Source organism: Lutibacter oricola, from assembly GCF_900106565.1.
GTDB classification, from domain to species: Bacteria; Bacteroidota; Bacteroidia; order Flavobacteriales; family Flavobacteriaceae; genus Lutibacter; species Lutibacter oricola.
In genome coordinates this window covers 1-461,373 of record NZ_FNNJ01000002.1, presented here as the reverse complement: position 1 = coordinate 461,373, position 461,373 = coordinate 1, and the positions used below count along the sequence as shown (strand labels likewise).

Below are 461,373 nucleotides of genomic sequence, written 5' to 3'. Positions count from 1 at the left end.
CATAAGATACTATTCCAAATATTGCAAGTAACGCTATAGATAAACTTTTATATCCAGTTAACGGAAAGCTAATTAACATTAATAAAATTGAAAGCGTTAAAATTAATATGGAATAAAAATATAACTTTTTAACTTCTTCTTTTTTATAAATAAAAACTTTTAAAATAAGTACTAAAGCAACTAAATAACCCCAACCTAAAAATGCGATATGCGAATGTCCTTGTAAAAAATTCGCATACGAAAATTTTGAAATTGGATATGTAAAATTATATCTAATTAGCAAACCGAAAAGTGCAGAAATAAAAAATAATAGAAGACTAAAGTTAACTGCTTTTTGATATTTTTTTAGAAGATTCATAATTCAAAAGTATGCATTTATAATTACAAATAACCACAAAAAAAAGCGACTAAAAAGCCGCTTTTAATTAATATTATAACTTAATTATTTTGTAAACGTATAAGATATACCCAACATTACCATATCAGTTGTCATTTCATAACCTACATTGGTTCCTGGAATAGCTCCGTAAGGGTTTGTTGCAGAAGCCATCATAGGGCTTAACAAATTTCCTTCAGTTTTTCCATCGCTAGAACCGTGATGAAACGTTCCATTTATAGTTATTGTATCACTAAATTCGTAACCAACACCAAATTGATAAGCGTTTTTAATAATTGCTGTTGCTGGTATTGAAAAGAACGCTAATTCTTCGCTAATAGGATTACTACTATGTGTATAACCAACTCTTAACGGTAATTTTTTTATTCCTTTATATTGTAAACCTACTGAAAGAATAGTAATATCATTCCAACCAAAACCGTTTACCGATCCTGTTTGAGTCCAACCTTTTGCTTCGAAACCTTCTGTATTTTCATAATCTACTCTTCTTAAATCAACAGCTAAGTCAAATTTATCTGTTGAATAACCAACTCCAAAAGAAAGAATTGCAGGATAATCCATATTAAAATCTACATCTGGTGCAGCTGAATTATCTAAATAAGTATTCGAAAATTCAAAATCGCTAAACTTTTGAGCTGTTTTATATGAAGCTCCTAATTTTATACCTCCATCAGATTCATAAAACACACCTATTTGACCACCAAAACCAATAGCTGTTGCTTTATCGCTAACTGGGTAACCTAACGTCATACTTGGAGAAGATAACGGATTTGGAGCTAACTCTAAACTTGCATAATTTACTGTAGGTTGCAAACCAATTGAAAAATTATCTGTAATTTGATAAGACCAAGCTAAACCAATTTGCAATAACATATAATCAGACTCTATGTGCCCAAAACCTCCTGCATTTTGAGGAAAACTTATAGGGTTAACAGCTGCAGCTGGATTAAAGTTTGTATTTGAATTCCCCATCATATCTTGAGGGTAATTCATATTTTCTGGAAATGTTACACCAAAACCACTAATTCCAAAAGCAGAAGCCCCAAAAGTGTGTTTGCTGTTTTCTTTACCCCAAACCATTGCTAATGCAGGCATTGGAGAAACACCTCTATCATCTTTAGTAACACCACTCATCGGTCCAAATGATGAGGAAAGTTCTGGTGCTGAGAAAAATGCTCCAATACTAAAATCTATAATTTTAGAATCGAATGTTGATATGGTAGCTGGATTCCATTGTAAAGCACCACTAATATCTAAAGGTTGCGCTGTTGAGGCTCCACCCATAGACATATTTACGGCACCTACACCTTGCATAATATGACCAGCTTGTGCAAAAACACCTGCTGAAAACAGTACTAATGTAATTTTTAAAAGTTGTTTCATAATTTGTTTGTTTGAAAGTTATTCTCTTGTTTGTTTCCTTTAAAATTATACATATTGATTTGCTTTAATACTGACAATTATCAGAAAACAATTTTACAAGAAGTAACAATTGTTACAAAAGTAGTGTTTGAAATATTAAAATTCTCGAAATCTTAATATAAAAATTATGTAATTAACATTACAAAGTATAAATTTGACCAATAACTTATTTTAATATGTATTTAGATAAAATTATAGCTATTGTTAGTTTTACAATACCATCAATAATAACTGGTTTAATTGCTTATTTCTTCTTTTTAAAACATACTAGTGTAGAAGAAAAAAGAATAAAAATTTCTTTATTAAAAGAAAATAAAAAACATTCTCTACCACAAAAGCTACAAGCTTATGAGCGTATGACGTTGTTTTTAGAACGAATGAATCCTTCAAAATTATTAATTAGAGTTACTTCTGTTAATAATGATAAAAATGCCTATATAGTTAGCGTTGTAAATACAATAGAACAAGAACTAGAGCATAATTTAACACAACAAATTTATGTAAGTGATGAATGTTGGAATGTAATTATTGCAGCTAAAAACGCTACAATTCATTTAATAAATATGGTAGCCAATGATGCAACTATAAATACTGCCGAAGAATTACGAGAAGCAATAATTAAAAAAGTTATTGAAAAAGGAGCTCCTTCCAGTGCTGCTCTTATTTTTGTTAAAAATGAAGTAAAAGATTTACTATAAAAAAAGCCATTATTTATTATTCTAAATAATGGCTTTTAAATAACGATTTCACACTAAATTGTACAAGTACAATATTAGTTAAAATATATTTTTGAAGCTCCAATTGGCGCTGCAACTGAAGTAGTTTTAGTTCCAGAACTTAAACTATAAATATCCATAGTACTTTGAGCTGTAAAACTAGCATCTAACGTAAATAAGTTTTCGTTATTAACAGCTATTCCATATAAGTAACCAGCAGATGTATCAACAAATTCTGTAGTAGGTAAAGCAGAAGCTGAGCTACTCATTTTATAAACTTTAGAACCTATAGCGTAATATAAATCTGAACCATCACTAACTAATAAAGTTGGATGAACACCTTCAGAAAAAGTAATTTCAGTCTCTACTGTGTTTGTAGTTGTATTAATTTTTGAAATTGCACCAATTGTATTTCCAACAACATTCCAAGAAGCGTCATATTGCACAGCTCCTTCAGATAAAACTACTAAATCTCCTGAATTATCAATAAACATTTCATCTGGTTTATCTTGAACAGTGATTTCTGAAACTGCTTTTGAAGAAATATCAATTACTGAAATTATATTATTACTTCCCCAACCTCCTTTATGAGAAACATATAATTTACCACTTTCAGCAATAATTCTTTCTGGACCGGTACTAATGCTTATTGTACTTGAAACGGTGTATGTGTTTAAATCAATTTCTGATACAAAAGCTCCAGTTGTACCCCAGTTTGTTGCATACGCTTTATCTCCAACTACAGTAACAAATCTAGGTGTAGCTAAACCTGTAACTATTGTTCCTAATTCTTCAAAAGTATATCTGTTAACAACTGTTATAGTATTTTGATTATCTGTTACAATAAATGCTCTATCATCATCAAAAGCTACAGATTGTAAATATGTTCCAAATTCTTTAGTATTAACTTTATTGTAAATTTGGTGTTCAACTGTTGAAAAATCATCAGAAACAAAAGTAACCGAACCAGAACCTGCTCCAGAACCTTCACCACTAATAATTAATCCATTTTCGTAATCACCTTTAGGTAATTGAGGTTCATCGTCATCATCACACGATACTAATAATACACTTAGTAAAAATATACTTAGTAAAAATTTACTGATTTTCATAATTTAAAATTTATAGTTTATGTTTATATTAAAATTTCTATTTGGCATAGGTCTACCTGGTAAAACTTGGTATTCTTTATCAAATACATTGTTTACTTTTAAGCCTATACCTAATTGTTTGTTTTCAGTTTTTAAAACAGTATAATCTAACCCTACATTACCAATATTAAAATATGGCACTTTGTAACTATCTAAATTATCAGTTGTAGTATAAACTTCACCATTAAATAAATGTTGGTAAAATATATGTGTTCTTTTATAGGAATACCCAAAACTTGAATTAACCAAATGCTTTGGCACATAAGTCAAAAACTTATTAGTACTTTTATCTTTTGCTATTGTGTAGCTATAATTCAAATTAAAATCTAACGAGTGATTTTCTATTTGTTTTTTAAAAGCGGCTGTAAATTCAACACCTTTATTAACTGTTTTTGCAATGTTTATAGGTGTCCAAACTCCTGGTCTTTCTGGGTCACCTCCAGGTGTCCAAACAATTTTATCTTTAGATTCTATATAAAAAGCGCCTACATCTATTTTTAAATCTTTGCTTTTATAACCTAAACCAAACTCACCTTGTAGAGACGATTCAGGAATTAAATCTAAATTACCCAACGCTGGCCAATACAAATCGTTATAAGTTGGTACTCTATAATTTTTAGATCCATTTAATCTTATAAAGGTATTTTTAATAGGTTTTAATTCTGCTCCAAATGCAAAAACAAAAGGAATTTTATAATCTGAATTATAATCTTTTCGAATTTTAGCATTTATTGAAGCTATATTATCTATTTGCTGCGTAAATATTATAGACTGGGAGAATTGTTTTCTATTCTTTTCTTCAATCTGATCTGTTTTTCCTAAAACAGATTCTAGTTCAGAAAAAGCTTCAATGGTAGAATTAGTAGAAATTTTATAATTAAAGTCGTATTTCAACAAATATCTTTTAGATTTTCCATAACTAAAAGCATCAAAATTCTTATCTGCAAAATATCTATATTCTTGTGTTAGATAGGCAAATTTTAACGCATGTGAAAACTCATTTTTATGAAAAGAATATTCAATTAAATTTCTAAAATTAAAATCCTTATATTTTTCTTTAGCTGCTGAAGGATTAGGTAACACACCTGAAAACTTTCTATGTCCGTTATATTTTGAAGAAAAAATGCTTAGTTTACTAAAATCATTCAATTTGTAAGCAAAACCTAAATTAAAACTTAAATTTTCGTAAGCTCCATTTTCATTTCTTAAACCATCAGTTCCTAACCATTTATAATCGTTATCAGATTTATTATATGAAACTCCAAATTTTGCAGAAAAATTCTCTCTTCCAATAGAAAATTTATATAAATTATTAGTGGTATTAAAACTACCAACCGATAAAACTACCTGCTTTTTTGAATAGTTACCAAAACGCAATTGATCATTTAAATGCACTGTACCACCAATGGCACCAGAACCAAATTCAATACTTCCACCACCACTTCTTACATTAATATTGTCTATTAAATTAACAGATAAAGCGTTAAAACCAGTTTGACCGTTATTTATTGAGTTTATATTAATTCCATTCCAAACTACCGCTGTATTAGATGCACTAGTACCTCTAAAACTTGCAGAACTTGTTCCTCCAGAACCATACTCTTTTATATAGATTGGCGTATTAAACCTTAATAATGAAGTAAAAGATTCTTTATTTTTTAAAATAATTGAATCATTTAAAGTTAAAACTTTATAACCTTTAGAATGTTTTTGAAGTTTAACAGAATTAAGATTTACAACCTTCAACTGTTGAATACTATCTTGCTGAGCAAAATTTTTGCTAGTAATTATAAAAATAAAAAAGAATAAAATATATCTCATCATAATAACCTTTCTCCCGAAAGTTTTAATTAATTAGATTTTGGCAGGTCTCCTGGCTTGCGTTTTGTTATTTACCTTCCCGTTTATAAAACAGTGGTTTAAGTTTAATAACAAACATCGATTACTCGACTAAGCTTACAGTTGCGGGAACAGCGTTGGAATTTAACCAACTTCCCTTTTAACTCGTTTTATGTACTAAATAATTCGAGAACCATAATCGGCTGCAAAAATAATTAAATAAGATTAATTTGTATCATATTTTCATTAAAATATTACATTTGCTGAAATTTTTATTTTAATGATACATTATATTACAGGTGGAGAACGATCGGGAAAGAGTTCTTATGCCCAGAGTTTAGCTGAAAATTTAAGCAACTCTCCTTATTATTTAGCAACTTCTAGAATTTGGGATAAAGATTTTGAAAAGCGTGTAGAGCGTCATAAAAATGATAGAGATGAGCGTTGGACAACAATTGAAGAAGAAACAAAAATTTCTACAGTAATTCCAGAAAATTCCGTTATTGTAATTGATTGTGTTACGCTGTGGCTTACAAATTTATATATAGATTTTGATAATAATGTTGAAAAAGCTTTAGAATTTGCTAACAATGAAATTGAAAACCTTTCTAAATTAAATAGTGAAATTATTATAATTTCTAATGAAATTGGAATGGGCGTTCACGCGCAAACACATATAGCACGAAAATTTACAGAATTACAAGGTTGGACAAACCAACGTATTGCAAAAAAAGCAGATAAAGCCATTTTTATGGTTTCAGGAATGCCACTTATTTTAAAATAAAATTTACTTATGAAAAAATTTAACATTACCCCTACTAACAAAGAATTTAGTAAAGAAATTAAACATAAAATAAACAACAAAACTAAACCATTAGGCTCATTAGGTACTCTCGAAACTATCGCCGAAAAGTTATGTTTAATTCAAAATACGTTGACTCCAAAATTAAACAAACCAACAATGCTTGTTTTTGCTGGCGATCACGGTATTGTAAATAATCATCCTGTTAGTTCTTGCCCGCAAGAAGTTACACCACAAATGGTTATTAATTTTTTAGAAGGTGGTGCAGGAATTAATGTTTTTTGCAAACAACATGGTTTCGATTTAAGTGTTGTAGATGCTGGTGTTAATTACGATTTTGAAGTTCATAAAGAACTAATAAACGCTAAAATTGATTATGGTACAAAAGATTATTCTTTAGAACCTGCAATGACAAAAGAACAGTGTGAAAAAGCATTTGAAGTAGCTGGAGAAATTGTTACGCAAAAACATAAAAATGGCAGTAATATTATTTCTTTTGGTGAAATGGGAATTGGAAACACTTCTTCTGCTTCGCTTTTAATGAGCGCCATTACAAAGCTTTCTATTGAAACTTGTATTGGTGTTGGTGCTGGTTTAACAGATAAAGGTTTGGCTAATAAAATTGAAATTTTAACAAACGTTTATAAATTTCATGGTGTTAGCGAAAACCCACTAGTAAACCTTCAAAATTTTGGTGGATTTGAAGTTGCTATGATGACTGGTGCTATGCTAAAAGCTGCTGAATTAAAAATGACTTTAATTATAGATGGTTTTATTGCAACATCCTCTTTATTGGTGGCTCAAGCAATTAATAAAAATGTATTGGATTATTGTTTATTTGGACATGTATCTAACGAACAAGGACATATAAAAATGCTAAACTTTTTAAATGCAACTCCAATTTTACATTTAGGTTTGCGTTTAGGTGAAGGAACTGGAGCAGCTATTGCTTACCCAATCATTCAGTCTGCAGCAATTTTTATAAACCAAATGGCTAGTTTCGAAAGCGCTGGTGTTGTTAACCCTGCTGATTAATTGTAATGAAAAAAGAGTTAGACATATTCTTTACAGCTATAATGTTTTTTACGAGAATTCCTTGTCCAAAATGGATAGATCATTCTCCTGAAATACTAAATAAAAGCACACGCTACTTCTCATTAGTAGGAATAATTGTAGGAGGATTAGCTGCCTTTATATTTTGGGTATCTTTATTTATATTTCCTCAAACAATAGCACTCCTTTTTAGTATGATATTTACTATTTGGTTAACTGGAGCTTTTCATGAAGATGGCTTTGCCGATGTTTGCGATGGTTTTGGCGGTGGTTGGACTAAAGATAAAATTCTAACTATAATGAAAGACTCTAGGCTTGGAACTTATGGTACCGTTGGCTTAGTTGGAATGTTAGTTTTTAAGTTTACTGGATTACATTACCAACCTCACCAACTGCTAATTACGTTAATTGCTGGACATAGCGTAAGTAGATTTATTACTTCTATTTTACTCTATTTATATCCATATGTACGAGACGATATTACTAGTAAAGCAAAACCAATGGGGCACGCTCAAAAATTTTCAATAGTAGTTTATAATGGTGTTTTTGGTGTAATTCCTTTATTTTTTTACAATTCGTATTGGGTATTTTTAGCATTAATTCCTACGTTTATTGCAATGCTTTTATTAGGTAGATTTTTTAAAAAATGGATTGGTGGTCAAACTGGAGATTGCGCTGGTGCAACCCAACAAGTAACTGAAGTTGTATTTTATCTAAGTCTTTTAGTTTTATGGAAATTTATTTAGTTAGACATACAACACCTAAAGTTGACAAAGGAATTTGTTACGGTCAAGCAGATTTGGATGTAGCAGCTACTTTTGAAGAAGAAGTTTCTAGAATTAGAAAATCAATAAACTTTAACAAGGAAACAGTTGTTTATTCAAGTCCTTTAAAGCGTTGTGTAAAATTAGCAAATCAATTTTCTGAAAACATTATAACAGATAATAGGCTAATGGAGTTAAACTTTGGAGATTGGGAATTGTTAAAATGGGATGAGTTACCAGAGCCAGTAGGTTCTATTTGGATGAACAATTTTGTTACTGAAGTTACTCCAAATGGTGAAGCATATATTGATTTAGCAAAAAGAGCTTTTGAAGTTTTTACTGAAATTACTTCAACTTCTGTAAAACAACTAATAATTACTACACACGCTGGTGTAATTAGAAGTATTCTGGCAAAACTTAACAATATTCATTTAAAAGATTCTTTTGATATAACGGTTGAATATGGCCAAGTATTTAAATTAAAAAAACAAAATAATAACTTTACCCTACTTTAAAATTAAGAACATGAATATTTTTAAAAGTGCTTTATTAATCATTTCAATAATTCTTTTTACAATTTCTTGCAATACAAAAGATTCAAAAAAAGTTGAAGAAAAATCTACTTCAAGCATTAAATATGCTAAAGGATTTGATATTGTTAAAACGGATTCCGAAACAAAATTAATTATAAAATCACCTTACCCTGGTGCAACTGGAGAAACTGTGTACAGTATTATTTCAGAAAAACCTTCAAAACTTAATGAAATTCAAACTCCTTTAAAATCTATTGTGGTTACTAGTACAACACACATTCCTAATTTAGAAATGTTAAATGTCGAAAATAAATTGGTAGGGTTTCCTAACACCACATTTATTTCATCAAAAAAAACTAGAAAATTAATAGCTCAAAAAGCTGTTCAAGAATTAGGACATCCTGATCATATTAGCACCGAAAATTTGTTAGACTTAAATCCAGATATTGTTATGGGATTCTCTGTAAACGCAAATAACAAAATGTTTGCTACTATAGAAAAAATTGGGATTCCTGTTGTATTTAACGGTGCTTGGCTTGAAGAAACTCCGTTAGGAAGAGCTGAATGGATTAAAGTATTTGGAATTTTATTTGATAAAGAGATAAAGGCAGACAGTGTGTTTTCGAATATTGAAAAAAACTATTTAGAAGCTAAAGCAATTGCAAAAAATTCTAAAAACAAACCTACTGTTGTTTGTGGTGGTTTATATAGAGATGTTTGGTATATGCCAGCAGGTAATAGTTTTGAAGCTACTTTTTTAAAAGATGCAAACACCGATTATTTATGGAAAGATAGCCAAGGTTCTGGTAGTTTATCATTAAACGTAGAAAATGTTTTTGACAAAGGGCAAAATGCAGAATATTGGTTTTCACCAGGAATGCACGCTACAACAAACGATTTAAAACAAAGCAATTTTATTTCTTCAAAAATGGATGCTTTTAAAAACAATAAAATTTATTCTTACAATAATACAAAAGGAGAAACTGGTGGTATTTGGTATTTTGAATTATCTCCAGTTAGACCAGATTTAGTACTAAAAGATATTATTAAAATTACGCATCCAGAATTATTACCTAATTATAAATTAACATTTTATAAAAAATTGAATTAATAATGAAAAAACTAAGACCAAAATCTAATATAGACGAGCTTTGTTATCCATATATTTATGAAGATTCTTTGTTATGCGATTATGAAATATTAACAGATGACTTAACAAGAATGGTTGGTTGGGCTATTAACGATTTAGGTGTTTTAAGGCAACAATATCCTGATAGTTCTGAGCTGCAAAAACTAGAAACTGAATTAAATTGGATTTTACCACTTTGTTTTCACTTAAACGGATCAATTAGAGGTAAATTAGCCATTACCGAAGAAGACCATAATAAACTACTTACAAACTATAGACGTTTTAAAACAATTACAGAAAAATCTATTTCAGGATTTGTATTACCAGGCGGAGTAAATCCAGTTGGTGTTTTAAATAAATGTTCGTCTATGTGTAAAAAAGCGATTCGTTTAATGGTTAGAATACATAATGAAGAGCAAAAAGAAGTTAATGAACTATTACCAAAATTTGCTAACTTACTTTGCAATTATTTCTTTACTTCTACCGTGTTAATTAATCAAATAACAGGTTTTAAAGAAACTCCATTTATTAGTAAAAGCTATAAATAATGAACAACACCATAAAATGTACTTATAATTCAAAAAATAAAATCTTCATCAAATCTTACCATGGAGATATTTATTTAGAAGATGTTGTTAATTCTTGGAAAGAAATAATTTCAAAAAAAATAATCCCTGAAAATTTTCAGGGAATAATTGTAGATTTAAGAAAAGGTGTTATTAAAATGACAATTGAGGAATCTGTTGGTGTATCTCAATTTTACAAAAATAACTTATCTCTATTTGGAAATAAAAAAATAGCATACATTACAAACTCTCCTATAAAAACAGTTTACTCTATGTTAGTTGAACAAAAAGATAAAGGTTATAAAACCAAAACATTTTCTTACAAAGAAGCCGCTATTTATTGGATTTTAAATTAAAACCTAAAACATAGTTGTTTGTCCTGGATCCTTATCATTAATTACTTCCTCGTCTTTAACTTCTACTTCCTCAATTACAGGAGCATCGTAAGGTAAAGGCTCTAAAAGATTTATAGTTCTAATTTTATCTCCAGTTAACTGATTACCAAGCGCTTTAATTCCTTTAACAGCAATAAACTCTTCTAAATTCACTTCCATATTCTCTAAACTTCTTTTCGAGAATACAATTTCCGCCATTGGTCTATAATCTGTTGAAACTATTTCTAGTTGAGATTTAGGATGTTCAGATATAAATGTTTCGTCTTTGTTAGGGTTATCAATCATAAAACGTTTAATATAATAACGCTCTTTTTCACCATCAAAATATATTACTGAAATTGGCTTAGCAGGAACCCATTTTTCCAACACAATCATATCACTATCAAAATGTGTAGTTAATTCTGGTTTAATAGTTTTAACTTCTCCCTTTTGATTGATAATTAATAATCTATCTTCACCTTTAAATTCACCTAGAAGCTCTCCTCTATTATCTACATTTAAGCGTTGTACAGTTTCATCGAACCAAATTTTACGAGGTTTTAATGTTGAAACACCTTCCGATTTTAAATCTATTTTACGAATTGGATATTTTGTTACAGTATTACCTTTAACTCCACGTCCTTTTATTAATAATTCAGAAAAATCAATATCCCACTTTAGCTTTTTAACGCTACCAGCAGAACGTAAATTAATGGTAACAACTTCCGCTTCACCATTAGGATTTGCGGTAAAATATTGAACTAAAGAAGCTTTAGAACCGTTTGTTAAATCATATTCTTTATCTCTAGTTACGCTTGTAACATTAAAACGTTTCATATAACTTGGTCCGTGCCTACCATCTCTATAAATCATATTATAAACGGTACGCTTATCACGCTTTTTAAATATAGCTATATGAATAATATTTTTACCTACAAAAGTTTTAGAATCAACCTTGGTAACAATCATTACCCCATTTTTTCTAAAAACAATAACATCATCAATATCGGCACAATCTGCAACATACTCGTCTCGTTTTAAAGATGTACCAACAAAACCTTCTTCTCTATTTACATAAAGCTTAGTATTACGCATAACAACTTTGGTTGCTACAATATCATCAAACAATCGTAATTCTGTTTTACGTTCTTTTCCTTTTCCGTATTTAAGCTTTAGATTTTTGAAATAATCAATTGCAAAATCAATTAAGTTATCTAAATGATTTTTTACAACAGCTATTTTCTCTTCTAAACTATCTATAAATTGCTTTGCTTTATCAATATCAAACTTAGAAATCTTTTTAATTCTAATTTCTGTAAGTCTTACTATATCTTCTTCTGTTACAGCTCTTTTTAAATGTTTTATGTGAGGTTTTAAACCTTTGTCTATAGCTTTAATAACACCATCCCAAGTTTCTTCTTCTTCTATATCTCGGTAAATTCTATTTTCAATAAAAATACGTTCTAAAGAAGCAAAATGCCATTGCTCTTCTAACTCATTTAACTGAATTTCAAGCTCTTGCTTTAATAAAGCTACTGTATGGTCTGTTGATGTTCTTAAAATTTCAGATACTCCAATAAAAACTGGTTTATTATCATCAATTACACAACCTAATGGCGAAATAGAATTTTCGCAACTGGTAAACGCATATAAAGCGTCAATTGTTTTATCTGGTGAAATACCATTTGGCAAGTGCACCAATATTTCTACGTTTGCAGCAGTATTATCTTCAATTTTTCTAATTTTTATTTTGCCTTTATCGTTGGCTTTTAAAATTGAATCTATTAAAGATGATGTTGTTGTTCCGTAGGGAACTTCAGAAATAACAAGTGTTTTTTTGTCTTGTTGAGAAATTTTTGCTCTAACTCTAATTTTTCCTCCACGTTTACCATCATTATAATTAGAAGTATCTGCAATACCACCAGTTAAAAAATCTGGAACCAATTTAAAACTTCTTCCTTTTAAATGTTTTATAGAAGCATCTATAAGCTCATTAAAATTGTGTGGTAATATTTTTGTTGAAAGTCCTACGGCAATACCCTCTGCTCCTTGAGCTAAAAGCATTGGAAACTTAACAGGTAAATCTATAGGTTCTTTTTTTCTACCATCGTAAGAAGCTTGCCATTCTGTAGTTTTAGGATTAAAAACAACATCTAAAGCAAATTTAGATAAACGAGCCTCAATATAACGAGAAGCTGCAGCTCGGTCTCCAGTAAGTATATTACCCCAGTTACCTTGCATATCAATCAATAAATCTTTTTGACCAATTTGCACCATTGCATCTGCAATAGAGGCATCTCCGTGCGGATGATACTGCATAGTGTGCCCAACAATGTTTGCTACTTTATTGTAGCGTCCATCATCCAAATCTTTCATAGAATGTAAAATTCTACGTTGTACAGGCTTAAAACCATCTTTAATTCCTGGAACTGCACGTTCTAAAATTACATACGATGCGTAATCTAGAAACCAATCTTTATACATTCCTGTAACTTTGGTTAAGGTTTCTTGGCTACCAAAATCGTCTTTAAGTTCTTCGTTAAATTCTTCGTTATTATCTTCCTGCATATTAGGCTTCTTCTACAATATCAAGTTCGACTTTTAAATTTTCAATAATAAACTTCTGTCTATCTGGTGTATTTTTTCCCATATAGAATTCCAGCATTTTATCAATAGACATTTCTTTATCTAGCATTACCGGATCCAAACGAATATCATCACCAATAAAATGTACAAATTCATTTGGAGAAATTTCACCTAAACCTTTAAATCGAGTAATTTCTGGTTTTCCTCTCAATTTTTCAATTGCAGAAATTCTTTCTTCTTCAGAATAGCAATAAAAAGTTTGTTTTTTATCTCGAACTCTAAATAATGGTGTTTCTAAAATAAATAAGTGTCCTTCTTTAATTAATTCAGGAAAAAACTGTAAAAAGAAGGTTATTAATAACAAACGAATGTGCATACCATCTACATCGGCATCGGTAGCAATTACAATATTGTTATAACGTAAGTTTTCCAATCCATCTTCAATATTTAACGCTGCTTGCAGTAGGTTAAACTCTTCGTTTTCGTACACAATTTTTTTACTCATATTGTACGAGTTCAAAGGTTTACCTTTTAAACTAAATACGGCTTGGGTATTTACATTTCTAGATTTTGTAATAGATCCACTCGCCGAGTCTCCCTCTGTTATAAACAAAGAGCTTTCTAATCTATTATCTTTCTTTAAATCGTTTAAATGAATTCTACAATCTCTTAATTTTTTATTGTGAAGGTTGGATTTTTTAGCACGTTCACGAGCTAATTTTCGTATTCCAGATAAATCTTTACGTTCCTTTTCTGCTTGTATTATTTTTTTCTGAATTTTCTCAGCAACATCAGGATTTTTATGTAAGTAGTTATCAAGTTTTGTTTTTACAAAATCTGTAATAAAAGTACGTACGGTTGGCAAATCGCCTCCCATTTCTGTAGAACCTAATTTTGTTTTTGTTTGACTTTCAAAAACAGGTTCCATTACCTTTACGCTAATAGCAGAAACTATAGATTTTCTAATATCTGAAGCTTCATAATTTTTGCCAAAATATTCTCTTATTGTTTTTACTATTGCTTCTCTAAATGCGCTTTGGTGTGTACCACCTTGTGTAGTATGCTGTCCGTTTACAAACGAATGATATTCTTCACTATATTGTGCTTTGCTATACGTTAACGCTACTTCAATATCTTCACCCTTTAAGTGAATAATTGGAAAAAGCATAAACTCTTCAGCAATATTTTCTTCTAATAAATCTTTTAAACCATTTTCTGAATAATACTTTTCTCCATTAAAAATTATTGTTAAACCTGGATTTAGGTACACATAATTTTTAATCATTTTTACAATATATTCACTTCTATACTTGAATTTTGTAAAAATAGTATTATCCGGTACAAAAATTACTTTTGTTCCTTTTCTTAACGAAGATGGTTGTGCTTTTTCTTCAAGGGTAATATTACCTGCTGAAAATTCAGCAAAAGCAGTTTCACCATCTCTAACTGATTGTACTTTAAAATAAGACGATAGTGCATTAACGGCTTTTGTACCAACTCCATTTAATCCAACAGATTTTTTAAAGGCACGAGAATCGTATTTACCACCAGTATTCATTTTAGAAACTACATCTACAACTTTTCCTAATGGAATACCACGACCGTAATCTCTAACGGTAACAGTTTCGTTTTTAACAGAAACTTCTATTGTTTTACCTGCTCCCATTACAAATTCATCTATAGAGTTATCTAAAACCTCTTTAATCAATATGTAAATTCCATCATCAGATGACGACCCATCACCTAGTTTTCCAATGTACATTCCGGGACGCATTCTAATATGCTCTTTCCAGTCTAATGAGCGAATATTATCCTCGGTATATTTAGTTTGTTCAGCCATTAATAGTTCTAAGATTCTTGAAGAAATGCTAATGTAACATTTTGCTATTAAAAAGGCAAAAATCTAAGCTATAATAGTTATTAACAGAAATTAAACAAATTGAAATATAAATAGTTATAATTTCACTCGTTTTTTATATGATACAACTGCAACTCCAAAAATTACAATTAAAGTACCCAACAATTGCAACATTGTTAGTTTTTCATTTAAGAAAAAATAAGCTAAAATTATAGTTGAAATTGGACCAATACTTCCTATAATAGAAAAATTAGAAGCTCCCATTTTTTTAATTGCTGAAGAAACTAAAAACGAAGGAATTAGCGTAGATACAATAGCCATTAAAAATCCTAGAATATAAACTTGATAAGGATAAATAAAAATAGCTTCACCATCTACAATTAAATAATGAATTACAACGCAAATTGTTGAAACAATCATAGCGTATGAAGTAAACGGAACTACTCCAAATTTAGGAATTAACCAACCGCTACCAACTAAATAAGATGCATAGGTTAATGCGCTTAAAAAGATAAAAAAACCTCCTAAATACACGTTCGAGTTATTAAACTGAACTTCTCCCCAAAAAGTAATAATAACACCTAAATAAGTAATTAAAATGGCTATAAGCTGCTTTTTAGAAATAGGAACTTTAAAAAATACTTTAGAAATTAGTAATACCAATGTTGGGTATATAAAAAGTATAATGCGCTCTAAACCCGCTTTTATATATTTTAAACCTACAAAATCGAAGTAACTAGCTAAATAATAACCTATAAACCCAAATAAAACAATCCATAAATAATCTCTCTTTTGAATTTTTTCTGGGTTTTGTGGTTTTATATAAAAAGCAATTAACATATAAAAAGGTACAGAAAATAACATTCTAAATAACAATAAGTGAACAGTATCTACTTGATATTTATATGCTAATTTTACCATTATTGCTTTTGCTGAAAACATAACAATGCCAACAATTGCAATTGGTACACCCGAATTAACTGTTTTAAAAAAACTCATCTGGCAAACTTAACCAGATGAGTTTTTATTATATTATAATATTTTATAAAAATACGATGTTCAAAAGGTGAATTATACGTTAAAACGGAAATTCATCATATCACCATCTTGTACAATATAATCTTTCCCTTCTACTCTCATTTTACCTGCTTCTTTTACTTTTGCTTCACTTCCTAAAGTTACATAATCATTATAATCAATAACTTCGGCTCTAATAAACCCTTTTTCAAAATCTGTATGAATAACTCCTGCAGCTTGCGGAGCACTATCTCCAATATTAATTGTCCAAGCTCTCACCTCTTTTACACCAGCAGTAAAATACGTTTGTAGTTTTAATAGTTTATAAGCTGCTCTAATTAAAACAGAAGAACCAGCTTCTTTTAAACCTATGTCTTCTAAAAACATTTCACGCTCTTCAAAAGATTCTAATTCTGTAATATCTGCTTCAGTACCTACAGCTAAAACAATAACTTCAGCATCTTCATCTTTTACAGCTTCTTTTACAGCATCTACATAGCTATTACCATCTACAGCAGAGTTTTCATCTACATTACAAACATATAAAACAGGTTTATCTGTAATAAACTGTAAAGGTGCTACATACTCTTCACGCTCTTTAGAGGTAAATTCAATAGCTCTTACTGAAATTGCAGCTTCTAAACCTTCTTTAATTTTTTCTAAAACTTCTAATTCCTTTTGAGCTTCTTTGTTTCCAGTTCTAGCAGTTTTTTTAACACGCTCTAACCTTTTTTCAACAGTTTCAAAATCTTTTAATTGAAGTTCTATATCAATAGTTTCTTTATCTCTAACAGGATCTACTGTAGTATCAACGTGTACAATATTATCATTATCAAAACAACGTAATACATGTATAATAGCGTCTGTTTCTCTAATATTTGCTAAAAACTGATTTCCTAATCCTTCTCCCTTACTTGCTCCACGAACTAAACCAGCAATATCTACAATGTCTACCGTTGCAGGCATAACACGCTCTGGATTTACCAATTCCTCTAATTTTAACAATCTTGGATCTGGTACGTTTACAACTCCTATGTTAGGTTCTATTGTGCAAAAAGGAAAGTTTGCACTTTGTGCCTTTGCATTTGATAAACAATTAAATAAAGTTGATTTTCCTACGTTTGGTAATCCTACAATTCCTGCCTTCATAATTTAAAATTTTTGCGGTGCAAATATAGTCTTTAATGAAGAATTAAAAATGATTAATGAATAATTTCTTCATTTCAATTATTAATCCTTAATTATTCAATAATAATTAGCCTTATTCTTTATGTAAAAAACGTTGTTTAGATAGTAATTGTTCTTCTGTTTCTTCGTTCTCTTCATCTGGCACACAACAATCTACTGGACAAACAGCAGCACATTGTGGCTCGTTATGAAAACCTTTACACTCCGTACATTTATCTGTTACAATAAAATAAAAATCGTCTTCTACAGGTTCTTGATTTTCATTTGCATTTACTTTTTTTCCGTTTGGTAAAACCAACATACCTTCTAATTCTGTTCCGTCTGCGTATTTCCATTCTTCTGAAGGTTCGTATATAGCATTATTAGGACATTCCGCCTCACAAGCTCCACAATTTATACATTCGTCTGTAATTTTTATTGCCATAATTATATTTACATTAATTTTGCAGCAAAAATAATATTTTAATTTAAAAATTCAATTAAATGAATTTAGAGCAACGTATTGATGCATTTGTAAAACTTGGAACATTTTTTAAGCAATTTACTTCAGAAGGAATTGTAAAAAAAGAAGAAACTGAGTTTAATAATTTATTTTTTGACGCATTTAAAATGCAAATTAATCGTGCTCAAGAGTTTAATGGTTGGTTTACAAAAAACAATGTTTTAAAAGCTTTTGAAAGCTGGAGCATTGCATTAACTGAAGAAAATTTAAATAAATGGACTTCAAAATATAATTTTAATATTTCAAAAGAAATTAAAACTGTTGCTGTAATAATGGCAGGAAATATACCTATGGTAGGTTTTCATGATTTTTTAAGTGTTTTAATTAGTGGTCATAATATAATTGTTAAACAATCGTCTAACGACAAGTATTTTTTACCACTTGTAGCTAAATTTCTAGAACATTTTAATAAAGGCTTCAAAAATAAAATAATTTTTACTGAAGGTAAATTAGATAATTACGATGCCGTTATTGCAACTGGAAGCGATAATACTGCGCGCTATTTTGAGCACTACTTTGGGCAAAAACCTAATATTATTCGTAAAAATAGAAACTCTGTAGCTATACTTACTGGTAAAGAAACTAAAGAAGATTTAGAGGCTTTAGGAGAAGACGTTTTTCAATACTTTGGACTAGGTTGTAGAAGCGTTTCTAAAATATTTGTACCTAAGAATTATAATTTCGATTTGCTTTTTGGTGCATTGTTTAAATATAAAGATATTATCAACTACAAAAAGTACGAAAACAATTACGATTATAACAAAGCTGTTTACATAATGAGTCTTTTTAACGTAATTGAGAATGGTTTTGTAATGTTAAAAGAGGATAAAAACTATGCTTCGCCAATTGCAACTTTGTTTTATGAGCATTACGAGAATTTTGACACTTTACTTGAAAAATTAAAACAAGAAAGTGAGCAAATACAGTGCGTAGCGTGTAACGAAAACGTTGTAGATTTCGTAAAATTGGGCAAAACTCAACATCCCAAATTATGGAATTATGCGGATAATGTGGATACCATTGAATTTTTATTAGAAATCTAGGATATTTTTTTTAATTATATAACCCTTGTTTCTGTTTTTTTATCGAAATTTGTAATGAATATAACTAGATATTTTTTAACAAATGAAAAAACACAATTTTAGTGCAGGTCCTTGCATTTTACCGCAAGAAGTTCTTAAGAAAGCTTCAGAAGCTGTTGTAAATTTTAATGGTATAAACTTATCGCTAATTGAAATTTCACACAGAAGCAAAGAATTTGTTGAAGTAATGGAAAATGCTCGTAGTTTAGTAAAGGAATTATTAGACTTACCTGAAGGTTATTCGGTGTTATTTTTACAAGGTGGTGCTAGCCTTGAATTTTTAATGACTGCTTACAATTTAATGAAAATTGATGGTAAAGCGGCTTATTTTGATACAGGTGCTTGGAGTTCCAAAGCATTAAAAGAAGCTAAATTATTAGGAGAAGTAGACGTTGTTGCTTCCTCCAAAGACAAAACATATAATTATATACCAAAAGATTATACAATAACAAATGATGTTGATTATGTTCACCTAACATCTAACAATACTATTTACGGAACACAATTTAAAGAATTTCCAAAATCAGATGCTTTATTAGTGTGTGATATGAGTTCTGATATTTTTTCTCGTGAATTAGATTTTTCTCAATTTGATCTAGTATATGCTGGAGCTCAAAAAAATATGGGTCCTGCTGGTACAACGTTAGTAATTGTTAAAGATGAAATTTTAGGTAAAACTGGACGTACAATTCCATCTATGCTAGATTATCAAATACATATTAGTAAAGACAGTATGTTTAATACGCCGCCTGTTTTTCCTGTTTATGTTTCTATGCTAACATTACAATGGTTAAAAGATCTTGGTGGTGTAAAAGCAATTGAAAAAATAAACAAAGAAAAGGCCGCTTTACTTTATGCAGAAATTGATAGAAATTCCCAATTCAAAGGTTTTGCTGAAGTAGAAGATAGATCTGCAATGAATGTTACTTTTAACTTAACAAATGAAGCAAACCAAGAAGTGTTTGATAAACTTTGGAATGAAGCTGGAATTAGCGGAATAAAAGGACATAGATCTGTTGGAGGTTATAGAGCAAGTATTTATAATGCTATGCCAATTGAAAGTGTGCAAGTACTAATTAATACTATGCAACAATTCGAAAAACAAGTACATAACTAAAAAAAATAAATAATGAAAGTATTAGCAAATGACGGTTTAGCCCATAGTGGGGTTACTGCTTTAAAAGCTGCCGGATTTGAAGTTGAACTAACTACTGTTGCTCAAGAACAATTGTTAGATTACATAAATGAAAACGAAATAACTGTATTACTAGTAAGAAGTGCAACTACCGTTAGAAAAGATATTATTGATGGATGTGATTCATTAAAAATTATTGGTCGTGGTGGTGTTGGTATGGATAATATTGATGTAGAATATGCGCGCGAAAAAGGCCTAAGTGTTATTAATACACCTGCAGCCTCTTCGCATTCTGTTGGTGAATTAGTTTTTGCTCATTTATTTGGAATGGCTCGTTTTTTACACCTTTCAAACAGAGAAATGCCTTTAGATGGTGATTCTAAATTTAAAGCACTTAAAAAAGCATTTGCAAAAGGTGTTGAATTAAGAGGAAAAACATTAGGTGTATTAGGTTTTGGACGTATTGGACAAGCTACCGCTAAAATTGCACTTGGTTTAGGTATGAAAGTTGTTGCTTTTGATCCTTTTATGGATGAAGTAAACTTAGAATTGGAATTTTTCGATCACCAATCTTTATTTTTTAATATAAATACTATTTCTAAAGAAGAAGTTTTAGAACAAGCAGATTTTGTAACATTACACGTTCCTGCGCAAAAGGAATATGTAATTTCTACTAAAGAGTTTGAACTAATGAAAAATACAGCTTGTTTAGTAAACGCTGCACGTGGTGGTGTTGTAGACGAAGTTGCATTGGTTAAAGCTTTAGAAGAAGGTCAAATTGCAAAGGCTGCGTTAGACGTTTATGAAAATGAACCTACACCAGAAATTCAATTATTAATGAACCCTAATCTATCGCTAACACCACATATTGGTGCTGCAACTGGTGAGGCTCAAGATAGAATTGGAACTGAGTTAGCTGAACAAATTATAGAAATATTAGGGTAATTAAAGCTCTTATTTACAATTAAAAAAACCTGCATATTTTGCAGGTTTTTTGTTTTTCTGAATAAATAACAAACACTATAAAATTTACCTTTAAATTGAATTTATCTTATAAAAAACTGTAAATACATTCTAAATTCTTAAGAATATTTAATCTACAATTACATTTAAAAAATTATTTTCAATTAAAAATGAATACTTATTAAATAAGTATTACCATGTAAATAGAATTGTTTTATTTGGTAAATTTGAGTTACCTAACTATTAATAACTCCAATTTATGGCAACTATAAAACCTTTTAAAGCAATAAGACCTTCAAGAGACAAGGCGGCATTAGCAACAGCTAGATCGTATGATGAGTATTCTCCAAAAGAGTTAAAATCTGTTTTAAATTACAATCCATATTCATTTTTGCATATTATAAAACCTGGTTATTCTACAAACGAAGAATTATCTGGTGAAGATCGATTTAAATTAGTACACAAATCTTACTTAAATTTTAAAAAAGAGGATATTTATAAAAAAGATGAAAAATCTCAATTTTATCTTCACGAAAAATCTTTTGAAAATGATACTTTTTGGGGAATAATTGCTGTAGCACATGTAGATGATTACAAAAATAATATTATTAAAAAACACGAAGACACTTTAAAATCTAGAGAAGAGCTTTTTGGAAATTATTTAGGTATTACAGGCTTTAATGCAGAACCAGTGCTACTCACCTATCCAGATAATAATTATATAAATAGAATTCATAGAAAATATTCTCAAAAACGTTCGGAATATGAATTTACAACACACACTAAACGTTTGCATAAACTTTGGGTTATTGATGATGAATTGGACATTAGAAACATAGAGAAAGAGTTTTCTAAAATAAATGCAATATACATAGCCGATGGACACCATAGAACAGCTTCCTCTGCATTTTTAGCTAATAAACGAAAAGAAAACAATCCAAACCATACAAATAATGAGTGCTATAATTATTTTATGAGTTACTTAATATCTGACGCTAACTTAAAAATTTCAGCTTTTGATAGGTTAATTACTGATTTAAATGGTTATTCTAAAAAAGAGTTTTTAGAAAAATTAAATGAATTTTATATAATTGAAAATAGAAAACCAAAAAAGTATCAACCTTCTAAAAAACATCATTTTTCTATGTATATAGATGGTGATTATTACTCGTTATATTTAAGAAAAACAGATTATCCAATAAACAATGCTTTGTCTGATTTGGATACGCATATAATTCATAAAACAATATTAAAACCTATTTTAGGCATTACAGATTTAAAAACCGATCCGCGTATAAAATGCCTACCCGCAACATTTAGTAAAAAGCAACTAAAAAAAGCAGTTGATTCTGGTAAATATGCAGTTGGTTTTGGTTTGTATCCTGTTTCAGTTAACCAATTAAAAGCTGTAGTAAACGAAGATTTACGTATGCCACCTAAAAGTACATACATAGAACCTAAATTACGAAGCGGTTTAACTATTTTTGAGATTGATGAATGAATAATTTGAAGTATATTTGATAGTTGTTAGAAAATTATAACAAATATGAGTATCACTTCAAATTTAAATGAGGTAAAAAATACAATTCCGGAAAACGTTACATTGGTTGCTGTTTCAAAAACAAAACCAATTGAAGCTATTTTAGAAGCCTACAATGCTGGGCAACGTATTTTTGGTGAAAACAAAATTCAAGAAATGGTTGAAAAACATGACCAAATGCCTAAAGATATTGAATGGCATATGATTGGTCATTTACAACGTAACAAAGTTAAATACATGGCTCATTTTGTGAGTCTTATACACGGTGTAGACAGTTTTAAAACCTTGAAAGAAATAAATAAACAAGCTAAAAAGCATAATCGTATTATAAACTGTTTGCTTCAAATTAAAATTGCTCAAGAAGAAACTAAATTTGGAATGAGTTTAAATGAAGCTTCATCTATTTTATCTTCAGAAGAGTTTAAAAACTTAGAAAACGTGTGTATTACTGGTTTTATGGGTATGGCAAGTTTTACAAGCAATAAAGCTGTAGTAGAAACTGAATTTAAAACGCTTAAAAATAATTCAGAAATATTAAATAAAAACAATTCAAAAAACTTTAAACCTACTACGCTCTCTATGGGTATGAGTGGCGACTATCAATTAGCAATTGAGCAAGGTAGTACAATGGTAAGAGTAGGAAGTTCAATTTTTGGAGAAAGAAACTATATATAATTTGTACGCAATACTAGACATAGAAACAACTGGAGGTAAATTTAACGAAGAAGGTATAACAGAAATTGCTATTTATAGGTTCGATGGCCACGATGTTGTTGATACTTTTGTAAGCCTAATTAACCCAGAAAGAGATATACAACCTTTTGTTGTAAAACTTACTGGAATTAATAGCGGAATGCTTAAAAATGCACCTAAGTTTTTTGAAGTTGCTAAACGTATTGTTGAAATTACAAAAGATTGTGTTTTAGTTGCACATAACGCCAATTTTGATAATAGAATTTTAACTACAGAATTTAGAAGATTAGGTTTCGACTTTGAAAGAGAAACTTTATGTACGGTAGAATTAAGTCAAGCTTTAATACCAGACCAACCTACTTATAAGCTAGGAAAACTATGTCGTTCTTTAGCAATTCCAGTTTCTAGCAGGCATAGAGCTGAAGGTGATGCTATGGCTACAGTTCAATTATTTAAACTACTTTTAAATAAAGATGTAGATAAAAATATTATTAAAAAAGCTATTAAAAAAGAAAACCCTAGAAAATTAGCACCAAAACTACAAGGTATTTTAGATGAAACACCATCTAAAACTGGTTTGTTTTACGTACATAATAACAAAGGGGCTATAATATTTATTGGTAAAGGTAAAAACATAAAAAAAGCGTTAAACCAATTATTTTTAAGAACTTCTAAAAGAGCTAAAACATTACAATCCAGAGTTGTTTCTGTGTCTTATGAAGAAACCGGAAATGAGTTAATTTCTAGATTAAAATTTGCTGAAGAATTAGAAATTCAAAAACCTTACTTTAATAAAAGGCAAAAAAAATCTGTCGAAAAAATTGAATTCAATAACGATAATTTTTTGATTATAAATAAAGGTCGAAATGTTGGAGAAAAATCTGTAATACTTATAGAAAACAACAAAATTATTGGCCACTGTTTTACCGATTTAAGTTACCAAATAAATAATTTAAATGTTCTTCAAAAGTTAATATCTCCTTTAGAAGACAATTCAACAAATAGAGGTATTATAAAACATTATTTACTCAAATATAAGGTTGATAAACTCATACGTTTTTAAACCTTTAAACCCTCAAAAAATGAAAAAGATTTTATTAATTGCTACTGTTTTATTAAACACATTCACTTATTCACAAAACAAAGATTACATTTTTGGTTATATCTCTCCCGAGGAAGTTAAAATGCAAAAATATCCGTTAGACACTACTGCAAACGCAGTAGTATTATATGAACAAGGCGATACTAAATTTAAAGTTGGAGATACTCGAATACTTGTTGAAACCGTATATTATTGTAAATTAAAAATTTTTAATAAAGAAGGTTTTAAACATGCAACTTTCAAAATTCCAACGTATTATAACGATGATACAAGTGAAAAAGTAAAAGACATTAAAGCTGTTACCACAAATGGGTATGCAAAAACTACTTTATCTAAATCTCAAATTTTTACTGAAAAAACTAATGAACGTTGGAAAGAAGTAAAATTTACACTTCCAAACATTAAAGAAGGTAGTATAGTTGAAGTACAATACACTGTAGAAAGTCCATTTTTATTTAATTTAAATGGTTGGGAATTTCAATCCGAAATTCCAAAGGTTAGAAGTGTTTACAATGCTTCAATTCCTGGAGTATATATCTATAATAGAAAACTAACTGGTTATGTAAGTTTAACTGAAAATTACACAAGCGAAAAAAGAAATTGCTTTAGAGTACCTCGCTATACTGATGCTTATGCAAATTGTGAAGAAGTTACATATGCCGCTGAAGATATTCCTGCATTTATTGAAGAAGATTATATGACTGATCCAGATAATTTTAGGTCTAAAATTAAATTTGAACTTAGAGAAACTAGATGGTTTGATGGATCTAAAAAAAGGTATTCAAAAACTTGGGAAGATGTTGATAAAGAATTTAAAAAAGATAAAGATATAGGAACTCAGCTAAAAAAAACAAGCTTTTTTGAAGATAAAATTCCAACAGAAATAACTTCACTGCCCAATAATTTAGAAAAAGCTAAACAAATATATTATTTCATTCAAAAACATTTTAGCTGGAATAAAAAATATAGACTTTTTAATGATATTAGAGTAAAAAGTGCCTTTGAAGAAAAAACGGGAAATATTTCAGAAATTAATATTTCATTAATTAACTCGCTAAAAGCTGCAGGTTTTGATACTGAATTAGTAATGCTATCCACACGAGCAAATGGTTTTACTACAAAAAAATATCCTGTAATAACAGATTTTAATTATGTAATTGCAAAATTAAATATCGGTGATAATATTTATTTATTAGATGCTACAGATAAACAATTGCCTTTTAACATGTTACCGTACAGATGTTTAAACGGAGATGGTAGAGTTATGGATTTTGAAAATAGTAGTTATTGGATTGATATTAAACCATCGAAAAACAATAGAAATAGTTTAACTGTAGCCTTAGAATTAAAAGAAGATGGAATTATTGTTGGAAAAATAAGAAAATATTACTCTGGTTATAGAGCATTAGAAAGAAGAGGTGAAATTAGTTCAAAAACAGAAGACGATTTAATTGCTGAATTCGAAAATGGCTTTGATAATTTAGAAGTTATTAATTATGAAATTTCAAATAAAGAAAATAAAGAAAAAGGTTTAATTGAAATGTTTGAAATTGAAATTGATTTTACAGAAGACACAAACATAATGCTAAGCCCGTTTTTTGATGAGAAATTTTCTCAAAATCCATTTCAACAAAAAAATAGATTATACCCTGTAGATTTTGGTTATAATCGAAATTATTCCGTTAACTTTTCAATAGAGTTACCAGAAAATTACACACTCGATTCTAATCCAAAAAACTGTTCGTTTAGTTTAGTTGAAAATGGTGGTAAATTTCAAGTAGTTAGTCGTAAATTAAATGATTATCGCTATACCTTAAAAAGCAATTTTACGTTAAACAAACCTCTTTATTATAACTTTGAATATAGTGGGTTAAAAGAGATTTTTAATCAAGTTATTAAAAATCAAAAATCGATGTTAATTATTAAAAAGAAGCTATAAATAATTGCCTATTTGATAAAAAATACGACATATTGAGTATTTTATTGAGTATTTTTAGTTTTAATGTTTGTAAAAATTATGTTAAAGTTTATATTTATCATATATTACTTATAACTACAAACTAAAACTTCCCTCAAATGAAAAAATTAACACTCTTAATTTTATTTTTTTCACTGCAATTTACGGCACAAGAAAATGAGTATACCTTAGGTATGCTTATGGATCAAAATAAATATGAATCCATAGAGCTTACAGCTCCATTAACTACGCGTAGTTTAGATAATTTACCATCAAATTACAGTTTAAAAGCCTATGCTCCTACACCTAAAAGCCAAGGGCGTCAACCTTCGTGTGTTGGCTGGGCAAGTGGCTATGGAGCAAGAACAATTTCATTCGCTATAAAAAATAAATGGAAAAACAATATTTATAAAATAAACCAGAATACATTTTCACCTGCATTTGTTTACAATATGATTAAGGGAAAAACAGATTATGCTTGCAAACAAGGATCGTATGTTGGAGATGCGATGCAGCTTATAAAAAATTCTGGAATTTTAAAATTAAGCGATTTTCAATATACTCAAACAAGTTGTGGAGCAAAACCATCTGAATCTCTTTTAAAAATTGCGAGTAAAAACAAAATCGAATCTTACATAAGACTTGCAAGGTGGGATAATCCTTCTAACCTAGCCTTAAAAGTTAAAAAAGCAATTTCTAACAATAACCCTGTAGTTATTGGTATGAGAATTTCGAGTACATTTTATAAGGCAAAAGGAACTTGGAGTGGATTGCAATCTGGATCAATTGGTGGCCACGCAATGGTGGTTGTTGGTTATGATGATTATAAAGATGGTGGTGCTTTTGAAATTTTAAATTCTTGGGGAACCAAATGGGGAAATAACGGATATATTTGGGTAAAATACAATGATTTTGAAAAATATACCAAAACTGCATATGTTATGGTAGATAAAATTGAAAAACCAGAACCTAAAACTATTGCTCTTAAAGGTTCAATGCGTTTTCAGTTAAGTAATGGAACTACAATGCCTGCCACTTTATCTCCAGATGCAACAAGAAATTTTAGTATTGTAGCTGCAACAAAAAGTACATATAAATTAACTAACTCATATTCATCTGGAACACAATTTCGCTTATTTTTTAACAGTGCAAAGGCAGCTTATGTATATTTAATTGGTTATGGAAGTAGTGATAAATCTATATCTCCTATATATCCTTTCGACAATTATAGTGCCTATTTTGGATATACTAAAAGTGAAGTTGCAATACCTAGTGAAGATTATTTTATTGAAATGGATCAAAATCCAGGTAGAGATATTTTGTGTATTTTATATAGCACAAAAAAAATTGACATTAATGCTGTAGTTTCTAAGTTAAAACAAACAAATGGCGACTTTACCACAAAAGTAAAAACAATACTTAAACCTTATATTTATGAAGGAAAAGACATTACTTTTGAAAACAATTTAATTGCCTTTACAGCAAAATCTACCAATAGTAATGCTGCTATTGTACCTTTATTTATTGAAGTAAATCACAAATAACTAGCCCTTATGAAATCAAAACTACTACTAATTGTTGTATTAATTTACAGCTCACTTTTTGCACAAACAAATTCCAATACAATTTTTGAAGATAACTTTTATTCAAATATTAAAGATTGGTCTGAAGGAAGTGATGAAAAACGATCATTTTTTGTACAAGATGGCTACTACTATTTTAGCCATAAGAGAGATAAAAATAGTTGGTTAGCACACCAAGCAATGGATATTGACTCCAGTAAAGATTTTAAAATTGAAACTAAAATTAAAAAAGTAAGTGGGGTTCAAGATTATGGTTTTGGACTAACTTTTGGAAGATTAGATAATGATAATGAATATTGGTTTCAAATTTCTGGAAATGGTTACTACAGAATTTTAAAATATGAAAATGGAGATAAAACCGATATTAAAAAATGGACTACGTCTTCATTTATAAAAGAAGGAAATGGGGCAATTAATAATTTAACTGTTGAAAAATCTAATAATAAATATAAGTTTTACATAAACGGAAGCTTTGTACATTCAATGCCTTTTTCAAAATTATTTGGAAAAAGAGTTGGTTTTGTAGTAAACAACAAGCAAAAAATTGGTGTAGATTATATAAAGGCCTATTATTTAAATAAAGACCATAATTTATTTGCCAATAATTCAACTGTTTTTTACGAAGAAAATTTTTCGAATAATGATAACGATTGGTTAATTGGTTCTAGTAAAGATCGAGAATATCAATTAAAAAATGGTAAATATTATTTTGAACACAAACGTAAAGATGGTAGTTGGAACACACATAAAGGTATTTCAATTGATACTTCTAGAGATTTTAAAATAGAATCTAACATTCAAAAAATATCAGGTGTACAAGATAATGGCTATGGAATTATTTTTGGAAGAAAAGATAATGATAATGAATTTGTATTTTTAGTTACAGGTAATGGATCGTATAAAATATATTACGAAAAAGAAGGTAAAGAAACTAAACTTGTAGATTGGAAAAATTCGTCATATGTTAACAAAAGTAACTATGCTAACAACAAATTTACAGTTACAAAAATAGGCAGTAAATTAAAATTTTATTTGAATGATTATCTAGTACATTCAACCTATTTTAGACGCTTTATGGGTAATAGATTAGGCTGGTCTGTTAGTAGCAAGCAAAAAATTTCGATAGACAATTTAAAAATTACATACTTAAACAAAAACACAACAACCACATCAAATACAGAGAGTTATGTATTAAACGACCAATTTAATAATAGTTTGAACTCTTGGAAAAGTACTTCTACAAGTGAGGTAAGTACTTATAATTACGACAATAAATATTATATAAATAAAAAAGAAGAAGAGAAAGGTAGTTATTTTTATAAAATACCTTCTATTGATACTACTAGAGATTTCCAAATAGAAACTGAAATTAAAAAATTAACAGGTGTACAAAACACAGGTTATGGTTTAATTTTTGGTCGTAGTGATGTGAATAATCAATATTTATTTAATATAACAGCCAATGGACATTATAGAATATCGAAATATGATGATGGTAAATATGAGAATTTAGTTACCTGGACTAAAACGGACCATGTTATTAAGGGTGATGGAAATAGCAATATTTTAAAAATTAAAAAAGAAGAAGGTAAATATAAATTTTATGTTAATGATAATTACCTAAATTATATTCCCTATAAAAAGTTTGGTAATAGTACTGGTTTTGTTGTTTTTGGAATTCAAAAAGTTGGAGTTAACTATATAAATATTAAATATTTAGATCAAAAAAAGAAAGACATAATACTAGTTGATCCCGTTGTAACTGATAATATTGACCGAAGTAAATATCATTTTTATGAAGATTTTAACGATAATACTAATAATTGGACAGTAGAATCTAAAGAAGAGTATACTACAACAATTTCTGGTGGAAGATATGGTATTGAGCATAAAAGAAACTCTGGAGGATGGTATTTTGGAAAATATAAAGAATTAGATAAAAACAGAGACTTTGAAGTTGAAACTACTATTGAGAGAAAGTATAGCACAGATAATGGAAGTGTTGCTTTTGTTTTTTTTAGAAAAGATGAGAATAATAAACACGAACTATTTATTTCTAAAAACGGTAGTTATTTACTTCGAAAATTTGTTGATAGCAAAAAAACGATACTAATTAATTGGACTGAAAGTTCTGCTATTGCAACGGGCTACGCTCCTAATATTGTAAAAATTGCAAAAATTGGTTCTTCACTTAAGTTATATATAAATAATCAATATTTAAATAAAATAGAAATGTACAACGTACCTGGTTATAATTTTGGTTATACCTTGTATGAAAGAACTAAAATTAACATAGATAATTTTAAAATTAAATATTTAAATAGTGATATTAACTATCCACCAGAAATAGATATTACTGAACCTGTTGTTGTTTCAAGAGGATTTAAAATTGTAAAATCTAAAAAAATAAAGGTAATTGGTAAAGCAACAGACAAAGATGGTATTTATGAAGTAACCATTAATGGTACTGATGCCTATGTTGAAGCAAATGGTAATTTTAGAGCAGAAGTTCCTCTAAGAATTGGAGATAATGAATTGATTGTAAAAGCTTCAGATATTAAAGGAAAATCTACTACCAAAAAGTTTTTTATTAAACGAGAATCACCAGAACCTACTGTTATTGTAGATGTAAACCCAAATGTAGATGTTGTAAATACAACTACTGGAAATTATTACGCTCTTTTAATTGGAGTTAGCGATTATGGAGATTCAAAAATAGTAGATCTAGAAGGTTTACCTTCTAAAGATGCAACTGGCTTAGGAAATATTTTAACATCTAAATATAATTTTAAACCAGAAAATGTAAAAGTATTAATAAATGCTACTCGTTCAGATATATTAAATGCTTTTGATACTTTCAGAAAAAAAATTACAGAAAAGGATAATTTATTAATATTTTATGCTGGTCACGGTGTTTATGAAGATGATGCGGAAGTTGGTTATTGGTTACCGGCTGATGCTGACAAAGAATTTACAGCAAATTGGATTCAAAACTCTGTAATTGTTTCAACTATTAAAAGAATTAAAGCAAAACATACTTTATTAATTTCTGATGCTTGTTTTAGTGGTAGTATATTTAAAACAAGATCGCTTACAAAAGAGGCTCCAAAAGCTTATCAAAAACTGTACGAACTACCTAGTAAAAAAGCAATTACTAGTGGAACTCTAAAAACAGTACCTAACAAAAGTGTATTTTATAAATATTTAATAAATCGGTTAACAAATAATACCTCAAAATATATGTCTGCGTTAGAATTATTTAGTAATATTAAAACTCCTGTTGCAAACAACAGTCCTAACGTACCACAATACGGTGTAATCCACGGTATTGGTGACGAAGGAGGTGATTTTATATTTATTAAAAAGTAAAAATTGAAACAAAAAAAAGATCCGAACTGGAAGAATAAGCTTCACGAAACAATATATGAAGCAGATACTCACCACGGAAAATGGTTTGATATAATATTAATACTCGCTATTTTGGCTAGTATTATTTTAGTTATGTTAGAAAGTGTTGAAAGTTTTGATAAAAAATATCATAACTTTTTAAATATTTCTGAATGGATTATTACAATACTTTTTACCATTGAATACATTGCTAGAATTATTTCAATAAAAAAACCTTCAAAATATATTTTTAGCTTTTATGGTATAATAGACTTAATGGCAACTATACCAAAATACTTATCATTATTCTTTGTTGGTACACACGCATTAGTAGCTTTAAGAGCATTGCGTTTATTAAGAGTTTTTCGAATTTTAAAACTTGCGCGTTATTTAGGTGCTTCAACAAAACTAATGCAAGCTTTAAAAGCCAGTAGAATTAAAATAGCCGTTTTTTTGTTTAGCGTAATAGTATTAACCATTATTTTAGGTACTATTATGTATTTAGTTGAAGGTCCAGAAAACGGATTTACAAGCATACCACAAAGTATGTATTGGGCAATTGTAACACTTACCACTGTTGGTTATGGAGATATTTCTCCTCATACACCACTTGGTCAATTTATTGCCAGTGTTGTTATGATTTTAGGTTATGGAATAATTGCTGTACCAACGGGTATTGTAACTTCCGAAATTACTAAATCAGAATTAGAGCACCACCATAATAATACACAACACTGCTCACATTGCAATGAAGATAAACACTCGGATAAAGCTAAATATTGTCATAACTGCGGAAATAAATTAAACAATGAGTAACTATTTAATATCAATTGTAGGTGCTACTGCAATTGGTAAAACTGCACTAAGCATAGAGCTTGCAAAACATTTTAATACTGAAATTATTTCGTGTGATTCTCGTCAATTTTATAAAGAAATGAGTATTGGAACTGCAGTACCTTATCCTGAAGAATTAGCTGCTGTAAAACACCATTTTATTCAAAATAGAAGTATTTTTGAAGATTATAATGTAGGTCAATTCGAAAAAGATGCTTTAGAAAAACTTAACCAATTATTTAAACAACATAATATTGTTATAATGGTAGGTGGTAGTGGTTTATATGCAAATGCAGTAATTGATGGGCTAGATTATTTTCCTGAAATTCCTGCTGCTGTTCGTGAAAATTTAAATAAACAACTGAAAGAAAAAGGAATAGAAAACCTACAAAATCAATTAAAAAATTTAGATATAGAATCATATAACTCTATAGAAATTGATAATCCACATAGACTTATTAGAGCTTTAGAAATTTGTATTGGTAGTGGAGAAACTTATTCTTCATTTAAAAACAAACCTAAAGCACCCAGAAATTTTAAAACTATAAAAATTGGCTTACAAGCTGAACGAGAGTTAATGTATGAAAGAATTAACAAACGTGTGGATATTATGATTAATAATGGCCTATTAAATGAAGCTAAAGAACTAGTGGAACATAAAAACTTAAATGCGCTGCAAACTGTTGGTTATAGAGAGTTGTTTAAATTTTTTAATAATGAAATAACTCTAGAATTTGCTATTGAAGAAATTAAGAAAAACACACGCCGATTTGCTAAAAGACAAGTAACTTGGAACAAAAGAGATAAAGATATTTGTTGGTTTAATTTCAATCCTACCATTAAAGATGTAACACGTTTAATAGAAAGCAAAATTACTTGTGAATAAAACCGAACTTAAAGAATTTTTAGACGAAAAAGTAATCGAATTCAATAATCCAAAATTTATTGAATCTGATCCTATTCAAATTCCTCATCAATTCAAATTAAAAGAAGACATAGAAATTACTGCTTTTTTAACTGCAACTATTGCTTGGGGAAATAGAAAAATGATTATTAAAAATTCTCAAAAAATGATAGAATTAATGGGTAATTCACCTTTCGATTTTGTTATGAATCACCAAGATCATCATTTAAACAGTTTTGATGGGTTTGTACATAGAACTTTTAATAGTTTAGATTTACAATATTTTATAAAAGCGATACAACATATCTATAAGAATTATAATGGCTTAGAGACTGTATTTGCTAATAATGCTTCAATAGACTCTACACAACAAGCAATTTCTGTATTTAAAAACATTTTTTTTGAAATCCCTCATTTACAACGCACACAAAAACATATATCCAATCCTTTAAAAGGTTCAGCAGCAAAACGCATAAATATGTTTTTACGTTGGATGGTTAGAAATGACAATGCAGGTGTGGATTTTGGAATATGGCAAAACCTCTCTCCTAGTCAATTATCTTGTCCGTTAGATGTGCACTCAGGTAATGTTGCTCGTAAATTAGGTTTGCTTAAAAGAAAACAAAATGATGCCAAAGCGCTTGCTGAATTAGATACAAGTCTTAGAAAAATGGATAAAAAAGATCCGGTAAAATACGATTTCGCCTTATTTGGCTTAGGAGTTTTTGAGAAATTTTAATTGATACGTTTTAAACTAAAAAATACTTCGACTCCGCTCAGTAATCAAGTATACTCATACAAAAAAGCCGAAACAAGTGTTTCGGCTTTTTCTATATATAACTATTTATAAATTATCTTGAATAATTTGGAGCTTCTTTGGTAATTGTTACATCATGCGGATGACTCTCTCTCATACCTGCAGAAGTAATTTTTACAAACTGAGCTTGTTTTTGTGTTTCTATGTCTTTAGCACCACAATATCCCATACCAGCTCTTAAACCACCTATAAATTGGTGCATTGTTTCAAATATTTCACCTTTGTAAGGTACTCTACCAACAATTCCTTCAGGAACTAATTTTTTAATATCATCTTCAACATCTTGAAAATATCTATCCTTAGAACCTTGTTTCATTGCTTCAACAGATCCCATACCTCTATAAGACTTAAATTTTCTACCTTCAAAAATAATAGTTTCTCCAGGCGACTCTTTTGTACCTGCTAATAATGAACCTAGCATTACACAATCTGCACCTGCAGCAATAGCTTTAGGAATATCTCCAGTGTATCTTACACCACCATCAGCAATTACTGGAACACCTGTTCCTTTTATAGCTTTTGAAACTTCAATAATTGCAGATAACTGAGGGTAACCAACACCAGCAACAACACGCGTTGTACAAATTGAACCTGGTCCAATTCCTACTTTTACAGCATCTGCTCCTGCTTCAACTAAATATTTAGCGGCTGCACCTGTTGCAATATTTCCAACAACAATATCTGTATTAGGATATACTTTTTTAATTTCTTTTAAAATACCAACTACACCTTTTGTATGTCCGTGAGCTGTATCTATAATTAAAGCATCTACTCCAGCTTTAATTAATGCTTCTGCTCTCTCAAATGAATCTCCTGTTACACCAATGGCAGCGGCAACTCTTAAACGTCCGTAAGTATCTTTATTTGCACTTGGGTTTTCACGTACTTTAATAATATCTCTAAAGGTAATTAAACCAACTAGTGTATTATCATCTCCAACAACTGGTAATTTTTCAATTTTATTATCTTGTAAAATAATCTCCGCTTGTTTTAAAGAAGTACCTGCAGCAACTGTTACTAAATTTTTAGAAGTCATAACTTCTTCAATTTTACGAGTGTTGTCTTTTTCAAAACGTAAATCTCTGTTTGTAACAATACCAATTAATTTCATGTTAGAATCTACTACTGGAATACCTCCAATACCATATTCTCTCATTAAATTTTTAGCTTTTAAAACTGATTGATTTTTTGTAATAGTAACAGGCTCTAGAATCATTCCAGATTCTGAACGTTTCACTTTTTTTACTTCAATAGCTTGTTGTTCTATGGTCATATTTTTGTGTAACACACCTATTCCACCCTCACGAGCCATGGCAATTGCCATTTCGCTTTCGGTAACAGTATCCATAGCTGCGGATACAATTGGAACGTTTAACGTTGTGTTACGAGTAAATTTACTTTGCGTACTTACATCGCGCGGTAATACTTCTGAAAATGCTGGAATTAATAATACATCGTCGTAGGTTAATCCTTCTCCTACGAATTTTGAAGAGTCTGAAATCATAATGCAATCAACTTAGAAATTAATTGCGTGCAAATTTAAACTATTTAAATGAAATACCTATTTATTTTTTATAAGTTTTGTAAATGTACTATTATTGCCTTTCTAATATCGTGAGCCTTAGCAGTTTCTTTATTTTTGTGCACTTTAATTACACCCTTATTATTTGGGGTTAAAAACGGAATATCATAACCTTTTAATAAATAATCGCTAAAAGCAACTGTATAAACTTTAGTGTCTATTATTTTTGAATTATTTACAGTCCAAATTTTAGTTTCTTTATTATATGCGGCATTATAGCGCTGCAAATAGGCTCCTTTACCCGCTTTTAATCTTCCGTAGTTTAAAACTTTACGCAATAAATCTCCTTTAATTTCAACTTTTAAAATTTCACCGCCAAAAGGTAAAACTCTAAAAATATCTATACCTGTAATATCACCTTGCAATTGGTCATCAATACGAATTGAACCTCCATTTACCAACGCACAATCTATTTTAGTGTCAAAACTATGTGCCATTGCCGTAGTAACCAATAAACCTAAATTTGTTTGTGTACTTCTAATTGGTGTATCTCTACCGTCTAATGGCTCTGTTGCAGTAAATATAACTTCATCAGGATTTGGTAAAATTTCTTTAATTTTTTCATCTAAAAGTACATTCCATTTACTTACAATACTAGCCACATTTTTATCGCTACCAGTTTCTGGAGTAATTGAAACTAATTCAGAATTTATTGTAGTTTCTTTAGTTTTTTTGTTGAATGAAATTCTATGAACATATACCGTTTTTGCATTGGCATCAGCTTTTGTTATTTTACTTTTACCAACTGGAACCGACATATTTACATGTTCATGGCCTCCCATTATTAAAGGAACATTTGGAAACATATTAGCAATCATTTTATCTTGATCTATAGTTAAATGTGTTAAACCAAAAACTACATCACATTCTTTTTCCAACTTGTTATTTGCAAATTTTGCAGACTCATAAAAATCTTCATAATGCACATAACTTTTAGGGTTAGAATTTAAACAAGCGCTAAAAAAACCTATTTTTATTGAAGTTCCTTCTGCGTTCTTAACATCAAAATTTACTGTTTTAGGTAATTCTGTTTTAACACCATTTTTTTCTGAAGTAAAACGTTGAATACCTTCCGCAGTTTTATGCATTGGGTTTGTTGCAATAATTTGAAATTTAGATTCGTTTAATCGTTGCTGCAATTCATTTTCTTTTAAATCGAATTCGTGATTACCTAATGCTACTAAATCAAAATTCATAGCATTCATAACTTCAACCATTTGTTTCCCTTTAATTCGCTCTCCTTTATACTTTAAAGTACCTAAAAGTGAAGGGTTTAAATAGTCTCCTGCCAAAAATAGATATGTATTTGGATTCTCTTTTAATAAATCTTTGTGTAGTTGTTCTACCCTAGCCATTCCTCCTACTTTTCCTCCTTCTAATGGAGCAATTTCATAGACATCATTTAACTGAATAAACGTAAAATTAATAGTATTATCTTTTGTTGAGCAAGCACCTAACAAGCCAATACTTAGTAGTAAAATTAATAAATTTCTCATTTTAGCGAATTTAAACACTAAAATTACAAGTTTTAAAGCAATTATAAAGTTAAATTATTGTGCTTTTTTTAAATATAATTGATGAAGTATTAAAATAGTACTTATAACAAAACTCAAAGTCATTAGTGTACCCGAAATTATGACTATATATTTAAACCAAATAACACCATTCCATAACAAATAAAGTCCTCCAAAAGTTAAAAATAAAGACACAAATGGCTCAACCATAAGTATATATTTTAATTTTTTATTTAATGATGTTGTAGATAATAGTATAGATAACAGAAAAAATATGACTGATAAAGAAAGTATATGATTATGAACCACGGTTAACATTTCTCGTTTACTTTTTTTAAATTTCATTATTTCAGCATCCTCATCACTTTCATTTCCTAAATAATGAGTTTCTATACCTTTAGAGCTCATTGAAGTTGTATTATTTACAAAACTTAAACCTCCATAAAAACCAACACTTAAAGTAAGAATAAAGAAAACTATAGAAACTTTTAATTCTTTTGGAAAAGAATGTATACTACCGCTAATTTGCATTTAAAGCTGTTTTTGTTGGTGCAATATATGCACTGTTTTTAATATTTTATTTACTTGGTTTGTAATAGATTTTGCCGATAATGTAGCTCCTGATATAGCCGTTATATCATCTTGGTAATTAATTTTTTTATCGGTCTTCAAACCTATAAATTGTTTTAACCACCTTCTACTTCCTATTTCACCACCGTGATCCTCTCTATAAACCAACACTTTAATTTTTGTAACAATTAAATCTTTATTAAAAATTACAATAAAATCGAAATAATCAGTTTTACCAAAACCTTTACTTATAAAGTAGTAACCTTTTAATTCTTTGTTACTAACAATTTTAAAAAAGTTTTCTTCAGAAATTTTAATTGGCAATGTCTCGTTTATTTCTTTTGAAACAGAAATAGTTTCTTTTGTATAAGTTTCAATACTAAAAACTGATTTAATTTCTTTTTGAATCAATTTCTCTACTCTATTAGTAACCGTAAAGCTTGAAATTAATAAAAATCCCGCTACAAAAACAACTATTTTCTTCATATTAAAAATTTAAGAATGAGGTTACTACCCTAAAAGTAATAACCTCATATTATATTGAGAACTTATTTATTAAAACCAAACAGCTACACCTGCATTAAATGTTTTAGTAGCATCGCTACCTGATACAGCATTATTTGCAATTTGGTAATCTGCTTTAAATGCTGCTCCATTAGCAACTTTCCAATTTAAACCAAAAATAATTTCATCTCTATCATAAGAACTATTTTGAACTAATGTACCATCAGTTTCTGAATGTGTATTATAGTTTTCATACCTAATAAAAGGAGTTAAAACTTCTACACCTTTTAAAGGAAAATCATAAGCTACTTCAGCATACAAACCGTCCATTTTAGAACCTAAATCTTTACCCGTTAAGGTATTATATTCTTCAGTATCATTTAAAGTTGTTGAAATATATTGACCTCTAAATTGAAAGTTTTTTAATCTATACCTCGCATCAAAACCTAACATAGCTACTCCTACTTGAGAACCTACTAATTCAGTTTCATCTGTTTGAGTTTTTCCAAAATAACCAGAAACACCTAAACGCAAACCTGGAATACCGTAATAATCTAATTTTGCAGATAAATTTGCATTGCTTATTACAGACTCAGCTCCTTTTTGTCTTCCTTTACGTAAACCATCGCTACCTCTTAAAACTCCTTCTCCATCTGCATACGATTTAAAACCATTAAAAATATATGCTTGGTATTTTAGCGATGCTGAGTTCACAGTTCCTGAAACACCAATACCTAACTCTCTCCAAGTTGTAGGTACTATATATTTATCTACGTTTGGTCTTTCTACACCATAATAAGTTGTTGGCTCATGGTATTCATTAATAATACCCATTGGTACTAGCATTAAACCTGCTAAAACATTAAAATTTTCTCTTGCTTGATACTTTAAAAATGCCTGTTCTACATATACCTCTTTTACATGTTCTAATTCAACTTCTGTTAAAAAGCTTACTTTATCATTAAACTTATACCCAAATAGCAATACCATTCTATGAACATCTAATTTACCTGCTTTGGAACCATCATATTCATTATAATCTATTTGTGCATATCCACCCAAAGTAATCCCCTTTTTATCGACAGATAATATTCTTTGACTTGAATTTTGTTGTAAAGTATTTTGTGCTATTGTTGTTAAACTTGTTAATACAATTAATGCGAAAACTAATTTAAAATGTTTCATTTTTATTTTACTTATGTTTATTTAGACTTGTTTTAAATAAGAAGCAAAAATATGTAACTCATGTAACATAACAAAGCTTTATTTAGAATATTTCTAAATAAGATGATAATTGTCATTAAATATATAGCTCTAGTATATAGAGTGTTTATATAACAATAAAATATATGATAAATTAAGGATTGAATAGTTTTAAAGCCTCATTATAAGCACTTTCAAAACACATTGCTTGGATACTAGTATTGGCTTTTTCTTTGGTAAAATATGAAACAAGTTTTTCAGTCGGCATATTACCAGTTAAATCATCCTTAGCCATAGGGCAACCCCCATATCCTTTAATTGCACCATCGAACCTATAACAGCCTGATTTATAAGCAGCATCAACTTTTTCGAACCAAGTATTAGGAGTTGTGTGCAAATGAGCTCCAAATTCAACTTTTGGGTATTGTTTAATTAAATGCTCAAATAAATAAGAAATATTTTGTGAAGTTGAACTTCCAATAGTATCAGACAAAGAAAGAATATTAACTCCCATAGAAACTAATTTTTCTGTCCATTCACCAACTAAATCAGCACTCCAAGGATCTCCATAAGGATTACCAAAGCCCATAGATAAATAAGTTACTACTTCTTTATTCGTTTTTATTGAAATATTTAAAATTTCATCTAAAATACCTAATGACTGCTCAATAGTTTTACCTGTGTTACGCATTTGAAAAATTTCTGAAATAGAAAAAGGATATCCTAAATAATTAATTTCTTCAAATTGTGAAGCATCATTTGCACCACGAATATTTGCTACAATTGCAAGTAGTTTACTTTCTGTTCTGCTTAAATCTAATAAACTTAATACTTCAGCAGTATCGCGCATTTGCGGTATTGCTTTAGGAGAAACAAAGCTTCCAAAATCTATAGTATCAAAGCCTACACGCAATAGCGAATTTATATACTGCGCTTTAGCTTTGGTAGGAATAAAATGAGATTTTATTCCCTGCATAGCATCTCGTGGACATTCTATTAATTTAACTTTTGTCATTCAAAATCAAATATACAATTATGAAAATAATATAAACAATGCAATACCGAGAAAAACAACAATTTTAAACCATTTTATAGTTGAATTAAATTTAGGGTGTGTTTTAATATAGTTAGAAAAGTAACCGGATAATATTGCTACCATAGAAAAAATTATAAATGCTTGTACCATAAATATACCTCCTAACACAAAAAACTGAGTTATAGTATTTTGGGTAGTACTGTATAAAAAACCTGGAAAAAATGCTAAAAAGAAAATGGAAACCTTGGGGTTAATAACATTCATTATAAAACCCTGCTTAAATAATTTAAAAACACCCTTTTTCGGAGAGGCTTCACCTATTTTAATTTCTTCTGAATTAAGAAAAGTTGTATATGCTAAATACACTAAATAAATTGCGCCAATAATTTTTAAGCCTAAAAATAGATATTGAGATTGGTTTATAATAGCTGAAACTCCAAAAGCGACCAGTGTAGTGTGCAATAATATTCCAGATACTAAACCTAAAGCTGTTACAATACCATATTTTTTTCCATTTGAAATACTTTGTACCAGCACATAAATAATATCTGGCCCCGGCATTAATGTAAGTAAAATAGATGCGCTAATAAATGATATGAGAACTTCTATATTCAATTATGTACCCCTAAAAAACAATACTGTACTAATTGTTTTAATTACAATTTTTAAATCTAAAATTAAATCTCTTTCTTTAATATAATACAAGTCGTACATTAACTTTTCTCGTTGATCTTTTACTGAACTAGCATAAGGATGCATTACTTGTGCCCAACCTGTTAAACCGGGTTTTATTACGTGTCTTAATGCGTAATACGGTAATTGTTGTTCCAATTGTTTTACAAATTCTGGACGCTCTGGTCGAGGACCTATTAAACTCATTTCACCTTTTAAAACATTAATAAATTGTGGAACTTCGTCTATTCTTGTTTTTCTTAAAATCCTTCCAAAAGACGTTATTCTACTATCTCCTTTTTGCGCCCATTGTACTCCATTTTGTTCAGCATTAGAAACCATAGTTCTAAACTTTACAATGCGAAAACATTTCCCTTTTTCACCTACTCTCTCTTGTATGTAAAACAATTTGCCTTTATTCCCAAAAAAATTGATAATATAAATTATTGGAATTAAAATTAGCATATATAAAATTCCAACAGCTGAAAACAAAATATCAAATAACCTCCTAAAAGCAAGGTATAAATTGTTTTCGTGACTTTTACTAAATGAAAAATAGTTGTAAAAATTAGATGTTAATTGGCTTTCTGATATTTTAAATGTTTCCGACTCTAAAAAACTATCTATACTTCTAATACTCAACCCTTTTTCGAATAAATTAATCAATTGATTGTTTACCTTATCGCCTATCAATTCTTCTGAATTAGAGCATACCAATATTTCTTTTATATACTGCTTATTAATTAATGAAGCAATATCAACATTTTCTATATCGCTAAAAACCAAACTGTTTTCAAATCTCAATTGTTTATTTGAAATATAAGTTGTTATTCTATTACTTTTACTTCTTTCATTTTTTTGTAAAAGTGATTCAATGGTTGCTATACTACCAATTACCAGTATGTTTTTTAGAAATCTTGGTGAAAATATAAGTGCAATGTATAAGAACCTATTTAATAAAACTGATATCAAAATTGTAAATGCAAAATAGCCAATTTCAAGTCGTTGTTCTGGTAATATTGGGGATACTTTTGGAGTAAAAACATAAAATATAGCAGTAAATAATACGGTTAAAGCAACACTTTTAAATGTTGAATAGTAGTCACTAGCTATTTTTAAATTAAATAATTCGAAAATTTGACCAAAAAAGTAATAATATATAATTAGCACTAGTAGCCAAGTATAAATATTTAAATGATTAAAATTAAAATATTCAAAATCGAATACATAACTCAAACCAAATAAGCCTAAGACTATGAAAACTACATCAAAAAAGCGTAGATATATTTTACGTTCAGAAATAGAAAAATGTAGATTTTTATGGGGCATTATAGTATTCTATATTTTAAATTCGAAGATACATGATTTGAGTTTATAAACTAAATCTACATATGCATTTATCCCTATCAATTAACAGATTGCATATTTTTAGGTATAAAATGCGTATAACTTTGATTTATTGTTTTAGAATTTTTATAAAAATTAATTGCACCATGTAAAATAGAGCTGTTATACTATTAAATTTTTCAATTTCTTTATAAACTTTCCAATTGTATTTTAACAAATCTAATTTATTACTTGAAATAGAATTTGAACGATTATTATAAATAGCCAACGGTTTTTTTATGCTATAAGCTTTGTATCCTTTTTTTGTTATTTTAAGCCATAAAGCCCAATCTTGTCTTTTTTTTATCAAAGGAAAAAATACTTTTCCCAATTTATTTACAGAATACATTGCTGTTAAGCAACCTATATAATTATTTCTCAACAAATCTTTATATCCAACACGTTTTTTAGCTTCTACTATAACTTCTTTTTCTTGTCCTTCTTCCTTAGAGATGTATGATGAAAAAGTAAGTACATACTTATTCACCATCATAAAATCTAATTGCATTTCCAACTTATGTGGCAACCAAATATCATCACTATCTAAAAATGATATATAATCCCCATTAGCTATTTCAATTCCTTTATTTCTTGCAACTGCTGCACCGCTATTTAATTCTAACTTTATGAGTTTAATTTTAGCTTCACTCCCTAAAAATTGATGAATTATTTTTACAGAGTTATCAGTAGAACAATCATCAACTATAATTAACTCCCAGTTAGTATAGGTTTGATTTAAAACACTTTCAATTGTTTGTGAAATATATTTTTCAGCATTAAAATTTGGTGTAATTATAGAAACTAAAGGATTCATTAGATAGTAGAAATAAAACTTTTATGTTTTTTAGAGTTTGTTTGTATATTTTTAGAATGCAAAATAACACATTCCATATCGTTCTTAAAGTATTTCTCTAATTCATTTTGCAATAAATTTAACTCTACATTTGTTAAACACTGTTCAACGGCAATGTTTAACTCACCTTTTTTATCTTGACTTATTTGATAATTTAAATACAATTTATTGATTTTAGCCAAATTCTTAAACACATAATAAAAATATAAACTTGGATATTCATGTGCTTTACCATACACTATATTCCCTACTCTACCTGTAATTTCTTCAATAATAGTGTGCTTCATTCCACATTTACAATCCGTTGTTTTAGATAATTTTATATAATCACCCAATTTATAACGTATGATAGGAAATGAATGCATTTGTAAATTTGTGACTATTATTTCATTTTCAATTTCTTCAACAATAACACCTTCCATATTTATGTGCATATTGCCAAACGGGCATTCAAAAGCAATAATGCCTGTTTCTGCAGCTCCATACTCATTAATCATTTTTAATCCAAATGCTTTTTGAACTTCAGCTTGATAACTATCCATTATTTTTTCTGAAGTTCCTTTCACCATTTTTAAATGTATTGGTTTTGGTAACTGATGTTCATTTATATATTTGGCTACACGATATATCATAGATGAATACCCATGTAAATAACTTGCTTTTTGTAATTTAGTTACAAATAAATCTAGTTCATTATTTTTATAACTAAACATTCTAAATCTATGTTGAAACAGATCTAGCACCTTCGTTTTTATTTTTTCTGAGGACGTAAAGTTGAAACCCCAAAAATAACCATTCTTGTACCAAGGTTTTACGTTATACCAACTATAACCTCTAAAAATGGAAGCTCTATTAAAAGAATCTGCACGTTCTTCTCTTTTAAATTTTAATGCCTCTCCAGAAGTTCCTGAAGTATTTGCTGTAAAAAATTTATTCAACTCTAAATTGGTATGTATATCCTTATTAAATGCTAACAATTCTTTTTTTGAAGTTATTGGAATTTTCTTTAAATCATCTAAAGATTCTATTTTAACAATCCCTTTCTGATTTAATAAACGCTTAAAATACGGACTATTCTCTTTAGCAACACAAACTAGTTCCTTCAACTTCTCTAGTTGATAGGCTTCCAACTCCTTCAAAGACCATTTTTCTGAAACCTTTAAAAACTCCAAGTGTTTAATTAAACTTGGATTTCGTAATTGTTGCCCTATATTAAATAGTAGTTTAAACATTATTTTAAAATTTCTTGCCACTTTTTAAGCACCTTTCCTTCATCACAATTTTCAGCTGTTACTCTAGCATTATCGATAAGAATATTGATATCTGAAGAATTCATTTTTGTTAAATCTAGCACACTTGCTACCATTTCATCCACATTGTTATTCTCAACTAAAAATCCATTAAACTTATCTTTAATAAGATACGGAATGCCACCTACATTGGTTGAAATTACAGGCAATCCCAAAGTCATAGCTTCTAATACACTTACTGGAATATTATCTACTGTAGTAGTATTTATAAAAATATCGTAATTTGCTGCTTTTTGAACCCATTTTTCTTTGGATAAATACCCTGTAAATTCAATTTTATTCTCAACACCTAATTTAATTGCTAATTCTTTACAATCTGCAAAACTTCCATCTTTATCTGGACCAACCATAGATAAATAAGCTGTTATTCCTCTTTTCTTTAATTCAGAAACTACTTCAATAGCCATATTAGGATTGTAAATTTCATCAAAAGCTCTTACCCATAACAATTTAAGGGAAATATGAGAACGTTTTTTAAACTTATAACTCTCTAATTGCATTGGATTAGGTATATAAACTGTCTCATAACCTTGATTATTAAACTCTGTTTCTAAATACAATGATGGTGTACTATTATTATAAGAATTTTTAAAAATTAATTTAGATAGCAACGGGTTCTTTTTTAATCTAACAGGTAAATTTCCACCATGTAAAATTGGTATGTAAGACACTCCCAAACACCTACACAATTGAGAAATTATCAGCGCGTAATAAAAATTTGTAGTGCTATAGGTATCTATTAAAACATAAGTAGCTTTATAATTTTTGCATACTCCAAAAACCATCTCTAATATACGCAAAAACTTGTTTTTTGAAGTCCCATACACCTTTATTCTATAACCAACTGTACTCAACAGAGCACTTAAATTTTGTAAAGTTGTTGGGTTGCCCCTTTTTAAATTATTACCTATGTAAACTATCTTCATTTTCATCAAAATAAATGGTACAAACACTCAACCCATAAATAAAGGCTGGAAAAGCAATACGCATAGCTGAATGATTAATTGTTAAAAACCAAAACAAGAAAAAAGCACTTAAAAAAGCTCTTGCCAAATAGGGTGAGTAATACAGGTGTTTTAAAGGTATATATATTAACAATAGTAAAATTAATAACCCTATTACTCCATGCTCTCCCAATAATCTACTTATTTCATTATGTGAAGCAGCTTCTATATTATGCAACTCTCTTCTTGCATACTTTCCACTACCAACTCCAATTCCAAAAAAAGGATTATTAATAAAAAACTCTAATTCAGATTTAAATAAACTTGCTCTTCCGGTAGTTATGTCTTTTTTAGCTATTCCTGCAGCATTTTTATTCATATACCTATTTTCTAGCATCCCACCGGTTACATTTGATGTGTAAACCCCTAAAGAAATTCCAAAAAACAGAATTAAACCGCCATATTTCATTATGCTTTTTAATTTTTCACGAGTAGCCAGCACATAAAAAAATAAAAATAAAGCTATACATATAAACGCTGTTAGCATACCTCCCCTAGAAAAAGTAATCAATCCTCTAAAAATTAAATACATAAAAACAACTACATCTAACAGAAAAATAATGAAAATTCGCTGTTTGAAGTATAAATGGACTGTAATTATAAAAATTCCAAGCCCTAAAATAGTTGAAACTTGATTAGGTCCATAACCTCCAGAAGCTGCAAAATTTGCAGAACTACCAAATCCTATTTTCGCCAATTCAGGAGTTTTAAAAAACAACAAACTTAGCATAGAAAATATTGGTAATGCCATAAAAAACAATAAGTTTAGTATCTCATCTAATTTAAAAACTCTCTTATAAAAATAAATCGCAGACACTCCCAATAAAATGGGACCACTTAAATTAAAAGCAATAGCTTTCCGTATAGATTCATTAAAAGGAATGTTTGTAAATGAGATTCCAACCAACAATAATAAAATATAGACTAAATAACTTACTGAAATATGATGTCTTTTATCTTCTATATATAATCCAATAATTAAAAAAAATAAAATTGAATATTTGGGTAACTCATATAAAAAAAGTCCTCCAGACATTCTAAACAACACTTCACCCCCTACTATATAAGCACTAAAAAAAGCAGCCTCATTATTCTCATTCCTATTTTTAATTATAAAATATATTCCGAAAAAGAGTATTAATAAAGAAAATATTTTACTTACTACTCCTGAGAGTAATACAACTCCTAAACCTAAATGGAGTACTGATAATATGAATCTTCTTTTATTCGTCATTAGTTTTCAAATATACAGCTATCAACTTATCTAAATAACTGTCTTCTGAATATTTTTTAACTATTAATGAATTTAGATTTTCGGCAAATAGTTTTCTTCTAGTAGAATTTATAATTAGCTCTTTCAATGCTTCCCCTAATGCTAGTTTATTATTTGGAGGCACTAACAACCCTGTATCATTATTAGAAATTAGTTTGTTACAATCTCCTACATTGGTAACTACAACAGGTAATTTAGCTAAACCATACTCCAATAAACTAACTGGTAAACCTTCTGATTTTGAAGCTAAAACGCCAATAGTTGCTTGTTCTAGAACTTCAAAGGTATTTTCAACACTTCCATAACTAAAAATGGCCGCTGTCAATTTATTCGTTTTTATAAAACCTTTTATACTATCTGAATATTCATCATTTAAATCTAGACCTACTAAATGTAATGTCCAATCGTTAAAATCTTGATGAATAATTTTAAATGCCTTTAATAAATTTATATGATCTTTTTGTGGTCTAAAATTTGCCAAGCAAACTATACGCTTTCCTTCCTCTCCTTTAAGCTTAATTACTTCTTTTGTTTGTTTATTTATGCTTGCAAAATTGGAGAGGTTTACAACATTTTTAACTCTTAATGCTTTTTTGTTCCATTGATACAATAAATCATTTACAACAATAACAAAATTTATTTTTTTAGCTAAAACTTTTAATATATCTGATTTTCTATTTTCTAAGGTTTCACTTTTTCCATAATGGTCGTGCCAAATTAACGTCAATTTAGGATTCCATAACTTCATTAAAAAACCTATAAAAATAGAAGAAGAATGTGCGTGAATAATATTAATTTTTTCTTTTTTAATAAATCTATATAATCTTCTAAATGAATATATGCCTAGCGTCTGCTTCTTTTTTAAAAACAAATATTTAACATTTCCTGAAATTTTACTTTTTAAAAGTCCTTCTTTTCTAGTAGAACATAAATAGGAATCAACTCCTTTTCTTGAAAGCCCATTGGCAATGTTTACCGCCATCATTTCTGCTCCTCCTGGAGTTAAAGAATCTATTATTTGTATTACTTTTAACTGCTCTTTCATTCGATTCAAATTTAATGAAAAAGATATAATGGCTACTCATAAAAAACCAAACTATTTTATATTTCTCAATATCTTTTAATCATCATTTTCAACATGTTTAAAAATCATAACTTCATCTCAAAAAGATTCCCTTTTTCAAGGGGATGACGTTAATCTGTATATTCCGTCATTTCCAATTTGATTGGAAATCTGTAACTCTTTTTCTAAAGATGCCCGGCCAAACAGAGGATAACTCTCCGATTCGTCATGCTGAACTTGTTTCAGTATCTCATCTTCATTTTCATAGTATCACTTCGACTCCACTCAGTGACCAAATTTTACTGAATCTTCTTTTCTTCATTTCCAACTTGATTGGAAACCTGTAACTCTTTATATAAAGATGCCCTATTTCAAGGCAATGACGTTAGTGTATTAAATCTTGATACAAATCTTTTAATTGTGGATTAATACTTTGGATCAATTCCCATTTCCATTTCTTATTCCATTTCTTCAGTTGTTTTTCTCTTTTAATCGCTTCGTTAATATTTGTAAAAGTTTCAAAATACATTAACATAACTATATTATACTTTTTAGTGAAAATTGAACCCGTTCCATTTTTATGCTGTTGGATTCTATCTTTTAAATTTGATGTGACTCCAATATATAAAACAGTATGATTTTTATTACTTAATATGTAAATATAACTTTCTTTCATTTAAATTTAATTTAAACTTCGAAGGGAAAGATTCCCAGTCGAGCTGGGAATGACGGTCTAATTCGTCATTTCCAACTTGATTGGAAATCTGTAACTCTTTATCTAAAAATTCTCTTTTTCAAGGGAATGACTTAAGTAACTTCCCAATCTCACGTTCAAATTTTTCTAAGGTATAAGTTCTAGACCAATCCATTGCTTTTTTAGCTTTTTGTTGATATACTGTTGGGCTTTTAAAATAAGATGTTATCTCCTCTACTATTTCTTCAATAGCTGGATTTACGATACTCCCTCTTTCTCCATCTCCCAACATACTTGAAACACAAGAAACATTACTCGAAATAGGAACACATCCCCAAAACATAGCTTCTGCAACTACTTTAGGCCAGCCTTCAGACTTTGATATAAAAACTAAAAAATGAGCTTGTTGATATGCTTCTTTTACAATACCTTTTGGTTGATTCCCATGAAGTTTTATAATCTTTTCTAAATTATGTTCTTTTATATAGTTTTCTACGTAATTCTTTTCTAGACCATCTCCATACATTTCTAATGTTACTTTATAGCTTTTTTTGAAAAGTTCATGTACCACTTTTACGGAGAGTAATGGTTGTTTTCCTTTTGTAAATCCGCCCACAAATAAAAATTTGATTGGGTTTAGTGTTCCATATATTTCACTTCGACTTCGCTCAGTGACCGATTTATCCAGATTCTTCTTTTCGTCATTTCCAACTCGATTGGAAATCTGTTTCTTTTGTTCTAACTCATGAGATCCCAAGTCTAGCCGAGGATGCCGTGCTGTTTTGTCGAGCTGAGTATAACGTTCCGATTCGTCATGCTGAACTTGTTTCAGCATCTCATCATCACTTCCTAAAGATACCGTGTTAAGTACGGAATGACGTCCAAACTCGTCATTTCCAACTCGATTGGAAATCTGTTGTTCACTTTCTAAAGATTCCGTGTCAAGCACGGAATGACAGTTCGATCCGCAATGACGTAAAGTTTTGATTTCAACCTCCTCTATTTCCTTTTCAGAATAACTTGCTGTAAAAAAAGGGATAATGTTTTTAGACTGATTTGGCCAATTTCCATACACCAACACTTTACAATTTTTACTTAAAAAAGTATTAGATACTATCCATTTTTGAAATTTGTAACTTAATGGCTGTTTACTTTTTGGGTCCCAGTTACCGGCATACTTTACTGTTTTTGGTTTTGAGGGGAATAAAACTTGCACCAAACAGCCTAACAAACCTATATTACCAGGACAACGCAAATGAATATGATCTGCTCCTTGCATTGCTTTATAGATTTCCCATAGAATAGAAGGGATTTTAAATAGTGCATTTAGACTATTTTTTGTTGAAGTTATATTGAATGATGGGATTTTATTTAAATTAATTGATTTACATCTAATATTTCTATTTACAGATTCTTCATTGCATTCAGAATGACATTTGATTTCGTCATTACAAGGTAATGCAACTACCATTCCGTCATGCTTAACTTGATTCAGCATCTCAGCTTTCTTAGTTACAGATCCTTCACTGCGTTCAGAATGGCATTTATATCGCGTATCTATTTTTGAAATTTCTTTAGTTGAAACTGGAGCTACAATCTCAACCTCATCCACAAACTTTAACCATAAGTTCATTTCTTTTACATACGGCTCGTACGCATAGATATAATCTTGCTTTAATTTATGTTCGGCATGTGTAATAATTGTAAACTTCATAGAGAGTTACCTTTCTACTTTAGGTTTATTCAAAAATAATGAAAACCAACCAACAATTCTTCCTAATGCTTCAGTAAATGCTCCTTTCTTTTTTTTTGTAGTAATTACATTACCCAATCTTATAAAAATTAACAACCAAATTATTACATTCCATTTTAAACGTGCTTCCAATTTAGGCTTTGGATATTTTATACGCCAAACATACCATCCATTACGCACTACCATTTTCCCATAGTTATACTTATTTGGACGTCCTGTAGCTTCATGAAAATGCCTTAAACAAACATTTGTAGCTATCACATTTTTTCCAAATTCTATAGCTCTTAAAGAATAATCTGCATCTTCATACAAACCATAGCCTTCAAAATAAGTTGAAAATTTTATAGAATCTGTAACTTGTTTTCGAAAAGACATAGACATACCTATTAACAAATCTACTTCATAAAACTTACCATTTAGTGGATAACTGTATGATGTTCCATGTGAAAATTCAGGCATATTACCTGGTAGTTTATTTGATCCTAACCCTAAATGATTTCTTAAAATATGCCTGCTTCCTCTTTCCACTACATAATTTTCAAATTCAAAATATTTTTTATTAGAATAAGATTTTTCATAATCTTTTTTTATCCATCTATTTTCATTGATGGCTACTCCTCCAACTCCAAAAATTTCTTGATTCCTTTTAAATACTTCTATTAAATTTTTAAAATAATCTTTTTTTAAATATGTATCATCATCTAAAAAACAAACAACTTCAGAATCTTGAGTAACCTTTGAAATACCATAATTTCTTTGTCTGGTAAGACCTCTATCTTTATCTTCTACTTTAAAATAATATAGGTTTTCAAATTTATATTCTTGAACTAAATCTTTTGTTTTATTATCTCTAGAACCATCAACAATAATAATTTCATTTGGATACATTTTTTGATCTTGAATAGAATTCAATAAATTCAATAAAGCCTTTGGGCGCTGGTATGTACAAATGATTAAACTAAATTGCATTGTTTATTATTCACTTTTAATTCTTCATTAATTCATTTGTCCAATATACACTCTTATTCCAAGCCTTTTTAAAATAACTATAATATTTAAAAGGATTCTTAATTGCTTGACTCCTATAAAACTTTAGAAACAAATTGGTTTTATATCCTTGAATTTGTTCTATTAAACTATGTTTTAATTTTACCACCATAACCGTTGGTGATGGCTTAGGTAACAATTGCTCTTGTTCCCACTCTTTTTCAATCTTTTTTCTGAAACCACCAATAGGAGCTTTTAAGTGCAACATTTTAACAAACGGTATGTATAAAATATCAACTCCCCTCTTGCGTAATTGCATTCCAAAATCAAAATCCTCACCATAACCAAACTCTAATGCCATATCAAATTGAAGCTCTTTTAAATATTCACTTTTCACTATGCTGCAACCTGAACCAAAACTATTCCATTGTATAATTTTATCTAATTTTTCAACTTCCCCTTCTCTTAAACAACTCAGAGTAACTCCTCTTGCTTTGTAGTACTGTATGTATTTAAATGATTGTTCCAGAAAACCAGTTTCCATTCTAATATCATCATCTGCAAAAAATGTCCATTCACTTTGCACTTTTGTTAACCCTATATTTCGAGCATTACAAGCTCCTAATTGATAAATTAAGGTATGATCTATTTCAAATGGCCATTTCTCATTTAAAAAATCGAGTGTTGAGGATGAATTTTCAATTGGTTGTTGTTCAACTATGATAATTCTTGTAGGAAGTATAGTCTGTTTAGATAGATCTAATAACACATCTTTTAAATAGTTTTCTCTTCCCAAGGTTGGAATTAAAACATCAATAGTAGGATACTTATCAATACTTCCAACCGACTTTAACTGCTCAATAGAAATATTAATATCAATCTTACTTTTAAATATTGAATTTAAAAAGGATAACAACAATAACTTTTTATTGTAAACTAGCTTATTTAACAAATACAACCATACCCAACGATATTTATAATTCGATTTTACAAAACGAAACAATTGAGAATTGCTAATTCTTTTCTTTGAAATTATAGGAAACCCATCTTTTAACAATAATGGTATTGAATAACATAACAGCCCGTTATTTATTCCCTTTTTAGCTATATAATTTAAGAGTTCCTCAAATGACAATTTATATTTTAATAAGCCTTTGAAATTCACTAAAACATCAGCAGTAATAACCCCAACATCTGAAGACATCAACCAAGTTGGATAAGTTACTTCTTTAGAAACATTTATAAAAAGTGTTTGTTCTACAAAACCAATAGAAGTATTCATAAAATATTCATTAGATGTCTCAAAAGAACACATTTTAAAAGGTATATCCATTACTTCACCTAATGCATCTATACTTAGATGAGGAACTAATTTTTTATGACACCAAACTATCTTCTCGTTTGGGAACTTTTCAGCCAGTTTAAAAAATACTTCTACAATAGTACCTTGTACACCAATTACTTCTTCAGTAGTTGCATCAAATACATTTACAACTTGTTTGTTATTATGGACTAGTGCTATCATTAAGCGTCAATCACTGATTTATAAAATTCTATATTTTTTTTAACAATCTTTTCTTTTGAAAAATTTGAAATGATGCTGTTTCTGGCGTTCTCTCCAAATTCAGTTCTTAATACTGCCGAATCTAATAATTGAATAATTCTATCGGCATACACCTGATAATCTTTTGGGTTGACTATAAATCCTGTTTCATTATCAATCATAAGTTCATTTGCCCAACCGATATTTGATGTAACCAAGGCTTTTTTCATTGCCATAGCTTCCAACCAAGTCATAGGAAAAGCTTCTGCAAAACTTGGTAGTACTACTACAGATGCATTTGCCAAATACTGCTGAATAAGAAGGTATGGAACTTGTTCTACAAACTGAATATTTTTCTTCGCTTGATCTGAAAGTAATTCTAAAAATAATTCTTTTGTCGATTTTTGCTCTAAGATATCAACAACATCTTTACCAACCAATTGCAATATTGTATTTGGTCTTTGTTCAATTACTTTATTATAAATTTCTGCCAATTCTAGAACTCCCTTTTTTCTAATAATACTTCCAAAATAAAGAAGTATATCTTCTTTTCCATTATTAACTGGTTTAAATTGCTCCACATCAATTCCATTATAAATAGTTTGAATTTCAACTGGCAATCTAAATAATTTCTTTGTTAACGTTCCAGAAAACTCACTTACCGCAATAATTCTAGTAGCTCGTTTTAAAGCCATGAACTCAAACCATTTATTTTTCCACTTTTGTTTTCGCTGTTCTAAATGACAAAAATAAGTATCAGAGCCATGAATTCTAATAACAATTGGACACTTTAATCTCATAAAAGCTGTAATACCTGTCCAATCAGGAGATTCTATAAATTGAATACCTTTTTCAATAACAATTTTATTAATCGTATTTTGCAGATGCTTTCTATACAAATACCAACCTAAGAACTTGTATTTTTTATGTGCTATTTTTTGAATAGTTACACCATTAGCATGAAACACCTCATCTACATTTTGACTATATACAAAAACAGTTACCTGATGCTCTTGTTTCACTAACTCCGTAGCTAAATTATAGATAGAAGTTCCTATCCCTGCGGAATGCAAGATTTTGGGGTTTGGATATTCTGGTGTTAAGAAAGCAATATGCATACTAATTCACAACTTTAGCTATTGATTCCCAAATACGATTAGATGCTTTTGTTGGTTCTTCTCCTGCAATAGTTTTAAACCATTCTTTTGTACTTGAAAGATTCTTCATTTCTAATCCTTTTAATATAACTTCCTCAATTTTATTCTTAGAGTTTATCCAAAGTACTGCATCTTTAGAGGGCATAGATTTAAAATGGATATACTTATAAATCTTTTCAATATTCCAATTTTTATCAACTGATTTATCGGTATTGTAATTTAAAAAAGCACACGGTTTATTATGACATACATAATCAAAAACCATTGAAGAACCGACATTAATAACCATTTCGGTATTTTTAATAGTATTCACTAGCAATGAAGTATCATTTTCAGTTGGCATAACTCGGTTCCAACCATTCCCTAAGTTCTCCCACAATGGATCTACTAAAACCATAATATCTTTATACTCATTATAAATACTCATATGTCTATTGGAAAAATCTACAGGACACTTTCTGTAAATCAGTCCTAAATTAAAACCTTTAGAGTTTAAACTTTTAATTGCTTTTACAACATCTTCTAAATATAATTGATCATTTGGAGATGTTGTAATATCATCACCAGAAAAACAAATATATTTTTTATTTAAATCTAAATTGTTCTTTTTAAAAAAAACATTTTTATCAATTATTAATTTTTTGTTAAAATGTGGTTCAAATTGAGGAGTTCCTGTTATTTTAATTTGTTCTTCTAGTATAAAAGGATAATATTTTAGTAATTCTTTTTTCATATAGGTACTCCACACATAATAGTAATCAGTTTCCAACACCAACATCCCTTTTGGTAAGTTATCCCATGAAAAAATAAAGGTTGCTGTCGGAATACCTAAGTCTTTGGCTGCTAAAATTGGAGCAATAGCTTTTAATGGTCGTTGATTGGTAGAAAAAACAAAATTTGGTGCTTCGTTTTGTAATTGTTTTTTTACATTAAAATAATATTCTGAATTTCTTTCAAATTTTTCAATATAACTTCTAACTTTTTTTAAACCTAATTCAGAATTAAATAACATTGAAAACATTGATACTAAACTACTTTTAATTGCAGTTTTTATTGTTTTAAAACTCTGAGTAAAACTATACGACAAATATGCTTCGTCCTTAAATTTCTTATACGACTGTTTTAATTCAATTTTAGAGCGTGACCTTTTAAATAAATCTGCTAACCAATTTGATTTACCCTGTTTAACTCGAATATAATTCTCATGTATAGGAAAATCTGTATTATTCCAATAAATAATATCTATATTCTTTTGTTTTCCAATCTCATAAAAATCTCCAAATACAAAATTTCGTAAACCAACTCCATCAGGTAAAAAAACAAACACTTTTTTCATCTTGAATAATTTTAATTTATAAGCAAGCTAACATTTAACCATTGCCAAATATGGAAACTTGAATCTAATTCTTCCTTTCTATACAATTCCCATTCGTTTAATAATGTCTTCTTGTCAAACCAAGCTCCAATAGTTGAATTCATAAGATAGTGTATTCTTTCATTTACAAATTCTTTCATCTCAGTTCTTAACCATTCTCGCTGTGGTGTTTGCAAAGGTCTTTTAGGTGCATAGCTAATAGAATCAGATAATTTATTTTTTACTAAATCTCTTAATACATATTTCTGCAAATCACCTTTAATTTTAAAATGTTTGGATTGTGCAAATGCCAGTTCAACCAATCTATAATCTAAAAAAGGTTCTCTTAACTCAGTACTGTATTTCATAGATAAGCGATCATTAAATCGTAATGCTCTTGGTATTTTTGTGTAAAACAAATCTCTATATTGTAAATTTAACAGATGATCTTTAAATGGTTTAGGATAGTTTACTTTGGTTGCATATTGTTTAAATTCTTCAGTAAGTACATTAGGTCTTAATGGTGACTTTTTTACTCCTTGAATTTCAACGGCGTTACTTTTCAAATAGTAATCATAACCTGCCCATTGTTCATCCATTCCTTGTCCATCTAACAATACTTTAATTCCTTTACTTCTTGCATTTTTAAAAAGCTCTCCGTAAGCAATGGTTGGTATTCCTCCATAAGGTTCATCTTGACAATAACTCATTTCTGAAACCAAATTCTCAATTTTATTAACATCTAACAGCACTTTGGTTAAAGGATTATTTACTTTACAAACCATTTCTTCTACCCAAGGCAATTCATCATAATTTTTATCATTACAATAGAACGTAAAAGCTTCAATATTCTCCTTCCCAAACAAATTATTTACATAGGCTAATAACGTAGAACTATCTACCCCTCCACTCAAATTAAATCCAACAGGTACATCAGCTCTAAACCTGAGTTTTACACTATCTATTAACAATGCTTCATATTCTTCCTTAAGTTTTTCTATTGATGTATGTATTACTTGCTTTTGTACCTCCTTTTCAAAACAATACCATTTATTTAATATTATTTCTTCATTATTGAATTCTAAATAATGACCCGCTGGTAATTGTTCTATTCCTTTCCAAAAAGTTTCATTAGGTTGACCATAACTTCCATAAACTAAATAATTAGACCAGACTCTTTCTTCATAATTCTTTTCTATACCTGCATTAAACAATGTTTTAATTTCTGAAGCAAAGTAAAATGTATTATCTTGATTTGAATAATAAAAAGGTTTAACACCAAAACGATCTCTTGCTGCAAATAATTTTTCTTCAAAAACGTCCCAAATAGCAAAAGAAAACATTCCATTTAATTTATGCAAACAATCTTTTCCCCACTTTATATATGCAGCTAATAAAACTTCAGTATCTGAAGTTGTTTTAAATTGATACTCTTTTTCTAAATCTTTTTTTAATTCCAAGTAATTATAAATTTCACCATTAAAAACCAATACATATCTTTTATTATTTGAGATAAAGGGTTGATTGGCATTTGAAGTTAAATCAATAATAGATAATCTATTATGGCCTAATGACATATTGTTTTCACAATAAGACCCAGTATAATCAGGTCCTCTATGATTTTGAACCGCTAACATTTTACTGATTATTTCCTCCGATGCTTTGCTCCCAATTACTCCTGCTATTCCACACATAAACTAATCTTTTAGCACTCTTTCAGCTTTCTTCCAATCTGCAATAGTATCTAAATTTACATACTTCTCAATATATGACTCCAAAAAACTAATTGAATTTCCGTACAACGACTTTTGCTTTAATATAACGTCTGCCTTCGTAATGTAGATTGCACCATCTCTAAAAAATGAATTTGGTAAATCTTGCCTCCTACTTATTATTGTATCCTCGCCAGTAGCAATTTTCAATCCACCTTCTTTGTCTTCTTCAAAAACCCAATGGGGGTTGTATTCATGAGGAACTTTTAATACTGATATTAATGAATCTGATTTTTCTTTAATAAACTTTTCAATTGCCGCATCAATAAAACCTTCCGTTCTAAAAGGATACGTGGTTTGTAACAAACAAACAGCATCAAAAAACACCTTTTTATTTTGGAAAAATTCCAATGCATGAATAATTGTATCAATGGTTGGACTTTCATCAGTAGCCAATTCTTGAGGTCTTTTAAAAGGGACTTCAATTCCTACAATTTTACCAACTTTAAGTATTTCATCACAGTCACTACTTAAAATCACCTTATCTAACAATCTTGATTTTAATGCTTTTTCTGAAGTGTATTGTAATAAAGGTTTTCCATTTAATAATTTTATATTTTTATTTGGAATTCCTTTAGAACCTCCTCTTGCTGGTATAATACCTAGTATTTTCATTAATACGAAATAGTTTTGTGATAGTTTAATGGAATAGTTGCTAATATCTTAGCAATTTCACTTCCTGCAGTTCCATTTCCATAGATATATTCATCTTCTAATTGCTTAAAACTTATCCTGTCTTTAATTGCTTCTTTAATCAATTCTTTATGATACGAAACATCCTTTACATTCAGTCCTCGTTGTCTATTATGTTGTCGTGTACCTATATTCACTACAGGAACTTTTAAATAACTACACTCTCGAATACCCACACTTGAATTTCCTATTAAACACTTCGCATTAATCAACAAGCGTAAAAAATCCTCAGGTTCCATATTCTTAAAAAAACGAATGTTTTGAGGCTTATATATTTCCCTGAATGAACGAATCCCTCCCGATGTTCCATCTGAGCCTGCATCTACATTAGGCCAAAACCAAAACGTAGGTATATCCAATTCGTTAATTGCATGCAATGTTGTTTCAACATCTTTTCTGGCAGATTCATATTCAGTAGTAACTGGGTGTTGCATCACTACCAAATATCCTTTTCCCCAATCAATATCAGCTCCAACTCCACCATATTTTTCAATTGGATCAAAATCTAATGTTGGTTGATCTAAAACTTCTTTTGCAATATCAATTGAAGGACAACCTGTATTAAATACCGTATCTGGCTGCTCCCCCAATTTTAAAACACGTTCTTTTGCATCTTCTGATGCTACCAAATGAATATCTGCTAGTTTTGTATTGGCATGACGAACTTTTTCATCAATATTTCCTGTTACTTCTCCTCCTTGAATATGGACCAAAGGTATATTTTGATAAGAAGCTGCAATAGATGTTGCAATGGTTTCAAATCTATCTGCAATAGTAATTACTGCATCAGGTTGTAATTTATGAAAAACCCCTGCTAACTCCATAACTCCTAAGCCTGTAGTTTTTGCCATAGAAGTTGGATTTTCTCCTTCCAAAACCATAAACACTTTTTCTGCAATCCTAAATCCATCCTTTTCTATATAATCTACAGCATTACCATAACGTGTTAATAATGCAGGACCTGCGATTACCAACTGTAAATCTAAAGCTGGATGTTCATCAATAGCTTTTAATGCCGTTTTTATTCTACTATAAGAAGGTCTAGCTGTAACAACTACACAAATCTTTCTTTGGGTCATTCAGTTTTATTTTAATTTTTTAAAAATAAGTATTTTTTAATCCTTATAAAAGATGTCACCTAAATTAAATTAACAATTCTATCTAAGGTTATAAATTAATTACATCATCCTTTAAAAAATCCCATTTCTTTAAATCTTCAGTAAGCTTTTTTCCTATAACTGTTTCAAACAAACTTGCATCCACACCATAACCTTTTGGTTTTTTAGCCTCTAGATCTTCAAATTTTAATATATGTCCTTTTGATAAGTTTTTATTTACAGCTAATGATTTTTCAAAAATCTGTTTTACTTCTTGAAACTGTTCAATTTTATCTTTGTTTATTGGATGATATAATGCTTTTTGAATGTTCTTCACTGCATTAACCAATTGTTCAACTTCTGAAAAAGTTAAGGATGAAGAAACATCTGGACCAAACATGGCTTTATCAAAAACAACGTGAAATTCTAGTAATTCAGCACCTAAAGTAGTTGCCGCAATACAAGTTTCAATTCTTCCTGAATGATCTGAAAAACCAACTGGCACATGATATCTATCTTTTAACTTTTGAATTACATTTAATCCATACTGTTCTGGTTGTGTTGGATAGGCTGTGGTACATTGAACTAGAGAAACTTCAATATTTTTCTCTTTTAAAAATTGAATTCCTGCATCTAATTCACTAAATGAACTCATGCCGCTAGAAAGTATGACTGGCTTTCCTGTTTCTGAAATTTTTTGCAACAATAACTTATTGGTAACCTCCCCAGAACCTATCTTATAGCGTTGAATACCTACTTCTTCTAAAATAGCTACAGCAGCATTGCTAAAAGGAGAACTCATAAACTCTAATCCAACCTCATCGCAATGTTGTTTTATTTCTTTCCATTGATCTAATGAAAACTCCATACGTTTCCAATAGTCAAAACGAGTTTTATCTTGAGTTGAAAATTGAACTCTAAATGGCTCATAAACACTACTTTCAGCTTCCGCTATATGTGTTTGAAACTTAATAGCATTACAACCTGTTTTGGATACAGCATCAATATATGCATGTACTTGACCTAAACTTCCATTATGTGCTTGACCTATTTCTGCTATGATAAACATTTTGTTTTTCTATTTTAATCGTTATTTTTGAATCAACTTTATGATTAGAAAAACAAATATAATTAATCTTTTTTGGTGGTCTTCAAAACATTTTGAAAACAAATCTCAAGAAAACTTTGGTGATGCTGTTGGTCCTTACCTTATAAAAAAGATAACAGGAAAAAATGTTCGATTTATTCATCCTAAAAAAAGAAAATGGAATCAAAAAATTTCTAAAGTTTTGGTTACTGCCGGAAGTATTTTAGGACAAATTGATAAAAACTGTATTGTTTGGGGTAGTGGATTGATTATTAAGGATACTAAAGTGCCTAAAGCAACTTTTTTAGCGGTAAGAGGACCTTTAACTAGAAAACACTTATTAAAACAGGGTTGTACTGTTCCTGAAGTATATGGAGACCCAGCTATTTTATTACCTCAATTTTACCAACCAAAAACTAGAAAAAAATATAAAATTGGGATTATACCTCACTATGTAGATTATGATGTCGTCCATAACTGGTATAAAAATGAAAAAGATATTTTAGTTATTAACCTTTTAAACGATGATATTGAAGCTATAATTGAACAAATTGTATCTTGTGAGAAAACCGTATCTTCATCGTTACATGGAATTATTGTTTCACATGCTTATCATATTCCCTCTTGTTGGGTAAAATTCTCTGAAAATATTTTTGGAGATGATATTAAATATTATGATTATTTTGAATCTGTAAATATTTTTAATGTTAAATGTTATTCGTTAAAAAAAATGAATACAACTTTAGGGTTACTTTCCTATGAGTTTAATACATGTGATACTTCTAAAATAGATGAAATCTGTAACGGTTTACAAATAGCTCTTCTGACTTTAAAGTTCATTTAATCTCCTTAGTTTTAATATAACTTGATTATTCCAATCTAATTCTTTAACTACTTCGTATCTTAAATTGGAAATTACACTTAATAAGTCTCTTTTAGAATAATTATTTAACCATCCATTTTCTAATCGCTTGGGATTGTTAATTGAATCAGCAAATGATAAAATTATATACTTAATATTTTCAGGAAACTGTACAAACAATTTTTCAATATCATAAACATATTCTAATACTCCACTGAATACAATAACATCATATTTACCTAAATCCAGTTCAAGTTTTTTATTTAAATCGCAAACAACAGTTTCAGAAAATCTTTTCACTAAGTCAGATGGTGTATATGCCTGCTTTGATTTTAAAACTTTTTTTAAATACATATTTCCAGCACCAAATTCTATAATATTGCATTGATCAGGTAATAATTTACTTATCAATTCTGTTCTTTCATTCCAGTTTTTGTGCAACGATAAATTATTTGACCATCTGTCGTAATCTGATTCTTTTCTTTTAATAATTTCTTTTGTTTTTTTTGACAACGAATATCCCTTGCCTAAATTACTATTAATTTTTTTTAAAAACTTGTATATAAATTTCATTGATTTTTTCTTTCAAAATAATACGAGAATACTTTTTTCTTATTTCACTTACATTATAACCAAAAGCCTTTTCAAGTAATTCAAAATTATTAATACTTTTTAAAATATGATTTTTTATTTCATTTATATTCTTAGAGTCTGAAATTAAAAAACCATTAAACCCATTTATTATTAATTCTTCAGTTACGTTTCCTGGATTTGATTGAATAGGAAAACATCCCATTCCCATAGATTCTATTAAAGTATTCGGTATACCATCTGATAAACTATTTCCAATATAAAGTATTGAATCCCCCATTAGTTCTAACAATTTATCATTTGTAATGGACTCATTTATTACCTTAATATTATAATTTTTAAAATATTTTTTTGAGTTTATGTACCTTAAAATTTCTTCATTACCACTAAAAATTATTATTTCATAATTATTTAAAAACTCCATTGTACTATTGGTTAATGATTTTACTATTTCTAACCCCTTACCAATATCATTTGTGTTGCCTTTTATTAAAATTTTATCTCTTTGATTTAGTGCTTTTACATTCTCTACAAAATCAACTCCTCCATTCCCCGGAAAAACACCCAAAAATTTATTATTGAATTTATGTTTGTTACATATATAATAATCTCTTTTACAATCTGTTATTAAAAAATTAACTCGTCTTAAAGTATTTAACACATCAACCTCAATTACACCCAAATTTTTATAATAAAAAATATCACTTCCCCAAGATGAATAAATCCATTTTAATGATTTATATCTATTCATGACATCCAAAATTGGTAAACATGATATTTGTAGTGCAAAACTATGAACTACTTCTGGTTTTATTAGTTGTAATACTTTTTCAAATTCTTTATTGGTATCTTTTTCATTTAATTTTTGAATCCATTGATATATTTTAGGATACTTCGATTTGATAAAAATACGGCCAGGATAATTCCACTTATTTTTCCATCCTGTAAATTGAGTCACCCAATCTAAATTTTTATTGAATGTTGCTCCTCCTGTAATATCAAACCAATAGACTTCAAAATCGGAGTTTTTTAATTGTTCTGTCCATCTAAAAAAATGAATGGAAGGCATAGAAACCATTAAAATCTTTTTTTTCATAATTGAATTTTTAGATTTATAGTTTCTTTCTCCTTATCCCATTCATATTCGTAATATGAATTTCTATAGTTGGAGATAATTTCTAATAATAATAAATTATTGATTTCTTGCAATGAATAAAATTCCTTAAATTTCTTTTTAAGGACTCTTTTTAATACATTTTTTTTATTCTTATACGCTGGATGCTTGGTAATGTATATATTTAGTCTATTCTTCTTTTCCTGAAGGATGCCTTTTAAAAATGCTTCAACTTCATTTTTTTCATTCTTTATACAAATCTTCTCTGAAGTATCAAAATCACAAGCCTCTTGAATCATTCCCCATTCGAAACCAATATTTGCTTGTACTTTATGATTTTCAATTACTTTTTTATAATAGGCGTGATTTATTTTTTCTAATGTCGTATGAAAAGGTTCCTTACTATCTTTTGTTCTATAGTTTCGTAGATGCCATTGATGTAGCATTAAAACTTCCTCTGTATAAAAATGAACTTCTTTCCCTAAATTTTCTATTCTTCTATGTACATCGGAATCTTCGGCGCCCCAACCATGGTAAAACTCTTCATATCCATTTATTTCTTTTAACAATGCTGTAGGATATAAAGTCATTCCTGTTGCCTCTTTTCCTGAAATATGTTTTAGGTGATAGTCTTTAAATGCTTTATTTTTTAACGATTCTTCTTTACTTAAAAAACCCACTTGAAAATAAACAATGCTATTTTTATTTTTTAATTGCTGTAACTTTTCTACAAAATCATTTCGATACATCATATCAATATCTCCTACAAAAAAGTAAGGTGTTTTACATTGCATTAAAGCACTATTAATGGCTTTACTTTTATTCCATAATTGCTTAGATACTGGAACAGTCAACAGTTTAACAAAGGAAAAATTAGCTACTAACTTTTGTAATGCTAAAGAAAGCTCTTTTGAACTACCATAATTAACTAACAGTACCGCAAACTTATTTACAGTTTGTTGACTTAATGAGGTTAAACAGCGTTTCACTATCGCTAGCTCTCTATTGCGGTATGTTAGTGTAATGGTTATCATTCTTTTAAATTGTTAAATTGCTCCTTTAAATAATCTTTTGACAAATAATATTTAACTTTAGAATAATTATTATTTTCAATTTTATTTTTCCAATTAAAATACATTTCTGTTATAATTCTTTCAACACTTTTAACATCATCTATTTCTGCCCAATTATTAAAACTTTCTCCTAAAATTCTTTTGGACTCACTGTATAATGGACCTAGTAACAATATAGGTTTATTAGCTTCTATTATATGAGGAATTTTACCAGGTAAAAAGGGACTAAACGCACCTTTTGCTTCTAAAACAATATTAACAGATGTTTTTTCTTGCATTTTTTTAACTTGACTAAAAGGTAAATAATCATTGGTAATTAATTGTTTTAACTCTTTTTGTTTATTCTTTATATAATCATCAAAACAAGATATTTTTCCTATAAATAACAATCTAGCATCTTCTTTTGCTACAGGATTTTTTTTTATAAATTTTTCAAAACCTTCAATTAACCCATATGGTTTACGAGCAGACATCATACTACCTGCATGTAGAATATTAAACTTTTTTTCATCAAAAAACGTAGGCAATTTTATTGAGTTATTAGATTGAACTGAAGAAATTTGGTGAGGAATAATAACTTCTTTTCTATTTTGATTAGGATAATAACTTCTCATCCATTCAGCTAATAATTGACTTGGATAAATTATATACTTTGCTCTATCTACTATTTTCAAAAATAAATTCCTCTTAAATTTATGTCCTGGTTCTACCCAATCGTATGGTCGTGGATAACTATGCATTGGATATGGGTCGTGTACATAGGCTAACCATTTTGAATGCCAATTAGGAATTCCTAATAATGCTTTATGAGGTCTAAAGCTAGAAGCATAACTTAAAGTTAAAACCCAATCTGGATTAAAGTCTCGTTCTTTTTTTAAAGTCTTTTTAAGGCTTTTAACATCATTAAAAAAAGTAAATGAAAAACCAAATATGCTTTCTATAAAAGGATTTATATTTATTTTTGTTACTCGTGTAAAAACTCTTTGTAATCTACTTAACAGGTAATATACACTTATCTTTTGCTCTTTTATAGCTATACACTCAATATTAGGTAATAAAATTTCTTTTTGAGAATAATGGTAAATTTTTAATTTATAACCTATTTCAGATAAGTTTTTTATTAAAGCAAGACGTCCTTTAATTCCACTACTATGATTTGGATCAAGAGATTCTATAACGATAAGTATATTTTTTATAGGCATATATCTTTTTCCAATTTTAATAAAACATCAATAATTCTTTTTGAAGTTAATCCATCCCATAGCTCAGGTATACTACCTTTTTTCCATTTATTATTAAACAGTTTATCTAATGCTTGTTTAATTGATTTTGGATTAGTTCCTATCAATTCATTTGTTCCTAAAGTTACAGTTTCTGGTCGCTCTGTGTTATCTCTTAAAGTAATACAAGGAATTCCCATTACTGTTGTTTCTTCAGTTATTCCTCCTGAATCTGTAATTACTATTTTTGCATTTTTTGTCAAATAATTAAATTCTAAATAGCTCAATGGTTCTAATTGAACTAAATTACTATCATTTACATCTAAACTCTCTATTATTTTTTTTGTTCTAGGATGTACAGGAAAAATGATTTTACAATTTCTAGAATTCTTTATTATTTCACTAATAAAATTCTTTAATTTATATTCTTCATCTACATTTGCTGGTCTATGGAGTGTTAATAAGATATAACTTTGTTTTTTTAATTTTAAATCATCCCAAAAAATAGGTTTTATAAATTTATCTTTAAATTCTAACAATGTGTCTATCATAGTATTGCCAACAAAGAATATTGAAGATTTTTTTACTCCTGAAACTATTAGATTTCTATTAGCAGTTTTACTGGTTGTAAAAAAATAATCTGTAATACTATCTGTAACAATTCTATTAATTTCTTCTGGCATTGTACTATCATTAGACCTTATTCCGCCTTCAACATGAGCCACTTTAATATTCATTTTTTTCGCGACAATAGCACAGGCCATAGTTGAATTAACATCTCCGACAACAATTACTATATCCGTTTTATAATTCAACAATTCATTTTCAAAGCTAATCATTATTTTTGCAGTCTGTTCTGCCTGACTTCCACTACCCACTTTCAAATTACAATCTGGAGTAGGGATTTCCAATTGTTCAAAAAAGATTTTACTCATTTTATCATCATAATGTTGCCCAGTATGTATTAATCTATAATCTAACCTATTAGATAGTTTTATTGCCTTAATTATTGGTGCTATTTTAATAAAGTTTGGTCTTGCACCTGCTACAATTGTTAATTTCATTGATGTTTAAATAAAAAATTAATAAATCTAAATTTTAAATATGGATTCCCCTCTACCAATGAATAAATAAATTGGAATACCTACAAATAAAATTCTTAATATTTCAAATTTAAAATTGGAGATCATAAAAAGACTAAATAAAATTCTCATTTCTTTTAATACAATCTTCTTTTCTTTACTCCTAACAGTCTTCTTTACTCCCTGGAATATTTTTTTTATTAAAAAATATTCATTTTCATTAGTCAGTATTCCTTCTGAAATTAGTTTATCAAAAATGATAACTCTAGATTTAACTTCAGAAAAAAACTTTTCAGGATTCTGTGATTTCCCTACTCTTTGTTCATGTCTTCTAACATAAACAGTTTTATTATCAATAATCTCATAATTCAATTTATTTATTAACATAGATAGGTTAAATGTCCATTCTTGTGCACATTGCAAACATTCTACAAAGGGTCTATTCGGTAAGCTTTTTCTTTTCCACATAACACTTAACGTGCTCCAACTAATTTTTCCTGAAATCATTTCATCAATATCATTTACTTCTGGATTAATATTAGCCCAATATCCATTGAGATCTCCTATTTTTTTATTAAATAATCCAGATTTAGAAATACTCATATCAACATTACTTTTTTCCAAATGTTCTAATATATGAAAATTCAAATGATGATTGTCAAAAATATCATCACTATCTAACCAATTCACATATTTCCCTTTACTTAATTCAAACCCATAATTTCTACAAGCATTGGCTCCTTTAGGTCTATCACTTGGACGAATATAGAACTGAATTCGATTATCTTTAGCAGTATATTCTTTTAACAAAGCTTCTGTGTTATCGGTAGAACCATCGTCAACAACTATACACTCCCAATTGGTATAGATTTGTGAGATTACAGAATCTAAGGTTTCTGAAATTAAATGTACTCTATTATAGGAAGGTATTATAATGGATACTAAAGGTTGTTCCATAAAAATCATATTGAGGTTTACTGTAAAAATAAAGGTTTCTAAGTGAAATTAAAAATAAAAATCTATTCTAAAAGCACAAAAAAATTGTTTACTTTTATATACTAAAAAAACCTTTAATTAAACTATGTAATTTATAAAAACTCTTTTATTTTTTTTAGTAAGTCACAATGGTTATGAAAGTTTATTAAGTTGCAGTTAACAGGGTTAGATATGAATTGTTTGTTTTAAGAATTCGTCATTTAATAGATCTTCTTTTTCCTAAAATATAAAATTAATCAGAAAAAAAACAAGAATTTCAACCCCCGATATTGTAATATTTACAAACTTTGTGTGATACTACCTTTAAATATTTACTATTTAAAAAGGGGTACACCCTTAAAAAAAAGTATACACTTTTATAAATTTAGTCTTCAGTATTTTAAATAATGCTTTCCTTTCATTTTATTTAAATTTCTACTTTTATAAATTGCAGGCAAAATTCTAAGAGTCATCCTGTATTCTTTAAATTGACTATAAGCACTTTTAATTCTTAACAACATTAAATCTTTAATAATTTGTTTTAGTTTTTTCTTTTTTATTTTATTTGGTTTTAAGTTTACATTTATGTTCGCCCATTTACTTTTATAAAAACGTTCTTTTAAAACTAATTTTTCTTTAAATGATTGTTCTTTTTTAGCTACTCTGTCTTCTCTGTCGTGCTTTATATATACATCTGGCACTACACCAACCTTTAACTTATGATAGATGACTCTTTGACAAAAGTTATTATCTTCTCCATAGTGATAAAAAATAGGATCAAATCCACCAATTTTTTCGAATGTGTTTTTTGGTATAAACCAACTAGCAGCATTTACAAAAGATACATTATAAGGCTTATTCTCAATATTACCTTTTAATGAATCAAATTGAAGCTCTCGATTTTGCTGAATATAAACAGCAAAATTTGAATCTAATTTAGACCCGTTACCGTTTAAATGAATTGGACTTAAAATGCCATAATTTGGATTTTCTTTAGATGCTTGAATTAATTTTGAAATGGTATCTTGTTCTAAATAAGCATCTTGATTTAATAAGAATATATATTCTGCTCCTCGATTTAAAGCATAGCTAATTCCAATATTATTTGCTTTTCCAAAACCTAAGTTTTCCTTCTCTTCAATCAAGTAGCTTTTTGGAAATTTTTCTTTAATAAATGAAACTGTATTATCGGATGAATTATTATCAATTATAACTGTATTACAATCTTTTGGAATAGAATTTAAACATTGCTCTATCCACTGAATGCTATTATATGTCGCTATTACGATAAAAACATTACTATTAATATTCATATAAAAATATTTTAATATCTCATTTAGCAGCTCTCAACATTCTAATTTTCTTAAGTACTCTATACTTTTTCACCCCCAAACCATATTTAATTTTCTTAAAAAAAAGAATTACATCATTCTCAAATTTTAAATTATCAAATAAAACAGAAGTAAATTTATTAACTTCTTTAAATGATACAAACTGTCCGGTTGCTCTATTTAAAACATTTGAGTTATGTACAATTTGAATCCATTGCTCCTTTTGGGCAATTTTTATTCTATTTTTATCTCTCCACCTTTTATGTTCCATATAATATATAGTATCTACATTTTTATTTGGTTTTATTTTTTCTATATAACTAATAAATGCATTCAATTCGCTATTAATTTTTCTAAAACTACATATTTTACCCTTTTCAAGAATATAGCCAAAAGGGAACTCTATTATACTACCACAATTTGTTAAATTCACATTTCTTTGAATTAATTCTATTGTATTATCTGTAAACATATCATCATTATCAATCCTAGTAGTCACTAATATATCTTCGTCTAAAGTTCTTAATAATTCTGTAATCTCAATAGGCATATTCATTTGAAAGCTTTCATATGAGGCTTCATATTTGGGTTTAAAATTTTCATATTGATTCGAAAGTTCACAATTTATCCTTTTATATTTTTTTGGTGTATTTTCATCAAAATAAACCCACCATTCAAAATTTTGACAAGATTGATTTTTTATTGATGGAAAACAATAATCTAAAAACAATTCGTATCTATCTTCCAACCAATCTAAACCTAAAACTTTCTTTCCATTTTTATCATTTAACCAAGCTCCTGTTAAATTAAATCGTGTAATTATTATATGTTTGAAACACATCTCTACTTTCCTAATTTATAAATCTTTTAATAAATATTTATAGTTTATTTTGTTAATTTTTAACCAAGTCCTAGTCATACTATTATTAAATCCATCTAATAAACTTCCAAAATCAAATAAATAAACATTATAATTTTCATTGTACAATCTTTTCATTAAAGGTCTTCCAGAACACCCCATTGCAACAACAACAACACAAAAAGAATCTATTTTCAATAATTCGTTTTTTGCTTCAGAATATATTCTTTCAATTTCATTATAAGCATTCTTTTCTGGAGTTTTAATATGCTTAATTTCTCCAAATAATCTATTTGAAACTTCCTCTTTAAAAAGTTCATTCCCAATAAATATCCTAGTATTATTTTTTAATACTTTCAGAAAACTTTTAGCTCTAATTATATCATGTGATGCTTTAAAGTGTAAAGCGATTGGACTAAAAATATTTTCTCCTATAAAAAACTGAAATGTACTCATTAATAAATCTTGAGCATCTTTATCTGTTACCAAATGGTTTCCGATGCACATTCCTTCCTCATATCCATATTTTTCAGAGTGTATTGCTAAACATTTATGTACATTTCCCCCCTTACATTCAAAAGCCTCTTTCATTTCTTCTGCTAAAAATATATTTGAGGCTTGACGAGCATCACTTTTCAGATTCATCAAAAGCACATCTCCATCACCAAATCTCATATACACCCCTTTTTGCTTATTAACTATACTATTTTCAATAACATCAAGAGTTTGAGAAGTATTAATTATACGAATTGTACTTAAATTTAAGATATCTTCTCTAATATTCTTTCTAAAAATAGTCTTAAATACTTTATATAAATATGAAATAAATATATCTAATGTTTTTATTAAACAACCTTTGATTCCCATACTGAATGTAAATAAACTTTAGAATGCTTAGGTAAACGCTTTGTACGCTTAGTATAACCTCCTTGTTCTAAACTAAAAGTGAAACAATTTTTAATAGTATAAAGTGCTTCTGTTTGAGATTGACCTACCCACAAATTAATATTGTAAACACCAGGTATAAACAACAACTCTTTTGATTCAATTGAAATTTTTAATACTGAATTATTAATAGCTGTTGGAATATACAAACCACTATCTTCATTTATTAAATGTGATATTAATTCTTGCTTATCATTAAAAATATCAAGTGCAAAAGAAAGGTCTTTGATATCTTCAAATATTTTCACATTAAATTCAATCTTAAAAGTATCTCCTAACATCAATGATTCACCATTTTTAAGAAGAGAATTATCAGTGTTTAAAACTTTTAAATTGCTCAATTTCACTTTACCTAAAACATTATTATGAATCACATATTCCTTTTTCAATCTCTCTCTACATATCGCACTATAATACTCTACACTTTCTGCAACTTCTCCTTCATAAACTAGTTTTCCGTTATCTAAAACCACAACTCTACTACATAAACTTTGTACAGCCGCCATATTATGACTCACAAATAACACCGTTCTTCCTTCACCTTTAGAAATATCTTGCATTTTACCAATAGCTTTTTTCTGAAACTCTGCATCTCCAACTGCCAATACTTCATCAACAACTAAAATTTCTGGTTCTAAATGTGCTGCAACAGCAAAAGCAAGGCGAACTGTCATACCACTTGAATAACGTTTAGTAGGCGTATCAATATAGCGTTCAACACCAGCAAAACCTATAATTTCATCTATTTTAGAAGTTATTTCTTTTTTAGTCATTCCTAAAATAGCTCCGTTTAAAAAGATATTTTCTCTACCAGTCAATTCGGGGTGAAAACCTGTACCAACTTCTAATAAAGAAGCAATTCTTCCTTTAGATTTTATACTTCCAGTAGTTGGTCCTGTTACTTTAGATAATATTTTTAGTAACGTTGATTTACCTGCTCCATTTTTTCCAATAATCCCTAAAACCTCCCCCTTTTTTACCTCAAGATTGATATCTTTTAAAGCCCAAACGTAATCTGACGAACCTTTAGTAGACCTATCATTGGTTTCTCCAATTTTTAAATACGGATCTTCTTTACCTCGAACTTTATGCCACCACCTATTTAAATCGTGACTTATAGTTCCGGTACCAACTGTACCAAGGCGGTATTGTTTACTTAGGTTTTCTATTTTTAATATTACTTCGCTCATTTCATTCTCTTGTTATTAGTGAGACGTGTTTTAGTGAGACGTGAAACGTCTTCTAACTTTTAACCTCTCACTTTTCACTTTTCATCAAATAATTTCTAAATCCTAACAATAACCTTTTAACATCATTCAATTTAGTAATTACCTCTTCATTCATTTTAATATATTTTAATCTATCAGCAATCAAATACTGTGTTTCTAATTCTGCTAATGAACCTAAAGCAATGTGTAGAAACTGTATAAATTCTTTATTACCTTTTCTACCTGCTCCTTCAGCAATATTTGATGGTATGGAAACTACACATCTTCTCATTTGAGATATCAATCCAAATTTTTCATCATCTGGAAAACTTTTAGTTAAAACATAAATTATTTCAACCAAATCCATACTTTTCTTCCAAACATCTAACTCTTTATGATTCATAGCTTATTTTTCTTTTTCAGTTTTTATCTTCTAACTTCTAACGAATAATTAACCTACAGATTGCTACGTCGCAAACTCCTCGCAATGACAGTTTTCATTATTAATTATTCATTATTAATTATTCATTGTCAATTATCAATTGTTTAAACCGTATCAATAAAACTTTTTTCAGTTTTGTTAAAGATAATCAATCCTGTTAAAAATATTACTATCGTAATTACAACTGAATATATGATCCCGTTCATATTTAGAATACCATCATTTAACAATAAATATCTCGAGGTTTCAATTATATGTGCCATTGGGTTATAATCGACTATCCAAGAGTACGTTGATAATTTTTCTTTAACTAAAGACATTGGATACATTACTGCTGATACATACATCAATAACTGTACACCAAAACTTACTAAAAAAGTTAAATCTCTATATTTTGTAACCATTGATGAAATAATCATACCTAGTCCTAAACTGAACATAGCCATAATTACAATTAACAAAGGATATAAAAACACATAAGGACTAGGGCTTATTTCATTTCCATTGAAAATAAAAAACACATAAAACCCTATAAAAACAGCCAATTGAATTCCAAATTTTAACAAGTTTGAAACTACAATACTCATAGGCATAATGATACGAGGAAAATATACTTTTCCAAACAAACCTGCATTTTTCTTAAAGGTATCAGATGTTGCAGTTAAACATTCTCTAAAATAATTCCAACTTGTAACTCCTGCTAAATTGAATAAAAATGGAGGAATTCCTCCTGTTTTTATTCCTGCAACATTGTTAAAAATAATGGTAAAAATTATTGAAGTAAACAGTGGCTGAATTAAATACCAAAGTGGACCTAATATAGTTTGCTTATAAACCGTAATTACATCACGTTTTACAAAAAGCATAAGCAAATCTTTATATTGCCATACTTCTTTTAAATTTAAGCTAATTAGTTTGTTTTTTGGGGTAATTTCAAACAACCAACGCTCTTTTGCTGTAGAATTTTCTTCCATATTCATATTCAAAAGCCTGGTAGGGTTTAGCTTCTTAGGGTTAATTAAAGCAAATATACCTTATTGAAAACAATAATAAAAATGTTTTTCAAAAGAACTATATATGCTTTTATGCTTACATCTTTACCTTTTGGAATTAATCTCTTATGCTTTTATATAAAACATTTAGTAGTTGTTTTAATTATTAATTTAAAAAAAATAATATTTCTCTTGGCATTACGGGAAGCGATAGCAACGAAGAAACCTGTTTCTAGACCATAAGATTGCTTCACTTTAGCCTGTCTTTAGCAACAGTCGAAAGGTTCGCAATGACGTATTAGGAGTGTCATTCACGAGAAAACGGAAATCTGTATCTTCCTTAAAAGAATCAAATCAAGTATCGAATGAAGGAAATAAATATCAAGCTTCGTCATGCTGAACTTGTTTCAGCATCGCATCATCATTTTTAACTCAGATTCTTCACATAAATTTAGATGCCAAAATGTTACATTATTTGCTTCTAAAATTATTTTTTAACAAAACTATGTTGATAAAATGTTTGTATCAAAAAACACAAAGTTATTAACATTTTTAAAAAAGTAAATCACTCACAATCAACATCAAAATAAATTAAAAAATTTATTTTCTCATAAAAAAACGTTACTTGTATTTTTAATTAGAAAAGCAATAGGAAAATGAAATTTATTTCTCACAATTAATGTTAAAAAGTTGATTTATAAAAACTAACAATTATCTCTAAATTAGCATTAATGTTTCAATGAAGAAACAGGTTAAATTTATATTTTATGCTTTCAATTAAAGCTATCCCGAGAAAAAATCCACAAGACGGGACTGTGGCCTCCAAATTTTACGCACATGCAATTTCACAGGGAATTGTAGACTTTGAACGTTTGGCGTATTTAGTATCTAACCAATGTACTGTTAGAGTACCAGATTGTCTAGCTGTATTACGTGCATTAGAGTTTAATATGATGGACGAACTAGAACAAGGTAAAGTAGTTCAGTTTGGAGATTTAGGAAATTTTCAAATTGGTGTACGCTCAGAAGGTCAAACTTTAGAAGAAGAGGTTTCTGCAAATACAGTTACTTCTGCACACGTAAACTTTAGACCTGCTAAGCGTTTAAGAAAGATGCTTAAAAATTTAGACTATAAATTAATTTCGACTAGCACCCTGTAATTATTGATTTTAAGTTTTCTAAAAACCTCGGTTGTTCCAGCGACTGAGGTTTTTTTATTCAATATTCATAATAGCAAATCATCAAAACTTCTAAGGAGTTTTTAAAATTTGCTTAGCAGTTTAACAAATTCCCTTATTAGTTTTCTACTATTTCTTTAGTCTTTTAAAAATTCTCAATATCATAGATTAAAAAATCTATTAAATGCTTAATTGATAGCTAAGTACCCTTTTAAAACCACACATCATATATACTATTTTAACTCACTTAACAACAAATAATTTGCAAAACAGAAAGAATAGCATAAAAAAACTCAATAAAACTTGGCTAGCACCCTGTAATTATTGAGTTATGGTTTTCTAAAAACCTCGATTAGTTCCAGCTAAACGATGGTCAAATATACTAAAACTTACAATATTTAAATTAACTGTTCATAAAATTTAATGTGAATTCATAATATTTAGTTAAAGCTACCAGATAATGGGTTCTTGCATACACAGTGACAATAGTTATTAACTAATATGCTATGTCTCTACAAATTATACTGCTATTTTCAATTATTCGACTTTAAAGATTGCTTCACTTTAGCCTATCTTGAGCGATAGTCGAAAGGTTCGCAATGACGTATAGGGGTGTCATTCACGTGAAGATGGGAATCTACACTTCCAATCCACAGATTTCGTATCAAATACGGAATGACGTATAATACATTATTTCTTACTACTTTTGCACAATGAATTCAATTAAAAATGATACTATTATTGCTTTAGCCACTTCTGCCGGCGTTGGTGCAATTGCAGTTATAAGACTTTCAGGTGAAAAATCTATTGACATTGTAAACACTCATTTCAACTCTAAATTTGGAAATAAAGATTTAACAACTGTAAAATCTCACACTATTCATTTAGGTAACATTGTTGAAAATGATCGTATTATAGATGAAGTTTTAGTGTCTGTTTTTAAAAATCCGAATTCATATACAGGAGAAAATGTGGTTGAAATTAATTGTCATGGTTCTGTTTATATTCAACAAGAAATTATACAACTTTTCTTAAAAAATGGTGCTAGAAATGCCGATGCTGGAGAATTTACACTGCGTGCTTTTTTAAATGGAAAAATGGATTTAAGTCAGGCTGAAGCTGTTGCCGATTTAATTGCTTCAAATTCTGCAGCTTCTCATCAAGTGGCATTACAACAAATGCGTGGTGGTTTTAGTAATGAAATTGAAAACCTACGCTTGCAATTATTAAATTTTGCTAGTTTAATTGAATTAGAGTTAGATTTTAGCGAAGAAGATGTAGAGTTTGCAGATAGAACTGAATTCAACAACTTAGTTTCGAAAATTAAGGCAGTTTTAAAACGTTTAATAGATTCTTTCGCATTGGGTAATGTGCTAAAAAACGGAATTCCTATTGCCATTGTTGGAGAACCAAATGTTGGCAAATCTACTTTGTTAAATACATTATTAAACGAAGACAAAGCTATTGTTAGTCATATTGCAGGAACTACAAGAGATGCCATTGAAGATGAAATTATTATAAGCGGTGTTGCTTACCGTTTTATTGACACTGCAGGAATTAGACATACAAAAGATTTTGTAGAAAATATTGGTATTGAAAAAACATATGAAAATATTGAAAAAGCACAATTAGTATTACATTTAATTGATAGCAAAAACATTAAAAATATTGAAAGCAATATTACTGAATTACAAGATAAGTATCCTTCAAAAAATATTTTAACTATTATAAATAAAATAGATTTACTGAATGATTCTCAAATCTCAAATCTCAAATCTCAAATCTCAAATCTTATTTTTCTTTCAGCTAAGCAAAAAATAGGAATTTCTGAACTTACAAATAAACTAACAGCTTTAGCGAATAAAGGAGCTTTGAGTAATAACGAAACAATCGTAAGCAACTCTCGTCACTTCGAATCTTTAAACAATGCATATAACTCAATTAACGAAGTTCAAAAAAGTATAGACTTAAATGTTAGTACAGATTTGTTTGCAATTGATATTAGACAAGCACTATTTCATTTAGGTGAAATTACTGGTGAAGTTACTACCGAAGATCTACTTGGTAATATATTTTCTAATTTTTGTATCGGTAAATAGAAAATTTCTTTTAATAATTAATTAGAGATAACAACCCTGCTTTTTTTTACAATTGATTTATTGGTTTCTAAATCAATTCATCTTCAACTTTTTCATCTGAAGGTGCAATGTAATTCCATAAAAATAGAGTAGTTATCTTTCATTATCATTTCTTAAACAAGAAGAATCTTACACATTTTCACAATAATTGCACCTTGATTATCTTCTGACGTTAATCTAACGTAAAAGCCCCTCAATTTCTTTGAACAACCTTTAAAACACGTTTATTCATATTTTGAATTAACCTCATAATTGTTATTCTTCATTATTTTTAGAAATATGCTTTAACAGCATAATCTTTTACAACAACTCCTTTATCTAAAACAAATTCATCACCTGGATGTGCTTTTTTCCAAAATTTTTTCTCTGCTCCCCAACTTTCTTTTCTTTTATCTGCTCTGGTTACAATTGGTTTATCATTCATATGAGGAAATCCTTCCATCTTAATATTCTTCCCTATTTTTATGTTATAAGTTGTTGGTCCATAATGAACAGCTGTTACTGCTGGGCCTTCATAAAACTTACCATCAGAAAACACTTTTAAATGTTCAAAATAATCCGACACTTTTGGATACTCTAAGAACGTAGGTCCTTTTACTTGAGCCGATTTACCATAAATCGCTACAATATTATCTATTGAAGAATCCTTATGAAAATAACCTGGTGTTTGATCTGGTGCATCTTTTTTTACGCCACCATCTCCAACTGTAACTGCAAATGTTGAACTAATTGACTTAACACCATCCACTTTAATAATTCCATTTTTAGCTGAATGTGGCCCTAACATTACTGCACATCTACCATTTTTATTAATAATGTTTTTTGCTGTTAAATCATAAACTCCAACATTTTTATTATTAGCACCAACTTCTAATCTAAAGGAAACTCCACCTTCAGCATATAAATTTTCGAAATGAACATTTTGAGCTCCGTGACATTGTACCAAACCATAACCTGGACTTGCTTTATAATGGGTTATATTTTTAATAGTTCCAAATGTTGGACGAGATACTTCCCAATTTGAAACATCTTTTACTTTTTCGTTTGAAGGTGCTAAAGTAATTCCACAAAAAACCGAATAATTATCTTTTACAATCATATCTTGAATCAGAAAATTTTTCACCATTTTACCAATAATAGCTCTTTGTCTATCTTTATATTTTCTTGTATGATAATCTATAATAAAAGCTCCACCTTTTCCTCTAACACTCACATTTTCAACAAACAATTTAGGGTTTTTCTTTTCATCTTTTTTATCTGTAGATAAATTGAAAACCACACCTTCGCCTAACATTGGTTTAATAACCGTTCCTGCTTCAATTAAAATATGCACATTAGATTTTAAATAAATTGAAGACAAACTATAAACTCCTTTTGGAATTACAATGTTTCCTCCTCCTTTTGCATTAACCTCACCAATTGCTTTTCTTAATTTATAGCTTTGATTATTTTTAGCATTGTCATCTTTTAAGCCATAATCTTTTTTAAGGTTTACCGTAAACCCTTTAGGGTTCATTACTTCTTTATATTGTGCATTTACTGTTGAAAAAGCTAAACACAATACCAACATTCCAAATAATTTTCTAATCATTATCTATTTTTTTTAATTTGAATTATCATTTTTTGTTAAATAGAAGATGTTCTATAATAACGCTTTGAAATTATTTATACTTAAACATTTCGTTGTCTTTATGAATATGTTACATGTTTCTTTAAGTTAAAACACAAATACATTTATTTAATCTAGTGTATTTCTTTTCCAATCAGAAAGGCCATCTTTCAATATATCTTTCTCATCAGTATTTGCTGGTTGCCAATTTGGAATTCCTTTTTTAGCCTTTTGATCGTAGTATAATTTTTCTAATGGAGCCAAAGGATCTGTCCAAACATTATTTTGGTTAATCATATAAGGAATCATAGTTTCATACCATTCAAAATGAGACTTTGCTAACTCACTTACTACAAATGGGTATTCTTTTGCTACATCATTTTGCTCATAAGGATCATTTTTAAGATCATATAATTCTTTTCCAACAAGTCTCCAACGATCAGTTCTTACCGACCACATTTTATTAGACGAATCTTTTGGGTTTTTAGCTATATTTCCTCTTTGAGTTTGAATTATTCTTGGTTTCCATTCTGAGTTAGCATTTTCAAGTAATGGTAATAAACTTCTACCTTCTAATTTTTGTTTTACTTTAGAATTATCTGCTCCAGTTAATTCACAAAAAGTTTTATACAAATCTATATGAGCTGTTAGAACATCTACGCTTACATTTTCTTTTATTTTACCTTTCCAATACCAAAATGCAGGCACATGAACACCACCCTCAAACGGAGTTCCTTTACCAGTTTTATGACCTTGAATAAAATTAGGATCTGAACCTGGCGCTCCATTATCTGAGGTGAAAATTATTATGGTATTATCTAACATATCCCATCTTTCCAATTTTTCCATCATAACACCAAAATTGTCATCAATATTTTCAATCATTGCTAACCTTGGTTCGGCTTTTTTCATTCCACGTTTTAACATTCTATCCAAATTTTCTTTTGGAGCAATTAAGGGTGAATGTGGCGCGTTGGTAGAAATGTAGGCGAAAAATGGTTTTTTCTTTTCCTTTTGCTCTTTTATCCAAGCCAACCCAGCATTAAAAAATATATCTGTACAATATCCCTTAGTTTGCACAATTGTATTATTGTGTAATAAAACTGGGTTAAAATATTTGGCATTTTTTTTCTCACCTTGATTAGGTGGAAAATCGGCATAACTTGTTATTTTTTTTCCTTTTTCTCTTTGACCAATTCCTCCTGCACCGTGCATTAGCACTTCTGAAAAACCTCTATTTTGCGGTAAATATTCATTTAAATCTCCTAAATGCCATTTACCAAATAATCCCGTTTCATAGCCTTGTTGTTGCAATAACTCTGGAAACGTTGTAATATCTAAAGCCATTCGTTCACACTCATTATGAGTTGCTGTAACTGCAGCTCTAAACTCATGAGCACCACTCATTAAAGCCGCTCTTGAAGGCGCACAATTAGGACTCATATAAAAGTTTGTAAAACGTACAGATTTCTCAGCAAACTTATCTAAAAATGGAGTTTTCACAACTGGATGTCCTAAAGAACCTAACACCAAACCTTGATCATCTGTCATAACCAAAATAATATTTGGCTTAGAATTTTTTAAAGATTGTGAATTACCTGCAAACCCAAATATTAAAACTGTTGTAAAAAGAATTATATTTTTAAAACTAATTTTCATCATATTCAATTTTGTTATTTTTTAATAATTGTGATATTAAATAAAATAGGCTTTACAGTTCTAGACATTATTTTTACTACTACTGGGTATTCTTTACCTTTCGCTAAATTTTTATCTAACTTTATTTCTAATTCTTCTTTTCCATAAGCTTTTAAAGCTGGCACTTTTACTTCGCCCCAAGCTTCCTCTACTCCATTTTCTCCGTAACCATACACCGTTAAAAAAGTTTGTTTAGATGCTATTTGCCCGTGATTTTCAACAACAACTGTTAACTGTTCATTTTTAAATAAAGGTTTTCTTGCAGATAAGATTGGTTCAATAAAATTAACCCAAGGTAAACGTGCATATCCAAAAATCATTTCTCCTTTTTTGTTTTTACCTAACATTTTTGGAGCAAATTCATCTTCATCTATACAATGATTTTTCGCTTCGAATATTACAATAAGATCGTTTCCTTCAGGTACAACTTTTTTAACTATTGCTCCTCTTCCATAATTTACTTCAGAAGAAGCTCCAAAACGAAGAGTTTCAACATCAATTTCAGTAATAGGATTAAAATTTTCTTCACCTTTAATTCTTACTTTAATTTCTTTTGTTTTTACATTAAATGGTAATTTATTTTCTATGGTAATTAACATACCTGGATTTAATGGTAAGCCAATATTTTTAGAACTATGATTGTCGTTAGGTAAATCTTCATGTTTGTTCGCATCAATTACAGCAAAGTTGGCTTGTATTGCTCTACCATATCCATCTTGAAGAATTCTAATGCGTTCGTATTTATACCAATCTTCTTTGGTGCCATCTTTATGAACGGCAACACCTGTTGCATAAGCTCTACCATCTTCTATTATCCAATTAATTCCATCTTTTGAGCGTAAATAAAATGCTGTTCTACCAATCCAATCGTTTACAATTGCATTGTATTGAATATGATCTTTCCAAATAACAGGGTCTTCATATTTTCCTGCGACCATTGGATAAATACATTTTGTAGTTATTAATTCATAAGGACTTGTTCCTGTTTTACTTACCCAAATTGAACCTTGACGACTTAACATTAATACAGAACCATCTTCACGCTTTGTAAAGCTTAAATTATGAAACCAATTTCCACCTCCTAAACGTAGCTCTCGATCTCTATTATCCATTGTAAAAGTGTGCTTTTCCCAAGGACCATTTAAACTATCTGAAATTAAATAATTACAATGTTTTTCAACTTCATGACCTGTAACGTGATAAATTATATACTTTCCATTTTTTAATTGTAGTATTTCAGTATTATGCCCTCCTCCAAGTCCTTTTATTACTTTAAAAGGCCCTATTGAATTATCACTTACTGCGTGATACATCATAGAATAATCCTTATATCCCATATGACCTCCAGGGTTATCTTCGTCCCAACCACAAAGGAAAAAATGATATTTATTTTCAGATTCTTTTATAATATTTCCTCCCCACCAAGAAATTGTATCATCTTCAACTCCATTATCAACAAAACGAGGAATAACACCTTTATCTCCCCAAACATTTTTTGATAATTTACCATTTGGCATTGGTAAAATTCTGTCCATAAAATTCCCTCCAGGAATCAAATTCTCCCATTCTGCAGGAAGTGGTCGGTATTGAATTTGTGCACTTACACCAGTAGTTAGAAACAAGGCAATTGCTATTGCTGCTATTATTTTTTTCATTTTTATTATTTTATTTATGCCAAGAACCTCCCGATTCCATTAATAATTTTGCTTTTAAATCTTTTACTTTATCTAAATTACCAACAGATAATTCATTTAATTCTTTATAATCATCTGGAAGAAAGTACAATTGAAATACATCTTTTTTAAGGTTATATCGTAGTTTCCAACCATCTTGTGTAACCAATGCTGGTCCAATTTTTGAATTTGTAACAATATATGGTTGTACATCGCTTTTTTCTCCAAACAACGTTTTTGCATAAGAAATTCCATCTTTTTCTTTTAATTCTTCTTCTCCTACAATTTCTGCCAACGTATTTAAAAAATCGTAATTAGCTACACGCTGTTCTGAAACCACTCCTTTTTGTATTTTTCCTTTCCAATACCAAATTAACGGAACTCGTGTTCCTCCTTCCCAATTCGAACGCTTTAATCCAGACATTCCGTTGTTTCCATCAAAAACATCGTTACTTAAATTACTTAAAAATCTTGTTTTAATATTGTCGTATTTTTTGTTTGAAGTTAAATCCACATCTTTATTAGTTCTATCTACTTGCTGCGTATAAACCTCGTGCCCATTATCTGAAGCAAAAACAATAATGGTATTTTCTAATAGTTTTAAAGAATCTAATTTTGCTACAATTCTACCTACATCCGTATCTAACATTTTTACCATTGAAGCATATTCTTTTTCAAATTCTGTTAAGCGTTCATCATATTTAAAATCTTTATGAACTTCAGGAATTGCAATTGGGCCATGAGGTAATTGAGATGGAAAAAACATAAAAAACGGCTTATCTTCTTTTGTTACGCTATAATTATCTATATAACCCAACAATTTTTCCATAATAATATCTTCTGAATAAAAAGATTTACCTGTCATATCCCATCTATCTTTATATCCTTCTTCAGATTCTACATTATTTGTTTTTCCACAATTTGAATGTGTATTTCCAGGAATATCAATTTTTTCACCATTTTCGAATAAAAATGGTGGGTAAAATCCGTGACAACGTTGATGATCATAATAACCGAAATGATAATCCCAACCGTGACGCTCAAGTCTTTCTGGTGTTGTTGCAAAACCCCATTCTAGTTTTCCAAATTCGGCAGTTGTGTAACCAGCTTTTTTAGCAACTTGCGCCAAAAATATTTCATCTTTTTTTGCTGGTTGTGCTATTTTATGAATCGAATCTTTTATTTCTTGAAATGTCATACCATTATCAAGGTTTTCGTAAATACCTCCTTTGGTAATATTCCATTGTCCTGGACGAACATCGTGCATACCGGTTAAAAGACTTGCTCTTGCTGGTGCGCAATAATGACAGCCATAAGCATTTTTAAAACTTATACCTTCATTAGCCAATTTATCTATATGTGGTGTTTTAATTATTTCTTGCCCATAAGTACCAAGTAATCCTCTACCTAAATCATCTGCATAAATTAATATAACATTCGGTTTTTTAGTTACAACTTTTGATTTACAGCCTGTAACACTTAATATTATAATTAGTGAAGCTAAAATTGATATGTATTTCATAAGACTATTATCTGTATCTCTATTTATTAAAAGGTTATTTAACTTATAGCTAAATTAGGCTTAGAATAGAAAAAAATAGTCTCTTTAAGTAATGAAAATGTTTCTTTGAGTCTATATTTATATATACAATCACTAAACAGCGACAAAATGGAATTTTAACAGGTAAACAATTAAAAATGATTTAAGTGCTTCAAAAATATTTGTTTAATAAACACAGATGGTTTTTTTACAGTTTTAAAAGTGTTTTTTATAGTTCTTTTTAACAACAATTGTTCTAAATTTTATTTCATAAATAAATAAAAAGAAAATATAAACTACTTTTGGCACTTTAAACTACAGGTAAAAAACAACAAAATAAAATTATCCATATTTAAATAATGAATATAAAAGATATTACAGGTTCCTTTAATATTATTGGAAATAACCAAGATGCATCAGGTAACAATTATAAAGGCACACTTACCTTAAAATTGGATTTAAATAATAGAATACAAGCAACCTGGCTAATAAGTAACAGTCAAGAGCAAATTGGATCCGGATTTTTTAAGGAAAATATTTTAGTAATTAACTTTAGTTATCAAGGTGAAGACAATGAACCTTATTATGGTGTTGTTGTTTATAAATGTCTTTCTCCTGATATTTTAGAAGGCTTTTGGTCTGAAGAATTTGGAGACCCTAAATTTTTAGGTGAAGAAAAATGTTTTAGAATAAAGGACGAAAACCAACTTTTAAACTAATAGCTATGCAATGCCCTTGTAATCCAAACAAAACATACATTGAATGCTGCAAAAAAGCACATCTAGATATAAATTCAGTAACTACAGTCGAACAATTAATGCGTTCAAGGTATAGTGCTTTTGTTTTAGCTAACATTCCATACCTTCAAAAAAGTCATCACTCCTCTACTAGACCTTCTAAAAAAGAAAAAAGAGAAATAGAATCTTGGACAAAATCCGTAAACTGGTTAAAACTTGAAGTACTAAATTCAACCGAAGATACTGTTGAATTTAAAGCCTTCTTTCTAGAAAATGGAGCTGTAAACGTAATTTACGAAAACTCAAAATTTGTTAAAGAAAATGAACATTGGGTGTATTTAGGAGCCAATTAATTGCTGCTTTAATCCAACACTTTCTTTATCTTTGTAACCAAAAATTAATTAAATAAATGTCAGTACTACTAGAATTTGCAATGTTTCCAACCAATAAAGGAGAAAGTATTAGTCCTTATGTAAGTAAAATAATAAAACAAATACGTGATAGTGGTGCTACATACCAACTTACCGCAATGGGAACTATTATTGAAACTGAAACTTTACCTGAAGCTCTAGCAATTGTACAGCAATGTTATAATGTACTTGAACCAGATTGTGATAGAGTATACTCTTCTCTTAAATTTGATATTAGAAAAGGTAAAAGTGATTGCTTATCTAAAAAAATTAAATCTGTAGAAAATATTATAGGAGAGGTAAATAAATAAGTTTCTAATTTAAAAATTGATAGCATTGACATAGATAACTATACTATAAATTATTTTTAAGTTGCTGAAATTTCCAGAAGAATTTACCTTTCGTATAATAGAAAAAGGAACTTTCGACAGATAATATAAACTTTATTGAATAAAAAAGCTCAAATTTTCATTTGAGCTTTTTTATTATTTATTATACTACTAATAAACTTTATCCTCTTTGCTTTTACGAGCATACCTTGGTCGCTTTTTAGGCATTTTATCTACTCCTGGTGCATTGTATGCATCGTAATAAAAATCGTACTGTGGTAAAACTTTTATTAATTCTTTCTTTTCAGCTTTAAATTCTTTTGAAGCTTCTCCCCATTTAATAGTATCATAACTAGTTAAATCTTTAGGGAAATTTGTTAAATCCCACCATTTATCTGCACCATCTTTTAAAACTTTTGTACCCCTAACTAATTGTTCTGGTCCTCGATACGTATATAACCATTTTCTATGTTCAGTTTTATCTCCAAATAAGTAAGGTTTTAAACTTTTTCCATCTAATTTGTAATCTTTTGGAAATTCAAAACCAATCATATCGGCAAAAGTTGGTAAAACATCTGCAATACTAACTAATATATCTTGCTCTCCTTGTTTTTTCATTCCTGGAGCATAAATAATTAATGGTATATGACATCCTCTTTGTTGAATTCCTTTATTTTTCCCATAACCACCAGTTCCGTTATCGGCAGCAAAAATAAAAATTGTATTGTCTTCAACACCAAGTTCTTTAAACTTCTGTTGATATAACCAAACTTGATAATCTATATAATTAACGTGGCTGTGCATACCAGATTCGGTTATACTATTATGAGTATTGTACACTCCTTTATCACCTGTAATTTTAGGCTCTTGACGTGTATATTTTTTGCCATCCCAAGTTACTTTTGGAGTTCCCGGCCACGAACTTTCATCATCTGGATTAAACCAATTAAATCCATCATGCCCTAAATGCGTAGTATGGTAAATAAAGAATGGTTTATCTGCTTTTTGTTGACGTTCCATAAAATCGAACACAAATTCTAATTCAACATCAGGTCCGTATGTATGTAAACCAAAGTTCTTTTTTGATTCTTTTGTATTTGGCCACCAAGCATAATTATCATTTGGTGAAGATGGATGATTCATTAACTTAACGTGTGGATACCAATACCAACTGTGTTGCATATAGGTATCAGCCGGTTTTCCAGTATCTACATTTATTAAAACACGCTTTCCGTTTACTTTTTTGTAAACATGTTTAAAATCGGCATACGGGTTATCTTTATCTTGTAAACCTCCCGGTGTAAAACAACCTTCATCAAAACCGTGTTTTTCATAACTTCCAGCCATTTGCGTTTTTCCTGCCCAAAAGGTTCCATATCCCATTTTTTGAGCTGCATGACCTAATAAAATTGGTGAACTCATATATACAGGCCACGTGTTAATTTTTCCATTTTCATCAGGACCATAACCCTTATCTTTATTATTCCACCATTTTGTTTGGTAAGCATAACGTCCACTTAACATCATTGATCTACTTGGATTACAAACAGTAGCCGCCCAAGCTGTAGTTATCCAAACGCCATCGTTTGCCAACTTATTTAAATTAGGTGTTTTTGCTCTGTATTTTTCATCAGAAGTATTTTCACGCCAAGGATCTGACCATACAGATGAATTATAAATTGGAATTTCACGTGCACTAATATCATCTGCAAAAAATATTACAACATTAGGTTTTTTCTGTGCATTGGTAATTATTGAAGTTAACATAATTACCACAAAAAAGAATTTTATTTTCATTTGTTCAAGTTTTATTTTCTAATTCAAAAATATTAACTCTCACTTTAGTTTTGTGTCATTTTTCAGCAAAAAAGTACAACTTATGTTCAATATAGCAACTATACAAACACTACACACGCCATCTTTTTAGCAAATAATTTAAATTTTAACTAATAAATTCTCGCCATAGAATTGAATCTAAAAATTAAGCCTTTCAATAGATAAATTAATTAATAGTTTAGCCTAACACAATTATCAACACAACAACACATAAAACATTAACAACAAACCGATTAAATGACAATAATCATCAAATCAATTGATTCTCATCATTATTAAAAAAAACTATTTATCTAATTTTATTCATGTCTATGAATGTAAAAGAGTGTATTATTTTTTATTATTAAAATTAACCCTACTATTTCATTAGTAATCTATAATAGATATTGAAAATACGATTTAAAATGAAAATTTCATTTTAAAACCAATTGAAAATTAAACTAAATAGTATAGGTTATGAAAAATTTATTCTTCATATTTTTTGTTTTTACATGCACCATAATTTGCCAAGGCCAAGGTTCAATTTTAAGTTCTACAATTGGAAGCAATGGTACTTCAAAAATTATTAATTCCAATAATGAGAGTTATTATGTTAGTCAAAGTATTGATCAGACGAGTGTAATAGGTACTTTCACTAAAAACGGATACACAATTAGACAAGGGTTTCAACAACCAAAATATAATATTGGTTCTTCAAATAATTTCAATTTAAACGCTACAGTATACCCTAATCCCTTTAATCATTCTGTTAATATATCGTTTACAGACACTATAACGGACTCTATAAATATAACAATTACTGATATGTCTGGTAGAACTCTAAAATCTATTAAGCATAAAGCATCACAAAAAATTGAATTGCATTTAGAATACCTAAGTAGTGGTATATATATATTAAAAGTTACTACAAAAAATAAACAACTTATTACCAATCTTTTGAAAAACTAACCATGAAAAAAAGTATCCTTCTATTATTTCTAATAATAAACACGTTTTTTATTTATAGTCAACAAATATATTTTGAAACTGGTAAAACTAATTCAACTTTTAATTATGAAAATTCACAAGGTGAAACTCTTCAAAATATTCAATCTTCAAATTTCAATTTTATTAATTTAGGTATAAGAAAAAATATATTCTTTAAAAACCTGTACGGACACTTAAACGCGAGCTACAATAGCTATGGTGCAATTGGAAGTGATATTGCGCTAAACAACTATTTTGAGTGGGATATAAACTATTTAGGTGTTGGGGTTGGACTAGATTACGAAATTTATAAAGTTAAAAAACTTTCCTTTTACGTTAAAGGGTTAGTAAATACAGAATTTCTAATTCAAGGTACCCAAGTATTAAATAATCAAACTTATAACTTGGTTAAAGAAGATGATTTTGACCCTGCAATTATAAATTTAAGAGGTGGATTAGGTTTTATATATAAAGCTACTGAAGATGTTTCTGTATTTACGCAATATATGTATAGCGGAAGTGAAACAATGAAAGATATACAAGGTAACTTAAAATTTCACGCACATCATTTTGGAGTTGGAATTATGATAGACATTTCAAAAAAGCCATCTATAAATGAAATAATAGATCCTAAAATTGACTTGCTTAAAAAAGAGCTAGATAAAAATTCTAAAAAAATAAAAGAGCTAGAACAAAATGCCATTGCAACAAAACTTTTACAAAAAAATATTCTAGATAAAGAAAAAGAAATATCTCTATTAAAAAGCTCAATCAAAGATGCATTATATCCGTTAAAAGAAAATGGCTTTAATATTGAAGAAAAAGATGGAAAATTTTATGTTGAAATGGAAAACAAGCTTCTTTTTAAATCTGGAAGTTGGGAAATTGATGAGCTAGGCAATAAAACTATAAATGAATTTGGTGAAATTTTAGCTGCCAATCCAAATATTCAAGTAATGATTGTTGGACATACAGATTCAGAATCTTACAAAAAAAATGGAAAGGATATTAATAACTGGGATCTTTCAACAAAAAGAGCTACAACTATAGTTAAACAACTTTGCACTAATAAAAATATAAACCCAAAAAACATTATAGCAAGTGGAAATGGAGAATTTAATCCAATTGCTGATAATTCTTCTAAAGAAGGTCAATTAAATAATCGTCGTATCGAAATTATTTTAATACCAAAAGTCGACAAACTAATTAAACTAATACAACATTAAAATACTAATTATGAAAAAAATAATTACTCTCGCGTTTTTTATATTTTCAAGTTTTCTACTAACTGCACAAACAGATGGAATTAGCTACCAAGCCGTTATTTTAGGTCCAAATACACAAGAATTACCTGGAGCTGATGCAGTAGGTAATATTTTACCCAATACTCAAATATCTATTAGGTTTACAATTATAAACTCTAACAATACTCAAGAATATCAAGAAGTACAAACTACATCTACCGACGTATCTGGTAGAATAAATCTTATTATTGGGAAAGCTGACCCAGATGCTTTTACTTTAATAAGTTGGAATGGAGAACCAAAAGATTTAAAAGTTGAAATAGATTTTAGTGGTTCCGGAGGTAATTTTGTAGATATGAGTAGACAAGAATTAACATTTGTTCCCTATGCTTATCATAGAAATATAACAGCTGCAGGAACTTTAATTGTTGATGATGCTACAACCTTGAATAGCGAATTATTAGTAGAAGGTCCAACCAATTTAAATAGTTCATTAAGCGTAAATAACGAGAACGACACAAATTTATCTGGTTTACTAAATGTTGAAGGTAATACAGGTTTAAAAAGTAACCTTAATGTTGATGGAATTACTAATTTATATAATTCATTAAACGTTGAAAATCATACTAAAACATATCTTTCTGGTGATCTTATTGTTGGTGATAGTACATATAGCCCAATAGGTTCAGCCTTATTTAATGGACCTACTGCATTTAAAGGTAACAGTGAATTCACCAATTTATCAGTAAACGGTAGTGCATATATTAGAGGAATTACTACTATAGATAGCACTACAACTATTAATGCAGCTACAACTATTAATGGAATAACTACCATAAATAACCAATCTGCTCTAAACGGACAAGTAAAAATAAATTTTGATACAACTGGAGCTAATACAGATTTAAATGCTTATCCCTTAATAGTAGAAGGTAGTCAACAAGGAGTTGTAATTAAAGTAAATGGAATTAAATCTGAACCATTCGGTTTAGATGTAGATCCTATTGCAGTTAGTAATGCAAATAATTTTATCACATTTATGGATGAGAATGGTAAAAGTTGGGGAAGAATAGAAGGGAAATCTTTAACAAATTTATTTGAAGATCCTAATTTTCATTATGAAACTGCTTCATTAGCAGTTAACACTGCTCTTGCAGGTGCAGATTTAGCGATAGCTGGTTTTGAAGTAGTACAAGGAGTTGTTCAAGTTACAGCTGCAAGTTCTTCATCAACAGCTTGTGCAGGAGTTGGTGCTTGTATAACTGCTCCAATTCCATCATTAATTGTTAGTGAAGGCGCCAATCTTGTTTTAAAGATTGCAAATGTTGTAGTTGCTGGTGTTAATCTAAGTTTAGTTATAGCTGATGACGTTGCCTTTGTAGCAAACTCAACATCCCATATTGGTGTTTCCTACCAGTCTGGAGCAGCTGATTATGCAGAATGGCTACCAAAATTAAACCCTTCAGATATATTCTTAGAAGGAGATATTGTAGGTGTTACAAATGGCTTTATTACTAAAAATACTTTCGGAGCAGAAAAAGTTATGGTGATTTCAACAAATCCTATTGTTTTAGGAAACATGCCTCAACAAAATAACGAAGCTAATTATGAAAAAGTTGCTTTTATGGGGCAAGTCCCAGTTAAAGTATTAGGTAGTGTAACTGCTGGAGATTATATTTTACCATCAATAATTGGTGGAAGTTATGGTAGAGCTATTCACCCAGATGATATGGAACTAACTGATTACAAAAAAATTGTTGGGGTAGCTTGGTCCGTTATTTCAAAAATAGCTAATAATATAAATCTTGTAAATGTTGCTGTTGGATTAAATACAAATGATTTAATAACTATAGTCTCTGAACAAGAAGAAGAAATTAACAATCTTAAATTAGAATACGATGAATTAAAAAATCAAATAAACAGCACTAATAATATTTTAGCAGAATTAGTTCCTGGTTATGCTGATGCAACGGGAATAGAAATTGAAAGTACAGAATCTCATACAACTAAACATTCAACTATAAATGAAAAGGAAGAAGCTGTTGAAAATAATTTTGTAAGCTCAACCGAAGATGACATTGTTTTTTTCGAAGTTTCAAGAGAACAAGTTGAAACTTGTATACAAGTTGCTCGAGATAATTATCAACAAACTTTAGACGATAAAGCTCAAATGAGTAATCTTTTTATAAATCAAAATAATACTCATAATAATTCAAAAACTGCTAATAGTGATGTATTAGAAAAGACTACCTCTCAATTCTATACAAGCATAGAGAATCATCCATTTTGGAGCAGATTAGATTCAGATTCTGCCTACAAGGAGGAAGTAATTCAGTATATAAAATCTAGTTTAGAAAAGTCTTTTCACACTCATAAAAAATATCAGAATCAGTTTATTGATTTAAACATAAAAGAATAGATCGAGTATCCGATTAAACAATATCTATCAGAAAATCAATGCATTATGAAACAAATTCTAACTTCAATTATATTTGGATTACTTTCTTTTAATGTTCTATTTGCTCAAGAAACAAGTATACCAGATTCTAATTTTGAACAGGCTTTAATAGATTTAGGCATTGATTCTGACAATACTGTTAATGGTAAAGTTTTAACTGATGATATAAGATCTTTAACACAACTTATAATTATTAATAAAAATATTGATGATTTAACTGGTATTGAAGATTTTGAAGATTTAGAAATTCTTAATTGCTCTAATAATAACTTAACAACACTTGATGTAAATAATAATCTTAAACTTGAAGAATTACACTGTTCATCTAACTATATAACAACTATTAATACAGGGGCAAATTTAGTACTAGAAAAATTAATTTGTCAAGATAATTTATTATCAACTATTGATGTTTCAAACAATTCTAATTTAATAACATTTGATTTTTCTTCAAACCAAATAAGTAGTATTAATTTAAGTGAAAATGACTCTTTAACAAGTTTAAAATGTTCAAATAATAGATTAACAAATTTACTAGTTGATGATAAAAATAATCTTGAAGAATTTTTCTTTTCTGAAAATCAAATTGAGACTATTGACATTAGTAAAAATACTTCTTTAAAATATTTAATTTGTAGTTCAAATCAACTTAAAGACTTAGATTTAACCAAGATAGATTCTCTTCAATTTATTGATTTCTCTAACAATCAGTTTAAAAATATTGATGTAAGTAAAAATCTTTTTCTAACAAATATTAGTGGTGCAAAAAATCAATTAACAGACCTAATTCTTGTTGAAAATGATTCACTTTCATATCTAGACATTTCAAATAATCAATTTGATAGTATTAATGTAAGCACCAATACATACCTACAAAATTTAATTTGTTCTTCAAACCAATTAGATCAAATAGATTTAACTCAAAACACTTATTTAAAAACAGTAGATGTATCTTACAACCTAATTAAAACTATTAATATAAGTGAAAATGATTCTATTACCTCTTTAAATTGTTCTAATAACTTAACAGAGAGTTTAAATATTAAAAACGGAAATAATAGTATTCTATCAACTTTTAACGCCACAGAATCTCCAAATCTATTTTGTATTCAAATTGATGATAAAAATACTATTGGTGATATTTGGATGAAAGATGACCAAGCTAGATACTCTGAAGATTGTAGTATTGATGAAACTTATATACCTGATGATAATTTTGAACAAGCCTTAATAGATTTAAATTTTGATGATGAATTAGATAATTATGTACCTACTTCAAACATTGAAACTATTACCAATTTAGATATTAGTTCCAAAAGCATTACTGATTTAACAGGAATAGATGATTTTACTAATCTGCTTTCGTTAAATTGTTCGGGTAATACTATAACAAGCATTAGTTTGCCATTAAATCTGGTACTTACAAGTTTAGATTGTTCTAATAATGAAACTACATATTTAGATGTAACTACCAATACAAGTCTTTCCAATTTAAATTGTTCAAATAATGAACTTGTAGAATTAAGCCTTAAAAGTAATTCTGTTTTAACAGATTTAGATGCTACAAATAATCCAAATTTAAGTTGTATTGAAGTTGAAGACGAAAACGCTGCTAATAGTTCTCCTCCTACTGGTATATATACCAATTGGCTAAAAGATGATTCTTTAGTATATTATGAGAATTGTTCACATCCCGGTGAAACTTATATACCTGACTCTAATTTTGAACAAATAATTATTGATAGAGGTTTAGATACAGTACTTGATGAATATGTGCTAACCAAAAGTATTGATACCATTAAAGTTTTAGAAATAAATAATAAAGCTATTGAAGACTTAACTGGTATTGAAGATTTTATTGAATTGGATACTCTTAATTGCTCTAACAACTCTTTGCGTTTTTTAAATGTAAGCAATCAGCCTAATTTAATATCATTAAACTGTTCTTCAAATCAATTAGTGAGTTTAACTTTAGGAGATGTACCAAATGGAACTCTAGAACATTTAGATGCTACTAGTAATTTACTAACTTGTATTAAAGTAAAAGACTCTTCTGCTGCTGTGGCTAAAACAAATTGGTTTATAGATAGTTCAACTATGTACAGTGAAACAGATTGTGTACCAGATAAAACTTCAATTCCAGATAATAATTTTGAACAAGTTTTAATTGATTTAGGCTATGATAATGGTCCTTTAGATGGTTTAGTAACAACATACTATATTAATACAATTACAGATTTAGATTTAAGTAATAAAAATATTAAAGACTTAACTGGTATAGAAAGTTTTGTAGCGCTAGATTCGTTAAATTGTTCTGAAAACAAGCTTTCATCTATCGATATTTCGAAAAATGTTAACCTCAAAAAATTATCTTGCTATGGTAACTTTTTAACAAGTTTAAATATTAAAAAAAATACACAATTAACAAATTTGATTTGTGGTAATAATAAAATTGACACATTAAATACTAGCTTAAATCCAAACTTAATTGAATTAATTTGTGATGCAAATGAACTCACCGAAATTAATGTAAGTAACAACACTGAATTGATTCACTTAAATATAAATTCAAACCATATTACAAGCACTGGATTAGATATTTCAAACAATACAAAACTAGAAGAATTATACTGCTCTAACAACAAATTAAATAGTATTAATATTGGGTCTAACATAAATCTAATAGAATTTAAATGCGTAAATAATCACCTATTAGAATTAGATTTAACAACCAATACTTTTTTAGAAGAGTTAGATTGTTCGCAAAATTATTTAACAAACCTTAATGTAGAAAATAACGTTAACTTAAAAGATATAAATTGTAATTCAAATCAAATTTTAAACCTAGATATTGATGCTAATCTACTTCTTACAAATTTAACTTGTAACAATAATGAAATATCAACTATTAGTTTAATAAATAATGTAGAATTAGATAACTTAGAATGCGACAACAATAAGCTAACAAACCTTAATACTGAATACAACACTAAATTAGGAGTACTATCAGCTAATGAAAATAAAATATCAAATATAGACTTAAGTAAAAACACATTGCTTTCAGAATTATATTTAGACTACAATTTGCTTTCAAACATAGCTATTAACAACAATACTGATTTAGCAATTTTATCAATAGTAGATAATTCAATAAATACGATAGATTTAAATACAAATACATTACTAGAAAATTTAAATATTGGACAAAACAATTTAACTTCTCTTGATCCTTCATCAAATATTTTATTAAAAATAATTACTTGTTCTAATAATAAAATTGAAGCTTTAGATTTTACAAATAATACTGAATTAAACTCCCTAAATTGCTCTTCAAACAATTTGGCTAGTTTAACTATACAAAATGGTCAAAATGATATTCTTTCTACTTTTAACGCAACAGATAATGAATATTTAACTTGTATAGAAGTAGATAACCCAGATACTATTAACAGTAACTGGAGAATTGATACAACTGCATCATATAGTACTAACTGCAGGTATAGTGAAACCTATATTCCTGATAATAATTTTGAACAATCTTTAATTGATTTAGGTTACGATACTGTTGCAACTCTAGACAATTACGTGCTTACAGCAAACATTGAAAGCATTGAAAATTTAGACATTAGTGGTAAATCTATAGAAAACATAATTGGTATTGAAGACTTTACAAACTTAGATTATTTTAATTGTTCTCAAAATAATATTGATACACTTGATGTAAGTAAAAACCTAAATTTAACAGACCTAAATTGTTCCAATAATAATTTAGATAGTTTAAATGTAACCAGTAATTCACTATTAAAAGTATTAAATGCTAGTTCTAATTCTATATCAAAAATTTATATAAATAACCTTGAAAATTTAGAAACACTTAATACTAATTCAAATTTAATAACCTCTTTAAACATTTCAACTAATACTGGTTTAATAAATTTAATTTGTTCAAACAATCAGTTAACAACTTTAGATTTAAACACTAATACAACTATAGAAACAATAGATTGCTCTTTTAATTCATTAACAGAAATAGAAATAAGCAACCTTACTTCTTTAACTGCACTAAATTGCTCAACAAACCTACTTAGCACTCTAAACTTAAAAAATGGAAATAACACTAGTTTAATTGATTTTAATGCTACAAATAATATTGATTTATTCTGTATTGAAGTTGATGATCCAGATTTTTCTAATAATGCTACTAATTGGCAAAAAGATGATCAGGCAGAATATAAAGAGTTTTGCCATTATTTTCAAACCTATGTTCCTGATGATGCATTTGAACAAAAAATTATTAATCTAGGACTAGATTCAGGACCTTTAGATGATTATGTTCCAACAGTAAACTTAGCTTCTATTACTTCATTAAATTTAGAATATACAGGAGTAGAAGATTTAACGGGAATAGAAGATTTTATAGCGCTTACAAATTTAAATTGCAGTAACAATCAAATAGTAAATTTAGATGCTAGTGCAATTACAAACCTTATAACTTTAGACTGTACAAACAATTTATTAACAAGTTTAAACACCACTGCAATTCCTAATCTTAAAACATTAATTTGCAATACTAATAAGCTAACTAACCTTTATATTAACGATAATTTAGAATTAACTTTATTAGATTGCTCAGACAATTTACTTACCAATTTAGAACTCGATAACATTGTTCTTTTAACTGAGTTAAATTGCTCAGTTAATTCAATAACAGGTATATATATTAATAACAACACTAATTTAACAACACTTAATTGCATTAACAATAAGTTAAACAGTTTAAACCTTCAAAACGATAATAACCAAACTATTACAAGTTTTGACGCAAGAAATAATCCAGATTTATTTTGTATTCTAGTTGATGATATAGATGCTTCTAACCAATATGAAAATTGGTATAAAGATTCTCAATCTCACTATAAACTAGAATGTAATGATGATGATAATGATGGTGTACCAAATACAGAAGATCAATGTTTAAATACTCCACTAGGTGATTTTGTTGATTTATTTGGATGCTCTGTTTTTACACTTCCAACAACTAATTTCAGCATTTTTACAACTGGCGAAACTTGTACAAGTAGCAATAACGGAAAAGTAGCTATTACAGCTATTGAAACCTATAATTATACAGCTACAATAATTGGAGAAGGAATTAATAAAACATATAATTTCACAAATTCTGTTGAAATAAGAAACCTTAGAACAGGAACCTATCAACTTTGTTTAACTATTGAGAGTGAACCAAATTACATTTTGTGTTACGATATAGTAATAACAGAACCCGAGGAACTTCTAGTTTCATCCAAAGTAAGCCAATCTAATAAAAATGTTTCGCTAAAATTATCAGGAGGAAACAATTACACAATCAATTTTAATGGTGTAATTATTAATACTTCAAAAAAACTAGTTGAACTCAATCTAATTAAAGGAAATAACAATATATCTGTAAAAACTGATTTAGATTGCCAAGGAAACTATAGTGAAACTATCTTTTTCTCTGAAAACATCATTTTTTATCCAAATCCTTTTAATAATTATTTAAATGTAAATATTGGAGAGGAAAACTCTAAAGAAGTCGCCGTAAAAATTAATAACAATTTCGGACAATTAGTTTTACACGGAAATTATAACCCTGAAAACGGAAACATGACCATTGATACATCTCAATTATCTACAGGAATCTATTTTATTTCACTTATAACAGATAATTCACAATCAACATTTAAAATTGTAAAAAAATGAAAAAATTAATATTTCTTTTTAGCTTACTATTTTTATTTAATGGCTGTAGCGAAAGTGATTCTAACCCAGAAACACCTAAAACACCTACAGTTGCTAACCTTGTTTTCCCTTTTGAAAATTATTTGTGCAATGAAGGTAGTAATTTAACGCTAACCGAAAGTACCGTACTATTTGAATGGGAAGCTAGTGAATATACAGATAGTTACGAGCTGTTTATTACAAATTTAACATCCAATAAAAGTTCTTTTTACCAAATTTCAAACACTACGTTATCTGTGGTAATTTTAAGAGGAACTCCTTATGAATGGTATGTAATTTCAAAATCAAATTCTTCTTCTAATACTTCTCAAAGTGAAACTTGGCAATTTTACAATGCTGCCAATGGTGTTCAATCATACGCGCCTTTTCCTGCTGAGATAATTTCACCTGCAATGGCAGAAACTATTACAAACTCACCTAGTGAAATTACATTAGATTGGGAAGGTAGAGATGTAGATGATGATATTGTTGCGTATGATATTTACTTAGGAACTGAAACCTCTCCTACTCTTTTTAAAAGCAATGTTTCGGAGAGTATTTTAAACAATGTTTCTGTATCAACAAACACCATTTACTTTTGGAAAATAGTTACTATAGATTCTATGAATAATAAATCTTACTCTACAATTTCTCAATTTAAAATTGAATAAAACTCTTTTTAGATTACAAAAAAAGGATTAAAATAAACTGATATTCAATTACAGGTTTTATATGTAAATCACAAGGTTTAAGAATCTTACCAAACTTATAAACTATTACAAATGATTGGGACTTTAAAAATAAATCCCTCAATAAATCAATTTATAGAGTCTCCTAAAAAAGCTTGAAATTTAGCAGGATTCCCATCTTCATCTCCAGTCAATAAATAATAAATCAAACCCGCATCAGATATGTCTGCTCTTTTTTCATTGTGTTTTTTCATACATTTCCAAATCCAAGCTATATCTTTATTTTTATGATCTCTAAGCCAATTCCAAACACTCCAATCGTGGTAAGAGCTCCATCCTTCATTAGGTAAACTTTTTTTATTTTGATCTTTAATTCGTTTGAAATTTAATCGATCTCCACTTAATTTAATTACTTCGTCTATTGTATGATGGTTTGGTCTTCTTAAATGATTATCGTTATAATTACTATGAGATAATATATATACATGAGATAGTGCTTCTTTTTCACCTTCGGCCATAACTAACTGAACAGCTTGATACAGAAATTCTGAAGGTCCCATATTAATAAAAAATAAAGGATTTTTAGCCGTAGATTTTGCTAATTCTATTTTAAGATGTTTAATTGCTTCCTTTTTATGGGTTCCAACATCAAAAAAAATATTTTTATCAAAATTCCATCTTTTTATAGAACCATCCACTCCTTCTTTCATATAATTTCTAACAGTTGTATGAGGCGGTGACGGCATAAAATTATTATACGAATAATGTACCAATTTAGATTGCAACTTTCTTTTTGCTAAAATAGCCAATGCTGCAGGTGTTGCACCCCAATCATCTGGATCTGCATAATTATACTTTCCTGTATATTCTAAATCTGGCTGAGCATTTCCATCTGCACTACAAGCAATTCTATTGTAATTAAACTTTATGATTTGTGACGTAACTAAGTTAGGTAACATTATAGCAGTTACAATACTTATTATTAATAGACTTCTTTTCATTATAAACTTATTTTTATTCGCAAATTACAACCTCTTTAAGGTTTTTTTAATGATTCTCTGCCACTTCAATCGTTATTCCTGTCCATAACATCAATTTATCTAACTGAAAAAACTATGATTAATCACAAATTTATTGAAAAATGCAATAAAAAACTTTAATTCGTATTTTAATCTTATTTAAAAATCAATCATAATACCTAAATCCTATTTCTTAAAGTAAAAAAAATGCACTACATAGCATAACTCTATAGTGCATTTTTTAAAAACAACATTAATCAAATTACGCTATCTAAAAGTTTTTAAATAACGAAAAACAAAATTTAGTTCCTTGAGGTCTATCAACAGCTCCAAATTCAAACTGGCCTCTTAATTCTAAATTTAATTTAGCTTTAGGAATGTAACAAGTTACTTCTGGGCCAATTGCAAATACTTTATCTTTTACACTGGAATCATATAAAACATCATTCCCTTTGTCTTCGGTTAATTGCCAATGTGCATATCCTCCAACTCCTACTCCCCAAATTTGATCAGAAACAATTGTTTTACCAATTCCCCATTCAAAAGTTAAATCATCTCCAGGAGTCACATCAAAATCTTTCTTTTCTCCGTGAATTTCATATCTGTTCAAGATAGAAGCGTGCCAAGATTTACTTTCATTAAAGTAATACGTTCCTCCAAATGTTAACATTGTTGACCAAAAACTTTTACCAGGTGAAGCTGCTTCATTAACATCATAACTTCCAGTTGGTGCAATAGCTGCAAGTGCTACAATAGCATCAAATTTTTGCTTATTCCAAGATAAAATTAAAGGTTCAATTACAATATCTCCTACTCCAAATTTATTATCATTTACGCCAAAATCGCTAATACTAATATCTGTATAGGTAGTTGGAACAAGTACGTGAACTCCGTAATTGGCTCCAAAAATTACATCTTCCCATACATACAGAAAACGATGAACATTGGCAAATACAGTAATGTCAAAATCAATAGGAGCTTTATCTCCATTTCCATCATAATAAGTATCTGCTGTATAATACACATTATGCATAATATAATAGAATCCTGGAGGTGGTAATGATGCTACTTTTAACCCTTGAACACCTGGTGTATAATGTCCTGTTTCCTGACTAAAAACGTTTGTTGATCCTAAAACGAATAGGAATAATCCTATGATTGATAATTTTAATTTCATAAATCATCTATTTAAATTGGTTAATTATTTTAAGTGTGTAAGCTGAAAGATTAGCTCATAAATACTTTCAACTCATTTTGTATATTCTCCTGTAATTGAAGTATGATTAATCCTAAACAAATTAGTACAATTGCAACTACAATTAGTTCTCTTAAGCGCTTGCTTTTCTGCTTTTCCATTTGTTAAGTATTAGCTTTCTTATAGCTGTAAAATTATCTGTTACCGGACCTATAGGACATAAATAGTTACACCACGGTCTTTTTATAAACATTGAAGCGACAATAACAATTCCTAAAATGGCGAATTGTAAATTACTTCCCGTCAACTTGAATAGTGTTCCAAAGACTTCGTAACTTGTTACTCCAGGATTTCGTAATAATAGCGCCACTACAATTGCAAGTAGTACTAAAATTCTTAAAGTCCATTTAAGTACATCCTTGTATTTTCCAACCGATCTGTGTTTTGCTCCCGTAACCTGTCCAATACAATCCTGAGCTGCGCCAAACGGGCAAAACCAGGAACAATACGGATTTTTATTATCTATGGTGAATACTAAAAAAATTCCACCTAATAATAAATACCAATACAAATGTGAATGTAACGGTGGAAAATAGCCTAACAATAATTGGTTAAACATTGATAGTGTAAAAGGCTGATTGTAGTAAAAACCTATTACAAATAAACCTACTAGCATTGTTCCCCAACGAGCAACTTTTTTATATTTAAAGGTATTTTTGTGTGCAAAATAGCCTACAGCAAATAATAAAATCAATACAATTTCAGCAGCACCAAAATCTACAGAATGCGTTATTTCCTTTGGTACATCAAAACCAAGAACTTTTGAAGCTATAAAACGATTTCCTTTTTTTGAAGCTTCCAACATTGCTCTTGATGAATAAGTTGCACTTGAAACTGCATCAACTCCGTTTCCTATAGCATATTCTTCATCATATTTCCTTCCTATAATATTAGCTAAAAAATCTGCATCCATCACTTTTTCCAAGTATGAAGGTGTTTCTTTTGAATTTATAACTACCAAATTTATTATTTCTCCATTCAAACCAACAGCAACACACATCAATAAAGGCCCACCATATCCCATAGAAGATTCTAAAGTTACGTATCCTAACAATTCATTCTCTTTATTGAAAATTTTGTAAGAAGCGTTATCAATTTCCTCTAGTTTTTCAATTTCTGGGATTTGTTCCTTTATAGAAACTAAAACATTAGCATCTTCTAACTGTAAACCAGTAAACCAAGCGGCTATTATTAGTACTATTGCAATAATAACCAACCTAGTTTCTAATTTCTTTCTATTTACTTTATTAAACATATTATAGCTTTATAATATCTTTTTCAACATTCGATATATTCTAACTATCAATTTTATAGTACCTCTTCTTAATTGAGCGGAATAATACCACCGACATTAACAATATTGGTATTCCTATAAAAATTAATGAAAACCACGCAGCTTTAGGCTCAAACTCTTGAAAAGAAGCTATAAATGTTTGACACATAAAAAGGAACAGCGCATAACTGATAATCATTAAAATCCATTCGTACCAAACTAATTTAAGTTTCACATTTTTTAAAATATTATAAATAATTACGGCTCCTCCACCCATAATAAATCCTACCAAAACATACCAAAACCAAATCCAACTAACTAATCTCATAATTTTTCTTTTTAAAGTTTTACTTGCGTGATTTATCTAAACCGTATAAAGGAATATCCATTGGGTCTAAATCCCAAGGTGTTTTACTTAAATCAGGCTCTACTCCATAACCAAATACATCATCCATTTTTCTAATTGCTGTATTTAATGCAGGTGCTGATCCAATTGACAGTTTTATTAAATCGTGCACTACAGCTTCATCAAATTTTGTAAATGGGCAAACCGTTTGGCATCTACTACAATCTGGCTCCCCACCTAACATATATGAATAACATTTTTTACTATCCATATACCAACCTTTAATACCTTCGGCTTGGCAATCTGCTTGACCTCCCCAAAATGGTTTATCTTCCATACTAATTGCTCCAGAAGGACACATTTCTCCACATTTTTTACAAGATTCACAGAATTTTGCAATACCAGCGTCAATAGGTTTTGTTTCTGCTAATGGTAAATCTGTAATTGTTACCATAACAGTTCTAATATTTGTCCCCCATTGTGGGCTAACCAAAATTCCTGCTCTACCATATTCTCCCATTCCAGACATTACTCCAAATCCAACTAAACGTCCTACAGATTCTGTATCACCACCGTAAGATTGATATCCTAATCCTCTTAAAAACACACTAATTCTATTGGCATAAATATTGGCTCTAGAATAGCTCATAGTATTACTCGATGCCCAACTCATACGCTCAGTATATTGTTGCATCCATAATGATTGAGGGATTACAGCACAAATAGCCCATAAATCTTTATCTGGTAAAACATATTTGTTTTTTGATGGATCGGCATATCCTTTCTCAACATTTTCAAATTTTATTTTTCCCCAAAGTAATTTTTTTGTTTTCTCATCTAATTTCACAAATCCCATATCGGCTGCTCCCATAATTCTTCCAGCTGTTCTAACCATACGAGAATTTTCTTCTGGAGTGCCTTTATGCTTAGGCACACCATATTGTTCTGGTGTATAAAACATTGTTGGATGTTCCCATTGTGGATTGGATTTTACATCTGCTCCTGTCCATGGTGCAGCTAAATCGGCTCCTGAACGTCCTCCCCAACCCCAACAATTGGCATCGGCTAATGCTCTATCTTTTAAAGATAGACCTGGTACATTTTCTTGTACATTTTTCTTTGTAGAAGCAATATTTCGATTGTAGATATCGAAATAATCTTTAGGGTTTTCCCAAGATGCTGGGTTAAACAAAGTTTTCTCAGGACCTTCAAAAGCTTGAAAGTTATCCCAATCAATCTTTACCGTTGGTTCATCGACTTCTTTTACCCAAAAAGGTAATTTTCTTTCGGCTAAAGGAGATGCCATCATCTCATCTAAATCTTTAAATCCGTCTGCTCCAAATCCTGTACCTGCAAAACTTGAGAATCCTGCTGCTCCTAAGCCAAGAGCTCCAGCTCCTACTCCAAGCTTTTTCATAAAGTCTCTTCGACCTACTGTTGAATGATGTTTGTTACTTGCCATATTAAACTCTTTTGAATTTCTTACAACAAATTTAAATCACTAATAAAGAGCTTGTAATAGACTGAATACGGATTTTATGGCACTTTTCAACGAGAGCTATTTAGTTTGTAAAAAAGGAAACACCCAAATAGTGAACTATTTGGGTGTTTTTAACAATAATTAAATAGAACTTAAATCAGTTCTTTTTCAAGGGAAATAATAAAACTATTTTGTTTTTCCTGAACTTTTTAATCCTTTCATAAACTCTTTAAAATGTGGCATCAAATTTTTAAACATTGCTTTTTCTTTGTTTTTCAATAAAACACCTGTAAATAATTTTAACCCTACTCCTAATGAAGCCACATCAACATTTTCAAATTCAGGGTGTTGTTTTAATTTTTCAACAATTTCAAATAAATTATCGTGACTTTTAGTGTTAAACTCTAACTTTCCACCTTCAATATTTCCTTCTTTATTTATTGCTTCTACTGTTATTTTGTAATTCATTTTGTATATTTTTTATGGATTCCTGCCTATGCAGAAATGACAAATCATATAATTTTAATCTCTTGTTTCAAGTTGAGTCATTAATAGTTCAATTTCCTGAATCTTTTCTTTATCCAAAGGCTTATTGATACCTACTACATATAGAAAAGACATGATTAAAACCATTCCAACACCAAAAACTAGAACCTTTCTAACACTTAAGTATTTTTTAATGGGTTTGAAATTGAAATAAATATGAAAACAACCAGATATGGATAACAGGATTCCAAATATTTTATGCACAGGATGCATTTGTAATTGAAATTCAAGGCTGTTTAAGAATATCATCAACATTCCTGAAGATGCCAACGCCATTAACGATACTAAAAGTGTTATTGATACTATTTTTCTAAACATAATAATTGAGTTTTGATTATTTTTTTTTAATAAGTCAATTCGAATATTTCGAATCTTCACAGTAACCTATCAACATAATTCGAACTGACTTTTATAAGTTTTAATGGGTTATTACATTACCCTTTATTTTTTGCATTTCCTTAATTGGAGGATCTAAAACTATCAGATGCATAAACATTGTTTGGATATTTTCAACAGCATTTAATCGTACATTTCTAACTTTTCCTGCCCAATTCATTATATATTTTGAAGCTCCCAATTCAGCAGCAGTCATAATTTTTTCTTTGTATTCGTAATGAGCTGCAGAACCGTGATATCTTTGAGTTATTTCTTCTAATAGCTTGTGATATTCAGGAGACATAGCAACTTCAAAAACAATTTTCTTCATATCTTTTATTTGAGCTTCGTATTGTTCCATATGAAATCTAGTTCCAATAATTCTTTCGTGGCCAATTACTACAAATTCAAAATTGTAATTATCTAAAAGGTATCTTGGTAATTGAAACGCAAAATCTGGATCTGATGATTCTCCCCAATGAATCCAAGGTGCAGCATCTGGGTGGAACATATCTATTGCAAATAATATTTTTTGCTGTGGAGCATACATAATAATGTCTTTTTGCGAATGCCAGTTTCTACCTAAATCTTTAAATTCTAAACGTAATCCTCCAGTTTCTAACACATATTCATCTTTCCAAGTTACATCTGGCAATGGTCTTTTTGGATCTTCTGCAACTTTTAAAAACTCGGTCATTTCTTCATTTCCAATTAAAATTGCCGATTCTGGATATAAATATGCTCCTTGAGCGTGATCAGCGTGATGGTGTGAATAGATTACGTGTGTAATTGGTTTATCAGTAATTTGTGGAATTAACTTCAAGGTATATGGAGAAACTCCAGGAACAGGATCTACAACTACTACACCATCTTCAGTTTCAAAAAACACCATATGTTCAAAATTATCATGAACAAAATAGGCGTTTTCTGCTATTTTATAATAATTAAATCCGCTTTCTGGTAACGGTTCATACACATAATCTCTTGAAGCATATTTTGCTTTTGTTTTTTCAATATCGAATTTTTCTTGAGCAAATAACGAGATGCTCACTAAAAAAGATAACATTACTAGTAATAAATTTCTGTTTATTACTATTGATTTATTGCTATGGTTGTAAATTTTTGTTTTCATTTTTTCAATCATTTAATTTATAATCAAATTTATTTACTTTCTAAACATTTGATAAGACACTAATTACTGAAAGTATGGTACTTTTCAATGGTTTATTTCTATTCAATTAGAATGTTCTCTACATCAACTTCATTCAATCTAAAATACCCTAATACTTCTTCTTCTAAATTATTTATATTAGTACAATTACCTTTTAATCTTGATGGTGTTGTTTGAAACGGTCCGTCTTCACCTAATTGACTTGTTAAAACTTCTATATAATTGTAAAAATCTTCTGAAATTCCGTGAAGTTTAACTTGTACAGTAACACCTGAAGCTAAATCTTCTTCATCATATCTTATAAAAAAATTGTTTCCATTGTAAAACTTATCATCTGAAGATTCTAATGCAATTAATGGCTTGTGTGAAGGAATAAATTCTCCCATATAATAATCTTTAGTAGCTTCAGGGTCATCATAATAAACCTTTAAAACAATCACATCTTCATTAATTCTACTTTCTAAAGTTTGCTCTACTGATGATATTTCTACGCCTGCAGTAAATATTTCAGTTGCTTCGTAATGTTCTCCATTATAATTAATAGTTAATGTATACGAATTACCAATTACTGGATTAAAATTGGTTGAATTATATGTTCCATTCCCTGAACCTTGAAATTCAAAAGTTTCATTGGTATCATTATTAATTATACTCACAACTGCACCTGTAACAGGAACATCCAATTCATTTGCAAAATATTCAGTAGATTTTGATAAAATAATCTCTTGATTTTGTCCTGTTGTTCCTTTTTCCCATAAAATTGAAGCTTCAACAACTAAACGTTCACCTCCATCTGGCACATCAACATCAACAGTTTCTGTACACGAAACCACTAGTAACACTAAACAAGTAATAGCAAGTTTTATATATGTATTTTTCATTATTTCTAAAATTTAAAATTGTAACTAACTGATGGTATAATTCCAAAAATTGAAGTTTGCGTTGCCTCATTAACACTTGTATCTTCATTTTGACCAAATGTTATAGATGCCGCATTACTTCTATTATAAGCGTTGTAAATACTAAAAACCCATTCTCCTTGCCATTTTCTATTATTATTTTTCTTTGGAATTAACGTTGCCGACACATCTAAACGATGATACGCTGGTAACCTGTCCGCATTTCTTTCAGAATACGTTGGAATTGACAATCCATTATACTGAAATTGACCGTTTGGATAGGTGACTGGCCTACCTGTTTGAAAAACAAAATTAGCTCCAAAACTCCATTTTTTATTCAGTTTATAATTTCCAGTAAACGAAATATCGTGCGTTCTATCGTACGATGAATTATACCAATCTCCATTATTAATTCCTAAACCACCAATTGAACCTCCTGGTGTTCTTTGCTCAGCTTTAGAAAGCGTGTACGCTAACCAACCCGTAAATTTCCCAGTATTTTTTCTAAACAATAATTCTAATCCATAAGACCTAGATTCTCCTATTAAAATTTCAGTTTCTATATTATTTTGAGCAATTAAATCTGCTCCATCAATATAATCTACTCTATTGTCAACAGTTTTGTAATAAGCTTCAGCTTCTATAGAATAGTTGTCATTATTAAAATTTCTAAAATACCCAACAGCATATTGATCTGCTAATTGAGGTTTTATATATTCTCCACTTGGTGTCCAAATATCTAGTGGTGTTGCCGAAGTTGTGTTTGAAATTAAATGTAAATATTGAGCCATTCTATTATAACTCACTTTTACCGAAGAGTCATCATTTAATTTATATGAAATTGCTGCTCTTGGTTCAAAATTATCAAAAGAAGAAATGGTTTCTCCACTTGAATATTCTGTTTCACTGCTAGCTTCTGCACTTTCGTAAATTCCCAATTGTGAATTATAAACTACGGGAGCATTATTTGCATAATTACTTATAGCTTGATTTCCTAATCTATAAAAATTACTATACCGCATTCCATACAAAGCAGTTAATTTATCACTTATTTTATGTTCTAAACTAGTGTAAAGTCCACCTTCAAAAGCAAATTTATCATCTAAATCTATCCTATTTATTCCAGAATCTTCAGTTAATGGATTTAATAGACCCGGATTAAATTGATAATATGTTAAGCTTGTACCAAACTTAAACTTTAATTTTTCACTTTTAAAATAACTAAAATCGTATTTTAAATTGTAATTATTAATATCTGATTCCCAATCTAAACCTATAAAATCCAATTCCATATTATAATTGTAGTGGCTATAAATAAGAGAAAGATTAGAAAAAAGTTTATCGTTAAAAATATGATTCCATCTTAAATTCCCCGTAAGGTTTCCATACGCATTTTTAAAAGCATCATCTATATTAAAATTATCTTGCCCGTAATAACCAGACAAATACAATTTATTATTATCGTTTATTTTATAGTTTGTTTTAAAATTTAAATCGTAAAAACCAGCACTATTATCATTGTCTGCTAATTTTAAAAATAAATGCGCATAAGAAGCTCTACCAGCAACAATGAAAGACCCTTTATCTTTAATAGTAGGACCTTCAACAGTTAATCTACTTGAAATTGCACCAATACCACCAGTTAAACTTAAATTTTTACTGTTTCCATCTTTTTGCCTAATATCTAATACTGAAGAAACTCTACCTCCAAATTCAGCAGGAATTCCACCTTTGTATAATTTTATATCCTTAACAGCATCATTGTTAAATACCGAGAAAAAACCAAATAAATGTGAAGAATTGTAAATAACAGCTTCGTCTAATAAAATTAGATTTTGATCCTCTGCTCCACCTCTAACATTAAATCCTGAAGCTCCTTCTCCCGAATTAGTAACACCTGGCAATAGCTGAATTGATTTAATAATATCTACTTCTCCCATTACCGCAGGAATTTGTTTAATTATTCTTGAAGACATTTTTGAAACACTCATTTGCGGAGTTCTCAAATTCACTTTTTTGGAATCGCTTGCTGAAATTACAACCTCATCTAGTTGCGAAGCGCTTTCTTCTAATTCAAAATTTAATTTTTGGTTTCCTTTTAAATCAACCTGTTTTTCTAGATTTACAAAACCTAAATAGGACACCACCAACGTATAATTATCTTCTTTTGCTGTTAAAGAATAAAACCCATATTCATTAGTAATACTTGCAATATTAGTACCTTTAAAATAAACTGTTGCGCCAATCAATGTTTCACCATTTAAAGCGTTTTTTACAATACCGCTAATGGTTTGTCGTTGCCCAAACATTGTAAATGAACTAAAAATGAGTAATAGTACTATTTTAACTCTAAATATTTTTAAATAATTCGCTATCATATTTTAATTAATCTGTTAAAAATTTAGTGCCTTAAAAATACTTTTGTTTTAAAATATATCTATTTAAATAACACTGAGTGTTTATATTGTTTGCCTTTTTCAGCCTTCTAATTTCAAAATGTAAAAGGGTTTTAATTTTTATTGAAATTTATCTTTTCTTTAACCTTCTAGTTCTAATCAATAATTTATTATGAAACAAAATTACTTGTAATTCTTGTAGCTGGTAAGAGACTTAATGCTGATATTATGGAACTTTTCAAAAGTTTAACTAATTAGGTTTTATTTTATTAGGTTACCATTTTGATAAACACCTATTTCTGTTGTTGTAGCTCCTGTAACTGCTTCACCAGCAAAACACATACGTAGTGCCAAAGAAGCAAAATCACTCATTACTTTCTCACTTGTATTACTTTTTACCAAAATTCTTGTAGTAACACTATCTACGTGACCTGTAGCTGAAGGTGTCATATAATTATCTACTTGATAATTGAATTGGTGTTCAGCACGATAATCATTAATTTCAATTCCTTTATGTTTGAAAACCTCAGAACTTCCTGTCAATTGACTCATTAAACACAAAGTTGTACCTGAGGTAAAATAATCTGTTGATGTCGGTGCTTTGTCAATACCTTTATAACCTCTGCTATCATCAGCATACACATTCCAAGTGGCATAGTTTTCTTGAATTGCCTTGATTGTTATTTTATGTAAATATGGTCTTTGTTTATCATTAGCAGATTCAGAAATACTAACTACTTCAAACTTAAAAGGATTGGTGAATTTTTCCATACTAACATCCGTTCCTAATTCAAAACTTTCTGGTTTAGGCTTTTCTACTTTTGAAGTAATTTTCAATCCGTTATCATAAGACTCAGAACCTATAACTTTACCTGAACTAGCAGATTCTGCATCCCAAATATTTGTATTGTATGTATATTTTGCTTCAACAGGTGTTTCATTCATTAAACATTCTCCAACAGCCCACGCTTGAACAGCCATTCTTTTTACTTCTGCAATTTTTTCTGTTGGTTCATCACTTTTAATAAGAATATTTGCAACAACTTTATCGGTATAGCCTATCCATTTTGGTGTAAAAGGATCATCATATCTATAAAATACTTTTGCTTCAACTTTAGCACTGACAACATCTAAATTCATAATTTTTATGGCTTGCTCAACACGAGTTAATAAGCTTGAAGAAATACCTCCAACCATATAACTTAATGGGTTTAGAGCTGATTGCTCATAGGTATGTCCTCCTTCATCACATAAAAATTCCCAAGGGCTATTGCCTTTTTCACCAATTGGTTGTACGCTAGCTTTTTTTAGCATAATAGTTTCACTATTTAAAACTCTGTTTGATGTTGTAACTACACTTTCAATATAAGCACCACTTTTAGGTGTTGCTTTTACTGGTGTAAATCCTGCTGGTCTTGGACTAACATCTAACCTAGAGATAACATTGTAATCGGTTTTATTTTTCTTATTTGTTTTTCCTAAATTTTGAGCAAAGCTTGTGCCTCCACCAAGTAAAAGTGAAGTTGCTAAAACTATAATACTCATATTTTTTATTGTTTTCATTTTATTTCGATTTTCATTAATGCTGTTTTTAACTCTTTTTTCAAACCAAACTTTTATAATTGCCGTAGGAAGCAACACAAGAACTCCCAAAGCAATACCAAGCTCGTTTTTAAGTTTACTGCCTTTCATTTGCTTGCCTTTAAACCTGCTAAGGAAAGCGTCTAAAGAAATACCGTGAATATTTGCCACCATAATAACCTTTATCATTGCCAAAATATCAACTGCTTTCTGCTCTCCATAATGTTCAACAAAAGTTGTGTACGTTTCCTTATCAGGTTTTCCATTGGTATCGGCATAATGTTGTGCAAACATAAGTGCTACCGACTCATCATTATCCAATTCTCCTAATTCACCATTCAGTAACATTTTTATTTCATCTACAGAAGTACCTGCATCAACTGCATTTTTTGTGTGAACATAATTGCAATATCTACAGCCATTTACCTGTGTTACTGCTAACATAATTTTCTCACTGAATGATTTACTTACATTTCCGTTTTTTCTTGATTTACGAAATTCAGAAAAGCTTGCAACAAAAATTTTAAGATGTCTGTAAAAACTTGCCGGTGTAAATATTCTTGCTTTTAATTCTTGAGATTCCATTTTTCTTTTTTTTGTTTTCGATTTCTACTTATTTTGAATAAAAATGGTATCAATCAGAACAAGAAAACTTGCCCTGATTGAACCAGAATATTATTTCACAAGTTTACCGTTCAAATAAATATTGGTTTCCATTTCTGTAGGATATACAATGCCTTCTCCAGCAAAACAACAACGTAAAGCTTGTACTGCAAATTCATTTGCTAATTTTTCATCAGCATCACTTTTAACAAGAATTCTAGTTACAACGTCTGTCATTTCACCAGTCATTGAAGGTGTCATAAAATTATTTTCTCTGTAATTAAATTGATGTTCTACTCCAAAATCATCAATCTTCACTCCTTTTTTTGCGAAGTACATTTGATTTGGTGTTAACTGACTCATTAAACAAAATGAAGTTCCCAGTGTAAAATATTCTCTTGAAGTAGGCGCTGAATTTCCATCTTTATACCCGCGACTGTCATCAGCATAAAGTTCCCACGTTTCGTAATTAGCCGTTAATGATTTTGCTCTTAATTTGTGTAAATATGGACGTTTTGAATCTTTAGCAGATTCTGCGATTCCTACTTCTGAAAAACTCATTTCCTTTGGAAAATTATTCATATCCATATGAAGATCTTCAGATACTTTTATAGTTTGCAAGCTTAAAGGAGCTGTTGTATTTGAAATTGTACGACCATTATCTTTAGAAATTGGTGAAGGTACTTGTCCTGCTTGAGCTGATTTCCCATCCCAATCATCACCATTAATTATATTTGCTTTGTTAATTGGTGTAGTGCTAGCCAAAGATTCGCCAATAGACCAAGCTCTGATAGAAATTTCCTTTAATTCTTTAATTTTTTCAGCAGACTCATTACTTTTTACTACAATATTTGTAACTACTTTATCTGTATAACCAGACCAATTATCTGTCATTATATCACTCCATCTAAAGAAAAACTCTGTTTCTACTTTTACCTCTTCAACATCTAATCCCATTATTTGAATGCTTCTTTCTACTTGAGTTAACAAGTCTGAAGCTGCTCCTGCAGTAAAATAAGTTAATGGATTTGGAGCACTTTGTGGATTACCACCTTCGTCACTTGTCATTTGCCACGCACTTAAATTGGTTTCACCAACCGTTTTTACAACACCTTTTTTTAAGAACGGTTTTTCCTTATTTAAAATTCTCTTTGCTGAAGTCACAACATTTTCACTCACTGCACCATTTACAGGAGTTGCTTTTGTTGGATAGAATGTTGTAGGTTGATTAAAATTATCAACTCTTTTTACTACTGAATAATTCTCCTGAGCAGAACTTACTTCTGTTCCAACTATTAATGTGAATAATAGTACTCCAATACTTAAGTTTCTTTTTGTTTTCATCTTTATTATTTTTTAAAATTTTATACTTTTTTTATTATTTCAACTATTGAAATATTTACACTACAAAGGTGCAATGAAAACAAACTTTCAGAAAGGTTAATAAAAGAGGATGAATGGTAAATGTGTAACCTAATGTATTGTCGCTTTATTAAATTAACTTACACTTATCTTTTTAATAGTAAGATTTAGATGGTAATACGATATAATTCCAACTATAATATTTGCAATAAAACCTGCACAAAACACACCATTAATTTCAAATAGTCTTGCTCCTATCCAAGCTAATGGTACATATAAAATTAGCATTCTTATTAGTGAAAATATTGCAGACGGATATGGTTTGTTAATACCATTATAACTTGAAGTACTTAAAATAACCAAGCCTTGTAAACCGTAACTAGCTCCAATTATATAAAAGTATTTTTTTGTAATTTCAATCACTTCAACAACATTAGTAAAAACAGATGCTATAGAATTTCCGAAGAGCAATAAAATTAGAAAAACAACTCCTCCCCAAATTAAGGAAAACACCATAGAATAATTAAGTGAAGTGAAAATTCTTTGAAATTTAAGTTTACTAATATTTTGGCCAACAAAAATGATCAAAACAGAACCTAATGAGGTTACCACCATAAGAGCAAACATTTCAACTCTTGAAGCTACACCAAATGCAGCAACGGCTTCTTTTCCAAAACCAGAAATTATTTTTGTTATAAATCCTATTGAAATTGGTGTAATTAACAAACTTATAGATGCAGGAATTGCAACATAAATTAATTCTTTCCAAGTAGTAAGAATATCTTTTATATTTCCTAAATAGATTGTTAAGAGCTGTTCTCTTTTTACAAGTACAATTAGTATTAAAATTAAACTTATCCCTCTTGAAATTACAGTTGCTAAAGCAGCTCCTTTTATACCCAGTTCAGGAAATGGTCCGTAACCAAAAATAAATAATGGATCTAAAACACCATTTACAACCCCTGAAGCAATCATTAACATTCCGGGCAGTTTTGTATCACCAGTTGCTCTTACAATATTATTACCAATCATAGGTATGGTTACAAAAGGAACACCCAATAACCAAATAGTCATATAATCCACAATGTATGGCATTGTCTCTTGCTTCGCTCCCAGAGAACTAAATATAGGTTCCATAGCGTTTATACCCGCTGTTACAAATACTACAACTATAACAAGTCCCAATAAAATTGCTCTACTTGACATTAATCTAACTTTAGAGCGCTCTACAGCAATTATATTTCTTGAAATTAATGAACTTGTCCCAATTCCAATTCCCATTGAAAGACCGTTTAGAAACATTATAACTGGAAAACAAAAACTAATAGCTGCTAATTGCTGTACTCCAAGAAGCCCTATAAAATAGGTGTCAATAATGGTAAAAATTACCATTCCTAACATTCCCAAAGTCATTGGCCAAGTTAAACTGAAAAGTTGCTTTCCAATACTACCTTCAGTTAAATTTTTATTGATTTTTTTTGACATTTTAATTCAGATTATTTAGTACCAACAACTGGAGCTTTTTTAATCCAATTTTTGTTTGAAATTTCAGCAAACATAAAATCAGATAATTGATTTGAATCAACCAATGTTCCTGCAAATTTGTTTTCATCAGCAACAAATTCACCTTCAACTTTTTCTTTAATTATGGGTAACCGAATTACAGTCCAATCTAAATCACTATATTCTAACAAATGAAGCTCTCTATCTCTTATGTTAATTATTGATTTAGATAATGCCATTAATTTTACACGTAAAAGTTTCCGAGCTAATGGTAAATGTTCATTAGTACCTTTTGCTCCAGCATTTGAAATACTTATAAAACGATTTTGATCACTCGCCATCATTTTTTTTATTATAAAAACTAGAGATTTTATATAATTATCTTCATCTTTTGAAGATGGTTTTTGATTTAAATTTGGTTGAATAGTTGAAAGAACTATTTGAGATTTTTCAAGAGATTTTTCAAGAACATTCTTATTTAAATAACTGCCTTCAACTATCTCAATTAAATGAGAAAATTCTTGTATCTCTTCTTTATTTTCAACCAATACTTTAACCTTTATTCCTTGTGCAATGGCTTTTTGTACCAGCTTTTTACCTAGTAAGTCTGTTGCTCCTAAAATTGTTATCTGCTTCATCTTTTTTGGGGGTGAATTTCACCATACAAAAATGAATAAAACACAAAACAGAGAAAAGGTCAATCAAAGAGATTGAATGGTAAATATATAACCTCGCGTTTCCTAAGCCAAAGCGTTACGAAACTCAACGGGTGTTAAACTTGTATGTTTTTTAAAATATTTAAGAAAATTAGTAGGTTCATCAAAACCTAAAGCAAATGCAATTTCCTTAACTGAAAGTGATGTTGAAACTAACATTCTTTTTGCTTCGAGAATTACATAACTATCTATAAATGCTTTTGCAGTTGTTTTCACTATTTTTTTACAAACTTCATTCAAATGCTTATATGAAATTGCCATTTGAGAGGAAAAAAACTTGGCATCTCTAGTGTTAAAATAATTTTCTTCAACTAACAATTTAAACTGATTAAAATATTCCAAATTTTTACTGTCTCCTGTATTTCCTGCTGAAGTTGAATTTTCATCATTCAATTTCAATAAATAAACGGTTAACAGCGAAGCGATAATATTTGGCAACGAAACAGAATTGCTTTTCAACTCCTTTTGTAAGGTGCTGAATAATTTTTGGTTATAATCTGAATTCGTGATTTTCTCCTGTTTTAAAAAATAATTATACAAATGGTTTATACGTGCAATAGTAGATTGTGCCATATATTTTTGCATAAATGCCTCAGAAAAAACTACTAAATAACCAATGTATTTGGCATCTTCTTCAAAAGCGTGAATTTGCCCTTTTGAAATAACCATTACATCGCCTTTTTTTAAAGTATGAACCTGAAAATCTACCACGTGATTTACGGTTCCTTCGGAAATAATAAGAATAGCATAAAAATTTAATCTATGCGGAAGAAAAGGATTATGATCCTTAGGATTTAAATCTTTTGTAACTAACTCTTCAAGCTTATAAAACTCAAATCCACTTACTTTAAGTTCTTTATCTTTCCAAAAAGTTATTTCGGGTATTTTTTTTAGACTTTCGATACTATTCTATATTTTAATTTGATATTTTTTTCTAACCTCTTCTCTATATTTTGAAGGTGTTGATCCAGTTTCACGCTTAAAATACCTACTAAAATAAGATGTATCTTCAAAGTTAAGTGTGTAACCAATTTCTGCAGTGGTAAGTTCTGTATTTGCCAATCTACGTTTAGCTTCAAAAATTATTTCTTGCCTAATTAACTGACCTGGCGAGTAACCTGTAATATTTTTAACAGTATCTCTTAAATGCGTTGCGCTTATTCCTATTAAATCGGCATATTCCTGAACAGAACGAACTGTTAAATAATTTTCAGAAACTAATTGTCTAAATTCACGAACCATTGCATTTGTATTGTCTAAAATATTATTATTCTGCTCTTTGGCGTGCATTCTAAACAAATTCACTAGTAAAATATGAACATAGGCACGCAGCATAGAAAGGCTGCTATCTGATTTTCTTAAATATTCTTCATTTATTTCCTCTAGTAAAATATTAATTTTAGAAATACTCTCGTCTTCAAGTTTAACGCAAGGCGCTTTACTTAAACTATTAAACAATGCTAAATCTCCTTCGTGATTAAAAGCTGTTGCTGGTGGAATTAAAAATTCCCTTGGAAATAACAATACTTTTCCAGCAAGTCCTTTTTTTAGCTCCCAAAAATGAATTTGTCCTTTTGAAAGGAAATAAAATGCAGGAGTTTTAATTTTATATGGTTCGTAATCAATAATATGCTGTCCTTCTCCTTCTTCCAAAAATATAATTTCATAATAATCATGTCTATGCGGAATTTGAGCTTGAGCTCTATGCGTCATTAAATCAAATTGCGTCATTATAAATGGAAAATTTGGATTTATTGAAAGTGCAGGATGTCCATCTTTAATATTTACATATTTATGGGTTTCTGAATAATAATGAAATGGTATATCTTCTTTTCTTTTCAAATTATTTAAAATTATAAGTACATTAAATTTAATACAAATAACTCAGCTTACAAAATGCTTTTAATTAGGTATGTTTATATAATTAAATTACTCTTTTTTAGATAATTTTTTAATATCCACATTACCCTTTAAAGCTTTTAAATAAGCTTTTCTACTACTCATAAAAGAATTGTCTTTTTTAAAAATACTAACCTTTCGCAATAATTTTCTATTATTACGTAAAATTGCATTCATTGAAGACAAATGACCTGCTCCTCCCATAGCTTTTTGTTTTCTATTAAATTTATGGTAAATAAGTTACTATACAAAATACTTAATTGTTTAAAATATGGTTACAAAACTTATATTTCAAAAAAAATAAACACTTTCCAATTAAAAAATTCATTAACAACTTAATCTTCAATTAATAACATTCTACTCTTATTTTTTTTGAAAAATTACATCTATAATTTCGCTAAAAAAAAGCATTAATTATTATATATTCGCAATCGTTTTTTTAAGAAACTAGCTAATTACGAATACTAAAAAAATTAATGAACAACCTTAATAATTGGTTAAACTATTATAAAAATAGTTTAACTGACAGTGAAAACTTGGCTGTAGATATTTCTAGCATTAAAAATTTATTTCACCAAAATTATTGCGATTTAGATGCGGCAACTATTAATTCTAAAAATGCAACAGATATGCTAGATGCTGAAGAAAGACGAATTAATAGAATAAAAGGTATTACAAAACAAGACAGTGCAAAATGGCACAAGGTTGTAGAAACTGAAATAATTATTGCTCCTTTTCAGTTGGATTACCATACTAATAACGAGAACTTTAAGCAAAAATCTATTCACCCTTTTTGGATAAGTGCCAAAGTTAATAGGTTAGGTCAATTATCAGCTCCTAAAGAAGTTTTTCCTTTAATAGTTCGAAATTATTTAGATCCAATTGCTGATGTAGGAAATGATTTTATTTTTTCTAATATGGATACTATTTCACTTTTAAGAGATGTTGAAAAACCTACTGCTGAAGAAAATGAAGAAATAGAATGGGGCGTTTATTGGAGTTACGTAAATAAAATATTTTCTGAAATTACCTTTGGAGCTATAAACGATTATAACGTTAAGGGATATAAAACCAATCATAAAACAACTTATTTTGCACGAAGCTCAAAAATTTCAGCAGCAAAAAGTATCCTTTTTTTATATGAAAATCTAGTAAATTATAAAGAAGAACTTCCTTTAATTTCAAAACTTATAAATACAACAGATAGAAACCGAAGAGAAGCTATTACTGATCAAGGTTTTTTAGATTTTAATCATTTGCATTTAGGTCAAATGTCTAATGAGTTTCCGTTATCTATTAGCCAACGTAAATCTTTACTGTCTTATTTAACTGCTGAAGAAAATGCCATTACTGCAGTAAACGGACCTCCAGGAACCGGAAAAACAACCTTATTACAAAGTTTAGTTGCTACTGAAGTTGTTAAAGCTGCTATAAAAGGCGAAGAAGCGCCAGTAATTTTAGCTTGCTCTACAAACAACCAAGCTGTTACAAACATTATTGATAGTTTTATAAATTCTAAAAGTTCTATGGATAACCTTGCCGAACGTTGGATTCCACGTTTTAATGGTTATGCTACTTACCTACCTTCTAGTTCTAAAAGTGAAAAAGGTTTAAAAAACATCAATTATTTAAAAGGTAATATGTTTGGTAATGAAGGTACACTTTGCGACCTAGAAAATGAAGATTATTTAATAGATGCTGAGCATTATTATTATAATAAATATTCCACTTATTTTCAATATGAACCAGATTCTCTAGAAGATGTATGCGATAAACTTCAAGAAGATATTTCAATAATTGAAGACAAATTAATAGATGGAGTTCGAATATCTAAAAACTATTTAAACTCTATAGAAAAGGTTAATAAATTATTACTTCATAAAGAAAATAGAATTCAAAAAAACGAAATTAAAATATCAAAACTTCAACAGTGGAGAACCATTATTACTGGAATTCTAAAACTGGCAAAAGAAGATAATTTTATTAGCGAAATACAACGTTATTTTAAAACAGATTCTGATAAAAGTGCTCCAACTGAAGAACAATTATTTAAAGTTGGAAATAATATTCTAAACGATACTGAAACAGCACTCTCATTTATAAAACATTGTATAGCAGATTTAAATTTAGCACTAACTTCAAACTTAAAATTAAGTAATTGGAAACATCAAAATAGTGTTTCGGGATACCCTTTTATTTCTGAAGAACAAATGTGGAAAAATGAGTACGATAAAATGGCTTCTGATGATAAATCACACCGTTTTTTCTATGATGAAATTGATTTAAGTCTAAGACACGAAGCCTTTTTATTAGCAACTCACTATTGGGAAGCTAGATGGATTTTAGAAACTCGTGATGTACTCGAAAATGAAACAGAAAAAGGAACTGGAGAAAATACCATTATTGCAAAATGGAAACGAAGAGCAATGCTTACACCTTGTTTTGTAGCTACTTTATATACTGCTCCAACACACTTTTTATACAGTCAATTTCAAGGCGAAAATGAAAACGGAAAACCTATTTTTGAGTATTTACCATTGTATAACTTTTTAGATTTATTAATTATTGATGAAGCAGGGCAAGTTACCCCAGAAGTAAGCATACCTGTATTTTCTTTAGCTCAAAAGGCTATTGTTGTTGGAGATTTAAAACAAATTGAACCTATTTGGACTATTCCACAAAAAATTGATCAAGGAAACTTAACTAACGAAAACATTATTACCAACTTGGCTCAAAATGACTATTTAAATGAAATCGGCTTTTTGGCATCTAGCGGAAGTATTATGAGAATGGCTCAAAACGCTTGTGAATATGAAACTCCATTAGTTACAAAAAAAGAAAATGGATTGTTATTGTTAGAGCATAGAAGATGTAATGATGAAATAATTGGTTTTTGTAACGAGTTAGCCTACGATGGTATTTTAAAACCTATGAAAGGAAAAGCTCGAGAAGATCAAATTTTTCCTTCTATGATGGCTTACCACATCGAAGGTTTTAGCGAACGTAAATTTAATAGCCGTCATAACATTAACGAAGTAAAGTCCATTATTCTATGGCTTAATAGAAATAAAGAAGATATAGAAAAAGCTTATGGTGTAGATTCTATTGAAAGTATTTTAGGTATTATTACACCTTTTGCTAGTCAAAAAACAGAACTTTCAAAAGCACTAATTAAATCTGGTTTTAAAGTAAATGATATTAAACTAGGAACTGTACATGCCTTACAAGGTGCAGAACGAAATATTGTATTGTTTAGCTCCGTTTATAGCAATAGCGATGAAGGAACACTATTTTTTGATAGAGATAACAAACCCAACATGTTAAATGTAGCTGTTTCTAGAGCCCGAGATAGCTTTATTTTATTTGGAGATACACGAATTTTTGATGAAACAAAAAACACACCTTCTGGTATCTTAAAAAAGCATTTAAATATGTACGAAATGCCAAGTTAAAATTCTAACTTCTGTAAATAAATTTGACGACAAACTCTTTCAAACAAAAATAAAAAAACGGCAACTAAAAGTTAATTATTCGCTTTAATAATTATTGATTCGTATACTCAAACCAACTAAATTTTGCTTCTAATTTTGAAGGTTCACCTTCGCTAGAGGTATACATACCAACATATAAACCATTATATCTTACAAAAGCTTCATCAGATAAATAATAAAGATCTTGTGGTTCTCCAATTTGTTTGAATTCCTTTTCATTTTCTCCATAAAAAAATGTTGCTTTATTATGTCCATCTACTTCTAATTTAAAAACAACTTCCTTTTTACTGTATGGAATTTCTGCTACAATTTTCTGATTTTTTGGAGCCGTATTTATTAACAAAATACTCTTAGAGTTTTTAAGCAGCTGAAAATTCGAATCTTTATTTCTATAAATTACAATACCAGCACGTTCATTTTCTTTTTTTGAATTAAATTTTAATAAGGTTGAAGCAGAAAATTTATGACTCTCTACTCTTCTACCAATAAAACTTGGATTTTCAAACTTACTTATTGAATTTGGTCTAGTTTTTACAATTAATTCACCTTTTTTAATGGAATGCCAACTTAATTTTGGAGTGCGTATAAAATTCCAATACAATTCAAGTTTAGATTTCTTAAACTCATCTCGTTCAACTAACTTTTTTACAGGTGTCCAAGGTAAATTTGGTTGTTGTAGATCCATTGATAATTTTCCAACACCAGGATTAAAAACTGGAGTATTCCCTTCAAAAGCAACAGGAGTTATACACGTTTCTCTTGCTAAAATTGTAACTCCATCTATTTTTCGTTTTGCGTGCATTACAGCCCACCAATCTCCTTTTTGAGTTTGCACCAAGTCTGTATGCCCAACAGCCCAAACTGGATAGCTTTTACCTAAATGACGATGTGATAAAACCGGATTTGTATACTCAGGTACATAAGGCCCCCAAATAGTATCGCTATGAAAAACTGTTGTTGCATGTTGTAAATCAGTACCACCTTCTGCAACCATTAATAAATATTTCCCATTCAATTTAAAAAGATGTGGACCTTCTGTCCATCGTGCATTTGTAGCATGTCCGTGCGTTAAAATTTTGCGTTCACCTATTAATTTTGAAGCCTTTAAATCAATCTCTTGCATATAAACTAAAGATTGTCCAGGCCATTGGGCTCCCATTACTTTTCCTTCAATTTTAAATCTTCTTGGACTACTCTGACCTAAATAATATGATTTACCATCTGTATCCCAAAAAATCTCAGGATCTATACCTTCAGAACCTTCAATCCAATTTGGAGCAGACCATTCTCCAGCAGGATCAGTAGCAGTTATAAAAAAATTTCCTTGCCCACCTACACCGGTGCAAATAATATAAAATAAACCATTATGAAAACGAATTGTTGGTGCAAAAATATCATTACTCATGCTCTTACCTTCTTTTCCAATAACAAACTTATTTGGGTCACTAACTCCATAACCAATTAATTCCCAATTTACCAAGTCTTTACTATGGTGAATTGGAAGTCCTGGATACATTTCAAAAGAAGAATTTACTAAATAATAATCTTCTCCTATTCTACAAATACTAGGGTCTGAATAAAAACCTGTTAAAACTGGGTTCTTTATTGTATTTGTCTGGCTTTGTAATGAGCTGTTAAAAAATAGTACTACAATAATTGATAATACTAATTTTTTATAAAAAACATTCGATCTTAACATTGTCCTTTTTTTATTAATATGAATTAATATACACCCCAAATTAAATAAACTCAATTAATCCATCTTTAATAATACTTAAGTTCCTTAAGAATTTTAGTATTAGGACCAAAAAAGCAACTCAAATAAGGATATTTAATTTCATTAATCAATTACTACATTTATTATTTTCTTATTCTTTTTAATGGCGTCAATTTCGAACAAACGCGTAGTATTTTTACCTTCTCCAACTTCAATAGTATACTGTCCAGGTTGCATTACAGTTGGCTTATACTCTTTTCCATTAATTCTTAAAGAAGAAACAACTTCTTTAGTAAAATTATTTCTAATTGTTACAACTTGATTGTCTTTTGAAATTTTTAGAGTTGGTAATTGATACCCATTTGCAACTCTAAAATTATCTGTTTGAGAAAAAGTAAAAGGCCATCCTTCATAAGGTTTACTTCCTTCAGCAAACATATCTACATTACGCTCCCAGCATTCATAAGTAATTTCTCTTTTAGGTTTGTTGAATTTTATTATTCCATAACCAGCGGCTCTTCCTTTTAATAAATCTTTTCTTGGTTTATTATCTTTATGAGTAGGATTTGCTACTGCGTGAACTGTAATTTTATTATGAAAAGCATCCTTATATTCTCCTGTATATAATGGAGCTCCTTTTTCTTGGTTTTTTCCTGGCTTGTCTGGATTCCACCAACGCATCCAATAATTTGCTGCTGCCGGAACAGCAAATGAATATCCTGCATTGTTCCAGTCTTCAATTCCGTGATGTACTACAGAACCTAAATGTTGATCTCCAGCAATCATACAAGCAAAGCTTTTTCTAATAACATTTAGTGCTCTATTTCTTCCTGATTGTGGCCATCCGTTTGAGTCTACACTGTAACGTTGTTTTTTATCGATAGTTGGTGAATGCGTTGCCAAATTGGTGAAGATTGTTTGAGACAAAACAGCTTTCATTTCAGCATTTTTCCAATCAGTGGTCCAATCTTCTAAAAAATCTAATTGACGCTTACCCAATAAAGTAGCTTCTAAAACATCCATTTCTCTCGTGTCGTTATATCTTCTTTTATCTAAAACTCTTCTAGGTCCAGATTTAAATTTTCTATCTTCAACAATAGCAAAACTAATTCCTCCCCAAGTTAAATTTGTGTAATAAACACCAATACCTTGTTCTATTGGTGTAGCATCGTAAGGATCGGGCAAATGCCAAGTTTGAGCTAATTGTACTTCTTCAATATAATTTACAGGCATATAATAACCACCGTAATTACCATCTCTAGTTTCAGATTTTCTTCCGCCATCTCCCCAAATATTTCCTTGCCCAACATCGTGATCATCTGGAATAGAAATTGTTGGAGTGTTTCTAATAATATCTCCAAAAGATTCTCCAAACTTTAACCAATATTTATAATGCTCACTATGGTCGTACACCTGATCTCCGGCAAAAAACAACACGTCAGGTTTTAACTTTTTTAAATTGTTAATTATATCTGTTTCTGGCTCTTGTCCGCCGTGTCTTTCATAAATAGACCAACAAGAAAAAGCTGCCATTACAACTTCTTCTTTATTTATTGGGTTTTGGCGAATAATTCCTGTATAAAACTGATTTTTTTTATAAACTACTCTATATTCTTTTTCTTTAGAATCATCCCAATTTTCTATTCTAAAATGAGCCGTATAACTTGGGTATTGAATTTCAGCAATTTGAGTTTCTTCCCATTTTCCATTATTTTTAATTTGAAGTGTTGCTCTAAACGGGTCGTAGTTTTTTATTGGGTAAAACTGTGCCGTCATTTTTAGTGTATTGTCGTGTACTGTGTACAATGCAAAACAAATCTTATTTTTAGCAGCTTTTTTTTCTGAAATATCTAGTACATTTTTTTGTCCAAAAGACAAGTTCATTATAAAAACTAGAATAATTAAAATTGATTTTTTCATAAAATGGTTTATTTTTTAACAATTTTAAAGTTTATTGGTTTGTCGGTTCTAATTCTGGCAAAATAAATTCCAGATGGCTTTTCATTTAAATTTAACAGAACTATTCCTGAATTTACAGTATAAATTTCTGAAGAAATTAATTGCCCTTGAACATTGTATATTTCAATAGGAATATTGCCTTCATTTATAGGTAATGTAATTCTGAATTCTCCCATTGTTGGGTTTGGAGAAGGATTTACACTTCCATAAAAATCAATTGTTTTTAACAATTCACCTTCACATTCATTTGCGGTTTTTACACTTACAATATCTCCTTGGTTTACTCCAATATTAAATTTTGAAGAATTAGTTTCTAAAACTTGAATATTATTTACTGTAACATTAAAAGGAGCTGTTCCTGATGTAATATTTACCTCCAATTGCTTGCCAAACATACTTGTTTTAGACGATAATCCTTCTGCAGAAGCTACTTTAAACTCAAAACATTGTTCTTCTGTTTCTCCGTTAATATTTATACAAATCTCATAGGTATTTGGGGCTAAATCTTGAAAAGAAATTTCATCCGTAAATTCGTAAATATTCCCATTGAAGTTTACTTGATAATTGGCACCTACATTAGGTATAATTGCTAATGTACCATTGTTTTCATCCGGACAAGTTTCTGACGTAATTGCAATTGAAAATTTTGCATTTAATATTGAAAACTCTTTCTCTAAAAAATCAGGCAAGGTTAAATTTGCCCCAGCATTTAAAACTCTATTTCCACCTTCTAAAGCTCCAGCATCTGGTGTTGATGAACTTGTAATTCCAGGTATTTCTATTCCTGCTGCAATTGCTGAAGATGAACTACTTAAATTAAAATCTCCGTTTACAACATCAGCAAAGTTTGAATTTGCTACTGAAGGGTTTATAAATACATTATTTTCAGGATTAAAATGATAATTATAATTGGCACAATGTGTTGTAAATTCATTCCAATCGGTTGTTTCTAAACTTGGACTTGGATTCAAGGTAACATAACCTTGATTTCCTCCTGTACTTGATAAAATTTGACGCACATAACTTAATTTAAAATCAGAATTGGTCATAAAAATATTGTTTGCAAAATGACCATCTGTTATACGTCCTGAATCAAAATCTAACCCCAATGCTTCCCAATTATCTATTTCAATATTCCAAATGCTAATACAAAAATCGTAGTTCCAAATAGTGTTGTTGTAATAGTTTACAGGATTGTCCATTGGGTTATATCTAGGACCTAAATATAAAAATTCACCGTGTCTTGTAATATCTACTGAACCGTTATAATTATCGGCTTTTATATTGTAAATTAAGTTATGGTGTGCAGTATAATTTTCAGTGTCTTCCATATAAAACGCAGTAACTTTTTGCTTGTTATAGTTACCATCAGAAACCGGAATTCCTTTTACATCGTGAATTTTATTGTACGCAATTACACCGCCTTTTAAATCTAAAGATTCTATTCTACCTGTACTTGTTGCTTCAATTGGACCAGCATCTTCACCCATTTTCATTGCACCATAAAAGTCTGAATCCATAATATTCACTTTAGCATCTCCTCCATCAACACGAATTTGAAATCTTCCGGCATCACCAAACGTACAATTGTTAATATTGGTGTTATTCGATTTATTTATATGAATTCCTGAAGTAAATACGCCTACCCACCCAAAATCTTCAATGGTACAGTTTTCAAAAGAATTGTTTGCTCCACTGCGCAATGCAACCATATTTCCCCAACTATGACCAACATAAGTATTTTTAAACGTATTATTTGAGCTATCTTCTAAATAAATTCCTTTCGGATCTGTATCATTTTGTCCATAACCATTAGGAGTCCAAAATGGATGTAAATATCTAAATGTACAATCTTCAATAACTGCATTATTGGCATCTTGAAAATCTACATTTCCGGCAACAAAATTAATACCTGAAACTTGAATTCCTTCTGTATTATTTAATAGCAATACTTTTTCACGTGTTTGCAATTCAATTCTATAATCATTTATATTTCCTCCGTTTGAAGGGAAATAATACAATTTGTTGTTTTCAATAAACCATTCACCTTTTGTGTCTACCAAATTTTTATGCAAAACATATCCCCAACTAAATTTAAATCTTGTTGAAGCAATAGCATTATCTTTTTTCCAATCTGTATTACTGTTTATAGCCTTAAATGAAACTGTATTTCCTGAATTTGAAACAATATTACCGTAAACATAATTACGCATTTTCCCAGTCATTGCTCTTACAATTCCTCCAGTTAAATCTACATCTGGAATGGTTGTTTCTTGAAAAGTTACTTGCCCTGTAGCAGTTGCTCCTGAAGGTTTTGAAGCGTTGGTTAACGGCGCGTAACCACCTTCGGAATGGATAACTTCCATCATATCTTCAATATTTCTATTTGGATGACGTCCTAATTTTTGAATGTTACCATTTGAAAACAATTGACTGTAATCTGTTTCTATATTTATACCCGAAATATCAATTACTTTTACTCCTGAAGTCATTCCTGTCGCATCATTCCACGTTCCCGAAACTTTATCAGCTCCTGTAACCAGTACATAATCACTATTATAATTTTTAAGTGTTAAATTATTTTTGTTAACAACTACTTTTTCACGATAAATTCCTTCGTGAATAATAATTACATCTCCACTTGAAGCCTGATTAATAGCTTCATTAATAGAATATATTTTATCTGAATCTTCAGTAATTGAGCCTTGCATCCACGGAATATCTGTTGAATACACGTGAATTTCTTGCGAATACAGTTTTGAAAACCCAAAACATATAAAAAAAACGATTATACTTATTCCTTTGTGCATATTTATACCTTGTTTCATTATAACTAATGTATTGTTGTCTAGAAAGTTCTTTAAAAATCATGTTTAAAATTATTAATGCTAAACACAATTTTTATGTAAATTTCTTCTTAACAAAAATCCTTCTTTTTCCTTTTTATTAAGAAACCAAACGTCCTAATAAATAGTAGTAATGGTTAATTAGTTACTTTTTAAAGATATTTTCCCAACTTTCAGTACAAAATGCAGAAGCTGGTAAACCTGCGGTATTAAACAAACTTGCTTCAATATAGCTAGTCCAACCATATCTAACATTTTTGGGTTTTGTTACTTTATTACTCCAAACTTGCAAGGTTTTACCTTTCTCTACAATTTTAGCATTTGCAGTATGATAAACGCCATCAGTTCCTGCTATTTCAAAATTGGCAAGTTCTTTTCCTAATGAAGTTATTCCTAAGGGAGCTTCATTAAAACTAATCAATGCTTTACTTTCTTCTATTTTCATAGATTTAAAAATTGGACCAGAATGTACAATTCCTTCAATATTATAATCTTTTTTCAATGCCCACAACGCTAAACGTTCACCAACTTCTCTCTTTTTTGGAGGATGAATTCTTGTTTTATAACCAATATCATTAATTACAGCCATTCCAGTTTTGGGAACAGTAAGCATTGTTTTTAACTGCGCTTGTTGAATGCCAACCCAACCTTCAATATTATTACCAAATGGTGCTAACTGAACAAAGTAAAACGGAAAATTTCCTTGTTTCCATTTAGCTCGCCAATTTTTAATCATTGCAGGAAATAACCGTGAATATTGTTCTGGATTCCATCTATTTCCTTCACCTTGATACCAAATTGAACCTTTAATTGTAAATGGAATTAATGGATTTATCATTCCATTAAATAAAACTGAAGGAGTTCTGTTTTCACTTTTCTTTGGAGCATCGCTCTTAAAATTAGGAAATTCACTATCTAATATTTCTTTTGAAGTCCAAGCCTCGGCAGGTGTTGCACCTACATTACTAGAAATTAACCCAACAGGAACACCTAATGATTCTTGAATCATTTTTCCGAAGAAATAACCAACAGCACTAAATTTTGCAGCAGATTTAGGGTTAGAAACCTCCCAAGTTCCTTCACATTCATCTAAAGGAGTTTCACTTACTGCTTTTTTAACTGTAAAAAATCGTAGTTGTGAGTTGGTACTTTTTAAAATTGCGCTGTTACTGCCCTCAATATGTTGACCTATATTTCCTTCAAGTTTCATTGCCATATTAGATTGTCCGCCACACAACCAAACTTCACCCAATAAAATATCTTCTAATACTATGTTTTGAGAACCATTAACCTTTAAAGTATAAGGTCCACCAGCATTTGTTGTTTTAATAGTGGTTTTCCAGACTCCTTTTGAATTGGTTTTAGTTTTTGCTTGTTTTCCCCAACTGGCTTCTAATTCTATGGTTGTATTTGGAGCATCTTTTCCCCAAATATGTACTTCAGTATTGCGTTGCAATACCATATGACTATTAAAAATATTGGCTAATTTGGTTTGTGCATTTGTAGGTGAAAAAACAATCCAAATTACTAGAAAACTAAATAAAAACTTTGTGATTTTGTTCATTTTATATTGTTTTAAACTATTCGTTAACAACCAAAAACTGGCCTATTTGCAATACTTTTTCAGGTGCTAATTTTACAAGTTTTACAGTTGTTGTATGCGCACCTTTTTTTACTTCTTTTAAAAAAGTATACTTGGTTTGTGGTTTTCCACTTCTAGATTTTAAATCAATTAATTTTGGTTTTCCTCCATCGGTAGTTACTTCTACTTGAATAGCACCTTTTGCATCTAGCAAAGCTGTAAAACCCAGTAAAAAACCTTCCCATTTAAATGCAAAAGACTCACCAATTTTAGTAGTTTTCATTGCTTCGTTAAAAATGGTTTTTTCACCACCATTTTTATCAGTAAAATCGTCATTTATATCAATGCCTGTTAACTTGGCTTTTTTCCAGTTTGCACTAAATTTAGCTTTGGAAACTGGCACCATTGATGCATTTGAAAAAGAGTTATTATTCAACGGTTCTGGAATTTTATTAGCTCCAGGTGTTCCGTGATTTTCCATAGATTTTAGAGATCTTGCTAAAACATCTCTATAAATATTATGACCTGCTTCTATTGGATGTACAGCATCTTTACTAAAAATGATTCTTCCTTCCGCTGGTTTGTCTCCTTTTTTGAAAACCAATTTATCTTCCTTCAAAAGTTTTACAACTTCCAATCCAAATTCTATAGAAGGTATTCCATAATGATTTGCAACAGGCTCCATATAAATTCCTGCACTTGTTTGTTTTCCTTCTTTAATTTCATTTAGCATCCAATGTGCAATTGTATAAACAAAACAAATTTCAGTATTTGGATTATTTTTCCAAATTTGAGGAATCAATCCTTCTAAAGCAGCGCCCTTATATACGCCTCCATTATTTACACGATATTCTATAAAAACCATATCTGGATTGTGTTGTAACAAATGGTCTTGAATTCTACAAGCACCATAATCTGGTCCAGTTCCACCAATTGCAGCATTTACTTGCGTAATAGTTGCTTTTGGATATTCACTTTTTAACCATTCTATAGATTTTGCTCTCCACATTCCGCCATTGGTAATACTTCCTCCAATGTATCCAACTTTTACATCTTTTCCTTCTTTTAATTTTTGAAAAAAGTTTGGCAAGCCATCTCTTACTCTTAATTCTTCGGTTTTAGAAACGTCTAAATTATATTTATTTTGGGCATTTATCTCTGTTGAAGTAAGCAACAACAAACCGATTAAAAGTGTAACTAATGATTTCATTTTTTCTATTTTTTATTTTTCAGACCAACCTTTTTTGGTTCCTTTTAAATAGCCAATTGCCCAACCACTTCCTTTTTGTGATGCCCAAAAAACATCTTCTCTGTATGGGTCTGGTTTTAAATCTACAATTCTATCGTGCTGACCTAAACCTTTGTTGATTTTATTCCACGTTTTTCCACTATCCATTGAAACATAGGCACCTGAATTAAGTTTTTCATTTTTTGCTTTTGCTCTATGTGCTAATGGAGCACTTACAGTTATTATATTTGAATTTACTGGTGAAGTTTCACATTGCCAAACGTATGGAAGTTTAAAAATTCGTTCCCAAGAATTCCCTTTGTTTTTGCTTTTCCATACGCCACCGCCAATATCAGTTCCATTTTCATTTCCTGTTGAAATAAACATATCCTGTGTATTCCTATCAATAAAAATATTATTCACATTTTTTATTTCTGAAGAAATTTTAACTTCTTTCCACGAATCACCTTTATCTTTTGAAATAAAAAGACCTCCATTATCATCATTTACTGCAGCGTATAAAGTTTCCGGATTTTTAGGGTCCATTACAACTCGTCTAATACTTGCGTTAGGATGAAAACCTTTCATACTTAATTTCCAAGTATAACCTTCATCTGTAGATTTATAAAAACCATAATCTCCTTTTGTTAAACTTTTAGCATATGGACCAGCAACTTGTGAAATAGGTTTTTTAGTTGCACAGAAATACATGTTTTTCGCGTTGTTTGGGTCAATTATTAATGAATTTAAAAATACCAAACGCTCGTGAGCAGGAGTATCTGCAGCAAAAATGGTAGATATATTTTCCCACGTTTTACCGCCATCAATTGATCTACGAAGTTTTCCTCTGTGATTTTGTCTATACGATAAAAAGTAAATAATATCAGGGTTGTTTGGATGCACCGCAACCGTACCTGCGGAATGAGCTCCACCGTGATGTACTTGCCCTTCTAGTTGTTCAACAGCAACCTCCATTTTTTCAGGGTAATTACCTAATGGCGCAGTTTGCCATAAACCGTGTTCTCCACTTGTAAGTAAATACCTGTCTTTAATTCCAGTTTCTAACAACATAAATCTACCAGGTAAATTACTACCTCCACGACCTACCCAACGCTTACTTCCTGGAGCAGTTTCATTATCATCAATTTGTTGCCAAGTTTCACCTCCATTTTTTGAAGCCAATACTTGTTGATCTAAACAAATATATGCAGTGCCATCTACACTTAATTCTAGAAATCTATTTCCCCAAGAATTCTCTCTTCTGTCCATTTCAGGCTGTAAATGAGCAAAAGTTGTGTTTGTGTTTGTTGGATTGTTTCTAGATTCCCAATACGCTTTGTTTTTGTTATTTTTCCAATATAAACCTGTTCTAGCAACAGCTATCCAAGTTTTTCCACCATCCTTAGATTTCCAAGCATCTCCCATTAAAAAAGCCTTGTCGTGTTTTGTGTTATGCGATAAGTAAATTTCGTTTTTATTGGTTGGGTTTACTTGAATTCTATGCCAAATATCTAAAACATTTGTAGGTAATTCAGGGTATTTTGTTCTAACATCTTTCACACTTGTTTGAAACCAATATGATAAAGATTTCCAATATCTATTTTGAAGTGCTTTGGTAGAAATTTCTTTTAAATCAACACCTAAATTTCCTGTTATGCTTTCCCAAGTTTTACCTGAATCGGTACTTTTATAAACCCCTCCTTTTGAAGTAATTGTTTTACCATTTCCTACAAAAGCTGTTTGATCAACTAAATATAAAATGAATTCTTTTGTGTTTTTATCAAAGTAAGCATCTAAATCTCTTGGTCTATTAACTTGCAATCCTTTGGCACTTGGTTTCCAAGTTTTACCTTTGTCAGTACTTCTAAAAACACCTTGGTTAGTAATGGTTATTATTACTTTTGAATTGTTTGGATCAACTACAATTCTACCAACATCTATTTTTTCAGAATCTCCAACTTTAAACTTTTGCCAAGTTTTACCACTATCAGTGCTTCTGTAAATGGCATTTTTATTTACTTTTCCTGCTTGTCCATTTATATGTCTCCAACTTTTTTTTACATTCCAGAAATCTCCAGGACCTATATACCAGTTTTTATCGTTTGAAGGATCTACTGTAATTTCAGAATGGCGACCTTTAAAGGTATGAACTTCTTTCCAACTTCTACCAGTATCAAGAGTTTTGTATAATTTTCCTCCACCAGTTATTGCAAATCCAAATGCAGGATTTTGGTACGAAAACATAAACTTACGTACTCTAGCCAAATCTTTTCCTTCTCCATCGGCATCTTTTACCGTACTCCAAGTTTTTCCGGCATCCCAAGAACCGTAAGTGTTAAACATATCTGGCGACATCATAATAACATTTTTATCGGTTGGATGGCACCAAAACTCTTCGCAATAACCGGACATTCCCGGACCAACTTGTCGCCATTCAACCAAATCTGTTGATTCAACTCTCTTTGAATTTAATTTCTTGAAATACGTTTTATTGAATTGAGCGTTTACTGTAAAACTCAACAATAATGTAATTATAATTGGTGTAATTTTATTCATCTTAATTATTTATAAATTAATTCATTTTTACCTTTTGTAAAAACTGGATCGTTGTATTTTTTAGCTTGTTTTAATAGTTCAGCTTGTAATTCACTGGCTATTTTTTTGTATTTAGCATTATTGTAAAAGTTAATATCCTCATCAGGGTTCACTTCTAAATCTATCAACCAAGGTTTATCTTCTTGCGACAATACTAACTTATATCTATTTGTAACTGCAGCAATCCATTTTTGATGTGATGAAGTCATATAAGTAACTCTATCGTCAATAATTTCTTTCTTTTTTGAAGTGAAATCAGATGAAGCATTTACTCCATCTACATTTTTAATTTCTGGAGCTCCCATTAACCCAAGAATTGTAGGTGTAAAATCGGTTGTTGTATATGCTTTTTTAATAACTTTCCCTGCTTTTACCTTTCTAGGGTAACGCAATACAAAAGGAATTTTTGCTGAAGCTTCATAAGGGTTTCCTTTGTTATGTTTGTGATGTTCGCCCATTAAATCTCCGTGATCTGATGTAAAAACAACTATCGTATTTTCAGTTAAATTATTTTCATCTAAAAAATCTAGAATTCTACCTACATTATCATCAATACATTTTACCATTCCAAAATAACGTTGCATTTTGTCTTGCTCTAATTCATTTACAAAATTCTTTCCTTGTGCACCAGCCCAATTAGGCATTTCACTAACTGGCGTTTTTAGTGTTTTAGGTTTTTCGAAATGTAGGTTTGAATACATTGTGTCGTAAGGTGGACGAACAGTGTTTGGCGTGTGAGGATCTGGAATAGAAACCATAATACAAAATGGTTTATTCTTATCTCTTTCTAAAATCTCAATTGTTTTTGTTGCTAAATAATCGGTTGTAAAATCTACAGCTGTGGTATTTTTTACATTAATTTTTTGTTTGAAATTTTTAGCATTGTAATCTCCAGCTAATTTTGGATTTCCGTGTTCATCATCTTCTAAACCTTTCCAATGTCCACGATTAAACATATACTTATTATCTGTAAATCCAAATTTCCTTTTTGGAGCAAAACCAGGTTTTGCCTTACCATCTAAATGCCATTTTCCTAAATACGAAGTTGCATAGCCTTCTTGCTTTAATACTTCAGCAAAAGTTACAACCTCATCCTTCATTGGAATATCATTTCTATATGAAGCTGTTTTAATAGGATAATTTCCTGATACTAAAGAAGCTCTTGATGGAGTACAAACAGGTGATGAAGCATAGTAATTATTACAAATAGCACCTTCGTTTGCAATTCGATCAATATGTGGTGTTTTTACCTCAACACCTTTTCCCCAAACAAATGCTTGGTCTTCAGTTAGCTGATCTCGGTAACAACCTAACGTTCTAAAGTTATGTTCGTCTGTATGAATAACAATTAGATTAGGTTTCTTTTCTTGTGCCTTTGAAACTTGTGGAAGCAATAAAACTCCTATTATTAAGGCTAAATATAATTTCGCTAATTTCATATGATAATTTTATTTGTTTGAAAAAATTATGTCATTCTGAACTTGTTACAGAATCTCATCATTTTGAATACCATTATTAAGAGAACCTGAAACAAGTTCAGGTTGACAATATTTAATAATTCTATTTTTTAAGATTCAACTTATAATCGTGAGCACCAGGAGCAAAATTGCTATGATAAACTTTGGTGTTAATTGCATTCATTCCTTTTCCCCAATTTACTTCTGCTCTATTATCCCCAAGAACTACATTTATTAACTTTTGCTTCATAGCTTTTGCAATTTTTGAATACTTTTTATCAAAAGCTAAATTGTTAGTTTCTTGTGGATCTTTTTTCATATCAAAAAGTGCAGGATCTAAATCTTTATACGAAGCATTTAAAGCCCATTTCATATTTTCTCCACGTTTTTTTGTAGGACGTGTTTGCATTGAAAACACATATTCTTTAGTTCTTATAAAAGCTCTTGGACCAGTTACTGCGTGACTTTCACCAATTACATAATCTCTTTTTGGAGCTTTTTCAGCAGCTACATCAGCTAAATTCATTCCATCTAAATAGTCAAACTTTTTATCTTTTAAATTTGCACCTGCATCTGCTAAAATAGTTGGAGCAATATCTACAAACTCTGTATAATCTCTAACTACTTTTCCTGCAGGAAATGCTTTTTTATCTGAAGAAACCACAACAATTGGATTGTGAGCATCTATATCCCAAGGTGTAAATTTTGAATAAGCTCCGTGTTCATTTAATTTCCATCCGTGATCTCCATTCACATAAACAACTAACCAAGGTTGATTTTTCTTCTTACTATATTCAATAAAAGCATCAACAGATTGTCCAACTAAATCATCTCCATATGCACAAAAAGCATAATAATCTTGAATCATAGACAGTTTTTGTTCATCAGTAAAATCATTAGAATATGAATTGCCAACTTGTTTTTTTAGTTGCTTTGGCATATTTGCCCATTCTTCCTTAGTTAAATTTGGAATGTTGTATTTATATTTTTGAAAACGTTCTCTATATTCTGCAGGAGGTAGCACTGGAGTGTGTGGGAAATCATAACCAATATGACAAAATAAGGGCTTCTCTGAATTTACTCCCTTAAAAGCTGCTTTTCCAAGTTTGAACTCTTTATTTTCATTCTTTAGGAAATCTATAAATGAAGAAGTATAATAACCATCACGTGTTTTCCCTGCTGATCTTGGACTTACTCCTCCTAAAATACCTTGATTAAAAACAGTCTCTGGTTTTTTTGGGGTATGCTTACGTAACAAATCTAATTCATCGTAAATATTTTGGGCCATACCAGCAAACTGGGGATTTTGTTCTTCTAATTCTTTTGTGAAGAAATGAAACTTTCCATCTTCAGTTTTCAAGTATTTGATATTTCTAAAAGGTTTTTTCAATTTTTGACCATCAATTTCTTTCAACAATGAAATTTTCCCCCATTCAGCAAGGCCTTCATTTGCAAGTGTTTTTGAATCAATATCTGTTTGATACATATTAGGCGCAACAGCCTTTCCATTTTTAATAGTTCTTAAACGAACACCTAATTTTCCAATATGCACAGTTTGATATCCTAACTTTTCCATTTGTTCTGGTAAGTGTGGATATGAATTATCTGAATTATTATTGTGATATTCAAACTCGTAAACTCCTGAACGAAACGGATAACGTCCATAATGCATAGATGCACGTGAAGGCGCACATCCTTGTGCTTGGCAATAGGTGTTTATAAATGTTGTACCCATACTTGCCAAACGGTCAATATTTGGAGATTCTACATAACCTAATGCACTTTCTTCTTTTCCAGTAAGCATTTTATTAAATGAACGAACAGCATCATAACGATGATCGTCAGTTAAAACCCAAAGTACATTTGGTTGCTGTTTTTGTGCAAAACTAAATTTAGTAGCTGTTACACTTAGTAACAACATTAAAACTATTATTCTTTTCATTATTTTATGTTTTGTAATTTCAATTTATAATCGTGTGCCCCTACTGTTGTATTGTTACGGTACACTTTAGTTCCAATAGCTTTGGTGCTTTTACCAAAATTATCGCCTCCCCAATTTATTTCTGCTCTTCCATCTCCAATTACAATATCCAGCAATTTCTTTTTCATTTTCATTGCTATTTTTTTATACTTTGGATCAAAAGCAACATTGTTAATTTCATTAGGATCTTTAGTTGTATGGTATAAAGCAGGATCTAATTCTTTGTAAGTTGCTTCCATTGCCCAATTCATATTAACTCCTCTTTTTGAACTTGGTCGGGTTTTAACCGAAAACATATAATCTTTAGTTCTAATATATGCTCTTGGCCCAATAGAATGGTGACTTTCTCCTAGTACATAGTCTCTTGCAGGAATTATACCAGAAGCAATTTTTTCTAAATCTAAACCATCTAAATGATTGAATTTTTGTTGCTCAATATCAGCTCCTGCAGCATTTAAAACTGTTGGAGCAATATCTACAAATTCTGTAAAATCTCTAACTACTTTTCCGGCAGGGAATTTATTTTTATCTGAAGAAACAACAATTATTGGGTTGTGGCTATCCATTTCCCAAGGTGTGTTTTTGGTAATGGAACCGTGCTCATTTAATTTCCAACCGTGATCTCCACACACATACACAATCATCCAAGGTTGCTTTTTAGTATTACTATATTTAATAAAAGCCTCTGTTGCTTGTCCAATTAAATTATCGCCATATGCACAAAATGCATAATAATCTTGCACCATTTTTTGTTTTTCTTCATCGGTAAAATCATCTGAATAACTTGAAGTTACACGTTTTTGAAAAGCTTTAGCCATTTTTTTGAATTCTTCATCTGTTAATTCAGGAATTTTATAAGAATACTTCTGAAAACGTTCACGATATTCTTTTGGAGGCAATACAGGTGTATGTGGAAAATCGTAACCAATATGTGCAAATAATGGTTTAGCAGAGTTTACTCCTTCAAAAGTTTGAATGCCCACTTTAAATTTCTTATTCGCATTTTTTAAGAAGTTTACAAAGGATGCAGTGTAATGTCCATCTCTAGTTTTTCCTGAAGGTTGGGGACTTACACCTGCTAAAACTCCTTTATTAAATACACTTTGAGGCTGACCTTTTTTCTTGTTGTATTTATAAAACAATTCATATTTATCAAAGGCTTCTTTAGCCATTCCTGCCAACTGCGGATTGTCTTTTTCTAATTTTTCAGACTTATAATAAACCGTTCCATCTTCATCTTTAAAGTAAGTTACATTTCGTAAAGGCTTTTTTAATTTTACACCATTTACTTCTGTTACTAAACTCTGTTTACCCCATTCTGGTAAACCTTCATTCTCTACAATTTTAGAATCTATATCAACTTGATACAATGGAAATTTAACCGCATTGTTGTTTTCTAAAGTTCTAATACGAACACCTAATTTTCCAACGTGCATTGTTTGATATCCTAATTTTGCCATTTCTTCTGGTAATAAAGGATATGAGTTATCGGTATTGTTATTAAAGTATTCAAATTGATAAACTCCTGAGCGAAACGGGTAACGTCCTGTATGCATCGACGCTCTCGAAGGCGCGCAACCTTGTGCTTGACAAAAGGTATTTATAAAAGTTGTTCCCATATTTGCCAAACGATCAACATTTGGAGATTCTACATAACCCAATGCGCTTTCTTCACGACCGTGCAACATTTTATTAAATGCCGGAATAGCATCATAACGTTGATCATCGGTTAAAATATAAAGCACGTTTGGTTTTTCCTGTTGTGCTATTATTGTTTTGTTTGAAATAAGAATCGCCGAAACTACTAATATTAAAATCTTTATTTTACTCATTATTTTAATTTATAATTTTTACTATATACAGGAATAGTTGTAATACCATTCACTTTTAATACATTCTCAGTTTTATCTAAATCTGGCCAATAAACACCATCAATATAAATGGCATCTTTTGGTTGAAGCGGAATAAATTTTAATTCCAGTTTCATATCTGAATTGTAATCAGACAACAAATGTTTTGTGCTTAAATCCCACTTATTTCCATTGTAGTAATTATCGTATTTAAATTCTCCGTTTTTATAAAAACGTAAAGCACTTGCTTTATAATCTACAATAACTCTTACATCATTTAGGTTTGAAGGTATTCCTTTAGGAAAGCTAAATTCCACAACAGTTCCTTTATGCCAAACCGAATCTAACGGGCGTGCAATTTTGTTATTTACTTTTCTATTATTTGAACGATTTTTAAACGTTAAACTTTTACCATCTTGAGTTTCTTTAATGGTAATTGGAACTTCTTGTTTTTCAAAATTAACTTCAAATTTATCAAATAAACCATCTTTTGAAGTGGCTAAATTTACAATAGTGTTTGAAGGATATACCCAAACTGAATTTTGTGTATTCTCGCTAACAACTTCAATTGTATTATTAACATTGTTAAACTTAATTACTTCTGCATTAGACAAGTATAGTTTATCATTGTTTTTATACAATTGTTTAGCTTGCTTTTGTGATAAAACGATAAAACGAACAGTTTCTCCATTCTTCTGTTTTACGTTAAAATAACAATTTAAACCAGCTTGTGTTATGTCAATTTTTGTTGTTTCGCTTTGTTTTGAAACTTTGGCATTGTTAGCTGTTACAGTTTCTAAAGTTGTATTGTCTAAAGCAAATTCAGCATTAATTCCTTCATTTTGAAAGAAAACATAGGTGTTACTTTCTTTTAAATGAAGTATAGGTTGTGCCGAAGCATATTTAATGGTTGTTTGTTGAAGCGTTAAATTAAAAGGCCAATAAAAGTAAGAGTCTACAGGAACAGTTATTGCTTTTTCTGGAATTGTTAACGTTTCATTTTTCAATTTAATTTTAAATTGAATATTATTGAATTGATAAGCTGTTTCTAATTTAACGTGATTGTTAACAAAAACAAATCCTGTTTTACCATCGGTTCTAATAGCTCTTTGTAGTTTATTTGTTTGTCCTAGTTTAAATCCTTTAAGTTCATCTAATTCCGTAGGAACAAAAGTTTTACAAGGCGCTAAATATTCTCCAAAATCTGTCATAAAATTTAACTGAACTGGATATTCGTGGAAGCTTTTACGAACTTGACCAAATTCTCCAATTGCAGCTTGAAAATCACGACTAATAACACCGTTATCATTTGCTCCTGATTCAATATCTCGATTCATATAAGTTAATTTACCTTTAGGATTATTACCTCCAACATTCATAAAATATCCTATACCATTTGCACCGCTTCCAAGTTCAACTAAAGAAAGGGCTCCATTATCAAAATTATCAAGATTTGTTCGTCTGTGATATGCCATATCCATTCCAATTCCAGTTTCACAGGTTAAATAAGGGTTAGAGTCATATGAAGTTTGAATACCTTCAGATTCTTTGGCTCCATCACTTAATTCAGTATTAACATCATTTGAAGCTCTATAAATACTAAAACTAAACGCTTCAGGTACGTGTTTTGCATCAGCAGGAATCCAAAAATAATCAGCATATGAACCATACGAAGGAATGGTGTTGTCTTGCGTATAAGGAGCATCTGCCCATCCTGTTACAGAATATAATGGAACATCCATTCCGTATTTTATTGCCGTTTCTTTTTCCCAATCCATTAAAGCAGGACTTCCTTTTGAAACGTGATGCGAAAACTCATTATCTAATTGAATAGCATATATTGGGCCACCATATTTCCAATACAAACCTTTCATTTGTTCTGCTAATTTTTGAAATAAGATATCAACTGAAGCTAAATATTCAGGTGCCATTGTACGCAATTTACCGCCTCGTCCACTATTTCCAAATGGATTTTTAGGATTTCCCAATCTTTTAACCAACCAATCCGGATGACCTCCATTTCTGCATTCGCCATTTACCCAAGGTCCAATTCTTGCATAAAACTTTAAATCGTGCTTTTGACATAATTTAATGAAACGTCTTAAATCATTACTTCCAGTAAAATCCCATTCACCTTCAATTTCTTCGTGTAAAATCCATAAAACATAGGCTGATACACCATCAAAACCTTGCGCTTTCATTTTTAACAGGGCATCTTCCCAATATTCCGCAGGATAACGTTGATAATGAAATTCTCCGTATGAAGGAATCCAAGGCTTGTTGTTATACGTTAAATACTGGCTGTTAACCGTAATCTTATCTCCGTTAGGAGAAACCGCAGACATTTTTGGAATATTACGTGGTGTTTTAATAATTACTTCTGAAAAGTCGGAAATTAAAGGTTTGTTATATGTTATGACATTTTCAGTTTTGTCTAAATCTTGAGTTTCTGTTTTACAAGAAAATAAAATAATTAATACACCAAAAAGGGTTAGGATGTTTTTCATAATGATTTTTATATTAATATCTGCTAAACTTTTCAATTAAATGGTCACGAACTCGTAGTCCGTTTCTGTACTCTTTTGCATTATTAGATTCAAATGCTTGTTTGCGAACTATTGGCATCAGTTTTTTTCCATCTTCACCCATCCAATCAATAATATTCAGCACGGTTAAATGAGCATAACTAGGTGGATTTACGGCATAAAATGAGCCTTTTTCTCCTAATAATTTTTCAATACAAGCTATTCCTTCTTCCTTCATACCTGTTCGAATCAATATCCAAGCAGCCATTGCTCTTATTTCGTGAGATTCATCGTTAATTAACTTAATTCCTGCAAGTTGATCATTTAACATAAAGCATCCTATTAATCCCCAATAACGAATACCTAGATTTTTATTATTTAACATTTCTCTCAGTTGATTCAGATTTTTTGGGTTTCCTTCTAAAGCAATATTTGCGGCATCTAATAAAGCTTTAGTATTATAAATTGAAGGATTTTGAGCTAATTCATAAACAGTTGTATTGTGTTTTTTTGCTAAACGATTCATTTCTGTTTCAGGTAACAAACCAGCATCATTAATTTTAAGTTGTTCCATTTTTAATGCTTTGCTCATTCTTGCAACTTCTTTAGAATATTCTGGTAGATTTGCTAAATTTTTGATGCAATCTGGATCTTCAATAATATTGTAAAGTTCTTCGCTTCCTTTAGCTTTGAAAAATTGTGATTGAGTCTTTGTTGCTTTTCCATTTAAGACTAATTGTTCCCAAGAACGCGTGAATTCAATTCCCCAAATCCAAAAATGATAATGCATCCAAGGAGTGTATGGATTATAATTACGTATGTAGAGGAATTTATTATCTATTAACGCACGAGAGTTTTCAACACCATCCTCCATTCGTCCTCTAAAAGCGAAATGATAATCAGTTTCAGGTTCTTTATTTTTCCCAAGAAAAATGGTTCCTTGCATATAATCTGGAATTGATGCTTTTGCCAAACTTAACCAAGTCTTAGGCATATCTACAAAACTAACCAAACGGTCAATTTTAATTCCAGCTTTTTTTGATGGCCACAAATTTTTATACTTTTTAGGTATGCGAACAATTAAAGGACAATGTAAGCTGTTTCTGTGTAAATAACGTTTGCTACGTGGCATCACTCCTCCGTGATCAGAAGCATAAATAACAATAGTATTTTCAGCCAACCCAACCTTTTTAAGATTCTTTAAAGCCAGACCAACTTCACCATCCATAGCTTTAATAGAATCGAGATATTGTGCGTAGGTTTTACGGGTTATCGGTAAATCGGGATGATACTTTCTTAAAACTGTACTATCAGGGTTATGAGTAGTTTCGTTCAATTTTCCATAAACACGGCTTTCATGAGATTTATGCGTGTTAATTACTTGAAAAAATGGTTGTTCATTTTTTAAGGTTTCCCAATTTACATTTTCTGTATTGTCCCAGCATTCTTTATCATTTCTTCCTCCAATATTATAATCTGTCTTATCAAAATTTGCAGTATAATAACCAGCTTCTTTTAATAAATCTGGATAGTATTTTATTTTATTATGAGGAATTCTATAGCGACTTCTTTGATGATGAGTTCCCATAGAAACTGCGTTTATGCCAGTTATCCAAGTACTGCGTGAAGGTGAACAAGCTGAAGCATTTGAAAATGCATTGGTATATAAAAAACCTTCTTTGGCTAACTTATCTATATTAGGAGTTTCAGCATATTTATTGCCGTAACAACCTAACCAATCTGCACTATTATCTTCGCTTGTAATCCAAAGAATATTTGGTTGCTTCTTTTGTTGTGCTATTGTATTATTTCCTATGGTTAGAAATATAAAAAAAAAGTATAAAATTAGATTTTTCAAATTCATTTATAAATTACTTTAAGTAGTATGCAATTTATAACAAAGCTGGGATGAAGATTGGTTTAAATGTCTCTAATACTAAAACGTATGATTTTTGGATTTAAACCTTGGTATACCTGTATAAAGAATAATTGTATATAGTTTGTATAGTATCATTTTACTGAAAACGGGCAGCATTTTAATCAAATGCTACCCGTTTAATTTTAGTTGAGAATTATTACTGTATTTTTAATCTAAAATAGGTGTTCTTTTATCATCCATACGCTTCATTGCATTTTCTTCATAAACACGTTTTAACATCCATAATGGACGTTCTAATTCGCATTCCCATTTCCATAAATGTTTGAACATTACTTTTACTTTTTCAGGATGTTTATAGGCTAAGTTGTTATTCTCCTCTTGGTCCTTTTCTATATTATATAATTCAGCTGGTCTATCTGGAAACCTCAACATTTTCCAATCTCCCATACGTATAATACCTCTATTTTCTTTTTTCCAAAATAACATTTTATGTGGTTCGGCCTTGTTTTTCTTTGTAACAAAAGGAATCAAATCAACACCATCTATATTTTTAATTTTAGATGCATTACCTCCAGCAACATTTACAAAAGTTGGTAGCATATCTAACATACTTACAGGTTTGTTATAAGTACTTCCAGGTTTAATTACGTTTGGTAATTTCATTATAAAAGGAACACGAATTCCTCCTTCAAGATTATTAGATTTACAACCGCTCAACGGATAATTGCACGTTTTTGAACCATCAGGGCCTCCATTATCGTTTGAGAAAACAACCAATGTATTTTCTTCTAAACCAAGTTCTTTTAATTTATCTAAAATTTGTCCGCAAGCTCTATCCAAAGCAATAGTCATAGCAGCTAGAACCTTACGCTTTCCTGTTAACCCTTTTACTTTTGCTAAATCTTCTTTTGTTGCTTGCAATGGCGTATGTACGGCATTAAAAGAAACATATGTAAAGAATGGTTTGTTTTTATTTCTTTCAATAAAATTACAAGCTTCATCAGCAATAGCATCAGATAAATATTTGTCTGCCTCTTGGTATTTTTCATAACCAATCTCTAATCTGTTTTCTGGTCTATCTGCAGCTTGAGCTTGTGTTAATGGCCAAAAACTTCTTGCACCACCTCGAAATCCATAAAACTCATCAAAACCACGATGAAGTGGATGGTATTTATCAGCATTTCCTAAGTGCCATTTACCTAAAATTTGCGATGTATACCCTAAAGGTTTTAAATAATCTGCAATTGTTTTTTCATCCAAAGGCATTCCCATTTCATCTCCCATAAGTTTTGAAGAATGACTCATATAACCTGGTACATTATTTTCTTCAATACCAAAACGTTGTTGGTATCTACCAGTTAATAACCCAGCTCTTGAAGGTCCACAAACAGCAGCCGTAGTATAAGCCTGTTTAAAAACCATTCCATCTTTAGCTAGCTTATCTAGATTAGGCGTTTTAAAGGTTTTACTTCCTTGAAAACCAAAATCGTGATAACCTGCATCATCAGCAAAAAGAAAGACAATATTTTTCTTTTGAGAGTAAGTAGTTATAGAACAAATTAGCATTAATGCAGCTAGTAAAATGTTTTTTGTTGTTTTCATATTATTGTCTAAATATTTTTTATTAACTAAAAGTAGATAAAATTGTAAAGCATTAAATATTTATAGCGTTCTGTCTATTATTTATCTAGTTGTGATTTGAATTGTATTACTGTTAAACTTTGCAGATTTTGCTTCAATTTTAATTGAACCTTTTTTTCTTAAAGATTGAATAATTAATAAAGAACGTCCTTTGGTAGTTTTTAAACTATTTGTTTGATAATCTTGAATATTTGTATCTGCTCCGTTATCAACTCCAAGTACTTTAGCTTCTCCATTAACTTCAAAAGTTAAATCTATGTTTGTTGTTTTTACATCATTTCCATCTTTATCAACCAGTTGAGCAATAATGTGTGCAACATCATAACCATCGGCATTTAATTCAGTTTTATCAACCGTTAATTTAATTTTAACAGGCTCAGAAGCAGATTTTAATTCCGTTTTAATTTCAGCTCCAGTAAATCCTCCTTTTGCAACAAGCGTTCCAGCTTCATACGGAACTGCCCAACGGAAAATACGATCTGGACATTGAGACAAACCTCTTTCGCCTAATGATTTTCCATTTAAAAATAATTCAACAACTGGTAAATTTGAACTTACTTCTACTACAATCATTTCACCTTGCTTATAATTCCAATGATCATTTAAAATATGATTGTCCCAATTTGGTGTTTTTCCTTTTTTAGGTACTACTTTACCACTTAATTCGTCAAGTTTAAATTTAGAATCGCTTAATAATCTTGTATTAAATGAAATATTAGGTTTGTTAACCCAAATACTTTTAAAGTTGTTCCAACCTGCTTTTTTAAATCCAGCCATATCTAACATATCACCAGGAAAAGCTTTGCGAGGCCATTTTTCATTAGATTCTCCCATATAATCAATTCCTGTCCACATATACATACTAAAAACCATTGGGTTTTCTATTATTGAATTCCATTCGCTTAAATATCCTGAGTTTTCACTTCCCGTAAAAATCATATCTGGATAATTCTTTTTACACCAGTCGTAATGTGCAATTTGGTAGCTAAACCCAACTATATCCAATGCCGCCGCATACCCCGAAGCACAACTTGCTACCGGTATAATTAGGTTTGCAGTTACTGGCCGTGTTGTATCAACGTCTTTTACCCAACTAGCAAGTTTTCCAGCCGTTTCAGCAAGTTTATATTTTCTGTCTGGCAAAGCTTTGTAACGAGCTTGCATTTCTTCAGCAGTTAAACGAATGTTTCCGTTCCAATAGCCACCTTTATTTTCAGGATCCCAAAACCCACTTACATGTTTATAATCTGGATAGGTCCATTCAATTTCGTTACCAATACTCCACTGAAACACAGAAGGATGGTTTCTATCTCTTAACATTGTTCGTTTTAAATCGCTTTCACCCCATTTCTGAAAATGTTCAGTATAACCACGTGTAATGTATTTTACACTTCTTTCATTTAAGTTGAATTGTTTGTCTTTTGGGTTATCCATTTCGTCAAAAATTTCATTTTGAACTAAGAACCCCATTTCATCACATAGGTCTAAAAATTCTTCTGAAAAAGGGTTATGAGATGTTCTAATTGCGTTACAACCAGCTTCTTTTAAAGATTCTAAGCGTCTTCTCCAAACACCTTCAGGAACGGCAGCACCGACTAAACCACCATCGTGATGTAAGCAAACACCTTTTACATAATTTGATTTTCCATTTAAAAAGAAACCTTGATCGTTTGTTTCTAAACTACGAATTCCAAATGGAGTTGTATACGTATCAACAACCTTTCCTTTTAAAGTAATTGTTGAAACCACTTTATACATATTAGGGTTTTCTGTATCCCATAATTTAGGATTAGAAACTGTTAATAACTGTGTGTTAACCAAACTTTTACCTGCAGAAACTTTTAATTCTTTTTTTTGAATTGAAACACTACTTCCTTTACCATCCAAAATTTCATTTGTTAATACAAATTTTTTCGATTTTCTATCGCTGTTTTTTACATTGGTTTCAATACTAACCACAGCTTTTTTATTTGTAATTTCAGGAGTTGTTACAAATGTTCCCCAAATAGGAATGTGTAATTTATCAACAGTAATTAGTTTCACATTTCTATAAATCCCACTACCAGTATACCAACGACTATCTGCATAACGAGAATGATCTACATGTACTGTAATTATATTTTCTGAACCATCGGTTTTTAAATGTTTTGTTAATTCAAAATAAGTTGGAGAATATCCGTAAGGATTTTCACCCAACAACTTACCATTTAACCAAAACGTAGCATTATTATAAACACCATCAAATAATATAAAAATGTTTTTTTCTGAAGCGTTTAAAGGTGTTTTAAAATGTTTTTGATATACACCAACTCCACCAGGTAAATAACCTGTACAACCTTCTAAATCTTTATTAAAAGAAGCTTCTACACTCCAATCGTGTGGTAAGCGAATAGCTCTCCAATCAGAATCGTTTAAAGGTATTTGTGTTGGTTTTTTAGTTTCTTCTACTAAAGTAAATTTCCAATCGAAGTTAAAATCATGTTCTCTTTCTTGAGCAACTACTGAAATACTTGTTATGTTTATAAAAAGTAAAATTAATAATACTAATTTAAGTTTCATTTAATCTGTTTTAATTATTTAATTTTTGGTATTATTGCTCGAGGAATATCTAATTTTCCGTTGTGAGCACCTTTTGCAAAATTGCTAACATTGTATGTATTTGCTTTTGACCAATCGCATTCAATACGACCATCACCTAACACAATATTTCCTAATTTATTTCTAAACCAACTTGCCAAAGCTTTGTAGTCTTTTTTATCGGCAACGTTATCTCTTTCATCAGGATCTTTACGTAAATCGTATAATACTAATTCAGCTTCTTCAACAGGACAAGTTAAAGCCCATTTTATACCTTGATTTGGGTCTCTTTTCTTAGCCCAAGTTCTGGTTTTCATTGAAAATGCAAAATCTCTTGAACGTATATAAGCTCTTGCACCAGCAACTAAATTAATTTCTCCAACTATATATTCACGTTTTTCTTGATTATTATTCACGAAATCCATCATATTGTAGCCATCTAAATAATTATATTCATTACTGCGAATGTCTTCTCCGGCTTCACTTAAAATAGTTGGAGCAATATCTACATATTCAATTAACTGGTTTTTCACCAAACCTTCCGGAACTTTAGTCTTATCTGAAGAAACCATAATCATAGCTCCGTTTGTAGACTTATCCCAAGGACCAAATTTTGCCTCAATTCCTTGTTCACCTAAATGCCAACCGTGGTCTCCAACCGTAAAAATGATTAAATATTCCTGATTATTTTTCTTGCAATACTCTTTAAAAATCTCGACAGACTCACCAATTAAGGCATCTCCATAGGCACAAAACGCATAATAATCTTGAATTGCCTGTTGTTTTTCCTTAGTAGTCATTTTACTGAAATTTAAATTTTTGAATAAACGATGAATTTGAGGTGGCATATTCTCTAACTCCTTTTCAGTAAAAGCAGGAATTTTATACTTTTTATTTTTGAATTTATCTCTGAATTCTTTTGGAGGCAAAACCGGAGTGTGTGGTAAATGAAACCCTAAGTTAATCATTAAAGGTTTTTCAGGGTTTACTCCAGTTCTGTCTTCACCCCAGGTTGTTTTAAACGCTTTATTCTGGTTTTCTAAATACAGCTTCATTTCTTCAACAATTTTTGCATCTATGGTTTCACCAGCAGGCATTGGATTTTCACCTCCAATAATTAAATCTTTATTGTAGCGAGTATATGAACGAAGAATTTCATACTTTTTCTCAACTTCGTTACGAGTTTTTATATCTACTTTACTAAACTCCCCATCTTTCTTTTTAATTAAAAATTTAACAATTTTTCCATCAGGAGTTTTTACACGTTCTTCAGTTCCTAAATTTTTCCAAGTTCCTTTTTTATAAGCTGGTTGATTCCAAAAATCTCCAACATCATTTTTTTGTAAATCGTGTTTAAAACTTACTTTATAGTCATAAAGCCCAGCATCTTTAAATCCTTGTCCAGGCCCCCACTTAAAAATGTACGCGCCATCTTTACCAAATGAAGCTGTAGTATATCCTTTTTTCTGAAGTGTTTGCGTAAATGTAGGTTTTACAAAATCTGGTTCTTGATGAGTTTGTTCAAAAGCATAATGTGCATTTCTAAATGTATAACGTCCACTAACCATTGATCCTCTAGAAGGTCCACAAGCTGGCGAATTATTATAGGCATTTATAAAAAATGCTCCTTCCGAGACAAGTTTATCAATGTTTGGAGATGATACATAGCCCAAAGCGCTATTTTTATTACCAGTTAAAACTTCATTATAACTCTCAATAGCATCTGCTCTATGATCATCAGTAACTATCCATAAAATGTTCGGTTGATTTTGGCTTTTTGCAGTAAATACAAAACTTACGCCTATTAAAAATAGAAATAATACTCTTTTCATTTTATTATTATTTAATTAATTATTTTCACATATGAATAGTACACACCATATGTTTCTTTACCCTCAATAAAGTCGTTTACTAATAAGGTTTTTCCTTTTTCTAACTTCACTTTAAAAAGAACCTCCTCATCGTTTTTGTTTATTTCTTTTTCAAGAATTTGATTGGCAATTTGAATTCTTGCTTTTGTTGGATGAATGGTTTTGTATTCATACAAATTTTTAGGATTTTTTTGTGGAATTCCCCAAATTGGACCTGGACATTCCTTTGGCCATCTTCTTAACGAAATTTCATAAACACCTGCTTTTTCTATTTCCAATGCATGCATATTATTTATGTTTTTCATTCCTTCTGAAACTTGCTCTGGCTTCCAAATACCACCACCTTCTCCTATTGCATGCTGAATAGTTAATTTTATTTCTTTTTGTGCTTCATTTCCAACTACATTAACCGGAAGTTCACTATAAATAGGACTTGCTTTTGTTGATTTCAGAAATTCGGCATTATCAGCTAATAATTGCTTAACTAATTCAGGATGTTTTGAAGCAACATTATGTTGTTGTTTTGGATCTTTTATAATATCATATAACTGCTTACCATTTACCAAACGCCATTGATTTTTTAAAATACACGTTTGATTTTCATCCATTGGTGGTCTCCAATCTTGGCGATTATGAAGAAAAACAGTTCGTTCATCAAGTACTCCTTTTTGAGGTTTTAATAATGAAGAAAAATCAACTCCATCAAGTTTCATAGTTGACGGAATTGTGAGTCCACATAATTTAGCTAAAGTTGGCACTAAATCTACGTGAGCGGTAAGTGTATTAATATCTTTCCCTCCTTGAATTTCACCATTTGGCCAACGAATAAAAAATGGTGCAATATGTCCGCCTTCTAGCTTACTTCCTTTAATTCCGCTGTAACCTTTATTGTAACCTAACTTTCCATCTTGGCTATAACCAAAACGAGTTCCATTGTCACTCATAAATATTACAATGGTATTTTCAGCAAGATTTTTTTCTTCTAAGTAAGCATTTAGTTTTCCAAAATTTTCATCAATATTGGCAATCATTCCATAAAGGTTCGCACTAACAATATCTTTACCTTCAAACTGCTTGTAAGGTTCGGCATATTTTTCTGCAACAATCAAAGGATCGTGTGGAGCATTTGTAGGTAAATACACAAAAAATGGTTGGTCAGCATTTTTGTTCTCATCAATAAACTTCATTGTTTCGTTAAACCAAACATCAGTGCAATAACCTTCAAACTGTTGAGGTTTATTATTCACATAATAAACATCATCAAAATAACTGTTTCCCCAATAATCTGATAATTCACCAACACCACCAGCCAAATGATGAATTGTAGTGTCAAAACCACAATCTGTAGGGCGAACAGGGTAATTATCACCCAAATGCCATTTACCAAACAAAGCTGTTTTATATCCGTTATTTTTGAATACGTTAGCCATTGTTTCCGTATTTCTAGTTAAAGCATCTCTACCTTTAAACGTAGCCCAAGCCCCATTATTTATTGGGTATTGGCCAGTCATAATTGCACTTCGAGTTGGCGTACAAAGCGGACTTACATGAAAATCTGTCATTCGAACCGCTTCATTATAAAAAGAATCAATATTAGGTGTTTTTAACCAAGGATTTCCGTGGCATCCTAAATCTCCAATACCTAAATCATCTGTAAGTACCAGAATAACATTTGGTGCTTTCTGCTCTTTTTTTTCAATTTCCTTTGTTTGACAAGCAATAAACAGAACTAAAATAATGCAACTTAAAAATACGTTTCTTAACATAAATTAATTTTTATTCTATTCTTATTTCTTCTATTTCCCAAGAACCAGAAGTTGCGTCTGTTGCTGGTTGAATTGCAATTTGCATTAACCTATTTTTTACTTCATTAAACTGATTTAATTTAATCGTATAAGTTTTAAATTCAGTATCATTTGAAGAAATTGGAATACTTATCCATTCTTTTTTATTCCAATTAACTGGTTTTGTACCAACGGTCCAAAAACCATTTTCTTTATCATCTCTGGTATAAATAGCAAATTTCATTTCTTTGGCAGCGCTATTATTTTTTACTTTAAAAGTTACTTTAGAACATAATCTGGTATCCGTATATAACCAAGGTGCGCTTCTTATAACAGCATTTTTTGCTGAAATAGTTCCAATTAATTTACCATCTTTAAACGCTGCTGAAGTTCCATTTAAAGCTTTCCAGCCCATAGTGCTATTTTTAAACTCAAAAGGTCTTCCCGGAGCAGGGTACATTCTATCATCTTTTGGAATTATAAAAGTTCCATCTTCATTAAAATTAACTGGTTTTAAACTAGCTCCACGATAAAATGCACTTATATCATGATTTTCTTGCATTACATATTTTTGTCCTTTCCAATCAAAGAAACTGGTATGACCTCCACTTAAAAATGCACCTTGAAATTCATAAGGTCCGTATAAGTTTTTAGACATTGAATATCTACTTCCATACACTAAATAGTACCAATCATTTCGTTTAAATAATGTAGGTTTATCTTCTGCACTTAATTCCTTTCCATTTTTATCTTGAATAATAATTTTTTTTGGTTCAGTGTCTAAAGATTTCATGTCCTTAGCCAATGTTGCCATATAATATTTACCCACACCAAAACAAATAGTATACACATCGTTTTCTATGAATATTTCAGGATCATATGGATGAACTGGCACAATTCCTTTAGGTAACAAAGGTTTACCTAATAAATCTTTATACTCACCAGTAATTTCATCAGCTACCATTACACCGGTATCAATATTTCTATTTGAAAAGAACCAATAATATTTCCCATCTCTTTCGCAAATATCTCCAGCCCAGCAGTTTGGTTGGTCACCTATATAAGTGTCTTGCGGCAATAAATTTCTATGAAATTCCCAATTAATTAAATCTGTAGAAGACCAAAGTTCCCATCTATCCATAGGAAACGAAGAAGTTGGATCCCAGGATTTATCGTGACCACAAATAATATAAACTCTATCATTTTCAACCCAAGCATGTGGATCTGCCATACCGTGTTCAGGAACAATTACATCAATTTTTACTGGTTTATGTTTAACTTCTGAAATGTTACTTTTAACTTCCTTTGTTTTTTTAACTTCATTACAACTAAAAAGCACTGTAATAAAAAGTACTAGAATTGAAATTTGTTTCATTGTTTTCTATTTTTTCATTTTTGAATAATCCTTACCTCTAATAGCTTCAAATTCAGCTAATAGTTCCTTTAGTTTTTTAGGATTTGATTTCGCTAAATTGTTAGTTTCACCAAGATCTTTTTTCAAATTGTATAATTGAAAGTCTTGTAAAATACCTGTTTCAATAAATGAATTCCAACTTAGTGGCTTTCCTTTATAAGGAGGTATCATTGCCCAATCCCCAGTTCTATATGCCGTTCTTCCTCCAGCTTCTATAACTAAATTGTTACGTCCTTTTTTACTTTTTCCTAATAATTCTGCCAACATATCTTCACTATCTGTTTTCTTTGCTTCAACACCAACTAATTTAGATAAAGAAGCTAATAAATCGATTTGACAAACTAATGCATCAGATACTTTAGGTTTAATTGTTCCTTTCCAATACGCCATAAAAGGTACGCGAGTACCTGCTTCAAATAAACTATATTTTCCTCCACGTAGTTTACCTGCAGGTGTATGTTTTCCTAATTTTTCAATGGCATCATCATAATAACCATCTTGTAAAACAGGTCCGTTATCACTTGAAAAAACAACTAATGTATTTTCCAAAACTCCTTCTTCTTTTAGAGTTTTCATAAATTCACCTATACACCAATCAGCTTCTAAAATTACATCTCCACGTGGTCCCATTCCAGATTTACCTACAAAACGAGGATTTGGTGTACGTGGAACGTGTGGTTGCTGTAAAGCATAGTATAAAAAGAATGGCTTGTTTTTATGACTTTTAACATAAGCTTGGGCTTTTGCTAAAAAATGATCTGCCATATCAATATCGCTCCAAACAGCAGATTTTCCACCTTTCATATATCCAATTCTAGGAATACCATTTACAATACTTTGGTTATGACCGTGATGCCATTTCATTGTAGTTAATTCAGGATTGTCTTTTCCTGTTGGTTCACCTTCAAAATTCTTTTTATAACTTACATAAATTGGATCTTTTTTATCTAAACCATCAATGTAACCGTCTTTAATATAAACTGTTGGCGTACGATCTTGAGTTGCTGCTAAAATATACGCATCGTCAAAACCAACTTCATTTGGCCCTGGTGAAATGTGTTCATTCCAATTTACATTTCCTGCACCTAAACCTAAATGCCATTTACCAACTATAGCAGTTTGATATCCTGCTCTTTTCAACATTTTTGGTAACGTTTCTTGCTTTGTTGAAATAATTAATGGGGCTGAACCTGGTAAAATTCTTGCCTTTGCATTTCTCCAAGGATATACTCCTGTTAATAAGCCATAACGACTTGGAGTACAAGTTGCTGAAGTTGCATAACCATTTGTAAATTTAACTCCATCATTTGCTAAAACATCCATATTAGGTGTTTGTAATTCAGTTGCTCCGTAAGCACTTAAATCTCCGTAGCCTAAATCGTCTAAATAAATTACAACTATATTTGGTTTTGAATTTTGTGCTTGTCCAAAACTTCCGATAAGTAGCGCTGCAAGAAACATTAGAAACGACACCTGTTTATTTATTTTCATTTTATATAATTTTTATTAATTCTTTAATTTTTAGAACCTAAATATCCTTCTTTTGAATTATTTAAGTACGCTATATGCCAACCTGAACCCCAAGAAGCACTCCATAAAACATCTTCGTTATAAGGATCTGGTTTTACATCTACAATTTTATCTTGTTGTCCTAAACCTTTGTTAATTTTAGTCCAGTTTTTTCCATCATCTTTTGAAAGATAAATTCCTGGATTCATAAATTCTGTAGCTCTACTAACTATCTGACCAGGAGCACTAATCACAATTATATTAGAATTTAAAGGTGAGGTTTCAGCTTGCCAAACATAAGGTGCTTTAAAAATTTGTTCCCAAGTTTTGCCCTTGTTTTTACTTCTCCAAACACCTCCTTCTTTATAAGTTCCATTTCTTCTACCTGTACTTATAAAAATATCTTTGGTATTTCTATCTATAAAAACATTATTAACTGCTTTTATTTCTGAAGGAATTTTAATTTTGCTCCAATTATTTCCTTTATTTGTTGAAATGTACAAACCTCCATTGTCATCATTAGAAGCAGCATAAAAGGTTTCTGAATTTTCTGAATCCATAATAATTCTTCTTATGCTAAACTCTTTATGAAACCCTTCATTACTCAAATTCCAAGTTAAACCACCATCAAAAGAGCGGTAAAAACCATAACCTCCTTTAGTTAATTCTTGTGCTTTACTTCCGCCAATTTCAGAAATTTTATGACTAGTAGCACAGAAATACATATTATTAGGATTCTTAGGATCTATTAATAATGAGTTTTGAGGAGCAACTGATTGCCAAGGTCCATTATTTGCTTCAAAAATGGTTGCTATATTTTCCCAAGTTTTTCCTCCATTGGTAGTTTTGCGTAATTTTCCTCTGTGTTCTTGACGCCAACTTAATGTAAAAATGGTATTAGGATCATTAGGATGAACTGCCACAGTTGAAGTAGAATGTTGTCCGTGCATTCCGCTATGATCGTGAACTTGCCCATCAATTTGTTCTACTGCAACTGCTTGTTTATCTTTCCAACCATCTAAACTTGTTGTTTGCCATAAACCGTGTTCACCGCTACATAACAATCTTCTTCCTTTAATTCCTGTTTCGTGTAACATAAACCTTCCTGGTAAATTACTATCGCCACGTCCAATCCATTTTCCACTTCCTTTTGAAGTTTCAAAATCATCTATTTGTTGCCAAGTTTTACCGTTATCTGAAGATCGTTGTGTTTGCTGACCAATTTGTATAAATACTTCTCCTTTTGAATTGATTACTAAAAATCTATTTCCAAAACGAGTTTCATTTTGTTCTTTATAAGCTCTGCTTACGTGTGAAAATTCTACATTTGCTCCAATAGGATTTCCTTTACTAGTCCAATAAGCTTCATCCTTTTTATTCAACCAATATTCACCAGAACGTGCACAAATTACCCAAGTTTTTCCTCCATTTTCTGTTTTCCAAGCATCACCAGGACCAAAACTTCTATCGTGACGTTGATTAGCCACTAAATAAATTTCGTTTTTATTTGATGGGTTTACAACTATTTTATTAAACGCTGAATAGGTGTTTTTTGGAAACTCAGGATATTTTTCTTTTGATTTTTCACCTAAAAAAATACTTAGTGCTTTGTGATAATTATTCCGGTGTGAAGCATCGGTTATTTTGTTGAAATTAATACCTAAATCTCCAGTAATACTCACCCAATTTTTTCCTCCATTAGTACTTTTAAATACGCCACCTTTTGTTGAAATACTTTTACCTTTTGGCTCGTACATTGTTTGTTCAACTAAAAATAGCACAAACTCTTTTGTTTTTTTATTATAAAATGAAGTTAAATCTCGAGGCAAGTTATTTGGTAATCCTTTTGATGTATTTTCCCAAGATAAACCACCATCAAAACTAAGAAGCAAACCAACATTAGTAGCCATAATAACATTTTGATTGTTATTTGGGTTGACAATAATTTTTCCAACATCGGTGTTTTTAGGTAAACCTTGAGTTATTTTTTTCCAAGTTTTCCCTTTATCTGTAGATTTATAAATATATCCATAAGAAGCATATTTAAACGCAACTCCATTCGGTTTTTTTCTGGTTCTAACATTATTTTTTACATTCCAAAAATCACCAGCACCAACAAACCAAATATTTTCGTTAGTTGGGTCAACTGCTAACTCGCTGTGTCTAGTTCCTTCTTGTTCAAAATACCAACCTTTTTTAAACGAATCTGGATCGTTAGGATCTATGCCTATTTCTTTATAACTTTTTCCTAGTTCTTTGGTTTTAGTCCAAGAACGACCTTTGTTTTTAGTTTCATAAACCCATCCGTTCCAGTCTAATGCCATTCCAAAATCAGGATTTTGAAATGAAAATTCTATATCTAATACTCTTTTCATTTCAAGACCTAAACCGTCAGAATCTTTAATAGTTTGCCAAGAATTTCCGTTATCCCAAGTACCATAACTTACGTGCATATCTGGCCCCATAAACATAACGTTTGCATCTGTTGGATGACACCAAAATTCTTCGCAGTAACCAGACATTCCTGGACCGAAGTTTTTCCATTCAACAGATTGGTCTGACTGAATTCTCTCTGTTCTAATCTTCGAGAAAAAAGCTTCCTTATCTTTATTTGAATCTTGATTGCAACTAACAAAAAATGTTGCTGCAAGAACTAAACTGAAAAGAATATTGATTTTTTTCATTGTAAATTATTTAATAATTGCTTTAAACCAACCACTTCCCCAAGCTGCACTCCAAATAATGTTTTCATTATAAGGATCAAATTTTATATCAACCATTTTATCTGGTTGTCCAATACCTTTATTAATCTTTTCCCAACTTTTCCCTCCGTTTTTTGTTAAATAAATTCCAGGATTTTTAAATTGATCAAATTTGGTACTAACTTGAGCAGGAACATTTACCATAATCAAGTTTGGGTTTATTGGTGAAACTTCAGTTTGCCATACGTAAGGAGCTTTAAAGAATTTTTTCCAAGTTTTACCATTGTTTGTGCTTTTCCAAACTCCACCGGTTTCAATAGAACCAGTTCTATAACCTGCTGACAAATACATATTTTTAGTATTTCGGTCAATAAAAATGTTGTTTACACCTTCAATTTCTGAAGGAATATTCATCTTTTTCCAAGATTTAGCTTTGTTAATTGAAATGTATAAACCTGAAGGATCTTTTTTTCCTCTTTTATTTAAGCAGGCGTATAATGTTTTTGAATTATCTGGATGCATTACAATTCTTCTTACACTTGCATTTTGTGGCAATCCATTATTTTTTAGGTTCCAAGTATAACCTCCATCAGGTGAATGATACACGCCGTAACCTCCTTTAGTTAGTTTTCCTTTACTTCCTCCACCAACTTCTTGAATTGGTCTTTTAATTGCACAGAAATAAATATTTTCAGGGTTTACAGGATCAACAGTTAAAGAATATTGATAACCTAAATCTTCCCAAGATCCATTATCAGCTTCAAAAATGGTTGCAATATTCTCCCAAGTTTTTCCACCATCAGTACTTCTTCTAAACTTACCACGGTGTTCTTGACGCCACATTAAAATATAAATAGTATTAGGATCATTTGGGTGAACTGCTACCGTAGAAATTGAATGTGCTCCGTGATTTCCACTATGATCGTGTACTTGCCCTTCAATTTGTTTTACAGCCACAGCATCTTTATCAGGGTAATTACCTAAATTGGCTGTTTGCCATAAACCGTGCTCTCCAGAACATAATAAATATCGGTCTTTAATTCCAGTTTCAAGCAACATATATCTTCCTGGTAAATCACTATCACCACGACCAATCCAAGCATTACTTCCAGGCGCAGTTTCAATATCATCAATTTGTTGCCAAGTAGCACCGCCATCGTTAGAGCGTTGTGTTTGTTGACCAACACCAATAAATACTTCACCAATAGAATTAATTGCCAATAAACGGTTTCCAAACCTTGTTTCGCTTAACTCTTCATAAGAACGACTTACGTGAGAAAATTCTACGTTTGCTCCAATTGGATTCCCTTTACTTTCCCAATATGCTTTGTCTTTTTTATTAAACCAATATTCACCAGCACGCGCAATTATAACCCAAGTTTTTCCACCATCTTCAGTTTTCCAAGCATCTCCAGGCCCAAAACTTTTATCGTGACGTTGATTAGCTACTAAATAAATTTCATTTTTATTTATTGGATTTACAACTATTCTATTAAATCCTGAATAGGTGTTCTCCGGAAATTGAGGATATAATTTTTTTGAATTTTCACCTAAAAAGTAACTCAATGCTTTATGATAATTATTTCTATGTGAAGCGTCTTTAATTTTATTGAAGTTTACACCTAAATTACCAGTAATATTTTCCCAACTTTTTCCGTTATCAGTACTTTTATAAACACCTCCTTTTGTTGAAATACTTTTGCCATTTGGCTGATAAATTGTTTGTTCAACTAAATACAGAACAAACTCTTTTGTTTCTGGGTTGTAATACGAAGTAAAATCGCGAGGTAAATTATTTGGCAATCCTTTTCCTCTAGGTTTCCAATCTTCACCTTCATTATTACTTACAAAAACTCCATAGTTTGTTGCAATAAATAATTGTTTTGGATTATTTGGATTGAAAACAATACGTGCAACATCTAGATTTTCAGAAATATTTGTTGCTACTTTTTTCCAAGATTTTCCGTGATTGGTCGTTTTTAAAACGTATCCATATTTTGCTCTAGGGTGTTTTTTTCCGTGAATATTTTTTTTAGAACGATGGTTTGCTTTTACGTTCCAAAAATCTCCAGCACCAACAAACCAAATATCATCGTTTGAAGGGTGAATCGCTATTTGAGTATGCACATTTGTGCCTGATTTAAACGCTCCTGGAATTGTGTAAATTAGACTCCAAGACCTTCCTCTATCATTTGTTTCAAATATTTTACCTCTTCGTTCTAAAGCAAGTCCAAAATCAGGGTTTTTAGTTGAGAATTCAATATCTAAAACTCTTTCCATTCCTTTTCCGAAACCATCAGAATCTTTTATGGTTTGCCAAGATTTTCCATTGTCCCAAGAACCATAACTCACGTGCATATCTGGTCCCATAAACATTACATTTGTATCGGTTGGATGACACCAAAACTCTTCATTGTAACCAGACATTCCTGGCCCAAAGTTTTTCCATTCTATAGATTGATTTGATATTACTTTTTTAGAGGCTATTTTTCTAAAAAATGCTTTGTCCTGTTGAGCGTTTATAAGAATGCTAAATAAAAGACTTAGGCTTAAAAATATTCTTGTTTTCATGTATTTGTTTTGCTTTTTAACTTATTACAATAAATCTTTAAGCAAGATATACTTATAAAATAAGCCTTTTTAACACATAAGTATTGAAGAATACCACTTATGGTTTATATATAAACTGAAGATTTATAATTTAATTTAATTTTATTGGTAGAAACTAGATTTCAACTGATACTAATTATTAAAACTACTCTAAATCACTCATAATAAACAAAATAACTAATTTCAATATTAAAAGAACAATTCATTTAAAACAAAAAAAAACGCACAACTAAAATTTATAGTTGTACGCTTCTCTTTAAAACTTCTAATTCTTTTATTCCTTATTATTTTTAGACTTTCTTTTTTTCTTTTTTTTTGACTTTACATCCTTAAAATAAATCTGCAACTCTTCCTCAGTTAAAAACCCATCTGAATCTTCATCAATTTTTTTAAAGTTGTTTTTAATTTTTAAGTTTTCAGAAGCTGCTACTTCTAACTCATCTAATTTATTATCTTTATTAGCATCAATAACTTTTATTAACTCTTTACTATTACCTGTTTTTCTATTCTTTTTACTAGCATTATTTAATTCATCTGCATCAATAAACCCATCAGAATTTGAATCTAACAAACTAAAGTTTTCAGCAAGTCTTCCACCTCTTGCTTCAGAAGCCTCTGATTTACTAATTAAACCATCTCCATCTTGATCTAATCTATCTATTATTTCCTCTGCTGAAGGGCGTTGACCTCCACTACTTCCTCGCATTCCTTGATTACTTTGCCCTCCTCTATTTCCTCGTTGGGCTGTAATATTTAATGAAAATATTACGAAGAATGTTATTAATAAAGTTTTTCTCATATTTACTATACTTTTATATATATTTTAAAGTAGAATATTTTAAATAACCTGATAGTTAATAAGTGTTAATGTTTGTTTTTTTTAGTTAATTCAAGTGTTACTAATAATTAAGATATTTGAATTAACGTAATAATAACTTTTTAATTTCTTTTATTTCCTTCTCCATAGCTTCTTGTTTACTTTTTAAAGCTTTATTTTCTTGCTTTAAAATTTCAATTTCTTCTGTTTGCTCTTGAATAGCCTTAACAATAGGAGAAAATAAATCGTTATATCTAACACTAAGCATTCCTTCTGAATCTTCAGAAATAATTCCATTAGTTTTTGAGCTACTATTTTTTAATGTTTCTTTTAATTCTTGAGCAATAAAACCGTATTCTACTTTATTACTTTTATTATTATTTCTAACATATGAAACTGGACGTAGTTGGTTAATAAAATCTAAACCTAAATCAGAATCTTCAATAGTGTTTTTCCATCGTCTATCGGAAGTTACTGTCCAAGCTACTTGCACACCTGCGTATGTTACGGCAGTACCACCAATTCTAACTTGATTACTTGCTGTTGGATCTGGAACAGAAGACAAATAACCAATGGCAGTATTATTACTTCCTGTAGTAACATTGTCTAGTGCTCTATACCCAATTCCTGTATTATTATTTCCTGAAGTGTTTAAAAAAAGTGCATTAGTTCCTGATGCTGTGTTACTACTTCCTGTTAAATTTGAGGCTAAAGTATTATATCCGGTTGCTGTATTATTATATGCTGTTGTATTAACCCTCAAAGAATTAACTCCTGTAGCCGTATTATTATATCCTGTAGTGTTAAAAGACAGAGATTCATACCCACTTGCTGTATTATTACTTCCTGTAATATTATCAAAAAGAGCAAAAACTCCGCTTGCAGTATTATATGAGCCTATAGTGTTTTTAGTAAGAGATTGAAGACCTATAGATGTATTACTAGCTCCAGATGTATTTTGATTAAGTGATAATGAGCCAACCGCTGTATTACCTGATCCTGTAGTATTATTAACTAGTGAACTTGAACCAATTCCAGTATTTGAACTTGCAGTATTTACAACAAGAACATTAAAACCAACAGCTGTATTACTAGATCCAGTTAAATTGTCTCTAAGTGAATTATAACCTATTGCTATATTTTCTCTACCTGATGTATTACTTGTTAAAGAATTACTTCCTATACTAACATTATTATCTCCTGAAGTATTAGAAGAAAATGAATTAACTCCAAAAGCTGTATTATTAGTATCTAAAATACCTGCTAAAACATTATTTCGTTTAAAAACAACATTTTTATCATCAGTTGTTCCTATAAAATTTATGGTATCATCCGTATCAGAATTTCCTAAAATACTCCAAGCATTATCTACTGTTTTAATGGTTGCCAATTTAGACCATTCCGTTCCATTCCAGTAATAATAGCCTGGTGTTACATCTAAAACTGTAGCTGTGTTATAAATTAATAAACTAGTTACTGGAGCCGCTATTGTAGTATTATCAGTAGTTGATAATAAACTTATTCTCGGAACTAATACTCCTCTATTAGTGCTAGTTACATCTAGCATTGAAGAAGGGTCTGGTGAAGTTGTGTTGATACCTACTTGAGAAAAAATGTTTAGGGTACAAAATAACAGTATAACTGTAGGGGTTAGGGCTAGGGATTTCATTTAAAAATTAAAATTTTGTTAAGAGTACATTAAATGTAGATGTAAAAAATTACATGACAAAAAATTTAAGAGACTAATTAACCTTTTATATACGTTTTTGATAAAATTTTGTGATTAACAAGGCAAAACCACCATTTTCAATACTATTTTGCATTAAAAAAATTATAACAACATATTTTCAGGTATAAATAGTTTTTATTTTTTCAGTTTAAAAAAATGATTTTCCGTTTTTGAGATTAAATTCATTTACTTATAAAATAAAATTCACCATTTCAAAAACGGAATTTTCAACATTAAATTTTAATTCTTAATTTATAGTACCCAATCAACAACAGCTTCCATAGGTTGGCGTGTTTGAGGAAAAGGGGAATCTTCTTTTCTGTATCCAAAAGCTATCATTGCAGCAACTCCTAAATGTTTAGAATCAATAATACCATCATTTGCTAAAATTTCTTCTACTTTTTGTTGATCAAAACCTTCAATTGGACAAGAATCTATTCCTATTTCAGCTGCTGCTGTCATCATATTTGCAAATGGTAAATAAACTTGTTTACAAGCCCAATCAAATAGCTTTCTATCATCCGTTAAATCGAATTCATTTTGTTGAAAACCACTAAAGAATTTTAGTTTCATTTCTTCAACATCACCTGGTAAATGATCTATTTCTTTTGAAATATAACTTAGATAATCTGAACCAGGTCTCATATCATCAGCTTTTCTTGCTAATAAAATTACAAAATGACTTGCCGAAGGTAATTGCTTTTGTGCTCCCCAACTTGGTTCCATTAATTTTTTACGCAATTCCATATTTTGAACAACTACAAATTTCCACGGCTCCCAGCCAAACGAGCTTGGCGACATTCTACCAACTTCTAAAATAAATTTAAAATCCTCTTCTGAAATTTTTTGATCTGGTTCAAACTCTTTAATGGCACGTCTAAATGCGTGTGCCTTTATAATTTCTTCTTTTCTTGTATTCATTTTAATATTTTTTACTATAAACCACTGAAATTCCTGCACCTTTTTGAAGTGTTAATCGCATTTTTGTTGGAGTAACTTCAATTACCAAATCATCGTGTCCTAAATCTATATCGCCAATGGTACTTATACGCGAAAAAAAAGTACCGTTCCAATCCCAAGTTCCTTTTAGCTCTTTTCCATCAAAGTTTCCTTTAATAATTCCGTTTTTTGTAGCAACGGACTTCCCTCCTTTTTCACCATAATACACATCAGCACATTTTTTTAAATATTCTTCTTTTGAAGTAATTCTGTGCCATTTTTCTTTTACAATTTTATAACTAGCCACCTTATTACCAAAAATATAAGGTAAGTACAAATTTTTTCCGTCAGAATTTATGTCTGCTGCACCAAATGGAGAATTTTTAATTAAATAACGGTTATTATTATCTACAAAATAAATTTCTTTAGTAAAAGGAGCACTTATAAAAAGTCCTCTATCTTGAGAAACAACACCATCTAATTTTCCTAACTTTTTGCCTGTTGAAACTAATTTTACTGACTTATTTGAAATATTCACTTTATAAACCGAACCAGGAATATCAGTTGTAGATTTCGCATTCATTTCTTTACCAAAATCTACTACAATTAAGTCTTCTCCTTGCACTAAAACTCCATTTGGATGGTGAATTTCAGCAGATTCTAACCAAATTTCTAGCTTATTGTTATTAATAGTATAAATCTTTCCTCCTGGAACATCAGAAATAAATACTTTTCCTTCTGAAGTTATACTAACATCGTTTAATGAAACTGCTGTTTCTGATTTGATACTTTTAATAATTTTACCTTTTTCAACATCTATAATTCTAACGAATTTTTGATCTGCAACATATAGTTTCCCTTGATATAAATCAGATCCACAAGGCCCAGATAAACCTTCAATCCATTTTTCTTCAACCACTTTTCCATCTTTACTTAACTTGCTCAAATAACCTCCCCCTCAAGTCTCGCTATCGAACCGTACCTATCTAACTCTTAAAGAGATAGCTTAATCTAAACCCCTTTCTAGGCATCGAACCAGTATGTTTTTTGGTAGTTTCTTCGAATTTTCGAAAACTCATTTCTTATAATCAATTTGTATTGTTTTGCTTTTTCAGTAATTTTGATTCTATATGAAAAAGTATAAATCGTATCACTCCTCTGTGAAAATTTGCTATGCTCTTAGTATTGAAAATCATTTACTCCCTAACGACTTTCTTAAATCAATCAAACCTTCTACTGCTCACTATTGGAAAAGTGATAACCCTGACAAGTTTGTTGGTAGTGAATTCGCTTCTTCTATCAATCATAATATCGATGATCTGCAGATTATCTATGATGCTAAAGTTCAACAATTAAAAAAGATGTTTGTTACTTTCTGTAAAGTATATCTGACTATTCTAGGGTTTATCGGTGAAAAGGATTTTAAATCCATCATTCGTACTAACAGAAATGCTATAGTTGATCTTATTGATACTACTTGTAATTCTGTTTCTGAACGTAACTGGATTTGTAAGTTCTTAAAAATTACACCTCACTCCTATCTCACTTGGAAACGTTATCAAGACTACTTCTGTGAATTCTCACTTCTAAATCTTTGTTTTAAACGCGTGCCTCAGCAAATCTCTCGTAATGAAATTGATATGCTTCAGTCTTTTATGACTAATAAACGCTTCTATCATTGGTCAGTAGCTTCTATATGGGGTTTGGCTTTTAAACAAGATAAAACTTCTATGGCACTTTCTACTTGGTATCGTTATGCTAAAAGGCTTGGGTATACTTCTGCAAGAAAAGCTTACAAGAAAAAGCGTAAACGTATCTCTATTGAAGCTTCTACTGTTAATGAGACTTGGCATATGGATGTTACTTATTACAAAACCCTTGATAACATTCAATATTATATTTACACTATAGTAGATCACTTTTCTCGTAAAATACTAGCCTATGATGTTTCTAAAAAGCTTTCTGCTAGTATTAGGTTAGCTAGTTTAAAACGTGCAATCAACAATGAATTTGATGATTGTCTAGAAAAACCTACTGTTGAACTTATTGTGGATGGTGGTTCTGAAAACAACAATCATACTATTAACCAGTTTATTAATAATTCTCAAGTATCAATTCATAAAAAAGTTGCTTTAAAAGATGTTACTTTTTCTAACTCTGTGATTGAAGGAACCTATCGAATTCTAAAAAACAAATATTTTCAAGATAGACCTATCTTATCTTCAACCATTAAGAGGGAAGTGGACTTTTATGTGTACGATTATAACAATGTAAGACCTCATTATATACATAAAATTTACACACCTTGTGAAATTCATAACAATAAAAGTTTAAAGAACGTTAAACCTAAACTTAAAAATGCCTTTCAAAACCGTATCAATGACAATCGCAAGACTTCTTGTGTCAAAAATTGTTAATCACTTCTTAATAAGGAATTAAAAACCACTTTTCCTAATACAAATCAATTATTTCAAAGAGCTTGGATTTATTTTTTTATCAAAATAAATTCTTTTTTTCTTTTAAAGACCCTATGAGAACTATTTCATTTTCTCATAGGGTCTTTTCGAATTTTCGAAAGCTTTGATTTAGAAACTCTTAATTTCCTAAACCACCAATGTTTTCAATAGCTCTCGATAATTATTACTTACTAAATTTTACTCACTCTTTACTTTTTCGTCCGTGAGAGGGAGCCTTTCTTCTTGTTTGTATATGGGGTATATCCATGACACGGAGCGGGGGAGCAGTTTTTAAACTAACTGATGTACAACTTTTTTGACAACTCCATTCTCGTCAAAGAAAATTATAAATTCATAATGATCAAGTGGAGCATAGTTATCTGGATCATAAGCAGTAAAACACCAAGTATCTTTTATCCAACAATTTTCATTAAAATCTTTCCCTAAGATTTCAAGGACTTCATTTTTTGTTTTCCCAATTAACAAATCATTATTCTTTAGATCATTTACCATTCTATACCTTGAATTAATATTTTCAATCCATTCTTTTTTTTCGAATTTTTTAGACCTAATTATAGGATTAATTATTGTGTAACAAATAATTGCAAAAATAAATGTATAAATAATTGGCATTATTAATGTCAACAAAATAGATGATAAATTAATTTTCTTTATATGAAATTTTTTAATTATTTTTTTGTACCAGAAAAAAGATGGTATTAGTATGATTAATTGTAAAACAATGAATATTATTATATACTTTATCATTTCTATTAATAAAACTTATGGAGACTAAATAACAATTAAATTAGTTTTCTGTATAAACTCTGATACCATTGTTTACAGTTGAAAGTACATCATAAAAATTATTTGAATTAATTTTATTTGTAACAATTTCCATATAACCATTGTCTTCTAAGTATTTTAAATGAGCTTCAATAGAACACGCTTTCCAAATATCATTTTCTTTTATTAAACAATATAATTCAAGGTTCTTTCCAAATTCTTCAATTTCAGATGGAGTAGATAATTTTAAAAAAATATTTGAAACACTATCTATCTCACTTTGTATATTTAAATTTATATCACTTTGTAACACGTTTAAAGTGCTTAAAATTAAAAATTCATAATTATTATCTTTAATATAAGTTTCTTGAAAAACAACTTGATATCTTACATCACTTATTAGTTCATAAAGAGTATCATCCCTAGCATCATTGTCATTTGAAATACTTAAAGATTTATTATAAACGGTTACTCCATCAGTATAATATTGATTTCGTTGAGCACTATGTGAATTATTTTTATTATAATAAGATGCCGGTTCAGAAAAATTTTGAAAGAAAAAGTCATTGTTATTAGTTAGATAGTTATACAATTCATTCACAGAACTAAATAAACCTGGAGCTTGCATAAATTGCAGCCCTTTTGAATAATTAGGTAAAGTTTGTTCATTCAATATTTGACCGTGAGAAATAATAACTGGATCTTTATTTATTTGAGAATAGAACATTAAGCTGTTACCTATATCTTCATAAAACATTTCATTTTGACCATATGTTTTTAATAAAAACAACAACGATATAATAATTAGTGTATTTTTCATAATATTTAATTACAATCAATTAAGTTAAATCCTGATTCTCCCATACTAATTGGGTCTATTTTCACTGAATGAACAAATGGTTTTTTTCCATAATGAGTTTGCAAAATCCTCATCGCTTTAGTTCCGATAGCTCCCCCTGTTTCTATATTCATAAACATTCTATCTCTTTTAACAGCATCCTCTTCACTAACACCAAAAGTATCGTGTAATAGTGCGGATATATTGCCTTCTCCATCCACGTAAGCAGAAACTCCTTGAATACCTCCCAATTGAGCAATTAAATTAGGATCTGATAAAGGAAAATTTGGGTATTTTAAATCTGTTAAGTCAATATTTATTTCACCAACACACTGACCTTTTAATACTTTTAACTTATCACAAAGCCTTAACTTTAAAGAATTCATGAATTGTCCAATACTCCTACCACCAATAGCATCTCCATCACCGAAATCTAAAATGCTTGATAATGTTACATTAAGATAGGGACCACCATCATTTTCTTTAAAATGAATTAATAACAAATTTAAAGCTTCATTAGCTTGGGAACCTGTAGTTAATAATTCTAAAGCTTCTTCAAAATAACGAAATAGTTCTTCTTCACTTTTCTCTAAAAGATTTTCTTTTACAGGACTAGTTTTTGATCCAAAATATGGATTATAATTTGAAATTTTACGTTCTGAAGACTTAGCTTGTGTAAATGCAATTAAATTATCTTTGGAAGGAGGTATAGCTGGCAAGCCAGAATTACCACCGCCAAAAGCAAAATCATCACCAGTAGAAGGAGTAATTGGTGTAACAGGTCCACCTATACCTATGGAAGTTATATCCTGAGAAAAAGTTCCATTATAAATCTTCCATTTACTTGCTTCATTATCATCACAATCTTCGCCTTTAGAAACACCTTCTACCCATCCGTCACCTGGGCTATTAGGCTGTTCCATTGGTTCTGTACCTATTTCATTATAACCATCTCCATCCTTATCTTTAAACCAATTCTTGTCTGGTAAGTTTTCACACCCGCACCCTGTTGCATCTACTTTTTGTGTATCTGGATCACAATTTGGAGGGGGACATGTTGTATCTGAATCATCATAATCATCTCCACAATCTCCATCACAAATACAAGGGTCGTAGTTAGTTGCACAATAGTCTTCATCGGTTGGGTCAGGTTCCGTATTATTAGGGTCATAAGGGTCTTCTCCACAATTTATAGGATCAATTACACAAGGGTCTTCATCAGTTGGATCAGGTTCTGTATTATTTGGATCATAAGGATCTTCTCCACTTGTACCCGTTGAACTATTAAAAATAGTAGTACTTAAATGATTTCCATCTGAAGTAAAAACAAGAACCGCTTGTAAACCACTTTCACTAGTAAAAACTTGGCTGAAAATACCGCCTCCTTCCCATGGAGGAACACCTAAAGTTTCTAAATAACTTACATCATCATAAAAGTCAGAATCAGTACCTGAATAATTACCAGTATCATCCCAATCATTTGAGCCATCACCATCAAAATCCCAATCATTTGAGCCATCACAATCACCAAAACAATCACCATCTTCAAAATTATCCCAATTATCATTTAATTCGTCCCAAAATTCATCATAATCTTGAGCATGTACACTATGACTTCCAATAAAAAGAAGCAAACACCCTGTAAAGACTTTTAACTTTAAAAAAATACTTATTATCTTTTTCATAACCAATAATTTATTTTTCTCTTATAACATATCTGTATCTACTTGACTGCCTACAATAACTCTAGCTATATAAATTCCTTCTAGTAATTGAGTTGTCACTGTATGAGTATATGTCACTGCTTGTTGTCTCTTTCTTGGGGATACTTCTAATGAAGTATAACCATTATAATGAATCAATTCTACATAGACATCTCCTTCTGTCTCTAATTCATACTGAACGGTTAATTGTTCGTTAAAAGGAGTATCAAATAAAAATTTGGTATTTATTATTAATTCTCACTACCTATTTACCATTTTACACAGAAGGTAAAACGGAGTAATAATTTTAATTTAAAAAAGGAATTTCTTCGTCGTTATAATTATCCGGAAAATCTTCTACTTTCTCTTTGACGACTTTAAAATGTCCAGTATTATCTAAAATATATTTCTTTTTTACGATAAAATCTGCAAGTGTTAGTGTACTAACACTACCATCATTGTTTATTCTTGCCTTAGTATAGATACGATAATTCTTTTTCTCTATTGAACTATAATTAAATGAAGGTTCGTTACTTTCCATAGCATATAACTCTATTCCAGATAACATATTACCTTCTAAATCATAATTAATTAAATTCCCAAAAGCATAGAAAGGGTCATTGCTATTAGTCACAAATAGTGTAATATAGTTAGAACTAATATTTACTCTTGTGTTTACATAGAAAAAAACTGGAGCTCCTTGACTATTTACACTTTCCCTCCCTTTTACCCCATCATCATATTTCTCTCCTTCATAATTCCAATAATAGGAACCATTATCTGTATCACTTTCACTCATTGTTAAATTCAGAATCATACTATTATATTTGTCAACAGTCTCAATCCTATTACTGTTAGAAAATAATAATTCATCTAAACTTTCTCCTAATTCTGTTATAGGAATATCTTTTATAAAGTCTAATAACTCATTATTTGGTGGTGGTGTGTTTTGAGTAAATCCAAATATACTCAATAGCGTTATAATTTTAATAAAATATTGTTTCATTATATTTTTTTAATTGTTTTTCCAATAAACTTCCATATATTTAATTTTAACATCTTCAACATCATCCCATTTCCAAAGATTGTCTTCCCCTCTTTTCCCTGTATCAGTATCATCTCTAGTGTTAGCTGTAGAAGAGGAATATACATTACGACCTTTACTATCTCTATCTGTTAAATCACTACTCTTTTCTAATGTCCCATATGGATCATCAACAATAATACCAGAATTAGTAACAGCTTGAACTCTTACCAAATGCCCTCCCATAGACATCATAATTCCATATCCTTTTTCTAACTCATTATTTAAAGTTGAAGTTAAACTCTCCTTTGTCATACTATAAGATGATGAATAAATCATTTTTTGTTTCACATTAGAATTGATTTCATTTGCTATTTTAATTCTTACATCTGCTCTAGTACGCTGTTTAAACTTTTTATCTACACGAATGTCTTCTAATTTATCTTCAAATTGTTTAGTTGAGCTTGGATTCGAAACACCCAATAACTCCATTATTTTAGCAAGACAAGTAACATTACACATAACATCTTTTGACTTATTACTATTATCTCTCTGATTATGATATTTAACCTTACTTTGTAACTTCAAGTATAATTCTTTTTTCAAGTTTTCATTAGATACTTTTTCAATATAATCTTCTCTTACTTGTTTAATTTGTTTTCCCGTCAATTTAGAATTATCTTCAAATATTTTTTTTGCTATTTCCATTTCATTTGGGCAAGTATTATCACAATAACAATCACCATCACAATCTTCAAAACGAACATTAGGGTAGGTTGCTATAATATTTTGGATTATTTCCTGAGACAACCAAACATCAAATGCTTTTATTTTATCAGGCATTTGGTTATTTGCATCTTGCGTTGCCGCTTCCATTGCTGCAAAAACTTCTTCAAAAGTTAATTCTTTGCTTATATCATTTAGTGTAGCATTATATGTTGCTAGAATAGGTGTAATAATTTCAGAAGGGGTATTAATAATAATTGCTTTTAGCGGAGCTATTATAGTACTTAATGTTAAAACTTCTGATCGAGTATATAATTGTAAGTTAACTGAAGAATATGGAGTAGTTGCCTGAATATTAATTTGTATCTTTTCTTGATATCCATCCAAATATATTAAATTATTCGTTTCTTCAGGTTCAGGGTCAGGTTCAGGGTCAGGTTCAGGGTCAGGTTCAGGGTCAGGGTCGGGATTATTACAAGTTCCCCCACAGTCAGCACCGCATAATGGACATAGAGATGATGGATCTGGATCTGGATTTGGATCTGGATTTGGATTTGGATCTTCAGAACAACCTATTCCATAACAAGCACACTCATCCCATGACCCACTAGTTGGATCACATGGGTTGTTACTATCAACATTTCCTACTACTACAACCTCATCTAGATCATTATTATCAGCAAATTGTTGCTCAAACTCATCATATAAACCGTCTTGATTTAAATCATATGCATAACTGTATCCTTCATCCCATTCAGTATAACCCTGCCCAAAAACAGTATTGACCCCTAAAGATATAAATAATCCAAAACTAAATAATATTAAAACTGTATTTCTTTTCATAATATTGATGTCAGTCTTGATTGTTTAATATTCTTTGACAATTAACCTTGTATACAATTGGTTTCCTGCTTTTAGTCTCACAACATATAAGCCTTCTGGCAAAGAACTATCTACATTAATAGAATATGTATATTCTCCTGCTTGTTGCTTAATAATAGGTTGTATAACTGTTTTGTTCGTCCCATTTATGTTAATTAGCTCAACGTATACATCGCTTACTGTCTCTAATTCATACTGAACGGTTAATTGTTCGTTAAAAGGAACAGGGTATAATTTAATAAACTGGTCTTTTTGAACTGCAAGAGCCTCCAGTATTTCATCATCAATTTCAGTTTTAACACCTTTAGGTTTTAATACCACACTCATTGGTTGTCCATACTCTGTCCATGAGTCTATAAAGGTATCAACCATGCCTGTGAGATATGTATTGCCTAAATATTCCTTTTCTTGAAGGTTCAAAGTAAAAAGTGTGTAATCTAAAGATAATTCATTTGGAACACTAGAATATAGCTTTTTTAAAGTAAAAGTTAAATCGTCAACATAAACATTTCCATCTTGGAATTGTGCTGAAGATTTAAGTTCTTGATTATTCACATGCACTATAATTTCTATGTTGTTATTGTTTGTAACAAAATCTATTGAAACAGGTAGAATACGAACAATATAATTTCCTGACCAATCGTATTGAATCAATTTACCAGTCCACTCACCTTCAATAGTGTCAGTAGTTAAAAAATCAGAATATTCGTTTACTTCAACATCTGTGATTATTTCTGATTCAATATGGGTTGAATCTGTAGAAATATTTGTATCCAGAGCTTCTTCTACAGCCACTTCGTTTAGTTGTTTTTGATTCGCTTTAATATACGTAACAAATGTTTCACTATTAATAGTTGGATTACTTAATAAAAGCTCTAATGCTTTATTTTCATTAGCACTAACTCCATATCCAAAATAATAACTAATTGCTAAAAAGTGTTTAGCCATAGCATCCTCACTACGCTCAAACCAATAGACAGCTTTTTGGTAATCTTGCTGTACACCATAACCTTTAAAATACATGTAACCTAAAGAATATGCAGCCCTTTGGTTACCATTTTGAGAAGCTATTTCAAACCAATTAACTGCATCTTTAAAACTTATTGAACACCCAATTCCATATTTATAAAGTCTACCTAAATTGTATTGCGCATTGGCATAGTCTTTATTAGCTGCACTTGATATATATGTAAAGGCTTTATCTACGTTTTTTTCAGTACCTATCCCATTTAAATATACTAAACCTAAATAATTTTCTGATTTGGAATACCCCTGAACCGCACAAGGCTCTAATAATGAAATTAACTCTGATTGATCACTAAAAGGAGAATCTTTTTCTAAAAGTAATTTCGCCTTTTCTAAATTTATTTCACAGTTGTTTTGAGCTTGTATATGAGCCATCATAAAACAACATGAAAGAAGTAAAAAGTAATATTTTTTCATCTGTTTGCTTTTTCAATAGTAATTATTTAATTATTCATCCTAAACTGATTTAAAGTTTAGTATTGAAATTTATTTTTTTTTGCTTTTTTGGAATTCTTGATTGTAATTTCAAAGTTTTGCATTAACTCCTTGTAATCTTTTTCAAAATGATATTTTAAACCACTCAGTTTTTGTTTTAACAACTGGTTATCATAAAAGTAGTACTTATTGTAAATAGTTTCATTCAAATAATAGAGCAAAACTCTCTCAGAAATTGTTTCATATTGAGTTTCTGTTAACTCATGTTTTTCAGCAATTTTCTTAAGCTCTTTAGCGGCTTTTTCATCAGCAATAACTTTTAAATCGTTACCTAAAATTATAGCAAATTCTTTTTTGCTTATTAATTTAGCTAAATCTCTTGCAAATTCTTTCTTTATTTCTTGCATTGATTTTTGAGAATTAACCTCCATAAGGTCTGAAGAAACATTCTTTTTGTTATAGCGAAAAACTGCCATATCTTTCTCTTTTTTCTCCAAAAGAAGTACAAACTCTTTAACTCTATCTTCATCCAACCCTGCTTTTTTAGCTTTATCAACTAATACATCAATTGCTTGGTGCTTTTTCTTTTCTTCAATCTCACTCCTCTTTTTCTCAATTAGATTTTTTAAATTAATCTTATTGGTTATACTTTTGCGCTTTATTAAAGGTTTTCTTTCTGAAAGCCTTTGAAGTAACCCTTCTTTTACCTTATCAATAATTTCTTCTTTTAAACCTTTAATAATCAATGGGTCTTGATTAAACTGTTCTACAATTAACTCTGCATCACAATCCGCAACACTAGTAGCTAAATTAATCATCTTATTACTTTCAGCTAGAGATGCTATTTTTTTTGAAACGAATGTTTGCAAAGCACCATCAAGATCATCTAACTCTAAATAAAAGTGGTAAGCAATAAATAGGTTTTTATGATTTATATATAAATCATTGCAATTATCATTATTAAAATTCCAAAACCAAATAGATTTACGTAACGCATCATTCTGTACCTTAATTAAATCCATTCTTTTTTTTCTAATATTCTCTCGTTTATCATTTAATACATCTGGATTATAAGCATATTTTATATCGAAATATGACAAGCCATTTTGAAAGCCTTTTAAACGACCTTTTAATGCTTGTAAATAACCCGAAGGAAATTCTCTTGAACCAACATATTTAGAGAAAAATTGGTCGGTTTTATTTTGAACTTCTTCTAAATTAATTACAGATTTTATTAAACTCTCTTCTTGTTCAATAGTTAATACAGAATATAATTTCTCAAAATACAATTTCTCAATATCGTCATTGATAGTACCATCTTGAGCCTGTGTTTTTGAAGATTGCCTTTCTATTAAAGCACTGCTAATAAGTTTTCCTTGTTGTTCATTTATACTCGTAATTGATTTTATATGATCTAAACTATATAAAGCATCAATATTGGATTGAGCTTCAATAATTCCAACTTTAAACAATAGAAATAACGCCGTAAATAAACGAATAATCTTTTTCATAATAAAGTAGCTATTTTTAATCTACAATTAAAAAGTAGATATAATTTAAATACAAATTTATTTGACACTAATTTGAACTACTAACTGCATTTTACCTTATTATGGTCAAAATTTACCCTGTTTTTACTTCGATGAAATTTTTAAATATTTCTCAATATTCATTACCAATCTAAAGTTAAAAAACTTTCAAAGAAATGAACTTTGAAATATTTACGTAATAATAAGAATTTTATAATATCTATTTAGTACCACTTTAGTTGCTTAGTTACAGGATCTAAAATAAAGATTCGTTCAAACCCATCTGGTTTTGCTGGTAACATTAAAAAAAGTGCATTTGAAGGAATGTTTTTAAAAAACACTCCAACTTTAGTTGCTATTGAAATATCCGCTCTTTTCCATTTTCCATCCCAATAAAGTAACATATACTTTTCTCCTATTTCAATTTGCGAAGAATTGTTTTCAGTATAAGCATTTGTTATTTCATTTGTTCTACTTAACGTTGTATTTATTACTTTAGAAAAATCTGGCTTTAACGTATGAGATCTTCCTTTTGCATCAAGCAATATAGGGTATTGAGAAAAAAATTGCTTTTTATTTTTAAAAAAACTTGGAAGATATACAATATCTTTTCCTAAATTTTTGAAACTAAAACTAGCTTCCGTTTTTTCAGCCCAATCAATAATGCGCCATTTAGTTCTATTAAAAACATTTAAATAAGCTATTGAATCTACTTGACTATTATAATCTACAAAATTGATTTCTCCAGTAGAAACATATTCATGGGTCACATCAATTATATTTTTATTTCTTAAAAAACTAATAGGAATATCTTGTGTTTTCAATTTATTCGCCAATGTATTCTTATTAATCGAATAAGTCTGCCTAAATACTTTTCCCATCCTTTTGTGATTAGTAGTATAGGTATGAGGTAATCCTGTTTGATCTCCAACAGAATTCCCATTAAAAGGGATATGATTCCCTTGTTTGTCAATTACGGTATTCCAATAATGACGATTCGAAGATGCTGCATAATGAGGCGTAAAGTCAAAAGTAACGGCAACACCCATGGATCTGGATGCTAATAAAACTAAATTTGCAAGCTCTGGACAACTTCCTTGTCTTCTAAATAGTAACTGTTGTGGGCTTAATAATGGGGCTGGAAGAGGGTTTTTTCCATACACAAAAGAGAACCCTTTTAATTCATTAATAATATGTGTGCAAACTTCTACAGGGTCAGTTTCATCTTCTAAATTATATATTGCAGGTTCAACTAGAAATTGATATTCTTTTCGCCAATCTTCTAGGGGTTCAATTAACGAACGATAAGGCAATATATATTCACAAAAAGTATTAAAATTATAGTATTGAGACCATGTATTGTTTTTCCACGTATTAAAAGCTAAATCGATATTTTCAATTAATAGTTTTGAAGATATAACCGATATATCTTTTTGTTTGTAAATTTTTGGTTTTATATTCAAACTATCTTTAAGAGTATTATAGGACTCTATTGCTAGACCAAAATCATCATAATCAAATTCTGAAAAGGGTATTATAGTATCATTATAATCAACCCATTCATACTTTTGAGACTCATGGGATGGCATATTTTTTATCAAAAATACCGCTGCCTCTAACTTTACTTTTTCACCAGTATTTTTATAATGCTCCAATACAACTGTTAAATTATTCTTATTATCTCCTGCCTGCAACAAAGCTTCTTGCAGAGTTTGACTCAATGCAAAATTTGAATAAATGAATAATAAAATAAAAATCTTTTGATAATGGTGACACTTCTTTTTCATTATTACGTATTTTTTTTATAAAAGTATTAAATAAATTATATTTTTATAAAAAAATGCCAAAAGAAAAAAACTATGAAAACTAAATCTCATCAAATTCTAAATAAGGTTTTTATTTTAATTACTTTATTCTTTTCTCTTTTATTAATTGTTTCACCAGTTTTCTCATTTGTCTTTACTAAATACAGAGTTTTACCAACCTATTATTTTCTTATTGGTAGCCTGTTTTGTTGGCTTCTGTTCATTCCTTTTAATTTATATAAGAAAATTAACTTCAAGGTTTATCTTTTTGATGTTGTTCTTTTAATTTTCAGCATTTATATAATCCTTAATTTTTCTATAAAATCATTGTATCCTTTTAGTTATAAGTACTTTTTGTACACCATTTGCTATCTATGCTGTATTTTGCTTTTTAGGTATAGTTACTTTTTTAAGAAAGATACTATCAATAAAATACTATTTATACAAAGTGGCTTTATAGCATTAATAACTTTAATAGAGGCTTGCTGGACAATTCTTCAATATTTTAATGTCTTAAAAATAACAAATGAGTTTTTTACCGTTACTGGATCGTTTACTACGCCAAGTGCTTTGGGTTCATTTTTATCAACAACTTTAATAATTTTAATTGGCTGTTTCTTTTTTTATTTAAAAACACTTAAAAGCAAATTTTTATTTTCTATAGCCGTAATCCCTATAATTATTGCAATTATTTTATCAGAATCTAGAACTTCATGGATTGCCGTTACTACAGGAATTATCTTTTATTTAGCAACATCTCAAAAAATTATCATAAAATGGAAGCAAACAAGTAAAAAAATAAAAGCTTTAGTTACAAGTGTTTTTATAATGTTACTAATCCCAATAAGCTATTTACTATACTTACTTAAACCCGATTCTGTCGATGGAAGATGGTTAATTTATAAAATATCTTCACAGGCAATAGCAGAAAAAACACTTTTCGGCTATGGCTTGTTTAATTTTTCAGGGTACTATAATACATTTAAAGCTAATTACTTTCTAGAGACTAACAGACCTTGGGAAGAAATAAAAATCGCAAATTATGTGAGTACAGCTATGAACGATTATTTATTAGTCCTTTTTGAAATTGGTATCGTTGGATTTTTGCTTATCATTATATTCTTTTATTTCTTATTTAAAGATGTAAAAATTAATCACATTACCAGGATAGCCATAGCCACATTAGCCTGTATAGGAGTACAAGCACTATTTACTTCAATACTTTATAATAATATTACCGTTCTACTTGGTTGTTGGTCTATTGGAATACTAATGAATCAGCAACAAAAACCATTATTCATTTTCAAAAAAAATCACGTACAAAAAACAATATTATCAGTACTATTATCTTCTATAGGAGTTATAGGCTTGGTTGCTTTAAACAACAAATATATAGCAACAAAAAATTATATTAAAAAAGAACCTTCTAATAGCAAATACTTTATTGGCAACCCAAATTTTGAATTTGATTTAGGAAAAAGATCTTTTAATCAGGGAGATAAAAAAAATGGCTTGATTCATATGGAAAATGCTTTTATTAAAAGCTCATATCCTAAATTAAATAGAAAACTCATCTCAATATATACTTCAATTGGAAATTATAAAAAAGCTGAAGAATCACTACAATTAAATATTGGTTTAGAGCCTTATCGATTTCAACCCCGAATGGATTATTTAAAATTTTTAATCCGTACAAATAATGTAAATAAACAAATAGAAATTGCCCAATCAATTATTGATTTACCCATTAAAATACCTTCAGACACAATTCAAACCTTCAAAAATTATGCTTCTAAAATTATAGAGTCAAATTTAAAACATAAGAATAGAAAAGGCTCGATTCAAGGAACTTTATCTAGAACCAAAAAAATTAAATCTAAAATATTAAATAAAACACTATTATATAATGTTTATTTACCTCCAGCAAACAAAATAACCGAAAAATTGCCCGTTATTTATATAAATGATGGTTTTAATTATATTAGGCATGGAAAAACCCAAAAAGTTTTAGATAGCTTAATTTCATATGGAGCTATCAAACCAATAATTGCAGTATTTCTTGAACCTAAAGATGCTTTCAATTTAAAAAATAATATTAGACAAAATTTATTTTTATGTAATTCTGATTTTGTAGATTTTTTTACAAAGGAGTTTATTCCAAGTATAGAAAAAAGATACCCTGTGAGTAATCATAAAAATGACAGAGCTATTTTGGGAGTTTCTTTTGGTGGATTGGCCGCCGCTTATATTGCTAATAAAGCTCCAAATCATTTCAAATATATTGCTATGCAATCTCCGGCTTTTCACCCTTGCAGAGATATTTATAGGTCATACAATACGAATCCTAAAAGGAACTTTAAAATGTTTATGAGTTATGGAACAGGGAAAGATACAGAAAAACAAGATATTCCTATGATTAACATCTTAAATAAGAAAGGCTATGAACTTAAAGTTAGGCGTATTGAAGGAGGAAATCATAAATGGAATGTATGGAAGAAACAAATAGATGAAATCTTAATTTATTTTTTTGAAACTAAAATTCTTGATCACTAAATAATTCATTACTATTCTAAATTTTTTCATCCTCATCTTCAGGGTTGTCGTTTTCGTCAGCAAATTTTGAAATGGTTTTTTTATATGTTTTCTCATCTGGAAATACACCAATATATGCTAATAAAATACTTGTTAATCTTTGCTACCCATCAAGTATTAAGTTTTTATTGGTTTCATTTTCTTTAAATGAACCAATTGTGATGGGAGGATCAAATTGCTTTTCCCAAAGGTGTCAATTAATATTTTTGCTTTATTCTCATTCCGGGCACACACCGTTTTAAATCCCGACAAAAGGGTTACAATATTGGAACTTTCAGGATTAATAGGGCTTTAAAAGCATTTTAAAAAACTAGAATTATTTAAAAAGGGTATCCAGAAAATGGATACCTTTTTTGTTTTAAAACTATTCGAAAATTCGTTTTGTTTGTTAAAAAGGTTCTAGAATTTTATTCTATTGTTAGCTTTTTCAAGAATTACATCCAATAGCAATTTTACAATCATTAAATTGTTGGTTCACTACTACTTTATCTTTTCTTGCAAGTTGTATTTTCTCTTTAAAGAAATGCTTATCAGGAATTTTTCCGTCTACAACTTCAAAAGGAGTTAAGCCATATAATTCTATCGAATATCTATGGTTATTATAATAATCAATAAAACGTTCTAAATCTTTGAGATGCACTTTTTTATTGAGTGAATATTTTCCGTTAAGAAATTCAGTTTTATAAATACTTTGTGTACTTTCTGACATAGAATTTAAAAAAGGGAAGTCTTTGGTTTGATCTGTTATTTTTCTGACAATTGGTGGTGCTTGAATAGTAGCTATCCAAGATAAGAAATCACCTTTGTTTTCACTTTCTCCATCAAATAAAATGTTAATCGGCTTGGCACTATTTAATAAATTGTATTTATCAAAGGTTTCAGAAAACAGGTTTTTAATAAACCTACTTCCTGCTTTTTCATTAGTTGATGCATAATGTAAAATAGCTCTTGAGAAATTATCTTTAACAAAAGCTACTTTTTGAATACTATTTTCTAATGTATGTACATTAGTAATATCTACATGTAACCATTCAAAAACTCTTGAGGCTCTTAATCCTTTTGCTATTGGATATCTAGATCGTTTGGGTTTTATATATCCTAAAGCAGATGCATATTTATTAAACGTAGATTTACTACAAAACACTAAATTAGTTCTCAAAGCGTGATAATACAAGGTCACTTTTGTTTTTCCATAGTTGGCAGAATCCGTTACTAATTTCTCAATAGAAATAACTTCTTTTACCGTTAATTGATTTGGATGTTGTTTATAACATTTTTGAAAAGGACTTACACCACAACTAATTTTTCTTTTTTGTTGATAATACCAGTCTTTAGAAACCCCATAATAGTTACAAGCAGTTTTTACATTTATATTTGCTAAAGATTTCATCTTTTCAATGGAAGTAATAATTTTATTAGCGTGTAATTTAAGTAACTGTTTGTTATGAGAAAATTCTTGTAACATATATAAATAGCCTTTTCTTGTTTCTACAAGAAATCGCAGTGATTTATACAAAAAGGAAGAAGCGAAAACTTCTTTAATAGTATCAAATTGATTGATGTAATTTTTTACCCAATCATTCCCATAATAGTTTTCGTGTTGAAACTGATTCCAATTGTATTTTGTTGTCTTGGGTAACTCTTGGAGTTGTCTTGCATCTAACATTCCACTGGTATATAGCAATAGTACCAATGGGTGGTAATTTCTTTTGTACATTTTTTAATAGCTTTTTTTACTGCAAAGTTAATAAAGTATCCTACAATTTTCTCCGCCTTACTTTTCTATGAGTATCAAGTAATACTAGGTATTATGTGTGATTATTGCGACAACCCCATATGTTATTTTGCTATAAGTAATTTTAGAAAAGACCATAAACGATTTGGAATTTTACTAAAAGACCGTTTGCATCATTTTTATATTCTAGGAAAAACAGGAACAGGAAAAACCACCTTACTTCATACAAAAATCCAACAAGATATTGAACAGGGAAGAGGGGTTTGCCTAATAGATGTTCATGGAGATTTGGTATTAAATGTAAAAAATAGTATTTCTAAACATCGTTTAAATGATGTTGTGTATTTAGATGCTACAAATCCATTATTAACCTTAGGCTACAATCCTCTTCGTAAAGTTTCCTATGAAAAAAGAGCCTTGGTAGCTTCTAATATTCTAGAAGTTTTTCAACGTTTATGGGGAAGCCAAGGTTGGGGAGTGAAACTTTCTCATATTTTAAGAAATGTACTACTAAGTTTGTTAGATCAACCTTCTGCTAATTTTTCAGATATTATTAAAATCTTGCACGATGTTTCTTTCAGGAATCAATGTCTAGCGAATATTATCAACCCTGATATTAAAAATTTCTGGCTTAAAGAATTTAAGAATTATGGAAAAACAGATTTGATACCCATTTATAATAAATTGGGTGGTATTCTCTCCTATCCTTCTGTTAAACGAATTTTAGTTGATAATTCAAAGCAAATATCTTTGAGAGCTTGTATGGATAAGCATAAAATTCTATTGGTAAATCTATCCAAAGGAAGTATTGGTGCTGATGCATCTTACATTTTAGGTTCTTTGCTTTTAACCTCTTTGTCTGCAGCGGCATTTAGTAGAATTGATATACCTGAAATTAAACGAGAATACTTTTTTGTGTACTTAGATGAATTTCAAAATTACACCAACCTATCTATGATTGAAATGCTCTCTGAACTTCGTAAGTTCAGGGTGGGAATTATTATGGCACATCAATACATTGCGCAACTAGATGTAAAAATTAGGGATGCTGTTTTAGGAAACGTTGGAACAATCGTATGTTTTAGACTTGGGCAATCTGATGCTCGTTTTATGGAAAAAGAATTTTCTCCTGTATTTGAGACTCAAGATTTTGTAAACCTTTCTAATTACGATATCTATTTAAAACTAATGATTAACGGTAAACCTTCACCAGCTTTCTCTGCTACTTCAATTCATCCAAACCATCTTTGAAATACAATTTTATGGGACTACTTTCTTTTTTATTTAAAGTTCATACTAGAATCAAATGAACCTTAAATACATATGCTATGAAACATCCAATTACCACTTCTTTAATGCTCCCTTATGAGATAGAGATACATTATAAACGTCCTTTATTTGAATCGATGACTCCAATAAAAAGCGCTGAAGATGCTAACCATGTGCTACGCTCTTGTATCAACACTGATAAGATTGATCTTAAAGAATGTTTTTGGGTACTATTACTCACCAACGCAAATAGACTATTAGGAATTTCTGAAGTAGCAGTAGGTACTTCTACTGGAGTACTTATCAATACCAAAGAAATTCTTCAATTAGTTCTACTCACTCATGCCAACGCTATTATTGTTGCTCATAATCACCCCTCTGGGAAACTATTGTTTTCAGAAAGTGATAAAAAACAAACCAAACGTCTCCAAGAATTAGCAAAAATTATGGAGGTAAACTTATTAGACCACATTATCATCACTTCAGAATCCTTTTTGTCTTTTGCTAATGAAGGAGAACTCTAACGCCCAAACTTTATCAACTTTTAACCTTATAACTTATTAATGCCTAAAACCCCAATAACCTATTATGGAGGCAAGTTGAACTTGCTCTCAAGTATTCTTCCACTCATTCCCAAACATCGAATTTATACAGAAGCTTTTTTTGGAGGTGGCGCCATTTTCTTTGCTAAACACCCAAGTGAATCTGAAACCATTAACGATACAAATTCAATGGTTGTAAATTTTTATGAGGTCGTAAAAACTGATTTTGACTCATTAAAAACAAAGATTGAAGCAACCTTATTTTCAAGAGCTACCTATACCGTAGCACATACCATTTACAGAATGCCACATTTGTTTAATAAATTACAACAGGCATGGGCATTTTATGTAGCTACGAATATGGGGTTTTCTTGTCAAATAGGTTCTTGGGGTTATGACAAATATGGAAAAAGAGTCAAAGCTTTTCAAAATAAGAAACTCATTTTTACAAAAGAGATTTTAAAACGTTTAGAAAATACACAGGTTGAAAACAACGATGCTTTAAAAGTGATTAAAAGTCGGGACACCGAAGATGCTTTTCATTATGTAGACCCGCCATATATTGATTCCAACCAAGGACATTATGGGGGGTATACAGAGGGTGATTACAAACAACTACTTGATACATTGACGAGTCTCAAAGGGAAATTTCTACTGAGCTCGTATCCTTCTGAAATACTTAATAGGTATACTAAGAAATACGAATGGAATGCCAAAACATTTAATAAACCACTTTCTGCCCAAAAGGCAAAAACAGGGAAGCCACGAAGTCGAAAAATTGAGGTGTTGACAGCTAACTATCCTATTTAAATTCTTAACGAGCTTATAACAATTCAATATTAATTTTTTAAAAACAGATACCATGAAAAAAGTAATTGACAAAACCGTTAACCTAGATTTGGTTGGCGTAAATGGAAACGCCTTTATGATAATGGGTGTATTTCAAAGACAAGCCAGAAAAGAGGGTTGGACTCAAAATGAAATTGAAGCTGTTCTAACAGAAGCTAAAAGTGGTGATTATAATTACTTACTAGCAACGATTTCAAATCACTGTGAAGTAAAAGAACAATAACCTTAAAATCATTAATTATGAAAACCATTAAACAACAAAAAATACTTCTATATTTTTTAAAAGCTTATAAAGAGCTCTTAAATAATCAGAAAGTAGATGAGCGAAATCTACTTTTCAATAATTTTTTCTCAAGAGAAGAATTGATTGAGATATTGGAATACTTGTACTTGGATAAGCTAGAAGAATTTCAAATTGAGAAGCTAAATGATAAGGAACTTTTAGAACTGATAGGAAATGATGCCAGTATACTTGAATACTACAGTTATAAACTAGAAGAAAGTATCACCGCTACACCGACTTTATCACAAAACGAAGTTTCTGAATTTTTTGAGCGTACAAGCAATGAAGTACACTATCTATATTCAAAACCAACAGAAAGTTGGGATGATTATGATAGCAATAATTACTATTCTTTACTATTTAAACACGGAAAAACAAGAAGGGTCTTTGTCATCTTTACATCTGATGTAAATGAAGAAGATAAATATGCAGTCACCACAAAACCATCTTATTTTTTTGACACTGAGCAGCAAGCGAAAGATGAGCTAGAGCGTATTCTACAGCAACGAAAATTTAAAAGGGATGAATTGAAAATTATGTCCTTATGGAAATTTGAATAAGCCTTGAAAAGGCTCATTAAGTAAAATTAAATATAAATCACAAACACATTTTATGATGGAAGCAAAACAAAAAGCACTCTTAAAGCATTTTTCTTCAGTATTGAGAAAGAAAGCTTTAAATGAAAGTTCTATAAATGAACCTATTGATCCCGTTATTTTGAGATTTTTATCTCGAAAAGAATTGATTGAAATTATCAAAAACAAATTTGAGAATTCAATTCCTAAAGATTTACAATTATTGGAATTAGAAAATGAAGAACTGTTAGCTATTATTGGAGATGAAATGTATATCATTTCATATATCACTAGTAATTGGGTTCAAGTCGCACAGACAGAAAAGGAAGTTGTTCCAATTACTAAAAAATCTAACACAAAGAAAAATGAAAAAACTACTCCGATATCCAAACAAACAAAAAGCAGTTGATAAAGCTCTATGGCTCAATTTTGAATACAGAACCAACAACAAACAGTTTGGAGTGATTCAAAGTACCAACGATGATTATTTAGTTGTTTTGAAAGATAGTGTTTCTTTTGAAAGGAAAAATTTTGAGAAATTACCTTGTGATTATTCAAAACTTTCTTACAAAAAGATTCAGATGATTGCAATGGATGAAGATCCATTAAATCATTGGGAAGAAATTCGAGGGTTGTTTTCTGTAATGGATGGAGAATTACTTCGCTATATCATACATAGTAAAATTCCTTTAGAAAAATTTATTCGTTTTGAATTAGCTGCTAGGGGATTTGATAAAAATCATCAATGGTGTGGTTTTGATAAAGCTGAAAAGATTTGGTTGAAATAACTTCATATAAAAACACCAGCATTTGTGCTTGGTGTTTTTTCTCTATGCATTTTCTAGTGATTTATTGATTAATTGTATGGATTAGGCTAGTTCGAACTTTGTTCAGTTGGGTCCACCACACAGAATTTTGGGTATTCAACCCCATTAAATCACTTTGTTTATCAAGGTGATTTTTTGGTTCGAACCTTTCTTTTTGGGATTCAAAAAGGGAATAGCAATCTAAGATAGCTAACAATGGTTTCGTCGTTATAAAATACAGTTTCTTATCTATTAATTGCTGGTTCGAACCGATTTTTAGCAGTAAACTTTTTTTTGTAAGATTATCACTTTTTTTAAATATATCAGAAGCATTTTCAGCTATAAAAGCATAATCTCGAGCAATGGATAACCAATTCGTTTCTAGATGAGAAATAGCTCTAATCTGTTTTTGTAGATTTCGTATTTTCACATCACATTGCTCCTTGAACGTTACAAATTCTTCATTGGTAATTTCATTATCTGCTCTCATCAAAGCTAAATTTTTCCTTCGATTTTCAAGAGTAGTTATATGTTTTTTTAAAGGAGTAATTAGCTCTTTATTCTTTTTTTTAGCTTGAGTATCCAGTCTTTGAAGACCTTCACACATATATAAATAAAAGTCTTTTGGAATTTTAATCTTTTCAAAAGCTTTCAAAAATTGTTGCTCTAATTCTTTTTTACTAATAAATTTTTGAGAACACTTTTGTTTACGCTTAGTACATCGATAATAGGTAATATCAATAATTGTTGGGTTGTTCATATCATCCTTTTCTGTTCCACATTTTGGACAATCGCCTCTATTTAAACAAGAGAACTTAAAACGACATGTTGTGCACCTCACCTGATATTTTCGCTCAGCAGTAATGCTGCAGCCACACTCACCACAAGAAATCATACCTCTATATGGAAAATCATATTTCTTGGGTCGTGTTTGGCGTTTTCTATTTCCTATATGAGATTGTATCTGATCGAATTCTTTTTCAGTAACAACAACTTGATGTTTTCCTTTATAACGTTTCTTAATACCATTACCATCTTTCCAATAAAAATAACCACAATAAAACTCATTACTAAATAAACTGTGGTAGGATGATTTTGAGTATTCGTGTTTGTTTTTACCTAAAAATCCCAACTCATCTCCAATACGCTTAATATCAGCAATAGAATAATTTCCTGTTAACATTAGTGACCAAAGTTTTTCTACTAAATGAAACTTTTTTTTATCTGGAATTATTTCAGTTTTATGCACCTTTTGTCTGTTCTCCTTATGGTGTATATATCCAATAGGTAACGTAGAACTCGGGTACCATCCACGCTCAGCTTTTGAAGCAACTCCTCTTCGAATATCTGTGCTTAAATCTTTGATAAATTGGTTTGCCATACCAAACTCCACTTGCATCATTAAAACGTTGTCAGAGGGCTTGTAGTCCCTCCCATAGCATTGTATATGCTTAATCCTATGCTGCTGTAACATCCAACTTATCTTTCCGCCATCTACAGGGTTTCTAGCCAAGCGATTCAGTTTCCAACACAAAATACCATCGGCTTTTCCTTGTTCTATTTCAGAGAGCATTTCATTAAAAGCTTTTCTTCCTGGTTCTTTGGCTGATTTAGATTCACTAAACACACCTACAACTTGAAGATCTAATTCAACCGCTATTTTATTAACTTCTTTTAATTGGTCGTCAATAGATGCCATTTGCCTATCTTCTGATTCACTAGATTTTCGAGCATAGAGAAAATACCGTAATTGTTGTGTTTGTATCATAGTGTAAACAAAAAAGGGCAAGGAAAAATAATTAAGAATGCTTGTTCATAATCACTTCCTTGCCCTTTTTTAGGCTTAATTAAATTTTGATTATGAACAAGCAGTGATAGTATAACATCAATAGGAAAAACACCAAAATTAATGTTTATGGTATTGAGGTGTATGTTCGATAATAATGGCAAAGAACGAGAATAACCGATAGGCTTCTTGATTTGCTTCTTCTATCGAAATATCCATATCATAATGCTTTTTATATAAACTTCGGAATTCAGCATTACGTTCTTTTGATAATTGTGTAGGTACTTGGATTCTCATAGCTGTACTATAGCTCAAGACAAAAGCCAACGGTAGTCCAACAAAATTGTATAAACATAGACGTTCTCATACAATAATCTCTGACTACTATTTTAATTCTTACATTAGATACTGTTAAAATGGACTATTATAAGAACACTACACAAACACCCAATAGTTTATTTGATAACTACTTAAAAACTCTGGGATGTGCAGAGCTCAAAGTATTACTAGTTATTATTAGGCAAACCATAGGTTTTATAGATGTAAATACGAAAAATAAGCGGAAGGATAGAGACTGGATATCTCAACGTTTCTTTATGTTACGTTCTGGTCTTTCAGGAAGGTCAGTGTCTTCTGCAATTTCTTCTTTAGTTCTAAAAGGGCTTATTCTTGTTACTAATGAAAATGGAGATTGTATGCACAGCATTAAAAAAAGGCGAGGAACTTCTCGTCTTTATTATTCAAGTACGCTAGTACTTGTGAACTCTTTGCATAGCACTTGTGATGTATTGGAAAATAAAGCAGTGAAAAAAGCTCACACTACAAAACTAACACACACAAAAATGTATAGTGAAACGAATTCACAAGCATTGAAAAAAATAAGTGACGCAGAACGCATCCATCAAATTTTACACCAACATAAAAACTAACTAATATCAAAGACACCACTTATCAACGCTTTCTCCACAAATAATCGAGTGACCGAGAAAAAAATTGTAAGATATACAATTTTGTTACCCTACCCAACTTATACCATTCTATATTAAAATGTAAAAAGGCGATGCAGTCATTCATTAATCGCATAGCCTTTTATACATTATGAGAACATCACCATATCAACATATTTATACCTATCGCAAAAACTGCCATTTGAACCTGAAAGATGTTGCGTATATGTTAAATATGGATGAAGGTAACTTATCTCGCTTTGAAGCAGGGAAATCCCAAAACCCCAAAGCATTACTAGGATACCATTATTTATTTAATTTGTCAATAGCTCCACCTCTTTTTAAAATTTTCAACTTCCAAAGTGAGGAGATTATCCATCGCTGCTTTCGCCTTTTAGAGAAACTGGAAAATAAATCCAAAACACGTAAGAATCTACTTCGTATTAAAGGTGTTAATACCATTATTAAAAAATTAACCAAAGACGATGACTATGAAAATAAAGACAAATAAAACCATATTAACCCTATACCCAAATACAATGGGAATGTGCTATGCTTTATTTGATTCCCCTAATGATTTGGTTGATTATGGCATTGGGCATGTGCGCCCTGTAAATAATAAAAAATCAATTGCTAAAGTTGCACACTATTTAGATTATTACAAGCCAGACATTGTTATTGTGAGAGGACTTACCAAGTATAATTATAAAAATAATAAACGCAATAAAAAATTAATTGACCTTATTTGCACTAAAGCGAAAGAAAAAAACCTTGAAGTACTTCAATATAACAGAAGCCAAATTAAAGAAGTTTTTAATCAATTTGAAGCCAATACTAAATATCAGATTTCAAAAAAATTGATAGAATGGTTTTCAAAATTAGAAGCCTTAGAGTACCCTTATAGAAAAGAATGGATGAACGAAAATCACAATGTGGGAGTATTTGATGCTATTTCCCTTGGGGTTACACATTATTATTTAAATGGATAGTTTTTTATAAAACATCTTTTAATTGAGGTGTCTTTTAGTGTTTTAGATGATCAATAATAACAGAATTTTCTTTCCCCTTTAAATTTTAGCATGATAATGTCGCACTATCCCTTTTGTAAGACACAGCTGTCGCAAAACTTTTTATTTTAAGACGCTCCATAATTATATTTTTAAGTTGTATTGGGTTTCACCATAAGGTTGAAGTACATAAATTCAATAAAAAAAATGTCTAAATTTTATAATGTTTGTACTCGAAAAACAGTCATTGGAGAATCTGGAGAAAAAAATATTTATCACAAAGTAGGTGTTATTAAAGTCTCAAAAAATGGAGGGTGGTTTTTACAATTGTATCAACAACCGGGTACAGATTTTCAAATCTTCATCAATCAAAATGATGAGTTACCAGTGATAGAATTTGAAGACCATGACGCTTAAAAATACCACGCCTGTTCCCAATGTGTTTTTTGATAGTGTTATCTCTAGTCTGAGCGGCTCTGCCATTCGGGTGTATTTGAAAATTGTCAGAAATACCTATGGATGGAGAGACCAAAACGGAAATATTAAAAGTCGTGATTGGATAGCCCATTCTCAATTTGAAAAGCTAGGACTCTCCAACAGAAGTGTCACCAATGGAGTTCAGGAACTTATCGACAAACATCTTATCATTGTTACAGATGAATCAAACACCTCACTAATTAATACACAAGCTCGTAAATATGCAAGTAAAGTCTTCTATGCACTTCCTGTAATTCCCAACGAAAATAGTACCCTAGACAACGTAAAAGATGACAAAACAAAACCGCAAAATTTGCGGACTACAAAAGAAATTTCTTTACAAAAGTACAAAGCAAGTGAACGTATTCCTGACAATATTAGGATTCAACAAATACAGGGACACGAAATTAGAAAACAACAACAAAGAAATAACTGGTTATAATTGTTGTTTTTATGATGTAATTAGGTACTATAAAAGCTAACGCTTTTATTAAAATTCTGATATCTAAAACTAGAATTCGTCAATTATTGGCTAAATCAATTTATCTCATTAAAAAAATGTTTATCAGATTGAAGGTTACCTAGACTATGAATAAGAATATAAGTCACTGACAATTATTGACTTATATTTTACCAACGCTATGATAATAAAGAACTTAAAACTTAATTATTATGGCTAAAGATTTAACAAAGATTAATCAAGTAATCTTAAATTATAAAAGACCGCATATTTCTAAACTACCCAAACTTTATCGCCCTTCTGATGCTATTGAGAAGTTACGTTCCGTTATTGATGAAAATATTTTAGATTTAAAAGAATACTATTGGGTTTTATTACTTACATCTGATAATAGACTATTAGGTATTACTGAATTAAATTCGGGAGGAATTCTAGACACAACATTAAACATTCGTGAAATTATTCAATTAGCATTACTTTCAAACGCAGTTAAAATTGTATTGATACATAATCATCCAAGTGGGAACTTAGAACCCTCTCAAAAAGATATTATGGTCACAAATCAATTAAAACGAATTTGTGAATTAATGGAAATCTATTTGGAAGATCACTTAATTATTACTTCTGAATCATTTACATCTATAAAAGCAAAATTAAATTAACTATAAACACCTTCTGGTTATTAAGAAGGTGTTTTTTTGTTGTATTCTTCAATTTTTTTGCATTTGTCAGTCAACAGGACATCTATCATTTCAAAAATTTCTAAATCAGTTTCATAAATATTTTGTTTATGTTTTTTTAATATTTCCCTTACTAATTTTAGCATGTAATCATCTCCTACATCAATTGCAACAAGTAATTTACCCCTTAAGGGAGATGTGTATTTTTGTACTTTGAACGAATTTAAAACAGCGTAAATATTTGAATAAATTTCTTTAAAATCATACTTATACTTATAAAAACAGGAAGGGCTTATAACAGACAAGGTATTATACGCATGAGTTCTAAAATAGTTATTTCCTAAAAGGTTAATTAAAAGAGGAATAGCATCTTCTACCTTAAATTTTGCTAGATATCCAAGAATATAAAATGTTAATGTATCGTTTTTATGTAACTTAAGAAGTGCTAGTATAGTTTCATTTAATTTTGAATTTGTTGCTTTAATATTTTGAATAATTTTTCTAGAAAATTCCAATGTTCTTTCATAATACTCAAAAGATTTAAATTCTCTATTATCTAAAAAAACTAATACTTCGGAAACCAGATTAAGTTGTGCATTATATTCAATACAACCTAGTCCAATTTTTTCATCAGGAAGAAATTCATTCAAAGCCTTATTGCAAAACTTAATATTTTTTTTATCATTTTGTCTATACAAATCTATTAATAAATTCATTTCTTTTTCGCTACCATATTCAAAACAGAAAAAAAATGCTCTTTGTCTTTGTTTTGTTGAATAGCTTTCATCAAACAAAATTTTAATTATATCTCTTGACAAAGCGATTGTTATTTCATCGCCTTGCTTTAAATCTAATCTATTATAAACGCTAATGTCTAATTTATTTGAGCTTAAAAAAAGTTTTTTTATAAACTCAACCATCCTTATAATACTTTGGGGTTTTAATTCTTTTGAATCAACTCTGATCCAATGATTAAAAGAATCTAGTCTATATTGAAGATACCTCTTATAAGTAAATTTATTTGCATTTGGGGTTTTTTCAAAAAGATAATTTATTAACTTGTTTGAGTGATTAAAGATAAACTTGTCTACATAAAGACGAATTGCTAAAGAATTTATTGAAAATACTTGCTGATATTTTTTTGATGAATTTCTTTTAAACAAATATTCATAAACAAAATCAGTTTCTTCTTCTTCAGTTAGTCTAATACTTGCAGCTTTATGTCTTATGATTTTATCATAAAAATAACGCTTATCCTTAATCGCAAAATATGAGCTCTTAATATCCTCCGTTAATTTTAAAACCTCTGAAAAAGATAATTTTAAATCATATTTAGTAAATGAATTAGTAATTGAATAAATTTTATATGGAATATCGAGATGATAAATGAATTTAAAAAAATAATGATTTAATTTTTCTTCCAACCATTTCGGAATATAATTGATTGGAATATTAAATCGTTGAATTAATAATCTTAAAATTAGTCTCCAAGAAAGCATATACATTTTTTCATCTTTATGATAATCCATATATTCTCGCTTAGAAATCATTAGCTTTATAAAACTAATTAAATATGATTCATTTATATAATCATACTTAATCGGATAATTTTTTTGATTAATAAATTCTAAAGCCAATTCAAACTTTTGAGTTAGGCTTTTATAAAAAATAGGCGGTCTTTTAAAATCATTTATTTTAAAATCGTCTAAAATTAAATCTGGATTTAAAAATCCTATTAAGTAGGTTTGAATCGAATTCCAAGCATCTTCATTTCCAGTCTGTTTTGTTAAAAATATTTTTTTTCTGTTAAAATCATTTAATGAATTGATTGTGTCCCTAAAGTATATTGCAGTAAAAAATAATCGTAATTCCTTTTTATCGAAGTATAACAACCCATCATTTAAACACAAAATATTATGCTTTTCTAATTGATTAATAACTTTAGAAGGGTTTAATCTGCTAAGTTTTGAATTTTTTAAGATATACTCATTAAATAAATTTTTAGCTTTTTCTTTATTAATTACTTCAAGATTCTTTAACTCAAAAGTCATTTTATAAGCTAAATAGCTAATTAATTCAACTTCATAGTTCTTCTGTTCTTTCCACCTTTCTTTTTCAATATCAGTTTTATCACCTTCATATTTTTTTATAAACTCATCTATTATAAGGTTATGAAGTAATTTACCCTTATTTACAATAACTTTCGCTATCTCTTCTACTTTAAAAATGTTACTTTCTATCCTTCTTTTTATAAAGGAAAGTAAAAACGTCAAATAAAGTGGCTTTTGAAGATGATGTTCTAATCCTTTATTTAAAATAAAATTATAATATAACTTCCCGTTTTCATTGCCAAGATATTTATGAAAAATAATTTCAATATTACTTGAAGATAATGGAGACAAATTATAAATTACAACATCAAAATGATGATTTGAGAATTTAGGAATATTTCTACCACTGAATACAATCTGGACATCATTCTGTTTTTTGAAATCACTTATTTCATTTATTAGGTTTGTCTTATTACCAGTAAATTCATCGTACCCATCTAGAAATAACAATATTCTATATCCAAAATAGGATGATTCATCCAAACCATAATTTTTCAGAGTCCTATTTATTAATTTATTTAAATCATTAAACGTATTGTATTTTAACTCTATAAAAATTGGAAAAACATGTATTCCTGTATTTTTGGCATAATGATGTGTTAACCATCTTAATAGCGTTGATTTTCCCTCTCCAGCTGAAGCATTGATAAAAATATCTTTCCCTAATTCAATGACGTTATTTATATCGTGTTTTTCTTCTAGTATTCTTTTTATTTCATTTATTTTTTTTGAATTTATTTTAAATTGCTTTTCTTGACTATCCTTACTTCCACTTAAATAAAGTTGTTTTTTTTCTAATTTATTCAGTTGAGTTTTAAGAAAATTATTAACCTTCAAAATAGGAAGATTAATAAAGTTTTCAATTGGCATTTCAAAATTAACTACATCTAAACGAATGACGCTAAATTCTTTTTGAAGTTTATGTAAATAATCATTGAATCCTTCACCTAAAGTCAATACATTTTTTTTGGGTACACCTTGCTCGAATTTTGGATTACCCTTGTCTGTATTAGATAGTTTTTGGGTTAAATCTTCTTCAATCAAAAACTCCCAATCCCAGTTTTTATTTAACTTTAAATTACACTCTCTAAATTTTTTAATTATTAATGGTTGGATGATGTCTGTGAAACTATTGTAATCCTCTCTATATTTATTATTAGTTTTATGAACTTTTATTTGCCTAAAAAAGCTAATTAAATGCTCCTTTCTATGCTCTTGATAATAGGCATTTATTTTTTTATTCTTAGGAGCAAGAAAATAACATAAAAAAGTATTTAGGATTTTCACAGAAAAAGAAACACTAAGACTCGTGCTTTCCTCAAAATCTTGCCGTATTACAGAATTTTCTTCGCTAATATTTATTGGAGGAACACCTTCACTGTAATAATCTTTGAGTTCTTGTTTAAACCATTCTACGGAAGCTATACATAATTCACTAACAGAAGCTTTTCCTTCTTTTACAGGTCTTATTGTATCAAAAAAATGATGCTTATTCTCTATATAAAATATTTTTGATCTTATTCCTTTCATAACAATACAATAGGCTAATAAAATTACTCCCAAGTTATTCCCAAACTCCCAAGTTAACACCTAATTGCTTCCTTTAAATCGAGTCATTTGAGCCTTAATCTTGTCCTGTAATTTAAATCATAAATGTATGAAAAATTCAGGAAAAATCAACTTTACTTTCTTAAAGGAATTAAACAGTAACATCAAATCCAATGATGATACTCTAAGAGAAAATGCTTTTAAAACTTTAAATGCTTTGGAACTACAAGATCAAAACCCTGGCATACAAATGTATGCCGTCTATTTAATGGGAAAACACCATTATTTAAATGCAAAATCAGGTAAGGTTTTAGAAAACTACTATAAAGCACATCAGAGTTTCAAAAAGGTTTTTAAAATTGCCAGAATTCATAGAGTAAACGTCAAAAATCCAAAGTATTATTTCAAATATGCTGAATCTGCCTTAAGATTGTCTCAGCACGTATGGTGTTTGCACGAACAGGAGCGATTAGTAACACTAGCAAAGAACATCTCGGATAATTCCCTAAAGAATTTATTTCCAAATAGTTCTTCTTTTAAATGGCTTAAGAACACATTGGATTCGTAAATCCAAAACGATAACACGTCCACCAACGGGAAGTGTTTTTCTATTCACTATTAATTTCAAATATTATGAGAAGTAAAAAACAAAAACAAATCGACTTTACAAGATTAGTTGACACAGAATTGACAGATTATATTCAAACAAAAGACATCATCAATCGAGAAACTCATTTACAAACTGCCACAAAATTATCAACAATGGATTTTAAATCCATTCCAAAAACGACTAAGATTCAGACTTTTGTTGGTTCTTTAGTTGCAGATTACCAACACCTAGTGGATTTTACCAACTCCAAATTAAGCGGAGATGTTCAAAAGCTAAGAGGACAATCCCATATCTCTGATACTGAAGATGCCATTGTTGATGTTGATCGTAAAATTGGAGCTGTCGATGCCAAGATAACGCCGCTAAAAGGAAAATTTGATGACAAAGGAAAGCAGTACAAAGCTATGGTTCTAAAATGGTATTGGATGATTGTACTGCTAATCGGCATCGCATCGGTAGAACTCATCGCAAATTTTGATGTGTTTGCTACTTTAGGTGGCGGCTTAATTTCAAGTCTTGGTATAGCATTTCTTACTGGTTTATGTGTCTATTGGTACAGTCATTTTACGCCAGATAAAATCCGCGATTATGGAGGAGGCAATCCTAAAAAACAACTGCTGCTATTTTTATTGTTTCTAATTCCAATTGTTACCGTCTTTTATTTTTTCTCGACCATGCGCATTAATTATATGATTGCGCTCAATCCTGAAATGGCTGAAGTTTTCAATGCCAATCCTTGGATATTTACCCTAATAAATGCCTTTGCATATACAATTAGTTGTATGATAATTTGGGCATTCAAACCGAGCAAAGAAGTGATTCTTGCCTATAAGAAATACCGTCACGATGTGAAGGATATTCAATCTTTAGAATTGGAACGTGAAGCTTTGTGTCAAAAACGCGCATCATTACATCCTGAACTTAGAGATAAGTTAACAGATAAATATCAAATTTTACTACTTGGCAAACAAACCGAAGATGAGATTGTAACTCAATTCAAAGGATGTTTCGAAGAATTCAAAATGGAATTGTACCTCAAAACAAATGGTGCTTGTGACCCATTATTCTCAGGAGATTCAGACAAAGATTTACCTAAACTTAAATTAAACTACCAAGCTATTAACCAAAAATTTCCAAAACTATGAAATCGTTCTGCTATATACTCGTATTGATCCTATTTTTTGCTTGTAAACCTACCGAAACAACGACTATCTCTATCACAGTAATGGCGGATAGAACTGACACATTAACCATTGATAAACCTAATGTATTATTGGTCAAATCGCTTAGTGGTTTAGACACTGACCCTACCTTTGGAATTGATTTTAGATTTCAACATATTGGAAATACTGATTTCAACCCAGTCTATAGTGCTAAACTTAAACCTGCTTCTTTTTTAGACAATAACTTAGAACGAAAAGTAACGACTGCTCGTTTTTATAAAGATATTGACACCTTATTTAAATCTGAAAACAGGCGTAGCTATTCTTATCGTAGTTCAAGTATTTTAATACCACTGGCTATTCAGTTGAAAAAACTACAACAACTGAATACATCCAAAAAGATACTAGTGTTATTTAGTGATGGTTATGAATGTAGTTCACTTCTAAATGTATATAATCAGGATAGAATTTCTCTCTTAAACAATCCTGAAGATTTAGCTCAAAAACTCAAAAAACAATTAGAGTTACCCAACGATTTATCAGATATCACCCTCTATTTAATCTACCATCCAAAAACTACAGAAGATAACAGACTCTTTAGCTGTGTTTGTCTACTATACAAGGAATTGTTTAAGGGTTCGGGTCTAAATATTCGTATAGGAATGGAACAAAAACTCAACCGATGAAAACAAAAGGACGCATCTTTCTGACGGCACTAAAATACATCCTTCAAGGATTGTGGAAACTCTTAATGCTTTGCATCTATACAGGTGCAAAGCTTATTGAAACAATTGCTGGATTTATATCCAAGATCACCGAAAAAATGTTGAACTAAAAAATAGAGATGATGATAAAACACATAATTGACGCATTCAATGATACCCTTAAAGGAATTTTTGAAGAAATTGAAAACATTCTAGAAAAAGACCACAGTACCAATGCTGAATTTGGAAAACCTAGTTCACTTATTTCCAAACGAAATAAAGGTTGGTCTATCGATGGTAAACGCTTTTTAGATTTAGAGATTAGTCGTAGAAATCTCTGTGTTGTGGCTGGGTCTGGAAAAGGGAAGACACAGGTTCAAATTTTCCCAACGCTATTAAATGCAACGTCCTCCATTGTTGTGAATGATAATAGTGGGGAATTAGCATCGTGTATTCCACATTTACAATCTAAGGGTTTTGAAGCCCTAGTTATGAATCTAACCCATAAAACTGGCGTTTATTTAAACCCCTTAGAGGGTCTCAAAGGTGATGTAAGCGGGATTCGTAAAATAGCAAAAACATTGATGGGCTTTGCCACTGATAAAAACGATTTCTTTTCTATCTCTGGAGAAGATTGTTTGAGCTTGTTTATGCAGTATGCATTGGAATCAGAACCACGCATTTATGCCAACCTAGGTAATGTGTATCGTTTAATTCTAACCTATCAAGGTTCTCCTGAAGTTATTGAACGTCTTTTTGCTGCCAAGGCATCGGATGCCGTGTGGGTTAAATTTAAGGCCTTAGCAGGGAATTCTGAGCGTACCTTGAAATCCATTACGGCTACAGCTTTATCTGCACTGTCTTGGCTTGGTGATAATCCTGCATTGGCAGATATTACTTCCGTTTCTACTATTTCATTTGAAGCTTTTAGAAAAACTCCTCACTGTTTGTTTATTCAAGCTCCTGTGAGTGATGCTAAATTCTATGCACCAATGGTCGCACTGATATTTCAAAGTTTTTATCGTTTTGCATTTTCAAAATTACCAACTAAAGAGGATTTAGATATTTTAATGGTATTAGATGAATTTTCATCTTTAATTGATGGCTTACCAGATTATAGTTCAACGATAAGCAACAGTAGAAAATTTAAGATTCCACAATGCATTGTTCTTCAAGATGAATCCCTTTTGAGTCCCTATAAAGAACTGAAAGACAATATTCTTCAGAACTGTTTTGTGAAATGTTATTACGGAGGACAAGATAAAAAAGCTTTTGAGTTAGAAAAATTATTGGGACAGTATGAATATACCGATAAGAAAACAGGTCACATCAAAAATAGGCCCTTATTAACTGCTCCCGAAATTCGTGAATTAGATAACGAAATTATTGTACTTGTTAATAGTCAAAAACCTTTAAAAGTAAAAGTAACTCCTGCTTATAAACAATCTAGACTTCGCAAACAATTGGATATGGTTGCTCTTGTACATGAACAAGATGAAGAACTTATAGAATACACCATCCAGTACATTGATCTAACACCCTACAAAAAACTTGATGAGACTCCAAATAAATCCAAACTTTAAATTTAAATACTATGAAATTAATTACACAACATTTAACAAATCGCTTTGATCAGATTGGAAATCAATCTGAAATTGAAAATCCACTTATCATTGCGAAATTTTTCAACCCAGGTGGTGCAGGTACATGGTACGCTACAGAATACAATCCAGAAACAAAGATTTGTTACGGATATGTTACAGGGCTTGCTTATGACGAGTGGGGAACTTTTTCAATCGATGAGCTGGAAACCGTGCAACTTCCTTTTGGGTTATCCATAGAACGTGACATACATTTTGATGAAATTCATTTTAAGGAGTTGATGCAAAAAAAGAGATTGAATGAGCTTCCAAAGAAAGATTTACAACAAGATAAAAATCAAGGATTAGAACGCTCATGAAAAATTCAGACTTTAAATACAAGTCATTGCATGAATATTTGGATGTAGCTTTATATGAAACACCTAACCCAACTCATAAACAAATTAAACAGGCTAAAAAAGCATATTGGAGAAGTTGGTTCAGACACTATCACCGTCAACGAAGAGAAGATCGAAAGGAATTTACACTTGGTTTTGACAGGCAAAGCCTTCAATTAATTAACCAAAAGAGAGGTAAACTATCTGTCTCTAAATTCTTATACCAAGCTGTAGCTACTGCTTTAAATACGCATACAATTGCAGCTGCTAATACAGAGCTATTAGATACAATTCATATACAATTAATGGAACTTATCAGTCTTGTTGAAGAATTGTTAGACCTTGAATCTATAGAGATTTCTATAACAATGTTTGAACGATTAGAAGCCTTGGAATTACAATTTAATAAACTTAAAAATGATTTTAAAAAGCAAAGCAGTTAAAAGTAAACGAGGAATGAAAAATGTGCTCCGCTATATTATATCTGGAACCAATCTTCAATCAAATGATTTTGTATTGACACGCTTCATTCGTGGAGACAGGCCCTTTGAAGCTTTAATAGGAAAATCAGAAGGGATTTTAGAACGCTCTCTAGATGTACTTGAAAATCGTGTAGAAAATATGTTTACTCAATTTGAACAGAACAATGAAAAGCGACGTATTAAACGTAAAAATGCAAATCGCATCTATCACGAAATTATTAGCTTTAATAAACTGGACACTGATAAACTTAATTCTAAAAATTTGAAAAAATTAGCTCGATACTATGCTAAAATTCGAAGTAAAAATTCATTAATGGTGTCCGCACTACATTCTGATAAAGAACATTTACATATTCACAATGTAATTTCAGCTGTAGAATTTGAAACTGGCAAAACAGTACGGCTATCTAGAAATGATTTTAAAAATGTCAAAGTATCACTTGAAAATTGGCAAGAAAAGAATTTAGGGTTGATTCATAGTAAAGTGAATCACGATAAAAAAAAAAGAACTGTCACTTCTCATAGATGCTGAATATCAAATTAATTTAAGAGGCCAAAGAAGTAAAAAACAACTATTGCAATTGCAACTAGCCGAAGTTTTTAGCAATGCCAAATCTTCTCAAGATTTTTACCAGCGTATTGAAAAAAAAGGATTACAACCGTATCTTCGAGATGGTCAAGTCGTTGGTATTATCAACAATCAAAAAAAGTACCGTCTTAAAACGCTCGGATTTTCTAATCAACGAATTGCTAATTTAGAAAATGAAATTCTTCAAAAACATAATCCTAGACTCAAAGAATTAAAACAATTACATAATAGAAGATCCAAAAATAAAGATTTGGGATTGGAACGTTAAAATCATCTTATTTTATAATGAAAAGAGTGGCTAGTTAGTCACTCTTTTTTTGTTGATCGTTTAAGGGGAATGCAAAGGGAACTCCCTTGCCAAGATCGCGTTTTATACAGTTTATCTGATAAAACGCAATCTTGCCTCGATGTCTTAAAAGTATAACGACTTGAGATATCGTGAGCAATTAAAATGTCTTAAAAGCAAATGGTAAGGGACTTAGGGCATTTTTTTATATATTAACTCTAAAAATAAAAAATCATGAATTTACTTCTTGAAATAATTAAAGTTGCCTATGTTAATAAAATTTTAATCAATAATAATCAAGACTTTATCTACAGTATAGAAGATTTAATTATCCCAATCCCAAAAGAAACAACAAATTCAAAATGGGAAACAAAGGATGGGAAAAAATTATATGACTCTAAAGAGCTTGCTGGAGTTGCTGGATTATTCCGAGAACTAAAAAAAGACCCTAAATTGAGAATTATTTATAGTAACGATTTAGGGTCTTCAATTACAGGTATTGACTGTATAGCATTTAAAAATGGAAATTATATTGTTTGTGAAGCTAAAGGGACAACTTCTAAAAAAACTTATGTATCAAAATTTTTAAGAAAAACGAAAACCAAAGGAAGACAGATGTCTTGGGATTGGATATGGAGATCATTGGTTGAGTTTGCAGAAGACTCTAGAAATGCAATCGTTTTTCTTGAAATCTATGAAAATGTAATTAAACAAGAAAATATCACACGCTTAATTTCAATTTCTACACTTGAAAAAATAAATCAGAAATTTTCAATACTTGAAACAAGATTTTACAATGATTTCCAGATTAAACATTTAAAAGGAATGCAAGATTATTCAAATCAAAAAACACTTATCAAATGGCTCCTAGAAATTAAAAAAGAAAATCTCTTTGAAAAAGCATCTGATTTAATATTGGGAAAAATAAAGAAATTTAATTTGAATCAATAGAATTAAATATATTTCAAGGAGAATATGACAGTTGATGGATAAAATTTTTCATGTGAAAACAGCTGTATCAACATAGGGTTTATTATAAAGAAAAGGCAACATTATTTTTTGAATCAAAAGTCCATCAAACCAAGATGAGATTACATCTTTAAAAGATACTATCATAATAATTTATGAAAAATCACGTTTCATTATTTAATTTATTTCTTATTTTAGACAAAAAATTGCACTTATACAATCAAGTTTTTTTTGAATTCCAACAAGTATTAAAACACTTGAAATTATAAAACTAATGTACTGTATTACGGATATATGTCTGAGGATAAAAACACTATTGAAAGACCAAAATTACATGAAGTAGTTCCAAGAGAGGTTGTTGGAAGGGATGTTATTGCTAGATATCAAGGACAATTTAGAGGTGCGGCTTATGAATGTCTCGCTTTGTTAGATGGGGGAGATCTTGATAGAGTTTATTGTGATTATCAAGATGATTTTGTAACTCGCCTAAATGTAAATGGGCAACAGATTTATAACTTTTATCAAGTAAAAACAAAAAATAAACTGAACCATCAATGGAGTGTCAATGAAATATTTGGTCTATACAAAAAAAAGAATCAAACTTCAATTGATAAAATAGAAAATAGCTTCGCTGGTAAACTATTAATACATACTGTTAAGTTTAATAACTCTTGTGGTAAGGTTGTATTTCTTACAAATATACATTTTGATGACGATGTAGAAGCATGTATGAAAGCCTGTATTGATTGTGATTATGAAAATAGACATTTTGCATCATTGCTAGAAAAATTCAATTCTGCTTTCTCAAAGGAATCTCCTCTAGATGATGTTAATGTTATAAAAGCTATAAAAAAACTTCAGCTTGAGCCTAATAAATCATACTTACTTCCCTCAGATGAAAATTTCTATGCCATAGCTAGAGATACTATTTTTAAATACAGTGAAATCGATTTGAAAAAAATTGAAAGTGAAGAAATAATTAATAACCTTGTTTCATTGGTAGAAAAAAAATCATTTTCCAAGCTTTTAGAAAATTGTAAGGAATCTGATCTGGATGAAATTGCTGGTATTTGTCTGGAAGATATGTTAGATATTCTTAGCATATCTAAAGGGGCATATAATCATTTACACAAAGGAGGTGATAGTCAAGCAATTAAAAACGCCTCAATAATTCAAAGATTATTAAAGCAAGGAGGAGCTAGTGATACGATGATTGAGTTTGCATCAAAATGCAAAGTCAATTGGGATATTTGGTATAGAGAAAAACGACACAATATTCCAGAATTTGATTTAAATTTCATAATGGAAAATATAAGTTTAATTGCAAAAGAATGGTCGATTAATAATCAGTCAATTTTTGTTATTAAAGAAAAAGTAGAAGGTTTAAATAATGAACTTAAGAAAATTTCAAATACTCTAACAGTAGAGCTTTTGTTAGGAGGAGTATTTTCTGTAATTGTAAGAAATGAGTCACAATGAATTATAATGATTTTTTTAATGAAGCCAAAAAAAGAGGGGTATCAATTGAGCTTGATAATCCAAATATTTCTATTTCACATAAATTAAGTAATGAAGCTCTTTTTCATTTACCTTTATTAGCAATGACTATTTTATTACTTTCAAAAGATAGAAGTAAGCCAAAAAGTGAAGAGCTCGGACAGTTGGTTGGAGAGTGTTTTGAAAGAACTTTTAAAGGATTTAAAGGCTCTTCTCAATATTTGGGTTGGTCTGCAAATTTAAGAATGAGAACTGTTAAAGCTCTAACCTTCCTTGAGGCAGCCGGTTTGGTTATGGTTGATGTTCAAGATCCAAAAATAAAAATTACTAAAATGGGGAAAAAAGTAATCACTAAAGCAATAGATGGTAATACTGATTTAGGATATAACCTACAGTTAATTGAAAGAAAGTATAGAAATATTAGAGTAGAGAAACAAATATCAATAGGAATAGCATGAAACTTCTAGAATTAAAAATAGAGCCTGTTGAAGTAGACGGATGGGAATCAGAATTACTAACATTTGGAGATGATATAACTCAGCTTTATGGTCCTAATGGATGTGGGAAAACACCCGTAATCCATTCAATAGCATATGCAATGGGATATCCGGTAAGATATCGTGATGATATTCAAAGAAATTGTAAATCCATTTTATTAAAAGCTTCTCACAAAGAAAAAATTATAGTTTTTAAACGAGAATTATCTTCAAGCTTCAATATTGAGTGTCAGATTTCTGAAAAGAGTATAGATGGTGAAACAAATGATATTAATAGCTTTTATAATGAAAAAGATTTTTCTCTATACCTTTTAAATTTATTAGGGCTATCAACAGCTGCTCTCACATCGGTAAAAAACATGCCTACTTACCCATATATATCTACATTTCTACCTTTATTTTACGTAGATCAAGATCTTGGTTATACTAGTGCGTATAAATCTCAGTCTAACTTTATAAAAGATCAATACGCTGAAATGGTTCGTATGTCTATAGGTGTAGCCGCAAAAAATTCTTATGAAAAAAAGAAGCACCTAATAGAAAACAAAAATGAACTAAATTCAGTTGATTCAGAAATTGTAAGCACAGAGAAATTTATTGAAACTTTAATGCTTCAAAGAAAAGGGTCTTTGCTTTCCAGTATAGATATAGAAGATCGCCTTCAAAAATTGAAAGATAGATTAGATGAGCTTAATTCAAATCAAGATACATCTTATAGTTCTAAATCGGCAATTCAAACTTTAATTAATGAAAATTTATCAGAAAAAAATAAGGTCAATTCTAGAATTAAAGACTTAGAGGAAAGAATTAGTGGTTTTAGTAAAATTAAAGAAGAAATTGAAATTGAAATAAATACTCTTTCCTTGAACGAGGAGGCTAAACGCATCTTTACCTCCTTTAATGAAATATGTAGTAATAAAGGTTGCCAACTTTTTTTAAGTAGCTCTAAATCTTATGGTAAAAACCTATTATACCTGAAAGATCAAATTAAAGATTTAGATAGGAACCTTATTTATCAAGAAGAGCGTCTTGAAGAGTTTCGTTTAAATTTTGATAAGCTCAAAGGTGAAATAAGAAAGCTAAAAATTAACCTATCTGATGAGCAATCTGCAGGCTCAACTCAGAATCTAGTGAATACAATTAGTGAATTAACCAGGTCAATTATTGACCTCCAAAAAGAAAAAGAAATAGTAAAAAGATTAGAGTTAGAAGAACGAAAATATAGCAGATTTTTAGATAAAAGAGAGCAATTGCATAATGCCATCGCTTCTTTAGATGATAGAAATACTACTGTTGATTTAAAACATTTAAAGTTCAGGACAGATTTTAAGAAACAATTGAGAGAGTGGCTAGATGTTTTAAGCACAAAAAATATATCAAATAACATTACTATTGATTCAGACTTTAATATTTTATTTGGAACTGAAAAATTATCTCAATTAAGCGGGAGTACTTTACTACGGGTTATATTAGCTATTAAAGCTGCTTTTTTTGACATCTATATATCTTCAGAATTATCTGCCTTCGAGTTCTTAATATTTGACACTCCAAAGCAACATGACATAGAAACAGAACATTTTGCAGCTTTTATAAATAAACTTAAAACCATTGTAACTAAAAAAAGAGCTCAAATAATTTTTTCAACTACTGAATATCACTATAATTCAAGAGGTGGTGACACTGAATGGATTCCTAACTTCCCAGGAACAGAGCAAAACATGTTTTTAGGAGTAATACCTAAGAATGTGTAAATTCAAAGTCAATATCTAATTGTCTGATATAAAGAAAAGATAAATCCTACTTTCTAATAAAAAGATTCGGTTATTAAAATAAATGTTTTTACTTATGCCTAACTTCTTTCAATTCATCTAATCTCTTATTCATTTTTAATTGAAGCTGCTCTTCTAATCTTTGCTTCTCTAAGAAATTATCAATAATAGCTTCCAATAATTTCTGATCATAACTATTGAGTGAAGTTAATTTTAATAGCTTTTCGTTAATTGCTAATGCTTCAATGTTTGGATTTACAAATAAATCAAATATTGGTACTTCTAACGCCAATGCCACTTTCTCCATCGTTCCTATTCCTGGCTCTGTTTTACCATTTTCAAGTCTGCTAAGCGTTGTTTGTCGTATTTGCATCCTATCAGCTAATTCGACTTGCGAGATACTTTTTAAACCTCTTAAACGCTTTATATTTCCACAAAATATTTTATGCAGTTCTGTCATAGTTGTACTCTTTATTTATCCAAATATAAAACTATTCTTCACACCTTTGTTAATTATGTTCTTTTTTATTTGTTTTTATTACTTATAAAGCATATATTTGAATTAATTATGCCAACAAACAAAAAACATACATCTCTTGTTGATAATGAAGCTTTAACTAAAGCTCGTTCTCAATTATTGTTTTTTGCTATAATTGAATATGAACGCTATTTATTGTCCTTATGCAAAACGCCTTAATATATACTAGAGTTTCAACTGATGAACAAGCTAATAAAGGTTTTAGTTTACCGCATCAAAAAAATGTTCTTAAGTTATATTGTCAGCATAAAGGTATCAATATTCTTAGACATTATAAGGAAGATTTTTCTGCTAAGAATTTTAACCGACCTGCTTTCAATGAATTATTCTCTTATGTAAAAGCAAATCGAAAGTCAATTGATTTTTTACTCTTTACTAGATGGGATCGCTTTAGTAGAAACCAGGAAGAAGCCTATCGTGTAATTCGTGAATTTAGAAACTTAGGAATTGAGGTCAACGCCATTGAACAACCCTTAGATTTATCCCAACCTGATTCAAAAGTTATGCTTGCTGTCTATTTGGTAATTCCTGAGGTTGAAAATGATAAAAATAGTATTCGCACCAAAGAAGGTTTAAGACGAGCAATGAAAGAAGGTTGCTTTGTAGGAATTGCTCCTTTTGGTTATAAAAACGTTCGCAATGAAGAAGGGAAGTCTACGCTCGCTATTAAAAGTGACTTAGCACCCATCATTAGACGTGCTTTTACTGATTATGCTAAAGGCGTTTTATCTTCCGAAGAAATTCGTAAAAAATATTACCATCGCGGATTGAAATTTACCAAACAGAGTATGCTGAACCTTCTAAAGAACCCTGTTTACTGCGGTAAAATAGCCATCAAAGAATGGAAAAAAGAAGATGCAGTAATCGTACAGGGGCTTCACCCTTCAATAATAGATGATAAAACATTCAATACTGTTCAGCGTGTCTTTGCGGATAAGGTTAAAAAGCCTATTCACAAGTTTTCTGAAATTGATGAGTATTTACCACTGAGAGGTTTTTTACAATGTGCTAAGTGTGGAAGAGCATTAACAGGAAGTGCTTCTAGGGGTAGAAATGGTGTTCGTCATTTCTATTATCACTGCCAACCTAAATGCAAAGAACGTTTTAGAGCTGAAGATGCCAATGCTATTTTTGAAAATTTGTTAAAAGAATTTGTTGTCAAAGAAGATGCGTTAATTCTATACAAACAAATTCTTAACGAAACTTTTCTAGGAGAGCAAAAAGACAGGAAATTAAGGCTTCGCCAAATTAAAAAGGAAATTACCAATCTTAGAACTCGAATGGAATCTATTGAAAATAAATTTTTTGACGACCTCATTGATGCTAATACGTTTAATGCAATGAAGGGTAAAACTCAACTAAAAATAAACGACTTACAAGCTGAATCTGAATCACTTAACTCTATAGATAAAAACATAGACAAATATTTAAAACTAGGCATCTCCTTTTTACACGGTATCGATAAGCTCTATAAAAGCTCACCTGCAAACATTAAAAAGAAGATTGTTGGTTCGATATTTCCTGAAAAACTCATTTTTTTAAAAAATAAGTATCGAACCGCTTTTTTGAATGAACTGTTTGCCCTTATCCTTAGCAAACATAAGCCCTTCAGGCTTTTGGAAATAAAAACTCCCCGTCAAAATGACGGGGAGTCTAAAAAAGCTCCATTTTGTGGGTTTACATTTGATACATACAACCACATGTGATTTGAAGCTGCAAAAACAGATTCTGGCATTGAAAAACCTGAAACTTCCCATTGTTTTTCTAATGCGTACGTTGTATTTAAAACTTCATCATTTAATTCTGAAACAAAATTCATTCCTGCTTCTAATTTTCCAATAATTACTTTGTTTAATAATGCTCCAGTTTCTTCAGCATAAGGTTGTTTCATATGAATATTCCAAATTGCAGATGCATTTCTCCAGTTTTCGTAAACTACAAACGTATTTTCATCACCTTCAACAGTATATAAATCGAAAAATAGGTTTCCTTGTTCTTTTCGAGTATGCGCAATATGTTTTTCAAACTGTTTTAAAACACGTTCTCTATTACCTTCTTTCACCTTAAAAATGAAGAATAACGTTTCTTCTTTATCTTCAATATTTATTTTTTTTGAAGCTATAGGATAAGGTTTTGCTTTGTTTAAAAGCATTATTTCGGGTTTAAAAGCAAGAGATTTTTTTGCAATTGCTTGCAATTCTTTTGTATATGATTTTTCACCGTGAATAGTATGTGCATCTTTGTTTTTCCAAATAGAATATACGTACAACACATTTGGATTGTTATCATCTAAGTACAATTTCATAGCAATATTTCCTTCTTCTTTTAAAGAAAGGTTTAAACCGCGTATCGCTGCTTTTTTAAATTGTATATTAAATTCTGGTTTTACCGTAAACTTTACTAATTGAGTAATTGTTTTGTCCTCTTTTGTACAACTTGCAATCATTATTGCTGTTATAAATAGTAGTGTTAAATTTTTCATTTTTTTTCAGTGATTTATAGTGTTACAACAACTTTACCTACGGTTCTACCTTTTTCAACTTCGGTATGAGCTTCTGCCATTGCTTCAAAAGGGAACGTTTTATAAATAGTTGGTTTTATGGTTTCATTTTCTAACATTTCTTTTAACGTATTCATATCCTTACTGTTAGATTGAACTAACATTGAAAAAACATTCACTTTTAAGGCATCTGCTTTTGCTTGTAAATCTTCCTCAATTTGCATAGCTGCTGTTGTAATAATAGTACCATTTGGTTTTACAACCTTTAATGCTTTTTCTAATATTTCACCACCTTGAGTATCAAATACAAAATCTAAATCTGATAAAACTTCATCAAATGCTTGTGTTCTATAATCTATATGTTCATTTGCACCAATAGACAAGACAAAATCTTTATTTTTAGCCGAACTTGTAGTAATTACATAAGCTCCCATATCTTTGGCTATTTGAATTGCAAAATGTCCAACTCCTCCAGAACCGGCTTGTACCAATACTTTATCATCTTTTTTTACTTTTTCTTGTAAAATTTGTAAAGCTGTAAGTGCAGCTAAAGTAGTTGCCGCAGCTTCTTCAAATGAAATATTAGTAGGAATTAAAGCTAAATGACTTTCTGGTGAAGCAACAAATTCTGCATAAGCATTTCCTACTCCAGGAAAGTTTACCATTCCAAATACATTATCTCCAATTTTAAATTTTGAAACTTTTTCTCCAACCGAAACAACTGTTCCTGAAACATCCCAACCTAAAATAACATCATCGGTTTTACCTAGTAACATTTTTAAACCTTCTTCAGCATATTTTACTTTTGCATCAGCTGGGTTAATACTAATTGCTTTTACTTCAATTAATACTTCTGTTTCCTTAGTAGTTGGTTTTTCAATTTCTTGTAGTTTTAAATTGTCAACTCCACCTGCTTTTTTTAATACTATTGCTTTCATATTATTAATTTTAAATATACTATCATTTTTATAGTGACAAAAGTATGTATAGTTTCAAAATCTCACAATAACGGTCAAACATGATAGTATAAATAAAAATTTACAAAACACTATTATACAGTTTATTACAATTTATTATTTACACTATATTTTTTATAGTTGCAAAATATAATATAGTTATATAACTTTGCATTATTAAATAGTAAGATTATGGATAGAAAAGAGCTTTTTGAAAAAAAAACATTAATAAAATTGAATGATAAAATATTCCCTTGTCCTACTAGTGCTGCTATGGAATTAATTGGTGGAAAATGGAAAAGTGTGATATTAATGCATTTAATTGATAGAACTAAAAGATATAATGAACTAAGAAAGGAATTACCTTCGGTCACAGAACGTACTTTGAGTCTTCAATTAAAACAATTAGAGAAAGATGGCTTAGTATCTAGAAAAGTGTACACTAAAAAACCACCTTTAAAAGTTGAATATTCTTTAACTGATTTTGGTAGAACCGTAGTTCCTGTAGTACAAGCAATTACAGAATGGGGAATTACAGCTGCTTATGAAAAAGGCGAGTTTATAGAAACAAAAGAATAATTAAATAATTGAAATTTTGAATTTTAAAAAATAATTTGTATATTTAAGTGTTGATTAATAAGTTATTAAGAGTAACAAATTGATAATACTAATTATCAAAAAAACAGATATTATTAAACAACTGAAAAAGTCTTTAAATATATTCTAAAGACTTTTTTACGTATATATTGTTACTAATCTAGTTATTTGAATTTAGTTATATTCGCAACTACTAACTAATTCAACTATTTGTGAAATTAAAATACTACAGTTTTATACTTATTACTTTTCTAAATATTTTTGTAATACCTGCACAAAACTCATCAATTAAAATTACAGGAACTATAATAGAAAGTGTTAACAATAACCCAATTGAGTTTGCTACAGTAGCCATTTTTAATAAAAATTCTAAAAAGGCTATTGCTGGTTCTGTTACCGATGCTAATGGTTATTTCTCCATAAATTCTACAGATTCAAATATTTATATTGAAATTAGTTTTATTGGATTTAAAACTAAAAAAGTAACTTCTTACACTGTAAAAAATCAAAAAATTGATTTAAAAACCATTGTTTTAGAAGAAAATTCTCAAAGTTTAGATGAGGTTTTAATTCGTTCAGAAAAATCACAAACCGAATTTAAATTAGATAGACGTGTATTTAATGTTGGTAAAGATTTAAGTTCAACTGGAGCTGGAGCTTTGGAAGTTTTAAACAATGTTCCATCTGTAAATGTAGATATTGAAGGTCAGGTAAGTTTAAGAGGTAATTCTGGAGTTCAAATATTAATTAATGGAAAACCTTCAGTTTTAACAAATGGAGATAGTAATGCTCTTGGTAGTATTACTGCAGATATGATTGAAAAAATTGAAGTAATTACAAACCCTTCTGCTAAATATGATGCCGAAGGAACAGCTGGTATTATTAATATTGTTATTAAAAAATCTGAAAAGAAAGGCTTAAATGGTTCTGCAACCTTAAATCTTGGTGTACCAAATAGTAATAGTTTTGGTTTAAGTTTAAATAAACGTACTGAAAAGTTTAATTTATTTAGCCAGATTGGTATTGGGCTGCGCACATATCCTTCAGAAAGTGAAAGTGTAAATAATGATTTGGTAAATGATATTAGTGTTACTAGTATTGGTGATGGTAATTTTAATGAAAAATTTAATAATATACTGTTAGGAACAGATTATCACATAAACGATTTAAATGTTGTTACACTTTCGGGTTCATATGCTTACGAAGTTGAAGATCAAGACAATTTAACTACATATAATAGATTTAATGCATCTAATAAATTAACCGATAATTGGTTACGTAGCGAAAAAACCGAAGCTACAAATCCTAAACTTCGTTATGAATTACAGTACAAGAAAAACTTCAAAAGGCATAAAGAGCAAAGTTTATTATTTAGTGCATTAGGTAGTTCTTTTAGAAAAGATCAATTTTCTGATTATGAAAACACACCTATTATTGGAGATGTTGATAATCTTGAACAAAAAACTAGAACAGACTATAAATTAGAAGATTATACGTTTAAATTGGATTATACGCATCCTTTTCTAAAAAAATATACGCTAGAATCTGGTTCGCAATATGTAATTAACAATGTAACTAATGATTTTGCTGTTGATAATTTAACAAATGGCGAATGGATAAATGATGCCGATTTATCTAATATTTTTAATTATGAACAAAAAGTTTTAGGTATTTACACTACTGCAGCTTTTGAAGGTGATAAATGGGGATTAAAAGTAGGTTTAAGAATGGAAAACACAAGCTTAAGTACTGTTTTAAAAACTACTAATGAAGAAAGCTCTGATGATTACACTAACTTTTTCCCTAGTGCGCATACATCATATACGGTTAATGATAATTTTTCGTTACAAGTTGGCTATTCAAAAAGAATTAACAGACCAAGGTTAAGATCTCTGAATCCATTTTCTAGTATTAGAAATAATTTTAGTATTTCAACAGGAAATCCAGATTTACAACCTGAGTACACAGACTCATACGAGATTACAAGTATTCATAAAATTGGAAAAACTTCTCTTAATTTTAGTTTGTATAACAGACATACTACCGATGTTATGGAACGAGTTTCTGTTTTTGAAAACAATGTTAGTATTTCCAGGCCAGAAAATATTGGTTCTAATACTACTACTGGTTTCGAAATAAATGGTAAAATAGCTCCATTAAGTTGGCTATCTATAAATGGTGATTTTAATATCAATTATTTTAATAGAGAAGGTTTTTACAACAATACTTCTTTCGACTTTAAAGGAAACCGTTGGTCTACACGTTTAACATCAAAAATTAAACTTCCTGCAGAATTTGATATCGAAATTTCTGGAGATTTTAGATCTAAATATAAAACAGTTCAACAAAAAGTTTCTAGTAATCTTTTTGCCGATTTTGGCTTGAGAAAAAAAATTCTGAAAGGAAAAACAATACTTAATATAAGCGTTAGAGATGTTTTTGCTTCTAGAATTTATGAAAGCGAAACTATTCAACCCGATTTTTACTTATTTAATAGCAGAACTCGTGGACGTTTTATAACCTTTGGAATAAGTTATGGCTTTGGAAAAGGAGAAGCAATGCAATTTTCTGGACAAAGAAGACGTTAAAAATAAAACAGCCTTTCATATATAAATGAAAGGCTGTTTCTACATAAAATCAAATCAATATTAAAAATTGAATTTTCCGTTGGTGTTTTTTGCTTCAGATGCTGGAATTAAATTTTCTACAGTATCCCAATGTTCAACAACTTTTCCATTTTCTACTCTAAATAAGTCATAAAAAGAAACCTTTTCTTTCATAAAAATTCCTTCAGAAACACTAAGTACAAAGTTACCTTGCCCTAAAACTATATGATTTTTTTCAAAAACCATTGGCATTCCAGCTTCAGCTAAAGCTCCTAAAGCTTCACCTAAACCTGCTAAACCATCTTTTACTCCTGGATTATGCTGGTCGTATTTTTCAGTTGAAATATAATCTGTTATCTTATTTGGGTTTGCTCCCATAAACACATCATTTAACAAGTTTTTTACTAATGTTTTATTTTCTTCCGTTTTATCTAAATCAGTTAGTTCTGTTGGTCCATCAGTTTGAGTTCTACCAGAAGCTGTTTTCACTGCAATTTCTTGTAAATTATCCCAATGTTCAACAATTAATCCATTTTCAAAACGAAAAATATCAAAACCTACTTTAGGTCCAAAAAAGTTGTACTCTGTATGAGCTATTACAAAATCTCCATCTTCAAATGCACGAACTGTATTTACTTTTGGAGCCATTGCCGGATTCGTTTTTGCAACCTCAGCTAATGTTCCTAATATAGCTCCAAAACCTGCTAAACCATCAGCTACACCTTGGTTGTGTTGTATATATTTATTTGAGTTAATATAACCTGCTGGTTCTTGAGCGCCAGTTTCTATACTTTTTAATAATGCTACTACTTTATCTTTATTAGATATTTCCATTTTTTCTACTTTTTTAGTTTTTAAATCTTCTTTTTTACTTTTATCATTACAAGCAATAAATGCTACTGCTAGTAAAATTAATATTGATAATTTTCTCATTGTTTGTTAGTTTTAATTATAACAGTGCAAAGATGTGGCAATCATCAACTAAAAAAAAGGTGATTTTAGTACTTAAAGTGATACTTTTAGTCCAAACAGAATTTTACTTTTTAATGTTTTCTTTAAATTCTGAAGGTGTAGAATTTGTATGTTTTTTAAAGTATTTGATAAAGTTTGTAGGCTCTTCATAGTTAAGTTTATAAGCAATTTCTTTAATACTTTGGCTACTGTGAGATAATAAGCGTTTTGCCTCTAATACAATACGTTCATCAATAATTTGCTTGGGGGTTTTATCTAATAAAGTAGTAGTTGCTTTATTTAATTGTTTTGTTGAAATACTTAGTTTTGAAGCATATGCACTTACTGACTTTTCTGTTTTATAGTTCTTTTCCAACACATTTTTAAACATAACAAGGTAATCTAAGTTAGCACTTGGCTTCAATTCTACATACCCTTGTTTACGCATTTCACGCTCTGTTTGCAATAAAAAAATATGCAACATATTATATAAAATATGAAATTTAGCATTATCTGACTCTCTCAGATATTCAGTTTCCATAGCGTTTATAAGTATACTTAAATTCGATATTTTTGGATTAAATTCTAACTTAGTAACTGAATATAAATCGCTAAAAAGCCTACTTAAATGTAAAAACTGTGTATCGTACTTATTTCTGCAGAAAAAACTTTTGGTAAAAAGAATAGCTTTTCCTTTGTAAACACCGTTAATATCGAACTTATTAACACTATTATGTGGTACGCAAATAATAGTATTATTTTCAATTTTAATAGGATTAAAATCTACTAAATGAGTTCCTTTTCCTTTTTCAATAATAAGAATATGATAAAATTGTGCTCTATGAGGCTTTGTCATCATTTCTTTTTTAGACTTAAACAATTTGGCTAAATCTAAAATTTCAAATTCAAGCTCTAATTCTTCTTTAAATGTATATTTCTTAATAATGTCTTTCATAAAAGCTTATCAAATATATTAAAGTTTTAGGTAAAAAAAAACGTGTAATTATAACATAACTACACGTTTTAACTTTAAAAATTATTTGAATTATTCTTTAATATTTTCTAAATCCAATAAAAACGAAAAGTATAACGCAGTACGTTTGTAACGCTCAAAACGTCCAGAAGCACCTCCGTGTCCGGTTTTCATATTACAATCCATAACTAATAAGTTCTGATCGGTTTTATTGGCTCTTAATTTTGCAACCCATTTAGCAGGCTCCCAATATTGTACTTGGCTATCCCAATAACCTGTTGTTACTAAAATATTAGGATATTCTTTTTCTTCAACATTGTCATAAGGAGAGTACGACTTCATATAATCGTAATATTCTTTGTTTTTAGGATTTCCCCATTCATCAAATTCAAAAGTTGTTAATGGAATGCTTTCATCTAACATTGTAGAAACAACATCTACAAAAGGAACTGCAGCCACTACTCCATTCCAAAGTTTTGGTTCCATATTTACTATTGCACCCATTAGTAAACCTCCAGCACTTCCACCTAAAGCATATAAATGTTCGCTACTAGTATAACCTTTATCAATTAAAAAATGAGCTACATCAATAAAATCTGTAAATGTATTTTTCTTGTTTAATAGTTTTCCATTCTCATACCAATCTCTTCCCATTTCTTGACCTCCACGTATATGAGCAATTGCATACACAAAACCTCTATCTAGCAAACTAAGTCTGGTACTACTAAACTTTGGTTCAGAACTGCTTCCGTAAGATCCGTAAGAGTATAATAACAATGGCGTTTTATTACTTTTTTCTAAACCTTTTTTGTACACTAAAGAAACTGGCACCTTGGTTCCATCTGCTGCAGTTGCAAATAAACGCTCTGAAGTGTAATTATCTTTTGAAAATTTACCTCCTAAAACTTCATCTTGTTTTAATAACACACGCTCTTTTGTTTTTACATTGTACTCATAAATACTATTAGGTGTAGTTAATGAAGTATATGAGTAACGTAAAATATTAGTATTAAAATCTATATTTGAAGTTGTATTTGCCAAATAAGCTGGATCATTAAACTCTAAATTTTGTTCTCCACCTTTCCAATTTACAATTCTAATATTTTTTAAGCCTTTTATTCGTTCAGTAACTACATAAAAATCTTTAAATAAATCTACACCTTCAAATAAAACATCATCTCTATGAGCTACAACATCTTTCCAGTACTTTTTATTGGTAGCTTTAATTGGAGTTTTAACTAATTTAAAGTTTTTAGCATTTAAATTGGTTCTTATATAAAAATCGTTTTTATAATGATCTACTGAATAAATTAGGTTTTTTTCTCTTGGTTGAATTACCTTAAATTCTCCATTTGGTTTATTAGCATCTAAAAATCTATATTCTGAAGATATTGTTTGCGTACTATAAATTAATAAGTAATTATTAGATTTTGTTTTAAAAACTCCACAACTAAATGTTGCATCTTTTTCATCAAAAATTAATACATCATCTTTTTGGCTTGTACCTATAATATGCTTGTATATTTTGTTTGAACGTAATGTTTCTTTATCTTTTGTAGTATAAAAAACCGTTTTATTATCGTTTGCCCAAGTTGCTCTACCAGTAGTATTGTCTAACTTATCAGCTAATAACTTACCTGTTTTTAAATCTTTAAAATAAATAGTGTATCTACGTCTAGAAACGGTGTCTAAACCATATGCCAAAATATTGTTATTAGGGCTTACAGAACGACTTCCAAAACCATAATAAGCAAATCCTTTTGCCATTTCTGGTCCATTTAGCATTATTTCTTCTTTAGCGTTTTCTTTTAATTCTTTTCTACAATATAAAGCGTAATCTCCACCTTCTTTAAATCGCACATAATAAGAATAACCATTATCATTAACTGGTACAGATTCATCGTCTTTTTTAATTCTCTCCACCATTTCGTTATAAAGTTTACCTTGTAAATCTTCAGTATGTTCCATTACACTATTTAAATAACTATTTTCAGCATTTAAATAATCTAAAACATCTTTTGTTTGAGCATCTGGCTTTTCAGCATTTTTTTGAGCATCAGTTAATCGCATCCAAAAGTAATCATCTACTCTAGTATCATTGTGAACAGTTAACTTTTCTGGTATTTTTTTTGCTGTTGGAGCTTCAACCAGCATTACAGATTCTTTTTCTAATTTAGTTTCACAAGAAACCAATGTAAAAAGAACAATTGCTACTATATAAATAACATTTTTCATAACCTCGAATATTATATTGTTTGAATTTAATGGTAAAGGTAAACAATTACATCTCTTCAAAAAAAATAATATGAATTAGCAATATTTAACTAAATATACTTTTTTGTAAATCGAGATAATTAAAACTCAAAAAACAATATATTTATACCTTCAAAAAAAATTAGTTCCAAATTCTAATTTTAAATAAATAAACTCGTTTTAATTTACACAATAAAACAATACAAAATATAGAAAATTAAGATATTATGAGAAGTGATGAAGTAAAAAAAGGACATCAAAGAACACCGCATAGATCACTATTTAGAGCTACAGGGTTAGTTGATGAAGATTTTGATAAACCGTTTATTGGTGTTGCAAATTCCTATATAGAAATTATTCCTGGCCACTTTTTTTTAGACAGAGTATCTAGAATTATAAAAGAAGAAATTAAAGCAAATGGCTGTGTTCCGTTTGAATTTAATACTATTGGTGTAGACGATGGTATTGCTATGGGGCACGATGGAATGTTATTCTCATTACCTTCAAGAGAAATTATTGCAAATTCTATTGAAACAGTTATGAATGCGCATAAGTTAGATGCTATGATTGCAATACCCAACTGTGATAAAATTGTACCGGGTATGATTATGGGAGCACTAAGAGTTGATGTGCCTACTATATTTGTTAGTGGAGGTCCTATGAAAAAAGGTCATACAAAAGATGGTGTTCCAATAGATCTTGCTACAGCATTTGAAGCTGTTGGAAAACACGAAGCTGGTGAAATTACTGATGAAGAATTGAACGATATTGAATGTAATGCTTGTCCTAGTGGTGGTAGTTGTTCTGGTATGTTTACAGCCAACTCTATGAATACGCTAATGGAAGCTATGGGTATTGCTTTACCTGGAAACGGAACTATTTTAGCACTTACTAAAGAGCGCGAAGAGCTGTATAGACAAGCAGCTAGAAGAATTTGTGAAATAGCAAAAAGTGAAGCCCAAACAAAAAAATTTAAACTTAGAAATATATTAAATGAAAACGCTGTAAGAAACGCCTTTGCTGTAGATATGGCAATGGGTGGAAGTTCGAACACAGTACTGCATATGTTAGCTATAGCTAAAGAAGCTAATGTTAATTTTAATTTAGAAGACATTAATAGTATTTCTAAAAACGTATCTCACATTGCTAAAATTTCACCAAGTTTATCTACCGTACATATGGAAGATATTAATAGAGCTGGTGGTGTAAATGCCGTTATGAAAGAAATGACCAAAAGAGGTGATAACATTTTAAAAGAAAACCTAACAATAACTGGCGAAACAGTATTAGAAAAAATTAAAGATGCTACTATAAAAGACACTAATATTATTCATACAATAGATAATCCGTATTCTGAAGTAGGTGGTTTAGCTATTTTATACGGAAACTTGGCTGAACAAGGTGCCGTAATAAAAACGGCTGGAATTACTGGAGCAAGAGCATTAACTGGAACTGCGGTGTGTTTTGATGGACAACAAGGAGCTATTGATGGTATTTTAGCTGGTAAAGTTAAAGCTGGTAACGTTGTTGTAATTCGTTACGAAGGGCCTAAAGGAGGACCTGGAATGCAAGAAATGCTGGCGCCAACCTCATTAATTATGGGAATGGGATTAGGAGATAAAGTTGCATTAATTACCGATGGTAGATTTAGTGGCGCTACAAGAGGAGCTAGTATTGGACACGTAAGTCCTGAAGCTGCAGAAGGTGGTATGATTGGCTTACTTAAAGATGGTGATGAAATTCATATTGATGTAGATAAATACATTTTGTCTGTTAATTTAAGTGAAGAAGAAATTGAAAAAAGAAAAGCAGAGTTTGTTCCATTAAAAAAAGAACTAACATCTAGCTGGTTAAAACAATATAGAGCTTTGGTTACTAATGCTAGTAGCGGAGCCATTTTAAAAACAGATTTATTTTAAAATAAAACTTTAAAATTATTAAGTAGGTAGAAGTATTTAGCTTTCAATTTAAAGTAAAATACTTCTACTCTATTTTTATAAACTTCAAAATTGAAAAAAATGTGTTCAAATAACTACTTTGTTGCTCTCAAGTGGTTTATTAATGAATACAAAGAAATACTTGCCCAAATACCTTCTAATAATACAAAAGGCATATATTTTATTAATACAGAAGCTAAACAAGCAATACTTGCTCCTATTAAATTCAATAAAATAAACCAAACACTAGTGGTTGTTAATTTATTTGTTACGTTTAATACATAAGCTAATAATATTAAAAAAACACCTATAAAACCTAACCAGTCTGTTGTATTCATTATTTTGTTTTTAGAATTTCAAATATAACTATCTTTTCAATTTTCGCTTACTTATCTCATTAATTTCTAAAATAGCTATAGGATTATTTTTAAAAAAGTATTTTTGCAGCTATGGTTAAAGACATTCAGTTACGTGTTACCTTAAAAGAAGAAAAAATTGAAGATATTCTTCTAAAAAAAGCAGCACAACAATTAAAAATTAAAAGAAGCGAAATTACAGCAGTAAAAGTACTACGTAAATCTATTGATGCACGTAAAGCAACTATTGTTTTTAATTATAAAGTTGCTGTTTATGTTAATGAACCTGTAGAAGAATCTGTTTATAATTTTGATTATAAAGATGTGTCTTCAGCAAAAGAAATACATATTATTGGTTTTGGACCAGCTGGTATGTACGCAGCTTTAAGATGTATTGAACTAGGTTTTAAACCTATTGTTTTAGAACGTGGTAAAAACGTACAAGATAGGCGAAGAGATTTACGTGCTATAAATCAATTTCACACAGTAAACGAAGATTCTAATTACTGTTTTGGTGAAGGTGGTGCCGGAACTTATTCTGATGGAAAACTATACACCAGAAGCTTAAAACGCGGTGATGTTCGTCGTGTTTTTGAGAATTTAGTGTATCACGGAGCAACAGATCAAATTTTGGTAGATGCTCATCCGCATATTGGAACAAATAAATTACCTAAAGTTGTAAAAAATATACGTGAAACAATTTTAAAATATGGTGGTGAAATTCATTTTGAAAGTCGTGTTGTAGATTTTGTTATTAAACAGAATAAAATAAAAGCAATTAAGCTTTTAAACAATACAGAAATGACTGTAAATTCTGTTATTTTAGCAACAGGCCATTCAGCTAGAGATATTTATTACTTATTACACGAAAAAAATATTGGATTGCTAGCAAAATCTTTTGCAATGGGTGTTAGAGCCGAACATCCACAACACATTATAGATTCTATTCAATACCATTGCAAGGGTAAAAGAGATGAATTATTACCTGCAGCATCATACAGTTTAGTGCATCAAGTAAACGAACGTGGCGTGTATTCTTTTTGTATGTGCCCTGGTGGTTTTATTGTGCCGGCAGCAACTGCTAATGGCGAAGTTGTAGTTAACGGAATGTCTCCTTCAAGTAGAAATAATAAATTTGCAAACTCTGGTATTGTTGTTGAAATTAATGCCGAAAAGGATTTGTACAAGTATGAAAAGTTTGGCGTTTTAAAAGGTTTAGAATATCAAAAGGATTTAGAAAAATTAGCATTTAATGCAGGCGGAAGAAAACAAACAGCACCTGCACAGCGTTTAACTGATTTTGTTGAAGGTAAATTTTCTCCTAACTTAAATGAAACCTCATATCAACCTGGTTTAAAATCTTCTCCGTTACACTCTTTACTTCCAAAACATATTGGTAGTAGATTGCGTAAAGGTTTTAAAGCTTTCGGGCAAAAAATGCATGGTTATTATACTGAAGAAGCAAATATTATTGGTGTAGAATCTAGAACTTCTTCACCAGTAAAAATACCAAGAAAAATTAATTTAGAACATCCAGAAATTGAAGGCTTATATCCTTGTGGTGAAGGTGGTGGTTATGCCGGCGGAATTATTTCTGCTGCAATGGATGGTGAAAGATGTGCAGAAGCTGCCATAGAAAACTTATAAGATTATGCCAAAAAAAGGACAACCAAAAAATACACGAAATAAAGCTAAACATAGCAAATTAATGAACCAAAAAAAGGCGAAGTTAAAAGCGGCTAAAGATAATAGAGCTTCAAAACTACAGGAACTCAAAAGAAAAATTAGCGAAAAAAACAATAACGCATAAAAAAACTCCTTTTCATTATTTGAAAAGGAGTATTTTTTATACTTAATTATAATGTTATTTATCTTTTCCAAATAAATATCCATAAGCCATACCTACAAATAGAACACCTCCAACAATGTTTCCTAAGGTTGCAGGAATTAAATTTTTGGTAATAAAAGTAGCCCAGGTAATATCAGCTCCTTCAAAAATAGCTAACGGAATAAAATACATATTAGCAATACTGTGTTCAAATCCCATAGTAACAAACGCCATTACTGGTAACCAAATGGCAAATATTTTACCTGTTGTATCTTTAGCTGCCATACCTTGCCAAACAGCCAAACATACTAGCCAATTTGCACCTATACCTTTTAGAAAAGTAACTAAAAATGTGTGACTTGTTTTTCCTATTGCTACTTTATAAACAGAATTAACAAAAGGTTCTCCGCTTACAATATGAGTTAAATGTGTAATTACATAAGCTACAAAAACTGCTCCTACAAAATTACCTACATAAACCAATCCCCAGTTTTTTAATACAGTACCAATAGATTGTTTTTTGTTTAATACATTTGGAATAAAATAGGCATTATTACCTGTAAAAAGTTCTGCTCCAACTACAACAACAAGTATAAGACCTAGTGGGAATGTTGCTCCAAAAAGAAATTTTGTTATTCCTGGGTTTTCAGCTGCAATTCCTGGTGAACCACCACCTACTATTAATGCTAATAAACCACCAAAAGCAATATATGCTCCTGCTAAAAATGCTAAAATTAATGTTTTACTTACTTTATAATCTCCTTTATTAAGAGCTAATTTGTTAACTATTTTTATAACTTCTTTAGAGCTATTCATTATTTTTTAATTTGGTTGATTTAACAACACTTTTTAATTTATTTTTACTTCTTTAAAATACTTACTTAAAATAGCTGAAGCCTCTTCTATTTCTTTTTCGGTATTTTCTCGTGCATCTTTTAATTTATACTCCCAACCTAAAGATTCCCATTTATGAATTCCTAACTTATGATATGGTTGAATTTCAATTTTTTCAATGGTTTTATAATCTTTAAAATACTCTCCCATTGCATGTAACAACTCAGGCTTATTAGTTATTTCAGGAATTAATACATAACGCAACCACATTTTTTTACCAGAAGCTTCTCTGTGAGCCGCAAAAGTAAATGTAGTTTCTTTATTACGCATACCTGTTAAAAACTCATAACCATCTTCGGTCATACTTTTTATATCAAGCATTACTAAATCGGCATAATTATCTAATAACTCTACAGTAAAATGATTTAAAATTCTACCATTAGTATCTATATTTGTATGTATACCTTCCTCTTTTAATCTTTTAAAAAAATGAATTAAGCCTTTAGATTGTAATAATGGTTCACCTCCAGAAACTGTAACTCCACCTTTTTTACCAAAGTAAGGTTTCATTTTTAATGCAATTTCAACCAAATCTTCAATTTCATATTCCATACCTCCAGAAGTTTCTATAGTATCTGGATTATGGCAGTACAAACATTTAAGTTTACAGCCTTGTAAAAATATAACCAATCGGATTCCTGGACCATCATGTGTTCCAAACGATTCTATTGAATGTACGTTTAATATGTTTTTTGAAGTTTTGATAAGCAGTAGTTTTTGAATTAAAGTGTCCAAAGATTTAAATACTTAATTCTTTGGACACGCATAATACAAATATTATTTTAGAATTACATAGATTCGTGGAACGAACGTGTAATAACTTCTAATTGTTGCTCTTTTGTTAAACGTACAAAGTTAACAGCATAACCAGAAACACGAATTGTTAATTGTGGATATTCTTCTGGGTTTTCCATTGCATCCATTAATGTTTCTTTATTTAAAACATTTACGTTTAAGTGTTGTGCATTTCTAGAGAAATAACCATCTAGTGTAGTTGCTAAATTGTCTATTCTATCTTCTTCAGTTGCTCCTAAAGATTTTGGTACAATTGAGAATGTATTTGAAATACCATCTTTAGAATCGTTATAATTAATTTTAGAAACTGAATTTAATGATGCTATTGCTCCTTTAGAGTCACGACCGTGCATTGGATTTGCTCCAGGTGCAAATGGTACACCTTGCGCTCTACCATCTGGCGTTGCTCCTGTTTTTTTACCGTAAACTACGTTAGAAGTAATAGTTAATACAGACATTGTTGGTTCTGCATTTTTATATACTGGTAACTTCTTTAACTCATCGTTAAAATCTGCTACAGCTTTTGCTGCTAATAAATCTACACTATCATCATCATTACCATACATTGGAAATTCTCCTTCAATTTCGAAATCTACAGTTAAACCTTCTTCATTTCTAATAGGTTTTACTTTTGCGTGTTTAATTGCTGAAAGTGAATCTGCAACAATAGATAAACCTGCAATACCGTAAGCAATATTTATACTTGGATTTGTATCGATTAAAGCCATTTGAGCTTTCTCGTAGTAATACTTATCGTGCATGTAGTGAATAATATTCATAGAATCGTTATACACACGTGCAACTTCTTTCATAGCTATTTCGAAATTAGCCATTACTTTATCAAAGTCTAAATACTCATCTGTATCAACATCAATTCCATCTACCATTTGAGTTCCTGTAAACTCACATTTACCTCCATTAACAGCTAACAATAATGTTTTTGCTAAGTTAGTACGTGCTCCAAAGAATTGAATAGATTTTCCTAATTCTTGGTAAGAAACACAACAAGCAATACCATAATCATCAGATCCACGGTGAGCTCTCATTAAATTATCGTTTTCAAACTGAATTGAAGAAGTATCAATAGATACTTTTGCACAATAATCTTTAAAGTTTTGTGGCAATGTAGCCGACCATAAAATTGTAATATTTGGTTCTGGTGATGGTCCTAAGTTATATAATGTGTTTAAGAAACGGAAAGAAGTTCTAGTAACTTTAGTTCTTCCATCTGCAAACATACCTCCAATTGCTTCAGTTACCCAAGTTGGATCTCCAGCAAAAATTTCGTCATAAGCACTCATACGTAAATGGCGAACCATACGTAATTTCATTACAAATTGATCTATATATTCTTGAGCTTCAACTTCAGTAATTAAACCTTTTTCAATATCTTTTTCAATAAAAATATCTAAAAATGTAGAAACATTACCTAAAGACATTGCTGCACCATCTTGCTCTTTTACAGCTGCTAAATAACCCATATAAGTCCATTGCACTGCTTCTTGAGCATTTTGTGCTGGACGAGCTAAATCTAGATCATATTTTTGACCTAAAACAATCATATCTTTTAAAGATCTTATTTGCTCAGCTACTTCTTCACGAAGTCTAATTACTGCGTCACTCATTGGCCCTTCAATCTTCGCTAAATCTTCTTGTTTAGATTTAATTAAAAAATCTAACCCGTATAAAGCTACACGACGATAATCTCCAATTACACGACCACGTGCATAATTATCTGGTAAACCTGTTAAAAATCCTAAAGAACGGAATTTTTTAATTTCAGCAGTATATGCATCAAAAACACCATCGTTATGAGTTTTAACGTATTTAGAAAATAATTCAGTTAACGCATCATTAGGTTTTACACCGTGCTCAGATAATGCTTTTTGAACCACTTTAAAACCTCCAAAAGGTTTCATTGTTCTTTTTAAAAGCTCATCAGTTTGTAAACCAACAATAACTTCGTTCTCTTTATCAATATATCCAGCAGCAAAAGCGCTTACTGTTGAAATAATTTCAGTATCAACCGATCTTACACCGTTTCTGTCTCTTTCTTCTTTTGTAGCAGCTTTACAACTGTCCCACAATTTTTGTGTTTTTTCACTTGGCCCTACTAAAAATTCATAAGTTCCATGGTAAGGAGTAACATTGTTAACAACAAAATCTCTAACGTTTACCGCCTTGTTCCAAATTCCACTTTTAAAATCTTTTACTTCCATTTTTTCGAATATTTGTTTTGATATAATCTTCTTAGTTTTTACTCTACAAATTTACCAATTTAGGTTCATAATAACTTCATAGAAACAATAAAAAAGACCTTTTAGCCCTCTGTTTTCAAGGCTTTTTTTACTAAAACGTTTGAGATTGGTAGCTGACGAAACATATTTTTTTGGTATAAATTTCTTATTATATGATAATTATCATTTAATAGCCTTTTTGAGTGAAAATACACTCACTTTTTTGTAAAAAAAACGCAAAAAAAAATGCCATTTCTGCGTAAAAAATGATTTTTCAATAATAAAACTTCTGCTTCTCTAACAATTCTATCAAACAAATAATATTTAATAATTAAGAAGATTAGGAAAATTAAAAAAAAATAGTACCTTAGCTTAAAATATTAGCAATCAAAACCAATATAATTAGCTTTATGATTTTTTTACCAAAAAACATTAAACATTTACGTGCTCTAAAAGGACTTACTCAAGAGCAATTTGCAAAGCATTTTAATATAACACGTTCTCGCATAAGTTCATACGAAGAAAATAGAGCTACTCCTCAAGTAGATTTTTTAATTGAATTATCTAATTATTTCAATATACCTATTGATGCCTTATTAAAAAATGATTTAACTGGCGCTACAGAAGAAACTTTTATTAATATTGGTAGCGAACGTGTTTTATTTCCAATTACGGTAGATAATAATGAAGAAGAAATGATTGACATTGTTCCTGTAGAAGCTTCTGCAGGTTATTTAAGAGGTTATTCAGATCCTGAATATATAGAACACCTAAATAAAATTAAACTGCCATTTTTACCAACTGGTACGCATAGAGCTTTTCCTATAAAAGGAGATTCTATGTTACCCGTAAAAAGCGGTTCATATATTGTTGCTAAATTTATTGAAGACATACACGATATTAGAAATGGAAAAACATATATAATATTGTCTAGAAGTGAAGGAATGGTTTACAAACGTGTTTTTAAACAAATTGAAGAACACAATATGTTATTAATGGTATCAGATAATAAAAAATATGATCCTTATTATTTGCCAGTTGCAGATGTTTTAGAAATTTGGGAATTTACTTGTAGCATTAACACGCAAGAATATAATGAGCACGAATTAAAAATTAGTAGTATTGCAAATATGCTTACACAACTAGGTGTTGAATTAAAAGAATTGGAAAAAACATTAAATTAATGTATTCTATTATAGATATTGAAACTACAGGGCATAGTTCTAAAATTACTGAAATTTCTATTTTTGTGTTTGATGGCGAAAAGGTAATTAATGAATACACAACATTGGTTAACCCAGAAAGCAATATTCCACCATTTATAACAAATTTAACTGGTATAAATAATGCAATGGTTGCCAATGCTCCAAAGTTTTATGAAATAGCTAAAAAGGTAAACGAAATTACTAAAGACACTGTTTTTGTTGCTCATAATGTTAATTTCGATTATAATATTATTCATAAAGAATTTAAGGATTTAGGTTTTGATTTTAAACGAAAAAAACTATGTACTGTTCGTTTATCTAGAAAACTTATTCCTGGTTTAAAATCATACAGTTTAGGATCGCTTTGTAGTACTCAAAATATCCATATACAAGATAGGCACAGAGCCAAAGGTGATGCTGAAGCCACAACCATTTTATTCGAAAAATTATTAAAATTAGATAAAGACCAAACTGTATTCAACTCTTTTTTAAACCCTAAGTCTAAACAAGCTACACTTCCTCCTTTATTACCAAAAAAAGTAGTTGATAACCTTTCTACCAAAGAAGGTGTTTACTATTTTAAAAATAACAAAGGCGAAATTATATATGTAGGTAAAGCAAACAATATAAAGCAACGCGTAACTAGTCACTTTTACGATAAAGCTAAAAAAGAAGTTTCAATGTGTTTAGAAACAGCTAATGTAACGTATACCGAAACTGGTAGCGAACTTTTAGCTCTGCTTTTAGAATCTTCAGAAATAAAAAAAATATACCCCAAATTTAATAGGGCACAACGTAGAACCAGCGAAAGTATTGGTTTATTTACCTATGTTGACAGAAATGGTATAAAACATATTGCTTTTAATAAATTAAAGCTGGTTAAAAATCCATTAATGAAGTTTTACAACGCAACAGATTGTAGACAGTTTATTGAAAAGCTTTGCGATGAATTTGAATTATGCCCAAAATATTGCCACTTACAATCTAATGTTTCTAGCTGTTTTCATTACCAGCTAAAAAAATGCAAAGGCATTTGTAGCAATAAAGAAAGTGTTGCTTTATATAATATTAGAGTACAACAAGCTGTAAATTCTATTCAATTTGAAACCGAAAATTTTGCCATTAAAGAAAAAGGTAGAACTAAAAATGAAAACGCTTATGTGCTTATTTTAAATGGTATTTATAAAGGTTTTGGTTACATTTCAGCTAAAAAACAATTAACAACTGCAAACGATTATTTAAAAATAATTGAACCTAAAAAAGACAATACAGATGTTAAACGCATTCTAAATGCTTTTTTAAAAAAAGAAGAAACTATTATTGAACCTATTAAAGGAGCTTATTATGAACCTGAAACTTTTGATTTATTTTCGCTTCAACCATAAACTTTATGAAAACAGCAACTGTAAAAGAGTTAAAAACAGAACTTAATTATAGTTCACAAGCAGAACTTATTGAGTTATGCTTACAGCTTTCAAAATTTAAAAAAGAAAACAAGGAACTACTCACCTATTTACTTTTTGAAAAATCTAATGAAGAAGGCTTTATTGAAGATGTAAAAATTGAAGTTGATGTTCTATTTACTGAAATTAATACCAATAGTTATTTTTATATTAAAAAGAGTGTGCGTAAAATTCTACGATTAATTAAAAAGTACATTCGCTATTCCAAAAAAAAGGAAACTGAAATTGAGCTACTACTCTACTTTTGTAAAAAATTATCTGAATTTAAACCTTCTGTTCGTAAAAACTCGGTATTATTAGGTATTTTACAAAGAGAAGTAATTTCAGTAAAGAAAAAAATAAAAGTTGTTCACGAAGATTTACAATATGATTATAATTTAGAGTTGAAAAATTTAAACCTCTAAAACCAGCTCGTCATACGCCAAATAAACATTTTTGGGTAATGTTTTTTCAACTTCTTTATGAAAACCTAATAAATGACTAATATGTGTTAAATATGTTTTTTTAGGTTTCAATTCATCAATTAATTGAAGAGCTTCCTCTAAATTTAAATGAGAATGATGTTTTTTATGTCTAATACAACTTAATATTAAAACATCCAGGTTTTTTAATTTCTCTTTTTCTTCCCTTTCAATAGTTTTAACATCAGTTAAGTAGGCAACATTATTAAATCTATAGCCCAAAATATTTAAGTTTCCGTGCATTACTTGAATTGGAATTACCTCTAAACTATTTAATGTAAATGGCTCTTTATCTACAAATACTGGTGAAATACTTGGGGCTCCAGGATATTTATCTTCATCTTTAAAAATATAATCAAAACGTTTAGATAAAATTTCAATTACTCTTTTTTGTGCATACATTGGTACTTTGCCCATTTGAAAACAAAACGGACGTAAATCATCAATACCAAAAGTATGATCAGCGTGATCGTGGGTAACTAAAACACCATCTATTTTACGAACATTGGCACGTAACATTTGGTATCTAAAATCTGGACCACAATCTACAATATACCTATAATTATCCCATTCTACCATAATTGAAACACGCAAACGCTTGTCTTTTTTATCTGTAGAAAAACAAACTGGATGATCGCAGTTAATAACTGGTATACCTTGTGACGTTCCTGTTCCTAAAAAAGTAATCTTCAAACTTAAATTTTTTATAAAAATACACGTATAAATTAAACATACAAACAGTAATTACAAATTTTGAACTATAATTCAAAATTTGTTAATTACGTAATATTTTTACTTAAAACAATTGATTATGCAGTTATTTGCTTAAAATTTTAAATTATTAATCAATTCAAGTATTATATCTCGTATTTTTACTATAAAAATAATCCTAATAAATGTCTAAATATGTAGTACTATTTCCTTTTAGTAGTTTTTTATTTAAAAAACATAAATTCTAATAAGAATTACATAATATTGAGTTAGTTTTACTTTATATATTTTATTAGTAAAATAATGTTTTAAATATAAAGTATACGTAAATATTAAAACAATCAATCATAATGAAAATAGGTATTTTAAAAGAACAAAAAAAAGGCGAAAAGAGGGTTGCTATTTCACCCAACATAGCCAAACAACTAATTTCCAAAGGTTTTGAGATTTTAGTTGAAGATGATGCTGGTAAGGCCTCATCGTACAAAAACTCAAACTACACAGAAGTTGGTGCTACTGTAGAAAAACGAGGAGTAATTTTTAAAGAAGGACAAATTCTTGTTAAAATTAACCCTTTTGATGAAGATGATTTAAAACTTATTGATAGCAATCATATTTTAATGAGTCAATTATTTCATATTTCTAATAAAGAATTGGTTAATGCTATTGCTGCAAAAGGAGCAACAGCTTTTTCTATGGATGCTATGCCAAGAATTACACGTGCTCAGGATATGGATGTTTTGAGTTCACAAAACAACTTAGCTGGTTACAAAGCTGTTATTAGAGGTGCTTATGAAATGACTAAGATTTTTCCTTTAATGATGACTGCTGCTGGTACAATTACACCTTCAAGAGTTTTAATTTATGGTGTTGGTGTTGCTGGCTTACAAGCTATAGCAACTGCTAAACGTTTAGGTGCAGTTGTTGAAGCTACAGATATTAGAATGGAAACTAAAGAACAAGCAGAGTCTTTAGGTGCTAAATTTATTTCTGTAGATAATACTGGTGAAGAAAAAGCTGAAGGTGGTTATGCAAAAGAAGCCTCTGAAGATTATGTAAAAAGACAAAAAGAAGCTGTAAATCAATCACTTTTTAAAGCAGATTTAGTAATTACTACGGCTATGGTTCCTGGTAGAAAATCTCCTGTATTAATTACCAAAGAACAAGTAGAACAAATGAAAGGTGGTGCTGTTATAGTCGATTTAGCCGCAGCACAAGGTGGTAACTGCGAGCTTAGTAAAATGGATGAAACGGTTATTGCTAACGATGTTAAAATAATAGGTACAACCATTGCACCGGAAAGTGTTGCTACAAATGCTAGTGACTTATATGGTAAAAATATGTATAACTTCTTAGTGCATTTGGTTAACAAAGAAGGTGCTTTTAATTGGGATTTAGAAGAAGAAATTACCGATGGAACTTTAATTGTACACGAAGGAAAAATTAGAAAAAATTAAAACATAGAAAATGGATCAATTTTTAGAATTTATAAGTAGTAATCTTCAACTTTTTTATATCCTAATATTAGCGATATTTATTGGTTTTGAATTGATAAAAAACGTACCAACAGTACTGCACACACCATTAATGTCTGGTGCAAATGCACTTAGTGGCGTTGTAATTGTAGGTGCAATTTTAGTAATGTTACAATCTAACCCTGAAGATTATTTGGCTTTAAGCTTAGGTTTTATTGCGGTTGTACTTGGTATTATAAATGTAGTTGGTGGTTTTGCAGTTACCGACAGAATGTTACAAATGTTTAAAAAGAAAAAATAATGAGTATTACATTAAGTATTTTATATTTAATCGCAACAGTAACTTTTGTTGTTGGATTAAAAATGTTAGGACACCCAGAAACTGCAAAAAAAGGTAATTTAACTTCAGCAATAGGTATGGGAGTTGCTATTGTTGGAACAATTTTATTAGCAGAAAAAGAAGTACCAACTATTATATACATATTAATAGGTTCTGCAATTGCAGTTGGAGGAATAATTGGTTGGATAATAGCCATTAAAGTTGAAATGACAAAAATGCCAGAACTAGTATCATTATTTAATGGTTTTGGTGGAGCTAGTGCACTTTTAATTGGTATTGTAGAATTTAATAAAAATATTGGAGTAGACTCTTCTGAAAAAGCTTCAATATCAATTATTGCAACAATTATTGCAGCAATAATAATTGGTAGCATAACCTTTACTGGTAGTTTAGTTGCTTGGGCAAAATTAAATGGCTCAATGAATGATATTCGATTTCCAAAATACAATTTAATAAACAATATTTTATTTATTGGCTTAGTTGCATTTGCTACTTATATAGCTGTTTTAAATACGGATAGTGCTATTTTAATGTATGGTTTATTAGCTGCATCTTTAGTATATGGATTTTTATTTGTGGTACCAATTGGTGGTGCAGATATGCCTGTAGTAATTTCGTTATTAAACTCTTTAACTGGTATTGCAGCTGCAATTACAGGTATTTTATACAATAATATGGTAATGTTAGTTGGTGGTATTCTTGTAGGATCTGCTGGTTTAATATTAACATTTGCTATGTGTAAAGCTATGAACAGATCATTAGCTAGTGTAATTTTTGGAGCCTTTGGTGGTGCCGATGTTGCGGCTGGATCTGGAAGTACTGTTGGTGGTACAGTTAAAAAAACTAGCGCTAGTGATTCTGCTGTTTTATTAAATTATTCAGACAATGTTGTTATTGTTCCTGGTTACGGTTTAGCAGTAGCGCAAGCACAACATGTTATTCATGAATTAGAAGAATTACTTACAAGCAAAGGTGTAAATGTAAAATATGCAATTCATCCTGTAGCTGGTCGTATGCCTGGACATATGAATGTTTTATTAGCTGAAAGTAATGTAGATTATGATAAATTAGTTGAAATGGATGATATTAACCCTTCATTTCCAAATACAGATGTTGTATTGGTAGTTGGAGCAAATGACGTAGTTAATCCAGCTGCACATAATGATCCTTCGAGCCCTATTTATGGTATGCCAATTTTAGATGTTGAAAACGCTAAACATATTATTGTTAACAAACGTAGTATGAAACCTGGTTATGCCGGAATTGAAAACGAATTATTCTTCAACCAAAAAACAAATATGCTATTTGGTGATGCAAAAGATGCTTTAACCGAATTGGTTAGCGAATTAAAAAATATGTAATTCCAAAAATTATATATCTAAAAAAGGGTGAAATTAAATTTTCACCCTTTTTTTATGCGAATAATTTGCCTACTAAATCTCCTTTTTTTTATTAATTTTGTAGAAACCTAAAAAAACCTATGGCTATAAAATTAAAAGGAGATATTGAAATTAGCGATATACCTACTAGCAAAGCGAAAGCATTAAAAATAAATTTAAACAAATACATTTACGGTACTTTTGCTGAAATAGGTGCAGGTCAAGAAACTGTTCGTCATTTTTTTAGAGCTGGTGGTGCGTCTGGTACTATTGCAAAAGCAATGAGTGCTTACGATAAAGATTTCTCAGACTCTATATATGGTATAGAAGATGACGGTAGATATGTTACTGAAGAACGATTAAAAAAAATGATAACTCACGAAATTGAGTTAATGGAAGATCGTTTAAACAGAAAGAAACATCCTGGTAAAATGTTCTTTTCTTATGCAAACACAGTTACAACAATAGATTTTGCCAGAAAATTTAAAGGGCACGGTTGGGTAGGAATCAAATTTCAATTAGATCCTTTAGAAAAATACAACGAAATTATTTTACACGTTCGCTTTAAAGAAACCGACGCTAAACTTCAGCAAGAAACTTTAGGTACTTTAGGGGTTAATTTAATTTACGGAGCATTTTATTTATTCGATAAACCAAAAGAATTATTAAAATCATTATACGACAATTTGCATACTGTACAAATTGAATTGGATATGATTAATTTTTCTGGACCACGTTTTTCTTACGTAGATAATAGACTTATGAGTTTATTATTGGTTAAAAACGGATTTACAAATGCCGTTATGTTTGGCCCAGACGGAAATAACTTATTGCCAGCACAACAATTATACAAAGCCAATATTTTAGCTTTAAGAGGTAGTTTTAGACCTGTTACTAAGGTAAATATGGATATGTATAAAAAAGCAATGGAACTGTTTTTAAATGAAAGTAAAGTTGCAGAAAAAAACACTAAAATTATTTTTGAAATAACATTATCTAACCTCCTTTCGGCAGGTGAAATAGACGAAAGAGATTTTTTAGATAGAGCCGAATTATTATGTTCTCTTGGGCAAAATGTAATGATTACAAGCTACCAAGAATACTATAAATTGGTTGAATATTTTTCTGAGTTTACCAAAGCTCGTATTGGTTTAGCAATGGGTGTAGCTAGTTTTATTCAAATATTTGACGAAAAATACTACAGAAATTTAAGTGGTGGAATTTTAGAAGCTTTTGGAAAACTATTCTTTAAAGATTTAAAAGTGTACTTGTATCCATTTAAAAATCAAAAAACACAAGAAATTGTTACTAGTAAAAATTTAAAAGTACATCCACGTATGAAAGAGTTATACAAATTCTTTAAATACAACGGAAAAGTATTAGATATTGAAGATTACAATCCTGAACTTTTAGAAGTTTTTTCTAGAAAAGTTTTAAAAATGATTGCTGAAGGTGAAGAAGGCTGGGAAGCTATGTTACCTACTGGAATTTCTGAAACAATTAAAGATCATAGACTTTTTGGATACTCAAAAAGGAAATTCAACAAAAAATAATTATAACCTAATTAAACTTTTAGTACATTTAGTAGTCTAATTAAAAAAGTTTTACGTGATAGACGAAAAAGTATTAGTTAGCCAACTTAAAAATTCTAGAACCCAAGAAACCGCCTTTCGTAGTTTAATGACTGCGTACAAAGAGCGTTTGTATTGGCATATTCGAAAAATGGTGTTAAATCATGAAGATGCTGATGATGTACTACAAAATACATTTATAAAGGTTTTCAAAAACATTCATAAATTTAACGAAGACAGTAAATTATTTACTTGGATTTATAGAATTGCAACCAACGAAGCCATTACGTTTATTAATAAAAAAGCAAAAGTTAAAAATGTAGAATTAAGTGAACTACAAAGCGAAATGGCTAGTAATTTAGAATCTGACAATCATTTTAATGGCGATCAAATTCAGCTAATACTTCAAAAAGCAATAGTTACATTACCACATAAACAACAACTAGTTTTTAATATGAAGTATTTTGATGAAATGAAATACGATGAAATGTCCGAAATATTAGACACATCGGTAGGCGCTTTAAAAGCTTCGTACTTTCACGCAGTTAAAAAAATAGAAAAATATATAAAAACACATTAAACTATTTCAATTAGATATAGTCTATAATATAGATATGAATAAAGAAGAATTACATAAAATAGCTCCTAATTTAAGCTCAATTTCAAAAAAAGAAATTGGATTTAAAGTACCTGCTAATTACTTTAACTCTGTTGAAGAACTTGTTATTTCTGAAATAAATTTAAAAAATAGCTTAAACAAAAGTTCTCAAGAAATTTTTAAGACTCCTACTAATTATTTTGAAGACATTGAAAGTATAACAATTTCAAAATTAAAGGCTGAAGCATTAAACGAAAAAGACACTCACAATGTGCCAAATAATTATTTTGATTCTATTGAAGATGCTGTTTTTGAAAAACTAAATAAGAAACCTAGTAAAGTAATTCAATTAAAAAATAACGCTAAAAAAGTATTTATACCTTTAGCTATAGCTGCTTCGCTCCTACTTATGTTTACGCTAACAAATAATACAGAACCGGTGAGCTTCGATTCTTTAGCTACAAATGATATTGAAAATTGGATTGACGAAGGAAATATAGAGTTAAGCAATACCACATTAGCAAACATTTATGCTGATGTTGAACTAGAAGACTCCTTTTTAGATACTTCTATTAGCGATGATGAATTATTTGAATCTATTGATTTAGAATCTATTGAACAATTTATGATAAAAAATTAAACATGAAAAAAGCACTACTTATATTAATTGTATTTATTACTTCAATTTCTGTTACAACTGCACAAAAAATGAGCAGAGAACGGATTAAATTACTTAAAACATCGTACATAACAGATGCTATTGATTTAACTAGTAACGAAGCTGAAAAATTTTGGCCTGTTTATAATAAGTACAACACGAAAATTCAAACAATAAAATATAATTTAGAAAACGGCTCTTTAAAAGGAGTTAGAGGCGCTGGAAATAATGGAATTGATGACTTAAGCGAAGCTGAAGCTTCAAAAATAATTGAAGCAAGACTTTCTAAAGAAATTGAAATTAGCAAGCAAAAAACTGAAATGATTAAGGAATTGCGAAAAATAATTTCAGCAAAAAAAATATTAAAGCTGCATAAAGCAGAAAGAGATTTCAATCGACGATTGTTACGTGAATTTGGTAAGCGGAAACGAATGAATGGGAAATAAAAAAAAGGGAGCTTAAAGCTCCCTTTTTTTTTATAAATACATTTTTAAGAATACATTTTTTTACGTAATTCTTTTACTTTCGAATCTCCTAAATACTCATCGAATGTTGAATATCTATCAATAACTCCATTTGGTGTAATTTCAATAATTCTATTTGCAACTGTATGTGCAAACTCGTGATCGTGTGTTGTAAACAACACTGTACCTTTAAAGTTGCTTAACGAGTTGTTAAACGCTTGAATAGATTCTAAGTCTAAGTGGTTTGTTGGCTCATCTAACATTAATACGTTTGCTCTCTTCATCATCATTCTAGAAAGCATACAACGTACTTTTTCTCCTCCAGATAATACATTACACATTTTTAATGCTTCTTCACCACTAAAAATCATTTTTCCTAAAAATCCTCTTAAATATACTTCTTCACGCTCTTCTTCAGTTTTAGCATATTGGCGTAACCAATCTACTAAATTCATACTAGCATCAACAAAAAAGTTTGAGTTATCTAGCGGTAAATATGATTGTGTAGTTGTTACACCCCATTGAAACTTACCATTATCTGCATTTGCGTGTCCGTTTAAAACTTCATAAAAAGCAGTTACCGCTCTAGAGTTTTTAGAAATTAAAGCAACTTTATCTCCTTTGTTTAAATTGAAACTAATATCATTAAAAAATACTTCCTCTTCATTTGCTAAAGACAAACCTTCAACATTTAATATTTGATCTCCAGCTTCTCTTTCTCTATCAAAAATAATTGCAGGGTATCTTCTACTTGAAGGCTTAATATCGTCTACATTTAATTTTTCAATCATTTTTTTTCTACTAGTTGCTTGCTTAGATTTTGCAACGTTTGCAGAAAAACGACGAATAAACTCTTCTAATTCTTTCTTTTTATCTTCGGCTTTTTTGTTTTGTTGAGCTCTTTGTTTTGCAGCTAACTGGCTAGACTCGTACCAAAACGAGTAGTTACCTGAGTAATGATTTATTTTTGCATAATCAATATCTGATATATGTGTACAAACAGCATCTAAAAAGTGACGGTCATGCGATACAACAATAACCGTATTATCGTAATTAGCTAAAAAATGCTCTAACCAACCAATTGTTTCAAAATCCAAATCATTGGTAGGCTCATCCATAATTAATACATCTGGATTACCAAATAAAGCTTGTGCTAATAAAACACGTACTTTAGCTTTACCATCTAATTCTGCCATTAGTGTATAATGTTGGTCTTCTTTAATACCTAAGTTAGATAATAAAGTTGCAGCATCACTTTCTGCATTCCAACCTCCCATTTCTTCAAATTCAACACCAAGCTCACCAGCTTTAATACCGTCTTCTTCACTAAAATCTTCTTTAGCGTAAATGGCATCCATTTCTTTTTTAATATCGAATAACTCTTTATTACCCATCATAACCGCATTTAAAACTTCTACTTCATCAAAAGCATAGTGATTTTGCGATAATACAGACATTCTTTTACCTGGTTCTAAATGAACTCCACCGGATGTTGGCTCTATTTCACCAGATAATATTTTTAAAAAAGTAGATTTACCTGCGCCATTGGCTCCAATAATTCCGTAACAATTTCCTACAACAAATTTTGTATTAACCTCGTCAAACAAAACTCTTTTTCCAAATTGAACTGATAAATTTGATACTGAAAGCATTCTTATATATAATTTTTAATTTCGCTGCAAAAGTAATCAATTAGTTTTAGTATAAAACACTTAAATTGAAGTTAATTTTACTTCTTTTAAGATTTCTAATTATACATTTAACAACATGTTAACAAGCTATAAATAATACAGTGTCTATTTTTGTTGTAATTCAATTTCAATGAGATATATATTAAGTATTATTATATTAGCCCTAACCATTAGTTGTAATTCAACAAAAAATGGTAACTCTACAATTTATTTTGGTGGCGAAGTTGTAAATCCAAAATCTAACTATGTTTTGTTATTAAAAGATGATATAGTTATAGACTCTTTAAATTTAGATAAAAACAACCGCTTTATAAATAAATACAATAGTTTAGAAGAAGGCTTATATACTTTTAAACATGGTATTGAATTTCAATATATTTATTTAGAACCTAAAGACAGCATATTAATTCGTTTAAACACATGGGATTTTGATGAATCGCTTGTTTTTAGTGGTAATGGAAGTAGTAAAAATGAATTTTTAATAAATTTATTTTTGCAAAATGAGAAAGAAGAAAAAGCAATGTACCGCTACTTTAATTTAAACGAACAAAAGTTTGAAAGTAAGCTAGATTCTTTAACTAATGAACGCATTTCTATTTATAATAATTTTGCCCAAAATTTACCCAATGAACTTTCGGATGGGTTTAAAAAGTTAACAAACTCTGCAATTCACTTCCCTATTTATCGTTTAAAAGAAGTATACCCTTACTACAATAAAAAGGCAAATAATTTAGCTAAATTCCCAACAGTATCGTCTAACTTTTACAAGTTTAGAAAAGATATTGATTTAGATGAAAGTGATTTAGTTAGTTTTTACCCTTATCAAAACTATGTTGTAAGTTATATGTACAATCTTTCACATCAATTAAAAGAGAAAGACTCTACACAAAACAACATAACAATAAACTTATTAAATGCAATAATTGATAACGTTGAAATTGAAGATTTTAAAAACACTTTATTAAAAAAAGTTGTTGTAAACGATTTTTTAAAAAGTGAATCTACTTGCAGTATTAACGAAAAAACTTTAGAGCTATTTTTAGACAATTGCACTAATAGACAAGCTGTTAACCAGGTTAAAAACTTAGTAAATGACAGTAAAAAAGTTAGAAACAATGCTCCTTTAGAAAATTTTAAAGTTGCTTCAATTACTAAAGACAGTATTAACATAAACGATATTATTAAAAAGAAAAATACTGTAATTTACTTTTGGTCTACAGAGTTTATGTCTTCAGAATATTTAACAAATCGAATTCAATTCTTAGAAAAAAAATATCCATCAATATTATTTATTGGTATTAGTATGCAAAATTCTTTAGAAGAAATTTCTAACGATCCTAATTTTAAAAAATTAGACACCAGCAAACAATTTATTTTAACAAAAAACAGTATTGCAAACACATTTTTAACTAGTAAATACCCTCGCACAATTATTATAGATAATAAGGGTATTGTAAAAAATGGATTTACTTATTTAGATTCTAGAAAGTTAGGTTCGGAATTAAACAAATTATAAAAAAACTACTTTTTAGTCGCTAAGACCAAATATAAGTGTACCTTTGCACGTTTTTTAACCGGTTTATAGATGGGCATCTGTAAATCAATAATTTATACAGAATGACTACATTTAAAGACTTAGGGCTTAATGAAAATATCATTAAGGCTCTAACCGACTTGGGCTATGAAAACCCAACTGAAATTCAAGAAAAAGCAATTCCACAAGTAATTGCATCTAAAGATGATTTAAAAGCTTTCGCACAAACTGGTACTGGTAAAACAGCTGCTTTTAGTTTGCCAATTTTAGAACAAATTGATACAGAAAGTAAAAACACACAAGCTATTATTCTATCTCCAACGCGTGAGTTAGCCTTACAAATAGCAAACAACATTGAAGAATTTGCAAAACACATTAAAGGCTTTAGAGTAGCTGCCGTTTATGGTGGTGCTAATATCGAAGAGCAAATTAGAAAATTAAAAAAAGGTGTACATATTGTTGTTGGAACACCTGGAAGAACTGTTGATTTAATTAACAGAAGACAATTAAAACTTTCTAACGTTGAGTGGCTAGTATTAGACGAAGCAGACGAAATGTTAAATATGGGCTTTAAAGATGAATTAGATAAAATTCTTGCTGCAACTCCAGACGAAAAACAAACGTTATTATTCTCTGCAACATTTCCAAGAGAAGTGGAAAGCATAGCACGTAACTACATGTATAACCCTGTTGAAATTACTTCAGGTGAAAAAAATAAAGGGTCTGATCAAGTATCGCATCAATATTATGTGGTATCTGAACGAAATAGATATGCTGCACTTAAACGTATTGCAGATGTAAACCCAGATATTTACAGTATTATTTTCTGTAGAACTCGTAGAGAAACTCAAGAAATAGCTGATAAATTAATTAAGGATGGTTATAACGCAGACGCATTACACGGAGATTTATCTCAAACACAACGTGATGGTGTTATGGATAAATTCAGAAAAAAGCATTTACAAATTTTAGTTGCTACAGATGTTGCTGCTAGAGGATTAGATGTTAACGATTTAACACACGTAATTAACCATAAATTACCAGACCAAATAGAATCTTACACTCACCGAAGCGGTAGAACTGGTAGAGCTGGTAAAGAAGGTATTTCAATTGCAATTGTATCAGGTAGAGAAAAAGGTAAACTTCGCCCTATTGAAAGAATTATAGGTAAAAAGTTTGTTAGCACTCCAATTCCAACAGGAAAAGAAATTTGCCAAAATCAATTATTAAAATTAATTGATAAAGTACACGATATTGAAGTAAACGAAGATCAAATAACTGAATTCTTACCATCTATTTACGAGAAATTAGAAGGTTTAGATCGTGAAGAGTTAATTAAAAGGTTTGTTTCGTTAGAGTTTAACACATTCTTATCATACTACCAGAACGCTCCTGACTTAAATGACAGCGATCAAATGCGTGGTCAAGATAGTAGAGGAAAACGCAGAGATGACGAGAATATGACTCGTTTCTTTATTAATATTGGTAGAAAAGACAAATTAAACCCTGCAAGATTAATTGGTTTAATTAATGACCAGCAAATTGCGAAAAATATTGAAATTGGTCAGATAGAAATTTTAGACACATTCTCGTTTTTTGAATTAGATAAAAACTACACCAAAGAAACAATAAGTTCTTTTGAAGAAAATGATGTTGATTTTGAAGGTAGAGGTGTAAATGTTGAAATTACTGAAAAGAAACGCTCTGGAAGAGGCGGCGGTGGCCGAAGAAGAAGAGATGGTGGAAACGGTGGAGGCCGTAGAAGAAGAGATAATGATGGTGGTGAAAGAAACGAAAACCGAAGAAGCGGTGGAGGAAGAAAACGTAGTAAAGATCGTAAAGAAGGTGGTGGAAACACTAGCGGATTTGGAAGAAAACGTTCTAACCCAGGCGACTTTGGATCGAATAAGAATTCTAGAAGAAGAAACGGATAAAAAAAAGCGGCTATTAATAGCCGCTTTTTTTTTATAAAATTACTTTCTTTTTAATTTTTTCTCTATCAACTGTTAAAACAATAAATGCTATTCCTTTATAGCCTGGCACATCTAACTTAGTTTTAGTTTGCTTTATAATTTCTTTAGATAAAATTTGCTGTCCCAAAATATTATAAACTTCTACTTTAGTAGAAATTGGTAATTTACTGCTTATATAAATAGTTGAGTTATTACCATATATTTTTACTGTATTATTAAATCTAAAATCAAAATTTACTTGATTTTTTTTTACAAATAAAGCACTTGTAATATTGGGTGGTTTTGCAAAGCTTAGAGAAAAACAACAAATTAAAATTAGTAGGGGTAATTTTTTAATCATAATTATAGGGGTTTAATTATTATTTAAAAATACAAACTAATTATCTAAAAATCAACAAATAACTATGTTTTAACTATTTAATTAATTAACAACAATGTTTATAAGTACTATTTTTTTTGAAAATAGTAACTATAACACATAAAAAAAAGCGACTAATTAGCCGCTTTTCTATATAAATTTTATAAAGTTTAGTTTTCAAACTCTAAAATAGTAGATTCAATTATTGATACACATTCTAATAATTGCTCTTTAGTCATAACTAAAGGTGGTGCAAAACGAATAATGTTGCCGTGTGTTGGCTTAGCTAATAATCCATTATCTCTTAGTTTTATACAAATATCCCAAGCAGTTGAACTATCCTCATCATCGTTAATAACAATAGCATTTAATAACCCTTTACCTCTAACAAGTGAAACAAATTTACTTTTCTCTACCAAACGTGTATTAATTTCTGAACGGAATAATTGTCCTAATTCTTCAGCTTTTTCAGCTAAATTTTCATCAGTAACAACATTTAACGCTGCAATTGCAACGGCACAAGCTAAAGGATTACCTCCAAAAGTTGATCCGTGCTGACCTGGTCTAATAACATCCATTATTTCACTACTAGAAAACACAGCAGAAACTGGGTATACTCCACCACTTAATGCTTTACCTAAAATTAAAATATCTGGCTTTACATTTTCGTGATTAACTGCTAATAATTGACCTGTTCTAGCAACACCTGTTTGAACTTCATCAGCAATAAATAAAACCCCGTGTTTTTCACAAATTTCTTTTGCTTTTGTTAAATATCCTTCTGAAGGAACATAAACTCCAGCTTCACCTTGAATAGGTTCAACTAAAAAACCTGCTACATTTTTATTTGCTTTTATTGTTTCTTCTAAAGCTTCTAAATTATCGTAATCTATTTTTAAGAAACCACTTGTATATGGTCCAAAGTTTTTACGTGCAACTTCATCATTAGAAAAAGATATAATTGTTGTAGTTCTTCCGTGGAAATTATTTTTACAAACAATTATTTGTGCTTCATTTTCAGCAATACCTTTTTTCTCGTAAGCGTATTTTCTACAAAGTTTAATTGCAGTTTCAACCGCCTCTGCTCCTGTATTCATTGGTAATACTTTATCAAAACCAAAATAATTGGTTACAAATTGCTCGTATTTACCTAACATATCGCTATAAAAAGCTCTAGAAGTTAAGGTTAAACTTTCTGCTTGTGTTTTTAATGCTCCAATAATTGCAGGATGGCAATGCCCTTGATTTACTGCAGAATAAGCCGATAAAAAGTCGTAATAACGTTTACCTTCAACATCCCATACAAATACTCCTTCTCCTTTACTTAATACTACTGGTAATGGATGATAGTTGTGAGCTCCATACTCGTTTTCTAAATCAATTGCTTGTTGTGATAATTTGTTTTCTGAAATCATCTTTAAAAAGTTTTATAAATTGAAAAATATCAATTCCTCATTAAAGGAGAGAAATCATCCTAATTGCTCGCAAATTACAATAATTTTCATTTAAAAAAATGTCTTTTTATAATACTAAATTAACATTAGATATTACTATTTAGATTCATTCTAAATTTTAGAATTCAAAAAAATGTTATAATAATTACATAGTGATGTAAAATATTTAAATAAATTTGTAATACATAAATCAATTCAAAAAAAATGAAAAAATCTGTATTAGTATTAGGTCTGTCTGCACTATTTTTTGTTAGTTGTGGTGAAAAAAAGAAAGAAGAAGTAAAAAAAGAAGTTGAAACTAAGGTTGAAACTGTAAAAGAAGAAGTTAAAACAGCTGTTAACAGTATAGAGTTAGGTAAAAAATTATTTACTGAAAAAACTTGTACTACTTGTCACCAAGCTGATGCTAAGGTTATTGGACCTTCAATTAAAGAAATTACTAAAGTTTACGGTGAGCAAAAAGGAAACATTGTTAAGTTTTTAAAAGGAGAATCTCCTGCTATTGTTGATACTGACCCAGGTCAAGTTGCTGTTATGAAAGCTAACTTAGACAGTTTTGTAAAAGATATGAGTGGTGATGAATTAGCTGCAATTGCTGCTTACATGAGAAGTGTAAAATAATTTAACACAATATATTTTAAAAGCATCCTATATTTTGGGATGCTTTTTTTATGCTAAAAATGTACATTTGCATAATGGCAAGAAAAAAGAAACAACTTATTTTTGAAAATATTGAAGTTATTGATGCTGGTGCAAGAGGTAAAACTGTTGCTAAAGCTCCTGACGGACGTGTAATATTTTTAACAAATACAGTACCTGGAGATATTGTAGATATAAGAACAGGTAAAAAACGTAAAGCTTACTTTGAAGGTACAGCTATAAAATTTCATAAATATTCTGACAAAAGAACCGAGCCTGCTTGTGATCATTTTGAACACTGCGGTGGTTGTAAATGGCAAAATATGGCTTATGAGCATCAACTTGCTTATAAAGAAAATGAAGTTACAAACAATTTAATTAGAATTGGGCATTTAGAATTGCCTGAAGTTACTCCTATTCTTGGCTGTGAAAAAACATACTTTTATCGAAATAAAATGGAGTTTTCTTTTTCTAATAGCCGTTGGTTAACTCTAGAAGAAATTAATTCTGACCAAGAAATTGACAATCGCAATGCCTTTGGTTTTCATATTGCAGGTATGTGGGATAAAATTTTAGATATTGAAAAATGTCATTTACAAGAAGATCCTTCAAACCAAATTAGAAATTTTGTAAAAGCCTATGGTTTAGAACATAACTTAGAATTTTTCAACCCAAGAGAGCAATCTGGTTTTTTACGTACTATGATGATTAGAACTTCATCTACCGGAGAAATTATGATTGTTTTTCAATTGTTTGAAGAACAAAAAGAAAATAGAGAAAACTTATTAAATGCTTTAGCTGATAAATTTCCAGAAATTACTTCATTACAATATGTAATAAATAGCAAAGCAAACGATACATTATATGATCAAGATATTATCTTATTTAAAGGTAGAGATCATATATTTGAAGAAATGGAAGGTTTAAAATTTAAAATTGGACCAAAATCATTTTATCAAACAAATTCTACTCAAGCATACGAATTATACAAAATAACAAGAGATTTTGCTGGCCTAACAGGTAACGAAACTGTGTACGATTTTTATACAGGTACTGGTACAATTGCACAATTTGTAGCAAAACAAGCAGGTAAAGTAATTGGTGTTGAAGCTGTACCAGACGCTATAAAAGACGCTAAACTAAACGCACAATTTAATAACATAAATAACGTTGAGTTTTATGCAGGTGATATGAAAGATGTGTTTAATGATCAATTTATTAAAAAACACGGAAAAGCAGATGTTATTATTACTGATCCTCCTAGAGATGGAATGCATAAAAATGTTGTAGCAAAAATTTTAGAAATTGCACCAAAACGTATTGTTTATGTAAGCTGTAACTCTGCAACGCAAGCTCGAGATTTAGCTTTAATGAAAGATGCATATAAAATAGTAAAAACACAAGCTGTAGATATGTTTCCACAAACACATCACGTAGAAAATGTTGTGCTTTTAGAATTGAAATAATTCAATAAAATGAAAAAATATTTAATAGTAATTATTGTTAGCATTGCAGCTATTTTAAGTTGTGAGAAAGATGATATATGTCTTGATGGCACTACTCCTAACCTAATTATAAGTTTTTATAATAAAGACACTTTAACTGATAAGAAAAAAGTAACCAGTATGGACGTTTGGGCTGAAGGTATGGATAGTATTTACACTAGTAAATCATTAGACTCTATTTACCTTCCTCTCGATTTAAATAATAACACAACTGTCTACAATATTAGAACAAATAGCCTTGTAGACCAAATAACTGTAAACTACACCAGAAATGAAATATATGTTTCGCGTTCTTGTGGTTATAAATTTGACTTTGAAAATGTAGAAGTTGAGACTACAAATGAATGGATAAACAATGTTACTTTAATTGATACGATAATTAATCATGAACAAACTGCACATATACATATTACTCATTAGTATTTTAACTTGTGCAACTACTTTTGCGCAAGATAAAACCGAATTATCAACTGAAGAAACAGATACAATTGCCGCTGTTAAAAAATACAATTTAAGAGTTGGTATAGATATAAGTAAGCCTATTCTTTCTCAAATTAAAGATGACCTCTCTGAACTTGAAATAACTGCAGATGTAAATATTTCTAAAAATTTATATGCTGCTGTTGAATTGGGCTATAGCGATAAAACTAGAGATGAAGATTATTTAAATTTCACTACAGATGGAACTTACATTAAATTAGGTGTAAATTACAATGCTTATGAAAATTGGAAAGGAATGAATAATGAAATTTATGTAGGTATGCGTTATGGTTTTAGTATGTTTAACCAAACATTAAACAGCTACACACCTAATGCCTATGGAACATATTTTGAAGGCGATTTAGTTGAAGTTGGTACTGAGTTTAAAGACCTATCTGCACACTGGGTAGAATTCCTTTTTGGTATGAAAGTTGAAACCTTTAGAAACCTTTACTTAGGAGGTTCAATTTCCGTTAACAAATTAATTAGTAGTAAAGAACCAGAAAACTTTAGAAACCTTTACATTCCTGGCTTTAATAGAGTGTTTGATAACGATATGGGAATTGGTTTTAACTATACAATTAGCTATTTAATTCCTATTTTTAAGAAAACTAAATAAATTTTGTATTTTTAAAAAGTTAACCTAACTATTAAAAAAATGCAAAATATACCAAGTGTAGATTTATCTGATTTTATATCGGGTGATGAAAACAGAAAGCAAAAATTTATTAAACAAATTGGTGAAGCTTATGAAGAAATTGGCTTTGTAGCTTTACGTGGCCATTTTTTAAGCGACGAACTTACTGCCAATTTATATAAAGAAGTAACTGCCTTTTTCGACCTTCCTGAAGAAGTAAAAGAGTCTTATGAAATTGATGGAATTGGAGGACAACGTGGCTATACATCCTTTGGAAAAGAAAGTGCGAAAGGAAAAAAAGAAGGAGATTTAAAAGAGTTTTGGCACTTTGGTCAAGATGTTATTGGAAACGATAAGTTAAAAGCTGAATACCCGAATAATGTTGAAGTAACGGAAATTGAAAATTTCAACAAAACAGGAATGGAAACCTATAAAATGTTAGAAAAAACAGCAATTTATGTGCTACGTTCTTTAGCTTTATATATTGGCTTAGAAGAAAACTATTTCGATAAATATGTAACCAACGGAAATAGTATTTTACGCCCTATACACTATCCTCCTATTAAAGGAGAACCAAAAGGAGCTGTTAGAGCCGCTGCGCATGGAGATATAAATTTAATAACCCTATTAATGGGTGCTTCGGCTTCTGGTTTAGAAGTTCAAAATAAACAAGGAGATTGGATTGCAGTAACTGCACTACCCGACCAATTAGTTATTAATGTTGGTGATATGCTAGAACGTTTAACTAACAATAAATTACGATCAACAATACATAGAGTTGTTAACCCACCTAGAGAAGATTGGGGCAAACCTCGTTATTCAATACCGTTTTTTACCCACCCAATTAGTGAAATGAAACTAAATTGTTTACCTGAATGTATTGATGAAACAAGACCAAAAGTATATGAAGATATTACTGCTGGTGAATTTTTAAATGAACGTTTAAGAGAATTAGGCTTATTAAAATGATTTCAAAAAAAGTAATTTCAGTATTTACATTCGGTATTTTTCTACTTGTAGGAGGTGCAATATTAAAAATAGCCAATAATCCACAAGCAAATATTGTAATGGCCATTGGTTTAGTTTTTGAAACTATAGCTGTATTAATTTTTGCTTGGAATAAAATTAAAAAATAAAGAAAGATTCCGTATTTTTGAGTCTTATTTTTTCACAAATCAAATGGGTAAAAAAAAATTAAATAGTTTAGAAGATCTTGGCGGTTTTGTTTTTTCAACAAATAACGAATTTGAATACGATCAAAATGAAGAACAAGAAACACTTCAACCAAAACAACAATACTTAGAAGCGCTTTTTTCGAACAAAGGCCGTGGCGGTAAAACAGTTACAGTAATTACTGGTTTTGAAGGTAGTGATCAAGATTTAAAAGCATTAGGTAAAATGCTAAAACAAAAGTGTGGTGTTGGTGGTAGTGTAAAAGATGGTGAAATAATAATACAAGGAAAATTTAGAGATAAAATAATGGAAATCCTTAAAAAGGATGGATATAACGTAAAACGCGTAGGCGGATAATATTATATATGAATAAAATAGCTCCTTCAGAATTAATACTGAACCCAGACGGTAGTATATACCACTTAAATTTAAAACCTGAACATATTGCAAAAGACATTATTTTTGTAGGTGATCAGAATAGAGTAGCAAAAATTTCTAAACATTTTGATTCAATCGAATTTGAAACTCAAAAAAGAGAATTTAAAACCATAACAGGTACTTATAAAGGCAAAAGAATTTCTGTAATGTCTACTGGTATTGGACCAGATAATATTGACATTGTAATGAATGAGTTAGATGCTTTGGTAAATATAGATTTAATAAACCGTGTACCTTTAAAAGAGCATACAAAATTAAACATTGTTAGAATTGGAACTTCCGGTTCTTTACAAGCAGATATTCCTGTAGATAGCTTTGTATTAGCTAAATACGGATTAGGTTTTGATGGTATGCTGCTTTCTTATGATTGTGATGAAGTATTAGAAAGTGATTTTGAAGATGCCTTTATTAAACATACTAATTGGAGCCCAAGAAAAGCGAGGCCTTATATTGTAAAAAACAGTAGAGAGCTTCAAACTAAATTATCTGGAGATAAAGTTTTTCAAGGTGTAACCGCTACAGCTGTTGGGTTTTACGGACCTCAAGGAAGAGTTTTAAGGTTACCTATTCAAGATCCTGATTTAAATAATAAAATTGATAATTTTGAATATAACGGTGTAAGAATTACTAATTTAGAAATGGAAACTTCAGCCATTTATGGGTTATCTAAACTATTAGGTCATAATGCTTGTTCTATGAATGCTATTATTGCCAATAGAGCTAACGGAACTTTTAGCGAAGATCCGTACAAACCGGTTGAAGAATTAATAATTTACACTTTAAATAAATTAGCACAGTAAAATAAAATATTTTATTTTACGTTATCTAAAAAACACATAAATGAAAAGTAAAACGTTAAAATTAGTAATATTTGCATTAGTTTCAACTTTATTTATAGCTTGCGGAGCTAAAAAAGGAGGTTGTGGTTTAACTAGTGATGCTCAAAAAATAGAGCAGACAATTTCAAAAACTCAAACTACTATTATTGCAGAAGCTAAATAGTTTTAAAAATACATAAATATTTAAAAACCTGCTTTTTAGTAGGTTTTTTTCATTCATAATAGAAAACAACTAATATACTTTTATATCAATTGAAAGTATGTATCTTTGCAACGCTTTTAAAAAACAAGAAAATGAATAACGGATTATACGCAAAATTTAACACTTCTAAAGGTGCTATTTTAGTAAACTTAGAATTTGAAAAAACTCCTGGTACAGTTGGTAACTTTGTTGCTTTAGCTGAAGGAAATTTAGAAAACGGATCTAAACCACAAGGAACTCCTTATTACAATGGTTTAAAATTTCATAGAGTAATTGCAGACTTTATGATTCAAGGTGGTTGTCCACAAGGAACTGGAACAGGTTCTCCTGGATATAGCTTTGATGATGAGTTTCACCCAGAATTAAAACATGATGTTCCTGGAATTTTGTCTATGGCAAACTCAGGACCTGCTTCTAATGGAAGTCAGTTTTTTATTACACATGTTCCAACTCCTTGGTTAGATAACAAACATACTGTTTTTGGTAAAGTTGTTGAAGGGCAAGATGTTGTTAATGCTGTTGCTCAAGACGATATATTAGAATCTATTGAAATTACAAGAGTTGGTGAAGCTGCTGAGAAATTTAACGCAGTTGAAGCTTTTAGAGTTTTTGAAGGTTCTAGAGAAAAAAGAGAAGCTGAAGCTAAAAAAGCTGCTAAAGAAGCAATGGATAAAATAGCTAAAGGTTATGATGAAACTCCAAGTGGTTTACGTTACAAAATTCTACAAGAAGGTAATGGAAAACCTGCTACAAAAGGTGCTGGAGTTTCTGTACATTACAAAGGTCAATTAGTAGACGGACAAGTTTTTGATTCATCATACCAACGTAAACAACCAATCGATTTTACTATTGGTGTAGGTCAAGTAATTCCTGGTTGGGATGAAGGTATTCAATTATTAAAAGTTGGAGATAAAGCTCGTTTAGTAATTCCTTCTAATTTGGCTTATGGTAGTCAAGGTGCAGGTGGTGTTATTCCTCCAGATGCAACTTTAATTTTTGATGTTGAATTAATGGATGTTAAATAATCCTATTCTATAAAAAATCAAAAAGCATTGACTTTAAAAAGTCAATGCTTTTTTGTTATATAATATCTTAATGTATTATAAAAACAAATTATGATTTTGTGTAATTTCAAGCTAATAGTTAATAAGCTATTAACAAACCTGTTTTTTATTATTAAATAATGACATTGTGTCCTTAAATATAATAACCAAAAAAGTCAAAACAGATGCCACAAGTACAATTTTACCGATAGTACAAAACGTACATTCATAAAAATTGTCTTTAAAACCAAATAAACAACTTGTACACCCAACGAGAATCATTATCAAATAATCAACAAAAGCAATAACTGGAATTATTACTAACGATTTTAAAAGAATATCTTTCATGACTATAGCTTTAGGTTACACAAACAATTAAACAAACAATATAATAGTTTCTAAATTTTTTAGAATAGTTTAAATTCTATCGACTAAAACAAAACATATAAACACTTCAATTATTTAAGAACTTATTACATAGTAAAAGTAACATGCTATTTTTGTAGATACGAATTTTTTACATTCGTATATTTAATAGAAATTAAATTAGTTTTTATTAAATAATGATGTAATTTTACATCTGTTAGAATGTAATTTTAATACGTTTACTGCTATGCCTGATTTTTTACAAAAAGAAACTAACTTCGATTATACGTTTTTAAACGCAAAAGAGAGCTTAAATAAGCTAAGTGATACTGAAAAAAACGAATTAATTGAACATAAAACCGATATTGAATTTAAAGCTGGAGAAACCATAATTAAACGTGGTATGCTAGTTAACAACGTTTTATATTTAAATAGCGGATTGGTAAAACTAGAAATGGTTAATGAGGGGAAACCTTTTACTGTTGGCTTAGTTGAACCTCACTCATTTATAGGAATAGTTTGTTGTTTTGCTTTTGAAAAATTCGATTTTACTGCAACAGCCCTAGAAAAAACTAAAGTAAGTTTTATTGAAAAAAGCATTTTTGAAAAATTTATTTCAACAAATGGAGAATTTGCTTTAAATTTAATTAAGCATATGTCTGGTGTTTCAAACGGACTTTTGCACCGCATAACTACCCTATCTCAAAAAAATATTGATGGTGCGTTATCCTTAATACTATTAGATTTTGCAAAAGTTTACAATTCAAACTCGTTTACTATTCCAATGGTACGAAAAGATTTGGCTAATATGTTAGGCTATTCTAAAGAAAGTGTTATAAATACATTGTCTAAGTTTAATAAAGAAAAAATAATAAAAGTCTCCGATAGAAAAATTGAAATTTTAAACATTAAAAAATTAACTCAAATTAGTAAATTAGGTTAAGTTTTATAAAAAAACATAAATTAATGCTCGAAGAACTAAAATATCCTATTGGACAACCAAATATTCCAAAAAATATTTCGTTAAAAATTATTAAAGAATGGATTTTAGTTATCGAAAATTTTCCTTCTAAACTTAATTCTTTAGTAAAAGACCTTTCCAACGAACAATTAGACACCGTTTACCGTAAAGATGGGTGGACAATTAGACAGGTAATTCATCATTGTGCAGATAGTCATTTAAATAGTTATATTCGTTTTAAATGGGCTTTAACAGAAAACAAACCTGTAATTAAAGCTTATTATGAAGAAAAATGGGCCGAACTATTTGATTCTAAGTTAGCTCCTATTCACTTATCAATAAACCAATTAAAAGCCTTGCACGCTAAATGGGTATATTTATTAACTAATTTAAATGAAGAAGATCTAGAAAAAGAATTTATTCACCCCGCAAATAATAAAACAGTATCATTAGCAGAAAATATTGGTATTTATGCTTGGCACTGTAATCACCATTATGCACATATTTACAATTGTTTAAAGTAAATAGGTCTAAATAAAATTGTTGAAAAAGTTGTTTATTACTTATTTCTAATAAATAAGTAAAACATTACAAAATTTATATATTACATACTATATAACTAGCGTATTAAATTGGTTTATAGTATATAATTTATATTTTCAAAATTTTACAATTATGAAAACAATGCATCAATGGTTTAGCGAATATTCGATTAGCCACCAAAATAAAACTAATAAAAAAATACATTATATATGTGTACCTGCAATTTTTTTTAGTATTGTAGGTTTACTTATAAGTATTCCAAGCACTTTTATAGGGAAAATTACTAATTTAAATATGCCTATTATAGAAAATTGGGCAGTAGTAGTAGCCTTTTTTTTATTAATATTTTATTTACGATTATCTTTTAAAGTGTTTTTAAAAATGTTAATTTTCACTATATTATGTATAGTTGGTAATTATTATCTAGGTTTGGTTACACCTATATTTTATACATCATTGTTAATATTTATAATTGCTTGGATTGGTCAATTTTATGGGCATAAATTAGAAGGTGCCAAACCATCTTTTTTAAAAGATTTGCAATTTTTATTAATTGGCCCAGCTTGGGTATTTGACAATATTTTTAAATTTTAAAATGAAAAAAAACTTATTAATTATATTATTATCCCTGCTTTTTAATAAAGTTAGCTCTCAAGATATAGAATACAAAGTATTTAATACATCTGTAAACACTAAATATGCAGAATTAGGAACCTTTTATGTAAATAATGATTTGGTGTTATTTGCATCATCAAAAATTACTGAAGAAGATACTCCTTTCTCTAAAAATAGAAGAAAGAACAACCGTCATTTATTCTTAGAGTTTTATTTCGGAAAAATAACAGATAAAGGAGATATAATTCAAGATAAAAAACTAAATAAAGAAATTTACACCAAATTTAACGAAAGTGATATTGCTTTTTCTCCAGATTTGAAAACGTTATTTTTTACTTGGAATAATTACTACAATGATCCTAAGATTGATAATCCAAAAAACAAAACATTTTACTTGTTTAAAGCATCAATTGATGCAGATTTTAATTTAACAAGTATTTCGCCTGTAAGATTCAATAGTGTAAAATATTCTATTAAAAATCCAAAGTTTAGTGCAGACGGAAAAAAACTATATTTTTCTTCTAATATGTCTGGTGGATCAGGTGGTTACGATATTTTTGTGTCTGAAGTTAGCAATGAAGGTGTGCTTTCTTGGCCAAAAAATATGGGGCCTACCATTAATACAAAATACAACGAATTGTATCCATACTCAGATAATGAAAACAATTTATACTTTTCATCTTTTGGACATAAAGGAAAAGGTGGTTTAGATATTTTTAAATCTAATTTTGTAAATAATACTTTTGAAAAACCTGTAAGTTTACCTTCTCCTATCAATTCTCCATACGATGAGTTTGGTTATGTTCATAGGCCAAATAAAAAAGAAGGATTTTTTACTTCAAACAGAGATAAAGGAAAGGGAGATGTAGATATTTACGCCTTTAAGTATCATATTAAAGAAAAACCTTGTGATCAACTTATTACAGGTAATGTTTTTAATATTAAAAACAATGTAAAATTAAGCGATTATCAATTGTTTCTTTATAAAAACGATACACTTGTTGAAGGTAAAGACATTGTTAATTTCAACAATTATAAATTTAACTTAAAGTGTAACGAAAGCTATAAAATAGTTGCAAAGAAAAAAGGGTTTATTAGCAATGAAATAAAATTTACTACTAATGATGCAGATAAATTTACTTTAGATAAAAATATTTATCTAGAGCCCGAAAAGTGTATAAATTTTGTAGAAGGAAAAATTCTAAATAAAGAAACAAAAACTCCGCTACCTAACGCTATTGTAAAACTATTTAAAAACGATTCTTTAGTAAAAACACTTAAACTAAATAAACTTGCTGAATATAAAGCAGAAATTAATTGTAATTCAACATATAAAATAACTGCTGAATTAACAGATTTCTCTAAAGATAACGTTATAATAAATACTCAAAAAAATAATAAAGAAACACATAACAACAATCTTTATTTAAAGGAAAACATCGAATTTATTACTGTTCGCAAACAAAAAATGATTAAAACAAACCCTATATACTTTGATTTAGACAAGTCAAATATTAGGCCTGATGCCTCTATTGAATTAGATAAAGTAGTTACAATTATGAAAAAATATGAAACTATTGTTATAGAAGTAAAATCACATACGGATAGCCGAGGGCAAGACAAGTATAACTTTGTTTTATCTAATAAAAGAGCAAGATCTACCATTAACTATATAATTTCTAAGGGCATTGATTCTAGTAGAATATATGGTAAAGGTTATGGTGAAACAGAATTGGTAAATCATTGTACAAATGGCGTAAAATGTCATGATAGCCTTCATCAATTAAATAGAAGAACAGAATTTATTGTAGTTAAAGAATAAAAACAATATTCTCTTAACAATACTATTTAGCTTAAACTTTATACTTATTTTTTAAAACAAGGTTTATTTTATATATTTATAGCCCCTACCATTGAATATTTTAATAATATAATTTTAACAATTATGAAACCAATGGGCCTATTATTTATAAATTGCTTAAATGTGTTTTTAACAAATATATATGTAAAAACTTATTTCGTATTTCAACATTCTCCTCCAAATTAAAAAATAATTTAACTTAACTCTTAACTACAAAAACCTCTTTTCTAAAAATTAACAGTTTTAATTAATTGTCCCTACTTGTTTTTTGAAACCCAAAATTTCATAAAATGAAAAAAATTGCCTTAGCCGTTTTATTATTAACAGCTATATTTACTCAAGCTCAAGAAAAAGAAAAAGAATATAAAATTTTTAACACTTCAATAAATTCTAAATATGCCGAAGTAGGTGTTATATATTTATCTGAAAACAATGTACTTTTTGCCTCTTCAAAAAGAGATGAAAACGATGGAGCATTTAAAAAAAATAGAAGAAAAAACAATAAACAACTATATTTAGATTTATACAACGCAACCATTTCAGAAAATGGAAACCTAAAGCAAACAAAAAAATTTACCAACGATATTAATAATAAATTTTTTGAATCTGATGTTTGTTTCACCAAAGATTTAAAAACTGTTTATTTTACTTGGAATAATTACTACAATACTTCCAAAAGAAAAGATTCGTTAAACTGGAAAACGTTACATATTGTAAAGGCAACTATTAATAAAAACTTTCAACTTAGTAATATTATAGACCTTCCTTTTAATAATGAAGAATATTCTGTAAAAAGCCCAATGCTTAATAGTGATGAAAGCAAACTATATTTTGTATCAGACAACCCTGATAATTTAGGAGAAACAGATATTTATGTTGTAGATATTTTGGGAAATAATAAGTATAGCCAACCAAGAAACTTAGGTTCTAAAATAAATACAAAAGAAGCTGAATTATTCCCTTTTATAGACAGTCAGAACAATCTTTATTTTGCTTCAACAGGGCATACAAATAAAAATGGGTTTGACATATTTAAGGCCGAAAGAGCAAATAATGAATTCTCTAATATTACAAAACTCCCTTCGCCTGTTAATAGTAAATATGATGATTTTGCATTTGTTATAAACAACCAAAACAACGTTGGTTTTTTCACTTCAAACAGACCTGAAGGTAAAGGAGATGTAGATATTTACAACTTTAAAATTAAAGAAATTGAGGAAGAAGTTATTGAAGAAATATGTTTGCAATCTATTACGGGAATAATACTAAACAAAAATAATAGACAACAATTAAATAATGTTCAAGTATTTTTATATAAAGATGATAAACTTATTGAAGGACAAACACTTGAAGAAAATAAAAAATTCTTGTTTGAAGTAGATTGTGACGCTACCTACAAAATAAAAGTTCAAAAAGATGGCTTTTTACCTAATGAAATTAAAGTTACAACTAGCAATGTTAACAATCGAAAAATTGGAAAAAAAATTCTATTAAGTCCAAAAAACTGTATTCATAAAGTTAAAGGGCTAGTTGTAGATATAAATAACAATACGCCACTTAATCTTGCCTCAATAAATATATTTAAAGAAAATATTTTAATAGATTCTATTAAAGTTACTAATGAAGCTAAATTTAAATTAGATTTAAAATGTAAGGCTAACTATAAATTGGTTGCCAATCAAAGGGATTATTTAAAAGATTCAGTTTTAATAAATACTAATTACAACCACGGTAAAATAATTAATAAAATTTTAAGCCTAAAACCAAACATAGAATTTGTTACCGTTAGAGAACAAAAAATGGTAAAAACAAACCCTATTTATTTCGATTTAAATAAAGCAGATATTAGAACTGATGCCGCCATAGAATTAAACAAAGTTGTTGATGTATTAAAAAAATACCCTAACATAAAAATTGAAGTTAAATCTCATACGGACAGCAGAGCTCCAGACAATTATAACTTAAACTTATCTAATAGCAGAGCACAATCAACTATAAATTATATTGCTGCTCAAGGAATTGATTTATCAAGAATTTACGGAAAAGGATACGGAGAAACTCAACTAGTAAATAAATGTAAAAACGGAGCTAAATGTACCGAAGCCCAGCATCAATTAAACCGTAGAACCGAATTTGTAGTAATTGAAGAATAATGAAACCAGAAATAACTTTTGAAGATTTTCAGAAAGTAGATATTAGAATAGGAACTATTATTGAGGTTAATGATTTTCCAAAGGCTAGAATTCCTGCATATCAACTTAAAATAGATTTTGGAACACTTGGTATTAAAAACTCAAGTGCTCAAATAACTCATTTATATTCCAAAGAAAATTTAATTGGAAAACAAATAACTGCTGTAGTTAACTTTAAAAAGAAACAAATTGCAAATTTTTTCAGTGAGTGCTTAGTATTGGGAATTTACAATTCAAAAAATGAAGTTGTTTTATTACAAGCTGACAAAACTGAAATAAAAAACGGCGAACAAGTTTCTTAACTAGATTAGGCTAATGTAAAGTCTATTCTTATATTTGAATTACTAAATTATTATTTGTGATTCAACAACAACTAACAGCACTTTCTAATCAACTAAATGGAGAATTAGTTTTTGATAATTTGCATAAAAGTATTTATGCAACAGATGCTTCTGTTTATAGAAAATTACCTTTAGCTGTAGCTTTTCCTAAAGACAACGAAGACTTAAAAACACTAATTCAATTTGCTTCTGATAACAAAATCACGCTTATTCCAAGAGCTGCAGGAACATCATTAGCCGGACAATGTGTGGGAGATGGAATTGTAGTTGATGTTTCAAAACACTTCACAAATATTTTATCTTTTGATGAAAAGAATAAAACAGTTACCGTTCAGCCTGGAGTAATTAGAGATGAATTAAATCTATTTCTAAAACCATACGTATTGTTTTTTAGTCCTAATACGTCTACAAGTAATAGATGTATGATTGGTGGAATGGTTGGTAATAATTCATCTGGTACAACTTCAATTAAATATGGTGTTACACGTGATAAAGTTATTGATCTAAAAACCATTTTAAGTGATGGTTCAGAAGCTAATTTTAATGAAATTTCAAAAGATGAATTCAATACTAAAAAGATTGGAAATTCATTAGAGAACAGCATTTATAAATCTCTTTATAATGAACTTTCTTCAGAAGAAGTTCAACAAGAAATAAGAAACCAATTTCCAAAACCAGAAATACACAGAAGAAATACAGGTTACGCTATTGACGAATTAATTGAAACCAATGTTTTCAGTAATTCTAAAGATAATATTAATCTTGCAAAATTACTATGCGGAAGTGAAGGAACTTTAGCATTTACTACTGAAATCACGTTAAAATTAGACAACTTACCTCCTACTGAAAGTATGTTGGTTGCAGCACATTTTACTAGTATTGAAGAAAGTATGAAAGCTGTGGTTGTTACAATGCAACACAACCTTTATATGTGCGAGTTAATGGATAAAACCATTCTAGATTGCACAAAAAATAATAGAGAGCAACTAAAAAATAGAGATTTTGTTGAAGGTGATCCAGCTGCTATTCTAATGTTAGAATTAAAGGCTAACACAAAAAACGAAGTTGAAGAACTTGCTCAAAAACTAATTGAAGATTTAAAAAACAACAATTTTGGATATGCCTTTCCAATTTTAAAAGGGAATGAAATTCAAAAAGCTGTAAATCTTCGTAAAGCAGGTTTAGGTTTATTAGGTAATATTATTGGCGACAAAAAAGCCGTTGCTTGCATTGAAGATACAGCAGTTGAAGTAACAGATTTACCAAATTATATTTCAGAATTTACTGAAATGATGAAAAAATACGGTCAAAATGCAGTGTATTATGCACACGCTGGAGCTGGAGAAATTCACTTACGCCCTATTTTGAATCTTAAAAAGAATGAAGACGTTGAACTTTTTAGAACCATAACTACAGAAGTTGCCAAATTGGTTAAAAAATATAAAGGTAGTTTTAGTGGCGAACACGGAGATGGAATTGTTCGCGCTGAATTTATTCCATTAATGATAGGAGAAAAAAACTACGATTTATTAAAACGAATTAAATCAGTTTTTGACCCAAACAACATTTTTAATAAAGGAAAAATTGTAGATGCTTATCCAATGGATAAAAGTTTGCGTTATAAAGTTGATAGAATTGAACCTGAAATAGAAACTATCCAAGATTTTTCTGAAAGTGAAGGAATTTTACGTGTTGCTGAAAAATGTAACGGTTCTGGAGATTGCAGAAAACCAGTTTCTGCTGGAGGAACTATGTGTCCGAGTTACAGAGCTACCAAAGATGAAAAAGATACCACACGTGCAAGAGCAAATGCTTTACGTGAGTTTTTAACCAATTCAGATAAAATAAATAAGTTCGATTACGAAGAGTTGAAAGATGTTTTCGACTTGTGTTTAAGTTGTAAAGCTTGTGCCAGCGAATGTCCGAGTAATGTAGATATTGCTGCTTTAAAAGCTGAATTTCTACATCAGTATTACAAAACTAATAAGCCAACTTTAAGAACTAAATTGTTCGCAGACAACGTAAAATATAACAAGTTAGGAAGCATTGTTCCGTTTATAACTAACGTTGTATTAAATAATGTAATTACAAAAAAAGTATTAGGAATTGCAACACAACGTAGCATTCCTAAATTGTATAAAACCACTCTTAAAAAATGGTATAAACGCAATGTGGACCAATTGCATTCTAAAGAGTTTAAAAACGGTGAAGTTTATTTATTTTGTGATGAATTCACCAATTATTACGATGTAACTATTGGAATTGACGCAATAGAATTACTTTCAAAATTAGGTTACAAAGTAATTATTGTTAATCACGAAGAAAGTGGTAGAAGTGCTATTTCAAAAGGATTTTTAGATAAAGCCAAAGTAGTAATTGATAAAAACATTGATATTTTTAAGGATTTAATTTCTGAAGAAAAACCACTAATTGGTATTGAACCTTCAGCAATTTTAGGCTTTAGAGATGAATATTTAAGATTAGCAGATGATAAAATTTCAGTAAAAAACATTTCTAAAAACACTTTTACTTTTGAAGAGTTTATAAAAGCTGAATTTGAAAATAAAAAAATTAATACTTCTGATTTCAATAATAATTCAAAAGAAATTAAAATTCACGTACATTGCCATCAGAAATCTTTAAGTTCTACCGAAGCGACTTTTACAATGTTGAATATCCCAACTAATTACAAACCAACAATTTTAAATACAGGTTGTTGTGGTATGGCAGGAAGTTTTGGTTACGAAAAAGAGCATTATAAGGTTTCTATGCAAGTTGGTGAAGACACCTTATTTCCAAAAATTAGAAATTTAACAGAAGAAATTGAAATTTCAGCAGCAGGAACAAGTTGTAGACATCAAATAAAAGATGGAACAAAAAAACAGAGCAAACACCCAATTACACTATTAAAAGAAGCACTTAAATAATTATGAGCAAAAAGAAGAAATACATAGCAAATGAAGCTCGTTACGAGAAAATGAATTACCGTAGAACTGGTAATAGCGGTTTATTATTACCTGAACTTTCACTAGGTTTATGGCATAACTTTGGTAGAAACGACGATTTTAAAAACGCAAGAAACCTTTTAAAATGTGCTTTTGACAATGGAATTACACATTTTGATTTAGCCAACAATTACGGTCCTCCTTACGGTTCAGCTGAAACTACGTTTGGTAAAATATTGAAGAAAGATTTCAAAAAATATAGAGATGAATTAATTATTTCATCAAAAGCTGGTTATGATATGTGGCCCGGACCTTATGGAGATTTAGGATCAAAAAAATACCTGGTTTCTAGTTTAGATCAGAGTTTAAAACGTATGGGATTAGATTATGTTGATATTTTTTATCACCATAGACCAGATAATGAAACTCCTTTAGAGGAAACTATGGGAGCATTGGATTTAATTGTTCGCCAAGGAAAAGCATTGTATGTTGGAATTTCAAATTACAGACCAGAAAGAGCTGCTGAAGCATTTAAAATTTTAAAAGATTTAGGAACTCCTTGTTTAATTCATCAACCAAGATACAGTATGCTAGATCGTTGGGTTGAAGATGGTTTGTTAGATTTACTGGGAAATGAAGGTGTTGGTGCTATTCCGTTTTCTCCATTAGGACAAGGAATGTTAACTGATAAATATTTAAATGGTTTTCCTGAAGATTCTAGAGCTGTAAAAGATGGCCGCTATTTAAAAACAGATCAAATTAATACGCAAATTGATAAAATTAGAGCGTTAAATGAAATTGCTAAAGAAAGAGGTCAAAGTATGGCACAAATGGCAATTTCTTGGATTTTAAAAGATGAACGTATTACTTCTGTATTAATTGGTGCTAGTAAAACTGAACAAATTTTAGATAGTTTAAAGGCAACAGAAAACACTAATTTTAGTAAAGAGGAATTAGATAGAATAGAAGGAATTTTAAAATAATCATTTTATTATCATTCTGAAAATTATACTGTCATTCCTGCGCAAGCAGGAATCTATAGAATGTTGGTATGGATTCCTGTTTTCACAGGACTGACAACGTAGTAAAATTATCATTCTGAATGTAGTGACAACGGAATGAAGAATCTCATTATACAACATTACATAAGATTCTTCACTATCGTTCAGAATAACAACAACAATAATATAAAAAACAAAAAGGGATTCCAATAAAATGGAATCCCTTTTCTATTATGCATTCGCCAGCCATAGCTAGTGCATCGTATTTTACAAGCTACTTAAACTAGCTTTTATTGTTTCTATTTTTGCTAAAGCATCTGCTTCTTTCTGACGTTCCATTCCAATTACCTTTTCCGGTGCATTGTTTACAAAACGCTCGTTACTTAATTTCTTTTGAACAGATTTTAAGAAACCTTCAATATACTTTAATTCTTCTTCTAGCTTCGCTTTTTCAGCTTCAACATCAATAGCATCACCCATTGGAATAAAGTATTCGTTAGATTTTACTCTAAAACTTAAAGCTCCATCAACTTTTTCTTCAACATAATTTAAAGAAGAAAGATTTCCTAACTTTTCAATTACAGCATCAAAATCTGTAGAAACCTTATCATTATTCAATACGGAAAATTCAATCTGATCTTTAAATGAAATATTTTTATCTTTTCTAATAGTTCTAATTCCTGAAATTACTTCTGAAGCTACTTTAAATCCGTCAATTAAACTTTCGTTTACTTCAACAGTTTTAGGATATTCAGCAACAATTAATGCATCTTCTGGAGTTCTATCAGCAATTGTTTGCCAAATTTCTTCAGATAAGAAAGGCATAAACGGATGCAATACTTTTAAATTATCTTCTAAAAATGAAATAACTGCTTTGTATGTTTTAGCATCCATTGGTTGTTGATAACCTGGTTTTACCATTTCCAAAAACCAAGAAGAAAAATCGTCCCAAACTAATTTGTAAATGCTCATTAAAGCTTCACTAATTCTGTATTGGTCGAAAGATTTTTCTAAATCTACTAATGTTTGTTGAAATTTAGCTTGATACCAATCAATTGCAATTTTTGCTGATTTTGGTTGTTCTAAATCTTCAGAAACTTCCCATCCTTTTATTAAACGGAAAGAGTTCCATATTTTATTAGAGAAATTACGTCCTTGCGCACATAGTTCTTCATCAAATAATAAATCGTTACCAGCAGCAGAACACAATAACATTCCAACACGTACACCATCTGCTCCATATTTCTCCATTAGTTTAATTGGATCGGGAGAATTTCCTAACGATTTAGACATTTTTCTACGTTGAGAATCACGTACAATTCCTGTAAAATAAACATTGCTAAAAGGTTTTTCATCTCTAAATTCATAACCAGCAAAAATCATACGCGCAACCCAGAAGAAAATAATATCTGGACCCGTAACTAAATCGTTTGTTGGATAATAGTATTCTATTTCTTCGTTATTTGGCTTTCTAATTCCATCGAAAACAGAAATTGGCCATAACCAAGATGAGAACCAAGTATCTAAAGCATCAGGATCTTGAGTTAAATCTTCAACTTTAAACTCTTTCCCTACTTTTTCTGAAGCTAATTTAGTAGCTTCCTCAATAGTTTCAGCAATTACAAAATCGTTTACACCATCTCCATAGAAAAATGCAGGAATTTGGTGACCCCACCATAATTGACGAGAAATATTCCAATCTCTAATATTTGTTAACCAGTGCTTATAAGTACTGTTGTAATGTTTTGGAAAGAATTTTACTTCTTCGTCTTCTAAAACAGCTTTCAAAGCAGGTTCAACAATTGTCTCCATTTTTAAGAACCATTGAGCAGATATTTTTGGTTCAATAACAGCTTTTGTTCTTTCTGAAGTACCAACTTTATGCATATGTTGTTCAACTTTTACTAAACAACCTAATTCATCTAATTCTTTTGTAATCTCTTTTTGAACAACAAAACGATCTTTACCTTCGTAATGTAAACCGAAAGAATTCAAAGATGCATCATCATTAAAAATGTCAATAACTTCTAAATTATGTTTTTCACCTAAAACTTTATCGTTTTGATCGTGTGCAGGTGTTACTTTTAAACAACCAGTACCAAATTCTAAATCTACATATTCATCTTCAATAATTGGAATTACACGGTTTACAATTGGCACAATTGCTTTTTTACCTTTTAAATGTGTAAAACGCTCATCGTTTGGATTTATACATATTGCTGTATCACCTAAAATTGTTTCAGGACGCGTAGTTGCAATTGTCAGCACATCATCACTTCCTTCAATTTTATAATTTACGTAGTAAAGATTTCCTTGTTTTTCTTCAAAAATAACTTCTTCATCAGATAAAGTAGTTTGCGCTTCAGGATCCCAATTTACCATTCTATAACCACGGTAAATTAAACCTTTGTTGTATAAGTCTATAAATACTTTAGAAACTGCTTCGCTTAAATCTTCGTCCATTGTAAACTTTGTACGTTCCCAATCACAAGAAGCTCCCAATTTTTTCAATTGTTCTAAAATTATTCCTCCGTGCTCATCAGTCCAATCCCAAGCGTGTTTTAAAAACTCATCACGCGTTAAATCGCTCTTTTCAATACCTTGTTCTTTTAATTTAGCAACTACCTTTGCTTCTGTAGCAATAGATGCGTGATCGGTTCCAGGAACCCAACAAGCGTTTTTACCTTTTAAACGAGCACGTCTAATTAATACATCTTGAATAGTATTATTTAGCATATGCCCCATATGCAAAACCCCAGTTACATTTGGTGGTGGAATTACTATGGTATAAGGTTCTTTTTCATTTGGTGTTGAATGAAAATAATTATTATCCATCCAATATTTGTACCACTTATCTTCTACTTCTTGAGGTGTATATTTTGTTGCTAAACTCATTTTGGTCTAATATTTGTAATATAATTTGCAAATGTACAATTATAAGCATTAACATAAAATATTTTGAAAGCATAAAAAAAAAACTAACTTTACACTTTAAAACGAATATTATGAAAAAATTTATGACACTTTTATTTGTTGGGTTTATTACTTTATCAGTAAACGCACAACAAAAGAAACAACCAGTAGTAGACCCTAATGCACCAGCATTTGAATTTGTAACTGAAGTAATTGACTATGGTAAGATTGAACAAAACGCAAACGGTGTCAGGAAATTCGAATTTAAAAATATTGGAAAATCTCCATTAGTAATTACAAGAGTTCAATCTAGCTGTGGCTGTACGGTACCTAAATACTCTAAAGAGCCTATTTTACCTGGTAAAAAAGGTGAAATTGAAGTTAAGTATGCTACTAATAGAACCGGTGGTTTTTCTAAAACTTTAACTATTTACTCTAATGCTACAGAAAAAACTAAAAGAGTACGTATTAAAGGAATTGTTTCTAAACCAGAATCTCCTGTTGTTAAACAAAAATCGGCAGTATCTTCTAAGTAAGAATTTAAAAAATTAATAAAAAAAGGCTTTCCAAATGGAAAGCCTTTTTTTATTGAAGAATATCTTCTAGATAAAATTTGAATTCGTAATGCTGACCGTTACGTTCAACAACAAGAGAAACTTTTCTGTTTTTTTTATAATAAAATTTTTCAATTATTTCAGTCAATTTCATTTCGTGAACAAACTTACCATTTACTTTAATTAAAACATCATCTACCATAACTCCAGCATAATCTGCAGGCGAATTCTCCAATACTTTTAGTACTCTATAAGATGGTTTAAAATTGTATTTATATCTATAATCTATAATAACACTGTTATTGCTTGTTTGACCATTACCAGATAAATTAAAACTTGTAGATTTATTATCTTTCTCTTTAACCAATATTTTTCCATTATGAACCAGTTCTAAACCACTTACATTATAATAAAATGGTTTGTTAAAATGAGCTCCTTTTTTTAAACTAATTTTCTTGTTAGGGTAATCGAAAACTACTAAAAACCGTTTTAAAATATTGGCGCCCATACTACCATTTCTACTTCTAAACCTTCGTGCATGTCTAATTGAAATTGAATCTGGATAGGAAACTGTTGGATTTTTTATTTCGTGACTTCCATAAACCAATGCTTTTACTCTAGCTCGTTTTCCGTAAATTGAACCACTTAAACCTTCACCTAAAAAACCTTTGAAATATTTTTTTGGAGGAACAATGTCTGGGTGACTGTTTTCAAATAACCACATAGCATCACTCCCACCCGAGTCTATTAATAATTTAACAGGTGTAATTTTATCTGAAGTTAATTTTACTCCAGCTTCTATATATGGTTTCTTCCTATAAAATTCCAAATCAAAAATATCGCATTTCCTACAATCATCTAATTTATACGTATTTGCCTTATAAAAAGTAATTTTTTTTGAGCTATAGTTAATTTTAACTGTAAAATTTTTCAATAAATCAAACCCTATAATTCCGTGAATTGTAAGTCCTAATTTAGAAGACAAATCAAAATTATCATTAAATATTACAAACAATTTTTGATTATAACCATTAATACTTTTAAGTTTTATTTTATTGCCATTAGATACTATTGCATCTACCGCTTCTTCACCTCCTAAACCTTGCAATTTAATTTTTTTAACATTTTTTAAGTCTAATGAATCTCTTGCGTTTAGGTTAAATAAAATTGTAGCACCTACACCAGAATCTAAAATAAAGTTTAATTTTTTGCCATTTACTTCAATAGGTAAAACTATAAGATTACTTAATAATTTAAAATTAAAGCTTTGCTTTTTTACCGTATTTGGAAAACTAAAATAGCCTTGAGAACTTACATTTAAAGTAAAAAAAACACCTATAAAAAGTATTAATATTTTTAGTTTTTTATTTTCCAAGTTAGTAGTTTATGTATAAACAATTAATTTACAAAAATGCACTAGCATAACCTAACTTTTATGATTTATTTAACCTTCAATAAAAACACTAAATTATGCAAGTATTCATTTATTTTTGTTGATTTTTGTATTAATTATTAATCCTAATATAGCTAGTAATGCCAAAAATATCAAATAAAGGATTTAAAATGCCAGAATCTCCAATTAGAAAATTGGTTCCTTATGCAGAAAATGCAAAGAAAAAAGGAATTGAAGTTTTTCATTTGAACATTGGGCAGCCAGATATAAAAACGCCTAAAGTTGCTTTAGAAGCGGTTAAAAATAACGCCGTAGAAGTTCTATCATATAGTCAATCTGCAGGCTCCGAGGCATATAGACAAAAATTAGCCGATTATTACCACAAAAATGGAATAAGTTTAAACTCTAATGAAATTATTGTAACTACCGGAGGTTCAGAAGCTTTACGTTTTACTTTAGGAAGTATTACTGATCCTGGTGATGAAATTATTATTTCTGAACCTTTTTATGCAAATTACATTGCATTTTCAACAGCTTCTGCTATTAAAATTGTTCCAATAATTTCTAAAATTGAAGATAACTTTGCGTTACCTTCTATAGAAGAGTTTGAAAAACGAATTACAAAAAAAACAAAAGCTATTTTAATTTGTAACCCTGGAAATCCAACAGGTTATGTATATTCTAAAGAAGAACTTCAAAAATTAGCTGAAATAGTTAAACGTCACGATATATTTTTAATTGCCGATGAAGTTTACCGAGAGTTTGTTTATGATTCTTCTGTTAAACACCAATCTGTATTAAGTAATTTTGGTTTAGAAGAACATGCTATAATTATAGATTCTGTTTCTAAACGTTACAGTATGTGTGGCGCAAGAATAGGTTGTATAGCTTCAAAAAATAAAGAAGTAATAAATACTGCTTTAAAATATGCACAAGCAAGGTTAAGCCCACCAACATTTGCTCAAATAGCTAGTGAAGCGGCAATGGATACACCTCAATCATATTTTGACGAAGTAATAGAAGAATATAAAGAAAGAAGAGATACTCTTGTTAGTGAATTAAATAAAATTGAAGGAATAAAAGTTAATACTCCTAAAGGTGCATTTTATTGCCTTGTTGAATTACCGATTGACAATGCAGATAATTTTGCTCAATGGCTGTTAGAACATTTTAGTATAAATAACCAAACTGTAATGTTGGCACCTGGTGCAGGATTTTACTCTACTCCTGGTTACGGAACTAAGCAAGTTAGAATTGCTTATGTACTTAAAAAAGAAGATTTAATAAAAGCAGTAAACATAATTAAAGCTGCTATTTCAAAATATAATTTAATTGAAAATAGAAAAAAACATTTCGTTAAAACCATATAATACTTTTGGTATTAACGCTATTGCCAAACGCTTTGTTAATGTAAATTCTACTAAAGAATTAAAACAATTGATTGCTACTGAAAAAGATATTTTTCTTTTAGGAGGAGGTAGCAATATGTTATTGACAAAAAACATAGAAAAACTAGTTGTAAAACTGAATTTAAGCGGAGTAATTATTAATGAAACTCCTGATGATTCTGTTTTTGTAACTGCTGAAGCTGGTGAAAACTGGCACGATTTTGTAATTTGGTGTATTGACCAAAATTATGGTGGTTTAGAAAATTTATCACTAATCCCTGGTAATGTTGGTACTTCTCCTATTCAAAATATTGGTGCTTATGGTGTAGAAATTAAAGATACATTTCATCAATTAGAAGCGTTAGAAATTTCAACTGGTAAAATTAAAACTTTTACTAAAGCTGATTGTAATTTTGGGTACAGAAACTCTGTTTTTAAAAACGATTTAAAAGGAAAGTATATTATTGTAAATGTTACTTTTAAATTAACTAAAAACAAGCATAACTTAAATATTTCTTACGGAGCAATTCAAAAAGAATTAGAAGGTGTTACAGCACCAACAATTAAAGATGTTTCGAAAGCTATAATTGCAATTAGAGAAAGTAAACTTCCTGATCCTGAAAAGATTGGAAATAGCGGTAGCTTTTTTAAAAACCCTGTTATTTCTAAAGATAAATTTAATATTCTTCAAAAAAAATATCCAGAAATACCTCATTACGTGGTTTCTAATAATGAAATTAAAGTACCCGCAGGTTGGTTAATTGAACAAAGCGGGTTTAAAGGTAAACGTTTTGGTGAAACTGGTGTACACGAAAAACAAGCGTTAGTATTAGTAAATTATGGAAATGCTACTGGTGAAGAGGTACATAAACTAGCACAAAAAATTCAAAATTCTATTAAATCTAATTTTAATATTGATTTAGAAATTGAAGTAAATATTATTTAAGTACTACTAAAGCATATGAAAATGGATTCCTGCCTTCGCAGGAATAACAAAGCACTTTTTAGAAATTATATAAAAGTTGTAATATTAGAATAATTAAGCTTTAAAATGCGCTTAGCCACTTACTATACAATCAAATCTTGAAGTACTGTAATAACTGTGTCAACTTCTTCTTTTGTGTTAAATTTACTAAAAGAAAATCGAACAGAAGTTTTTATAGCATCTTCTTCATTTAAAATAGTGTTTAATACGTGAGAACCTTTGTTACTTCCACTTTGGCAAGCACTTCCACCAGAAACAGCAATACCTTTTATATCCAAACTAAAAAGCAACATTGCATATTCTTTAGGAAAACGAACGTTTAAAATTAAGTAACTGCTTTTTTCTTTATCTTCTGAAAAACCATTGAATTCAACACCTTTAAATTCTTGTTTTAATTGTTGAATAAAATAAAATTTTAGCTCTTTAATAATAGTAGTTTCTTCCTCTAAGTTAGAATAGGCTATTTGCAAGGCTTTTTCCATTCCCAAAATGCTATGCACATTTTCTGTTCCAGCTCTTGCTCCTCGCTCCTGTTCACCACCAAGCAATAAAGGTTGAATGCCAATTCCATTTTTTATATATGCGAAACCTACACCTTTTGGACCGTGAAATTTATGGGCACTTGCAGCAAAAAAATCTATAGGTGTTTTTTGCATATCTATATTAAAATGGCCAATTGCTTGCACAGCATCTGAATGAAAATAGGCATTGTTTTCAATACATAAATTAGAAACCAATTCAACATTTAATAAATTTCCAATTTCGTTATTAACATACATTAAGCTAACAAGTTTTTTAGTATTATCGGCCTTTAAAAGTGTTTCTAGATGATTGTAATCAATACCTCCAAGCTCGTTAACATTTACATATATTACATTTATTTTTTTGTTTTTAGCAATAAATTCTACAGTATGTAAAACAGCGTGATGCTCTATTTTTGAAGTAATAATAGTTGTTACATTTAAATTATCAACGGCATTTTTTAAAATTAAATTATCAGCTTCACTTCCACCAGCCGTAAATACAATTTCATTTGCACCAACATTAAACTGTTTTGCAATATTTTTACGAGCTGTTTCTACCAATGCCTTAGATTTTCTACCAATGTGATGTGTAGATGACGGATTGCCATAAGTATTTTGCATTACCTCTGTAATTAAGCTAATAACTTCAGGTAATATTGGTGTAGTTGCTGCGTTGTCTAAATATATTGCTTTCATAAACAACAAAAGTATAAAATAAATGATTTGAAATACCGTTGAATTGTTTAAAACATTATTTTTGCCTTTTAAAATTATAAACTAATGAAACGTCTTTTACTTTTAATATTAACTGCAACTTTATTTTCTTGTAACGATGGTAATTTTGACATCCCTTCTTTTGAATTTGAAAGCACCGTAAATACTTGTGGAGAATATGTACTTTACCGAGCTAATGAAGATGATACTGAAGTAATTGTATTAACATTAAGTTCTAGCGATTTAGGTGAAACTATAGGAGAAGAACAAGAACACGCTATTTCTAGTACATACAATGTGGTTTATAGAGCTTTTGATAGTGGATTTAGCTCTAGCTATTTTTGTCAAGATATTCCTCCTACAACTCCAAATGTTTTAAAAGAACTAAATGCAGAAAGCGGAACCATTATTATTACAACATCTGCTGGTGATCCAGATGGTTTTGTTTATGATATTGTTATTGAAGATTTAGTTTTTATAGATGATAAAGACAAAATTGTATATAACAGTTTTGATTTTGGCTCTATAGAAATTGATGAGTAATTAATCTCTTGGATTTTGAAGTATATAAACTTCTGTAGCTCCTAAACCATATTTTCTAAAATCTGCTGCATACCATTTAACGGGGTATTTACGCAGTAAATAACCTAATTCTGTTTTTAAAACACCTGCTCCAACACCGTGAATAAAAACAACTTTTGGTAATCTATTTCTAATAGCAAATTCTAATTTTGCCTTTGCTGTATCTATTTGAATATTTACAATATCGTAATTATCCATTCTTCGATAAGACTTTGTTAACTTTTCGATATGTAAATCAACCTCCATAGGTGGTTGTTTCTCTGGTTTAGCATCCGATTTAAATTGAGATTTTCTTCGTTTAGGTTTTTCAACAGTTTTTTCTAACAAATCACTATTAGATATATCGCTGTATTTAGAAAGTTCATTTTGGTTTTCTTTAATAACAACCACTTCTTTAGGTATATATTCAAATGGAAAACCATCTTCTCCTTCAACAATAATAGTTTTTTCCTTCACTTTAATTATGTAACCCTTTACCACATCATCAATAGCAGCAACAAAATCTCCTACTTTTAAACTCATTAATCTTAACTATTTATTAATTTTTAAGCAATATTTTAAAAATGTAAAAGTACTAAAATTGTATAAAATTTTTATATGATAAACTCGATTTCAATAAGTACTGACAATTTTTTTTTAAAATCACTAAACGAATTAAAAATTGATTCCCTACGAAAAGAACTTTTGAAAGAAATTGCTGATTTTTTAATTTCAGAAATTAAAACAACTAATAAAGTAAACTTAAACTTTATTTGTATACATAACAGTCGTAGAAGTCAGCTAGCACAAGTATGGAGTAGCTTTGCTGCTAATTATTATAATATTAAAAGTATTGAATCATTTTCTGGAGGTACCATTGTAACTTCGTTTTATAGAAGCACGGTTAAAACATTGCAATCTGTTGGTTTCAATTTTCAATTAATCGAATTTTCTCATTTAAATCCAGAATATTTAATTAATTATAAAAATTGCACAAACCCAATTGTTGGTTTTTCAAAGCTATACGATAACGATCATAACCCAAAACCATATATTGCCATAACAATTTGCTCAAGTGCAGATGCCAATTGCCCATATATTCCGGAGTCTACTAAACGTTTCTATTTACCTTTTTCAGACCCAAAACTTTATGATAAATCTCCATATAAAACAGAAAAATATTTAGAAATTAACAAACAAATAGCAGGAGAAATTCATTTTATATTTAAAATAATTAGTGAATCTATTTAATTTTTTTACTTTTATTAAAAAAATAATTTTTGAATAAAATAATTGCATTTTTAGAACAGAATATGCTATCCTGTTCAACCAAAAAATACTTAAACCAAGAATGTATGGGCTGTGGTATGCAACGAGCCATTATATTACTGTTAAAAGGTGATATAATAGGTTCTATAAAAATGTACCCAGCGCTTATTACCTTAATAATAATGTTTATTTACTTACTTTTTCATTTAAAGTTTAATTATATTAAAGGTCATTTAGTGCTTAAGTACTTATTTATTTTAAATGTAATTATTATCTTAGGGAATTATTTAATAAAATCATTTTAACAAAACTAAAACACAACTATGGAAAGACAAAAACTTCCTCATTCGCAAAGTGCCTTAATTTACGGAATTGTTTCAATTGTAACAGCTTGTTGTTGTATGGGATTGCCTGGATTAATTTTTGGACTTATTGGTTTAAACAACTCTAAAAAAGCGATGGCTATTTATAATGAAGATCCATCTCAATATATAGGTGAAGGTAACGCTAATACAGGTAAAATTACTTCTATTATTGGTATTGTATTAGGTGTAATATTTGTAATCCAAACAATATATTCTATTGCTAGTGGTAATATAGAAGAGCAAATGGAACTTATTAAAGAAGCAATTGAGCAAGCTCAGTAATTTTTTAATAATGAATAAAAAATATTTAGGAATGTTAGTGCCAGTTTTTGGTTTAGCATTCCTTTATTTTTATATAAACCCTAGTGAAGTAAATTTTTTACCAAAGTGTATTTTATACTCAACTACAGGTGCTTATTGCCCTGGTTGTGGTAGCCAAAGAGCAGCACACCATTTATTAAATTTAGATTTTTACAAAGCAGCTCAACAAAATATACTTTTTATTGTTGGCTTATTTGCTTTGCTTTATTATTGTTTTATTGAAATATCTAACACGTTTTTTAATAAACACTATACCAATAAATTAAAGCAACAAAAAACATTAGTAATAATACTTATAGTAATTATTCTGTTTTTTATTCTTCGAAATTTGCCTTTCGAACCTTTTAACTGGTTAGCACCACATTAAAAAGTACCAACAATACCTACAGTTCCTAAACCAGCTTTTAAATTCCAAGATACTTTTTTCTCTTTCTTATGAAGGTACATATCATTTTTATGAAAAAATTTATCAATACCATCAACCACAACAATACTAATTACCCCACCTAAAACAACATCGGTTAACCAATGTGCACCTTCCCATAAACGAGAAATTGGAGCAATTAATCCAACAGCATAAATACCACTTTTAACCCAAATATTATCGAATTGTTTAGCTATGGCGTGCGAAGCTGTCATAGATAACATAGTATGGCCAGATGGAAAAGAATGGTACATTCCTTCACTACTAAAAGGTTTAAATTTATCGCTTCCTACACCAGCCCCAGGTCTAGCTCTACCAAAAGCATTTTTAGTAATAGTTTGAATAAACCCTGTTGCAACTGCCGATGATACAATTAGAATACCTGCATCTCTCCAAGCTTCGTTTCTTGCAAATAAACCATAAGAATATATTCCTGCAGTAATCATAAAGAAATTTTGAGGGCTACCATAATACCAACCAATTTCTTTAAGCATATGAGGTGCATTTGGTTCTTGCTCTATAAAATATTCAGAAGTTTCTTCGTCGTACATATAAATAATTGCCGTTCCAGCAGCAATTCCACCAAAAGTAAGCCAATCTTTCTTTTTCCATTTTAAAGGTTGCGTATAAGCGTGTTTTATTCCTCCCCAAACTTTTACACCATCTTTTTTAACATCGCTCCAAAGGTTACCTTTAAGTTTAGTATCATTTTGAGAAAAAGAGTTCATTGTATAACATAAAATGAACATTGCTATTATATATTTTTTCATAAAGTATTTTAAGAAAAAAAATTACTTTATTTTTCAACAAAGTAATTTTTTAAATTATTAAATCCTGTTATTTCTACTCAAAGTCGGTATCCATCTTTATGTAATCTAAAAACTCTCTTTTAGTTTGTGGGTCTTTAAATTTACCACCAAATTCAGAAGTTACCGTGCTACTATCAATATCTTTAACACCTCTAGAATTTACACATAAATGTTTGGCGTCAATAACACATGCAACATCTTCAGTTCCCATAGCTTCTTGTAAAGCTTGCACTACCTGCATTGTTAAACGTTCTTGTACTTGAGGCCTTTTTGCAAAATAATCTACAATTCTATTCATTTTAGACAAGCCTATAACTTGCCCCTTAGAAATATATGCAACGTGTGCTCTACCAATAATTGGTAACAAATGATGCTCGCAAGTAGAATAAACAACTATGTTTTTTTCTACCAACATTTCACCATATTTATAATTATTATCAAAAGTTGATAGTTTTGGCATATTTGCAGGGCTTAAACCTCCAAACAATTCATTTACAAAAGCTTTTGCAACTCTACGCGGCGTACCTTTTATACTGTCATCTTCCAAATCCATTCCTAAAGTGTCTAAAATATCTCTAACACTTTTTTCAATTCTGTTTCTTTTTTCTTCGTCTGAAATATCAAAAGCGTCTGCTCTTAAAGGCGTTTTTGCTGAAGTACCAATATGGTTATCTCCAATTTCATTAATTTTTTCTGCCATTGTTTTATTCGTTTCAAACATTTTTTAATTTATTATAGCCAGCAAATTTACAAATTAGTTTTAAGTTATTTTGTAATTTCAATCAATTCTTGCAAAGTACAAGTTTGTTGCTCTCCACTTTGCATATTTTTTAATGTATAATTATTACCTTCTAACTCAGATTCTCCTGCTAAAACCACAAAATCTATTTGTCTTCGGTTTGCATAATTCATTTGCTTTTTCATTTTAGCAGCATCTGGATATAATTCAGATTTAATACCGTTGACTCTTAAAGCACTTACAGCTTTCATACAGTAAGCAGCTTCTGTTTCTCCAAAATTTATAAATAAAACTTTGGGTTTTGGTAAAGCAACATCATCAAATAAACCTAATTCTTCTAACACTAAATAAATACGATCTAATCCAAAAGAAATTCCTACTCCACTTACATCTTTCAATCCAAATATTCCAGTTAAATCATCGTATCTACCTCCACCTCCAATAGAGCCCATTTTTACGCCTTCTGGTGCAGAAACTTCATAAATAGCTCCTGTATAGTAGTTTAATCCTCGTGCTAAGGTAACATCTAAATCTAATTTTGCTGATTGTAAACCAAGTTCTTCAACATTATCTACTATAAATCTCAATTCTTTAACACCTTGCAAACCTTGTTCAGATTGTGCAAGCATATCTTGTAACTGATTTAACTTTTCTTGACTTGTACCATTAAAGCTAAATAATGGTTGAACTTTAGAAATTGCCTCTTCTGAAATTCCTTTAGCAAGCATTTCGTTTGTTACACCTTCAGCACCAATTTTGTCTAATTTATCTAAAGCAACTGTAAAATCAATTAGTTTATCTTTTGCTCCAATAATTTCAGCAATACCAGCTAAAATTTTACGGTTATTCAACTTAATGGTCGTGCCGTTTAATTTTAACTTACTAAAAACAGCATCATATAATTGAACAAACTCTACTTCTTGCCAAAGTCCTTTACTACCAACAACATCTGCATCGCACTGGTAAAACTCTCTAAACCTACCTTTTTGCGGTCTATCGGCTCTCCAAACCGGTTGCATTTGATATCTTTTAAAAGGAAAAACAATATCGTTTTGGTGTTGTACTACATAACGTGCAAAAGGTACCGTTAAATCATAACGCAACGCTTTTTCAGATATTTTTGAAGTTACCTTAATACTTTCTTTATTAGTTAGTAAACCTTCATCAACCTTTTTTAAATAATCTCCAGAGTTTAAAATTTTAAAAATTAATCGATCTCCTTCTTCTCCATACTTCCCCATTAAAGTAGATGAATTCTCAAATGATGGAGTTTCAATTGGTTGAAATCCAAAAACTTCAAAAACTTCTTTTATTGTTGAAAAAATATAATTTCTTTGCGCTACTTCAGTAGGTGAAAAATCTCTTGTTCCTTTAGGAATACCTGGTTTTTGTGCCATTTTTAAAAATTAGACTGCAAATATCTAAAATTTAAAAAACTAATTAAAGCTTTTCTAGTATAGTTTTTTCTTTTGAAGTTAACGGAACATCATTTTCAAACTTATTTTTGGTAGGAAATATTGCTATCATCATTAAAACTAGAATTCCTGTTAAAATAAAATAGAAACTATTTGAGCTTTGAAACGTAAAAATAATGCACATTAAAGCTGGAAACTCTAACATAGCCATTCTAAATATATGTGCTGTACTATATTTAACAGCTTTTTGAGATAAATTAGATTTTTCTGGAATTTGCTTCAACATTTTAGCAAATAGAAACTTGCTAGATAAATTACCTACAAACGCAATAACTATAGCTAAAAATAAAAATGCCTTATCATCTTCATAAGAAAAAAACAACTCATTTTGCAATGTAAATGCAATGTAACCACCAAATATTACAACTCCTAAAATTAATACTAAATGAATTATTTGAAGTGATTTGATAAAATCTTTTAGTTGTGAATTTGTGTAACTCATACTGTTGCTTTTTTTCGTTTAAATAATTTAAATACTCTTATAATTAACCATAAAATTAGTACAACAAATATTATTGCCAATATTGGAATAAATATTGCTAAAACAGACATTACTATGGATGTACCTGTTTCTACTGTTGAAATTACTGGATTTGCAATACCAGCCGTTGTTGCCGTAGATGCTAAACGTGTAGTACTTGTTGAGCCTTTTATTACTGCAGCAGTACCTCCACCAGCTATAATTGCCAATGCCCAAGTTATTGTTGGATCTAAATCACTTACTGTTGAAACCATTACTGCTGTACCTGCAACTGCTGCTAATGGTACGGCAATAGTATCTAAAATATTATCTAACCAAGGTATAAAATAAGCAAGTATTTCTACTAATGTAGCAACACCTAAAATTATAATTGCCATTGAGCTTCCAACCCATTCCCAATTGTCGTTTAGCGGTATTACATTAAAATAAGATGCTAAACTAAGTGCAAATAATGGTACAAAAATTCTAAAACCTACTGAAGCGGCTAAACCTATACCTATTAAAATACTAAAAATTGTTTCTGGTGTTAAACTCATATGCTAGTTGTTTTTATAAACAGCAATGGCTTTTTCTAAATCTTCTGGCGTATCAATACCTATTGCTATTTGATTAGTTTCTACCATTTTAACCTTCAAACCATGTGCCAAAAAGCGTAAATTCTCTAATTTTTCTGCAGCTTCTAATTTATTTACGGGTAATTGGGTAAATTGAAGTAAAGCTTCCTTTCTGAAAGCGTAAATACCAATATGTTTATAATAAGTAGCATACTGCTTATCTCTTGGAAAAGGAATTGGTGAACGAGAAAAATACATGGCAAAATTTTCTTCGGAAGTAACAACTTTTACATTGTTTGGGTTGTTAATTTCTTCAATATTGTCCATTTTAATTTTTAAAGAAGCAATATCTACTTGTTTCAAAGTATCTTCTTTAAATACATTTAGTAAGTTTTTTAATGGTTCGGTTTGTGTAAAAGGTTCGTCTCCTTGCACGTTTACAACAACATCAACATCTAAATTTTGAACAGCTTCAGCAATTCTATCACTTCCAGATTCGTGCTCTTTAATACTTTTTATAGCCTTACCTCCATTAGAAGTAATTTCATTAAAAATAATATCGCTATCCGTAACTACATAAACTTCATCAAATAAATTTGAATTTTTAGTAGCCTCATAGGTTCTTATTATTACAGATTTACCTGCTAAATCTTTCATTAATTTACCCGGAAATCGGCTGGCTTCATAACGAGCCGGAATCATTGCAATAACTTTCATTTTTTTTAATTTATTCTTTTAAATGTAATGTTCTTAACCGGTTTAAACTTGCGTTTAATTCAAAACCTAACAATAAAATTATTGAGTTTAACCAAATATACAGCATTAAAATTAATAATGTTCCTATAGAGCCATATAGCTTATTGTACTGTGCAAAATCTTTTACATAAATACCAAATAAATAGGTAGTTAACAACACTAATATTGTTGTTAGTAAGGCTCCTGATGAAAAGAATTTTGCTTTCCTACCTTCTTTAGTTCCAAAATAATACAAAATGGCAGTACCTATGTAAATCATTAAAATAAAAAATACATATTGTGCAATTTTAATACCCACAACATCGCCTTCTTCAACATTAATACCTGTTGTTTTTGCAGCTAATTCACTTAAATATTGAATCACATAAACTTCAACATAAGCTAAAATTGTAATTGTAAACAACAACATAAATGCTAATAATATACCTACTCCAAATGAGTATAAATATTGAGAAAATATATTACGTGTATGTTTTACATGGTACGAATATTCAAAACCACTAAAAATAGCATTAACTCCATTTGCCATTAAAAACATTGCCAAACCTAAGGTTGAAAAAAGTAATCCTTCACGTTGATGACTTATAATATCTTCAACAATTGCATCTACAAAATCGGCAGTTTTAGGCGGAACTACATTATTAATTACCGCCATAAACTCGTTAGCATCTATGGGTAAAAATGGTAATAAATTTAGCATAAAAAGTAAAAAAGGAAATATTGCCATAAAAAAGCTAAATGCAATTGCACCTGCTCTTGAAGTTAGGGCTCCTTTTAAAATTCCAATAATGTACATTTCAATTACATCGTATAGCGACATACCTTCTAAACCTGGAACTTTTATACTTTTTCCAAATTTAACAAGTAAGTTTACTACAGGTATTTTAAGTAGTTTTTCTTCAACAGTTTTACTCATAGCACTATTCTACTTTTATCTTAAATTCTTTCAGTAAACCTTCAATATTATCTTTCGAAAATATTGAGTTTTTCATTTTATTTTCTGAAGGGTTAATATTAAAATTAAACGATGTACTAAAATTAGCGTTTTCTAGATTACTTCTATTAAAAACAGCATTGTTTAAATCGCAATTATCGAAAAGTGATTTTGAAATATTTGACTCAGTAAAATCTACTTCATTTAAATTACAATTTTTAAACTTTGTATTTTGAAGTTTTAATTGATAAAATGAAGCTACATTTAACTTACAGTTAATAAATTCAAGGTTTAATAAAAATGTATCACATTTATTAAATTTAAGCCCTAACAACTTGCATTCTGTAAAACATACTGTTTTAAATGCCGTATTATTAATATCTGCATTACTAAAATTACAATTAACAAACTCACATTCAATAAATTGAACATTAGAAGTGTTAACATTTTCAAAATTACAATCTATAAAAGAGCAATTATCATACTCTCCTTTTACAAATTTTGTTTTTGTATAATCTACGCCTCTATATGTTTCATCGTCAAAAAAGTTTAGCATTTACTCAACCGCTTTCAAACTTAAATCCATATTGTGTACAGAGTGTGTTAAAGCTCCTGAAGAAATACAATCTACACCACACTCAGCATAAGCTCTAGCAGTTTCTAAATTAATACCTCCTGAAGATTCTGTTTGACATTGGTCACCAATTAACGCAACCGCAGTTTTAGTATCTTCATAATTAAAGTTGTCTATTAAAATTCTATAAACTCCACCTTCTGCCAAAATTTCTTTAATTTCATCTAAACTTCTAGCTTCAACAATAATTTTTAAATCTAAATTGTTCTCTTTTAAATAATTTTTAGTTTGTGAAATTGATTTTGCAACACCACCACAAAAATCTATATGATTGTCTTTTAACATAATCATATCATACAATGCAAAACGGTGATTTTCTCCTCCACCAATTACAACAGCCCATTTTTCTAACGCTCTAATACCTGGTGTAGTTTTACGAGTATCTAATACTTTTGTTTTTGTGCCTTCTAAAAGCTTTGCAAATTCTTTAGTTTTAGTTGCAATTGCACTCATACGCTGCAACACATTTAATACCAAACGTTCTGCTTTTAAAATTGATTGAGATCTACCTGTTACGTAAAAAACTATATCGCCATATTTTACTTCTTCACCATCATTAATTAATGTTTCAATAGTCATATCTTTATCAACATAGGCAAAAATTCTTTTAGCCATTTCAACACCTGCAATAACACCATCTTCCTTAACTAATAATTTAGCTTTTCCTTGTGCGTCTTCAGGAATACAAGCTAATGAGCTATGATCTCCATCTCCTACATCTTCTCTTATTGCATTCGAAATTATAATTTCAAGTTCCTTTTCAAATTGTTCTTTACTTATCATTTTATTGTAATATTTGACACAAAAATAACTTTTTTATTTTCAAAAATTTCATCTTTATTTCTTTTTATATTTGCTGAATGAAAATTAAATTATTGGCCATTGGTAAAACCGATGATAAAAATTTACAAAACCTAATTGAAACTTATCAAAATAGGTTAAAACATTATATAAAATTTGAGCTTGAAATTATACCAGACATAAAAAATGTTAAAAATTTAAGCGAAAAACAACAGAAAGAAAAAGAAGGCGAAATAATTCTAAAAAAATTATCTCCTACTGATCAGCTAATTTTGTTGGATGAAAAAGGAAAAGAGTTCCGTTCCATAGAATTTGCTAAGTTTATGCAACAAAAAATGAACTCTGGTGTAAAACAAATTGTACTTGTAATTGGTGGTCCTTATGGATTTTCAGAGGAAGTTTACAAAAAGGCTCAAGGTAAAATTTCATTCTCAAAAATGACTTTTTCTCACCAAATGATACGTTTATTTATTGTTGAACAAATTTATAGAGCTTTTACTATTTTAAAAAACGAACCTTACCATCATGAATAAACTTAAACTAGTTTTTGCTACCAATAACAAAAACAAGCTAAAAGAAGTACAAGCTATGTTAACTAATTTTGAAATAGTAAGCTTAGCAGATATCAATTGTTTTGATGATATACCTGAAACTGCAGACACATTAGAAGGTAATGCTATTTTAAAGGCTAATTATATTACTAAAAAGTTTGGTTTAAACTGTTTTGCTGACGATACTGGCTTAGAAGTTGAAGCACTCAATAATGCTCCTGGAGTTTATTCTGCTAGATATTCTGGAGAGCACCATAATGCAGAAGCAAATATGAGTAAGTTATTAAAGGAATTAAAAACCAAAAACGATAGAAAAGCACAATTTAGAACGGCAATTGCACTTAATATTCAAGAAAAACAGTTTATCTTTGAAGGCGTTTGTAAAGGAGAAATTTTAACCAAAAAACAAGGTAACGAAGGTTTTGGTTATGATCCTATTTTCAAACCAAATGGATTCGACAAATCCTTTGCTGAAATGGAAATGAAAGAAAAAGGAAGTATTAGTCATAGAGGAAAAGCAATTGAACAATTAGTAAACTTTTTAAATAAAACTACTTGGTAACCCCAATAAAATCATATAAAGGAACATTTGTAATACTACTTGCTGTATTAATAATTTTTATACTTATTAATATTAGTCTAGGTTCTGTTTACATTCCAATAAAAGAAATATTAGCTTCACTTTTTAATGGCGAAGTAGAAAAAGAATCTTGGAGGGCAATTGTAATAAATTATCGTTTACCTAAAGCTGTAACTGCCTTAATTGTAGGCTCTGGCTTATCTATTAGCGGTTTATTAATGCAAACATTATTTAGAAATCCACTTGCAGGTCCTTTTGTATTAGGTATTAGTTCTGGAGCTAGTTTAGGAGTTGCCATTTTAATTATGGGAGCTACTTTTTTGGGTACAAATATTGCTAACTTTGCTTTTTCTAGTTGGGGAATTGCAATTGCCGCAAGTGCCGGATCGTTTTTAGTATTACTTGCTGTTATGTTAGCCGCAATTAAAGTTAGAAATACTATGAGTATTCTAATAATTGGATTAATGTTTGGTAGTTTAACTTCCGCAATAATTAGTATTCTAGCTTACTTTAGTAGCGCTAGTCAATTACAACAATATATGTTTTGGAGTTTTGGTAGTTTAGGAAACTTAAACTGGAAAGAAATTTCTGCCTTATTTATAACTTTTGTTATTGGAATTTTACTTGTTACTTTTATTATAAAACCTTTAAATAGTCTACTTTTAGGTGAAAATTATGCTAAAAGTATGGGCGTAAATGTTAAACTAACAAGAAATATAACATTGATTGCTACTAGCATATTAACTGGTGTAATAACTGCTTTTTCTGGCCCAATTGCATTTATTGGTTTAGCTGTACCACATTTAACAAAATTATTATTTAATACATCCAACCATAAAACATTATTACCTGCTGTTGCTATTACTGGCTCTATAGTAATGCTTATTTGCGATAGTATTGCACAATTACCTAATAGTGAATTTACACTACCAATTAATGCAATAACATCATTATTTGGAGCTCCAATAATTATTTGGTTACTAGTTAGAAAAAGAAAAATTTATTACTAATGGATACCGCTGCTAAACATATAATAAAGGTTTCGAATTTAAGTATAGGTTATACTTCAAAAAAAGAACAAAATGTAATTGCTTCTAATTTAAATATTGAATTAAAGCCTGGTAATTTAGTGTGCCTGTTAGGAAAAAATGGTATTGGAAAATCTACATTACTTAGAACTTTAACTAAAGTTCAGCCTGCTTTAGACGGTGAAGTTTATATAAATAATAAAAAATTAGAAGCACTAACTAATTTTGATTTAGCTAAAACCTTGAGTTTGGTACTTACCGAACGTTTACCAGATAGTAGTTTAACTGTTTTTGAATTAGTTGCTTTAGGTAGACAACCTTTTACAAACTGGATTGGTTATTTAACCAATAATGATATGGCAATAATTCAAGTTGCGTTTGAGAAAACCAACACCCAACACTTAATGAATTCTAAGTGTTACGAATTAAGCGATGGTCAACTTCAAAAAGTAATGATTGCCAGAGCTCTGGCACAAGATACACCTCTAATAATTTTAGACGAGCCTACTGCTCATTTAGATTTACACCACACTGTAAATACATTTACGTTATTAAAAAATTTAGCTTCAGAATTTAATAAAACAATTATTATTTCTACACACCAAACAAATTTAGCGCTTCAATTAGCTGACGAACTATGGTTAATGTCTTCTTCTAAATTTGTTAGCGGAAACACGAACGTCTTAATCGAAAAAGATGAGCTAAACTTCCTATTTGATTCTGACTTAATTACCTTTAACAAAAGCCTTAAACAGTTTACTATAAACCAGTAAAATGTTATTTAATATATTTGCAACATAATTATTTTTATGAAGCATACTATTTTAATTCTTCTAAGTTATTTGTTTTTTAGTTGTGCAAGCAACAATAACAATACGCTGCATACACCTATTTCTTTAGAAACAGAAAGCGAAACCGCTATTAAATATGCCAATACAATTAAAAAAAGTGAGCTAAAGGAACATTTATTCATTATTGCTTCAGATAAGTTTAATGGTAGATTAACAGGAGAGCCTGGTCAAAAATTAACTTCAGAATATTTAAAAAACTTTTACATTGCTAATACTATTAAATCTCCTTATGGTGAAGGTGATTATTACCAAGAAATTGCTACAGAGTTCTTAAATCCATCATTAAAACCAAGTGAAAACGTGTTGGCTTTTATTGAAGGAACCACAAAGGCAAATGAAATTATTGTTATTTCTGCTCATTTAGATCATTTAGGAGAAAAAAATGGAGAAATTTATAATGGTGCCGATGATAATGGATCTGGTACTGCTGCTATTATGGAAATGGCTCAAGCTTTTAAACAAGCAACGTTAGATGGAAATGGTCCAAAACGATCTATATTATTTTTACACGTTACTGGTGAAGAAAAAGGATTATTAGGTTCTAAATATTACTCAAATCATCCTGTTTTTCCTTTAGAAAAAACTGTTGCAAACCTTAATATTGATATGATTGGTCGTGTAGATGATGCGCACGAAAACAATCCTGAATTTATATATTTAATTGGTTCAGATAAGTTAAGTACTGATTTACACCAAATATCTGAAGCTGTTAACAAAAAATTTACCAACTTATTTTTAGATTATAGATATAATAGCGATAATGATCCTAATAGATACTATTACAGATCAGACCATTACAATTTTGCAAAAAATAATATTCCGGTTATATTTTACTTTAATGGTACGCATCAAGATTATCATGAACCTTCTGATACTCCCGATAAAATTAATTATGATTTATTAGCTAAACGAACAAAGCTAATTTTTTATACTACTTGGGAGTTAGCAAACCGAGAACAACGAATTACTTTGAATAACTAATTTTATTTTTTAGTAAAGTTTTCTGATAATTTATATCCAAACCAGGCCATTGGTAAATAAGCCACCGCAATATCTAATACAGCAAACCAAATTGGTGATGGCAACATAAAAACGTTAATTACGCCACCAATTAAAAATAATACACCTACAATTAGTGCCATTTTTAATTTAGATTTTTTTGCTATAACGCTAGCTACAAAAGCTCCAACAAATGCACCCAATGCATGTGCCAAAAATGGCATTAGATAATGCTTTGGTCGAAACAAATGCATTGTTTCTTTTAAACTTTGCATACTTGTTGGATCTACACCTTCTGGAGGTGGAATAACGCTACCGCTAATAGTTATAATCCCCATATTTACAATGCTTCCAATAGCTAAACCTAAAATTACTGCCAATATGTTTTTTATAACTGAATTCATAATATTTATTTTTAGTGAATTATTTTAAAAACCAACTCCTTTAAAATTTCGCCAACAGGTAAAGCATTAGCACCTACACCTTTACTTTTTAAATCCGCTTCTCGTAGTAAAGCTATTATCTGCGACACTTTTCGCATTGGATAATTTTTAGCAGCGTTAGAATAATCTGTTACAAAATACGGATTAATACCTAATGCTTTAGCTACATTATTTTTAGATTTATCATTTAAGCTATGGAATATTAATAACTGAGTAAAAAAACTGTTTAGTAACGAGATTGTCATTACCAACGGATTCGATTTTTGATTTTTAGCAAAATAATTAATTATTTTATTTGAATTTAATATATTTCGCTCACCTATAGCTTTTCGTAACTCAAAATTGTTATAATCTTTACTAATACCAATATTTTTTTCAATATCATCGGCTGTAATTTTAGAATTTTCAGGTAAAATAACCATCAATTTATCTAACTCATTACTAATTCTACTTAAATCACTTCCTAAAAACTCCACCAACATTAAAGCTGCCTTCGTTTCAATATCATATCTTTTTCCAGAAACTACTCTCCTAACCCAATCTGCAACTTGATTTTCGTATAATTTTTTACTTTCGTAAACAACGCCTACTTTATTAATTGCTTTATAAAGCGCTTTACGCTTGTCTATTTTTTTATACTTATAACAAAGTACTAAAACTGTTGAAGGTTGAACGTTTTGTGCATAACTCGATAATTTTTCTATAGAACGAGATAAATCTTGAGCTTCTTTTACAATAACAACCTGTCTTTCGGCCATCATAGGAAAACGCTTTGCATTGTCTATAATATCTTCAACACTAACATCTCTTCCATACAATACCATTTGATTGAATCCTTTTTCTTCTTCATGAAGGATATTTTTCTCTATGTATTCTGAAATTTTATCAATATAATACGGTTCTTCACCCATTAAAAAATAAATAGGTTTTATATCTCCGTTTTTTATATCAGAAACTATTTTAGTAACGTCACTCATTTATTAAAAAAAATTAGCATTTTTGCTGTATGCAAGTGTTGAATTTACCAACTTACAAATTCAAAATCAAAAGTAACGAAAATAAGTATCTTATTTTTGATATTATTAGAAAAAAATATGTGGTTTTAACTCCAGAAGAATGGGTTAGACAACATATAATTCATTATTTAATTGAAGAAAAAAACTATCCAATTTCTTTAATTGCTGTTGAAAAAAAACTAACTATAAACAACCTAACTAAACGAACTGATATTTTAGTGTTTAATACTAAAGGCTTACCTCACTTAATTGTGGAATGTAAAGCTCCTAAGGTAAAAATAACGCAAAACTCATTCGATCAAATAGCTAGATACAATTTAAAATTAGATGCTACTTATCTAGTTGTATCCAATGGCCTACAACATTACTACTGTTCTATGGATAAAGAAAATGAACAATACGTTTTTTTAGAAAATATTCCACATTACAGCAATTAATTAAGAAAAATTTTAGGCTTTAATTACACTTTTTAAAGTAAGTTTGCACTAATGAAAACAGCTATTGTTATACTTAATTGGAATGGAAAAAAATTGTTGGAAAAATTTATTCCTTCAGTTATTACAAATAGCAAATTAGATAATGTTTCTATTTACGTTGCCGATAATGCTTCAACAGATAATTCTATTAACTTTTTAAAGAAAAACTATCCAGAAGTTAACATTATTAAAAATAAACAAAACGGTGGTTTTGCAAAAGGCTACAATATAGCTTTAGAGCAAGTTAAGGAAGATATTTTATGTTTATTAAACTCTGATGTTGAAGTTACTAAAAATTGGCTTACACCTATTTTAGATACCTTTAAAAAGGAATCTAACACAGCTATTATTCAACCAAAAATACTTGACTTCAAAAATAAAAACAAATTTGAATATGCAGGTGCAGGTGGTGGTTTTGTAGATAAATATGGCTACCCTTACTGCCGTGGTAGATTATTTAATAATATAGAAAATGACAATAATCAATTTAACGATACTACTTCCATTTTTTGGGCTTCTGGAGCTTGTTTCTTCATAAGAAATACGGTTTACAAAAACCTAAAAGGCTTTGATAATCAGTATTTTGCACATCAAGAAGAGATTGATTTATGTTGGCGAGTTCAAAATTTAGGTTACGATATTAAATATATAGGTGCTTCAACAGTATTCCATGTTGGTGGAGCAACATTAAAAGAATCGAGCCCACAAAAAACATTTTTAAATTTTAGAAATAGCTTATTTACACTGGTTAAAAATTTACCTTCAAAAAGAATAATAGGAATCATTTTTATAAGACTAGTTTTAGATGGCGTTGCTGGAATTAAATTTTTAGCTGAATTTAGACCCAAACATACTTGGGCTATTATAAAAGCTCATTTTAGTTTTTACTTCTATTTACCTCAAATACTAAAAAAACGTAAAGCTTTAACTCAAAAAGAGAATTACTACACCCATAAGAGTATTGTATGGAGCCATTTTGTGCAAGGAATTAAAAAATACAACGATTTATAAATTATCTATAGATCCTTTACCTTCTCGCAGCACAACCACATCTCCATCACACAAATCTACAACAGTAGATGCCGTGTTATCACCATAACCACCATCAATAACAATATCTACAATGCTACCCCATTTTTCGTAAATTAACTCTGGATCTGTAGTATATTCAATTAAATCATCTTCATCGTGAATGGATGTTGAAACAATTGGATTTCCCAATCTATTTACTAACTCCCTAATTATTGTGTTGTCTGGCACACGAATACCTATCGTTTTTTTTCCTTTAAACGCTTTTGGCAAATTATTATTACTTGGCAATACAAATGTATATGGACCTGGTAAATTCTTTTTTAAAATTTTATAGGTTGGCGTATCAATTTGACGCACATAATCTGACAGGTTACTTAAATCGTAACAAATAAATGAAAAATTTGCCTTTTGAAGTTTGACTCCTTTTATTTTAGCAACTTTTTCCATTGCCTTTGTATTGGTAATATCGCATCCTAAGCCATAAACTGTATCTGTAGGATATATAATTAAGCCTCCTTTTTTTAATACATCAACCACTTTATCTAACATTTTCTCGCTTGGGTTTTCTTCGTATATTTTTAAAAGTTGTGCCATATTTTATGTATTTTGAGAAAAATTTAATTTTAATATGATGAAATATACATTAAACATAATAAATAAAATATTAATTCTTAGTTTTTTTATAGTTGTAAGCTATAGCTGTTCTAGTAGTGATGATTCAGTAATAATTGATAAAACTACTGCTAAGGAGCTTTTAAATGTTAGTTATGGTAACGAAACCAAACAAGTTTTTGATGTATATTTACCTGCAAACAGAGACGAAAGTACTACCAAAACTTTTGTTTTAGTACACGGCGGAAGCTGGGTTAGCGGAGATAAAAATGATTTAAATGATATTGTTGCTAAATTAAAAGAAACTTATCCTAACTACGCTATTGTTAACGTAAATTATAGACTTGCTGGTATTGGCAAAAGCCCGTTTCCAATGCAAATAGATGATTTAGAAAGTGTTTTTACAAAATTAAAAACGAAAGCCAATGAGTACCAAATTTCAAGTAATTTTGGTTTTATTGGTATTAGTGCTGGAGCTCATTTATCTATGTTATATTCTTATAAATACGATACCGATAAAAATGTAAAAATGGTTTGCAGCATTGTTGGCCCAACAAATTTTACAGATGTTAATTACACTGAAAATCCAGATTATTTAGAAATTTCTCAAGGAATACAATTAGTAACAGGTGTAAATTATGAAACAAACCCTACTTATTATAAAAATATAAGTCCGTATCATGTAGTTACCTCTTCTGCTCCTCCAAGCATTCTTTTTTATGGCGGTATGGATAATTTGGTTCCAACAACACAGGGTGTTGAAATGCAAGCTAAACTTGATGAATTAGGCGTAACCAATCAATTTAAATTATATGAAAACGAAGGTCACGGTTGGGAAGGCGATGCTTTAAACGATACTTATACTAAGCTAGAGAATTTTATAAACACTCATTTCTAAAGCATAATGTGAGATTCTTCACTATCGTTCAGAATGACAACCAGAACTTATATCAAGTACTGTAATTCTGAATAGAGTGATAAAGGAATGAAGAATCTATGTACCAATCAATACGTGAGATTCTTCACTATCGTTCAGAATGACAACCGGAACTTATATCAAGTACTGTAATTCTGAATAGAGTGATAAAGGAATAAAAATCTATGTGTCAACCAATACGTGAGATTCTTCACTATCGTTCAGAATGACAAAATATATTATTACAAAAAAAAGCCTGAAACTTAGTTCCAGGCTTTTTTATTTTATGATTTATCTATTAGTCTAAATCCTTCTCCGTGAATATTTAGTATTTCAACCTGCTCATCTGCTTTTAAATATTTTCTAAGCTTAGCTATATAAACATCCATACTTCTTGAAGTAAAATAATTATCGTCTCTCCAAATTTTTGTTAATGCTAATTCTCTTGGCATTAAGTCATTTTTATAAACTGCCAACATTTTAAGCAACTTACTTTCTTTAGGAGATAATTTTTGAGCTTCACCTCCATTATACGTTAAATGACGTAATTTAGAATTAAAATCAAAACCTCCAATTTTATATTCAAAGGTTTCCTCTTCTGTAGATTTTTCAGACTCTTTACGTTGTAAAATGGCTTTAATCTTATACAGTAATACTTCCGAATCGAAAGGTTTGTTTAAATAATCATCAGCTCCAGCTTCATACCCTTTTAAAACATCTTCTTTCATTGTTTTTGCCGTTAAAAAAATAATTGGAACATCAGAATTTGTTGCTCTAATATCTTTGGCTAATGAAAAACCATCTTTTCTAGGCATCATAACGTCTAAAATACACAAGTCAAAATCGTCGTTTTTAAACATAATTAACCCTTCTAAACCATCTTTGGCGTGTGTTACGTTATAATCGTTTAGCGATAAATAATCTTTTAAAACTGTTCCAAAATTTGGATCGTCTTCAACTAATAAAATTCTACTGTTTTCCATTATAATTAATTTTATATCAAAGGTAATTTAATTGTAAAAGTACTTCCTACTCCTTTTTCACTTTCTACAAATATTTCACCCTGATGAATTTCTACTATTTTTTTAACATATGAAAGTCCTAAACCGTGTCCTTTCACATTATGTACATTTCCTCTTTCTTCTCTATAAAACTTTTTAAAAACATTCTTTTGAACATTTTTAGTCATTCCAATACCTTGATCTTTAACCTTTAATATAATGTTTTTTGGTGTACTTTCCGTAAAAATATCAATTTTAGGCGTTTCTTCAGAATATTTAATGGCGTTATCAATTACATTAACCACAATATTTGTTAAATGAAAATGGTTACCTAATATATCTGTTAATTCTGCATTTAAATGCTCTTTTATATAACCACCTTTATCTTTTATTAATAAATCTACATGCGTAATAGCGTCATATATTATATCGTGTAAATCAACTTTATCTTTTGAAATATCTAACTGATTTTTTTCTAGTTTAGAAATACGCAATACATTTTCAACCTGTCCGTGCATACGTTTATTTTCATCTCTAATCATTTTTACATAACGCTTCACCTTCTCCTGATCACTAATAATTTTAGGGTTTTTTATAGCATCCAACGCTAAATTGATAGTGGCTATAGGAGTTTTAAACTCGTGCGTCATATTATTTATAAAATCTGTTTTAATTTCAGAAATTTGCTTTTGACGTATTAACTGATACAATGCGGTAACAAATGCAATAATAATTATTAAAATAAATAATGCCGATAAACTTAAAATTTTAATAATAGATGAAATTATAAAGTTTTTCTTTTCTGGAAAAGTTACAAACAATTGAAACTTACTATTACCATTTACATCTGCAAACATTGGTACCATGTAACTTTTACCAACTTCTTTTCTAAAATAGCCAGATTTTACTTGTGTTGCTAAACCGTTACTATAAATACCATACTTAAAGTTTGTATTTATACCTCTTGTTTTTAACTCCTTGTCTAAACGCGAAGTTATTTCTCTATTACTTACACGTTTATGAATTGGCATTTTACTAGTAATAGCATCAAAAGCTCTTAAAATATTTGCTTTTTCAACTTCTTTAAATCTACCTGTTTTTACAATTCTTTCTTCTGGAACTTCATCTGTTTTAGTATCAAATAATTTATCTTTTACAAGTACAAACTCTTCTTTACTAAAAACTTCTTTAAAGTTTATAGAATCATTTTCAAAGAACTCTGTTGGAACTTTATAATTGGCCTCAATTATACTTTGTGAATAGGTAAACCTTTCGTTATTAGCTGTATCTATTTTTTCAAAAATATACTTTCTAACATCAGAGTATTTTAAGCTTTTACCTTCACTTTGAAATCTTTCATTCAAATCGTTATAAAAACGTTCAAACTCAGTTTTTTTAATCTCATCAGATACTTTTGCTAAAGAATACTTCACATTTGCTGAAAACTGTTCTTCAGAAATTTGTATTGTATTTTTAATCCAGAAAAACTGAACCGAAATAATACCTATTAAAGAAACACTCATTAAAATAATTATGAGTATAAATATTCTTTTTCCCATTACGTCAAAATTAAAGTTTTAACATTAAAACGAAGTGTTTTTAACTTAAATTAACAGTATTAATAATTTTTTAACAATTTTTTGTGAAAATTCCTAAGATATATTCATTTTAACCAACACGTCAAAAATTACGCTAACTTGCTGCTTTGTAGCCTCTAAGCTATGATTTTTAATTACAAAATTAGACTTCAAAACCTTTTCTTCATCATTCAATTGATTTTTCATTCTACTCTCAATCTCTTCTTTTGTTATTGAATCTCGTTTTAAAATACGCTTAATCCGAATATCTTTATCAGCAATAACGGTAATAATTGAATCACACAGCTCATTACTTCCACTTTCAAACAAAATTGCTGCTTCATAAATAATAATTTTTCCTGCATTATTTTTTACAAACTCATTAAAATGTTCTCTTACTTTTGGATGTACTAATTTATTTAGCCGACTTAATTTACTTTTATCATTAAAAACAATTGAAGCTATATAAGCTCTGTTTAATTTTCCATTTTTATAAGCATCTTCACCAAATAATAGTTTTATTTGCTCCACAAGTTCTAGGTTTAAAACCATTAGTTGTTTTGCCTCTATATCTGCAATAAAAGGAATAGCGCCTAACTTAACAAAAAGCTCTAACACTGTACTTTTACCACTTCCAATACCGCCAGTTAAACCTACTATCATTGTTGTTGAATTAAAAACTCGATTTGAGTTGGAGAAATTTTTAATGTTGAAATAAATTCACTTTGTTGTTTTACAACAGGTGTTAAAAAATTGGTTAACGTATCGTTTTTATACTCGTTATAATCAAAAACTATATGTACACTATTTTTAGTTATTTTGCTGAAGTTTTCCAATCCTGCTTGGTAGGATATTTCTATTTCTTTTGGAAAAGGATTAATTTCAACGCCAACAGGCTTATTAATAATTGAAACTGGAATTTTAAACGATCCTTCTGTAAATTTATCTACTTTACCTGTTATTTTAACGCTTTTTGCAGATACTTCTACATTTTGAGCCGAAACTGGTAAATTTAAACCTATTGTTTCATTTATGTTTTGGTAAATATCATTACGAGTAAATAATGTTGTAGTTATTTTTTGAATAGAATCAATATGTTTTTTAGGTCCACTTATGCTAACCGAATCTGGATTTATATGAATATTATTAACAAAATTATAACCTAATTTAAACGTTAAATCACTCACTAACTCAACCGGAATTTTTTTAAATATTTTTTTACCAAAATCCAAATAAAGCGTATCCTGCAAAACGTTTAACACTTCTACATCTCCTTTTAATTGAGCAGATAAATAACTTTTTTGATTGTTTACTAATAGATAGTAGCCATTTGTGTTTTCGCGTAAATGACTTAAATTTAAATTCAACTCCTTTTTACTCAATTTATATTTTAATAAAGAAAAACCAAGTGCTTTTAAGTCTAAAACAAGCTCTTTATCTGGTGCTTTTTGTAATAGTAAGTTGTTTGGAACATTGATATAATTTACTTCAAAAGTGGCTTTACTTTTATAGGTTTTAGAAAGTTCTACCAACAACCAAATTATTGATGTTAGCACCAAAAAAAACAAAAAGACTTTTACCTTTCTATTATTTAATTTAGCAAAATTTGAATTTATTACAGAGTTTTTCATTGCAAAAAAATAAAGTTAAATATACAAAAAAAGTGAGCTATTGCTCACTTTTTAAAACTTATGTTTTATTTAAAAACTACTTTTTTTCTTTTGGTAAGTACTTTTTACTTAAATCCATAGAAATAGCAGATCTTTCAAATTTAATTTTTCCAGCTCCTGTTTCAATAATAACCGTATTATCGCTATCAACTAAATCTAAAACTTTTCCGTGAATTCCGCTTGTTGTAACAACTTTAGCTCCTTTAGCTAACTCACTTTGAAATTTTTTTTCGTTTTTTGCTTTTTTCATTTGTGGTCTAATCATAAATAAATAGATAACCACAAACATTAATAAAAACGGTAACATACCTGTTAAAGACGCTGTGTCCATTTGTAATAATATTGTATTAAACATATTTTGCATTTTTTGTTTTAATTATTAACTCTTTTTTTCAACCATTCCTTTAATACGAATAATCTCAGTTACTTTTTCTGTATTAGTTTGTAACGTAATAGATTTTGTTTGCTTTCCTGATCTTCCTTTAGAATTAAAAGTAAATTTTAACTCTGCAGATTCTCCAGGCTTAATTGCCTCTTTTGGCCAAGTTGGTACAGTACATCCGCAAGTTGCTTTTGCACTTAACACCATTAAATCTGTTTTACCTGTATTTTTTATGTTAAAAACACCTTCTACTTTTTCGCCTTCAGAAATAGTCCCAAAATCATATTCGGTTTTATCAAACTCAATAACTGGGCTTCCTAGCTTAATTTTACTATCGCGCTCTTTTGCTAATTCAACATTATTTGCGTTAATTTTTTTTGTAGCATCATCTTTACATGATACAAACGCAATACTAAGAATTGCTAATAAAAATGTTATTTTTTTCATTGTATTAATTTTTGTAAAAATATAAATTATAATAATCCTCTTCCTATTTTATTTATTTTTTTTCCACTTTCGAACTCTTTTAAAACTTTGTCTAAAACTCCATTTATAAAAAAGCTACTTTTTGTTGTTGAGTAATCTTTAGAAATTTCGATATACTCGTTAATAGAAACTCTTGCAGGTATTGATGGAAATTTTAAAAACTCGCATATTGCCATTTTAATTAAAATCATATCAATTTCAGCTATACGCTCTGTATCCCAGTTTGGTGTTTTATCTTCAATATCTTTTTCGAATGAAGTATGATTTAAAATGGTTTTTCTAAACAATTCAACAACAAATTTTTTATCATCTTCATCCTTATAAAGTTTCCCAATTATAAAAGCATTTCCTGCCTTTAATTGATTTAGTGTTTTTACAACCCACGTATTTACAAATGGAATATCGTCTACCCAACTAATTGTTTCTCCTTCAAAATAGTCTGCAATTTTTTCATTTGGTGCAATTACATTTTTAAATATTGCAACTACAAACTCTCTATCTTTATTAAAGTTAGAAGTCTCAGTTTCCATATAACTAGTGTAAATTTTGCTTTCTTTAATCTCTTTCAAGATTTCTTTTACATAGTCTGGGTGTAAATACCAACAATCTAATTTGTGGGTTTCAATAAAATCGTTTAATGAAACACTTTCAAAAAGTTGTTTAAAAACTTCGTTGTCAATAAATTTTTTGTTTGGATTTAATTCTTCTTTAGTAGCAAACCTTTTTTTGCTTGAAAGTGCAATATGTTCTTTCTCCATATTCCTTACTTCAACTAAAAGACGAAGAATAATTGCGTACAATTCGTACATTTTATCTATACTATGGTATAGAAACTTCTCCTCTTTAGGAAGGTTGTCATCTTTAGATTGTAGCATTGCATATACCGATTGCATTACTTTAACTCTAATGTGTCTTCTGTTTATCATTTAAAGAACTTTGAATATTGTTTTTTATAACAGCGCAAAAATACTATTATTTTTGAGAATAAGAATATTGTTTTTACTTTTTTAATCAGCGTTAAATGTATCTTAAAATAGATTATTTAAAATTATATTGCCTTATATTCGTGCTTTAAAATTTGAGTCAACGTTTTATTCATTTATGAAAGCATTAAAATACCTAAATAAATATTTTTCAAAATACAAATACCGTTTAATATTAGGTATTATAATTACTGTTTGCTCAAAAATATTAGCTCTACAAGTACCACAAATTATAAGAAACTCTGTAAATACAGCTGAAGATTATAGCAAAGGACTTATTACTGATATAGCGGTTGTTAAAGCGGATTTACTAAACAACATTTTACTTATTGTTGGTGTGGCATTACTTTCTGGTTTTTTTACTTTTTTAATGAGACAAACCATCATTGTAATGTCTCGTTTAATAGAATTCGATTTAAAAAACGAAATTTATGCTCAATATCAACGACTTTCACTAAACTTCTATAAAAAAAATCAAACAGGTGATTTAATGAATAGAATTAGTGAAGATGTTAGTAAAGTGCGTATGTATTTTGGGCCTGCAATAATGTATACAATGAACATGTTGGTGCTTTTTGTTGTTGCAATTATAAAAATGTACAGCATAGACCCTAAACTTACTACATACACATTACTTCCTCTACCTGTATTATCTGTTTCAATTTATATATTAAGCAGAATTATAAATAAACGCAGTACTATTGTACAACAATACCTATCTAAATTAACAGCTAATGCACAAGAAACATTTTCGGGAATTAGCATTTTAAAATCTTATGGTATAGAAAATAAAGCTATTGCTGAGTTTGAAGATTTAACAAATACTACTAAAGAAAAAAATATTGATTTGTTTAAAGCGCAAGCTTTATTTTTTCCATTAATGATTCTATTAATAGGAATTAGCAATGTTATGGTGGTATATATTGGAGGTTTAAGATATATTGAAGGTTCTATATCTTTAGGTGTAATTGCAGAATTTATTATGTATGTAAATATGCTAACTTGGCCTGTAGCTGTTGTTGGTTGGGTTACTTCAATAATTCAACAAGCTGAAGCATCTCAAAAACGTATTAATGAATTTTTAAAACACGAACCTGAAATTAAAAATAACCAACTTAAACCATCTACTATTAATGGTAAAATTGAATTTAAGAACGTTACTTTTACCTATGACGATACTGATATTACTGCTCTAGACAATGTAAGCTTTACTATAAAAAGAGGTGAAACACTTGCAATACTTGGAAATACAGGTTCTGGTAAATCTACCATTATTAACCTTATTGCTCGTTTATACGATGTCTCTAACGGATCTATTAATATTGACAATAAGAATATTGAACAACTAAACTTAGATAACCTTAGACAGTCAATCGGTTTTGTACCACAAGAAGCTTTTCTATTTTCAGACACCATAAAAAACAATATTAAATTTGGAGATGAAAATGCTAGTGATAAAAAAATTGAACAAGCCGCAAAAGATGCATACATACACCATAATATAATCGATTTTAACGAAGGTTACGACACTTACGTGGGCGAAAGAGGTGTTACCTTATCTGGAGGTCAAAAACAACGAATTTCTATTGCTAGAGCAATTATTAAAAACCCTCAAATTTTAATTTTTGACGATTGCCTTTCTGCTGTAGATACTGAAACAGAAGAAATTATACTAAATAACCTTTATAAAATTAGCAAAAACAAGACTTCAGTAATCGTTAGTCATCGAATTTCATCTGTTAAAAATGCAGACAAAATAATCGTTCTAAATAAGGGTAAAATCATTCAACAAGGCTCTCATACTGAATTAGTTGCTATTGACGGATATTATAAAGAACTTTTTGATCAACAACTTTTAGAAAAAGAAATATAAAATACGCTTTTAAATACTTTTATTTTTATAGATTTGTGTGTGTAAATCTAAAATTAAGATTAATTAAATAGAACGTTAATTATGAATGACAAAGAACATTTAGATCAAGAAGAGATATTTTCTCAGGTTTTAAGAGCTGGTAGAAGAACATATTTTTTTGATGTAAGAGCAACAAAGGCCGATGATTATTACTTGACAGTAACTGAAAGCAAGAAATTTACTCACGACGATGGAACTTTCCATTACAAAAAACACAAAATTTATTTATATAAAGAAGACTTTGCCGAATTTAACGAAATGTTACAAGCTGCAACAGACTATATTATAAATGAAAAAGGTGAAGAAGTAATTTCTGAACGTCACCAAAAAGATTTTAAAAGACCATCTGAAGCTGCTGTAGAAGTAGAAGCTACTTCTGAAAGTTTTACGGATGTAAGTTTTGATGATATTTAAAATATCTATCAAATTTAAAAAATAAAAAAGCCGACTAAATTAGTCGGCTTTTTTCATATTATATTATAAGCTTTTTAAGCTAATACTTCTTGTACTTTATCTGCAGCTTCTTGAAATTCGGTAGCAGAAATTACATCCAAACCACTATCATCAATTAATTGTTTAGCTTCAATAGCGTTTGTACCTTGTAAACGCACAATAATTGGAACTTTAATAGCGTCTCCCATATTTTTATATGCGTCAATAACACCTTGTGCTACTCTATCGCAACGAACTATTCCTCCAAAAATGTTAACCAAAATTGCTTTAACATTATCATCTTTCAAAATAATTCTAAAAGCTGTTTCAACACGCTTAGCATCTGCTGTTCCACCAACATCTAAAAAGTTTGCAGGCTCACCTCCAGATTGCTTAATTAAGTCCATAGTACCCATTGCTAATCCAGCACCATTTACCATACAACCAACATTACCATCTAAATCTACATAATTTAAACCTGCTGCATTTGCTTCAACTTCAATTTCGTTTTCTTCACGTAAATCACGTAATTCAGCTAAGTCTTTATGACGAAATAACGCATTGTCATCTAAAGTTACTTTAGAATCAACAGCTAAAATTTTATCGTCTGATGTTTTTAAAACTGGGTTTATTTCAAATAAAGAAGAATCAGACTCAACAAAAGCTGTATAAAGTGACGAAACAAATTTTATCATCTCTTTTAATGCACCACCAGATAAACCTAGGTTAAAAGCAATTTTTCTTGCTTGAAAACCTTGCAACCCTATTAATGGATCAATTTCTTCAGTAAAAATTAAATGTGGTGTTTCTTCTGCAACTGTTTCAATATCCATACCACCTTCAGTAGAATACATAATCATATTTTTTCCTGTTGCTCTATTTAAAAGAACAGACATATAATATTCTTCAGGTTCGTTATCTCCAGGATAGTACACATCTTCAGCCACTAAAACCTGACTCACTTTTTTACCTTGTGGTGGTGTTTGTGGTGTTTTAAGCATCATTCCTATTATATCTTCAGAAATACTTTCTACTTGCTCTAAACTTTTGGCAAGCTTTACTCCACCACCTTTTCCTCTTCCACCAGCATGTATTTGAGCTTTTACTACCCACCAACCCGTACCGGTTTCTGTAGCTAATTGTTTTGCAGCTTCAACTGCTTTTTTATGATTATCGGCAACAATTCCTCTTTGAATTCTTACACCAAAACTGTTCAACAGTTCTTTTCCTTGGTATTCGTGTAAATTCATTAGTTAATAATTTTTGTTTAGGTTTCAACAAATGTAATAAATCAAATTCGATATTTAATATGGAATTTTCATAAAAATTAAGAAAACACCTATAATTATTGAATTTAATAAAAGCTCCAATAACTCTAACCTTTTCTTTTTAATGTAAAATTTTAAAAAAAACTATACAAAACTGTAACAATAAAAATCTTTATATGTCATTAACAATATTAATAACCGTATTATTAACATTTATTTAAGAGCTGAAAAAACACAAGTTAAATATTTTAGCATAATAAATTCAAACAGCTACCTCCTAGATGAAAAACAAACTATTCTTAATTGCCTTATTTATAGCACATTTAGTTCAATCTCAAATAAACCCGAACCCAAAATCTGTTAACGCTCTTAGAATAGAGAATGCACCAAAAATTGATGGTGTTTTAAATGAAGATTTCTGGTTAGTAGCTGAAGAAATGAAAGACTTTGTAATGTTTCGTCCTGGAACTGGAAACAAAGAACCTAAAAACAAAAAAACAATTGTAAAAGTAGCTTATGATGATTTAGCTATTTATTTTGGAGCTTATTTATATGATGATGATATAAAAAATATTTCATTACAATCTTCTACTCGTGATAATTTTGGACAGGTAGATTGGTTCGGAATTATGATAAACCCATTAAATGATGGGCAAAATGATACTGAATTTTTTATTCAAGCCACAGGTAATCAAGCTGATGCAAAAGCAACTCCTAACAACGAAGATTTTAGCTGGAGCGGTGTTTGGCAAAGTGCTGTAAAAATTGATGATGAAAAATGGGTTATAGAAGTTAAAATACCTTATTCTGAATTACGCTTTTCTAATGAAAAAGTTCAAACTTGGGGTTTAAATTTTCATAGAAAATTTAATATTTCTAGAGAGCAGTATACTTGGAATTTTATTGATAGAACTAAAGGAAACATTCAACAATATGCAGGAGAATTAACGGGTTTAGAAAACATCTCACCTCCTATTCGCTTAAGTTTTTTCCCTTATGCCTCAGGCTCATATGCTTCATTTGATGGAACTAACGAATTTGATTCAAGCTTTGGAATGGATGTAAAATTTGGAATTAATGAAGCCTTTACTTTAGACGCCACTTTAATTCCTGATTTTGGTCAAACAGAATTTGACAACATTACCCTTAATTTAAGTCCGTTTGAGCAACAATTTTCCGAAAAAAGAGCTTTTTTTACTGAAGGAACAGAACTTTTTGAAAAAGGCGATTTATTCTACTCTAGAAGAGTTGGTAACAGCCCTACAACATATGTAAATTCAGATGATTTAGAAGACGATGAAGAAATTTCAAACGAACCATCTAGTGTTGATATGCTTAACGCAATTAAAATTTCTGGTAGAAACAAAAAAGGATTAGGAATTGGTTTTTTCAATGCAATAACTCAAAAAACCGAAGCAACTATTAAAAAAACAAAAACGGATTCAGATACAAACGAAGAAATAGTCTCTTACAGAAAACAAATTACAGAGCCTTTTGCGAATTACAATGTACTAGTTTTAGATCAGCAGTTTAATAAAAATTCTTCGGTTAGCTTTGTAAATACAAATGTTTGGAGAGAAGGGTCTTTTAGAGACGCTAATGTTACTGCACTGCTTTTTGACCTAACAAATAAAGCAAACAAATACAAACTTGAAGGTGGAGGCGCATTAAGCACTATAAATGAGTTTGGTAAAATTACTACCGGTTTTTCTAGCGACATAGCATTTAGAGACATCAGTGGAAATTGGCAATGGGGAATCGAAAACCACATTCAAGATACTAAATTTGATAAAAATGATTTGGGTTTTCAAAGAAGAAATAACTTCAATAATTTTGAAACTTATTTGTCCTATAGAATTTTTGAACCTACAGAAAAGCTTAACAATTTTAGGATTACTTTTTGGAATGATTTTGATTACCTTTTTAAACCTAGTAAATTTACCGAGAGCTCAGCAGGGATAAATTATTATATGCAATTCAAAAAAAATAATCTTGCATATGGCGGAAATATTAACGGTAACATTGGTAAAGAATATGATTTTTTTGAACCAAGAGTTGAAGGACGCTACTTTAAAAAACCGAGTAGAGCAGCTATTGGACAATGGATTTCAACAGATTACAATAAAAAACTTGCTTTAGATACCGATTTTTTTGTTTCACAAAGATTAAATGATAATAACACTTTTTTTAAATTTGGATTTTCGCCTAGATATAGGTTTACCGACAACCTTTTATTAGTATATGAATTTAACTTTGCGTTAGATGCAAACGATAAAGGGTATGTAACTGTTTTAGATACTAATGATATAATTTTTGGAGAAAGAGACACCAAAGAGTTTGTAAATGCTATTTCAGGTAAATATAATTTTAGTACAAAATCTGCTTTAGGTTTAACCTTTAGACATTATTGGTCGCCAGTTAAATATGATAAAGAGTATTATTTATTAGAGCAAAAAGGAAATTTAACTGAGTACAGCAATTATTCAGAAAATAATGATATAAACTATAATATTTGGAATTTAGACTTAAACTACACTTGGGAGTTTGCTCCGGGTAGCCAGTTAATTGCTTTGTATAGGAATTCAATTTTTAATTCAGATCAATTAGCAGACTTAAATTTTAAAGATAATCTAGATAATTTATTTGAACAACCAGCACTTCACAATGTCTCTTTAAGGCTTGTTTATTATATAGATTATAATAAAGCGAAAAATTGGTTGTAATTAAATTTTAATTGTATTTTCACATCTATTATTACAAGCAATGATAGAAGCAAAAAAAATACATAAACTTTACGGAGATTTAGAGGTTTTAAAAGGTGTTAGTTTAACAATTAACAAAGGTGAAATTGTTGCCATTGTTGGCCCATCTGGAGCAGGAAAAACTACATTATTACAAATATTAGGCACTTTAGACAAGCCAAACAAAACAAATAAAACTTCATTAAGCATTAATAATTCTGATTTATTAAACTTAAAAGAAAAAAACCTTTCAAAATTTAGAAATAAACATATTGGTTTTATATTTCAATTTCATCAATTATTACCGGAATTTACAGCTTTAGAAAACGTATGTATTCCTGCTTATATAGCAAACAAAAACAAAACAGAAGCCGAAAAAAGAGCAATTGAACTGTTAGATTTTTTAGGGTTAAAGAATAGAATTAATCACAAACCCAACGAATTATCTGGAGGAGAACAACAACGTGTTGCTGTAGCTAGAGCTCTAATTAACAATCCAGATGTTGTTTTTGCAGATGAACCTAGTGGAAATCTAGATTCTGCTTCTGCAAAAAATTTACACGAGCTATTTTTTGAATTACGTAAAAAATTCAATCAAACATTTGTTATTGTAACTCACAACAGTGAGTTAGCTAATATGGCTGATAGAAAATTAGAAATGAAAGACGGACACATTATAAATTAACTAATTAATGATTGGAATTATAAGCGCAATGCAAGAAGAAGTGCAAGCACTATTGCACGAACTCAAGGATATACAAACTACAGAAAAAGGAAAAAGAACTTATTTTACTGGAACATTATTTAATAAAAAGGTAGTAATTGTGTTTTCGCGCTGGGGAAAAGTAGCTTCTGCAGCTACAACAACGCAATTAATTAACGATTATAATCTAGACGAAATAATATTTACTGGAGTTGCTGGAGGCATAAAACCAGAATTAAACATAGGCGATGTTGTTATTGGAAAACACTTATATCAACACGATTTAGATGCTAGACCATTTTACAAAAAATTCGAAATACCTATTTTAAAAATGAAATATTTAGAAACTAAAAATGCTTCTAAACTATTAAATGCTTCATCTAAATTTATTACAGATTATAATAAATATATAGAAAAAACGGAAGCTCTAGAGTTTAATATTACAGCTCCAAAAACTGTTCATGGCGACATTGTAAGTGGAGATCAATTTATTTCTAGTTTAGAAAAAATAGGACGTTTAAATAAACAATTACCAACTGCAATTTGTGTTGAAATGGAAGGTGCATCTGTAGCTCAAGTTTGTTATGAATATGATACTCCATTTTCAATTATTAGAATAATTTCTGACAAAGCAAATGACAATGCAACAATAGATTTTTCGAGATTTGCTAATACAATTGCCAGTAATTATGCACTAGGAATTTTAAAAAATTACTTTAATTAAAACATTTAAAAATTAATATATTTGATAAATCTTTATTAAAAAATGCAGTTTAACAATCCTGAAATTTTATACGCTTTTCTACTTCTTATCATACCGATAATTGTTCATTTATTTCAGCTACAAAAGTTTGTAAAAGTTCCATTTACAAACGTAAAATTTTTAAAAAAAATAGAACTTAAAACTCGTAAAAGTTCACGCATAAAAAAGTGGTTAATTTTAGCCACTAGACTACTTGCTTTAAGTTGTTTAATTTTAGCTTTTTCTCAACCGTATTTTTCTAATATCGAAGCTTCTCAAAAAGTACATACAACTATTTATTTAGACAACTCGTTAAGTATGCAAGCTAAAAGCGAAAAGGGAGAGCTTTTAAAAAATGCAACGCAAACAATTATTGAAAACTTAGATTCTAAAAATTCTAACTTTTCTTTAATAACAGACAATTCTATTTTTAAAAATATTGACGTTCCAACGTTAAAAAATGAGTTAATAAATTTAAAATATAGTTCAAATTCTATAAATTTAAACACTGCTACACTAAAGCTAAACAGCACAAACAACAATCAAACAAACACTTTACATAAAAAAATATTAATATCTGATTTTCATACTAATAAAAAAAATATAAACCAAGAAGTTACAAATGTAAACAGCTCTTTTTTAGCAGTAAATTTGAAACCTATTCAAAAAAATAACTTTTATATAGATAGTGTATTTATTGCTAACAAAAATAGTTCTGAAATTAGCTTAGAAGTACTCATTAAAAGCAACCAAATTATTACACAAAACCTACCTGTTTCTTTATTTTCTGAAGAAAAATTACTGGGTAAAACTTCTTCAAAATTTTTAGAAAGCAACGTTTCTAAAGTTCAATTTACAATAAAAAGAGGTGTAAATTTAAATGGAAAACTATCTATTAATGATGAATCTCTAGCCTTTGACAACGACTTTTATTTCACCATTTCTTCGCCCGAAAAAATAAACGTTTTAAGCATTGGAAAAACCGCTGAATTCTTAAAAAAAATATACTCTAAAAACGAGTTTAATTTTACGCAACATTCACTTCAAAATTTAAACTATAGAAACCTAAATAAACAACATTTAATTATACTAAATGAATTAGATAAAATACCAAACGAATTAGCATTAAAAATAAATGATTTTTATAAAAATGGTGGAAGCGTTGTTTTAATTCCTTCAGAAAATATTGAGCTAAATTTATACAACTCATTTCTTCAAAAACTAACTATTGGTTCCATTAAAAAAAAGATGAACACTTCTCACTTAATTAGTGATATTAATTTTAATCATCCAATTTTTAAAAACGTATTTGAAAAACAGATTAAGAATTTTGAATACCCAAAAACTGATTTACACTACCCAAGTTTTTTTAGTAAAAGTTTACCTATTGTAAAATTTGATAATACTAAAAATTTCATTTCGTCTAACAACAATAATGGAATGTTTTATTGGGTAGCTTCTCCCCTTTCAACAAGCACAACTAATTTTACACAAACCCCCTTAATTGTTCCTATATTTTACAACATTGGTAAAAACAGTATAAACATAAACCAACTTTATTATACGCTAAACAAAAACAACAAAATTGACATTCAAACAACTTTAGATAAAAATGCTGTATTAAAAATTAGTAACAAGCTACAATCTTTTATCCCACTTCAACAAAACACAACTAACAAAACAACACTCACTATTGAAGATCAAATTAGCAAAAGTGGATTTTACAATATTCAAAACAATAATACAACCATAAAAAATATTGCTTTTAACTATAATAGAAATGAAAGTATTCAAAATTATATGGATATTGAAAACTTAGAAAAAACCAATTCTAACATTACCTTTTACAATTCAATTGACGCAGTTTTAAAGAAAATTGATACCGATTACAAAATCAATTGGCTTTTTAAGTGGTTTTTAGCATTTTCTGCCCTATTTTTGTTAATTGAAATGCTTATTTTAAAATATTTCAAAATATGATGACACTTCTTAAATCTGCTAAAATTATTGACCAAAGCAGTCCTTTTCATAATAAAACAGTTGATATTTTAATTGAAAATGGAATTATTAAAGAAATTTCTCCTTCTATTTCCTCTTCGGAAAATTACAAAGAATACAATTTTGAAAACTTGCATGTTTCGCAAGGCTGGTTCGACTCTTCTGTATGTTTTGGAGAACCTGGTTTTGAAGAAAGAGAAACTATTAGTAACGGTTTAAAAACTGCTGCTAAAAGTGGTTTTACTGCGGTAGCTGTAAATCCTAAAACAAATCCGGTAGTTGATAATAAATCTGCCGTTGAATACATTTTAAACAAAGCTTGCGGTTCTGCAACAAAAATATACCCAATTGGTAGCTTAACTAAAAATAGCGAAGGTAAAGATATTGCTGAATTATTTGATATGCAAAACTCTGGAGCAGTTGCTTTTGGCGACTACAACAAAGCGCTAAACAATGCCAATTTATTAAAAATTTGTTTGCAGTACGCTCAAAATTTTAATGCGTTAGTATTAAGTTACCCTCAAGATAATTCAATTGCTGGTTTAGGAATAGTTAATGAAGAAGTTAACAGCACTAAATTAGGTTTAAAAGGAATACCTACATTAGCGGAAGAAATGCAAATTGCTCGTGATTTATTTTTATTAGAGTATACTGGTGGTAAATTACATATACCAACAATCTCAACTGCTAAATCTGTAAAGCTAATTAAAGAAGCAAAACAAAAAGGACTAGATGTTACTTGTAGTGTTACAGCACATCATTTAACCTTAACGGACGATGAATTAAAATCGTTCGATACAAATACCAAAGTTTTACCGCCATTAAGAACTTCAAAAGACATTAAAGCTCTAATTAAAGGTGTAGAAAATGGCACTATAGATATGATTACAAGCGATCATAACCCAATTGATATTGAACATAAAAAAGTTGAATATAGCAATGCTAAAAACGGAACTATAGGTTTAGAAAGTTTATTTGGTGCCACCAACACTGTTTTAGCTACAGAAACAATTGTTAATGCATTAACAACAAATGCCAAAAATCGTTTTAATATTAAACAAACACCTGTAAATATTGGCGAACAAGCAGATTTAACTCTGTTTAACCCAGAGGGAGAGAATTTATTTCTAAAAGAAAACATATTTTCTACTTCAAAAAATGCAATTTATTTAAACAAACCTACTAAAGGTACTGTTTATGGTGTTATTGCAAATAATAAAATTGAACTATAATTATAAATAAACTAAAACTACACTTATGGAAAATCAAACAGTAAACGAAGGAAAAACTATGGCAATAATTTCATATATATGGTGGATTGGTCTTATTATCGCTTATTTTATGAATAACAATACTAAAAACTCATTTACAGGATTTCATATTCGTCAATCAGTAGGTATTAATCTTTTAAGTTTAGCTGCAGGTATAATTTCTTCTTACATTAACGGAACTGTAGGAATGATTATATCTTTAGGAGCTTTTGTATTTTGGATTATTGCCTTAATAGGAGCTATTCAAGGTGAAGAAAAAAAAATACCTTTATTAGGAGATCTTTTTCAAGATTGGTTTAAAGGAATTGCATAACAAAAAATAAACTTTTAAAAAGTGTCATCCTGAACGAAGTGAAAAATCTACAAGGTATTTTACTGCGCTCTATATGACACTTTTAAATTTACACAACAATGGAAAACTTATCATTACAATACATAGTTAGAGAACCTAACCAAATTAACGAGCAAACTAACTTATTAATTTTACTACACGGATACGGTAGTAATGAAGAAGATTTATTCTCTTTCGCTACAGAACTGCCTGAAAATTTAATTATTGTAAGTGCTAGAGCACCTAGAACATTAGGTTTTGGTAGTTATAGCTGGTACACTATTAATGTAGATAATAGCGGCGGTAAATTTTCTGATGATGAAGAAGCTATAGAATCTAGAGATAAAATATCAATATTTATTTCTGAAGTTCAAGAACGTTATGGAAAAACTCCTGAGCAAACCTTTTTACTAGGCTTTAGCCAAGGCTGTATATTAAGCCTATCTGTTGCGTTAAGCTACCCAGAAAAGATTCAAAAAGTAATTGGCTTAAGCGGTTATGCTAATTTTGATATTTTACCTGATAATTACAACAATCCTCTTTATAAAAATTTAGACTTTTTTATCTCACACGGAACCGTTGACCAAGTTTTACCTGTTGATTGGGCTAGGCAAACTCATGAATTTTTAACCCAAATAGAAGTTAAACATAGCTACCAAGAATATCCTGTTGGTCATGGTGTGGCTCCACAAAACTTTTTTGCTTTTAAAAAGTGGATTGAAGAAAGAATGTAGGTTTTTACCATAATTACTTATCTGTTTATTAAAAGAATTCATCCTATTATTTATGCAATAAATTAATGGGGTTTAAATTGCTACACCCATAAATTAACTACTAAAAATAGTACGTATTTTACCAATTATAAAAAATATTAGATTTTTATTGGAACTTTAAAATTCATTAACTACTTTCGTGCAAAATTAATTGCAATAATTTACCCAACTTAATAATTATACCTCATAACACAAACTAAATCAATTGTTTGTGAGTAACGTTTATATAATAAAATTAAGTAAAAAGCTATGAATCTGAATCAACTTTTTGAATCAATTCTGAATTTAAATAATAAAAAAAAACATTCAAAACTACAGAAGTTATTCTGTTATTTTGGAAGTGCTTGTATGAATACAATCAAAAATGTTTCACTAACACTTAAACTATATGTTCCCACAACTGCAGTATTAAATATGTTATAAAATATTCGATTGTCCCTACAGTCTATTTAGAGGGTTTCTCTAACTTTTTTGTTTAAGAAACCCTTTTTAAAAGTTAAAAAATTAGAAATCAAACTTTAAATTAGATTAATCAAATTATGAAATATTACGAATGCCATATTGGATCTAACAAACTTGAACTACATAATTCGTTTTTAGGAAAAGAAACAGTAAAATTAAACAACAGAATAGTTTCCGAAACATTCTCATTAAAAGGAACTTATCATTTTTTTAAAATCAATTCCATTCAATTTTTAATAAAAACCACTTATAAGGTTATACCTGAAAGGCAATTTGAAATTAAATTATTTAAATGCCGTAATTTAATAGATTCTAAAGTTGAAAAATTAAGAATCAATAAAATTTTTCAACTATAATTTTACACCAAACAGTTATACAATTTACATTTATTTTTTCCTATCCTTAACTACATCCGCTAATTGCAAACCTTTCTCTTTATTATATTTCACGTGCTTTGGTCGTCCAATAATTTGTGAAGAATACACTCCAGAATGACCTGAGAATAAATATGCAGTACTACAGGCTAAAGCAATAAATACTCCTGACTCTATTCCAAATAATTCAATTCCCATAATAGTACAAGCAATTGGTGTATTTGTAGCACCTGCAAAAACAGCTACAAATCCCATTCCTGCCAACAATCCCATTGGTAACGGAATAAACCAAATTAATACATTTCCCAAAGTTGCTCCAATATAAAATAAAGGTGTTACTTCTCCCCCTTTAAATCCAGCACCTAGCGTAAATGATGTAAATAATAATTTCAGCAAAAAATCATAAGAATTCATTTGCTCACTAAACGACTCTACAATAGTTGGTACTCCAAGTCCAATATATTTTGTAGTACCTATTAAATAAATTATTACAGCTAAAATTAAACCTCCAACAACAGGCCTTAAAGGTGGATATTTTATCTTTTTTTTGAATAAACCACTCCAAAAATGAGTTAATTTAGAAAACAGCTTAGCAACTAGCCCAAATATTATCCCTGCTAAAACTGCCCATAAAAGATTTATTGGCGTCATTTCAGCAACAGAAGAAATATGATAATGCGTATGAGGAACACCCCATATTTCACAAAAATAATTAGCTAAAACAGCAGATAAAAAACTAGGAATTATAGCATCCAATCTTATTCTACCTAAAACCAATACTTCCAAAGCAAATATTCCACCTGCTAATGGAGTTCCAAATACAGAAGCAAAACCAGCACTTATACCTGCTATTAATACAATTTGCCTATCTCGTTTAGATAAATTTAATACTTTGGTAAACCTATCTGCAATTGCACCTCCTATTTGAACTGCTGTTCCCTCTCGCCCTGCCGAACCTCCAAACAAATGTGTTACAATGGTTCCAAACAATACCAATGGAGCCATTCTAAATGGAATTACTTTTTTTGGTGAATGAAACTCTTCGAGTAATAAATTATTTCCTTTTACTACACTATCTCCATAATAATGATAGGACAACCCAATTATAAAACCTCCAACTGGCAATAAAGCAATAATCCATAAATGAGATTCTCTCCAATTTGTTGCCCATTCTAAACTTGTTAGAAAAAATGCAGAAACACTTCCTGCAAGAGCACCTAATAATAAGCATATAGAAATCCACTTAACTAAATAAATTAGTGCAGGAACTTGCTCAAATGAAAGTAAGAATTTTTGAATCTTTTTTATCTTCATTATATTTTATAATATAAGCTAGTTAAATTTTAATAACCAAGTAAGGCGCAAATTTAAACTAAATCTTCAACAAACATATAATAAATACAGTAACTACTTCAATAAAATCAATAGCTTACCACCTTAATCTTTTGAAATTAATAACAATATCTTTTTCTTAACCTATAAAACGAACATTTCAAATTGTTTAAAACTCATTTAATAAGTGTGTTATTTCTTTAACAACAAAGGCTATTTTTTCTAATAATTTGGTTAAATTTGCACTTTTAAACAACACACTAAAAAAAGTCAACATATGATTCATTTCTTTGGAAACCAAGACAGTAAAATATTTGCTGTGCAAACGTCAAAAGAACTTTTACAAGAAGACACCTTAAAATTAAACTGGCTTTTTGGAAATCAAGAAAAATTAAGCAAGGCATCAATAGATGCTTTTTTTATTGGGCCACGTGCAGCTATGATAACTCCTTGGAGTACAAATGCTGTTGAAATAACTCAAAATATGGGTATTGAAGGCATTATTAGAATTGAAGAGTTTTCTGCTTCAAACAAAAATGAAGAATTCGACCCAATGATTTTCCAAAAATTTGAGAAATTAACGCAAGATATTTTTAATATTGAAATAGAGCCTGAAGCGGTTTTAGATATTGAAGATATTGCTGCTTACAATCAACAAGAAGGTTTATCATTAAGTGATGATGAAGTTGAATACTTAAACAATTTAAGTACAAAAATTGGTAGAAAACTTACCGATTCTGAAGTATTTGGATTTTCGCAAGTAAACTCAGAGCACTGTCGTCATAAAATATTTAACGGAACTTTTGTAATTGATGGAGAAGAAATGCCATCATCATTATTTAAGTTAATTCGTTTAACTTCAGAAAAAAATCCAAACGGAATAGTTTCAGCATATAAAGATAATGTTGCTTTTGTAAAAGGACCAAAAGTTGAGCAATTTGCTCCAAAAACAGCAGACAAGCCAGATTTTTATGAGACAAAAAATTTTCAATCGGTTATTTCTTTAAAAGCTGAAACACATAATTTCCCAACAACTGTTGAACCATTTAATGGTGCAGCAACTGGTTCAGGAGGTGAAATTAGAGATAGGTTAGCTGGCGGAAAAGGTTCTTTACCTTTAGCAGGAACTGCTGTTTATATGACATCTTACTCTCGTTTAAATGAAAACAGACCTTGGGAAAACGGTATGCAAGAACGTGAGTGGCTATACCAAACACCTATGGATATTTTAATTAAAGCATCTAACGGAGCATCTGATTTTGGAAACAAATTTGGACAACCACTAATTACAGGTTCAGTTTTAACTTTTGAACACGAAGAAGAAGCTAGAAAACTAGGCTTTGATAAAGTTATTATGCAAGCTGGTGGAATTGGGTATGGTAAAGAAGAGCAAGCATTAAAAGACACACCTAAAGAAGATGATAAAATTGTTATTCTTGGTGGTGACAATTATAGAATTGGTATGGGTGGTGCAGCAGTATCATCTGCAGACACTGGTGCTTTTGAAAGTGGTATAGAATTAAATGCTGTACAACGTTCAAACCCTGAAATGCAAAAAAGAGCTGCAAACGCAATTCGTGGAATGGTAGAAAGTGATGTAAATCCAATTGTTTCTATTCACGATCACGGTGCAGGTGGGCACTTAAACTGCCTTTCTGAACTTGTTGAAGATACTGGTGGATTAATTGACTTAGACAAATTACCAGTTGGTGATCCTACCCTTTCAGCAAAAGAAATTATTGGTAACGAATCTCAAGAACGTATGGGATTGGTTATTGGAGAAAAAGATGCTGATTATTTACATAGAATAGCAGATCGTGAGCGTTCTCCTTACTATGAAGTTGGTGACGTTACTAGCGATGATCGTTTTACATTTAAATCTAAAACTACAGGAGAAAAACCAATGGATTTAGAGTTAAATGATATGTTTGGAAGCTCTCCAAAAACTATTTTAACAGACAAAACTGTTGTAAGAAACTATAATGAAATTTCTTATACTCAAGATAAAATATACAATTATATTAAACAAGTATTACAGTTAGAAGCTGTTGCTTGTAAAGATTGGTTAACAAATAAAGTAGACCGTTGTGTTGGTGGTAAAGTTGCCAAACAACAATGCGCAGGACCATTACAATTACCATTAAATAATGTTGGCGTTATGGCTTTGGATTATAATGGTAAAGAAGGTATTGCAACTGCTATGGGACACGCACCTGTAAGTGCTATTATAGACCCAGCTGCTGGTAGTAAAAATGCCATTGCAGAATCTTTGACAAACATTATTTGGGCTCCTTTAGAAGATAAGTTAACTTCAGTTTCATTATCTGCAAACTGGATGTGGCCTTGTAAAAATGAAGGTGAAGACGCACGTTTATACAAAGCTGTACAGGCTGTTTCAGACTTTTCTATTGAATTAGGAATTAATGTTCCTACAGGTAAAGATTCTTTATCAATGAAACAAAAATATCCTAATGATGAAGTTTTATCTCCTGGAACAGTAATTATAACTGCTGCAGCTCATTGTAATGATATTACTAAAGTTGTTGAACCTGTACTACAAAAAAACGAGACAAATAAATTATACTATGTTAATTTATCTAATGATGCTTTTAAATTAGGAGGTTCTTCTTTTGCGCAAACTCAAAATAAAATTGGTACAGAAACTCCAACAATTAAAGATGCTGCTAAATTTAAAAACGCATTTAATACCGTTCAACAATTAATTAAAGACGGTAAATTACTTGCTGGACATGATGTTTCTGCTGGTGGTATGTTAACCACTTTATTAGAAATGACTTTTGCTGAAGAAAATATTGGTTTAAATATTGATATTTCTGCATTAAATGAAGCAGATACTGTAAAAGTTTTATTTGCTGAAAATAGCGGTATTATTTTCCAAAGTGATGCTGATGATGTTCCTTCAATATTAAAAGAAAATAACGTAGAGTTTTTTGAAATAGGAAATGCTGTTAGAGGTGAATCAGTTAAAATTACAAATAACGGAGAGGTATTAGAATTTAATATTCCTGAATTGCGTGATGTTTGGTATGAAACTTCATACTTATTAGATAACAAGCAAACTGCAAATGGTTTAGCAAAAGATCGTTTTGATAATTATAAAAAACAACCATTAAAATATACATTCCCAGCTGATTTTACAGGAAAACTTCCTGAAATTGATGCAACCAAACCAAGACCAAAAGCTGCTATTATTCGTGAAAAAGGATCAAATTCTGAACGTGAAATGGCAAATGCAATGTATTTAGCTGGTTTTGATGTAAAAGATGTACATATGACAGATTTAATTTCTGGACGTGAAACATTGAAAGATATTCAGTTTATTGGAGCTGTTGGAGGATTCTCAAATTCAGATGTTTTAGGCTCGGCAAAAGGTTGGGCTGGAGCATTTATGTATAATGAAAAAGCAAATACAGCTCTAAAGAATTTCTTTGAAAGAGAAGATACTTTATCTGTTGGTATTTGTAATGGTTGTCAGCTGTTTATGGAACTAGAAGTTATTAACCCAGAGCACAAAGTTCACGGAAAAATGCTTCATAATGATTCTAATAAACACGAGAGTAACTTTACTTCAGTAAAAATTCAGAAAAATAATTCTGTAATGCTTTCTACCTTAGAAGGAAGTACATTAGGAGTTTGGATTTCGCACGGTGAAGGTAAATTTAACTTACCAATGGAAGAAAGTGCTTATAATATTGTTGCCAAATATGGTTACGAAGGTTACCCAGCAAATCCAAATGGATCTGATTATAACACTGCTATGATGAGTAGTAAAGATGGTAGACATTTAGTTATGATGCCACATATTGAGCGTTCAATTTTCCAATGGAACTGGGCAAACTACCCGACTCATAGAAATGATGAAGTTTCGCCTTGGGCAGAAGCTTTTGTAAATGCAAGAAAATGGTTGACTAAATAATTTTAAAAAAATTAACCAAATAATTATAATAAGACCTAACATATTTTAAAATATTTGTTAGGTCTTTATTTTTACTCCTTATTTATTTCATATTCTACATAAAACAAAACAACCTGCAATTCACTGAATTTCATAGCTTTAAATAATGTATTTTTGCACAAATTTTGATGATAACAGATGAAACCTCCAAAAAAGTATCAATTTATTATTGAATTAGGAAAAGCATTGCATATTTATGGAATTCCTTCGTATAAAATACAAGCATACCTATCTCAAGTAGCAAAAAAACAAGGAATAAAAGGTGTTTTTATGGATTTACCTACCTGGATAAATTATGCCTTTTATGAAGATGAAAAATCGTACAATTATGTAGAAAGTATTCCTCCAGGAAATTTAAATTTAGGAGCTTTATCTAGAGTTGTTGAAGTAACAAACAAAGTAATAGAAAATAATGATGATGGATTCTCATTAAAAGATGAATTACATCTTATTCACGAAAAAACAAAAAAAGTAAATCACTTTATTTTAACCTTAGCTTATGCCTTTGCTTCTGGCTCATTTAGCTTAATGATTGGCACCAACTGGATTTCTTTTGCGTTTTCTATGTTATTTGGTGCTTTAGTATATTTTATGGTTTATTTTTCAAAAAAATCAAAATATATAAATACAACTCTCGAATCTCTAGCTTCTTTTATAATTACAATATTAGCTTGTTTTGTGTATTTAGCCTTCCCTAATTTTAATGTAGGTTTAAGCATACTTTCATCAATTATTATATTTATTCCTGGTTTAGCTATTACTACCGCTCTAGAAGAAATAACTTCTAAAAGTTTAGTATCAGGAGGTGCTAAATTATTTGATGCCCTTATTTCATTATTTAAACAATTTTTTGGCGTACTACTCGGTGTTATAATAATGTCTAAAGCTATAGATTTTAAACTACTTAACCATTTTTCAGAAATGCCAAAGTGGATAATGTTTTGTGCAATTCCAATCTTTTCTATTTCTTTATTACCAATTTTTCAAATAAGAAAAAAAGATATGATTTTGGGTGTTTTAACAGGCGTTTCTGGTTTCTTTTTAACCGTAGTATTTTCTGGATTTGGATTGTTATTAAGTACTTTTATAGGAACATTAGCCGTTGTAATAATTAGTAATATATTTAGCTATCTTACAAAAACACCAAAAACTGTATACCTTACTTTAGGCATAATTATGTTAGTACCAGGAAGTAAATCGTTTATGGGTTTAAGCAACTCTTTTTTAAATTCTTCAATAATAAATACAACTAATTTATTTGAACAAGTTGCATTTATTTTAATGGGTATTATTGGTGGACTTTTATTTGCTGGTGTGTTTAGAGAAACGACAGACAATTAAAAGCTAATTTGAATTTTTAAAGAACAGGTAACACAAAATTATAAAAACCTCTATTATCTGTTTTTCAATTAATTTATATCTTCAAAAGCTTTTACTATTCTCTCAAACGCTTCTTTAATTAACGGACGAGGTGAAGATAAACACACTCTTTCAAAACCATCTCCTTTTTCAGGATCAAACATAGAGCCAGACTCCAAAACAACATTGGCATCTACATAAATACGTTTTTTTATGTCTGCTGCAGAAATATTATAAGCTCTAAAATCCATCCAAAAAATATAAGTTCCTTCTGGTCTAACAAATTTTACTTTGGGCATTTTTTCTTTTAAGAAATTCATTAACCAATCAATAGTACCATCAAAATATGTATTTATTTCATCTAACCACTCATCACATTCATTATAAGCTGCAATAACAGCATTAATTGTAAATGGTGTAGGCATTGCAAAGCCCAATGTTTTCTGAAATTTATCTCGCAATTCTTTATTTTGAATAACAATATTACTAGCATGAAGACCAGCAACATTAAAAGTTTTATTTATAGCCGTGCACGTTACAATATGATCCGTTTTATCTGTAGTTTTTACAATTGGGGTAAATATAGAATCTTTACGAATTAAATCTCCGTGAATCTCGTCTGCAATAATAACTACATTATTCTTTGCACAAATCTCAGCCATTATTTTTAATTCCTCATTTGAAAAAATACGTCCACTTGGATTGTGAGGATTACAAAGAATAAACATTTTATTTTCATCCTTCTTAGCCAACTCTTCAAATTCTTTGAGGTTTATAGAATAGTTTCCTTCTTCATCTAAAAGCATCTGATTATTAACTACAACCCGGTTATGACCTTCTATTTGCCCTGTAAAAGGAGCATACACCGGACGCTGAATTATTACACCATCACCTTCTTTAGAGTAAGCTCTAATGGCAATTCCAAGAGCAAAAACAGTACCTGGAGAATAAATAATTTCCTCCTTTTTTATATCCCAATCGTGCTTTCTTTTAAACCAATTGATAATGGAATCGTAATAATCTTGTGATGGAAATGAATAACCATAAATACGATTATCAACCGTTTTGTGCATAGCTGCCTCTATTGCTGGTGCTACAGCAATATCCATATCTGCTGTAAAAAGTGAGATGGTATTTTTATTAAAATGATCTGTTATTCCCCATTCTTTCAAAAGTTCTAAACTATCCCACTTAAAAGAATTTGTTCCTCTACGTTCAATTATTTCGTCAAAATTGTATTTCATCTTTTTTAAGATTTTTTGAATATCAAAAATACTATTTTTATAAAGAATTTATTGGACAACTTTTATTTGCTAGATTGTATAGAAAAACTAATAAATAATTTTAAATTTTAAACATAATTTACTCTTTTTATAATTCAACTTTAAGTATATTTATTTAAAATTATAATTATGAAAAAAGGATTATTTTTAGCCGCATTACTTGTTACTTTAACTACATTTTCTCAACAAGCTAAGGTTAATAGAAGTTATTTTAAAGATAGCGTTGTTGCTATAGAAAAGTTTACTAATAAATATTACCAAACAGACAGTTTAAAAACGTATTATAAAAACGGTAATATAAATGAAGTGCTTCATTTTAATAAAGGCAAATTAAATGGCTTTTCTTTCAAGTATAATCAAATTGGCGAAAAATTAACTTCTTGGAAATTTAATAATGGTAGATTAGTTCAAAGACTTGATTTTAAAATTGATTATCATAAAAAAAACAAAGAGAGCGTACTAAAAAGACATAATAAATTAAAATTTATTAATAATTTTTTAATTAAAAACAAATCTGGTAATGTTGGCTATATTATTGAACGTGCTTTTTTAAGATACCAAATAGGCAATACTATGTTAGCCTTAAAAGATTTTGAATTTATAAATGCAAGACTTATTAAAAGAGAGCCTTTTGGTAAAAGTATGACTCCTAAACAGAAAGGTAGTATTTACGATGTTTTAGCAAGAATACACCAATCTTTTGAGCAAGAAAACAAAGCTATTAATTATCATTTAGAAGCTTTAAAAGTTGATCCTAATTCTGGTAGACTTTATTATAACCTAGGTAGTTACCTAGTAGATATTAAAGAGTATGATTTAGCCCATCAATACCTTCAAAAAACATTAAAATTTTTCCCTAAGCATCCATTTACATTTTGGTCTTTAAGTAAAATCTATTTGAATGAAGAAAAATATGAAGAAGCCTTAAAGTATTCTACCTTAGCTTTACAAAGAGAAAAACACATAATAGAACTTAGCTCTGGAATTGCTTCAGAAGAATTAAGATATATTAAAGGTTTTGCATTACATAAATTAGGAAAAACTAAGGAAGGACTTGAATTGCTTAAAAAAGCATTAGATTTAAACCCTAACAATGTTTACACATTAAAATACCTTGGAATTGTATATTACGATTTAGGAAAATTTACTGAGGCTTGCCAATTTTTTACAAAATCTTTAGATTTAGGATATGTTAAAATTGCTGATGACACAGATATTATAAGTTATAAAGAAAACTGTTGCAACAATAAAAATGTAGAAATTACAACAATTAAAGAGCCTTATATTTATCCAAACCCTGCTAAAACAACTTTCAGAATAAACAATTATAATAAAACTAATTTTGAATATGAATTGTACAATTTTAATTCTAAATTAATAAGAAAATCTATTTCAGAAAATGAGTTTATTAATGTTTCTAATTTAGCTTCGGGACTCTATGTTTTAAAAATAAAAGTTGAAGAAAAAACAATTAGTTTACGACTTGTAAAAAACTAATAACACCTAAATATTTGATTCAAAAGGGTTTTGCTGTTTGCAAAATCCTTTTTTTTTTCTATTTTGCAGCCAACCAATTATTACACTAAATGACTAAAAAAATTACGCGTCTATTTGATTTCGCTTACAATCAACTAGATAACAAACCCATACCTAAATGTTTTAACACCAAAACTGATGGTAAATGGGTTCCAACTTCAACACAAAAATATGTTGAACAAGCTAACACAATAAGTAGAGCCTTATTGAAACTAGGTGTAAAACCTAAAGATAAAATTGCAGTGGTAACAACTACAAACCGCGTTGAATGGTGCATTTTAGATGTTGCCATATTACAAATAGGAGCGGTTAATGTACCTTTATACCCTACTATATCATCATCAGATTATCAATACATTATAAATCACTCTGATGCTGTTTTATGCTTTGTTTCTGATAAAGATTTATTTAAAAAAGTAAATAAAATAAAGGATGAAACTCAACTAAATGATATTTATTCTTTTGATAAAGTTGAAAAAGCATCAAGTTGGGAATCACTATTAGAACTAGGAAAAGACACTTCTAATCAAAATGAAGTTGATCTACTAAAAGAAAAAGTTAACGAAAATGATTTAGCCACAATTATTTATACCTCAGGTACTACTGGAACACCTAAAGGCGTTATGCTTTCTCACAAAAACATTGTTGACAACACTAAAATAAGTGCTAAAGCTTTAGATTTAGAACCAGGAACTTATCGTGTAGTTAGCTATTTACCTGTTTGCCATATATACGAACGTTTTGCTTTGTATTATTATCAGTACATAGGTTATGAAATTTATTTTGCTGAATCTATTGAACAATTAGGAGATAACCTAAAAGAAGTAAAACCACATTTTATTCCAGTAGTACCAAGGTTACTAGAAAAAATTTACGACAAAATTATAGATAAGGCCTCGAATTTATCTAGTATTAAAAAAGCATTGTTCTTTTGGGCTTTAGAATTGGCTAAACAATACAAGCCTTATAACGAAAACGGTTGGTGGTATCATTTTAAATTAAACATTGCAAATAAAATTATTTTTACAAAGTGGAGAGAAGCTTTAGGTGGAAATATAAAGTTTTTAGTTTCTGGTAGCGCACCACTTCAACCATTATTAACACGTGTTTTTACTGCTGCACAAATACCTGTTTTTGAAGGGTATGGAATGACCGAGACTTCACCTGGAATTTCAGTAAATGACTTTAGAAATAAAGGTTTTAAAGTAGGTACAGTTGGTAAAGCTTTGGAAAGCATAACTATTAAAATTGCTGAAGATGGAGAAATACTAGTTAAAGGTTCTAGTGTTATGCAAGGTTATTATAAAAACAACGAGCTAACAGCTAAAACAATTATTAACGGATGGCTTCATACCGGTGATATTGGAAATTTAGATGAAGAAGGTTTCTTAACTATAACTGATAGAAAAAAGGAAATGTTTAAAACCTCGGGAGGAAAATACATTGCTCCAGCACATTTAGAAGGAACTTTAAAAGAATCTCGTTTTATTGAACAAGCAATGGTAATTGGTGAAGGAGAAAAAATGCCTGCCGCTATTATTCAGCCACATTTTGAATTTTTAGATGAATGGGCAAAACGAAAAGGAGTTTCGTTTAAAGACCACGAAGAGTTGGTTAAAAATAAAAAAGTAATAAAACGCCTACAAAAAGAAGTTTCTAAAGCCAATAAAACATTTGGTAAATGGGAACAAGTTAAACTATTCGAATTAACTCCTGATGTTTGGACAATTGAAAACGGATTATTAACTCCAACTATGAAAATGAAACGAAAACTTGTTAAAGAAAAATACAATCATTTGTATCAAAAAATATATCAAAACATCAACAATTAACTATGTAAGGCAAGTACTTGCGAAATCGTTTTAAATTTCATACTTTGCCGTGTTACACTTAACCAAAATATAATAAATGTCTATAAAAGTTACTCGTCTATTTGATTTTGCTCATTATCAATTAGAAACATATAATTTAAGTAATCAATTTAACTCTAAAGTAAATGGTAAATGGGTTGCAACTTCTGCTAAAGAATATGTAGAAAAAGCCAATGCAGTTAGTAGAGGGTTATTAAAACTAGGTGTTAAACCTGGAGATAAAATAGCAGTTGCTTCAACAACTAATAGAACCGAATGGAATATTCTTGATATAGGAATTCTTCAAATTGGAGCAATTGGAGTACCAATTTACCCAACAATTACTAAAGATGATTTCGAATATATTTTTAATCACGCAGAAGTAAGCTTATGCTTTATCTCAGATGCTGATTTGTATAAAAAAGTTTCGAAAGTAAAAAAGAAAGTTCCAACGCTTCAAGAAATTTATTGCTTTGAACAAGTTGATAAATGCAAAAACTGGGAAGAAATAATTGAATTAGGTAAAGACGAAAGTACACAACCTGAAGTTCAAAAAATAATGGATAGCGTAAAACCAGAAGATTTAGCTACCATTATTTATACATCTGGAACTACAGGAACTCCTAAAGGTGTTATGCTTTCTCACAATAATATTGTTAGTAATGCTCTTGATTGTCAAAAAGTGTTACCAATGGAAAGAGGTAATTTTAAAACATTAAGTTTTTTACCCGTATGTCATATTTTCGAAAGAATGCTATTGTACTATTATCAATATGCTGGTGGACAAATATATTTTGCCGAAGCTATTGATAAAATTGGTGATAATTTAAAAGAAATTAAACCAAACTTTATGACTGTTGTTCCTCGTCTATTAGAAAAAGTATATGATGGTATTATTAATAAAGGTTCTGAGTTAAAAGGAATAAAAAAAGCATTATTCTTTTGGGCTGTAGATTTAGGTTTAAAATGGGAACCGTATGAAAAAAATGGATGGTGGTATCATCAAAAATTAAAAATTGCTGATAAATTAATTTTTAGTAAATGGCGTGAAGCACTTGGTGGAAACTTAAGAGACATGGTTTCTGGTAGTGCAGCTTTACAACCAAGGTTAGCAAAAGTATTTTCTGCTGCTGGTATGATTATTATTGAAGGTTATGGTTTAACAGAAACTTCCCCTGTTATAGCTGTAAATATGTACAAAAATAAGATGATGAAGGTTGGCTCTGTTGGTAAAGTAATTGACAATGTTGAAGTTAAAATTGCTGAAGATGGAGAAATTTTAGCAAAAGGACCAAACGTAATGATGGGTTACTACAAAGACCCTGAAAGAACGGCTAGCGTTATGACTGGCGATTATTTTCATACAGGTGATAAAGGAGAATTGGATGAAAATGGATTTTTAACAATAACAGGTCGTAAAAAAGAGATATTTAAAACTTCTGGTGGAAAATATATTGTTCCTGTATTATTAGAGAATTCTATGAAAGAATCTCGTTTTATTGAGCAAGCTACAGTTATTGGTGAAGGTCAAAAATTACCTGCAGCTATTATTCAACCTGCGTTTGACTTTTTACGTGAATGGGCTAGAATTCATCACGAGCCAATTCCAGGAAACAATCAAGATTTAATTGAGAACCCTCATATTATAGCTAGAATTGAAAAGGAAATTAAAAAAGCAAATAAAGGCTTCGGTAAATGGGAAAAAATTAAAAAATTCGAACTTACACCTGAAGTTTGGGGAATAGAAAATGGGTTGTTAACACCTACTATGAAACCTAAAAGAGACGAAATAATAAAGAAATACCAATATTTATATAATAAAATTTACGAAATAGAAGCTTAAAAAAAGTAGCTAATTACTTATAAAACTCTTGCCTATAATTGGCAGGAGTTTTTTTTGTAAATAACTTAAACTGTCTGTGAAAAAATGAAAGATTTTGATATCCCGTTTCAAAAGCAATTTGCTCTACCGAAAATTCAGATTCTTTTAATAATTCACAAGCTCTACTTACTCTATATTCATTTAAATAAGAAGTAAATGTTTTATTAAATGCTTTTTTAAAAAACTTTGAAAACGAAACTGACGTCATAAAAACAAGCTCACCCAATTGCGAAGCGTCAATTTTATGCTGATAATTATTCTCTACAAAATCTATTATTTTTTCAATTCTGTCCGATACAATAGAATTCACATCAAAACGAGCTCCTAAACTTAAAACCTCATATTTTTCGAGCGAAAGTTCGTGTAATATTTTAATAATCTCTATCATTCGCAAAGTAGGAGAAATAAAATTCATATGTAACATTTTATTTCCTACAATTTTTGAAATTTCATCGTTAAAAATTAATCCATACTTACTAGCCTCTAAAAGCTTTTTAATTAACAAAAACTCTTCCTTTTCTAACCAATCTTTACCTAAAAGATCTTTATTAAATTGTATAAAAGTAGATTTAGCTGTTTGTTCATTTGTAGAATTTGTTTTCCAACAATGAGGTAAATTAGGCCCTAATAAAACCAACTCTCCAGCACTATAAGCTTGTATAGAATTACCTACACTTCTTATACCTGTGCTTTCGGTAATAAATGTTAATTCCCATTCTGGATGGTAGTGCCAAGGCGTTTTAAATTCATTGTTTTGAAACATACCATAATGAAATGATTGATTTAAAGAATTATAAATAGGTTCAAAAACAGCTTTCATTATGTATACATTTTCAATTTAAAAGTTAAATACATCAAATATATGGAAAAATAGTACACTTTATGATTAAATCTGTGTTTAACATTACTATGTAACCTATATTACTTTTACACTATAATTTTAAAGCTAATAAAATGCAATTTGATGTTATAGTTTCAGGAATGATGGTGGTAGATATTTTATCTGAAGTACCATCAACAATAAAAAAAGGAGCAAAACACGAAGTTTCAAAAATACTAGTTCAAGGTGGTGCACCAGCAGGAAATGCAGCCTGCGTAATTGCTCAAAACAATTTAAAAACTGCTTTTTTAGGTTATAAAGCAAATAATACATTAAGCTTAATAGCAAATGAAGAATTGAAAAAGTGTGATGTAGATACTTCTCTATTAATTGAAAGTAAAAATTTTCAACCAGCAATTGCTGTTGTAGAAGTTGATCCGAATAATGGAGATCGCACAGTTTTTTATTCAACCAATAACTATAAACCACTTCAACCAAAAGATATAAATGAAGAATGGATAAAAAACAGTCGATTATTATTAGTAGATGGTTATGATGTTGTTGGAAATTTAGAACTATTAAAAATTGCTAAAAAACACAGTATTCCTTCTGTTTTAGATATTGAAGCTGGTGATATTTCAATATTAAAAGAAATGATTTCGCTTGGAAGCCATATAATTCTACCATTAGAAGGTGCTCAAATGATTAGTGGATTAGAAACCCCAGAAGAATGTATTAAATCGCTTAGTAAATTAACTAAAGGTCTGCTAGTTATTACCGATGGAGCGAATGGAAGTTGGGCTTTAGAGAACCATAAAATTATTCATCAAGCCGCTTTCCCAACCAAAGTTGTTGATACTACAGGATGTGGTGATGCATTTCACGGAGCTTACGCTTCTGCCCTATTAAAAGGAAGAAACTTAGCTGAACGTATGGAATATGCTTCTGCATATGCATCAATTATTGCAGCCCATTTTGGAGGTAGAAGTTATTTTCCAACTATGGAAGAAGTACAACAAAAAATATTAAAAAAATAAAAATATGCCAACAGATATATTAGAACAACCAATACTAAGTTCAATAGATTTGAATTTAGATATTCTACAACGAAAAGGTGTTGTAGCTGAAGAAATGGAGGAACTTATTTGTGATGCTCCAGAAAAAAAAGATGTAAAAATTGGGTTAATAGGAATTGGTTTTGAATTACATTTCGATTGGGAAAAAGCAAAACAATCATACACCGAAGCAATAGAACAAACAAAAAGTGTTTTTGGTCCAAACAATCAATTATTGGCTCTTAATGAACCCGTTCAAACTAAGAAAGAATTATTAAAGGTTTTAAATAATTTTAAAGCTGAGGATATGAGTGGGCTCATTATTTATCAGGCCTCTTACATTGCTGGTGATTTGGCTTTGGCATTAGGAAATTGGCTTCGCGAAAATAAAATTCCTTTATTAAGCTGGTCTCACAACGAAGTTACAGGCGGAAGACTAACAGCTAACAGATTGTGTGGTCAAAACTTTTTGTTGAATATTTTAAATTCTTTGGAAGTAAAATATTCTTGGGTGTTAAATGCTCCAAAAACAAAACAATTAGATACTGTTTTAGACAGATTTATACGTGTTGTTAGCGCTAAAAAAAGAATGCAACATGCCAATATGCTTATGATTGGTGGTATGCGCGTTCCAGGGTTTTACGACTGTGAATTAAACGAAATGTCAATAGCCAAGCATTTTGCTTTAGGTGTAGATAAAGTTGATATTGAAACTGTTTGGAAACACGGTGATAAATTCAATAAAGAAGACATTAATAATATTGTTCAAAAATTAATAAATTCTGAAGATTGTAAGTACCACAAAGTAAGTGAGCGTGAATTGTATTTATCTGTTCGTTTTAGTTTAGCAATTGCTGATTATGCTCGTAAAGGTGAATATTTAGGTGTTGCTTTAAAAAATTGGCCAGAATTATTTGACAATTACCAAATTGCAGGTGATGGAGCTGGGGCTTTGGTACAAGATTTAGGAATTCCTGTTGCTGATGAATCTGATATGGGAGGTTTGTTAACTATGATTACTATGAATGAAATTAGCAATGGCGATGCCTTACCAACACTTACAGATTTATCTATTTTAAATACTAATGATAATAAATTGGGAATGTGGCATTGTGGTGGTTCTCCAACAAAATTACTTAGAAAAGGAACAAGTTTCGAGGTTAGAAACCATAGTATTTTAGATAATTACGATGAAGAGCAATCTTATGGAATGTTATTAGAATTCTTATTAGAACAAGGAGAAATAACTATTGCAAAATATCAATATCCACACGCTTCAAGTATGCTTTCTTTTGAAGGAGAAATAATAGATTCTGAAATGGCTTTTAGAGGTGCATATGGAGAAGTTATCCCTAAAAATGTAAAAGCCTCTGCAATTGTTGGTACCATATTAAGTAAAGGCTTAGATCACCATTGGATAATTGGTCGTGGTCATATTCAAGAAGAATTACAAGAATTTAACCATTGGGCAAATATTGAAGATTTAGAATTTGTAAAAGCAGGAACAACAGGCAGAAGTATTCAAAAAAATTTAAACTACTAACATAAAAATATTACAAAAATGAATAATCCAGATTTAATACAGTTATTAAACAACTACAGAAAACAGCAAAAATGTTTAATTGGTTTTAATGTAAACGACATTTACGACTTAAAAGCAGTAGCATTAGCTGCAGAAGAAGCAAATTGCCCAGTAATGGCAATGACATACCCACCAGTTGTTGAATTAAATTCGAGCTTATTATGTAAAAAAATGGTAGAAGGAATTCAACCTTATACAAAACAACCAATATACTTACATTTAGATCACAGTGTTTCTGTAGATATGTGTAAACAAGCAATTGATGATGGTTATGATTCAGTAATGATTGATGGTTCACAAAAAAGCTTAAAAGAAAACATTGCAATGACCAAAGAAGTTGTAAAATATGCAGAGTCTGCAGGTGTTTTGGTTGAAGCTGAAATAGGAAAAATTATGGGACGCGATGTTGTTGTAAAATCAGATGCAGACTTTTTAGCAAGTGTAGATGATGTAAAAGCAATTGTAGAAGAAGCAAATCCGCACATTATGGCTGTAGGAATTGGAACTTCTCACGGGTTCACGCCTACTACCCCACAAATACATTTCGATAGATTATCTGAAATTGCTGAGGCTGTAAGTGTTCCTTTAGTATTACACGGTGGTACAGGAATTCCTGATGAAGATATTCAAAAATCAATAACAATGGGAGTTGCTAAATTAAATGTTGGTACTATTGTACATACTACCTATATGAAAGAATTATACAATGAAATTAGTAAAGACATAAATGGTGCATACCCACCGTACTTAATGAAAGATGTAATACCTAGAATAAAAAATGTAGTTTTAGACAGATTAAATGCTGTTAACTTAGAATTACAATACTAATTCAACAATTTAAGTTTGGTTTAAAACAAGATTAAGTTTAGTTAATAACTTAATCTTGTTTTTTTAGAATAAAACTATGCTTTACCATTTGTTTTTATATTTTTGTATAAAACACAAAACTTTTAATAAATGGAACAATTTATAGTATCTGCTCGAAAATATAGACCTCAAGTTTTTGAGGATGTTGTTGGGCAACAAGCAATTACAAACACGCTTGAAAATGCTATAAAAAACAACCATTTAGCTCAAGCATTACTGTTTACAGGACCAAGAGGTGTTGGTAAAACTACTTGTGCCAGAATATTAGCAAAAAAAATTAACGAAAATGCTGGTGAAACAAGCGAAGATGATTTTGCTTTCAACATTTTTGAATTAGATGCCGCTTCAAACAACTCGGTTGATGATATTCGAAATTTAACTGAACAAGTTAGAATTCCTCCACAAACAGGAAAATATAAAGTTTATATTATTGATGAGGTACACATGCTATCTCAAGCAGCTTTTAATGCGTTTTTAAAAACCTTAGAAGAACCACCAGCACATGCAATATTTATATTAGCAACAACTGAAAAACATAAAATTATACCTACAATTTTATCACGTTGTCAAATTTTCGATTTCAAAAGAATTGGAGTTTTAGACGCTAAAAACTATTTAGTTAAAATTGCCAAAGAAGAAGGTATAAATGCTGATGATGATGCACTACATATAATTGCTCAAAAAGCAGATGGCGCAATGCGTGATGCTTTATCTATTTTTGATAGAGTTGTAAGTTTTTCTGGGACAGAATTAACTCGCAAAGCTGTTACTGAAAATTTAAATGTTTTAGACTATGATGAATATTTTATTACTACTAGTTTACTATTAGAAAATAAAATACCTGAAGTTTTAGTGCATTTCAATACAATATTAGCTAAAGGTTTTGACGGCCATCATTTTATAGCTGGTTTAGCTGCTCATTTTAGAGACTTAATGGTAGCCAAAGATAGAATTACTGTAGGTTTATTAGAAGTCGGAGACAATGCTAAACAAAAATATTTAGAACAATCTGAACAATGTGATTTAACCTTTTTATTAAAAGCAATTGAGCTTAGTAACGATTGTGATTTAAAATATAAAACCTCCAAAAATCAACGGTTATTAGTTGAACTTACTTTAATGCAACTAGCCTCTATCAATTTTGATGGAGAAAAAAAAAATAACAAACCTTTCATAATTGCTGCACTTCATTTTAACAAAGGAATAAAAGCGAGAACTAAAAAAGCGCCTATACCTACTACAGAAATTAAAGAGCAATTAAAAAAGGAAGCAATTGCGCCTACTCCAGTTTCAAAACCTATTATTAAAGAAAAAGAGAAACACGCTCCTAAACCTACAATAGATGCAAAAAATAGGCGCCCTTCTGCCCTATCACTTAAAAGTATTGGGCGTAAAAAAGAAATTGATGAAATTGAAGTTAAAGATGCTGAAGAAGTAGATAATAAACCTACTGATGATTTTGCTGAAAACCAAGCTCAATTGTTATGGAAAAAATATTCTGAAAAATTATCTGAAAAAGGTAGAATTAGTGCCTCATCTATTATGACTGCTAACGTACCTAAAGTAATTGACAAAAACATTCATTTTGTTGTTGCTTCAGAAATGATGAAAAGTCAATTAGAAAAGTTTAAGCCTAATATTCTGGGATACATAAGAGAACGATTAAACAGTTATAAAATTCAACTTATTATTACTGTTAACGAAGAACAGCTTAAGCGTTACGCCTATACACCTCAAGAAAAATATCAAAAATTAAAAGAAATAAATACGCATATTGAAGAGTTTAAAAAAACATTCGATTTAGATATTTAATTTCTTAATACTTTAAAATTTTAAAATAATGATGCTAGGATTACAGTTTGAAACTGAAACTTCGTGGGCAGAAATTGCCAAAAATGATTTACAACAAATTTTAACAGATCACGCTTATGCCGAGCAAAAAGCATCTGCAAATGCAACTTCAATCATTATTAATTATTCTGAAGAAACAGAACTTGTGCAAGAAATGGCTTTAATTGCTATTGAAGAAATGGAACATTTTAAAATGGTGCACGATATTATGGTTAAACGTGGAATGGTTTTAGGAAGGCAAAACAAAAACGATTATGCTGCACATCTTCAAAAATATTTTCCAAAAACTAAAGACCGCTTAGAAAGTTTAATTCAACGATTACTTGTTGCTGGTTTAATTGAAGCAAGAAGCTGCGAACGTTTTAAAGTATTTGCAGACAATATGAAAGATGAAGAACTATCTAAATTCTATTTAGATTTAATGGCTTCGGAAGCAAATCATTATACTACATTTTTAGGCTTTGCACGTAAATATCAAGATAAAGAAATAGTAGACAAAAAATGGAAAGGTCTATTGGCTTATGAGGCTGAATTTATGAAAGAAAGAGGTATTAAAGCTAAAATTCACGGTTAATGAGTATTTTAAACTCGTACAATAATGTTATTTGGGATTGGAATGGAACTCTATTAAACGACGTACAGTTGTGTATAGAAATTGTTAATGATTTTTTAAAAATTCAAAATAAAACAACGTTAACTATAGACAGCTACAAAAACGCGTTTGATTTTCCAATAATTGAGTATTACAAATCTGTTGGCTTAGAATTTGATGAGGCTTCTTTTGAAGAATTAACTCATAAATTTATTTATAAATACAATTCTAATGTTATGAAACAACCGCTTCATAACCATGTACTTAAAGTTCTTGATTATTGTAAAACCAATAATAAAACTCAATATATTTTAACAGCTGCCAACGAAAAAGATGTATTAAAATTTATAAATAAATTTAATATTACTCCTTATTTTAAACATATTACAGGGTTAACAAATTATAGAGCTGAAAGTAAAACAGCTATTGGAATTGAACTAATGAAACAACAACAAATTTCTACAAACTCTACGGTATTAATTGGTGATACTACACACGATTTTGAAGTTGCTGAACAATTAAATATTGATTGCATACTTATTGCTAACGGACACCAAAATAAAGAAAGATTAGAACGTAAATCGAGTAAAAATACAATTGTTGTTTCTTCATTAAAAGAATTACTATATGTTCAGTAAAGAAGAAGCCGCAAAACTTAGAAAAGAATTTTGGACTAGCTACGGAAAATCATTTCCAAGAAAATGGCTATTATACAATACCAGAATTAAAGATTTTGGATTTAAATTTGTTGCTACAAAAAAACAAGCAATGGTTTGTTTAGACATAGAATCGTTCGATAAGATGAAGAACGAGTTATTGTACGAGCAACTTTTAGAAGTAAAAAACCTTTTAATTGAAGACTACTTACCAAATGCTGTTTTTGACCCTTCTTACGAACTAGAAAGTGGTAAAATTATACATAGAATATATGTAGAACATACCGAAAAATTTAATATTTACAATAAAAACACTTGGCAAGCAACTTACGAGTTCTTCAATGCAAATATGCATATGTTTGAAGAGTTTTTCGAAGATTTTGAAGATTTTATTAGACGTGCTATTTTTTAATAGATTCTAAGTATTGGTTTACAAATTCTTTTACACCATCTTCTAGTTTAGTTTCTGGCTTAAAACCAATATAATCAAATAAACTTTCAACATTTGCATAGGTAGATTGAACATCTCCTAGTTGCATGGGCTTAAATTTAATTTTCCCTTTTTTACCTAAAGCTTTTTCAATTTGCAGAACAAAATCCATTAAAGCAACCGGACTATTATTACCTATATTAAAAATTTGATAAGCTTTTGTACTTTTTGAAGGTGTTGGCTTTTTAGGATCAAATTCAGGATTGTTTTCTTTAGGCGCTAACGGAATTAATCGTTTTATACTTTCAACAATATCTGCTACATACGTAAAATCACGACTCATATCTCCATTATTAAAAACTTCAAATTCACGATCTTCAACCATTGCTTTTGTAAAAATATGCAATGCCATATCTGGCCTACCATAAGGTCCATAAACCGTAAAAAAACGTAAACCTGTAGATGGAATATTATATAAATTAGCATACGAATGAGCCATCATTTCATTAGCCTTTTTACTTGCAGCATACATGGCTAGTGGATGATCTGTTGAATTATCTTCGTGAAAAGGAACTTCTTCACTTAAACCATAAACAGAACTTGATGATGCAAATACCAAATGCTCTACAGGATAAGCTCTACAACTTTCTAAAATATTTAAAAACCCAGTAATATTACTATCTACATAACTATGTGGGTTTTCTAAAGAATATCTAACTCCTGCTTGAGCTGCAAGGTTTACCACATAATCAAATTGCTCTTTTTCGAAAAGAGCTTTTATAGTATCTAAATCGGTTAAATCTAGTTTTATAAATGAGCACTTACCTGCCTTTAATAATTTATTATATTCAATTTTTGAAGTATCAAAACCTAAGTTTTCAAGGCGCGCAAATTTTAAATTAGGATCGTAATAATCATTAATATTATCTAACCCAACTACTTCATAATTGTTCTTCAGTAATAATTTGGCTAAATGAAACCCAATAAACCCAGCCATTCCAGTTACTAAAACTTTTTTCATAAAAAAATAAAATTTGCTTTGGCACAAAAATAGAATTAAATACTATAAACTGCTAAAATATGTGTGAAGTATTTTAAAATAGTAACACTAACATCAAAACAATCTTACTAAATTTGAATACCTAAATTTTACAAAATGAATAAACAATTAATAGAATGTGTTCCAAACATTAGTGAAGGACGCGATTCAAACAAAATAAATAGTATAGCAAAAGTTGTTGAAACTGTTGAAGGTGTTAAACTTTTAGACATAGATCCTGGTAAAGCTACCAATAGAACTGTAATTACTTTTGTAGGCGAACCTGAGAATGTTATTGAAGCTGCTTTTAGATTAATTAAAAAAGCTTCAGAATTAATAGATATGAGTAAGCATAATGGAGAACATCCACGTTTTGGCGCTACAGATGTTTGTCCGTTGGTGCCAATTGCGAATATTACTTTAGATGAAGCTGCTGTTTATGCGCATAAATTAGGCGAACGCGTTGGAAAAGAATTAGGAATACCTGGTTACTTTTATGAAAACGCTGCAAAAGAAGAAAAACGAAAAAACTTAGCTAATTGCCGTTCAGGAGAATATGAAGGCTTAAAAGAAAAGTTAAGTTCTACAGAATGGAAACCAGATTTTGGCCCTTCAGAATTTAATAATTCGGTTTCAAAAACAGGAGCTACAGCAATTTCTGCACGCGATTTTTTAATTGCATACAACGTAAACCTAAACACTACTTCTACTCGACGCGCAAACGCCATTGCTTTTGATATAAGAGAAGCTGGTAGAGTTAAACGAGAAGGAAACCCTGCAACTGGTAAAAAAGTGCTGGATAAAAACGGGGAACCAGTTCGTATTCCAGGAAAATTAAAAGCTGTTAAAGGAATTGGTTGGTATATTGATGAGTATGGAATTGCACAAATTTCGTACAATTTAACTAATATTTCCATTACTTCTATGCACGAAGCTTTTTATGAAACTGTACTTTCTGCTACCAAAAGAGGTTTACGCGTTACAGGATCTGAATTAATTGGGTTAATTCCTTTACAAGCTATGTTAGATGCTGGCGATTTCTTTTTACGCAAGCAAGAGCGTTCGTTAGGAATTTCAGAAGAAGAAAAAATTAAAATAGCTGTAAAATCTCTTGGGTTAGACGATTTAAAACCTTTTAACCCAAAAGAAAAAATTATTGAATATTTATTAGAAGACAATACTAAAAAACTTGTTGATTTAACAGTAAAAGATTTTGCTGAAGAAACTGCAGGAGAATCTATGGCGCCAGGTGGAGGGTCAATTTCGGCTTATGTTGGTACTTTAGGAGTTTCATTAGGAACTATGGTTGCAAACCTTTCTGCTCACAAAGCTGGTTGGGATGATAAATGGGAATTTTATTCTAAATGGGCTGAAAAAGGCCAGGCCTATAAAAACGAATTATTATTCTTGGTTGATGAAGATACCAATGCTTTTAATAAAATAATTGATGGTTTTAGGTTACCAAAGGGTACTGCTGAAGAAAAAGAAGCTAGAACTAAAGCCATTCAAAACGCAACAAAATACGCTACTGAAATTCCATTACAAGTTATGGAAACTGCTTATAACTCTATGGAAGTAATGGAAGCTATGTTAAACGAAGGTTTACAAACTTCGTTATCTGATGCTGGAGTTGGAGCTTTATGTGCAAGAACAGCGGTAATTGGAGCTTATTATAACGTAAGAATAAATGCAAAAGACATAAAAGATAAAGTATTTGCTGAAGAAATTTTAGCAAAGGCAGCTGCTATTTATAAAAATACAGTTAAAAAAGAACAAGAATTAATAGCTATTGTAGATGCTAAAATATAAAAATTGAACTACTTAACATATAGAAACAAAAAAAGGTCTGAATAATCAGACCTTTTGCTTTTTGGGTGAAAGACCGGTTTCGAACCGGCGACCTCCGGAACCACAATCCGGCGCTCTAACCAGCTGAGCTACAATCACCATTTTAACGGATGCAAATTTAAAAACATTTATGTTACTACACAAACATTTTTTATATTAATTTACTTAAATTTTCTACAGCCACATAACGCTCTGAGGTATAGCCTTCTGCAAAATCAGTTCCTATTAACCTACCCAAATCTTGTGCTCTATATGTAATACTATCTAGAAAATTTTTACTTGATATAGGAGAATTTGGCTCTTTGCTTGTTGGATCAAAAAACTGAGATTTATAAGCCAAAACAGCTTCAACCTTTTTTTCTATAAAACCGGTAACATCAATAACAAAATCTGGTTCAATATTTTTCCACTGTATATAATGGTAAACTTGCTTTGGTCTCCAAGCATTTTGCAATTGACCATTAAAATTAGTTTCAATTTTTCTTAAACCCGATAAAAAACAAGCATCTGATGTTAACTTACTTCCTTTTGGATGGTCAATATGCCTATCATCCATTGCATTACATAAAACTATTTCTGGTTGGTATTTTCTTATTATTTCAATTATTTTTAATTGATTTTCTTTAGAATTTTCAAAAAACCCATCGGCAATAGCTATATTTTCTCTCACTTCAACACCTAAAATTTTAGCAGCTGCAGCAGATTCTTTATCCCTAATTTCTGCAGAGCCTCTTGTACCTAACTCTCCTCTAGTTAAATCTAAAATCCCTACTTTTTTACCTAAAGAGATTTCTTTTGCTATAGTTGCACCACAACCCAATTCAACATCATCTGGATGAGCTCCAATTGCTAAAATATCTAATTTCATAAATAATTCTTTATTATATAATAACAAATATAGTTTATTTTAAAGGTACATTATAAAAAAGATTAATTTCTCTTCTTTAAAAACTGCGAAATTTTCGAAAAGCCTTAAAAAGACACAAAAAACAAATAAACGGTATGTTTTTTCAAACAAACGGTATGTTTTAATTTGGTTATTAAAAAATATAGTTCTATATTAGCATATAATTAGAAAAGATTTAACCCCAATTAACCCCCTTAATGATGAAAAATCTTCTATTTTCTTTAGTACTTATTTTTATAACCTCTGTTTCTTTTAGTCAAGTTTCTCAATCTGAGAAAAGTGCTTTAATTGATATTTACAATTCAACAAATGGTGAAAATTGGACAAACTCTTGGGATTTAAGTTCTGATGTAGAAAGCTGGTATGGTGTTACTGTTGAAGAAAACAGTGTAGTTAAACTAAATTTAACTATGAATAACCTTTCTGGAAAATTACCAAAAAGTATTTCGAAATTATATAATCTTAAAAGTATAGATTTAGGTTTCAATAAAATTAATGGTGAAATACCTAATGAAATAACACAATTAACTAAGTTAGAAAGCATAAAACTTTTTATGAATAGGTTTGAAGGTTCTATTCCTTCAGATATAGGTAACTTAGTATCTTTAAAAGAGTTTGTTATTTATAACAATGCTATAGGTGGAACTATTCCTGAATCATTATATAACTTAAAAAATTTAAACACATTACATATAAGTAGCAATAACTTTTCTGGAACATTAAATCATCAAATTGCTCAATTATCTAATTTAAAAGTTTTAAGCTTATTTGATAATTCATTTTTTGGAGAACTACCAAAGGAAATTGGATTGCTTTTAAATTTAACTGAACTTACAATTGCTAATAATTTATTTGAAGGAGAAATTCCTTTAGAATTAAATAAACTTGCTAACTTAGAAATGCTACTTCTTAGTAACAACCGTTTTAACGGTAAAATTAGTTCTTCAATTACTTCTTTACCAAAACTTAGTTATTTTGAGTATAATAATAATCCAAAAGATATTGATATAATGTCTAACCCCGTTTCTCAGACTAATATGTAACCACATATAATAATAATTCTATAAACTTTAGTTATAAAAAGACTTACTCTTCTATCGAAAAAAGAGTAAGTTTTTTTTATTAACACTAATTAACATAGTTGCATATGCAACTATTTGTTTTTTACCTTACATTTGTATTAAATTTTATTAATGGATGCAGAAGAAAATTTAATACCGTGGATTGGTAGAACGGGTAAAATGCTTGGAGCAGTTATTAAGAGTATTCTTAAAAGCAATGCTATAAATTTAACAAGAGAACAATTTATTATATTAAAAATATTAGAAAAAAATAATGGTTTACCGCAAAACGATTTAGCTTTTATTACCGAAAGTGATAAAACCTCACTATCTCGATTAATTTCTAATATGGAGAAAAAGCAACTTATTTCTAGAAAATCAATTAAGGGAGATAAAAGAGTAAAAAATGTATACATAACTCCTAATGGCATAAAAGTTTATCAAAATACATTACCAATAATTGTTGCTGCTATGAAAAAATTTCAACAAGGAATTTCAGAAAAAGAAATAGAATTAACAATCAATATTATAAAAAAAATACAAAATAATATATCAAAAGAACATTCAATTAAACTATGAGACAAACAATAATAATTATTGGAAGCATTCTAATTTTAGCTGCTGCTGTTTTTGCCGGTATTAAAATAGCCGACTTGAACAAGAAAAAAAAACCAAAATTTAATAAAATTATAAAAACTGTTTACACTCAAACTGTAAACAATAAAGCAATACCAGTTAAAATTACTACAAGCGGTAATTTAACAGCAAAAAATAAAATTGATTTATATGCTGAAGTTCAAGGAATTTTAAAACCTACAAGTAAAGACTTTAAAGCAGGAACAAAATATTACAAAGGGCAAACAATACTTGCAATTAATAGCGATGAATTTTATGCTAATTTACAAGCTCAAAAAAGCGCATTTTTTAATAGTTTAACAGCTATTATGCCCGATATTCAATTAGATTATCCAAATGAATATAACAAATGGCAAAATTACTTAAGTAGTTTCGACATTAATAAAACTACTCCTAAGTTACCACAAACAAATTCAGAAAAAGAAAAATTCTTTATTTCTGGAAGAAGCATTTTAACTAATTACTACAATGTTAAAAATTTAGAAACCAAATTGGGTAAATATAGTATACGCGCTCCATTTAATGGAACTTTAACAGAAGTTGCTGTTACACAAGGAACTTTGGTTAGATCTGGTCAAAAATTAGGAGAATTTATAGATACTTCAGTATTCGAATTAGAAGTTAATGTAAATGAAGCATATGCATACCTTTTAAAAATTGGAAATAACGTAAATGTTAGTAATATTAACAATACTAAATCTTGGCAAGCAAAAGTTATTAGAATAAATTCTAAAGTAGACCAAACAACCCAAACAATTAAAACTTATTTAGAAGTTAAAGGAGAAGGTTTACGAGATGGTATGTATTTAAACGCAGCTTTAGAAACTAAAAAAATTGAAAACGCAACCGAAATTTCAAGAAAATTGTTAGTTGATGATACCAAAGTATTTGTTGTTAATGACACAATACTAAACCTTATTACCATAGATCCTGTTTACTTTGACAATGAATCAGTTATAATAAAAGGAATAGAAAATGGCACAACTATTTTATCTAAAAGTTTACCAGGAGCTTACGACGGAATGTTAGTAAAAACTATAAACGATAAAGAATAATGAAAAAAGTAATTTCATATTTTATAAAATACCCTGTAGCGGTTAATATTTTCATTATTGCTTTTGTTATTTTTGGAATATTTGGAGCATTCAATTTAAAGTCTTCATTTTTTCCATTAACAGATTCTGAAACAATTAGTATTTCTCTTACTTACCCTGGAGCTTCACCAGAAGAAATGGAAGAAGGTATTGTTTTAAAAATCGAGGACAATTTAAAAGGAATTATTGGTGTTGAACGTGTTACTTCAGTTTCTCAAGAAAATTCTGCAAGTATAACTGTTGAAGTAGAAAAAGGTAAAGATATTGATGTAGTTTTAGCAGATGTTAAAAATGCTGTTGATAGAGTTCCCTCCTATCCTTCTGGTATGGAACCTGCTGTTGTAGCAAAAATTGAAACAGTACGATCAACAATATCTTTCACTGTAAGTGGAAAAAAACTATCATTAGCTACACTTAAACAATATGCAAGAACTATTGAAAATGATTTACGTGGAATTGAAGGAATTTCGCAAGTAAGTTTAAGTGGTTTTCCTGATGAAGAAATTGATATTGCCGTAAAAGAAAGTGATTTACGTGCCTACAACCTTTCGTTTCAAGAAGTTGCAAATGCAGTTTCACAAGCTAATATTTTAATTTCTGGTGGTAATATTAAAACATCAAGTGAAGATTATTTAATTAGAGCTAGAAATAAAAAATATCAAGGTTTAGAACTATTAAATATAGTTGTAAAAACAGATGCTTCGGGTAATATTATTCGTTTAAGTGATGTAGCAACTGTTAAAGATACTTGGTCTGAAACTCCTGATAGGCTTTTTAATAATGGCGAAATGGCTATTAGAATTGCTGTTACCAATACAAATAGTGAAGATTTATTAGAATCTGCAGATGCCGTAAATGACTATATAGACAAATTTAACCAAGAACATAATAATATTAGTATTACTGTTTCTAGTGATAGCTCAATAACACTAAACCAACGAACACAATTATTAGCCGAAAATGGTTTAATTGGTATGGTACTAGTATTGCTATTTTTATCATTATTTTTAAATCCACGTTTGGCCTTTTGGGTAGCAGCAGGTTTACCAATTTCATTTTTAGGTATGTTTGTTTTTGCTCCAATGATTGGTGTAACTATTAACGTATTATCCTTATTTGGGATGATTATTGTAATTGGTATTTTGGTTGATGACGGAATTGTAATTGGAGAAAACATATACAACCATTACGAAAAAGGTAAAACGCCAATTAGAGCGGCTATTGATGGTACTTTAGAGGTTATTCCTCCAATTGTTTCAGCAATTATAACTACACTACTAGCATTCTCTACATTCTTCTTTTTAGACGGTAGAATTGGAAAGTTTTTTGGAGAAGTTGCATCTATTGTAATTTTAACACTTTCTATTTCTTTAATTGAAGCACTATTAATTTTACCTGCACATATTGCGCATTCAAAAGCATTGGTTAGAAAAAACAAAAAAAGATCAAAAATAAATGAGTTCTTTTTTCAAATTAACCAAAAATCTGAACTCTTCTTGTTTTACATACGAGATAAAATATATGCACCATTTTTAAAATTCTTTTTACGAAATAAATTTTTTGGTTTTGTAATTCCAATCTCACTTTTAATTTTAACCATTGCAAGTATTAAAGGTGGAATAATTAGAGCCGATTTTTTCCCTAGTATTGCAAGCGATAGAATTTCAATAACTTTAAAAATGCCACAAGGTACTAATGAGAAAATTACAGATTCTATTATTTCTGAAATTGAAAAAGCAGTTTGGTTAGTAAATGAAGATTTTACTAAAAAACAAACTGGTAATGAGCAAGTTGTACAAAATGTAATTAAACGTATTGGGCCTGGAACTTCTAATGGTTCTTTAACTGTTAATTTATTACCTGGTGAATCTAGAGATGCTTCATCTCCAAAAATTACTGCTGCCATTAGAGAAAAAGCAGGAGACTTTTACGGATACGAATCTTTAAGTTACGGTTCTGGAGGTAGAATGGGTGGAAGTCCAATTTCAATTTCATTATTAGGAAACAACATTAATGAATTAAAGGCTGCTAAAGAAGATTTAAAAGCTGCTATGAATCAAAATCCAGATTTAAAAGATATTTACGATAATGATCCACAAGGTATTAAAGAAGTTCAAATTAAACTAAAAGACAATGCGTATTTATTGGGCTTAAATTTACAAACAGTAATGGCTCAAGTTCGTTCTGGATTCTTTGGTTTTCAAGCACAGCGTTTTCAACGCGGCCAAGACGAAATTAAAGTTTGGGTACGCTATAAAAAAGAAGACCGTTCTTCTATTAAAAACTTAGATGATATGTGGGTTTCTACGCCTACAGGAAATAGAGTTCCTTTTTCTGAAATTGCAACATACTCAATAAAACGTGGTGAAGTTGCTATTAACCACTTAGAAGGAAAGCGAGAAATCCAAGTAAATTCAGAATTAAAAGATCCTGAAGCCAGTGCAACTGATGCCCTAGCCGATATTCAAGAAAATATAATTCCAGATGTTTTATCTAAATATCCTACCGTTTCAGCAATTTATGAAGGTCAAAATAGAGATGCAGCAAAAACTATGAATTCTGCAAAACTTGTTTTTCCAATAATTTTATTGCTAATATATATAACTATTGCGTTTACATTTAGAAGTTACGATCAACCATTGTTATTAATGATTATGATTCCTTTTAGTTTAATTGGTGTAGGTTGGGGACATTATATTCACGGTTTCCCTATTAATATACTTTCATTTTTAGGTATTATTGCTCTTATAGGTATTTTGGTAAATGATGGATTGGTACTAATTGGTAAGTTTAATGGATATTTAAAAGAAGGTTTAAAATACGATCAAGCGTTATACAAAGCAGGTATTTCAAGATTTAGAGCTATATTTTTAACCTCACTTACTACCATTGCTGGTATGGCTCCTTTACTATGGGAAACAAGTAGACAAGCACAATTTTTAAAACCAATGGCAATTGCAATTTCTTATGGAATTGGTATAGCAACCGTATTAACATTAGTTATGCTTCCACTATTACTATCATTAGGAAATTCTATTAAAGTATTTTTTAAATGGATTAGAACGGGTAAAAATGTTACTAAAGAAGAAGTTGAAAGAGCTATTATTGAACAAAAAACAGAACACGATGCAGAATTATAAATACATCCTTTTCATTTTCCTTTTTAGCGTTGCAAATAGTTTCGCTCAAGAATCTGAAATACTAACAAAAAATAAGGCTGTTAGAATTGCTTTAGAAAATAATTACGGAATTAAAATGGCAAATAATGCTGTTGAAATTGCAAAAAACAATGCTAGCGTATACAATAGCGGTTATTTACCAACAGTAAGTGCTAGCGCCGGAGCAACTTATAATAATTCTACAAGTGATTTAACATCTCAAACCGGTGTTGAGAGTACAGTTGAAAATGGTGAAACAAAATCGTATAACGCCTCTATAGGTTTAAATTATACAATATTTGATGGTTTTGGTAGAAAATACAATTATCAAAAGCTAAAAGAAAGTCATAATTTATCCGAATTAGAAGCTAAAACTGTAATAGAAAATTCTTTACTTCAACTGTTTTCAATTTATTATGAAGTAGCTCGTTTAACAGAAAATAATAAGAATTTAGAAGAAACTTTAAGTATTTCAAAAAATAGATTAAAAAGAAGTGAATATGCTTATGAATATGGTCAGAGTACAAAGCTAGATGTTTTAAATGCAGAAGTTGATGTAAATAACGATAGTATTAGTTATATAAACTCTCAACGCTTATTAGCAAATGCTAAAAGAGATTTAAATGTTTTATTAGGAAGAAGTGCGCAAGAAAAATTTGGAATTGATACCAATGTAAATTTTGAACTAACTTTTAATAATTCCACGCTTCAAACTAAAGCAAAGGAGTATAATATTGAAATTCAAAAAGCAACTAAAAATATTGAATTAAGTGATTTTGATATAAAAATTAACAAATCTAGTTATTTACCAAGCCTATCGCTAAACTCTGCTTATTCATTTAATAAAAACGACAACCCAGCAACAGCGTTATTTGCAGAACAATATTCTAAAGGTGTAAACGCAGGCTTATCTCTAAATTGGAATATTTTTGATGGAGGAAATACAAAGACACGTGTTGCAAACGCAAAAATTTCTAGAGATAATTTAAAAATTCAAAAAGAACAAATAGAAAACCAATTGGAACGTGATGTTGCAAACGCTTTGGAAGTTTATAACAACTCTCTATTTATTCTTTCTTCTGAAGAAAAAAATGTTGAAACTAACCAGCGTAATTTCGAAAGAAGTGAAGAAAACTTTAAATTAGGACAAATTACTTCTATAGAATATAGACAAGCTCAGGTTAACTTATTAAATTCAAAATCTAGTTTAAACACAGCAAAGTATAATGCAAAAAACGCAGAACTACAATTGCTTCAATTAACTGGAGATTTATTAAATACTTCGTTCTAACAAATCAACTTATTTGGTTAAAAAGCGTATTTATCTTTAAATACGCTTTTTTTTTGTTAAAATCAAGTCAGTGTAACAATCATCACCTATAACGCTATCTAGCAGCACTATATGACATAAATCAGCCTTTTCTACACCTACTCTTCTTAAATTTGAGTTATACCAAAAAATTTTAACCAAAATAATTATTATAAATGGAGACCGTACAAGACGTAAAAACAAGAGTGTACAAGTTCGGAAATAAAGAGGCCGATGGAAACAGTACAATGAAAAACCTCTTAGGTGGTAAAGGAGCAAACCTTGCCGAAATGAGTAAAATAGGAATTCCAGTTCCTCCAGGTTTTACAATAACAACTGAAGTTTGCACAGAATACAACCAACTTGGTAAAGATACTGTTGTCGAAATGATATCTAAAGAAGTAGAAGAATCAATAAGAAATATAGAACAGATTATGGGTTCTTCTTTTGGAGATAAAGACAACCCTTTATTAGTTTCTGTTCGTTCTGGAGCTAGAGTTTCTATGCCCGGAATGATGGATACCGTATTAAACTTAGGATTAAATGATGAAGTTGTACTTGGTTTAGCTCAAAAATCAGGCAACGAACGTTTTGCTTGGGATTCTTACCGTCGTTTTATACAAATGTATGGTGATGTGGTTCTAGGAATGAAACCAGAATCTAAAGAAGATATAGATCCGTTTGAAGAAATAATGGAAGCTTTAAAACATAAGCGAGATATAGAATTAGATACAGATTTTACTATTCAAGATTTAAAAGATTTAGTATATGATTTTAAAGATGCAGTTAGAAAACGAACAGGCTTAGATTTTCCTACAGATCCTTGGGATCAATTATGGGGTGCTGTTGTTGCTGTATTTAATAGCTGGAATGGTGATAGAGCTGTATACTATAGAAATATGAATGGATACCCTGCAGATTGGGGAACAGCCGTAAACGTACAAGCTATGGTTTATGGTAATATGGGTTCAAATTCTGGTACAGGTGTTTGCTTTACTCGTGATGCTGGTACAGGAGAAAATGTATTTAATGGAGAGTATTTAATAGATGCTCAAGGTGAAGATGTAGTTGCAGGTGTTAGAACACCACAACAAATTACAAAATTAGGCTCTAAACGTTGGGCTGAGTTGGCTAAGGTTGAAGAAGAAGATAGAATTGCAAATTATCCTTCATTAGAAGAATTAATGCCTTCAATATATAACGAGCTAAACGAATATCAAGAAAAACTAGAATTGCATTACAGAGATATGCAAGATATGGAGTTTACAATGCAAAATGGTAAACTTTGGATACTTCAAACAAGAAATGGTAAGCGAACAGGAGCTGCAATGGTAAAAATTGCAATGGATGCAATAAAAGAAGGTTTAATCACAGAAAAAGAAGCGCTACTACAAATAGAACCAAATAAATTAGATGAATTATTACATCCAATTTTCGATGCTAAGGCTTTAGAGAATTCAAATGTAATAGCACAAGGTTTACCTGCTTCTCCAGGAGCAGCAACTGGTAAAATTGTGTTCTTTGCAGATGAAGCTTCAAATTATAAAAGTAGTATTCTAGTTCGTATAGAAACTTCTCCAGAAGATTTAGAGGGTATGAACATTGCTAAAGGTATTTTAACCGCTCGTGGTGGAATGACTTCTCACGCAGCAGTTGTTGCACGTGGTATGGGTAAATGCTGTGTATCGGGTGCAGGTGCTTTAAAAATTAATTATAAAAATAGAACTTTAACTGTAGATGGCCACGAATATCACGAAGGTGATTGGATTTCTTTAAACGGATCTACAGGAAATATTATTGAGGGGAAAGTTGCTACAAGTGAACCTGAATTAAGCGGAGAATTTGCCGAATTAATGGAATTATCAAATAAGTATGCAACCATGCAAGTACGTACTAATGCCGATTCTCCTAAAGATGCAAAAGTAGCCGTTAAATTTGGCGCACAAGGTATTGGATTAACAAGAACTGAGCACATGTTTTTTGAAGTAGACCGAATTAAAGCTATGCGAGAAATGATTTTAGCAGATACTGTTAAAGGTCGTAAAGAAGCTTTATTAGATTTACTACCAATGCAACGCGAAGATTTTGAAGGTATTTTTGAAGCAATGACAGGTTTACCAGTTACGGTTCGTTTATTGGATCCACCATTACACGAATTTGTGCCTCACCAGCTAGAAACACAACGTAGTTTAGCTGAAGATATGCATATTTCTTTAGCTGATGTTAAAAGTAAAGTTGCTGAGTTGGAAGAATTTAATCCAATGTTAGGACATAGAGGTTGTAGATTAGGAATTACATATCCAGAAATTACAGAAATGCAAACCCGTGCAATTATTGAAGCTGCTTTAAACTTAAAAGAAAAAGGAATAGAAGCAAAACCTGAGATAATGGTTCCATTAATTGGTACAATTCAAGAATTTGAAAGTCAAGAAGCTGTTATTAGAGCTACTGCAGAAAAGGTATTCGAAGAAAGAAATAATACTGTTGAATATTTAGTTGGAACAATGATTGAAATTCCACGTGCTGCCTTAACAGCTGATTTAATTGCAAAAAGAGCTGATTTCTTCTCTTTTGGAACTAATGATTTAACACAAATGGCATTTGGTTATTCACGCGATGATGCTGGTAAATTTTTACCTATTTATATCGAAAAAGGAATCTTAAAAAACGATCCTTTTGAAGTTTTAGATCAAGAAGGTGTTGGACAACTTGTAAAAATAGGTACTTCTAAAGGTAGAAGTGTAAAAGAAAATTTAAAAGTTGGTATTTGTGGTGAACACGGTGGTGAACCAAGTTCTGTAGAATTTTGTTATAATACTGGAATGAATTACGTAAGTTGCTCTCCATATAGAGTGCCAATTGCTCGTATTGCATCTGCTCAAGCTGCTATAAAAAAAGAAGCTTAATTAATATAAATTATAGAAAGGCTGTTTATTAAAACAGCCTTTTTTTTATTATTACTAGACTTCAACAATAATTATTTATAACAAATCTAAATATCTACAGGTACTCTAATCAACCAAATTTAAATACATTTTTTTGTATATTTAATCGATAAATTTTTGCTATGGAAAACTATTTAAAAAAAGAATTATATGAACTAGTCAAAAAGGATGAAAGAATTTTTGATTTTATTCAAAATGGTTCTTTAGATGGGTTATGGTATTGGGATCTAGAAAATCCTGAAAATGAATGGATGAGTGAACGGTTCTGGGAAGTGCTTGGCTATGATTCTAAAAAAATGCCTCATTTAACAAGTTCTTGGCAAGATATTATTAATCAAGATGATTTAAAACTTGCTATATCAAACTTTAACAAACATATTGAAAACCCAAAACACCCCTACGATCAAATAGTTAGATATACGCATGCTAATAAAAGTACTGTTTGGATTAGATGTAGAGGAATTGCAATAAGAAACGAACTAGGAGAAGCTACCAGAATGCTTGGTGCTCATCAAGATATTACCTCTTTAAAAAATGCCGAGTTAAAACTTCAAAAAGAAAAAGAATTAACTCAAGAAAGTGAAGAGAAATACAAAAGCATGTATAACAACTCTCCTCTTGCTTTTCAATCTTTAGATATAGATGGCAATATTATAGAAACAAACCCAAGATGGTTACAAATACTTGGGTATAATAAAGAAGATGTTATAGGTAAATGGTTTGGTAGTTTTCTTGAAGAAAGCTATGTTGCTGCATTCAAAAAAAACTTTCCAATTTTTAAAAAGCAAGGTTTTATTAATAATGTTCAATTTAAAATGGTCAAAAAAAATGGCCAATTTGTTTATGTTGAATTTGAAGGTTGTATAGGTTTAAATCAACAAGGAGATTTTAAACAAACTTATTGTACTTTTAAAGACATTACCAACGAAATAGTTGCTAAAAACAAACTAAATGAAAGTGAAACTCTTTACAAAGTTTTGTTTGAACAATCTGCCACAGGTATTGCACATTTTGATGCTAAAGGAAATTTTATACAAGTAAACAAAAAGTACTGTGATATTGTTGGTTATAAAAAATCTGAACTTTTAGATTTAAACTTTAAACAAATAACGCATCCTGATGATTTAGAAATGGATGCTGAATTTACTAAAAAGGTTATTAATAATGAACTTAATGAGTTTACGATTGAAAAAAGATACATCCATAAAAATAAACGTATTATTTGGATACGTTTGTACTCTAATGTTATTAGAAACTCAAAAGGAGGTATTAAACATACTATCTCTACAATAATAGATATTACACAAGAAAAAGAGGTTAACGAAGCAATAATTGAAAGCGAAAATAAGTTTAAAGGTATTTATGAACATGCCAATATTGGTATTGCCGTATCTAATAACAAAGGTATAGTTACCGATGTAAATAACGAGTTTTTACAATTAACAGGCTATTCTAAAGAAGAATTCTTAAATTTTCATTTTTCAGATATTAGCTATGCAGAAGACCTAGAGGTTGAAATCCCTCTATTTACAAAATTATCTAAAGGAGAAATAGATAATTATAGAATTGTAAAAAAAATAAAAACCAAAAATAAAGATTTTGTGTGGGTAGACGCTTCTATAACTGCCAAAAAAAATGCAAATAATCAGGTTGATTCTTTAATTGTAATGATTGTTGATATTACTGAACAGAAAAAAGCAACAGAAGTTGTAGATACTTTTTTCGACCAACCAATGAATATTCATTTAATTTCGAGTATTGAAGGTAAAATTCTAAGAGTTAATAAAGGCTGGACTACAATATTAGGTTATAGTAAAGAAGAATTGGTTGGTACTTTATTTTTAGATTTAATTCACCCAAATGATGTTGATAAGACATTAGATGTAATGAAAAAACTAAATGAAGGACATACAACGTTTAGTTTTGAAAATAGATACAAACATAAAAAAGGCCACTATGTAACACTAAATTGGTCTGCAATTATAACTAAGCATAATAAAATAATACATGCTGTAGCACAAGATGTTACCGAAACCAAAATAACTCAAACTAAATTAAAAGAGAGTGAAGAAAGACTAAGGTTAAGTACTCAAAACTCTGGGATTGCTATTTGGGAGCATAATTTTGAAACAAAAAAAACAAAATTATCTGAAAATCATAATAAATTATATGGATTAGGTATTAATAATGATATTGATTTTTACGCCATAAAGCGTACAATTCATAAAGACGATATAGATAAATATAACAAAACTATAAATGAAATTAAATCCATTAACAGTAAAAATAATTATCAAATAGATTTTAGAGTTGTTTGGCCAGATAAAAGTATACATTGGTTAGATGCTTCAGGTGAAGTTGCTAAACGTAACAAAAAAGGTGAAACCTTACTTGTACGAGGAACCTTAATTGACATTACAAAACGTAAAGAAGCTCAAGAAAAAATTAGAGAAAGTGAAGAGAAACTAAGATTAACTATCGATAAATCTCCATTAGGTATTACAATAAATGATATGAATGGAAATTTTATCTCTAGTAATGAAGCCTACAAGAAAATTACTGGATATACAGAAAAAGAACTTCAAAAATTATCTTTTTATGATATTACTCATCCAGACGATTTAAAACAAAACAAAGCCTTGTTTAATAAAATGGCTACACAGCAAGATAATGGATTTCAATTAGAAAAAAGATACATTAGAAAGGATAAAAAAATAATTAATGTATTAATTCATGCAGGAACTATTTATAACAATAATGGGGAACCAGAATTTGGTATGGCTTTTATTGAAGATATTACAGAAAGAAAGCTAAACGAACAAAAAATATTAGATCAAAATAATAAATACGAAAATTTAACAGAAGAATTATTAAATACAAACGATCAACTTAGAATAGCTAAAGAAAAAGCTGAAGAAAGTAATCGATTAAAAACAGAATTTTTACACAACATGTCGCACGAAATTCGGACTCCTATGAACGGAATTATCGGATTTTCAAACATATTATCAGATACTACCTTAAGTAATGAAAAACAAAATTATTACGCATCAATAATTCAAAACAGTAGTAAACAGCTACTTAGGGTAATAGATGATATTTTAGAAATTTCAACATTAGAAACAAAACAAATAAAACTACAAGAAGAAGCTTTTTATTTAAATGATTTTATAATGGAATTGTTTTCTATTTATGATTTAAAATCAAAAGAACAAAACATACCAATTTATGTTCATAAAGACTTAAAAGATGAAGAAAGCTTAATTATTTCTGATAAATCTAAACTTCATAAAATTTTTAGCAACTTACTTGATAATGCCTTTAAATATACCCATAATGGCCATATTGAATTAGGTTACCTAAAAGAAGATTCTAAACTTAACATATATGTTAAAGATACAGGAATTGGTATTTTACCTAAAAATAAAGTACGAATTTTTGAGCGTTTTACACAAGAAGAAAGAGATATTTCTAACTCTACTGGTGGGCTTGGCTTGGGTTTATCAATTTCAAAAGAAAATGCACAACTATTGGGTGGAGATATATTTCTAGAATCTGAAAAAGGTGCTGGTTCTACTTTCTCTGTAAAAATACCTCACAAACCTGGAAATGAAAATATTGTTATTAATACAAAAATAAAAGAAGAAACTAAGGAATCTAAAAAAAACACATACACAATACTTATTGCTGAAGATGAAGAAGTTAACTATTTATATTTAGAAGCTGTTTTACAAGAAACAGATTCGGTAAACTTTGATTTAATCCACGCCATTAACGGACAAGAAAGTGTAGATATATGCAAACAGAATTCTAATATAGATTTGGTTTTAATGGATATTAAAATGCCAATAATGAATGGTTATGAAGCAACTGAAAAAATAAAAACTATACACCCAAAACTACCAGTTATAGCTCAAACAGCTTATTCCACAGAACAAGACAAAGAGTTAGCTTTAAAACATGGCTGTAATGATTTTATTTCTAAACCCATTAAAAAAGACAAACTTGAACATATTATTTTTAAATATTTAAATTAAGTATTGGAAAACTTTTAATCAACCTTTTTACACTTAAAAAGATTAAGCTTTAATGTTAAACCTTAAATTACTATTTTTGGTTTTATACATACTAGCATAAAATCAAACTATAAATTAACTCCTGTTAGATTCAACAACTAATGAAAAAAATATTCGTTTTAATATTAATTATAACAACCCATCAGCTTTTCTCTTTCGAAAGTTCAATTCTAGTAACAGAATCAACTATTAGTCTAAACCGCAATCAAACTGAAGAATTATATTTTAGTTTTGCTAAAGGAGATATTATTGAATTTAGTTTTAATATGGTGAAAGGAAAAAGCTTAAAAAACGTAGAAATATTTTCACTTCCAAATCACAAATTATTTTCTGAATTCAAAGCAAAAAGTATTCAAAAAAAACAATTTCATGTAAATAGTAAAGGTTTATATCTTTTTAGGTTTAAAAATACAGCGCTAACAAAACGAGTTTGTAAAATTATTATTAAGCGAACTCCTAAAAATGAAGAAACCAAAAATTTTAATACAAACTGGAAATGGAAAACAGTAAATGATACAATTTACACACCTTATAAATTTGATAGTATTATTGGTTATAAAACTACAGATTACACCAAAAACAGAAAACTTATTAATACCGAAACCATTGAAGAGGTGTTAATTGACAAGAATCAAAGAATACACTCATATTATAACGGAAACAGTAATAAAACATACTTTAAAGTAAGTTTACCTACACTAATAACAACGCCTACAAAAGAAGAAAAAACAATTGCTTGGGCTTATTGGATTGGTGTTGGTAACGAAGCTCAAGAAGCCTATAAAAAGGATATTAAAACTATTGGAGATATAGCAAAAGAACTTTCAACAAAATATAAAACACCTATTACAGAACTAGCTATTGGTTCTATAACACAATTATTTATACCTAAAAAAGGAGACGATGTATCATACAACTTTTTACCAACACTAAAAGATGCAAAACTTTTTAAAAATGGCGAATTATTTGAAACCTTCGACTCTGGAAAAGGTATTGTTGCTTATGGTAAAAATGAAGATAAAACAACTGGTACCTTTTATTTAGGTTTGCATAACGATAATCAAATTCAAGAAATTGATGTAAGTATAAAAATTGTAGCGATAAAAAAAGTTGAACATTTTAAAATTGATAAAGATTTTGAAATAAAAAAAGAAGCTATTATTAAAACTTTTACAAAACAGAACTTACATATAAAAAAATCAAAAATTAGAATTCCTGTTGAATAAAAAATTAACCAATTAATTTAGTTAAAAATGGCATTTTACACACTTCCGCTAGAACTAAAAAGAGTAATAGATTCTGAAAAAACAGATTTTACAGTTCTAACTAAAAGAAATGTTCCTATAAGCAAAGCAATAGGTTCATTATCGTTTTCAGTAGTGTGGTTAGTTTTTGTTAGTTTCTTTATATTTTCATTTTTCGGGCCATTATTAGATGGAGATAATGTTAATTTTAAAGTAAACGATGTTCCAACTACAGCTAGTTTAGACAACCTTAAACCGTTATTAGTACCTGGCTTAATGATGGGGCTTTTTGCATTAATTGGCATTATAATGTTTGGTTATGGTATGTTTACATTACTTCAAAAAGGATCTTATTTTGTAGGTACCGAAACCAGATTAATTAAATACCGTAAAGGCAAAATTGAAACTTATGATTGGGAACAATTTTCTGGAAACATTAAAATTAAAAGCAGTGGACAAAGCGGTAACCTTGCTTTTGAACTTAGAACAGGTAAAATGAAAAGTAGAAAAAATGCTCCAGATAAATACGTTCCAAACGTAATTCATATGGTCGGTTTAAAGGATGTTTTTAAAATTGAAAAAAAATGTCGTTTAAGAATCAAAGAGAATGATCCAACTCCTAGAGTTATTGCTTAAAAATTCTATCACAATAATATTTCGTATATAATAATAAATAATACTACTATTCCTATTTTTATATAAAATTTAATTGTATTTTTATATATAATAACTATATTGCTTAAATATAGATTATTAGACTTGAGGTGTCTTTAAAATTTACCCTACTAAATTAATAATATAACCCCTCATATATGAAATTAAATAAACTAACACTCTCCTTTTTTAATAAGGAAGTTGAAAAAGAGTTTAGAGTTTCTTATTTTAACAACTCATTATTACAATTTAGAATTGCTTTTATTCTAACTATAGCTTTATATGGCCTTTTCGGATTTTTAGATTTAAAAGTATTTCCTCAATTTATAAAACCTTTTTTCATTATTAGATTTATAATTGTAATACCAACACTTACATTGGTTTTGCTAACCTCTTTTACCTCATACTTTAAAAAAATATGGCAGCTTTTATTAATAATTAGCTTTTTTGTTGCAGGTTCTGGTATTATAATCATGACTCTCTATATGCCTGAAAACTCTGGCTATTATGCTGGTATGATTCTTATTTTCTCAGCAGGATATTTCATTATAAAACTTCGCTTTCTTTATGCAACAATAACAGGAATATCATTACTTCTATTTTTTAATATATTAGCAATATTTACAATTGATTTCCCGAAAATAACATTAATAAATCATAATTTCTTTTTTATTAGTGCCAATATTATTGGAATTTTTGCGGCTTATAATAGTGAGAATAGAGCTAGAAATAATTTTAATTTACATAAAAATTTAAATAAAGAACGTTCTACTATTTTAAAACTCAATAAAGGTTTAGAAAAATCTGTAAAAAAAAGAACGGATCAATTATATAAAGCCAAAGAAAAAGCTGTAGAAAGTGATAAATTAAAATCTGCATTTTTAGCTAATATGAGTCATGAAATTAGAACACCTTTAAATGGTATTTTAGGTTTTTCAAGCTTGTTAAAAACACCAAATTTACCACATAACAAACAACTAAAATATATTAACATTCTAGAAAAAAGTGGTCATCGTTTATTAAACATTATTAATGACATTATAGATATTTCTAAAATTGAAGCAGGATTAACTAAAGTACATTTAGAAAAAACAAATATTAATGAACAATTAGATTTTATATTTACTTTTTTTTCTCAAGAAGCAACCTTAAAAAATTTAAAACTTTCCTATCATTGCGATTTACCCTTAGAAAATGCATTTATAAATACAGATAAAGAAAAAGTTTTTGCCCTATTAACCAATTTGGTAAAAAATGCATTAAAATTTACCGATAATGGATCTATAGAGTTTGGTTACAATCTTAAAAATAAAAAATTACATTTTTATATAAAAGATACCGGTATTGGAATTCCTGAAGAAGATATTAGTAGCATTTTTGAAAGATTTATACAATCTGAATCTACTATAGATTCTGCAAGACAAGGAAACGGTTTAGGTTTATCCATTTCTAAAGCTTTTGTTGAATTATTAGGAGGAGAAATTTGGGTTGAAAGTAAAAGAAATATTGGATCATCCTTCTTTTTTACACTACCATATTTAAAAGTTACTCCAGACACTAATGATGTGAAAATTTTACCAAAAATAACAAAAACAGATAATAGCATATTAAACAAATTAAAAATACTTATTGTTGAAGATGATGAAGTTTCAAGTAATTTATTAGATATAACACTAGAAAAATATAGTAGCGAAATTTTAAAAGCTAAAAACGGATACGAAGCAATTGAAATATGCAAAAAACATACAGATATAGATTTAATACTTATGGACATTCAAATGCCTAAAATGAATGGACATGAAGCAACTAAAAAAATTAGAGAATTCAATAAAAGTGTAATTATAATAGCACAAACAGCCTATAGTTTAAAAGGCGATAAAGAAACTGCACTTAAAAGTGGTTGTAACAATTATTTATCAAAACCAATAGATAAAATAAAAATTGAAGCTTTAATTATAAAATACTTTAATAGTTAAAAATATATTCATTCTCAAAAAAATTAAGGAATAAATTTCAGCTAATTCTAGTATATTAGCAGCATGATTAAAGTAACACTTTTAGGAGGTGGTAACCTGGCAAGTCATTTAGCTAAAACTTTTTTAGCATCCAATCAAATTGAATTAGTTCAAATATATAATAGAACCATTAAAAACATTGAGCAATTCAAAAATAAAACATTACTTACCAACAACTTAAAAGAATTAAAAACTGCGGATATTTATATAATATCCATTTCAGATAATGAAATAGCAAACTTAAGTGCAAAGCTTAATTTTCCAGACAAATTGGTAGTGCATACTTCTGGTGCAATGCCGTTAAATGAAATTAAAGCTAAGGCCAACAAAGGTGTTTTTTATCCGTTACAATCTTTTTCAAAAAATAAAAAAGTAGATTTTAAAAATATTCCTATTTGTATTGAAGCCAATAAGCCAAATGATCTTGTTTTATTAGAAAAACTAGCTTCAGCAATAACAAACCATTGCTATTTTATAGATACTAAACAACGCGAAACTTTACACGTTGCTGCCGTGTTTGTAAATAACTTTGTAAATCACTTATATCATTTAGGGAACGGTATTTGCAATAGTAATAATATACCGTTCGAAATTTTACAGCCTTTAATTAAGGAAACCGCTTCAAAAATTACTAATTTACAACCTTTTGAAGCTCAAACCGGACCAGCAAAACGAAACGACACAAAAACAATTAATAAACATTTAGAATTTCTTTCAAAAAATAATAAAGAAATTTACCAATTGCTAAGCAATTCAATTACAAAAACTTATGGAGAAAAGTTATAAAGAAATTATGCCAGAAATTACTACATTTATGTTTGATGTAGATGGAGTTTTAACCAACGGAATGGTACACGTATCTTCTACCGGAGAATTAACAAGGTTAATGCACACTAAAGATGGTTACGCCCTAAAAACAGCAGTAATGGCTGGTTTTAATGTTTGTATTATTTCTGGTGGTAATAATGAAGGTGTTAGAACCCGTTTAGAAGCATTAGGAATAAAAGACATATATTTAGGCGCTCATGCTAAAATTGAATTGTTTAACGAATACATTACTAAAAAAAATATAAAACCTGAAGAAATACTATATATGGGAGATGATATTCCTGATTATCCTGTTATGAAATTAGTTGGACTTGCAACGTGCCCGAAGGATGCTGTTGCTGAAATTCAAGAAATTTCTGATTATATTTCACAAAAAAAAGGAGGTTTAGGCTGTGCTCGTGATGTAATTGAGCAAGTACTAAAAGTACAAGGTAAATGGGAAGGACAATACAATGCATAAAACATTGTATCGCTAACATTTACAATAACTAAAAAAGAAACCAATTATTCTATTAACAAATAAAAATCAAAAAAAAATGAAAAAACACCTATCAATCGCATTTATTTTAGCTTTAATTATTTCATTCTCAGCTAATTCTCAAAGTATTTTTGGAGAATGGAAAACAATTGATGATGAGACTGGAAAAGCTAAATCTATTGTAGAAATTTACGAACAAGATGGTAAAGCTTATGCAAAAATTAAACAATTACTAGAAAAAGGTAAAGAAGATAAGCTTTGTGAAGAATGTAAAGGTTCTAAAAAAAATAAGCCAATTAAGGGTATGGTTATTATTAACGGTTTAACTAAAGATGGTGACGAATGGAACGATGCCAAAATTTTAGACCCTAAAACTGGTAAAGAGTACAAATGTTATATTACTCTAGAAAATGATAACAAACTTAAAGTAAGAGGCTATGTAGGTTTCGCTTTAATTGGTAGAACACAGTATTGGATGAAAAAATAACTCGTATTCTAAAACATAAAAAAGCCAGCAATTTGCTGGCTTTTTTATGTTATGTTTTTAAATGCTACTTAGCGCATCTAAAACCCATATTAAATAACGATGTATCTATAGAATTTTGACCTCTAAAAGTAGTTGTATAACTATTTTCCAATGCTTCATCAAACATAAACGAACCTCCACGCGTAGTTCTAACATTTGGGTCTTGCGGTGCCTGGCTTGAATTTTCTGGATAAGGTTTGTAATAATTTTCGCACCATTGCCAAACATTTCCTCCCATATCAAACAAACCAGCTTTAGTTGCTCCAAAAGTACCAACTGGCGAAGTATATAAAAATCCGTCTAGTACTTTTTGATCTTGCACTGTAGCTCCCTGCCATACATTAGCCTTGTATTTTCCATTTTCAACAATGTTTGATCCCCAAGCATATTTATTTTTAGAGTTTTCACCATTTTTAGCTGCAAATTCCCATTCAAATTCAGTTGGTAAACGTTTTCCAACCCAAGCAGCATAAGCTTTCGCATCGTTCCAACTTACATGTGTTACAGGATGATTATCTTTAGCCTTAGGCTGTCCTTCTCCTAATGGATACTCCCAAGTTGCACCTTTTAACAAACTCCAATTTCCAGTTTCAAAAGAAAACACACCAGAGTCTCCAAACTTTTCTGCTTCTGTTTTATGGTTTGTATTTTCAATAAATACTCTAAATTCAGCTACAGTAACTAAATTTTTATCTATATAAAATGGTTTAACCTCTATTTCAAAAGCAGGTTTTTCATTAACCAAACCAGTATCATTTCCTATTGAAATTTTTCCACCTTCAAAATGAACCATATTACTTAAATCTGCTTCAGATTTTGGTGCAACAATCTTTTCTGCTTTTACAACTTCTTTTTTTACATCATTAGTAGGTTTTTCAACTTTTTTTGCTTCTTTACAGGAAGTAAAAACTACAAAAGCTAACATTATAAATACACTAATTTGTTTCATAAAACTGTTTTATATTTTTAATAATTTAATTTCTATCTTTTAACATAGGTACAAATTTAAAATCCCCAAGTTCGTGTTTTTCAAATTCATTTTCACTAGTTCGCACAAATAGATTCATTATTTGCACATCATCACCTACCGGAATAACTAGCTTACCTCCTATTTTTAATTGTGCCAACAAAGCTTTAGGTACAAAAGGCGCTCCAGCTGTTACAATAATTCCCGCAAAAGGAGCTTCTGCTGGTAAACCTTTATAACCATCACCAAAAATAACTTGTTTAGCTTTATACCCTATTTTAGGTAAAAACAATTTTGTTTTTTTAAATAATTCTTGTTGGCGCTCAATAGTATACACTTTTGCACCCATTTCTAATAAAACTGCTGTTTGATAACCAGAACCTGTACCTATTTCTAGAATTTTATCTCCTTTTTCAATTTCTAATAATTGTGTTTGAAAAGCAACTGTATAAGGTTGCGAAATAGTTTGCTCTGCAGCAATAGGAAATGCCTTATCTTGATATGCAAAATCTACAAAACCAGAATCCATAAATAAATGTCGTGGAATTTTACCTACAGCCTCTAATACTTTTTTGCAAGTAATACCTTTAGATACTAATGTTTTTACTAATTGATTTCTAAGCCCTTGATGTTTATGCGAGTCCTTCACTAATATTTAAAATTTGAGTTGCTAAAAGTAGGAATAAATGGTTAAAGATTGTTATTTTTGTTATCACAATTTTAAACAAATTAGCAATGCTAAAAGCAGGAGTTTTGGGTGCTGGGCACCTTGGAAAAATACATTTAAGATTATTAAATCAATCAGATAAATACGAATTAGTTGGTTTTTACGACCCTATAAAAGAAAATGCACAAAAAGTTGAAGAAGAATTTGGCTATAAAGCTTTCGATTCTGTTGCTGCTTTAATTGATGCTGTAGACGTTGTAGATATAGTAACGCCAACGCTATCTCATTACGAGTGTGCAAAAGAAACTATAGAAAAAGGAAAACATATTTTTATTGAAAAACCAATTACTAAAACCATTGAAGAAGCTGAAAGTATTTTAGAACTTTCAAAAAAACACAATGTAAAAGGTCAAGTTGGACACGTAGAACGTTTTAATCCTGCTTTTACAGCTGTAAAAGATTCTATACAAACACCAATGTTTATTGAAACACATAGATTGGCTGAATTTAATCCACGTGGTACAGATGTACCCGTAGTATTGGATTTAATGATACACGATATTGATGTTATTTTAAGTGTAGTAAAATCAAAAGTAAAAAGTGTACACGCTAGTGGAGTTTCAGTAATTAGCGAAACACCAGATATTGCAAATGCACGTATTGAGTTTGAAAACGGATGCGTTGCTAACTTAACTTCAAGTAGAATTTCATTAAAAAATATGCGTAAGTCTCGTTTTTTTCAAAAAGACGCTTACATAGCTGTAGATTTCTTTGAAAAAGCAACTGAAGTTGTTAAAATGAAAGATGCGCCAGAAAACCCTGGAGATTTTGATATAGTTTTACAAAATGCTGAAGGTATTAAAAAACAAATTTACTTTGAAAATCCTACTGTTGAAGCTAACAACGCTATTTTAGATGAGCTTGAAACTTTTGCAGATGCAATTAACAATAATACTACACCTGTTGTAACTTTAGAGCAAGGTACGGAAGCATTGCGTGTTGCGCATATGATTATTAACGATTTTTAATATGACAATTTATCAAGTAGACGCTTTTAACAATCAATTATTTAAAGGAAATCCTGCTGCTGTTATACCATTAACAAATTGGATTTCTGATGAATTGATGCAAGCTATTGCTGAAGAAAATAACCTTTCTGAAACAGTATACTTTGTTAAAAAGGATAAATCATATGAAATACGATGGTTTACCCCTACTTGCGAAATAGATTTATGTGGGCACGCAACATTAGCTGCTGCTCACATAATTTATTCTGAATTAAATTATGCAGAAAAAGAACTAATTTTCAATTCTAAAAGTGGAGATTTAATTGTTCAAAAAAAAATAGATTGGTATACTTTAAATTTTCCTTCAGAAGAAATTACAGAAATTGAGACACCAACCATTTTAAAAACAGCCTTAAATGTTCCTATTTTAAAAACATTGAAAGGTAAATGGAAAATGGTAGCTATTTTAGAAAATGAAGATACTGTTGAAAATTTAACACCCAATTTTAGTAAACTTTGTGAATTAAAAGAACGTGGAATAATTGTTACTGCAAAAGGAAAGAATGTTCATTTTGTATCGCGCTTTTTTGCTCCCAAAATAGGCATTAATGAAGATCCAGTAACAGGTTCTGCTCATACGCTTTTAATACCTTATTGGGCTAAAAAATTAAATGAGACTAACTTAAATGCTGTTCAACTTTCAAAAAGAAGGGGAATTTTAAATTGCACCTATTTAAAAGACCGTGTTGAAATGAGTGGACAAGCAATTACATACCTAAAAGGAAAATTAACATTAACTTAAAAAAATGAAAAACATTGCCGTTATTGGCGCTGGAACTATGGGAAATGGAATTGCCCACGTTTTTGCGCAACATAATTTTAGCGTACACTTAATAGATATTTCACAAGAAGCTATTGATAAAGGTATTGCTACTATTACAAAAAACTTAGACCGATTAATTTCAAAAGAAAAGATTTCAGAAGAAATTAAAACACAAACACTTAATAATATATCTACATTTACTTCTATTGCTGAAGGTGTAAAAAGTATTGATTTAGTGGTTGAAGCTGCAACTGAAAATGAAGCTTTAAAACTAAAAATATTTAAACAATTAGATGAAGAAGCTCCAGCTAATGCAATTTTAGCATCAAACACGTCTTCAATTTCTATTACCAAAATTGCTGCGGCTACAAAACGACCTCAACAAGTAATAGGTATGCATTTTATGAATCCGGTTCCTATAATGAAATTGGTTGAAATTATTAGAGGTTACAACACTTCTAATAAAGTTACAGAAACTATTATGGAACTTTCTAAAAAGCTAAATAAGGTACCTGTTGAAGTAAATGATTATCCTGGTTTTGTTGCTAACAGAATTTTAATGCCAATGCTAAATGAAGCTATTGAAACACTTTACAACGGTGTTGCTGGTGTTTATGAAATAGATACTGTTATGAAACTTGGAATGGCACACCCAATGGGACCTTTACAATTAGCCGATTTTATTGGGTTAGATGTTTGCCTTTCTATATTAAACGTTATATATAACGGATTTAAGAATCCAAAATATGCTCCTTGCCCATTATTGGTAAATATGGTACAAGCAGGTAAACTTGGTGTAAAATCTGGTGAAGGTTTTTATGATTATTCCGAGAATAGAAAAGCAGAAGTGGTTTCTAAACAATTTAGCTAAACTATAATTAATTATATAAAAAAACAGCCACAATAATTGTGGCTGTTTTTTATTTTATAAATTTTTAAGAAAGAAGTCCATCATATCCTCTTTTAAATCGTAATGCATTTTAACAAAAATTTTCATTTCATCTTTTAGCAATACTTGTTTTTCATGAAATTTAACTTCTGCATTATTTTCAAATTTAGCTTGAGCTATTTCTCTTTTTTTCATTCGTATACGGTGCCTTAATTGCCCCATTACTTCTCGTTCTCGTATAATTTTATTCTGAAAACCTTCTAACTGAATCATTACATCACTTCCAAGACTTCTAATGGCTACATCTTCTAATTTTTCTTCGAAATAATCCATTTCGCTTTCTTGAAATTTCAACTCTCTTTTCCAAACTTCTAAATTGAAGTTTAAATCACTCAAAAATAATAACTGACTTTCCATACGCTTTAATAGGTTTTTTAAATTTTTATACAATAAATTTCAAACTTTTTATTTGAATTTTTTCTGATAAAAATCATAAAACTTAAAAAAATCCATTTTTTAAAAAGCTCTTACCTAAAGATACAAAAAAAGCACCTTAAAATTAATTAAAGCGCTTTTTATTTATAGCTATATTTTAGAACTAATCGTTGTCTTTATTTTTGTCTTTTTTATCCTTAGAAGTTTTATTCCAAATTTTTATTTCATCATCTTTAGTTACACCAGAAAGTATTTCAACATTAATTCCGTCTGAAATTCCTAATTCAACATCGGTTTTTTCAAATTCTTGATCACCTGTTTTAACCTCAACATATGGTTTCTCTGTTTTTTTATCGAATTGTAACAACGCTTCTTTAATAGATAATACACTATCCTTAGCTTCTAAAACAATATCTGCATTCGCACTATATCCAGCTCTCACAAAAAATTCATCATCTAAAGTAACATCTCCTTTTATTTTAAATTGAACTGCACCATTTTGTTCTGTACCTTTTGGTGCAATAAAATTTAATTTTGCAGGATATTTTTTCTTTTCGATAGCTCCTAATGAAACCTCTAAAACAGTACCGTTTTTTATTTTTCCAACTTCAGCCTCATCCACCTGACCTTCGAAAATCATTTTGGTCATATCTGCTATAATTGCAATTGTAGTACCGGCATTAAATGTATTTGCTTCAATTACTTGTTTTCCTTTACGAACTGGAATTTCTAAAATAGTACCGGCAATTTCAGCTTTTACATAAGTATTAGCGGTTTTACCCATACCAGCAGCCGAACCTTTTCTAATAATTTGTAAATTACTTTGGGCTGTATTTAAATCTTGACGAGAACTATTATAATTTAATTCTGCAGTTTCAAATTCTTGACGAGATATTACACCTTTTTCATACAAACCTTTGTTACGCTCAAACAATGTTTTGCTATTGTTAAAACGAAGTTGTGCTGTTTTTACACTTCCTTGCGCACTATTTAAAGAAGATACATTTGGTACTACTCTAATTGTAGCAATTAAATCTCCAACTTCAACCTTAGCTCCTTCTTCAACATAAATTTTATCTATAATACCTGAAACTTTAGGTTTCATTTCAACCTCCTCTAAAGGAACTACTTTACCAGTAGCTACTGTTTTTTTTACAATATTGGCTTTAAATGGTGTTTCAGTTTCATATTGCATTGGCGATTTACTGTTCTTCATTCCAAACCAAGCTAATACTCCTATTAGCGACAGTCCAATTACTACAAAAATTATTGTTTTTTTCATTAGTTGTTGATTTTCAATTTAATATCTTAATATTATTCTTATTCTTCTCTTAGTGCTTCTATTGGTCTAATACTAACTGCTGTTTGTGCTGGTATTAACCCAATTAAAGTACCAAATACTATTAATGCACCTGCAGCAATTAATATTACAGGAATATTAACTGTTGGGTTTGTTAACGCTGCCTCAGGTCCTTGTCCTATTGTTGAATCGATTAACATTAGTACTAGACCTCCAAAAATAATTCCTAAAGCGCCTGCTATGGTTGTTAAAAACACAGATTCTAAAATTATTTGTCGTTTTATTTCCCAAGGTTTAGCTCCTAAAGCTCTTCGTATTCCAATTTCTTTTGTTCTTTCTTTAACTGTAATTAAAAGTATGTTTCCAATAGCAAAAACACCTGCTATTAATGTTGCAATACCCACAAACCAAGTTAAAAATTGCATTCCGGTTAAAAAACCTGTTACTTGTGCAATACGTTCACCTAAATTAAAGCTTCCAAATGCTCTTTCATCTTCTGGATGTACTTTATGCAAGTTTCTTAAAAGTAGTTTAACATCTGCTTCTATTTGAGAAATATCAAATTCTGGCTTACCGGTTATCATCATCCAACCAATAGTATTACCTCTATTATACACTTGTTGAAAAGTTGTAAATGGTATATGAATATTTCCTTGAGGACCTCCACTACCAACTTGACCTTGCTTATACATACCAACAACATTGTAATTTATGTCGTTAATTTTTATATATGTTCCTATTGGATATTCTTCTTTGTCGAATAGTTGTTTGTATATTTCCTCTTCAATAACACAAACTTTCTTCTTTTCTTTTATATCGTTATCATTTATAAATCTTCCATAAACTAAGTCCTTTTTCTGAACTTTATCTAAAGTTGGATAATCTCCAAAAATACCAAACGTTCCAGATTTGAAATTGTTTATAGCCATAGCCTGTGTTTGATGGCGAGGAACAACAAATTCTAAACCTTTTATTTCATTTTTAATATGCTCAAGGTCCGTCATTTTTAAACTTAAACTTTTACCTTCTTGAAATCCTTTAAAAGGTTCACTAGTACGTTGCGCCCAAACAAATACACTGTTTGTTGCAAAGTTTCCAAATAGTTTATTAAAATTATTTTCTACACCTCTAGCAGCACCTAATAAAACTACTAATAAAAATATTCCCCACATTACACCAACAATAGTAATACCTGTTCGCATTTTGTTTTTACGAATACTACTATATATTTCTTGCCAAGTATCTTTGTCAAATAAAAATTTCATATTACTCGTCGTTTAATGCTACAATTGGTTTAATTCTTGCTGCCCTTTTTGCTGGAATATAACCGGCTACTGTACCTGCTATAATTAAAATAATTGTTGCTCCAACTACAACATATGTTTCTACACTTGGATTTAGTATAAAATACTTTTCTAAACTATCTCCTAATGCATTTAATGTGAATACACCTAATAACAAACCTGCATACCCTGCTAAAGCAGTAACAAATATAGATTCCATCATAATCATACCTATAATTGATTTAGGAGTTGCTCCTAAGGCTTTTCTAATACCTAGTTCTTTTGTACGCTCTTTAACTATATATACCATTATATTACTAATACCTATAATACCTGCCACTAAAGTACCAATACCAATAAATAAAATAATAATGTTTAAAACTCCCATAAATTGCTCAACATTCTTTGTGCCTTCTGCATAGTTTTGAACTCGAATAGCTCGTTGATCTCTTGGATCTACATTGTGTTTTTCTTTTAATAGTTTAGTTAATAAGTTAGAAAAAGAAAGTGCTTGATCTACAGATAAACTAGGATTAAAAGTTAGTCCATACCTATCAACCTCATCATTTGGTTTATAAATTCCTTGTGCAGTTGTAAACGGTGTATAAATGAAACGCTCATCATTGTCTCCTCCAGGATCAGAAAAAACACCAATTACTTTGTATGAAATACCTCCTAAGGTTATGTTTTTTCCTAAAGCACTTAATTGGCCGTATAAATCTTTTTCAACCAAACGACCTATTGCTACAACCTTTGCTTTATTTTTTATATCTAACACACTTAAAAATCGACCTTGTTCCATAACAGCCTCTTCCAAAGCTTGATAATCTGGATAAACACCTCTAACTGTATAACTATTTTGTTCTCCTTTATATATAGCTTGAACATTAAAACGCTCTATATTAGGACTAAAAAATTGAATTTTCTCACTAAACTTATCATTCATAAATTTAGAATCTTCATTTCTAAACTGAATACGTCTACCACTTTGTAAACCTTTGTATGGTTTTGTGGTTCTACCTGATCTTATATAAATAGAGTTTTGAGCATCACCTTTAAACTGTTCTTCAAAAGTGTGTTTTAGTCCATTTCCAATTCCAAAAAGTAATGTGAATAATAATATTGCAAATGCTATAGTAAATCCAGAAAGAACAGTTCTTAATTTGTTTTTACTTAGTGTTTGAAAAATTTCTATCCAACGATCTAAATCAAACATAGCTTATGCTTTTACAGTTTTATCAACTCTTTCATCACTAATTATAACACCATCTTTTAGTCTTACAATTCTATCGGTTTGTTCTGCAATATCTTCTTCGTGTGTAATTACAAAAACAGTCATACCTTCGTTATTAATTTCTTTTAATAACTCCATAACCGATTCTGATGTTGTTGAATCTAATGCTCCTGTTGGCTCATCTGCCAAAACAACTTTTGGTTTTGTTGCCAAAGCTCTTGCAATTGCTACACGTTGTTTTTGCCCTCCAGAAAGCTCACTTGGTAAATGATTAGCCCAGTCTTTTAATCCAACTTTGTCTAAATACTGTAGAGCAACTTCTTGTCTTTCTTTACGTGCCATACCTTGGTAGTATAAAGGTAAAGCAACGTTTTCAAGAGCGTTTTTATAGGTAATTAAATTGAATGATTGAAAAACAAAACCTAAAAACTTATTTCTAAGTATTGCAGCTTTCTTTTCATCTAAATTTTCAATTAATTGCCCATTTAAATAATAATTTCCTTCATCGTGATTATCTAATAAACCAACAATATTTAACAGTGTAGATTTTCCAGAACCAGATGATCCCATAATTGATACAAACTCACCTTCTTTAATGTGTAAATCTAATCCTTTTAAAACGTGTAAAGAATCTTTTCCTATTGGATAGGACTTATGTAGTTTTTCAATCTTAATCATTTGGTTGTTGTTTTAAACGAAAATATGAATTGATGCTCATTATGGGTATTAATATTATGTTAAAAACTTCTTAATTGAAATATGTAACTTTACCCGGTGAAAAAAATAAATAATAAATCTATTGTACTTTTTGATGGAGTTTGCAACCTATGCAATTCATCAATAAATTTTATTATAAAACACGATACAAAAGAGCGTTTTTTATTTGCCTCACTTCAATCAGACGCCGCAAAAGAAATTTTGTTACAGTTTACTTCAAAAAAAAATGATTTAAGTTCAATTTTATATATTGAAAACAACAAGTTATATAGCAATTCTAGTGCTGCACTAAGAATTTCAAAATATTTAAGAACTCCAATTAATTGGATGTATGCTTTTATTATTGTGCCTAAATTTATTAGAAATGCTGTATATAATTACATTGCTAAAAACAGGTATAAGTGGTACGGTAAAAAAGAGAGCTGTATGATTCCCTCTCCTGAATTAAAAAAACGGTTTTTATAAACTAGCTTTTAGGGTAATTATCGTCCCAATCTTTTACTTTTGGCTTGCCTAATTTACCTATAGATTTTGCTACTAACATAGAAACCGACGCATCACCAGTAACATTAACTGTTGTTCTACACATGTCTAAAGGTCTATCTATAGCAAAAATTAATGCTAAGCCTGCTTCTGGAATACCTGCTTGGGCTAAAACAATTACTAGCATAACCATACCTGCACCAGGAACGGCTGCTGAACCAATACTTGCTAATGTTGCTGTGGCAATAATACCTAACTGAACTCCAAAACTTAAATCCATACCAAAAGCTTGGGCAATAAACACGGCGGCTACTGCTTGATACAAACTTGTGCCATCCATATTTATAGTTGCTCCAATTGGCAATACAAAACTAGTTACTTCTTCATCTACACCCAAATGTTCGGTAACACGTTCCATTGTAACTGGTAAAGTAGCTGCACTACTACTAGTTGAAAAGGCTAATAACTGTGCTGGGGAAATTCCTTTAAAAAATGTTGAAGGATTTTTTTTTGTGAATAACCAAACTAGCAAACTATAAAACGCTATCATTAATAACAAGCCTAAAACTACAGTAAATGCATACCAAACCAAGGCTTTAAATAAATCTGTACTAGGTGATTCTACAACTAAAGCTGCTAGCAATGCAAAAACACCATAAGGTGCTGCTAACATAATTAAATCTATTAATTTGAGTATAACTTCATTAAAACCATCAAAAAATTGCTTAACTGGTTTTGCTTTTTCCTGCGGTATTAATATCAATCCTATTCCAAAGAAAATAGCAAAAAATATTATTTGCAACATATTTTTATTATTAGTTGCTGCTCCAAAAATATTATCGGGCACAATGTCAACCAATGCTTGTAACGGACCACTACTCTGCTGTTTTGCTGCTTCGGCTTTGTATTTAGCTGTATTACTACTATAATTTTCAACTAACTCTTGCCTTGTTTTTTCGGAAATTGAATTACCTGGTTTAATAACATTAACTAACATTAAACCAATAGAAACGGCTATTACAGTAGTTAAAATATAAGTTACAATAGTTCTTCCTCCCATTCGAGAAAGCTTCGAGATATCTTTTAAATCTGAAACACCTTTTATTAACGAAGCTAATATTAATGGTACTGCAATTAATTTTAATGAGTTTATAAATATTTTTCCAAATGGTTTTACCCAATCTTGTACTATTTCTTTTCCTCCTTCAAATTGAGTCATTCCTAAACCGAATAACACACCAACTACCATTCCTATTAATATTTGCCAATGAAGCGCTAATTTTTTCATTCAGTGTTTTTAAATTATCTGGAAAGATAAAAAATACTCTATAAATAAGTGTTTTAAAGACATAAAAAAAAGCACTTAAAGTGCTTTTCAATAAATTTAACTAAAAATACTTAAAATTGATACCTAATTGATAATGCCAAATCTAAATCAGTGTCTTTGCCATAATCTCCTAAAACTCCTATTTCTGGTCTAAAATCTAACGATATTAAAAAAGGTGCTCTAAAATTATATTCGATACCTACATTTCCATCTGCGTTTAAAAATAAGCCGTCATCCTCTTCAGTTTCATAACCATTACTATAACTCCAAGATCCAATTCCTGCACCAAACCCTGCGTACCAATTAAAACCTCCATCTATATTCCAAACCCATTGATAAATACCCGATAGTTTAAAAGCGCTATATTCCTTTTTATCTTTATAACCAAGATCGAGCTCAAACCTGTTTTCATGATTTATTTTATGCTGGTATGATATTTCTCCTCCAAAACCATCATTATCTCCTAATCTAATTCCTAATGCGTTATTTGATATATCTTGCGCAAAACTTGTCTGTAACATTCCTACTAGTAAAAATGTTAATAAAATTATTTTTTTCATTATTATATATTTTTAAGTTTATTTTAAAATAGCAAGGTTTATGCCACACAAACAAATACCATTTATTATTTAATGTGACCTAATTATTAATTTGTGTCATAGTTAATGTAGTTATGAATATATTTTATATATTTTTAGCATAATATTAATCAATTAAAAAAATTAAAATGGCAGGAATTTTAGACTTACTGAATAGTGATTTAGGAAAAACTCTTATTAGCGGTGCTAGTAAACAATTTGGACAAGATGAAGGAAAAACAGCTAATGCCTTAGGCGCAGCACTTCCTTTAATTTTAGGTGCAATGAAAAACAATGCTTCATCTCCTGAAGGTGCTGCAGGTTTATTAAGTGCTCTAGGAAACGAAAAGCATAGTGGTGGAATTATGGATAACTTAGGATCTATTCTAGGTGGCGGTGGAGTTGATGAAGATGTTTTACAAGATGGAGCTGGTATTTTAGGACATGTTTTTGGTGGTCGTGAACAAAATGTTGCACAAGCTGTTAGTAAGTCTAGTGGAATTGATTTAGGAAGCGCAATGAATATTTTAAAAGTTGCTGGACCTTTAGTTATGGGAGCTTTAGGAAAAGAAACACGTCAACAAGGTGTTGCTGACCAAAATGGAATTGGAGATTTATTAGGTGGTATGCTTGGTGGAGCTTCAAATGAACAACAAAGTTTAGTTTCTAAATTATTAGATGCTGATGGTGATGGAAGTATGATTGATGATGTTGCTGGAATGTTACTTGGCGGTAATAAAAAACAAGGTGGACTTGGTGGTTTATTAGGTGGATTATTTGGAAAATAAACAACTGCAATAAATATTAAAAAAGGTTTAGCTTTAATTAGCTAAACCTTTTTTTTTGCATTTTTATATTTAAAATTAAAATGTATTTTTGCCTCGCTAAACTAAAAAAATGGAAAAACTTAAGCAACGTTGGGGTGTTACTTCGAACTTTCAAATAATTCTAATCCTTATTGTGTTTTCAATAAACGGTTCTTTTGCTGCTTATATAGCTAAACCATTAACAGAATTTATTGGGTTAAACTCCGAAACAACAAACCCTTGGTTATTTTGGCCTGTTAGAATTATTTTAGTATTTGCTGTTTACCAAACTACGCTTCCTATTTTTGGTTGGTGTTTTGGTCAATATACATTCTTTTGGAATTTTACTAAAAAAATGCTTTCTAGAATTGGTTTTAAAAGGTTTTTTAAAGAAGATTAATCCTTTCCTTTTTTTATTAAGTACTTATAAACCCACGTTAATGTAAATGTTGGTAAAAAGTCAGTTCCAAAAAAACCTGCTTCTTCCACAAAAGTTACCAACCCACCTATTTTACCTTCGGTGCCTTTATACATTTTATATATTAAAAATGCCGAAGCTGGTGCCCAAATTACATCTGAAAATTCTCCTACTACTGGAATAACAAATGATAACATTCCAATACCATCAAACAAAAGTCCTAGTAATAGCAATTTATATTTTTTACTCATATAATTGTTTTATTTAAAATCTATAATACAATAAAAATGCCAAAAATGGTTAATCCATCTTCCAAATTTTAATAAATAACAATTTAAATATTTCATTATTATTTACTCCATTGCACATACTTAAGTATTCGTTTAGAAATTTAATTCTATTTATTCCTGAAGGATGGGTAAAGGATTGTGGTCCAAATAGGCTTTCTAAATAATTAAAATTCAAAATTAAAGCTTCATTTTGATCTGTTAATTTGGTATTTATTAGATGAAATGCAATTAAATCTGCCAAATATTCAGATTTTTGGTAATCATTAGTTTCTGTTCCTTTGGGAATACTACCCTTTAAATTAAATAAACTAGCTTGTTTTAAGGTTACAATATGTGCCAACTCGTGCGCTAGAACAAAAATTTGAACATCCCTTTTATTTGAGTTTATTAGTCCTTTACTTACTTCAACATAACCAAAAGATGCACCTGCGTTTATTGTTAAATCTTTTTCATCTACAACAAAATCAGTAGGTATTTCTACATCAAATTGTTTAAATAAAGGTATTACTACTTCAGAGTACGTTTTTATTAATAAATCTTTATTGGACAATACTTGTTCGTTTTCGTTTGTTATTCCAGAACTTGTATTACAGCTATTAACTACTATTAACAACACTAAAAAAACTATGTTATGGTATTTATTCATTTTAATAATTTTATAAAAAATAAGCACTCTAATTAGAGTGCTTATTTAAATTAAAAAAAGGGGTTGAGGTTGATTTAATTATTCCGCGTAATACGTAAATGTTTTTGTAACTGTTGCAGCTCCATCAAAATAAGTGTATGAAGAATTTAAAGGGTAGTTATCTGCATTATACTCATATGTAATATCTGCATCAGCAATTGTTCCTGTAATTGGGTTATTTGTATTTACACTTTGAACTCCAACTTTAATTGCTGCAAAAGCTGCTGGATAAACTCCTTTAAATGGGTTGTTTTTATCATCATATGTAGCAACATAATCTGATCCATATTTGTTTTCAGTTAAAACGTTTCCGTTTTCAATAGTAAATAAAACTTCAGAAGTTGCGTCAGAATCTGTGTGGTCAGTTCTTACTTCAGAAGTTAAATCTCCATTTGTATTATAAGTATAAGTATATGTATGTGTTAAAACATCATCTATTTTGTATACTCCAGCAATAATTTGTCCGTCAGCATTATATTCATAAACTGTACTTTTTGCATCCGCTTCAACTTTAGTTTCAATAACTTGGTTTTTATCATTATAAATAAATGCAGTTACTGTAGTAATCATTGTTCCCCAATCATCTTCTTCTTTTGAAGTTTCACTTACAAAATTAGAAGCAGCATACGTATAAGTAGTTACAGAATTTTCTCCCCAAGCATCTGCAACTGTATATGTTTCAATTCTAGATCCACTTCCAACTTCTCCACGAACATTAATAATAACATTGTAAACTTTGGTAGATTCACCATCTTGTGCCGTTACAGTAAATAACGTTGGCTCTCCATCCACATATGTTACTGCTGCTCCTGAAGCTGGTGAAACCGTTGCGTTTTCAGAAACACCAATTGTTGCAACTAAATTTTCTAAACTTGTTTGAAAAGGTACACTTATAGTAATTGTGTTTCCTAAATCATACGTTACATCATCTGCTGTTAAACCTTCAAAATTGATTTCGAATGCATCTATGCTGTTTAAAGTTGATAATACGTCATCGTCATCGCTTGAACAAGAAACTGCAACAACAGCTACAAACAAACATAAAATTGAATAAATTTTTCTCATAATTAAAATATTTAAAATTGTTTTTTATCTTTTTTATTATTAATTACAACTCACAAGATAACAATGAATTATAATGTTTTTATTTATTATAAATTTGGATTATTAATAATTGCGTCATTTGGAAATGGAATTACATACCTGCTATCATTTTGTTCTAAAACATATAATACTCCATTAAAAACCTTCTTTATTTTTGGCTGAGTTGTTCGCTTTAAATCATTCCACCTGTGCCCTTCAATTGCAAATTCTCGTTTTCGCTCTTCTAATACTTCGATTAATAAATCTGCAGAGTTTAATGAGTTTAACTTCGTTTTGTATGCTTCCCAACCTAAAGCTGTATATCTATTTTTAGCAAATTCTATTAATTTTTGTTTAGCCAAATCATCTTCTCCAAGTTGAGCCAAACTCTCTGCAATAGTTAAGTATAACTCAGATGTTCTATAGGAGCATTTAAACTTTGTATCTGCGCTTTTATTTGAACTATAAGTTCCGTCTGTATTTTCTGAAAAATAAATTGAAAAACGTAAATCGTTACCTTGTATATAACTACTAATCAAGTTGTCTGAAATTGTTGTATTATTAGCAATATCGAAAGAAGCTATTTTTTCTAAAGCTAATATAGATTCTACCGAACTATACTCAGAAGGTAAGATTGAAATATCCGAATTCAAATCTTGTATATCTCCATTAATAACCAAAGCTTCAGTTGCTACATTTATTGCCTTTTGCCATTCTTGCATATATAAATACACACGAGTTTTAAATGCTTTAATAGCTACTTTAGAAAATCTATAATTATAACCTAATTCTTGTTTTTCTACATTTATTAATAATTCAGCAGTTTCTATATCATTTAATATTAAAGTATAAACAGTTTCTATTGTTTGAACTGGATAATTTTTATCTGAATCATATTCTGTAGTTATTGGCACTCCTAAATCTACACCTGCTGTAGCTTTATTATATGGTTTTGCATACATATTAAGTAGTTCAAAATATTGCATAGCTCTTAAAGCATAAGCTTCACCTAATAACTGCTCTTTTTCTAATTGAATACCTTCAATAGTTTCCGAATTATTAATTATATGGTTTGTATAAAAAATTGTGTTATATAAACTAGCATACGGAAAAGCACTTGTTAACGGACTTGGATTTAAATCATTCCAAATAAAAATATCTTCATATTGCTCTATACCATTTACGTTGCTATCTAAGCTTAACTCATCTGCTCTATAAGTTGTAAGTACTTTATATTCTTTTGAAGTTGAATAAGCCGATGTTAAAAAGCTTCTATACTCTTCTACCGATTTTGGTATTACTTGACCTACAGGTTCAATATCTAAATAATCATCGCAAGCAATAAAAGTTAGAATAAAAATTAGATATATGTATTTTAAGTTTTTCATTATTTAATTTTTAAAAAGAAAGATTAAATCCTAGTGATATAATTTTAGGAATTGGTTGAGAATAAATACTACCATATGTTTCTGGATCAAAAAAACCATCGTAATTGGTACCTAGAACAAATAAATTTCGTCCTTCTAAATTGAAATTTAAGCTTGCTATTTTTAATTTTTCAAGATATTTTTTTGGCAAAGCATACCCTAATTTAATGCTGCTAATACGCACATATGAAATATCTTTAACCCAAATATCTAGGTCGTTATACGTATTTCCATCATCTGATGAGTTATACCAAGTATATACTAAATCGGTATCAAATCCTGGTGTTGTAAAACCAATTAATGCTGGTAAATTACCTGTACCTGCTTTTAAAATTTCTGTACTATAATTTTTACCTGGCTCAACTAGTGTTGGGTGATAACTTGGAGAACTTTTAACAGTTTGCTTTATATTAAAACTAGTAGAAACTCGTAAATTAAATTGTTTATACTTAAAATTATTTATAAAACCACCACTAAATTTTGGAGTACCATCACCAACATAAGAATATAAGTTTCTATGCTCTTCTCTAGTTAATTGACTTCCGTCTGTTCCATTTTCTAAATTGTAAAAATCTACAGCAGAAACCTTTTTGCCATCTTTCCAAAACAAAGGCAAACCATTACTATCTATTCCAGCTGTTTTAATGGCAAATATTGCATTTACACTATATCCTTTTATTGATGGTTTAAAATCTTCTTCTCTAATTTCAATTTCATCAACTAAGCTTTTATTATGAGATATGTTTAAACTCGTTGTCCATTTAAAATTTGGAGTTGTAATGTTTCTTGTATTAATTGCCAATTCGAATCCACGATTACTAACTGTTGCCCAGTTTGTATTTATAAAATTATAACCACTTTCTAATGGTACTGATTTTAACCCAATTAAATCTGTACTTTTTCTATAGTAATAATCTCCAGAGATATAAATTTTATTTTTTAACAATCCTAAATCAAAACCAACGTTTGAAGAAACTGTTTTTTCCCAGCGAAGCTTACCATTAGGAGCATTTAAAGCTCTTATTGTTTCTTCTGTTACACCTGGTAAGATACTTGTTGAATAATACTCTCCAACAACAAATGGAGATGTTGTTTTATCTATATTACCTTGAACTCCATATGATCCTCTTATTTTTAAGTCGTTAACCACATTTACATTATCCATAAAGGCTTCTTTAAACACATTCCAAGAACCTGCCAAAGACCATAGTGGTAAATATTTATATTTAGGATCTACTCCAAACAAATTAGAACCATCATACCTTAAACTACCAAAAACAGTATATTTTTTATCATATGTATATGAAGCTGTTCCAAAAAATGACGCATACGCATTTTCGTTGTAGGTTTTTTTATAAGTTTCAAAAGATGAATTTCCTAAAGCTCTGTCGTCGGTTATAGGAGTAGTTGTTAGAGTATTAGAGTTAAATCCAAATCCTTTGGTGTGTATTTCAGTATTTTCATTTCGTCTAAACTCTGTACCCAACATTATATCTAACTCATTAATATCATTAAAAGAGGTATTATAATTAGCGGTAGTTTTCCAGTTATACTGAAAAGCATCTGTATCCCAATTTTGAATAATTCCTCCTTCTGGTAAAAAATATGCGTAATTAGTACCGTCTACACTATATCTAGATTTTTGCTCGTACTTACGTGTGTAATAACTATTTTTATCTCCATATTTTTCAGTTTTATTAAAATCTAATTGCAACCCTAATTGACTGTAAAAATGAATTTTATCGTTTAATTTATAGTTAACATCAAAAATTGATTTTATAGAGTTTGAAATTAACTCATAATCCGTATTTTCTCTCTCTTCTAAAATATTGTAATCTAAATTTAAATCAGATCTTTCAATCAAATCTGGATCATATACATAGTTGCCATTTTCGTCTTTAACTTTTAAATAAGGATTTGCAGTTCTTGAATAATACGACGGATTTGTATAAGCATCTGCACCAGTTATATAAGAGTATGTTTTGTTTTGACTACCAAATAATGCTACACCTACTTTTAACTTATCATTAAGTGAAAAATTATTTTTTAATGTAATATTATAACGTTTTTGACCAGTTCCTTTAGTGGTTCCTTTCTCATCAAATAAACCAGTAGAAAAATAATAGTCGCTTTTATCATTTCCACCTGAAAGACTTAAACTATACTGTTGGTTTAAAGCCATTTGATATATTTGATCTCCCCAATTAGTATTCGTATTTTTTAAATTGTTAATTGCATTTTGAGCTTCACTTGAAATACTTAAAAAACCATTGTTACTAAAATTATCGTACTCATTAAATGAATTTAAAATTCTAGCTACTTCTCCTCTATCTTGCTGATATTTTAAATCTGAACGACTTGCCAACATTAACTCAAAATCTACTTTTTGAGAAGAATTCATTAAATTTAGTTTATCAAAATCAGGCTTTTGAGTTATAAAAGAAGTTGCATTGAAATTAACTTTCATATCTCCTTTTTTTCCTCTTTTACTAGTTATTACAATAACTCCATTTGCTGCCCTTGCTCCATAAATTGAAGTTGCCGAAGCATCTTTAAGTACAGTAATACTCTCAATATCTTCAGGATTTAAACCTGCAATTGCATAAGATTCTAAATTATCTATATTATCTTTATCCGTATAATCATCTGGAATATCACTGCCTTCTAATGGAATACCATCTAAAACCCATAAAGGCTCTGATGAACCACTTAATGTTGAAGTTCCTCTAATAGATATTTTTGCAGGTGCTCCTGGCGCTCCATTTGTTGCTTGTATAACAACTCCAGAAATTTGTCCTGTTAACATTTGGTCTACATTTGCAACACCAGCTTGTTGAATTTCTTCAATATTAACCTTTGCATATGAAGATGTCATTTTACGTTTCTCAATTTTTTGATAACCTGTTAAAACAACTTCCTCCAACATTTCCGATTTTTCTTTCAGCTTAATAATTAACCCCTCACTAGTAGATGAAACTGCTATTTTTTCAGTTTCAAAACCCATATATGAAACCAAAATGTATTTAATACCTTCTGATACTTTTAATGTAAACTCTCCATTAAAATCGGTTGTAGAACCTAGCATTGATCCTTCTATAACTCCATCAATTTTTGTTTTATTACCAATAATTGCTGACGATACATAAACAGAAGCACCAACAATTGGCATTTGCATAGTAGCATCTAATACTTTCCCGCTTATTACCTTTTGTTTTTGTGCAACTAGTAAACTAGGTATAAAAATTAATAGATATATTAATTTCTTCATTATTCCTTTTTATTTAATTATTCAAATTATATTCAATTCTTGCTATCATATCACTATAATGTTCTTTGGTAGCTCTATCTCCTTTATTTTTCTTTTTCTTAAAAAGTTTTAATGCTCTTTCCAATTCGGCTCTTTTATTAGAACCAACATCTGACACTCTTGGGATGTATGAAAAATGTATATTTTTAAAACTGTTAGAATTTTCTGAAATGGTTTTCTCTTTTGTTTTTTTAAGCAATGTATTTCTATCAACAGTCAATACATCTATGTAGTTTTTTTGAGTCATTCTCTCAAACATATCTAAAGATTTACCCTTTATTGTTTTTGTAAAAACGGCTTTAAAAAGTGTATCAAATAAATATTGCTCTGTAAAAGCAATTTCATTTTTACTTACAAGCATCTCATTCTCAACTATTCTCATTAACCTATCGGTCTTTAGCAACGCATAAATTACATTTGTTTGATAAATACGTAACATTGAAATTGGTGAATAGTAACGCTCACCATCAGGTGCATCTCTAACAGCATAAACTTTATTAATAATATCTGGTGTAAACAACCATTTTTGTGGTAGAATTGCATTGTTTATTAAATAATCTAAAGCTTCTTTTTGGGTTGAAGTTGGTACAGCATTAAAAGTATTTTTTCCATCGCCATAAACTGTATTATTTATATAAACACCACCTATATTAGCCATTACATGGTTGTTATACAATTCCCATTGGTCTATAACTGCTTTATATAATTTTGAAGCTTTGTAATACGTTTGCCCTTCTTCTTCTGTCCATTCAATAATATTTGGTATAATTCGTTTTAAATTCAACAAACCATATTCACTTGCTTTAACTGCATTGTTTCCTAAATCTTCACTTTGAGATCTTGGATCTACAACTGCAGTGCTACTTTGCTGTGGTCCATAAAAATATTGAGAATCATTTTCGTGTTTACGAATCCATTTATTTAATATTGGTAGCTCTTCGTGAGCTGTTTTACCTTCAATCCATCTATACCCCCAATTGATAGCGTATTTATCATATACTCCTATTTTTGGAGTAATATCTACAACATTATCTTCTGGTTGCGCAACGTAATTGTAACGTGCATAATCCATAATTGAAGGAGCTGTACCTCCCATTTTTGAAGTAAATGAAGGTGACCTTAAAGAATCAACAGGATAACTAAAAGAAGCTCCCATATTATGTTTTAATCCAAAAGTATGTCCTACTTCGTGAGAAGAAACAAAACGAACTGCTTCACCCATATGTTCATCTGAAAACTTATTAGAACGAGCTTTAACATCAATTGGACCTGTTTGTACGCGCATCCAAGCATGTAAACCTTTCATTAAATTGTGCCACCAAATAATATCAGACTCTAAAATTTCACCACTTCTTGGATCTACTATTGAAGGTCCCATTGCATTCTGTTTTTCTGAAGCTGCATACGTAATTACAGAATATCTAACATCATCTACATCAAAATTTACATCTTCTTTTGAAGGATATTTAACTTTGATTACATTTTTAAAACCAGCTGCTCTAAAAGTTACATCCCAATCATAAACACCTTTTTCTATATAAGACCTCCATTGTTTTGGCGTAGCAGGATCTATATAGTAAACTATTTGCTGTTTTGGTTCTACCAATTCACCTTTATTATATTTTGCTATATCTTCTTTTTTAGGCTCTAATCTCCAACGAGTAATCATTTTTCTAGTTTCAACTTCGTGCTGAGCATCAGAATAATAATCCATTGGTTTACTAAAATATCCTACTCTATCATCAGCAAAACGAGGTTTCATTATTTTAGTAGGCAGCAAAACTATATTTGTTGTAATACCTATTGAAAGTGGCAATGCTGCACTACCTCCTTCACTTACAGATGTTGTTATTAAAGATTTAACAACAATGTTTTTTGGAAACGATTTTATTGCATTAATTTTAGATAAGTTTGTTTTAACACTTCCTCCCAGACCTGTATTTGCTAGAATATCACTAAAACTTTTCTCTTTGCCATTAAAAATTTTATTCACTTTAATAAAAATTGAAGTTGAATCATTATTCTTTGCTTCAATTTTAAATTCTTCAATAATTGATTCTCCAAAATTATCGTTTACAGAAAGTGAAATTGCATCATTTTTGGGTGATTGAACTCTTGGGTTTATTGTTTTAGCCCAAACTTTATTTAAAACAGTATCCTTATAAAACCTAACTAATTTAGTTTCATAATTCATACCTTTATTTAACCCGTGTCCATTTAATGAAAATGGTACACTAGATATTTTGTTTACAACTAATAAATCTTTTCCTAATAATGAATCCGGAATTTCAAAATAGTAGTCTTCTTTAATAGAATAAACATTAAAAAGGCCTTGCTTAACTTTACCTTCTTTTATTAGTTTTTTATATGATAATCCTGCTGAGCTTTCACTCTTAACAGTATCTTTCTTTTCTTTATCTTGACTTAAACTTTTTTCTGAAGTTAAAAGCAACACAAAAATTAATAAAAACTTAAATACAAAACAGCCTTTTATATAGGAGTTCTTCATAAACTACATTTATTATATTGTTGTAAAGATGCCTACAAATAGGTGCTTAATAAAAAAAAAGAGAGTGAACGCATAAAAAAACGGAGTGAAATTTGATTTTATGACAATAAAGGCAGAAAACATTTAAACTTATCATCAATAACTTCAGTTTTAAATGAATTAATCTGATAATACTCGTAACTATTTTTCAAATAATTTAATCCAATATGATGGCTGTTTTCATCTTTAGTTTTTCTTGGATTGTAATTATTTACAACTTCAATTTCTTTGCTATTTATAATAATATCTATAAATAGTGGTTTTTGCTTAGTAAACTCATTGTGCTTTATTGCATTTTCTACTAAAGTTTCTAAAGATAAAAATGGTATTTTTTTTATTAAACTTTGCAAATTACTATTATCTACTATACTTACTTTTAAACTGCTTTTAAATCTAATTTCTTGTAAAAATATATACTGTTTTAAAAATTCTAATTCATTTTTTACCGAAATTAGGTTTCCACTCCTATCGTCTAAAAGATACCTATAAACATCTGCTAACTTTAAAACAAATTTTTGAGAAAGCTCTTTGTTTGAATCTATTAATACGTGTAAAGAATTTAAACTATTAAATAAAAAATGAGGATTCATTTTTTTCTTTAATTGGTTTAATTGCAAAACAGCATTTTCACGTTGGTATTTTTCATTTGTATTTACAAGGTGATCTTTCTCTTTTACAATTTTTAAATTTTCTGAAAATTCTTTTCTTAGTTGAAATCTGGAAACTGCTAAAAGCAACATAAAAATGCAAAAAGCCAACATACTTATCCAAGAAAAATAACGCTTAATATTAACTAGAGATTCTTTTAAATAAATATCAACAGGAAAACTTACTATTAAAATTATGTATGATTTTCCAACTTTTACAGAGTTATAATATCTTAAAACTTCTAGCCCTAAAAATTCTGATGTTACTTTATCTTTTATTAACTCTTTTTGGTTGACTCCAAAATTGGTTCTACCTAAATTATTATTTAAAACCTTATTAATTGAAATATTTTCAAAAAAACTATTTAATGGTTTTCCTATAAAATCTGTTTCGGGGTGCAATACACAAATACCTTTAGTATCTGTTAACACAGTATATCCACCTTCACCTTTATAATTTTCGGAAAAATATTTCCAAAAACTCAATAAATTTATATCATACCCAGTAACAACAATTTTTCCGTTTGCTAATTCTTTAGCTATTATTTTTCTATTATATACATTGCCATCTTTATTTACAACATCATTAATTGAAGTTTCAAAATTAATAAGTTTTAAAACTTTAATTAAATTAATAATTTCACGCTTATATTCAGTGTTTGCATTTTCAGAAAAAACAATATCTTCAATCTTTTCATCTACTAAAAAGCAAACAAAACTATTATTAATATTATTATTCGAAACAGCCAAATCATTTGTAAATAGCAATTTTTCTTTTAGGTTATTATCTGTTATTTTTTCTGAATTAGCTATAATTTTTTCTGAATCAATTAAAAAACTATTTAGTTGATTAAACTCAAAATCAACTATATTTTGCTTAGATTTTAGGTTACCAATAACAATATCTTCAATTAAATTTTCTGTAACCAATGTAATTTTAGGCGTTATTAATGCATTACCTAAAAAAAATATTACAATTAAAATTATACTAATATATAAGTATTGCTGATGTTTTTTTACCCTTAAAAGAAATTTCATATACCCTTATATTTCAACTAGTAATTAAGCCAATTTTTAAAGGCGTTGATATTTCTAGAACTTACCAAAATAACCTCTGTTGAGTTTGAAGTTGGCTGCAACTCAATTTTTAATCTGTTTTGGCTGTATTTAAAAATATTTTTAATAGCATTATGCCTAACAATATATTTTCTATTTATTTTAAAAAAATCTTTGTCAGATAATCTATCTTCTAAGTTAGAAATTGTTCCTTCATACAAATAACTTTCACCACTAATAGTAAACAGAAATAAATATTTGTCTTGTGCCATAAAATAAGCTATCTCATTACTATTAATAGATATTAATTGCTCACCTCTCGATACTAAAAAACGTTCTTGATCAATTTTATTTTCGTTTGTAGAATTTAATTGCACTAATAAATCTTCAAGCTTTTTTGATTGATTTTCAATGGAAAAATTATAATTTGTATACTTTAAAATAGCATTATTTAGTTTTTCTTTTTCATAAGGTTTTAACAAATAATCTATAGCAAAAAATTGAAATGATTTTATTGCATATTTATCAAATGCAGTTGTAAATATTATAGGTATATCAATTTTTAAGGCTTCAAATATTTCAAAACTTTCGCCATCACCCAAATGGATGTCGCTAAAAATTAAATCGCAAGTATTGCTTTTAAACCATGCTATAGATTCAGCTACACTTTCGAGCCTTTTAATTATATTAATAGAATGTTCACTTTTCAATAGCAATTTCTCTAAAGATTCAGCAGCTAAATCCTCATCCTCAATGATAACGATATTCATCCTTTTACTTTTTAAAGAAATTATAAATAAACTAATTATTCTCAAATAATTAGAATCGACAAATTTAAGTTATTTCAACAAAAAAAACACCCTTATTTAAGATAAAAAAGATGCTTTTGTATTATTAATTAAATAACTATAATAACTCGTTATTTTTTCAATTTTCCTTTAAATTTTTTGATAAATTTATCTAACTTAGGATTAATAACTGCCATACAATAACCTTGAGTTTTATTGTTATTATAATAATTTTGATGATAATCTTCTGCTTTATAAAAAATGTCTATTTTGGTTACTTCGGTAACAATAGGATCTTCAAAAACCTTAGCTTCGGTTAAAGCCTTAATATAGGCTTCAGAAATTATTTTTTGAGTTTCAGAATGATAAAAAATACCTGACCTATATTGTGTACCAACATCATAACCTTGTCTATTTAATGTTGTTGGATTATGCGTGCTAAAAAACACATCTAACAATTCTTCAAAAGAAATAACCGTATTATCAAATTTTATTTGAATAACTTCTGCATGTCCTGTTGTTCCTGTTGTAATATCTTTATATGTAGGATTTTTTAAATCTCCACCGGTATAACCAGATTCCACTTTTTCGACTCCTTTTAAACGTTGAAAAATAGCTTCGGTACACCAAAAACAACCATTTGCAAATGTTGCGGTTTCTAGTTTTGTATTCATTTTTGTTTTTTTTGTAGTAGTAGTTTGCGCATTTACCGTTATACTTAATAACAAAGCAAATACAATTGAAATATTTTTAATCATTTATTGTAATTTTAAGTTGAGTCGTTAAACTTTAAAAAAAATTACTGATTATTTGGAATTAATTTTCTAGGGAATTGAATTATGCTTTCTGCTCCATTTTTTCCAACACTTGCAACCCCAAATAAAAAATTATCTATTACAATATTTTTTAATGTATAATCATTAATATTACCTACAAACCTACTAAACTCCCATTGTGGAGCTGTGGTATTTCTCCAATAAACTTTATAACCAACTATATCTTTATCATTAGAAATATCCCATTTTAATCTAGTTGAAGGTTGAACTGCTCCAGCAATCATAACATTTTTTGGCTCAATTGGTGCCGCAGCCAAAGATGCTAATGTTAAGCAATTAACAGCAGTTAATTTTGCAGCATAATCAAAATTTACACCTTCTACAACATCTCCATAATCAATTCCATTCTCTGTTCTTATATCTTGGTGTTGACGATTGTAATTTTCGTGTGTTTCCATTATTCTTACGCCTGTAAAACCAGCATCGTTAAATGGTTTGTGATGTCCACCACGTCCAAACCTATCTAACCTATAAACCATAATGGCATCTAAATTTGTCATATAATCATCTGTTAATTTGTCAATATAACGTGCTAATTGTCTAGACGGCCCGTCAATTTCACCTCCAAAATAACGCATTCTCGCTCTTTCATTATCAGTGGTATTCATTGAAATTGCTTCAGAAAAAACTCTAAATGTAGAATTATCTATAACACCATCAATACCTTTAATATTACCAATCATATCATTATTAAGCACCGCAATAATATCCCAATTATTCTTTTTAGCGTGTTCTGCTAATATTTTGCCACCAAATAAACCTTGTTCTTCGCCAGACAATCCAACATAAATAATTGAAACCGGAAACGTATACTTACTTAAAACTCTTGCTGCCTCTAAAGCTCCAGCAATACCTGTTGCGTTATCATTAGCACCTGGAGAAATAGCTGTATAATTATTAACATCACTTACGCGAGAATCAATATCTCCAGACATAATAACATATCTATTTGGGTATTTTGTTCCTTTTTGAACTGCTACAACATTAACAACTTTAGTATCAACAGGAATTCTCTTACCATCAGCTTTTATTATTTCTCCAACATAGCTTACTTCCAAACAATTTTTACAATCCATTGAAATATTGTCGAATTCTGATTTTATCCATCGTCTTGCTGCTCCAATACCTTCTGTTTTTGAAACGGTATCAGATAATGTGTGTCTTGTTTTAAAACTAACTAATTTTTTAATATCATTTTCTATATTTTTAGCCGAAGTAGCTGTTGAAATTTCTGTTAATACTCTATCTATTTTAGATTGCGAGTTACACGTAAAACTAAAAATACCAACTAAAATTAATACAGTTTTAAAACTTTTCATTTATATGTTTTTTATGGTTAATACAACTCTTTCTAACATTTCTTCGGTAAAATTTAAATGTGTTACCATACGTAACTTACCACTACCCATTGAAATTATTTGAATACCTGCGTCATTCATTCTGCTTATAAAGTCTTGCTCATTAATACTATCTATAACATTAAAAATTACAATATTAGTTTCTATAGGCTCCACACTTTTTACAAGTTCACAATTTTGTAAGGTTTTACCTAAAATTTTTGCTCTTGTATGGTCTACTGCTAAACGTTCCACATGATTATCTAAAGCATAAATACCTGCTGCAGCTAAATAACCTACTTGACGCATGGCACCACCCAATAATTTTCTAATTCTTAAAGCTTTAACTATTGAAGTTTTACTTCCTATAAGCAAAGAACCAATAGGTGCTCCTAAGCCTTTTGATAAACATATTGAAATAGTATCGAAAACTTTACCATACTGTTCTGGAGTTTCTCCTTTTGCAACAATTGCATTAAACAATCGAGCACCATCGAGGTGCAATGCTAAATTATTTTGATTACAAACTTTTCTAATTTTTAAAATTTCTTCAAAACTCCAACAAGCACCACCACCTTTATTAGTTGTGTTTTCTATAGCTACCAGTCTAGGATAAGCTTCGTGAATACTTCCTCGTTCACCAGCTACTATTTCTTCTAATTGACTAGCAGTAAACATTCCTCGTTCACCATCTATTAAATGACTAGAAACACCTGAATGAACTGCAGCACCACCACCTTCAAAATTATAAACATGTGCCCATTTATCGCAAAACATTTTATCACCAGGCTGCGTATGTATTTTTATTGCCGTTTGGTTTGCCATAGTACCCGATGGAAAAAACAAAGCATCTTCCATACCAAACATTTTGGCTATTTTTTGTTGAAGTTCAATTACAGTAGGGTCCGCATTAAATACATCATCACCAACTTTGGCTTGCATCATAGCGTTTAACATTCCTTTTGTTGGCACAGTAACAGTGTCACTTATTAAATTAATTTGCATAGATTAAAAATGAAAGGTTATTTTTGTAGTTCTTAAATATTAAAATGATTTCGAAAGACCACCTAAATAAGTTACAAGAACGAATTAGCAAGTTAAAAACTTACCTTGATATTGACAAGAAAATAATTGAAATTTCTAACGAGGAAGAAAAGGCTGCAAACCCCGATTTTTGGAACAAACCAAAGGAAGCTGAAGTATTAATGAAAACCCTACGTTCTAAAAAAAAATGGGTTGAAGATTTTAATATTTTAACTACTAATTTAGAAGAAATTACAATTCTTTTAGAGTATTTCTCTGAAGGTGAAGCTACTGAAGAAGAAATAGATTCTATCTATAACTCTACTATAGAACTATTAGAAAACTTAGAATTTAAAAATATGCTTTCTGAAGAAGGTGATAGTCTAAGTGCTGTATTACAAATTACCGCTGGTGCTGGAGGAACAGAAAGTTGTGATTGGGCAGAAATGCTAATGCGCATGTATTTAATGTGGAGCGAAAAACAAGGTTTTAAAGTAAAAGAATTAAACCTACAAGATGGTGATGTTGCTGGAATTAAAACTGTTACCATAGAAATTGATGGCGAATATGCTTTTGGTTATTTAAAAGGTGAAAACGGTGTACACCGTTTAGTTAGAATTTCTCCTTTTGATAGTAATGCTAAAAGACATACAAGTTTTGCCTCGGTCTATGTATATCCACTAGTAGATGATAGTATAGAAATTGTAATTAACCCTGCAGATATAGAAATTACCACGGCAAGATCTAGTGGTGCTGGAGGGCAAAATGTAAATAAAGTTGAAACTAAAGTTCAATTAAATCATAAACCAACTGGAATTCAAATTCAATGCTCAGAAACACGATCTCAGCACGAAAACAGAGACAGAGCAATGCAAATGCTTAAATCTCAATTATATGAAATTGAATTAAAAAAACAACAAGAAGCTCGTGGTGAAATTGAAGCTGGTAAAATGAAAATTGATTTTGGTTCTCAAATTAGAAACTACGTTATGCACCCGTATAAATTGGTAAAAGATGTTAGAACAGCTTACGAAACTGGTAATGTAGATGCTGTTATGAATGGTGAAATTGATAGTTTTATTAAAGCATATTTAATGCAACAAGGACAAAAAGATACTTCAAACGAATTATAAACTTATGAGTAAAATTGATACTGTAATATTTGATCTAGGTGGTGTTTTAGTGGATTGGAACCCAGAACACCTTTATTTAAAAGCTTTTAATGGCGATACAAAAAAAATGAATTGGTTTTTAACCAATGTTTGTACTCCTGAATGGAATATGGAGCAAGATGCTGGAAGAACAATTGCCGAAGCTGAAAAAATAAAAATTGCAGAATACCCACAGTATGAAGAGTTAATTAAACTTTTTTATAAAGATTGGGAATTTATGTTCAAAGGCGTTATTAAAGAGAATGTTGAACTATTTAAACGTTTAAAAGCATCAGAAAACTATAAAGTTTACGCTTTAACTAATTGGAGTGCCGAAAAATGGGATAAAGCTTTAGAGTTATTTCCTTTTTTTAAAGATTTTGATGGTGTTGTTGTATCCGGACAAGAAAAATGTAGAAAACCATTCGATAAAATATATAAAATTATTATAGACCGTTTCAATATTTCTCCTGAAAAAGCAATATTTATTGATGATAATTTTGATAACGCTCAATCAGCTAAAAGATTAGGTATAAATGGTATTCATTTTAAAAATATTAAACAATTAAATACAGATTTAGCAAGTTTTAATATCCTATAATACCTATTTAACACAATAACCGACCTATTTTTAAAAACATTTGGGTATAAATTCATAATAATTTGTATTTTAGCAAAAAAATAGATAAAATAATCTTTAAGCGTATTTTATTTAATTGTTATGAAATTTAAATCAACCCTATGAAAAGAATAATTAATTTATTATTTTTTGCAATACCCTTGCTTATTTTTGGCCAAGAAAAAAGCCTAACTTCCTATACAATTTCAGGAAAAATTATTGATACTGAAACAAAAAAACCTATAGAAGCTGCTTCTATTGTTTTTAGAAATAATAAAGATGAAATTAAATACGGAGGAATTACGAATCGACAAGGTCATTTTTCAATTGATGTTAAACAAGGCAGTTATATAGTTACTGTAGAATATATTTCATACCAAACCAAACAACTACCAATTTCTTTAGTATCCGAAAACAAAAATATTGGAACGGTAGCTTTAACAATTGATAACAATATTTTAGATGAAATTGAAATAGTTTCTGAAAAGAAAAATATTCAAATAACACCTAAAAAAATGACTATTAATGTTTCTAAAGACATTGCATCTGCAGGAGGAATAGCTACAGATGTTTTAAATAACATACCTTCTCTAAATGTAGATGACGGTACAATTTTATTAAGAGGAATGCCTACAACTGTTATGATTAACGGAAGACTTTCACCTTTAACTGGTTCTGAAGCTTTGGGTTCAATACCTGCAAGCTCTATAGATAAAATTGAAGTAATTTCTAATCCTGATGCTAGTTATTCTGCATCTTATAAAAGCATTGTAAATATTATTCTTAAAAAAGGAAAAGACAATGGTTTAAATGGTTCTATAACTGCTACTGGTGGTTACAAAGATATTTACGGAGGTTTAGTTACCTTAAATTACAAAACGAAAAAATATAATGTTTTTTCCACTTTAAACTATGCACATAGCAACCCTATTAAAACTGCTAACTATAATACTGAATATTTTGAAAATGGCTTAACTAGTTTATTATTTAATGAAAATAATGAATCAAGTTCTATTAAAAACAATTACCTTGGTTTATTAGGAGTAGAAATTTACCTTTCTAATAAAACAACTATAACTCCTCAAATTAATTATAGCAATATAGGTTCAAAAACAAATAGTAACACTAATACCAACTTTTTTAACGCTTCAAATGTTCTTCAAACATCCAACTTAAGAAATTACACTATTGATTTTGATGATGAAATTATTGACTATTCTATAGATTTTGAACATAATTTTAATGAAGGTAAAACACTAAAAGGTTATTTTAATTTTAGTGATGATGTAGAGGATTTTGATAGAGTTGTTAGTAACACCAATACAGACTTTACAAATGAAGATTATATCGAACATAACGACTTTAAAAATTCCACTTTAGAAGTTTCATATAATCATTCTTTAGATGATAATAAAGCTTTTGCCTTTGGATATAAAGGAGAATTTGGTAACAATAATTTTTTCAACACAGAAGAAAACGCTGTTAACAATATAGATTACAATGAAAATATAAATGCTGTGTATGCAGAGTTTGAGAATCAAATGGATAAACTATACTTTGGTATATCTTTAAGGGCTGAATTCAGTAAAATTGATGTAAAGTATGTTGATTCTAATACAGAACAAAACCAAAAATACGACAATTTATTTCCTTCGCTTTATTTAAGTTATGATCTTAAGGATAATAAAGCTTTAACCTTAAGCTCTAGCAAAAGTATAGCTAGACCTGATTACTCAAGAATACAACCTTTTGAACAAAAAATAAGTGAAACTAGTAGTTATATTGGTAACGAAAACTTAATTCCAATTTATATTTATCAAAACGAGTTAACCTATTCTTATCTTGGAGATAAAATTTCTATATTTCCAACCTTATTCTACGCTGTTTACGAAAATTACTGGCAAGATGTTACTTATAAAACTGGAGAAAAATTTAACGGAGCAGATAAATTAATTTCAACAGTAGCAAATATTGGCGATTTTAAATATTATGGTTTAAACCTAACATTTACATACAACCCAACTAAAATTTTAAGCTTTAACGGTAACGCAATATTAGCTCAAATGGATCAAACAGGAGGAGTGTTTAATACTGTTAATGATGCAAATGAAGCTATTGAAATAGATTACAATAATAGTAATTTTAATAGTGAATTTAGTTTATTAACGCAGGTAAAAATTCCTAAACTATTTAATTTTCAAACCAATGTAAAGCATTTTTCAGAATCTGAAGGCGCAATTTCAACAAGAAAAGCCTACACTTATGCATCTGCTGCAATAACTAAAGAATTATTTAACAATAATGCCACAATAAGTTTAAACGTAGATGATATATTTTTATCTAAAGAAACTAATAGAGATAGATATACCGAAGATTTTTTCCAAAACACAAAATTTATAAATAAATATAGAACTATAAAGCTTTCGTTTACTTATAGGTTTAACCAAAGTAAAAAACAGCGAAAAATTGATTTTGATAAGAAAGATATCAATCTAAACTATTAATTTAGCTGTTGAAAAACTTAAAAAATGAAAATATACCACAATCCACGTTGTAGCAAAAGTCGCCAAGGAGTTGCTATTTTAGAAGAAGCTAAAGTAAACTTTGAAACAATTAAATATTTAGATACACCTGTTTCTGTTGAAGAACTAAACGAAATAATTAAAATGTTAGGTATTTCACCAATAGATCTAGTTAGAAAAAACGAAGCTATTTGGAAAGAAAACTTCAAAGGAAAAAATTTAACCGACAGTGAAATTGTAACTGCAATGATAGAAAACCCTAAATTAATAGAGCGCCCTATTGTAATAAATAATGGAAAAGCTGTTATTGGTAGACCACCAGAAAATATAAAAACATTACTATAATAAATAAAAAGGCCATCAAAATTGATGGCTTTTTTATTTTACAAGTTAACACTAGTTAACATATTTTAAGTTGAATTCTACCTATTTTTGAAAAATACACAAACTTAATTATGAAAAATATCACTATAATTCTATTCTTAATTTTAGCTACTCCTATTTTTTCTCAGTATAAAAATAAGATGTCGCAGAGACCAAAAGTAGAAGTTACAGGTACTGTTATAGATTTTGACACAAAACTACCTTTAGAGTATGCTACAATAGTTTTAACTCCTTTAAAAGGTAAAAAACTAACCGGTGGAATTACAGATAGCAAAGGGAACTTTTCTGTTGAAGTACCAAAAGGATCTTATAATATTAGTGTTGAATTTATTTCGTTTAAAACTAAAACATTTCAAAACAAAATTCTTACTGCAAACATTAACTTAGGCGTAATTCCATTAAAAATTAATGCCGAAAGCTTAAATGAAGTTGAAATAATAGCAGAAAAAAGTACTGTTGAAATTAGATTAGATAAAAAAATATACAACGTTGGTAAAGATATGACCGTTAAAGGTGGTTCAGCTTCCGATGTTTTAGATAATGTACCATCCGTATCTGTAGATGTTGAAGGAAATGTTAGTCTACGAGGAAATGATAATGTACGTATTCTTGTAAATGGAAAACCTTCTGGATTAGTTGGCTTAAGTGGTACAGATGCTTTACGTCAATTACCCGCAGATGCAATTGAAAAAGTTGAAGTAATTACTAGTCCATCTGCTCGCTATGAAGCCGAAGGAACTGCAGGTATTTTAAATATTGTACTTAGAAAAGGTAAAGCCTTAGGTTTTAATGGTTCGGTTTCTGCAAATATAGGTGAACCTGAAAGGTACGGCGCTTCTGCTAATTTAAATTACAGAACCAAAAAGGTAAATTTCTTTACGTATTTAGGTTACAACTTTAGAACTTCTCCTGGAAACGCATTTACAGATATGATTGTTTATGATAATTTAGATGCAATTGATTATTATAGAAACGAAAAAACTGATTACAACAGAGAAAGAAAAGGTATTAATTCTAGATTTGGTATTGAATATTATCTAAGCGAAAACAGTTCTATTACAGGTACTTTTTTATATAGAAATTCAGACGGAGAAGATATAGGAACTAACTACCTAGATGTACTTGACAACAATCTTCTATTAACAGAATCTAGCATACGTGAAGAGTTAGAAACTGAAGATGACAAAACTATAGAATACAACTTAAATTACACAAAAGATTTTAATAAATCTGGGCATAAATTAACATTCGATTTTCAATATAACGAAAGCGACGAAACTGAATTCAATTTTATTGATGACAATACTACTTACCCTTCATTTGAACAAGAAGCTGATGAAAGAATTACAACTACCGAAAGTAATAAAGAACTTCAAATTAAAGGAGATTACACGCTTCCAATTGGAGAAAACAAACAATTTGAAGCTGGATTTAATTTAAATTTTGAAGATTTAACTTCAAATTATTTAGTTGAAGATGAAACTATTGATAATGTTACCGGTGAAATTATTTCTGGTGTATTTGCCAATAACACCAATTTATCCAATTCACTAGATTTTAAACAAGATATTTATGCTTTTTATATACAATTTGGAAACAAAATTAATAAGTTTTCTTACTTATTGGGTTTACGTTCAGAAACTACAGAAAGAAGTATTAAACTAATAGATAGCAATGAAGAATTCAATAAAAAATTTACTGAATTATTTCCAACCGTAAACTTAGGCTTAGAATTAAATGATACAGAAAGTATTACGTTAGGTTATAGTAGAAGATTAAGACGTCCTCGTCACTTTTTTTTAAACCCTTTTGAAAGTAGAACAAGTGAAACATATATAAGAAGAGGAAATATTAATTTAGATCCAACTTACACAAGTTCATTTGATCTTGGTTATCTTAAAAAGTGGGATAAATTCACATTAAATTCTTCTATGTATTACCAATATTCTACTAATGTTTTTGAAATGGTTCAAGATGAAGAATACAGAGAAATTGATGGAGAAGAAACCTTAGTAATTATTAGAACCCCAATAAATTTTGGATCACAAAACCGTTATGGATTCGAATTTACTGCTAATTACAATCCATTTAAATGGTGGAGAATTTCTTCTAGCTTCAACTTTTTTAAATCTGAAATGGAAGGAGACTACAACGGCATAAGTTACGATAATGATGATACTTCGTGGTTTACACGCTTAACTTCTAGAATTACACTTCCTGGAAAAATTGATTGGCAAACTAGAGGAATGTATATGGCTCCGTTTGAAAGTGCTTTGAGTAAACGAAAAAGTATGACTAGTGTTAACTTAGCTTTCAGTAAAGATATTTTAAAGGAAAAAGGAACTTTAGCTCTAAATGTTAGTGATTTATTTAACTCTAGAAAAAGAAGATCTGATTCATTTTCAGATAACACCTATTCGTATGGAGAATTTCAGTATAGAGAACGTCAAATATCGTTAAATTTTACCTATAGATTTAATCAAAAGAAAAAAAGAGAAAGACAAGGTAGTTATGATAATGATGGTGGAGACGAAATGTTTTAAACCTACTAGCATATATAACACAAAAAAAGAGCAACTAAATTAGTTGCTCTTTTTTTTATATAATAATTGTTATTATTCTTTTCTTGCAGGTTCTTCTTGCTTTCTATACTTTAAAGACTCTCTAAATGAACCAACTAACCAATAAGGAATAACGAAAGTTAATAAAAATATCATTAACCAAAATCCCATTGTGAAAATTGTTAAGAAAACTAAAAAACCAGAAAACTGAGATAAATCCATAGTAGTAATTATTTATTTTTTTTGCTATGTGACAAAATTAATATTTATTTTGAATTAATTGCACTACTTTTTATTTTTTTTATGATAATTCTCATTTCATTATTCAAAAAAAAACACCAAACGAAATAAATCATTTGGTGTATTTAATATTTAAAGCCTTTTCTTATTTAAATTCAGAAAAGAAATCGTTTCCTTTATCATCTACTAATAAGAATGCTGGGAAGTTTTCAATTTTAATTTTTCTAACTGCTTCCATTCCTAATTCTGCAAAATCAACAACTTCAACAGATTTAATACTGTTTTTAGCTAAAATAGCAGCTGGCCCACCAATAGAACCTAAATAGAAACCACCGTTTGCTTTACAAGCATCTGTAACTTGTTGAGAACGGTTACCTTTAGCTACCATTACCATACTACCACCAACTTTTTGGAAAGGATCTACATAAGGATCCATTCTACCTGCTGTTGTTGGCCCAAAACTACCTGAAGGCATTCCTTTAGGTGTTTTTGCTGGTCCCGCATAATAAACTGGATGATCTTTAAAGTATTGTGGCATTTCTTCACCATTAGCTAACATTTCGCTAATACGTGCGTGTGCCATATCACGAGCAACAATTAATGTTCCTTTTAAGTTAAAACGAGTTTTTACTGGGTGCTTAGAAAGTTCTTCTCTAATTTTTTCCATTGGTTGATCTAAATCTAACTCAATTGCATCCTTTAAGTGCGGTGCTTCTTTTGGTAAAAATTGTGCTGGATTTTTTTCTAATTCTTCTAAGAAAATACCTTCAGAAGTAATTTTACCTTTTACATTACGATCGGCACTACAACTAACACCTAAACCTACTGGACAAGATGCTGCGTGACGAGGTAGACGAATTACACGTACATCGTGCACAAAGTATTTACCACCAAATTGAGCTCCTACTCCACTTTCTTGACAAATTTTAGTAATTTTTTCTTCCCACTCAAGGTCACGGAAAGCTTGACCTCCCATATTTCCTTCAGTTGGTAAGTGATCTAAATAACCTGCAGATGCTTTTTTAACAGTTGCTAAGTTTGCTTCAGCAGAAGTTCCACCAACTACAAATGCTAAATGGTAAGGAGGACATGCAGATGTACCTAAATCCATAATATGCTTTTTAACAAAGTTTGTTAAATTTTCTTCAGTTAACAAAGACTTTGTCATTTGGTACAAATAGGTTTTATTTCCAGAACCACCACCTTTTGTTATAAATAAAAACTCATATTTATCGCCAGTTTCAGAATAAATATCAATTTGAGCAGGTAAATTAGAACCTGAATTTTTCTCTTCTAACATTGTTTGTGGAACAATTTGAGAAAAACGTAAATTATCTGTTTGGTAAGTATTATAAACTCCTTTTGAAATATATTCAGCATCGTTTACACCTGTGTAAACATCTTCACCTTTTTTTGCTACACAAATTGCAGTACCAGTATCTTGACACGTTGGCAGTTCTCCTGCTGCAGTAACCATTTGGTTTAATAACATTGTATAAGCAACAAAACGATCGTTATCAGTAGCTTCTGGATCTTTAAGAATTGTCTCTAATTTTTGTAAGTGAGTAGCACGTAGGTAGAACGATACATCGTGGTATGCAGCTTGTGAAAGCAACTCTATTCCTTCTGGTGATACTTTTAGAATTTTACGTCCATCAAACTCAACCACAGATACGTGATCTTTAGTTAACAAACGATACTTTGTTGTGTCCTTTGTAATAGGAAACGGTTTTTGGTATTTAAATTCAGACATCTTATATATTTTAATTTGTAACTTAATTTTTTCTCCCACAAATATACAATTGATGTAGAAAAAACTTGTTAGAAAAAAGGTTTATTTATCTTTTAACCGTATAAAAGTTAATATAATATGACAAATGTCAGAACTAAACAAGGAGTATATAATTTTTACTCTTTTTGAATATTTTATTTGGAAACGTTATTCCAAGGCTAGTATTAAACTATCGAGTTACAAGCTCTTTTTTAAGAGCTTAATTTCATTAATAATATCTGTTCTTGATGTTTCATCATTAAAATTTAAAAACGAAAAAGAAGCTCCTAATGTAGAAAAAACATCTAACGTTACTGGTAATTTTTTATTAAGTTTCGAAAATAGAATTCCAATAACTACCTCTTTAGGTTTACTTGTTAAAAATGCAATTTTTCGGTTTGAAATAGATTTAATATTTTTAGTTGCAAATTGAATGTATTCTAGAATTTCTTCTTCAGAAATGTTCCAAGTTGCGTTTCTTAAATCCATTATTATATTATAATCTGGCTTATAATTTATATCCTGAAATAATTTAGTCTTTAACGCTATTACATCTTCAATATAAAAATCTCCGTTATAAACTTCAATAATTAAATGTTGATTAGTTAAAATTTTATATGTTTTATAATCTGTTTTCAATAATAAACTACTTGTATATTATATCCTAAATATTAATTCGTAAAAATAAAAACCTTCCAATATTTGAAAGGTTTTTATTAAAATATATAGTTTTTTTTATTTTATCAACTCAAATGATTGATTTGCAATCTCTAACTCTTCGTTAGTTGGTATAACTAATAATTTAACTTTAGATTTTTCTGTATGAATTTCTTCTATTTTTCTAGCTTTCATATTATTTTTATCTAAATCAATATCAATTCCAAAGAAATCTAAGTTTTCACAAACCATTTTACGCATTGGTATAGAATTTTCTCCAACACCAGCTGTAAATACAATAGCATCTACACCGTTTAAAACAGCTATGTAACTTCCTAAATATTGTCTTAATCTATAAGCAGCCATTTCTAATGCTAATTGACATTTTTCATCACCAGCTTCTGCTTCTGCTTCAATATCTCTATAATCAGATAAACCGTCTGTTAAACCAACCATACCACTTTCTTTTTGAAGCATGTTATTTACATCATTTAATTCATAACCTAAATTATTAACTAAATGAAATATAATAGATTGGTCTATATCTCCACTTCTACCTCCCATAATTAAACCTGCAACTGGTCCAAATCCTAATGAAGTATCAATACTTTTTCCATCTTTAATTGCCGTCATACTACAACCACCACCTAAGTGAATTGTAATAATTTTAGAACAATTTTCACCTTCTAAATGTTCTATTGCTCTTTCTGCTACATATTTATGACTTGTACCGTGGAAACCATACCTACGAATATTATGCTCTTCTAAAAATTTATTTGGAATGGCATATTTATAAGCTTCAACTGGCATTGTTTGATGAAACGCTGTATCAAAAACAGCAACTTGTTTAGCTTCTGGAAAAATTTCTTCAGCAACAACAATACCTTCGTAATTTGCAGGGTTATGCAATGGTGCTAATGAAAATAAATCTTTTATTTTTTCTTTTACTTCATCGTTAATTACAACGGTTTCAGCAAAAGTACTTCCACCGTGTACAACTCTATGTCCAACAGCAGAAATTTCTGATGTAGATTTAATTACACCTACTTCTTCATCTAAAAGAAATTTAACCAATTTTTGAAGACCAGCTTTATGATCTGGAATTCTACAAACCTTTTCTATTTCATTTGTAGCAGATTCGTATTTGATTTTTGGATTTTCTAATCCAATACGTTCTACAATTCCCGAACATATTACCTCCTGAGAAGGCATATTAAATAATTGATATTTAATTGATGAACTACCTGAGTTTATTACTAAAATTTTCATTTTATATTCCTTGTGCTTGTATTGCTGTTAAAATTACTGTGTTAAAAATATCGTCTATTGTACAACCTCTACTTAAATCGTTTACTGGTTTATTTAAACCTTGTAACATTGGGCCAATTGCCAATGCTCCTGTTTCACGTTGTACTGCTTTATATGTGTTGTTTCCTGTATTTAAATCTGGAAAAATTAATACGTTTGCTTGTCCTGCAACTTCAGAATCTGGCATTTTACTTTTACCTACTTTAGGATCTACAGCTGCATCGTATTGAATTGGTCCTTCTACTTTTAAATCTGGTCGTTTTTCTTTTACAATTTCTGTTGCTGCTCTAACTACATCAACATCTGCTCCTTTTCCAGATGCACCAGATGAATAAGATAACATAGCTATTTTAGGTTCCATACCAAAATTAATGCTACTTTCTGCTGAAGATATTGCTATTTCTGCTAATTGCTCTGCATTTGGATTTGGATTAATTGCACAATCTCCAAAAACAGAAACTCTATCTTCTAAACACATAAAGAATACTGAAGAAACTACAGATACTCCTGGTCTAGTTTTTACAAATTGTAAAGCTGGTAAAATAGTATGTCCCGTTGTATGTGCTGCTCCAGAAACCATTCCGTCTGCTAAACCTTTATGCACCATCATAGTACCAAAGTAAGAAACATCTCCCATTAAATCTTCAGCCATTTCAATAGTTAAACCTTTATGTTTACGTATTTCAAACAAGGTTTTTGAAAACTCTTTATAATACTCAGATTTTATTGGATCTATAATTGTTAGCTTACTTAAATCTAAATTTAAACCTAAGCTTTGCGCTCTATTTTCAATATTTTCATAATCACCTAGAACAGTAATATCTACAATATCTAAAGCAAGTAATCTAGCTGTAGCAGCAATAATTCTATCATCACTTCCCTCAGGTAAAACAATATGTTTACGCTCTGTTTTTGCTCTTTTTAATAAATTGTATTGGAACATTTTAGGAGTCATTCCACTACTTTGAAATGTAATTAAACGCTCATTAATTTTATCCTCGTCTATATATTTATCAAATGTATTAATTGCTGAAATAATTTTCTCTGTGTTTTCTGCATACATATGAGACCTTACCGCTCCAATTTGATTTGCTGTATGGAAAGTTCCATCTTTTACACTTAATATAGGTACAACTTGTCCTAAACCTTCAATTAATTTTACAATTGGTTCTTCTAAAGTTATTCCACCAGTTAAAACAATACCTGCCACTGCTGGATAATTAGTAGAAATATTAGCTTGTAAAGCACCTAAAACAATATCAGATCTATCACCTGGTGTTATTACCAAAGTATTCATGTTTTTAAGGTGAGTTAAGTAGTTTCTTAACTGCATTGCTCCTACTGTAAAACTTGCACATTGATTGTTCATATGCTCTTCACCAAATAAAACTTCAGCATTTACAGTTGCTGCTATTTCTTTTAATGTAGGGTTATTTAATGTTGAAATTAGTGGAATTGCATTTACCAATACATCTGCTGGTAATACCTTTTTCACATCTTCTTCTACAATAGATAAGTTTTCTTCTTTAATTTTATTTGCAACTACTGCTAAAACTTCAACTTCTTTATCTTTAAAAGAGTCATAAGCTAGTAACAAGTCGCCCATAAATTCGTCCATAGATTTACCAACACCGCTAGAAACAATAATTGCAGGTATACCTAAATTTTTAGCTATTAAAATATTAGCATCTAATTCAATTGCAGATCCTTCGCCTGAGAAATCTGTTCCTTCAACAAGCATAAAATCGTTTTGCTCTTCAAGAACTTTGTACTTTTCAATTATAGTGTCTATAATTTCTCCTTCTTTCCCCTTGTTTCTCTTATTTATAAACTCAGTTCTAGTAAAAGCAAAAGCATCTTTTGGTTTTAGATCTAATTCGAACTGAGAAATAATAGTGTTAATATGATTATCGTTTTTACCTTTTTTAACATCGTCTATTATAGGCCTAAAGTAACCCACTTTAGCTGTTTTACCCAGTAACATACTCATTAAACCTAGTACAACAATAGATTTACCACTATTAGGTTCACTAGTAGCAATATATATAGCTTTATTCATTAAATTAAATTTTATGCAAATATACTTTTTATGAAGTTATAAAACCATACCTGTAGGTCTTTTTTTGAAATTGGTTAACCAATTTTACAATTATTTAACATTAAAAGCTATTTTGTAAATAATTAATACCTTTGATTCACAAAATTTTAGGTAAATGACTACACTTTTTTATAATATAAAAGAATTAATACAAGTAGAAGAAACTTCAAAAAAAATGGTTTCTGGTAAAGAAATGAAGATTTTACCTACTCTAAAAAATGCTTTTCTAGTTATTGAAAATAACAAAATTAAAGATTTTGGTGTTATGGAACACTGCCCAAAATCAGGGTTTAATACTTCTGTAGATCTTTTAAATAAAATGATTTTACCTACTTGGTGCGATAGCCATACGCATATAGTTTATGCAGGAAATCGAGAACAAGAATTTGTAGATAGAATAAATGGTAAAACTTATGAAGAAATTGCTAATAATGGTGGTGGAATTTTAAATTCCGCAAAAAAACTACAACAAATTTCCGAAGAAGAATTATACAACCAATCTGCCAAACGAGTTGAAGAAGTAATGAGTTTAGGTACTGGTGCTATTGAAATAAAGTCGGGCTATGGTTTAACTAAAGAAGCTGAATTAAAAATGCTTCGAGTTATTAAAAAACTAAATGAGAATTATTCTGCAACCATAAAAGCCACTTTTTTAGGCGCACACGCAATTCCTTCAACCTATAAAAACAATAAAAATGTTTATTTAGATTTGGTTATAAATGAAATTTTACCTGAAGTTTCCTCTAACAACTTAGCCGAATTTATTGATGTATTTTGCGAAACAGGTTATTTTAGCGTTGCCGATACTAAACGCCTACTTAAAGCTGCAAAAAAATACAATTTAAAACCAAAAATTCATGTAAATCAGTTTACTGCAATTGGTGGTGTGCAAGCTGGTGTTGAGTTTAAAGCTTTATCTGTTGACCACTTAGAAGAAATGAGACAAGAAGATATTGAATCTTTAAAAAACACAAATACAATGCCTGTGGCATTACCATCGTGCTCTTACTTTTTAAGTATACCTTACACACCTGCAAGAAAAATAATTGATGCTGGTTTACCACTAGCACTTGCAACAGATTACAATCCTGGTTCTACACCTTCTGGAAATATGAATTTTATAATTTCTACAGCTTGTATTAAAATGAAAATGACTCCTGAAGAAGCTATAAATGCAGCAACAATAAATGGCGCTTATGCAATGGGATTAGAAAATGAACTTGGTAGTATTTGTATTGGAAAAAAAGCCAATTTTATAATTACAAAAGAAATACCAAGTTACGGTTTTATACCATACTCCTTTGGAAATAATCAAATTGAAACTATATATATTGAAGGTGTTAAAGTTTAGTTCTTTTTACGTTTAAATAACTTTTTAAAGAATGATTTCTCTTCTTCTTCGTGATACCCATTATTATACTTTCCGTAGCCATAACCGTAGCCGTATCCATAGCCGTACCCATAACCATAGCTAGATTTTACTTTAAAATCATTCAATACTATACTAATATTTGAAACTTCCTCCTTATTATATTTCTCGTTCACCATTTTTAGCATTCCCTTTTGAGAATATCCTTGTCTTACAACATAAATAGTAGTATCTGCATATTTTAATAATTCAATTGCATCACTTACTAACCCAATTGGTGGCGTATCTAAAATTACATAATCGTACTCTTCTTTTAAACTATTAATTAGATCGTCTGTAGCACTACTAATTAACAATTCTGAAGGATTTGGTGGTACAGGCCCAGAAGTTATTACGTGTAAATTTGGCACTTTGGTTTCTTGAATAATGGCCTCTTTGGTTTCTTCTGCAATTAAATAGTTAACTACTCCTATATTATTTGTAATTTCAAAATCGCCAAATATTTTTGGTTTACGTAAGTCTAAACCTACAAGCACCGTTTTTTTACCTCCTAAAGCAAAAACCGTTGCCATATTAATAGATACAAAAGTTTTTCCTTCACCACTAACAGATGATGTTACTACAACTGTTTTAGATTTATCTCTAATCTTTCTATCAAATAAAAATTGAATATTAGATCGTAAGGCTCTAAATGATTCTGAAACTGTAGATTTTGGCTTTAAGAATACTGCCAAGTTATTTTCTGCAGTATTTTGCCCAACTACACCTAACATAGGAATTGGCGAAATTTTTTCAATATCTTCTGCTAAATGTACTTTAGTGTCTAACAACTCTTTTGCTATAATTACAAATAATGGCAATATTGTTCCTAAAAGCAAAGCAATCATAAAATTGAATGATACTCTTGGTAAAATAGATCCTTGCCCAGTATCTTTTGCTTTATCTAAAACAGAAATATCCGAAACACTTGCTGCAATTGCAATATCTGCCTCGTAACGTTTTTGCATTAAAAACACATAATTTGCTTCAGTTAAACTGTATTTTCGCTGAAAATTAAGTAGTTTTTGTTCCTTATTAGGTAATTTATTTAATTTATAATTATACGAATTTAAACGTCTTTGACTATTACTTAAAGTTACGTTTGTTGCCTTTTTTAATGAAGCTAAATTTTCTAAAACTACTTTTTGAGTTGTTTCTAACTCTTTATTTACAATTTTTAATGAAGGATGACTGCCTGTAACTTCCCCTTCAAGCTTTTCTTTTTGAATAGAAAGTTCAGTTAACTTACCAACTAAATTAGATATACTAGCGTCTTCTATATTTATAATTGCAGGTGCAGGTATTTTAGAGTAATTAGAATGCGTATTTATATAATTTTCAAGATTGGTAAAGTATTCAATTCTATCTTTTAACTGTTTCTGCATTTGATCTAAACCAGTGGTTTGAGAAAAAATTTCACCTCCTTGAGCGGATAAATCGTAAATTGAATTTTTTTCTTTAAACTTTCCAATATTATCTTCTAAAACCTTAAGCGTATCTGAAGTATTATTAAACTGTTCTTCAATAAAATCTTTAGTACTACGAGCATAATTGGTTTTTTGTGCCAGCTCAACTTCTGCAAGAACTTCAACCGTTTTATTTAAATAGTCTACAATCCTATTTTTATTAGCTCCAGTTAATGATAATTCTACTAAAGAAGTACCAGATAAACCTTTAGCTCTAACGTTTTTATAAGTATTTGTTGCTTGGTTTATAGAGCTTAAGTTAATAAAAAAGCTATCACCTACCTGCAATTCGTTTAAATTATTTTTTACAATTTGCCCTTTTAAAAATGGGAAATTTATATATTCTTCAAACAAAAATTCTTTACTAATTTTTTCAGAAGAATTAAATTTTTTAAATGTTTCTGTTTTATAATTTGTTAACTGATAATTTAATTTCTCATCAAAATTAACTGACAACCTAAAACTATTTTCTGAAATAAATTCAACTTTAATAAACGTATTTAATAATTGAAACTGATTATTTTGAAGCTTTAATTGAAATGGTACAGTACCATAAGCATCTTCTTTTCTAAAACGTCCTTCGGTATAATAATTTATATAATACTCTAATTCTCTAACCACTTTCTCGTTATGCGATCTAGAAACCAATGCCTTTCTAATAGATTCTACCTTATCACTAACTCCACCCCAATTAAAAGCAATATTTGTTCCTGTTGCAAATAATGGATTACTTTGCTCTTTAACAGCAATAGTAGTTGTTAAACCATAAATACGTTGAGTAGAAATATTAACATAATATGCTATTGCCAATGCTATTGGTATGGTAAATAAAAACCATTTCCAATTTGAAATTATACGAAACAAATAATCTTTAATATCTGATATTTGTTCTTTTGGGTTTTCTATAAGTTTGAACTTATTATCCATAAATTCCTATAAATTTTTAATCAATAAAACAGTACTAGCTAAAAACGATAATACAGTTACAACTGTTGAAAAAGTTTGAAAAGCAGTAGTTCCTGTACCTAAAGATTTTTGTTTTAGTGGTGCTACGTATAAAATATCATTTGGTTGAATATAAAAGTTCTCCGAATTAAAAACTTCCATATTTGTCATATCCAATTTAAACTTTTTAACGCCGTCTAAAGACTTTCTAATTATAGTTACATTTTTTCTGTCACCAACCTCAGTAATTTCACCAGCATTTGCCAAAGCATCAACTATACTAACTTGATTTTGCATTAAACTAATTGTTCCTGGAGAACCAACTTCACCTGTAACTACAAATTGAATACCTGCTAATTTTACTGTCACAAATATTTGCTCTGGGTTTTTAAAAAATTTAGCTAATTCTAGTTCTATTTTTTCTCTAACTTCTTTTGCCGTATAACCCAATACATTTAAATCGCCTATATAAGGTATTCTAATATTCCCATGTCTATCTACCGAATAACCATTAAAATATAAAGTTCCTCCTTGGTTCGATGTAGTTCCAGAAGTTTCGCTACTTTTAAACATAGAAATAATTTCAGGATTATTTCCTTTAATATCTATATAAAGTATATCGTTTACCTGCATTCGGTAAGGTTCGTTATTTAACTTTGTAATTTCAGTTTGCTCAACTGGATCACCTTGAAAATACGTTAATTGTTTGTTTGTAACACACGAAGTAAGAAACAACAGTACAAAGGCACTGTAAAGTATTTTTTTCATATATAAATATTGATAGCAAGACAAATATAATTTTAAATAGTTTATTAAAATAATTTTTGCATTAATTTCGCAATAAATTCAATTTTTATGTGGTTTAGAATAAAATCATTTTTACTTTTTTTAATTAAATCTACAAATCAGCATGGCGTACATTCTCCTTTTGTATATAAATTAATTACCAAATGTTTTTATAAAAAAACAGATGCAACTAAGTTTAATAAGTTTTTAAACGTTAAAAAGTGGCTTTTAAATAATAATAAAACAATTACTGTAATTGACTTTGGTAAAGGTTCCAAAGTTTTTAATTCTAACACTCGAAAAGTAAAAGACATTGCTAAGGTTGCTGGTATTTCAACAAAAAAAGCAAAACTTTTAATACGGCTAATTGACTACTTTGCGCCTAATACCCTTTTAGAAATTGGAACTTCGGTAGGTTTAGGTACTTCAGCAATAGCAATAGCAAGCAATAACTTAATAATTACAACTTTAGAAGGTTGCCCTAGTACTAATACTATTGCTAAAAACGTATTTAAGCAATTTAGCTTTAATGGTATTAAGCAGGTTGAAGGTAATTTTAGTAATACCTTAAATAATGAAGTTTCGAATCAACATTTTGACATTGTTTACTTTGATGGCAATCATCAAAAAAAACCAACTTTAGACTATTTTAATACTTGTTTAAAAAACATAACGAATGATTCAATTTTTATTTTTGACGACATTAACTGGTCTAAAGAAATGTTAGAAACTTGGGAAGAAATAAAAAAACATCCTACCGTAACTGTAACCATAAATACGTACTTTTGGGGAATTGTGTTTTTTAGAAAAGAACAAAAAAAACAACACTTTACAATTAGAGTTTAATACACCTTATTAAAATGAAAATATATACTAAAACAGGAGATAAAGGTCAAACATCTTTGTTTGGAGGAACTAGAGTACCAAAACACCATATACGTATTGAAGCATACGGAACTGTAGACGAATTAAACTCATACTTAGGTTTAATTAAAGACCAACCTATGGATGAGCACACTAAAAATTTATTACTTAAAATTCAGCATGAGTTGTTTACGCTTGGTGCAATGCTTGCAACACCAGCAGATAAACAAATTTTAAAGAATGGAAAAGAGCGTTTAAATATTGAAAAATTAAATGACGCTTCAATTACTTTATTAGAAAATGAGATTGACAAAATAAATGAAAATATTCCGCCAATGACTCATTTTGTTTTACCAGGTGGACATACTACCGTGTCATATTGTCATATTGCACGTTGTGTTTGTCGTAGAGCCGAAAGAATAGCCTCTCAACTAAATGAACAAGAAGAGATTAGCAATCATATTGTTATGTATTTAAATCGTCTTTCGGACTATATTTTTGTACTGGCACGAAAATTGACTTATGATAATAACGCTGAGGAAATCAAATGGATTCCTGAGAAAAATTAAAAAAGTTCTTTTTTTTATTGAAAAAAGTTAGAAATAACTTGACTTTTTAAAGAAAAAAATTATTTTTGCAAAAATATAATACAAGAAAAAGTTATGTATTGGACTTTAGAACTAGCATCTTATTTAGCAGATGCACCATGGCCAGCAACAAAAGATGAGTTAATAGATTACGCTATTAGAACAGGAGCACCTCTGGAAGTAGTTGAAAACCTTCAAGAAATTGAAGACGAAGATGAAAATTACGAGACCATCCTAGAAATTTGGCCCGACTATCCCTCCGAAGAGGATTATCTTTGGAACGAGGATGAATATTAAAATATTAAAGAAAAAAAAGTCTCTAAATAAAGAGACTTTTTTTTTGCTTATAACTAAATTTTTTAGAGTTTTTTAAACCTTTTTAACATTAAAAAAGTTTAAATTCGCTAGATATAAAAAAAAACACAAAAAGCGTTGTTTTACATACCGCTTTCAACATATTAACACCATAATAATGAGCATATTAAATTCAGTATTAAAAATATTTGTTGGAGATAAAACCAAAAAGGATTTAAAATTACTTCAACCTATAGTAACAAAAGTAGCTAGTTTTGAAAAAGAAATGGCTACATATAGCCACGATCAACTTCGTGAAAAAACAGTATCATTTAAGCAATTAATAAATGACGCAACAAAAGATATTAATGAATCTATTGCAGCATTAAAAGAAGAGGCTCACAATTCTGACACTACTGTTGATAGAAAAGAAGATATTTATACAGAGATAGACAAGCTAGAGGATGATGTTTATGAAGCTTCAGAAAAAGTTTTAAACGATATTATGCCAGAAGCTTTTGCTGTTGTTAAAGAAACAGCAAAAAGACTTGCTAACAACAAATCAATTACTGTAACAGCTACACCTTTTGATCGCGAAATTTCTGCTTCAAAATCTAATGTTACTCTTGATGATGATAAAGCTATTTGGGCAAACTCTTGGGATGCTCAAGGAAAAGAAGTTACTTGGGATATGGTTCACTACGATGTTCAATTAATTGGTGGATCTGTATTACACAAAGGTAACATTGCAGAAATGATGACTGGAGAAGGAAAAACATTAGTTTCTACTTTACCTGTATATTTAAATGCTTTAACAGGTAAAGGTGTTCATATTGTAACAGTAAATGACTACTTAGCAAAGCGTGATGCTGCTTGGATGGCTCCTATTTTTGAATTTCATGGTTTAAGTGTAGATTGTATTGATCATCACCAACCAAATTCTGACGCTCGTAGAAAAGCTTATAATGCAGATATTACATACGGTACAAATAACGAATTTGGTTTCGATTATTTACGTGATAATATGGCGCACTCTCCAAACGATTTAGTACAACGCCCACATAATTATGCTATTGTAGATGAGGTAGATTCTGTATTAGTAGATGATGCTCGTACACCATTAATTATTTCTGGAGCTACAGCAAATGCAGATAGACATGAGTTTAACGAGCTAAAACCTAACGTAGATAAACTTGTTACAACACAGAGACATTATTTAACAGGTGTTTTAGCTGAAGCAAAAAAATTAATAAAAGAAGGAGACACTAAAGAAGGTGGTTTTCTTTTATATAGAGTTTTTAGAGGTTTACCAAAAAGCAAAGCCTTAATTAAATATTTAAGTCAAGAAGGAATTAAACAGTTACTTCAAAAAACTGAAAACTTCTACATGCAAGATAACAATCGTGAAATGCCAAAAATTGACGAGGAGTTGTATTTTGTAATTGATGAAAAAAATAATTCTATTGATTTAACCGATAAAGGTATTTCTCATATTTCTGATGGTGAAGATCAAGATTTCTTTATTCTACCTGATTTAAGTACTGAAATTGGTAAAATTGATACTGAATTTACAGACAAAACTGAAAACACTTCTAAAAAAGAAGAACTTTATAGAGATTACAGTATAAAAAGTGAGCGAATTCATACAATGAATCAACTATTAAAAGCATATACTTTATTTGAAAAAGATATTGAGTATGTAATAATGGATGATAAAATTAAAATTGTAGATGAGCAAACGGGTCGTATTATGGACGGTCGTCGTTATTCAGACGGTTTACACCAAGCTATTGAAGCAAAAGAAAATGTAAAAATTGAAGACGCTACCCAAACATACGCTACTGTAACACTTCAAAATTACTTTAGAATGTACCGCAAACTATCTGGTATGACGGGAACTGCGGTAACTGAAGCTGGTGAGTTTTGGGAAATTTACAAATTAGATGTAATTGAAATTCCTACAAACGTTCCTTTACTAAGAAAAGATAAAGAAGACTTAATATTTAAAACTAAGCGTGAAAAATACAATGCTGTAATTGATGAAGTTGAATCATTAGTTAATGCTGGAAGACCCGTTTTAGTTGGTACAACTTCTGTTGAAATTTCTGAATTATTAGGAAGAATGCTTTCTATCAGAAAAATTGGACACAACGTATTAAATGCAAAACTTCATAAAAAAGAAGCAGATATTGTAGCCCAAGCTGGTAATCCTGGTGTTGTAACTATTGCAACAAATATGGCAGGTCGTGGTACAGATATTAAGCTTTCTAAAGAAGTTAAAGATGCTGGAGGTTTAGCAATTATTGGTACAGAACGTCACGATTCTCGTCGTGTAGACCGTCAGTTACGTGGTCGTGCTGGTCGTCAAGGAGATCCAGGATCATCTCAATTCTATGTTTCGTTAGAAGATAACCTAATGCGTTTATTTGGTTCTGAAAGAATAGCCAAAATGATGGATAGAATGGGCTTAGAAGAAGGTGAAGTTATTCAACATTCTATGATTACCAAATCTATTGAACGTGCACAACAAAAAGTAGAAGAAAACAACTTTGGTGTTCGTAAACGTTTATTAGAATATGATGATGTTATGAATGCACAACGTGAAGTTGTTTACAAACGTAGAAGACACGCTTTAGATGGAGATAGATTACAAGTAGATATTTTAAACATGGTTTATGATACTTGCGATGTGTTAGTTAAAGAAAACAAACCAACAGATGATTATACTAATTTTGAATTTGAATTAATTCGTTTCTCTTCTACAAGTTCTCCTTTTACTGAAGAAGAATTTAAATCACTTTCTGAAAAAGAATTAATTGATCAATTATTTGATGTTGTTTATAAACACTACAAAGCAAAATTAGAGCGTAGTGCAGAAGCTGCTTTCCCTGTAATTAAAGATGTTTACGAAACACAAGGAGATAGATACGAGCGTATTGTTGTTCCTTTTACAGATGGAACTAAAGAATTAAAAGTTGTAACAAACTTAAAAGAAGCTTACGAATCTCAAGGTAAAGAACTAGTTACAGATTTTGAAAAGAATATTACACTTGCTATTATTGACGATACTTGGAAAGATCATTTACGTCAAATGGATGAGTTAAAGCAATCTGTTCAAAATGCAACTTACGAGCAAAAAGATCCTTTATTAATTTATAAATTTGAATCTTTTGAATTATTTAATAACATGTTAGATACTGTAAATAAAGATGTGTTATCATTCTTATTCAAAGGTGAATTACCATCGCAAGATGCTAATCAAGTTTCTCAAGCAAGAGAGCAAAAAAGAGATAAAGTTCAATTAAGTAAAGAAGATTACAAAAATACTACTGAAGCTACTGAAACTAACCAAACTCAACAACCACAAGTTGTAGAAACTATTGTTAGAACCGAGCGTAAAATTGGTAGAAACGAAGTTATTACTATTAAAAATGTAATGAGCGGAGAAACTAAAATGCTTAAATACAAACAAGCTATACCTTTAATTAATAAAGGAGAATGGGTTTTAGCTGAAGATTAAAACTTATTACATATTGATATAAAAAAAGCCTCCAAAATTGGAGGCTTTTTTTATATCTCTTTATTCTTATCGTAAGGTATACTTTTTAAAATATGGTTAATAACATTAACCCTTGCAAAAGTTTTTCTATTCGCTTTTATAATTTTCCAAGGCACGGCACCTTCTTTAGTTTTTTCGAACATTTTATTTTTATAGGCTGTGTATTTATCCCATAATTCTTGAGCCATTTCATCAACCTTTGTCATTTTCCATTGCTTTAATGGATTCGATTTAATTTCTAAAAATCGTTTAGCTTGTTCTCGCTTTGAAATTGACATATATATCTTAACCAATCTTATACCAGATTCAGTTATCATACGTTCAAAATCATTCACTTGATTCATAAAAATCTCGTGTTCGGTTTCTGTACAAAAACCCATTACAGGTTCTACTACTGCCCTATTATACCAACTTCTATCAAAAAAAACAATTTCTCCTGCTTTTGGAAATTGTTGAACATAACGTTGAAAATACCATTGAGAACGCTCGTCTTCTGTTGGTTTTGGCAAAGCAACAATACGTAAATGACGAGGATTCATACGCTCTGTAATACGTCTAATTGCACCACCTTTACCTGCAGCATCTCTACCTTCAAACAAAACAATAATACGTTCATCTTTTTCTATTGCCCAAGATTGCATTCTAATAAGCTCTACTTGTAATTTTTTTAAGCGTTTTTCGTAATTTACATACCTAACTGCTTTTTCTAAATTATAAGGTTCTTTAGATAATAATGCAGTTAATCCCTTATTGGTGTTTAATATTTTAACACCGTCTTCTGTTAATTTAAACTCTTCGTGCATAATTAATCTATTTGTCTTGATGATCGGTAATATCTTGTAATAATGTTTGGATCTGGCAATAATGTAGTTAATGCCTTGTCTTTTCCATCATATTCAAATTTAGAAAGTACATAGCGTATACATTCTAATCTTGCTATTTTTTTGTCGTTTGCTCTTACAGTAATCCAAGGGCTATAACTTGTATGAGTTTTGCTAAACATTTGCTCTTTGTAATGCGAATATTTATCCCATAATTTTTGCCCTTCTCTATCAACTGGGCTAAATTTCCAACGTTTTAAAGGTGTTTCTAATCTAGCATTAAATCTAGACAGTTGTTCATCTTTAGATATTGAAAACCAAAACTTAATCAACACCAATCCATCTTCGTACAGCATATGTTCAAATTCTGGAACTTGAACCATAAAATTATTATACTGACTCTCTGTACAAAAGCCCATAACAGGCTCTACAACCGCTCTATTATACCAACTTCTATCAAAAAACACTATTTCACCCGGATTTGGCAATTCTTTAATATAACGTCTAAAATACCATTGTCCTCTTTCAACCTCAGTTGGTTTATTAAGTGCAACTAAACGCATAGAACGTGGATTTAAATGCTCTGCAAAACGACGGATGTTTCCTCCTTTTCCTGCAGCATCTCTTCCTTCAAAAATAATAGCTACTCTTTTATTATTTTTTGAAATCCATTGTTGAAGTTTTACTAGCTCTATCTGAAGTTTTCTAAGTTCCTCTTGATAAAAAAGTTTTTTATAAACCTTATCAATTGGCATATTTTTTTCTTTAATAATAGCTAACAGTTCTTTATTTGAAGTAGCTTTTTCAAAATCTTCAAGTGTTAGTTTTGGTGTTTCGTCCATAGGTTAATCAGTTTTTTCGCCATCTACAGTTATACAATTTGCTGGGTTGTTAGATATTTGCAGTTTAGCATCTGAAGGAGATATATATGGAATACCTAAACCTAGCCCTCGCAAAATAAATAATAATCCAATAATAACAACAAATACAGGGATAACTTTTTGTATTTTTTTTCTTACAGATAAATTTACAAAATTTCCAAGTAAAACTGCTGCTGTCATTAAAGGAACTGTACCTAACCCAAAAATTGCCATATATAAAGCTCCATCAACCAAATTTCCAGTAGAAATTGCTCCAATTAAAGCCATATATACCAAACCACAAGGCAAAAAACCATTAAAAAATCCAATAGAAAAAAGTGCTTTATTTGATTTTTTATTTAAATACAAACCTAATTTTTGCTTTACCGTACCGATAAACTTGTAAAGCGGTTTCGAAAAATTAAATTTGTTAAATATAGATAAAGGAACTAATACTATAAGTATCATAATAATCCCCATAAGAATTGATAATCGTTGCTGAAAACCAGCTAAATACAATCCTTTACCTATAAAACCGAAAAGTATACCTATTAAAGAGTAACTTATTAAACGGCCAAAATGATATAAAAATATCTGAAAAAAAAGTTTAGACTTTGAAGATCTATCTACAGGCAATACAAATGCAATAGGACCACACATTCCTATACAGTGAAAACTACCTGCTAAACCTAACACTAATGCCGTCCAAAGCATACTAATAAATTAATTTCTCTTTATATAAATACGAAACTTCATTCACATTCCAATTAATATTTACATCCCATCTTCCTTCAACTAATATATCATCAGAAATTAATAATTTATTAGTTTTAAGTTTAATTGGTTTTGTAAAATCTATTTTTTCATTAGATAATCTTTTAAAAGAAATAGTTCCTGATATTTTTGAAGGTTCAAATTCAGAAGGAAAAGAAATTAACAACCCTTTTTCTACCTTTTTAATCGAAACATTTTCTTTTAAACTATTTCCTCTTTCCTCAAGGTCAATTTCTTGCTGGTAATTTAATTCATCCTTATAATAATCTTCTGAAGTTAAATTATGAGAATATTTAGGTGTAAAACTTAAATACAAAAATGTTGATATAAAAATCATAAACGATACCAATGCGATAATAATACCCATTGGCCAAGTAAATTTAAATTTCATAATGCTTTTGATTTTAGATTAAATACATCTCTTAATTTTTAAAAGTTGTATTTAATCTATTAGTTATTTTATAATCATTGGACCGGTAAAGTTAGTTGTAGTAGTTTCAATTAACTCTCCTTTTGAATAAATTCCAACTTCCAATTCTTCTTTAGACGAATTTAAGTCTTTTTTATCTATTTCTATAAATAAGGTTCCTTCTTTTAAACCTTGTTTCTCTATACTTGTATTTCCACCAACTAAAGTTACTGTTCCTTTATGAGAAACTAGCTTAATTTCTACATCCTCAATATTATCAGTTGTTTTGTTTATTAACTTAACAGTGTACACATTTTTAATAGTAGTATCTGTACTAATAAACGTTTGTCCTGGTAACCTTAAAACGGTAGCTTCTACATCATTTCGTAAAAACAACATAGTAACTAAAACTATAATTAAAATTGATAATATTGCTGAATATGCTATTAATCTAGCATTGAATTTAAATTTCTCTTTTTTCTCTATATTATCTTCAGAAGCATAACGAATTAACCCTTTTTCGAATCCAGTTTTATCCATTATTTCATCACAAGCATCTATACAAGCTGTACAGTTAATGCACTCTAATTGAGTACCATTTCTAATGTCAATTCCTGTAGGGCAAACTTGTACACACTGTTTACAATCAATACAATCTCCATGTCCAAGTTCTTCTCTATCTTCGTCTTTTCTTATTTTTTTTCTACCATTATCACCTTCACCTCTAACAAAATCGTAAGCAACATTAATAGATTTATCATCAAGTAATACTCCTTGTAACCTACCGTACGGACAAACTATAATACAAACTTGCTCTCTAAACCAAGCAAACACAAAATAAAATACAGCTGTAAAAGCTAACAATTTAATTAGTGTAGTAATATGTTCCATTGGTCCGTCAGTTATATAACCTAAAACTTCATCGGCTCCAATAATGTAAGCTAAAAACACATTAGAAATTATAAATGAAATTATAAAAAACACAATCCATTTAGTAACTCTTTTTCTAATTTTTTCTGCATCCCAAGCCTGCTTATCTAATTTAATTTGTTTAGATCTATCACCTTCAATTAAATATTCTATTTTTCTAAAAACCATTTCCATAAAAATGGTTTGAGGGCACATCCATCCACAAAAAATACGACCAAAAACTACTGTAAATAAAATAATAAAAACAACACTTAACAGTATTGAAATTACTAATAAATGAAAATCTTGAGGCCAAAACGGAAATCCAAAAATGTGAAATTTTCGCTCTAAAACATTAAATAATAAAAATTGATTCCCTTTTACTTTTATAAAAGGTGCAGCTAATAGAAATGCTAATAAAACCCAACTTACATAAGTTCTATAATTATACAACTTACCCTTAGGTTTTTTAGGAAAAATAAAGTTCCTTTTCCCTTCTTTATCTATTGTTGCTATTGAATCTCTAAATATTTCTTTATTCTCTTTTTCCATACTTAATTTTATAAAGAATTAGTTTTTGTTACTTGCAAATTTATGGTTAATTACCAAACACTTTAGAAACAAAAGTGACAAAAAAAAGAGGTAAAAACGTTGATTTAATTTTAAATAATCTAAATCCACAATTTTATACCTCTTTTTTTACTACTAACTAAAAAAATCAGAAACAAGTTTTAATTTTAAAACTTGTTATCTATAACTTATTTTTTATTATTCTGGCCAAACAATATCTCCCTCTTCTGCTTTTGGAGTTGCTGGTGCAACACCTTGCATAGAGACAATATAACTTGCCAATTGTATTCTTTCTTCTCTACTTATAGTAGATTCCCAAGCAATCATTCCTTTACCTGGTCTACCTCCTTTAGAAATAGTGTTGTAAATATCTTTTACTCCTCCACCTAATATCCACTTATTATCAGTAAGGTTTGGTCCAATACTACCTCCTAAATCTACTAAGTGACATGCTGTACAAGTTTTTGAAGCAAATAATTCTTTACCTTTTGCTAAACTAGCATCATCGGTTAAAGCTACAATATTAGAATCATCAAATAACTCTGGATTAGCTGCTTTATAAGCTTCAACATCCTTTTTACCTTGCTCTACTTCTGCAGCATATTCTTTTTCTTGACTATATTCTTCTGAATTATAAAATACTTGCGTATAGTAAAATATACTAATTGCAATAGTAATATAGAACCCGTATAACCACCAAGGTGGTAATACGTTGTCTAATTCTTTAATACCATCATAATCGTGGTCTAATAATATGTCTTCTTCTGTTCCTAAGTCGTGTGCTTTAGTCATGCTTTGCATGAACTTTTTCCACCCTGATATTTTTTCTGAATTTTTATTCATTTGAATTCTCGTTTTTATCGGTATCACTATCCATTGGTAAATTGCTTAATTCATCTATTCTTCTTTTTGGTAATTTTAAAACGAAAATTAACATCGATGAAAATACTAGGAAGAATAACAATAATGAAATTATTGGATAAATTTCAACACCATCAATACCTGCTAAATTGTGTTTAATAAATTTTAACATACTATACTATTATTTTAAAGCTGTTTTACCTGCTTTTATATCAGTACCCAAACGTTGTAAATAAGCAATTAATGCTACAATTTCTTTGTTTTGGATGTTACTTGAACTGTAATTTTTAACAAACTCAGGGTCTTGTCTTAAATTATTTTCAATTTCTTTAGCTTGTGCTAACAATGCTTGTTTAGCTCCGCTTATATCTTCTGCTGAATAAGGAACACCTAACGTTACTAAACCTTCCATTTTATCCTCAACATTTGAAGCATTTAAATCATTTTTAATTAACCAAGAATAACGAGGCATAATAGAACCTGGAGATGTAGACCTAGGATCTAACATATGGTTAAAGTGCCAGTTATCATTGTATTTACCTCCAACTCTATGTACATCTGGTCCAGTTCTTCTAGATCCCCAAAGGAATGGGAAATCATAAACAAACTCTCCAGCTTTAGAATACTCTCCATAACGTTCAACTTCTGAACGGAAAGGACGAATCATTTGCGAGTGACAGTTATTACAACCTTCTCTAATATAAATATCTCTACCTTCTAATTCTAAAGGTGTATAAGGTTTTACACTTTCAATTGTAGGAATATTAGATTTAACTAAAATTAATGGTACAATTTCTACTAAACCACCAATTAAAATAGCTACAGTAGTTAAAATTGTAAATAATACTGTTTTTCTTTCTAACCAAGTATGTAATCCTTCACCAGCAACACGTTGCCCACTAATTTTCTTTAATGGAGCTGCTTCTGCTAATTCATCTTCTACTTTAGAACCAGCTTTAGCAGTTTTAATTACGTTAATTGCTAATAAAATAAAACCTGTTAAATATAAAGTACCACCAATAGCACGCATTGCATACATAGGTATAACTTGTGTTACAGTTTCTAAAAAGTTACCATAAACTAAAGTTCCATCTGGATTAAATTGTTTCCATAAGAACGCTTGAGTAAAACCAGCAACATATAATGGTATTGCATAAAATAAAATACCTAATGTACCTAACCAGAAATGTGTATTGGCAAGTTTTCTTGAATATAAAGGAGTTTTCCATAATTTTTCAGATAACCAGTATACAATACCAGCAATCATAAATCCATTCCAAGCTAATGCTCCAATATGTACGTGACCTACAATCCAGTCTGTATAGTGACCAATTGCATTTAAATTTTTAAATGATAACATTGGACCTTCAAACGTTGCCATACCATAACCAGTAATTGCAACTACAAAGAATTTTAACACTGGGTTTTCACGAACTTTATCCCAAGCACCACGAAGTGTTAATAATCCATTAATCATACCACCCCAAGATGGGAAAATTAACATTACAGAAAATACAGTACCCAAGTTTTGAGCCCATTCTGGTAATGCTGTGTATAATAAATGGTGAGGCCCAGCCCAAATGTATAAGAAAATTAATGTCCAGAAGTGAATAATAGATAGTCTGTAAGAGTAAACTGGTCTATTAGCAACCTTTGGTATAAAGTAATACATTAAACCTAATATTGGTGTAGTAAGGAAAAATGCTACCGCATTATGCCCATACCACCATTGTACCAAGGCATCTTGAACCCCTGAGTAAACAGAATAACTTTTAAATGCTGTAATAGGCATTTCAAGGTTATTAAATATATATAATACTGCAATGGTAACTATTGTTGCAATATAAAACCATATTGCAACGTAAATATGACGTTGTCTACGTTTTAAAATTGTACCAATTAAGTTAATTGCAAAAACTACCCAAATTAAAACAACAGCAATATCTATTGGCCATTCTAATTCTGCGTATTCTTTAGATGAAGTAAAACCTAATGGTAATGTTATAGCTGCAGCTACAATTATAGCTTGCCAACCCCAAAAATGAATTCTACTTAAAACATCGTTAAACATTCTTGCTTTTAATAATCTTTGAGTTGAATAATAAACTCCTAAGAAAATACCATTACCTACAAAGGCAAAAATTACTGCGTTGGTATGTAATGGACGTAAACGACCAAAACTTAACCACGAAATAGCATTATCTGCTCCTGCAAATTCTAATAATCCTGGGAATACAAAAAGTAGCGCCACTAATAGCCCTACTAACATACCTACAACTCCCCATAGAATTGTAGCCCAAAGAAACATTTTTACGATTTTATTATCATAATAAAATTGTTCTTTTTCCATACTTTTGTTTGATTAATTGTTAATTTTTATTGTTTGTTTGTTGATTTTCTTTAGCTTTTTCAGGCTCCTTAGAACCCTCTTTTTCATCTTTTACCAGCTCATCATCAAATAACATGCGTACCGATGGTGTATATGTATCTTCATACTGACCTGATTTCACTGACTTTAAAAATACAATAAAAAAAAATACGGCCACAATAATACTTACGCCAATTGTTATATAAACAACTTCCATTTTAGTTAAGAGTAATTTTTAGTCAATAATAGCGACAAAATTATATTTTTTTAAGCAAAATAAATATGACAATTATCATAAAAAAACGTTTGCGAAAAAATATGCCACGAAGTTATAATTTTTTAGAAATCCAATTTGTAAGAATAGTTACAAAAACCACTATACTAATTGAACTTAAAGGCATTAAAATTGCTGCAACTACTGGTGTTAGCTGCCCTGTAAGTGCAAAATACATTCCTATAATATTATATAAAAAAGAAAACACAAAACTAGCCTTAATTACTCTAATAGTTTTTTTAGAAAGTTTAAAAAATACTGGTAATTTTTCAAATTCATGAGCATCTAAAATAGCATCACAAGCTGGTGAAAAAACATTTACATCTTCAGAAATTGCGATACCAACATTACTTTGTGCCAATGCACCAGCATCATTTAACCCATCACCTATCATTAACACATGTTCTCCTTTTTTCTGCCTACTTTCAATAAAAGTTAATTTATCTTCTGGTTTCTGATTAAACTGAAACTGTGTTTTTTTAGGTAACAATTTTTCTAAATAAGGCTTTTCTCCATCATTATCTCCAGATAATATTATAAGGTTATAATTCTCGGCTAATATATTAAACACTTCTTTTGTTCCTTCTCTATAACTATTATTAAAAATATAGCAACCTTTATATTTATTATTAATTTGAATATGAATAGCTGTTTCATTTAAACTATTAGATTCTACATTTAAAAAACTTGCAGAACCCAGTTTTAATTTTGAATTATTAATAACAGCTTGTACTCCTTTACCTAATATCTCTTTAAATTCTTCAGGCTTTTCTTCAAATGGTTTTTCTACTATATAACTATATAAAGATCTGCTTAAAGGATGATTTGATGATCGTAAAATTGTTTTTACTGCAATTAATTCTTCAGATGATAAATTGACTCCTTTATAGTGTATTTGAGTTTTATCGTTTGAAGTAATTGTACCCGTCTTATCAAAAATAATAGTGTCTATTTTTGAAATATTCTCAATGGTTTCAGCATTTTTTAGATAAAACTTTTTATATCCAAAAATTCGTAAAATGTTACCAAATGCAAATGGTGCAGATAAAGCTAAAGCACAAGGGCAAGCAATAATTAATACAGCAGTAACAACATTAAATGCCATTGAAGGGTTTATAAAATACCAAGCAATACCCGCAACAAAAGCAATTAATAAAATTGCAATGGTAAAATATTTACTTATAGTATCTGTTAAGTTTTTTATAGTAATATCTTCAGAATTATTAAAAACATCATTACTCCATAATTGTGTTAAGTAACTTTGAGAAATGGTATTAATTACCTCCATTTCAATAGCTCCAGAAGTTTGCTTTCCACCTGCAAAAAGCTTATCTCCAGAATTTTTAGAAACTGGAATAGACTCTCCAGTAACAAAACTATAATCTAAAGCTGCATTTCCGTTAATTAAAATACCGTCTACGGGTATTAATTCTTCGTTTCTAATTAATAAACGGTCTCCTTTTTCTATATCTTTTACAGGTATGTTTTTTTCTTCACCATTAACAATTTTAGTTACTGCTATTGGAAAGTAAGACTTATAATCACGTTCAAACGATAAAAAATTATAGGTTCGTTGTTGAAAAAACTTACCTAACAATAAAAAGAAAACCAAACCTGCCAAACTATCAAAAAATCCAGTTCCAATGTCTAATAGAATTTCAACAGTACTTCTAATAAATAAAACTGAAATTCCCAGAGATATTGGAACATCAATATTTAATATTTTATGTCGTAAACCTTTTACTGCTGAAATAAAATAGTCTTTTGCAGAATAAAACACTACAGGCACAACCATTAAAAACATAAGCCACCTAAACAAATACTTATATTTTTCTAACCAAAAGCCATCTACTTGAAAGTACTCAGGAAAAGATAATAACATAATATTACCAAATGAAAATGCCGCTATAGATAGTTGATAAATTAGCGTTTTATCTACTTTATTATTTTTAGAATCTGCATCTTCTAAGCTAATATATGGCTCGTATCCTATCGAAGTATTAAGCTCGGCAATAGCTTTTAATGAAGTTAATTTGTTTTTAAACGTTACTCTAACAGTTTTCTTAGGAAAGTTAACTAAAGAAGTTGTTATGCCTTCATTTAGCTTATTTAAATTTTCTAAAACCCATATACAAGAACTACAATGTATACTTGGAATGTAGAATTCAACAACGCTTGTCTCTCCATCGTTAAATTCAAGAAGTTTTTCTGCAATTTCATCATTATCTAAATAATTATACTTTCCTTTTATTTCTGAAGGAATTGTACCAGGTGTAGCTTCTAAATCGTAATAACAGTTTAATTCACTTGCATTTAGGATTTCGTATACCGTTTTACAACCATTACAACAAAAATTTTTATCATCAAACTTTATCGGTTTTTTACCACAATCAGCTCCGCAATGAAAACAATTACTCAAATTACTATTTTTTTTAAATTCTATGCAAAATTATCGATTTATTTATTCAAAAACATGACAAATATCATTAAAATTCGTACATTTGTTACAATAACTACTAATTCTCAATTTGATTTTATATGTCGAGGTGTACCCAATGCATTATTAAGAGATTTAACTCTTTAAAAAAGTTAACTCATGACGAGCTTGAAAAATTTTCAGATCATAAAACTTCACTTTTAATTAAAAAGGGAGAGAATTTAATGACTGAAGGCCATACAATTAATGGTCTATATTGTGTAAAAGATGGTAAGTGTAAACTAACAAAATTAAACACTAACGGTAAAGAACAAATAATTAAGTTTGTTAAAGGAGGTGATATTTTAGGGCACAGATCTATTTTAAGTGATGAACCTGTAGGTTTAAATGTTACTGCATTAGAAGATATGCATGTATGTTTTATTCCTAAAGGAGATATTTTAGATATGATTAGAACAAACTCTCAATTTTCATTAAGCTTAATGAAAAATATTTCTCACCAATTAAATGAAGCGAATACTTCTATTTCTCAAATGGCTCAAAAACCTGTAAAAGATAGATTAGCTGAAACTTTAATTCATTTAGAAGAAATTTTTGGAGTAGATAAAGAAGGTTTTATTGATATTACATTAACCAGAGAAGAAATTGCTAATACTATTGGTACAGCAACGGAATCTGCTATTAGATTATTATCTAATTTAAAAAAGGATGGTGTTATTGATTTAACTGGTAAACGAATTCGAATAAAAGAAAAAGCTACGCTTCACAACATTTCTGAAGGTTATTAAACTTCAAAATAATAAAGCATAAAAAAAGCCTTTTAGTTTTACTAAAAGGCTTTTTTTATGCTTTATATGTTTTCTACATCATAGATGCAGCAATTCTTTTATAAATACCACCTTCTAATTTAGTACGTATTGCTGAGAAAGATTCTATAGTTTCTTTAACATCGTCTAAATTATGAGAAGCCGTTGGAATTAATCTTAAAATAATTAATCCTTTTGGAATTACAGGATACACAACAATAGAACAAAAGATTCCGTAATTTTCACGTAAATCATTTACCATTGCCATTGCTTCTGGAATATCTCCTTCTAAAAATACAGGTGTTACACAAGTGTTTGTATTACCAATATTAAAACCGTTTTCTTTTAAACCGTTTTGTAATGCATTTACGTTTTCCCATAACTTATCTTTAAGTTCTGGCATTGTACGTAACATATCTAAACGTTTTAAAGCTCCTTTTACCATTGGCATAGGTAACGACTTTGCAAACATTTGAGAACGCATATTGTATTGTAAATACTGAATAATATCTTTATCTGCTGCAAAGAAAGCTCCAATACCTGCCATAGATTTTGCAAACGTTGCAAAATACACATCAATATCATCTTGAACACCTTGTTCAAAACCAGCACCTTTACCTTCTTTTCCTAAAGTACCAAAACCGTGAGCATCATCAACTAACAATCTAAATTGATAATTTTCTTTTAATGCTACAATTTCTTTTAATTTACCTTGTTCTCCTCGCATTCCAAAAACACCTTCAGAAATTACAAGAATTCCTCCACCTGTTTCGTTAGCTATTTTAGTTGCTCTTTTTAAGTTTGTTTCTAAACTTTCAACATCATTATGTTTAAAAGTAAATCTTTTTCCATGATGCAAACGCACACCATCAATAATACAAGCGTGAGAATCCATATCATACACAATTACATCATTTTTAGTAACTAATGCATCAATAGCAGAAACCATTCCTTGGTAACCAAAGTTTACTAAATATGCAGATTCTTTTTCAACAAACTCAGCACATTCTTGCTCTAATTGCTCGTGATATTTTGTATGTCCAGACATCATTCTAGCACCCATTGGGTAAGCCATTCCATATTCTGCAGCAGCATCTGCATCTGCTTTTCTAACATCTGGGTGATTTGCTAAGCCTAAATAATCATTAATACTCCAAGTAATTACTTTTTTTCCATTAAATTCCATTCTATTAGAAATTTCACCTTCTAACTTTGGAAAAACGTAATAACCTTCTGCTTGTTTAGCCCATTTACCTAAAGGACCTTTATCTTTTATTATTCTATCAAATAAATCTTTCATTATAATATATTTTGCACAATGAGCGTACTTTAATATGTGCCATTTACGAAGTTACAAAGTACGGCTTTTTTTTCGTGGTTTTCAAATAAGTATATACAAAAAAAGAGGCTTAAAAAATTAAGCCTCTTTTTATAAAAATATTTTATTATTTTATGTATTCTACTGCTGGTGCTTCTTCTGTTTGAGAGTCAAAAAAGCCTTGTTCTTTCATCCAATCATCGCTATAAATTTTTTCCATATAACGCGATCCGTGATCTGGTAAAATTAAAACTACTTTTGAATTTTCATCAAAATATCCTTTTTCTGCATATTGTAAAGCTGCTTGAACAACTGCTCCACTTGTATAGCCTGTAAACAAGCCTTCTGTTATTGCTAATTCTCTAGCTTTGTGTGCTGCTGCTTCATCTGTTACTTTTTCAAACACATCTATTAATTCAAAATTTGTTGCAGACGGAATTAAGTTTTTACCTAAACCTTCTATTCTATACGGGTAAATTTCATCTTTATCGAATTCTCCTGTTTCATGGAATTTTTTTAATATAGACCCAAAAGCATCAACACCTAAAACTTTTACATTTGGGTTTTGCTCTTTTACATATTTTGAAACCCCAGAAATTGTTCCTCCTGTTCCACTTGCAGCAACAATATGTGTTAACTCTCCATTAGTTTGGTTCCAAATTTCTGGTCCCGTAGAAAGGTAATGTGCTTCAGAATTTAATTGATTAAAATACTGATTTATATAAACAGAGTTTGCAGTTTCTTCGTGTAATCTTTTTGCTACTGAATAATACGATCTTGGATCATCGGCCTTAGCATGTGCAGGGCAAACATATACTTTTGCTCCCATTGCCTTTAACATATTAATTTTTCCAGATGATGCCTTAGAATTAACAGCCAAAATACACTTATAACCTTTTATTATACTAACTAAAGCAATACTAAATCCAGTGTTTCCAGAAGTAGTTTCAATTATTGTACTTCCTTCTTTTAAAATACCTTGTCTTTCAGCCTCTTCAATTATGTGTAAAGCTATTCTATCTTTCATAGAGTGCCCTGGATTGAATCCTTCATATTTCACATAAAAGTTACCTGGAACATCTTTTGTAATTTTATTTAATTTAATTAAGGGTGTATTACCTACAAGATCTAATATATTTTCACTAATACCTGTATTTTGTATCATTCTAACGTATTTAATTCAAAATTATGAAATATTCAAAAAATGAATTATATTTAATAATATAACGTGCAAATTTAATAATTTTTTTTAATTATTTGCTTTTCCCTCTAAATCTAGTATAAAACTGTAATCTCTTGCTATTTCCTTTAAGGCATCAAATCGTCCTGAAGCCCCACCGTGCCCAGTTTCCATATCTGTATGCATAACTAATAATTTATTATTAGTTTTTAATTCTCTTAGCTTTGCAACCCATTTTGCTGGTTCAAAATACTGAACTTGAGAGTCATGAAGACCTGTAGTTACCAACATATTAGGATACTCTTGTTTTTGAACATTATCATATGGAGAATAAGATTTCATATAGTTATAATATTCTTCTTCATTTGGATTTCCCCACTCATCGTATTCTCCAGTTGTTAATGGAATTGTATCATCTAACATTGTTGTTACAACATCTACAAAAGGTACCGCTGCAATTATACCATTAAATAAACTAGGTTCCATATTAACTACTGCTCCCATTAATAACCCTCCAGCAGATCCCCCACTAGCATATAAATGATTGCTTGATGTATAGTTTTTTTCAACCAAAAATTTTGCACAATCAATAAAATCTGAAAATGTATTTACTTTATTTAATAGTTTTCCGTTTTCGTACCATTTTCTTCCTAAATACTCGCTGCCTCTAACGTGCGCAATTGCAAATACAAAACCTCTATCTAACAAGCTTAACCTAGTTGAACTAAAGCCTGCATCAATTGTATGTCCGTAAGAACCATAACCATATAATAATAAAGGTGTATTTTTATTTAACTGCGTGTTTTTATTATAAACTAATGAAATTGGAATCTCAGTTCCATCATTTGCAGTAGCCCAGATTCTTTCGCTTATATAATTATCTTTATCAAACTTACCTCCTAGTACTTGCTGTTCTTTTAATATTATTTCTGTTTTAGTATCTACATTAAAATCAATTACAGAGCTTGGTGTTGTCATAGAATTATAACCATACCTAATAACATTTGTATCAAATTCTGGATTATAATATACACCTGCCGAATATGTTTCTTCATTAAAAGGAATGAAAAAATCTTCTGAATTATCCCAACGTTTTATTCTTATTTTACAAACCCCTTTTATACGTTCTTCAAGCACTAAAAAGTTTTTAAATGTTGAAAAATCTTCCAACAAAACATCTTCTCTATGAGCAATTACATCTTCCCAATTTTCTTTAGAAGTTTTAGATTCTAAAGTTTTCATTAATTTAAAATTAGTAGCTTTATCTTTATTTGTTAGTATATAAAAATGATCATTGTAATGCGATACACTATATTCTAAATCTCTTTCTCTTTGCTGAAATATTTTAAAATCTCCATAAGCATCATCAGCATTTAAAAAACTATATTCAGTTGAAACAGTGCTATAGGCACCAATCATTAAATATTTTTCTGATTTTGTTCGGTACACATAAACTCCAAAAGCCTCATCGCTTTCAGAAAATATTTCAACATCCTCTTCTACACTCGTTCCTAAAACGTGTCTAAATATTTTTTCGCTTCTTAACGTTGTTGGATTTTTTTGAGTATAAAAAACAGTTTTATTATCGTTTGCCCAAGCTGCACTACCTGTAGTATTTTCAATTTTTTCTGGGTATAACTCTCCAGTTTCTAAATTTTTAAACTGAAGTGTATATTGTCTTCTACTAACAGTATCCGTTCCAAAGGCTGCTAATTTATTATTTGGACTTACCGAAACTCCCGAAAGATTAAAATAGCTATAGTCTTTAGCCATATCATTAATATCAAACAATATTTGCTCTTCTGCATCTAAGCTTTTAAATTTTCTTGTATGAATTGGGTATTGCTTTCCTTTTTCAAAACGAGTTACATAAAAATATCCATTCTTTTTATATGGTACCGATTCATCATCTTCTTTAATTCTCGATTTTAACTCAGTAAATAATAATTCTTGAAACTCTTTTGTATGTGCTGTTTCGGCTTCAAAATAATCATTTTCAGCATTTAAATAATCTATTACTTTCGGATTTTCTTTTTCATTTAACCAATAATAATTATCAATTCTAACATCGCCATGAATTTCTAACCTCTTTTCAATTTTTTCTACACTTGGTATTGTAAGCGTTTTATTTGTCATTAGTAAAGTATTTTGCTAAGTTGCAAAAGTACTATATTTGCAATTGCAACAAGTTAAAATTATTACAAATGTTTGGAGATATATCTGGAATGATGGGCAAGCTACAAGATGCTCAAAAAAAAATTGAAGAAACTAAAAAAAGATTAGACACTGTTTTAATTGATGAAGAAGCTGCTAATGGAAAAATTAAAGTAACAGTTACAGCTAACAAACAAATTAAATCTATATCTATTGCTGAAGAAATTTCAGAAAAAGAAGAAATTGAAGACTATTTAATTATAGCTTTAAACAAAGCTCTAACAAAAGCAAATAGTATAAGCGAGCACGAATTAGCTCTTGCAGCTAAAGATGGAATGCCTAACATTCCCGGAATGGACATGTTTAAATAAGAACAATTATTTTATATATAAAAATCAATAAAAATTTTATTTTTTTTAATATTTATTAAAATTAAACTCGTAAATTAGTCTAATATTTACTTTGTATATCTGTATACAAGTAGCCCTACAAATAAAATTATTGCACTATTATGAATGAGGTATATTTACCGCCGAGTAATATAACATCATTAAAAAAAGATTTAAACAAGTTTGAAACTGACGCATCTGTTCTTTCTATGCTATTTTTTATGGCGGATGAAAATCAGTATACCGAAGAGGAAATTGCACCTCTTTTAAAAAAATCAAACAAACCAATTATTGGAGGAGTATTTCCTGAGATTATTTATAAAGGTCAAAGAAAAAAAGAGGGAATTCTTTTAATTCCTCTTAAATTTAAGCTAACCTCTCAAGTAATAAATCTTTCAGATAGTTCTGAATCTATTCTTGAACAATTAGAAACTACACAAAATAAATCTACAGCTTCTTCCAGTTCCCTTTTTGTATTTTATAGTTGTTTAAGTTCAAATAAAAGTGATTTTATTGAAACTTTATTTAATTTTTTCGGAGTAAACCCAACTTATCTTGGTGGAGGCGCAGGATCTTTAAATTTCAATAATTTCCCTTGTATTATATCAAATTCGGGGATTCACAAAAATGCTGCCGTAATTGGCTGGACAAAAGAAACTATTGCAATTGGTGCTGCACATGGTTGGGAGTCTATATCTAAACCTTTAAAAGTTACACAAACCAATAAAAAAGAAATAATAAGTATAAATTGGAAACCGGCTTTTCAAATTTATAAAGAAATTGTTGAGCAACACTCTGGAAAATTATTTGACAGCACTAATTTCTTTAAAATAGCTAAATCTTATCCATTAGGCATTTCTAAAATTGATGCTGAAAAGGTAGTTAGAGATCCATTTAAAACCATAGACAACAAACTACATTTAATTGATATTGTACACGAAGGAGAATATGTAGAAATATTAAATGGCAATACAAACTCTTTAATTAAAAGTGCATTTTTAGCTTCAGAACAAGCGTTATCTAATAGTAAAAAAGACGTTATAAAAACAACTTTTTGTATAGATTGTATTTCTAGAGCTTTGTATATGAACGAAAATTTTGATAAAGAACTAGATGCCATTAAACAGAAAACAACTACTTCTGGAATTTTAAGCATAGGTGAAATTGCAAATTCTGGAGAGTCTGTGTTAGAAATTTATAACAAAACAATAGTAATAGCAATATGGTAAAGCAAAACTTACAAACCGAAATGTTGCTAGAACTTGTATTTAGCTCGTACAATGAAATAAATGAAAAAACAATTTTAAAAAAAAGTATTCCTCTTTACTTAAGAAAACTAAACTGCTTTACTGCAGGCGTATTAAAAAAAGAAAATTCTAGTTTTAACGAATCGCTTTTAATTCCTTATGTGTCAAAAAAATCGAAAGAATGGGAACATGTAAAAGCCTATTTTTCTAACTTATCACAAAAAGCACATGAGCCTTTTTCGCAATTACTGGTAGAGAATTCTATTTACTATGCGTACAACCTAAATACTTATGGAATTCTAATTCTTGGCAGAAAAAAACCTTTTAATGAAACACTAACTTTTGAACTTTACCCAATAATTAATCAACTTGGAATTAAGCTTAACCAAGCTTACGAAAAAAAGCAACGTGAAATTGCAGAGGCTTCACTAAAGGAAGGTGAATTACGAATGAGAACGCTTTTAAACTCTACAGCTGCAAGTATTTTAATTTACAGAAATAATAAAATTATTTACGCTAATCAGGCCGCTGAAAATTTTACAGGTTATAATTATAATGAATTACTAAACTTAAGTTTAAAAGAATTAATTCATACTGATTACAAAAACATTATAGATCGGTTTTATTTCAAAAAAATTAAAAACAATAGTAAAGAGAAATCTTTTGAAGCAAAAATCATTAAAAAAAATGATGACATTAAATGGGTAGATGTTAATGTTGGTTTAATAAACTGGGATGGAAACAAAGCCGGAATTATCTCCTCTTTTGATATTACAAAGCGTAAATTGGCAGAGCAAAATTTAATAAATGCCAAGGAAGAAGCTGAAAAAAGCGAACGTTTAAAAAGTGCCTTTCTTGCAAATATGAGTCACGAAATTAGAACGCCAATGAATGGCATTATTGGCTTTACCGATTTATTGAAAACACCTAACTTATCTGAAGATAAAAGAGAAAAATACATTAGTATTATTGAAAAAAGTGGTGATCGAATGCTTAACCTTATTAATAATATTATTGATATTTCAAAAATTGAGGCTAGTTTAATGCGTATAACCTATTCTAATGTTAATATTAACGAGCAATTAGATAACTTATACAACTTTTTTAAATTAGAAGCTCACAAAAAACAAATTAAACTATCCATAACAAAACGATTACCTAATAGTGAATCTATTATAAGAACAGATTATGAAAAGTTTTACGCAATTTATACAAACCTTGTTAAAAACGCCATAAAATATACTAATACTGGAACTATTGAAATTGGTTACGAATTAAAAAACACTAACCTACAATTTTACGTAAAAGATACAGGTATTGGAGTTCCAACAAGTAGGCAAAAAGCAATTTTCGAACGTTTTATACAAGCAGACATTGAGGATGCAAATGCAACTCAAGGAGCAGGATTAGGCCTTTCTATTAGCAAAGCTTATGTTGAAATGTTAGGTGGTAAAATATGGCTAGAAAGTACTCCAACTAAAGGTTCAACCTTTTATTTTTCATTTCCTTATAGTTATTGATTATTCTATAAAACAATCATCTTTGAATCCAATTAAATAAACTTTTTCTTGTGCTCTTGTTACAGCCGTATATAACCAGCGTAAGTACTCAACACTTTGTCCATCTGGCAAATATGGTTGCTCTATAAAAACATTTTTCCATTGTCCACCTTGAGATTTATGACAAGTAACTGCGTATGAGAACTTTACTTGCAAAGCATTAAAATATTTACTTTTTTTAATTGCTAATAATTGTTTGTATTTAGAGGATTCGTGTGCAAAATCTTTCGCAACTTCTTGGTATAATCTATTTGAATCTTCGTAAGATAATGAAGGAGATTCTGAAGTAATTGTATCCAACAACAAAACGGTTTCAAAAGGTTTTTGATCTGGATAATCAATCATTCTAACCTTTACTTCAGCAAACCTAAAACCGTATAATTCTTTAATAGAAAAAATTTGCAAAACCTCACAAATATCACCGTTTGCAATAAAACCAGCCTCACTAGAATCCTTCAACCAAAAATAATTATTTTTAACAACCATTACAAAATCACCTGTAGAAATATCGCTCTCTTGTCCTCTAATTTTACTTCTAATTTGTTGGTTGTACTGGTTTGCTCTTTTGTTCGAACGAACTATAAAAGCAGTGTCTTCTACTCCAATATTATCGTAGGCAGAATTTATAGCATCTTGAATGTCGTAACCATCAATTAATCTAATTAAATCTGGATAGCCTAATTCAAATTGAAAATCGCTAAAACCACCGTTAGCAATTATTAACCTTAATGATGTAGCGTTTATTAAAATTCCAGAGTTTTCGTGCTGACGCATAACTTCACTTAGTTCAATTTCTGAAACATCCTTATTGTACTCCAACTCCAATTTAGTAGAATCTAATGCAGGACTTAAAGAAAGTTTAACAGGTGGTAATTGTGCTGTATCTCCAATTAAAACAAGTTTGCATTGAGACCCCGAATATACATAAGAAATTAAATCATCTAACAAAGAGCCTTTTTCAAACAATTTAGCACTAGAAGGAGTGTCTGGAATCATTGAAGCTTCATCAACAAAAAATATAGTGTTAGAATGCTTATTTGGCTGCAAAACAAAATCTACACCACCTCCCTTATTTTTTTTTGGAAAATATATTTTTTTATGAATTGTAAAAGCACTTCTACTTGAATAATTGGCAATAACTTTAGCTGCTCTTCCGGTAGGTGCAAGCAATACAGCTTTAGAACCGGTTCGCCATAAATTATTAACTAAAGTGCTAATTGTTGTAGTTTTTCCAGTACCAGCATATCCTTTAATTACAAATAAAGATCTATTACTCTTTTCAAATACAAATTCTGATAGTTTTGTTAGTAATAAATCTTGAGATGAAGTTGGTTCAAATGGGAATTTTTCAACTAAGTCTATATAAAATTCTTTGGGTGTTTTACGCATGTTTGAATTAAATTTCAAATATACAAATTGATTTCTGCCGAAAAGTTTTTCTCGTTAAAAAAAATTTGTAGATTTGCGTACGTACATAACATAAGATAAAATAAAAAATGATAACACTTTTAATTATACTTGCAGGTATAGTAGTAACCGGAATTTTAGCATACTTAGTAGTAAATTTTATTCCAAGAAAATTACATTGGATTATTTCTATAATTTTATTAGCTCTTGCTGCGCTTTTAGTTTATAAAATTAACTTCGAAATTAGAAAGCCTATTAAATTTAATAACGAGAAGAAAGAAAGATACGCTAAAGTTATTGAAAACTTAAAAATTATTAGAGATGCTGAAGTTGCTCATAAAAAAGTAACTGGTAAGTATACAGCTAGTGGAGAAAACTTAATTAAGTTTATTGATACTGCTAAATTTGCTTTAACTCAAACTAGAAACGTAGCCGAAACTGTTCATACAGGTGGTGGAATTACTAAAGAAATTGAGAGAAGAGTTGTTGATACTGTTGGATATGAAGCTGTAAGAGGGTCTTTTGTTGGAAAAGACTACAAACAAATGATGAATATTCCTGGTACAGATCAAAAATTTAAAATTGAAGTTGGTGAAATTGAAAAACTAGCTGGTTTAAAAGCTCCTGTATTCGAAGTAAAAGTTGATAAAGGACTTATTTTAAAAGGTATGGATATTAACTTAGTGAAACAAGAAAAAGAAGCTATTGGTGGTGAAGAAGTTAGAGGAGAGTTTCTTAGAGTTGGTTCTTTAGGTGAAGTAAGTGAAGATGGTAACTGGCCTCCTTTCTATGATAAAGCAGACAACCTGGATAAAGAATAACAATTTAGATTTTAACAATCTAAATGAAAATACAATATCCATCCAACTTAGTTTGGATGGATATTCTTTTTGTATATACTCGCCAAATCAAAACGAAATATTAGCACTGGCATCTTATGAATTCGAATATGGATCTTCAAAAAACCCATATCAACTTTTAGAATTTATAACAGAATTATATACTACTGAAGAGTTATTGAAACCTATTTATAAAAAAGTTATTGTAACTCACTTTAACAATCTTGTTGCTCAAGTACCACAAGCATTATTTAATAAAAACAACATTGAGAATTATTTACAATACAATGTAAAACTACTTGAAAACGATTACATCACTTACGACGAGATAAACAATACAGATATTGTTAACGTGTATGTACCTTTTGTAAATATTAATAATTTTCTAATAGATACTTACGGTTCATTTACTTTTAAACATTCATCTACTAGTTTAATAGAAACATTAATTAGTTCTTATAAAAATAGCGAAGGAGCTAATTGTTTTGTTAATGTTGTAAACTCTAATTTTGAAATTGTAGTTCTAAAAAACAACAAACTCGTTTTATTTAACAGCTTTAATTTTAAAACAAAAGAAGATTTTCTTTATTACATTCTTTTTACTGCAGAGCAATTAGAACTAAACCCAGAAGAGTTTAACTTAGTTTTAATGGGCGATATTGAGAAAGAATCAGAATTATACGCACTCGCATACCAATACATTAGAAATATTAGTTTTTTAAATCCAACTAATTTTCCTTCATCATTAAACAATAAGATACCAAAACACGCTTTTAACACAGTTATAAGCAACGCAATTACAATATGAGAATAGTTTCAGGTAAATTTAAAAGTAAGCGCTTACAAGCACCAAAAAACCTTCCGGTAAGACCAACTACAGATATGGCTAAAGAAGCGTTGTTTAATATTATTAATAATTTGTATTATTTTAATAGTGTTAGCGTATTAGATCTATTTTCTGGAACAGGAAATATTAGTTTTGAATTTGGCTCTAGAGGTACAGAAAAAATTATAGCTGTAGATACTCATTTTGGATGCGTTAAATACATCAACAAAATATCTGATGAGTTAGATTTAAACATCAATACTATAAAAAGCGATGTGTTTAAATACTTAAACAAATCTAATTTACAAAATGATATTATTTTTGCAGATCCACCTTACGATTTTGAAAACGAAAAGTTTGAAAAAATTGTAACAACTATATTCGAACGTAATTTATTGGCTGAAGATGGTTTGCTAATTGTAGAACATTCTAAACATACCAAATTAGACCATTTACCTAATTTTAGTTACGACAAAAAATATGGCGGTAATAAATTTAGCTTTTTTGAAAACAAAGAAACTGAATTAGAATAACGATTCTATTATTTCTTGTTCTGAAATCCCTTCAGCTTCAGCTTTATAATTTCTAACAATACGATGTCTTAATATCGAAAAAGCAACAGCCTGTACATCCTCAATATCTGGAGAATATTTACCATTCACAGCTGCATGTGCTTTAGCACCTAAAATTAGGTTTTGAGATGCTCTTGGACCTGCTCCCCAATCTAAATAGCTGTTTACTAAGTCTGGAGAATGCGCCGTATTTGGTCTTGTTTTAGAAACTAATTTAACAGCATATTCAATTACATTATCTGCAATAGGAATTCGTCTAATTAAATGTTGAAGTTCATTAATTTTTTCTGCAGAAAGCAAAGCTTTTAACTCTGGTTTATCATCATTAGTTGTGCTTTTAACCACATTAACTTCCTCTTCAAAACTAGGATATGTTAATTCTATAGAAAACATAAACCTATCTAACTGCGCTTCAGGTAAGGGATAAGTTCCCTCCTGCTCAATTGGATTTTGAGTTGCCAACACAAAAAATGGTTTCGGTAATTTATAATGATGCCCAGCAACGGTAACCGAACGTTCTTGCATTGCTTCTAATAAAGCTGCTTGCGTTTTTGGTGGCGTACGATTAATCTCGTCTGCCAAAATAATATTACTAAAAATTGGCCCCTTAATAAATTTAAAGTGGCTGGTTTCATCTAAAATTTCACTCCCTAAAATATCTGAAGGCATTAAATCTGGCGTAAATTGAATACGCTTAAAATCTAATCCTAAAGTTTCAGCAATTGTATGCACCATAAGAGTTTTTGCCAAACCAGGCACACCTACTAATAGCGAATGACCTCCACTTAAAACAGAAAGTAAAATATGATCAACAGCTTCATGTTGGCCAATAATTACTTTTCCAATTTCTAGTTTTAAATTTTTAAATGTACCTACTAGTTCTTTTAAGGCAGTAACATCAGACATATTATTCTTTTTTCCAATTTTTACTAAAGGTACACTTTTTAAAATCTTTATTAATTTTTATATAAGTGTCACTAATTTTATCTTTTGCCCATTTTTCAACAGTTTCTTCTTGCTTTTTTTGCAATGTTAATTGTTGAATTTTTTCATAATCTTGTGTAAAGTTTGCAGTATGAGCTTCATCTTTAGTTTTTACAAGAATTATTTTATGCATTTTTTCGGCTCCTCTTTTTTCTTCATAAAAAGGCTCTGTAATTTCTCCTGTTTTTAAACTACTTACTCTATTATAAAGTGCAGGATCCATACGTGTTAAATCGAAATGGGTATCTGTAGTTTGAGGGTTAATTAACAATCCTTTGTTATTTCTAGTTTCCTTATCTTCAGAGTATTTTATTACAGCTTCTTCAAAAGTAAGTGTTCCTTTTAAAATATCTTCTCTAACTTTTTCTAACTCTTTAACAGAGGATGCTAATTCTGCTTCAGAAATTTTAGGTTGAATTAAAATATGACGAACATCGCGCTCTTGACCTTTAACTTTATCTACCTGAATAATATGAAATCCAAAACCAGATTCAAATGGTTCAGAAATTTCACCTTCATCCATACTAAAAGCAACTTCTTTAAATTCTTTAATAAATCCACTTTCTCTAGTAATTGTATACTTACCTCCTGCTCCAGCACCATTTCCAGAAACTGCTGGATCATCAGAATTAATAATGGCTTTTAACCTAAAGCTATAACCATTTTCTATATCTTTTTTAATTTCGTTAAGCTTTGCCACAACTCTTTTTGTTTCTTCTTCTGAAGGTTTTAAAATTTTAACAATTTGAGCCAACTCAATTTGAGCACTAAATTCAGGTAAGTTATTATCTACTTCTAAATTTTTAAAATAAGTTCTTACCTCTTCTGGAGTAACATCAATATTTTCGGTAATACTGGCTTTTTCTCGTTGAATAAGTAATTGTTCTTTTTGAATTGAACCAAGCTCATTTCTTAAATCCTCTTCATCAGAAAAACCGTAGTATTTAACCACTTTTTCCATAGAACCTAATTGCTGAGAGAAATACGCAATATTACGGTCTACCTCTTGATTAATTTCGGCTTCAGAAACTTCAATACTATCAATAACTGCGTGATGTGCAATTAGTTTTTGTGTCATTATTTCTTCTAAAATCTCACAATCTGTAATATCTACTTTACCTTCAATACGTTGTTGTAATTCTTTTTTAAACTTATCTATATCAGAATCTAAAACAATATTTTTTCCAACTACAATCGCAACCCCATCAAGTTTAATTCTGTTATTTTTTTCACTAGTTTGAGCTGTTAAACCCAAAGCTAGCATTAAAAAAGCTACTACAATACTATTTTTATTCATTTTAATATATTTCAAATTGTTCTTTTTTTTGCGCATCATCTATTAATGTTTCTTCAATATTTTTAAGCAATAATAATTTACGTTGATGTAAAATTAATTGCTTTACAGTTGGTGTTATATAGCTTTTAGGCGCTATTTCGTTTCTATTTAACACTTTTTTTATTGTTACCAAATATAAGCTTAATGAATCTTCTTTTTGAATAAATTTTCCATTTTTTAAAAGTTCTTTTTTATCTAAAATTTTTAAAACTGGAACTTTAGAAATTAAATCGGTATATTTTATCCAAATTGAATCGTTTAAATGGTAAGATTGTAAAAATAATTTATCTGATTTTAACGATTCTAAGTCTTCTTTTTTTGAAGATTTAAATAATTTAACAAGCTCTTTTTTATCTGCATAATTATTAGCTACTTTCACAAATTTTAATTTTAAAAGCTCTTCATTTAGCTTAAAATTCTCATTGTTTTTAGCATAAAAATCTTCAATATCTTTATCTGTAATTTCCGTATTTAAATATTCTTTTACAACAGCCTCTTTATAAGAGTTTATATATAAATCTTCTTTATATTTTTTTACTAAATCATCGAACTTATCTACTTTATCTGCTAAATTTAATTCTGCTTTTGAAAGTAATAATTGCTGTTTTACCCAATTATTAATATAATTATTTACCAACAAAGTACTGTCTTGTTTAGAAACTCCGTTTGTAACAACTTTAGCTAAATCTTTTTCATATAAATATGCTGTATTAACTCTTGCTACAATTTTACTTTCTTCTTTTTTTAAAGTAAAATAATTGCACGAACTAAATAATACAACAACAAATATGTAAACAATTATATTTTTCAAAAAATTAAAACTTTTTCTTTAAAACTTTTCTTTTTTCAGACTTGTTAAATTCAACCGTATATTTGTTTCTTAATTCTGCAATCCAAGCTTTTTCTAAAGCATTTTGATAATCAGAAATTACAGTACCTTTTATACTTTTCAACTCTTTATTATTATACTTTTCAACCTTGTTTGCATTATAAAACTTATTTAAGCCAATACTGTCTTTAGATTTGTTCCAAACCTTACGCTCTAATAATTCAAACAACATTAAACCTTCATTAAATTCTTTTAATGTTGCTGCAAATTTAGGGTTTGTAAATTTTAAATTTTCTTTATAATACGTTAAAACTTCGTTTTCTTTAAACTTTTTAAAATTTTCTTTAAGTGAAGGATTTCTAACTCCTTTTAAATAAGCTGCAAATGCTTTTTGATTAATTTTTTTATCATTTATAGATAATAAATTGGAATTAAGCTTTTCTAAATCTAATTTATCTTTAGTATCAAACACTTTTAAAGCTTCTTTATTTACTGTAATGTTATATTCTTTAAACAACCTATCTAAAACCGTTTGACCAATTAAATTTGATCTAGAATCTTTTTCTATTTTTTTTGTTAAGCTCGCTTTAATTTCTTCAAAACTTTGAACTGGATATTTCTTAATTAATTTTGCAATATGCCAACCATATTTAGTTTTAAACGGTTTAGAAATATCATCATTATTTTCTAGAGCAAAAGCTTGTTTAGAAAAATCTTCCACCATTCTACCATAACTAAATTTAGCCATCTTTCCACCTCTTGGAGCGCTAGACCCATCTTCTGAAACTATTTTTGCTAAACTAAAAAAATCTTGCTTATCATTTACCAATAAATTATAAATGGAATCTATTTTTTGCTTATTTTTTTCACTCAAATTTTTAAGCATAATGTGAGCAACTTCAACCTCACCTAATGATTTACGCTCGTTATTTAGTTTTAAAATATGAAACCCAAATTTGGTTCTAAATGGCATTGAAACTTCATTTTTGGCTGTATTATACGCAACATTTTCAAACGGATATACCATTTGTAATGCTGTAAAATAACCTATATCTCCACCGTTTTGTTTTACAGAAGGATCTTGAGAGTATTTTTTAGCAATTTCAGCAAAATCAGCCCCATTTATAATTAAATTTCTTGCCTCAATTAAACTATTATAAGCTTTTAAAGTATCTGCAGGTGCTGCATTTGGCTTTGCAAAAACTAATATATGACTCACATTAATCTCTTTTAATAAACGTTCATAAGCTTCACTAACTAGTTTATTAGTAACATCTTTATCTTTTAAATAAGGTAAGCTTAATGATTCTTGATATTGTTTTAATTCTTTATTTAATGTTTTTAGAGTGTCTATTTTAAGTTCTCTAGCTTGCTTTACTTTCAATTTATAATCTACAAACAAGTTTAAATATTCTTCAACACTATTTTTTGCTGAATCATCTATTAAACTAAGGTTTTTGTTATAAACTCTAATAAATTCTTGTGTATAAATTGGTTCTTTATCTATGCTAAAAAGAACTTTTGAGTTTTCTTGTGAAAATGATTTTACTGTTACAAAAAGTAATGTAAACAGTGCAAACTTTAATTTCATTAATATAGTTTTAAAAGAATTAGTAATTAAAATTACAGTTAGAAACGGTGCAATTTATTTTTTATTTTTTGTTTACGCTGTTAAAGGTATCACAAAGATATAATACCTTCTATTTTTTCGGCTTGTTTGTATTTTAAAATAACTGCATCAGCATTTTTCATAACTACATGTATTGAAACACTTGTAAACTTACCTGTTTTAGATGTTTTTTTGGTAATTACTGCACCTGCATGATTAAAAAGATTTTCTACTTGATTCACCTTATCCTCATCAGTAGGAACTATAAATTTATATAAATATTTTGAAGGAAATTTTGTATCCTTTTTTAACTTTTTCTTAAGCTTTTTGTAAAATTGTTCTCTTGTATCCATTCTATTGTTTTTAATTGACTTTGCAATTATAGTACCAACTAAAAATTGTTAATATTTAGCTGACAAAATTACACTATTATTTTTACTATAATTAAGGAATACCTTATTTTTGCAACATGCAAAACAAAATAGTAATTACTGGTGGGCCAGGCACAGGGAAATCTACCGTAATTGAAGAATTAATATACCGAAAATACGAGTGCATGAAAGAAATCTCTAGAGAGGTTACACTAAACGCTCGAAAAAATGGAACAGATCAACTGTTTTTAACTAAACCTCTACTTTTTAGCGAATTACTTTTAGAAGGCAGAGTAAATCAATATGTTGAAGCTGAAAAAAAAAATAAAGACATTGTATTTTTTGATAGAGGAATTCCTGATGTTCATGCATATATGAATTATATAAGCATTGATTATCCAGACACCTACATTCAAAAAAGTAAATTATACAAATACAATTATATTTTTCTTATGCCTCCTTGGGAAGAAATCTATATTTCAGATAGTGAACGTTACGAAAACTTTGAACAAGCCTTAGCAATTCACAATCATTTAGAGCGTACGTATAAAGAGTTAGGTTATAAAATTATTGAAGTTCCTTTTGGAACTGTAGAATTTCGTGCAGATTTTATTTTAGAATACGTAAAATAATGAGTACTCCTCTTGAAATACTCGAAAAATATTGGGGTTACACCCAATTTAGAGATCCACAAGAGGAAATTATAAATTCTGTATTAAATAAAAAAAATACAGTTGTTTTACTACCAACAGGTGGAGGAAAATCTTTATGTTTTCAAGTACCTGCATTACTTTTAGATGGTGTTTGTATAGTAATTTCGCCATTAATAGCTTTAATAAACGACCAGGTTAAAAACTTACAGGAAAAACAAATAAAAGCAATAGCATTAACCTCTCAACTAAATCAAGAAGAAATTATTACAGCTTTCGACAATTTAATGTATGGTAATTATAAATTTTTATACTTATCGCCAGAAAAATTTCAATCGCCATTAATTCAAGAAAAAATAAAACAGCTAAATGTTGGTTTAATTGCTATTGATGAAGCACACTGTATTTCTGAATGGGGGCACGATTTTAGACCTTCATACCTACTTTTAAAAGAGTTAAAAAATCTACACCCAAATGCGCCTTTAATAGCTTTAACAGCTACAGCAACTCCAAAAGTTCTAAACGATATTCAAGATAATTTAGAGTTAACTGAAACTAAGCTTTTTAAAAAATCGTTTAAAAGATCTAATTTAGGATATTATGTTATTGAAACCGAAGATATTTACGGACGCTTACTTCAAATTTCAAAAAGAATTAACGAACCTATTATTATTTACACTAATAGTAGAAAACAAACTATAGAAATATCTCAATATCTTAATCGTAATAATTTTAAAAGCAGTTATTACCACGGCGGACTTACTTTTGAAGAAAAAAATACTACGTTTAATAATTGGATGAGTGAAACTACACCAATAATGGTTGCTACCAACGCTTTTGGAATGGGAATAGATAAAGCCAATGTTAGGGCTGTTGTACATATTAACACACCAAATAGTATAGAAAATTATATTCAAGAAGCTGGTAGAGCTGGTAGAGATCAAAAAATGGCTTATGCAATAGCGTTAACCAACAAAGCATCTACAGATAATGGTTTGGCTATTTTTAACAACAATTTACCTACAGTTAAGTATGTTCAAAAAATATACAATCATTTAAATCAGTATTACAATATTTCTTTAGGTGAATTGCCAACTTCTATATTTAACTTTTCGGTTCAAGAATTTTGTAGTGTATATAAATTAAACATACTGCAAACTTATAATGCTATAAAGGCTTTAGAGAGAGAAAATATTATAAGTATCGATGAGAACTTTACCAAAAAATCTACACTAAAAATAATTATTTCTAACAATCAATTATTAAACTATTTAGACCAAAACTCATTAAACGAACAGCTATTGAATTTTATTCTAAGAAGCTATGGTGGTGTTTTTGATCATTATACAGTTATTAACGAAACTTACATTTCAAAAAAATTAAAAATTTCTAAAAGTACAGTTATTCAACAATTACAACTGCTAGACAAAGATGGAATTATTAATTATAGTTATGAAAATTCTAACTCTAGACTAACTTTTTTGGTAGAAAGAGAAGACAAATACACTATAAATAGAATTTCGAAAAATATTGAACAGCAAAACCAGTTAAAAAAAGATAAATATGTAGCTGTTGTAGATTATTTAAAAAACAACAAAGTATGCAGAAACATTCAACTTTTAAGCTATTTTAACGAAACATTAAAGAAAAATTGTAGCTTATGTGATGTTTGCAAAAGTAAAACCACAAAAAAGGTTGATTTAAAAGAAATTTCGCACCATATAATAAAGGTATTGCAAAACAACTCTTTAAGCTCTAGAGAAATTGCTGAACAATTAACGCTAAATGAAAGTGATGTTTTAAATTCACTTAAAATTTTATTAGAAAGAAATAAAATAACAATAACTTCGCAAAACAAATTCAAACTAACATAGAATTATGAGAGATATTAGAATAGTATTTATGGGCACACCAGATTTTGCCGTAGCAACTTTAGATGCCTTAATAAAAGCTAATTTTAATGTAGTTGGTGTAATTACCGCACCAGATAAACCTGCAGGGAGAGGACGAAAAATTCAACAATCTGCAGTTAAAAAATATGCTGTAGAAAATAACTTAACCGTTTTACAACCTACCAATTTAAAAAACGAAGACTTTGTTAACGAACTAGCCGCCTTAAAAGCCAACTTACAAATTGTAGTAGCTTTTAGAATGCTACCCAAAGTAGTTTGGCAAATGCCAGAATATGGTACTTTTAATTTGCACGCATCACTTTTACCTAATTATAGAGGAGCAGCACCAATAAACTGGGCTATTATTAATGGAGATACCAAAACAGGAGTTTCTACCTTTTTTATTGATGAAAAAATTGATACTGGAAACATTATTTTACAAGAAGAAACTAACATTGCCGAAAACGAAATTGTTGGAGAATTACATGATAAATTAATGAATATTGGTAGTAAGCTAGTTGTAAAAACAGTTCAGTTAATTGAAAAAGGTAATGTAAAAACCATTGAACAACCAAAACACGATACTAACCCAGCTCCAAAAATATTTACTGAAACATGTAAAATAGATTGGAATCTTAGTTTAGATAGCATTTTTAATCTTATTAGAGGCTTAAATCCATATCCTGCCGCTTGGACCACTTTAATTAATAATGGAGAAGAAACTAAACTTCAAATTTATAACATTCAAAAAGAAGTTATAGAACACAATTATAATATAGGTACTGTAATTAGTTCGAAAAAAGAATTAAAAATTGCGGTTACAAATGGCTTTATAAAAATTGATAGTTTAAAAATTTCAGGAAAGCGTAAAATGGATACTCAAAGTTTATTAAATGGTTTCACTTTTGAAGAGAATGCAATAGTTCGGTAACCCTATATTTCAAAGGGTTTCGCTCGATATATACAGTAAAACGGTATAGGTTATTAACAAAATAGCCGTTTTATTAACAAAATAGCTGTTTTTTTGGGTTAAAACTTGCATAAGCCCTTATTCCGTCTAACTTTGTCAACGCTTTAAAAAGCAAAATAAATTGTTTAACCAATTAATTTAATATTTAAATTATGAACAAATCAGAATTAATTGATGCTATGGCAGCTGATGCAGGCATCTCAAAAGTAGCAGCAAAAGCAGCTTTAGAATCATTAACAGATAATGTAACTGCAACACTTAAAAAAGGTGGTAAAGTAGCATTAGTAGGATGGGGAACTTGGTCTGTATCTAAAAGAGCAGCAAGATCTGGAAGAAATCCTCAAACTGGAAAGACTATCCAAATTGCAGCTAAAAACGTTGTAAAGTTCAAAGCAGGTGCTGGATTTAGCGATGCTGTAAACTAAACATAAGAAATTATCTTATTTAAAAGCTCTCTTTTATAGAGAGTTTTTTTTTGTCTTAAATTTTACTATATTGAAAAAAAAACGAATTCTATATGCCAACTTTAAAAGCATCAAAAGGTAAACTATTAATTTCTGAGCCATCTATTTTAGGTGATAAAGATTTTAATAGGTCGGTTATTTTCTTAACCGAGCATAATAATGAAGGAAGCATTGGATTTATTATAAATAAACCTACTGAATTTGTTCTCAACGACTTAATACCTGATATTGATTGTGAATTTAAAGTATATAGTGGCGGACCTGTTGAACAAGAAAACTTATACTTTATACATCAAATACCAGATAGCATACCTAATAGTATAGAAATTTCTAAAGGTATTTATTGGGGTGGAGATTTTGAATCATTAACAATACTTTTGAATAACAAAACAGTAAAACCTACAGATATTCGGTTTTTCTTAGGTTATTCTGGCTGGTCTATTAACCAATTAAATGAAGAATTAAAAGAAACTTCTTGGATAGTTACAAACAACAATTACCCTAATCTATTAGATGTTAATAGCAATGATATTTGGAAACAACAATTATTAAAAATTGGTGGTGAATATCAAATTTGGGCAAACGCACCTAAAAACCCATCGTTAAACTAACGTATTTGAAAGTTCTTTTAACTGTGTACCAACTACTGTTGAAAACACTTTTTTTCTATAATTTGTAACAGGTTGAACGCCAACAATAGCATTTGTTATAAAAACTTCATCCGATTTTTGAATATCGAACGGAGAAATTGAGCTCTCTTCAAACGTAAACTCATCTTGAGACTCTAAGTATTCAATTAATTTTTTACGCATTACTCCTTTAATACAGCCATCTGTAATAGGTGGAGTTATAATATGGCTACCTTTTACTAAAAAAATATTACCATTAATAGCTTCAACTACTTGTTTTCTTTCATTTAACAGTATACAATTATCGTAATTATTTTCATTACAATAAATACTAGCCAACACATTTGTTAACTTATTTGTAGTTTTTAATGTAGATAACAAACCGGAGTTTATATAAAAATCCTTATACAATTCTAGCGTATATTGCTCTTTTATTGTTTCATTTAATCCTGAAGCTTCAATTAAAAACCCAATAGCATTTGTTTCTGGAGTGTACAAACCACCATTTTCTCTATAAACACTAAATCTAACTCTAGCATTTTTTAGGTTATTTATTTCTACAGTTGATATAATTTCTTTTTCAAAATATTCCATTGTAAAGTTTAATGGAATTTCCATACGCAACATACGTAAAGAAGCCATCAATCTAAAATAATGACTTTCTAAATAAATTACTTTTAACTCTTTAACTTTAATTGTTTCAAAAACAGCATCTCCATATTTAAATGCCCTATTTGCTGCATTAAAAATATTAGATTCTTTTTCTATTAAAGCTCCATTAAAATTTATCATAGTAAAAATAATTAGGACACAAATCTACATAAAAAAACCTTGAATTATCAAGGTTAATTTTTATTCTTCTTATGTTGTTTTAAGCTCCTATAGTATGCTTTAATTCTTCAATTTGGTTTTCCCAAAACATTTTAGATTCTTCAATTTCATCTTCTTCTGCAAAATCTGTTACAATTAAAGATACATCTTTAGTTATAGCATCTATTTCCAATCTAAATTCAAAATATGATTTAGGATCTTCATCCTCTAGCCATTTTAATCTTATTTTTTCTTCTGGTCTTTCTTGTAGTACTTTAGCTTGTTCTTCTGAACCATCCCATATAAAAGTAAATAATTCACCTCTTGAATTTACGTTATCTGCAAACCACTCAGATAAGCCTGATGGCGTTGCAAAATATTGATATAACATTTTTGTTGAAGCGTGAATAGGGAACTCTATTTCAAATTTTATTTTTGCTGACATTCTTTAAATTTATGTGTACAATATATAGAAATAATCCATTTAAAAAAAATTAAATTTTAGTAAAAAATAATTAGAATTTATTTGTGGTAACAAATAAATTATTTTTATATTTGCAATCGCAAAAAAGGCGTGGTAGCTCAGTTGGTTAGAGCGTCGGATTCATAACCCGGAGGTCTGCAGTTCAATTCTGCATCACGCTACAAAATTTTAAACAATGTAAATCAGCAGTTTAGTTTTCTAAACTGCTTTTTTTATATTTAAGCTAAATGAATTTCTAAATTTCATTAAAGTAAACACAAAACCACAACTTGTTTGAGTACATAGTTTATAATATGTTTACACTATTTTCTGTCTAGAATTATAACTTAAACTTTATTCTAAATTTTGTTACTAATTTACTAAAATGTAGCTCTTAGTACTATTAACTCTGCTTTTGCAACAAATGTATTACTGTTTGCTCTTTCCGTTTTACTCATTTAAACATACTAACAATAAATTTATCATATAAAATTAAACGGTATTTAACCAATACCATATTAATGTAGTTAATCATAAAAAATTACTGAACCACAATGATAAATTCAACTAAAACACTTCTTCTATTACTTATAGTTATAGTAAGTATTAATTGTACTTCAAAAAAGAAAAAAGAACCTATTTCAACAACCAAAATATCTCTTCAAAAAAAGTTTAAAAACAACTTTTTAATTGGTGCTGCTATAAACGACAATCATATACTTGAAACCGATTCGCTTGGTATAAACATTCTTTCAAGTGAATTTAACACCATTACTCCAGAAAATATTATGAAATGGATGTATGTGCATCCAAAGCCTGATACCTTTTATTTTGATATGACAGATAAATATGTAGACTTTGGCGAGAAACACAATATGCATATTGTAGGTCATACTCTACTTTGGCATTCACAAATTGCTCCTTTTATGAATGAAATAAAAGATAGTACTGTAATGGCAAAACATATAGAAAAACAAGTAAACACAGTTGCGGGAAGATATAAAGGTAGAATTCATACTTGGGATGTTGTTAATGAAGCTTTAAATGAAGATGGAACTTTCCGTGAATCTAACTTTTTAAAAGTTATGGGAGAAAATTATATTGGATATACTTTCGATTTAGCTTCAAAAGCAGACCCTAAAGCAAATTTAATTTACAACGATTATAACTTATGGAAACCTAAAAAACGTGCTGGTGTTGTTAAGTTAGTTAAAAACCTTCAAGCCAAAGGAATTAAAATTGATGGTATTGGAATGCAAGCACATTATAGTCTAGATGGTCCATCTTTAGAAGATATTGAAAATAGTATACTTGCTTATGCAGAATTAGGCTTAAAAGTAAGTTTTACAGAATTAGATGTAACTGTATTACCAAATCCTTGGGATTTAAATGGCGCTGCTGTTGAACAAAGTTATGAACAATATGAAGGCGATATTAAAATGGACCCTTATCGATCTAAATTCCCTCTAGAAATGCAAAAAAAACTTGCAAAACGTTACCAAGATATTTTCAACTTACTATTAAAACATCAAGATAAAATTAGCAGAGTTACTTTTTGGGGAGTAAATGATGGTAGCTCTTGGTTAAACAATTGGCCAATTAATGGTAGAACAAATCATCCTCTTTTATTTGATAGACAATTTCAACCAAAAGAAGCCTACAATACCCTACTTAACCTCAACAATTAACCCTTATGAACAACGAAAAATTATCAATTAGAGAAAAAATTGGTTATAGTCTAGGAGACCTTGCTGCAAACTTGGTTTTCCAAACCCTAATGACATATTTAGCCTATTTTTATACAGATATTTATGGGCTTCAACCTAACGATGCCTCTATAATAATATTAGTGGTTGGTTTAATTGCAGCCTTTGCTTTCAACCCAATAATGGGAGCTATTGCAGATAGAACACATACAAAATGGGGGAAATTTCGTCCGTGGATTTTATGGACAGCTGTACCTCTTGGAGCAGTTGCTTTATTAGCCTTTAGTACTCCTGATTTTGACTACAAAGGAAAAGTAATTTACGCAGTTATTACTTACACTCTATTATTGATGCTTTATGCAGCAAACAACTTACCTTATTCGGCTTTAAGTGGTGTAATTACAGGTGATATGGGAGAACGTAATAGTATTTCGTCATACCGTTTTGTTGCTGTAATGATTGCACAATTTTTTGTACAAGTATTTATGTTGCCAATTATTGAAACCGCTGGTGGTGGAGATAAAGCGGTTGGAATTGAAATTGTAATGACTTGGTTGGCAATTATTGGAACCATAATGTTATTAATCACGTTTTTTACAACCAAAGAAAGAATTGTTCCTAAACCAGAACAAAAATCAAGTTTAAAAGAAGACATTGGCGACCTTATAAAAAATAAACCTTGGATAATAATGTTAACGCTAACTACTTTAGTGTTTATTACACTTGCTTTAAAAGGTGGTTCGTATGTGTATTATTTCGAAAACTTTGTTGATGAAACTGCATTAACTCAATTTTTACAACCAATTTTAAATTTCTTATCAGATATTGGAATGAATTTCTTTGGTGAAAATCCAGTTTCTGCAGGATTTGGTTTATTTAATGCCGGAGGAATTACTTTTATGATTGTTGGTATAATGTTTTCTAAAAAATTAGCAGACAAATATGGAAAAAGAGATGTTTTTGGCGTTTTCTTATTTCTTTCAACAATATTTATTATTCTATTTTACTTTATCCCAGCAACATCTGTAAAGTTGATGTTTATTTCGCAAATACTGCACGGTTTTTTCTATGGAATTACCATTCCTCTTTTATGGGCAATGATTGCTGATGTAGCAGATTTTTCAGAATGGAAAACAAACCGAAGAGCAACTGCTATTATTTTTTCAGCAATGATGGTTGGCTTAAAAGGTGGTTTAAGTATTGGAAGTGCTCTTTTAACTGCAATACTTGGTAGTTATGGCTACAATGCTGAATTAGCAATACAATCTGAAAGTGCTATAATTGGAAGTAAAATGCTAGTAAGTATTTACCCTGCAATTCCTTTTTTAATAGGAACTGGACTTCTATTTTTCTATGAAATAAACAAAAAATTTGAAGTTCAAATTGAAAATGATTTAAAAGAAAGAAGAACTAAATAAAACATATTATGCCTGAAGAAAGTATACAACATATAGATTTTGATGAATTAAATAAAAAGGCAATTTCTAAACCTTTAGTTTCGCATATGTACACTGCCGATCCATCGGCTCACGTATTTAATGGAAAAATTTACATTTACCCATCGCACGATATTGATGCTGGTGAAGCATTTGACGATTTAGGAAGTCATTTTGCTATGGAAGATTATCACGTTCTTTCAATGGATACTATTGATAGTGAAGCTGTTGATAATGGTTTAGCCTTACACGTAAACGATGTTCCTTGGGCTGAACAGCAACTGTGGGCTCCAGATGCACACGAAAAAAATGGAACTTACTATTTATTTTTCCCTGCGAAAGCTTACGATGGAATTTTTAAAATTGGAGTTGCAACAAGTTCATCTCCAACTGGTCCTTTTAAAGCTCAACCAGAAGCAATTAAAGGAAGTTTTTCTATAGATCCCGCTGTTTTTAAAGATGATGATGGTAGCTATTATATGTATTTTGGTGGTTTATGGGGCGGACAATTGCAACGCTGGAGAACTGGAAAGTTTAATGCAGAACAACCAGATAGCCCAACAGCCTTTTTACCAAAAGATAATGAACCTGCATTGTTACCAATTGCAGCAAAAATGTCTGATGATTTATTAGAGTTTGATGAAACTCCAAGAAAATTAGAAATAGTAGATGAAGAAGGCAATTTGCTATTAGCAGGAGATAATGACCGACGATTTTTTGAAGCTGCTTGGATGCACAAATACAACGGAAAATACTACTTCTCCTACTCTACTGGAGATACTCATTTTATTTGTTATGCTATTGGAGATAATCCTTACGGACCATTTACTTATAAAGGTAAAATACTAGAACCTGTTGTGGGTTGGACAAGTCACCATTCGGTATGTGAAGTTGATGGAAAATCGTACTTATTTTACCACGATTCTTCTTTATCTAAAGGTGTAACACATTTAAGATCGGTAAAAGTTGCTGAAATAACTTATAAAGAAGATGGAACCATAGTTCCTCTTAAACCCTATTTGTAATTAATGTTTGTTTTAAGTTAGATAAAAAAAGGAGCAATTATATATTGCTCCTTTTTTATTTTTAAAACTTAAACTGATCTTTAAAAAAAGCCATCATCTCTTTTTTTGATCCAGATTCTCCAATATGGCTATCATTTGGAAATATTTTAAATTTTTTTTCGCTTTTGATCTTGTTATAGGCTGAAAAACCAATTCTTGGAGGGCAATCATCATCAAATAAGCCTGTAATATATAAAGTTGGGCATTTTATCATTTTTGCAAAATGAATTGTATCTATATAATTTAGATTATTCATTGCAGTTTTAAAATCACAAGAGTTATTATAAAAATTTAAAAAACCTTCTATTTCACCATTTATAAGCTTTCGAATCCTTAAATGATTTTTTAAATCGGTTGGGAAAGGATCAAAATAAGCGCAGGCACTAATGCTTTTTGAAGCCAAACTTGCTGTCATTAAAGCTAAACCACCTCCTTGACTACCTCCCAATACTCCTATTTTTGATGAATCTACTTCTTCTCTTGAAACCAAAAATTCAACTGCTCTTATACAATCCATATATATTTGACGATAGGCACTTTCTTCTTTATTGCATATTTGATGTCCAAAAAAACCTGGACTTTCTAATTTATCTTCAACAATTTTATCGCTTATGCCGTGACCTCTAACACAAAAAGCCAGTTCAATTACATCTTCATCAACAGTTAAAAATTCATCTAAATTTTCAAAACCATAACCGTAACCTGGTAAGTTTAGTAATGCAGGATATTTTCCTTTTTGCTTTGGCACAAAATAATAGCCTCTTATTGTTAAGTTATTTATTGATTTCATTTCAACAATAAAACCATCTCTTTTTGAAGTACACAAACTGTCAATTTTTTTAACTTTGAAATTTGGAGGAATTGTTTTCAATTCTGCAATTGCTATATCCCAAAATTGGTTAAAATCAGCTGGTTTGTTGTATGTATTTTTAATTTTAGTAGGATTTACAGTAAACCAACTTACAGCACCACTAAAACCCATATTTTTAGCATTTACAATAACTTCATAAAAACCTGGAGCCAAGTTTTCTTTACTCAAATCTATCCGAAAATGTTTTGTATTCTTTTTTACAAAAGCATTTTTCACAAACAAAGTATCAGCAAAATCGTTTCTTATGAAAATATCCAATTCGGCATCAGAATTTAAATTCATATTTAAATTGAATAAGACTTCAGATGATTTTTCAAACAAATGATTTTCAGAATTAAAGCTTATTTCAATTTTAGAATTGTCAAATTTATATTCAGCATAAAATTTAACACTATTATGACTTTTACCTCCCGTGTATGAAAAATTAGAACAATTAATTTCAATGGTATTTTCTTTATCTATAAAAAGAACGTCGTTAGGTATTTTAAACTTTGTAATATTATACTTTGGATTAGCAGACCATTTAAATTTATTTGATATATCACCTCCAATATAAACTCCGTTTATATAAATATCTTTAACATCTAGTAGTAGACAAACTTCTAAAATGTAGCTTGCTTTATTTGTATTTTTAGGAATCTTAAATCTCGTACTTAATTTGCCTGAAGGAGTTAAATATGATAAACCCTGCCTTTCCCAAGACAACAACAAATTAACATTGTTATTAACTGTAAAAACTGAATCTTTTTTATAACTAAATTCCCAATTAAATGGTAATAGGTTTTGTGCCTTAATTGAAAAAACAGAAAAAACTAAAACAAGAAAAACATATCTCAATTTCATAATTTGTTATTTATAACATTTCACAAAATTATTATAATATAAGTACCGATAAGCCATTTCGGCACTAATTATTGGCAAAAAATCATAAATTTCAATTTCAGCAATATTGTATTTTAAACCTGCTTTTTCTGCAAGTTTATAGATAGCTTCAAAATTAGTTTCACCACTTAAACCTAATTCTTTTTCATCCTTTACGTGCCAACTATAAAAACGTCCTGGATATTTTGTAAAATAATCTATTGGATTCACTTTTGCTTTTTTCATCCAATACAAATCAGCTTCAAAAAATACATAATTTGGGTTTGTGTTTTCTAACCAATAATTATAAATTATATTATCACCAATTTTTTTAAACTCTTTGGTGTGATTGTGTACTCCAAATTCAATTCCATTATCGGAACACATTTTACCAATTTCATTATAATAATTAACATACAGTTCAACATCTTTTAATGTATTTACTTTATCTAATTCATTACTTGAAGTGATTATATAACTTACACCTGCTTCTGCGTGATCTTTAATGCATTGTTTCCACCAAGACATTACTTCTTTCTTACTCGAATCTAAAAAGTTTTTAAACACCATTGAACCCTTAAATTTTAAACCACTTGCTTCAACCAACTTTTTAAAACTCTTTGGACTTCTGTTATAAAACTTACCTTCTTGATACGCAAAGTTTTCAATAAAACTATATCCCATTCTACCTAATTGTTTTAAGGTTTCTTTTGGGTTTTCATTCATTAAATCTTTTACTGAAACTAACTGAACACCAATATTTTTATCTTTTGAATTTTGCTTAATATATTTAACTGACCACAACTCTTTACCCTTTGGATTTGTTGCTTTTAAAACTACTTCAGTACTATTGATAAAATAAAATTTAACTGTCATTATAGCTTCTAACAGCAAGTTTTCATCATTCATTATTAACACATCTTCTCCAATAAACCTGCCTTTTCCTATAAAACTTTCATTATGTTCATTGGTACCATTTGCAATAATTTGATTGCTTTTTTTATCATAAGAAATTAACTCTACAAGTATAGTTTTCCATTTATTATCTCTTTTCTCAAAAACTTCAACTTGTAATGCATTATTAATTGAAATTTTTGGAGTAACAACCATTTTAATTTTAGATGAATCTCCTAAAAAATCATCTTCAATATTATCTGCACTATACCAAGTTCCAATATATTGAGTTAATTTTTGTTGCTGATTAATTCCTTGCTGTTGAGCGTTTAACATAGTTTTATTAAATATGGTTAGAACAAAACACAATACTAAATAGATCTGTAATTTTTTCATAGGAATAGCTTACTTTATATTTTCAATTTGAAACCAATTGTATTGGGCTACATTTTTACTTTCTTCACCTAAAGAAGTTGTGTACATTGCGTAAATAGTTCCAACAAAACCGCCAGCTGTTTTGGTACTTAAAAAACGAGCATTTACATTATCTTTTAGAGTTTTCCATTGATTCTGTTCTTCAGCATATAAAAAGCTATATGCGCTTCCTTTTGCTTCTATTTTTAATTTTACTGAAGCGCTTGATTTTAATGGTTTCTCTACTAATAACTTCATACTATCTTTTGTAGATTGAAACAATTGAATTACTGGTTTACCTTTTGAAACAGACTTGCACATATAATAAAAATATTCATTATTTTGAAATGCAATTAAACCTGCTTTTTCATTTTCTTTTGAAGTATTAAAGTCCATTTCTGTACTTACACTTCCTTGTGAATGTTGTTGTCTGTACCCAATAAAACTTGGGTTTACAAGGTTAGAAACACTTTCTGATCGTGTATTAATTTGTAAGCTTCCATTTGAAATATTGTACCATTTTTCTCTTGGTGTACGTAAAAACAACCATTCAAAATCTAATTCAGCATTATCAAATTCTTCCTTAAATGTATAATTACCGCTGTGTTTAAATGATTCTTTTTGCTTTACAATATTGTTTGGTGTTGGGTAGCTTTGTTTTACAACATCTCCTCCTAAATCAAAAACTGGCCAATTATTTTCCCATTTTACAGGAGCCATAAATGTTTCTCTTCCTGTGTTGTAATGGTTATCTTCATAAGGTCTGCAACCTAAAAACACACCCCACCAATCGCCATTTGCATCTTCAATAATATCTGCGTGACCTACTGAAGTTATAGGGTTTGGTCTATCTTCCTTTAAGTGTCTTTGTGATAATATTGGATTATTTTTATAACTAATATAAGGGCCTTTTACATTTTCACTTCTAAAAACAACTTCCGAATGATCTTCAGCTGTTCCACCTTCAGCAGCTAATAAATAATAAAAGCTGTTTTTTTTATAAATATGTGGACCTTCAATCCAAATTGGTTTTTTAGAAAAATCTGAGCCACCATTTACCAAAATTATTGGTTCTCCAACTACGCTTCCTTTTACAACATCAATTTCATACATTTTAATAGTTCTATGCCCTTCATACAACGGTTTTTTATCCGGAGCATCACTATTGTAAATTATATAAACTTTTCCATTATCATCAAAAAACAGTGAAGGATCAATTCCTTCAACTTCAGGTAACCAAATTGGATTAGACCAAGGTCCTTCAGGATTTGTAGCTGTAACAAAAAAATTGTTTTTACCAGCAACAATTGTGCAGGTTACATAATAAATCCCATTGTTATACCGAATTGCAGGCGCAAAAACACCTCGTGAAACATCTAAACCATCTAAATCTAATTGTTCTGGCCTGTCTAACACATTTCCAATTTGTTCCCAATTCACTAAATCGTTACTCTTAAAAATTGGAATTCCTGGGAAATACGCAAACGTGGAATTTACCAAATAATAAGAATCATGTGCTTTACAAATACTTGGATCTGGATAAAAACCTTGTAGTATTGGATTGGAATACTCGTTTATTTTAGGTTCTACTGGCTTATTTTTACCACAGCCAGAAGTTATAAATACAAACACTATAATTGTTATTAATACTCTTATATTCTTCATAATTTTTGCTATAAAAAAACGGGCTTAAAACTTGAAAAGAATGAGAATCTTTCAATATTTTAAACCCGCTACCTTAATTTAATTTTTATTATTGTAATCCTGCTAGGAACCCAAAATAGGCTTGTTTTTTGTTATAACCAGCATCAAATAGCAATGGCCAATCGTCATTTCCCCAGAAATTAATTAACCAAGATTCATTATCTCTAACACCCCAAACAGTTAATGCAAATTTATTATCTAAAGGAATTGAATTGTAAATTTTTACAACTTCCTCATATTTATCTCTTTGCTTTTCTGCTCTTTCATTAGTTAATGAAGTCAAGTCATTACTAGGATTTGCTCTAATATCTAGTTCAGCAAAATGCAATTTTAAATCTCTTGAAACTACACCATCAGCTAAGCTTTGAATTTGTGAAGCCGAAGGACCATCATAAGAAATATGCATTTGTCCACCAACACCATCAATTAAATCACCTAAATCGTCAACTATACCAAACATTGCAGCTCTTTTTGTTGAACTCGCTGCCATATTATAATCGTTGTAAAAAAGTAACACATCTGGATCGGCATTTCTAGCAAATTGGAAACATTTTTTAATATAATCGTCTCCCATTTTTTGTCTGAAAACTGAATTTCTTAATGGATGACCAGCACCATCTTCTAAAGCTTCATTAACTACATCCCAAGATCTGACCTTACCTTTATATCTAGTAAGAGTAGTTGTAATGTAATCTTCAACCATTGCTTCAAACTCTGCATCAGTACCAGAGAAATTCTCTACCCAAGAAGGTGTTGCATTGTGCCAAATTAAAGCGTGTCCGTGAACATTAATATCATTTGCCACTGCAAAATCTACAATAGCATCAGCAGCACTAAAATCATAACTTCCTTCTGAAGGATACATAATGTTCATTTTCATTTCATATTCCGAAGTAAGATTGTTAAATTCTTGCTTTAAAATATCGGTATGTTGACCGCCTGCATTAACCCAAGCAGATCTTGTAATTGTACCTACTGAAAAAGTAGTTGCTGCAGCTTTTAGACTTTCAGAACTTCCTGAACCACAGAAACCATTTGGACAAATTCCGTTTTCATCAACTCTAATTGTTTTTGAAGCTGTAGTAGTTACTCCATCATAAATTACATATAATTTAATTTCGTATTCTCCACTTTCGTTATATCTTACTTCATCAATTCCAGGTTCATCGGCTTCAGTTCCATTTTCTAAACCAAAATCCCAATAACTGCTAAATGAAGCTGAACTAGTTGTTGTATTCTCTAAAAGCAGTACAAAAGGGTCATCAGATGAAATTGTATACTCAAATGATGCTTGCAGAACTTCTGGAATTTCTACTTCTGTTCCCAACAAATCTTCACCATCTCCATTTGAACAGGAAAATGAAATAATTGAAATAAAAAGTACTATTAATAATTTATTTATTTTCATAATTGAAATATTAGTTTATCTAATAAAATTGTAATTATTCTTTTTTAACAAGCTTAATATTATCTATAATAAAGCTACCTGCTGATTTACCCATATCTAATGAAATGTTAGTTTCTGGTTCATTTGCCGTAAATGTCCAAGTATGTTGCTCCCAATCTGAAGTAATCGTATAATTTGGGCCATATTGTGCACTTGCATCTGGTTTTGTAGAAAAACGAACAATACAAGCATCTCCTTTTGCCCATAAAGACACTTCATATTCTACACCAACTTCTGTAGTAACAGCATCACTAACAAATTGTGCATCCCATTCATTTCCATCAGCACCATTATTTACATATAATGCTCTTGCTCCACCTAACACATCTGTAGTTTCTTCAGACATTCTTTCTCCACCATTCCATTTACCCCAATTAGTAAATTCGTCTCCTTCACCTTCTTCTAGACCTCCGTTTAATACTAAACTATCATCACTTGGTAATGGTAAAGCTTCAGTTCCTTTTACAGCTTCAATAGCATCAATTACAAAAGAACCTCCAGTTGCACCCATATCTAATGAAATATTAGTCATTGGTTCATTTGCTGTAATTGTCCAAGAATACTGTTGCCATTCTGAAGTTAATGTATAATCTGGTCCGTATTGTGCAGTTGCATCTGGTTTTGTAGAAAAACGAATTGCTACAGGATCTCCTTTAGCCCAAACAGAAAAAGTATAACTTTCTCCTACTTCAGTTTCAATAGCATCACTAACAAATTGTGCATCCCAAGCATTTCCATCAGCTCCATTATTAACATACATTGCTCTTGGCCCTACAAGTGCATCTGTAGTTGCAGACATTCTTTCTCCTCCATTGTATTTACCCCAGTTATCAAACTCATCTCCCTCTCCTTCAGTTAAATAAGCATTTACAATTAAATTATCAGGGTTTGTTAAAAATCCTTCATCAACTGGTACAACCACAGAAATACTTTCAGTAGTTTGCAAAGCATCTACAGAACTAACCATAGTTAACGTTACTATTTTATCTCCATCTACTTTGTATTGATATTCAACTGGGCCTGCTAAATCTGCATATTTTTTTCCTGCAATTTCAAACTCCCAATAGCTATAAAATTCATCTTTATTTGGAGTTGTATTTTCAAAATAATAAATACTTGTATCTTCTTCTGATTGTGTAATTGTAAATGTTGGCTGCTCTAATTGTACAACAACTTCATCGTCATTATCACATGACCAAAATGAAATAATTAAACACAATAAGCCTATAATTTTCGTTGTTTTCATAATGTATTTTATTTTAATAATAATTATAAAATATTTTTTAGGTTTTGTTAATTAAAGACGAGTATTTAAACCCGTCATTAATTAACTTTAAACTCAATTATTAACTCTTTTATTAATATCCAGGGTTTTGGTTTTCTGCTCCAATGCTTACATTAGAACTAATCTCAGCATCTGGTATTGGCCATAACTCGTGCTTACCAGCTTGGAAATTTGTTCCTGCTAATTCATCTGCAACTATTCCCCATCTAATCATATCATCAAAACGAACTTGCTCTCCAGATAATTCAACTTTTCTTTCGTGAACTACTGCATCAAAAACTGCTTGTTTAGTTAGGTTAGTTGGCAAATCATCTAAATCTGCTCTAGATCTAACTTGATTAATGTATCCAATTGCATTTGCTTGTGTACCAACTTCATTTTCACATTCGGCCATCATTAATAATACATCTGAATAACGAATAATTTTTACATTAATTCCTGATTCTTGGTTTTCTGAAGTTTGCTTGTAATAGTTTTGATATTTTTTCCAAGCAACTGGTCTAATATTTCCTCCATTTTCAGCAAAATCAGACTCAACAAATGTATTTGCTCCATTGTTATAAGTATCACCTACTACATAAAAACTACCTGCAAATCTATTATCTCCTGGCTCAAATTCGGCTACTAAATCATCTGATGGATATACATTAAACCAATCTAAAACACCATAATCTTGACCTCTTAAAGTTGCATGATTTGGTCCTGTACCTGTTACTGCAGACCACCATTTTTGACTTGTACCTAAAGCAACATCATATTCTACTTCAAAAATAGATTCTACACCATGTTCTGTTTCTTCCATAAAATTATTGAAGTAATCATCTTCTAAAGAATAACCAGAAAGTTTTTTAAACTCAGCCAATGCTAAATCATAAGATTGCTCATACAATAATACTTTACCTAAAAATGCTTGTGCAGCTCCTTTTGTTGCTCTTCCCAAATCTGCTTCTGCACTTTTATCTAATAAATTTGTTGAAGCATATTTTAAATCATCAATTATTAATTGGATTACATCTTGTTTTGGACTTCTTGGTTGTCCTTCTGGATTGTCTGAACCATCTCCTAAATAAATTGGAACATCACCAAATCTATTTACTAATAACCAGTAGTAATAAGCTCTTAAAAAGCGTGCTTCTCCAATATACTTTGCTTTTTTTACTGCGCTTAATTCACCATCAGAAAGTCCATTAATTTTTTCACTATTACTAATAACAAAATTCGATTTGTTAATTCCTCTATAACAACCATCCCAATAATCTTTTATTTGATTGTTACTAGAGTCGAATGAGAAATCGTAAAAAGTAACTTTATCTCCTTCTTGCTGACCATTTCCTGATTGCTCGTGAGACATATTATCCATCATATAGAACATTAACCTACCGTAAAGTCCTATAGGTTGTAAATTTGCATATGCTGCATTAACCGCTGATTGTACTTGAGACTCGTTTGAGAAAAATGTATCAGGCGATAATTGATTAGGGTTTGTTAATTCCAAATCATCTTCGGAACAAGAGTTTATTGTAAAAACTCCTAAAAACGCTATTACTATTAAAATATATTTTTTCATAATTATTATGTATTAAAATGAAACTTGAACACCAACTAAAACTGATTTAGGTTGAGGGTATGTACCTCTATCAACTCCAAATTCTCCACCACCTATTTCTGGATCTAAACCAGAATAATCACTAATAGTTACTAAATTTTGACCACTAACATATACGCGTAGCTTAGAGAAATAATTTTCAATCAATTCACTTGGAACAGTATATCCTAAAGAAATATTTTTTAATCTTGTGTAAGAACCATCTTCAACAAAACGATCAGAAACTCCATTATTTTGAGGCGCTCCTAAAATTCTAGGTTCAGTACCTGTTGGGTTTGATGTAGACCATCTGTTATTGTTGTATTCTGAACTAATATTAAATAATCTGTTTGCTCCACCAACTAAATCGTATGTATTAGTGTTAAAAATTTCATTTCCGTAAACTCCCGTTACAAAAACACTTAAATCGAAATTTTTATATTGAGCGTCTAAATTTAAACCGTAAGTTAATTCTGGGAATGGATTTCCAATAATAGTTCTATCATCAGAATTAATAGTTCCATCATTGTTTAAATCTTTAAAGCGAATATCTCCAGGTTGAACAATTTTTTGACCAGTATTTGCCCAAAATACTGCATCTACTTCTTCTTGAGTTTGGTAAATACCATCACTTTCTAATCCGTAAAAATGGAATAATGATTCACCAACAACTGTACGTGTAATGTTACCACCACCTTTAAATCCAGATCCTGTAATATCGTCACGTCCACCTAAATTCAATACCTCATTTTTAGAGGTTCCTAAATTTAAGTTTGCAGACCAAGTAAAGTCACCTTCATAATCGTTATATCCAAATACAAATTCAAAACCTTTAGTTTCTACAGAACCTGCATTAACAGGTAAACTTCCTGCGTGAATACCACTTGATAGTACTGATGGAATGTAAATTAATAAATCATCACTTGTATTTTGGTAGTATTCAAATGAAGCTGTAAATTTTTCATTAAATAAACCTACATCTAAACCAACATTTATAATTTCTTTAGTTTCCCATTGTAAATCTTGGTTTGCTCCACCATTAGCTGTAACACCAAATGCAACTGCACCTCCAATAGGGTACTCAAAACCAGAAGTTAACGATGGTGCATATAAATAATCTCCAATAGCATCACTACCTACAGTACCATAACTAGCTCTTAATTTTAAGTTTGAAAAATCTAAATCTTCCATAAACTTTTCTTTAGCAATATTCCATCCTGCAGAAGCTGAATAAAAATTAGACCAACGTTTATTTGAACCAAATCTTGATGAAGCATCTCTTCGGTATGAAACTGAAGCAATATACTTACCATCATAATTATAGTTAATACGTCCTAAATATCCTAATTTGTTTATTTCTGAAGAACCAGAACTTAAACTAGAATCTTCATTAGAAAGTTGATCAACCTCATCAGTTACAGCATTTCTACTTGTAGCACTTTGGCTATTGTTTTTTCCTTCATATTTTTCAATAAGCGCTAACACTTCAAAATTATGAACGTCATTTAGCGTTTTATTGTATGTTAAACTATTATCAAAAATTATTGTTTGACCATATCCACTATATCTTTGAATAAATGCATAGTCTTGCGCATGTGTACTACTTCCTTCAACACTATCATCGCTAAATGAAGGTGTAAAATTACTATTGTTATAGGTGTAATAATCTAAACCTACTTGAGATTTAAAGTTTAAACCTTCAATAATTTCATATTCAGCATAAATATTTCCAATAATACCTAATGTTTTATTTACAGCATCGCCAAGAGTTTGAACTCTAACTGGGTTCTCAGCATCTTGTCCGTCTGCAGAAGATGAAGGTCCTTGGAAACCACCTAAGTTACTTGCATTATAAACATTTAAATAAGGTGCAGCTTTAATGGCATGTTCAATTACAGTTCTTCCTCCAGAATTTAATTCTGGGTTTTGTTTACCAAAAGAAATTGACATTGATTCGCCTATTTTTAATTTTCCAAATTTAGCAGAACTGTTAGCTCTAAAAGAATAACGCTCAAAACCTGTATTAATTAAAGTACCTTCTTGCTTTAAATATTCTGCAGAGAATAAATGTGTAGAATTATCATTACCACCAGAATAACTAAGGTTATAATCTTGAATCATTCCTGTTCTAAAAATTTTATCTTGCCAATCTGTATCTGTTTGGAAAGTTGACAATGGTCTATTTGGAAAAGCTCCTAATTCTGCAGCATATTTTAAATAATCAATGGTATTTAAAACATCATATCTTTCAGAAACTGTTTGGAAACCAGTATACGTATTGAAACTAAGTTTTCCTTTTCCGTTTTTACCTTTTTTTGTTGTTACTACTACAACCCCATTTGATCCTTGAGCGCCGTAAACAGCAGTTGTAGAAGCATCCTTAAGTACAGATACTGATTCAATATCATTAGGACTAATTCCTGATAAATTACCAACAATAACACCATCAATAACATATAAAGGAGAATTACTACCTACTGAACCTAAACCTCTAATTAATACTGAAGGTGAAGATCCTGGAACACCACTATTAGCAATAGTTACACCTGCTGCTCTACCTTGTAAGGCAGACTCTGCATTGGTAACAGGTAATGCTCCCATTTTTTCAGAATCTACTGTTGAAATTGCTCCAGTTACTTCTGCTCTACTTTGCTTTCCATAACCAACAATTACTACTTCATCTAAAGATTCTGCAGAAGCTAACAACACTACATCTACTTTTGTTTTATCTCCAACTAAAATAGATTGTGAGACCATACCTACATAACTAAAAACTAAAACATCTTGAGATGATAAATTTTCTAAGGCGTAATTTCCATCAAAATCTGTTGATGCTCCCTTTGTTGTTCCTTGTACAAGAATTGTAACACCCGGAAGAGGCTGTCCTGAGTTATCAGTTACCAAACCTGAAACTCTGGTTGTTTGTGCACTTATTGTATGTGTACAAACCATTATTAATGCAATAATTGCAAATTTAAACTTTGTCATATTCATATTATTTGGTTAAAAAATTCATTTATAATAATTAATTTATGGTTAAAACTTTTGTAATTACTTGTGTTGATTTTGCTCCTGTAAACCCTTCTACATTTGGTTGTTTACCGCCTACACTTAATTTTATAGAACCTGAAGTTATATCTTGCTCTCCGTATTCATTTATAGCAGCATATTGTTTTGGTTCAACTAAAAAACTAACAGTTTTTGTTTCTCCTTTTTTTAGATGAACTCTTTTAAAACCAATTAAACTTCTAATTGGTGTATTTTTATATTTTTTATCTAATGTTACATACAGCTGCACAACTTCATCTCCATCTAAATCTCCTGAATTTGTAACTTCAACAGAAACTGGAATGTTTTTATGAATAGTAACACTTTCTGGAACGATTACATTTGAATACGTAAAATTTGTATAACTCAATCCGTGGCCAAAAGGATACAATGGTGCATTTTTAAAATATCTATATGTTCTATTTTTCATAGCATACGATTTAAAATCTGGTAAATCGTTTACTGACTTATAAAAAGTAACCGGTAACCTTCCTGATGGGTTGTAATCACCAAATAAAACATCTGCAATTGCTTTTCCACCAAATTCACCTGGATACCAAGCTTCTAATATTGCAGGAATATTTTTATCTGCCCAATTCACAGCAATAGCACTACCATTCATTAACACTAAAATGGTTGGTTTTCCAAGCGCTTGAATTTCTTTCATTAATTTTACTTGTGATGCTGGTAATTTAATATCTGATCTATCACCTTTATCAAAACCTTCTAAAACAACTGACATTTCTTCTCCTTCAATTTCTGGAGTTAACCCTAAGAAAAGAATTACAGCTTCAGCTTTTTTAGCAACTTCAATGGCTGGTTTTAATAAATCTTTATCCAGTTTAGCCCATAATAAATGTGCTTGTGGATCGGTATGATAGTTTGAATATTCTATTTTTAATTTATAAGATTCTCCTGCAATTAGTTGCTCTTCAAAATAACCAGTTTTAGCTTCGTGATCGTTCGAAAACTCAAACCTAAGCGAATCATTTACATACATTTTTACGCCACTTCTTGCTTTAAATGCCACTCTATAATTTCCATTTTCCTTAGGAATTAATTCTCCTGTCCATCTTACTGAAAACTCATCAGACACACTATTATCTAGTGGTTTTTTGTTTAACCAACTAAAATCAACATCAGTATCATTTCTAATTAATTCAGCTTCACCTTTAAATTCTTTATTTGTAAAATATTCACCTTTTAAGCCTTTTAATCCTCCATTTTTTAATGAATTAGAAGGAATTGGGCTTAATAATGGCCAACCTTCTGCAATTTCACAACCTTGCTCGTAATATATTGTAGCGTTTGGTAATTTTTCTTGAATTGCTTTTAGCGGTGTGTAATAATTATTTGGTGTACCGTGATAATTACCCAATAAAACTTGTTCAAAATTTGTATTTGGACCAATTAATGCTAAAGATGTAATATTTTTATTTAGAGGTAATAAATCGTTTTCGTTCTTTAATAAAATCATAGATTCTCTAGCCGCTTTTTCAGATAAAGCGTAATGTTTTTTGCTTGCAACTACACTATATGGTATTTTAGAATATTCAACATTCTCATCTTCATCAAACATTCCTAATTTAAAACGAGCTGTCATTAATCGGCTTAAAGCAATATCAATTTTTTCTTCATCAATCATTTCTTTTAAAACAGCTTCGGTTAAATTTGGATCAAAAACACTTCCGCAGTTTAAATCTGTACCTCTATCAACTGCTAAAGCAGCTGCTTCAGAAGGTGTTTTTACCAATTCGTGTTTTCCTGGTTCCCAAAAATCGTTAATAGCCCAACAGTCTGAAACTACATACCCTTCAAAATTCCACTCGTTACGTAATATATTTTGAAGCAATAAATTACTTCCACAGCAAGCCTCATCATTATATCTATTATAAGCACACATTATAGAATGTACTTTTGCTTCTTTAATAGCAGATTCAAATGCTGGTAAATAGGTTTCTCTTAAATCTTTATCTGAAGTTAAGTAGTTATCTTCGTGTCTAGATTTTTCAGGACCACTATGTACTGCAAAATGTTTTGCAGTAGCAACTACTTTTAAATAGTTAGGATCATCTCCTTGGAGCGCTTTTATAAAATTCACTCCCATTCTACTTGTTAAATATGGATCTTCACCATAAGTTTCCTGACCTCTTCCCCATCTTGGATCTCTAAAAATGTTTATGTTAGGTGTCCAAAAAGTTAAACCCTGATATATACCTCTTTTATTATTATTTGAAAAATGGTGGTATTTTGCTCTAGCTTCATCAGAAATTGCAGTTCCAACATTAAACATTAAATCTTCATTAAATGTAGCTCCCATTCCAATAGCTTGTGGAAATACTGTTGCTTCACCTGCTCTTGCAACTCCGTGTAAACATTCGTTCCACCAATTGTATTCTGGCAAACCTAAACGCTCAATAGCAGGAGCATCATATCTCATTTGAGAAACTTTCTCTTTAAGTGTCATTTGCGAAACTAAATCTGAAACTCTTTCCTCTGTTGAAAGTGTAGGATTTTGAAATTTGAATTGGTAAGTCTTACTTTTTCCACAAGAAATAGATACTAAAAGAACTATAACTATTAATAGTTCCTTTTTTATTTTAAGAAGTACATTCGTTAATTTCATTCTTTAGTTTCTTTATAATTTTATTCATTTAAAATGATTAATTTTTCAATCCTCAATTTTTAACTCACTTCATACCTTAATCATTCATACTCAAAAGTAGATTTAAACCTTATTTTTTTCTATAACTAAACAAGCGAATGATAGAACATTTGTAGCATATTCAATAAGATTACTAGTAAACATAACATATAGAGCGTATTAACGCATCATTTTTAGTAATACAATTTTTAAATTAATTGTTAGAATCTTATTGATAAACAACTCTAATTATTTCACCTAAACATAGTTTATTTTGTAAAATTTACAGTATAAAACTGCATTCTATTTCTAAAAACTTACCAACAAATAATAATATGTTTTGCTTATAAAAAAGTAAGGCTAAACTTGATTTTTATGCTTTTAAAAATCAAGTTTAGCCTTATTAATAATTTTGATTTGGTTTTAAATTTTTAGTTCACCATCATCATTTAATTTAACCTCCGTTGGAAGAATATTAAAATGCTTTTTAAAACATTTTGTAAAATATGAAGGTGATGAAAATCCAGATCTATAACAAACATCACTTATATTTGTGTTTCCTTTTTCAATCATAATTTTAGCTCTTTGCAATCTAATTTTACGTAAAAATCCATTAGCAGTTTGACCTGTAAGTGTTTTAATTTTTCTATAAAACTGACTTCTACTTAAACTAAGTTCTGAGGCTAATAACTCTACACTTAATTCTGGATCACTTAAATTATCATTAATATAATTCAATACTTTTTGTATGAATTCTTTATCTAAAGAAGTGGTATTTTCATTAGATGAATTTTCACTAATTGCACTAAAATACTTATTAAACAGTAACTTTCTGTTTTTTGTTAATTGTTTTAATTGAGACTTTAAAATTCTCAAATTAAATGGTTTACTCATATAAGCATCGGCACCAGATTCAATACCTTCAACCCAATCATCTGTCATTGTTTTTGTAGTTAGCATTAAAATTGGAATATGACTTACTCTAATATCATTTTTAATATTTGAGCATAAATCAAATCCATTCATTTCTGGCATAATTACATCTGTAATAATAATATTTGGTAATGCTTTGTGCGTTAACTCTAATCCTTTTTTCCCGTTATTAGCAGTTAAAATTTTATAATCGCTACTTAGCTCTTTCTTTAAGTAATTAATTAACTCTACATTGTCTTCAACAATTAATAATGTTTGTAATTCATCAACTTTAGATTCTGTACTAATGTTTTCTGTTTCCTGAATAGATTCTATATGAACAAAATTATTTTTCTTTTTTCCTTTAAATAAATTGCCTGTTGACGCAATTTCGGCTTCATCAAAATGTTTTTTACCTATTGGTAAAAGTACTCTAAAAATGGTACCAACATTAACTGTACTTTCTACTTCTATTTTACCTTTATGTAATTCAACAAAACTTCTACAAACTTCTAATCCAATTCCTGTACCGCCATAATACGTTTGGTTTAAACTATTTACTTGGTAAAAACGTTCAAATATTTTATCTACTTGTTCTTTTTCTAAACCTGGACCAGTATCTTTTACACTAATTTCAAAAGCTTTAATTGGCTCATTTTCATTAACTAAAGGTAATATTTCGGATTTGTTTTTAGCTGAAATACAAATAGTTATTGTTCCGCCTTCATTTGTTACTTTAAATGCATTTGATAAAATGTTGAAAATAATTTTCTCTAACATTCCAGGATCAGCCCATACATTTAAAGTTTCAACATTAGCTTCAATATTTAAATATATTTCGCGGTTTAAAGCTTCTTCATTAAAATAACTAGCTAACTCATTTACAAATGAAATTAACTCAATTTTACTTGCCTTTACTCTTGCTTTATTTAACTCGAGTTTTCTAAAATCCATTAATTCATTAATTAATTTAGAAAGTCTGTCGGCATTTTTATGAATTATTTGATGTTTTTCTTTAACCTCTGTTGGTAAGCTTAAACTTTTAGTTTGAATAATATCCTCAATAGGATTCATAATTAACGTAAGTGGTGTTCTAAACTCGTGAGAAATATTGGTGAAAAAGCGTAATTTTTTCTCATGCAATTCCTCTTCTTGTAATCTTTTTTCACGCTCATTACTAATTAATTGTTTCTCTTTAATTCTTTTTTGAATTCTTTTACTGTACCAATAAAGTGCTAACAAAAACAATACAAAATATAAGAAAAACGCCCAAACAGTCCTCCACCAAGGTGGTAATACTGTAATGGCAAGTGTTAAAGGTTCTTTATTCCAAACACCATCATTATTTGCCGATTTTACATTAAAAATATAATCTCCATAAGGCAAGTTTGTGTAGGTTGCACTTTTACTATTTCCTACATAATTCCAATCCGTTTCAAAACCATCTAAATAATACGCATATTGATTTTTTTCAGGTCGTGTATAGTTTATTCCAACGTAATCAATTGTAAAAACCGATTGATTATGTGTTAATGTTATTTGCTCAGTTTCTGATATTACTTTTTTTAGTGGAGAATCTTCAGAATTTAAATCAACTGGTTTATTAAACAGCTTAAAATCTGTTAAATACATAGAAGGTTCATTTGTATTTACAGGTATATTGTTAGGATTAAAATAATCTATTCCCTTATAATTTCCGAAGTAAATTTCACCAGTTTTATCTCTATAAACGGCATTAAAATTAAAATCGTTAGATAATAACCCGTCATCTGAATTATAATTAGTAATAATGTTTGTATTTACATCTAGTTTTGAAATTCCATAATTACCACTAACCCAAATATTTCCATTTAAACTTTCTATAATACCCGATACATTCTCTTCGTTTAAATTGTTAGATTTATTATACCAAACAGCTTTATTTTTATTAATATTATACTTACATAATCCTGCTCCTCTTGTACCAATCCATAAAATCCCATCTTTACTTTGATATAATGAAAGGATATGATTTGCGCTAATTCCAGTTACTTGCTCAACAACTATTTTATCTGAAATATCTTCAACAGAAAATTTATTATCTCCTAACTGAGATACTTTGTACAATCCTTGTGTTGTACCTAGCCAAATATTATCATCTAAATCAACTAAAACTTTTCTAATAGCGCTGTTTTGAATGTTATATTTACTAAAGTTTTCAGAAGTATAATTTTGAAATTTATTTGTTGAAGGATTGTAAGACAATAAACCTCCATAAAAAGTAGAAATCCATATAATTCCTTTAGAGTCTTCTGCAAAACTTAATATAATGTTAGAATTAAATACTTCTGTATTATCTAAATTATAGTTTTTAAAATTTCGTGTACCATTTTTTAAAACATACAATCCGTTTCGCCAACTTCCTGCCCAAACGTTTTGCTTACTATCTATAAAAACTGTTTGAATATCATCAATATTTAAACCCGAAATGTAATTTCTTTTTTTTGAATTTACTTTGGTAAATACATTGGTTTTAGGATTTAAAATATCTATTCCTCCACCATCCATACTAATCCAAAAGTTACCTAATTTATCTTTAGCAATACCAGTAACAGAACCTACTTCTAATGAATTTAAGTTGGTAGCTAAACTCTCTATATTATTAAATTTATCATATAATTTATCGTGTTTAGCAGCTCCACTATTATAATAACCAACCCAAATTCTATTATTACTATCTAAAAATAACGACCAAATAGAATTAGATTGAATACTGTTTTTATCAGTTTTACTATATAAGTAATTATGAATTAATTTTCCTTTAGCATTTAAATGAAAAAGCCCATCATTTTCTGTTCCAAACAAAAATGAATCTTCAGAAACTTGAAGCATTGATAAAATTCTTTTTTCAGAAATTGGAAAGTGATTAATTTTATATAATTCCTCACTAGACTCCTTATCAAATTCAATTTTAAAAACACCATTAGTTAAGGTACCAATCCAATAATTTTGTTGTTCATCAATTAATAAAGTTTCTATAGCATCATTAACGGTTTCAAATCCGTTTTTACCATTAAATATGGTAGATTTTAAAGTACCTGTAGTACTATCGTATTCTTTTAAACCTAAACTTGTACCTGCATAAATTTTACCATTACTAGCTTTTTGTAAGCTATTAACATTTATAAACTGTACATCTTCGTTTTTAACTAAAAAAGGTATTTTAGAAGGTTTTAAAGCTTCTGTTGACAGCTTATATAAACCTTGTTCATAAGTTCCTATTAACAAATCTCCAGCAACATCTTCAATTATACTTCCTACAGAAACACTTGAACTATTATTTGTACTTGTAGTTAAAAATTGAACTTGTTTAAACTGATCTAAATCTCTATCATACAAGTTTAAACCATCTTCAGTTCCAATCCAAAGCCTCTTTTTTGAATCTATATACGAACAAAAAACAAGACTACTACTTATTGATGTTGAATCGTTTACAACGTGCTTATAAACACTATAATCAATACCATCAAACCTATTTAACCCAACACCATTGGTTCCCATCCAAATAAAGCCATACTGATCTTGAATAATTGTTGAAATAGCAATGTTTGAAACACCATCTTTTATGTTTACAAAATTAAGGTCCTCCACTGTTTCTTGTGCATACAAGCTAGAGAACATAAAGCATAAAAGACTTAATAAATAGTATAGTTTTCTTTTCAAAATATAAATAATTAGTTTATTTATTGTGGAATAAAGTTACGGTTTTTTGTTAGAATCCATTGGTCAAATTTAAAGCCATCTTCACGCATAGAAAATGAAATTATATAGGTTCCAGCTTCTTTAAATTCTAAATAAATTGTTTGCGGCACACCACAATGATTTTCTTCTACTCTTTGAGCCGAAGACCACGTCCATTTATTTTTTCCATCGCATAATTGAATTCGCTGTCCGCTTTCCGGCCATTGCTCATCAATTCCAACGTGCAGTCCATTATCCTCTGTTCCAGTTGAAAAAGCTTTTGTCCAAACGTAATATTTACCCGGATTTTCAATTTTCACCTTGAATGAAACAATACCACCAACACCTGCAATTGGAAAAAAGTTTTCACCAATAATTAAAGGATCATCGTGCGTAATTCTAGTATCTGGATAAGCTTCAATATAAGATTTTTCACTTGCTGAATTAATCACTACTGAATTTCCATCAACATTTTTCACTGTTTTTAGTATCCAATTACGCTTTGTACCGTTATTGGTTTTATAATGAAATGCTTCTGCTTCAACCTTTAAAAATCCATCTTTTTCAATAAATGGCTTAACAGTTTTTAATTGTTCTTTTAATGAAGTTTCACCTTTAGCTGTAATTAAAGCAACCCAATCTCCTTCCATAATTGGCGGAAAACCAATAGAAACCATATCACCTCCCTTAACGGATTTAACGGTACCTTTTATTAGTTTTCCACCTTTCTTGGGGTTATACCATTTTATATTAAAACTATTATTAGTTCCAAATAAATTAATTTTTGTTTCTTGAGCCTCTGGCATATAAACCGTGTAAACTTTTCCATTTTGAGCAAAAACATAATCGTTTGGATTACTAGTTAAATCATCTGCTGATTTCATTTCAGAAAAAGGAAGATAGTTTTGGAAAAAATCTAACGCTATTTTTGTTTGCTCCCATAATTTATCTCTAGATCGCCAATCTTCACAATTCAAATCGTTATGCGCATATTTGTAACCAAAATACCACTCAACTCCTGCTCCTCCAGCCATTAAATTTCCCCACAATACTTTTGCTCTAATGCTGTTATGCTCTGGATCGTCAGCATCTGGTTTTGCTCCAGTATCTGCAGGTCCAATTTCATCTTGACAAACAACCCAATTTCTACCAGTTTTTTGAGAATCTGAAATCCATCTTTTAGTAATTTCGTGAATTTCATTTGGTTCGTGTGTTTGCATTGAAGGCCCATCTAAAAACTCAAAACCAAGCAAAGGCTCTAAATATAAATTTTGCTCTTTAATTATTGAATGTGTGTGTAACGCCACATAATTTTTATAAGGATCGTTCTTTTTCAAGTATTCCGCCATTGCTTCTCTATCTTTATTACTTTGACCTTTAGGAGACCAATGAACTGCGCCATTTTCTTCTCCTAAATTCCAAGTAATAGCTAAATGATGTGAAAAACGTGCGATTAATTCTCTATAATATAATTTACGCTGAACACCTAACTCTCCAATATCTAACAACAATTCGTTTTCGGTTTCTTGCGTAACAATGTGCATCATTAAACCCAACTTTTCCATATGATCAAATACAATTTCCCACTGGTCTAGCTTGCTACAATCAAAACGGTAACGCTCATTAATATCAATCCAAGGCCAAACATCTTTTCCATCTCCTTGCACATTCATTGTTAAAAAATATACAGAATTCATTCCTTTTGAAGCCAAATAATTTAAAGCTCCAATCATATTCTTCCCTTTTCCATTCTGCCAAGTTGGATCGCCTTGTTTCCAATCTTTATAATGAGCTAAATATTTATGTGAAGCTGGTGTTTGATCAAAATCTACATAACCCAAGAAGTTTTCTGGGCTATCTGCTCCACCTTTTAAAAAGTACTCTTTTGAATCTTCAAACTGAAGATATCTTTTTCCAATATAATTTAAACGTCCTTTTGCTCTAAAATCTGCACCTGTTTTATCAGTATCTTCAATACTAAAACTTCCTTCAAAACCATCAAACAAAACAGATTCTCCCTCATTAGAATTATTATCAACAGCTATTTGTTTCCCTTTTTTAAATGAAACTTTATACGTCCACTTACCTATTTTATTTGGTCTAAACCTTACTTTCCAAACGTTACCTTCAACAGCACTTGTTTCTGACGCATTTCCATCCGCAGCAAAAAAACCAGGAACTAAGAATGTTTTATCTCCATTATTGAAAGTAACATTTAAACGATAATTTAAAAACGGATTTTCAGCATCATTTTCCGATAATTGTTCACCGGTAAAACTCAATGTTACTTTATGCCATTTTTTTAATTCGCCATCTATAACAACTTTTGATTGTTGCGAATAAATTGAAGTAACTAATAGAATTGCTATAAATTGAAATAATACTTTTTTGCTCATTTTTAAATGTTGTTTTACCAAGTAAAAATATTTAATAGTACTATTTTACACTATAACTTATCAAACATTTGATGAAACAATTGTTGCATTATTATTTATTTAAACAAAACCAATAGTAATAACAACTAGTATATAGAAAATAACCCTTGATACTAATTAAAGTTCAAGGGTTATTAAAAAACAATTTTTAAAAAACTATCTATTTTCTTGCTATTACTTTTTTTGAAGCTTTAACAATTGATTCAGCATTTAAACCATACTTTTCCATAAGTTGAGCAGGTGTTCCACTTTCTCCAAAAGTATCATTTGTACCAATAAATTCTTGTGGAGTTGGATTGTTTTCAGCTAAAACTCTAGCAACACTTTCTCCTAAACCTCCAAGTACATTGTGCTCTTCTGCAGTTACAACACAACCTGTTTTTGCAACAGATTTTAAAATAGCTGCATCATCTAAAGGTTTAATTGTATGAATATTTATTACTTCAGCAGAAATTCCCATTTCTTCTAATTTTTCTGAAGCTTGTAATGCTTCCCAAACTAAATGCCCTGTAGCTACAATAGTTACATCAGTACCTTCTGTCATTTGAATTGCCTTACCTATTTCAAACTTATTTTCGTTATTTACATCGGTATATTTAGGCATAAATATTGGCATAACAGGACGACCAAAACGTAAATAAACTGGACCTTCGTGTTCTGCAATAGCAATAGTTGCTGCTTCAGTTTGATTGTAATCACACGTGTTAATTACTGTCATTCCTGGTAACATTTTCATTAACCCTATATCTTCTAATATTTGATGTGTTGCTCCATCTTCACCCAAAGTTAAACCAGCGTGAGATGCACATATTTTTACATTTTTATCAGAATAAGCAACAGATTGACGAATTTGATCGTAAACTCTACCTGTAGAAAAATTAGCAAAAGTACCAGTAAATGGAATTTTTCCACCAACTGTCATACCTGCAGCTATACCAATCATATTTGCTTCAGCAATACCAATTTGAAAAAATCTATTTGGGTTTTCTTCAATAAATTTCTCCATTTTTAATGAACCTATTAAATCGGCACACAATGCAACAACATTTGGGTTTGTTCTACCTAATTCTGCTAAACCTGCTCCAAATCCACTTCGAGTATCTTTACTTTCTGTATATGTATATTTTTTCATTGTTCTATTATATCTTGTTTGTTGAAGGAATTATCTAATCTTATAAATTGTTTTTATTTAAAAAAATATCCTTCATTATAGATTCCTGCCTACGCAGGAATGACAATATTTATTTAATAATCTCCTAAAGTTTCAGGGTTTTGGGCTAATCCGTTTGCTAATTGCTCGTCGTTTGGTGCTTTTCCGTGCCAAGCGTGTGTATGCATCATAAAATCTACACCATTACCCATAATTGTATGCATTAACACACAAACTGGTTTTCCTTTTCCTGTTCTTGCTTTTGCTTCATTTAAACCATTTACAACAGCTTCCATATTATTTCCTTCTTTAATATGTAACACATCCCAACCAAAAGCCTTAAATTTTGCTTCTAAATCTCCTAAAGGAAGAACTTCTGAAGTTGGTCCGTCTATTTGTTGTCCGTTAAAATCAATAGTAGCAATTAGGTTGTCTACATTTTTACCAGCCGCATACATAATTGCTTCCCAATTCTGACCTTCTTGCAATTCTCCATCTCCGTGTAAAGTATACACTAAATTATTATCTCCGTTTAGCTTTTTAGCTTGTGCAGCACCCAAAGCAACAGACAAACCTTGACCTAAAGAACCTGAAGCCATTCTAACCCCTGGTAAACCTTCGTGTGTAGTTGGGTGCCCTTGTAAACGTGAATTTAACAATCTAAAAGTTCCTAATTCTTCTTTTGAAAAATAACCTCTATGCGCTAAAACACTATAAAAAACAGGTGAAATATGACCATTTGAAAGAAAAAACAAATCTTCATTTGTACCATCCATATCAAAATCACCTTCTTTTAATTCCATTACTTCGTTATACAAGGCAACCAAAAACTCTGTACATCCTAAAGAACCTCCTGGATGACCAGAATTTACTTTGTGTACCATTCTCAAAATATCTCTTCGAGTTTGAAAAACTATATTTTCTAATTCTTTAATTTCCATTGTTAATTTCCTTTTGCGTAATCAGCTAAAAACTGCGCTAAACCACTATCTGTTAATGGATGTTTTAATAATCCTGTTATTGAACTTAAAGGCCCTGTCATTACATCACTTCCTAATTTTGCACAATCAATTACGTGCATTGTATGACGAACTGATGCTGCTAATATTTGAGTTTCAAAACCATAATTATCGTAAATAGTTCTTATTTCAGAAATTAGGTGTAAACCATCTGTAGAAATATCATCTAAACGACCTAAAAACGGTGAAACATAAGTTGCTCCTGCTTTAGCTGCCAATAAAGCTTGCCCAGCTGAAAAAACTAATGTTACATTTGTTTTAATTCCTTTATCAGAAAAATATTTACACGCCTTAACTCCTGCTGCAATCATTGGTAATTTAACAACAATTTGAGGATTTAAAGCCGCTAATTCTTCACCTTGTTTAATCATTCCTTCATAATCTGTAGCAATAACTTCTGCCGAAACATCACCATCAACTGCATCACAAATATCACGGTAATGTTGTAAAATATTTTCTGCTCCAGTTATTCCCTCTTTAGCCATTAATGATGGGTTTGTAGTAACTCCATCTAAAATTCCTAAAGCTTGTGCTTCTTTTATCTGCTCTAAATTAGCAGTATCTATAAAAAATTTCATTCTAATAAGTTTATTTATCAAAACCAATATTGCTGAAAAAATCAGCAATATTGGTTTAATTTATATTTTAGATATATTGGTTAATAATATTTTCGAATAACTCTTGTTTTCCACTAGTTGGAGCTAATTCTCCATTCTCTTGAGCTATTTTGTACAAGTCTTCCATAGATAATTTACCTTCTTCGAAAGCTTTACCTTTTCCTGCATCAAATGAAGCGTAACGGTCTGTTCTTAATTTTTCATATGGAGATGAAGTGATAATTTTATCAGCAATTAGCAATGCTCTTGCAAAAGTATCTGCTCCACCAATGTGTGCTAAAAATACATCTTCTAAATCTGTTGAATTTCTTCTGATTTTTGCATCAAAATTAATTCCTCCTCCTTGTAATCCTCCTGCTTTTAAGAAAACTAACATAGCTTCTGTAGTTTCTTGAATATTGTTAGGGAATTGATCTGTATCCCATCCGTTTTGGTAATCTCCACGGTTGGCATCTAAACTTCCTAACATTCCTGCTTTTGCAGCAACTTCTAATTCGTGTTGGAATGTGTGTTGTGCTAAAGTTGCGTGGTTTACTTCAATATTCATTTTGAAATCTTTCTCTAAACCATATTCTTTTAAGAATCCTATGGCTGTAGCTGAATCAAAATCGTATTGGTGCTTCATTGGCTCCATTGGTTTTGGTTCAATAAAGAA

At 29.6% G+C, this 461,373-nt stretch carries 382 protein-coding genes, 2 tRNA genes, 1 pseudogene and 1 riboswitch (1 of these 386 only partly in view); of the genes and pseudogenes, 178 read left to right on the top strand and 207 right to left on the bottom strand.

Annotated elements, in window-relative coordinates; translation table 11 throughout:
• Positions 1 to 358 carry the beginning of a hypothetical protein gene (locus BLU40_RS06650; protein ID WP_090121409.1) on the bottom strand. It extends 866 nt beyond the left edge of the window, so the window shows 358 of its 1,224 coding nt (coding positions 1-358); it begins with the start codon at positions 356 to 358; its stop codon lies beyond the left edge, outside the window.
• Between the two features lie 84 nt (positions 359 to 442).
• Entirely contained in the window at positions 443 to 1,780 is a 1,338-nt protein-coding gene (locus BLU40_RS06645) for an OmpP1/FadL family transporter (RefSeq protein ID WP_090121407.1), read from the bottom strand.
• A 215-nt stretch (positions 1,781 to 1,995) separates the two neighbouring features.
• On the opposite strand from BLU40_RS06645, the gene BLU40_RS06640 reads away from it, so the two are divergent.
• On the top strand, positions 1,996 to 2,517 hold the full coding sequence (locus tag BLU40_RS06640) for a DUF7935 family protein (RefSeq protein WP_090121404.1): 522 nt from the start codon (positions 1,996 to 1,998) through the stop codon (positions 2,515 to 2,517).
• A 74-nt stretch (positions 2,518 to 2,591) separates the two neighbouring features.
• Here BLU40_RS06640 and BLU40_RS06635 read toward each other — a convergent pair whose 3' ends face one another.
• Positions 2,592 to 3,647, bottom strand: a complete 1,056-nt coding sequence (locus BLU40_RS06635) for a YncE family protein (protein ID WP_090121402.1) — start codon at positions 3,645 to 3,647, stop codon at positions 2,592 to 2,594.
• Positions 3,648 to 3,650: 3 nt separating this feature from the next.
• Positions 3,651 to 5,510 (bottom strand): TonB-dependent receptor plug domain-containing protein, encoded by a 1,860-nt coding sequence (locus BLU40_RS06630; protein ID WP_090121401.1) that lies wholly within the window; start codon positions 5,508 to 5,510, stop codon positions 3,651 to 3,653.
• A 22-nt stretch (positions 5,511 to 5,532) separates the two neighbouring features.
• A riboswitch (cobalamin riboswitch) is annotated at positions 5,533 to 5,738 on the bottom strand.
• 67 nt (positions 5,739 to 5,805) lie between these two features.
• Here BLU40_RS06630 and BLU40_RS06625 point away from each other — a divergent pair.
• From BLU40_RS06625 to BLU40_RS06595, 7 genes are read left to right on the top strand one after another with little or no spacing between them, the layout of a single operon-like run.
• Positions 5,806 to 6,309, top strand: coding sequence for a bifunctional adenosylcobinamide kinase/adenosylcobinamide-phosphate guanylyltransferase (locus tag BLU40_RS06625; RefSeq protein WP_090121399.1), 504 nt, complete (start codon positions 5,806 to 5,808; stop codon positions 6,307 to 6,309).
• Between the two features lie 9 nt (positions 6,310 to 6,318).
• The gene (gene cobT, locus BLU40_RS06620) at positions 6,319 to 7,362 is read left to right on the top strand and encodes a nicotinate-nucleotide--dimethylbenzimidazole phosphoribosyltransferase (protein ID WP_090121398.1); all 1,044 of its coding nucleotides are present in this window, start codon (positions 6,319 to 6,321) and stop codon (positions 7,360 to 7,362) included.
• A 5-nt stretch (positions 7,363 to 7,367) separates the two neighbouring features.
• Complete coding sequence (locus BLU40_RS06615) at positions 7,368 to 8,126, top strand: adenosylcobinamide-GDP ribazoletransferase (RefSeq protein WP_090121397.1); 759 nt, start codon at positions 7,368 to 7,370, stop codon at positions 8,124 to 8,126.
• Entirely contained in the window at positions 8,111 to 8,659 is a 549-nt protein-coding gene (locus tag BLU40_RS06610; protein ID WP_090121395.1) for a histidine phosphatase family protein, read from the top strand. The genes BLU40_RS06615 and BLU40_RS06610 overlap by 16 nt, the downstream gene beginning before the upstream one ends.
• Before the next feature lie 10 nt (positions 8,660 to 8,669).
• Positions 8,670 to 9,788 (top strand): ABC transporter substrate-binding protein, encoded by a 1,119-nt coding sequence (locus BLU40_RS06605; protein WP_090121394.1) that lies wholly within the window; start codon positions 8,670 to 8,672, stop codon positions 9,786 to 9,788.
• A gap of 2 nt (positions 9,789 to 9,790) precedes the next feature.
• A complete protein-coding gene (locus BLU40_RS06600) occupies positions 9,791 to 10,354 on the top strand; it encodes a hypothetical protein (protein ID WP_090121392.1) in 564 nt (187 codons plus the stop codon).
• The gene (locus tag BLU40_RS06595; protein ID WP_090121390.1) at positions 10,354 to 10,728 is read left to right on the top strand and encodes a hypothetical protein; all 375 of its coding nucleotides are present in this window, start codon (positions 10,354 to 10,356) and stop codon (positions 10,726 to 10,728) included. The genes BLU40_RS06600 and BLU40_RS06595 overlap by 1 nt, the downstream gene beginning before the upstream one ends.
• A 3-nt stretch (positions 10,729 to 10,731) precedes the next feature.
• Here the strand turns inward: BLU40_RS06595 and BLU40_RS06590 are convergent, their stop codons facing one another.
• From BLU40_RS06590 to BLU40_RS06570, 5 genes are all read right to left on the bottom strand, one after another.
• Positions 10,732 to 13,314 carry a DNA gyrase/topoisomerase IV subunit A gene (locus BLU40_RS06590; protein WP_090121388.1) on the bottom strand — a complete coding sequence of 861 codons (2,583 nt, stop codon included), beginning with the start codon at positions 13,312 to 13,314 and terminating at the stop codon, positions 10,732 to 10,734.
• A gap of 1 nt (position 13,315) precedes the next feature.
• Entirely contained in the window at positions 13,316 to 15,172 is a 1,857-nt protein-coding gene (locus BLU40_RS06585; protein WP_090121385.1) for a DNA topoisomerase IV subunit B, read from the bottom strand.
• 114 nt (positions 15,173 to 15,286) lie between these two features.
• The gene (locus BLU40_RS06580; RefSeq protein ID WP_090121383.1) at positions 15,287 to 16,189 is read right to left on the bottom strand and encodes a DMT family transporter; all 903 of its coding nucleotides are present in this window, start codon (positions 16,187 to 16,189) and stop codon (positions 15,287 to 15,289) included.
• Positions 16,190 to 16,261: 72 nt separating this feature from the next.
• Positions 16,262 to 17,356, bottom strand: a complete 1,095-nt coding sequence (gene ychF / locus BLU40_RS06575; RefSeq protein WP_090121381.1) for a redox-regulated ATPase YchF — start codon at positions 17,354 to 17,356, stop codon at positions 16,262 to 16,264.
• A 112-nt stretch (positions 17,357 to 17,468) separates the two neighbouring features.
• Positions 17,469 to 17,819: a 4Fe-4S binding protein gene (locus BLU40_RS06570; RefSeq protein WP_090121378.1), complete on the bottom strand. Its 351-nt coding sequence runs from the start codon at positions 17,817 to 17,819 to the stop codon at positions 17,469 to 17,471.
• Between the two features lie 59 nt (positions 17,820 to 17,878).
• Between BLU40_RS06570 and BLU40_RS06565 the strand changes: the two genes are divergently transcribed.
• The 12 genes from BLU40_RS06565 to BLU40_RS06510 all read left to right on the top strand — a co-directional run bounded on the left by BLU40_RS06565 (position 17,879) and on the right by BLU40_RS06510 (position 33,816).
• Positions 17,879 to 18,940, top strand: coding sequence for an acyl-CoA reductase (locus BLU40_RS06565; protein ID WP_090121376.1), 1,062 nt, complete (start codon positions 17,879 to 17,881; stop codon positions 18,938 to 18,940).
• An 82-nt stretch (positions 18,941 to 19,022) separates the two neighbouring features.
• Positions 19,023 to 20,096: a 3-phosphoserine/phosphohydroxythreonine transaminase gene (gene serC / locus BLU40_RS06560; protein WP_090121374.1), complete on the top strand. Its 1,074-nt coding sequence runs from the start codon at positions 19,023 to 19,025 to the stop codon at positions 20,094 to 20,096.
• A 12-nt stretch (positions 20,097 to 20,108) separates the two neighbouring features.
• Complete coding sequence (locus BLU40_RS06555) at positions 20,109 to 21,059, top strand: D-2-hydroxyacid dehydrogenase (protein ID WP_090121372.1); 951 nt, start codon at positions 20,109 to 20,111, stop codon at positions 21,057 to 21,059.
• A 277-nt stretch (positions 21,060 to 21,336) separates the two neighbouring features.
• On the top strand, positions 21,337 to 22,578 hold the full coding sequence (locus BLU40_RS06550; protein WP_090121369.1) for a DUF1015 domain-containing protein: 1,242 nt from the start codon (positions 21,337 to 21,339) through the stop codon (positions 22,576 to 22,578).
• A 45-nt stretch (positions 22,579 to 22,623) separates the two neighbouring features.
• Entirely contained in the window at positions 22,624 to 23,292 is a 669-nt protein-coding gene (locus tag BLU40_RS06545) for a YggS family pyridoxal phosphate-dependent enzyme (protein ID WP_090121365.1), read from the top strand.
• Position 23,293: 1 nt separating this feature from the next.
• A complete protein-coding gene (locus tag BLU40_RS06540) occupies positions 23,294 to 24,373 on the top strand; it encodes an exonuclease domain-containing protein (protein WP_090121937.1) in 1,080 nt (359 codons plus the stop codon).
• Positions 24,374 to 24,392: 19 nt separating this feature from the next.
• Positions 24,393 to 26,351: a DUF3857 domain-containing protein gene (locus BLU40_RS06535; RefSeq protein WP_139170929.1), complete on the top strand. Its 1,959-nt coding sequence runs from the start codon at positions 24,393 to 24,395 to the stop codon at positions 26,349 to 26,351.
• A gap of 137 nt (positions 26,352 to 26,488) precedes the next feature.
• Positions 26,489 to 27,913 carry a C1 family peptidase gene (locus tag BLU40_RS06530; RefSeq protein WP_090121358.1) on the top strand — a complete coding sequence of 475 codons (1,425 nt, stop codon included), beginning with the start codon at positions 26,489 to 26,491 and terminating at the stop codon, positions 27,911 to 27,913.
• A 9-nt stretch (positions 27,914 to 27,922) separates the two neighbouring features.
• Complete coding sequence (locus BLU40_RS06525) at positions 27,923 to 31,321, top strand: caspase family protein (RefSeq protein ID WP_090121355.1); 3,399 nt, start codon at positions 27,923 to 27,925, stop codon at positions 31,319 to 31,321.
• A 3-nt stretch (positions 31,322 to 31,324) separates the two neighbouring features.
• Positions 31,325 to 32,155: an ion transporter gene (locus BLU40_RS06520; RefSeq protein ID WP_090121351.1), complete on the top strand. Its 831-nt coding sequence runs from the start codon at positions 31,325 to 31,327 to the stop codon at positions 32,153 to 32,155.
• Positions 32,148 to 33,059 (top strand): tRNA (adenosine(37)-N6)-dimethylallyltransferase MiaA, encoded by a 912-nt coding sequence (gene miaA, locus BLU40_RS06515; RefSeq protein WP_090121349.1) that lies wholly within the window; start codon positions 32,148 to 32,150, stop codon positions 33,057 to 33,059. The genes BLU40_RS06520 and miaA overlap by 8 nt, the downstream gene beginning before the upstream one ends.
• Positions 33,052 to 33,816: a TIGR02757 family protein gene (locus BLU40_RS06510; protein ID WP_090121347.1), complete on the top strand. Its 765-nt coding sequence runs from the start codon at positions 33,052 to 33,054 to the stop codon at positions 33,814 to 33,816. The genes miaA and BLU40_RS06510 overlap by 8 nt, the downstream gene beginning before the upstream one ends.
• Before the next feature lie 112 nt (positions 33,817 to 33,928).
• Here BLU40_RS06510 and guaB read toward each other — a convergent pair whose 3' ends face one another.
• The 23 genes from guaB to BLU40_RS06395 all read right to left on the bottom strand — a co-directional run bounded on the left by guaB (position 33,929) and on the right by BLU40_RS06395 (position 59,983).
• On the bottom strand, positions 33,929 to 35,398 hold the full coding sequence (guaB, locus tag BLU40_RS06505; RefSeq protein WP_090121345.1) for an IMP dehydrogenase: 1,470 nt from the start codon (positions 35,396 to 35,398) through the stop codon (positions 33,929 to 33,931).
• A gap of 68 nt (positions 35,399 to 35,466) precedes the next feature.
• The gene (locus tag BLU40_RS06500) at positions 35,467 to 36,972 is read right to left on the bottom strand and encodes a bifunctional metallophosphatase/5'-nucleotidase (RefSeq protein WP_090121343.1); all 1,506 of its coding nucleotides are present in this window, start codon (positions 36,970 to 36,972) and stop codon (positions 35,467 to 35,469) included.
• A 54-nt stretch (positions 36,973 to 37,026) separates the two neighbouring features.
• Positions 37,027 to 37,521: a hypothetical protein gene (locus tag BLU40_RS06495; RefSeq protein WP_090121339.1), complete on the bottom strand. Its 495-nt coding sequence runs from the start codon at positions 37,519 to 37,521 to the stop codon at positions 37,027 to 37,029.
• Positions 37,522 to 38,046, bottom strand: a complete 525-nt coding sequence (locus BLU40_RS06490) for an FMN-binding protein (protein ID WP_090121336.1) — start codon at positions 38,044 to 38,046, stop codon at positions 37,522 to 37,524.
• A gap of 69 nt (positions 38,047 to 38,115) precedes the next feature.
• A complete protein-coding gene (locus BLU40_RS06485) occupies positions 38,116 to 39,249 on the bottom strand; it encodes a porin family protein (RefSeq protein WP_090121333.1) in 1,134 nt (377 codons plus the stop codon).
• A gap of 172 nt (positions 39,250 to 39,421) precedes the next feature.
• A complete protein-coding gene (locus BLU40_RS06480) occupies positions 39,422 to 40,282 on the bottom strand; it encodes a hydroxymethylglutaryl-CoA lyase (protein ID WP_090121331.1) in 861 nt (286 codons plus the stop codon).
• Positions 40,283 to 40,300: 18 nt separating this feature from the next.
• Positions 40,301 to 40,918: a LysE family translocator gene (locus tag BLU40_RS06475; protein WP_245729907.1), complete on the bottom strand. Its 618-nt coding sequence runs from the start codon at positions 40,916 to 40,918 to the stop codon at positions 40,301 to 40,303.
• Entirely contained in the window at positions 40,919 to 42,304 is a 1,386-nt protein-coding gene (locus tag BLU40_RS06470; protein WP_090121326.1) for an exopolysaccharide biosynthesis polyprenyl glycosylphosphotransferase, read from the bottom strand.
• A gap of 127 nt (positions 42,305 to 42,431) precedes the next feature.
• Entirely contained in the window at positions 42,432 to 43,175 is a 744-nt protein-coding gene (locus tag BLU40_RS06465; RefSeq protein WP_090121324.1) for a glycosyltransferase family 2 protein, read from the bottom strand.
• Positions 43,175 to 44,446 carry a phenylacetate--CoA ligase family protein gene (locus BLU40_RS06460; protein ID WP_245729906.1) on the bottom strand — a complete coding sequence of 424 codons (1,272 nt, stop codon included), beginning with the start codon at positions 44,444 to 44,446 and terminating at the stop codon, positions 43,175 to 43,177. The genes BLU40_RS06465 and BLU40_RS06460 overlap by 1 nt, the downstream gene beginning before the upstream one ends.
• Positions 44,446 to 45,324, bottom strand: coding sequence for a glycosyltransferase family 4 protein (locus BLU40_RS06455; RefSeq protein ID WP_245729905.1), 879 nt, complete (start codon positions 45,322 to 45,324; stop codon positions 44,446 to 44,448). Before BLU40_RS06455 ends, BLU40_RS06460 begins: the two co-directional genes overlap by 1 nt.
• Before the next feature lie 103 nt (positions 45,325 to 45,427).
• Positions 45,428 to 46,762, bottom strand: coding sequence for an O-antigen ligase family protein (locus BLU40_RS06450; RefSeq protein ID WP_090121322.1), 1,335 nt, complete (start codon positions 46,760 to 46,762; stop codon positions 45,428 to 45,430).
• A complete protein-coding gene (locus BLU40_RS06445) occupies positions 46,752 to 47,846 on the bottom strand; it encodes a glycosyltransferase (RefSeq protein ID WP_090121320.1) in 1,095 nt (364 codons plus the stop codon). Before BLU40_RS06445 ends, BLU40_RS06450 begins: the two co-directional genes overlap by 11 nt.
• A 403-nt stretch (positions 47,847 to 48,249) precedes the next feature.
• Positions 48,250 to 48,540, bottom strand: a complete 291-nt coding sequence (locus BLU40_RS06440) for a GIY-YIG nuclease family protein (protein ID WP_090121318.1) — start codon at positions 48,538 to 48,540, stop codon at positions 48,250 to 48,252.
• 118 nt (positions 48,541 to 48,658) lie between these two features.
• The gene (locus tag BLU40_RS17855) at positions 48,659 to 50,272 is read right to left on the bottom strand and encodes a glycosyltransferase (RefSeq protein ID WP_090121315.1); all 1,614 of its coding nucleotides are present in this window, start codon (positions 50,270 to 50,272) and stop codon (positions 48,659 to 48,661) included.
• Positions 50,273 to 50,278: 6 nt separating this feature from the next.
• Positions 50,279 to 51,280, bottom strand: a complete 1,002-nt coding sequence (locus tag BLU40_RS06430; protein WP_090121312.1) for a glycosyltransferase family 2 protein — start codon at positions 51,278 to 51,280, stop codon at positions 50,279 to 50,281.
• Between the two features lie 16 nt (positions 51,281 to 51,296).
• Positions 51,297 to 52,823 carry a glycosyltransferase family 2 protein gene (locus tag BLU40_RS06425; protein WP_090121309.1) on the bottom strand — a complete coding sequence of 509 codons (1,527 nt, stop codon included), beginning with the start codon at positions 52,821 to 52,823 and terminating at the stop codon, positions 51,297 to 51,299.
• A complete protein-coding gene (locus BLU40_RS06420; RefSeq protein WP_090121306.1) occupies positions 52,823 to 53,959 on the bottom strand; it encodes a glycosyltransferase family 4 protein in 1,137 nt (378 codons plus the stop codon). Before BLU40_RS06420 ends, BLU40_RS06425 begins: the two co-directional genes overlap by 1 nt.
• Before the next feature lies 1 nt (position 53,960).
• Positions 53,961 to 55,334, bottom strand: coding sequence for a UDP-glycosyltransferase (locus BLU40_RS06415; protein ID WP_090121304.1), 1,374 nt, complete (start codon positions 55,332 to 55,334; stop codon positions 53,961 to 53,963).
• An 11-nt stretch (positions 55,335 to 55,345) separates the two neighbouring features.
• Entirely contained in the window at positions 55,346 to 57,046 is a 1,701-nt protein-coding gene (asnB, locus tag BLU40_RS06410; RefSeq protein ID WP_090121302.1) for an asparagine synthase (glutamine-hydrolyzing), read from the bottom strand.
• Positions 57,047 to 57,049: 3 nt separating this feature from the next.
• Positions 57,050 to 57,739, bottom strand: coding sequence for an acylneuraminate cytidylyltransferase family protein (locus BLU40_RS06405; RefSeq protein ID WP_090121300.1), 690 nt, complete (start codon positions 57,737 to 57,739; stop codon positions 57,050 to 57,052).
• Positions 57,739 to 58,896, bottom strand: coding sequence for a UDP-N-acetylglucosamine 2-epimerase (gene neuC, locus BLU40_RS06400; RefSeq protein ID WP_090121299.1), 1,158 nt, complete (start codon positions 58,894 to 58,896; stop codon positions 57,739 to 57,741). Before neuC ends, BLU40_RS06405 begins: the two co-directional genes overlap by 1 nt.
• An 88-nt stretch (positions 58,897 to 58,984) precedes the next feature.
• Positions 58,985 to 59,983, bottom strand: a complete 999-nt coding sequence (locus BLU40_RS06395) for an N-acetylneuraminate synthase family protein (protein ID WP_090121297.1) — start codon at positions 59,981 to 59,983, stop codon at positions 58,985 to 58,987.
• A gap of 40 nt (positions 59,984 to 60,023) precedes the next feature.
• Here BLU40_RS06395 and BLU40_RS06390 point away from each other — a divergent pair, with 40 nt between their 5' ends.
• The gene (locus BLU40_RS06390) at positions 60,024 to 60,845 is read left to right on the top strand and encodes a polysaccharide pyruvyl transferase family protein (protein ID WP_090121295.1); all 822 of its coding nucleotides are present in this window, start codon (positions 60,024 to 60,026) and stop codon (positions 60,843 to 60,845) included.
• On the opposite strand, the gene BLU40_RS06385 is transcribed toward BLU40_RS06390, so the two are convergent.
• The 12 genes from BLU40_RS06385 to BLU40_RS06330 form a co-directional block, all read right to left on the bottom strand.
• On the bottom strand, positions 60,831 to 61,436 hold the full coding sequence (locus tag BLU40_RS06385; protein ID WP_090121293.1) for a class I SAM-dependent methyltransferase: 606 nt from the start codon (positions 61,434 to 61,436) through the stop codon (positions 60,831 to 60,833). The two genes, BLU40_RS06390 and BLU40_RS06385, sit on opposite strands and share 15 nt — an antisense overlap.
• Positions 61,402 to 62,550: a glycosyltransferase gene (locus BLU40_RS06380; RefSeq protein ID WP_090121291.1), complete on the bottom strand. Its 1,149-nt coding sequence runs from the start codon at positions 62,548 to 62,550 to the stop codon at positions 61,402 to 61,404. Before BLU40_RS06380 ends, BLU40_RS06385 begins: the two co-directional genes overlap by 35 nt.
• Positions 62,547 to 63,602: a glycosyltransferase family 2 protein gene (locus BLU40_RS06375; protein ID WP_090121289.1), complete on the bottom strand. Its 1,056-nt coding sequence runs from the start codon at positions 63,600 to 63,602 to the stop codon at positions 62,547 to 62,549. Before BLU40_RS06375 ends, BLU40_RS06380 begins: the two co-directional genes overlap by 4 nt.
• Positions 63,599 to 64,843, bottom strand: coding sequence for a glycosyltransferase (locus BLU40_RS06370; RefSeq protein WP_090121287.1), 1,245 nt, complete (start codon positions 64,841 to 64,843; stop codon positions 63,599 to 63,601). Before BLU40_RS06370 ends, BLU40_RS06375 begins: the two co-directional genes overlap by 4 nt.
• Positions 64,834 to 65,925 (bottom strand): non-hydrolyzing UDP-N-acetylglucosamine 2-epimerase, encoded by a 1,092-nt coding sequence (wecB, locus tag BLU40_RS06365; protein ID WP_090121284.1) that lies wholly within the window; start codon positions 65,923 to 65,925, stop codon positions 64,834 to 64,836. Before wecB ends, BLU40_RS06370 begins: the two co-directional genes overlap by 10 nt.
• A gap of 27 nt (positions 65,926 to 65,952) precedes the next feature.
• The gene (locus tag BLU40_RS06360; RefSeq protein WP_175454755.1) at positions 65,953 to 66,900 is read right to left on the bottom strand and encodes a glycosyltransferase family 2 protein; all 948 of its coding nucleotides are present in this window, start codon (positions 66,898 to 66,900) and stop codon (positions 65,953 to 65,955) included.
• A gap of 410 nt (positions 66,901 to 67,310) precedes the next feature.
• Complete coding sequence (locus BLU40_RS06355) at positions 67,311 to 68,231, bottom strand: glycosyltransferase family 2 protein (protein ID WP_090121278.1); 921 nt, start codon at positions 68,229 to 68,231, stop codon at positions 67,311 to 67,313.
• Positions 68,232 to 68,250: 19 nt separating this feature from the next.
• Positions 68,251 to 69,090, bottom strand: coding sequence for a glycosyltransferase (locus tag BLU40_RS06350; RefSeq protein WP_090121274.1), 840 nt, complete (start codon positions 69,088 to 69,090; stop codon positions 68,251 to 68,253).
• Positions 69,091 to 69,105: 15 nt separating this feature from the next.
• Complete coding sequence (locus BLU40_RS06345; protein WP_090121271.1) at positions 69,106 to 69,975, bottom strand: GT-D fold domain-containing glycosyltransferase; 870 nt, start codon at positions 69,973 to 69,975, stop codon at positions 69,106 to 69,108.
• Positions 69,954 to 71,243 (bottom strand): ABC transporter ATP-binding protein, encoded by a 1,290-nt coding sequence (locus BLU40_RS06340; protein ID WP_090121268.1) that lies wholly within the window; start codon positions 71,241 to 71,243, stop codon positions 69,954 to 69,956. Before BLU40_RS06340 ends, BLU40_RS06345 begins: the two co-directional genes overlap by 22 nt.
• A gap of 67 nt (positions 71,244 to 71,310) precedes the next feature.
• Complete coding sequence (locus tag BLU40_RS06335; RefSeq protein ID WP_090121265.1) at positions 71,311 to 71,664, bottom strand: four helix bundle protein; 354 nt, start codon at positions 71,662 to 71,664, stop codon at positions 71,311 to 71,313.
• A 143-nt stretch (positions 71,665 to 71,807) separates the two neighbouring features.
• Positions 71,808 to 72,683 (bottom strand): ABC transporter permease, encoded by an 876-nt coding sequence (locus BLU40_RS06330; RefSeq protein ID WP_090121262.1) that lies wholly within the window; start codon positions 72,681 to 72,683, stop codon positions 71,808 to 71,810.
• Between the two features lie 779 nt (positions 72,684 to 73,462).
• On the opposite strand from BLU40_RS06330, the gene BLU40_RS06325 reads away from it, so the two are divergent.
• Both BLU40_RS06325 and mnmE read left to right on the top strand, forming a co-directional pair.
• On the top strand, positions 73,463 to 73,855 hold the full coding sequence (locus tag BLU40_RS06325; RefSeq protein WP_090121259.1) for an HU family DNA-binding protein: 393 nt from the start codon (positions 73,463 to 73,465) through the stop codon (positions 73,853 to 73,855).
• Between the two features lie 731 nt (positions 73,856 to 74,586).
• Positions 74,587 to 75,972 carry a tRNA uridine-5-carboxymethylaminomethyl(34) synthesis GTPase MnmE gene (gene mnmE / locus BLU40_RS06320; protein ID WP_090121256.1) on the top strand — a complete coding sequence of 462 codons (1,386 nt, stop codon included), beginning with the start codon at positions 74,587 to 74,589 and terminating at the stop codon, positions 75,970 to 75,972.
• Between the two features lie 310 nt (positions 75,973 to 76,282).
• On the opposite strand, the gene BLU40_RS06315 is transcribed toward mnmE, so the two are convergent.
• The 4 genes from BLU40_RS06315 to BLU40_RS06300 form a co-directional block, all read right to left on the bottom strand.
• A complete protein-coding gene (locus BLU40_RS06315; protein ID WP_090121252.1) occupies positions 76,283 to 77,602 on the bottom strand; it encodes a glycoside hydrolase family protein in 1,320 nt (439 codons plus the stop codon).
• Positions 77,603 to 77,749: 147 nt separating this feature from the next.
• Positions 77,750 to 79,282, bottom strand: a complete 1,533-nt coding sequence (locus tag BLU40_RS06310) for an arylsulfatase (protein ID WP_217633387.1) — start codon at positions 79,280 to 79,282, stop codon at positions 77,750 to 77,752.
• A gap of 11 nt (positions 79,283 to 79,293) precedes the next feature.
• On the bottom strand, positions 79,294 to 80,973 hold the full coding sequence (locus BLU40_RS06305) for a glycoside hydrolase family protein (protein WP_090121250.1): 1,680 nt from the start codon (positions 80,971 to 80,973) through the stop codon (positions 79,294 to 79,296).
• A gap of 10 nt (positions 80,974 to 80,983) precedes the next feature.
• On the bottom strand, positions 80,984 to 82,513 hold the full coding sequence (locus BLU40_RS06300) for a sulfatase-like hydrolase/transferase (protein ID WP_090121247.1): 1,530 nt from the start codon (positions 82,511 to 82,513) through the stop codon (positions 80,984 to 80,986).
• 377 nt (positions 82,514 to 82,890) lie between these two features.
• Here BLU40_RS06300 and BLU40_RS06295 point away from each other — a divergent pair, with 377 nt between their 5' ends.
• The 3 genes from BLU40_RS06295 to BLU40_RS06285 are packed head-to-tail and all read left to right on the top strand — an operon-like array spanning position 82,891 to position 83,989.
• Positions 82,891 to 83,250 carry a hypothetical protein gene (locus BLU40_RS06295; RefSeq protein WP_090121244.1) on the top strand — a complete coding sequence of 120 codons (360 nt, stop codon included), beginning with the start codon at positions 82,891 to 82,893 and terminating at the stop codon, positions 83,248 to 83,250.
• Between the two features lie 5 nt (positions 83,251 to 83,255).
• Positions 83,256 to 83,621, top strand: a complete 366-nt coding sequence (locus tag BLU40_RS06290; RefSeq protein WP_090121242.1) for a YchJ family protein — start codon at positions 83,256 to 83,258, stop codon at positions 83,619 to 83,621.
• A gap of 56 nt (positions 83,622 to 83,677) precedes the next feature.
• Positions 83,678 to 83,989, top strand: coding sequence for an MTH1187 family thiamine-binding protein (locus BLU40_RS06285; protein ID WP_090121240.1), 312 nt, complete (start codon positions 83,678 to 83,680; stop codon positions 83,987 to 83,989).
• 189 nt (positions 83,990 to 84,178) lie between these two features.
• Here BLU40_RS06285 and BLU40_RS06280 read toward each other — a convergent pair whose 3' ends face one another.
• Entirely contained in the window at positions 84,179 to 85,804 is a 1,626-nt protein-coding gene (locus BLU40_RS06280) for a sulfatase-like hydrolase/transferase (protein ID WP_090121238.1), read from the bottom strand.
• A 495-nt stretch (positions 85,805 to 86,299) separates the two neighbouring features.
• Here BLU40_RS06280 and BLU40_RS06275 point away from each other — a divergent pair, with 495 nt between their 5' ends.
• The 5 genes from BLU40_RS06275 to BLU40_RS06255 are packed head-to-tail and all read left to right on the top strand — an operon-like array spanning position 86,300 to position 96,942.
• Positions 86,300 to 86,791, top strand: coding sequence for a T9SS type A sorting domain-containing protein (locus tag BLU40_RS06275; protein ID WP_090121236.1), 492 nt, complete (start codon positions 86,300 to 86,302; stop codon positions 86,789 to 86,791).
• Between the two features lie 2 nt (positions 86,792 to 86,793).
• Positions 86,794 to 88,035, top strand: a complete 1,242-nt coding sequence (locus BLU40_RS06270; RefSeq protein ID WP_090121234.1) for an OmpA family protein — start codon at positions 86,794 to 86,796, stop codon at positions 88,033 to 88,035.
• 10 nt (positions 88,036 to 88,045) lie between these two features.
• Positions 88,046 to 90,472, top strand: coding sequence for a hypothetical protein (locus BLU40_RS06265; RefSeq protein WP_090121232.1), 2,427 nt, complete (start codon positions 88,046 to 88,048; stop codon positions 90,470 to 90,472).
• A gap of 45 nt (positions 90,473 to 90,517) precedes the next feature.
• Positions 90,518 to 96,253, top strand: coding sequence for a T9SS type A sorting domain-containing protein (locus tag BLU40_RS06260; protein ID WP_090121230.1), 5,736 nt, complete (start codon positions 90,518 to 90,520; stop codon positions 96,251 to 96,253).
• Positions 96,250 to 96,942 (top strand): hypothetical protein, encoded by a 693-nt coding sequence (locus BLU40_RS06255; RefSeq protein ID WP_090121228.1) that lies wholly within the window; start codon positions 96,250 to 96,252, stop codon positions 96,940 to 96,942. Before BLU40_RS06260 ends, BLU40_RS06255 begins: the two co-directional genes overlap by 4 nt.
• Positions 96,943 to 97,088: 146 nt before the next feature.
• On the opposite strand, the gene BLU40_RS06250 is transcribed toward BLU40_RS06255, so the two are convergent.
• The 17 genes from BLU40_RS06250 to BLU40_RS17545 form a co-directional block, all read right to left on the bottom strand.
• Positions 97,089 to 97,961, bottom strand: a complete 873-nt coding sequence (locus BLU40_RS06250) for a hypothetical protein (RefSeq protein WP_090121226.1) — start codon at positions 97,959 to 97,961, stop codon at positions 97,089 to 97,091.
• Between the two features lie 289 nt (positions 97,962 to 98,250).
• Positions 98,251 to 99,156, bottom strand: a complete 906-nt coding sequence (locus tag BLU40_RS06245; RefSeq protein WP_090121224.1) for a SphA family protein — start codon at positions 99,154 to 99,156, stop codon at positions 98,251 to 98,253.
• A 151-nt stretch (positions 99,157 to 99,307) separates the two neighbouring features.
• Positions 99,308 to 100,489: a 4Fe-4S binding protein gene (locus BLU40_RS06240; protein WP_090121222.1), complete on the bottom strand. Its 1,182-nt coding sequence runs from the start codon at positions 100,487 to 100,489 to the stop codon at positions 99,308 to 99,310.
• A 40-nt stretch (positions 100,490 to 100,529) separates the two neighbouring features.
• Positions 100,530 to 100,835 (bottom strand): hypothetical protein, encoded by a 306-nt coding sequence (locus BLU40_RS06235; protein ID WP_090121219.1) that lies wholly within the window; start codon positions 100,833 to 100,835, stop codon positions 100,530 to 100,532.
• 19 nt (positions 100,836 to 100,854) lie between these two features.
• Positions 100,855 to 102,315 carry a reductive dehalogenase gene (locus BLU40_RS06230; protein WP_090121926.1) on the bottom strand — a complete coding sequence of 487 codons (1,461 nt, stop codon included), beginning with the start codon at positions 102,313 to 102,315 and terminating at the stop codon, positions 100,855 to 100,857.
• Between the two features lie 204 nt (positions 102,316 to 102,519).
• Entirely contained in the window at positions 102,520 to 102,801 is a 282-nt protein-coding gene (locus tag BLU40_RS06225; protein ID WP_090121216.1) for a DUF3861 domain-containing protein, read from the bottom strand.
• Between the two features lie 54 nt (positions 102,802 to 102,855).
• On the bottom strand, positions 102,856 to 103,197 hold the full coding sequence (locus BLU40_RS06220; protein WP_139170928.1) for a DUF4405 domain-containing protein: 342 nt from the start codon (positions 103,195 to 103,197) through the stop codon (positions 102,856 to 102,858).
• A gap of 100 nt (positions 103,198 to 103,297) precedes the next feature.
• Positions 103,298 to 104,386 (bottom strand): MBL fold metallo-hydrolase, encoded by a 1,089-nt coding sequence (locus BLU40_RS06215; RefSeq protein ID WP_175454754.1) that lies wholly within the window; start codon positions 104,384 to 104,386, stop codon positions 103,298 to 103,300.
• 98 nt (positions 104,387 to 104,484) lie between these two features.
• Positions 104,485 to 105,306: a DUF4249 domain-containing protein gene (locus BLU40_RS06210; protein ID WP_090121205.1), complete on the bottom strand. Its 822-nt coding sequence runs from the start codon at positions 105,304 to 105,306 to the stop codon at positions 104,485 to 104,487.
• Between the two features lie 5 nt (positions 105,307 to 105,311).
• Complete coding sequence (locus tag BLU40_RS06205; protein ID WP_090121201.1) at positions 105,312 to 107,702, bottom strand: TonB-dependent receptor; 2,391 nt, start codon at positions 107,700 to 107,702, stop codon at positions 105,312 to 105,314.
• Between the two features lie 279 nt (positions 107,703 to 107,981).
• Entirely contained in the window at positions 107,982 to 109,886 is a 1,905-nt protein-coding gene (locus tag BLU40_RS06200) for a carboxymuconolactone decarboxylase family protein (protein WP_090121198.1), read from the bottom strand.
• 90 nt (positions 109,887 to 109,976) lie between these two features.
• Positions 109,977 to 111,248: an OsmC family protein gene (locus BLU40_RS06195; RefSeq protein WP_090121195.1), complete on the bottom strand. Its 1,272-nt coding sequence runs from the start codon at positions 111,246 to 111,248 to the stop codon at positions 109,977 to 109,979.
• A 153-nt stretch (positions 111,249 to 111,401) separates the two neighbouring features.
• Positions 111,402 to 112,751 (bottom strand): MATE family efflux transporter, encoded by a 1,350-nt coding sequence (locus BLU40_RS06190; protein ID WP_090121192.1) that lies wholly within the window; start codon positions 112,749 to 112,751, stop codon positions 111,402 to 111,404.
• Between the two features lie 11 nt (positions 112,752 to 112,762).
• Positions 112,763 to 113,407 carry an NAD(P)H-binding protein gene (locus BLU40_RS06185; protein ID WP_090121189.1) on the bottom strand — a complete coding sequence of 215 codons (645 nt, stop codon included), beginning with the start codon at positions 113,405 to 113,407 and terminating at the stop codon, positions 112,763 to 112,765.
• A 102-nt stretch (positions 113,408 to 113,509) separates the two neighbouring features.
• On the bottom strand, positions 113,510 to 114,361 hold the full coding sequence (locus tag BLU40_RS17680) for an AraC family transcriptional regulator (RefSeq protein WP_262493707.1): 852 nt from the start codon (positions 114,359 to 114,361) through the stop codon (positions 113,510 to 113,512).
• 33 nt (positions 114,362 to 114,394) lie between these two features.
• The gene (locus tag BLU40_RS06175) at positions 114,395 to 115,327 is read right to left on the bottom strand and encodes a helix-turn-helix domain-containing protein (RefSeq protein ID WP_090121183.1); all 933 of its coding nucleotides are present in this window, start codon (positions 115,325 to 115,327) and stop codon (positions 114,395 to 114,397) included.
• Between the two features lie 87 nt (positions 115,328 to 115,414).
• Entirely contained in the window at positions 115,415 to 115,588 is a 174-nt protein-coding gene (locus BLU40_RS17545) for a hypothetical protein (protein ID WP_175454753.1), read from the bottom strand.
• A 272-nt stretch (positions 115,589 to 115,860) separates the two neighbouring features.
• Between BLU40_RS17545 and BLU40_RS06170 the strand changes: the two genes are divergently transcribed.
• A complete protein-coding gene (locus BLU40_RS06170; protein WP_090121182.1) occupies positions 115,861 to 118,836 on the top strand; it encodes a DEAD/DEAH box helicase in 2,976 nt (991 codons plus the stop codon).
• A gap of 91 nt (positions 118,837 to 118,927) precedes the next feature.
• Here BLU40_RS06170 and BLU40_RS06165 read toward each other — a convergent pair whose 3' ends face one another.
• The 23 genes from BLU40_RS06165 to BLU40_RS06055 all read right to left on the bottom strand — a co-directional run bounded on the left by BLU40_RS06165 (position 118,928) and on the right by BLU40_RS06055 (position 161,033).
• Positions 118,928 to 120,574, bottom strand: a complete 1,647-nt coding sequence (locus BLU40_RS06165) for a glycoside hydrolase family 43 protein (protein WP_090121180.1) — start codon at positions 120,572 to 120,574, stop codon at positions 118,928 to 118,930.
• Positions 120,575 to 120,715: 141 nt separating this feature from the next.
• Positions 120,716 to 122,512 (bottom strand): alkaline phosphatase D family protein, encoded by a 1,797-nt coding sequence (locus BLU40_RS06160; protein WP_175454752.1) that lies wholly within the window; start codon positions 122,510 to 122,512, stop codon positions 120,716 to 120,718.
• 8 nt (positions 122,513 to 122,520) lie between these two features.
• A complete protein-coding gene (locus BLU40_RS06155) occupies positions 122,521 to 125,379 on the bottom strand; it encodes a T9SS type A sorting domain-containing protein (protein ID WP_090121177.1) in 2,859 nt (952 codons plus the stop codon).
• Positions 125,380 to 125,542: 163 nt separating this feature from the next.
• Entirely contained in the window at positions 125,543 to 126,961 is a 1,419-nt protein-coding gene (locus tag BLU40_RS06150; protein ID WP_139170927.1) for a sialate O-acetylesterase, read from the bottom strand.
• A 16-nt stretch (positions 126,962 to 126,977) separates the two neighbouring features.
• Complete coding sequence (locus tag BLU40_RS06145) at positions 126,978 to 128,189, bottom strand: SGNH/GDSL hydrolase family protein (RefSeq protein WP_090121172.1); 1,212 nt, start codon at positions 128,187 to 128,189, stop codon at positions 126,978 to 126,980.
• Between the two features lie 12 nt (positions 128,190 to 128,201).
• On the bottom strand, positions 128,202 to 130,763 hold the full coding sequence (locus BLU40_RS06140) for a VPS10 domain-containing protein (protein WP_090121169.1): 2,562 nt from the start codon (positions 130,761 to 130,763) through the stop codon (positions 128,202 to 128,204).
• A 5-nt stretch (positions 130,764 to 130,768) separates the two neighbouring features.
• On the bottom strand, positions 130,769 to 132,241 hold the full coding sequence (locus BLU40_RS06135; protein ID WP_090121166.1) for a sulfatase family protein: 1,473 nt from the start codon (positions 132,239 to 132,241) through the stop codon (positions 130,769 to 130,771).
• Positions 132,242 to 132,362: 121 nt separating this feature from the next.
• Positions 132,363 to 134,201, bottom strand: a complete 1,839-nt coding sequence (locus tag BLU40_RS06130; RefSeq protein WP_090121163.1) for a sulfatase-like hydrolase/transferase — start codon at positions 134,199 to 134,201, stop codon at positions 132,363 to 132,365.
• Positions 134,201 to 136,072 carry a sulfatase-like hydrolase/transferase gene (locus tag BLU40_RS06125; protein ID WP_090121158.1) on the bottom strand — a complete coding sequence of 624 codons (1,872 nt, stop codon included), beginning with the start codon at positions 136,070 to 136,072 and terminating at the stop codon, positions 134,201 to 134,203. Before BLU40_RS06125 ends, BLU40_RS06130 begins: the two co-directional genes overlap by 1 nt.
• Positions 136,072 to 138,597 (bottom strand): beta-galactosidase, encoded by a 2,526-nt coding sequence (locus BLU40_RS06120; protein WP_090121155.1) that lies wholly within the window; start codon positions 138,595 to 138,597, stop codon positions 136,072 to 136,074. Before BLU40_RS06120 ends, BLU40_RS06125 begins: the two co-directional genes overlap by 1 nt.
• A gap of 13 nt (positions 138,598 to 138,610) precedes the next feature.
• A complete protein-coding gene (locus BLU40_RS06115; protein ID WP_090121153.1) occupies positions 138,611 to 140,479 on the bottom strand; it encodes a sulfatase family protein in 1,869 nt (622 codons plus the stop codon).
• Positions 140,480 to 140,701: 222 nt separating this feature from the next.
• Positions 140,702 to 142,096 (bottom strand): sulfatase, encoded by a 1,395-nt coding sequence (locus BLU40_RS06110; RefSeq protein ID WP_090121151.1) that lies wholly within the window; start codon positions 142,094 to 142,096, stop codon positions 140,702 to 140,704.
• A gap of 81 nt (positions 142,097 to 142,177) precedes the next feature.
• The gene (locus tag BLU40_RS06105) at positions 142,178 to 144,694 is read right to left on the bottom strand and encodes a glycoside hydrolase family 2 TIM barrel-domain containing protein (RefSeq protein WP_090121149.1); all 2,517 of its coding nucleotides are present in this window, start codon (positions 144,692 to 144,694) and stop codon (positions 142,178 to 142,180) included.
• A 14-nt stretch (positions 144,695 to 144,708) separates the two neighbouring features.
• A complete protein-coding gene (locus BLU40_RS06100; RefSeq protein WP_090121147.1) occupies positions 144,709 to 146,544 on the bottom strand; it encodes a sulfatase-like hydrolase/transferase in 1,836 nt (611 codons plus the stop codon).
• An 11-nt stretch (positions 146,545 to 146,555) separates the two neighbouring features.
• Complete coding sequence (locus BLU40_RS06095; protein WP_090121145.1) at positions 146,556 to 148,349, bottom strand: arylsulfatase; 1,794 nt, start codon at positions 148,347 to 148,349, stop codon at positions 146,556 to 146,558.
• Positions 148,350 to 148,359: 10 nt separating this feature from the next.
• Positions 148,360 to 149,742 (bottom strand): family 43 glycosylhydrolase, encoded by a 1,383-nt coding sequence (locus BLU40_RS06090; protein WP_090121142.1) that lies wholly within the window; start codon positions 149,740 to 149,742, stop codon positions 148,360 to 148,362.
• A gap of 6 nt (positions 149,743 to 149,748) precedes the next feature.
• Positions 149,749 to 151,242 (bottom strand): sulfatase family protein, encoded by a 1,494-nt coding sequence (locus BLU40_RS06085; RefSeq protein WP_245729913.1) that lies wholly within the window; start codon positions 151,240 to 151,242, stop codon positions 149,749 to 149,751.
• 53 nt (positions 151,243 to 151,295) lie between these two features.
• Complete coding sequence (locus BLU40_RS06080; RefSeq protein WP_090121137.1) at positions 151,296 to 153,974, bottom strand: sialidase family protein; 2,679 nt, start codon at positions 153,972 to 153,974, stop codon at positions 151,296 to 151,298.
• 6 nt (positions 153,975 to 153,980) lie between these two features.
• On the bottom strand, positions 153,981 to 156,563 hold the full coding sequence (locus BLU40_RS06075) for a sialidase family protein (protein WP_090121133.1): 2,583 nt from the start codon (positions 156,561 to 156,563) through the stop codon (positions 153,981 to 153,983).
• A gap of 313 nt (positions 156,564 to 156,876) precedes the next feature.
• Positions 156,877 to 157,401 (bottom strand): CREC-EF hand family protein, encoded by a 525-nt coding sequence (locus tag BLU40_RS06070; RefSeq protein ID WP_090121131.1) that lies wholly within the window; start codon positions 157,399 to 157,401, stop codon positions 156,877 to 156,879.
• 121 nt (positions 157,402 to 157,522) lie between these two features.
• The gene (locus BLU40_RS06065) at positions 157,523 to 159,088 is read right to left on the bottom strand and encodes a tail fiber domain-containing protein (RefSeq protein ID WP_090121129.1); all 1,566 of its coding nucleotides are present in this window, start codon (positions 159,086 to 159,088) and stop codon (positions 157,523 to 157,525) included.
• A gap of 312 nt (positions 159,089 to 159,400) precedes the next feature.
• Positions 159,401 to 160,069 carry an NAD(P)H-dependent oxidoreductase gene (locus tag BLU40_RS06060; protein WP_090121127.1) on the bottom strand — a complete coding sequence of 223 codons (669 nt, stop codon included), beginning with the start codon at positions 160,067 to 160,069 and terminating at the stop codon, positions 159,401 to 159,403.
• A gap of 1 nt (position 160,070) precedes the next feature.
• The gene (locus tag BLU40_RS06055; protein ID WP_090121125.1) at positions 160,071 to 161,033 is read right to left on the bottom strand and encodes an SMP-30/gluconolactonase/LRE family protein; all 963 of its coding nucleotides are present in this window, start codon (positions 161,031 to 161,033) and stop codon (positions 160,071 to 160,073) included.
• A 184-nt stretch (positions 161,034 to 161,217) separates the two neighbouring features.
• Between BLU40_RS06055 and BLU40_RS06050 the strand changes: the two genes are divergently transcribed.
• The gene (locus BLU40_RS06050; RefSeq protein WP_090121122.1) at positions 161,218 to 162,504 is read left to right on the top strand and encodes a DDE-type integrase/transposase/recombinase; all 1,287 of its coding nucleotides are present in this window, start codon (positions 161,218 to 161,220) and stop codon (positions 162,502 to 162,504) included.
• 330 nt (positions 162,505 to 162,834) lie between these two features.
• On the opposite strand, the gene BLU40_RS06045 is transcribed toward BLU40_RS06050, so the two are convergent.
• The 8 genes from BLU40_RS06045 to BLU40_RS06010 all read right to left on the bottom strand — a co-directional run bounded on the left by BLU40_RS06045 (position 162,835) and on the right by BLU40_RS06010 (position 173,279).
• A complete protein-coding gene (locus BLU40_RS06045) occupies positions 162,835 to 163,191 on the bottom strand; it encodes an outer membrane protein assembly factor BamE (protein WP_139170926.1) in 357 nt (118 codons plus the stop codon).
• A gap of 160 nt (positions 163,192 to 163,351) precedes the next feature.
• Positions 163,352 to 164,149: a hypothetical protein gene (locus BLU40_RS06040; protein ID WP_090121119.1), complete on the bottom strand. Its 798-nt coding sequence runs from the start codon at positions 164,147 to 164,149 to the stop codon at positions 163,352 to 163,354.
• A 5-nt stretch (positions 164,150 to 164,154) separates the two neighbouring features.
• The gene (locus BLU40_RS06035; protein WP_139170925.1) at positions 164,155 to 165,852 is read right to left on the bottom strand and encodes a hypothetical protein; all 1,698 of its coding nucleotides are present in this window, start codon (positions 165,850 to 165,852) and stop codon (positions 164,155 to 164,157) included.
• A 325-nt stretch (positions 165,853 to 166,177) separates the two neighbouring features.
• Entirely contained in the window at positions 166,178 to 166,876 is a 699-nt protein-coding gene (locus BLU40_RS06030) for a hypothetical protein (protein ID WP_090121115.1), read from the bottom strand.
• 9 nt (positions 166,877 to 166,885) lie between these two features.
• The gene (locus BLU40_RS17540) at positions 166,886 to 168,463 is read right to left on the bottom strand and encodes a C39 family peptidase (RefSeq protein WP_090121111.1); all 1,578 of its coding nucleotides are present in this window, start codon (positions 168,461 to 168,463) and stop codon (positions 166,886 to 166,888) included.
• Between the two features lie 24 nt (positions 168,464 to 168,487).
• Positions 168,488 to 169,945 carry a T9SS type A sorting domain-containing protein gene (locus tag BLU40_RS06020; RefSeq protein WP_090121108.1) on the bottom strand — a complete coding sequence of 486 codons (1,458 nt, stop codon included), beginning with the start codon at positions 169,943 to 169,945 and terminating at the stop codon, positions 168,488 to 168,490.
• Between the two features lie 56 nt (positions 169,946 to 170,001).
• Positions 170,002 to 171,474, bottom strand: coding sequence for a hypothetical protein (locus BLU40_RS06015; protein WP_090121105.1), 1,473 nt, complete (start codon positions 171,472 to 171,474; stop codon positions 170,002 to 170,004).
• 242 nt (positions 171,475 to 171,716) lie between these two features.
• On the bottom strand, positions 171,717 to 173,279 hold the full coding sequence (locus BLU40_RS06010) for a transglutaminase domain-containing protein (RefSeq protein ID WP_139170924.1): 1,563 nt from the start codon (positions 173,277 to 173,279) through the stop codon (positions 171,717 to 171,719).
• A gap of 72 nt (positions 173,280 to 173,351) precedes the next feature.
• Here BLU40_RS06010 and BLU40_RS06005 point away from each other — a divergent pair, with 72 nt between their 5' ends.
• Complete coding sequence (locus BLU40_RS06005) at positions 173,352 to 175,850, top strand: alpha/beta hydrolase-fold protein (RefSeq protein WP_090121102.1); 2,499 nt, start codon at positions 173,352 to 173,354, stop codon at positions 175,848 to 175,850.
• Positions 175,851 to 176,316: 466 nt separating this feature from the next.
• Here BLU40_RS06005 and BLU40_RS06000 read toward each other — a convergent pair whose 3' ends face one another.
• Positions 176,317 to 177,606: a hypothetical protein gene (locus tag BLU40_RS06000; protein ID WP_090121099.1), complete on the bottom strand. Its 1,290-nt coding sequence runs from the start codon at positions 177,604 to 177,606 to the stop codon at positions 176,317 to 176,319.
• 93 nt (positions 177,607 to 177,699) lie between these two features.
• On the opposite strand from BLU40_RS06000, the gene BLU40_RS05995 reads away from it, so the two are divergent.
• From BLU40_RS05995 to BLU40_RS05965, 7 genes are all read left to right on the top strand, one after another.
• Positions 177,700 to 178,875 (top strand): type IV secretory system conjugative DNA transfer family protein, encoded by a 1,176-nt coding sequence (locus BLU40_RS05995; RefSeq protein ID WP_090121096.1) that lies wholly within the window; start codon positions 177,700 to 177,702, stop codon positions 178,873 to 178,875.
• 77 nt (positions 178,876 to 178,952) lie between these two features.
• Positions 178,953 to 179,417 carry a JAB domain-containing protein gene (locus BLU40_RS05990; RefSeq protein WP_090121093.1) on the top strand — a complete coding sequence of 155 codons (465 nt, stop codon included), beginning with the start codon at positions 178,953 to 178,955 and terminating at the stop codon, positions 179,415 to 179,417.
• Positions 179,418 to 179,456: 39 nt separating this feature from the next.
• On the top strand, positions 179,457 to 180,245 hold the full coding sequence (locus tag BLU40_RS05985; RefSeq protein ID WP_090121090.1) for a DNA adenine methylase: 789 nt from the start codon (positions 179,457 to 179,459) through the stop codon (positions 180,243 to 180,245).
• A gap of 52 nt (positions 180,246 to 180,297) precedes the next feature.
• A complete protein-coding gene (locus tag BLU40_RS05980; protein WP_090121084.1) occupies positions 180,298 to 180,507 on the top strand; it encodes a hypothetical protein in 210 nt (69 codons plus the stop codon).
• A gap of 17 nt (positions 180,508 to 180,524) precedes the next feature.
• Complete coding sequence (locus BLU40_RS05975; protein ID WP_090121082.1) at positions 180,525 to 181,127, top strand: hypothetical protein; 603 nt, start codon at positions 180,525 to 180,527, stop codon at positions 181,125 to 181,127.
• 52 nt (positions 181,128 to 181,179) lie between these two features.
• Positions 181,180 to 181,551, top strand: coding sequence for a hypothetical protein (locus tag BLU40_RS05970; protein WP_139170923.1), 372 nt, complete (start codon positions 181,180 to 181,182; stop codon positions 181,549 to 181,551).
• Entirely contained in the window at positions 181,508 to 181,930 is a 423-nt protein-coding gene (locus BLU40_RS05965; RefSeq protein ID WP_090121078.1) for a hypothetical protein, read from the top strand. Before BLU40_RS05970 ends, BLU40_RS05965 begins: the two co-directional genes overlap by 44 nt.
• Before the next feature lie 61 nt (positions 181,931 to 181,991).
• On the opposite strand, the gene BLU40_RS05960 is transcribed toward BLU40_RS05965, so the two are convergent.
• The gene (locus BLU40_RS05960) at positions 181,992 to 183,716 is read right to left on the bottom strand and encodes a recombinase family protein (RefSeq protein ID WP_090121076.1); all 1,725 of its coding nucleotides are present in this window, start codon (positions 183,714 to 183,716) and stop codon (positions 181,992 to 181,994) included.
• Positions 183,717 to 183,854: 138 nt separating this feature from the next.
• Positions 183,855 to 184,031: a hypothetical protein gene (locus BLU40_RS17535; protein WP_175454751.1), complete on the bottom strand. Its 177-nt coding sequence runs from the start codon at positions 184,029 to 184,031 to the stop codon at positions 183,855 to 183,857.
• 119 nt (positions 184,032 to 184,150) lie between these two features.
• Between BLU40_RS17535 and BLU40_RS05955 the strand changes: the two genes are divergently transcribed.
• The 6 genes from BLU40_RS05955 (at position 184,151) to BLU40_RS05930 (ending at position 187,287) form a co-directional block, all read left to right on the top strand.
• Complete coding sequence (locus tag BLU40_RS05955; protein WP_090121073.1) at positions 184,151 to 184,663, top strand: hypothetical protein; 513 nt, start codon at positions 184,151 to 184,153, stop codon at positions 184,661 to 184,663.
• Between the two features lie 169 nt (positions 184,664 to 184,832).
• Positions 184,833 to 185,192: a hypothetical protein gene (locus BLU40_RS05950; protein WP_139170922.1), complete on the top strand. Its 360-nt coding sequence runs from the start codon at positions 184,833 to 184,835 to the stop codon at positions 185,190 to 185,192.
• A complete protein-coding gene (locus BLU40_RS05945) occupies positions 185,173 to 185,670 on the top strand; it encodes a hypothetical protein (RefSeq protein WP_090121069.1) in 498 nt (165 codons plus the stop codon). Before BLU40_RS05950 ends, BLU40_RS05945 begins: the two co-directional genes overlap by 20 nt.
• Before the next feature lie 225 nt (positions 185,671 to 185,895).
• Positions 185,896 to 186,105 (top strand): hypothetical protein, encoded by a 210-nt coding sequence (locus BLU40_RS05940; RefSeq protein WP_090121066.1) that lies wholly within the window; start codon positions 185,896 to 185,898, stop codon positions 186,103 to 186,105.
• Entirely contained in the window at positions 186,095 to 186,607 is a 513-nt protein-coding gene (locus tag BLU40_RS05935; protein WP_090121064.1) for a replication protein, read from the top strand. Before BLU40_RS05940 ends, BLU40_RS05935 begins: the two co-directional genes overlap by 11 nt.
• Positions 186,608 to 186,837: 230 nt before the next feature.
• The gene (locus BLU40_RS05930; protein WP_090121063.1) at positions 186,838 to 187,287 is read left to right on the top strand and encodes a JAB domain-containing protein; all 450 of its coding nucleotides are present in this window, start codon (positions 186,838 to 186,840) and stop codon (positions 187,285 to 187,287) included.
• A 20-nt stretch (positions 187,288 to 187,307) separates the two neighbouring features.
• Here BLU40_RS05930 and BLU40_RS05925 read toward each other — a convergent pair whose 3' ends face one another.
• Entirely contained in the window at positions 187,308 to 190,946 is a 3,639-nt protein-coding gene (locus BLU40_RS05925) for an NACHT domain-containing protein (RefSeq protein ID WP_090121061.1), read from the bottom strand.
• Between the two features lie 127 nt (positions 190,947 to 191,073).
• Between BLU40_RS05925 and BLU40_RS05920 the strand changes: the two genes are divergently transcribed.
• The 12 genes from BLU40_RS05920 (at position 191,074) to BLU40_RS05865 (ending at position 201,490) form a co-directional block, all read left to right on the top strand.
• Positions 191,074 to 191,532 (top strand): hypothetical protein, encoded by a 459-nt coding sequence (locus BLU40_RS05920; RefSeq protein ID WP_090121059.1) that lies wholly within the window; start codon positions 191,074 to 191,076, stop codon positions 191,530 to 191,532.
• Between the two features lie 65 nt (positions 191,533 to 191,597).
• A complete protein-coding gene (locus BLU40_RS05915) occupies positions 191,598 to 192,719 on the top strand; it encodes a hypothetical protein (RefSeq protein ID WP_090121055.1) in 1,122 nt (373 codons plus the stop codon).
• A gap of 80 nt (positions 192,720 to 192,799) precedes the next feature.
• Positions 192,800 to 193,423, top strand: a complete 624-nt coding sequence (locus BLU40_RS05910; protein ID WP_139170921.1) for a hypothetical protein — start codon at positions 192,800 to 192,802, stop codon at positions 193,421 to 193,423.
• Between the two features lie 161 nt (positions 193,424 to 193,584).
• A complete protein-coding gene (locus BLU40_RS05905) occupies positions 193,585 to 195,024 on the top strand; it encodes a type IV secretory system conjugative DNA transfer family protein (protein WP_175454750.1) in 1,440 nt (479 codons plus the stop codon).
• An 11-nt stretch (positions 195,025 to 195,035) separates the two neighbouring features.
• Positions 195,036 to 195,401 (top strand): DUF2958 domain-containing protein, encoded by a 366-nt coding sequence (locus BLU40_RS05900; RefSeq protein WP_090121049.1) that lies wholly within the window; start codon positions 195,036 to 195,038, stop codon positions 195,399 to 195,401.
• Entirely contained in the window at positions 195,398 to 195,862 is a 465-nt protein-coding gene (locus BLU40_RS05895; protein WP_090121047.1) for a hypothetical protein, read from the top strand. The genes BLU40_RS05900 and BLU40_RS05895 overlap by 4 nt, the downstream gene beginning before the upstream one ends.
• Positions 195,837 to 196,433 (top strand): relaxase/mobilization nuclease domain-containing protein, encoded by a 597-nt coding sequence (locus BLU40_RS05890; protein ID WP_090121042.1) that lies wholly within the window; start codon positions 195,837 to 195,839, stop codon positions 196,431 to 196,433. The genes BLU40_RS05895 and BLU40_RS05890 overlap by 26 nt, the downstream gene beginning before the upstream one ends.
• A 49-nt stretch (positions 196,434 to 196,482) precedes the next feature.
• The gene (locus tag BLU40_RS05885; protein ID WP_139170920.1) at positions 196,483 to 196,758 is read left to right on the top strand and encodes a hypothetical protein; all 276 of its coding nucleotides are present in this window, start codon (positions 196,483 to 196,485) and stop codon (positions 196,756 to 196,758) included.
• Between the two features lie 252 nt (positions 196,759 to 197,010).
• Entirely contained in the window at positions 197,011 to 197,727 is a 717-nt protein-coding gene (locus tag BLU40_RS05880) for a hypothetical protein (RefSeq protein WP_090121038.1), read from the top strand.
• A 312-nt stretch (positions 197,728 to 198,039) separates the two neighbouring features.
• A complete protein-coding gene (locus tag BLU40_RS05875; RefSeq protein ID WP_090121033.1) occupies positions 198,040 to 199,224 on the top strand; it encodes a dsDNA nuclease domain-containing protein in 1,185 nt (394 codons plus the stop codon).
• Positions 199,221 to 199,700: a hypothetical protein gene (locus BLU40_RS05870; RefSeq protein WP_090121030.1), complete on the top strand. Its 480-nt coding sequence runs from the start codon at positions 199,221 to 199,223 to the stop codon at positions 199,698 to 199,700. The genes BLU40_RS05875 and BLU40_RS05870 overlap by 4 nt, the downstream gene beginning before the upstream one ends.
• Positions 199,697 to 201,490, top strand: coding sequence for a hypothetical protein (locus BLU40_RS05865; RefSeq protein ID WP_090121026.1), 1,794 nt, complete (start codon positions 199,697 to 199,699; stop codon positions 201,488 to 201,490). The genes BLU40_RS05870 and BLU40_RS05865 overlap by 4 nt, the downstream gene beginning before the upstream one ends.
• Before the next feature lie 88 nt (positions 201,491 to 201,578).
• Here the strand turns inward: BLU40_RS05865 and BLU40_RS05860 are convergent, their stop codons facing one another.
• Entirely contained in the window at positions 201,579 to 201,968 is a 390-nt protein-coding gene (locus tag BLU40_RS05860; protein ID WP_090121023.1) for a helix-turn-helix domain-containing protein, read from the bottom strand.
• 221 nt (positions 201,969 to 202,189) lie between these two features.
• Here BLU40_RS05860 and BLU40_RS05855 point away from each other — a divergent pair, with 221 nt between their 5' ends.
• Positions 202,190 to 203,752 carry a recombinase family protein gene (locus BLU40_RS05855; protein ID WP_090121019.1) on the top strand — a complete coding sequence of 521 codons (1,563 nt, stop codon included), beginning with the start codon at positions 202,190 to 202,192 and terminating at the stop codon, positions 203,750 to 203,752.
• Here BLU40_RS05855 and BLU40_RS05850 read toward each other — a convergent pair.
• Positions 203,683 to 204,528 carry a putative quinol monooxygenase gene (locus tag BLU40_RS05850; protein ID WP_090121015.1) on the bottom strand — a complete coding sequence of 282 codons (846 nt, stop codon included), beginning with the start codon at positions 204,526 to 204,528 and terminating at the stop codon, positions 203,683 to 203,685. The two genes, BLU40_RS05855 and BLU40_RS05850, sit on opposite strands and share 70 nt — an antisense overlap.
• Before the next feature lie 14 nt (positions 204,529 to 204,542).
• Positions 204,543 to 205,484 (bottom strand): NADP-dependent oxidoreductase, encoded by a 942-nt coding sequence (locus BLU40_RS05845; RefSeq protein ID WP_090121011.1) that lies wholly within the window; start codon positions 205,482 to 205,484, stop codon positions 204,543 to 204,545.
• A gap of 210 nt (positions 205,485 to 205,694) precedes the next feature.
• Here BLU40_RS05845 and BLU40_RS05840 point away from each other — a divergent pair, with 210 nt between their 5' ends.
• Positions 205,695 to 206,081: a winged helix-turn-helix transcriptional regulator gene (locus BLU40_RS05840; protein WP_090121009.1), complete on the top strand. Its 387-nt coding sequence runs from the start codon at positions 205,695 to 205,697 to the stop codon at positions 206,079 to 206,081.
• A 230-nt stretch (positions 206,082 to 206,311) separates the two neighbouring features.
• Positions 206,312 to 208,687 (top strand): TonB-dependent receptor, encoded by a 2,376-nt coding sequence (locus BLU40_RS05835; protein ID WP_090121007.1) that lies wholly within the window; start codon positions 206,312 to 206,314, stop codon positions 208,685 to 208,687.
• Positions 208,688 to 208,747: 60 nt separating this feature from the next.
• On the opposite strand, the gene BLU40_RS05830 is transcribed toward BLU40_RS05835, so the two are convergent.
• From BLU40_RS05830 to BLU40_RS05820, 3 genes are all read right to left on the bottom strand, one after another.
• Positions 208,748 to 209,638: a nuclear transport factor 2 family protein gene (locus tag BLU40_RS05830; protein ID WP_090121005.1), complete on the bottom strand. Its 891-nt coding sequence runs from the start codon at positions 209,636 to 209,638 to the stop codon at positions 208,748 to 208,750.
• Between the two features lie 103 nt (positions 209,639 to 209,741).
• On the bottom strand, positions 209,742 to 210,611 hold the full coding sequence (locus BLU40_RS05825) for a helix-turn-helix domain-containing protein (RefSeq protein ID WP_090121002.1): 870 nt from the start codon (positions 210,609 to 210,611) through the stop codon (positions 209,742 to 209,744).
• Positions 210,612 to 210,701: 90 nt separating this feature from the next.
• Positions 210,702 to 212,864, bottom strand: a complete 2,163-nt coding sequence (locus BLU40_RS05820; RefSeq protein ID WP_090120998.1) for a S9 family peptidase — start codon at positions 212,862 to 212,864, stop codon at positions 210,702 to 210,704.
• 245 nt (positions 212,865 to 213,109) lie between these two features.
• On the opposite strand from BLU40_RS05820, the gene ilvD reads away from it, so the two are divergent.
• Positions 213,110 to 214,801 carry a dihydroxy-acid dehydratase gene (gene ilvD, locus BLU40_RS05815; RefSeq protein WP_090120995.1) on the top strand — a complete coding sequence of 564 codons (1,692 nt, stop codon included), beginning with the start codon at positions 213,110 to 213,112 and terminating at the stop codon, positions 214,799 to 214,801.
• Positions 214,802 to 214,914: 113 nt separating this feature from the next.
• On the opposite strand, the gene BLU40_RS05810 is transcribed toward ilvD, so the two are convergent.
• Positions 214,915 to 215,157 (bottom strand): CBU_0592 family membrane protein, encoded by a 243-nt coding sequence (locus tag BLU40_RS05810; RefSeq protein WP_090120992.1) that lies wholly within the window; start codon positions 215,155 to 215,157, stop codon positions 214,915 to 214,917.
• Between the two features lie 111 nt (positions 215,158 to 215,268).
• Between BLU40_RS05810 and BLU40_RS05805 the strand changes: the two genes are divergently transcribed.
• Positions 215,269 to 216,822 (top strand): NAD(P)/FAD-dependent oxidoreductase, encoded by a 1,554-nt coding sequence (locus tag BLU40_RS05805; protein ID WP_090120989.1) that lies wholly within the window; start codon positions 215,269 to 215,271, stop codon positions 216,820 to 216,822.
• Positions 216,823 to 217,039: 217 nt separating this feature from the next.
• Here the strand turns inward: BLU40_RS05805 and BLU40_RS05800 are convergent, their stop codons facing one another.
• Genes BLU40_RS05800 through pflB form a run of 3 tightly spaced genes read right to left on the bottom strand, consistent with a single transcriptional unit; the run spans position 217,040 to position 220,911 of the window.
• Entirely contained in the window at positions 217,040 to 217,819 is a 780-nt protein-coding gene (locus BLU40_RS05800; RefSeq protein WP_090120986.1) for a formate/nitrite transporter family protein, read from the bottom strand.
• Positions 217,820 to 217,852: 33 nt separating this feature from the next.
• The gene (gene pflA, locus BLU40_RS05795) at positions 217,853 to 218,632 is read right to left on the bottom strand and encodes a pyruvate formate-lyase-activating protein (protein WP_245729904.1); all 780 of its coding nucleotides are present in this window, start codon (positions 218,630 to 218,632) and stop codon (positions 217,853 to 217,855) included.
• 53 nt (positions 218,633 to 218,685) lie between these two features.
• Complete coding sequence (pflB, locus tag BLU40_RS05790) at positions 218,686 to 220,911, bottom strand: formate C-acetyltransferase (RefSeq protein ID WP_090120982.1); 2,226 nt, start codon at positions 220,909 to 220,911, stop codon at positions 218,686 to 218,688.
• Between the two features lie 428 nt (positions 220,912 to 221,339).
• On the opposite strand from pflB, the gene BLU40_RS05785 reads away from it, so the two are divergent.
• Genes BLU40_RS05785 through BLU40_RS05775 form a run of 3 tightly spaced genes read left to right on the top strand, consistent with a single transcriptional unit; the run spans position 221,340 to position 224,001 of the window.
• Entirely contained in the window at positions 221,340 to 222,113 is a 774-nt protein-coding gene (locus BLU40_RS05785) for an XRE family transcriptional regulator (RefSeq protein ID WP_090120979.1), read from the top strand.
• The gene (locus tag BLU40_RS05780) at positions 222,113 to 223,519 is read left to right on the top strand and encodes an exonuclease domain-containing protein (RefSeq protein WP_090120977.1); all 1,407 of its coding nucleotides are present in this window, start codon (positions 222,113 to 222,115) and stop codon (positions 223,517 to 223,519) included. Before BLU40_RS05785 ends, BLU40_RS05780 begins: the two co-directional genes overlap by 1 nt.
• A 5-nt stretch (positions 223,520 to 223,524) precedes the next feature.
• Positions 223,525 to 224,001 carry a hypothetical protein gene (locus BLU40_RS05775; RefSeq protein WP_090120974.1) on the top strand — a complete coding sequence of 159 codons (477 nt, stop codon included), beginning with the start codon at positions 223,525 to 223,527 and terminating at the stop codon, positions 223,999 to 224,001.
• Here BLU40_RS05775 and BLU40_RS05770 read toward each other — a convergent pair.
• Positions 223,990 to 224,751, bottom strand: coding sequence for an MBL fold metallo-hydrolase (locus BLU40_RS05770; RefSeq protein ID WP_090120972.1), 762 nt, complete (start codon positions 224,749 to 224,751; stop codon positions 223,990 to 223,992). The two genes, BLU40_RS05775 and BLU40_RS05770, sit on opposite strands and share 12 nt — an antisense overlap.
• Before the next feature lie 368 nt (positions 224,752 to 225,119).
• Here BLU40_RS05770 and BLU40_RS05765 point away from each other — a divergent pair, with 368 nt between their 5' ends.
• The 7 genes from BLU40_RS05765 to BLU40_RS05735 all read left to right on the top strand — a co-directional run bounded on the left by BLU40_RS05765 (position 225,120) and on the right by BLU40_RS05735 (position 231,236).
• Positions 225,120 to 226,226, top strand: a complete 1,107-nt coding sequence (locus BLU40_RS05765) for a Re/Si-specific NAD(P)(+) transhydrogenase subunit alpha (RefSeq protein ID WP_090120970.1) — start codon at positions 225,120 to 225,122, stop codon at positions 226,224 to 226,226.
• Between the two features lie 10 nt (positions 226,227 to 226,236).
• The gene (locus BLU40_RS05760; protein ID WP_090120968.1) at positions 226,237 to 226,545 is read left to right on the top strand and encodes an NAD(P) transhydrogenase subunit alpha part 2; all 309 of its coding nucleotides are present in this window, start codon (positions 226,237 to 226,239) and stop codon (positions 226,543 to 226,545) included.
• The gene (locus tag BLU40_RS05755; RefSeq protein ID WP_090120966.1) at positions 226,545 to 227,945 is read left to right on the top strand and encodes an NAD(P)(+) transhydrogenase (Re/Si-specific) subunit beta; all 1,401 of its coding nucleotides are present in this window, start codon (positions 226,545 to 226,547) and stop codon (positions 227,943 to 227,945) included. Before BLU40_RS05760 ends, BLU40_RS05755 begins: the two co-directional genes overlap by 1 nt.
• 119 nt (positions 227,946 to 228,064) lie before the next feature.
• Positions 228,065 to 229,516: a nicotinate-nucleotide adenylyltransferase gene (locus BLU40_RS05750; protein ID WP_090120963.1), complete on the top strand. Its 1,452-nt coding sequence runs from the start codon at positions 228,065 to 228,067 to the stop codon at positions 229,514 to 229,516.
• A gap of 58 nt (positions 229,517 to 229,574) precedes the next feature.
• Positions 229,575 to 230,114 (top strand): RNA polymerase sigma factor, encoded by a 540-nt coding sequence (locus BLU40_RS05745; RefSeq protein WP_394331705.1) that lies wholly within the window; start codon positions 229,575 to 229,577, stop codon positions 230,112 to 230,114.
• Between the two features lie 34 nt (positions 230,115 to 230,148).
• On the top strand, positions 230,149 to 230,772 hold the full coding sequence (locus tag BLU40_RS05740) for a hypothetical protein (RefSeq protein ID WP_090120960.1): 624 nt from the start codon (positions 230,149 to 230,151) through the stop codon (positions 230,770 to 230,772).
• Between the two features lie 2 nt (positions 230,773 to 230,774).
• Positions 230,775 to 231,236, top strand: coding sequence for a hypothetical protein (locus BLU40_RS05735; RefSeq protein WP_090120957.1), 462 nt, complete (start codon positions 230,775 to 230,777; stop codon positions 231,234 to 231,236).
• Positions 231,237 to 231,280: 44 nt separating this feature from the next.
• Here BLU40_RS05735 and BLU40_RS05730 read toward each other — a convergent pair whose 3' ends face one another.
• On the bottom strand, positions 231,281 to 232,906 hold the full coding sequence (locus tag BLU40_RS05730; RefSeq protein WP_090120954.1) for an ABC-F family ATP-binding cassette domain-containing protein: 1,626 nt from the start codon (positions 232,904 to 232,906) through the stop codon (positions 231,281 to 231,283).
• 169 nt (positions 232,907 to 233,075) lie between these two features.
• On the opposite strand from BLU40_RS05730, the gene BLU40_RS05725 reads away from it, so the two are divergent.
• Together BLU40_RS05725 and BLU40_RS05720 are read left to right on the top strand one after the other, a co-directional pair.
• The gene (locus BLU40_RS05725; RefSeq protein WP_090120951.1) at positions 233,076 to 234,461 is read left to right on the top strand and encodes a TlpA family protein disulfide reductase; all 1,386 of its coding nucleotides are present in this window, start codon (positions 233,076 to 233,078) and stop codon (positions 234,459 to 234,461) included.
• Positions 234,462 to 234,562: 101 nt separating this feature from the next.
• Positions 234,563 to 236,413 carry a DEAD/DEAH box helicase gene (locus BLU40_RS05720; protein ID WP_090120948.1) on the top strand — a complete coding sequence of 617 codons (1,851 nt, stop codon included), beginning with the start codon at positions 234,563 to 234,565 and terminating at the stop codon, positions 236,411 to 236,413.
• A 31-nt stretch (positions 236,414 to 236,444) separates the two neighbouring features.
• On the opposite strand, the gene BLU40_RS05715 is transcribed toward BLU40_RS05720, so the two are convergent.
• Complete coding sequence (locus tag BLU40_RS05715) at positions 236,445 to 236,792, bottom strand: T9SS type A sorting domain-containing protein (protein ID WP_090120947.1); 348 nt, start codon at positions 236,790 to 236,792, stop codon at positions 236,445 to 236,447.
• Positions 236,793 to 236,980: 188 nt separating this feature from the next.
• The gene (rocD, locus tag BLU40_RS05710) at positions 236,981 to 238,225 is read right to left on the bottom strand and encodes an ornithine--oxo-acid transaminase (RefSeq protein WP_090120945.1); all 1,245 of its coding nucleotides are present in this window, start codon (positions 238,223 to 238,225) and stop codon (positions 236,981 to 236,983) included.
• Positions 238,226 to 238,468: 243 nt separating this feature from the next.
• Between rocD and BLU40_RS05705 the strand changes: the two genes are divergently transcribed.
• The 18 genes from BLU40_RS05705 to mgrA all read left to right on the top strand — a co-directional run bounded on the left by BLU40_RS05705 (position 238,469) and on the right by mgrA (position 256,027).
• Positions 238,469 to 238,885 carry a c-type cytochrome gene (locus tag BLU40_RS05705; protein ID WP_090120943.1) on the top strand — a complete coding sequence of 139 codons (417 nt, stop codon included), beginning with the start codon at positions 238,469 to 238,471 and terminating at the stop codon, positions 238,883 to 238,885.
• Positions 238,886 to 238,959: 74 nt separating this feature from the next.
• A complete protein-coding gene (rlmD, locus tag BLU40_RS05700) occupies positions 238,960 to 240,369 on the top strand; it encodes a 23S rRNA (uracil(1939)-C(5))-methyltransferase RlmD (protein ID WP_090120939.1) in 1,410 nt (469 codons plus the stop codon).
• A gap of 159 nt (positions 240,370 to 240,528) precedes the next feature.
• Positions 240,529 to 240,828 carry a DUF6452 family protein gene (locus BLU40_RS05695; RefSeq protein WP_139170919.1) on the top strand — a complete coding sequence of 100 codons (300 nt, stop codon included), beginning with the start codon at positions 240,529 to 240,531 and terminating at the stop codon, positions 240,826 to 240,828.
• On the top strand, positions 240,794 to 241,507 hold the full coding sequence (locus BLU40_RS05690; RefSeq protein WP_090120932.1) for a DUF6048 family protein: 714 nt from the start codon (positions 240,794 to 240,796) through the stop codon (positions 241,505 to 241,507). The genes BLU40_RS05695 and BLU40_RS05690 overlap by 35 nt, the downstream gene beginning before the upstream one ends.
• A 39-nt stretch (positions 241,508 to 241,546) precedes the next feature.
• Complete coding sequence (locus BLU40_RS05685; RefSeq protein ID WP_090120930.1) at positions 241,547 to 242,494, top strand: isopenicillin N synthase family dioxygenase; 948 nt, start codon at positions 241,547 to 241,549, stop codon at positions 242,492 to 242,494.
• Entirely contained in the window at positions 242,491 to 242,661 is a 171-nt protein-coding gene (locus BLU40_RS17530) for a hypothetical protein (protein ID WP_175454749.1), read from the top strand. The genes BLU40_RS05685 and BLU40_RS17530 overlap by 4 nt, the downstream gene beginning before the upstream one ends.
• A gap of 43 nt (positions 242,662 to 242,704) precedes the next feature.
• Positions 242,705 to 243,055 carry a translation initiation factor gene (locus tag BLU40_RS05680; RefSeq protein ID WP_090121916.1) on the top strand — a complete coding sequence of 117 codons (351 nt, stop codon included), beginning with the start codon at positions 242,705 to 242,707 and terminating at the stop codon, positions 243,053 to 243,055.
• 8 nt (positions 243,056 to 243,063) lie between these two features.
• Positions 243,064 to 243,936 (top strand): nucleoside phosphorylase, encoded by an 873-nt coding sequence (locus BLU40_RS05675; protein ID WP_090120929.1) that lies wholly within the window; start codon positions 243,064 to 243,066, stop codon positions 243,934 to 243,936.
• A 40-nt stretch (positions 243,937 to 243,976) separates the two neighbouring features.
• Positions 243,977 to 244,138 (top strand): hypothetical protein, encoded by a 162-nt coding sequence (locus BLU40_RS17525; RefSeq protein WP_175454748.1) that lies wholly within the window; start codon positions 243,977 to 243,979, stop codon positions 244,136 to 244,138.
• A 131-nt stretch (positions 244,139 to 244,269) separates the two neighbouring features.
• Positions 244,270 to 245,202: a peptidylprolyl isomerase gene (locus BLU40_RS05670; RefSeq protein ID WP_090120927.1), complete on the top strand. Its 933-nt coding sequence runs from the start codon at positions 244,270 to 244,272 to the stop codon at positions 245,200 to 245,202.
• 631 nt (positions 245,203 to 245,833) lie between these two features.
• Positions 245,834 to 246,529 (top strand): Crp/Fnr family transcriptional regulator, encoded by a 696-nt coding sequence (locus BLU40_RS05660; RefSeq protein WP_090120923.1) that lies wholly within the window; start codon positions 245,834 to 245,836, stop codon positions 246,527 to 246,529.
• Positions 246,530 to 246,552: 23 nt separating this feature from the next.
• A complete protein-coding gene (locus BLU40_RS05655) occupies positions 246,553 to 247,071 on the top strand; it encodes a YfiT family bacillithiol transferase (RefSeq protein WP_090120921.1) in 519 nt (172 codons plus the stop codon).
• 151 nt (positions 247,072 to 247,222) lie between these two features.
• Complete coding sequence (locus BLU40_RS05650) at positions 247,223 to 247,684, top strand: Mpo1 family 2-hydroxy fatty acid dioxygenase (protein ID WP_090120919.1); 462 nt, start codon at positions 247,223 to 247,225, stop codon at positions 247,682 to 247,684.
• Between the two features lies 1 nt (position 247,685).
• On the top strand, positions 247,686 to 249,527 hold the full coding sequence (locus tag BLU40_RS05645; protein ID WP_139170918.1) for an OmpA family protein: 1,842 nt from the start codon (positions 247,686 to 247,688) through the stop codon (positions 249,525 to 249,527).
• Between the two features lie 329 nt (positions 249,528 to 249,856).
• Positions 249,857 to 251,719: an OmpA family protein gene (locus BLU40_RS05640; protein ID WP_090120911.1), complete on the top strand. Its 1,863-nt coding sequence runs from the start codon at positions 249,857 to 249,859 to the stop codon at positions 251,717 to 251,719.
• A complete protein-coding gene (locus tag BLU40_RS05635) occupies positions 251,719 to 252,060 on the top strand; it encodes a tRNA-binding protein (RefSeq protein WP_090120907.1) in 342 nt (113 codons plus the stop codon). Before BLU40_RS05640 ends, BLU40_RS05635 begins: the two co-directional genes overlap by 1 nt.
• A 56-nt stretch (positions 252,061 to 252,116) precedes the next feature.
• Positions 252,117 to 255,026, top strand: coding sequence for an FAD-binding and (Fe-S)-binding domain-containing protein (locus BLU40_RS05630; RefSeq protein ID WP_245729902.1), 2,910 nt, complete (start codon positions 252,117 to 252,119; stop codon positions 255,024 to 255,026).
• Between the two features lie 2 nt (positions 255,027 to 255,028).
• Entirely contained in the window at positions 255,029 to 256,027 is a 999-nt protein-coding gene (gene mgrA / locus BLU40_RS05625; RefSeq protein WP_090120903.1) for an L-glyceraldehyde 3-phosphate reductase, read from the top strand.
• A 285-nt stretch (positions 256,028 to 256,312) separates the two neighbouring features.
• Here the strand turns inward: mgrA and BLU40_RS05620 are convergent, their stop codons facing one another.
• Entirely contained in the window at positions 256,313 to 258,940 is a 2,628-nt protein-coding gene (locus BLU40_RS05620; protein ID WP_090120899.1) for a valine--tRNA ligase, read from the bottom strand.
• A gap of 110 nt (positions 258,941 to 259,050) precedes the next feature.
• Between BLU40_RS05620 and BLU40_RS05615 the strand changes: the two genes are divergently transcribed.
• On the top strand, positions 259,051 to 259,494 hold the full coding sequence (locus tag BLU40_RS05615; RefSeq protein WP_090120896.1) for a DUF1573 domain-containing protein: 444 nt from the start codon (positions 259,051 to 259,053) through the stop codon (positions 259,492 to 259,494).
• 49 nt (positions 259,495 to 259,543) lie between these two features.
• Here BLU40_RS05615 and BLU40_RS05610 read toward each other — a convergent pair whose 3' ends face one another.
• Positions 259,544 to 260,887, bottom strand: coding sequence for a retropepsin-like aspartic protease (locus tag BLU40_RS05610; RefSeq protein WP_090120893.1), 1,344 nt, complete (start codon positions 260,885 to 260,887; stop codon positions 259,544 to 259,546).
• Positions 260,888 to 261,045: 158 nt separating this feature from the next.
• Here BLU40_RS05610 and BLU40_RS05605 point away from each other — a divergent pair, with 158 nt between their 5' ends.
• Positions 261,046 to 262,275 (top strand): pyridoxal phosphate-dependent aminotransferase, encoded by a 1,230-nt coding sequence (locus tag BLU40_RS05605; protein ID WP_090120890.1) that lies wholly within the window; start codon positions 261,046 to 261,048, stop codon positions 262,273 to 262,275.
• Positions 262,238 to 263,239, top strand: a complete 1,002-nt coding sequence (murB, locus tag BLU40_RS05600; RefSeq protein WP_090120887.1) for a UDP-N-acetylmuramate dehydrogenase — start codon at positions 262,238 to 262,240, stop codon at positions 263,237 to 263,239. The genes BLU40_RS05605 and murB overlap by 38 nt, the downstream gene beginning before the upstream one ends.
• Positions 263,240 to 263,361: 122 nt before the next feature.
• Here the strand turns inward: murB and BLU40_RS05595 are convergent, their stop codons facing one another.
• Positions 263,362 to 264,498: a cysteine desulfurase family protein gene (locus BLU40_RS05595; protein WP_090120885.1), complete on the bottom strand. Its 1,137-nt coding sequence runs from the start codon at positions 264,496 to 264,498 to the stop codon at positions 263,362 to 263,364.
• Between the two features lie 84 nt (positions 264,499 to 264,582).
• Between BLU40_RS05595 and BLU40_RS05590 the strand changes: the two genes are divergently transcribed.
• Positions 264,583 to 265,059, top strand: a complete 477-nt coding sequence (locus BLU40_RS05590; protein ID WP_090120883.1) for a hypothetical protein — start codon at positions 264,583 to 264,585, stop codon at positions 265,057 to 265,059.
• Here the strand turns inward: BLU40_RS05590 and BLU40_RS05585 are convergent, their stop codons facing one another.
• Positions 265,060 to 265,620 (bottom strand): Smr/MutS family protein, encoded by a 561-nt coding sequence (locus tag BLU40_RS05585; protein WP_090120877.1) that lies wholly within the window; start codon positions 265,618 to 265,620, stop codon positions 265,060 to 265,062.
• Positions 265,621 to 265,695: 75 nt separating this feature from the next.
• Between BLU40_RS05585 and BLU40_RS05580 the strand changes: the two genes are divergently transcribed.
• From BLU40_RS05580 to BLU40_RS05565, 4 genes are all read left to right on the top strand, one after another.
• Positions 265,696 to 266,328, top strand: a complete 633-nt coding sequence (locus BLU40_RS05580; RefSeq protein ID WP_090120873.1) for a low molecular weight phosphatase family protein — start codon at positions 265,696 to 265,698, stop codon at positions 266,326 to 266,328.
• A 62-nt stretch (positions 266,329 to 266,390) separates the two neighbouring features.
• Positions 266,391 to 266,651 (top strand): DUF2752 domain-containing protein, encoded by a 261-nt coding sequence (locus BLU40_RS05575; RefSeq protein WP_090120871.1) that lies wholly within the window; start codon positions 266,391 to 266,393, stop codon positions 266,649 to 266,651.
• Between the two features lie 18 nt (positions 266,652 to 266,669).
• Positions 266,670 to 266,993: a CCC motif membrane protein gene (locus BLU40_RS05570; RefSeq protein ID WP_090120869.1), complete on the top strand. Its 324-nt coding sequence runs from the start codon at positions 266,670 to 266,672 to the stop codon at positions 266,991 to 266,993.
• Positions 266,994 to 267,003: 10 nt separating this feature from the next.
• Complete coding sequence (locus tag BLU40_RS05565) at positions 267,004 to 267,399, top strand: DUF2752 domain-containing protein (protein WP_090120867.1); 396 nt, start codon at positions 267,004 to 267,006, stop codon at positions 267,397 to 267,399.
• Here BLU40_RS05565 and BLU40_RS05560 read toward each other — a convergent pair.
• The 9 genes from BLU40_RS05560 to nadC form a co-directional block, all read right to left on the bottom strand.
• Complete coding sequence (locus BLU40_RS05560; RefSeq protein ID WP_090120865.1) at positions 267,396 to 268,226, bottom strand: phosphatase PAP2 family protein; 831 nt, start codon at positions 268,224 to 268,226, stop codon at positions 267,396 to 267,398. The two genes, BLU40_RS05565 and BLU40_RS05560, sit on opposite strands and share 4 nt — an antisense overlap.
• Positions 268,227 to 268,299: 73 nt before the next feature.
• Positions 268,300 to 268,965: a GTP cyclohydrolase I FolE gene (gene folE / locus BLU40_RS05555; protein WP_245729901.1), complete on the bottom strand. Its 666-nt coding sequence runs from the start codon at positions 268,963 to 268,965 to the stop codon at positions 268,300 to 268,302.
• A gap of 65 nt (positions 268,966 to 269,030) precedes the next feature.
• Entirely contained in the window at positions 269,031 to 270,401 is a 1,371-nt protein-coding gene (gene hisS / locus BLU40_RS05550) for a histidine--tRNA ligase (RefSeq protein ID WP_090120858.1), read from the bottom strand.
• A 43-nt stretch (positions 270,402 to 270,444) separates the two neighbouring features.
• Positions 270,445 to 270,921 (bottom strand): hypothetical protein, encoded by a 477-nt coding sequence (locus tag BLU40_RS05545; protein WP_090120855.1) that lies wholly within the window; start codon positions 270,919 to 270,921, stop codon positions 270,445 to 270,447.
• Positions 270,918 to 271,496: a DUF4126 domain-containing protein gene (locus tag BLU40_RS05540; RefSeq protein ID WP_090120852.1), complete on the bottom strand. Its 579-nt coding sequence runs from the start codon at positions 271,494 to 271,496 to the stop codon at positions 270,918 to 270,920. Before BLU40_RS05540 ends, BLU40_RS05545 begins: the two co-directional genes overlap by 4 nt.
• Before the next feature lie 3 nt (positions 271,497 to 271,499).
• Complete coding sequence (gene kdsB / locus BLU40_RS05535; protein ID WP_090120848.1) at positions 271,500 to 272,231, bottom strand: 3-deoxy-manno-octulosonate cytidylyltransferase; 732 nt, start codon at positions 272,229 to 272,231, stop codon at positions 271,500 to 271,502.
• Positions 272,232 to 272,241: 10 nt separating this feature from the next.
• Positions 272,242 to 273,186, bottom strand: a complete 945-nt coding sequence (locus BLU40_RS05530) for a YihY/virulence factor BrkB family protein (protein WP_090120844.1) — start codon at positions 273,184 to 273,186, stop codon at positions 272,242 to 272,244.
• Positions 273,187 to 273,190: 4 nt separating this feature from the next.
• The gene (locus BLU40_RS05525) at positions 273,191 to 273,760 is read right to left on the bottom strand and encodes a pentapeptide repeat-containing protein (protein WP_090120841.1); all 570 of its coding nucleotides are present in this window, start codon (positions 273,758 to 273,760) and stop codon (positions 273,191 to 273,193) included.
• Positions 273,761 to 274,621 carry a carboxylating nicotinate-nucleotide diphosphorylase gene (gene nadC, locus BLU40_RS05520; RefSeq protein WP_090120839.1) on the bottom strand — a complete coding sequence of 287 codons (861 nt, stop codon included), beginning with the start codon at positions 274,619 to 274,621 and terminating at the stop codon, positions 273,761 to 273,763. It lies immediately after the preceding gene.
• 77 nt (positions 274,622 to 274,698) lie between these two features.
• Here nadC and rlmH point away from each other — a divergent pair, with 77 nt between their 5' ends.
• Genes rlmH through BLU40_RS05495 form a run of 5 tightly spaced genes read left to right on the top strand, consistent with a single transcriptional unit; the run spans position 274,699 to position 278,630 of the window.
• Positions 274,699 to 275,172 (top strand): 23S rRNA (pseudouridine(1915)-N(3))-methyltransferase RlmH, encoded by a 474-nt coding sequence (gene rlmH, locus BLU40_RS05515; RefSeq protein WP_090120837.1) that lies wholly within the window; start codon positions 274,699 to 274,701, stop codon positions 275,170 to 275,172.
• The gene (locus BLU40_RS05510; protein WP_090120834.1) at positions 275,165 to 275,752 is read left to right on the top strand and encodes a non-canonical purine NTP diphosphatase; all 588 of its coding nucleotides are present in this window, start codon (positions 275,165 to 275,167) and stop codon (positions 275,750 to 275,752) included. Before rlmH ends, BLU40_RS05510 begins: the two co-directional genes overlap by 8 nt.
• The gene (locus BLU40_RS05505) at positions 275,746 to 276,780 is read left to right on the top strand and encodes a FecCD family ABC transporter permease (protein ID WP_175454747.1); all 1,035 of its coding nucleotides are present in this window, start codon (positions 275,746 to 275,748) and stop codon (positions 276,778 to 276,780) included. The genes BLU40_RS05510 and BLU40_RS05505 overlap by 7 nt, the downstream gene beginning before the upstream one ends.
• On the top strand, positions 276,780 to 277,571 hold the full coding sequence (locus BLU40_RS05500) for an ABC transporter ATP-binding protein (protein WP_090120832.1): 792 nt from the start codon (positions 276,780 to 276,782) through the stop codon (positions 277,569 to 277,571). Before BLU40_RS05505 ends, BLU40_RS05500 begins: the two co-directional genes overlap by 1 nt.
• A 36-nt stretch (positions 277,572 to 277,607) precedes the next feature.
• The gene (locus tag BLU40_RS05495) at positions 277,608 to 278,630 is read left to right on the top strand and encodes a M28 family metallopeptidase (protein WP_090120831.1); all 1,023 of its coding nucleotides are present in this window, start codon (positions 277,608 to 277,610) and stop codon (positions 278,628 to 278,630) included.
• Between the two features lie 2 nt (positions 278,631 to 278,632).
• Here the strand turns inward: BLU40_RS05495 and BLU40_RS05490 are convergent, their stop codons facing one another.
• Together BLU40_RS05490 and holA are read right to left on the bottom strand one after the other, a co-directional pair.
• On the bottom strand, positions 278,633 to 279,052 hold the full coding sequence (locus tag BLU40_RS05490; protein WP_090120829.1) for a hypothetical protein: 420 nt from the start codon (positions 279,050 to 279,052) through the stop codon (positions 278,633 to 278,635).
• Positions 279,053 to 279,063: 11 nt separating this feature from the next.
• On the bottom strand, positions 279,064 to 280,068 hold the full coding sequence (gene holA, locus BLU40_RS05485; RefSeq protein ID WP_090120827.1) for a DNA polymerase III subunit delta: 1,005 nt from the start codon (positions 280,066 to 280,068) through the stop codon (positions 279,064 to 279,066).
• 29 nt (positions 280,069 to 280,097) lie between these two features.
• Between holA and BLU40_RS05480 the strand changes: the two genes are divergently transcribed.
• Both BLU40_RS05480 and BLU40_RS05475 read left to right on the top strand, forming a co-directional pair.
• Positions 280,098 to 280,544, top strand: a complete 447-nt coding sequence (locus BLU40_RS05480; protein WP_090120823.1) for a type I restriction enzyme HsdR N-terminal domain-containing protein — start codon at positions 280,098 to 280,100, stop codon at positions 280,542 to 280,544.
• Positions 280,545 to 280,595: 51 nt separating this feature from the next.
• Positions 280,596 to 281,594: a glycosyltransferase family 2 protein gene (locus BLU40_RS05475; protein WP_090120820.1), complete on the top strand. Its 999-nt coding sequence runs from the start codon at positions 280,596 to 280,598 to the stop codon at positions 281,592 to 281,594.
• Here the strand turns inward: BLU40_RS05475 and BLU40_RS05470 are convergent.
• Entirely contained in the window at positions 281,589 to 282,209 is a 621-nt protein-coding gene (locus BLU40_RS05470) for an L-threonylcarbamoyladenylate synthase (RefSeq protein ID WP_090120816.1), read from the bottom strand. The two genes, BLU40_RS05475 and BLU40_RS05470, sit on opposite strands and share 6 nt — an antisense overlap.
• 34 nt (positions 282,210 to 282,243) lie before the next feature.
• Between BLU40_RS05470 and BLU40_RS05465 the strand changes: the two genes are divergently transcribed.
• On the top strand, positions 282,244 to 283,125 hold the full coding sequence (locus BLU40_RS05465; protein ID WP_090120814.1) for an alpha/beta hydrolase: 882 nt from the start codon (positions 282,244 to 282,246) through the stop codon (positions 283,123 to 283,125).
• A 302-nt stretch (positions 283,126 to 283,427) separates the two neighbouring features.
• Here the strand turns inward: BLU40_RS05465 and BLU40_RS05460 are convergent, their stop codons facing one another.
• From BLU40_RS05460 to nusB, 7 genes are all read right to left on the bottom strand, one after another.
• On the bottom strand, positions 283,428 to 284,126 hold the full coding sequence (locus BLU40_RS05460) for a response regulator transcription factor (protein ID WP_090120810.1): 699 nt from the start codon (positions 284,124 to 284,126) through the stop codon (positions 283,428 to 283,430).
• Positions 284,127 to 284,137: 11 nt separating this feature from the next.
• Positions 284,138 to 285,703 carry a sensor histidine kinase gene (locus BLU40_RS05455; RefSeq protein ID WP_090120807.1) on the bottom strand — a complete coding sequence of 522 codons (1,566 nt, stop codon included), beginning with the start codon at positions 285,701 to 285,703 and terminating at the stop codon, positions 284,138 to 284,140.
• Between the two features lie 93 nt (positions 285,704 to 285,796).
• A complete protein-coding gene (gene coaE / locus BLU40_RS05450) occupies positions 285,797 to 286,384 on the bottom strand; it encodes a dephospho-CoA kinase (protein ID WP_090120803.1) in 588 nt (195 codons plus the stop codon).
• Entirely contained in the window at positions 286,381 to 287,352 is a 972-nt protein-coding gene (locus tag BLU40_RS05445; protein ID WP_090120802.1) for a CdaR family protein, read from the bottom strand. The genes coaE and BLU40_RS05445 overlap by 4 nt, the downstream gene beginning before the upstream one ends.
• Positions 287,353 to 287,428: 76 nt before the next feature.
• A complete protein-coding gene (gene yajC, locus BLU40_RS05440; protein WP_090121906.1) occupies positions 287,429 to 287,746 on the bottom strand; it encodes a preprotein translocase subunit YajC in 318 nt (105 codons plus the stop codon).
• A 24-nt stretch (positions 287,747 to 287,770) separates the two neighbouring features.
• Positions 287,771 to 288,220 carry a DUF1573 domain-containing protein gene (locus BLU40_RS05435; protein WP_090120800.1) on the bottom strand — a complete coding sequence of 150 codons (450 nt, stop codon included), beginning with the start codon at positions 288,218 to 288,220 and terminating at the stop codon, positions 287,771 to 287,773.
• Positions 288,221 to 288,246: 26 nt separating this feature from the next.
• Positions 288,247 to 289,185 carry a transcription antitermination factor NusB gene (gene nusB / locus BLU40_RS05430; protein WP_090120798.1) on the bottom strand — a complete coding sequence of 313 codons (939 nt, stop codon included), beginning with the start codon at positions 289,183 to 289,185 and terminating at the stop codon, positions 288,247 to 288,249.
• A 175-nt stretch (positions 289,186 to 289,360) separates the two neighbouring features.
• Between nusB and BLU40_RS05425 the strand changes: the two genes are divergently transcribed.
• Positions 289,361 to 291,115: an ABC transporter ATP-binding protein gene (locus tag BLU40_RS05425; RefSeq protein WP_090120797.1), complete on the top strand. Its 1,755-nt coding sequence runs from the start codon at positions 289,361 to 289,363 to the stop codon at positions 291,113 to 291,115.
• 81 nt (positions 291,116 to 291,196) lie between these two features.
• Positions 291,197 to 291,568, top strand: a complete 372-nt coding sequence (locus BLU40_RS05420) for a PUR family DNA/RNA-binding protein (protein WP_090120793.1) — start codon at positions 291,197 to 291,199, stop codon at positions 291,566 to 291,568.
• Between the two features lie 74 nt (positions 291,569 to 291,642).
• On the opposite strand, the gene sucC is transcribed toward BLU40_RS05420, so the two are convergent.
• Entirely contained in the window at positions 291,643 to 292,836 is a 1,194-nt protein-coding gene (sucC, locus tag BLU40_RS05415; protein WP_090120789.1) for an ADP-forming succinate--CoA ligase subunit beta, read from the bottom strand.
• 299 nt (positions 292,837 to 293,135) lie between these two features.
• Between sucC and BLU40_RS05410 the strand changes: the two genes are divergently transcribed.
• The 8 genes from BLU40_RS05410 (at position 293,136) to BLU40_RS05375 (ending at position 302,231) form a co-directional block, all read left to right on the top strand.
• Positions 293,136 to 295,577, top strand: coding sequence for a DUF5916 domain-containing protein (locus tag BLU40_RS05410; RefSeq protein ID WP_090120785.1), 2,442 nt, complete (start codon positions 293,136 to 293,138; stop codon positions 295,575 to 295,577).
• Positions 295,578 to 295,617: 40 nt separating this feature from the next.
• The gene (locus BLU40_RS05405) at positions 295,618 to 296,280 is read left to right on the top strand and encodes an ABC transporter ATP-binding protein (RefSeq protein WP_090120781.1); all 663 of its coding nucleotides are present in this window, start codon (positions 295,618 to 295,620) and stop codon (positions 296,278 to 296,280) included.
• Between the two features lie 7 nt (positions 296,281 to 296,287).
• Positions 296,288 to 297,022, top strand: coding sequence for a 5'-methylthioadenosine/adenosylhomocysteine nucleosidase (locus tag BLU40_RS05400; RefSeq protein WP_090120776.1), 735 nt, complete (start codon positions 296,288 to 296,290; stop codon positions 297,020 to 297,022).
• Between the two features lie 42 nt (positions 297,023 to 297,064).
• A complete protein-coding gene (locus BLU40_RS05395; protein ID WP_090120772.1) occupies positions 297,065 to 299,020 on the top strand; it encodes a BatA domain-containing protein in 1,956 nt (651 codons plus the stop codon).
• Positions 299,017 to 300,270, top strand: a complete 1,254-nt coding sequence (locus tag BLU40_RS05390) for a dihydroorotase (RefSeq protein ID WP_090120769.1) — start codon at positions 299,017 to 299,019, stop codon at positions 300,268 to 300,270. The genes BLU40_RS05395 and BLU40_RS05390 overlap by 4 nt, the downstream gene beginning before the upstream one ends.
• Positions 300,271 to 300,295: 25 nt before the next feature.
• Positions 300,296 to 300,622, top strand: coding sequence for a DUF4870 domain-containing protein (locus BLU40_RS05385; RefSeq protein WP_090120766.1), 327 nt, complete (start codon positions 300,296 to 300,298; stop codon positions 300,620 to 300,622).
• A gap of 98 nt (positions 300,623 to 300,720) precedes the next feature.
• A complete protein-coding gene (locus tag BLU40_RS05380) occupies positions 300,721 to 301,374 on the top strand; it encodes an alpha/beta hydrolase (protein WP_090120764.1) in 654 nt (217 codons plus the stop codon).
• Between the two features lie 578 nt (positions 301,375 to 301,952).
• Positions 301,953 to 302,231 carry a hypothetical protein gene (locus tag BLU40_RS05375; protein ID WP_090120762.1) on the top strand — a complete coding sequence of 93 codons (279 nt, stop codon included), beginning with the start codon at positions 301,953 to 301,955 and terminating at the stop codon, positions 302,229 to 302,231.
• Between the two features lie 30 nt (positions 302,232 to 302,261).
• Here the strand turns inward: BLU40_RS05375 and BLU40_RS05370 are convergent, their stop codons facing one another.
• Entirely contained in the window at positions 302,262 to 303,563 is a 1,302-nt protein-coding gene (locus BLU40_RS05370) for a voltage-gated chloride channel family protein (RefSeq protein WP_090120760.1), read from the bottom strand.
• Positions 303,564 to 303,858: 295 nt separating this feature from the next.
• Here BLU40_RS05370 and purL point away from each other — a divergent pair, with 295 nt between their 5' ends.
• A complete protein-coding gene (purL, locus tag BLU40_RS05365; protein WP_090120758.1) occupies positions 303,859 to 307,518 on the top strand; it encodes a phosphoribosylformylglycinamidine synthase in 3,660 nt (1,219 codons plus the stop codon).
• A 177-nt stretch (positions 307,519 to 307,695) separates the two neighbouring features.
• Positions 307,696 to 308,898 (top strand): threonine/serine exporter family protein, encoded by a 1,203-nt coding sequence (locus BLU40_RS05360; protein ID WP_090120757.1) that lies wholly within the window; start codon positions 307,696 to 307,698, stop codon positions 308,896 to 308,898.
• 68 nt (positions 308,899 to 308,966) lie between these two features.
• Here the strand turns inward: BLU40_RS05360 and BLU40_RS05355 are convergent, their stop codons facing one another.
• Positions 308,967 to 310,160, bottom strand: coding sequence for a MalY/PatB family protein (locus tag BLU40_RS05355; protein WP_090120755.1), 1,194 nt, complete (start codon positions 310,158 to 310,160; stop codon positions 308,967 to 308,969).
• Between the two features lie 168 nt (positions 310,161 to 310,328).
• Between BLU40_RS05355 and BLU40_RS05350 the strand changes: the two genes are divergently transcribed.
• From BLU40_RS05350 to BLU40_RS05340, 3 genes are all read left to right on the top strand, one after another.
• Complete coding sequence (locus tag BLU40_RS05350) at positions 310,329 to 311,696, top strand: T9SS type A sorting domain-containing protein (protein WP_090120754.1); 1,368 nt, start codon at positions 310,329 to 310,331, stop codon at positions 311,694 to 311,696.
• An 89-nt stretch (positions 311,697 to 311,785) separates the two neighbouring features.
• The gene (locus tag BLU40_RS05345) at positions 311,786 to 313,567 is read left to right on the top strand and encodes an AMP-dependent synthetase/ligase (protein WP_090120750.1); all 1,782 of its coding nucleotides are present in this window, start codon (positions 311,786 to 311,788) and stop codon (positions 313,565 to 313,567) included.
• A 76-nt stretch (positions 313,568 to 313,643) separates the two neighbouring features.
• Positions 313,644 to 315,428 carry an AMP-dependent synthetase/ligase gene (locus BLU40_RS05340; RefSeq protein ID WP_090120747.1) on the top strand — a complete coding sequence of 595 codons (1,785 nt, stop codon included), beginning with the start codon at positions 313,644 to 313,646 and terminating at the stop codon, positions 315,426 to 315,428.
• 13 nt (positions 315,429 to 315,441) lie between these two features.
• Here BLU40_RS05340 and BLU40_RS05335 read toward each other — a convergent pair whose 3' ends face one another.
• Complete coding sequence (locus BLU40_RS05335; RefSeq protein ID WP_090120745.1) at positions 315,442 to 316,287, bottom strand: AraC family transcriptional regulator; 846 nt, start codon at positions 316,285 to 316,287, stop codon at positions 315,442 to 315,444.
• 134 nt (positions 316,288 to 316,421) lie between these two features.
• Here BLU40_RS05335 and BLU40_RS05330 point away from each other — a divergent pair, with 134 nt between their 5' ends.
• The 7 genes from BLU40_RS05330 to BLU40_RS05300 all read left to right on the top strand — a co-directional run bounded on the left by BLU40_RS05330 (position 316,422) and on the right by BLU40_RS05300 (position 323,302).
• Entirely contained in the window at positions 316,422 to 317,324 is a 903-nt protein-coding gene (locus BLU40_RS05330) for a carbohydrate kinase family protein (protein WP_090120742.1), read from the top strand.
• A 4-nt stretch (positions 317,325 to 317,328) separates the two neighbouring features.
• Positions 317,329 to 318,885 (top strand): L-fucose/L-arabinose isomerase family protein, encoded by a 1,557-nt coding sequence (locus BLU40_RS05325; protein WP_090120738.1) that lies wholly within the window; start codon positions 317,329 to 317,331, stop codon positions 318,883 to 318,885.
• 18 nt (positions 318,886 to 318,903) lie between these two features.
• Positions 318,904 to 319,752 carry a class II fructose-bisphosphate aldolase gene (locus tag BLU40_RS05320; RefSeq protein ID WP_090120735.1) on the top strand — a complete coding sequence of 283 codons (849 nt, stop codon included), beginning with the start codon at positions 318,904 to 318,906 and terminating at the stop codon, positions 319,750 to 319,752.
• 129 nt (positions 319,753 to 319,881) lie between these two features.
• Complete coding sequence (dnaX, locus tag BLU40_RS05315) at positions 319,882 to 321,603, top strand: DNA polymerase III subunit gamma/tau (RefSeq protein ID WP_090120734.1); 1,722 nt, start codon at positions 319,882 to 319,884, stop codon at positions 321,601 to 321,603.
• Between the two features lie 31 nt (positions 321,604 to 321,634).
• A complete protein-coding gene (gene miaE, locus BLU40_RS05310; protein ID WP_090121905.1) occupies positions 321,635 to 322,216 on the top strand; it encodes a MiaE family protein in 582 nt (193 codons plus the stop codon).
• On the top strand, positions 322,216 to 322,872 hold the full coding sequence (locus BLU40_RS05305; protein ID WP_090120731.1) for an HAD family hydrolase: 657 nt from the start codon (positions 322,216 to 322,218) through the stop codon (positions 322,870 to 322,872). Before miaE ends, BLU40_RS05305 begins: the two co-directional genes overlap by 1 nt.
• Positions 322,862 to 323,302: a DUF4268 domain-containing protein gene (locus BLU40_RS05300; RefSeq protein ID WP_090120729.1), complete on the top strand. Its 441-nt coding sequence runs from the start codon at positions 322,862 to 322,864 to the stop codon at positions 323,300 to 323,302. The genes BLU40_RS05305 and BLU40_RS05300 overlap by 11 nt, the downstream gene beginning before the upstream one ends.
• On the opposite strand, the gene BLU40_RS05295 is transcribed toward BLU40_RS05300, so the two are convergent.
• Positions 323,292 to 324,341: an NAD-dependent epimerase/dehydratase family protein gene (locus BLU40_RS05295; RefSeq protein ID WP_090120727.1), complete on the bottom strand. Its 1,050-nt coding sequence runs from the start codon at positions 324,339 to 324,341 to the stop codon at positions 323,292 to 323,294. The two genes, BLU40_RS05300 and BLU40_RS05295, sit on opposite strands and share 11 nt — an antisense overlap.
• Before the next feature lie 135 nt (positions 324,342 to 324,476).
• On the opposite strand from BLU40_RS05295, the gene ftcD reads away from it, so the two are divergent.
• Positions 324,477 to 326,168 (top strand): glutamate formimidoyltransferase, encoded by a 1,692-nt coding sequence (ftcD, locus tag BLU40_RS05290; protein ID WP_090120725.1) that lies wholly within the window; start codon positions 324,477 to 324,479, stop codon positions 326,166 to 326,168.
• Positions 326,169 to 326,231: 63 nt separating this feature from the next.
• On the opposite strand, the gene BLU40_RS05285 is transcribed toward ftcD, so the two are convergent.
• Together BLU40_RS05285 and bshB1 are read right to left on the bottom strand one after the other, a co-directional pair.
• Positions 326,232 to 326,307 (bottom strand) — tRNA-His (locus tag BLU40_RS05285).
• Between the two features lie 51 nt (positions 326,308 to 326,358).
• The gene (gene bshB1 / locus BLU40_RS05280) at positions 326,359 to 327,075 is read right to left on the bottom strand and encodes a bacillithiol biosynthesis deacetylase BshB1 (protein WP_090120722.1); all 717 of its coding nucleotides are present in this window, start codon (positions 327,073 to 327,075) and stop codon (positions 326,359 to 326,361) included.
• A gap of 239 nt (positions 327,076 to 327,314) precedes the next feature.
• Here bshB1 and BLU40_RS05275 point away from each other — a divergent pair, with 239 nt between their 5' ends.
• From BLU40_RS05275 to BLU40_RS05215, 13 genes are all read left to right on the top strand, one after another.
• Positions 327,315 to 328,157, top strand: coding sequence for a leucine-rich repeat domain-containing protein (locus BLU40_RS05275; protein ID WP_090120719.1), 843 nt, complete (start codon positions 327,315 to 327,317; stop codon positions 328,155 to 328,157).
• 150 nt (positions 328,158 to 328,307) lie between these two features.
• A complete protein-coding gene (locus BLU40_RS05270; RefSeq protein ID WP_090120715.1) occupies positions 328,308 to 328,754 on the top strand; it encodes a MarR family winged helix-turn-helix transcriptional regulator in 447 nt (148 codons plus the stop codon).
• Positions 328,751 to 329,866 (top strand): efflux RND transporter periplasmic adaptor subunit, encoded by a 1,116-nt coding sequence (locus BLU40_RS05265; RefSeq protein WP_090120711.1) that lies wholly within the window; start codon positions 328,751 to 328,753, stop codon positions 329,864 to 329,866. Before BLU40_RS05270 ends, BLU40_RS05265 begins: the two co-directional genes overlap by 4 nt.
• Positions 329,866 to 333,045, top strand: coding sequence for an efflux RND transporter permease subunit (locus BLU40_RS05260; protein WP_090120708.1), 3,180 nt, complete (start codon positions 329,866 to 329,868; stop codon positions 333,043 to 333,045). Before BLU40_RS05265 ends, BLU40_RS05260 begins: the two co-directional genes overlap by 1 nt.
• Entirely contained in the window at positions 333,032 to 334,354 is a 1,323-nt protein-coding gene (locus tag BLU40_RS05255; RefSeq protein WP_090120704.1) for a TolC family protein, read from the top strand. The genes BLU40_RS05260 and BLU40_RS05255 overlap by 14 nt, the downstream gene beginning before the upstream one ends.
• A 194-nt stretch (positions 334,355 to 334,548) precedes the next feature.
• Positions 334,549 to 337,278, top strand: coding sequence for a pyruvate, phosphate dikinase (ppdK, locus tag BLU40_RS05250; RefSeq protein ID WP_090120700.1), 2,730 nt, complete (start codon positions 334,549 to 334,551; stop codon positions 337,276 to 337,278).
• A gap of 161 nt (positions 337,279 to 337,439) precedes the next feature.
• Positions 337,440 to 341,354 (top strand): PAS domain S-box protein, encoded by a 3,915-nt coding sequence (locus tag BLU40_RS05245; protein ID WP_090120696.1) that lies wholly within the window; start codon positions 337,440 to 337,442, stop codon positions 341,352 to 341,354.
• Positions 341,355 to 341,494: 140 nt separating this feature from the next.
• Positions 341,495 to 342,619, top strand: a complete 1,125-nt coding sequence (locus BLU40_RS05240) for a hypothetical protein (protein ID WP_090120693.1) — start codon at positions 341,495 to 341,497, stop codon at positions 342,617 to 342,619.
• 27 nt (positions 342,620 to 342,646) lie between these two features.
• Positions 342,647 to 343,273, top strand: coding sequence for a hypothetical protein (locus tag BLU40_RS05235; RefSeq protein WP_090120689.1), 627 nt, complete (start codon positions 342,647 to 342,649; stop codon positions 343,271 to 343,273).
• Between the two features lie 176 nt (positions 343,274 to 343,449).
• Positions 343,450 to 345,267 carry a response regulator gene (locus BLU40_RS05230; RefSeq protein WP_090120685.1) on the top strand — a complete coding sequence of 606 codons (1,818 nt, stop codon included), beginning with the start codon at positions 343,450 to 343,452 and terminating at the stop codon, positions 345,265 to 345,267.
• 63 nt (positions 345,268 to 345,330) lie between these two features.
• Complete coding sequence (locus BLU40_RS05225) at positions 345,331 to 346,092, top strand: Rossmann-like and DUF2520 domain-containing protein (protein ID WP_090120681.1); 762 nt, start codon at positions 345,331 to 345,333, stop codon at positions 346,090 to 346,092.
• Positions 346,076 to 346,594: a KdsC family phosphatase gene (locus BLU40_RS05220; protein WP_090120676.1), complete on the top strand. Its 519-nt coding sequence runs from the start codon at positions 346,076 to 346,078 to the stop codon at positions 346,592 to 346,594. The genes BLU40_RS05225 and BLU40_RS05220 overlap by 17 nt, the downstream gene beginning before the upstream one ends.
• Positions 346,595 to 346,670: 76 nt before the next feature.
• Complete coding sequence (locus BLU40_RS05215) at positions 346,671 to 347,099, top strand: DUF2147 domain-containing protein (RefSeq protein WP_090120674.1); 429 nt, start codon at positions 346,671 to 346,673, stop codon at positions 347,097 to 347,099.
• Between the two features lie 64 nt (positions 347,100 to 347,163).
• On the opposite strand, the gene BLU40_RS05210 is transcribed toward BLU40_RS05215, so the two are convergent.
• Both BLU40_RS05210 and BLU40_RS05205 read right to left on the bottom strand, forming a co-directional pair.
• Positions 347,164 to 348,087 carry a formylglycine-generating enzyme family protein gene (locus BLU40_RS05210; protein ID WP_090120671.1) on the bottom strand — a complete coding sequence of 308 codons (924 nt, stop codon included), beginning with the start codon at positions 348,085 to 348,087 and terminating at the stop codon, positions 347,164 to 347,166.
• Between the two features lie 25 nt (positions 348,088 to 348,112).
• The gene (locus BLU40_RS05205; RefSeq protein WP_090120668.1) at positions 348,113 to 348,754 is read right to left on the bottom strand and encodes a protein-L-isoaspartate(D-aspartate) O-methyltransferase; all 642 of its coding nucleotides are present in this window, start codon (positions 348,752 to 348,754) and stop codon (positions 348,113 to 348,115) included.
• 86 nt (positions 348,755 to 348,840) lie between these two features.
• Here BLU40_RS05205 and BLU40_RS05200 point away from each other — a divergent pair, with 86 nt between their 5' ends.
• From BLU40_RS05200 to BLU40_RS05190, 3 genes are read left to right on the top strand one after another with little or no spacing between them, the layout of a single operon-like run.
• Positions 348,841 to 349,800, top strand: coding sequence for a Gfo/Idh/MocA family protein (locus BLU40_RS05200; RefSeq protein WP_090120664.1), 960 nt, complete (start codon positions 348,841 to 348,843; stop codon positions 349,798 to 349,800).
• 1 nt (position 349,801) lies between these two features.
• On the top strand, positions 349,802 to 350,581 hold the full coding sequence (locus BLU40_RS05195; RefSeq protein WP_090120662.1) for a PhzF family phenazine biosynthesis protein: 780 nt from the start codon (positions 349,802 to 349,804) through the stop codon (positions 350,579 to 350,581).
• A 4-nt stretch (positions 350,582 to 350,585) separates the two neighbouring features.
• On the top strand, positions 350,586 to 351,473 hold the full coding sequence (locus BLU40_RS05190) for a 3-hydroxybutyryl-CoA dehydrogenase (RefSeq protein WP_090120659.1): 888 nt from the start codon (positions 350,586 to 350,588) through the stop codon (positions 351,471 to 351,473).
• Between the two features lie 54 nt (positions 351,474 to 351,527).
• Here the strand turns inward: BLU40_RS05190 and BLU40_RS05185 are convergent, their stop codons facing one another.
• From BLU40_RS05185 to BLU40_RS05165, 5 genes are all read right to left on the bottom strand, one after another.
• Entirely contained in the window at positions 351,528 to 351,908 is a 381-nt protein-coding gene (locus BLU40_RS05185) for a hypothetical protein (protein WP_139170916.1), read from the bottom strand.
• Positions 351,909 to 352,089: 181 nt separating this feature from the next.
• Complete coding sequence (locus tag BLU40_RS05180; RefSeq protein ID WP_090120654.1) at positions 352,090 to 353,208, bottom strand: efflux RND transporter periplasmic adaptor subunit; 1,119 nt, start codon at positions 353,206 to 353,208, stop codon at positions 352,090 to 352,092.
• A gap of 38 nt (positions 353,209 to 353,246) precedes the next feature.
• Positions 353,247 to 354,491 (bottom strand): ABC transporter permease, encoded by a 1,245-nt coding sequence (locus BLU40_RS05175; RefSeq protein WP_090120650.1) that lies wholly within the window; start codon positions 354,489 to 354,491, stop codon positions 353,247 to 353,249.
• 1 nt (position 354,492) lies between these two features.
• Positions 354,493 to 355,725: an ABC transporter permease gene (locus BLU40_RS05170; RefSeq protein WP_090120646.1), complete on the bottom strand. Its 1,233-nt coding sequence runs from the start codon at positions 355,723 to 355,725 to the stop codon at positions 354,493 to 354,495.
• 3 nt (positions 355,726 to 355,728) lie between these two features.
• Positions 355,729 to 356,421 carry an ABC transporter ATP-binding protein gene (locus tag BLU40_RS05165; protein ID WP_090120643.1) on the bottom strand — a complete coding sequence of 231 codons (693 nt, stop codon included), beginning with the start codon at positions 356,419 to 356,421 and terminating at the stop codon, positions 355,729 to 355,731.
• A gap of 96 nt (positions 356,422 to 356,517) precedes the next feature.
• Here BLU40_RS05165 and BLU40_RS05160 point away from each other — a divergent pair, with 96 nt between their 5' ends.
• Positions 356,518 to 356,925 carry a thiol-disulfide oxidoreductase DCC family protein gene (locus BLU40_RS05160; RefSeq protein ID WP_317040122.1) on the top strand — a complete coding sequence of 136 codons (408 nt, stop codon included), beginning with the start codon at positions 356,518 to 356,520 and terminating at the stop codon, positions 356,923 to 356,925.
• 1 nt (position 356,926) lies between these two features.
• Here the strand turns inward: BLU40_RS05160 and BLU40_RS05155 are convergent, their stop codons facing one another.
• Both BLU40_RS05155 and BLU40_RS05150 read right to left on the bottom strand, forming a co-directional pair.
• Positions 356,927 to 358,231 carry a dicarboxylate/amino acid:cation symporter gene (locus BLU40_RS05155; RefSeq protein WP_090120641.1) on the bottom strand — a complete coding sequence of 435 codons (1,305 nt, stop codon included), beginning with the start codon at positions 358,229 to 358,231 and terminating at the stop codon, positions 356,927 to 356,929.
• Positions 358,232 to 358,341: 110 nt separating this feature from the next.
• The gene (locus BLU40_RS05150; RefSeq protein ID WP_090120639.1) at positions 358,342 to 358,830 is read right to left on the bottom strand and encodes a hypothetical protein; all 489 of its coding nucleotides are present in this window, start codon (positions 358,828 to 358,830) and stop codon (positions 358,342 to 358,344) included.
• 167 nt (positions 358,831 to 358,997) lie between these two features.
• On the opposite strand from BLU40_RS05150, the gene BLU40_RS05145 reads away from it, so the two are divergent.
• Together BLU40_RS05145 and BLU40_RS05140 are read left to right on the top strand one after the other, a co-directional pair.
• A complete protein-coding gene (locus BLU40_RS05145) occupies positions 358,998 to 359,636 on the top strand; it encodes a DUF937 domain-containing protein (RefSeq protein WP_090120637.1) in 639 nt (212 codons plus the stop codon).
• 109 nt (positions 359,637 to 359,745) lie between these two features.
• Complete coding sequence (locus BLU40_RS05140; RefSeq protein WP_090120635.1) at positions 359,746 to 360,054, top strand: DUF6787 family protein; 309 nt, start codon at positions 359,746 to 359,748, stop codon at positions 360,052 to 360,054.
• On the opposite strand, the gene BLU40_RS05135 is transcribed toward BLU40_RS05140, so the two are convergent.
• From BLU40_RS05135 to BLU40_RS05085, 11 genes are all read right to left on the bottom strand, one after another.
• On the bottom strand, positions 360,051 to 360,323 hold the full coding sequence (locus BLU40_RS05135; protein WP_090120633.1) for a hypothetical protein: 273 nt from the start codon (positions 360,321 to 360,323) through the stop codon (positions 360,051 to 360,053). The genes BLU40_RS05140 and BLU40_RS05135 overlap by 4 nt on opposite strands.
• Before the next feature lie 49 nt (positions 360,324 to 360,372).
• Positions 360,373 to 361,008 (bottom strand): M48 family metalloprotease, encoded by a 636-nt coding sequence (locus BLU40_RS05130; protein WP_090120631.1) that lies wholly within the window; start codon positions 361,006 to 361,008, stop codon positions 360,373 to 360,375.
• 78 nt (positions 361,009 to 361,086) lie between these two features.
• Entirely contained in the window at positions 361,087 to 362,112 is a 1,026-nt protein-coding gene (locus BLU40_RS05125; RefSeq protein ID WP_090120628.1) for a DUF5018 domain-containing protein, read from the bottom strand.
• Positions 362,113 to 362,198: 86 nt separating this feature from the next.
• Positions 362,199 to 363,518 (bottom strand): RagB/SusD family nutrient uptake outer membrane protein, encoded by a 1,320-nt coding sequence (locus BLU40_RS05120; RefSeq protein ID WP_090120625.1) that lies wholly within the window; start codon positions 363,516 to 363,518, stop codon positions 362,199 to 362,201.
• 10 nt (positions 363,519 to 363,528) lie between these two features.
• Positions 363,529 to 366,825, bottom strand: a complete 3,297-nt coding sequence (locus BLU40_RS05115; RefSeq protein WP_090120624.1) for a SusC/RagA family TonB-linked outer membrane protein — start codon at positions 366,823 to 366,825, stop codon at positions 363,529 to 363,531.
• Positions 366,826 to 366,838: 13 nt separating this feature from the next.
• Entirely contained in the window at positions 366,839 to 369,373 is a 2,535-nt protein-coding gene (locus tag BLU40_RS05110) for a zinc-dependent metalloprotease (protein ID WP_090120622.1), read from the bottom strand.
• Positions 369,374 to 369,471: 98 nt separating this feature from the next.
• Positions 369,472 to 371,097, bottom strand: coding sequence for a sensor histidine kinase (locus BLU40_RS05105; protein ID WP_090120619.1), 1,626 nt, complete (start codon positions 371,095 to 371,097; stop codon positions 369,472 to 369,474).
• A gap of 17 nt (positions 371,098 to 371,114) precedes the next feature.
• Positions 371,115 to 371,885 (bottom strand): LytR/AlgR family response regulator transcription factor, encoded by a 771-nt coding sequence (locus tag BLU40_RS05100; RefSeq protein WP_090120615.1) that lies wholly within the window; start codon positions 371,883 to 371,885, stop codon positions 371,115 to 371,117.
• Positions 371,886 to 372,034: 149 nt separating this feature from the next.
• On the bottom strand, positions 372,035 to 372,661 hold the full coding sequence (msrA, locus tag BLU40_RS05095; protein ID WP_090120612.1) for a peptide-methionine (S)-S-oxide reductase MsrA: 627 nt from the start codon (positions 372,659 to 372,661) through the stop codon (positions 372,035 to 372,037).
• 41 nt (positions 372,662 to 372,702) lie between these two features.
• A complete protein-coding gene (locus tag BLU40_RS05090) occupies positions 372,703 to 374,058 on the bottom strand; it encodes a M28 family peptidase (protein WP_090120608.1) in 1,356 nt (451 codons plus the stop codon).
• Entirely contained in the window at positions 374,059 to 375,081 is a 1,023-nt protein-coding gene (locus tag BLU40_RS05085) for a threonine aldolase family protein (RefSeq protein WP_090120604.1), read from the bottom strand.
• A gap of 44 nt (positions 375,082 to 375,125) precedes the next feature.
• On the opposite strand from BLU40_RS05085, the gene prfB reads away from it, so the two are divergent.
• The 5 genes from prfB (at position 375,126) to BLU40_RS05060 (ending at position 382,318) form a co-directional block, all read left to right on the top strand.
• On the top strand, positions 375,126 to 376,232 hold the full coding sequence (prfB, locus tag BLU40_RS05080; protein WP_090120601.1) for a peptide chain release factor 2: 1,107 nt from the start codon (positions 375,126 to 375,128) through the stop codon (positions 376,230 to 376,232).
• A gap of 4 nt (positions 376,233 to 376,236) precedes the next feature.
• On the top strand, positions 376,237 to 376,851 hold the full coding sequence (locus BLU40_RS05075) for an HAD family hydrolase (protein WP_090120597.1): 615 nt from the start codon (positions 376,237 to 376,239) through the stop codon (positions 376,849 to 376,851).
• A 140-nt stretch (positions 376,852 to 376,991) separates the two neighbouring features.
• Positions 376,992 to 379,373 carry a TonB-dependent receptor gene (locus BLU40_RS05070; protein ID WP_090120593.1) on the top strand — a complete coding sequence of 794 codons (2,382 nt, stop codon included), beginning with the start codon at positions 376,992 to 376,994 and terminating at the stop codon, positions 379,371 to 379,373.
• 24 nt (positions 379,374 to 379,397) lie between these two features.
• The gene (gene arsC / locus BLU40_RS05065; RefSeq protein ID WP_090120590.1) at positions 379,398 to 379,736 is read left to right on the top strand and encodes an arsenate reductase (glutaredoxin); all 339 of its coding nucleotides are present in this window, start codon (positions 379,398 to 379,400) and stop codon (positions 379,734 to 379,736) included.
• Positions 379,737 to 379,915: 179 nt separating this feature from the next.
• A complete protein-coding gene (locus tag BLU40_RS05060) occupies positions 379,916 to 382,318 on the top strand; it encodes a TonB-dependent receptor (protein WP_090121902.1) in 2,403 nt (800 codons plus the stop codon).
• A 72-nt stretch (positions 382,319 to 382,390) separates the two neighbouring features.
• On the opposite strand, the gene BLU40_RS17520 is transcribed toward BLU40_RS05060, so the two are convergent.
• From BLU40_RS17520 to pta, 5 genes are all read right to left on the bottom strand, one after another.
• Positions 382,391 to 382,558, bottom strand: coding sequence for a hypothetical protein (locus BLU40_RS17520; RefSeq protein WP_090120586.1), 168 nt, complete (start codon positions 382,556 to 382,558; stop codon positions 382,391 to 382,393).
• Between the two features lie 163 nt (positions 382,559 to 382,721).
• Positions 382,722 to 384,329: a fumarate hydratase gene (locus tag BLU40_RS05050; protein WP_090120584.1), complete on the bottom strand. Its 1,608-nt coding sequence runs from the start codon at positions 384,327 to 384,329 to the stop codon at positions 382,722 to 382,724.
• Between the two features lie 216 nt (positions 384,330 to 384,545).
• Entirely contained in the window at positions 384,546 to 384,986 is a 441-nt protein-coding gene (locus BLU40_RS05045; RefSeq protein WP_090120580.1) for a hypothetical protein, read from the bottom strand.
• 96 nt (positions 384,987 to 385,082) lie between these two features.
• Positions 385,083 to 386,273, bottom strand: coding sequence for an acetate/propionate family kinase (locus BLU40_RS05040; RefSeq protein WP_090120578.1), 1,191 nt, complete (start codon positions 386,271 to 386,273; stop codon positions 385,083 to 385,085).
• 1 nt (position 386,274) lies between these two features.
• The gene (gene pta, locus BLU40_RS05035; RefSeq protein WP_090120576.1) at positions 386,275 to 388,371 is read right to left on the bottom strand and encodes a phosphate acetyltransferase; all 2,097 of its coding nucleotides are present in this window, start codon (positions 388,369 to 388,371) and stop codon (positions 386,275 to 386,277) included.
• 154 nt (positions 388,372 to 388,525) lie between these two features.
• On the opposite strand from pta, the gene hutI reads away from it, so the two are divergent.
• Positions 388,526 to 389,761 carry an imidazolonepropionase gene (hutI, locus tag BLU40_RS05030; protein ID WP_090120574.1) on the top strand — a complete coding sequence of 412 codons (1,236 nt, stop codon included), beginning with the start codon at positions 388,526 to 388,528 and terminating at the stop codon, positions 389,759 to 389,761.
• On the opposite strand, the gene BLU40_RS05025 is transcribed toward hutI, so the two are convergent.
• A complete protein-coding gene (locus BLU40_RS05025) occupies positions 389,758 to 392,211 on the bottom strand; it encodes an exopolysaccharide transport family protein (protein WP_090120571.1) in 2,454 nt (817 codons plus the stop codon). The genes hutI and BLU40_RS05025 overlap by 4 nt on opposite strands.
• Positions 392,212 to 392,217: 6 nt before the next feature.
• Positions 392,218 to 392,997: a polysaccharide biosynthesis/export family protein gene (locus BLU40_RS05020; RefSeq protein WP_090120566.1), complete on the bottom strand. Its 780-nt coding sequence runs from the start codon at positions 392,995 to 392,997 to the stop codon at positions 392,218 to 392,220.
• A gap of 87 nt (positions 392,998 to 393,084) precedes the next feature.
• Between BLU40_RS05020 and BLU40_RS05015 the strand changes: the two genes are divergently transcribed.
• From BLU40_RS05015 to secA, 4 genes are all read left to right on the top strand, one after another.
• Positions 393,085 to 393,861, top strand: coding sequence for an O-methyltransferase (locus tag BLU40_RS05015; protein WP_090120562.1), 777 nt, complete (start codon positions 393,085 to 393,087; stop codon positions 393,859 to 393,861).
• A gap of 14 nt (positions 393,862 to 393,875) precedes the next feature.
• A complete protein-coding gene (locus BLU40_RS05010; RefSeq protein WP_090120557.1) occupies positions 393,876 to 394,448 on the top strand; it encodes a cob(I)yrinic acid a,c-diamide adenosyltransferase in 573 nt (190 codons plus the stop codon).
• Between the two features lie 93 nt (positions 394,449 to 394,541).
• Positions 394,542 to 394,763, top strand: coding sequence for a DUF2795 domain-containing protein (locus BLU40_RS05005; protein WP_090120552.1), 222 nt, complete (start codon positions 394,542 to 394,544; stop codon positions 394,761 to 394,763).
• Positions 394,764 to 394,938: 175 nt separating this feature from the next.
• Positions 394,939 to 398,280, top strand: a complete 3,342-nt coding sequence (gene secA / locus BLU40_RS05000) for a preprotein translocase subunit SecA (protein ID WP_090120549.1) — start codon at positions 394,939 to 394,941, stop codon at positions 398,278 to 398,280.
• A gap of 50 nt (positions 398,281 to 398,330) precedes the next feature.
• Here the strand turns inward: secA and ppk2 (BLU40_RS04995) are convergent, their stop codons facing one another.
• The 10 genes from ppk2 (BLU40_RS04995) to BLU40_RS04950 all read right to left on the bottom strand — a co-directional run bounded on the left by ppk2 (BLU40_RS04995) (position 398,331) and on the right by BLU40_RS04950 (position 408,584).
• Entirely contained in the window at positions 398,331 to 399,122 is a 792-nt protein-coding gene (gene ppk2 / locus BLU40_RS04995) for a polyphosphate kinase 2 (protein WP_090120545.1), read from the bottom strand.
• 2 nt (positions 399,123 to 399,124) lie between these two features.
• Positions 399,125 to 399,982, bottom strand: a complete 858-nt coding sequence (ppk2, locus tag BLU40_RS04990) for a polyphosphate kinase 2 (protein WP_090120542.1) — start codon at positions 399,980 to 399,982, stop codon at positions 399,125 to 399,127.
• A gap of 3 nt (positions 399,983 to 399,985) precedes the next feature.
• Complete coding sequence (locus BLU40_RS04985) at positions 399,986 to 400,714, bottom strand: sulfite exporter TauE/SafE family protein (RefSeq protein WP_090120536.1); 729 nt, start codon at positions 400,712 to 400,714, stop codon at positions 399,986 to 399,988.
• A gap of 1 nt (position 400,715) precedes the next feature.
• Positions 400,716 to 401,165, bottom strand: a complete 450-nt coding sequence (locus BLU40_RS04980) for a FixH family protein (protein ID WP_090120535.1) — start codon at positions 401,163 to 401,165, stop codon at positions 400,716 to 400,718.
• A gap of 63 nt (positions 401,166 to 401,228) precedes the next feature.
• The gene (gene ccoG, locus BLU40_RS04975; protein ID WP_090120533.1) at positions 401,229 to 402,644 is read right to left on the bottom strand and encodes a cytochrome c oxidase accessory protein CcoG; all 1,416 of its coding nucleotides are present in this window, start codon (positions 402,642 to 402,644) and stop codon (positions 401,229 to 401,231) included.
• Positions 402,645 to 402,860: 216 nt separating this feature from the next.
• Positions 402,861 to 403,505, bottom strand: coding sequence for a cbb3-type cytochrome c oxidase N-terminal domain-containing protein (locus BLU40_RS04970; protein ID WP_090120531.1), 645 nt, complete (start codon positions 403,503 to 403,505; stop codon positions 402,861 to 402,863).
• Complete coding sequence (locus BLU40_RS04965; RefSeq protein ID WP_090120528.1) at positions 403,498 to 403,695, bottom strand: CcoQ/FixQ family Cbb3-type cytochrome c oxidase assembly chaperone; 198 nt, start codon at positions 403,693 to 403,695, stop codon at positions 403,498 to 403,500. The genes BLU40_RS04970 and BLU40_RS04965 overlap by 8 nt, the downstream gene beginning before the upstream one ends.
• Before the next feature lie 9 nt (positions 403,696 to 403,704).
• On the bottom strand, positions 403,705 to 405,873 hold the full coding sequence (gene ccoN, locus BLU40_RS04960; RefSeq protein ID WP_090120526.1) for a cytochrome-c oxidase, cbb3-type subunit I: 2,169 nt from the start codon (positions 405,871 to 405,873) through the stop codon (positions 403,705 to 403,707).
• A 19-nt stretch (positions 405,874 to 405,892) separates the two neighbouring features.
• Positions 405,893 to 406,108, bottom strand: coding sequence for a cbb3-type cytochrome oxidase assembly protein CcoS (ccoS, locus tag BLU40_RS04955; protein ID WP_090120523.1), 216 nt, complete (start codon positions 406,106 to 406,108; stop codon positions 405,893 to 405,895).
• Positions 406,109 to 406,220: 112 nt separating this feature from the next.
• A complete protein-coding gene (locus BLU40_RS04950) occupies positions 406,221 to 408,584 on the bottom strand; it encodes a heavy metal translocating P-type ATPase (protein ID WP_090120521.1) in 2,364 nt (787 codons plus the stop codon).
• Positions 408,585 to 408,703: 119 nt separating this feature from the next.
• On the opposite strand from BLU40_RS04950, the gene BLU40_RS04945 reads away from it, so the two are divergent.
• Positions 408,704 to 409,390, top strand: coding sequence for a Crp/Fnr family transcriptional regulator (locus tag BLU40_RS04945; RefSeq protein WP_090120519.1), 687 nt, complete (start codon positions 408,704 to 408,706; stop codon positions 409,388 to 409,390).
• Positions 409,391 to 409,463: 73 nt separating this feature from the next.
• Here the strand turns inward: BLU40_RS04945 and BLU40_RS04940 are convergent, their stop codons facing one another.
• The 3 genes from BLU40_RS04940 to BLU40_RS04930 all read right to left on the bottom strand — a co-directional run bounded on the left by BLU40_RS04940 (position 409,464) and on the right by BLU40_RS04930 (position 414,042).
• Positions 409,464 to 410,708, bottom strand: coding sequence for a cysteate-C-fatty acyltransferase (locus tag BLU40_RS04940; protein ID WP_090120516.1), 1,245 nt, complete (start codon positions 410,706 to 410,708; stop codon positions 409,464 to 409,466).
• A 145-nt stretch (positions 410,709 to 410,853) separates the two neighbouring features.
• Positions 410,854 to 411,891, bottom strand: coding sequence for a cysteate synthase (locus BLU40_RS04935; protein ID WP_090120514.1), 1,038 nt, complete (start codon positions 411,889 to 411,891; stop codon positions 410,854 to 410,856).
• Positions 411,892 to 411,975: 84 nt separating this feature from the next.
• Positions 411,976 to 414,042 carry a S9 family peptidase gene (locus BLU40_RS04930; protein WP_090120511.1) on the bottom strand — a complete coding sequence of 689 codons (2,067 nt, stop codon included), beginning with the start codon at positions 414,040 to 414,042 and terminating at the stop codon, positions 411,976 to 411,978.
• A gap of 68 nt (positions 414,043 to 414,110) precedes the next feature.
• On the opposite strand from BLU40_RS04930, the gene BLU40_RS04925 reads away from it, so the two are divergent.
• The 3 genes from BLU40_RS04925 (at position 414,111) to BLU40_RS04915 (ending at position 417,216) form a co-directional block, all read left to right on the top strand.
• Positions 414,111 to 414,431, top strand: coding sequence for a YbaB/EbfC family nucleoid-associated protein (locus BLU40_RS04925; RefSeq protein WP_090120507.1), 321 nt, complete (start codon positions 414,111 to 414,113; stop codon positions 414,429 to 414,431).
• A gap of 140 nt (positions 414,432 to 414,571) precedes the next feature.
• Positions 414,572 to 415,678, top strand: coding sequence for an FIST signal transduction protein (locus BLU40_RS04920; RefSeq protein ID WP_090120503.1), 1,107 nt, complete (start codon positions 414,572 to 414,574; stop codon positions 415,676 to 415,678).
• Positions 415,672 to 417,216, top strand: coding sequence for a PAS domain-containing sensor histidine kinase (locus tag BLU40_RS04915; protein ID WP_090120500.1), 1,545 nt, complete (start codon positions 415,672 to 415,674; stop codon positions 417,214 to 417,216). Before BLU40_RS04920 ends, BLU40_RS04915 begins: the two co-directional genes overlap by 7 nt.
• Here the strand turns inward: BLU40_RS04915 and BLU40_RS04910 are convergent, their stop codons facing one another.
• A complete protein-coding gene (locus tag BLU40_RS04910; RefSeq protein WP_090120497.1) occupies positions 417,217 to 418,644 on the bottom strand; it encodes an ATP-dependent DNA helicase in 1,428 nt (475 codons plus the stop codon). It abuts the gene before it with no gap.
• 107 nt (positions 418,645 to 418,751) lie between these two features.
• On the opposite strand from BLU40_RS04910, the gene BLU40_RS04905 reads away from it, so the two are divergent.
• The 3 genes from BLU40_RS04905 to BLU40_RS04895 are packed head-to-tail and all read left to right on the top strand — an operon-like array spanning position 418,752 to position 420,860.
• Positions 418,752 to 419,483, top strand: a complete 732-nt coding sequence (locus tag BLU40_RS04905) for a hypothetical protein (protein ID WP_090120494.1) — start codon at positions 418,752 to 418,754, stop codon at positions 419,481 to 419,483.
• Positions 419,452 to 420,309, top strand: coding sequence for a DUF3822 family protein (locus BLU40_RS04900; RefSeq protein WP_175454746.1), 858 nt, complete (start codon positions 419,452 to 419,454; stop codon positions 420,307 to 420,309). Before BLU40_RS04905 ends, BLU40_RS04900 begins: the two co-directional genes overlap by 32 nt.
• Positions 420,306 to 420,860, top strand: a complete 555-nt coding sequence (locus BLU40_RS04895) for an RsmD family RNA methyltransferase (RefSeq protein ID WP_090120485.1) — start codon at positions 420,306 to 420,308, stop codon at positions 420,858 to 420,860. Before BLU40_RS04900 ends, BLU40_RS04895 begins: the two co-directional genes overlap by 4 nt.
• Here the strand turns inward: BLU40_RS04895 and BLU40_RS04890 are convergent.
• The 5 genes from BLU40_RS04890 to BLU40_RS04870 all read right to left on the bottom strand — a co-directional run bounded on the left by BLU40_RS04890 (position 420,852) and on the right by BLU40_RS04870 (position 426,010).
• The gene (locus BLU40_RS04890; protein WP_090120482.1) at positions 420,852 to 421,805 is read right to left on the bottom strand and encodes an AAA family ATPase; all 954 of its coding nucleotides are present in this window, start codon (positions 421,803 to 421,805) and stop codon (positions 420,852 to 420,854) included. The two genes, BLU40_RS04895 and BLU40_RS04890, sit on opposite strands and share 9 nt — an antisense overlap.
• 1 nt (position 421,806) lies before the next feature.
• Positions 421,807 to 423,180: a peptidylprolyl isomerase gene (locus BLU40_RS04885; RefSeq protein WP_245729900.1), complete on the bottom strand. Its 1,374-nt coding sequence runs from the start codon at positions 423,178 to 423,180 to the stop codon at positions 421,807 to 421,809.
• A 1-nt stretch (position 423,181) separates the two neighbouring features.
• Positions 423,182 to 424,030, bottom strand: a complete 849-nt coding sequence (locus BLU40_RS04880) for a hypothetical protein (protein WP_090120478.1) — start codon at positions 424,028 to 424,030, stop codon at positions 423,182 to 423,184.
• Between the two features lie 4 nt (positions 424,031 to 424,034).
• Positions 424,035 to 425,639 carry a peptidylprolyl isomerase gene (locus tag BLU40_RS04875; protein WP_090120474.1) on the bottom strand — a complete coding sequence of 535 codons (1,605 nt, stop codon included), beginning with the start codon at positions 425,637 to 425,639 and terminating at the stop codon, positions 424,035 to 424,037.
• An 89-nt stretch (positions 425,640 to 425,728) separates the two neighbouring features.
• Complete coding sequence (locus BLU40_RS04870; RefSeq protein WP_090120470.1) at positions 425,729 to 426,010, bottom strand: DUF493 family protein; 282 nt, start codon at positions 426,008 to 426,010, stop codon at positions 425,729 to 425,731.
• A gap of 116 nt (positions 426,011 to 426,126) precedes the next feature.
• On the opposite strand from BLU40_RS04870, the gene BLU40_RS04865 reads away from it, so the two are divergent.
• The 5 genes from BLU40_RS04865 to BLU40_RS04845 all read left to right on the top strand — a co-directional run bounded on the left by BLU40_RS04865 (position 426,127) and on the right by BLU40_RS04845 (position 430,615).
• Positions 426,127 to 426,660, top strand: coding sequence for an AAA family ATPase (locus BLU40_RS04865; protein WP_090120467.1), 534 nt, complete (start codon positions 426,127 to 426,129; stop codon positions 426,658 to 426,660).
• Positions 426,660 to 428,552 (top strand): RecQ family ATP-dependent DNA helicase, encoded by a 1,893-nt coding sequence (locus BLU40_RS04860; RefSeq protein ID WP_090120464.1) that lies wholly within the window; start codon positions 426,660 to 426,662, stop codon positions 428,550 to 428,552. The genes BLU40_RS04865 and BLU40_RS04860 overlap by 1 nt, the downstream gene beginning before the upstream one ends.
• Positions 428,553 to 428,556: 4 nt before the next feature.
• A complete protein-coding gene (fmt, locus tag BLU40_RS04855) occupies positions 428,557 to 429,501 on the top strand; it encodes a methionyl-tRNA formyltransferase (RefSeq protein WP_175454745.1) in 945 nt (314 codons plus the stop codon).
• Between the two features lie 191 nt (positions 429,502 to 429,692).
• Positions 429,693 to 429,965 carry an HU family DNA-binding protein gene (locus tag BLU40_RS04850; RefSeq protein ID WP_090120461.1) on the top strand — a complete coding sequence of 91 codons (273 nt, stop codon included), beginning with the start codon at positions 429,693 to 429,695 and terminating at the stop codon, positions 429,963 to 429,965.
• Between the two features lie 92 nt (positions 429,966 to 430,057).
• On the top strand, positions 430,058 to 430,615 hold the full coding sequence (locus BLU40_RS04845; RefSeq protein WP_090120457.1) for a YqgE/AlgH family protein: 558 nt from the start codon (positions 430,058 to 430,060) through the stop codon (positions 430,613 to 430,615).
• Here the strand turns inward: BLU40_RS04845 and BLU40_RS04840 are convergent.
• Entirely contained in the window at positions 430,607 to 431,425 is an 819-nt protein-coding gene (locus BLU40_RS04840; RefSeq protein ID WP_090120455.1) for an aminotransferase class IV, read from the bottom strand. The genes BLU40_RS04845 and BLU40_RS04840 overlap by 9 nt on opposite strands.
• Positions 431,426 to 431,504: 79 nt before the next feature.
• On the bottom strand, positions 431,505 to 431,888 hold the full coding sequence (locus tag BLU40_RS04835; protein WP_090120453.1) for an START-like domain-containing protein: 384 nt from the start codon (positions 431,886 to 431,888) through the stop codon (positions 431,505 to 431,507).
• Between the two features lie 126 nt (positions 431,889 to 432,014).
• Between BLU40_RS04835 and BLU40_RS04830 the strand changes: the two genes are divergently transcribed.
• The 4 genes from BLU40_RS04830 to BLU40_RS04815 all read left to right on the top strand — a co-directional run bounded on the left by BLU40_RS04830 (position 432,015) and on the right by BLU40_RS04815 (position 436,073).
• Positions 432,015 to 432,088 (top strand) — tRNA-Met (locus BLU40_RS04830).
• 372 nt (positions 432,089 to 432,460) lie between these two features.
• Complete coding sequence (locus BLU40_RS04825) at positions 432,461 to 433,594, top strand: endo-1,4-beta-xylanase (RefSeq protein ID WP_090120451.1); 1,134 nt, start codon at positions 432,461 to 432,463, stop codon at positions 433,592 to 433,594.
• Positions 433,595 to 433,599: 5 nt separating this feature from the next.
• Entirely contained in the window at positions 433,600 to 435,030 is a 1,431-nt protein-coding gene (locus BLU40_RS04820) for an MFS transporter (protein ID WP_090120448.1), read from the top strand.
• 8 nt (positions 435,031 to 435,038) lie between these two features.
• Complete coding sequence (locus BLU40_RS04815) at positions 435,039 to 436,073, top strand: glycoside hydrolase family 43 protein (protein WP_090120445.1); 1,035 nt, start codon at positions 435,039 to 435,041, stop codon at positions 436,071 to 436,073.
• A gap of 61 nt (positions 436,074 to 436,134) precedes the next feature.
• Here BLU40_RS04815 and BLU40_RS04810 read toward each other — a convergent pair whose 3' ends face one another.
• The 14 genes and pseudogenes from BLU40_RS04810 to BLU40_RS04745 all read right to left on the bottom strand — a co-directional run.
• Positions 436,135 to 437,826 (bottom strand): acetylxylan esterase, encoded by a 1,692-nt coding sequence (locus BLU40_RS04810; protein WP_090120442.1) that lies wholly within the window; start codon positions 437,824 to 437,826, stop codon positions 436,135 to 436,137.
• A 6-nt stretch (positions 437,827 to 437,832) separates the two neighbouring features.
• A complete protein-coding gene (locus BLU40_RS04805) occupies positions 437,833 to 439,134 on the bottom strand; it encodes a sugar phosphate isomerase/epimerase family protein (RefSeq protein ID WP_090120439.1) in 1,302 nt (433 codons plus the stop codon).
• 9 nt (positions 439,135 to 439,143) lie between these two features.
• The gene (locus BLU40_RS04800) at positions 439,144 to 440,817 is read right to left on the bottom strand and encodes a glycoside hydrolase family 43 protein (RefSeq protein WP_090120436.1); all 1,674 of its coding nucleotides are present in this window, start codon (positions 440,815 to 440,817) and stop codon (positions 439,144 to 439,146) included.
• Between the two features lie 88 nt (positions 440,818 to 440,905).
• Positions 440,906 to 442,264: an endo-1,4-beta-xylanase gene (locus tag BLU40_RS04795; RefSeq protein WP_090120434.1), complete on the bottom strand. Its 1,359-nt coding sequence runs from the start codon at positions 442,262 to 442,264 to the stop codon at positions 440,906 to 440,908.
• Between the two features lie 34 nt (positions 442,265 to 442,298).
• The gene (locus BLU40_RS04790) at positions 442,299 to 443,549 is read right to left on the bottom strand and encodes a carbohydrate binding domain-containing protein (protein ID WP_090120432.1); all 1,251 of its coding nucleotides are present in this window, start codon (positions 443,547 to 443,549) and stop codon (positions 442,299 to 442,301) included.
• Between the two features lie 112 nt (positions 443,550 to 443,661).
• Positions 443,662 to 445,155, bottom strand: coding sequence for a RagB/SusD family nutrient uptake outer membrane protein (locus tag BLU40_RS04785; RefSeq protein ID WP_090120429.1), 1,494 nt, complete (start codon positions 445,153 to 445,155; stop codon positions 443,662 to 443,664).
• Between the two features lie 12 nt (positions 445,156 to 445,167).
• The gene (locus tag BLU40_RS04780; RefSeq protein ID WP_090120426.1) at positions 445,168 to 448,161 is read right to left on the bottom strand and encodes a SusC/RagA family TonB-linked outer membrane protein; all 2,994 of its coding nucleotides are present in this window, start codon (positions 448,159 to 448,161) and stop codon (positions 445,168 to 445,170) included.
• Between the two features lie 37 nt (positions 448,162 to 448,198).
• Entirely contained in the window at positions 448,199 to 450,847 is a 2,649-nt protein-coding gene (locus BLU40_RS04775) for a glycoside hydrolase family 3 protein (RefSeq protein WP_090120422.1), read from the bottom strand.
• 441 nt (positions 450,848 to 451,288) lie between these two features.
• Positions 451,289 to 455,479, bottom strand: a complete 4,191-nt coding sequence (locus BLU40_RS04770) for a hybrid sensor histidine kinase/response regulator transcription factor (RefSeq protein WP_245729899.1) — start codon at positions 455,477 to 455,479, stop codon at positions 451,289 to 451,291.
• Positions 455,480 to 455,499: 20 nt separating this feature from the next.
• A complete protein-coding gene (locus tag BLU40_RS04765; protein WP_217633385.1) occupies positions 455,500 to 457,893 on the bottom strand; it encodes a DUF5060 domain-containing protein in 2,394 nt (797 codons plus the stop codon).
• Positions 457,894 to 458,092: 199 nt separating this feature from the next.
• Positions 458,093 to 459,064, bottom strand: coding sequence for a transketolase family protein (locus BLU40_RS04760; protein WP_090120413.1), 972 nt, complete (start codon positions 459,062 to 459,064; stop codon positions 458,093 to 458,095).
• A gap of 113 nt (positions 459,065 to 459,177) precedes the next feature.
• Positions 459,178 to 460,023, bottom strand: a complete 846-nt coding sequence (locus tag BLU40_RS04755) for a transketolase (protein WP_090120411.1) — start codon at positions 460,021 to 460,023, stop codon at positions 459,178 to 459,180.
• Between the two features lie 2 nt (positions 460,024 to 460,025).
• Positions 460,026 to 460,679: a fructose-6-phosphate aldolase gene (gene fsa / locus BLU40_RS04750; RefSeq protein ID WP_090120408.1), complete on the bottom strand. Its 654-nt coding sequence runs from the start codon at positions 460,677 to 460,679 to the stop codon at positions 460,026 to 460,028.
• A gap of 67 nt (positions 460,680 to 460,746) precedes the next feature.
• A pseudogene (locus tag BLU40_RS04745) lies at positions 460,747 to 461,373 on the bottom strand (xylose isomerase); the annotation flags it as partial.

Coding starts and splice junctions, on each gene's coding strand:
- BLU40_RS06645 (WP_090121407.1), bottom strand. CDS start 1,780: ATGAAACAACTTTTAAAAATTACATTAGTACTGTTTTCAGCAGGTGTT.
- BLU40_RS06640 (WP_090121404.1), top strand. CDS start 1,996: ATGTATTTAGATAAAATTATAGCTATTGTTAGTTTTACAATACCATCA.
- BLU40_RS06635 (WP_090121402.1), bottom strand. CDS start 3,647: ATGAAAATCAGTAAATTTTTACTAAGTATATTTTTACTAAGTGTATTA.
- BLU40_RS06630 (WP_090121401.1), bottom strand. CDS start 5,510: ATGATGAGATATATTTTATTCTTTTTTATTTTTATAATTACTAGCAAA.
- BLU40_RS06625 (WP_090121399.1), top strand. CDS start 5,806: ATGATACATTATATTACAGGTGGAGAACGATCGGGAAAGAGTTCTTAT.
- cobT (WP_090121398.1), top strand. CDS start 6,319: ATGAAAAAATTTAACATTACCCCTACTAACAAAGAATTTAGTAAAGAA.
- BLU40_RS06615 (WP_090121397.1), top strand. CDS start 7,368: ATGAAAAAAGAGTTAGACATATTCTTTACAGCTATAATGTTTTTTACG.
- BLU40_RS06610 (WP_090121395.1), top strand. CDS start 8,111: ATGGAAATTTATTTAGTTAGACATACAACACCTAAAGTTGACAAAGGA.
- BLU40_RS06605 (WP_090121394.1), top strand. CDS start 8,670: ATGAATATTTTTAAAAGTGCTTTATTAATCATTTCAATAATTCTTTTT.
- BLU40_RS06600 (WP_090121392.1), top strand. CDS start 9,791: ATGAAAAAACTAAGACCAAAATCTAATATAGACGAGCTTTGTTATCCA.
- BLU40_RS06595 (WP_090121390.1), top strand. CDS start 10,354: ATGAACAACACCATAAAATGTACTTATAATTCAAAAAATAAAATCTTC.
- BLU40_RS06590 (WP_090121388.1), bottom strand. CDS start 13,314: ATGCAGGAAGATAATAACGAAGAATTTAACGAAGAACTTAAAGACGAT.
- BLU40_RS06585 (WP_090121385.1), bottom strand. CDS start 15,172: ATGGCTGAACAAACTAAATATACCGAGGATAATATTCGCTCATTAGAC.
- BLU40_RS06580 (WP_090121383.1), bottom strand. CDS start 16,189: ATGAGTTTTTTTAAAACAGTTAATTCGGGTGTACCAATTGCAATTGTT.
- ychF (WP_090121381.1), bottom strand. CDS start 17,356: ATGAAGGCAGGAATTGTAGGATTACCAAACGTAGGAAAATCAACTTTA.
- BLU40_RS06570 (WP_090121378.1), bottom strand. CDS start 17,819: ATGGCAATAAAAATTACAGACGAATGTATAAATTGTGGAGCTTGTGAG.
- BLU40_RS06565 (WP_090121376.1), top strand. CDS start 17,879: ATGAATTTAGAGCAACGTATTGATGCATTTGTAAAACTTGGAACATTT.
- serC (WP_090121374.1), top strand. CDS start 19,023: ATGAAAAAACACAATTTTAGTGCAGGTCCTTGCATTTTACCGCAAGAA.
- BLU40_RS06555 (WP_090121372.1), top strand. CDS start 20,109: ATGAAAGTATTAGCAAATGACGGTTTAGCCCATAGTGGGGTTACTGCT.
- BLU40_RS06550 (WP_090121369.1), top strand. CDS start 21,337: ATGGCAACTATAAAACCTTTTAAAGCAATAAGACCTTCAAGAGACAAG.
- BLU40_RS06545 (WP_090121365.1), top strand. CDS start 22,624: ATGAGTATCACTTCAAATTTAAATGAGGTAAAAAATACAATTCCGGAA.
- BLU40_RS06535 (WP_139170929.1), top strand. CDS start 24,393: ATGAAAAAGATTTTATTAATTGCTACTGTTTTATTAAACACATTCACT.
- BLU40_RS06530 (WP_090121358.1), top strand. CDS start 26,489: ATGAAAAAATTAACACTCTTAATTTTATTTTTTTCACTGCAATTTACG.
- BLU40_RS06525 (WP_090121355.1), top strand. CDS start 27,923: ATGAAATCAAAACTACTACTAATTGTTGTATTAATTTACAGCTCACTT.
- miaA (WP_090121349.1), top strand. CDS start 32,148: ATGAGTAACTATTTAATATCAATTGTAGGTGCTACTGCAATTGGTAAA.
- guaB (WP_090121345.1), bottom strand. CDS start 35,398: ATGATTTCAGACTCTTCAAAATTCGTAGGAGAAGGATTAACCTACGAC.
- BLU40_RS06500 (WP_090121343.1), bottom strand. CDS start 36,972: ATGAGAAATTTATTAATTTTACTACTAAGTATTGGCTTGTTAGGTGCT.
- BLU40_RS06495 (WP_090121339.1), bottom strand. CDS start 37,521: ATGCAAATTAGCGGTAGTATACATTCTTTTCCAAAAGAATTAAAAGTT.
- BLU40_RS06490 (WP_090121336.1), bottom strand. CDS start 38,046: ATGAAGAAAATAGTTGTTTTTGTAGCGGGATTTTTATTAATTTCAAGC.
- BLU40_RS06485 (WP_090121333.1), bottom strand. CDS start 39,249: ATGAAACATTTTAAATTAGTTTTCGCATTAATTGTATTAACAAGTTTA.
- BLU40_RS06480 (WP_090121331.1), bottom strand. CDS start 40,282: ATGACAAAAGTTAAATTAATAGAATGTCCACGAGATGCTATGCAGGGA.
- BLU40_RS06470 (WP_090121326.1), bottom strand. CDS start 42,304: ATGCCCCATAAAAATCTACATTTTTCTATTTCTGAACGTAAAATATAT.
- BLU40_RS06465 (WP_090121324.1), bottom strand. CDS start 43,175: ATGAATCCTTTAGTTTCTATAATTACACCAAATTTTAATGCTGAAAAA.
- BLU40_RS06460 (WP_245729906.1), bottom strand. CDS start 44,446: ATGTTTAAACTACTATTTAATATAGGGCAACAATTACGAAATCCAAGT.
- BLU40_RS06450 (WP_090121322.1), bottom strand. CDS start 46,762: ATGACGAATAAAAGAAGATTCATATTATCAGTACTCCATTTAGGTTTA.
- BLU40_RS06445 (WP_090121320.1), bottom strand. CDS start 47,846: ATGAAAGAGCAGTTAAAAGTAATACAAATAATAGATTCTTTAACTCCA.
- BLU40_RS06440 (WP_090121318.1), bottom strand. CDS start 48,540: ATGAAAGAAAGTTATATTTACATATTAAGTAATAAAAATCATACTGTT.
- BLU40_RS17855 (WP_090121315.1), bottom strand. CDS start 50,272: ATGAAGTTTACAATTATTACACATGCCGAACATAAATTAAAGCAAGAT.
- BLU40_RS06430 (WP_090121312.1), bottom strand. CDS start 51,280: ATGCAATTTAGTTTAATCATTTGTACATACCAGCGCCCAAAGGCTTTA.
- BLU40_RS06425 (WP_090121309.1), bottom strand. CDS start 52,823: ATGATAGCACTAGTCCATAATAACAAACAAGTTGTAAATGTATTTGAT.
- BLU40_RS06420 (WP_090121306.1), bottom strand. CDS start 53,959: ATGCATATTGCTTTCTTAACACCAGAATATCCAAACCCCAAAATCTTG.
- BLU40_RS06415 (WP_090121304.1), bottom strand. CDS start 55,334: ATGAAAAAAGTGTTTGTTTTTTTACCTGATGGAGTTGGTTTACGAAAT.
- asnB (WP_090121302.1), bottom strand. CDS start 57,046: ATGTGTGGAATAGCAGGAGTAATTGGGAGCAAAGCATCGGAGGAAATA.
- BLU40_RS06405 (WP_090121300.1), bottom strand. CDS start 57,739: ATGAAAATACTAGGTATTATACCAGCAAGAGGAGGTTCTAAAGGAATT.
- neuC (WP_090121299.1), bottom strand. CDS start 58,896: ATGACCCAAAGAAAGATTTGTGTAGTTGTTACAGCTAGACCTTCTTAT.
- BLU40_RS06395 (WP_090121297.1), bottom strand. CDS start 59,983: ATGTTTATCATAGCAGAAATAGGTCAAGCACATAATGGAAGTTTAGGT.
- BLU40_RS06390 (WP_090121295.1), top strand. CDS start 60,024: ATGATTAGAAAAACAAATATAATTAATCTTTTTTGGTGGTCTTCAAAA.
- BLU40_RS06385 (WP_090121293.1), bottom strand. CDS start 61,436: ATGAAATTTATATACAAGTTTTTAAAAAAAATTAATAGTAATTTAGGC.
- BLU40_RS06380 (WP_090121291.1), bottom strand. CDS start 62,550: ATGAAAAAAAAGATTTTAATGGTTTCTATGCCTTCCATTCATTTTTTT.
- BLU40_RS06375 (WP_090121289.1), bottom strand. CDS start 63,602: ATGATAACCATTACACTAACATACCGCAATAGAGAGCTAGCGATAGTG.
- BLU40_RS06370 (WP_090121287.1), bottom strand. CDS start 64,843: ATGCCTATAAAAAATATACTTATCGTTATAGAATCTCTTGATCCAAAT.
- wecB (WP_090121284.1), bottom strand. CDS start 65,925: ATGAAATTAACAATTGTAGCAGGTGCAAGACCAAACTTTATTAAAATA.
- BLU40_RS06360 (WP_175454755.1), bottom strand. CDS start 66,900: ATGGAACAACCTTTAGTATCCATTATAATACCTTCCTATAATAGAGTA.
- BLU40_RS06355 (WP_090121278.1), bottom strand. CDS start 68,231: ATGAATATTAATAGTAATGTTTTTATCGTAATAGCGACATATAATAGC.
- BLU40_RS06350 (WP_090121274.1), bottom strand. CDS start 69,090: ATGTGTTTCAAACATATAATAATTACACGATTTAATTTAACAGGAGCT.
- BLU40_RS06345 (WP_090121271.1), bottom strand. CDS start 69,975: ATGGGAATCAAAGGTTGTTTAATAAAAACATTAGATATATTTATTTCA.
- BLU40_RS06340 (WP_090121268.1), bottom strand. CDS start 71,243: ATGAGCGAAGTAATATTAAAAATAGAAAACCTAAGTAAACAATACCGC.
- BLU40_RS06335 (WP_090121265.1), bottom strand. CDS start 71,664: ATGAATCATAAAGAGTTAGATGTTTGGAAGAAAAGTATGGATTTGGTT.
- BLU40_RS06330 (WP_090121262.1), bottom strand. CDS start 72,683: ATGAATATGGAAGAAAATTCTACAGCAAAAGAGCGTTGGTTGTTTGAA.
- BLU40_RS06325 (WP_090121259.1), top strand. CDS start 73,463: ATGCTTTCAATTAAAGCTATCCCGAGAAAAAATCCACAAGACGGGACT.
- mnmE (WP_090121256.1), top strand. CDS start 74,587: ATGAATTCAATTAAAAATGATACTATTATTGCTTTAGCCACTTCTGCC.
- BLU40_RS06315 (WP_090121252.1), bottom strand. CDS start 77,602: ATGATTAGAAAATTATTTGGAATGTTGGTATTGTGTTTAGCTTTTTCA.
- BLU40_RS06310 (WP_217633387.1), bottom strand. CDS start 79,282: ATGATGAAAATTAGTTTTAAAAATATAATTCTTTTTACAACAGTTTTA.
- BLU40_RS06305 (WP_090121250.1), bottom strand. CDS start 80,973: ATGAAAAAAATAATAGCAGCAATAGCAATTGCCTTGTTTCTAACTACT.
- BLU40_RS06300 (WP_090121247.1), bottom strand. CDS start 82,513: ATGAAATACATATCAATTTTAGCTTCACTAATTATAATATTAAGTGTT.
- BLU40_RS06295 (WP_090121244.1), top strand. CDS start 82,891: ATGAATATAAAAGATATTACAGGTTCCTTTAATATTATTGGAAATAAC.
- BLU40_RS06290 (WP_090121242.1), top strand. CDS start 83,256: ATGCAATGCCCTTGTAATCCAAACAAAACATACATTGAATGCTGCAAA.
- BLU40_RS06285 (WP_090121240.1), top strand. CDS start 83,678: ATGTCAGTACTACTAGAATTTGCAATGTTTCCAACCAATAAAGGAGAA.
- BLU40_RS06280 (WP_090121238.1), bottom strand. CDS start 85,804: ATGAAAATAAAATTCTTTTTTGTGGTAATTATGTTAACTTCAATAATT.
- BLU40_RS06275 (WP_090121236.1), top strand. CDS start 86,300: ATGAAAAATTTATTCTTCATATTTTTTGTTTTTACATGCACCATAATT.
- BLU40_RS06270 (WP_090121234.1), top strand. CDS start 86,794: ATGAAAAAAAGTATCCTTCTATTATTTCTAATAATAAACACGTTTTTT.
- BLU40_RS06265 (WP_090121232.1), top strand. CDS start 88,046: ATGAAAAAAATAATTACTCTCGCGTTTTTTATATTTTCAAGTTTTCTA.
- BLU40_RS06260 (WP_090121230.1), top strand. CDS start 90,518: ATGAAACAAATTCTAACTTCAATTATATTTGGATTACTTTCTTTTAAT.
- BLU40_RS06255 (WP_090121228.1), top strand. CDS start 96,250: ATGAAAAAATTAATATTTCTTTTTAGCTTACTATTTTTATTTAATGGC.
- BLU40_RS06250 (WP_090121226.1), bottom strand. CDS start 97,961: ATGAAAAGAAGTCTATTAATAATAAGTATTGTAACTGCTATAATGTTA.
- BLU40_RS06245 (WP_090121224.1), bottom strand. CDS start 99,156: ATGAAATTAAAATTATCAATCATAGGATTATTCCTATTCGTTTTAGGA.
- BLU40_RS06240 (WP_090121222.1), bottom strand. CDS start 100,489: ATGTTTAATAAAGTAAATAGAAAGAAATTAGAAACTAGGTTGGTTATT.
- BLU40_RS06235 (WP_090121219.1), bottom strand. CDS start 100,835: ATGAGATTAGTTAGTTGGATTTGGTTTTGGTATGTTTTGGTAGGATTT.
- BLU40_RS06230 (WP_090121926.1), bottom strand. CDS start 102,315: ATGGCAAGTAACAAACATCATTCAACAGTAGGTCGAAGAGACTTTATG.
- BLU40_RS06225 (WP_090121216.1), bottom strand. CDS start 102,801: ATGAATTACAAAATAACAGTAGAAGCAATAAATAAAGAAGGAAATATT.
- BLU40_RS06220 (WP_139170928.1), bottom strand. CDS start 103,197: ATGTTTAGAAAAATAGTATCAATAACACTTTTAGTATCGTTAATGGCG.
- BLU40_RS06215 (WP_175454754.1), bottom strand. CDS start 104,386: ATGAAAACAAAAATTTACAACCATAGCAATAAATCAATAGTAATAAAC.
- BLU40_RS06210 (WP_090121205.1), bottom strand. CDS start 105,306: ATGAAAAATACATATATAAAACTTGCTATTACTTGTTTAGTGTTACTA.
- BLU40_RS06205 (WP_090121201.1), bottom strand. CDS start 107,702: ATGATAGCGAATTATTTAAAAATATTTAGAGTTAAAATAGTACTATTA.
- BLU40_RS06200 (WP_090121198.1), bottom strand. CDS start 109,886: ATGGAATCTCAAGAATTAAAAGCAAGAATATTTACACCGGCAAGTTTT.
- BLU40_RS06195 (WP_090121195.1), bottom strand. CDS start 111,248: ATGAAAACAAAAAGAAACTTAAGTATTGGAGTACTATTATTCACATTA.
- BLU40_RS06190 (WP_090121192.1), bottom strand. CDS start 112,751: ATGTCAAAAAAAATCAATAAAAATTTAACTGAAGGTAGTATTGGAAAG.
- BLU40_RS06185 (WP_090121189.1), bottom strand. CDS start 113,407: ATGAAGCAGATAACAATTTTAGGAGCAACAGACTTACTAGGTAAAAAG.
- BLU40_RS17545 (WP_175454753.1), bottom strand. CDS start 115,588: ATGGGAGGAGCAGGTCATTTGTCTTCAATGAATGCAATTTTACGTAAT.
- BLU40_RS06170 (WP_090121182.1), top strand. CDS start 115,861: ATGAACAACCTTAATAATTGGTTAAACTATTATAAAAATAGTTTAACT.
- BLU40_RS06165 (WP_090121180.1), bottom strand. CDS start 120,574: ATGTTAAGATCGAATGTTTTTTATAAAAAATTAGTATTATCAATTATT.
- BLU40_RS06160 (WP_175454752.1), bottom strand. CDS start 122,512: ATGAAAAAATCAATTTTAATTATTCTAGTTTTTATAATGAACTTGTCT.
- BLU40_RS06155 (WP_090121177.1), bottom strand. CDS start 125,379: ATGAAACAAGGTATAAATATGCACAAAGGAATAAGTATAATCGTTTTT.
- BLU40_RS06150 (WP_139170927.1), bottom strand. CDS start 126,961: ATGAACAAAATCACAAAGTTTTTATTTAGTTTTCTAGTAATTTGGATT.
- BLU40_RS06145 (WP_090121172.1), bottom strand. CDS start 128,189: ATGAAATCATTAGTTACACTTTTAATCGGTTTGTTGTTGCTTACTTCA.
- BLU40_RS06140 (WP_090121169.1), bottom strand. CDS start 130,763: ATGAATAAAATTACACCAATTATAATTACATTATTGTTGAGTTTTACA.
- BLU40_RS06135 (WP_090121166.1), bottom strand. CDS start 132,241: ATGAAATTAGCGAAATTATATTTAGCCTTAATAATAGGAGTTTTATTG.
- BLU40_RS06130 (WP_090121163.1), bottom strand. CDS start 134,201: ATGAAAAGAATAATAGTTTTAATGTTGTTACTAAGTGTAACAGCTACT.
- BLU40_RS06125 (WP_090121158.1), bottom strand. CDS start 136,072: ATGAGTAAAATAAAGATTTTAATATTAGTAGTTTCGGCGATTCTTATT.
- BLU40_RS06120 (WP_090121155.1), bottom strand. CDS start 138,597: ATGAAAAACATCCTAACCCTTTTTGGTGTATTAATTATTTTATTTTCT.
- BLU40_RS06115 (WP_090121153.1), bottom strand. CDS start 140,479: ATGAATTTGAAAAATCTAATTTTATACTTTTTTTTTATATTTCTAACC.
- BLU40_RS06110 (WP_090121151.1), bottom strand. CDS start 142,096: ATGAAAACAACAAAAAACATTTTACTAGCTGCATTAATGCTAATTTGT.
- BLU40_RS06105 (WP_090121149.1), bottom strand. CDS start 144,694: ATGAAACTTAAATTAGTATTATTAATTTTACTTTTTATAAACATAACA.
- BLU40_RS06100 (WP_090121147.1), bottom strand. CDS start 146,544: ATGAAAAGAGTATTATTTCTATTTTTAATAGGCGTAAGTTTTGTATTT.
- BLU40_RS06095 (WP_090121145.1), bottom strand. CDS start 148,349: ATGTTAAGAAACGTATTTTTAAGTTGCATTATTTTAGTTCTGTTTATT.
- BLU40_RS06090 (WP_090121142.1), bottom strand. CDS start 149,742: ATGAAACAAATTTCAATTCTAGTACTTTTTATTACAGTGCTTTTTAGT.
- BLU40_RS06085 (WP_245729913.1), bottom strand. CDS start 151,242: ATGTTTCTTGCAGCGCTACTTATCGGAAGTTTTGGACAAGCACAAAAT.
- BLU40_RS06080 (WP_090121137.1), bottom strand. CDS start 153,974: ATGAAAAAAATCAATATTCTTTTCAGTTTAGTTCTTGCAGCAACATTT.
- BLU40_RS06075 (WP_090121133.1), bottom strand. CDS start 156,563: ATGAAAACAAGAATATTTTTAAGCCTAAGTCTTTTATTTAGCATTCTT.
- BLU40_RS06070 (WP_090121131.1), bottom strand. CDS start 157,401: ATGAGAAAAACTTTATTAATAACATTCTTCGTAATATTTTCATTAAAT.
- BLU40_RS06065 (WP_090121129.1), bottom strand. CDS start 159,088: ATGAAATCCCTAGCCCTAACCCCTACAGTTATACTGTTATTTTGTACC.
- BLU40_RS06060 (WP_090121127.1), bottom strand. CDS start 160,069: ATGAATACAAGAAAAGAAGAAATTATAAAGGCACACGCATTTAGACGT.
- BLU40_RS06050 (WP_090121122.1), top strand. CDS start 161,218: ATGAAAAAGTATAAATCGTATCACTCCTCTGTGAAAATTTGCTATGCT.
- BLU40_RS06040 (WP_090121119.1), bottom strand. CDS start 164,149: ATGAAAAATACACTAATTATTATATCGTTGTTGTTTTTATTAAAAACA.
- BLU40_RS06035 (WP_139170925.1), bottom strand. CDS start 165,852: ATGAAAAAGATAATAAGTATTTTTTTAAAGTTAAAAGTCTTTACAGGG.
- BLU40_RS06030 (WP_090121115.1), bottom strand. CDS start 166,876: ATGAAACAATATTTTATTAAAATTATAACGCTATTGAGTATATTTGGA.
- BLU40_RS17540 (WP_090121111.1), bottom strand. CDS start 168,463: ATGAAAAGAAATACAGTTTTAATATTATTTAGTTTTGGATTATTTATA.
- BLU40_RS06020 (WP_090121108.1), bottom strand. CDS start 169,945: ATGAAAAAATATTACTTTTTACTTCTTTCATGTTGTTTTATGATGGCT.
- BLU40_RS06015 (WP_090121105.1), bottom strand. CDS start 171,474: ATGAAAAAGATTATTCGTTTATTTACGGCGTTATTTCTATTGTTTAAA.
- BLU40_RS06010 (WP_139170924.1), bottom strand. CDS start 173,279: ATGAAAAAGAAGTGTCACCATTATCAAAAGATTTTTATTTTATTATTC.
- BLU40_RS06005 (WP_090121102.1), top strand. CDS start 173,352: ATGAAAACTAAATCTCATCAAATTCTAAATAAGGTTTTTATTTTAATT.
- BLU40_RS06000 (WP_090121099.1), bottom strand. CDS start 177,606: ATGTACAAAAGAAATTACCACCCATTGGTACTATTGCTATATACCAGT.
- BLU40_RS05995 (WP_090121096.1), top strand. CDS start 177,700: ATGTGTGATTATTGCGACAACCCCATATGTTATTTTGCTATAAGTAAT.
- BLU40_RS05990 (WP_090121093.1), top strand. CDS start 178,953: ATGAAACATCCAATTACCACTTCTTTAATGCTCCCTTATGAGATAGAG.
- BLU40_RS05985 (WP_090121090.1), top strand. CDS start 179,457: ATGCCTAAAACCCCAATAACCTATTATGGAGGCAAGTTGAACTTGCTC.
- BLU40_RS05980 (WP_090121084.1), top strand. CDS start 180,298: ATGAAAAAAGTAATTGACAAAACCGTTAACCTAGATTTGGTTGGCGTA.
- BLU40_RS05975 (WP_090121082.1), top strand. CDS start 180,525: ATGAAAACCATTAAACAACAAAAAATACTTCTATATTTTTTAAAAGCT.
- BLU40_RS05970 (WP_139170923.1), top strand. CDS start 181,180: ATGATGGAAGCAAAACAAAAAGCACTCTTAAAGCATTTTTCTTCAGTA.
- BLU40_RS05965 (WP_090121078.1), top strand. CDS start 181,508: ATGAAAAAACTACTCCGATATCCAAACAAACAAAAAGCAGTTGATAAA.
- BLU40_RS05960 (WP_090121076.1), bottom strand. CDS start 183,716: ATGATACAAACACAACAATTACGGTATTTTCTCTATGCTCGAAAATCT.
- BLU40_RS17535 (WP_175454751.1), bottom strand. CDS start 184,031: ATGAGAATCCAAGTACCTACACAATTATCAAAAGAACGTAATGCTGAA.
- BLU40_RS05955 (WP_090121073.1), top strand. CDS start 184,151: ATGGACTATTATAAGAACACTACACAAACACCCAATAGTTTATTTGAT.
- BLU40_RS05950 (WP_139170922.1), top strand. CDS start 184,833: ATGAGAACATCACCATATCAACATATTTATACCTATCGCAAAAACTGC.
- BLU40_RS05945 (WP_090121069.1), top strand. CDS start 185,173: ATGAAAATAAAGACAAATAAAACCATATTAACCCTATACCCAAATACA.
- BLU40_RS05940 (WP_090121066.1), top strand. CDS start 185,896: ATGTCTAAATTTTATAATGTTTGTACTCGAAAAACAGTCATTGGAGAA.
- BLU40_RS05935 (WP_090121064.1), top strand. CDS start 186,095: ATGACGCTTAAAAATACCACGCCTGTTCCCAATGTGTTTTTTGATAGT.
- BLU40_RS05930 (WP_090121063.1), top strand. CDS start 186,838: ATGGCTAAAGATTTAACAAAGATTAATCAAGTAATCTTAAATTATAAA.
- BLU40_RS05925 (WP_090121061.1), bottom strand. CDS start 190,946: ATGAAAGGAATAAGATCAAAAATATTTTATATAGAGAATAAGCATCAT.
- BLU40_RS05920 (WP_090121059.1), top strand. CDS start 191,074: ATGAAAAATTCAGGAAAAATCAACTTTACTTTCTTAAAGGAATTAAAC.
- BLU40_RS05915 (WP_090121055.1), top strand. CDS start 191,598: ATGAGAAGTAAAAAACAAAAACAAATCGACTTTACAAGATTAGTTGAC.
- BLU40_RS05910 (WP_139170921.1), top strand. CDS start 192,800: ATGGCGGATAGAACTGACACATTAACCATTGATAAACCTAATGTATTA.
- BLU40_RS05905 (WP_175454750.1), top strand. CDS start 193,585: ATGATAAAACACATAATTGACGCATTCAATGATACCCTTAAAGGAATT.
- BLU40_RS05900 (WP_090121049.1), top strand. CDS start 195,036: ATGAAATTAATTACACAACATTTAACAAATCGCTTTGATCAGATTGGA.
- BLU40_RS05895 (WP_090121047.1), top strand. CDS start 195,398: ATGAAAAATTCAGACTTTAAATACAAGTCATTGCATGAATATTTGGAT.
- BLU40_RS05890 (WP_090121042.1), top strand. CDS start 195,837: ATGATTTTAAAAAGCAAAGCAGTTAAAAGTAAACGAGGAATGAAAAAT.
- BLU40_RS05880 (WP_090121038.1), top strand. CDS start 197,011: ATGAATTTACTTCTTGAAATAATTAAAGTTGCCTATGTTAATAAAATT.
- BLU40_RS05875 (WP_090121033.1), top strand. CDS start 198,040: ATGTCTGAGGATAAAAACACTATTGAAAGACCAAAATTACATGAAGTA.
- BLU40_RS05870 (WP_090121030.1), top strand. CDS start 199,221: ATGAATTATAATGATTTTTTTAATGAAGCCAAAAAAAGAGGGGTATCA.
- BLU40_RS05865 (WP_090121026.1), top strand. CDS start 199,697: ATGAAACTTCTAGAATTAAAAATAGAGCCTGTTGAAGTAGACGGATGG.
- BLU40_RS05860 (WP_090121023.1), bottom strand. CDS start 201,968: ATGACAGAACTGCATAAAATATTTTGTGGAAATATAAAGCGTTTAAGA.
- BLU40_RS05855 (WP_090121019.1), top strand. CDS start 202,190: ATGCAAAACGCCTTAATATATACTAGAGTTTCAACTGATGAACAAGCT.
- BLU40_RS05850 (WP_090121015.1), bottom strand. CDS start 204,528: ATGAAAAATTTAACACTACTATTTATAACAGCAATAATGATTGCAAGT.
- BLU40_RS05845 (WP_090121011.1), bottom strand. CDS start 205,484: ATGAAAGCAATAGTATTAAAAAAAGCAGGTGGAGTTGACAATTTAAAA.
- BLU40_RS05840 (WP_090121009.1), top strand. CDS start 205,695: ATGGATAGAAAAGAGCTTTTTGAAAAAAAAACATTAATAAAATTGAAT.
- BLU40_RS05830 (WP_090121005.1), bottom strand. CDS start 209,638: ATGAGAAAATTATCAATATTAATTTTACTAGCAGTAGCATTTATTGCT.
- BLU40_RS05825 (WP_090121002.1), bottom strand. CDS start 210,611: ATGAAAGACATTATTAAGAAATATACATTTAAAGAAGAATTAGAGCTT.
- BLU40_RS05820 (WP_090120998.1), bottom strand. CDS start 212,864: ATGAAAAATGTTATTTATATAGTAGCAATTGTTCTTTTTACATTGGTT.
- ilvD (WP_090120995.1), top strand. CDS start 213,110: ATGAGAAGTGATGAAGTAAAAAAAGGACATCAAAGAACACCGCATAGA.
- BLU40_RS05810 (WP_090120992.1), bottom strand. CDS start 215,157: ATGAATACAACAGACTGGTTAGGTTTTATAGGTGTTTTTTTAATATTA.
- BLU40_RS05805 (WP_090120989.1), top strand. CDS start 215,269: ATGGTTAAAGACATTCAGTTACGTGTTACCTTAAAAGAAGAAAAAATT.
- BLU40_RS05800 (WP_090120986.1), bottom strand. CDS start 217,819: ATGAATAGCTCTAAAGAAGTTATAAAAATAGTTAACAAATTAGCTCTT.
- pflB (WP_090120982.1), bottom strand. CDS start 220,911: ATGGAAGTAAAAGATTTTAAAAGTGGAATTTGGAACAAGGCGGTAAAC.
- BLU40_RS05785 (WP_090120979.1), top strand. CDS start 221,340: ATGATTTTTTTACCAAAAAACATTAAACATTTACGTGCTCTAAAAGGA.
- BLU40_RS05780 (WP_090120977.1), top strand. CDS start 222,113: ATGTATTCTATTATAGATATTGAAACTACAGGGCATAGTTCTAAAATT.
- BLU40_RS05775 (WP_090120974.1), top strand. CDS start 223,525: ATGAAAACAGCAACTGTAAAAGAGTTAAAAACAGAACTTAATTATAGT.
- BLU40_RS05765 (WP_090120970.1), top strand. CDS start 225,120: ATGAAAATAGGTATTTTAAAAGAACAAAAAAAAGGCGAAAAGAGGGTT.
- BLU40_RS05760 (WP_090120968.1), top strand. CDS start 226,237: ATGGATCAATTTTTAGAATTTATAAGTAGTAATCTTCAACTTTTTTAT.
- BLU40_RS05755 (WP_090120966.1), top strand. CDS start 226,545: ATGAGTATTACATTAAGTATTTTATATTTAATCGCAACAGTAACTTTT.
- BLU40_RS05750 (WP_090120963.1), top strand. CDS start 228,065: ATGGCTATAAAATTAAAAGGAGATATTGAAATTAGCGATATACCTACT.
- BLU40_RS05740 (WP_090120960.1), top strand. CDS start 230,149: ATGAATAAAGAAGAATTACATAAAATAGCTCCTAATTTAAGCTCAATT.
- BLU40_RS05735 (WP_090120957.1), top strand. CDS start 230,775: ATGAAAAAAGCACTACTTATATTAATTGTATTTATTACTTCAATTTCT.
- BLU40_RS05730 (WP_090120954.1), bottom strand. CDS start 232,906: ATGCTTTCAGTATCAAATTTATCAGTTCAATTTGGAAAAAGAGTTTTG.
- BLU40_RS05725 (WP_090120951.1), top strand. CDS start 233,076: ATGAGATATATATTAAGTATTATTATATTAGCCCTAACCATTAGTTGT.
- BLU40_RS05720 (WP_090120948.1), top strand. CDS start 234,563: ATGACTACATTTAAAGACTTAGGGCTTAATGAAAATATCATTAAGGCT.
- BLU40_RS05715 (WP_090120947.1), bottom strand. CDS start 236,792: ATGATTAAAAAATTACCCCTACTAATTTTAATTTGTTGTTTTTCTCTA.
- rocD (WP_090120945.1), bottom strand. CDS start 238,225: ATGATTTCAGAAAACAAATTATCACAACAAGCAATTGATTTAGAAAAC.
- BLU40_RS05705 (WP_090120943.1), top strand. CDS start 238,469: ATGAAAAAATCTGTATTAGTATTAGGTCTGTCTGCACTATTTTTTGTT.
- rlmD (WP_090120939.1), top strand. CDS start 238,960: ATGGCAAGAAAAAAGAAACAACTTATTTTTGAAAATATTGAAGTTATT.
- BLU40_RS05695 (WP_139170919.1), top strand. CDS start 240,529: ATGGACGTTTGGGCTGAAGGTATGGATAGTATTTACACTAGTAAATCA.
- BLU40_RS05690 (WP_090120932.1), top strand. CDS start 240,794: ATGAACAAACTGCACATATACATATTACTCATTAGTATTTTAACTTGT.
- BLU40_RS05685 (WP_090120930.1), top strand. CDS start 241,547: ATGCAAAATATACCAAGTGTAGATTTATCTGATTTTATATCGGGTGAT.
- BLU40_RS17530 (WP_175454749.1), top strand. CDS start 242,491: ATGATTTCAAAAAAAGTAATTTCAGTATTTACATTCGGTATTTTTCTA.
- BLU40_RS05680 (WP_090121916.1), top strand. CDS start 242,705: ATGGGTAAAAAAAAATTAAATAGTTTAGAAGATCTTGGCGGTTTTGTT.
- BLU40_RS05675 (WP_090120929.1), top strand. CDS start 243,064: ATGAATAAAATAGCTCCTTCAGAATTAATACTGAACCCAGACGGTAGT.
- BLU40_RS17525 (WP_175454748.1), top strand. CDS start 243,977: ATGAAAAGTAAAACGTTAAAATTAGTAATATTTGCATTAGTTTCAACT.
- BLU40_RS05670 (WP_090120927.1), top strand. CDS start 244,270: ATGAATAACGGATTATACGCAAAATTTAACACTTCTAAAGGTGCTATT.
- BLU40_RS05660 (WP_090120923.1), top strand. CDS start 245,834: ATGCCTGATTTTTTACAAAAAGAAACTAACTTCGATTATACGTTTTTA.
- BLU40_RS05655 (WP_090120921.1), top strand. CDS start 246,553: ATGCTCGAAGAACTAAAATATCCTATTGGACAACCAAATATTCCAAAA.
- BLU40_RS05650 (WP_090120919.1), top strand. CDS start 247,223: ATGAAAACAATGCATCAATGGTTTAGCGAATATTCGATTAGCCACCAA.
- BLU40_RS05645 (WP_139170918.1), top strand. CDS start 247,686: ATGAAAAAAAACTTATTAATTATATTATTATCCCTGCTTTTTAATAAA.
- BLU40_RS05640 (WP_090120911.1), top strand. CDS start 249,857: ATGAAAAAAATTGCCTTAGCCGTTTTATTATTAACAGCTATATTTACT.
- BLU40_RS05635 (WP_090120907.1), top strand. CDS start 251,719: ATGAAACCAGAAATAACTTTTGAAGATTTTCAGAAAGTAGATATTAGA.
- mgrA (WP_090120903.1), top strand. CDS start 255,029: ATGAGCAAAAAGAAGAAATACATAGCAAATGAAGCTCGTTACGAGAAA.
- BLU40_RS05620 (WP_090120899.1), bottom strand. CDS start 258,940: ATGAGTTTAGCAACAAAATATACACCTCAAGAAGTAGAAGATAAGTGG.
- BLU40_RS05615 (WP_090120896.1), top strand. CDS start 259,051: ATGAAAAAATTTATGACACTTTTATTTGTTGGGTTTATTACTTTATCA.
- BLU40_RS05605 (WP_090120890.1), top strand. CDS start 261,046: ATGCCAAAAATATCAAATAAAGGATTTAAAATGCCAGAATCTCCAATT.
- BLU40_RS05595 (WP_090120885.1), bottom strand. CDS start 264,498: ATGAAAGCAATATATTTAGACAACGCAGCAACTACACCAATATTACCT.
- BLU40_RS05590 (WP_090120883.1), top strand. CDS start 264,583: ATGAAACGTCTTTTACTTTTAATATTAACTGCAACTTTATTTTCTTGT.
- BLU40_RS05585 (WP_090120877.1), bottom strand. CDS start 265,620: ATGAGTTTAAAAGTAGGAGATTTTGTTGCTGCTATTGATGATGTGGTA.
- BLU40_RS05580 (WP_090120873.1), top strand. CDS start 265,696: ATGATAAACTCGATTTCAATAAGTACTGACAATTTTTTTTTAAAATCA.
- BLU40_RS05575 (WP_090120871.1), top strand. CDS start 266,391: ATGCTATCCTGTTCAACCAAAAAATACTTAAACCAAGAATGTATGGGC.
- BLU40_RS05570 (WP_090120869.1), top strand. CDS start 266,670: ATGGAAAGACAAAAACTTCCTCATTCGCAAAGTGCCTTAATTTACGGA.
- BLU40_RS05565 (WP_090120867.1), top strand. CDS start 267,004: ATGAATAAAAAATATTTAGGAATGTTAGTGCCAGTTTTTGGTTTAGCA.
- BLU40_RS05560 (WP_090120865.1), bottom strand. CDS start 268,226: ATGAAAAAATATATAATAGCAATGTTCATTTTATGTTATACAATGAAC.
- folE (WP_245729901.1), bottom strand. CDS start 268,965: ATGGCAGAAAAAATTAATGAAATTGGAGATAACCATATTGGTACTTCA.
- hisS (WP_090120858.1), bottom strand. CDS start 270,401: ATGGCACAAAAACCAGGTATTCCTAAAGGAACAAGAGATTTTTCACCT.
- BLU40_RS05545 (WP_090120855.1), bottom strand. CDS start 270,921: ATGAGTTACACAAATTCACAACTAAAAGATTTTATCAAATCACTTCAA.
- BLU40_RS05540 (WP_090120852.1), bottom strand. CDS start 271,496: ATGAGTTTAACACCAGAAACAATTTTTAGTATTTTAATAGGTATAGGT.
- kdsB (WP_090120848.1), bottom strand. CDS start 272,231: ATGAAAGTTATTGCAATGATTCCGGCTCGTTATGAAGCCAGCCGATTT.
- BLU40_RS05530 (WP_090120844.1), bottom strand. CDS start 273,186: ATGAGTAAAACTGTTGAAGAAAAACTACTTAAAATACCTGTAGTAAAC.
- BLU40_RS05525 (WP_090120841.1), bottom strand. CDS start 273,760: ATGCTAAACTTTTTTGACGATGAAACATATAGAGGCGTAGATTATACA.
- nadC (WP_090120839.1), bottom strand. CDS start 274,621: ATGATAAGTAAAGAACAATTTGAAAAGGAACTTGAAATTATAATTTCG.
- rlmH (WP_090120837.1), top strand. CDS start 274,699: ATGAAAATTAAATTATTGGCCATTGGTAAAACCGATGATAAAAATTTA.
- BLU40_RS05510 (WP_090120834.1), top strand. CDS start 275,165: ATGAATAAACTTAAACTAGTTTTTGCTACCAATAACAAAAACAAGCTA.
- BLU40_RS05500 (WP_090120832.1), top strand. CDS start 276,780: ATGGATACCGCTGCTAAACATATAATAAAGGTTTCGAATTTAAGTATA.
- BLU40_RS05495 (WP_090120831.1), top strand. CDS start 277,608: ATGAAGCATACTATTTTAATTCTTCTAAGTTATTTGTTTTTTAGTTGT.
- BLU40_RS05490 (WP_090120829.1), bottom strand. CDS start 279,052: ATGAATTCAGTTATAAAAAACATATTGGCAGTAATTTTAGGTTTAGCT.
- holA (WP_090120827.1), bottom strand. CDS start 280,068: ATGAGTGACGTTACTAAAATAGTTTCTGATATAAAAAACGGAGATATA.
- BLU40_RS05480 (WP_090120823.1), top strand. CDS start 280,098: ATGCAAGTGTTGAATTTACCAACTTACAAATTCAAAATCAAAAGTAAC.
- BLU40_RS05475 (WP_090120820.1), top strand. CDS start 280,596: ATGAAAACAGCTATTGTTATACTTAATTGGAATGGAAAAAAATTGTTG.
- BLU40_RS05470 (WP_090120816.1), bottom strand. CDS start 282,209: ATGGCACAACTTTTAAAAATATACGAAGAAAACCCAAGCGAGAAAATG.
- BLU40_RS05465 (WP_090120814.1), top strand. CDS start 282,244: ATGATGAAATATACATTAAACATAATAAATAAAATATTAATTCTTAGT.
- BLU40_RS05460 (WP_090120810.1), bottom strand. CDS start 284,126: ATGGAAAACAGTAGAATTTTATTAGTTGAAGACGATCCAAATTTTGGA.
- BLU40_RS05455 (WP_090120807.1), bottom strand. CDS start 285,703: ATGGGAAAAAGAATATTTATACTCATAATTATTTTAATGAGTGTTTCT.
- coaE (WP_090120803.1), bottom strand. CDS start 286,384: ATGATAGTAGGTTTAACTGGCGGTATTGGAAGTGGTAAAAGTACAGTG.
- BLU40_RS05445 (WP_090120802.1), bottom strand. CDS start 287,352: ATGAAAAACTCTGTAATAAATTCAAATTTTGCTAAATTAAATAATAGA.
- yajC (WP_090121906.1), bottom strand. CDS start 287,746: ATGTTTAATACAATATTATTACAAATGGACACAGCGTCTTTAACAGGT.
- BLU40_RS05435 (WP_090120800.1), bottom strand. CDS start 288,220: ATGAAAAAAATAACATTTTTATTAGCAATTCTTAGTATTGCGTTTGTA.
- nusB (WP_090120798.1), bottom strand. CDS start 289,185: ATGATAAACAGAAGACACATTAGAGTTAAAGTAATGCAATCGGTATAT.
- BLU40_RS05425 (WP_090120797.1), top strand. CDS start 289,361: ATGAAAGCATTAAAATACCTAAATAAATATTTTTCAAAATACAAATAC.
- BLU40_RS05420 (WP_090120793.1), top strand. CDS start 291,197: ATGAATGACAAAGAACATTTAGATCAAGAAGAGATATTTTCTCAGGTT.
- sucC (WP_090120789.1), bottom strand. CDS start 292,836: ATGAATTTACACGAATACCAAGGAAAAGAACTGTTGAACAGTTTTGGT.
- BLU40_RS05410 (WP_090120785.1), top strand. CDS start 293,136: ATGAAAAACAAACTATTCTTAATTGCCTTATTTATAGCACATTTAGTT.
- BLU40_RS05405 (WP_090120781.1), top strand. CDS start 295,618: ATGATAGAAGCAAAAAAAATACATAAACTTTACGGAGATTTAGAGGTT.
- BLU40_RS05400 (WP_090120776.1), top strand. CDS start 296,288: ATGATTGGAATTATAAGCGCAATGCAAGAAGAAGTGCAAGCACTATTG.
- BLU40_RS05395 (WP_090120772.1), top strand. CDS start 297,065: ATGCAGTTTAACAATCCTGAAATTTTATACGCTTTTCTACTTCTTATC.
- BLU40_RS05390 (WP_090120769.1), top strand. CDS start 299,017: ATGATGACACTTCTTAAATCTGCTAAAATTATTGACCAAAGCAGTCCT.
- BLU40_RS05385 (WP_090120766.1), top strand. CDS start 300,296: ATGGAAAATCAAACAGTAAACGAAGGAAAAACTATGGCAATAATTTCA.
- BLU40_RS05380 (WP_090120764.1), top strand. CDS start 300,721: ATGGAAAACTTATCATTACAATACATAGTTAGAGAACCTAACCAAATT.
- BLU40_RS05375 (WP_090120762.1), top strand. CDS start 301,953: ATGAAATATTACGAATGCCATATTGGATCTAACAAACTTGAACTACAT.
- BLU40_RS05370 (WP_090120760.1), bottom strand. CDS start 303,563: ATGAAGATAAAAAAGATTCAAAAATTCTTACTTTCATTTGAGCAAGTT.
- purL (WP_090120758.1), top strand. CDS start 303,859: ATGATTCATTTCTTTGGAAACCAAGACAGTAAAATATTTGCTGTGCAA.
- BLU40_RS05360 (WP_090120757.1), top strand. CDS start 307,696: ATGAAACCTCCAAAAAAGTATCAATTTATTATTGAATTAGGAAAAGCA.
- BLU40_RS05355 (WP_090120755.1), bottom strand. CDS start 310,160: ATGAAATACAATTTTGACGAAATAATTGAACGTAGAGGAACAAATTCT.
- BLU40_RS05350 (WP_090120754.1), top strand. CDS start 310,329: ATGAAAAAAGGATTATTTTTAGCCGCATTACTTGTTACTTTAACTACA.
- BLU40_RS05345 (WP_090120750.1), top strand. CDS start 311,786: ATGACTAAAAAAATTACGCGTCTATTTGATTTCGCTTACAATCAACTA.
- BLU40_RS05340 (WP_090120747.1), top strand. CDS start 313,644: ATGTCTATAAAAGTTACTCGTCTATTTGATTTTGCTCATTATCAATTA.
- BLU40_RS05335 (WP_090120745.1), bottom strand. CDS start 316,287: ATGAAAGCTGTTTTTGAACCTATTTATAATTCTTTAAATCAATCATTT.
- BLU40_RS05330 (WP_090120742.1), top strand. CDS start 316,422: ATGCAATTTGATGTTATAGTTTCAGGAATGATGGTGGTAGATATTTTA.
- BLU40_RS05325 (WP_090120738.1), top strand. CDS start 317,329: ATGCCAACAGATATATTAGAACAACCAATACTAAGTTCAATAGATTTG.
- BLU40_RS05320 (WP_090120735.1), top strand. CDS start 318,904: ATGAATAATCCAGATTTAATACAGTTATTAAACAACTACAGAAAACAG.
- dnaX (WP_090120734.1), top strand. CDS start 319,882: ATGGAACAATTTATAGTATCTGCTCGAAAATATAGACCTCAAGTTTTT.
- miaE (WP_090121905.1), top strand. CDS start 321,635: ATGCTAGGATTACAGTTTGAAACTGAAACTTCGTGGGCAGAAATTGCC.
- BLU40_RS05305 (WP_090120731.1), top strand. CDS start 322,216: ATGAGTATTTTAAACTCGTACAATAATGTTATTTGGGATTGGAATGGA.
- BLU40_RS05300 (WP_090120729.1), top strand. CDS start 322,862: ATGTTCAGTAAAGAAGAAGCCGCAAAACTTAGAAAAGAATTTTGGACT.
- BLU40_RS05295 (WP_090120727.1), bottom strand. CDS start 324,341: ATGAAAAAAGTTTTAGTAACTGGAATGGCTGGGTTTATTGGGTTTCAT.
- ftcD (WP_090120725.1), top strand. CDS start 324,477: ATGAATAAACAATTAATAGAATGTGTTCCAAACATTAGTGAAGGACGC.
- bshB1 (WP_090120722.1), bottom strand. CDS start 327,075: ATGAAATTAGATATTTTAGCAATTGGAGCTCATCCAGATGATGTTGAA.
- BLU40_RS05275 (WP_090120719.1), top strand. CDS start 327,315: ATGAAAAATCTTCTATTTTCTTTAGTACTTATTTTTATAACCTCTGTT.
- BLU40_RS05270 (WP_090120715.1), top strand. CDS start 328,308: ATGGATGCAGAAGAAAATTTAATACCGTGGATTGGTAGAACGGGTAAA.
- BLU40_RS05265 (WP_090120711.1), top strand. CDS start 328,751: ATGAGACAAACAATAATAATTATTGGAAGCATTCTAATTTTAGCTGCT.
- BLU40_RS05260 (WP_090120708.1), top strand. CDS start 329,866: ATGAAAAAAGTAATTTCATATTTTATAAAATACCCTGTAGCGGTTAAT.
- BLU40_RS05255 (WP_090120704.1), top strand. CDS start 333,032: ATGCAGAATTATAAATACATCCTTTTCATTTTCCTTTTTAGCGTTGCA.
- ppdK (WP_090120700.1), top strand. CDS start 334,549: ATGGAGACCGTACAAGACGTAAAAACAAGAGTGTACAAGTTCGGAAAT.
- BLU40_RS05245 (WP_090120696.1), top strand. CDS start 337,440: ATGGAAAACTATTTAAAAAAAGAATTATATGAACTAGTCAAAAAGGAT.
- BLU40_RS05240 (WP_090120693.1), top strand. CDS start 341,495: ATGAAAAAAATATTCGTTTTAATATTAATTATAACAACCCATCAGCTT.
- BLU40_RS05235 (WP_090120689.1), top strand. CDS start 342,647: ATGGCATTTTACACACTTCCGCTAGAACTAAAAAGAGTAATAGATTCT.
- BLU40_RS05230 (WP_090120685.1), top strand. CDS start 343,450: ATGAAATTAAATAAACTAACACTCTCCTTTTTTAATAAGGAAGTTGAA.
- BLU40_RS05225 (WP_090120681.1), top strand. CDS start 345,331: ATGATTAAAGTAACACTTTTAGGAGGTGGTAACCTGGCAAGTCATTTA.
- BLU40_RS05220 (WP_090120676.1), top strand. CDS start 346,076: ATGGAGAAAAGTTATAAAGAAATTATGCCAGAAATTACTACATTTATG.
- BLU40_RS05215 (WP_090120674.1), top strand. CDS start 346,671: ATGAAAAAACACCTATCAATCGCATTTATTTTAGCTTTAATTATTTCA.
- BLU40_RS05210 (WP_090120671.1), bottom strand. CDS start 348,087: ATGAAACAAATTAGTGTATTTATAATGTTAGCTTTTGTAGTTTTTACT.
- BLU40_RS05200 (WP_090120664.1), top strand. CDS start 348,841: ATGCTAAAAGCAGGAGTTTTGGGTGCTGGGCACCTTGGAAAAATACAT.
- BLU40_RS05195 (WP_090120662.1), top strand. CDS start 349,802: ATGACAATTTATCAAGTAGACGCTTTTAACAATCAATTATTTAAAGGA.
- BLU40_RS05190 (WP_090120659.1), top strand. CDS start 350,586: ATGAAAAACATTGCCGTTATTGGCGCTGGAACTATGGGAAATGGAATT.
- BLU40_RS05185 (WP_139170916.1), bottom strand. CDS start 351,908: ATGGAAAGTCAGTTATTATTTTTGAGTGATTTAAACTTCAATTTAGAA.
- BLU40_RS05180 (WP_090120654.1), bottom strand. CDS start 353,208: ATGAAAAAAACAATAATTTTTGTAGTAATTGGACTGTCGCTAATAGGA.
- BLU40_RS05175 (WP_090120650.1), bottom strand. CDS start 354,491: ATGAAATTTTTATTTGACAAAGATACTTGGCAAGAAATATATAGTAGT.
- BLU40_RS05170 (WP_090120646.1), bottom strand. CDS start 355,725: ATGTTTGATTTAGATCGTTGGATAGAAATTTTTCAAACACTAAGTAAA.
- BLU40_RS05165 (WP_090120643.1), bottom strand. CDS start 356,421: ATGATTAAGATTGAAAAACTACATAAGTCCTATCCAATAGGAAAAGAT.
- BLU40_RS05155 (WP_090120641.1), bottom strand. CDS start 358,231: ATGAAAAAATTAGCGCTTCATTGGCAAATATTAATAGGAATGGTAGTT.
- BLU40_RS05150 (WP_090120639.1), bottom strand. CDS start 358,830: ATGAAAAAAATAATTTTATTAACATTTTTACTAGTAGGAATGTTACAG.
- BLU40_RS05145 (WP_090120637.1), top strand. CDS start 358,998: ATGGCAGGAATTTTAGACTTACTGAATAGTGATTTAGGAAAAACTCTT.
- BLU40_RS05140 (WP_090120635.1), top strand. CDS start 359,746: ATGGAAAAACTTAAGCAACGTTGGGGTGTTACTTCGAACTTTCAAATA.
- BLU40_RS05135 (WP_090120633.1), bottom strand. CDS start 360,323: ATGAGTAAAAAATATAAATTGCTATTACTAGGACTTTTGTTTGATGGT.
- BLU40_RS05130 (WP_090120631.1), bottom strand. CDS start 361,008: ATGAATAAATACCATAACATAGTTTTTTTAGTGTTGTTAATAGTAGTT.
- BLU40_RS05125 (WP_090120628.1), bottom strand. CDS start 362,112: ATGAGAAAAATTTATTCAATTTTATGTTTGTTTGTAGCTGTTGTTGCA.
- BLU40_RS05120 (WP_090120625.1), bottom strand. CDS start 363,518: ATGAAAAACTTAAAATACATATATCTAATTTTTATTCTAACTTTTATT.
- BLU40_RS05115 (WP_090120624.1), bottom strand. CDS start 366,825: ATGAAGAAATTAATATATCTATTAATTTTTATACCTAGTTTACTAGTT.
- BLU40_RS05110 (WP_090120622.1), bottom strand. CDS start 369,373: ATGAAGAACTCCTATATAAAAGGCTGTTTTGTATTTAAGTTTTTATTA.
- BLU40_RS05105 (WP_090120619.1), bottom strand. CDS start 371,097: ATGAAATTTCTTTTAAGGGTAAAAAAACATCAGCAATACTTATATATT.
- BLU40_RS05100 (WP_090120615.1), bottom strand. CDS start 371,885: ATGAATATCGTTATCATTGAGGATGAGGATTTAGCTGCTGAATCTTTA.
- msrA (WP_090120612.1), bottom strand. CDS start 372,661: ATGATTAAAAATATTTCAATTGTATTTGCTTTGTTATTAAGTATAACG.
- BLU40_RS05090 (WP_090120608.1), bottom strand. CDS start 374,058: ATGAAAAGTTTTAAAACTGTATTAATTTTAGTTGGTATTTTTAGTTTT.
- BLU40_RS05085 (WP_090120604.1), bottom strand. CDS start 375,081: ATGCAAATTAATTTAATAAGTGACACTGTTACTGTGCCAACAAAAGGA.
- prfB (WP_090120601.1), top strand. CDS start 375,126: ATGATTTCGAAAGACCACCTAAATAAGTTACAAGAACGAATTAGCAAG.
- BLU40_RS05075 (WP_090120597.1), top strand. CDS start 376,237: ATGAGTAAAATTGATACTGTAATATTTGATCTAGGTGGTGTTTTAGTG.
- BLU40_RS05070 (WP_090120593.1), top strand. CDS start 376,992: ATGAAAAGAATAATTAATTTATTATTTTTTGCAATACCCTTGCTTATT.
- arsC (WP_090120590.1), top strand. CDS start 379,398: ATGAAAATATACCACAATCCACGTTGTAGCAAAAGTCGCCAAGGAGTT.
- BLU40_RS05060 (WP_090121902.1), top strand. CDS start 379,916: ATGTCGCAGAGACCAAAAGTAGAAGTTACAGGTACTGTTATAGATTTT.
- BLU40_RS17520 (WP_090120586.1), bottom strand. CDS start 382,558: ATGGATTTATCTCAGTTTTCTGGTTTTTTAGTTTTCTTAACAATTTTC.
- BLU40_RS05050 (WP_090120584.1), bottom strand. CDS start 384,329: ATGTCTGAATTTAAATACCAAAAACCGTTTCCTATTACAAAGGACACA.
- BLU40_RS05040 (WP_090120578.1), bottom strand. CDS start 386,273: ATGAAAATTTTAGTAATAAACTCAGGTAGTTCATCAATTAAATATCAA.
- pta (WP_090120576.1), bottom strand. CDS start 388,371: ATGAATAAAGCTATATATATTGCTACTAGTGAACCTAATAGTGGTAAA.
- hutI (WP_090120574.1), top strand. CDS start 388,526: ATGACTACACTTTTTTATAATATAAAAGAATTAATACAAGTAGAAGAA.
- BLU40_RS05025 (WP_090120571.1), bottom strand. CDS start 392,211: ATGGATAATAAGTTCAAACTTATAGAAAACCCAAAAGAACAAATATCA.
- BLU40_RS05020 (WP_090120566.1), bottom strand. CDS start 392,997: ATGAAAAAAATACTTTACAGTGCCTTTGTACTGTTGTTTCTTACTTCG.
- BLU40_RS05015 (WP_090120562.1), top strand. CDS start 393,085: ATGTGGTTTAGAATAAAATCATTTTTACTTTTTTTAATTAAATCTACA.
- BLU40_RS05010 (WP_090120557.1), top strand. CDS start 393,876: ATGAAAATATATACTAAAACAGGAGATAAAGGTCAAACATCTTTGTTT.
- BLU40_RS05005 (WP_090120552.1), top strand. CDS start 394,542: ATGTATTGGACTTTAGAACTAGCATCTTATTTAGCAGATGCACCATGG.
- secA (WP_090120549.1), top strand. CDS start 394,939: ATGAGCATATTAAATTCAGTATTAAAAATATTTGTTGGAGATAAAACC.
- ppk2 (WP_090120545.1), bottom strand. CDS start 399,122: ATGCACGAAGAGTTTAAATTAACAGAAGACGGTGTTAAAATATTAAAC.
- ppk2 (WP_090120542.1), bottom strand. CDS start 399,982: ATGGACGAAACACCAAAACTAACACTTGAAGATTTTGAAAAAGCTACT.
- BLU40_RS04985 (WP_090120536.1), bottom strand. CDS start 400,714: ATGCTTTGGACGGCATTAGTGTTAGGTTTAGCAGGTAGTTTTCACTGT.
- BLU40_RS04980 (WP_090120535.1), bottom strand. CDS start 401,165: ATGAAATTTAAATTTACTTGGCCAATGGGTATTATTATCGCATTGGTA.
- ccoG (WP_090120533.1), bottom strand. CDS start 402,644: ATGGAAAAAGAGAATAAAGAAATATTTAGAGATTCAATAGCAACAATA.
- BLU40_RS04970 (WP_090120531.1), bottom strand. CDS start 403,505: ATGAATAAAAATTCAGAAAAAATATCAGGGTGGAAAAAGTTCATGCAA.
- BLU40_RS04965 (WP_090120528.1), bottom strand. CDS start 403,695: ATGTTAAAATTTATTAAACACAATTTAGCAGGTATTGATGGTGTTGAA.
- ccoN (WP_090120526.1), bottom strand. CDS start 405,873: ATGGAAAAAGAACAATTTTATTATGATAATAAAATCGTAAAAATGTTT.
- ccoS (WP_090120523.1), bottom strand. CDS start 406,108: ATGGAAGTTGTTTATATAACAATTGGCGTAAGTATTATTGTGGCCGTA.
- BLU40_RS04945 (WP_090120519.1), top strand. CDS start 408,704: ATGTCGAGGTGTACCCAATGCATTATTAAGAGATTTAACTCTTTAAAA.
- BLU40_RS04940 (WP_090120516.1), bottom strand. CDS start 410,708: ATGAAAGATTTATTTGATAGAATAATAAAAGATAAAGGTCCTTTAGGT.
- BLU40_RS04935 (WP_090120514.1), bottom strand. CDS start 411,891: ATGATACAAAATACAGGTATTAGTGAAAATATATTAGATCTTGTAGGT.
- BLU40_RS04930 (WP_090120511.1), bottom strand. CDS start 414,042: ATGACAAATAAAACGCTTACAATACCAAGTGTAGAAAAAATTGAAAAG.
- BLU40_RS04925 (WP_090120507.1), top strand. CDS start 414,111: ATGTTTGGAGATATATCTGGAATGATGGGCAAGCTACAAGATGCTCAA.
- BLU40_RS04920 (WP_090120503.1), top strand. CDS start 414,572: ATGAATGAGGTATATTTACCGCCGAGTAATATAACATCATTAAAAAAA.
- BLU40_RS04915 (WP_090120500.1), top strand. CDS start 415,672: ATGGTAAAGCAAAACTTACAAACCGAAATGTTGCTAGAACTTGTATTT.
- BLU40_RS04910 (WP_090120497.1), bottom strand. CDS start 418,644: ATGCGTAAAACACCCAAAGAATTTTATATAGACTTAGTTGAAAAATTC.
- BLU40_RS04905 (WP_090120494.1), top strand. CDS start 418,752: ATGATAACACTTTTAATTATACTTGCAGGTATAGTAGTAACCGGAATT.
- BLU40_RS04900 (WP_175454746.1), top strand. CDS start 419,452: ATGATAAAGCAGACAACCTGGATAAAGAATAACAATTTAGATTTTAAC.
- BLU40_RS04895 (WP_090120485.1), top strand. CDS start 420,306: ATGAGAATAGTTTCAGGTAAATTTAAAAGTAAGCGCTTACAAGCACCA.
- BLU40_RS04890 (WP_090120482.1), bottom strand. CDS start 421,805: ATGTCTGATGTTACTGCCTTAAAAGAACTAGTAGGTACATTTAAAAAT.
- BLU40_RS04885 (WP_245729900.1), bottom strand. CDS start 423,180: ATGAATAAAAATAGTATTGTAGTAGCTTTTTTAATGCTAGCTTTGGGT.
- BLU40_RS04875 (WP_090120474.1), bottom strand. CDS start 425,639: ATGAAATTAAAGTTTGCACTGTTTACATTACTTTTTGTAACAGTAAAA.
- BLU40_RS04870 (WP_090120470.1), bottom strand. CDS start 426,010: ATGGATACAAGAGAACAATTTTACAAAAAGCTTAAGAAAAAGTTAAAA.
- BLU40_RS04865 (WP_090120467.1), top strand. CDS start 426,127: ATGCAAAACAAAATAGTAATTACTGGTGGGCCAGGCACAGGGAAATCT.
- BLU40_RS04860 (WP_090120464.1), top strand. CDS start 426,660: ATGAGTACTCCTCTTGAAATACTCGAAAAATATTGGGGTTACACCCAA.
- fmt (WP_175454745.1), top strand. CDS start 428,557: ATGAGAGATATTAGAATAGTATTTATGGGCACACCAGATTTTGCCGTA.
- BLU40_RS04850 (WP_090120461.1), top strand. CDS start 429,693: ATGAACAAATCAGAATTAATTGATGCTATGGCAGCTGATGCAGGCATC.
- BLU40_RS04845 (WP_090120457.1), top strand. CDS start 430,058: ATGCCAACTTTAAAAGCATCAAAAGGTAAACTATTAATTTCTGAGCCA.
- BLU40_RS04840 (WP_090120455.1), bottom strand. CDS start 431,425: ATGATAAATTTTAATGGAGCTTTAATAGAAAAAGAATCTAATATTTTT.
- BLU40_RS04835 (WP_090120453.1), bottom strand. CDS start 431,888: ATGTCAGCAAAAATAAAATTTGAAATAGAGTTCCCTATTCACGCTTCA.
- BLU40_RS04825 (WP_090120451.1), top strand. CDS start 432,461: ATGATAAATTCAACTAAAACACTTCTTCTATTACTTATAGTTATAGTA.
- BLU40_RS04820 (WP_090120448.1), top strand. CDS start 433,600: ATGAACAACGAAAAATTATCAATTAGAGAAAAAATTGGTTATAGTCTA.
- BLU40_RS04815 (WP_090120445.1), top strand. CDS start 435,039: ATGCCTGAAGAAAGTATACAACATATAGATTTTGATGAATTAAATAAA.
- BLU40_RS04810 (WP_090120442.1), bottom strand. CDS start 437,826: ATGAAATTGAGATATGTTTTTCTTGTTTTAGTTTTTTCTGTTTTTTCA.
- BLU40_RS04805 (WP_090120439.1), bottom strand. CDS start 439,134: ATGAAAAAATTACAGATCTATTTAGTATTGTGTTTTGTTCTAACCATA.
- BLU40_RS04800 (WP_090120436.1), bottom strand. CDS start 440,817: ATGAAGAATATAAGAGTATTAATAACAATTATAGTGTTTGTATTTATA.
- BLU40_RS04795 (WP_090120434.1), bottom strand. CDS start 442,264: ATGAAAATAAATAAATTATTAATAGTACTTTTTATTTCAATTATTTCA.
- BLU40_RS04790 (WP_090120432.1), bottom strand. CDS start 443,549: ATGAAAACAACGAAAATTATAGGCTTATTGTGTTTAATTATTTCATTT.
- BLU40_RS04785 (WP_090120429.1), bottom strand. CDS start 445,155: ATGAAAAAATATATTTTAATAGTAATAGCGTTTTTAGGAGTTTTTACA.
- BLU40_RS04780 (WP_090120426.1), bottom strand. CDS start 448,161: ATGACAAAGTTTAAATTTGCAATTATTGCATTAATAATGGTTTGTACA.
- BLU40_RS04775 (WP_090120422.1), bottom strand. CDS start 450,847: ATGAAATTAACGAATGTACTTCTTAAAATAAAAAAGGAACTATTAATA.
- BLU40_RS04765 (WP_217633385.1), bottom strand. CDS start 457,893: ATGAGCAAAAAAGTATTATTTCAATTTATAGCAATTCTATTAGTTACT.
- BLU40_RS04760 (WP_090120413.1), bottom strand. CDS start 459,064: ATGAAAAAATATACATATACAGAAAGTAAAGATACTCGAAGTGGATTT.
- BLU40_RS04755 (WP_090120411.1), bottom strand. CDS start 460,023: ATGGAAATTAAAGAATTAGAAAATATAGTTTTTCAAACTCGAAGAGAT.
- fsa (WP_090120408.1), bottom strand. CDS start 460,679: ATGAAATTTTTTATAGATACTGCTAATTTAGAGCAGATAAAAGAAGCA.